Raw genomic sequence first — 421,790 nt, 5'->3', positions numbered from 1 at the left:
CCCCCCCCCCCCCCCCCCCCCCCCCCCCCCCCCCCCCCCCCCCCCCCCCCCCCCGGCCCCCCCCCCCCCCCCCCCCCCCCCCCCCCCCCCCCCCCCCCCCCCGGGCCGGCCGCCCCCCCCCCCCCCCGCGCCCGGCTGGTGTGGTGTTACGGGGTATGCGTCAGCCCTCGTCGGACTTGAGGGCCTCCATGGCCCGCTCGGTCACCTCGGTGACCTTGCCGAGCGCGGAGATCGTCACGACCAGTCCCTGGGACCGGTAGTAGTCGATGATCGGCTCGGTCTGCGTGTGGTAGACCTCCAGCCGCGTGCGCACCGTCTCCTCGGTGTCGTCGTCACGCTGGTACAGCTCGCCCCCGCAGGCGTCGCAGACGCCCTCGGTCTTCGGCGGGTTGTACGTGGCGTGGAAGACGTGCGCGCTGTCGTTGCGGCAGATGCGGCGGCCGGCAATGCGCTTGACCACTTCGTCCTCGGGGACCTCCAGGTCGAGGACCGCGTCCAGCTTCAGGCTCTCGCTGTGAAGCATCTCGTCCAGAGCGACGGCCTGGCCCACGTTGCGCGGGAAGCCGTCCAGCAGGAAACCGTTCTCGGCGTCCGGCTGGGACATGCGGTCCTTGGCCATGGCGATGGTGACTTCGTCCGGCACCAGCTGACCCGCGTCCATGAAGGAACGGGCCTGCTTGCCAAGGTCGGTGCCCTGGCTGATGTTGGCGCGGAAGAGGTCGCCCGTGGAGATGTGCGGAATCGAAAGATTCTTGGCAAGGAACGCGGCCTGCGTTCCCTTGCCGGCACCGGGCGGCCCGACGAGGACGATTCGCATCAGCGGAGGAACCCTTCGTAATTGCGCTGCTGGAGCTGACTCTCGATCTGCTTCACGGTCTCCAGACCCACACCCACGATGATCAGGATGCTCGTCCCGCCGAACGGGAAGTTCTGGTTAGCTCCGCCGAAGCCTGCCAACGCCATCGTCGGCACCAGAGCGATCAGGCCCAGGTACAGCGAGCCCGGCCAAGTGATCCTGTTGAGCACGTAGCTCAGGTACTCGGCAGTAGGTCGACCTGCCCGGATACCCGGGATGAACCCACCATACTTCTTCATGTTGTCGGCGACTTCCTCGGGGTTGAACGAGATCGCCACATAGAAGAATGCGAAGAACACGATCAGAAGGAAGTACGTCGCGATGTAGTACGGGTGGTCGCCCTTGACGAAGTGGTCCTGAATCCAGGTCGCCCAGCCCGCGGTGGAGTTGGAGAACTGAACGATTAGAGCAGGAATGTAGAGCAGCGAAGAAGCGAAGATGACGGGAATCACACCCGCCTGGTTCACCTTCAGCGGGATGTAAGTGGACGTACCGCCGTACGACCGGCGCCCGATCATCCGCTTCGCGTACTGCACGGGGACCCTGCGCTGTGCCTGCTCGACGAAGACGACGAGGCCGACCATCACGAAGCCGATGAGGATGACGGTGATGAACTCGATCCACCCGTCGGCGAGCTTGCCGCTCTGCTTGATGGCCCACAGGGCGCCGGGGAAGCTGGCGGCGATCGAGATGAACATCAGGATCGACATGCCGTTGCCGATACCGCGGTCGGTGATGAGCTCACCGAGCCACATGACCGCCGCGGTGCCCGCGGTCATGGTGATCACCATGACGATGGTCGTGAAGATCGACTGGTTCGGGACGATCTGGTCCGCGACGGGGCAGCCGCTGAAGAGCGCGCCGCTGCGGGCGGTTGCCACCAGGCCGGTGCCCTGGAGGATGGCCAGCGCCACGGTCAGATAACGCGTGTACTGCGTGATCTTGGCCGTGCCCGACTGTCCCTCCTTCTTGAGGGCTTCGAGCCGGGGGATGACGACGGTCAGCAGCTGAAGAATGATGCTGGCCGTGATGTACGGCATGATTCCGAGCGCGAAGATCGTGATCTGCAGCAGTGCACCACCGCTGAACATGTTCACCAGACCGAACAGGCTGTTGTTGCCCTTGCTGGCCTGATCAACACAAATCTGGACGTTCTCGTAGCTCACCCCCGGTACGGGAATGTGCGCCCCGAGACGGTAGAGCACGATGATGCCGAGCGTGAAGAGCAGCTTCTTGCGCAGGTCGGGCGTCTTGAACGCCCGGGCGAACGCGGTGAGCACGGTGCCTCCTGCGACCCCCGCGCAAAAGCGTGAGGTGACGGTCTTGAGGATCGACGATTACGTAACAGCCAAAGAACCCCGGGCGCTTGCCCGGGTCTTACCACAGCAACAGTGCACGCCACCTTACCGGCGGACATGCCCCCCTAGGAACGACCAACCGGGGATGCCCCAAATGAGAGGCATCCCCGGTCGGGTGTTCAGGCCACAGCCCTGTCCGAGTTGTCTCAGACGAGTTCGGTGACGGTGCCGCCGGCAGCGGCAATCTTCTCCTTGGCGGAGCCGGAGACGGCGTCAACCGAAACCTGCAGCGCAACGGAGATCTCGCCCTGTCCGAGGACCTTGACGAGGTGGTTGTTACGCACGGCGCCCTTGGCGACCAGGTCGGCCACCGTGACCTCTCCACCCTCGGGGTAGAGCGTCGCGAGCTTGTCCAGGTTCACGACCTGGTACTCCGTGCGGAACGGGTTCTTGAAGCCCTTGAGCTTCGGGAGACGCATGTGGAGGGGCATCTGGCCACCCTCGAAGCGCTCCGGAACCTGGTAACGAGCCTTCGTACCCTTGGTACCACGGCCTGCGGTCTTACCCTTGGACGCCTCACCACGACCCACACGGGTCTTGGCGGTCTTGGCGCCCGGGGCAGGCCGGAGGTTGTGGGCCTTCAGCGGGCTGTTCTCCGCCATGTCAGTCAACCTCCTCAACCGTCACGAGGTGGCGGACGGTCTGCACCATGCCGCGGAACTCGGGGCGGTCCTCCTTGACAACCACGTCGTTCAGGCGCTTGAGCCCGAGCGAACGCAGGGTGTCGCGGTGGTTCTGCTTGCTGCCGATGTACGACTTCGTCTGCGTGATCTTGAGGCGAGCCATTACGCACCCGCTCCCGCACGCGCACGAAGCAGAGCCGCGGGGGCGACGTCCTCGAGGGGCAGACCACGGCGAGCCGCGATCTCCTCGGGACGCTGCAGGCCCTGGAGGGCCGCCACGGTCGCGTGCACGATGTTGATCGGGTTCGAAGAACCGAGCGACTTCGACAGGATGTCGTGAACGCCGGCGCACTCCAGAACGGCGCGCACCGGGCCACCCGCGATCACACCGGTACCGGGGGAAGCAGGCTTGAGCAGGACGACGCCCGCAGCCTTCTCGCCCTGGATCGGGTGAGGGATGGTGCCCTGGATACGCGGGACCTTGAAGAAGCTCTTCTTGGCTTCCTCGACGCCCTTGGCGATGGCCGCGGGAACTTCCTTGGCCTTGCCGTATCCGACACCGACGGTGCCGTCACCATCGCCCACCACGACCAGCGCGGTGAAGCTGAAGCGACGACCACCCTTCACTACCTTGGCGACGCGGTTGATCGCGACGACGCGCTCGACGTACGCGGTCTTCTCGGCGGCAGCGCCACCGTCACGGCCCTTCCGGTCCCGCCGCTCGCCGCCACCGGCACCGCTTCCGCGGCGCTGGGGTCCAGCCATTGGATTTACCTCTCTCTGTTACGTCCGCTGTGCGTTGGAACCGGGGCTTAGAACTTCAGCCCGGCTTCACGGGCGGCGTCAGCCAGAGCGGCAATCCGCCCGGCGTACTGGTTACCACCGCGGTCAAACACGACGGCCTCGACGCCTGCGGCCTTGGCGCGCTCGGCGACCAGGGCGCCGACCTGCTTGGCCTGGGCGCTCTTGTCACCCTCCGCCCCGCGGATCGACGTGTCCAGGGTCGACGCCGACGCGAGCGTGTGGCCCGCGATGTCGTCGATGACCTGAGCCACGATGTGGCGGTTGGAACGCGTCACGACCAGGCGCGGCCTCTCCGGCGAACCGGAGATGTGCTTGCGGACGCGGATGTGGCGACGCTTGAGGGCTGCACGCTTGTAGGCGTCGCCCTTGGCGATCTTTACACCGTATGCCATGGCTACTTACCAGCCTTTCCGACCTTGCGGCGGATGACCTCGCCCGCGTACTTGACGCCCTTGGCCTTGTACGGGTCGGGCTTCCGCAGCTTGCGGATCTTCGCCGAGACCTCGCCGACCTTCTGCTTGTCGATGCCCTCGACACTGAACTTCGTGGGCGACTCGACCTTGAAGGTGATGCCCTCGGGGGCCTCGATGAGGATCGGGTGGCTGTAGCCCAGGGCGAACTCCAGGTTGGAGCCCTTCGCCTGGACGCGGTAACCGACACCGCTGATCTCGAGCGCCTTGCTGTATCCCGCGGTCACGCCGGTGATCATGTTCGCCACCAGCGTGCGGGACAGGCCGTGGAGGGCCTTGTTCTGACGCTCGTCGTTCGGGCGGACGACGTTGAGCACGCCGTCCTCACCCTTGGTGACCTCGATCGGCGCTGCGACGGTGTGCGTGAGGGTCCCCTTGGGGCCCTTCACCGCGACCGTGCGGCCATCGATGGTGACGTCCACACCGGCGGGAACCTGGATGGGGAGCTTGCCGATTCGCGACATGAGCTGTTCCTCCGTTCCCGACTACCAGACGTAGGCGAGGACTTCCCCACCTACGCCCTTCTTGCTGGCCTGCTGGCCGGTCAGGAGACCGTGGGACGTGGAGATGATCGCCACGCCCAGGCCGCCGAGAACCTTCGGCAGATTGGTGGACTTTGCGTAAACACGCAGACCCGGCTTCGAGATTCGCTTGATGCCGGCGATCGAGCGCTCGCGGTTCGGGCCGAACTTCAGCTCGAGGACGAGGCTCTTGCCGACCTCGGCGTCCTCGACCTTCCAGCCGGTGATGAAGCCCTCCTGCTGGAGGATCTCCGCGATGTGCGACTTGATCTTGCTGTGCGGCATCGCGACATCGTCGTGATACGCCGAGTTCGCGTTGCGCAGACGCGTGAGCATGTCTGCGATGGGATCAGTCATGGTCATGAGTTGGCCTTCGGCCTCTCTCGCCGGGGTTTCCTGTATGCGCCATCCCTCTCCCCACTCAGTGGCGGGACGGGTGCGGTGCGGGGACCTACGGCGTAGTAAGTCGGTCAGGGCGGCAGGCGCCCAACCCTTCAAGCCTACGGCATGAAAAGTGGGGCTCCTGCCGACCAGATACTTACCGAGAGCTTCTGGTACTCCCAACGCCCAAAGGGCGAAGGAGATTTACCAGGAGCTCTTGGTCACGCCCGGCAGCTCGCCACGGTGAGCCATCTCACGAAGGCACACGCGGCACAGGCCGAACTTGCGGTAGACGGAGTGGGGCCGGCCGCAGCGCTGGCAGCGGGTGTACCCGCGAACGCCGAACTTCGGCTTACGGGCGGCCTTAGCGATCAGAGCCTTCTTCGCCACGGTCAGTTCTCCTTGAACGGGAAGCCGAGGTGACGAAGCAGGGCACGACCCTCGTCGTCGTTGGCAGCCGTGGTGACCACGGTGATGTCCATGCCCCGGACCCGGTCGATCTTGTCCTGGTCGATCTCGTGGAACATGACCTGCTCCGTGAGACCGAAGGTGTAGTTGCCACGGCCGTCGAACTGCTTCGGCGACAGGCCACGGAAGTCACGGATACGCGGAAGCGCGAGCGACAGCGTACGGTCCAGGAACTCCCACATGCGGTCACCACGGAGGGTGACGTGGCAGCCGATCGGCTGCCCCTCGCGCAGCTTGAACTGCGCGATCGACTTGCGGGCCTTGGTGACGGCGGGCTTCTGGCCGGTGATCGTGGTGAGGTCCTTGACGGCACCGTCGATCAGCTTGGAGTCGCGGGCGGCGTCGCCCACACCCATGTTGACCACGATCTTGACCAGACCGGGGACCTGCATGACGTTCTCGTACGAGAACTCCTCACGCAGCTTGCCGGCGATTTCCTCGCGGTAGCGCGTCTTGAGACGCGGCGCAGTGGTGGCAGTCATCAGATGTCCTCACCGGTCCGCTTGGCAACGCGGATCTTCTTGCCCTCGTCGTCAAAGCGGTAGCCGACGCGGGTGACGACCTTGTTGCCGTCCTTCTCCACGACCAGCTGAACGTTGCTGACGTGAATCGGGGCCTCGGTGGTGACAATGCCACCGGTCTGCGAGCCGCGAGCCGTCTGACCGGCCTTGGTGTGCTTCTTGACCCGGTTGACACCCTCGACGAGGACACGGTCCTGGGCGGGGAAGGCAACGATGACCTTGCCCTGCTTGCCCTTGTCCTTACCGGTGATGACCTGAACCAGGTCGCCCTTCTTGATCTTCATGCTTACAGCACCTCCGGCGCGAGCGAGATGATCTTCATGAACTTCTTCTCGCGCAGCTCTCGGCCCACGGGGCCGAAGATGCGGGTGCCGCGGGGGTCGCCGTCGTTCTTGAGAATGACAGCGGCGTTCTCGTCGAAGCGGATGTACGAGCCATCCTGGCGACGGCGCTCCTTGACGGTGCGAACGATGACGGCCTTGACGACGTCACCCTTCTTCACGTTGCCACCGGGGATCGCGTCCTTGACGGTGGCGACGATGACGTCACCGATGCCCGCGTAGCGGCGACCCGAGCCACCGAGAACACGGATGGTGAGAATTTCCTTCGCACCCGTGTTGTCGGCGACGCGCAGTCGCGACTCCTGCTGGATCACGTCTATCTCCTGATCGTCTGCCGGTTCCCGGCGGGGGCCGCGGTGAAGCGGCCCCCGCCGAGCCTGGCGGAACTGGCCTGAGGGGAGACCCCCTCAGGGATTACTTGGCCTTCTCGAGGATCTCGACGATGCGCCAGCGCTTCGAGGCGGACAGCGGACGCGTCTCCATGATGAGGACGCGGTCGCCGACGCCAGCAGCGTTCTGCTCGTCGTGGGCCTTGAGCTTGTTCGTACGGCGGATGACCTTGCCGTACAGCGCGTGCTTGACCCGGTCCTCGACAGCGACGACGACGGTCTTGTCCATCTTGTCGCTGACGACCAGACCCTCACGGGTCTTGCGGAAACCGCGGTCGGTGTTGGTCTCAGTCACAGTCTTCTCGCTCATCAGACGCTCTCCACCGTCTCGATGCCCAGCTCGCGCTCGCGCATCAGGGTGTAGATCCGGGCGATGTCCTTACGGACGGACTTGAGCCGACCGTGGTTCTCGAGCTGCCCCGTCGCCGCCTGGAAGCGGAGGTTGAACAGCTCTTCCTTGGCCTCGCGGAGCTTGTTGAGGAGCTCCTCGTTGCCCAGCTCGCGCAGCTCGGACGCCTTGGTACCGGCCGACATCACGACTCACCTGCCTCGCGCCGAACGATCCGGCACTTCATCGGAAGCTTGTGAGCAGCGCGGGTGAGCGCCTCACGAGCAATCTTCTCGTTCGGGTAGGACAGCTCGAACATCACCCGACCGGGCTTGACGTTCGCGATCCACCACTCGGGAGAACCCTTACCGGAACCCATGCGGGTCTCGGCCGGCTTCTTCGTCAGGGGGCGGTCCGGGTAGATGTTGATCCAGACCTTGCCGCCACGCTTGATGTGGCGGGTCATCGCGATACGAGCTGCCTCGATCTGACGGTTCGTCACATACGCCGGGGACAGCGCCTGGATGCCGTACTCGCCGAACGCAACCTGCGTGCCACCCTTGGACATACCGCTGCGCTTCGGGTGGTGCTGCTTGCGGTGCTTGACCCTACGGGGGATCAGCATTTCGGTCAGGCCTCCGTTCCGGTGCTCTCAGCCGGAGCAGCGGCGGCGGGAGCGTCGGCCTTGGGGGCCTCGGCTGCCGGCGCGGACTGCTGCGGCTTGCGGCCGCGACCGCCACGCTCGCCACCACGGCCACCACGGCCGGCCGGGCGGTCAGCGCCGCCACGAGCCGGACGGTTGCCGGCGCGAGCCGCTGCGTTCTCGGCGCGGACCTCGGCGATGTTCTTGACGTCGCCCTTGTAGATCCAGACCTTCACGCCGATGCGGCCGAAGGTCGTCTTGGCCTCGAAGAAGCCGTAGTCCACGTTCGCGCGGAGCGTGTGCAGGGGCACACGGCCCTCGCGGTAGAACTCCGAGCGGGACATCTCGGCGCCGCCGAGGCGGCCACCGCACTGGATCTTGATGCCCTTGGCGCCGGCCTTCATCGTGCTCTGCATGCTCTTACGCATGGCACGACGGAAGGAGACGCGGGAGGAGAGCTGCTCGGCGACGGCCTGGGCCACCAGCTGAGCGTCCACCTCGGGGTTCTTGACCTCGAGGATGTTCAGCTGGACCTGCTTGCCGGTCAGCTTCTCCAGCTCGCCACGGATGCGGTCGGCCTCGGCGCCACGGCGACCGATGACGATGCCCGGGCGGGCGGTGTGGATGTCAACGCGGACGCGGTCGCGGGTGCGCTCGATCTCCACCTTGGAGATGCCGGCCCGCTCCATGCCCTTCGTCATCATGCGACGAATGGCGACGTCTTCCTTGACGTAGTCCTTGTACAGCTTGTCGGCGTACCAACGGGACTTGAAGTCCGTGGTAATGCCGAGTCGGAACCCGTGCGGGTTTACCTTCTGGCCCATTACCGGGTTCCTTCCTTGCTGCTGACGACCACGGTGATGTGGCTGGTCCGCTTACGGATCCGGTAGGCACGGCCCTGAGCACGCGGACGGAACCGCTTCAGGGTCGGGCCCTCGTCCACGTACGCCTCGCTGATGACCAGCGAAGAGGCGTCGGTGTGGTCGTAGTTGTGTGCAGCGTTGGCGATGGCGCTGTCCAGCACCTTGCCAACCGGCACGCTCGCGGCCTGCGGGGCGAAACGCAGGACCGCCTGAGCCTCCGTGGCATCCATGCCACGGATGAGGTCCACCACGCGGCGGGCCTTCATGGGCGTGACGCGGATGTACCGCGCCTGGGCCCTGGCTTCCATGGTTGTCCCTTCGGTGTAAGTCATAGTCGTTTCCACCCCGCGGTTAGCGGCGCTTCGACTTCCGGTCGTCCTTGACGTGGCCGCGGAAGGTGCGAGTCGGCGAGAACTCGCCGAGCTTGTGGCCGACCATCGACTCGGTGACGAACACCGGGACGTGGATCTTGCCGTTGTGCACCGCGATGGTGTGACCCAGCATGGCCGGGACGATCATCGAGCGACGGGACCAGGTCTTGATGACGTTCTTGGTGCCTGCCTCGTTCTGTACGTCCACCTTCTTGATGAGGTGGCCGTCGACGAAGGGCCCCTTCTTGAGACTGCGCGGCATCTAAACCCGCTCCTAGCGCTTCTTGTTCGTCTTGCGGCGGCGGACGATGTACTTGTTCGAAGCCTTCTTCGGCGAACGAGTACGACCCTCCTTCTGACCCCACGGCGAGACCGGGTGACGTCCACCGGAGGTCTTGCCTTCACCACCACCGTGCGGGTGGTCAACCGGGTTCATCGCGACACCGCGGACGGTCGGGCGAACGCCCTTCCAGCGCATACGGCCGGCCTTGCCCCAGTTGATGTTCGACTGCTCGGCGTTGCCGACCTCGCCGATGGTGGCGCGGCAGCGGGCGTCGACCAGCCGGATCTCACCGGACGGCATACGAAGGTGGGCCATGGTGCCCTCCTTCGCCAGCAGCTGCACGGAGGCACCCGCGGAACGGGCGAACTTCGCGCCGCCGCCGGGCCGCAGCTCGATGGCGTGGATGGTCGTACCGACCGGGATGTTGCGCAGCGCCAGGTTGTTGCCCGGCTTGATGTCGGCGCCCGGACCGTTCTCGACGCGGTCACCCTGCGACAGACCACGGGGGGCGACGATGTAACGCTTCTCGCCGTCCGCGTAGTGCAGCAGCGCGATGCGCGCGGTGCGGTTGGGGTCGTACTCGATGTGCGCGACCTTGGCCGGCACGCCGTCCTTGTCGTGACGACGGAAGTCGATCACACGGTAGGCGCGCTTGTGGCCACCGCCCTGGTGGCGAACGGTCACACGACCGGCGTTGTTACGGCCGCCCTTGCTGTGCAGGGGGCGGACCAGCGACTTCTCCGGCGTGGACCGCGTGATCTCGACAAAGTCGGCGACGCTGGAGCCACGACGGCCCGGGGTCGTCGGCTTGTACTTGCGGATACCCATTTCTCAGTCCTCGTCCGATTCCGGACGACTCGACCTCACTAGGAGGTCGGGCCGCCGAAGATGTCGATACGGTCGCCCTCGGCGAGGGTCACGATGGCGCGCTTCGTGTCGGCGCGCTTGCCGAAGCCGGTCTTGGTGCGCTTGCGCTTACCCTGCCGGTTGATCGTGTTGACCCCGGTGACCTTGACCGAGAAGACCGCTTCCACGGCCTGCTTGATCTGGGTCTTGTTGGAGCCGGGCGCGACGATGAAGGTGTACTTGTTCTCGTCGAGCAGCGCGTAGCTCTTCTCGGAGACAACCGGCTTGACGAGAACGTCGCGCGGGTCCGAGTAGGTCTTGCTGGTAACGGTCGCCTCACTCATCAGGCGGCGCTCCCTTCGGTCTCAGCGGTCTGGGGGCCAGACACGAAGGACTCGAAAGCGGCCTGGGTGAAGACCACGTCGTCAGAGACGATCACGTCGTACGTGTTCAGCTGGCCCGGCTCCAGGATGTGCACCTGGGGCAGGTTGCGAGCGGACAGCCACGCGGCCTCGTCGGCACGCTCGACGACCAGGAGCAGGTTGCTGCGCTCCGAGATCTTGCCGAACAGCGTCTTGGCGGCCTTGGTGGAGATCCCACCCTCGACCACGCCGGTGACGACGTGGATGCGGGAGTGACGCGCCCGGTCCGAGAGGGCTCCGCGCAGGGCGGCGGCCTTCATCTTCTTCGGGGTGCGCTGGGAGTAGTCACGCGGCTGAGGGCCGTGGACGACGCCACCGCCGGCGAACTGCGGCGCACGGGTCGAACCCTGGCGCGCGCGGCCGGTGCCCTTCTGGCGGTACGGCTTGCGCCCACCACCACGGACTTCGCCGCGGGTCTTGGTCTTGTGCGTGCCCTGACGGGCAGCTGCCAGCTGTGCGACGACGACCTGGTGGATCAGCGGAACGCTGGTCTTCGCGTCGAAGATCTCCGCGGGGAGCTCGACGGTACCGGCCTTGTCGCCTGCCGGCGAAAGGATGTCAATGGTGCTCATTACCTCAAGCCCCCTTGGCCGCGGTACGGACCAGGACGAGGCCGCCGTTCGGACCGGGGACCGCGCCCTTGATGAGGAGCAGACCCTTCTCCGCGTCAACCGCGTGGATGGTCAGGTTCTGGGTGGTGACGCGCTCGTTACCCATACGACCGGCCATGCGCATGCCCTTGAAGACACGCCCAGGGGTGGCACAGCCACCGATCGAACCGGGGGAACGGTGCTTGCGCTGGACGCCGTGGCCGGCGCCGAGGCCCTTGAAGTTGTGACGCTTCATGACACCGGCGAAGCCCTTGCCCTTGCTCTTGCCCGTGACGTCAACCTTGACGCCGGACTCGAACACCTCGGCAGTGACCTCCTGGCCCAGCGTGTACTCGCTGGCGTCAGGGGTGCGGAGCTCCACCAGGTGGCGGCGCGGGGTGACGTCGGCCTTGGCGAAGTGGCCCTTGAGGGGCTTGTTCACCTTGCGCGGGTCGATCTCGCCGAAGGCGATCTGGACCGACTCGTAGCCGTCGCTGTCGTTCGTACGCACCTGCGTGACGACGCACGGACCGGCCTTGACGACGGTCACCGGGACGACCCGGTTGTTCTCGTCCCAGACCTGGGTCATGCCGAGCTTCTCGCCCAGGACGCCCTTGATGTTCTTGCTCATCTCGGCCCGTCCCCTCAGAGCTTGATCTCGATGTCGACGCCCGCCGGCAGGTCGAGGCGCATCAGCGAGTCAACCGTCTTCGGCGTGGGGTCGAGGATGTCGATGAGGCGCTTGTGCGTGCGCATCTCGAAGTGCTCGCGAGAGTCCTTGTACTTGTGCGGCGACTTGATGACGCAGTACACGTTCTTCTCAGTGGGCAGCGGCACCGGGCCCGCGACCGACGCACCAGTGCGGGTCACCGTCTCGACGATCTTCTTCGCCGAGGAGTCGATGACCTCGTGGTCGTAGGCCTTGAGCCGGATGCGGATCTTCTGTCCCGCCATGGCTACTAGTAGTCCTGTCTCTCATAACGCTCTGGAACCCGGGAGTTCTCCTAGCCTCCGCCTCCGACCCACGCGGTCGGGCGTGTCGCATCCCCTCTACGTAGAAGTCCCGAAGGATTTCCCAACCAAGGGGGTGCGGGCCGAAACCGCGCTGCCGGGGGCGAAACCCCACCGGGTGCCTGGTCAGCGCCCCACTGACACTTCCCGGAAGATTCCCGTACGTCCGACCCTGAGGGTCGACGAGTACTGTGGGACTCGCTTCCGGTCCTCCCGGCGGGAGGCGCGCAGCATTGACACTCAACCGAGCAACCTGGCTAGTGTGCCATACGGCCCGCAGGCCTGGCCAATCGGGTCGAGGATCTTACCCCCTGCGGGGGACCGGTCAAACGCGGGCACGCCTTCGGGACCCGCGCACCGCCCCCGCCCGCCGATCGTCCGGCTGTTCGCCGTGTCACGCGAAGGGGCGATTCCCCCCCCCCTAAGGCATATGCCGAGGCCCGGCCGACCCTGGCGTCAGGCCATGATCCGCTCATGGCACGCGGCCCCGGTGATTGAATCCGGTCATGTCTACGAGCACCCTCCAGGGCTGGAGCCTGCGGCCGGCCACCGCCGGTGACGTCGAGGCCATATCGGAGATCCGGGCCGCGGCGATGCGCCCCGACCTGGAACGCCTGGGCCGGTACGACGAGCACCGGGTGCGGCAGCGGCTGCGTGACGCCTACGTCCCCGAGCACACCGCCGTCGTGGAGTCGGCCGGGGCCGTCGCGGGGTGCGTCGCCCTGCGGCCCTCCGAGGACGGCTGCTGGCTGGAGCACTTCTACCTCGCCCCGGAACTCCAGGGCAGGGGCATCGGTGGCGCGGTCCTGGCCGGGGTCCTCGCCCGTACCGACGCCCAGGGCGTGCCGGTCCGGCTGAACGTCCTCCAGGGCAGCGCCGCGCGCCGGCTGTACGAGCGGCACGGCTTCGCCATGGAACGCGAGGACCCGGTGGACGTCTTCATGGTCCGCCTGCCCCGCGCCGGGTCCTGATCCCGCCCCTGGAGGTCAGCCCTGAGTCGCGTACTCCAGGAAATGGGCCCAGGCGCGCGCGTCCACGCCGATCTCCGGGCCCGGCACGTTCTTGGAGTCGCGCACGCGGACGGTCCGGGGTGACACGGCGACCTCGACGCAGTCGTTGTTGTTGCTGCCGCTGTAGCTGCTCTTGAACCATGCGGACTCGGATCGGTGTCCGGCGGACGGGAGGCTCATGTCTCACCCAGCGCTTTCTCGACGAAGGCCAGCGACTCCCGTGGGCTGAGAGCCTGCGACCGGATGATTCCATACCGGAGTTCGAGGAGATGGACCTCTTTCGGGTCGAGGACGGTGCGGGTGGTCAGCTGAGCCTCCGAGAAGCCGACCGTCGTCCCTTCTTTCAGCTTCAGCAGCTGGACCTCGCCGCCCATCCCCGCGTGGTCGTCCCGGTCCGTCGGCATCACCTGGAACTCGACATGCCTCAACTGCGCTGTTTCCAGAAGGTGTTCGAGCTGTCGGCGGAGCACGGCCCTGCCACCGAGCGGTCGCAGCAGGGTGACTTCCTCCTGGACGAAGGTGAGTGTCACCAGGGGCGTCCGCGTGAAGATCTCCTGCCGGGCCAGCCGGGCGGAGACGAAGCGGTCGAGGTCGTCCGGGGAAAGGGCCGGCCGACGCATCTCGAACAACGCTCGGGCGTACTCCTCGGTCTGGAGCAGCCCGTGGATGTTGTGGTTGCCGTAGGCGCCGAGCTCGACCGCCTCCCGCTCGACTCTGGCCAGGTCCCGGACCTTCTTCGGATACCGGGCCTCCGCCACGTCCCCCTTCATGGCGGCGATCTTCCCGCCCGCTTCGAGAACCCGATCGGCACCGTCCAGGAACTCAGGCTTCGGGGCACGCCGACCGCGCTCGACGCAGGACACCATCTCCTCGCTGTACCCGATGGCGGCTCCCAGCTCCGCCTGCCGGAGGCCTGCCGCTTCCCGCCAGAGCTTGATCTGCCGGCCCACCGCCTTCATCACCGCACCGGAGTCGTCCTCCGAGTCGGCTTCCCAGCGCCCGCCGTCCGCACTGTTCGCCGAAAGCCCCGCCCCGCCACTCTCCACGGCCATCCACCCCGTCTCCCTCTTGCCTCACCTGCCAACAGGGCCCGCCGTCCGTGCGTCACGGCGTACAGGCCGGACGGCCCCGTGCCGGAGCCGGACAAGGACCCTCCGCACGGGCGTCGCTCCTTTCGAGAGTAGCGACGGGATGACCACTCTGAGTGACATGAGCCGAGAAATCACCCGAACCGGATCTTCCGCTCCCGTGCGGGAGTTCACCGTGCTGCTGTCCCCCACCAGGCGAGGGGCGCGGCTAGCCCGCCTGCTGGCCGTCGCCCACCTGAGCACCTGGGGGCTCCCGCCGGGACCGGCCGCACAGATCGTCTCCGAGCTGGCCACGAACGCCGTACTGCACGGGCGCGTGCCGGGACGGGACTTCCGGCTGGCTCTCGTGGTCCACCGTGACGGACCTCTGCGGATCGAGGTGACCGACGCCCTGGGTGACCGGCTGCCCCGTGCGGTCACCCCTGGCCAGCACATGGAGACCGGACGCGGCCTGCTGATCGTCGAGGCCCTCGCCGACCGCTGGGGCGTGACCCCTGGCCCCTTCCCGCGCAAGACCGTCTGGGCCGAACTCGACCTCATGTGGTGACCCGCCCGCACCGGGTCGCGGCGGACCGCGACCCGGCGGCCCACGCCACTGAATGCTTTTGAGGACGTGGGAAAAGAACCCTCCCCCAACCCAACCCGACCCGCATCGGGCCTGGTCACTCACACGGGTGACATATGGCAACTGGGCTGGATTTGGCACGGGTTGACTGGCATATGCTCGCCGCGACAACCCCAGACATGCGACGGCCCCCGGCCGGGACTGCGAATCCCGATCGGGGGCCTGACCACCGAGGAAGTAAGGGCTTCCCGATGGATACCCAGCAGGTTAGCGCGCCCGCGTTCGCCTCGTCCCCCGAGTCCGAGGGCTCCACGCCGTCGTCCGGCGTCACCCACGTCCGTGTCCGGCACACCACGGCCTTCACCGTCGTCGGCAACCACCTCACCCGGCACCGCACGCTGTCGCTGCTGGCGATCGGCCTCGCCGTGCACATCCAGTCGTTGCCGGACGGGGCCCGGATCAGCATCAAGCACCTCGCCGCACGCTTCCCCGAGAGCGAGGCCCGGATCGCGGCCGGCCTGCGCGAACTGGAGGCAACGGGATACCTGCGCCGCAGCCGCGTACGGCTGGCCGACGGCCGCATCGTCACCCGTACCGTCTCGTACGACCGACCCGGCGCCGGGGCACCCGTCTCGTACGACCGACCCGGCGCCGGGGCACCCGTCTCGTACGACCGACCCGGCGCCGGGGCACCCACGGTCTCCATCCCCCGACCCAGGACAGACCGGCAGGACACACGCGTGCCACCGGCCGCGCCGCCGGTGTCCGCTCCCCTGCCTCCGCCTCCCGTACCGAGCCCCGCACCCGTGGTGCCCCGGTCCGCGCCGGTGGTGCACGAGCCGGACCCGGAGACGTCACCTGCTCCCGCTCCGCTGCCCGCTGCCCTGCCGGCTCCCACCGCGCGTCCGGCACCGCCCCCGCCGCTGCCCCAGCCGCAGGACGCGGACCCCGAACTCCACCGGTCGGCCTCGGCGCTCCTCGCGGACCTGCGCCGCCTGACACCCCAACTGGCCCTGTCCGAACGGGACATCGAGACCCTGACCCCGGGTGTCGTCACCTGGCTGGAGCGTGACGCCCACCCGGAGACCGTCCGCCAGGCGCTGACGACCGACCTGCCGGTCCCGCTGAAGCACCCGGCCAAGCTGCTCCGACACCGGATCACTGCTCTGCTGCCGCCACCACTGCCCGGCGCCCAGGACCTCGCGCCCCTGCAGCGTCCCGGCGGGATCGTCATCCCGCTCCAGAACTGCGACCTCTGCGACCGCGCCTTTCGGTCCCGCCACCCCGGCCACTGCCGGGACTGCCGGACCGGCATCCACTTCGCCGCCTGAGCTGCGAGCGAACCTCGCTCTCGAACGGATCCGTATGGCCAACGCGCCCCACGAGGCAATGCACCGCATCTTCCAGGAGTACCCAGGGCTCTTCTCCCGGGTCTCCGAGGTGCTCGGCCTCGCCTTCCCCGAGTCCACCAGGACCGAGGTCCTCTCCAACGACCTCACGGAGAACCAGCCACTCGAACGCCGGGTCGACACCCTGCTGCGCATCGATACGGAACACCAGGGCCCCTTTCTGCTTGCCGTCGAGGCTCAAGGCAGAAAAGATCCCGACAAGCACGCGAGCTGGGCTTACTACTTCTCGTACCTGCTGGCGAAGTACGCGGAATGGGCGGCCCGGCCCGTGCGGCTCGGCGCGCCCCAGTGGCCCGTGCTCACCCTGCACCCGCTGGTCGCGGGGCCGCACAACATCCCGTTCATCACGGATGTGGCCCAGGCCCGCAAGGACCTCCCACTCACTGCCCTCTCCGCCATCACACACGCCGACAATCCGGACGTCGGTGCCATACTGAAATCGCTGTCCACCGCGCTGCGGGACACACCGGAGACAATCGCCAACCCCATCGTCGAACTCACCGCACAGGGCCTGGGCAACCGCCCGGCCGCACAACAGTGGAGGAACCTGGTGGCCGTGGACCTCTCTTTCTACACTTCACCGCTCTCCGAAGAGATCCGAGCCGAAGGCGAAGCCCGGGGCGAGGCGAAGGGCCAGGCCAAGAGCTTGTTGCGCATGCTCGAACTGCGCGGCGTCGGCGTACCCCACGAGGCCCGCGAAAAGATCACCGCCTGCGACGACACCGAGCTCCTGGACCAGTGGTTCAGCCGCGCCGTCACCGCGACCACCGTCGAGGAGATCTTCACCCACGGGTGACACGACGGTGAGCAGCCGCCCTCACGTACGCGTGACCGTGCCGCAGGACCCGTCGGGCTGCCACTCGCTGCGGTCGTAGGGGTCCACGTCGGGTCCGGCGCGGTGGGGGTCCTTCCTGTCGCTCGGGAAGGACGGGTGCAGGAAGCCGTCGTTCAGCTCGCAGTCGGTGTTGCCGACGTTCTGCTGCGAGCTGACGACGGAAAGCTTGCCCGGCGTGGCCACGAACCGCTCCGGGTCGTGCAGCACCGTCGTGAGTTTCCGCCGCACGATCGTGCGCGCCACTTCGTTCCCTCCGTTCCTCACCAGCGGGTAGACGAAGGTGTAGTCGGCGTGCACCTCCACCGAGCCGGTGGGGCCCGCTTCGAAGGACATCCACCCGCGCGTCTTGACGACGTCCCCCACCAGCTCGGTCTCGTCCGGATCGAACCGGCTGAACAGCATCAGCGGATCCAGCTCCTCGCCTGGCTCCGCGAGTGAGCGTTGGAGCCGGTCCCGCTCCCCCTTCTGCAGGGGGTCGATCAGGTCCAGCGCCTCCTCGGGCCGCTCGCCGCGCAGGGTGGCCGGGTCGAGGTTCGCGGAGACCAGCAACTGACGGGTGGCCCGCAGGGCCTGCTCGACCTCGCCCTTGCTCATCCCTCCCACCGCCTCGGCCTCCGGGATCTCGATCCCCGCCGCCCCGTCCGCCCAGCGGAGCGCGGGCGAGCCCAGGAAGGGCTGCTCCGGCGTCGGCCTCTCCAGATCGGCGGGCACGGCGGTCGGCGGTGCGGTCTCGGCCGGCAGCGGGGACGCGTCCACGGAGTCGCCCCCTCCGGGCAGGTGGTCGGTCAGCAGGCTCGGCCGCATGGTGACCACGAGGGCTGCCGCGACCAGAACGATCCCCAGGGCCCCGGCGAGACGCTTGCGCTTCCTGGTCCGGCTGCTCGGCTGCCCGGAGGGGCCAGTGCGCCACCCGTCGGGCTGCCACGCTTCGGCCGGCTTGTTCCTCCGGCCCGGGCGCCGCCCGTTCGCGGCAGCCTCCTCGTCGAGCGCGCGCAGTCGCGCGGTGACCATGCGGGCACGGGCCGAGGGCTCCTTCGGAACGTCACCCCCGCCGCTCCCGGCCTGCCGGAGGAATTCCTCCCACTGCTCGTCGGAGACGGCTCCCCCCTCGTCCGGGCGCTCGGACGGCTCTCCTGCCGGTGTTCTGCTGCTCACTGTTCTGTTCCACTCCCCCACACGACTCTGCCGCCACCAGTTCACGCCGCCGCACTCCTACGGACAAGAGTGCGAAGCCAACGGTGACGATCACGTGACGGTCTCCGCCTCCGCGATCCACCCGCACGACAGCACGGTTACACGGGACCGATCGACGGCCTCGCCGGAGCCGGGACCCAGGCGGCTCTCAAGCGGGCGGCGGGCTACTGCCCCTACGCCTGCCTGCTGCCCTGATCCGGCCCCGCCGGCCCCTGCGCCGCCCACCCCGGCACGACAGCACATGACCAGCCCCGTACCGCGCACGGCGAAGGGCCCCGCACCTCTCTCGCGAGAAGTGCGGGGCCCTTCTGGTGCTCTGTGCGGAGCTACCAGGTCAGACGATCAAGTAATTACTTGATGATCTTGGTGACCTGGCCGGCGCCCACGGTCCGGCCACCCTCACGGATGGCGAACTTCAGGCCCTCTTCCATGGCGACCGGCTGGATCAGCGCGACGTCCATGAGGGTGTTGTCACCCGGCATGACCATCTCGGTGCCCTCGGGAAGGGTCACAACGCCCGTCACGTCCGTGGTACGGAAGTAGAACTGCGGGCGGTAGTTGTTGAAGAACGGGGTGTGACGGCCACCCTCGTCCTTCGACAGGATGTAGGCCTGGGCCTGGAACTCGGTGTGCGGCGTGACCGAACCCGGCTTGATGATGACCTGGCCGCGCTCGACGTCCTCGCGCTTGATGCCACGGAGGAGCAGACCGACGTTCTCACCGGCCTGGCCCTCGTCGAGCAGCTTGCGGAACATCTCGATGCCGGTGACCGTGGTGGTGGTCTTCTCGGTCTTGATACCGACGATGTCGACGGTCTCGTTGACCTTCAGGACACCACGCTCGATGCGGCCGGTGACGACCGTACCGCGACCGGTGATCGTGAAGACGTCCTCGATGGGCATGAGGAACGGCTTCTCGACGTCACGCTCGGGCTGCGGGATGGCCTCGTCGACGGCGGCCATCAGGTTCAGGACCGACTGGCCCCACTCCTTGTCGCCCTCGAGAGCCTTGAGCGCCGAGACCTTGACGACGGGAACGTCGTCGCCCGGGAACTCGTACTCGGAGAGGAGCTCACGAACCTCGAGCTCGACGAGCTCCAGGATCTCCTCGTCGTCCACCATGTCGGCCTTGTTCAGCGCGACAACGATGTACGGCACGCCTACCTGGCGGGCCAGGAGCACGTGCTCCTTGGTCTGCGGCATCGGGCCGTCGGTGGCCGCGACCACGAGGATGGCGCCGTCCATCTGCGCCGCACCCGTGATCATGTTCTTGATGTAGTCGGCGTGACCCGGGCAGTCGACGTGCGCGTAGTGACGCGACTCCGTCTGGTACTCGACGTGCGCGATCGAGATCGTGATACCGCGCTGACGCTCCTCAGGAGCCTTGTCGATCTGGTCGAAGGCCGAGGCCTCGTTCAGGTCCGGGTACGCGTCGTGCAGCACCTTGGTAATGGCGGCCGTGAGGGTCGTCTTACCGTGGTCGATGTGACCGATGGTGCCGATGTTGACGTGCGGCTTAGTCCGCTCGAACTTTGCCTTCGCCACTGGGGTCCTCCTGAGTGGTTCTGTACGCCTTGCTTCATCGGCGCCAGGTGATCTTTGCTGGAATGCCGGTGCCGGGGGCATTCGCCGCGCTGCTTGCGCGCTGCGACGAATGCCCTACCGGGCTCCGGTGACAAGCCTAAAGCGTGAGCTCGGAAGAGTTACTCGCCCTTGGCCTTCGCGATGATCTCCTCGGCGACGTTCCGCGGAACCTCGGCGTAGGAGTCGAACTGCATCGAGTAGCTTGCGCGACCCGAGGTCTTGCTGCGGAGGTCTCCGACGTAGCCGAACATCTCCGAGAGGGGCACGAGGCCCTTCACGACGCGAGCGCCGCTGCGCTCCTCCATGGCCTGGATCTGGCCACGGCGGGAGTTGAGGTCGCCGATGACATCGCCCATGTAGTCCTCGGGCGTGGTGACCTCGACGGCCATCATCGGCTCGAGGAGCACGGGGGACGCCTTGCGGGCACCCTCCTTGAACGCCTGCGAACCGGCGATCTTGAAGGCGAGCTCCGAGGAGTCGACCTCGTGGTAACCACCGTCGAGAAGGGTGACGCGGACGCCGACCATCTCGTAACCGGCCAGGATGCCGAACTGCATGGCTTCCTGAGCACCCGCGTCCACCGAGGGAATGTACTCACGGGGGATGCGGCCACCGGTGACCTTGTTGACGAACTCGTAGGAGGCGTCGCCACCCTCGATGGGCTCGAGGGCGATCTGCACCTTCGCGAACTGGCCGGTACCACCAGTCTGCTTCTTGTGCGTGTAGTCGATGCGCTCGACGGTCTTGCGGATCGTCTCGCGGTAAGCGACCTGGGGCTTGCCGACGTTCGCCTCGACGCGGAACTCGCGCTTCATGCGGTCGACGAGCACCTCGAGGTGAAGCTCGCCCATACCACCGATGATGGTCTGGCCGGTCTCCTCGTCGGAGTGAACCTGGAAGGAGGGGTCCTCCTCCGAGAGGCGCTGGATGGCGACACCCAGCTTCTCCTGGTCACCCTTGGACTTGGGCTCGATGGCGACCTGAATGACCGGCGCCGGGAAGTCCATGGACTCCAGGATGACCGGGTTCTTGTCGTCACACAGCGTCTCACCGGTGGTGGTCTGCTTCAGGCCCATGACGGCGATGATGTCACCGGCGCCCACCGACGCGATCTCCTCACGCTTGTTCGCGTGCATGCGGTAGATCTTGCCGATGCGCTCCTTCTTGCCCTTGACCGAGTTCAGCACCGCGGTGCCGGCCTCGAGGCGACCGGAGTAGATCCGGACGAAGGTGAGCTTGCCGAGGTGCGGGTCACTCGCGATCTTGAACGCCAGGCCGGAGAACGGCTCGTCGTCCGAAGGCTTGCGCTTGATGACCAGCTCCGGGTCCTTGACGTCGTGGCCCTCGATGGCCTCGACGTCCAGGGGGGAAGGCAGGTAGCGGACGACCGCGTCGAGCAGGGGCTGAACGCCCTTGTTCTTGAACGCGGTGCCACAGAACACCGGGGTGACGGTGACCGAGTCGGCGCTGCCCTTCGATGCGAGGGTGATCCGACGGATCGCCTCGTGCAGCTGCTCCTGGGAAGGCTCGACGCCCTCCAGGTACAGCTCCATCATCTCGTCATCGTTCTCCGAGACGGCCTCGAGGAGCTTGCCGCGCCATTCCTCGGCGGCCTCCTTGAGGTTGTCCGGGATGTCGATGACGTTGTACATCTCGCCCTTGGCGGCCTCTTCGGGGTACACGAAGGCCTTCATCGACACGAGGTCGACGACACCCGTGAAGTCTGCCTCGGCGCCGATGGGGAGCTGCATGACGATCGGGACAGCGCCGAGGCGCTGGACGATCATGTCGACGCAACGGAAGAAGTCGGCACCGGTGCGGTCGAGCTTGTTGACGAAGCAGATACGCGGCACGCCGTAGCGGTCCGCCTGACGCCAGACGGTCTCGGACTGGGGCTCGACGCCGGCCACACCGTCGAACACGGTGACGGCACCGTCGAGGACGCGGAGCGAACGCTCCACCTCGACGGTGAAGTCCACGTGGCCCGGGGTGTCGATGATGTTGATGGTGTGGTCAACATCATTGAGCGGCCAGTGACAGGTCGTCGCGGCGGACGTGATCGTGATGCCGCGCTCCTGCTCCTGCTCCATCCAGTCCATCGTGGCAGCGCCGTCGTGGACTTCACCGATCTTGTAGGAAACGCCGGTGTAGAAGAGGATCCGCTCGGTGGTGGTCGTCTTGCCCGCGTCGATGTGGGCCATGATCCCGATGTTGCGGACCTTGGCCAGGTCAAGCGAAGTGGTGGCCATAAGGCTCAATCTTCTCTCGGTCTCGATGGGGTGAGCGACTACCAGCGGTAGTGCGCGAAGGCCTTGTTGGACTCGGCCATCTTGTGGGTGTCCTCGCGCTTCTTGACGGCAGCGCCAAGACCGTTGGAGGCGTCGAGCAGCTCGTTCATGAGGCGCTCGGTCATGGTCTTCTCGCGACGGGCGCGGGAGTAACCGACGACCCAGCGCAGAGCGAGGGTGGCAGCGCGACCGGGCTTGACCTCGATCGGCACCTGGTAGGTGGCGCCACCGACACGGCGGGACTTGACCTCGAGCGAGGGCTTGACGTTCTCAAGCGCGCGCTTCAGCGTGATGACCGGGTCAGCGCCGGTCTTCTCGCGGAGGCCTTCCATGGCGCCGTACACGATCCGCTCGGCGGTGGAACGCTTGCCGTCGAGCAGGATCTTGTTGATCAGCGAGGTGACAAGAGGAGAGCTGTAGACCGGGTCGATGATGACCGGGCGCTTCGGGGCGGGGCCCTTACGAGGCATTCTTACTTCTCCTTCTTGGCGCCGTAGCGGCTGCGGGCCTGCTTGCGGTTCTTGACACCCTGGGTGTCGAGCGAGCCGCGGATGATCTTGTAACGAACACCCGGCAGGTCCTTCACACGGCCACCACGCACGAGCACGATGGAGTGCTCCTGCAGGTTGTGCCCCTCACCCGGGATGTAGGCCGTGACCTCGATGCCGGAGGTCAGACGCACACGCGCGACCTTACGGAGCGCCGAGTTCGGCTTCTTCGGGGTGGTCGTGAACACACGCGTGCAGACACCACGACGCTGGGGCGAACCCTCGAGCGCGGGCGTCTTGTTCTTCTCGACCTTGTCCTGCCGGCCCTTCCGGACCAGCTGCTGGATCGTAGGCACTACTTCTCCGGTTTCTGTGTGCCGTTCGTGAAACTAACCTGGAACACTCGCCGACCCACGCGGTCGGGTGTGTCGAATACTGCAAGCCTCTGCGGTAAGACAGAGGAAAGACAGATTGCGGTGGCCACTTACGGACTCGCCGTGCGGCAGAGGACACGCACCCGAGCCCAGGCACACCCCAGGCACAAGGCTTGAGCGTACCTACCTCACGGAGCTGGGTCAAAACAAATGCCGTCCACCCCGGGCCCCCGGGACCCGTGGCACCGCGCCACCGGACGCACCAAGCCCCACCGACGGCACCCGACGGGCCGGCACTGCCGCTCCCACCAGCGTAAACGAGCTCGGCGCGGCCCCGCGGCCGGCTGTGGGCCCGGACGTCGCCGACCGGGCACCGGTCACCGCGCGTGACCGACCTCACGACCGCCGGCGCCGGGCACGCAGAAGGGGGGGCCCCCCCCCCCGGGGGGGGGGGGGGGCGGGGAGCACAACAGCGAAAGGGTTTTTGGGCCCGGGGGGGGGTGCGCCCCGCGGGCCGCCCGGGCGCGGGCGGGGGGGCGCCCCCCCGCCCCCCCCCGCCCCCCCCCGCCCCCCCCCCCCCCCCCCCCCCCCCCCCCGCCGCCCCCCCCCCCCCCCCCCCCCCCCCCCCCCCCCCGGGCGGGGGGCCCCCCCCTTCTCACTCACTTCTACTGGTTGTACGGACCGTAGTCGTAGTCCTCCAGCGGAACGGCCTGGCCGGAGCCCGTGCCGAACGGCGAGTAGTCGATGTCGTCGTAGCCGACGGCCGAGTACATCGCGGCCTTGGCTTCCTCGGTCGGCTCGACCCGGATGTTGCGGTAGCGGGACAGACCCGTACCGGCCGGGATGAGCTTACCGATGATGACGTTCTCCTTGAGGCCGATCAGGGAGTCCGACTTGGCGTTGATCGCCGCGTCGGTCAGGACCCTGGTCGTCTCCTGGAAGGACGCCGCCGACAGCCACGACTCGGTGGCGAGCGAGGCCTTGGTGATACCCATCAGCTGCGGACGGCCGGAGGCGGGGTGACCGCCCTCGGTGACCACACGACGGTTCTCGGTCTCGAACTTCGAGCGCTCGACGAGCTCGCCCGGCAGCAGCTCCGCGTCGCCGGACTCGATGATCGTCACACGGCGCAGCATCTGCCGGATGATGATCTCGATGTGCTTGTCGTGGATCGACACACCCTGAGAGTTGTAGACCTTCTGGACCTCGCCGACCAGGTGGACCTGGACCGCGCGCTGACCGAGGATCCGCAGCACGTCGTGCGGGTTGGTGGCACCGACGGTGAGCTTCTGGCCCACCTCGACCGCGTCGCCCTCGCCGACCAGGAGACGGGCACGCTTGGAGATCGGAAACGCCGTCTCCTCGCTGCCGTCGTCCGGGGTGACGACGAGCTTCTTGGTCTTCTCGGTCTCCTCGATGCGGACCCGGCCCTTGGCCTCCGAGATCGGGGCGACACCCTTGGGGGTACGCGCCTCGAAGAGCTCGACGACACGGGGCAGACCCTGCGTGATGTCGTCACCGGCCACACCACCGGTGTGGAAGGTACGCATCGTCAGCTGGGTACCGGGCTCACCGATGGACTGGGCGGCGATGATGCCGACCGCCTCACCGATGTCGACCAGCTTGCCGGTGGCGAGCGAGCGTCCGTAGCAGAAGGCACAGGTGCCGACCGCGGACTCACAGGTCAGGACCGAGCGGGTCTTGACCTCCTCGACGCCGGCGCCCACGAGGGCGTCGATCAGGACGTCACCGAGGTCGACGTTGGCAGGCGCGATGACCTTGCCGTCGACGACGACGTCCTCGGCGAGCATGCGGGCGTAGACCGAGGTCTCGACGTCGTCCGTCTTGCGCAGGACACCGTCGGCGCCCTTGACGGCGATCTTCAGCTTGAGGCCGCGGTCGGTGCCACAGTCCTCCTCGCGGATGATCACGTCCTGCGAGACGTCCACCAGACGACGGGTCAGGTAACCCGAGTCGGCGGTACGCAGGGCGGTGTCCGCCAGACCCTTACGGGCACCGTGCGTGGAGATGAAGTACTCCAGAACGGTGAGGCCCTCACGGAAGGACGCCTTGATGGGACGAGGGATCGTCTCGTTCTTGGCGTTCGACACCAGACCACGCATACCCGCGATCTGACGCATCTGCATCATGTTTCCTCGGGCACCCGAGTCGACCATCATGAAGATGGGGTTCGTCTTCGGGAAGTTCGCGTTCATCGCCTCGGCAACCTCGTTGGTCGCCTTGGTCCAGATCGCGATGAGCTCCTGCGTGCGCTCGTCCTTGGTGATGAGACCGCGCTCGTACTGCTTCTGGACCTTCTCGTCCTGCTCCTCGTAGCCCTTGACGATGGCCTTCTTGGCCTCGGGCACGACGACGTCGGAGATGGCCACGGTCACACCGGAGCGGGTCGCCCAGTGGAAACCGGCCGCCTTCAGGTTGTCGAGCGTCGCCGCCACGATGACCTTGGGGTAGCGCTCGGCCAGGTCGTTGACGATCTCGGAGAGCTGCTTCTTGCCCACCGAGTAGTCGACGAACGGGTAGTCCTCGGGCAGCAGCTCGTTGAAGAGCGCGCGGCCCAGGCTCGTACGCAGACGGAAGGTGTCACCCGGCTGGTACTCGGGCTCGCCCTCCTCGGCGACCGGCGGCACCCAGCCCCGCGGGGGCATGGTGCCCACCGGGAAGCGGATGTCGACCTTCGCCTGGAGCGACAGCTCGCGGGCGTCGAAGGCCATGGTGGCCTCGGCCGTGGAGCCGAACGCGCGGTCCGTGCCCTTGACGTTGCGGCCCTCTTCGTCCGTGGTGAGGAAGAAGAGGCCCAGCACCATGTCCTGGGTCGGCATGGTGACGGGACGACCGTCGGCCGGCTTCAGGATGTTGTTCGAGGACAGCATCAGGATGCGAGCCTCGGCCTGCGCCTCCGCGGAGAGCGGCAGGTGCACGGCCATCTGGTCACCGTCGAAGTCCGCGTTGAACGCGGTGCAGACGAGCGGGTGGATCTGGATGGCCTTGCCCTCGACCAGCTGCGGCTCGAAGGCCTGGATGCCGAGGCGGTGCAGGGTGGGCGCACGGTTCAGCAGCACCGGGTGCTCGGCGATGACCTCTTCGAGGACGTCGTACACGACGGTGCGGCCACGCTCGACCATGCGCTTGGCCGACTTGATGTTCTGCGCGTGGTTCAGGTCCACCAGGCGCTTCATCACGAACGGCTTGAAGAGCTCCAGCGCCATCGCCTTCGGCAGACCGCACTGGTGCAGCTTGAGCTGCGGACCGACGACGATCACGGAACGCGCGGAGTAGTCCACACGCTTGCCGAGGAGGTTCTGACGGAAACGGCCCTGCTTGCCCTTCAGCATGTCGCTGAGGGACTTCAGGGGGCGGTTACCGGGACCGGTGACCGGGCGACCACGACGACCGTTGTCGAAGAGGGCGTCGACGGCCTCCTGGAGCATGCGCTTCTCGTTGTTCACGATGATCTCGGGCGCGCCGAGGTCGAGAAGCCGCTTCAGGCGGTTGTTGCGGTTGATCACACGGCGGTACAGGTCGTTCAGGTCGGAGGTCGCGAAGCGGCCACCGTCCAGCTGCACCATCGGACGCAGGTCCGGCGGGATGACCGGCACGCAGTCGAGCACCATGCCCTTGGGCTTGTTGCTGGTCTGCAGGAACGCGGAGACGACCTTGAGGCGCTTGAGCGCACGGGTCTTCTTCTGGCCCTTGCCGGTACGGATGATCTCGCGGAGGCGCTCGGCCTCCTCGTCGAGGTCGAAGGACTCCAGGCGCTTCTGCAGCGCGGCGGCGCCCATGCAGCCGTCGAAGTACGTGCCGAAGCGGTCACGCAGCTCGCGGTAGAGCAGCTCGTCGCCCTCGAGGTCCTGGACCTTGAGGTTCTTGAAGCGGCTCCACACCTCGTCGAGACGGTCGATCTCGCGCTGCGCACGGTCGCGCAGCTGCTTCATCTCACGCTCGGCACCTTCGCGCACCTTGCGGCGTACGTCGGCCTTGGCGCCCTCGGCCTCGAGCTCGGCCAGGTCGGTCTCGAGCTTCTTGGCGCGGTTCTCGAGGTCCGAGTCGCGGCGGTTCTCGATCTGCTGGCGCTCGACGGAGACGTGCGCCTCCAGCGACGGGAGGTCGCGGGTGCGGCGCTCCTCGTCGACGAACGTGATCATGTACGCGGCGAAGTAGATGACCTTCTCGAGGTCCTTCGGCGCGAGGTCCAGCAGGTAGCCCAGGCGCGACGGGACGCCCTTGAAGTACCAGATGTGGGTGACGGGAGCGGCAAGCTCGATGTGACCCATGCGCTCACGGCGCACCTTGGCGCGCGTGACCTCGACGCCACAGCGCTCACAGATGATGCCCTTGAAGCGGACACGCTTGTACTTGCCGCAGTAGCACTCCCAGTCCCGGGTCGGACCGAAGATCTTCTCGCAGAAGAGTCCGTCCTTTTCGGGCTTGAGCGTGCGGTAGTTGATGGTCTCCGGCTTCTTCACTTCGCCGTGGGACCAGGTCCGGATGTCGTCCGCGGTGGCAAGGCCGATCCGCAGCTCGTCGAAGAAGTTGACGTCGAGCACTTGTCGTCAATCCCTCTTTCGGGGGTTCGAGCCCCCTCGCTTCACGCGAGAAATCGGGGCACTTCAGCAATGGTCTGAACGGGTCCGGGGAGAGCCGGCCGGATCACGAGGATCCGGCCGGACAACCCGTCAGACCTCTTCGACGCTGCTCGGCTCGCGCCGGGACAGGTCGATACCGAGCTCCTCCGCCGCGCGGAAGACGTCCTCGTCCGTGTCGCGCATCTCGATGGACATGCCGTCCGAGGACAGCACCTCCACGTTGAGGCAGAGCGACTGCATTTCCTTGATGAGCACCTTGAAGGACTCGGGAATGCCCGGCTCGGGGATGTTCTCGCCCTTGACGATCGCCTCGTAGACCTTCACGCGGCCGGTGACGTCGTCGGACTTGATCGTCAGCAGTTCCTGGAGGGCGTATGCGGCGCCGTAAGCCTCAAGGGCCCACACCTCCATCTCACCGAATCGCTGCCCACCGAACTGCGCCTTACCACCCAGCGGCTGCTGCGTGATCATGGAGTACGGGCCGGTCGAACGGGCGTGGAGCTTGTCGTCGACCAGGTGGTGCAGCTTGAGGATGTACATGAACCCGACCGAGACCGGGTCCGGGAACGGCTCGCCGGAGCGGCCGTCGAACAGCTGGGCCTTGCCGGAGGGCTGGACCAGCCGGTCGCCGTCGCGGTTCGGGATCGTGGCTCCGAAGAGACCGGAGATCTCGTCCTCGCGCGCACCGTCGAAGACGGGCGTGGCGACGTTGGTGCCGGGCGCGACCTGGTCGGCGCCGATGGCCTGCAGGCGCTGGGCCCACTCGTCACCGAGGCCGGAGACGTCCCAGCCGCGGCTGGCGAGCCAGCCGAGGTGGATCTCCAGGACCTGTCCCGGGTTCATTCGGGACGGGACACCCAGCGGGTTGAGGATGATGTCGACCGGGGTGCCGTCCTCCAGGAACGGCATGTCCTCGATCGGGAGGATCTTGGAGATGACGCCCTTGTTGCCGTGACGGCCGGCGAGCTTGTCACCATCGGTGATCTTGCGCTTCTGCGCGACGTAGACGCGGACCAGCTGGTTCACGCCCGGCGGCAGCTCGTCGCCCTCTTCGCGGTCGAAGACGCGGACGCCGATGACCTTGCCGATCTCGCCGTGCGGGACCTTCAGCGAGGTGTCACGCACCTCGCGCGCCTTCTCACCGAAGATCGCGCGGAGCAGGCGCTCCTCCGGGGTCAGCTCGGTCTCACCCTTGGGCGTGACCTTGCCGACGAGGATGTCACCGGCGACGACCTCGGCACCGATACGGATGATGCCGCGCTCGTCGAGGTCGGCGAGGACCTCTTCGGAGACGTTCGGGATGTCCCGGGTGATCTCCTCCGGGCCGAGCTTGGTGTCACGGGCGTCGACCTCGTGCTCCTCGATGTGGATCGAGGAGAGGACGTCGTCCTGCACGAGGCGCTGCGACAGGATGATCGCGTCCTCGTAGTTGTGACCCTCCCACGGCATGAACGCCACGAGCAGGTTCTTGCCGAGCGCCATCTCACCGTTCTCGGTGGCCGGCCCGTCGGCGAGGACCTGGCCCTCGATGACCCGGTCGCCCTCGGAGACGACGACCTTCTGGTTGACCGAGGTGCCCTGGTTCGAGCGCGAGAACTTGGCGATGCGGTACGTGGTGTACGTGCCGTCGTCGTTGGTGACGGTGACGTAGTCCGCGGAGACCTCCTGGACGACACCGTCCTTCTCGGCCTTCAGGACGTCACCGGCGTCGGTGGCGCAGCGGTACTCCATGCCGGTGCCCACGAGCGGGGCCTCCGACTTGATGAGCGGCACCGCCTGGCGCATCATGTTCGCGCCCATGAGGGCACGGTTGGCGTCGTCGTGCTCCAGGAACGGGATCATCGCGGTGGCGACGGACACCATCTGGCGCGGCGAGACATCCATGTAGTCGACGTCGTCACCGGGGATGTAGTCGACCTCTCCGCCACGACGGCGGACCAGGACGCGCGGCTCGGTGAAGCGCATGTCCTCGGAGAGCGTCGCGTTCGCCTGGGCGATCACGAAGCGGTCTTCCTCGTCGGCGGTGATGTAGTCGACCTCGTCGGTGACCTGGCCGTCGACGACCTTGCGGTACGGCGTCTCGATGAAGCCGAACGCGTTGACGCGGCCGTACGAGGCGAGCGAACCGATCAGACCGATGTTCGGGCCTTCAGGGGTCTCGATCGGGCACATGCGTCCGTAGTGGGACGGGTGCACGTCACGGACCTCGAAGCCGGCGCGCTCACGGGAGAGACCACCCGGGCCGAGCGCCGACAGACGGCGCTTGTGGGTCAGACCCGACAGCGGGTTGTTCTGGTCCATGAACTGCGACAGCTGGCTGGTGCCGAAGAACTCCTTGATGGAGGCGACGACCGGCCGGATGTTGATCAGGGTCTGCGGCGTGATCGCCTCGACGTCCTGGGTCGTCATGCGCTCGCGCACGACGCGCTCCATACGGGCGAGACCCGTACGGACCTGGTTCTGGATGAGCTCGCCGACGTTACGCAGACGACGGTTGCCGAAGTGGTCGATGTCGTCGGTCTCGACGACGATCGTCCGGCCGGACTCACCGACGGTCTCGAGCTCACCGGCGTGGAGCTTCACCAGGTACTTGATGGTCGCGATGATGTCGTCGCTGGTGAGCACACCGGCGTCGAGCGGCTCGTCGGCGCCGAGCTTCTTGTTCACCTTGTAGCGGCCGACCTTCGCGAGGTCGTAGCGCTTCGGGTTGAAGTAGAGGTTCTCGAGCAGCGTCTGAGCGGCCTCGCGCGTGGGCGGCTCGCCCGGGCGCAGCTTGCGGTAGATGTCGAGCAGCGCGTCGTCCTGGCCCTGGGTGTGGTCCTTCTCCAGGGTGGCGCGCATGGACTCGTACTCGCCGAACTCCTCGAGGATCTGCTCGGTGCTCCAGCCGAGAGCCTTCAGCAGGACGGTGACGGACTGCTTGCGCTTACGGTCGATACGGACACCGACCATGTCGCGCTTGTCGATCTCCATCTCCAGCCAGGCACCCCGGGACGGGATGATCTTGGCGGAGAAGATGTCCTTGTCGGACGTCTTGTCGATGGAGGAGTCGAAGTAGACACCCGGCGAGCGGACGAGCTGCGACACGACGACACGCTCGGTGCCGTTGATGACGAAGGTGCCCTTGTTGGTCATGAGCGGGAAGTCGCCCATGAAGACCGTCTGGGACTTGATCTCGCCGGTCTCGTTGTTGGTGAACTCGGCCGTGACGAAGAGGGGCGCGGCGAAGGTGAAGTCGCGCTCCTTGCACTCGTCGATCGAGTTCTTCGGGGGCTCGAAGCGGTGGTCGCGGAACGTGAGCGACATCGACCCGGAGAAGTCCTCGATCGGAGAGATCTCCTCGAAGATCTCCTCCAGGCCGGACTTGGTGGGGACGTCTTGTCCGCTGTCCAGAGCAGCCTCGACGCGAGCCTTCCAGGCGGCATTGCCGAGGAGCCAGTCAAAGCTCTCGGTCTGCAGCGCGAGGAGGTTCGGAACCTCGAGGGGCTCCTTGATCTTTGCAAAAGAGATGCGCAGCGGGGCGGTGCTGGCACCGTTGTTCGTATTCGAGGTCGAGGCGTTGCGCGAGGCGGCCAAGAGGGGGTCCTTCCGAGGGCTCGGACTCACTACGCGCGTACCGGCCCCAAGCCGCACACAGAGACAGGAAACCCAAGGTCAGGGAATATCCGGTCATCGGTGCTGGGCGTGGGCATGCCCCTGGTGACGGGCAGGAGGCAGCTAACAGGCAGCGCAAAGGGTCAGTGTAGCCAAACGCCACACTGATGTCCAGTCGGGGTTCTCAGAGACCCACGTTGCTCTCAACAGCTGTTCTCAACACCTATGGATAGCCCTCGCGCGGTGTGCGCTCTTCTTTACTGCCCTCTTCGCTCTCGATCCATGCCTCGGATGCGGATCGAGATGATGACGCGTCCTGAGAATTGCGCGCCTCGTGCGGTTCGTCAAGGCCCCGAGGCTCCGGCGGACGCCCCGGCGATCTTCACCTGCGCCCGGAGGACGCCTGTTGACTGCCCTCTGCGCGCCCCGGAGAAACGCACGGCGAAGATCACCCTACTCGCCGCGGACGGAAGTTCAAGGCAGCCCTGGGGGGCACGCCAAAGGGCGACCACCCGGATGGGTGATCGCCCTTTGCGATGTGACATCCCGGCCTTGCGGCAGGGACTCGCCTTACGAGTCAGAGGACTCGCAGGGTCACTTGACCTCGACGGAGGCGCCGGCGCCCTTGAGGGACTCGGCAGCCTTCTCGGCGGCCTCCTTGGCGACCTTCTCGAGGACGGGCTTCGGGGCGCCGTCCACGAGGTCCTTGGCCTCCTTGAGGCCCAGGGAGGTCAGCTCACGCACGACCTTGATGACCTGGATCTTCTTGTCACCGGCGGCGGTGAGGATGACGTCGAACTCGTCCTGCTCGGCCTCGGCCTCGGCCGGGGCACCCGGGCCCGCGGGACCGGCAACGGCGACGGCCGCGGCGGCGGTGACGTCGAACTTCTCCTCGAAGGCCTTCACGAACTCGGAGAGCTCGATGAGGGTGAGCTCCTCGAACTGGGCGAGCAGGTCTTCCTGGCTGAGCTTCGCCATGATGGCGTCCTTCCACTAATTCGGCAGGTGCCGGATGTATATGTAGGCGGGCGTACGGGCCCGCTGCGAGCCGTGAGGGCGGAGGGTTACTCCGCCACCTCGGCGTCGGCGGGAGCCGACGTGTCGGCACCGCCCTGCTCGGCCCTCTTGGCGCGAAGCGCTTCCGCGGTGCGGACGAACTTCGACGGCAGAGCCTGGAAGAGCTGCGCAGCCTGAGTCTGCTTGCCCTTCATGGCGCCGGCCAGCTTGGCGAGCAGAACCTCGCGGGACTCGAGGTCCGCGAGCTTCTTGATCTCATCGGCGGACAGCGCCTTACCGTCAAGGACACCGCCCTTGATGATGAGGTTGGGGTTGTCCTTGGCGAAGTCACGAAGACCCTTCGCCGACTCCACCGGGTCACCGGTGACGAAGGCAACCGCCGTCGGACCCGAGAACAGGTCGTCCAGCGTGTCGATCCCGGCCTCGTTGGCCGCAATCTTGGTCAGCGTGTTCTTCACCACGGCGTACTGGGCGTTCTCACCGAGCGAACGGCGCAGCTGCTTGAGCTGGGCCACGGTGAGACCCCGGTACTCGGTCAGCACGGCGGCGTTCGAGCTGCGGAACTGGTCCGTCAGCTCGGCTACCGCGGCAGCCTTGTCGGGCCTTGCCATGAGCGTCGGCCTCCTTCCGGGTGATGAGGACCGCTCAGAAGGGGCCGGTAAAGACGAAACGCCCCGGCGCAGGCGCCAGGGCGTAGCTCGACCGAATGAAATCCGGGAGCTTTCCACAGTCACCTGCGCAGGTCGCCCGTTCTCGACGGATCCTTCGGTCACCGCTCCCTCTTACGAAGGCACGGCAACGACCAGCGGTCTTTGGCTTCTTCAGGAGAGTACGCGACCGGGGCCGTTCGGAGCAAATCCGTCCCGGTTCGACCGGTGCGAGAGGTTTAGGAGCCGCTCACAGGGGCTGCGGCGGCAGTACGTACGAGGACGGGCCCCGCTGCCTCCAGGAGGCTGCGGGGCCCGTCCCATGCCGTGACGTCGGCTACCGGGTGAGCACGGGGGCTCAGACGGAGGCCGGGTCCTCCTCGACGAGGAGGTTGCGCACGCGGTTGGCGTCCAGCGGGATGCCGGGGCCCATCGTCGTGCTCATGGTCGCCTTCTTGATGAAGCGGCCCTTCGCGGCGGACGGCTTCAGACGGAGGATCTCCTCCAGCGCCGCGCCGTAGTTCTCGACCAGCTTGGTGTCATCGAAAGAGGTCTTTCCGATGATGAAGTGCAGGTTCGAGTGCTTGTCGACGCGGAACTCGATCTTTCCGCCCTTGATGTCGTTGACAGCCTTGACGACATCGGGGGTGACGGTGCCGGTCTTCGGGTTCGGCATCAGACCACGCGGACCGAGCACGCGGCCCAGGCGGCCGACCTTGCCCATGAGGTCCGGCGTGGCGACGACGGCGTCGAAGTCCAGACGGCCCTTCGCCACCTCGTCGATGAGCTCGTCGGCGCCGACGATGTCGGCGCCCGCGGCTTCCGCGGCCGCAGCACGGTCACCGGTCGCGAAGACCAGGACCCGGGCGGTCTTGCCGGTGCCGTGCGGGAGGTTCACGGTGCCACGGACCATCTGGTCGGCCTTGCGAGGGTCGACACCCAGGCAGAAGGCGACCTCGACGGTGCCGTCGAACTTCGTGGTGGCGGTGTCCTTGGCGAGACGGACGGCCTCGAGGGGGGCGTACGTACGCTCCCGGTCGATCTTGGCGTCCGCAGCGCGGAGGTTCTTGCTGCGCTTCACATCTACTCCTGTGGTTTTCAGAGTGTGGAGTCGTGGTGCGGACCAGCGCTTGGTCCTACCACTGAGGGGCTACGGAGCTGACTCAGCCTTCGACCGTGATGCCCATGGAACGGGCGGTGCCAGCGATGATCTTCGACGCGGCGTCGAGGTCGTTGGCGTTCAGGTCGGGCAGCTTGGTCGTGGCGATCTCGCGGACCTGGGCAGCCGTCAGCTTGGCGACCTTGGTCTTGTGCGGCTCGCCGGAGCCCTTGTCCACACCCGCGGCCTTGAGGATCAGCTTGGCGGCCGGCGGAGTCTTCGTGACGAAGGTGAAGGAGCGGTCCTCGTAGACCGTGATCTCCACCGGCACGACCATGCCACGCTGCGACTCGGTCGCGGCGTTGTAGGCCTTGCAGAACTCCATGATGTTGACGCCGTGCTGGCCCAGTGCGGGACCGACCGGCGGCGCCGGGTTGGCCGCACCGGCGTTGATCTGGAGCTTGATAAGCCCCGTGACCTTCTTCTTCTTGGGAGGCATTGCTCTCTCCGGGTCCTAGTGAGAGTGTTTCGCCGCCATTCCGGTCATCCGGATGGAGGCATACCGCACAACGATAACGGGTATAGCTGCGCGACCAAAAACCGAGCAGGTCAGACCAGCTGCGAAGCCGGTCTGACCTGCTCGGTAGGCATGTGTCCAGAAGGGGCGGTGAGCCCGTCAGTTCTTCTGGATCTGGTCGAAGCTGAGCTCGACCGGGGTCTCGCGACCGAAGATCTCGACGAGGCCCTTGACCTTCTTCGAGTCGGCGTTGATCTCGTTGATCGTCGCCTGCAGCGTCGCGAACGGGCCGTCGGTGACGGTGACCGAGTCGCCCACCTCGAAGTCCAGCACCTGGACCTCGACCTTGCGGGCGGGAGCCGGCTTGCCCTCGGCCTCGGCCGCCTCGCGGGCCGCCTTCTCCTCGGCCTCGGGGGCGAGCATCTTGACGATCTCGTCCAGGGTCAGCGGGTACGGGTCGTAGGCGTTGCCCACGAAGCCGGTGACGCCGGGCGTGTTGCGGACAACACCCCAGGACTCGTTCGTCAGGTCCATGCGCACCAGGACGTAACCCGGGAGCTTGTTCTGACGGACGTTCTTCCGCTCGCCGTTCTTGATCTGGACGATCTCTTCCTCGGGCACCTCGGCCTGGTAGATGAAGTCCTCGACGTTGAGCGAGACGGCGCGCTGCTCCAGGTTGGCCTTCACACGCTTCTCGTAACCGGCGTACGTGTGGATGACGTACCACTCGCCGGGAAGGCCGCGCAGCTCGTCGCGCAGGGCGGCGACGGCGTCGACGGGGGCGGCCGGCTCGGCCTCCTCGTCGTCCTCTTCGTCGCCGTCCTCGGACGCGTCCTCGTCGGAGACCTCGTCGGCCTCGTCGTCGTCGGAGACCTCGTCGGTCTCGTCGGACTCGACGTTCACGGCGTCCTGCTCTGCGGGCTCGCCCGCGGCGGCGTCAGCAGCTTCGACCTGGTCCGGGTCCACGGCATCCGACGCCTCGACGATGTCGAGCTCGTCCTCGGCGGACTCGACGGCGCTCGCCGTGGGCTCGGCGTCGTCGTTCAGGTTCGGGTCAGACACGATGGCTGCTTCTTCCTGGATACATATGGGTGGAACATGCGAAAGGGGCGCCGATGAGGCGCCCTCCGCGGGGATCAGCCGAAGACGTACTTGATGACCCGCGCAAATCCGAAGTCAATCACGGTGACGAGACCGATCATGACGACCACGAACACGATCACCACGGCCGTGTACGTCGACAGCTGGCTGCGCGTGGGCCATACGACCTTGCGGAGCTCGGCGACGATCTGGCGGTAGAACAGCGCGAGACGGCCCAGAGGGCCCTTCTTTCCGCGCTTGCCGCCCTTCCGGGTCTTCTTCTTCGACTCGGGGGCTTCGTCCTCGGCATCAGGCATGTCGATGGAGCCCACGGCGTCCGTCACGCTACTCACCTGATTCCGGGTCGTGGCCGTGCCGCGCCCGGTGGAGCCGCACGGCGGTGCATTGAAGTACGTACATGCGCACACATCCTGGCGAAGGAGTGTGTAGCAGGGCCGGAGGGACTTGAACCCCCAACCGCTGGTTTTGGAGACCAGTGCTCTACCAATTGAGCTACGACCCTTTGTGGTTTCCACCAACCTACCGCATCTTCTCCGGTGGGCCGGATGAAAAAACGGTGCGGCTGATGAAGGCCAACGACAGGTGAGTGTACGTGTTCAGCGGCGCCGCGTCGAACAGACAACAACCGACCGGTCCTGTCCGCATGCTGTCCGAGTGCTGTCCGGTCCCTGAAACCCCTGTGCCGACGGCTTTTCCGGTCTGCGAGCATGGGGGCCATGAGCGCTGCAACTTCTCCGTCCGAGCGCCGGGTCTCGGCCCGCATCGGTGCGATCTCCGAGTCCGCCACCCTCGCCGTCGACGCCAAGGCGAAGGCCCTGAAGGCCGCCGGGCGTCCGGTGATCGGCTTCGGCGCCGGTGAGCCCGACTTCCCGACCCCCGGTTACATCGTGGAGGCCGCCGTCGAGGCGTGCCGCAACCCGAAGTACCACCGCTACACCCCGGCGGGCGGGCTCCCCGAGCTCAAGTCCGCCATCGTGGCGAAGACGCTGCGCGACTCGGGGTACGAGATCGACGCCTCCCAGGTCCTGGTGACCAACGGCGGCAAGCAGGCCATCTACGAGGCCTTCGCGGCGATCCTCGACCCGGGTGACGAGGTCATCGTCCCGGCCCCCTACTGGACGACGTACCCCGAGTCGATCCGTCTCGCCGGCGGTGTCCCGGTCGAGGTGGTGGCCGACGAGACGACCGGCTACCGGGTCTCCGTCGAGCAGCTCGAGGCAGCGCGCACCGAGCGCACCAAGGTCGTCCTGTTCGTGTCGCCGTCCAACCCGACCGGCGCCGTCTACACCGAGGCCGAGACCGAGGCGATCGGCCGCTGGGCCGTCGAGCACGGCCTCTGGGTGATGACCGACGAGATCTACGAGCACCTGGTCTACGGCGGCGCGGCGGCGGCCTCGCTCCCGGCCGTGGTGCCCGAGCTGCGTGACAAGTGCATCGTCGTCAACGGCGTCGCCAAGACCTACGCCATGACCGGCTGGCGCGTGGGCTGGATCATCGGCCCGAAGGACGTCGTGAAGGCCGCGACCAACCTGCAGTCGCACGCCACCTCCAACGTCAGCAACGTCGCGCAGGCCGCCGCGCTGGCCGCCGTCTCCGGCTCGCTGGACGCGGTGGCCGAGATGCGGACCGCCTTCGACCGGCGCCGCAAGACGATCGTGCACATGCTCAACGAGATCAACGGCGTGCTCTGCCCCGAGCCGGAGGGGGCGTTCTACGCGTACCCGTCCGTGAAGGGGCTGCTCGGCAAGGAGATCCGCGGCAGGCGCCCGGCGGACTCCGTCGAGCTGGCCGCGCTCATCCTGGACGAGGCCGAGGTCGCCGTCGTGCCCGGCGAGGCCTTCGGTACGCCCGGCTACCTGCGGCTTTCGTACGCCCTGGGTGACGACGACCTCGTCGAGGGCGTCTCCCGGATCCAGAAGCTGCTGGGCGAGGCCCGCGACTGATCCGTGCGGTGAACCGAGGTGGCTCCCGGTCCGGCCGGGGGCCACTTTTTTTGTTCGAGGGGTAACTCACAAGGGGATCCGGGTACCGCGGCGCCCTTCGGATGCGGCAAGATCCTTCAATGGAGCGTGACGTACGGCTGTTGCCCAAGGCCCATCTGCATCTGCACTTCACCGGGTCGATGCGGCCCACGACCCTGCTCGAACTGGCGGACAAGTACGGCGTGCGCCTGCCCGAGGCACTGACCGGCGGTGAACCGCCGAAACTGCGGGCGACCGACGAGCGCGGCTGGTTCCGCTTCCAGCGTCTCTACGACATCGCCCGGTCCTGCCTCCGCACCCCCGAGGACATCCAGCGCCTGGTGCGCGAGACGGCCATGGAGGACGTCGCGGACGGCTCCGGATGGCTGGAGATCCAGGTCGACCCGACCTCGTACGCCCCGCTGCTCGGCGGGCTCATCCCGGCCATCGAGATCATCCTGGACGCCGTGCACAGTGCGGCCCGTGAGACCGGTCTGGGGATCCGGGTGGTGATCGCGGCGAACCGGATGAAGCACCCGCTGGACGCCCGCACACTGGCCCGGCTCGCCGTGCGCTACGCCGACCAGGGCGTCATCGGGTTCGGGCTCTCCAACGACGAGCGCCGCGGGATGGCCCGCGACTTCGACCGCGCCTTCGCCATCGCCCGTGAGGGCGGTCTGATCGCGGCGCCGCACGGCGGGGAACTGTCGGGCCCCTCCAGCATCCGGGACTGCCTGGACGACCTCGACGCGGCCCGTATCGGGCACGGCGTACGGGCGGCCGAGGACCCGCGGCTGCTGCGCAGGCTGGCCGAGCGGGGCGTGACGTGCGAGGTCTGCCCGGCGTCCAACGTGGCGCTCGGCGTCTACGAGAAGCCCGCCGACGTACCCCTGCGCACTCTGTTCGACGCGGGGGTCCCGATGGCGCTGGGCGCGGACGACCCGCTGCTCTTCGGCTCCCGGCTCGCCGCGCAGTACGACTTCGTACGCCGCCATCACGACTTCACCGACGAGGAACTGGCCGAGCTGGCGCGCCAGTCCGTGCGGGGGTCGGTGGCGCCGGACGAGGTGCGGGAGAAGCTGCTGGCCGGCATCGACGCCTGGCTCGCCGGCTGATCCCGGCCGGCCTGGCCCGCTAGCTGATCCCGCCCAGCAGGGTGCGCGCGAGGGACGAGGCGAAGTCGTCCGGCGGCAGGGGCGCGCCGCCCGCCTCGTAGGCGAAGGCACGCTGGGAGCAGGCCCCCAGGAGCAGTGAGGCGGCCGCGTAGGTGTCGGCGTCGGCCCTGACCCTGCCCGCCCGCTGTTCGGCGCGCAGATAGGCGTCGAGGCCCTCGATCGGCCGGTGGGGCCCAGTACCCATCTCTCGCATCGCCTCGTCATGGCGCCGCTTGAGCCGGGGCTCGGCGTACAGCGAGGCGAGCACGGGGAACGTCTGCTGGTAGAAGAGCACGGCCTGGCGGGCGACCTCGGTGAGATTGCGCTCCAGGTCGCCCTCCCCCGGCTCCAGATCCCCCAGGAGCGGCCCCAGCTTGGGCATCCGCTCACCGAGCACGGTCACGAAGAGCTCTTCCTTGCTCCTGAAGTACTTGTAGAGCGCCGCCTCCGAGCACCCGGCGGCCTTGGCGATCTCCTTCGTCGTCGCCCGCGCGAGGCCGATGCCGAGCATGAGCTCGTGGGCCGCGTCGACGATGCGGACGCGGGCCGGCTTCTTTTCCATGCGTGCTCCAACGGACCTTGACGAGAGGTGAGTACCCACTCACCCTATTGGTAAGTGAATACTCACCCACCTGTGAAGGGGTATGTGTCATGAGACTCACCGTGTTCGGAGCGACCGGGGCCGTCGGCCAGGAGATCGTGCGGCAGGCACGCGCGGCGGGACACGAGGTCACGGCGGTGGTGCGCGATCCCGCGCGGCTCCCCGAGGGCCTCAGGACCGCCGGGCCGGACGACGTCGTGAGGCTGGACGACGAGGCGGCGGTGCGGGCGGCGGTGGCGGGCCGGGACGCCGTACTCTCCGGCCTCGGCGCCCGGGGCCGGAAGGCCGGCGACGTGGCCGAGCGGCTCACCAGGCAGGTGCTGGCCGCGATGGAGGCGGAGGGGACCCGGCGGCTGCTGGTGGTGAGCGCGGCACCGGTCGGCCCCGCACCGGCGGACGACCCGCTGCTGGACCGGACGGTCCGCAAGGTGATCGGCGCGGTCCTCAAGGAGGTGTACGCCGATCTGACCCGGATGGAGGCGGCGCTGGCGGCCGGCGCGGCGGACTGGACGTCGGTGCGGCCGCCGAAGCTGACCGACGGCCCCCTGACGGGGAAGTACCGGACGGTCGTGGGCGGTACCCCGCGCAGCGGCCGGTCCATCGCACGGGCCGACGTGGCCCACGCGATGCTGGCGCTGATCGACGAGCCGGCCGCGGTGAGGCAGGGCGTGGGCGTCGCGTACTGAACGGGGGGCGCGCGGTGAGGCAGGGCGTGGGTGTCGCCCACCGAACCGGGGGCGCGGTGAGGCAGGGCGTAGGCGTCGCCTACCGAACCGAAGGCCGCGGCGAGGCAGGGCCGTAGGCACCGCCTACCGAACCGGGGGTCGCAGCGAGGCAGGGCGGCATGGGCACCGCCTACCGAACCGGGGGTCGCAGCGAGGCAGGGCGGCATGGGCATCGCCTACCGAACCGGGGGCGCGGTGAGGCGTTGCCTACCGCGGGCCGCCGCCCGCCGTCACAGGCTGACGCCGACCGTCACCGGCTCGTTGACGAGCGTGACACCGAAGGCCTCGTGGACCCCCGCGACGACCTCACGCGCCAGCGCGAGCAGGTCCTCGGTGGTCGCGGCCCCCCTGTTGGTGAGCGCGAGCGTGTGCTTGGTGGAGATGCGGGCGGGGCCCGTGCCGTACCCCTTGGTGAAGCCCGCCTTGTCGATGAGCCAGGCGGCCGAGGTCTTGACGGTGCCCTCGCCGGCGGGGAAGGCCGGGGGCGTGACGTCCGCGCCCAGCCGTTCCCTGGCGCGGGCGAGGAAGGCCGCGTGCTCCGCCTCGTCGAGGATCGGGTTGGTGAAGAAGGAGCCCGCCGACCAGGTGTCGTGGTCCTCCGGGTCGAGCACCATGCCCTTGCCGGCCCGCAGGCGCAGCACCGTCTCGCGGGCCGCTGCGGCCGGCACCCGGTCGCCCTGCTCGACGCCCATGGCACGGGCGGTCTCCGCATAGCGCAGCGGCGCGGACTGCCCTCCGGCGTCCTCCAGCGCGAACCGGACACGGAGTACCACGAAGCGGTCGGGTTCGGCCTTGAAACGACTGTGGCGGTACGAGAACGCGCAGGCTTCGTTCGGGAGGGTGACGGTCTCCTGGGCGCGCCGGTCGTAGGCCACGACCTCGGTGATGACGGAGGAGACCTCCTGGCCGTACGCGCCGACGTTCTGGATCGGTGTGGCCCCGGCGGACCCGGGGATCCCGGCCAGGCACTCGACGCCGGCCAGCCCGGCCTCGACCGTACGGGCCACGGCGTCGGTCCAGACCTCACCGGCGGCCAGTTCGAGCGTCGTACCGGACAGCTCGAAGCCCGTGGTCGCGATGCGCAGGGCGGTGCCGTCGAAGCCCTTGTCGCCGATGACCAGGTTGGAGCCGCCGCCGATGACCAGGAGCGGTGTGCCGCTGTCGTCGGCTTCGCGGACGGCGGCGATCACCTCGGCGTCGGTGGTGGCCGTCAGGAGCCGGTCGGCCGGGCCGCCGAGCCGGAAGGTGGTCAAGGGGGCGAGGGGGGCGTCGTGGAGTTCCTGCACGGGGACAAGAGTACGGTCCTCGGGCCCGCCCGCCGGGAGGGGCCACGGACCGCGCGAAGGGCGCCCGCCGGGAGGGGCCACGGACCGCGCGAAGGGCGCCCTCCGGGGGAGGACGCCCTTCGGCCCGGAACGGGCGGTGGTACGTCAGGCCAGGCGGACGACGGCGCGGGACATGCCCAGCACCTTCTTGCCGTCGCTCATCGCCGTGAGGTCGACCCGCACGAGGTTGTCGTCCAGCTTGGCGGCCACCTTGCCGCTGACCTCGATCAACGCGCCGGTGCCGTCGTTCGGCACGACGACCGGCTTGGTGAAACGCACCCCGTACTCGACGACCGCACCCGGGTCGCCGGCCCAGTCCGTGACCACGCGGATCGCCTCGGCCATCGTGAACATGCCGTGCGCGATCACGTCCGGCAGTCCGACCTCGCGCGCGAACTTCTCGTTCCAGTGGATCGGGTTGAAGTCGCCGGAGGCGCCCGCGTACTGCACCAGCGCCGCCCGGCTCACCGGGAACGACTGCGCCGGCAGCTCCGTACCGACCTCGACCGCGCCGTAAGCAATGCCCGCCGTCATCACGCCTCCTCGGCGGCCCGCGCCACCAGCTTCATCCACGTGGTCACCACGTGCTCACCGGACTCGTCGTGCACCTCACCGCGGATGTCCACGATGTCGTTGCCCGCCAGAGACTTGATCGCCTCGATGGTCACCGTGACCGCGAGCCGGTCGCCCGCGCGCACCGGCCGGGTGTAGGCGAACTTCTGGTCACCGTGGACCACGCGGCTGTAGTCGAGGCCCAGCTGCGGGTCCTCCACCACCTGGCCGCCGGCCTTGAAGGTGATCGCGAACACGAACGTGGGCGGAGCGATCACATCGGGATGCCCGAGAGCCTTGGCGGCCTCCTGGTCCACGTACGCGGGATTGGTGTCACCCACCGCTTCCGCGAACTCCCGGATCTTCTCCCGGCCGACCTCGTACGCCGGGGTGGGCGGATAGGTCCGCCCCACGAAGGACTGGTCGAGCGCCATGAGCCCGCTACCTCCTGATCAAAAGTCGAATAGGGCGGGTAACCACCCCGGCCCCAATACAACGACACGAGGCCGCCCCCAGTGGGGACGGCCTCGTGTACGAGCCTGTTTTCAGCGCGTTTCGCGGTGCGCGGTGTGCGAGTTGCAGCGCGGGCAGTGCTTCTTCATCTCAAGACGGTCCGGGTTGTTACGCCGGTTCTTCTTGGTGATGTAGTTCCGCTCCTTGCACTCCACGCAGGCCAGCGTGATCTTCGGGCGGACGTCGGTGGCAGCCACGTGAGTGCTCCTTGGACGGACGGATGGACGGATGAACGCAAAAAAGAGTAGCCGATCGAAGGACCGACCCCACAATCGGCTACCGTTAGTAGCGGTGACCGGACTTGAACCGGTGACACAGCGATTATGAGCCGCTTGCTCTACCGACTGAGCTACACCGCTTTGATGCCGAGTTTCCCCGCCGAAGCGGGGTCACCCGATCACCAGAGCCCCAATGCGGAATCGAACCGCAGACCTTCTCCTTACCATGGAGACGCTCTACCGACTGAGCTATTGGGGCGAGCAAGGAAGACATTACACGGCTGTCGCCGTTCGCCCAAATCCGTTTCCCGGGCCCTCCCCCGGCCCTTCCCCCGGCCCCCCTCCGCCTCGGCGAACACCCCCCTGATCAGGCCCTTGATCAGCCCGTTCACCGCCCCTGCGGACCACCTCCCGGCCCTCCCCGCCCTCCTCTCCGCGGCCGTCCCCCCGGCCGTCCCAGCGGGGGCGCTTTCGTACGACTAATCCACCCTCCCCGGAGCGGGCCGGTCGCCCGCCTAGGCTCGGCCGCACCTCGCGTGATCTTGAAACCCCACAGGAGCACAGCCATGCCCGACAGGCCCAGAGGCGCGGACGCGCTCCTGCTCCACGGGGCCAGGCTGGCGGACGGGCGCAACGTCGACGTGCTGATCGGCGGCCCGCTGATCGAGGCCGTCGGCAGGGCCGGCAGTCTCACCACCCGGGGCACCCGGCTGGATCTGCGGGGCCACCTGCTGCTGCCCGCCCCGGCCGAGACCCACCTCCACGCCGACACGGCACTCACCGCCGCCGCCGGGAGCCCGGCGTCCCACCGCCCCGACGACGTACGGCGCCGTGCCACCGAGGCCGCGCTGCTCCAGCTGAGCCACGGCGCGACGGCGCTGCGCGCCCACGTGGGCGTGGGCGGGCGCGGTGGGGGCCAGGGCGGGCCCGGTGGGGGTCAGGACCGGGTGGCGGGCCTCGGGGCCCTGCAGGCCGTCCTGGGGGCCCGTAGTGCGCTGCGGGGCCTCACCGAGCTGACCGCTGTGGCCGTGCCCCACGTCCTGACCGGCGTCGCGGGCGCCGACGGCCTCGCCGCCCTCCGCGACGCGGTGGACATGGGCGCGGACGCCATCGGCGGCTGCCCCGACCTCGACCCCGACCCGGACGGCTTCACCGAAGCCGTGCTGGACCTCGCCTCGGCGCACGGCCTGCCCGTCGACCTCCACACCGACGGCGAGGACCCCGGCCGCCTCGTGCGGCTGGCCGACATGGCCCGCGGGCTCCGCCCCGGGTTCTGCCTCGGCCCTTGTGCGGGCCTCTCGCGGCTTCCGGAGGGCGAGGCGGCCCGTACCGCCGACCGGCTCGCCGCGGCAGCGGTGACCCTGGTCTGCCTCCCCCAGGGCGGCTGTTGCGGTGCCCGGCTCCGGGGAACCCCGCCGGTGCGGCTGCTGCGCGCCGCCGGGGTGCGGGTGGCGGCGGGCAGCGGGGCGCTGCGCGAGGAGGCCGCCCCGGTCGGCCGGGGCGACCCGCTGGGGGCCGCCTATCTGCTGGCCTCGCAACAGGGCCTCTCCCCCCAGGACGCCTACGAGGCCGTCTCCGCCACCGCCAGAACCGCTCTGGGGCTGCCCGAGGTGCGCGTCGAGGCCGGCTTCCCCGCCGAGCTGCTCGCCGTGCGCGGTGACCAGCTGGCCGGGGCGCTCTCGCTCGCGTACAGCAGGATCGTGGTGCACCGGGGGCGGGTCGTGGCGCGGACGAGCGCCGTACGCGAGTACTGCGACTCGGGCGCCGCCGCCCTGGAGCTCCCCCGTCAGGGCCGAGCCGACTGCGGCCCGGGCGGCGGGCCTTGAGCACGAGCGCGCCGTCCGGCGTACGGTCGGAAGCATGCGCATTGTCATTGCAGGTGGACATGGTCAGATCGCGCTGCGGCTGGAGCGACTGCTCGCCGCGCGCGGTGACGAAGCGGTGGGCGTCATCCGCAACCCGCAGCAGAGTGAGGACCTGCGGGCCGCCGGGGCCGAGCCCGCGGTCCTCGACCTCGAATCGGCGTCCGTCGACGAGGTGGCGGAGCTGCTGCGAGGGGCGGACGCGGCGGTCTTCGCGGCGGGCGCGGGCCCGAACAGCGGGTCGGCGCGCAAGGACACGGTGGACCGCGGGGCGGCGGTGCTCTTCGCGGACGCGGCGGAACGGGCCGGGGTACGGCGGTACGTCGTGGTCTCCTCGATGGGCGCGGATCCCGATCACCGGGGGGACGAGGTCTTCGACGTCTACCAGCGCGCCAAGGGTGAGGCGGACGCCGACGTACGCTCCCGGAGCGGCCTGGACTGGACGATTCTGCGCCCCGGCATGCTCACGAACGACGCCGGGACCGGACAGGTCCTGCTGGCCGCCTCCACGGGCCGTGGCCCGGTCCCCCGTGACGACGTGGCGGCGACCCTGGTGGAGCTGCTGGACACCCCCGCGACGGCGGGTCTCACGCTGGAGCTGATCAGCGGGAGCAAGCCGGTGGCGGTGGCGGTGAAGGACGTCGCGGGGAACTGAGGCACGGTCCCTCCCGGCCGGTGCACCCGCGGCAGCGGTGCCCGGAGCCCCTCACCTGCGGAAAACCGCACCGGGCCGGGTGGGTCCCCTCATACCGTCTCCGAGGTGCGGTCATTAACGTCGGGGTGACCGGGGCAGACGTCCCGAGGTGACCGACCCACCGGCTTGGAGACCCCATGCAACTCATGTACTCGGCTCTGCCGCAGGAACCCGCGGGCGGCATAGCGGGCTGGGCCACCGGGCTCGTCGAGAAGATGGGCGGCCCTGGAGCCGGTCTGGCCATCGCCCTGGAGAACCTCTTCCCGCCACTGCCGAGCGAAGTGATTCTGCCGCTGACCGGGTTCGCCGCCGGGCAGGGCGTCCTGAGCCTGGCCTCGGCGTTGTTCTGGACCACGCTGGGCTCGGTCGTGGGAGCGGTGGTCCTCTACTGGATCGGCGCGTCCTTCGGACGTGAACGCATGCACACCCTCTGGGGGAAGCTGCCGCTGGTGAAGGCCTCCGACCTGGAGCGCACGGAGAAGTGGTTCGCCCGGCACGGCACCAAGGCGGTCTTCTTCGGCCGCATGGTGCCGATCTTCCGCAGTCTCATCTCCGTCCCCGCCGGGGTGGAGCGCATGCCCCTGCACGTCTTCGTCGCGCTGACCACGCTCGGGAGCCTGATCTGGAACTCGGTGCTGGTGATGGCCGGTTACTGGCTGGGCGACCGGTGGGAAGCGGTGGAGACGTACGTCGGGTTCGCTTCCAAGGCCGTGCTGGTCCTGGTGGTCGTCGCCCTCGCGGCGTACGTGACACTGCGCCTGCGCGGCGCCAACCGGGCGCAGCACCGGCGCAGTTCATGACTCGCCCCGGACACCCACGGGCCACGGCGCCACCCCCGGGAGAGGCGGAGCGATCTCGCCCGGCCCTCACGGCCACATCAGGCTCCCCCGTCGTGCAGGGGAACACCTCATCAGGCATCACCCTCCGTCAGGTCCCGGCCCGTCCTGGGCCGGAGGGCTCCGCATCGGACGCTGCCGCCCGGACGCTCCCGTGGTTACGCCAGGGGCTGGGTGTGCTCCTCGGCTGTGCGACCGCCCTGGCCGGATTCCTCGCGCTGCTCACGGCCGCCCTCTCTCTCGGCCCCTTCCTCCTGTGGCAGCGCACCCGGCCCGGCGCCCTCGGCATCCTCATGGCCGGGGCCCGAAGGCTCACGCGGCTTGAAAGGATCCGCCGGTCCCTCTTCTTCGGCGACCGCTTTCCGGAGCAGTACGAGGCGTCCGGCCGGAAGGTCCTCCGGTACCTGGCGGTGCGCAGCTGCACCGGCCTGGTGTGCGGTCTCGTACTGGGTCTCCTCGGTTTCGGCGCCGTCCTGGCGTGGCTGCTGCTGAGGGGAACGATCCAGGGATCACTCCGGTGGGACGAACTCGTGACGCAGATGCTCCTGGGCGGGGTGCTGCTCTTCCTCGACCTCCAGGGCCTCCGCTCGCTCCTCGCCCTGGACGGACGGCTCGCCCGCGAGTGCTTCGGCCCCTCCGAGCAGGAGTTGCTGCGCCGGCGCATCGGCGAACTGGCCAGCAGCCGGGCTGCCGTCGTGCAGGCGGTGGACGCCGAGCGCCGGCGCATCGAGCGGGACATCCATGACGGGATCCAGCAGCGGCTCGTGGCCCTGGCCATGCTGCTGGGCCGCGCACGCAGGGGGCGGGACCCCGAGCAGGCGAGCGCTCTGCTCCGCCAGGCGCACCAGGAGTCGCAGGACGTGCTCGCGGAACTGCGTGAAGTGGCCTGGCGGGTCTATCCCTCGGGGCTCGACAGCCTGGGGCTGGAGGAGGCGCTCGGCGGCGTGTCCGACCGGTGCGTCATCCCCGTCCGTACGGAGTTCGCAGTCGGCGGGGCCCTGCCACGACCGGTGGAGACCGCCGCGTACTTCGTGGTGTCGGAGTCCGTGACCAACGCGGCCAAGCATTCCGGCGCCACGGCCGTCTCCGTGGCCGTGGTGCTCGACGGCAGGGTGCTGACCGTGCGCACCCGGGACAACGGCAAGGGCGGCGCGGACCCCGCGGGCGTCGGCCTGAGCGGTCTGCGCAGCCGGGTGGAGGCGCTGGACGGCACCCTGTACGTCGACAGCCCCGAGGGGGGACCCACCATCGTTACCGCGGAGCTTCCATGCGCCTGATGCTCGCCGAGGACTCGACCCTGCTGCGGGAGGGCCTGGTACGCCTCCTCGTGGAGGAGGGGTACGACGTCCTGGCCTCCTTCGGTGACGCGGTGTCCCTGCTGAAGGAGATGGAGTCGCGGCGGCCCGACGTCGTCGTCCTCGACATCCGGATGCCACCGACACACACCACCGAGGGCCTGCTCGCGGCCCTGGAGATCCGTGAGCGGTGGCCGGAGACCGGCGTCCTGGTCCTGTCCCAGCACATCGAACGCCACTACGCCGCCCAGTTGCTGGCCTCCAGCGCCGAGCGGGTGGGGTACCTCCTCAAGGACCGGGTCGCCCAGGTCGAGGAGTTCCTGGAGGCGTTGGAGCGCATACAGGCGGGTGGCGCCGCCATCGATCCCGAGGTGGTCCGGCAGCTGGTCATCCGCTCCACGCACGGAGACCCGCTGGCCCGCCTCACACCTCGCGAACGCAGTGTTCTGGAACACCTGGCCCAGGGGCTCACCAACACCTCGATCGCCGGGCAACTGCACATCTCGGTGAGCGCGGTGGAGAAGAACCTCAACGCCGTGTTCGACAAGCTGGAGTTGTCGCACACCACCGGTCACAGCCGGCGGATCCTGGCCGTCCTGCGATACCTGGAGTCGTAGCCCCGCGACTGGACCGCTGCTCTCCGCGCGACCGGGTACGGAGTCCTCGGCCGGAAGGGCAGCCGACAGGGCGGCGACGGGGCGGTCCGGCACCCATGACGCGAGGCGTTCCGGCTTCCCGGAGGATCCGCGGGATAGCGTCGGCCGCATGGACGGTGGCCTTGCACGCCGGGGTTGGCTCCCCTGCTACATCGGCGGGGCGGTGTTCGCCGTGTGCATGGCCGGGACCACCCTGCCGACGCCCCTCTACAGCCTCTACCAGGACGAACTCGGGTTCTCCGAGCTCACGGTGACCGTGGTGTACGCCGTATACGCCTTCGGGGTCATCGGGGTGCTGCTGCTGGCGGGAAACGCCTCCGACGCGGTGGGCAGACGCCCCGTGCTGCTCTGGGGCCTGGGGTGCGCGGCGGCGAGCGCGGTCTGCTTCCTGTGCGCGACCGCATTGGGGTGGCTCTTCGCGGGACGGCTGCTGTCGGGTCTGTCCGCCGGGCTGTTCACCGGGGCGGCCACCGCGTACGTGATGGAGCTGGCCCCGGGAAAGGGCTCCCCCAGGGCCGCCTTCGTGGCGACGGCCGCCAACATGGGTGGTCTCGGCTGCGGGCCGCTGCTCGCCGGACTCCTCGCGCAGTACGCACCCTGGCCACTGCACCTGCCGTTCGTCGTGCACCTTGTGCTGCTGGCCGCGTCGGCGTTGCTCCTGTTCGCGCTGCCGGAGACCGTCTCCGAGCGCCGGCCCTTCAAGACCGTCCGGCCCCAGCGGCCGGGCCTGCCGCCCGAGGTCCGGGCGGTGTTCAGGCCGGCGGCACTCGCGTCCTTCGTGGGATTCGCCCTGTTCGGGGTGTTCACGTCGGTCAGCCCGGCCTTTCTGGCCCAGTTCCTGGACGTGGACAACCACGCCGTGAGCGGGCTGATCGTCGCGCTGGCCTTCTTCGCCTCGATCGCCGGGCAGTCGGCCGTCGGCCGGATCGGCGAGCGGCGCTCACTGCCCCTGGGGTGCGCGGGGCTCCTCGGCGGGCTCGCACTGCTCGCCTGGGCGCTGTGGTGGCACCTGCTGCCCCTGGTGGTGCTCAGCGCACTCCTGGGCGGCGCGGGCCAGGGCCTGGCGTTCCGGGCGGCCCTGGCCCAGGTCGCGGCGGCGTCGCCCGCCCGTCACCGGGCCGCCGTCATCTCCACGCTGTTCGTGGTGGCCTACACGGGCATCTCGCTGCCGGTGATCGGCGTGGGGGTCCTGTCCGGCCACATCGGCCTCCAGGATGCCGGGCTGGTCTTCATCGCCTGCATGGCGGTCCTGGTCGCGTACGCGGGCGTCTACCTGCTGCGGCGTCCGGGCGGGGTGCGGACGTGAACCGCTCGAATCCCCGGCCTGCGGCCGCCGGACCTCTCGTTCCGTGGCCCCGTCTCGGCGCCCCCTCTCGTCCCTGGACCGCCCGCGTCCGGGCGGCGCCGCGTCCGGATCGACGGGCAACGGCTTGCCCCTGTTCACGGCGCTCCTCGGACTGCCTGTGGGGAACCAGCGTCACGACCGGGTCGGATCGGGGCAGGGCGCTCACACAGCGCGCCGCAGCACTTGCGTGGTCACGTCGGTCGGCCCGCCAGGCGGGAGGGCCCGCCGGTAAACCACCAGGCGGGAGGGCCCGCCGGAAACCACCGGGCCGGTAAAACACATGGCTCTGCCCCGCGCCGGCGGAGAACAATGCCGGACATGGGCACAGACATTCACGGCTTCATCGAGTGCCGCTGGGATCGCTGGCTGGACGAGGACGATCGCGTGTGGTTCCAGGCCATCGACCTCACGCACCTGTACAACGGTCGTGACTACACGGCCTTCGGATCCCTGTTCGGTGTCCGAGACACCACCTCGTTCCGCCCGCTCGCCGATCACCGCGGCCTCCCCCCTGACGTGTCGAAAGAGGTCCGCGCCGACTTCGAGCCCTGGAGCGATGAGCTCCACGGGGAGTCCTGGATCTCCTGGGCGGAACTCGCAGCCGCCGACTGGGACGACGTCGCAAACGAGGTCGACAGCTGCATTCACGAATACCGCCGGAGCACTGACGGCAGCTGGAAGATGCACGGACGGAACACCGACCTCACCCGCTTTGCCGAACTCTCGGGCTTCACCGATGCCCAGCGGCTCTACTGGGCAGGCACGGCCTACCCGGAGAACACCGAGTGGCCGGACGGCGACCGACTCTTCCGCGTCGGCCGCCTGCGGCGGAAGGACGCCGTACCCGACAGCGAATGGGGCGCCGTCTGGTCGGTCATGCGCACGCTGGCGAACCTGCACGGTGACGAAGGGGTCCGCCTGGTCGTCTGGTTCGACGGCTGACGGACCACTCTCCCGCAGCAACCCCGCCCGACCTGCGGTTTCTGCGTTGCCTTCGTCGCGGCCGCAGCCGTGGGCGTGCCCGCCCTGCTCCGGCTCGGCCGCGCCGAGGCCGAGGCCGAGGCCGAGGCACGACGCACCTCAAGCAGAACATGAGCGCGTCCGGGATGTTCGGCAAGGCCAACGGCACCAGCAACCACCACGACCCCGGGGGTTGGTCGTGCCGCTCACCCGAGGGCTGGTGCGACCAAAACCACCCAACCGCTTCCACAAGTAACCGGCAACGCCTGTGTCGGCTACGGCAGTTCCTGATCGAGATACTGCGGAAAATCACTGTCCGCGAGGTAGGTCGCAACGAGTAGGTCACGCCAGTCGAGTTGCTCGAGGCTCACGGTATCCCTCAGCCGGCGGACATCCCCGCGCGCGTGGATCACCGCCGCAGCCATCAGACGCTCGTGGCCCACGCCCGTCATCCCGTCCGGACCCAACTTCCAGACCATGAGACGCAGAGAGCTTTCGACATCCTTGGCAACTTCCGCGTCGGGAAAGTCTCGGCGTATCCGCCTCTGCAACCGCTGGGTGATCTCGATCATCAGCTCCCCCTCGCCAGAAAAGGCCAGGGGCGGCCGTCTCTCCAAAAACACGGCCGCCCTCGTCCAGCGCCCGGTTGGAGCACTGGAGCATCCGGCATGACCCATGAAGGACGTTCTGCACTGCTGCCCGCAGCACTCGATGCCGCCGCCTGCAGCTGGGCGGTGTACCCCCTGCGGCATGGTGGCAAGCCACCGACTCGGGCTGGTCGTAGTGGACCTGGACATACCCAAGACCTAGAGCGGCCCACCCAGCTCCTGTCTGTACCGAAGAGGGGCAACCGGGCTGAAGAGCCCATCTGGCTCGGCTCCGGAGCGGACCTCACAAAGTGCGCGCCCGGCAGGCTGGCCACACGATCGCCGTGCTCTGCCCGGTCTACACGAAGGTGCTCGCACAGACCCAGCAGCGGGCCAAGGACCGGATCGACGCAGCGCTGCCGGAGTGGAACGAGCCGGGGTGACCCGGTGCCCCGGGGGACGGCTGGGGGGACACACCCTGATCAGGGGTGGGATTCAGGTGAGACAACGTGGGATGCGGGGGCTTGTCGGCGCGCTCCGCAGCGACACTTGCACATACGCAGAAACCCCGCCCGACCTGGTGTTTAAGCAGGTCGGACGGGGTTTCCCGTCCTGTGGCGGCGCCAGGGTTCGAACCTGGGTAGGCTGAGCCGGCAGATTTACAGTCTGCTCCCTTTGGCCACTCGGGCACACCGCCTGGAACGGCGCCTCGGATCCCGGCGAGGGGCTCCTTGGCGACGACGTAAACGATACCTGATGCCCAGGGGTGCTCCGCCACCTGGTTGATCAGCGCCCGGGGCGGGCAGGGGTGGCTAGGCTTTGTGCCGTACCCCAACGCATACGACGCAAGGAGCCACACGTCATGGCCGACTCCAGTTTCGACATCGTCTCGAAGGTCGAGCGGCAGGAGGTCGACAACGCCCTCAACCAGGCCGCCAAGGAGATCTCCCAGCGCTACGACTTCAAGGGCACGGGCGCGTCGATCTCCTGGTCCGGCGAGAAGATCCTGATGGAGGCGAACGGCGAGGAGCGGGTCAAGGCGATCCTCGACATCTTCCAGTCCAAGCTGATCAAGCGCGGGATCTCCCTGAAGTCGCTGGACGCGGGTGAGCCGCAGCTTTCCGGCAAGGAGTACAAGATCTTCGCCACGATCGAGGAGGGCATCTCCCAGGAGAACGCCAAGAAGGTGGCGAAGATCATTCGCGACGAGGGCCCGAAGGGCGTCAAGGCGCAGGTCCAGGGCGACGAGCTGCGCGTCAGCTCCAAGAGCCGTGACGACCTCCAGGCGGTGCAGGCGCTGATCAAGGGCAAGGACCTCGACTTCGCGGTGCAGTTCGCCAACTACCGGTAGGCGGTCCGCTGCCGTGTGCAGCGGGTCGCAGGCGGGGCGGGGCGTGCCGGTCGGCATGGCCCGCCCCGTTGCCATGTGCGGAGGGCCGGACCGGGCCGGGCGGTGCGGTGCCCTCAGCGGTCCCGTCGGGGTGGTCGCTGTCAGCGGCAGTCGGGAGTGGCAGTCGCGATCAGCGGCACTCCCCGTCGTCGCGCTCGCGATCAGCGGCAGTCGCGGCGGTCGCGATCAGCGGCGGTCGCGGCGGTCGCGATCAGCGGCGGTCGCGGGAGTGGCCGAAGAGCAGCCGGTAGGCGATGAGCAGGACCAGGGATCCGGCGATGGCGGCGACCCAGGTGGCCGTGTCGTAGAAGTCCGTGCTGATGGGGCGGTCGAGGAAGCGGGACGACAGCCAGCCACCCAGGAACGCGCCCACGATGCCGATGAGCGTGGTGCCGACGATGCCGCCGGGGTCGCGGCCGGGCAGCAGCAGTTTGGCTATCGCGCCGGCTAGCAGTCCGAGAATGATCCAGCTGATGATGCTCATGTCGGCGAACCTACCCGTCAGTTGTCCTTACAAGCCAGGACGCCCTGAGGCGGGGTGCGGTTGCCTGAGCGGGCCGCAGGTCTAGCGGGTGGCGAACGGCTGGTCGGTGCGGACGATCTCCTTGCCGAACGGCATCAGTGAGACCGGGATGAGCTTGAAGTTCGCGATGCCCAGCGGGATCCCGATGATCGTGACGCACAGGGCGATGCCGGTGCAGATGTGGCCCAGCGCGAGCCACCAGCCGGCCAGGATCACCCACAGGACGTTGCCGATGAGGGAGCCGCCGCCGGCGTCGTGACGGTCGACGACCGTGTAGCCGAAGGGCCAGAGGGCGTAGACACCTATGCGGAACGCGGCCACGCCGAAGGGGATGCCGATGATCGTGATGCAGAGCAGGAGCCCTGCGGCCATGTAGCCGAGGAACATCCAGAGTCCGCACAGGACCAGCCATATGACGTTCAGGATTGTCTTCACGGTCGATACCCTGCCATCTGCTCGAGCCTGGCGATGCGTTCAGCCATGGGCGGGTGGGTGGAGAACATCTTGGACATGCCCTGGCCGGGCCGGAACGGGTTCGCGATCATCATGTGACTCGCGGTTTCCAGCCGTGGCTCGGGCGGGAGGGGAAGCTGTTTGGTGCCCGCGTCGAGCTTGCGCAGGGCGCCTGCGAGCGCGAGCGGGTCCCCGGTGAGCTGCGCTCCGGAGGCGTCGGCCTCGTACTCCCGGGAACGGCTGACGGCCAGCTGGATCACCGAGGCGGCGAGGGGGCCGAGGATCATGACCAGCAGCATCCCGAGAAGGCCGGGGCCGTCGTCGTCGTCGGAGCGTCCCACGGGGATGAGCCAGGCGAAGTTCACCAGGAACATGACGACGGAGGCCAGGGCGCCCGCGACGGACGAGATGAGGATGTCGCGGTTGTACACGTGGCTGAGCTCGTGGCCGAGTACACCGCGAAGTTCGCGCTCGTCCAGGAGCTGGAGGATGCCCTCGGTGCAGCACACGGCGGCGTTGCGCGGGTTGCGTCCGGTGGCGAACGCGTTGGGGGCCTGCGTCGGGGAGATGTAGAGCCGTGGCATGGGCTGGCGGGCGGCGGTCGAGAGCTCGCGCACGATGCGGTAGAGCTGCGGGGCCTCGAATTCGCTGACGGGACGGGCCCTCATCGCACGCAGGGCGAGCTTGTCGCTGTTCCAGTACGCGTAGGCGTTGGTGGCGAGCGCGACGAACAGGGCCACGATCAGGCCTGTACGCCCGAAGAAGCTGCCGATGACGATGATGAGGGCCGAGAGGCCCCCGAGGAGTACAGCGGTTTTCAGCCCGTTGTGCCGGCGGTGCACGGTACGCCCTCCAAGTGGTGCAGCAGGGGAACCCTTGCTCTGTGGTGCTCCACTTCCAGTGGAGCCTCCCGTTCTGGTCAACGCGAGGCGAGGGGAGCTAGTTCCCTTGTGCGAGGAGGCCGGGGGCACAGGCGGCAGGGGCGGATCCGGTCGGATCCGCCCCTGGGCCGTACGGGTGGGTCTGGCCGCGCGGACCGTTCCGGGCCCTGCGGCGGTGGGTCAGCGCGGGGCGGGGAGGCCGGCGAGCGCGCGGGCCTCGGCGTCCGGCTCGACCTCGCTGGTGCAGTGGCCGCAGCGGGTGGCGATCGCGGGGATCTCGGTGAAGCAGCGCGGGCAGTCACGGAGGGCGGCCTTGATGTCGGCCTGCTTCTCCTCTTCCTTGGCGGTGAAACGGTTCTGGACCTTCGCCATGGGAAGGACGACCAGGAAGTAGAGGACCGCGGCGGTGATGAGGAAGGCGATGGCGGCGCTGACGAACAGGCCGTAGGGGAACTTCACGCCGTCGACGGTGTAGGCGGCCTTGCTGAAGTCACCCGTGCCACGGGTGAAGAGGCCGATCAGCGGCACGATGAACGCGTTGCTGAAGCCGGTGACCACGGCGGTGAAGGCGGCCCCCACGGCGAGGCCGATGGCCATGGAGATGACGTTCCCGCGAAGGATGAAGTCCTTGAACCCGTTCAGCACCGCTCTGGCTCCTCTGTGCTCTTCTTGTGTGCTCGTCGTGCGTGCCCTGCGCCTTCGCCGGCCGCTCGCCCGGCATGCGTGCCCGGTCGCCCGGGCTTGTTCGTGTGCTCTGCCCGTCGCCCGGGCAGTTCGTGTGCTCTGCCCGGTCGCCCGGGCGGTTCGTGTGCTCTGCCCGGGTGACGCGTGCACGCAAGACCATGCCCTGTGGACGGGTCCACGGGCAAGCCGGTCGAAGCGGGTCAGAAGAGGCTGACGGCGGCGAAGCGAAGGATGAGCTGGGGCGCCCCGGAGAGTGTGATTCCGGTTACCGCCGTCAGAACGATCGCCAAGGTGAGAGGGGCGGGGACCCGGTGCTGGTGCGGGACGGACGCCTCATCCGGGGCCGGGGCCTCCGTGGGCGCCCTGAACAGCGCCGCGGTCCACCGAAGGTAGTAGTACAGAGCGATCACGACGTTGACGGCCATGACGACGGCGAGCCAGCCGAGCCCTGCGTCCACGGCGGCGGAGAAGACCGTGACCTTGGCGAAGAGGCCGATGATGCCGGGCGGCAGGCCGGCCAGGCACAGCAGGAAGAAGCCCAGGGCGAGCGCGGCCAGGGGCCGGGTCGCGTACAGGCCCTGGTAGTCGCTGAGCCGGTTGCCGGGGTGGCTGCGGGCGACGACGGCCGCGACCGCGAAGGCCCCCAGGTTCACCACGGCGTACATCAGGGCGTAGGCGACGGTGGAGCCGATCTGCTCGTCGCCCGAGTACGCGGCGGCGGCGATCGGCACGAGGAGGTAGCCGGCCTGGCCGACGGACGACCAGGCGAGGAGGCGTACCGCGCTGCGGGCCCGGGTGGCGTTCTGCCGGAGTGCGGCGACGTTGCCGATGGTCATGGTGAGCGCGGCGAGGACGGCCAGGGCCGGGCCCCAGACGTCGGCGTAGGCCGGGAAGCCGATCACCGTGACGAGGACGAGCCCGGAGAAGCCGACCGCCTTGCCGACGACCGAGAGGTAGGCGGCGATGGGCAGCGGGGCGCCCACGTAGGTGTCGGGAACCCAGAAGTGGAACGGCGCGGCGGCCGTCTTGAAGGCGAAGCCGACGAGTGTGAGGACGACGCCGGCCTCGGCCAGGGTCTCCAGCTGCCCGGGCACCTCGTCCAGGCGTGCGGCGATCTCCGTGAGGTGCATGGTGCCGGTGGCGGCGTAGACGAAGCTGACGCCGAGGAGCATGACGGCGGTGGCGACGACCGAGGAGAGGAAGAACTTCAGGGCCGCTTCGGAGGAGCGCCGGTCGCCGCGCTTGATGCCGACGAGGGCGAACGCGGGGAGCGAGGCGACCTCCAGGGCGACGACGAGGGTCGCGAGGTCCCTGGAGGCGGGCAGGAGTGCCGCGCCGGCCGCGGAGGACAGCAGCAGGAACCAGAACTCGCCCGCCGGGAGCTTGCGTGTGTCGCCGATCGAGAGCAGCGCGGTGAGCAGGGCGCCGCCGAGCACGAGGGCCTGGATGACGAGGGCGAAGTGGTCCGCGGTGTAGCTGCAGGCCTGGGTACCGCCGGTGAGGCAGAAGGTCGAGCGGTCCCCGGCGCGCAGCGGGACGAGCAGGGCGAGTGCGGCGACCAGCCCGGCGACGGCTCCGTAGCCGAGCAGCGGCTTGTGCCGTTCGCCGACGAAGAGGTCCGCGACGAGGACGAGCAGGGCCACGGACGCGGTGATGACGGGGGGTGCGATCGCGAGCCAGTCGACGGACTGGACGAGGCTCGCCGCCCCGGTTGCGCTGTCGGCTGCCACGGTCACGACTTGCCTCCTGCGAGGAGCTTCTGCACGGCCGGGTCGGTGAGGCCGAGGAGGACGGCGGGCCAGAGTCCGGCGAGGACGGTCAGGGCGGCGAGCGGGGTCCAGGCGGCGAACTCGTAGCGCTGGATGTCGGCGACCGCCTGGGACTCCTCCCGGTGCTCGCCCATGCAGACGCGGCGTACGACGATCAGCATGTACGCGGCGGTGAGCAGGGTTCCGAGGGCGCCGACGGACATGAAGGTGAGGAAGGCGGGGCGGCTGAGGCCTTCGGCGGGGTCGAACGCGCCGAACAGGGTGAGCATCTCGCCCCAGAACCCGGCGAGGCCGGGGAGTCCGAGCGAGGCGACCGCGGCGAAGGCGAGGAGGCCCCCGAGCCTGGGTGCGCGGCCGTAGAGGGCGGCTCCGGTGGCGCCTGACAGGGTGTCGAGGTCGGCCGTGCCGTAGCGCTCCTTGACCGCACCGACCAGGAAGAACAGCAGGCCGGTGATGAGGCCGTGGGCGATGTTGGCGAACAGCGCGCCGTTCACGCCGGTGGGGGTCATGGTCGCGATGCCGAGGAGGACGAAGCCCATGTGGCCCACGGAGGAGTAGGCGATCAGGCGCTTGAGGTCGCCCTTGGCGCCGGGGCGGGCGAGGGCGAGGCAGGCGAGTGAACCGTAGATGATCCCGACGACCGCGAACGCCGCGAGGTACGGCGCGAAGGTCCGCATGCCGTCCGGGGTGACGGGGAGCAGGATACGGACGAATCCGTACGTGCCCATCTTCAGCATGACGCCGGCGAGGAGGACCGAGCCGACGGTGGGGGCCGCGGTGTGGGCGTCGGGCAGCCAGCTGTGCAGGGGCCACATCGGGGTCTTCACGGCGAGGCCGATCCCGATGGCGAGAACCGCGATGACCTGCACGGACGTGGTCAGGCCCCGGCCGTTGTCAGTGGCGAGTGCCACCATGTCGAAGGTGCCGCTCTTCAGTCCGATGAGGAGCAGCCCCAGCAGCATGATCACGGAACCGAGCAGTGTGTAGAGGATGAACTTCCAGGCGGCGGGCTGCTTCCGGTCGCCGCCCCAGCGGGCGATGAGGAAGTACATCGGGATGAGGACCATCTCGAAGGCCAGGAAGAAGAGCAGCAGGTCGAGGACGGCGAAGGTCGCGAGGGTGCCGGACTCGAGGACGAGCACGAGAGCGACGAAGGCCTTCGGGGAGGGGCCTGCGGGGAGCTTGAAGTAGCTGTAGAGCGCGCAGAGGAAGGTCAGCAGCGCGGTCAGCACGAGGAGGGGGAGCGAGATGCCGTCGGTACCGAGGTGGATCCGCACGTCGAGTGCGGGGATCCAGCTGATGTCCGTGGTGGCCTGCATCTTCGACGGGTGGTCGTGGTCGAATCCCGCGGCCAGGACGAGCGCGGCGGCAAGGACGGCACCGGTGACGGTCACGCCGTGGCGGACCACGGCCTGGTCGGGGTTCCTGCCCCTGAGCCCGGGCGGGGCGGGCAGGAGCGCGGCGACGGCGCCGAGGAGCGGGGCCACGACGATGAACGCCAGAAGGAACTGCATCACGGATGCGCTGATATCGAACACGGCTCACGCCCCGGCGTAGACGTTGGCAAAGACGACGGCGGCGATCGCCAGGACAAGGGTTCCGGCGAGCAGCGCCCCGAGGTAGGTCTGCACGTTGCCGGTCTGGGCGCGGCGGACGGCGGTGCCGAGTCCGCGGGTGATGCTGCCCGCGCCGCGTACGTAGGTGTCGACGACTTCGCGGTCCAGGAAGCGGACGAGCCGGGCAGCGGCTCCGACGGGGCGCACGAAGAGCACCGTGTACAGGGCGTCCAGGTGGAAGCCGCTGACCGCGTGGCGGTGGATGGGGCCGAGCAGCAGCCGCCCGGGGTCGGACGGGTCCGGGGCGCCCGCGATGGTGCCGTACGCCGCGATGTGCGAGGTGATCGCCTCGACCTCCACGAGGGCGGGTTCGGCGTCGGGGTGGGCGGCGACCGCGCCGACCGGGGGGCGGTCGGCGAGCGCGGTGGTGTGGCGCCAGGTCCCGTAGGTGACGAGTCCGCCGACGAGTCCGACGCCGGTGGAGAGGACAGCCGTCGTGAGGGAGGGGGTGAGGCTGTGGCCGTCGAACCAGTCGGTGAGGGTGCCGGCGGCGAGACCGAAGGCGATCGTCGGGACGGCGAGGACCCAGAGGACCGAGGTCATCGCGATGGGCTGCTTGCCGTGGTCGGGGGCCTCGGGGCCGCGCCCGCGGAAGGCGAGGAGCCACAGCCGGGTGGCATAGGCGGCGGTGAGGACCGCCGCGGCGAGACCCGCGACGAGGATCGTCCAGCCCGCAGCGGCGGGAGCGACGTCGCGGTCTCCGAGAGCGGTGTGCTCGGCGGCGACGAGGACGGCTTCCTTGGAGAAGAAGCCGGCGAACGGAGGGATGGCGGCCAGCGCGAGGAGCGCGACGGTCATCGTCCAGTAGGCGTCGGGGATGCGCTTGGTCAGGTTGCCCATGCGGGACATGGCGGCCAGTGAGTTGGTGCCTGCCGCATGGATGACGACGCCGGCCGCGAGGAAGAGGACGGCTTTGAACGCACCGTGTGAGATGAGGTGGAAGACGGCGGCGCCGCGGTCGCCGACGGCCAAGGCGCCGGACATGTAGCCGAGCTGGCCGATCGTCGAGTAGGCGAGGACGCGCTTGATGTCGTCCTGCGCGAGTGCGGCGAGCCCGGATCCGATCATCGTGACGGCGGCCATCACGGCGAGGACGACGAGGGCCGCGCCCGAGGCGGCGAAGACGGGGAGGAGCCGGGCCACGAAGTAGATGCCGGCGGCGACCATCGTCGCGGCGTGGATGAGCGCCGAGACGGGTGTGGGGCCTGCCATCGCGTCGGGCAGCCAGGTGTGCAGCGGGAACTGCGCGGACTTGCCGGCGACACCGGCGAGGAGCAGCAGCGCGATGAGGGTGGGGTGGTCGAGTCCGCCGTTACGGACTGCGGCCAGGACCCCGGTGATGCGGAAGGTGCCGGTGTCCGCGGCGAGGGCGAACAGACCGATGAGGAAGGGGACGTCACCGAGCTTGGTGACGAGGAATGCCTTGAGCGAGGCGCTGCGGGCCTCGGGGGTCTCCCAGTAGTGGCCCACCAGGAAGTACGAGCAGATGCCCATGATCTCCCAGCCGACCAGGAGCACCATCAGGTCGCCGGAGTAGACGACGAGCAGCATCGCGGAGGTGAAGAGGGAGACGAGGGCCGCGTACGAGGGGTAGCGGACGTCGTCCTTGAGGTACGCCGTCGAGTAGATCTGTACGCAGGTGGCGACGAGCCCCACGAGTACGGCGACGAGTACGGCGAAGCCGTCCAGGTGCAGGGCCAGGTCGATCGGCACCGAACCGGTCGGGGTGAGTTCCGTCGCGGCGTCGATGGCGGACCCACCGCCCTGGCGTGCGGCGACGACCACTGCGAGCGCCGCTGCGGCGAGGGTGGGAAGCACGGCGAGGGGGCGGACGAAGCCGGGCGCGGTCCGGCCCAGGAGAAGTCCTGCCGCGGCGCCCAGGAAGGGGAGGAGGGGGACGAGAACGGCGAGGGTCGTGGTGGTCACGCGGTGGCCTCTGCCTTCTTTGCCTTCCCTGCCGGAGCAGTGGCCTGGTCTGCGGTGATGTCGCCGTCCGCGTCCCCGTCGTCGGGGAGGGTCTCGGCGGCGTCGGTCTCCGCGGTGTCGCGGAGGCGGTCGACGTCCGAGCTGCCGCGGTTGCGGTAGACGGCCAGGACAATCGCGAGACCGATGCCGATCTCGGCCGCGGCGATGGCGATCGTGAAGAGGGTGAGGGCCTGGCCGGAGTGCAGGGCGTCGCGGAGCCAGACGTCGAAGGCGACCAGGTTGAGGTTGACGGCGTTGAGCATGAGCTCGACGGACATCAGGACGAGGATCGCGTTGCGGCGGGCGAGCACCCCGTAGAGCCCGGTGCAGAAGAGGAGGACGGCCAGGACGGCGGGATAGGCGAGGTGCATCAGCTCTTGTCCTCCCGGTTCGCGACGGGCCGGTCCGCTCCCGCGACGGGCCGGCTCGTTCCGGCGGCGGGCCGGTCCGCTCGGACGCCGGGCCGGGATGCCGGGGCACCCGGCCTTGGCACCCGGCCGTGCGACCGGTCCGCGGCGCCGTCCTGCCGGTTCTTGCGGGAGAGGACGATCGCGCCCACGAGGGCGGCGAGCAGCAGGACGGAGAGAGCTTCGAAGGGCAGGACCCAGTGCCTGAAGAGGAATTCGCCGGAAGCCTTGGTGGAGCCCTGGGCGGGTCCGTCCAGGTCGATCCAGGTCGTACGGAAGGCGTCCACGACGACCCAGACGAGAGCCCCGGCAGCGGCGAGGGAGGCCGCGAGCGCTATCCACCGGTTGCCGGTGTCGGCGTCCGGGGAACGGCCGATGGGAGCTCTGGTGAGCATCAGGCCGAAGAGGAGGAGGACGACGACGGAACCGACGTAGATGAGGACCTGCACCCACGCGATGAACTCGGCCGTGAGGAGGAGGTACTCCACGGCGATACCGCCGAGCGCGACGACGAGCCAGAGGGCCGCGTGCACGAGCTGCTTGGTCGTGACGGTGACGAGGGCCGCTCCGAAGGTGGCGAGACCCACGAGGAGAAAGGCGATCTCGACGCCGGTCGGAGAGAGGAAGCCGGGGTGTCCGGCGGTGGCCGCGAGGCTCACTCCTGCCCCTCCTGTTCTTCCGTCCGGCCTGGCTGTTCCGCCGCCCGGCCCTGCTGGGACTCCTGCGTCTGCTGGGCTTCGGGGGACTCCTGCGCCTGCTGGGCTTCGGATGTCGCCTGGGCCTGCCGGGCCTCCTGGGCTTCCTGGGCTTCCTGGGCTTCCTGGGCTTCCTGGGCTTCCTGGGCTTGGAGCTTGTCGGCCGTCTTGCGGGCCGCGGCGATCTCCTTGGGCTCCTCGGCTCCCGGATCCAGCGCGGGCGGCTCGGGGACGGTCCACATCCACTCGCGGAGCTTGTCGCGCTCGTGGGTGAGTTCGTGGATGTCCGTCTCCGCGTACTCGAACTCGGGCGACCAGAAGAGCGCGTCGAAAGGACACACCTCGATGCAGATACCGCAGTACATGCAGAGGGCGAAGTCGATGGCGAAGCGGTCGAGCACGTTGCGGCTGCGCTCACGGCCTCCGGGGGCGGCCGGGGGCACCGTCTCCTTGTGGGAGTCGATGTAGATGCACCAGTCGGGGCACTCGCGGGCGCACAGCATGCAGACCGTGCAGTTCTCCTCGAACAGCCCGATGACCCCGCGGGTACGGGGCGGCAGTTCGGGCTGGACGTCGGGGTACTGCGCGGTGACCGTGCGCTTCGTCATGGTCCGCAGGGTGACGGCGAGGCCCTTGGCCAGGCCTGATCCGGGGATCGGGGGCACTAGTTGATCGCCACCTTCACGATGCCGGTGAGCGCGATCTGCGCGAGAGCGAGGGGGATGAGCGTGGTCCAGGCGAGCTTCTGCAGTTGGTCCTCGCGCAGACGGGGGTAGGTGACCCTCAGCCAGATGACGACGAAGGCGAGGACGGCGGTCTTCAACAGGGTCCAGACCCAGCCGAGCCCGTCCGCACCCAGCGGGCCGTGCCAACCGCCGAGGAAGAGGACGGTCGTGAGACCGCACAGGACGACGATCCCGGCGTACTCGGCGAGCAGGAACAGGGCGAAGCGGAGACCCGTGTACTCGGTGTACGCACCGAAGATGATCTCCGAGTCGGCCACCGGCATGTCGAAGGGCGGGCGCTGCAGTTCGGCGAGCCCCGCCACGAAGAAGACCAGGGCGCCGACGATCTGCCAGGGCAGCCACCACCACTCGAACGCGTCGAGGATGCCGGGCAACGAGACGGTGCCGGCCGCCATCGCCACGGAGGCGGCGGCGAGCAGCATCGGCAGTTCGTAGGCGAGCAGCTGCGCGGCGGTGCGGAGGCCGCCCAGCAGCGAGAACTTGTTGGCCGATGCCCAGCCCGCCATCAGCGAGCCGAGCACGCCGACCCCCATGACGGCGAGCACGAAGAAGATGCCCGCGTCGACGACCTGCCCCACGGCCCCTTCACCGGGGCCGATGGGGATGGCGACGATCACGAGGAGGTACGGGAGCAAGGCGACGGCGGGGGCCAGTTGGAAGATACGGCGGTCCGCGTCGGCCGGGACGACGTCCTCCTTCTGCGCGAACTTCACCCCGTCCGCGACGAGCTGGGCCCAGCCGTGGAAGCCACCCGCGTACATGGGGCCGAGTCGGCCCTGCATGTGGGCCATCACCTTGTGCTCGGCCTGTCCCACGATCAGCGGGACGACCATGAACACGGCAAAGACGATGACGAGGCGGAGGGCGACGTCGAGTACGTCGTTCACGCGGTATCGCCTCCGGTGGCACGGTCGGGGTGTTCGGTGTCTGCGGGGTGCTCGGTGTCGGCAGGCCCGGCCGGACGCTCGGTGTCGGCAGGCCCGGCCGGACGCTCGGTGTCGGCAGGCCCGGCCGGACGCTCGGGGCCGGTCGGGCTTTCGGGGCGCGCGGGCTTCTCGGCGGCGTCGGCACCGTCCGTCCCGGCGGTCTCATCCGTCCGGGCAGTCCGGGCGGTCTCATCCGTCCGGGCAGTCCCGTCCGTGCCGACGGTCCCGGCGGTCTCCTGGGTGCCGCCGGTCCCGCCGTCAGGGCCGCCTGAGCCCTCGGTCTTCGGCTCGGCCTCCGGCTTCGGGGCCGGTTTGGGCTCCCGTGGGGCCGTTTCCGTGCCCTCGGCCCTCGACGTGCCCTCCGGCTTCGGGGCAGGCTCGGCCTCCGGCGGCGGCTGAAGATTCTCGGCCTCCGGCTTCGGGGCCGGTTTGGGCTCCCGTGGGGCCGTTCCCGTGCCCTCGGCCCTCGACGTGCCCTCCGGCTTCGGGGCAGGCTCGGCCTCCGGCGGCCGCTGAAGGTTCTCAGCCTCCGCTCCCGCCTCGGACTTCCGCGGCGGCTGCTTCTCGGTCTGACCAGCCGGGGGCTCGAATGCGGGGCGGGGATCGTGCCATGGGGCGTCCGTGCTGCCGGCCGCCCTCCTCGCGCGCGCCGCACCGGTTCCGCTCCCGGCGTCCGCGCCCGTCCCGTTCCTCGCGGCGTCCGTGCCCGTCCCGCTCACCCCGGCGTCCGTGCCTGCCGGGGCCGTCGGGCCCGGGGTCTGGCTCGCTGAGCCCTGGGATGCGCTGCGGTTACGGCGCGGCGGTGCCGTCCGGGGCGTCTCCACCGCCTCAGCGGTCTCCGCGGCGCCCGTCGCACCTGCGCCCGCACCCGAACCCATCGCACCTGCGCCCGACGCACCGGCACCCGCACCCGCACCCGAGGCGTCCACACCCGAACCCGCCCCCGGACCCGAGGCGCCCGCACCTGCGCCCGACGCACCCGAGGCGTCCGGAGCGGCGGCGGGCCGCTGTGCGGCCGAGCCCTCGCTCACGCTGCGGGTCCGGCGCGCCGGACGGTCGCCCGCCGCGCGCGCTCCCCGGGCGGGCCGTGCCGGAGCGGGCGGAAGCTGCCCCTTGAGCGGGCCCCACTCGTTCGGGTCGGGCACACCCGGCGGCAGCATCGTGCGCCGCTTGGGCCCGCCGTGCTCGGACTCGCCCGGCTCCTTCGCGCCAGGCCAGGCCTTGGCGACCCGTGCCGCCAGGACGAAGTCCTTGCGCAGCGGGTGCCCCTCAAAGCTCTCCGGCAGCAGCAGAGGCACCAGGTGGGGGTGGCCCTCGAAGCCGACGCCGAACATCTCGTGCGTCTCGCGTTCGTGCCACGCCGCCCCCGCGTAGACGCCGACGGCGCTGGGCAGGACGGGGGCTTCGTGCGGGACGGTCGTGCGGACCAGCAGGCGTCGCACCCTGCCTTCGCCGAGAGCGGCGACATGGGCGCAGACCCGGAAGCCGGTGCCGGGTTCGTCGACCGCGCTCAGCCAGTCGAAGTAGGTGCAGCCCAGCTCGTCGCGCGCCGTTTCGAGGGCGGCGGTCCAGGAGGCGGCGGGGACGTCGACGGTCAGCAGGTCGTACGCGTACGTGGCCGTGGCGTCGGCGCCGAAGAGGTCGGTGACGGCGTCGGGCAGCCGGTCGTAGGCGTCGGCGGCGGTGTCGGCGGCGGTCACTCCCGCTCCTCCCCCGGCGCCTTCGGAGCGGCGACGAGCCCGCTGCGCAGGGCGGCGGTCGAGGGCCGGCCGGCGTCCGGTGCGCCGTACCGCTCGGCCAGCGATTCCCGGGCGATCTTCTCCTGGAGCTTGAGGATGCCCTGGAGGAGCGCCTCGGGCCGGGGCGGGCAGCCGGGCACGTACACGTCGACGGGGATGATCTGGTCGACGCCCTTGGTCACGGAGTACGAGTCCCAGTACGGCCCGCCGCAGTTGGAGCAGGCGCCGAAGGAGATGACGTACTTCGGCTCGGGCATCTGCTCGTACAGACGCTTCACCGCCGGGGCCATCTTGTCCGTGACCGTGCCCGAGACGACCATCAGGTCGGCCTGCCGGGGGCCTGGTGCGAACGGGATGACGCCGAGCCGGATGAAGTCGTGCCGGGCCATGGACGCGGCGATGAACTCGATGGCGCAGCAGGCGAGTCCGAAGTTGAAGACCCAGAGGCTGTAGCGGCGGCCCCAGTTGAGGACCACCTTCATCGGTTCGGGCGCGAGCCGGGACAGCACGCCGAGCTTCTTCGGCTCGGGCAGTCGTGCCGGATCGGGCAGCGACACGGGTTCGGGGTTCGGCCGGCTCGTCACGCCCATTCGAGGACGCCCTTCTTCCATGCGTAGAGCAGTCCCACGGCCAGGAAACCGAGGAAGATGAACATCTCCACCAGCGTCGTCGCACCGTATCCGGGGGCCGCGAAGACCGTCGCCCACGGGAACAGGAAGATCGAGTCGACGGCGAAGATCACGTACAGGAAGGCGTACACGTAATAGCGAACCTGGGTGTGGGCCCAGCCCTCCCCCACGGGGTCCACGCCGCATTCGTACGTGAGGAGTTTCTCCGGCGTCGGGACCACGGGCCTCAGCAGACGGCCGGCCCCGAAGGCGACGGCGACGAACAGCACGCCGACGACGGCGAGCAGTCCGACCACTGAGTAGCTCTGGAAGTAGTCCGACGCGAGAACGGTCGGTCCCGGCACGTCCGCCACGTCCGCCCCTCGCTCCCTAGCCTGTTCGACGGTCTGTACGCACGGGAGTCTAGGCCCTGTTAAAGGGACGGTAAGCAGCCCCTTCGCACAACGGGTGATGCGAGTGGGACGGGGGCGGCGGCGCGGGAGGTGGGGTTATCCCTACTCCGCCTCACCCACGAACCCCATGGCGTGGGCGCGCCTCGCCCGGCACGCTGGTCGTATGACCATGAGCCCGTCCGTGCCGGACGACGACCGGCCGCCACCCGCGCGCTTCGCCTTCGACCGGTGGACCTGGAAGGAGATCGCGTATCTCCTGGCCAATCTGCCGATGGCGATCGCCGGGTTCGTCTACACCGTGTTCCTGGTCGGCGTGGGTGTCGGCCTCTCCGTCACCGTGATCGGGCTGCCGCTGCTCGCCCTCGGGCTGCAGGGCGCGCGGGGTCTCGGCCGGGCGGAGCGCGGACGGGCGCGGGCGATGCTCGGGTTGCGGATCGAGGAGCCCAGCCCGATGCCGCGCGGCCGCAGGACCGGGGGCTTCTTCGCCTGGCTGTGGGCGGGGCTGAAGGACCCGGTGGGCTGGAGGGCGTTGCTGTATTCGTTCATGCGGCTGCCGTGGGGCGTGGCGACGTTCGCCGTGACGCTCGCGAGCCTGTTCGTCCTGTGGCCGGTGCTGCCGTACATCGCGCGCGCCCTGACGAACGCGGACCGCGCGATGGCACGTGCCCTTCTCTCGCCTTCCGACGAGCTGGAACGCAGGATCGCCGAACTGGAGTCGGACCGCGGCGTGGTCGTGGACACCGCGGCAGCGGACCTGCGCCGCATCGAACGCGACCTCCACGACGGCGCACAAGCACGCCTCGTCGCCCTCGCCATGGGCCTCGGTCTGGCTAAGGAGAAGCTCACCGACGACCCCGAAGCCGCCGCCCGCATGGTCGACGAGGCACACGGAGAGGTCAAGGTCGCCCTCCAGGAACTCCGCGACCTCGCCCGCGGCATCCACCCCGCCGTCCTCACCGACCGGGGACTGGACGCCGCCCTCTCCGCCATCGCCTCCCGCTGCACCGTCCCCGTGACCGTGTCCGTCCAACTGACGGGCCGCCCTGCGGAGGCCATCGAGGGCATCGCGTACTTCACGGTCTCCGAACTGCTCCAGAACGTCAGCAAGCACAGCCGGGCCCGGACGGCTTCCGTCGACGTGTGGCGGTCGGGCGACCGGCTGATGCTCCAGGTCCGGGACGACGGGACCGGCGGTGCCCGGCTCGACGGCGGTACGGGCATGTCGGGGCTGGCGGAGCGGCTGGGAGCGGTCGACGGGCTGTTCGTCGTGGACTCGCCGGAGGGCGGCCCCACCACCGTCACCGCGGAGCTGCCGTGGCGCGACAGCATCGCCGCGACGGCCAAGCACGCCGAACCGGCATGACCCACGAGGACCGAGCACGCCGAATCCACGTGACCCCCGACGGCCACGCACGCCGAACCCACATGACCCCCGGGAGCCGGGCAGGTACGGCCCACCCGTCGCCGTGATGCCATGGCGCCGGGCCCGGCCCCAGCTCCGGGCCCGGCGCCATGGTGGGGAAAACCCCCTGCCGGATACGGAGACCGCCCTCATGGTGCGAGATCCCCCGGCACAGCAGTCTTGAGACATCAGCGTCATATCGGCCCGCGGGGCACTCCCGCTCATCAGAAACGGACGGACGCCACTCATGTCCACGGCATACGGACCGGACACGCGGGACCATCACAGGCCCGGCAGCACCGGGCCGGGGACCCACCCCCCGGCGAAGCACCTCCTCCCCGCGGGGCTGCGCGCACCCTTCGAGGGGCGCACATGGCGTGAGCTGGGCTATGTGCTCCTGAGCCTGCCGATCAGCGTGGTGCTGTTCAGCTTCGCGATCACCATGGTGTCGCTGGGACTGGGCATGCTGATCACCTTCCTCGGCGTCCCGATCCTCGCCGCCGGCCTGGCGATGTGCCGCGGGTTCGGCGCGATGGAGCGCGGCCGGGCGCGCGCGATGCTGGGGCTCGACGTCGCGGATCCCGCCCCGGTGCACGGGAAGGGCGGCCTGATGTCCTGGGTCGGGACGGTGCTGAAGAGCGGGGTGTCCTGGCGGCACCTGCTCTACTGCGTCCTGCACATGCCGTGGGCGGTGTTCGCCTTCAGCGTCGCGGTCGTCTTCTGGGCGTACGGCCTGGCGGCCCTGACGTATCCGCTGTGGCGCTGGGTCTTCCCGGCGTACGCGGGCACCGACGGCATCCAGCTGTACGGGGACAGGACCCATCAGGTCTACCTCGACTCCCCCGCCGAGATGGCGGTCACCAGCGCGCTCGGCCTGGTCCTCGTCCTGGTCTCGCCGTGGCTCGTCCGTGGCCTGGTGTCCGTGGACCGGGCGATGGTACGGGGCCTGCTCGGCCCCTCCAGGCTGGCCAGCAGGGTCTCCGAGCTGGAGTCGGACCGTGGTGTGGTCGTGGACACCGCGGCGGCGGACCTGCGCCGCATCGAACGCGACCTCCACGACGGCGCACAAGCACGCCTCGTCGCCCTCGCCATGGATCTGGGTCTGGCGAAGGAGAAGCTCACCGACGACCCCGAAGCCGCCGCCCGCATGGTCGACGAGGCACACGGAGAGGTCAAGGTCGCCCTCCAGGAACTCCGCGACCTCGCCCGCGGCATCCACCCCGCCGTCCTCACCGACCGGGGACTGGACGCCGCCCTCTCCGCCATCGCCTCCCGCTGCACCGTCCCCGTCACCGTGACCGTGGACCTGGACACACGACCGGCGCAGGCCATCGAGGGCATCGCGTACTTCACCGTCTCCGAACTGCTCCAGAACGTCAGCAAGCACGCCCGGGCCACCCGGGCCTCGGTCGACGTGTGGCGCGCGGGCGACCGGCTCATGCTCCAGATCAGCGACAACGGGCAGGGCGGGGCCGATGTCTCCGGGGGCAGCGGCCTGGCCGGGCTGGCCGAGCGCCTGGACGCGGTCGACGGCGTGCTCGTCGTCGACTCGCCCGTTGGCGGCCCGACGACCGTCACGGCGGAGCTGCCCTGGCGTGGCTGACACCGCCCGCTGCGGGCCACCGGCCCGGTGTCCACCACCGGGGAGAACCAGCTCCGGGCTCCGCGCGCGCCACCACAGCAGTGCCCCGACCGCCGTCACGGCGGCCGGGGCACTGCGGCGCGTCCGGTGACACGCGCGAACGTTCCGAGGGCCCGTCCGAAGACAACCGGGAACGGTTCCGAGGGCCCGTCCGGCGACAACCGGGAACGGTTCCCGGGCGCGTCCGGTGACACCCGGGAACGGTTCCCGGGGCGACCCAGGACGCCCGCCCGCGAAGGTCCGTACGGCCCGGAACACCGGTGTACGGCGCATCCGGGCACCGATGCTGGAATGCTGGGCACACAGGGCGGCGCACGCGGAACGGCGTGCGCACGAGGCACCGACAGTGGGGGACACAACGTCGTGGAGGAAAGAGTGCGGGTCGTCATCGCCGAGGATTCGGTGCTGCTCCGGGAGGGGCTCACCCGGCTGCTGACCGATCTCGGGCACGACGTGGTCGCGGGGGTGGGGGACGCCGAGGCGCTGATCAAGACGGTGGCCGACCTCGCGGCGCAGGACGAGCTGCCCGATGTGGTCGTCGCCGACGTGCGCATGCCGCCGACCCACACCGACGAGGGGGTGCGTGCGGCTGTACGGCTGCGGAAGGACTACCCCCGCATCGGGGTGCTGGTGCTCTCGCAGTACGTCGAGGAGGAGTACGCCACCGAACTGCTGGCCGGCAGCAGCCGCGGGGTGGGCTATCTGCTGAAGGACCGGGTGGCCGAGGTCAGGGAGTTCGTGGACGCCGTGGTCCGGGTGGCGCAGGGCGGGACCGCGCTGGACCCCGAGGTGGTGGCGCAGCTGCTGGGCCGCAGCCGCAAGCAGGACGTACTGGCGGGGCTGACGCCGCGCGAGCGCGAGGTCCTGGGCCTGATGGCGGAGGGGCGCACGAATTCGGCCGTCGCCCGGCAGCTCGTGGTGAGCGACGGAGCCGTGGAGAAGCATGTCAGCAACATCTTCCTGAAACTCGGCCTGTCCCCCAGCGACGGCGATCACCGGCGCGTCCTGGCTGTTCTGACGTACCTGAGGTCCTAGCGACGCGATGATCTTTCGGCGATGATCTGAATGTTCCACCCCTGGTCGACCGAAACTCCGGGCCTAGGACGAAAGGACGAGTGCGCCGCCCGCCGGGATGTCAGCCCCCGGTCACCGGGGTCCGGGAATATGGCCGTCGTGCAGAATTCCTGTCCGGAAACGCGTCCACCATATGACCGGTTCAAGGAAGGCGACCCTTACAGACGTAGTGTGGTGCCCGGACCGCCGCCAGGCCGGCCGGTCCCGAGCCGCCGCCCCAGGGAGGTCCAGTTCAGTGACCAGCCAGGTCAGTAGCCCAGCCGGTAAGTCCGATGAGGCCAGCGAGGCTGTCGTCGGGGAGCAACGCGCCCCGCACATTGATCGTACGGGCGCCATCGAGAAGGAAGTCCGCCGTCTCGACCGGGTGATCATCCGTTTCGCGGGTGACTCCGGTGACGGCATGCAGCTCACGGGTGACCGCTTCACGTCGGAGACGGCGTCGTTCGGGAACGACCTGTCGACGCTGCCGAACTTCCCGGCCGAGATCCGGGCGCCCGCAGGCACCCTTCCGGGTGTGTCGTCGTTCCAGCTGCATTTCGCGGACCACGACATCCTCACTCCGGGCGACGCGCCGAATGTGCTGGTCGCGATGAATCCCGCCGCACTGAAGGCGAATATCGCCGATGTGCCGCGCGGGGCCGACATCATTGTGAACACCGACGAATTCACCAAGCGCCCGATGGCGAAGGTCGGATATGACGAGTCCCCTCTCGAGGACGGGTCCCTGGAGGCGTACAACGTCCATCCGGTGCCCTTGACGACATTGACGATCGAGGCGCTCAAGGAGTTCGGGCTTTCCCGCAAGGAGGCCGAGCGGTCGAAGAATATGTTCGCGCTCGGGCTGTTGTCCTGGATGTACAACCGTCCGACCGAGGGGACGGAGGCATTCCTCCGGTCCAAGTTCGCCAGGAAGCCGGACATCGCCGAGGCGAACGTGGCGGCTTTCCGTGCGGGCTGGAATTTCGGTGAGACGACGGAGGATTTCGCCGTCTCGTATGAGGTCGCACCTGCGTCACAGGCCTTCCCCACGGGCACCTACCGCAATATCTCGGGGAACCTCGCCCTGTCGTACGGCCTGATCGCGGCGGGCCGGCAGGCCGAGCTGCCGGTCTATCTGGGGTCCTATCCGATCACCCCGGCGTCGGACATTCTGCACGAGCTCAGCAAGCACAAGAACTTCGGCGTGCGGACGTTCCAGGCGGAGGACGAGATCGCCGGGATCGGGGCGGCGCTCGGCGCCGCGTTCGGCGGGTCCCTGGGGGTGACGACCACGTCAGGTCCGGGTGTCGCCCTGAAGTCGGAGACGATCGGCCTGGCGGTCTCGCTGGAACTGCCGCTGCTGATCATCGACATCCAGCGCGGCGGCCCCTCCACCGGTCTGCCGACCAAGACCGAGCAGGCGGACCTGCTCCAGGCCATGTACGGGCGCAACGGCGAGGCACCGGTGCCGATCGTGGCCCCGAGGACCCCGGCGGACTGCTTCGACGCGGCCCTGGACGCCGCCCGCATCGCGCTGACCTACCGGACGCCGGTGTTCCTGCTCTCCGACGGCTACCTCGCGAACGGCTCCGAGCCGTGGCGGATCCCCGAGGCCGACAGTCTCCCGGATCTGCGGACGCAGTTCGCGAGCGGCCCGAACCACGAGCTCGCCGACGGCACCGAGGTGTTCTGGCCGTACAAGCGGGACCCGGAGACCCTGGCGCGCCCCTGGGCCGTACCGGGCACCCCCGGGCTCGAACACCGGATCGGCGGGATCGAGAAGCAGGACGGCACGGGCAACATCTCCTACGATCCGGCCAACCACGACTTCATGGTCCGCATCCGTCAGGCGAAGGTCGACGGCATCGAGGTCCCCGACCTGGAGGTCGACGACCCGGCCGGCGCGAGGACCCTGGTCCTGGGCTGGGGTTCGACGTACGGGCCCATCACCGCGGCGGTACGGCGGCTCCGCGCGGGTGGCGAGAGCATCGCGCAGGCCCATCTGCGGCACCTCAACCCGTTCCCCCGGAATCTCGGTGAGGTGCTGAAGGGGTACGACAAGGTCGTCGTCCCGGAGATGAATCTCGGTCAGCTCGCCATGCTGATCAGGGCCAAGTACCTCGTGGACGCCCAGAGTTACAACCAGGTCAACGGAATGCCGTTCAAGGCCGAGCAGCTCGCCACAGTCCTCAAGGAGGCCATCGGTGCCTGACGCAAACGCCAACGAGCTCCTCCAGCTGGTCCCCAAGGCCGAGGGCAAGCAGTCCATGAAGGACTTCAAGTCCGACCAGGAGGTGCGCTGGTGCCCGGGCTGCGGTGACTACGCGGTCCTCGCCGCCGTACAGGGCTTCATGCCCGAACTGGGGCTGGCCAGGGAGAACATCACGTTCGTCTCCGGCATCGGCTGCTCGTCCCGCTTCCCGTACTACATGAACACCTACGGGATGCACTCCATCCACGGCCGCGCGCCCTCCATCGCGACGGGCCTGGCCACCTCCCGACGCGACCTGTCCGTCTGGGTCGTCACCGGGGACGGCGACGCCCTGTCCATCGGCGGCAACCACCTCATCCACGCCCTGCGCCGCAACGTCAACCTCAAGATCCTGCTGTTCAACAACCGGATCTACGGGCTCACCAAGGGCCAGTACAGCCCCACGTCCGAGGTCGGCAAGATCACCAAGTCGACGCCCATGGGCTCGCTCGACGCCCCCTTCAACCCGGTCTCGCTGGCGCTGGGCGCCGAGGCGTCCTTCGTCGCCCGCACGGTCGACTCGGACCGCAAGCACCTCACGAGCGTGCTGCGGGCGGCGGCGGACCACCCGGGTACCGCCCTGGTGGAGATCTACCAGAACTGCAACATCTTCAACGACGGTGCCTTCGAGGTCCTGAAGGACAAGGAGCGGGCCGAGGAGGCGGTCATCCGCCTCGAACACGGCAAGCCGATCCGCTTCGGGGCCGACGGCGGGAAGGGCGTCGTCCGCGACCCCCTGACGGGCGACCTGAGCGTCGTCGCGGTGACCGAGGAGAACCAGTCACGCGTCCTCGTGCACGATGCCCACAATCCCAGCCCGACGACGGCGTTCGCGCTGTCCCGGCTGGCCGACGCCGACACGCTGCACCACACGCCGATCGGCGTCCTGCGCAGCGTGGAGCGCCCGGTCTACGACGCGCTCATGTCCGACCAGCTCGACGCCGCGACCGAGCAGCACGGCAAGGGTGACCTGAGCGCCCTGCTGGCGGGCAACGACACCTGGACCGTGGTCGGCTGACCGGCCGTCACCCCTGCTCACCGAGGCCCGGAGCCGGTCGGCTCCGGGCCTCGTCGTATGCCGCGCGGGCCGTCTCGACCGCCTCCATCCGGCGCTCCGTCCACCTGGCGAGCGCCCAGACCTGCTCCGCGGCCTCCCTGCCGAGCGGGGTGAGCGAGTAGTCCACCCGCGGCGGGATGACGGGCTTGGCGTCCCGGTGCACGAAGCCGTCGCGCTCCAGCGTCTGGAGCGTCTGGGCCAGCATCTTCTCGCTGACTCCGCCCACGGCCCGGCGCAGCTCGCTGAAGCGGTGCGGGCGTTCGAGCAGCACCGCGAGCACGAGCACACCCCAGCGGCTGGTGACGTGTTCGAGCACCAGCCGGGAGGGGCACATCGGCTGGTTCACGTTCGGGGTCCTGATCACACTTACGTCCACACCAGTACCTTACTTCAAAGTGGGTACTTTCGGAAGGAAAGTGCACCTCCTACAGTGAGTACAGAGAGTCCGTCCCAGGATCAGCGCACGCACCACCAGGAGAAACGCATGAGCATCGTCGTCACAGGAGCAACCGGACAGCTCGGCCGTCTCGTCGTCGAGCGGCTGCTCGCCGAGGTCCCGGCGGAGTCGATCGCCGCGGTCGTCCGCGACAAGGAGAAGGCCGCACCTCTCGCCGCCCGGGGGGTCGAGATCCGTGTCGCCGACTACGACCGGCCCGAGACACTCGCCGGCGCCTTCCGCGCCGGTGACCGCGTGCTGCTGGTCTCGGGCGACCAGGTCGGCCGGCGGATCCCCCAGCACACCGCGGTGATCGACGCCGCCAAGGCCGCGGGGGTGGCGCAGCTCGCGTACACGGGCGTACTGGGCGGCCCGGACGCGGACTTCCAGCTGGCCGCCGAGCACAAGGAGACCGAGAGGCTGATCCTGGACTCCGGGCTCCCGTACACCTTCCTGCGCAACGGCTGGTACACCGAGAACTACACCGCGAACCTGGCGCCGGTCCTGGAGCACGGCGCGGTCGTCGCCAACGCCGGCGAGGGCCGCATCGCCTCCGCCACGCGCGGGGACTACGCGGCCGCCGCGGCCGCCGTACTGACCGGCGAGGGGCACATCGGCGCGACGTACGAGCTCAGCGGCGACACCGCCTGGTCGCTGGCCGAGTACGCCGCGGTGGTGTCGGAGGCGACCGGCCGGGAGATCGCGTACAAGAACGTCCCGGCCGCCACGCACCAGGAGATCCTCGTCGGGGCCGGGCTGCCCGAGCCCTTCGCGGCGATCCTGGTCGACGTCGACGAGGCGATCGCGCGCGGCCTGCTCGCCGGGACGAGCGGGGACCTGGCCCGCCTGATCGGCCGGCCGACGACACCCCTGGCCGAGTCGGTCGCCGAGGCGCTCGCCACCGCCTGAGCCGGTCACCCCCGCGCGCACCACCGCCTGAGCCTGCGGCACTCCGCTCCGTGTCACGACCGTTCCCGTGAGACGGCTATGACACGGAGCCCTCGCGGCGCTACCGTCGTGCAGTCGGACAATCGCCGACCAGGAGTGCCGGGAGGGCCCGTGGAGGGGAAGAAGGAACAGCGGGCAGGCCTGCTGTACGGAATAGGCGCGTACGGGATGTGGGGGCTCGTGCCCCTCTTCTGGCCGCTGCTGGAACCCTCGGGCGCGGTGGAGATCCTCGCCCACCGCATGGTCTGGTCGCTGGGCGTCGTGGGGATCGCCCTGCTGTTCCTGCGCCGCTGGGCCTGGATCGGCGAGCTCGTCCGCCGGCCCCGGCAGCTGGGGCTGATCGCGATCGCCGCGACCGTCATATCGGTCAACTGGGGGCTCTACATCTGGTCCGTCAACAACGGCCACGTCGTCGAGGCGTCCCTCGGCTACTTCATCAATCCCCTGGTCACCATCGCCATGGGCGTCCTGCTGCTCGGCGAGCGGCTGCGCCCGGCACAGTGGACGGCGGTGGCGACCGGTTTCGTCGCGGTGCTCGTGCTGGCCGTCGGCTACGGACAGCCGCCGTGGATCTCCCTGGTGCTGGCCTTCTCGTTCGCCACGTACGGCCTGGTGAAGAAGAAGGTCGGCATGGGCGGCCTGGAGTCCCTGGCCGCCGAGACCGCCGTCCTCTTCCTGCCCGCGCTCGGTTTCCTGCTGTGGCTCGGGGCGAGCGGCGACGCCACGTTCCTGTACGGAGGCGCGGGGCACGGCGCGCTGCTCGCCGCCACGGGTCTCGTCACCGCGATCCCGCTCGTCTGCTTCGGGGCCGCGGCGATCCGGGTGCCGCTGTCCGTGCTGGGCCTGCTCCAGTACCTCGCGCCGGTCTTCCAGTTCACCCTGGGCATCCTCTACTTCCACGAGGAGATGCCGCCCGAGCGGTGGGCCGGGTTCGCGCTGGTCTGGGTGGCACTGATGCTCCTGACCTGGGACGCGCTGCGGACGGCGCGGCGGACGAGGGCGGAGGCGCTGCGTCTGGCCGTACGGGCGGCGGAGGCGGCCACACCGGCGGGGACGGCTTCCGCCCGCCCCGCGGAAGCGGACCCCTCGGGCGTGAAATAGTTACTCGGTTGCTTTTTTAACTCGGTTGCGTTTTCCTGTCCTGGCAGGACGACGCGAACCGAGGAGCAGTCATGACCGACGTACTGATCGTGGGCGCGGGCCCGACCGGACTGACGCTGGCCTGCGATCTCGCCCGGCGCGGGATCGCCGTGCGGATCGTGGACAGGTCGCCGGAGCATCCGCGCAGCTCCCGGTCCAAGGGGCCCAACCCCCGCTCTCTCGAGGTGCTGGAGGATCTCGGCGTCCTCGACCAGGTGATGGCGGCGAGCGCGGCGCCCCTCCCGATGCGCAAGTACCGCGACGGCACGCCCGTCGCCGACACCGACCCGTACGCCGGCTCCGCGCCGACCCCGGACGCGCCCTACGACCGGGGACGGCTGATCGCCCAGTGGCGGCTGGAGGAGATCCTGCGCGACCGCCTCGCCGAACACGGCGTGCGTGCCGAGACCGGCACCGAGGTGGTGGGCCTCGCCGAGGACGCCGGCGCGGTGACCGTGACCTGCGCCGACGGCTCCCGCACCGAGGCTCGGTACGTGGTGGGCTGCGACGGCGCCCACAGCCGTGTACGCAAGCTGCTGGGCATCCCGTTCGAGGGTGAGACGGACGAGGAGCAGGTGATGGTCTGCGGCGACGTCGAGATCACGCCAGGTGTCCTGGACCGGGGCATCTGGCACCAGTGGTTCGACGAGGACGGAGCCGTGATGCTCTGTCCCGTCCCCAGCACCCGGGCGGGCTGGTGGTTCCAGTCCGGCCCCGAGAGGGACGCCGACGGACGCCCGCTGCCACCCTCCCTCGACGGCTTCCGGCGGCTCTTCGCGCGGCACACCCGGCTGCCCGCCGCCCACCTCACCGAGGCCACACTGCTCTCGACGTACCGCGTCAACGTGCGCATGGTGGACCGTTACCGGGTGGGCCGGGTGCTGCTGGCCGGGGACGCCGCCCATGTGCACGCGATCGCGGGTGGTCTCGGCATGAACACCGGCATCCAGGACGCCTTCAACCTCGGCTGGAAGCTCGCCCAGGTGGTGCGGGGACGGGCCGGTCCGGAACTGCTGGACTCCTACGAGGAGGAGCGGCTGCCGGTCGCCGCCTGGACGCTGGACCTCACGTCGGAGCGGCTGCGGGCCACACTGGAGGCGATCAGGGAGCCGGGCGGTGGCCTCGACGCCGCCCTCAGCCCTTCGACGTCGGGACTCGACCGGGGTTACCGGTGGAGTTCCCTCGCCCGCGCCGGAGGCAAGGGCGAGGTGCGCTCCGGCGACCGCGCGCCCGACGCCCCCTGTCACGAGGCGGCGAGCGGCACGCCCACTCGTCTGTTCCGCACCTTCGCCGGTCCGCACTTCACGGTGCTGGGCTTCGGCGCGGGCAGTGAGCCTGCGCTGCGGGAGGCCGCGTCCGCCCACGGCGACGCGGTGCGCGCCTGCCGCGTCCTCGGTCCCGGAGCCACGGAGTCCGAGAGGGCGGGAGCCGGCCCGCACGCCCTGCACGACCGGCAGGGACTGGCCCGCGCGGCCTACGGCATCGACGGGGACGCGGTCGTCGTGATCCGGCCGGACGGTCACCTGGGACTGATCTCGGGGGCCGACGACCCGCGTGCGGTGCGGCGGTATCTGGCCGCGCTCGACGGGCCCGGAGGCCGGTAACGGTGAGGGGGGCAGGCATGGTGGACGGAGCACGCAAAGGCTGATTGAGTGCCCGGATGGGGACCATCCTGAAGGACATGAGGCACGTTCAGTGGCATGAGCTGCGCCATGCCCAGGGCTCCGCCTCCCAGGTCCCCGGACTGCTCTCGCGCATCGCCTGGGGCGACAGCGAGTCGGCCGAGGACGCGCTGAGCGAGCTGCGCCTGTGGATAGCCGCGATGTCGGTGTTCGACGCGACGGTCGCCACCGTGCCGTTCCTCTGGGAACTGGCCGCCATGGAGACGGTGAAGGGCCGGGCCGGGGTGCTCGGGCTGCTGCGGACGATCCTCGCCCACGGCCACGCCCACCACCCGGAGTGGGCCAGGGACGCGCACCTGGCGGTCCTGGCGGGACGGCAGACGGCCGAACGGCTGGCCGTCGACGGGGATCCCGAGGTGCGGAAGGCGGCCGGACAGCTGCTGGCCGCACTCGGCGGGCACGTCTGCGAGACCTGTCCGCCGCAGTGAGGCCGCCGGACCGGGACCGGGGACGCCGGGCCGGGGCCGGGGACGCCGGACTGCGGACGCCCGACCGATGACGCCGGACCCGGACCGGGACGCCCGACCCATGACGCCGGCCGCCGGACTGAGGGCCGCCGGCCGCCGGACCGAGAGCGAGAACGCCGGACCCGGACCGGGACGCCCGACCCCTGAGGCCGGCCGCCGGACTGAGGGGCGCCGGCCGCCGGACCGAGAACGCCGGACCGCGGACCCAGGACGCCGGACCGGAACCGCGGACCGCGGACCGCGGACGCCGGCCCCACGAACCGCGCGGCGCGCCGGGCGTGGCCGTTGCCGACCTCTCCGCGCAACCAGTATGAACATCTCATGACGCTGCACTGGAAGCTTGTGATCGATGCCGGAGACCCGCACGCCCAGGCCGACTTCTGGGCCGAGGCGCTCGGCTACCTCGTCGAGGACAACAGCGCCCTGATCGGGGAGCTGCTCGGCGCCGGGGCCGTGCCCGAGGCCGCCACCGTCCAGCCGCACGGGCGCCGGGCCTGGCGCGATCTGGCCGCGGTGCGGCATCCGGACGATCCGTACGACGAGAAGAGCGGGACCGGGCTCGGTCGCCGGCTGCTCTTCCAGCGCGTACCGGAGGTGAAGTCGATGAAGAACCGCCTCCACATGGACGTCCACTCCGCCCCCGGCGAGCGCGAGGCCGAGGTCGAGCGGCTCGTGCGCCTGGGGGCGAGCGTGCTGAGGACCGTCGACCACCCCGGGGGCTCCTGGCAGGTGCTCCTGGACCCGGAGGGCAACGAATTCTGCGTCCACTGACAGGCCCGACCGTCCGCGCAGGTCAGCGGCGTACGGCGGGAAGCCGATCTCTCTAGGCTGACCCTCATGTTCACGCCACCCGCCGCATACACCCTCGTCGCCACGGATCTGGACGGCACCCTGCTGCGTTCCGACGACTCCGTGAGCCCCCGCTCCCGCGCCGCCCTCGCCCGCGCGGCGGCGGCGGGTGCCCGGCACCTGATCGTCACGGGGCGCCCGGTGCCGGGCATACGCGCCCTGCTGGCACACCTCGGCTACGACGGCCTCGCGGTCTGCGGGCAGGGTGCGCAGGTGTACGACGCCGGGGCCGGCCGCATGGTGAGTTCGGTGACGCTGGACCGGGAGCTGGCCGACACGGCACTCGGCAAGATCGAGGCCGAGGTGGGCCAGGTGTTCGCCGCCGTCGACCAGGACGGCGCCGACGGCCGGACCCTGATCGAGCCGGGCTATCGCATGCCGCACCCCACCCTCCCCGCCCAGCGGGCCGAAAGGCGCGAGGAGCTGTGGGCCGCACCGGTCATCAAGGTGCTCATACGCCACCCCGCCCTGACGGACGACGAGCTGGCCGCGGCCGCGCGCGGCGCCGTCGGTGACCTGGCCTCCGTCACGATGGCAGGTCCGGGCACGGTGGAACTGGCGCCGTACGGCGTGGACAAGGGCACCGGGATCGCGCAGGCGGCCGGGCTGCTGGGCCGCGATCCGGCGGGGGCGGTGGCGTTCGGCGACATGCCCAACGACCTGCCCATGTTCCGCCTCTCCGGGCACCGGGTGGCGATGGCGGGCGCGCACGCGGAACTCAAGGCGGAGGCCGACGAGATCACGCTGTCCAACGAGGACGACGGGGTCGCGGTCGTCCTGGAGCGGGTGTTCGCCTGAGGGCCCGTCCCCCTCCGGACCGGACGACGGCCGGAAATCACCCCTCGAAAACTTCATGCACATGCATATGATGCGTACGCAGGTAAAAGTCGTACGCATACAACTGGGGGCACAGCATGACCACGCGCACCTTCCTCTTCCTGCTCGGCAGCAGCCGCCCCGGCGGCAACACGGAGACGCTCGCCCGGCTCGCGGCCGAACAGCTGCCGGCCGGCACCGAGCAGCGGTGGCTGGACCTGCGGGACCTCCCGCTGCCCGACTTCGAGGACCTACGGCACGCGGAGGGCCACTCCGCGCCCACCGGGCACGCGGCGACCCTGCTGGAGGCGACCCTCGCGGCGACCGACGTGGTCATCGCCTCACCGCTCTACTGGTACGCGGTCTCCACCGCCACCAAGCGCTATCTGGACCACTGGTCCGGCTGGCTGGAGACCCCCGGCGCCGACTTCGAGCGGCGGATGGCGGGGAAGACGCTCTGGGGAGTCACCGCTCTCGCCGACGCCGACCCGGCGGTCGCCGACCCCCTCGTGGGCACGCTGCGGAACTCGGCACGGTATCTCGGGATGCGGTGGGGCGGGGTGCTGCTGGGCAACGGCAGCAAACCCGGTGACGTGCTGTCCGACACCACCGCCACAGCCCGGGCGAAGGACTTCTTCGGCTGACGCGGCGAAGACCTGCGCGCGGCCCGGCCGAGCACCCGGCCGACGCGGCAGGGCCGAGGTCAGGCTCTTCGCGCGGCCGGACGAAAGCCACGACCCTCGGCGGCCGGGCAAAAACCAGGACCCTGACGCGGCCGTGCGCAGGTCCGGGCCTTCAACCGCCGAGGCTGCCCGGCGCGTCCGCGGAGACGTCCGCGGAGGCGTCGCCCGGGACGGCGCGCAGGGACCGCAGGACATGGGCCACCAGCGCGGCGACCGTCGCCTCGTCCTGGGCCGGCTTCCGCAGCACCGCCCGGTAGTAGACCGGTCCGTAGAGCATCTCCACCGCCAGCGGCAGGTCGGCGCCGAGGGGTATCTGCCCCTGCTCCTGAGCACTGCGCAGGCGCCCCACGGCGGCGTCGAAGCGTGGGCCGACCAGCTGCTCGCGCACGGCCCGCGCGAGCGCGTCGTCGTGGTGCATCTCCGAGAGGATGCCGGCGTACGCGGGCCCGTAGGGGGCGGTGGAGAGCAGCTTCACCGCGCCGTTCACATGGGTCCGCAGGTCGGCGTCGACGTCGCCGGTGTCGACGAACGGTGTGGCGTTGATGAGCACTTCGGAGAACGCCTCCAGCAGCACCGCGGCTTTCGAGGGCCACCACCGGTAGATCGTCTTCTTGCTCACACCGGCGCGGGCCGCGATGGCCTCGACGGTGACGCGGCCGTAACCCTTCTCCGTACACAGCTCCAGAGCGGCGTCCAGCGTCGCCCGCCGCGACCTCTCACTGCGACGCAGGGAACTCGGCGATGTGATCATTCGGTGAGCATAGGGGGATTACACCCACCGCTTATTGACAGGTCGTCGCCAGAAGTCGAACAATGACCAGGCCGGAAACGGAACGTACCGTGTCGTGACGCTCCGTGCCGCACCGTTCGTGCCGTTCGTGCCGCGACGAGCCGATCGGGGGACGGCTCGACCGGCCGACGGCGCGGACGGGACGCGTGAGGCCGTTCAGACGGTGATGTCCTTCGTCGTGAGACGCGCCCAGGCCGCTGAGCCGAACACCGCTGCGTAGAGCACCTGCAGACCCAGATTCCGCACCATCTCGTCCCAGTAGACGGGGTCGCGCAGCAGGTCCGTGAAGGACAGCCAGTAGTGCGGGAAGAGATACGGGTGGATCGCGTCCAGCTGCGGCATCGCGTCCAGGATCTGCACGGTGACCAGCACCCCCACAGTGGCGGCCATCGCCGCGATCCCGCTGTTCGTGAGCGTCGAGACGAACAGACCCAGTGCCGCGAACCCGCCGAGGGACACGGCCACCACGACCGCGATCAGACCGGCCCGCAGCAGCCCGTCGCCGAAGCCGATGCGCGTCCCCGAGATCGTCGTGACCTCTCCGACCGGGAAGAGCAGAGCCCCGGTGGCGAGCGCCGACACCGCCACCACGAGGGTGGCGAGCAGGCAGAACACGAGCACGGACGCGTACTTCGCGAGCAGCAGCCGGGTACGGCCCGCCGGGGCGACCAGCAGATACCGCAGGGTCCCGGCGCCGGCCTCACCCGCGACGGAGTCCCCCGCGATGACGCCGACTGCCATGGGGAGGAAGACGGGGAGCGTCGCGGAAAGGGCCGCGAACACCAGGAAAAGGCCGTTGTTGGTGACCTGGGAGAGGAACGCGGGTCCGCCCCCGCCACCCCCCGGCCCGCCCTGCGAGCCGTCGCCCGTCTCGATCCGGAGGGCGATCCCGATGAGCACGGGCACGGCCGCGAGCACTCCGAGCAGGGCCAGGGTGCGCCCCCGGCGGAGCATGGTGGCCAGCTCGGAGCGGAGGATGCCGAGGGTCCACAGCGCACGGCGCGGTGCGCGAGGCCCGGGTACGGCGATGAGTTCAGCCTGCGACATCGAATCCCTCTCCCGTGAGTGCGACGAAGGCGTCCTCCAGCGAGGCCCGTTCGACGCCGAAGGCGCGTACGCGGACGCCCCCGCGCACCAGCGCGGCGTTGAGGTCCGCGAGCTCCACCCCCCGCGGCGGCGCGTCGGCGCTCACCCGGTCCCCGTCGGTGACGAGCCCGGTCGCGCCGTGCTCCCCGAGGATGCGGGCGGCCGGGCCGGGGTCCGGAGTGGTGACGGCGAGCCGGCCTCGGGTGCCCGCGGCGAGTGCGGGGACGGGGCCCTGGACGACGAGCCGGCCACGGGCCATCACCGCCGCGTGGGTGCAGACCTGTTCGATCTCGTCGAGCAGGTGGGAGGAGAGGAAGACAGTGGTGCCCTCGGCGGCCAGTTCCCGGATCAGCGACCGGATCTCGCGCATGCCCTGCGGGTCGAGGCCGTTGGTCGGCTCGTCCAGCACGAGCAGCCTGCGCGGCCGGAGCAGCGCGGCGGCGAGCCCGAGGCGCTGCTTCATCCCGAGCGAGTACGCCTTGGCCTTCTTGCCGGCCGCTGCCGCGAGCCCGACCCGCTCCAGGGCGTTCTCGACGCGGGCGCGCCGGGTACGCGGATCGGCCGTCGGGTCGGCGGAGTCGACGCGCACGAGATTGGCGCGGCCCGTCAGGAAGCCGTACAGCGCGGGGCCCTCGATCAGTGCCCCGACCTGCGGGAGCACGGTGCGGGACGCCCCCGGCATGGGGCGGCCCAGGACGCGCGCGCTGCCGGAGGTCGGGTCGACGAGGCCCATCAGCATCCGGATCGTGGTGGTCTTGCCCGAGCCGTTGGGCCCCAGGAAGCCGAAGACACTGCCGCCGGGGACGGCGAGGTCGAGCCCGTCGACGGCCAACTGCCCGCCGCGGTAGCGCTTGGTGAGCCCGCGCGTCTCGATCACGGCGGCGGGCTCCGGCCCCGTGTCCGGCTCCACCGCCGCGGCCTGTGTGTCGGTCATGCGCACTCCGCTCCTGTCCCGCCGTCCGCGGGGCGTCTCCCGGCCGTACGGGTCTCCCTGGCGCCGCCGGGCGGCGCGCGCGGGCCTGGTACGGCTCCGGCACCGGCCAGGCACGGCTCCCGCTCCGGCCGGGTACGGCTCCGCCCCGCCGTACGGAGCGTACGGCGGGGCGGGGCGTACGGTGCGTCCTACTTGGCGGTGTCGGCCGCCTTCACCAGCGCGTCCGGGGTGACCGCGCCGATGTAGACCTTGCCGTCGTCCGTCATCAGGGCGTTGACCAGGCGCGTCTTGAAGACCGTGCCCGAGCCGAACTCTCCGGTGACCTTGTCGCCGAGGGCGTCCAGGAACTGCTGCGCCTGAGCCGGCATGTCGCCGGAGCCCTGCGCGGGAAGGCCCGCGCCGCCCGGGATCTCGATCTCGGCGACGGTGTTCCAGCCCTCACCGATGACGTCGAGGCCCTTGAAGTCCTTCAGGGCGCCGAGGTCCTCGTGGGCCTTGTCCGCCCCGCCGTTCTTCTCGGCCTCGGCCTCCAGCTCGTCGGCCTCGGTCACCTTCGCTCCCTTGGGCGGGGTGAAGGTGAAGGAGGACGCGGCGGGCTTCGCGAAGTCGACCTTGGTGAAGCCGGCGTCGATCGCGGCCTTGCCACCGCTGCTCGGAGCCAGCGTGAACTTCAGCGGTACGCCGGTCGCGGCGTCGACCGCGACGGTGACGGACTTGACCGTCGAACCGGACTGCTTGGGCTTGATCAGCAGCTGGTACGCGTCACGCCCCGCCACCTGCGCCGTGCCGTCGACCGTGACGGACGTGGTGTCGCCCGCCGCGGCGAGTGCCTCCTCGGCGAACTCCTTCGGGGTGGCGGGCATGCCCTCGGGGGCGGCGCGCTTCCCGGCATCGGCGCCGGCCTCGCGGTCGGACCGCGCGTGGTAGACCTCGTTGCTCTCGCTGTCGTATCCCCAGACGTCGTCGCCGTTGTGGACGACGCTGTACTCGGAGCCCTCGCCGAGGATCGAGAGCCGCTGCTTCTCGGGGCCGTCGACCGCCACGCGGAGCGTGTGCGTCCCGGAGGCGAGCTCCATCAGCTTCGCGTCCGGGGAGGCGCTCGACTTGTCGCCGCCCGCCTCCGGGGCGAAGGAGCCCGCGAGCCCGCCGAGCGCGGGGATGCCGAGGTCGGTGCTGACCTTCAGCGTGCCGGAGAGCTGCTCCTCGTCCGATGCGGCGATCTTCTCGATCAGTTCCTGCGCCGTGATGCCGGGAAGCTCCGGGTCGCCGGAGTCCGCGAGTGCCGGGACGAGTCCGATCGTCGCCGCCGCCACTCCCGCCACCGCGAAGGGGACGATGTAGCGCGCCGCCTTCCGGCGGCCCACGACAGTGCCCGTGGCCTCGCCGTTGGTCTCTGCGCTGTCGTTCGGTGCCATGTGTGCTCTACCTCCGTGGTCGGCGGCTGCCATCCCGTTGCACATACACTCCCCGCCGCCATTCTCACCCGATGTGGTCAGGAGTGGTTGTCATCCATCTGACCAAATCGGGCGGGAACAAGCGTCAGCCCTCGGGAGCAACTCCGTGTACCTCTCCGGGATGACCCAGGAGTACGGAGCGCGCGGACACCCCTAGGGGTTCAGCCCGCGCGGTGCACCACAGCGTCGCACAGCTCTTCGAGCGCGGCCTTCGCATAGCACTCGGGCAGCGGCGCCAGGGTGGCCCTGGCCTCCTGGGCGTAGCGGACGGTGTCGCGGCGCGCCTGCTCCAGCGCGGGGTGGGCGCGCAGCCTGCGCAGCGCCTCCGCGAGCTTGTCGTCGTCGCCGAGGTCGCCGTCCAGGAGCTCCACGAGCTCCTTGTCCTGGGGGTCGTCCCCGGCCGCGGCTCGCGCGCGCAGGTGGAGTACGGGCAGGGTGGGAATGCCCTCGCGCAGGTCGGTGCCCGGAGTCTTGCCCGACTCGTGGGAGTCGCTGGCGATGTCCAGGACGTCGTCGGCGAGCTGGAAGGCGATCCCGAGGCGTTCGCCGTACTGGGTGAGGATGTCGACGACCGAGTCGTCGGCTCCGGCCATCAGGGCGCCGAACCGGCCGGAGACGGCGACCAGCGATCCGGTCTTGCCGCCCAGCACGTCCATGTAGTGGTCGACCGGGTCGCGGCCGTCCCGCGGTCCCGCGGTCTCCAGGATCTGACCGGTGACCAGACGTTCGAACGCCTCCGCCTGGATGCGTACGGCCTCCGGACCGAGGTCGGCCAGGATGTGCGAGGCACGCGCGAAGAGGAAGTCGCCGGTCAGCACCGCGACGGAGTTGCCCCAGCGGGTGTTGGCGCTGTCCACCCCGCGGCGCACGTCCGCCTCGTCCATCACGTCGTCGTGGTACAGCGTCGCCAGGTGCGTCAGCTCGACGACCACGGCCGCGGGGACGACCCCCGGGGCGTCGGGGTCACCGAACTGGGACGCGAGCATCACCAGCAGCGGCCGGAAGCGCTTGCCGCCCGCACTGACCAGGTGCTGTGCGGCCTCCGTGATGAAGGGGACCTCACTCTTGGTCGCGTCCAGCAGCCCCGCCTCGACAGCGGCCAAACCGGCCTGGACATCGGCCTCAAGCGCCTGGTCCCGCACGCGCAGTCCGAACGGCCCGACGACGGTCACGAGGAGATCTCCTGTCTGCTGACGATCACACTGAATGTCGATGTGTCGCTGTCATCACTCAACTCAGCGTATCCGGTCCCCTTTGGATCACCGTGGGCGCCTTCCCGCCACCGCCGGTATGTTCGGGATCAGCTCATACGATCAGGAGTTGTCGCTTTGTCCCACACCGTGACCGGTACCGAACCGACCCAGCCGCCGCCGGGCGACGACACGGCCTTCTTCGGCCAGCCCCGGGGCCTGATGACCCTGTCCGGGCTGGAGGTCTGGGAACGTTTCTCGTTCCTCGGGATGCAGGCGATCCTGGTCCTCTTCTTCGCCGACCAGGTCTCCGACGGCGGCATGGGCATGGAGCCGGGCACCGCCGCCTCGGTGTCCGCCGCCTACGGCACCCTGGTCTACCTGGTCTCCGTGGCCGGCGGCTGGCTGGCCGACCGCATCCTCGGCTCGTACCGCGCCGTGCTGTACGGCGGCATCCTCATCGCCTGCGGCCACTACGCCATGGCGGTGCCGACCGCCACGATGACCTGGGTGGGGCTCGGACTGATCAGCGCCGGCACGGGCCTGCTCAAGCCCAACGTGGCCTCGATGGTCGGCAAGCTGTACCGCACGGAGGACGACCGCAGGGACGCCGGCTTCGCGCTCTACTACATGGCCATCAACATCGGCGCCTTCGCCGGCCCGCTCGTCACCGGCTGGCTGGGTGACCACGCGAGCTGGCACTGGGGATTCTCGGCCGCCGCGTTCGGCATGACGCTCGGCCTGATCCAGTACGTCGCGGGCCGGCGTCACCTGGCCGGGCGAAAGCACGGGGCGGAGTACGCCCTCGCGCGCGGCCCCATGCGCCGGGCGGTGCTGCTGATCGTCGCCGGCGTCGTCGTGGCCGGCCTGGTGGCGACCGCCCTGGTGCTGGCGGGCTGGCTGACGATGGACCGTTTCGTCGACGTGCTCACGCTGGTCTCGGTGATCGCGCCCGTCGTGTACTTCGCCGTCATGTTCCGGAGCCCCCGGGTGACCCCGGAGGAGCGCGGCAGGCTGCGGCCGTACGTCGTGCTGTTCCTGGCGTCCGTCGTCTTCAACTTCATCCTCTTCCAGGCGTACTCGACGATGATGCTGCTGGCCTCGACGAACGCCCGCACGGAGATCCTGGGCTTCCACTTCCCGGCGAGCTGGTACGCCTCCGCGCTGGGCGCCTTCGAGGTCGCGCTGGCGCCCGTCGTGGCGGCCGTCTGGGCCCGCATGGGACCGCGTCAGCCGCACGCCTCGAACAAGATCGCGATCGGGGTGATCCTCGGCGGCCTCTCCTTCCTGCTGATGGTCCTGCCGACCTCCGGGCACGCCGACGACACCTACCGGATGACCGCCTGGTGGATCGTCGGCTCCTATCTGCTGCTCGGACTCGGCGACGTCCTGCTGGAGACCTCCGGCATGTCCGCGACCACGAAGCTCGCCCCCAAGGCGTTCGCCAGCCAGACGATGGCGCTGTGGTTCCTGTCCCTGGCCCTCGCCAACGGCATCCAGGCACAGATCGTGAAGCTGTACGGCGAGGTCTCCAACCCCGCCTACTTCGGTGTCAATGGTGCTGTCGCGGTGGCGGCCGGTGTGGCCGTCGTCGCCGCCGCCCCCTGGCTCAAGCGCACCATGCACCCCGTCCACTGAGGTACCGCCATGCACATCCGCACCGCATTCCCGTACGAGACCATCCACGAGGACCTGTACATCCCGCTGGCGGACGGCACCGAGCTGTACGCCCGGATCTGGCGCCCGGTCACCGACGAACCGGTGCCCGCCCTGCTGGAGTACCTCCCCTACCGGCTCAGCGACTGGACGGCGCCGCGCGACTGGCAGCGCCATCCCTGGTACGCGGGCCACGGCTACGCCTCCGTGCGGGTCGACGTGCGCGGGCACGGCAACAGCGAGGGGATGCCGGGCGACGAGTACGACGCGACGGAGCTCGCCGACGGTGTCGCGGTCGTGCACTGGCTGGCCCAGCAGGAGTGGTGCTCGGGCCGGGTCGGCATGTTCGGCATCTCCTGGGGCGGCTTCAACTCGCTCCAGATCGCCGCGCTCGCCCCGGAACCGCTGAAGGCGATCGTCACCGTCTGTTCGGCCGACGACCGCTACGACAACGACGTCCACTACATGGGCGGCTCGGTCCTGGGCGTGGACATGCACGCCTGGGCCTCCACCATGCTGGCCTTCGTCTGCCGGCCCCCGGACCCGGCGGACGTCGGCGGCGACTGGCGTGACATGTGGCTGCGGCGGCTGGAGAAGGTCGACCCGTTCATCCACACCTGGCTGGCGCACCAGACCCGCGACGACTACTGGAAGCACGGCAGCGTCTGCGAGGACTACGGCGCGATCGAGGCGAAGGTCCTGGCGGTGGGCGGCTGGCACGACCCGTACCGGGACACGGTCCTGCGGCTCGTGGAGCACCTCGACCCCGGGCAGGTGCGCGGACTGATCGGCCCCTGGTCGCACCAGTACCCGGACCGCGGGCTTCCGCCGGGACCCGCGATCGGCTTCCTCCAGGAGACGCTGCGCTGGTGGGACGAGCACCTCAAGGACAAGGACACCGGGGTGATGAACGAGCCGCTGCTGCGCTCCTGGATCAGCGGCTCGCACCGCCCCGCCACGGTCTACGAGACGCTCCCCGGCCGCTGGGTCGGCGACGCGGCGTGGCCGTCGGAGAACGTCGCCCCGATCACGTACGCCCTGGGGGGCGGGGCGCAGATCGTCCGGTCGCCGCAGCAGACGGGACTCGACGCGGGCCGCTTCTTCCCGTTCGGCAACGACGCCGACCTGCCGCCCGACCAGCGGGACGAGGATGCCAAGTCGGTGTGCTTCGAGTTCCCCGTCGAGGACGCCCCGATCGAGATCCTCGGCCGCCCCCGGGTGACGCTCCTGCTCCGGATGGACGTACCGCGCGGACAGGTGATCGCGCGGCTCTGCGACGTGGCCCCGGACGGGGCCTCCACCCTGGTGACCCGCGGCGCCCTCAATCTGGCCACCCGCCACGGGCGCGACCGCGCGGAGGACTGGCCCGTCGGGGAGGCCGAATACGTGAACTTCGAGCTGAACGGCATCGGGCACACGTTCCCGCCCGGCCACCGGATCAGGGTCGCCATCTCCTCCTCGTACTGGCCGTGGATCTGGCCCCAGGCCGGTTCGGCGGGCTTCACGCTGGAGGCGGAGGGCAGCCTCGTCGAGCTCCCGATCCGCCGGCACACCGAGGACGCGGGGATCACCTTCGGCGAACCGGAGCAGGCGGAGCCGCTGGGGGTCGTGTATCCGGTGACGCTCGAGGAGCCCCGGCCGGAGCGGCTGGTGGTCCGTGACGTCGCCAAGGGCGAATGGCGCCTGGAGGTGGATCCGCGCTACGGCGGCACCCGTGTCTACCCGGACGGGCTGGAGTTCACCGAGGACGCACTGGAGACCTACACGATCCAGCAGGACGACCCGCTGTCGGCCCGGGCCCGCTCGGACTGGACGATCCGGCTGCACCGCCCCGAGATGTCGTGGGACGTGCGGATCGAGACGCGTTCGGAGACGAGCGCGGACGCGGACGACTTCATCACGTCCAACGAGGTCGTGTGCAAGGACGGTGCGGAGATCGTCTTCCACCGGACCTGGGAGAAACGGATCCCCCGCACGGCGGGCTGACCAGGGTTATCGCGTAACTTTCCGGGCATTACGCCTACTTGAGGCACTGCCGCCGAGCGGCGACGCCGACGTACCGTGTTCCTCAAGCCACTGGAAAGGGGCAGCGACAGATGCCCGAGCAGAGCAGTCCGCTCGATCTGGCCGAGGGAGACCCCTTCGGCCCGCACAACCTCCCGTACGGCGTGTTCTCCACCCCTGGACACCCGCAGGAGCGCAGGGTCGGCGTCCGCGTCGGCAGTCATGTACTGGACGCGGGGGCGGCGGCACACGCGCTCGGCTCGCCGTACGCCCGGCTGCTGGCGCAGCCGAGTCTCATGCCGCTCCTGGCGGCGGGGCGGACCGCCTGGCGGGACGTGCGGCGGGCGCTGACGGCGTGGGTGACGGTCCCCTCCCACCGCCCGGAGCTGGAGCCGCTGCTGTATCCGCTCGACGCGGTGACACTGCACCTGCCGTACGAGGTCGCCGACTACGTCGACTTCTACGCCAGCGAGCACCACGCCACCAACGTGGGGAAGATCTTCCGCCCCGACGGCGCGGCCCTCACCCCCAACTGGAAGCACCTGCCCATCGGGTACCACGGGCGGGCCGGCACCGTCGTCGTCTCCGGCACGGACGTGGTGCGCCCCTCCGGGCAGCGCAAGGCGCCCTCCGACCCCGCCCCGGTGTTCGGGCCCTCGGCGAAGCTGGACATCGAGGCCGAGGTCGGCTTCGTCGTCGGTGTCCCCTCGGATCAGGGTGCCCCCGTGGCACTCGGCGACTTCCGGGAGCACGTCTTCGGGCTCTCGCTGCTCAACGACTGGTCGGCGCGCGACATCCAGGCCTGGGAGTACGTGCCGCTCGGCCCGTTCCTCGGGAAGTCCTTCGCCACCTCCGTGTCGGCGTGGGTGACTCCCCTGGAGGCCCTGGACGCGGCCCGCACGGCGCCGCCCGCCAGGGACTTCGAGCTGCTGCCGTACCTCGACGACGCGGAGGACGAGGAGCCGGGCGGCTTCGACATCCGGATCTCGGTGGAGATCAACGGCCAGGTGGTGTCCGAGCCGCCCTTCTCCTCCATGTACTGGACGGCGGCCCAGCAGCTGGCGCAGATGACGGTGAACGGCGCCTCGCTGCGCACCGGTGACCTGTACGGCTCGGGAACGGTCAGCGGCGCCGAGCCGGGACAGCGCGGCTCCCTGCTCGAACTCACCTGGAACGGCCGCGACCCGCTGGACCTTCCCGAGGGCAAGCGGACGTTCCTGGAGGACGGCGACACGGTCACCCTGACCGCGTGGGCACCTGGCCCGCACGGCACCCGGGTCGGGCTCGGCGAGGTCACCGGACGGATCGTGGCCTCGCCGTGAGCGGCCCGGCGCCGACGCTCCCCGAGGAGCTGCTGCTGCTCGCCCTCGACCCCGTACGGGGCAAGCCGTACTGCCGGAACTCCTTCCTGGAGTACGGCGTCGCCGGGGCCGTGCTCGCGGAGCTGGAGCTCCAGGGGCGGGTCGCCGAGGAGCGCGGACGGGTGGTGGTCGTGAATCCGCTGGACCCGCCGGATCCGCTCCTCGGGGTCCTGCTGCGCGCTCTTCCGCCTCCGGGCAAGAGCAGATCCGGTGCGGGGGCGTCGGCGCAGCGCTGGGTGCGGCGGTCCGGGCGCAGGGCCGAAGGGCTGTACCTGGACGCCTTGGTGGAGCGCGGCGTGCTGCGCCGGGAGACGCGCCGCTTCCTGGGGCTCCTGCCCTACCACCGGCACCCGGCGGGCCCGGCCTCACCGGCCGGGCAGGTGCGGCAGCGCTTCGAGGCCTCCCGTGCGGCGGGCCACCCGGACCGCAGGGGCCGGCTGCTCGCGGCGCTGGCGGCGGCGGTGGAGCTGCCGTCGGTGGTGAGACAGGGCGACCGCCGTACGCGCGCGGCGGCACGGGCCCTCGCCCGGGGGGAGTGGCCCGCGCTGGCCGTGCACCGCAATGTGCGCCAGGACAAGGCCGCCCAGGCGGGCGGCGGGGGCGGGGGCTGACGACCCCCTGTGCCCGAGGGGTGGTCGTCCCCTGTGCCCGAGGAGTGGTCGTCCCCGGTGTCCGAGGAGTGGTCGTCCCAGGTGGCAGATCTTCGCCGACCGCACGAAGAACACCTGGTCACAGCGGTGCGCCCGGCGTCCGCAGGTGGCGCAACACTGTGGCAACACCATCGCGTGGACCCCGTCGGTATGGTCCAGCGCATGCCAGCCGAACGCACCCGTGAGCACACCGTGCCCGTCGCCGCCGCCCGTCGGCGCCGGCTGCGCGCGGACCATGCCCGGCTGCTGGCCGACCTGCTGCGCCACCAGGTGCGTACGGGCGGTTTCCCGGGTGGGGTGCTGCCCTTCGAGGACGCGATCGGCAGTGACTACCGCGTCTCCCGCAACACCGTCCGCCAGGCCCTCGACCTGCTCCGCGCCGAAGGCCTGGTGGAACGGCAGCCGGGCGTGGGCACCGTCGTCGTCAGCGAGAGGTACCCGCACCGCCTGGACCGCCTCCAGGGCCTGGCCGAGACACTCCGCGAACACGGCCGGGTCACCAACGAGGTCCGCACCGTCGGCCCCGTGCCCGCGCCGGGTCCCGTCGCGCGCCGGCTCCGGATCGCGGAACACACCGACGTTCTCTACATCGAACGGCGCCGGCTGCTGAACGGCCTGCCGCTGTCGCTCGACCTCACGTACGTCCCGATGGACATCGGGGCCGGGCTGCTGGGGTGCGACCTGGAGAACACCGATGTCTTCCGGCTGCTGGAGTCCCTGACCGGCCGGCCGCTCGGCACCGCCGAGATCACCATGGAGGCCGTCAACGCCGACGCGCACTCCGCCGCCGTCCTGGAGACCCCGCAGGGCGCCGCCGTCCTGATGCTGGAACGCCTCACCCATCTCTGTGACGGGCGGCCCGTCGACCTGGAGTTCATCCGGTTCCGCGGTGACCGCATCAGCATGAGCGGCCTGCTGCACAGGTCCGACTGACCCCCTCTTCCCCCCTCTTTCCTGGAGATCGCCATGCCTCTGGCGCCCCAGCGGGCCGACGTGCCCGTGACCATCGACGAGTCCAAGTGCATCGACGGCTGCACCCTCTGCGTCGACATGTGTCCGCTCGACTCCCTGGCCATCCACCCGGACAGCGGCAAGGCGTACATGCACGTCGACGAGTGCTGGTACTGCGGCCCGTGCGCGGCCCGGTGTCCCACCGACGCGGTCACGGTCAACATGCCCTACCTCCTCCGGTGAAAGGCCCCTTCCTCCCATGCGACGCACGGCAATCCGCGCCGCCGCCCTGCTGACCTCCGCACTGCTCGTCCCCCTCACGGCGGGCTGCGGCGGAGAGGCGAGCGCGGGCGACGACGACACGGTCACGGTGACCGTCGGCTATCAGTCCAGGACCATCAACACCGTCACGGCAGGCACCCTGCTGCGCTCGCTCGGCTACTTCGAGGACGAACTGCGCGCCCGCGGCCAGCGGGACGGCGTCACGTACGAGGTGAAGTGGCAGGACTACGCGACCGGCGCCCCGATCACCGCCCAGATGACCGCGGGAAAGATCGACATCGGCTCGATGGGCGACTTCCCGCTGCTGATCAACGCGGCGCGCGGCAAGCAGCTGAACCGTCCGACCAAGCTGGTCTCGGTAACCGGCTACAACCTGCGCGGCGGCCTCAACACCGTGGTGACCGGTCCTGATTCCGGTCTCCGCTCCCTGGAGGACCTGCGCGGCAAGAAGGTCTCCACGAGCGTCGGTTCGGCCGCCGACGGGACGCTCGTCCGGGCGCTCCAGCAGGCAGGACTCGACCCGGAGAAAGACATCCGCAAGCTCAACCAGCAGCCTGCCGTGGGGGCGTCGGCACTCCAGGCCGGCAGCGCCGACGCCCTGTCGCAGTTCGTGGCGTGGCCCGGGCTGCTGGCCTTCCAGGGCAGGGCGAAGGCCCTCTACGACGGGGCCGAGCTGAATCTTCCGACCTTCCACGGCGTCACCGTCGTCGAGGACTTCGCGCGGAAGCGGCCCGCCGTGCTGGAGGACTTCCTCCGGGCACAGGGCCGGGCCACGGAGTATCTGCACGAGCACCCGGTGGCGGCTTCCGAGTCGGTGGCGAAGGCGACGGGGCTGCCCGCCGAGGTCGTCCACCTCTACAACGGCGCCCAGGGCATCGCCACGTTCGACACGACGGTGAAGCCCGAGCTGGTGGCCGCGCTCAAGAAGGACGTGCCGGTGCTGCGTTCGGCGAAGCTGGTCGGGGACGTGGACGTCGACGCCTTCGTCGACGAGTCGTACGTGAAGCGGGTGTACGGCTCCGCCTACGCGAAGGCCCGGGCCGCCGGTCCGCCCGCCGCGCAGGGCGGCGAGGTCTGGCTGAAGGGCGAGGACACCACCTCGGCGTTCGCCACTCCCGCCGAGGTCCTGCGGTACACCGCCGGGCACGGGAACAAGGTCCGCGCCGCCTACGTCCCCGACGCGGGCACCGGCACCCTGTGGTTCGCGGACCGTGCCGTCTGGGTGTCGGACGGCACGGAGCTGAGGCCGTACGTCACCGGGTCCGCGGCCCGCGCGGACGCCGACGCGCACCCGGGCGCGCGTGTCGTCCCGTACGCCACCGCGCTCGAACTGGCCCGCGCCTCATGAGGGCGCGGCGGTGGTCGGCCCCGCTGCGGGCGCTGTCGCTGGTGGCGGCGCTGGGCATCTGGCAGCTGCTCACCTCCTACGACGTCAACCTGTGGCTGCGCTTCGAGCAGTTCCCCACGGTGACCGATGTGGCCCGTGCGTTCGGCGACCGGCTCGGCAGCGACACGTACTGGCAGGACCTCACCGACAGCCTGACCCGGATCGTCACCGGCTTCGCCCTGGCAGCCGTCCTCGGCATCACGGTCGGCACGGCCGTCGCACGCTCCCGGATCGCCTCGGACCTGCTGGGCCCCGTCCTCGAAGTGATCCGCCCGGTGCCGGCGATCGCCCTGGTGCCCGTGGCGATCCTGCTCTTCCCCAGCAACGAGCAGGGCATCGTCTTCATCACCTGCACCGCGGCCTTCTTCCCGGTCATGGTCTCCACCCGGCACGCGGTGCGGGCGCTGACGCCGGTGTGGGAGGAGGCCGTCCTGACCATGGGCGGCGGCCGGTGGCGGATCCTCGGCTCCGTCGTCCTGCCCGGCGCGCTCCCCGGCATCCTCGGCGGGCTCTCCGTCGGCATCGGGGTGTCGTGGATCTGCGTGATCTCCGCCGAGATGATCTCCGGCGAGTACGGGGTCGGCTACCGCACCTGGCAGGACTACACGGTCGTCGACTATCCGGGGGTCTTCGTCGGGATGGCCACGATCGGCCTGCTCGGGTGGATCACCTCGACGGCGGTGGAGCTGCTGGGCCGCCGGCTCACGCGGTGGCTGCCGCGTACGGAGAACCGTCCGCCGTCCCCCGTACGGCACCGCGGGCCCGAGTCCCCGGCCGCGGAGCCGGCCCCCCTGGCGAAGGAGCGGGTGCACCCATGACCACCACCACGTCCCGAGGCGTCCGGCTCACCCTGCGCGGTGCCGTGCTCGGCAGGGCCGGGGCCCCCGTCCTGGAGGGGATCGGCCTCGATGCCGTCCCCGGTGAGATCCTCGCCGTCGTCGGCCCCTCCGGCTGCGGCAAGTCCACCCTGCTGCGCACCCTGGCCGGGCTGCTGCCCGCCCTCGGCGGCGAGGTCGCGCAGGACGGTGAGGCGATCACCGCGCCCCGCGCCGAGCGGGCCCTCGTCTTCCAGGACGACGCCCTGCTGCCGTGGCGCACGGTGCGGGCCAACGTCGAACTGCCGCTGGCCATCCGGGGTGTCCCACGGGCCGAACGCCGGACACGCGCCGAGTCCTGGCTGGCCCGGGTCGGCCTGGACGGGCACGGCGCGAAGCTCCCCCACCGGATCTCCGGCGGGCAGCGCCAGCGCGTCCAGCTGGCGCGCGCCCTGGCGGCCGAGCCGCGAGCGGTCCTGATGGACGAGCCTTTCGGAGCGCTGGACGCTCAGACCAGGGCCGGTATGCAGCAGCTGCTCGTCGACGTCCTGCACGGCACGGGCGCCACGGTCGTCTTCGTCACGCACGACGTGGACGAGGCGCTGTTCCTCGGCGACCGGATCGCGCTGCTGCCCACCGGCAGGGTCCTGGACGTACCGCGTCCGCGCGAACGCGCCGCCCATGCCGACCCGGCGACCGTCGCGCTGCGCCGCGAGGTCCTCGAATCGCTCACTCCCGCCCACTGAAAGGCATGACCGTGCAGATCCCCGCCCTCGCCGACGCCGAGGAACTCTCCTGCGACGTGCTGGTCGTCGGGGGCGGCACGGCCGGCACGATGGCCGCGCTCACCGCCGCCGAGCACGGCTCCTCCGTCCTGCTGCTGGAGAAGGCGCACGTCCGGCACTCGGGCGCCCTCGCCATGGGCATGGACGGCGTCAACAACGCGGTGATCCCGGGCCGGGCCGAACCCGACGACTACGTCGCCGAGATCACCCGGGCCAACGACGGCATCGTCGACCAGTCCACCGTCCGGCAGACGGCGGTGCGCGGCTACGGAATGGTGCGCCGGCTGGAGTCGTACGGCGTGAAGTTCGAGAAGGACGAGCACGGGGAGTACGCCGTGCGCCAGGTGCACCGCTCCGGCTCGTACGTGCTGCCGATGCCCGAGGGCAAGGACGTCAAGAAGGTCCTCTACCGGCAGCTGCGGCGCCGGGAGATGCGGGAGAGGATCCGGATCGAGAACCGCGTGATGCCGGTCCGGATCCTCACCGGTGACGACGGCCGGGCGATCGGTGCGGCGGCCTTCAACACCCGTACGGGCGCCTTCGTCACCGTCCGCGCCGGGGCAGTCGTCCTGGCCACCGGGCCGTGCGGCCGGCTGGGCCTGCCCGCCTCCGGCTACCTCTACGGGACGTACGAGAACCCCACGAACGCGGGTGACGGCTACGCCATGGCGTACCACGCGGGGGCCGAGCTGACCGGCATCGAGTGCTTCCAGATCAACCCGCTGATCAAGGACTACAACGGCCCGGCCTGCGCCTACGTCGCCAACCCGTTCGGCGGCTACCAGGTGAACCGGCACGGCGAGCGGTTCGTCGACTCCGACTACTGGTCGGGGCAGATGATGTCCGAGTTCGCGGCGGAGGTCGCCTCGGACCGGGGGCCGGTGTACCTCAAGCTGAGCCACCTGCCCGAGGAGTCCGTCAGCGCCCTGGAAGGCATCCTGCACTCCACGGAACGGCCGACGCGCGGCACGTTCCACGCCAACCGGGGCCATGACTACCGCACCCACGACATCGAGATGCACATCTCCGAGATCGGCCTGTGCGGCGGCCACTCGGCGTCCGGCGTCCGCGTCGACGACCACGCCCGCACGACGGTGCCGCGCCTGTACGCGGCCGGGGACCTGGCCTGCGTCCCGCACAACTACATGATCGGAGCGTTCGTCTACGGCGATCTGGCGGGCGCCGACGCCTCGCGGTACACGGCCTACGAGGGTGAACTCCCCGAAGGACAGCTGCGCGTGGCCCACGAGCTGATCTACCGGCCGCTGCGGAACCCGGACGGCCCGCCGCAGACCCAGGTCGAGTACAAGCTGCGCCGGTTCGTGAACGACTACGTGGCGCCGCCCAAGTCGGGGGCGCGGCTCTCGCTCGCGCTGGAGCACTTCGAGCGGATGCGCACGGACATCGCGGGGATGGGTGCGACCACCGCGCACGAGCTGATGCGGTGCGCGGAGGTGAGCTTCATCCGGGACTGCGCGGAGATGGCGGCGCGCTCCTCCCTGGCCCGCACGGAGTCCCGATGGGGGCTCTACCACGAGCGTACGGACCATCCGGAGCGCGACGACGAGGGCTGGTTCCACCACCTGGACCTGCGCAAGTCGGCCTCGGGAGCGATGGAGTTCACGGCGCGGCCGGTGGCGCCTTACCTCGTGCCGGTGGACGGCTTCGAGCCGTCCGGCGGGCCGTCGCGGGAGCTCGGCGAGGTCGAGGCGGAGCAGGTCGCTATCGCCGGGGCGAAGGAAGCCGCCCCGTCCGGTTCCGCGGCGGCCGTCCGCGCCGGCATCGCCGAGGCCCCCTCGGCCGGGCCTTCCCCCCGCATCCTCGGACTCCTCTCGCTGGCGGAGGACCAGCCGGAGCTCGCGGACCTCGCCCCGTATCTGGCCGACCCCGATCCGGCGGTCCGGCGTGCGGCGGTCGCGGCGCTCACCGAGTCGACCCCGGCGGGCGCGGGGCCCGCGCTGGCGGCGACGCTCGCGGACCCGGTGCCGTCCGTGCGGGCGGCGGCGGCCGCATCGCTGCGGGAGCTGGTCGAGGTGCTGCCGGCCGAACCGGCCCTGCGCGAGCCACTGGTGGCGGCGCTCGGCTCCGGGGACCCGGTCGTACGGGCCACGGCGCTGGACACCCTGCGGGCGCTGCGTCTGGGGGACGCGGAGCTGTACGCCGGCACACTCGGTGACCCCGACATCGACGTACGCGTCCACACGGTGAGCGCCCTGGTGTCGGTCGACGCCACCGGCCTGCTGGCCGGGGCCGTGGCCGACCCGTCCCGCGAGGTCCGGGTGGCCGTCGCGAAGGGGCTGGCGGCCACGCGCTCCCCCCGTCCCGAACCGCTGGCTCCGCTCCTGTCGGACCCGGACCTCCTGGTGCGGGCGGCGGCCCTGGCAGCTCTCGCGGCCACGGGGTGCCCCGAGCCGTTCGCCGCGACGGCGGTCACGGCCCTTTCCGATCCGGCCTGGCAGGTCCGGGCGGGGGCCGCGACGGCGCTCTCCTCGTCCGGCCCGGTGCACGCGGTGGGCCCGCTGGCCGGGGCCCTGGACGATCCCAACGCCGACGTCCGCAAGGCGGCGGTGCTGGCGTTGCTCCACCACACGGCCCACGACGCGGCCAGGGAGGCGCTGGCCGGAGTGCTCACGGACCCGGACGCGGACGTGCGCGCGTACGCGGCGAGGGGGGCAGCGGTCAACGACGCGTAAGTCGCTCACACGTTTGGGCGGCCCTGGTCTGTTCTCGCCGGATACGCTGAACAGACCCGCGAGACTCCGTCCCATGGGAGCACTGATGAGCATCGAACCCGAGGCCCCCGAGCCGCGGTGGGCGGTCCCGCCCGTGGGCGGCTGGACCGCCGATGACCTGGACACACTCCCGAATCTGCCTCCGCACACGGAGCTGATCGACGGGAGCCTGGTTTTCGTGAGTCCGCAGACGTTGTTCCATACACGGGCGGTCAGCTTCTTCGAATGGCAGCTGGAGTCGCTGGCACCGCCTGAGCTGGAGGTCGTCCGAGAGTTCACCATCGACATCGACTTCCAGAACCGGCCCGAACCCGATGTGGTCGTCGTGCGCGCGGACGCGGTCGAGAGTCTGCGGCAGACACGGTTCCCCGCGAGCAGTGTGCTGCTGGCGATCGAGGTCGTGTCCGACGAGTCCGTCACCCGCGACCGGGAGACCAAGCCCGTGAAGTACGCCCGTGCGAAGATCCCGCACTACTGGCGGGTCGAGAATCAGGACGGCCGGGCGGTCGTCTACGTGTTCGAGCTGGAACCCGCGACCGGCGCGTACACGTCCACGGGGATCTTCCATGACCGGATGAAGGTGTCCACTCCCTTCACCATCGATCTCGACCTGCCCGCGATCGTCTCGCGCCGCCGGGCGGCGAAGCCGGAGTAGATCCGGCTGCCGCTCAGTCGAACTCCGGCGGCTCCTCGTCCCAGCCGAACTCCGGGTCCGCGTCCGGGGCAACCGACGGCGCCTTCGGCTCCGGGGTCCGGGCCGCTGCAGGGGCCGTGCCCGGCTCCGAAGCGGTGGCGGGGGCCGCGTCCCCCAGTCCGGCCAGCACCTCCAGCACGCCCTCGCCGTACGTCGCGAGCTTCTTCTCGCCGAGGCCGCTGACCCCGCCCAGCTCCGCGAGCGAACCAGGCCGCAGGGTCGCGATCTCCCGCAGCGTCGCGTCGTGGAAGATCACGTACGCCGGGAGGCCCAGTTCCTTCGCCTGGGCGCCTCGCCAGGCGCGCAGCGCCTCGAACACCGGGACGGCCTCGGCCGGCAGGTCGGCCGCGGCCGCCGCCGACTTGGCCTTGCGCTCGCCCGAGCCGCCGGACCGCGTCGTGGGCCTCTTCGGCTCCTTGCGGAGCAGCACCTCGCGCTCCCGGCCGAGCACGGAACCGCTCTCCTCGGTCAGCACCAGCGTGCCGTACTCCCCCTCGACGGCGAGCAGTCCCTGGGCCAGCAGCTGGCGCACGACACCGCGCCACTCCGCCTCGGACAGCTCCTCGCCGATACCGAAGACCGAGAGCTGGTCGTGGTCGAACTGGATCGTCTTGGCCGTCTTGCGGCCCAGCAGGATGTCGATGATCTGACCGGCCCCGAACTTCTGGTTCCGCTCCCGCTTCAGCCGGACCACGGTGGACAGCAGCTTCTGGGCGACCACCGTGCCGTCCCAGGTCTCGGGCGGGGTGAGGCAGGTGTCGCAGTTGCCGCAGGCCTGCTCGCCGGGTTCCTGGCCGAAGTACGTCAGGAGCTGGGCGCGGCGGCACTGCACGGTCTCGCAGAGCGCCAGCATGGAGTCGAGGTGCGAGCCGGCGCGACGCCGGAAGGCCTCGTCACCCTCACCGCTCTGGATCAGCTTGCGCTGCTGGACGACGTCCTGGAGTCCGTACGCCATCCAGGCCGTGGACGGCGCCCCGTCACGCCCCGCGCGACCCGTCTCCTGGTAGTAGCCCTCGACGGACTTCGGCAGGTCGAGATGGGCGACGAAGCGCACGTCGGGCTTGTCGATGCCCATGCCGAAGGCGATCGTCGCGACGACGACCAGGCCCTCCTCGCGCAGGAAGCGCGCCTGGTGCGCGGCGCGCGTACCGGCGTCGAGACCCGCGTGGTAGGGCACGGCCTCGATGCCGTTGCGGCAGAGGTACTCGGCGGTCTTCTCCGTGGAGTTGCGTGAGAGGCAGTAGACGATGCCGGCGTCCCCCGGGTGCTCCTCCTTGAGGAAGGTGAGCAGCTGCTTCTTCGGGTCGGACTTCCCCACGATGCGGTACTGGATGTTGGGGCGGTCGAAGCTCGCCACGAAGTGCCTGGCGTCGGGCATGCCCAGCCGCTGGGTGATCTCCCGGTGCGTGGCGTCGGTGGCCGTGGCCGTCAGCGCGATGCGGGGCACGCCGGGCCAGCGCTCGCCCAGCACCGACAGGGCCAGGTAGTCGGGGCGGAAGTCGTGGCCCCACTGCGCGACACAGTGGGCCTCGTCGATGGCGAAGACGGAGATCTCACCGCGGGCCAGCAGCGAGAGCGTCGAATCGAGGCGCAGCCGCTCGGGGGCCAGATACAGCACGTCGAGCTCACCGGCGACGTACTGGGCCTCCATCGAGCGGCGCTCGTCGAAGTCCTGGGTGGAATTCATGAAACCCGCGCGGACACCGAGCGCGCGCAGCGCGTCCACCTGGTCCTGCATGAGTGCGATGAGCGGGGAGATCACGATGCCTGTGCCGGGCCTGACCAGGGCCGGGATCTGGTAGCAGAGGGACTTGCCGCCACCGGTGGGCATGAGCACGACCGCGTCGCCGCCCCCGACGACATGCTCGATCACCGCGCCCTGCTCGCCGCGGAACGCCTCGTACCCGAACACCCGGTGCAGCGTCTGCTGCGCAGCGCTCTCGGTCGTCACACTCATCGTCCGCCCGCTCCGTTCCGTACCGCCGCACCCGTCCACTGCAACCATAGGCGCCGCCTACGACAACGCCGGACGGGCTTGACTTCCAGGCCCGTCCGGCGTCGTCGTGGTGGTGCCGTGCGTCACCGCACGAACACGCCCGCCTGGCTCGCCAGGTCGAGGAAGTACTGCGGGGCGAGACCCAGCACGAGGGTCACGGCGACCCCGACCGCGATCGTGGTCATCGTCAGCGGGGACGGGACGGCGACCGTGGGGCCGTCCGCCTTCGGCTCGCTGAAGAACATCAGGACGATGACCCGGATGTAGAAGAACGCGGCGATGGCCGACGAGATCACACCGACCACGACGAGGCCGCCCGCGCCGCCGTCCGCCGCCGCCTTGAAGACGGCGAACTTGCCGGAGAAGCCGGAGGTGAGCGGGATGCCGGCGAAGGACAGCAGGAACACGGCGAAGACCGCCGCGGTCAGCGGGGAGCGCCGGCCGAGCCCGGCCCACTTCGACAGATGGGTCGCCTCGCCACCGGCGTCGCGCACGAGTGTGACGACGGCGAAGGCGCCGACGGTCACGAAGGAGTACACGCCGAGGTAGAAGAGGACCGAGGAGACACCGTCGGGGCTGGCCGCGATCACACCGGCGAGGATGAAGCCCGCGTGCGCGATCGAGGAGTAGGCCAGGAGCCGCTTGATGTCCGTCTGGGTGATCGCGACGATCGCTCCGCCCAGCATCGTGACGATCGCGACGCCCCACATGACGGGACGCAGGTCCCAGGTGAGGCCGGGCAGGACGACGTACAGCAGGCGCAGCAGCGCGCCGAACGCGGCGACCTTCGTGGCGGCGGCCATGAAGCCGGTGACCGGGGTCGGGGCGCCCTGGTAGACGTCCGGGGTCCACATGTGGAACGGCACGGCACCGACCTTGAACAGCAGGCCCATGAGGATCATCGCGCCGCCGATCAGCAGCAGCGCGTCGTTGCCCATGGTGTCCGCGAGGGCGGGGTCGATCTCCGTGACGCTGCCGTCCACGACGTTGGCGATGCCCGCGTACGAGACGGTGCCCGCGTATCCGTAGAGGAGGGCGATCCCGAAGAGGAGGAACGCCGAGGAGAACGAGCCGAGCAGGAAGTACTTCACCGCGGCTTCCTGCGACATCAGCCGCTTACGGCGGGCGAGGGCGCACAGGAGGTAGAGCGGGAGGGAGAAGACCTCCAGGGCGACGAACAGGGTCAGCAGGTCGTTCGCCGCGGGGAAGACCAGCATGCCCGCCACCGCGAAGAGGGCCAGCGGGAAGACCTCGGTCGTGGTGAAGCCGGCCTTGACCGCGGCCTTCTCCCCGTCGCTGCCGGGTACCGCTCCGGCCTGGGCGGCGAAGGAGTCCACCCGGTTGCCGTGCGAGGCCGGGTCGAGACGGCGCTCGGCGAACGTGAAGACGGAGATCATCGAGACGAGCAGGATGGTGCCCTGGAGGAACAGGGCGGGTCCGTCGACTGCGATGGCGCCCATGGCGGCGATGTGGGCGCTCTTGGCGGCGTAACCGTCGGCGGCGAGCCCCACCACCGCGGCGAACGCGGCGGCGAGGGCCACGACCGTGAGGAACACCTGCGTGGTGTACCGCGCCCGGCGCGGGAGGAAGGCCTCCACCAGGATGCCGAGGACGGCGGCGCCGACCACGATCAGGACCGGGGCGAGCTGGGCGTACTCGATGTCCGGAGCGGTGAACCTGTCCCCCGCGGCGGCCGATGTCACCTCGCCCGCCGTCGTCCACAGGCTGTGGACAGCTGTTGCGCTCACTTGGCGGCCTCCACCTCGGGCTGGGGGTCCTGCTTCTGTACGTCGTGCATGGTGTGCTGGACCGCCGGGTCGACGACCTCGGTGAGCGGCTTAGGAAAGACGCCCAGGAAGATCAGCATGGCGATCAGCGGAAGCGCCACCGCGAGCTCACGGACCTTGAGGTCGGGCATGCCCCCGATCCCCTCCCTGACCGGTCCCGTCATCGTCCGCTGGTAGAGGACCAGGACGTAGAGCGCCGCCAGCACGATGCCGAAGGTGGCGATGACGCCGACCACCGGGTACGCGCTGAACGCGCCGACCAGGACCAGGAACTCACTGACGAACGGCGCCAGTCCGGGGAGCGAGAGGGTGGCCAGACCGCCGATCAGGAAGGTCCCCGCCAGCAGGGGCGCCACCTTCTGCACCCCGCCGTAGTCGGCGATGAGACGCGAACCCCGCCGCGTGATCAGGAATCCGGCGACCAGCATCAGCGCCGCCGTCGAGATGCCGTGGTTGACCATGTAGAGGGTCGCGCCCGACTGTCCCTGACTGGTCATCGCGAAGATCCCGAGCACGATGAAGCCGAAGTGCGAGATCGACGCGTAGGCGATGAGCCGCTTGATGTCGCGCTGGCCCACGGCGAGCAGGGCGCCGTAGATGATGGAGATCAGCGCCAGGACGAGGATCACCGGCGTCGCCCACTTGCTCGCCTCCGGGAACAGCTGGAGGCAGAAGCGGAGCATCGCGAAGGTGCCGACCTTGTCGACGACCGCGGTGATCAGGACGGCGACCGGGGTGGTCGCCTCTCCCATGGCGTTGGGCAGCCAGGTGTGCAGCGGCCACAGCGGGGCCTTGATCGCGAAGGCGAAGAAGAAGCCCAGGAAGAGCCACCGCTCGGTGGAGGTCGCCATGTCCAGCGAGCCGTTGGCCCGGGCCTCGGCGATCTCCGCGAGCGAGAAGCTCCCCGCGACGACGTACAGACCGATGACGGCGGCCAGCATGATGAGCCCGCCGGCCAGGTTGTAGAGGAGGAACTTCACCGCGGCGTAGCTGCGCTGCGCCGCCGCGTTCTCGTCGCTGCCGGAGTGCGCCCGGTCCCCGAAACCGCCGATGAGGAAGTACATCGGGATGAGCATGGCTTCGAAGAGGATGTAGAAGAGGAAGACGTCGGTGGCCACGAAGGAGAGGATCACCATCGCTTCCACCATGAGGATCAGGGCGAAGAAGCCCTGGGTGGGGCGCCAGCGGCTGGAGTTCGTCTCCAGGGGGTCGGCGTCGTGCCAGCCGGCCAGGATCACGAAGGGGATCAGCAGCGCGGTGAGCGCCAGGAGCGCCACCCCGATGCCGTCGACGCCCAGTTCGTAACGGACCCCGAAGTCCTTGATCCAGGCGTGCGATTCGGTGAGCTGGTAGCGCTCGCCGCCCGGCTCGAAGCGGGCGAACACGATGCCGGCCAGGACGAGCGTGGCCAGCGAGACGGCCAGGGCGAGCCACTTGGCCGCGGTGCGCCGGGCGGCCGGGACGGCGGCGGTGGCGATCGCGCCGATCGCCGGGAGCGCCGCCGTCGCTGTCAGGAGGGGAAAGGACATGGGATCAGACCGCCCTCATCAGCAGGGTCGCGGCGATGAGGACCGCCGCACCGCCGAACATCGAGACCGCGTAGGAGCGGGCGTAGCCGTTCTGCAGCTTGCGCAGCCGGCCGGAGAGCCCGCCCATCGAGGCGGCCGTGCCGTTGACGACTCCGTCGACCAGGGTGTGGTCGACGTAGACCAGCGACCGGGTGAGGTGTTCGCCACCGCGGACCAGGACCACGTGGTTGAAGTCGTCCTGGAGGAGATCCCGGCGGGCCGCCCTGGTGAGCAGCGAGCCGCGCGGGGCGACGGCGGGGACGGGCCTGCGCCCGTACATCGCCCAGGCGATCGCGACACCGATGACCAGCACCACCATGGTGGCCGCCGTGACGGTGGCCGCGCTGACCGGGGGGTGCCCGTGTTCGTGTCCGGTGACGGGCTCCAGCCAGTGCACGAAGCGGTCACCGATGGAGAAGAAGCCTCCGGCGAAGACCGACCCGAAGGCCAGCACGATCATCGGGATCGTCATGGACTTCGGTGACTCGTGCGGGTGCGGCTCGTGTCCCTCGCCCGCGGCGGAGCCGCCGTCGGATGCAGTCGGCTGCCAGCGCTTCTCGCCGAAGAACGTCATCAGCATCACGCGCGTCATGTAGAACGCGGTGATCGCGGCGCCCAGCAGCGTGACGCAGCCGAGGATCCAGCCCTCGGTGCCCCCCTTGGCGAATGCCGCCTCGATGATCATGTCCTTGGAGAAGAAGCCGGACAGTCCGGGGAAGCCGATGATCGCGAGGTAGCCGAGGCCGAAGGTGACGAAGGTGACCGGCATGTACTTCCGCAGCCCGCCGTACCTGCGCATGTCGACCTCGTCGTTCATGCCGTGCATGACCGAACCGGCTCCGAGGAAGAGCCCGGCCTTGAAGAAGCCGTGCGTCACCAGGTGCATGATCGCGAACACGTAGCCGATGGGGCCGAGGCCGGCGGCGAGGATCATGTAGCCGATCTGCGACATCGTCGAGCCGGCGAGTGCCTTCTTGATGTCGTCCTTGGCGCAACCGACGATCGCACCGAAGAGGAGCGTGACCGCGCCGACGACCACGACGACCAGCTGTGCGTCGGGGGCGGCGTTGAAGATCGCGCCGGAACGGACGATGAGGTAGACGCCCGCGGTCACCATCGTGGCCGCGTGGATGAGGGCCGAGACCGGGGTCGGGCCCTCCATCGCGTCACCGAGCCAGGACTGCAGCGGCACCTGCGCCGACTTGCCGCAGGCCGCGAGGAGCAGCATGAGGCCGATGGCGGTGAGCTTGCCCTCGCCGGTCTCCCCGGTCGCTTCGAGCACCGGCCCGAAGGCGAAGGTGCCGAAGGTGGTGAACATCAGCATGATCGCGATGGACAGGCCCATGTCGCCGACCCGGTTGACCAGGAAGGCCTTCTTGGCGGCGGTGGCCGCGCTGGGCTTGTGCTGCCAGAAGCCGATGAGCAGGTACGACGCCAGACCGACGCCCTCCCACCCGACGTACAGCAGCAGGTAGTTGTCGGCGATGACCAGCAGCAGCATCGCCGCGAGGAAGAGGTTCAGATAGCCGAAGAAGCGGCGCCGGCGCTCGTCGTGCTCCATGTAGCCGATGGAGTAGATGTGGATCAGCGTGCCCACACCCGTGATCAGCAGGACGAACGTCATCGACAGCTGGTCGAGCTGGAAGGCCACGTCGGCCTGGAACCCCTCGACCGGGATCCAGCTGAACAGCTTCTGGTGCAGAGCGCGGTCCTCGGCGCCCTTGCCGAGCATGTCGGTGAACAGCACGGCACCGACGACGAAGGACGCGGCGGCGAGCACCGTGCCGATCCAGTGTCCGGTCCGGTCGAGCCGACGGCCGCCGCAGAGCAGGACCGCCGCTCCGAGCAGGGGCGCCGCGACCAGCAGCGCAATCAGGTTTTCCACGATTCCGACCCCTTACAGCTTCATCAGGCTGGCGTCGTCGACCGAGGCCGAGTGGCGGGAGCGGAACAGCGACACGATGATCGCGAGCCCGATGACGACTTCCGCGGCGGCGACGACCATCGTGAAGAAGGCGATGATCTGGCCGTCGAGGTTGCCGTGCATCCGGGAGAACGCGACGAGCGCGAGGTTGCAGGCGTTGAGCATCAGCTCGATGCACATGAACACCACGATCGCGTTCCGCCTGATCAGCACGCCGGAGGCGCCGATCGTGAACAAAAGGGCCGCGAGGTAGAGGTAGTTGACCGGATTCACTTGGCGACCTCCTCCTCTTCATCCGCCGCGTCACGGCCGAGCCGCTCCCCGGACCGCTGTTCCAGCGCCTTGAGTTGGGCGAGCGACTCGCTGGACACGTCGCGGATCTGGCCGCGCCGGCGCAGCGTCTGCATGACGGTGAGCTCGGACGGCGTGCCGTCCGGGAGCAGTCCGGCGATGTCCACGGCGTTGTGCCGGGCGTAGACACCGGGGGCCGGCAGCGGAGGTACGTGACTGCTGCGCACCCGCTCCCGGGAGAGTTCCTGCTGGGTCTTGGCGCGTTCGGTGCGCTCGCGGTGCGTGAGCAGCATCGCGCCGACGGTGGCCGTGATCAGCAGGGCGCCGGTGATCTCGAACGCGAAGACGTACTTGGTGAAGATGAGGTTGGCGAGGCCCTCGACGTTGCCGCCGTGCCGGGCGTTCGCCGTGCCGAGACCGTTGAACGTCTGCAGGGACGCCTGCCCGATCCCGGCGATCAGCAGGACGCCGAAGCCGAGGCCGCAGGCGGCGGCCAGCCAGCGCTGCCCCTTCAGGGTCTCCTTCAGGGAGTCCGCCGCGGTGACACCGACGAGCATGACCACGAAGAGGAAGAGCATCATGATCGCGCCGGTGTAGACGACGATCTGCACGATGCCCAGGAAGTACGCGCCGTTGGCGAGGTAGAAGACCGCCAGCACGATCATGGTGCCGGCGAGTGACAGCGCGCTGTGCACCGCCTTCTTCATCAGGACGGTGGAGAGCGCGCCGATGACGGCGACGGAGCCGAGCAGCCAGAACTGCACGGCCTCGCCGGTCGACGTGGCGGTGGCGGCGGCCAGGGCGGGGGTCATGCGTCCACCTCCGTGTCCGCTTCGCCCTTGGACACGGCGGTCTGGCGTTCCGTGCCGGGGGCGGCCTGCGTCACCAGGCCCCGGTAGTAGTCCTGTTCGTCCATGCCCGGGAAGATCGCGTGCGGGCTGTCGACCATGCCTTCCTCCAGCCCCGCGAGCAGCTCGTCCTTGGTGTAGATGAGGCTCTCGCGCGTGGTGTTGGCGAGCTCGAACTGATTCGTCATCGTCAGTGCCCGGGTGGGGCACGCCTCGATGCAGAGCCCGCACAGGATGCAGCGCGCGTAGTTGATCTGGTAGACGCGGCCGTAGCGCTCCCCCGGGGAGTAGCGTTCCTCGTCGGTGTTGTCCGCGCCTTCGACGTAGATCGCGTCCGCGGGGCACGCCCAGGCGCACAGCTCGCAGCCGACGCACTTCTCCAGCCCGTCCGGGTGGCGGTTGAGCTGGTGCCGCCCGTGGAAGCGCGGCGCCGTCACCTTCTGCGTCTCCGGGTACTGCTCGGTCAGCCGCTTCTTGAACATGGCCTTGAAGGTCACGCCGAAGCCGGCCACAGGATTCTGGAACTTCTCCCCTGAGGGCTCTGAGGACTCAGACACCGTCGGCCTCCCTTCCGTCACTCGAACTTCCGGCGATCGCCGGGTCGTCACTCTGAGTATCCGGCCCGCCACTGACAACGAGCTCCCGCTCGCGTCGCGGCCTGCGGCGCGGCACCGGCGGCAGGGCCTGGCCGGGCAGTGGCGGCACGGGATATCCGCCCGCCATCGGGTCGAACGCCGGCTCGGGTCCGGCCGCCTCCTCGGCTGCCTTGGCCTTGCGGTCCCTGAAGATCTCGGCGACGAAGGAGAGCAGCAGTACGGCGATGACCGCTCCCGCGACGTACAGCAGGATCTGCGAGAAGTCGTAGCCCTCGTTGTTCAGCGCCCGCACGGTGGCGACCAGCATCAGCCAGACCACGGAGACCGGGATCAGGACCTTCCAGCCGAGCTTCATCAGCTGGTCGTAGCGGACGCGGGGCAGTGTGCCTCGCAGCCAGATGAAGAAGAAGAGGAGCAGCTGCACCTTGATGACGAACCAGAGCATGGGCCACCAGCCCTGGTTCGCGCCCTCCCAGAAGGTGCTGATCGGGTACGGGGCCCGCCAGCCGCCGAGGAAGAGGGTCACGGAGACCGCGGAGACTGTGACCATGTTGACGTACTCGGCGAGCATGAACATCGCGAACTTGATGGACGAGTACTCGGTGTTGAAGCCGCCGACCAGGTCGCCCTCGGACTCCGGCATGTCGAAGGGGGCCCGGTTGGTCTCGCCGACCATCGTGACGATGTAGATGATGAAGGAGACCGGCAGCAGGAGGACGAACCAGCGGTCCTCCTGCGCGGCGACGATCTCCGACGTCGACATCGACCCCGAGTAGAGGAAGACCGAGGCGAAGGCGGCGCCCATCGCGATCTCGTAGCTGATCATCTGGGCACACGAGCGCAGGCCGCCGAGGAGCGGGTACGTCGATCCGGAGGACCAGCCGGCCAGCACGATGCCGTAGATGCCGACCGAGGCGACCGCGAGGATGTACAGCATCGCGATCGGCAGGTCGGTCAGCTGCATCGACGTCTGGTGACCGAAGATCGACACCTGGTTGTCGGCCGGGCCGAACGGGATCACCGCGATCGCCATGAACGCCGGTGCGGCGGCGACGATCGGGGCCAGGACGTAGACGACCTTGTCGGCCCGCTTGACGACGACGTCTTCCTTCAGCATCAGCTTGACGCCGTCGGCGAGCGACTGGAGCATGCCCCAGGGCCCGTGCCGGTTGGGGCCGATGCGCAGCTGCATCCAGGCGACGACCTTGCGCTCCCACACGATGGAGAAGAGCACGGTCACCATCAGGAACGCGAAGCAGAACACCGCCTTGACGACCACGAGCCACCAGGGGTCCGTGCCGAACATCGAGAGGTCCTCGGCCGCGAGGACGGCGCTGTGCGGTGCCGCGGCGAGTTGGGCGAGGCCGGTCACTCTCCTACCTCCGATGTCACGACGTGGGAGCCCGGGGCCGCGGGGCCGATCCGGACCAGTCCGCCCGGCTGGACGCCGGTGTCGGCGGGGACGCCCCGTCCGACGGAGTTGAGCGGCACCCACACCACCCGGTCCGGCATGTCGGTGACCACGAGCGGCAGTTCGGTGGAGCCCGCCGGGCCGCTGACGGCGAGCAGGTCGCCGTCCTTCACCCCGGACTCCGCGGCGGTGGCCGGGGAGAGCCGGGCGACGGACGCGTGCCGCGTACCGGCCAGCGCCTCGTCGCCCTCCTGGAGCCGGCCCCGGTCGAGCAGCATCCGGTGGCCCGCGAGGACCGCCTCGCCGTCGCCGGGCCGGGGCACCGGCCGGGACGTCGCCCGCGGGTCCTCGGCGTGGCCGCCCTCCCGGCCGCCGAGGCGGTCGAGTTCACTGCGCGCGGCGCGCAGGTCGGGCAGGGCGAGGGACACGCCGAGCGCGTCGGCCAGCATGTGCAGCACCCGCGCGTCGGTCGGGCAGAGCGTCCTCGGCAACTGCTCGGGCTTGAGCGCGGCTTCGAACATCCGCGCCCTGCCCTCCCAGTTGAGGAAGGTGCCGGGCTTCTCCGGGACCGCGGCGACGGGGAGGACCACGTCGGCGCGTTCGGTGACGGCTCCGGGCCGCAGCTCCAGCGAGACGAGGAATCCGACCTCGTCCAGGGCCTGGAGCGCCCGGGCCGGGTCGGGCAGGTCCTCGGGGTCGACCCCCGCGACCAGCAGTGCGCCCAGCTCGCCGGTGGCCGCGGCCTCCACGATCTGGCCGGTGTCGCGGCCGAAGCGCGAGGGCAGTTCGGCGATGCCCCAGGCGGAGGCCACCTCCTGCCTGGCCCGCGGGTCGGTGGCGGGACGGCCGCCGGGCAGCACCGACGGGAGCGCGCCCGCCTCCAGCGCACCCCGTTCGCCGGCCCGGCGCGGGATCCACACCAGTGCGGCTCCGGTCGCGGCGGCGGTGCGAAGGGCCGCGGTGAGTGCACCGCGCACCCCGGCGAGCCGCTCGCCCACGACGATCACGGCGCCCTCGGCGCGCAGGGCCTCGGCCGCGACGGCTCCTTCGCCGTCCAGGCCGACCCCGCCCGCGAGCGCGTCCAGCCATTCGGTCTCGGTGCCCGGTGCGGCGGGCAGCAGCGTGCCGCCCGCCTTCTCCAGGCCCCGGCTGGCGTGCGAGGCGAGCGCGAACGTCCGCTGCCCGTGCTTGCGGTGTGCCTTGCGGAGCCGCAGGAAGACGCCGGGCGCCTCCTCCTCGGACTCGAAGCCGGCCAGCAGGACCGCCGGCGCCTTCTCCAGCGAGGTGTACGTGACCCCGCTGCCGTCCAGGTCGCGTCCCCGCCCGGCCACGCGGGCGGCCAGGAAGTCGGCCTCCTCCCCGCTGTGGACGCGGGCCCGGAAGTCGATGTCGTTGGTGTCGAGGGCGACCCGCGCGAACTTGCTGTACGCGTAGGCGTCCTCGACGGTCAGCCGGCCGCCGGTGAGCACACCGGTCCTGCCCCGCGCCGCCGAGAGACCGGCAGCCGCCGCTTCCAGCGCCTCGGGCCAGCTCGCCGGTTCCAGCACGCCGTCCGCGTTGCGCACGAGCGGGGTGGTGAGCCGGTCGCGCTGCTGGGCGTAGCGGAAGCCGAAGCGGCCCTTGTCGCAGAGCCACTCCTCGTTGACCTCGGGGTCGTTGGCGGCGAGCCGCCGCATGACCTTCCCGCGCCGGTGGTCGGTACGCGTCGCGCAGCCGCCGGCGCAGTGCTCGCACACCGAGGGCGACGACACCAGGTCGAAGGGCCTGGAGCGGAAGCGGTACGCCGCCGAGGTGAGCGCCCCGACGGGACAGATCTGGATGGTGTTGCCCGAGAAGTACGACTCGAAGGGGTCGCCCTCGCCGGTGCCGACCTGCTGGAGGGCGCCGCGCTCGATCAGCTCGATCATCGGGTCGCCGGCCACCTGGTTGGAGAAGCGGGTGCACCGCGCGCAGAGCACGCACCGCTCACGGTCCAGCAGCACCTGGGTGGAGATGGGGACGGGCTTCTCGAAGGTGCGCTTCTGCCCGTCGAAGCGGGATTCGGCGCCGCCGTGCGACATCGCCTGGTTCTGCAGGGGACACTCGCCGCCCTTGTCGCAGACCGGGCAGTCCAGCGGGTGGTTGATGAGGAGGAGCTCCATCACCCCCTTCTGGGCCTTCTCCGCGACGGGCGAGGTGATCTGCGACTTCACGACCATGCCGTCGGTGCACGTGATGGTGCAGGACGCCATCGGCTTGCGCTGGCCCTCGACCTCGACGATGCACTGCCGGCAGGCGCCGGCCGGGTCGAGGAGCGGGTGGTCGCAGAAGCGCGGGATCTCGATGCCGAGGAGTTCGGCGGCACGGATGACGAGGGTGCCCTTGGGCACGCTGATCTCGATGCCGTCGATCGTGAGCGTGACGAGGTCCTCGGGCGGAACGGCCGCCTCGCCGCCCCCGGAGGGCGCACTCGTGGTGACTGTCATGCGTTCACCCCCCGGTGAGCGTTCTTGTCGTCTTTTTCGTCGGCCCAGACGGTCGACCTGGCGGGATCGAAGGGGCAGCCCTTGCCGGTGATGTGCTGCTCGTACTCCTCGCGGAAGTACTTCAGCGAGGAGAAGATCGGCGAGGCGGCGCCGTCGCCGAGGGCGCAGAACGACTTGCCGTTGATGTTGTCGGCGATGTCGTTGAGCTTGTCGAGGTCGGCCATCTCCCCCTTGCCCGCCTCGATGTCGCGGAGCAGCTGGACGAGCCAGTACGTGCCCTCACGGCAGGGCGTGCACTTGCCGCAGGACTCGTGGGCGTAGAACTCGGTCCAGCGGGTGACGGCGCGCACGACGCAGGTGGTCTCGTCGAAGCACTGCAGTGCCTTGGTGCCGAGCATGGATCCGGCGGCGCCGACGCCCTCGTAGTCCAGGGGGACGTCGAGGTGTTCGTCGGTGAACATCGGGGTGGAGGAGCCGCCGGGGGTCCAGAACTTCAGGCGGTGGCCCTCCCGGATGCCGCCGCTCATGTCGAGCAGCTGGCGCAGGGTGATGCCGAGCGGGGCCTCGTACTGGCCGGGGCTGGTGACGTGCCCGCTGAGCGAGTACAGCGTGAAGCCCGGGGACTTCTCGCTCCCCATCGACTTGAACCAGTCCTTGCCCTTGTTCAGGATCGCGGGAACCGAGGCGATGGACTCGACGTTGTTCACCACGGTGGGGCAGGCGTACAGACCGGCGACCGCGGGGAAGGGGGGTCGCAGCCGGGGCTGGCCGCGCCGTCCTTCGAGCGAGTCGAGCAGCGCGGTTTCCTCACCGCAGATGTAGGCACCCGCGCCCGCGTGGACCGTGAGCTCCAGGTCGAGCCCCGAACCCAGGATGTCCTTCCCCAGGTAGCCCGCCTCGTAGGCCTCGCGCACGGCCTCGTGCAGCCGCCGCAGGACGGGGACGACCTCGCCGCGCAGATAGATGAAGGCGTGCGAGGAGCGGATCGCGTAACAGGCGATCACGATGCCCTCGATGAGGCTGTGGGGGTTCGCGAAGAGGAGCGGGATGTCCTTGCAGGTGCCCGGCTCCGACTCGTCGGCGTTGACGACGAGGTAGTGCGGCTTGCCGTCGCCCTGCGGGATGAACTGCCACTTCATCCCGGTGGGGAAGCCCGCGCCTCCGCGTCCGCGCAGACCGGAGTCCTTGACGTACGCGATGAGGTCGTCCGGTGACATGGCGAGCGCCTTGCGCAGGCCCTCGTACCCCTCGTGACGGCGGTAGGTGTCCAGCGTCCAGGACTCGGGCTCGTCCCAGAAGGAGGAGAGGACCGGGGCCAGGAGCTTCTCCGGGCTCGTCCCGTTCTTGTCGATCTCGGCTGCCAACGTCATCACTCCCCCTCCTCGGCGGCGGGTCCGGCCGGGTGCTCCGGGTCGGAGGCCGATGTCTGCTGCGGTGCGTCGTGCGAGCTGAGGTGCTCGCTCGGCGACGGCTCGTGCGGGGCCGCGCCCTCGGGCGCCGTGTCCCGGGGCCGCTCGCCCCTTGGGCCGACCACGCGCGCGTGCGGCGAGGCCTCGCCCCTGGCGAGCTTCAGCCCGACCAGGGAGGCGGCCCCCGCTCCGCCGCTCGCCTCGACGGCGCCGGGGCGCTCGTCGGGGAAGCCGGCCAGGATCCGGGCCGTCTCCTTGTACGTGCACAGCGGCGCGCCCCGGGTGGGCTCCACCGTCCGGCCGGCGATCAGGTCGTCGACGAGCCGCGTCGCGCTCTCCGGCGTCTGGTTGTCGAAGAACTCCCAGTTCACCATCACGACGGGCGCGAAGTCGCAGGCCGCGTTGCACTCGATGTGCTCGAGGGTGACCTTGCCGTCCTCGGTGGTCTCGTCGTTGCCGACGCCCAAGTGCTCCTTGAGCCGGTCGAAGATGGCGTCCCCGCCCATGACCGCGCACAGGGTGTTGGTGCAGACCCCGACCTGGTAGTCACCGCTCGGCCGGCGCCGGTACATCGTGTAGAAGGTGGCGACCGCGGTGACCTCGGCGGTGGTGAGGCCGAGCTGGTCCGCGCAGAAGGCGATGCCCGTGCGGGAGACGTATCCCTCCTCGGACTGCACCAGGTGCAGCAGCGGCAGCAGCGCGGAGCGGCTGCCGGGGTAGCGGGCGATCACCTCCTTCGCGTCCGCTTCGAGCCGGGCGAGCACCTCGGCCGGGTAGGCGGGGGCAGGGAGCTGCGGCATCCCCAGGCTGACTTCTCGGTTGGCTGCGGTCACCGGTCGACGCCTCCCATCACGGGGTCGATGGACGCGACGGCGACGATGACGTCGGCGACCTGGCCGCCCTCGCACATCGCCGCCATGGCCTGGAGGTTGGTGAAGGACGGGTCGCGGAAGTGCACCCGGAAGGGCCGGGTGCCGCCGTCCGAGACGACGTGCACGCCCAGTTCGCCCTTGGGCGACTCCAGAGCGGTGTACGCCTGCCCGGTGGGGACCCGGAAGCCCTCGGTCACCAGCTTGAAGTGGTGGATCAGGGCCTCCATGGAGGTGCCCATGATCTTCTTGATGTGGTCGAGGGAGTTGCCGAGACCGTCGGGTCCGAGCGCGAGCTGCGCGGGCCAGGCGATCTTCTTGTCGGCGACCATGACCGGGCCCGGCTCCAGCCGGTCGAGGCACTGCTCGACGATCCTGAGCGACTGGCGCATCTCCTCGAGCCGGATGAGGAAGCGGCCGTACGCGTCGCAGGTGTCCGCGGTGGGCACGTCGAACTCGTAGGTCTCGTAGCCGCAGTACGGATCGCTCTTGCGCAGGTCGTGCGGGAGCCCAGCGGACCTGAGGACCGGACCGGTGGCACCGAGCGCCATGCAGCCGGTCAGGTCGAGGTAACCGACGTCCTGCATGCGTGCCTTGAAGATGGGGTTGCCGGTGGCGAGCTTGTCGTACTCCGGCAGGTTCTTCTTCATGGTCTTCACGAAGTCGCGGAGCCGGTCGACCGCCCCCATGGGCAGGTCCTGGGCGAGGCCCCCGGGCCGGATGAACGCGTGGTTCATGCGGAGCCCGGTGATCAGCTCGAAGAGATCGAGAACGAGTTCACGATCGCGGAAGCCGTAGATCATGATCGTCGTGGCGCCGAGCTCCATGCCGCCGGTGGCGATGCACACCAGGTGGGAGGAGATCCGGTTGAGCTCCATCAGGAGCACGCGCAGGACGGTGGCCCGGTCCGGGATCTGGTCCTCGATGCCGAGGAGCTTCTCGACCCCGAGGCAGTACGCCGCCTCGTTGAAGAAGGGGGTGAGGTAGTCCATGCGGGTGACGAAGGTGGTGCCTTGCGTCCAGTTCCGGAATTCGAGGTTCTTCTCGATGCCGGTGTGGAGGTAGCCGATGCCGCAGCGGGCCTCGGTGACGGTCTCGCCGTCGATCTCCAGGATCAGCCGCAGCACGCCGTGCGTGGACGGGTGCTGGGGACCCATGTTGACGATGATGCGCTCGTCGTCCGCCTTGGCGGCGGACTCGACGACCTCGTCCCAGTCGCCGCCGGTGACTGTATATACAGTCCCCTCGGTCGTGGCGCGGGCATCGGAAAGGGGCGTCCCGGCGGGACCCGATGTGGGGTGGTGGCCGGGAGACGGGTGGGAACGGGGAGTAGTCATCAGCTGTACGACCTCCGCTGGTCCGGAGCCGGGATCTGGGCGCCCTTGTACTCGACGGCGATGCCGCCGAGCGGGTAGTCCTTGCGCTGCGGGAAGCCCTGCCAGTCGTCCGGCATCATGATCCGCGTGAGGGCGGGATGCCCGTCGAAGATCAGCCCGAAGAAGTCGTAGGTCTCGCGCTCGTGCCAGTCGTTGGTCGGGTAGACACCGACCAGGGACGGGATGTGCGGGTCGCTGTCCGGGGTGGAGACCTCCAGGCGGATCAGCCGCCCGTGGGTGAGCGAGCGCAGGTGGTACACCGCGTGCAGCTCGCGGCCCTTGTCCCCCGGGTAGTGGACGCCGCTGACGCCCGTACAGAGTTCGAAGCGCAGGGCGGGGTCGTCGCGCAGGGTGCGGGCGACCTGGACCAGGTGCTCGCGGGCGATGAAGAAGGTGAGTTCGCCCCGGTCGACGACCGTCTTCTCGATGGCGTCGGCGGGAAGCAGGTCCTGTTCCTCCAGGGCCCCCTCCAGCTCGTCGGCCACTTCGTCGAACCAGCCGCCGTACGGCCGGGAGGTGGCTCCCGGCAGGCTCACCGTGCGGACGAGTCCGCCGTAGCCGGAGGTGTCGCCGCCGTTGTTGGCGCCGAACATGCCCTTGCGTACGCCGATGACCTCGCCGGAGTCGTCCCGCGGGGTCGGCACCTGGCCGCTGTTGGTGTTCTGTTCCTCGCTCATCGCAGCAGCCCCTTCATCTCGATCAGGGGAAGTGCCTTGAGCGCCGCCTCCTCCGCCTCGCGGGCGGCCTCCTCCGCGTTGACCCCGAGCTTGGTGCCCTGGATCTTCTGGTGGAGCTTGAGGATGGCGTCGATCAGCATCTCGGGGCGCGGCGGGCATCCCGGCAGATAGATGTCGACCGGGACAATATGGTCAACGCCCTGAACAATGGCGTAATTGTTGAACATTCCACCCGACGATGCGCAAACCCCCATGGAGATCACCCACTTGGGGCTCGGCATCTGGTCGTAGACCTGCCGGAGGACGGGCGCCATCTTCTGACTGACCCGTCCCGCGACGATCATCAGATCCGCCTGCCGCGGCGATCCGCGGAAGACCTCCATCCCGAACCGGGCCAGGTCGTACCGCCCGGCGCCGGTCGTCATCATCTCGATGGCGCAGCAGGCGAGGCCGAAGGTGGCAGGGAAGACGGAGGACTTCCGCACCCAGCCGGCGGCCTGCTCGACAGTGGTCAGCACAAAGCCGCTCGGCAGCTTCTCTTCGAGTCCCATGGTGTGCCCCTCAGCCCCTCAGTCCCATTCCAGGCCGCCGCGGCGCCACACATACGCGTAGGCGACGAAGACGGTGAGCACGAAGAGCAGCATCTCCACGAGCCCGAAGATCCCCAGGGCGTCGAAGGTGACCGCCCAGGGATAGAGGAAGACGATCTCGATGTCGAAGACGATGAACAGCATCGCCGTCAGGTAGTACTTGATGGGAAAACGGCCGCCTCCGGCTGGAGTGGGGGTGGGTTCGATGCCGCACTCGTACGCTTCGAGCTTTGCTCGGTTGTACCGCTTCGGGCCGATAAGCGTGGCCATGACCACGGAGAAGATCGCAAACCCTGCCCCGAGGGCGCCGAGCACGAGGATGGGCGCGTAGGCATTCACGCTCCTCGCTCCTTCCAGTCGTCCTTGACCGTTGGACCGCATCGGGCGACCGGCTCGCCACCTCATCAAGATCGTGCACATGTGAGGCAGTTCACAAGCCCGACTGCCCCGCATCCTATGCCTGCCGTCCTGTGATCTGCGACACGGGGTACGCCAACGTCTTTGTGATCTCCACCACCTGACGAACGATCATGAAGTCGGATGAGCGGTGATCTTCGTACGCGAAGCGGCCGAGCGGTTACGAGACGTGACATCTCGCGCTGTTACCGCTGGTCAAAGGCGTACGGCACTATCAATCGACGGCCTCTACATGCAAATTGGCGATGGACGCGTGCAGGGTGATATAGGGATCGACCTCAGATAGCGTCCACCCGGACGAGGGGCTTCCGGTACCGATGTGGACAATGCGCACGCATTCACGAACTTCCGGGCGCGCGGCCGGCCCACACCCCGCAGCCGCCGACGCCGGCCGGCCGGGGTACTCCCGAGGACTCCGACGCGCGGCCATGGAAACGGACATGACTCACCAATAGGTCACGCCCCGCCGCGGCACCTCCCGCCGGGCGCGGGCACGCGGCGCACACCCGCGCGGTTGCCTCTCACGGCACGGCCATACTGTGACCTGCATCACTCCATGCCCACCCCAAGAGAAGCGGGCTTGGCCATCTGTGTGAACGGATGGTAAGCGACGGGCAATTCGGGCGTATTGCAGGAACGCCGTGATCACAGCACTGATCAACGCTGCCCGTTTTGCCCGTTAGGGCGTCAATAAGGGCCCGAGATAAGCGGATTCACAGATTCCGAACGTAACTGTGTCGCAACACACGTTTCTTGATGGGACCCCTACAGCCCTGATAGCGCTAGTACCTATGTCCCACACCGCTCACATACCCAGCCACCGGAAGCCCCGCCAGAGTGCCTCGAAGACGGCGCTGCGGGCAGGAGTTGCCGGTGGCGTCCTCAGCACCATCGCGGTCGCGGGTGCCGCCGGACCGGCCCAGGCCGAGCCGGTGACCCAGACCATCGAGATGCCCACCATCACGGCCGGCCTCTCCACCTCCGTCGCGGCGTCGGCCCAGGCGACCCAGGCGGTCGCTCTCGACCTCGAGACGCAGGCACACGAGGACGCCGCGGCGGCCACCGCCGCCAAGACGGCCAAGAAGGCCAAGGCCGAGGCCGTCCGCAAGGCCGAGGCCAAGAAGAAGGCAGAGGCAGCCGCCAAGGCCAAGGCGGAGGCCGCCGAGCGTGCCTCCCGCACCGCCGAGCGCACCACGCTCAGCGCGCCTTCCAGCTCCTCGTCCTCCTCCTCGTCGTCGAGCGCCACCGGGTCCGCGGCGTCCGTCATCGCGTTCGCGCAGGCCCAGATCGGCGACGCGTACGTATCCGGCGGCACCGGCCCGAACTCGTGGGACTGCTCGGGCCTGGTCCAGGCGGCCTTCGGCTCGGTGGGCATCGACCTGCCGCGTGTCTCGCAGAGCCAGTCGACGGCGGGCACCCAGGTCTCGCTCGACAACCTGCAGCCCGGCGACATCCTGTACTGGGGCGGTGCCGGCAGCGCGTACCACGTCGGTATCTACGTGGGCGGCGGCCAGTTCGTCGGCGCGCAGAACTCCAGCACCGGCGTCGTGCAGAAGTCCCTGGACTACGACCCGCCGTCGGGCGCGGTCCGCGTTCTCTGATTCACAAGCCGCGCACGGCCGGGCGGGACACCGCACAGCCGTACGAACGGCACGGCCGAAGGGCCGTCACTCCCCGCTCGGAGTGACGGCCCTTCGGTGTGCCCGTGACCCGTCACTCCCCGTCGGGAGCGTCGGCGCTTCGGTGTGCCCGTGACCCGTCACTCCCCGCCGGAGTGACGGCCCTTCGGTGTGCCGTGACCCGTCACTCCCCGCCCGGAGCGACGGCCCTTCGGTGCGGCGTGACCGCCTCCACGGCGGCGTCGGCCGGCCGCCGTTGCGCCGGTACGTGCCCTCCGGGCCGCGCGGCGCGCTCCCGGCGCAGCAGCAGGGCGCCCGCCACGCATACGAGGGCCGCCAGCACGAAGCCGTACGGCGGGGTGGAGCCCGAGGGCTGCGTCTCGTAGACGAGGGCCGCCGAGAGCACGGCGAGCACGTCCCGGACCTTGCCGCCGGCCGCCGTCGCGGCGAGCACGGCCGTCCCCCACAGCAGGTACCACGGCTGCACCATCGGGGAGAGCGCCACCAGGGCCACCAGCCCGAGGCCCAGCCCGTGCACCGCTTCCAGGCATCCGGCGGCGGCACGCCACGCCAGCAGCAGGATCAGGGCGACCCCCGCCGCGAGGCCCAGGTTCTGTACGGCGGCCTTGACCGGATCGGGGTCGGTCCCGGCGAGCAGCCGCAGGAGTTCGCCGAGTCCGAGGCCCAGATCGCTGCTCACCGAGAGCGCGGTGTGGATGCGGCCCGCGACGCCCTGCGTGGCCACCCAGCCGAAGCCGGTGCCGCTGAGCAGCGTCAGCAGCACCACGACGGCCCCCGCCACCGCGCCGGGCCCCGACAGACCCTTGGCCACCCGGCGTACGGGCCCACCGGAGGCGGCCCGGCCGACCAGGACGGCGATGAACAACAGCGCCACCGCCGCCGGGGACTTGACCATCATGGCGAGCCCGACGAGCGCCGACCCGCTGATCCATCTCCCCCGCAGCGCGAGCACGACGCCCACCAGCATCAGGCCGATCATCAGCCCGTCGTTGTGGAGGCCGCCCGCCACGTGCATCAGCAGCAGCGGGTTCAGCGCGCCCAGCCAGAGCGCGGCGGCCGGGCTGCGCCCGTGCTCCTGGGCGAGGCGCGGCAGAGCCCAGGCGATGAGTGCGAGCGCCGCCAGGGCGATGAGCCGCATCGCGAGGACCGCGGGCACGATCGTGCCGCCGGTCGCCTCGACCACGCCACGCGCGAGGACGAGGAAGAACGGGCCGTACGGCGCGGGGGTGTCCGTCCAGTGGCCGCCCACGCTCGCGGCGGCGTCACCGCCCTGTCCGGCGGGGTCCAGGACCAACGGCCCCACCTCGTAGACGTCGTGGCCTTCCAGGACCATCGCGCCCTGGGCTATGTAGCTGTAGACGTCCGCGCTGTAGAGCGGCGGTGCCACCACGAACGGCGCCGCCCACCATCCCAGGGTGACCAGGCTCTCCCGTACCCCGGCGCCCGTCCTGCCGTACAGCCACCAGGCGACGACGAGCACGGTCAGCCCGCCGTACGCCAGCGCGTAGCCGGCGGCCGTGACCGCGGTGCCGTGCGGCACCCACAGCCCCCAGGGGTCGTGGGCCGGCAACGTGCCGACGGCCCAGCCGCCCGCGACGGCCGCCGCCGCCCCTGCCGCGCCCAGCGCGCGATACGTCCCGCCGTTCCCCGCCCCGCTTGCCCGCATGGTCCGCAAACCTATCGCAGGGGTACGGGCGGCCCTCCGGTCCGGCCGCTCACTTCTCGGTGAGGGAGATCGTTCCCGCGTGCAGGCGTCCGTCGCCGCCGTCGAAGTACACCCTGTTGTCGGCGACGGCCGCGTCGGGGTCGCCGGACGACAGGCGGGCCTCGGCCGGGGACTCGCCGGTGCGAACGTCGGCGGCGTGCAGGGTGCCGGTCTGCGTGGTGAAGAGCACGGAGCCGTCCAGCAGGCCGTGCAGTTCGGGTTCGCCTTCGGTGTGCGCGGTCCACAGCGGTTTGCCGGTGCCGGCAGCGACCGCGTGGACAGCTCCGGGGCTCCTCGTGCCGTCGTTCTGGCCGGTGCCGCCGAGGATCGTCCCGTCGCTGACCAGGAGCGGTTCGAGCCACTCCGCGCTCTGGACGTCGGGTTCGTAGGTCCACAGCCGTGTGCCCCGCCGGGCGTCGACGGCGTGCAGGACACCGCGGTTGTCGCCGGCGTAGACCGTGTCTCCCGACACCTTGATCGCCGTCACCTCGCTCCCGTATTTCTCCTGCGTGCGGTACCGCCAGTGCTCGTCCCCGGTGTCCGCGTCCAGGGCGTAGAAGTAGCTGCCGCTCCTCTCCCACATCCCTCCGTAGAGCACCCCGTCCACCACCACGAGCGCGTCGGACAGGCCGTACTCGACCGGCCGGGTCCACTTCAGCCGCCCGGTCGCCGCGTCCAGTGCCGACACGGCATACCTGCCGTAGGAGTCCGGATCGTCGGGCACGTCGTACATGGCGTTCACATAGACGGTCCCGTCGGACACCACGATCCGCAGGTAGAGGTGGAACGACGTGCCCGGCGCCGTGTGCGCGTCGGGGTCCAGGCTCCATACCCGCTTGCCGCTGTCCAGGTCGACGCCCTGGATCGTGCCCCGCTCGTTGCCGGCCGCCACCACCAGCCCGTCGCTCACGCCCTCGAAGGACGACGCTGTCGGATCGTCGTACGTCCACAGGGTGTCGCCGCTGTCGGCGTCCACCGCGTGCAGCAGATCGTCCTGGCCCTCGCCGACCACCTTGCCGTCGACGGCCACCGGCTTCCAGAGGTCCGCGTCGGATGGCCACTCCTCCCGCACCGTCAGCTGTTTCGCCGCGGCCGAGGGACGGGCGGAGCTCTTCTTCCCGTCGTCCCCGCCGTCCTGCGAGCCGGAGAAGGCGCGGGGCAGGAGCAGGCCGGCGACGACGGCCAGGACGACGAGGGTGCCCGTCGCCGCGACGACCGCCGTACGCCGCCGCCGGAACCACCCGGCGGGCGGCGCGGGCGGCGCTACACCCAACCGCGCCGTGGCGACGGCGGTCGGCGTCGCGGCGGCCGTGGGCAGGTCCGCGCCCGCCGGGACCGTGGCGGCCTCTTCCGGCAGCGGGTCCGCGCGCAGCGCCATGATGTCGGCGGCGACCGGCGCGGGCAGCCAGGTGGCGCCGGTGAACGTGCCCCGGGCCACGTCGGCCCCCTCCCACCCGCCGAGTTCCTCGATGAGTTCGGGCACTCCGGGCCGCCGGAGCGGATCCTTGGCCAGGCACCGGGTGACCACATCGACGAGCCCGCCCGGCAGGCCCTCCAGATCGGGTTCCTCGTGGACGACACGGTAGGTGATGCCGTACGCGGGCCCGCCGCCGAACGCGCCGGTCCCGGTGGCCGCGTACGCCAGCAGGGCGCCCAGCGCGAACACATCACCGGCGGGCCCCACCTCACGGCCGACCAGTTGCTCGGGCGGGAGGTAGCCGGGGCTGCCGACCACGGCCCCCGTGGTCGTCAGCTTGGTGTCGTCAGCGGCCACCGAGATCCCGAAGTCGATGACGCGGGGTCCGTCCGGTACCAGAAGCACGTTGGACGGCTTGAGGTCCCGGTGCACCACGTCGGCCCGGTGGATCGCACCCAGCGCCTCCGCCAGCCCGGCCCCCAGGGCCCGTACGGACCGTTCGGGCCAGGCACCGTGCGCGGCGACCGCCGCTGCCAGCGAGAGGCCGGGCACATGGGCGGTGGCCAGCCACGGCACGTCCGCATCCGTGTCCGCGTCGACCAGGGGGGCGGTGAAGGGGCCCTTCACCCGGCGGGCAGCGGCCACCTCCCGCCGGAACCGTGCGCGGAAGGACGGGGCATCGGCCAGTTCGTCGTGCACCACCTTCACCGCGGTCGCCCGGCCGCCCGGCGACCGGGCGAGGTACACGCGGCCCATGCCGCCCGAACCGAGCCTTCCGACGATCCGGTACGGGCCGACCCGCTCGGGGTCGCCCGTCTCCAGGGGTGTGAACGCCTGCACCGGCTGCTCCTCACTCGTCACGTTCCGGGCTGCGGACCGGGAATCAGGTCGCGGCCCGGTAGGCGGTCAGCCGTCCGTCCGCTTCCGCGAACAGGGTGTTTCCGGTGATCCCGAAGACCGTGTCGTCGTCCACGTCGACCGGCTCCCGCCATCGGGACTTTCCCGTGCGGGCGTCCAATGCGCTCAGATACCCCTCCGAGTCGTGGACGAGCAGGGTGTCGTCCACGGCGGTCAGGGACGACACCTCGTCGGTCTTCTGCTTCTTGCGCCACAGCACCCGGCCTGAGTCCGCGTCGAAGGCCGACACATAGCCGTCGTTCTCGAAGTAGACCGTCCCGTCGAGGACTTCGGGCCCACCGGCTCCCCCGCCGAGTCGGCCGTCCCACAGCTTCCCCTCGAAGGTGCCGCGCCACGCCTCCTCGCCCGACGCGGCGTCGACGGCGTACAGAGCGCCGTCCTTGGTGCCGAAGTAGACCTTGCCGCCCTCCACCACGAGCCCCGTCTCCACCTCGCTGTCGGCCTCGTAGGTCCAGGTCTCCTTGCGCGTGCGGGTGTCGACGGCGATCAGATCCTTCTCTCCGTGCGTGAGGAGCGTGTCGCCGACGACGGTGACGTCGTCGGACGTCAGGCGGTCGAACCCGTGGTTCCACAGTTCGTCACCCGTGCGCGGGTCGAGGACGTAGAAGAAGGCGTTCATGTGCGCGTAGGCGGCGTCGCCCACGGCAACCGGGGAGGCGTGGAAGGAGTCGTCCATGTACTTCCAGAGCGGAGCTCCGTCGTCCGCGTCCAGCGCGTACAGGTACTGACCGCTGCCGTAGTACAGCAGGCCGCCCGAGACGGCGGTGACCTCGATGCCGTCGCCCACCGTGTTCTTGACGTAGTCGCTCTCCCCGGAGATGTCGGCGACCTCGACGCGGCGGTCCCAGAGTTCGGAGCCGTCGGCGGCGGACAGGGCGGTGATCTCGTGGCCGTCCTCGTTCTGGAGGTAGACCGTCCCCTCCGCCTCCGTGGCCATGCGCTGTCCCTCATCCAGGGGCCGGGACCAGAGTTCCTCGACGTTCGCGGGGGCGGCCGACGGGGAGTCGTCCTCATCCTCGCTCCCGGCCACCTGCCACACGACGGCCCCGGCCACGACAACGGCCAGCGCGGTGGCCACGGCGAGGGCGGTCCGCAGGCGGCGGCGCGGCGGGCAGGTGCTGGTGTCCGGCGGCTCCGGCGTGCCGTCCCCCGCCCGGGGCACGGGCTCGGTGGGCACCTCCGCCTGCATCCGGGTGGCCGAGTCGGCCACCGGGCCGGGCAGCCAGCTGTCCGTCGTGAAGGCCCCCTCTCCGGCGGCCGGCTCCGGGCGCCCCAACGCCTCCAGCAGCCACGCCACCGTGGGCCGGTCCCCCGGATCCTTCGCCAGGCACCGGGCCACCACCCCCGCGAGTGCGGGCGGCAGGGCCCTCAGATCCGGGTCCTGGTGCACGACCCGGTAGTTGACCGCGTGGGCCGCACCGCCGCCGAACGGGCCGCTGCCGGTCGCCGCGTACGCCAGCACCGCTCCCAGCGCGAAGACGTCACCGGCCGGTCCGGCACCTTCATGACGCAGTTGTTCGGGAGGGGTGTAACCGGGTGTGCCGATGACCATCCCGGTCTCGGTGAGCGTGGCGTCGCCGGCCGCCGCCGAGATACCGAAGTCGATGACTCTGGGCCCGTCCGGCGCGAGCAGCACGTTCGACGGTTTCAGGTCGCGGTGCACCAGGTCCTGGGCGTGCACGGCGGCGAGCGCCTCGGCCAGCGCGGCGCCGAGGCCGCGCACCGCCGGCTCCCCCCACACCCCGTGCAGGGCCACCGCCTCCTGGAGCGACAGACCGGGGACGTATTCCGTGGCCAGCCAGGCCGGGCTCCCGGCTGGATCGGCGTCGACCACACCGGCGGTGAAGAATCCCGTCACCCGCTGTGCGGCCTCGACCTCGCGCACGAAGCGCCGCCGGGACACCTCGTCCCGCAGCAGCGCCTCCCGCACCACCTTGACCGCCACCGCGTGTCCCCCTGGCGAGCGGCCCAGGTAGACGCGGCCCATGCCGCCCTGACCCAGCCTGGCCAGAAGCCGGTACGGGCCCACCCGCTCCGGATCCCCTGCCGTCAACGGTACCGACGCCATCGACCCGCCCCTCCTGCCGCCCGCGCTCCCCTGCCGGCCCGTCGCCTCGACAGGCTCCCCTGCACGGGACTCCGGGCACCACCCCCATGGTTCCACCGGGACGCGGGAGGGCGGGGTGGTTCAGGCCTTCGGCGCGACCTTCGAGAGGCCGTTGATGATGCGGTCCATCGCGTCGCCACCCGTCGGGTCGGTGAGGTTGGCGAGCATCTTCAGCGTGAACTTCATCAGCAGGGGGTGGGTCAGACCGCGCTGCGTGGCGATCTTCATGACCTTCGGGTTCCCGATCATCTTCACGAAGGCGCGGCCCAGCGTGTAATAGCCGCCGTAGGTGTCCTTGAGGATCTTCGGGTAGTGCTGGAGCGCCAGTTCCCGCTGCGCCGGGGTCGCCCGGGCGTGGGCCTGGACGATGACGTCCGCGGCGATCTGGCCCGACTCCATGGCGTACGCGATGCCTTCGCCGTTGAACGGGTTGACCAGGCCGCCCGCGTCACCGACGAGCAGCAGGCCCTTGGTGTAGTGCGGCTGGCGGTTGAACGCCATGGGCAGCGCGGCCCCGCGGATCGGCATCGTCATGTTCTCGGGGGTGTAGCCCCAGTCCTCCGGCATGGAGGCGCACCAGGCCTTGAGGACCTCGCGCCAGTCCAGCTCCCGGAAGGCCGACGACGAGTTGAGGATGCCGAGGCCGACGTTGGACGTGCCGTCGCCCATGCCGAAGATCCAGCCGTAGCCCGGCAGCAGCCGGTCCTCGGCGCCTCGCCGGTCCCACAGCTCCAGCCAGGACTCCAGGTAGTCGTCGTCGTGCCGGGGCGAGGTGAAGTAGGTGCGGACCGCGACGCCCATCGGGCGGTCCTCGCGGCGGTGCAGGCCCATGTTGAGGGAGAGCCGGGTGGAGTTGCCGTCGGCGGCGACGACGAGCGGGGCGTGGAAGGTGACCGGGGTCTTCTCCTCGCCGAGCTTGGCGTGGACGCCGGTGATGCGGCCCGTGCGCTCGTCCTTGATCGGCTCGCCGACGTTGCAGCGCTCGTGGAGCCGCGCGCCGGCCTTCTGCGCCTGGCGGGCGAGCTGCTCGTCGAAGTCGTCGCGCTTGCGGACCAGTCCGTAGTCCGGGTACGAGGCGAGGTCCGGCCAGTCCAGCTGGAGGCGGACGCCACCGCCGATGATGCGCAGGCCCTTGTTGCGCAGCCAGCCGGCCTCCTCGGAGATGTCGATCCCCATCGAGACGAGCTGCTTGGTGGCACGCGGGGTGAGACCGTCGCCGCAGACCTTCTCCCTCGGGAAGGCCGTCTTCTCCAGGAGGAGGACGTCGAGTCCGGCCTTGGCGAGGTAGTACGCGGTCGTGGAGCCGGCTGGGCCCGCTCCGACGACGATCACGTCCGCGCTGTGTTCGGAGAGGGGCTCGGTCACGGTCGGATCTCCCGAAGACTCGAATTCGCGTGCCGCGCGGCACATGTCGCGTGCAGTCTATGGGTGCCGGCTGATCAACCTCCCGAAGGGCTCCCCGATGCCGCACGCGCCTGAATCGACCCCGTCCGTACATCTGCGTGTCCCCACCGACGAGGACGCCTTCGCCTGGTACCGGGTCTTCGACGATCCCGAGGTGATGGAGTTCCACGGCGGGCGCTCGGCGGAGTACTCCGTGTACGAGGAGTTGACCGCCCGCCAGCGCCGCCACGACGCGCAGCTCGGCCACTGCCTGTGGACGGTGCTCGACGACGCCGGTGAGGTGCTCGGCTTCACGGGCGCCCAGCCGTGGCCCCACGAGTCCTTCGGGCCGGTGGGTGAGACAGAGATCGGCTGGCGGCTGGGCCGGGCCGCCTGGGGGCACGGCTACGCGACGGCCGCAGCCCGCGCCACGCTGGACCGGATGAGGGCACTCGGGGTGCGGGAGGTCGTGGCGATGATCAACGTGCGCAACGCGCGCTCGATCGCGGTGGCCGAGCGGCTCGGCATGCGGCGGGCCGAGACGTACACGACACCGGTGTCCCAGCAGGAGGCATACTGCTACCGGCTGGAGCTCTGATACCTGAGCGTTCCGGGAGGACCGGGCCGGAGCGCCGAGCCCGGTCCTGGCACCGAGCCCGCGCCTGATCCCGGCCCTGGTCCTGGTCCCGGGCCTGGCACCAAGCCCGCGCCTGGTCCTGGTCCCGGGCCCAGGCCCGGGCCTGGTCCGTGCACGCGTTCAGGGTCGCCAGGGTCTCCCGGAGGGCTCAGGCCTTCCGGGGGGCTCAGGCACTTCCCGGCGGCTCAGGCGCGGACGCCCCGGTGCAGCGCCACCACGCCGCCGGTGAGGTTGCGCCAGGCGACGCCGGACCAGCCGGCCTTCTGGAGCAGTGTCGCGAGGCCGGCCTGGTCGGGCCAGGCGCGGATCGACTCGGCGAGGTAGACGTACGCGTCCGGGTTGGAGGACACCGCCCGGGCCACCGGCGGCAGCGCGCGCATCAGGTACTCGGTGTAGACGGTGCGGAACGGCGCCCAGGTCGGCTGCGAGAACTCGCAGATCACGACCTTGCCGCCGCGCCGGGTGACCCGGTACAGCTCGCTCAGCGCGGCACCGGTGTCCTGGATGTTGCGCAGCCCGAAGGAGATCGTCACCGCGTCGAAGGTCTCGTCCTTGAACGGCAGCCGGGTGCCGTCCCCCGCGGTGAAGGGCATCCACGGGTGGCGCTCCTTGCCGACCCGGAGCATCCCGAGCGAGAAGTCGCAGGGCACCACGTAGGCGCCCGCCCGCGCGAACGGCTGCGAGGAGGTGGCCGTGCCCGCCGCCAGGTCGAGGATCTTCTGGGCCGGGCGGGCGTCGACGGCCCGGGCGACTTCCTTGCGCCAGAGCCGTGCCTGTCCGAGCGACAGCACGTCGTTGGTGAGGTCGTAGTTCGCCGCCACGTCGTCGAACATCGAGGCGACTTCGTGCGGCTGCTTGTCCAGGGATGCTCGGGTCACCCTCCCATTCAAGCAGCCCCCTCCCCGGGCACTCGCGGCGGCGTGGAACGGCTTCGGCCTTTCGGGGCCGGCAGCGCTCGTACAGGGGTGGGACCCACCGGCGAATGGGAGAGGGGGCGGGATGCCGTCCCGCGCGACGGGGGCTCCACCGGCCCGAGCGGTTCCGGGGGCTCGTGGCGCGCTACCAGGGCGAGGCGGACGGGAACGTCTGCACCGTGAACTTCACGGTCCGGCCGGTCGACAGCGAGGCGGCCACGGAGTGCCGGACGTCCCTGCGAAGCGGGCCGCCTGTGTGAAGGCGGCGCTCACCGCGGGGGTCGGGGCGCGGCTGCGGTGCGCCGCCGTCGGCTCCCTGGAGACGACCTCCATGACGATCACCTTCGAATTCGGGAACAGCACGGTCCTGATCCACGTCTCCCCGGACGAGGAGAAAGGGGTTTCCGCGCCGGTGACCGTTCAGCAGCTCCTGCACGGATGAGGGGGAGCGGGCTGCTGGACGACGTGCGGTACGCGGACGAGCACCCGGTGCTCCAGAAGCAGGTCAGCGTCCAGGGCGAGTGAAGCCACCCTCCCTGGGCGGACGTTCCGAGACCACGGACAGCCACCAGAAGATGCACAGCGACGTCGGAAACCGACCACGGGGCGCCACGGGCCCCCGCCGGGGGGCCGGAGCATCCGCTCCGCGGACACGGCCTTCACGCACACAGGTCCGCAAACGGTCCATGGACCGCCGAAGACGGATACGGAGACGGCGCACCCTCCTCGTCGGGGCCGTGGTCGCGGCGGCGGCCGTCGCCGCGTTACTCCGCGTCAATCCCCCGTGGCAGGACGACGGCGCCGCGGTGGCAGCGGGCCGGGAGTCCGGGCGGAGCGCCTCGCCGGCGGCCGACGGCCCGTCCGGCGCGCCGGAGGCGCCGGTGAGCCCCGCGCCCCCGAAGTCCTCCGAGCCGCCGAAGGCCTCGGCCGAGGCCGAGAAGCCCATGGCCCCGGACTCCGTGCCGTCCTCGGGCCCCGGCACGTTCACGGTGGCGCACGCGGGCGTCTCCCAGGGCGGCGGCGGGAGCCGCTACCGCGTCGAGGTGGAGGACGGCATCGGCGTGGACCCGGACGGGGCCGCCGAGGACATCGCGGAGATACTCGCCGACCCCCGTGGCTGGGGCAAGGGCGGGGCCCGCACCTTCCGGCAGGTCGCGGACGGTTCGGCCGGGCTGGTGATCCGGATAGGGACCCCGCGGACCACCGACCGGCTCTGCGGGCAGTACGGCCTGGACACCGGGGGCGAGGTGAACTGCCGCGGCGGGAAGAACGTCATGGTCAACCTCTTCCGATGGCAGCTGGGTTCACCGACGTTCGACGGCACCGCGTCCGAGTACCGCGCGCTGATCATCAATCATGAGGTCGGCCACTGGCTGGGCCACGGCCACGAGACCTGCCCCGGGCCCGGGAAGCCCGCGCCCGCGATGATGCAGCAGATCAAGGGGCTGAAAGGCTGCGTGTCCAACGCCTGGCCGTACGACGCCGAGGGCCGCTACCTGGGCGGCCCCTCCGTGCGGTGAGGCCGGAGGCTGGTGTACCGGAGGTGTCACCGCCGCCGGTACACCAGCCGCCCACCGAGCACCGTGGCCACGCAGGTGCGGGCGCCCGCAGCGCACAGCGCCGCCTCGTCGGGCACGTCGAAGACCGCGAGGTCGGCACGGGCACCGACGGCGAGGGGGCCGTGCGCGGATCCCGGCAGGTCCCGTCCGCGCTTGAAGGGGTCCAGGCTCGGTTCGTCCGAGGAGGGCCCGGCCGGCGGGAGCTCCGTGAGGCCCGCACGGCGCACCGCCGTGCGGACGGCGGGTTCGGTGAAGCCGCCCGCGATGTGCGTGGTGCCGTGGCTCAGCATGCGCTGCAGGCCGCGGCGTACGCTGCCGGCCCGCCGGGGCCCGTCCAGCAGTCCGCCCAGACGCTGGAACTCGGCGCCGGTCAGGGGATGTTCACCCAGTTCGTCCGCCTCACGCGGGTCCGGGTGGTACAGCCGGGTCAGCAGGGCCGCGCCGTCCCGCTGGCACAGCCCCGGGGTGATCACGCCGGGCCACTGCCGGACCCGGGCCGCGGGGTGTGCGTCCACCACCCGGTCGTACGGACCGAGGGCCACGATCCGGTCGCCGTCCACGGCGACCGCACCCCCGGCGACGGCTGCCGCACCGAGCGGAAGGAGCAGCGGCGCGGCATGAACGGTGAGCACGGGTAGGTCAGTTGGCGTCGAGGAGCTTCAGCTCCGGGTGCGCGGTTCCGCCGGCGATCGCCGTGGACGAGATGTGCGAGACGACTCGCTCGTCGACCGGGTCGTTCGCCGGGTCGTCGTGGACGACCAGGTGCTCGTAGGTCGTGGCGCGCTGGGCGGGGACGCGGCCCGCCTTGCGGATGAGATCGATGATCTCCAGCCGGTTGGAGCGGTGCCTGGCACCCGCCGAGGAGACGACGTTCTCCTCCAGCATGATCGAGCCCAGGTCGTCCGCGCCGTAGTGCAGGGACAGCTGGCCGACCTCCTTGCCGGTGGTCAGCCAGGAGCCCTGGATGTGCGCGACGTTGTCGAGGAAGAGCCGGGCGATGGCGATCATCCGGAGGTACTCGAAGAGGGTGGCCTGCGTCCGCCCCTTCAGCTTGTTGTTCTCCGGCTGGTAGGTGTACGGGATGAAGGCACGGAAGCCGCCCGTGCGGTCCTGTACGTCGCGGATCATCCGCAGGTGCTCGATGCGTTCGGCGTTGGTCTCGCCGGTGCCCATCAGCATGGTGGAGGTGGACTCGACACCGAGGCCGTGCGCGATCTCCATGATCTCCAGCCAGCGCTCGCCGGACTCCTTGAGCGGGGCGATCGCCGTACGCGGCCGGGCGGGCAGCAGTTCGGCGCCGGCGCCGGCGAAGGAGTCGAGGCCGGCGGCGTGGATCCGCTCGATGGCCTCCTTGGCGGAGACGCCCGAGATGCGGGCCATGTGCTCGATCTCGGAGGCGCCGAGCGAGTGGATGACCAGCTCGGGGAACGCCTTCTTGATGGCGGAGAAGTGCTCCTCGTAGTACTCGACGCCGTAGTCCGGGTGGTGGCCGCCCTGGAACATGATCTGGGTGCCGCCCAGCTCGACGGTCTCCGCGCAGCGGCGCAGGATGTCGTCGAGGTCCCGGGTCCAGCCCTTGGCGGTGTCCTTGGGCGGTGCGTAGAAGGCGCAGAACTTGCAGGCGGTGACGCACACGTTGGTGTAGTTGATGTTGCGCTCGATGATGTACGTCGCGATGTGCTCCGTACCCGCGTAGCGGCGGCGGCGCACGGCGTCGGCCGCGGCGCCCAGCGCGTGCAGCGGTGCCGACCTGTAGAGGTCGAGCGCCTCCTCCGGAGTGATCCGCCCGCCTTCGGCGGCGCGGTCGAGGACGGGCTGAAGGTCGGCCTTCTCGGTCACCGGGCTGTCACCTTTCGGCGGTTCTTCTGCTGTTCCACGGACCGATCCAGCCTACGCCAGCCCCTGCCGGGGTCAGTCTCCGGACCGGGTGAGCGTGCCCTTCGGCGTGCCCGCCGCCTCCTCGTGGGACTCGTAGAGCAGGGTGCCGGCCGAGGTGAGGGAGAAGTCGAGGTCGGCTTCGCCGCCGGTGCACAGGGCGCCGCCGCGGGCGTCCGGGTCGACCCGCTCCCGGACCTCGAGCGCGGTGGCCGTGCCGCTGACGAGCTTGCCGATGCTCTTGCAGACGACGCTGGTCCCGAGCGCGTCGAAGCGGTACGAGAGCCGGACCACGTCCTCGCCCTTCCTCCCTTCGGTGAACACCGCGGTGACCGTGCCGTGCGGGGCTCCGCTGCGTTCCGACGCGGAGCCCTTCCAGGTACCGGCGAAGGCCTTGGGCAGCGCGCTCACGGGTGCGGACGCCGCGGGGGTCCCCGGCGGTGTGGTGCCGGCGGGGTCCTCCGGCCCGGTTGCCGCCGGCGGCTGCGCGGCGTCGTTGTTGTGGCCCTTCCCGCCGCCGCTGTCGAACAGGTCGCCCATCGTCACGGCGCCGACGGTCACCACGGCGAGGGCGCCGGCGACGGCCAGCGCGACGGTGCAGCTGACCCGCCGTCCCCGGTGCGGGCCGGACCCCGGGCCGGAGTCCATGGTGACGGCGACCCGGGCGCCGGAGCCCTGCTTCTCCGGCGGGTCGGACGGAGGGGGCGGCAGGGGCGGGCCGAAGGTACCGAGCGGCGCGCTCCCCATCGAGGCGTTGCTGAAGGGCACGGGACCCGACTGCACCGGTGCGTCCTGCGGTTCCAGGTCCAGCAGGGCGACCGCCGACCGGCTGACCTCGCGCACGAGGGGGCCCGGCAGCCAGCCCGGGGCCACCAGGGTGGCCGCCCCCGCGGGGGCGAGCCTGCGGGCGAGTTCGGCGGGGGCGGGCCGGGCCGCGGGGTCCTTGGCGAGGCACCCGGCCACGAGCTCCCGCAGTTCGCCCTCCAGCTCGCCGAGTTCGGGTTCCTCGTGCACCACCTTGTAGAGGAGTACGGCGGACGAGTCGCCCGGGAAGGGCGCCGTACCGGTCGCCGCGTACGCGAGGACCGCGCCCAGCGAGAAGACGTCGGCGGCGCCCGAGATGTCCTGGCCCCGGATCTGTTCGGGTGCCATGTAGCCGGGCGAGCCGACGGAGACCCCGGTGGAGGTGAGGGAGACCGTGGCGCCGAGGGCCCGGGCGATACCGAAGTCGATCAGCCGGGGGCCGTCCAGGGCGAGCAGCACGTTGGAGGGCTTCACGTCGCGGTGGATGAGGCCGTGGGCGTGGACGGCGTCGAGCGCCTCGCCGAGCCCGGCCCCCAGGGTCCGTACGGCGTACTCGGGCAGCGGCCCGTGGCGGGTGACCGCGTCGGACAGCGGCGGCCCGGCCACGTAACCGGTCGCCACCCAGGGCACGGCCGCGTCGGGGTCGGCGTCCAGGACCGGGGCCGTCCACTGCGCGCCGAGGCGGCGCGCGGCTTCCACCTCGCGCCGGAACCGCGCGCGGAACTGCTCGTCGAGGGCGAAGTGGGGGTGGACGACCTTGACCGCGACGGTACGGCCGCCCGCGCTGCGGCCGAGATAGACCCGGCCCATACCGCCGGCGCCGAGCCTGCCGAGCAGCCGGTAGGCACCGATGGTGTGCGGTTCGCCGGCTTCCAGCGGCTGCATACGGTCTCCCCCTGTGGACCCCGGGACTCGGACCGCAGCCTAGGGCGCCGGGCCCTCATGGTCACCGACACCCCTTCCGCCGATTTCGCCCCTATGGGCACGAAGCAGGGATTTCGCCACACCGAAAGGCGCGAATACGCCGTTCGTCCGCGTCTATCGGCGTTCACCGGCGGGATACCGGAAGGCGTTCCGGGAGGCATCCGCTATTCGTCCCCGTGTGCACCGGACGGGACTCCTCGACAGAACTCCGGACATTCGCCCCCTTTCCCGGGAACGGAATGCCGGACCCACGCGTCCGCGCTAAAGGGGGCCCTCGGGGGAAGGGCCCGGGAAGGTGCAACATTCATCTTCTTCGCCGCACCATTCCCGGGTACGGCCGTGTCAGCCGCCGAGCAGCTCGACCTTCACGTCGGCCGGGAACCCGGTCGTCGGTCCCGTACGCCGGGCGAACTCGCGCACACCCGCCAGCTGGTCCGGGCCGAAGCGGAAGTCCAGGGTGGTGAAGTAGCGCTCCAGCACCTCGGCGTCGAACGCCTCCCAGCGCGCGGCCTGCTCGGCCACCTTGGTGACCTCCTCCAGCGAGAGGTCACGGGAGGCGAGGAACGCCTCGTGCACCTTCTCGACGTAGTGGGGGTGCGACGCCAGGTAGTCCTTGCGGGCCGCCCACACGGCGAAGACGAAGGGCAGCCCCGTCCACTCCTTCCACATCCGGCCGAGGTCGTGGACCTGCAGCCCGAGCCTGGGGGCGTCGTGCAGATTGGCGCGCAGCGCGGCGTCGCCGATGAGGACGGCCGCGTCGGCCTCCTGCATCATCAGGCCGAGGTCCGGCGGGCAGGTGTAGTAGTCGGGGGTGACGCCGAACCGCTCGGCGAGCAGCAGCTGAGCCAGCCGCACGGAGGTCCGCGAGGTCGAGCCGAGGGCGACCCGGGCCCCGTCCAGCTGCTCCAGGGGGAGCTGGGACACGATCACGCAGGACATGACGTCGCCGTCGCAGCCCACGGCGATGTCGGGCAGGGCGACCAGGTCGTCGGCGTTGCGCAGGAACTCGACCAGGGTGACGGGACCGATGTCCAGATCCCCCCTGACCAGCTGCTCACTGAGTCTTTCCGGGGTGTCCTTCGAGAGCTCCAGGTCGAGCAGGGTTCCGGTCCGTGCCAGGCCCCAGTAGAGGGGGAGGCAGTTCAGGAACTGGATGTGGCCGACGCGCGGCCTGCTGCGACGGTCGTCGCCTTCTACGGGAGAGACGGTTGAATTGTCCACATCGCGAGGCTAGACCCGTGCCCGCCGGCGGGTGTCATCGGGGCGCCCCGACCGCCTTCCGGGGGGCCCGTACGTCACCTCTCCGGCGGCTCAATCAAACATCCGGGTGAAGTGATCTTTCCCTCTACCGCTCCCTGTGGACTGCGTGCTAGGCTCTTTCGCAAGTTGCAGTTTGGTTTCCCTTGCAGTACAGAGCCTGCGGAGCATGTAACCCGCAGGCTTTTGTAGTTTTCAGACTTGTTTGCAGGTTCTGGAGCAGGGCAACCCTTTGGCCCAAGGAGGGCTTATGGCTACCGGAACCGTCAAGTGGTTCAACGCTGAAAAGGGCTTCGGCTTCATCGCCCAGGACGGCGGCGGCCCGGATGTCTTCGTCCACTACTCCGCGATCAACGCGTCCGGGTTCCGCTCCCTCGAGGAGAACCAGGTCGTGAACTTCGACGTCACTCAGGGACCCAAGGGTCCGCAGGCTGAGAACGTCACCCCGGCCTAGTTGCCCGGGTCGGCCGATCGCGGCCGAGTGAGCATTACCCAAGGAGCCCCGCTCCCCCGTTTCGGCGGAGGAGCGGGGCTCCTGCCCTTTCCGCTCAGGGCCCGTTCCGTTCCGCTCAGGGTCCGTCCCGTTCCGTTCCGGAGAAGTCCGCGGCGGCCCTTGACCTTGTCCCCGTGTGAACCCCCGCAATGGGAGCCATCATGTTCACCATCGGAGACTTCGCCCGGCACGGGCGGGTGTCGGCCCGGATGCTGCGCCACTACGACGCCATCGGACTGCTGCGCCCGGACCGCACCGACCCCGACACCGGCTACCGCTACTACGGCGCCGCCCAGCTCGCCCGCCTCAACCGCATCATCGCGCTCAAGGACCTCGGCTTCACGCTCCAGCAGGTGCGGGCCGTCGTCGACGAGCAGGTGGACACGGACGAGCTGCGCGGGATGCTGCGGCTGCGCCGGGCGGAACTGGAAGCCGCCATGGCCGCGGCGGCGGCCCGGCTGACCCAGGTCGAGGCGAGGCTCCGGTCCATCGAGAGCGAGGGACACATGCCCGAGAACGACGTACAGATCAAGCGGGTTCCGGCCGTGCGGGTCGCGGAGGTGACCGGCACGGCCCCTGGGTACCAGCCCCAGGACATCTCCCCCGTCATCGGCCCGCTGTACGAGAGGCTCTTCCCGCTGCTCGCCGAGGCGGGCGTCCGCCCCTCCGGTCCGGGCATCGCCCGGTACGAGGACGGTCCCGGGGGCGACGGTGCGGTCACCGTCCACGCCGGCGTGACCGTCGAGGCCCCGGCCGGCCCGGTCGGAGGCACCGGCGTCACCGTCGTCGAACTGCCCGCCTTCGAGGCGGCCACCATCGTGCACCGTGGCTCCATGGACCACGTCCTCGCGACCGAGCAGACCCTGGCCCGCTGGATCGAGGACCACGGACGACGGTCGGCCGGTTACGCCCGGGAGGTCTCCCTGGAGTGCCCGGAGGACCGCGACGCGTGGGTCACCGAACTCCAGCTCCCTCTCTCCGGCTGACCCGACGTCACCCTCCGCACAGGCCCTCGCCCCCCGTTCTTGTCGAGGGCCTGTGCAGAGCGTCACCCGATACTGACGAGCCCGCCCAGAACAAGGCAGACTGTTGACCGCGATACCAGCGGTACGGAGCAGGGCGGGATCAGCAGGACCGGCGGGGCAGGCAGGACAGGGGGCAACATGGACCGCGACAACGGACCCGGCGTGCGCGTACCGGAGCAACGCGCTCCACGGGAACGCGCGGCCGGCGCCGGCCTGCGCTTCACCGTGCTGGGCCCGGTCCGCGCATGGCGTGACGACGAACTCCTGCCGTCAGGGTCACCGCAGCAACGAGCCCTGCTGGCCGCCCTCCTCCTGCGTGACGGCCGCACGGCCACGGCGGCCGAACTCATCGACGCCCTCTGGGGCGACGACCCCCCGTCCCAGGCACTGGCCACCGTACGGACCTACGCGTCCCGGCTCCGCAAGACCCTGGGCCAGGACACCCTGGTCAGCGAGTCCGGAGGCTACGCCGTCCGGATCCCCCGCTCGGCCCTCGACCTGACCGTCGCTCAGGACATGGCCGTCCAGGCGGAGAAGGCCCGCGGCGGGGGCGACCGCGGTCAGGCGCGCTCGCTGATCAGCAAGCTGCTCGGCCTCTGGGACGGCGAGGCGCTCGCCTCGCTCCCGGGCCCGTACGCGGAGAACCAGCGCACCAGCCTGGAGGAATGGCGCCTCCAGCTCACCGAGACCCGCCTCGACCTGGACCTGGAGCTCGGCTGCCACGCGGAGGCCGTCTCCGAACTGACCGCCCTCACGGCAGCCCATCCGCTGCGTGAACGGCTGCGCGAACTCCTCATGGTTGCCCTGTACCGCAGCGGCCGGCAGGCCGAGGCCCTCGCGGTGTACGCCGACACCCGGCGGCTGCTCGCGGAGGAGCTCGGCGTCGACCCGCGCCCCGAACTCGCCCAGCTCCAGCAGCGCATACTCCAGGCCGACGAGGAGCTGGCCCGCCCTGCGGACGAGCCCGCGGCCGCCTCCGCGCCGGTCCGCCCCGCCCAGCTCCCGGCCACCGTCCCGGACTTCACGGGCCGCGCGTCGTTCGTCCGCGAGCTCGGCGCCCGGCTCGCCACCGCCGAGGGCTCCGTCATGGCCGTCTCGGCGCTGGCCGGCATCGGCGGAGTCGGCAAGACCACCCTCGCCGTGCACGTCGGCCACCAGGCGCGCCCGCACTTCCCGGACGGCCAGCTGTACGTGGACCTCCAGGGGGCGGGCGGCCGGGCGGCAGAACCCGAGACCGTGCTCGGCTCGTTCCTGCGCGCCCTGGGCACACCGGACTCCGCGATCCCGGACTCCCTGGACGAGCGGGCCGCCCTCTACCGCTCCGCTCTCGACGGCCGCCGCATCCTGGTCCTGCTCGACAACGCCCACGACGCGGCCCAGATCCGGCCGCTGCTCCCCGGCACGGCGGGCTGCGCGGCGCTGGTCACCAGCCGGGTCCGCATGGTCGACCTGGCCGGGGCGCATCTCGTCGACCTGGACGTGATGTCGCCCGAGGAGGCACTCCAGCTCTTCACCCGCATCGTCGGCGACGAGCGGGTCCGCTCCGAGCGCGAGGCGGCCCTGGACGTGGTGGCCGCGTGCGGCTTCCTGCCGCTGGCCATCCGCATCGCCGCCTCCAGGCTGGCCGCCCGCCGGACCTGGACGGTCTCGGTGCTGGCCGCGAAGCTCGCCGACGAACGCCGCCGGCTCGACGAACTCCAGGCCGGCGACCTCGCGGTGAAGGCCACCTTCGAGCTCGGCTACGGCCAGCTGGAGCCGCCCCAGGCCCGCGCCTTCCGGCTCCTGGGGCTGGCGGACGGCCCGGACATCTCCCTCGCGGCCGCGGCCGCGCTCCTCGACCTGGACCTCCACACGGCGGAGGACCTCCTGGAGTCCCTGGTCGACACCAGCCTCCTGGAGTCCGCGGCCCCGGGCCGCTACCGCTACCACGACCTGGTGCGGCTCTACGCGCGCGCGTGCGCGGAGCGCGACGAACAGCCCCCGGTGGAGACGGAACTGGCGCTGTCACGGCTGCTGGACTTCTACCTGGCGACGGCCGCGGGCGTGTACGCGCTGGAGCGGCCGGGCGACCGGCTGGTGGACCACCTGGAGCCGACGGAGCACGCCGGACTCACCTTCGCGGACCGGCACTCGGCACTGGACTGGCTGTACGCCGAGGCGACCAACCTGCTGGCGTGCGTACGCCAGTCGGTTCGCCCGGCCACCCTGGCGCGCGCGGTCGACCTTCTCTACGCCGCCCTGGACCTGGGCGAGTCGGGCGCCAACTCGAAGCAGTACGAGGCGGTCGCGATGACCGTCAGGGAGGCCTCCAGGGCGTGCGGCGACCCCCGGGCGGAGGGGCGCGCCGTCATGTCGCTGGCCAACGTGCACCAGCTGGCCGGGCGGTTCGACCACGCGGACCGTGAGGCCCAGGAGGCCCTGCGGCTCGCCGGTACGGTCGACGACCGGCTGCCCGCGTGCTGGGCGTCCAACGCCCGGGGCATCATCGCGCTGTACCAGAACCGTCATGCGGACGGCGAGACGTTCCTGAACCAGGCGATCGAGGCGTTCCGGAGCGACGACAACCGCCCCGGCGAGGCCAGCGCCCTGTGCAACCTCTCGCGCATCCACCTCGCCACGGGGCGGACGGACAGTGCCATCACCCTGGCGACGGCGGGCATCGAGATCTACGACTCCCTCGGCCACGCGCTGAGGGGTGCCAACGGCCGCTACGCCCTCGGCATGGCGCTCACCCAGAGCGGGAAGCCCACGGCGGCGGCGGCACAGCTGAACGAGGCCCTGGCCATATTCCGCGACAGCCGCCAGCGGCTGTGGGAGGGCATGGCCCTGTTCAGGCTCGCCGAGGTCGACCTCGCTTCGGGCCGGCCCGCCCAGGCCGCCCAGTACGCCGAGCTGGCGCTCACGGTCCTTCGCGGCATCGGCGGGGAGTGGCGCCGCGGAAATGTGCTCACCGTCCTGGGCCGGGCGCTCTCCGGAATCGGTCAGACCGGCCGCGCCCAGGTCTGCTGGGCCGAAGCGCTCGCGATCTACGAGGAGCTCGCCTCACCGGAAGCGGCCGATGTCCGGTCACTCCTGTCACCTGCGGCAGCCGCCTGAAAACGGGGCGTTCATCGTTCGTTTATCGCTGCCCTGCATGCTCATGCCTGTCGATCCGTCGCGTCGGGGGGCAGACGGGGGCGACAGCGGCCGTGCCACTAGGGTGAACGGCCCCGAGAGGCCCGTCCGGCAGTCCACGGGGGAACAGCCGGACGGGCCTCGCAAACCCATCGTGCAGTGCAGAGAGGGAGTTGACCATCATGGCCGACGCCAGCAAGCAGGACCCGATCTTCAAGCCGGCCGACCAGCACGCCACCGGCGAGCCGGAGACGCCCATCACGACGCAGGACCAGCACGCGACGGGCGAGGAGATCACCACCCTCGACCAGCACGCCACGTCCGAGCCTGCCAAGTAGACCTCAATCGCACGGGGGGTGGCCGCGGCGGCGCGGAGGGGGAGCCGTCGCGGCCACTGCATGTCCGCGCCCGGCGCCCGGCATCACGCCGGGCGCCGGGCGCAGTGCACCGGATCGGCCCCGCTCGGTCACATGGGTTCGGCCGTGACCAGGCAGCGCTTGACGCGGGAGACCAGGCGCGGGCTGTCCATCTTGACGCTCAGGGTCCGCGTCTCGTCGTAGTCGAGTTCGACCGTGGCCTCGCCCGTGTCGACCGTCAGGCCCTTGGCGTCCACGAACGTCACGTCCACGTCGTACGTCTGCGTGCCGTACGCGGTCGAGCGGATCTCGATCGTGGACGTGGTCACCGCCCTGCGCTTGCCCTTCTTGGGCTGGGCGCAGCGGATGACGCGGATCTCGGGGGCGTCCGAGGCGGTGGGGCTGGGGGTCGCGTTCGACGAGCCGCCGGACGAGCCGGACGAACTGGACGAGCTGTCGTCGTAGTCGTCGTCGTAGTCGTGGTAACTGCCGTTGCTCTTCTTCGAGTTCGAGCACCCGCCGCCACTGCTGGAGCCGCTGCTGCGGCTCTTCCCGCTCTTGCCCCCATGGCTGGACGTCGAGAATCCGGTGAGCGCGAGCACCACCACGACCAGTACCGCCGCGAACCTCATCTGTCGCCGCACCATCGTTGCAGCCCCCCTCGTCGTGATCGGCTTCCTCGGCCGTCGCACGGCCGCGCGACAACGTAACGCACAGCATTCCGGACGCTTGCCCAGGGTTCCGTCATGGCCCTGTCACGGTCTCGTCATGGCGTCCGTCCGGTCGGCCACTGTCCCCATCCGCACCGCCTGTGTCCGTGTCCGGCCTTCCGCCGGCCCCCGGCCTCCGATGGCAGGGCAGATCGGCCAGGCGTAGCGTCGATCCGGGGAGCGGTGCGCACAGCCGTGCGCCATGGCCCGGGAGGCTGTCGATGATTCGCAATGTCCTCGGCTCCGTCGTGGCTCTCGTAGGAGCCGCGGCCGCCGTGCAGAGCCCCTTCCACAGCTGGTACAACGACCGCCTGGGCCGGGACTACCGCGTCCAGGACCCGTTCGCCGGCATCACGGAGGTCTCGTCGTCCGTGATGGGCTCGATCCTGCTGCCCTTCCTGTTCGCCGCCCTGGTGACGCTGGTGGGGGTCGTGCTCCGCAGCCGCTGGGTGGTGGCGCTGGCCGGCCTGATCGTGCTCGGCTTCACCGTGCTGTGGATGGTCCGCGTGGGGCAGGCCGTGGGGAGCCTGACGGTCGACGGCGACGCATCCGGGCTCCGCTGGGGCGTGGCGCAGGCGCTGGCGGGCGGGGTCCTGCTCCTGCTGGGCGCACTGCTGATGTCCGGGCGGCGGCGGGCGGCGCGTGCGGACCGTACCGCAGAACCGTATCCCGTACCGCCGGACGACCGTCCGGACACCTGGCCTCCGACGCAGGAGCCGGGTCCGGCCGCGCAGACGTCCCCCGGTCCGGAACCCGAGGCGCATCCGTACACCGGGCCGGGCCGCCACCGTGCGGCCCCCGGGGACGAGGACACCGCCCGGTACCCGGTACAGGACGAGGGCTCCTACCCGCGGGACGAGGGGCAGGACCGGGACCGGTACCACCCGCCCCACCCCTGAGAGCGGCGCCCCGAGCGCGCCGGGGCGGTCAGGCCCGGGCCCTGTTGCCCGTGCCCGTGCCCTTCAGGGCGTCCAGGGCGTACACGCAGCGGTCCTTGCTGCACGCGTACACGACACCCGCCTGCGCCACCGGGGAGCCGGTGATCTCGCCGCCGGTGGCCAGCTTCCAGCGGAGCTGGCCGCCCGCCGCGTCCAGGGTGTACAGCACGTGGTCCGCGGAGCCGAAGTGGACCCGGCCGTCCGCGACCACCGGTGTGCCGATCACGTCGCCGCCGGCCGCGAAACGCCACTTGGGCGTGCCGGTCACCGCGTCCAGGGTGTACAGCGCGCTGCCGCTGCCGACGTGCACGTTGCCCCCCGTGACCAGCACGGGCTCGACGGACTGCCTGGCCTCCGTCGCGATGCGCCAGCGGTCCTTGCCGGTCGAGGCGTCCAGGGCGTACACGGTGCCGAGGTAGTCCGCGAGGTAGACCCCACCGCCCGTGACCGCCGGTCCCGGCGCGAAGGCGGGCGGGGAGAGGAAGACCGCCGGTGACTCGAAGTGCCAGCGCACCCGGCCCGAGACCGTGTCCACGGCCAGCACCCGGGTGCCCGCGGCGACGTACACGAAGCCGTCGGGCGCCGGGGTCACCCGGACCGGGACACCGCCGCAGGAGGCCGCGTCGCCGACGGGGTACGACCACCGCTCCGCACCGGTGCGGGCGTCGACGGCCCGCAGCCGGGCGTCCTGCCACAGGAACACCGTGCCCTGGTGGATGACGGGCCCGGCCTCCGGGGTCTCGAAGTCCGTCTGGACACCGCCGGTCTCCCACAGCTTCTCGCCGCTGGACGCCTCCCACGCCTGTACGCCGCCGCCCCGCGTCGCCGTCAGGACGGTGCCCCGGTCGGCCTTGAGGGCGTACACCCACGCGTCGGTCCCGAGCCGCCACCGCTCGGCGCCGGTCGCCGCGTCCAGCGCGTACAGCGACGGGCCGTCGGAGGCGTGGATCCGGCCGCCGTCGACGGTCATCGACCAGGCGACGTCGCGGGTCTTGAACTGCCGCCTGCCGTTGCCCACGTCCAGCGCGTGGACCTCGAAGGACGTCACGTAGAGCAGGTCACCGACGACGACGGGCGTGCCCCAGACGTCGTTCGACATGCGGAAGCGCCAGGGCCGCCAGCGCTCGGGGGCGGCGGGCGCCGCGTCCGGGGCCTGCGCGGGGGCGGGCACCGGAGCGGTGGGCGCCACGGCTCCGGTCCGGCCCCCGGGCGGGCGGACCCAGCCGGTCGCCGGGTCGGCGTGCGCGGCGGCGGGCCCCCTGACGTCCACGGGGCGCGGCCCGGGGCCGATCGGCACCTTGGCACCCGCCAGCCGCACGGGCCCGCCGTCGGGGACGGGCGCCGGCGCGGTCCGCAGGTCGCCGCCGAGCCACGAGCCGTCCTGGTCGGCGCCCTGCGGCGGCCGGGAGGGGGGCGGCGGCACGACGACCGGGGCGGGTGCGACGGCGACGGTACGGCCGCCGCCGCGGCGCTGCTCGATCATCGCGGTCGCGACGGTCGGCAGCCAGGCCGAAGCCGTGCCGCTGTCGTCGCTGCCGGAGGCGAACAGGTGCGGGGCCAGCTGGGCCTGGAGGTCCGCCGGGCTCGGCCGCCGGGCCGCGTCCATCTGCATGCAGGACTCGATGAGCGGGCGCAGGTCGTCGGGGAGCCCCTCGGTGTCGGGGCCCTCACGCAGCAGCATGAACACGGTCTCGACGGGGTTCGCGCCGTGGAAGGGCGCGTGGCCGGTGGCCGCGAAGACCAGGGTCGAGCCGAGCGAGAAGATGTCGCTCGCGCCCGTCACACTGCGGGAGTCGCGGGCCTGCTCCGGAGACATGTACGCGGGGGTGCCCACCGCGACGTTCGTCATCGTCAGCCGGGTGTTGGAGACGCCGGACGCGATGCCGAAGTCGATCACCCGCGGTCCGTCCTCGACGACGAGGACGTTGGACGGCTTCAGGTCGCGGTGGACGAGACCGGCCCCGTGGATCGACTGCAGGGCCTCGGCGATCCCTGCGGCCAGCCAGCGCACGGCCTGCGTCGGCATCGGCCCGCACTCACTCACTATCTCCTCGAGCGACGGGGCGGGGACGTAGGCGGTCGCCAGCCAGGGCACGGCCGCCCGGGGGTCCGCGTCGACCACGGCGGCCGTGTAGAAGCCGCTGACCGCGCGCGCGGCCTCCACCTCACGCGTGAAGCGGACCCGGAACAGCTGGTCCTCGGCCAGTTCCGTACGAACGGTCTTGATCGCCACCCGCCGGCCCGACGCCGACCGGGCGAGATAGACCAGCCCCATGCCGCCGGCCCCGAGCCGTCCCAGCACCTCGAACGGGCCGATCCGCCTCGGGTCATGCTGCGTAAGCTGCTCCACTTGCCTGCCACCTCCCCGTACGGACCTCAGGAACAGAAGCCCGCGAAATCCCGCCCTGTGCAGCGTCTCACCACTGGGCACCACCTGGCGGTGCGCACCCTGATTCTTCCTGGCTCGGGGCCCGGTTGCGAACCCGGGGGCAGATCCGGGTGTCTTGTGGCAGTCCACCCCTTTCAGGACACCTCCGGCCGGCCGCGGAGGCCGGGAGGACCACGGCGGGGACCGGCCGGCTACGGAGCAGGGCGGCCGGCTGCGGAGCGGTCCGGCCGGCTAGGGAAGCAGCTCGGTGGGCTGGAGCACGGCGAAAGCCGCACCCTGGTCGTCCTGGAGGACGGCCGTCCGCCCGTACGGGATGTCCATGGGCGGGGCCGTGATCCGGCCACCGAGGCGCACGGTGGTCTCGGCGGTGCGGACGCAGTCGGCGACGGCGAAGTAGTTGAGGAAGTGACTGGGCATCATCTCGGGGAACGCGTCCGTGATGAGGGCCCGGCCGCCGATCGCGGTGTCCTCCCCGGGCTCGGTGCCGGCGGGTGACCACACGCGGAACGCCTCCGCCTCCCGCGCCCCGTCCGGGGAACCCGGCAGCTCGATGTCGGTCCCCTGGAAGCCGAAGACCTGCTCGTAGAAGGCGTCCACCCGTTCGGGCTGCCGGGTGTAGACCTCGGTCCAGCAGAAGGACCCCGGCGCGTTCTGCTTCTCGAAGCCGGGGCGGTCGCCCGCCTGCCAGAGACCGAAGACCGCGCCGCCCGGGTCGGCGGCCTGGGCGAGGACACCGGCCCGCTCGGCCCGCACCGGATCCGTGATCACCTGGCCGCCCGCCTCACGGATCAGGGCGACGGTGGCGAGGATGTCGTCGGTGGAGAAGTAGACGCCCCAGGTCGTGGGCATGCGGCCGTCCTGCTTCGCGGCGAGCGCGGCCACGAGCGCGCCGTCGCTGTACGCGTCCGCGAAGGGCATGCCGTCGCCCGCGTGGAAGGTCCAGCCGAACAGCCCGCCGTAGAAGCGCTTGCCCGCCTCCAGGTCGGAGAGCTGGACATCCACCCAGCACGGCGCCGACTGCGCGAATACGGCCATGGCCCGGGTCCTTCCGTCGCGGCGAGGGGACGCCGCTGTCGCGGTGACTTCGCCGCGGGAGGCTGTGGACCGCTGCGGCCCACGGCGAGGTGGACGGTGACGCCCGTCACACTCAACGTAGCGTCGAGGGCCGCGCGGCGCGCCCCGGGGAGGCTGAATAGAACTTATGCCCGAATCGTGAAGATGTCCGGACCCGGTGGACGAAGGTTGTCCACCGAAGTTATCCACAGGCTGTTGATAACACGATCACCCCGGGGCACCTCCGGCGCGGTCCGGTCGTGCAATTCAATAGCCCTTTGCGCCCGCGGAAATCTGGCTTCCACAACACCGGGAAATGCGCTCTTCGCCCCGCCCGCCCTGGGCCGTTCCCCATTTGCAGTCGGCCAAATCGCGCTCGGATCACCCCTCGGTAAGCTGACGGCATGACAGGACAAGTACGCACCGTCGACGGCCGCGTGGCTGGTCGGCGAGGTCAGGCGACGCGGCAGAAGCTGCTCGACTGCCTCAGCGAGATGCTCAGCTCCTCGCCGTACCGGGACGTCAAAGTCATCGACGTCGCCCGGAAGGCGGGGACTTCACCCGCGACTTTCTACCAGTATTTCCCCGATGTCGAGGGCGCCGTTCTCGAACTCGCGGAAGAAATGGCCAAGGAGGCATCCGGACTGACCGAACTGGTCAGCGGCCGTTCCTGGGTCGGCAAGGCCGGCTGGCAGAGCTCCGAAGAACTCGTCGAGGGATTCCTCGACTTCTGGCGGCGTCACGACGCGATCCTCCGCGTCGTCGACCTCGGCGCGGCCGAGGGCGACAAGCGGTTCTACAAGATCCGCATGAAGGTCCTGAACTCGGTCACCGGCTCCCTGGCCGAGTCGGTCAAGGAACTCCAGGCCAAGGGCAAGGTGGACAAGGACGTCAGCCCCGCGGCGGTGGCCGGCTCCCTGGTCGTCATGATGGCCGGGGTCGCCTCGCACCAGAAGGGCTTCACCACCTGGGGCGTCAAGCAGGCCGAACTCCGCCCGACCCTCGCGCTGCTGGTCCACCTGGGCATCACCGGCAAGAAGCCGGTCAGGTAGGCCCCGGCAGCCCCGACCCCACCACATCCAGCCGGGCACCGCGGGCTTCCGCGGTTCCCCGCGTCCTGTCTCACCGACGGCGGACCACCCCTGTGGTCCGCCGTCGGCGCTTTCCGCACCGCACGCGAGGCTGTGGAATGGGGAGCATGAACGATGCGCAGAAGGCCTTCAGGGACCTGCTCCACACCCAGCGCGTCTGGGACGTGCCCCTCCCCCGTCTGGACCCGGCCTCCGCCCCCGCCGATCCCCTCGCCCTCTTCCACAGCTGGTTCGCCGAGGCGGTGGCGGCCGGCCAGACCGAGCCGCACACCATGACCCTCGCGACGGTGGACCCGGAGGGTCTGCCCGACGTGCGGACGCTGATGCTGCACGACGCGGACGGGCGCGGCTGGCACTTCGCCACCCACGCGACCAGCGCGAAGGGCCGGCAGCTCGCCGCCCGGCCGTACGCCGCCCTCGGCTTCTACTGGCCCGCCCAGGGCCGCCAGGTGCGGGTGCGCGGGCCGGTCACCCCCGCGAGCCGTGCGGAGAGCCGGGCGGATCTGCGGGCCAGGTCGACGGGCGCCCTCGCTTCGGCGCTGACGGGTTCGCAGAGCGAGGTGCTGCCCGCGTACGACGATCTCGTACGCGCCTCCGAGGCCGCCTGGGAGCGGGCGCGGGCCGAGCCGGACGCGGAGGCGGAGACCTGGACGCTCTACGTGGTCGAGCCGCGGGAGGTCGAGTTCTTCCAGGGGGACGCCCGGCGCCGGCACGTGCGGCTGCGCTACCGGCGCGAAGGGGCGGACTGGAGGCGCGAGCTCCTCTGGCCGTGAAAAGCGCCATTCGTCCCGTTATGGCGGCGGAGGCGCATCATGGGAGGCAGATGAACGCTGGAGGCCCTCATGGCACGATCCCGTTCCCGCTACGCCCCGGACCGCGGCCTGACCACCCGCATGGTGAGCACCATGTTCTTCATCGGTCTGCTGTACGTGGTCCTGGTGGGCGTGCTCCTCGCCGTCCTGCGCGGTGCGTGGCCGGTGATCCTGGCCCTCACGGGCGGACTGTTCGTCGCGCAGTTCTGGTTCAGCGACCGCATCGCCGCGTACGGGATGGGCGCCCGCGAGGTGACACCGCAGGAGGCGCCCGAGCTGCACGGCGCGATCGACCGCATCTGCGCCCTCGCCGACATGCCCAAGCCCCGGGTGGCCGTCGCGCGGAGCGACGTGCCGAACGCCTTCGCGACCGGGCGCAGCGAGAAGACCGCGCTGGTGTGCGCCACGACCGGGCTGCTGCGCAGGCTGGAGCCGGAGGAGCTCGAAGGCGTCCTCGCCCACGAGATGTCGCACGTGGCGCACCGCGACGTCGCCGTGATGACGATCGCGTCGTTCCTCGGGGTCCTCGCCGGGATCGTCACCAGGGTCGCCCTGTGGGGCGGCTTCGCACGCAACAGCAGGGGGAACGACCCGGCGGGCGTCATCCTCATGCTGATCCCGCTGATCAGCGCGGTCGTGTACGCACTGAGCTTCCTGCTGACCCGGCTGCTCTCCCGCTACCGCGAGCTGTCGGCCGACCGTACGGCCGCCCTGCTCACCGGCCGCCCGTCGGCGCTCGCGTCGGCCCTGACCAAGGTGAGCGGGCAGATGGCCAGGATCCCGACGGAGGACCTGCGGAAGGCCGAGCCGTACAACGCGTTCTACTTCGTGCCCGCCTTCGCCGCCCGGGAGAGCCTCGGCCGGCTGCTCTCCTCGCACCCGACCCTCGAACAGCGGCTGGACCAGCTGGCGCGCATCTCCGCCGGCCTGTCCCGTCCGTGAGGAGCCTTCCGTGGGCCTGCTCGACAGCATCCTGGGGCGCGCCAGACCCGTACGCCCCGACCTCGACCAGCTGTTCGCCGTGCCGTCCGCCGCGCTGACCCTCCAGGCGGGGACGGGTTTCACTCCGACCGGGCTCGGCTCGGTGTGCTTCGCCGGGGTGGAGGGCGGCGCGTTCGCCCGTGTCCGGCAGGACGTGCGGGAGTTGCTCGACGCGGACACGGCGCGGGGCGGGATCCCGGTGGAGTTCAGCACGGACGCCTACGGCTACACCTGGCTGCTCGCCCGCCAGGAGCCCGATGACACGGCCGCGCTGGTCAACGACCTGCACGCGGTCAACACCCTGCTGCGGGACGGCGGGTTCGGGCCCCATCTGCTCTGCTCGATGATCGGCTTCCGGAACCCGGAGGGGCGTTCGCTGGCCCTGGTCTACCTCTACAAGCGGGGCACCTTCTACCCGTTCGCCCCGGCGCCGGGCGGCGGGGAGAAGCGCGACAACCAGCTGGAGCTCCAGGTCCGCGCCGTCCTCGGTGACGACCTGCGGCTGGAGGGCGACCTCTCGCGCTGGTTCCCGGTATGGGGCGCACCCGGCCTCTGAGTTCGCCCTCCGCGACGGGTATCCGTGATCATTTCGCAACCGATTCCCACCCGAACCGGGACCCATCATGTTCATGTCCTATTACGCTCCGAAGCATGCCCGAACCCACCTCCGTCTCCGGTACCCCTCTGCCCGCCTCCATCGACCGGACCGACGGCCGGCCGGTCTACGTGATCGGCGGCGGTCCGGGCGGTCTCGCCGCCGCGGCAGCCCTGCGGGAGCAGGGTGTCCGGGCGGTGGTGCTGGAGAAGTCCGAGCACGTGGGGGCGTCCTGGCGCCGCCACTACGAGCGGCTGCACCTGCACACCACTCGGCGCTGGTCCGCGCTGCCGGGACTGCGCATGCCGCGCCGTTTCGGCCGTTGGGTCTCGCGCGCGGACATGGTCCGCTACCTGGAGAAGTACGCCGTCCACCACGAGCTGGAGGTCGTGACGGGCGTCGAGGTGTCCCGGATCGACCCGGCGCCGGACGGCGGCGGCTGGCAGCTGAGCGCGACCGGCGGGCGCGTGCTCACCGGACGCGCGGTCGTCGTGGCCACCGGCTACAACCACACCCCGCGGATACCCGCGTGGCCCGGCCGCGAGGGCTTCACCGGTGAGCTGCTGCACGCCGCGGAGTACCGGGCCCCGGCCCCGTACGCGGGCAAGGACGTCCTCGTGGTCGGCATCGGCAACACCGGGGCGGAGATCGCCGTCGACCTGGTCGAGGGAGGCGCCTCCCGGGTACGGATCGCGGTCCGGACGGCCCCGCACATCGTGCGCCGCTCGACGGCGGGCTGGCCCGCGCAGGGGACCGCCGTCCTGGTCCGCAGGCTTCCGGTGCGGCTCGTCGACGCCGCCGCGGGCCTGCTGAGCCGTGTCGCCGTGCCCGACCTCTCCGGACACGGCCTGCCCAGGCCCGACACCGGCCTGTACAGCCGGGTCAAGGAGGGTGCCGTCCCGATCCAGGACGTGGGCCTGATCGACGCGGTGAAGAGCGGCCGGGTGATCCCCGTGGCGGCCGTCGAGTCCTTCGACGGGGACGCGGTGGTGCTGGCCGACGGCACCCGGCTCACCCCGGAGGTGGTGATCGCGGCGACCGGTTACGAACGCTCGCTGGAACCGCTGGTGGGCCACCTCGGCGTACTGGGCCCCGGGGGCCGCCCCGTGGTGCACGGCGCCCGCACGCCCCACAATGCTCCGGGCCTCTACTTCACCGGCTTCACGAACCCCATCAGCGGCATGCTCCGTGAGATCGCCCTGGACGCCCGGAAGATCGCGGGGCGCCTGGGCCGGCACTGACCGGAGAGATCAGCCTCTGGTGAGGACCCGGACGTCACCCACGTCCGGGTCGCCGAACAGGACGTACAGCTCGGGCCGTTCCTCCGTGCCGCCCACCGTCCAGCTCATGGCCGGGCAGTCCACGGGCGCGAGCTCGACCGTTCCGCCGGCCGGACCGTCCGCGGGCCTGTACGTCCACGAACTCCCGCCGTCGCAGAAGACCTCCTGGAAGTCGGACTCGTACGGCACGCCGGTGAGTTCCGCCCGGCCGCCCTCGGCCAGCCTGATCTCGGTCAGCCCGTCCCCGCTCCTCCAGACCCCGTACATCCGCGTCTCACCGAGGCGTGGCGGGGTGTAGTGCCCCACCAGGCCCGTGGCGAGCGCGATCGCACAGGCCAGTACGGAGACCAGCACGAGGAGCACCCCCGCGCACAGGGACGCCAGACACACCGCGCCGGCCCCCGGTGCCCGGCCCCGCCTCCGCTCGATCCTGTGGAGCAGGGCGACCCCCAGCAGCGGCAGGACGGCACTTCCCCCGATCCAGGCCACGGCAGGGACGTACGGGGCACCCGCCGCCGCCACCGGTATCGCATAGACCGCAGCCAGTACGAGGGCGAACGCCGCCTGCCACTGCCCCGGTCCGCCGGGTGCCCGCCGGGCCACCGCGCCGCCCAGGAGATCGGCCGGCATCGTCATGAGGGCCGTGTGGGCCATCCCGAGGACGAGGAGCAGCGGCGGGCCCAGGATCATCGTGAACAGCAGGCCGAGCGACGAACCGCCCGGCCTTCCGTACTCGTCCGTGCGTCCCAGCTGGAACACATCGAAGCCGACGAGCAGCGCGCCCAGTTGCGAGGCGCAGACCACCAGGGCCACGGTGCCGTCCCGCCCCACGGCCCTCGGTCTGCCGCTCTTCTCCGCCACGCTCATCCGCCCCCCGGCGCCCGCCCCAGTACGGGACGTCACCGTAGCGGGCGCTCCCGGACCGCCCGTCAGCGGCCCACCGCGTCCACCGTGCCCACCGCGTCCCGCACGGGCTCTCGCTTGCGGCGGATCACCAGGGCCATCAGGGCGGCCGTCGCGCACAGGGCCCCGGAGGCGTACCAGACCAGGTCGTACGAGCCCGTCACGTCTCGTGCCACGCCTCCTAGGAAGGCGACCAGGGCCGCGCCCACCTGGTGCGAGGCCAGGACCCAGCCGAAGACGATGGCGCTGTCCTCGCCGTACTGCTCACGGCAGAGGGCGAGGGTCGGCGGCACGGTGGCGACCCAGTCCAGGCCGTAGAAGACGATGAAGAAGACCATCGTCGGGTGCACCGTCGGCGCCATCAGCATCGGCAGGAACAGCAGCGAGACGCCGCGCAGCGCGTAGTAGACGGCGAGCAGCCGGCGGGCGTCGAAGCGGTCGGTGAGCCAGCCGCTGAAGATCGTGCCGATGATGTCGAAGACACCGATGACGGCGAGCAGCGAGGCCGCCGCGGGGATCTCCATGCCGTGTTCATGTGCCGAGGGGATGAAGTGGGTGCGCATCAGGCCGTTGGTGGAGGCTCCGCAGATCGCGAACGATCCGGCCAGCAGCCAGAACGGGCCGGTGCGGGCCGCTTCGAACAGGACGCGCACCGCGCGGGTCGCGGCGCCCGTCACCGGTGCCGGCTTCTCCACGTACGTCCCGCCGTAGGGGGCGAGGCCCACGTCCGCCGGGTGGTCGCGCAGCAGGAGCCAGACGAACGGGACGACGACGAACGCCGCCAGCGCGACCGTCAGCGTGGCCGGCTGCCAGCCGTGCTCGTCGACGATCCAGGCGCACAGCGGCAGGAAGATCAACTGGCCGGAGGCCCCGGCCGCCGTCAGGATCCCGGTGACCAGTCCGCGGCGGGCCACGAACCAGCGATTGGTGACGGTCGCGGAGAAGGCCATCGCCATCGATCCGGTACCCAGGCCGACGAGAAGGCCCCAGTAGAGCATCAGCTGCCAGGCCGCCGTCATCCAGTAGCTCGCCAGGGCCCCTGCGGCCACCGTGCTGAGCGCGACGACCACGACCCGGCGGATGCCGAACCGGTCCATCAGCGCCGCCGCGAAGGGTGCGGTCAGCCCGTAGAGGGCCATGTCGATGGAGACGGCGAGACCTATCTCGCCGTACGACCAGCCGAAATCGTCATTGAGCGGCTCGATGAGGAGGCCGGGGAGCGAGTTGAAGGCGGCGCCGCCGATGATCGTCACGAAGGTGACGGCGGCGACGATCCAGGCACGGTGGATACGCGGCCGGCGGGAGAGGGCCGGTGCGCTCTCGGCCGTCGCGCTCTCGGCGGACGCGCTGCGGGCGGACGCGCTGCGGGCGGACGCGCTTTCGGCCGTCGCGCTCTCAGCGGTCGCGCTGTGGGCGGTCGCGCTCTCAGCGGTCGCGCTGTGGGCGGTCGCGCTCTCAGCGGTCGCACTGTGGGCGGGCGCGCTCTCGGCGGTCGCGCTTTCGGTTGTCCGGTTCACGCCGCTCAGCATCCGGCCGGCGGCCGTCCCCGCACGAGTGGCTGAGTGGACACCCTTCGCAGGGATCGGGCCATCAGGACCGGGTCCGCGGAGTCGCGCTCCAGGCCATGAGGCGGCTGTGGGCGGCCCAGGCCAGACCGGCCCCCACCGCGTACCAGAACAGGTCCGGCGCGTTGAACGTCGAGCCGAGCACCAGCCGCGCGGCCGTGCTGCGGAGCGCCAACTCGGCCGGTACACCTGTCAGCTGGGCCAGCTCCACCGCCCAGCTGACGGCCAGGGCGATGCCCGCCGCCACCGGGTGCCGCACCCTCGGCGCGAGGACCGTGACGAGGATGTGGATCAGTGTCGTGTAGAGGGCGTCGCCCGCGTACTTGGCCACGTCCCCGCCCGCCGTCGCGCGGACACCGAGGCCGGCCGCCACGGTCACGACCGCCGCCGCCCCCGCCGTCGCACGGACCACGGCCTCGCGGGGAATGGCTGAACGCGCACTCGGCATTTCCTGCATGAACGGTACGTTTATCAGTCCGCAGCCGACACATCCAACGCGTGGGAGAGCAGGGGCCCAGATGCGCCATCGCGTCGCCGTACTCGCCCTCGACGGGGTGATCCCCTTCGAACTGGGCATCCCCCAGCGGATCTTCGGCCGCGCCCGGAGGCCGGATCCGACCGGCGACGACGAGCCGCTGTACGACATCGTGACCTGCTCCGTACGCCCGCCCGGCCCGGTACGCACCGACGCCGACTTCGACATCGTGGTCGAGCACGGCCCCGAGGCGCTGGCCGCCGCCGACACCGTCGTCGTACCGGCCTCCTACGAACTGGGCCCCGTGTACGACGAGGGACGGCTCACCGACGAACTGGCCGCCGCCTTCGCGTTCATCAGACCCGGGACCCGGATGGTCGCCATCTGCACGGGCGGCTACGCCCTCGCCGCCGGCGGATATCTCGACGGGCGCCCCGCCACCACGCACTGGGCTTCCGCAGACCACTTCCAGCGGCTCTTCCCGCAGGTCCGCGTCGACCCGGACGTCCTGTTCATCGACGACGGGGACGTACTGACCTCGGCCGGGGTGGCCGCCGGGATCGACCTCTGCCTGCACATCGTGCGGCGCGACCACGGCACCGCCGTCGCCAACGACGTCGCCCGCCGCACCGTCGTGCCCCCGCACCGGGACGGCGGCCAGGCGCAGTACATCCAAAGGCCCCTGCCCGAACCGCGGTCCGCCACCACGACGGGCGCGCGGGCCTGGGCGCTGGGGCGGCTGGAGCAGCCGATCCTGCTGCGCGACCTGGCGCAGCGGGAGTCGATGAGCGTGCGCACCTTCACGCGGCGGTTCCGCGAGGAGGTCGGCGTCAGCCCGGGGCAGTGGCTCACCCAGCAGCGGGTGGAGCGGGCGCGGCAGCTGCTGGAGTCCTCGGACCTGTCGATCGACCAGGTGGCACGCGACGCGGGCTTCGGCACGGCCACCTCCCTGCGGCAGCACGTACAGGCCGCGCTGGGGGTGTCACCCACGGTCTACCGGCGGACGTTCCGGTCGGAGGTCGCGGGGCGCTGAGCGGGCGCCGAGCTGCCCCGATCGGCCCCGAGCCGCCGAGCGGAAGCCGAACGAATGCCGGGCGGACGTAGACGCACGCACCGAGCCGCACCGGGCGGACGGCCGAAGGGCAGGGACCTCAGAGGCGGGCTGCCCGGTCACCGGGCTGCTCCTGGATCACCGGCACCATCACCGGGCCGCCGCGGTCCACCTCGCACCAGATCCTCTTCCCGGCGCCCTCCGGCTGCCAGCCCCAGCGGTCCGCCAGGCCGTCCACGAGCTCCAGCCCGCGGCCGCCGGTGTCCTCGCCCTCCGCGTGACGCGGCTGGGGCGGGCGGGTGCTCCTGTCGGCCACCTCGACCCGGACGGTTCCCGCGGAGCCCTGAGCACCGAACAGCATCCGCAGCACGGCCGGGCAGCCCGTGTGGACCACCGCGTTGGTGACGAGCTCCGAGATCAGCAGGATCAGCGTCTCCGCGAGCGGCTCGTCGTCCTCCAACCCGGACCCGATCAGTCGCGACCGCGCCCATCTGCGGGCCCGCCCCACCTCTGCGGGATCCGGCCCGACCTCCAGCTGAACCTGAAGCACCTGCACCGCTCACACCATCCGAACCGGCGGACACATCGCCTAGCGCCTCCTCAGGGTCACGGAACGTGACTCCCCTGCAGGACAGCATGGTTGACGTACAGTCACCGCAACAAGCGCTTCGGGCATATTCCAGCGCGAAGGAGTACGCGTGGTCCATACTGTGCGACGCGTGCTGCGGAGAGTCGAACAGAAGCGCGCCGGCAGCGCGGGGGTCAAGCCCCCGGCAGGCCCGGCGCTGCTCCGTGGCCCGCGAGCAGGGCACCGTCGGCCGACCGGGGCGGCCGCTCGGGCCACCCCCGGATCCTCCCGTTCCAGTACCGCTCGCATCCCACGGAGCGTACCCGAGGCGGACGGCGTGACTCCGCCCGGTGACAGACCGCCCCCGGGGCGCATCGGGTCACCGGATGCGCTGCGTGACCCGGGGGCTGCCTTCCGTGCGCCCCCGGAGGCCCTCGACCTCCCGCGACCCGGAACCGGTCCCCGGCGCGCGTGCCGGGGACCGGCCCGCGGAAGGAAGTGAACTGGGCACTCCGTCGGGCGTGTTGTGGCCTAGGCGTCCGGTTCGATCACCGTGAAGTAGGCGGAGAAGGCCGCGACCGCGTCCGGCTCCGCGATCCGGCCGTCCTGATCGGTGTCCAGGCTCCGGGCCGCCACGCTCGCGATGTCGTCCGCCGCTCCCAGCACCCGCAGGGCGCGCTCCACCGCGGCCACGGGGGCCGAGGCGGGCGCCGCGCCCTCAGGGTCCGAACCCGCGGCGACGGCGAGCGCCGCCCGCAGGAAGGGCCGCGCGATCTCCGCGAAGCGATCGGGGTTGTCCCGTAGCCGCTTCACCGCCCCGCCGACGAACTCCTCCCGGGTGACACGCTGGTCCCCGTCCACGTCGGCGATCCCCGCCATGCCCTGCCAGAACGCCTCGGCACCCGTGTAGAGCGCCTGGCCTCTGTCGCAGCGGGCCGTCGTACCGAACTCGGTGAGCAGACGGGCCGCGGCGGCGTTGAAGTCGGCGCGGTCGATGTAGCCGTTGCCGTCCTGGTCGAAGGCGGCGAAGCGGTGAGCGATCTTGCGCTCGTACTCTGCGCTGTCCATGCGGGGAGCGTACGTCGCCGGCCGGCGTCACGTGTCACCAACTCCCACCGGGGCTGTCACAACCTCGCTCCGCCCCGGCGCGTCAGGCCGTCAGTGGCGTGGACTCCTCGTCGGTCGCCGTGTCCGCGTCGGGGTAGACCTCGAAGAGGCGGCGTACCCCGAGGGCGCCGAGCACCTTGTTGACGTGCGAGCCGTCCACCGCGCCGCGGGCCGGGAGGATCAGCCGCAGCCTGCCCCCGCAGGACTTCATGAGGCGGCGGGACGCGATCAGGACGTTCACACCGCTGGAGTCGCAGAAGAAGACACCGGAGAGATCGAGGACCACCTCGTGCCGGCCCGCGGCCACCGCGCGGTGGACCGACTGGCGCACCACGGGCGAACTGACGAGGTCGAGCTCGCCGTGGATGCGCAGCACGGTCCACGCGTCCTGCTGGGTCTCGTCCACCTTCAGCGTCACGCGGCTCGGCCTCTCGTCCGGGGGGTCCGGAGGATCCGGAAGTTACCGTTCCCCCTCGCGCCTGCCCTCGTGAGCTCCCGCGAAACCCCGTTCCGCGCATCGCCGGTCAGCGATTCATCCGGAAATGATCGCTCAAGGATCGTTTACCCGGTCAGGAAACGGCAAGGCGCCATGCATTCCTTATCATTCGGCGCCGCTCGGGGAACGTACTTGCCGCAAAGGTACGTGCACGCCCGATACCGCCGACTACATTCGACCTGACGAGGGGAACAGGGCTGGGGGCTCGATGGCGAAGGACGCACCACCGCGCTGGGACCGCCGCATGCAGCAGCGGCTGGCGCGGGGCGAGGCGGCGGCCCTCGGCGAGCTCTACGACCGGTTCGCCGCCCTGGTGCACAGCCAGGCCCACCGGATGCTCGACGACGAGGACGCCGCGGACCAGGTGACCCGCGAGGTCTTCGGCTACGTCTGGGAGAACCCCGAGGCGTACGACCCCAAGCACGGCCCGATGCGCTCCTGGGTGGCGCGCCTCACCCACCGCCAGGCCGTGCGCCGGCTCCGCGGCGCGCACGGCGAGGCCGAGGGCGCGGAGGCGGAGGCGAAGGCGGAGGCCTGGTCCGAGGAGCTGGAGCACCGGGTGCTCAAGGCCACCGCCGCGGCCCGCGCCGACTACATCGTCGCCTCGATGCCCGCCCCGCTGCGCGCCGCCCTGGAGCTGGCGTACGTCCAGCGCCGGGACTACCGCCAGGCCGCCTCCGATCTCGGCGTCACAGGGGACGAGGCCCGGCGCCGGCTGCGGCTCGGGCTGCAGCTGCTCTCCACGGCCAACACCCGGCCGTCCGCGGATTCCGCGCCTCCCGGTTACGGGCCGACGCCATGAACCAGGGCCAGGGCGACGGCGCCCGCGACGGCGAGCATCCGGTGGAACGGCGCATACCCGGCCCCCGGGCGGCCGCCGACGACTGGGATTATCTCCCTCCGGCGGCATTCGGCGGCTCGGAGCCACCGGAGCCGCCCGGCCCGCCGTTCTCCCACCGGGTGCTGAAGTCACTGCTCGGCGCCTGGGCCCTGGCCGCCTGTTCCGCCGAGGAGACGGCGGCGGTCGAGGAACACCTCACCTCGTGCGCCCCCTGCGCCGACGAGGCGCTGCGGCTGCGCGACGCCGTGGGACTGCTGCACACGGACGGCACCCTGGACCTGGACCCGATGCTCAGGTCCCGGGTCCTGGAGGGTTGTCTGGGACGCCGCCCGGCCCGCATCCCCGTCCCGTCCTGGGCCGCTCCGTACGACGCGGAGACCGCCAGGCTCGACGCCCTGCTGCGGGACATAGGCGACTCGGAGTGGCACGCTCCGGTGCGGCTGAAGTGGTTCGAAGGCGAGCGGCAGGTGAACCGCAGGACGACGGTCGCGGGGGTGATCGGCCACCTGATGGCCGTCGACGGCCTGGTGTCCACGGCGCTCGGCCTGGACGATCCGCTCGGCGAGGGCGGCAGGCCGGTGTCCCCGACCGAACGCACCGAGTCGTTCTGGGCGTCAGCGCGCCGGCCGCCCACCCGGGCCGTACGGGCGCCGTGGCGTGACCAGAGCCACACCCTCGTACGCACGGTGTCGTTCGCCGGCGTCCAGGACATCTCCGTCCCCTACGGCGGCTTCGCCCTCCCGCTGCACGACTCGCTCTTGGAACGGGCCTTCGAGTGCTGGGTGCACGGCGGGGACATCGCGGACGCCGTGGACTACCCGTACGAGCCGCCCGCCTCCGCCCATCTCCACGACATGATCGACCTCGCGGCCCGGCTGCTGCCCGCCACCCTCGCCGGACGTCGCCGCGCGGGTCTCGCCGGACCGGCCCGGCACCTGGTCACGGCGGGCAGCCCGGGGCGTTCGCTGCACCTGGAGGTGGAGGGCCGGGGCGGCGGTGACTGGTACATCGCGCTCGACTCGCCGGCCGCTCTCGGCTCCCCCGCGCACACGGTCGCGCAGGTCGCCCTCGACGGCGTGGAGTTCTGCCGGCTGGTGGCCGGGCACGTGTCGCCGGTCGAGGCGGCGGCGGGCCAGGAGGGCGACCGCGAGGCGATCCGCGACGTCCTGTGCGCCGCGGCCTCCCTCAGCCGGCTGTGAACCGGACGACCCGGCTGTGAACCGGACGACCGGGCGGCTCAGGCGAAGACGACCGTACGGCGGCCGTTGAGCAGGATGCGCCGCTCGGCGTGCCACTGGACCGCGCGGGCCAGCGCCTGGCACTCCACATCGCGTCCGACGGCGACGAGCTGGTCCGGTGTGACACCGTGCCCGACGCGCTCGACCTCCTGCTCGATGATCGGTCCCTCGTCGAGGTCGGCGGTGACGTAGTGCGCCGTCGCACCGATCAGCTTCACACCGCGGGCGTGGGCCTGGTGGTAGGGCTTCGCGCCCTTGAAGCTCGGCAGGAACGAGTGGTGGATGTTGATGATCCGGCCGCTCAGCTGCTTGCAGAGATCGTCCGAGAGGACCTGCATGTAGCGGGCCAGCACCACCAGCTCGACGTTCTCCCCGCGCACGAGCTCCAGCAGCTGCGCCTCGGCCTCCGGCTTGTTGTCCCTGGTCACAGGGATGTGGCGGAAGGGGACGCCGTACGAGGCGACGAGCTCCGCGAAGTCCGTGTGGTTGGAGACGACCGCGACGATCTCGACGGGCAGCGCGCCGGTGCGCGAGCGGAACAGGAGGTCGTTGAGGCAGTGGCCGAACTTGCTCACCATCAGCACGATCCGCATCCGCTCGCTCGCGCGGTGGATCTGCCACTCCATCCGGAACGCCTCGCCGATCGCGGCGAAGCTCGCCCGCAGCTTGTCCACGGTCACCGTGGAATCCGCCGAGAAGTGGACGCGCATGAAGAAGAGACCGGTGTCGTGGTCGCCGAACTGCTGACTGTCCTCGATGTTGCAGCCGGTCATGAAGAGATAGCTCGACACGGCGTGCACGATGCCCTGCTTGTCGGGGCACGAGAGCGTGAGGACGTACTGCTCGGCTGGGGCGTCCGAGGCAGCGGGTACGGATTCGGCAGGCTGCGGCGCGGTCATTCCCGTAGGGTGCCACACCGCCCGCGGGTCACGCCGATCTGGTCATGATGCGGAGCACGTCCAGGGACCGGGGCGGGGTGTCGGGGTCCTCGCCGTCGTTGGTGGCGAGCATCACATGGGCCTCGCGGGCGGCCACGACCGCCTCGTTCCAGCCCGGGTGCTCCAGATACGCGGAGACGGGGGCGTCCGCGCCTATCTGGTGCATGATGCGCAGCACCCGCAGGGCGGCGACGTCCACGAGGGCGGCCTCCGCGGAGTCGCGGAAGATCGTGCCCACGTACTTCTCGGCGGACCAGTTGTCGAGCCAGGTGTCCTCGACCAGGCGGTACACGGCGTCGGTGACGTCGCCGTACCCTTCCCGGCCGGCCAGCCAGCACTCGTGGTGGAAGACGGGGTCGGAGAGCATGTGCAGCGCCGAGCGCACGTTGCTGCGCCAGCGCCACCACGGCATGTCGTTGAGCGGCATGCCGCCCATGGTGGAGGAGCGACGGCCGCGACGGGAAGTGTTCTCCGAACCTTGCTGCACGGTTGTCGATCGTACGTTCCCCTCCGGCGGACGCGAGCAGCCCCCCGTAATTCACCTTCACGTCACCGAGCGTTGACCACGGCACACTGCTGCGTTACCCGCGAGGCGCAAAAGTTCATGACCATGACCGGATGGCGACGCCTCACCTCCTCCCGCCCCCACAGACTCCTCACAACTGCGGCGGCCGGCGCACTGCTCGTATCCGGCTGTGGTGTCCTCCCCGGGGCGTCCGGGGGTTCCAGGGATCCGGTCACCGTGATGACCTGGGCCCCGGACACCGCCGGAGCCGACGCGGTGAACATGGCGGGCATGCCGGCCATGGCGAGGACGTACGCCCGCTGGATCAACGAGCAGGGCGGGATCGACGGCCACGAACTGCGGGTGCTCACCTGCAACGAGCAGGACACCGCCGCCGGGGCCTCGACGTGCGCACGGCGGGCGGCCGACCAGGACGTGGCGGCGGTCATCGGCTCGTACAGCAGGCACGGCCGGGCGTTCCTGGCCCCGCTGGAGGCCGCGGGCATCCCGTACATCGGCGGGTACGGCGCCTCCGCCGACGAGTTCACCAGCTATCTGTCCTACCCCGTCAACGGCGGGCAGCCCGCGCTCGTCGCGGGCAACGGTGAGCAGCTGGCGGCCACGTGCGAGCAGGTGTCGCTCGTGCGGCCCGACAGCCTGGTCGGCGACACCATGCCCGGGCTGCTCGACACGAGCCTCAGCCGGAGCCACCGCCCGGGGGTCTACGACATCAGCGCGCCCGAGGAGGCCACGTCGTACGACTCCCAGGCGGCCAAGGCCCTCGTACAGGCGGGTGACGGCTGCGTGACCGCGGTGCTCGGGGAGGGCACGGGGACGTTCTTCGACTCCTTCCGCCGGCTGGAGCCGCAGGGCAGCGAGGTGCGGATCTCGTCCGTGCTGGGCAGTGTCGGCCAGAGCCTCATCAACCGCTCCGGCGGCCCGAACAGCCCGTTCGAGGGGGCCCTGGTGACCGGCTGGTACCCGGACTCGGAGGACGCCGGCTGGGACGAGATGCGCCAGGTGATCGACACGTACGCCTTCGGGGACAACCGGATCGATCCCGAGGACCCGGGCGTGCAGACGACGTGGATCGCCTACACGGTCCTCAAGGCGGTCGTCGAGGCGATGGACGAGTCCTCGATCACGGCGGGCGGCATCTCGGTCAGCCTCAACCGGGGCACCGAGGTGGACACCGGCGGTCTCACTCCCGTGCTGCGGTGGCGCTTCCAGGACATGGTCGGCACGGCGCCCTACGGGCGGATCGTCAATGCGCGGGTGACCTTCCAGGTGGTCCGCCAGGGGCGTCTCACCTCGGCGAAGAAGGGTTTCGTGGACGTCACGCAGACCCTCGTGGGCGCCGATCCGCACAGCTGACGCCCGGGGGCCCCGCACGGGGGCCCGGCACGGGGGCCCACCCGGCACGCGGGGCCCGCCCGGCACGCGGGCCCCGGCCCGGCACGCAGCCCCGGCACGCGGGGCCGGGCCGGGGCCGTCGCGTCAGAGCTGGGTGGGCGCCCGCTCCGTCAGCTCGTACTTCCGCGCGAGGGTGTTCCACAGCCCCGAGGCCTTGCGCTTCTCGATGGTGGCATCGCTGCTGGACTTCTCGGCCTTGGCCGTCTCGCCCGTCGACCGGGCGGTGCCGCCCTTGCAGACCTTCTTGTCGTTCTTGGCCTGCCCGGCCCACGCGGCGTAGTGATCGTCGGCCTCCGCGGATGCCTGCCAGGCCTTCGTGAGCGCGTCCTTCAGCTCGGCGTGGGCGGGGAGCTGGTCGAGGCTCAGCGTCTCCAGCCGGGTGACGAGGCTGCGGCGCTGCGTGGCCGCACCCGTCAGATCGGTCGCCGCCTGGTCGAGCGCCCGGCAGCTCTTGATCTTCTCGACGGCGCTGATCACGGCCGCACGGCTGTTGTTGCTGTCGGCGAGGAGCTTGTCCAGAGCCTCCGCCTGCGGCTTCGCCGGGTCCGCCGCCGGTTCGGCGGAGCCGGCCGCCGAGGAACTCTGCGAGGCCACCGGCTGCTTGTCGTCCGACGGGCTGTCGTCACCGCCGCTCATCAGCGCGCCCGCGCCGAGACCGATGACGGCGCAGCCGATGACCACCGCCGCGATCAGCGGGATGTGCGGGGACCTTCTGCGCGGGGCGCCGCGGTCATGGTCCGGCTCGCCGCCGCCGTGCGCGCCGGAGAGGTTCTGCGGACCGGCCTGGTACGGCTGGGCACCCTGCGGCTGCTGCTGTGCCTGGTGGGGCCGCTGCGGCTGCTGGTGGCCCGGGTCGAAGTGGGGCATCTGCTGCGTGGCGCCCGCGGGCTCCTCGCTGCGGAAGAGACTGTCGAACTCCGCGGGCGGCTGCCGGTCGCCCGGGGCCCCCGGCCGGATCCCGTAGGGAGCGCCGCCGGGCACCGGGGGTATGTACTGGGTCGCGTCACCGTCGGACGGCTGCCCGGGTGCGGCGGACTGCCCCAGGTACTGCGTGGACTCGGCCTGGCGCTCGGGCGGCAGCCCTCCGGGCAGGGGGCCGCCGGGCACGGGCGCGATGTACTGCGTGGCGTCCGCGTCCCCGCCCTGGCCCGCGGCGTGACCGGTGCCGGGGGCGGCCTCGGGCGGCAGGGGCTGGGCGTAGGACTGCTGCTGGTACGGGCCCTGCTGGTACGCGTCCCGCTGGTACGGGTCCTGCTGCGGGGCGTACGGCTGCGGTGGGGGCTGGTACTGCCCGTGCTGCGGGGCGTAGGCGCCCGGCTGGTGCTGCTCCGGTGGCAGCTGCCCCGGTGCCTGGCCGTCCTGCGTGGCCTGCGGCCCCCAGGGCTGGCCCCACGGCTGCCCGCCCGCGGGCGCGGCCTGGTCCGGCTGCCCGCCCACGGGCCAGGGGGCGCCGCCCTCCGCGGGCAGCACGACACCTTCGTGCGCGGGCCGTACGGCGGGAAGCTGCCGCTCGTCACCCTGTCCGCTCTGCGTCACCGGGACTCCTACGTGTCAACCTATGGAATCGTCGGCTCACGCTACCGGGTGGCCCGCGCATGGCGCCAAGCGACCGAGGCCCCTCACCACCCCTCCACACAGCGGTGAGGCCCGGCACGCCCACGGCGACGACGGCGTAGCCCCCCGAATCCTCCGGTCAGGCGGCCTGGAGCTCCAGCCTGGCGCCGAACTCCCTTACCGCGGGCTCGTTCCCGTACGGCTCCAGCCGCTGCTGGAGGTCGTCCAGATACTCAGCGCCCCGGCTGGAGCGCACCGTGCCCAGGAGCTCCATCGCCCGCAGCCCCGTGTGGCAGGCCTGCTCCACCTCGCGCTGCTGCACCTGGGCCGAGGCCAGCAGCACCAGGCCGATGCCCCGGCGCCGGGTACGGGACTCCGGGAGCGCGGCCAGGGCCTCCTTGGCGCGCCGGGCGGCGGGTTCGCCCTGGCCCAGGTCGCGGTGACAGTGCGCCAGTTCGTCCGCGAGGTAGCCCGCGTCGAAGTGGGCGATCCAGGCGGGGTCGTCGCCGGTGTCCGGGTCGGCCTGGTCCAGGGCGGCCAGCGCCCGGCTCGCGGCCACCTGGCAGGTACGGGCGTCGCCCATCAGCGCGTGGCCCCGCGCCTCGGCGGCGTGGAACATCGCCTCCGCGCGTGGGGTGACGCGGCCCCGGGCGCCCTCCTGGGCCGCCCGCGCCAGCTGGGCGATCTCCCGGGGGTTGCCGAGCTGCGCGGCGAGGTGACTCATCGAAGCGGCGAGCACATAGCCGCCGTACGCCCGGTCGCCGGCTGCCTGGGCCAGCCGCAGCGCCTGGATGTAGTACCGCTGGGCCAGGCCGGGCTGGCCTGTGTCGACGGCCATGTATCCGGCGAGTTCGGTGAGGCGGGCCACCGCGCCGAACAGCTCACGGCCGACGGATTCGCGGTACGCCCCCGAAAGGAGCCCGGACACCACGCTGTTGAGGTAGTGCACCAGCACGGGCCGCACGTGCCCGCTGCCGAAACGGTGGTCCAGGTCGACGAGCGCGGCCGTCATCGCCCGCACCGCCTCCACGTCCGGCATGCCGACCCGGCTCCCGGCCGCCCGCGCCACCTGCGGGTCGGCGCCGGTGATCAGCCAGTCACGGCTGGGCTCGACCAGCGCGGACGCGGCCACCGCGGACCCGGACAGCAGGTCGCGACGGCCCACGTCGCTGCGCCACAGCTCGCAGACCTGCTCGATCGCCCCGAGCACGGTCGGCGCGAACTGCAGGCCGACGCCTGACGCGAGGCTCTTGCCGTTGGCCATGCCGATCTCGTCGATCGTGACCGTACGCCCGAGCTTGCGGCCGATCGCCTCGGCGATGATTCCCGGCGCCCTCCCGCGCGGTTGCTGGCCACGGAGCCAGCGGGCCACGGAGGTCTTGTCGTAGCGGAGGTCCAGCCCTCGTTCCGCGCCGACCATGTTGACCCGGCGTGCGAGGCCGGCGTTGGAACACGCCGCCTCCTGGATGAGCGTCTGGAGCCGTTCGTTCGGCTGACGGGCGACGAGAGGCCTGGCTGCCATATTTCCCCCTGGGACCGCGGTGTTGTCGGTGAGGCATCACTGCCCGGCACGGCACGAGAAATGCGCATATTCATCTGCATCGGCTACGGACGGTGGCGAGTTGGCACAGTTCTGCGAACGGTTACCCCCGCATCGGTGCGCTTGCCCGTGCGCGCCCCCGCCCGTGCATCCGTGCGCCCCACGTGCAGGATCGATCCGCCGGGAAGGGCGCACGCGCGCCCGTAACCCCTGGTGGTGACCGGAGTTGTGTGGAGCGTGGAAGAGGCCATCGGAGTGACGGAAGCCGCACGGATCCCCCAGCAGCGGAGCGAACAGCTGCTCGAAGCCGCTGCGTGGTACACCCAGGAACGGCACTGGGACGTGGTTCCCGGCACCTGGCTCGAAGCCGTGGCCGGTGCGGAGCGCTGCTCGTGCGGCGACGCCGGCTGCGCGGAGCCGGGGGCCCACCCCACCCGCCCGGACTGGGCGGGCCAGGCGACCGGCAACGCGGCCACGGCCCGCCGGATGTGGTCGCAGCAGCCGGGTTCCTCCGTCATCCTCCCGGCCGGCCGCACCTTCGACGTGCTGGACGTGCCGGAGGCCGCGGGCTTCCTGGCCATGGCCAGGATGGAGCGGATGGGCATCACGCTGGGCCCGGTGATCCGCACCCCGGACCGCCGGACGCTCTTCTTCGTCCTGCCGGGTGCCGCCGCCAAGGCGCCGGCCCTCGTCCAGCAACTGGGCTGGGACGCCGGGGCCGTCGGCCTGGTGGGGCGCGGCGAGGGGCATTACGTCGCGGGCCCGCCGACCCGGGTGGGCGGGCGCGGTGCCGTGCAGTGGGCCCGCCGCCCCTCCCGCGTGAATCTGTGGCTGCCGGACGCGGAGGAGCTGATCAACCCGCTCGCGTACGCCTGTGCCAGGGAGGCGGCCGACGCCCGCGCACGCCTTTCGTAGGCTGGTCCCCACACGTGGGGATACCGAAAGGCAGTGCCATGCCGGACCAGACGCAGAGCTCGGACAGGACGGACGGAGCGGGCACGGTGCCCTCGGCGGAAGCGGCCTCGCCGGCGGGCGGGGCTCCGGCCGTGCCTGCGGGCGGGGTCACGGCCTCACTGGCGGGCGGGGCTCCGGCTTCACCGGCGGCCGTGCGGGTGGAAGGGCTGTGGAAACGGTTCGGGGAGCAGATCGCGGTCGCCGGGATCGATCTGGAGCTGCCCGCGGGCAAGTTCGTCGGTCTGGTGGGCCCCAACGGCGCGGGGAAGACCACCACGCTCTCCATGGTGACCGGGCTGCTCAGGCCGGACATGGGGCGGATCGAGGTCGGCGGCCACGACGTGTGGCGCGACCCGGTCGAGGTGAAGTCCCGTATCGGGGTGCTCCCGGAGGGCCTGCGGCTCTTCGAGCGGCTCTCGGGCCGTGAACTCCTCGCGTACAACGGCCGGCTGCGCGGCCTGCCGGGCGCGGAGGTGGACAAGCGGGCCACCCAGTTGCTCGACGTCCTCGACCTGGCCGGCGCGCAGCACAAACTTGTCGTGGACTACTCGACGGGGATGCGCAAGAAGATCGGCCTGGCGACGGCGCTGCTGCACAATCCCGAAGTCCTCTTCCTCGACGAACCGTTCGAGGGGGTGGACCCGGTGTCGGCCCAGACCATCCGCGGGGTGCTCGAGCGCTACACCCGCTCGGGCGCGACGGTGGTCTTCTCCAGCCATGTGATGGAGCTCGTCGAGTCCCTCTGCGACTGGGTGGCCGTCATGGCGGGGGGCCGGATCCGTGCGCACGGCACACTCGCCGAGGTACGCGGCGAAGCAGCGTCCCTTCAGGACGCCTTCCTCGAACTGGTCGGCGCGGGCGGCCGGGACACCGCCGGCGACTCCCTCGACTGGCTGGGCGGTGCCCGATGACCGTCCTGGACGCCGCCCCCACCGGGTCCGCGGTCCCGGCCGTACGCGGTCAGGGCCTCGTCCCGGTCTTCGTACGCCTCAAGCTGACGCTGCTGCGCAACGGTCTGCGCCAGTCGTCGGGGCGGCGCGCCGCCTATGTCGCCTCCCTCGTGGTCACGCTCCTGCTCGCCGCCGGCCAGGTGATCGGCCTGGTGGCGCTGCGCGGCCATGCGCAGGCGGGCACCCTGGTGGTGCTGCTGAGCGCGGTGGTGGCGCTGGGCTGGGCGGTGATGCCGCTGTTCTTCCCGAGCGGCGACGAGACGCTGGACCCGAGCCGGCTGGTGATGCTGCCGCTCCGGCCACGGCCGCTGATCGGGGCGCTGCTGGTGGCCTCGCTGATCGGCATCGTGCCGCTCTTCACCCTCGCCCTGTCCCTGGGCTCGGTGATCGCGGTGGCGCACGGCGCGGTGGCGACGGCGTTCGGGGTGGTCGCCGTACCGCTGACGCTGCTGGTCTGTGTGGCGCTGGCGCGGTCCGTCGCCACGGCGAACATCCGGCTGCTGACCTCGCGCAAGGGCCGTGACCTCGCGGTGCTCAGCGGGCTGGTGATCGCGGTGGGCATCCAGTTCGTCAACCTCGGTGCGCAGAGCCTGAGCCGCGCGGGCGGCCTGTCCTCGCTGGAACCGTTCGCGGACGTGGTGCGCTGGCTGCCGCCGGCGTCGGCACTCGGGGCGGTGGGGTCCGCGTCCGAGGGCGCCTACGGGACGGCCGTGGCACAGGTGCTGATCTCCCTGTTCGCCCTGGGGGTCCTGATGTGGCTGTGGCAGCGGAGCCTGGTGAAGCTGATGACGGCGCCCGACGGTTCGACGATCGCCGCCGCGGAACCGTCCCGGGAGCGGTCGGGCGCGGACCGTACCGGTCTGTACGCACTGCTGCCCGAGGGGCGTACGGGGACGGTGATGCGGCGCAGCCTGCGCTATGTCGTACGGGACCCGAAGACCAAGGCGTCCTGGGTGACGGCTCTCGCGATCGGTCTGATCGTGCCGGTGCTCAACGCGGTGCAGGGCGCGGGGTCGGTCTACTTCGCGTGCTTCGCGGCCGGCATGCTCGGCATGCAGATGTACAACCAGTTCGGGCAGGACACCTCCGCCTTCTGGATGGTGGCGCTGTCGGTCTCGTCGGCCCGGGACGCCTATGTCGAACTGCGGGCGCGAGCGCTGGCGTTGTTGCTGATCACCCTGCCGTACACGGTTCTGGTGACGGTGCTGACGGCCGGGCTGCTCGGCGAGTGGGAGGCGTTGCCCGCCGTCATGGGGCTGTCCTTCGCGCTGCTCGGCGCGATGCTGGCGACGGGCGCCCTGGCCTCGGCGCTGTTCCCGTACTCGATCCCGCAGGACGGAGCGTTCAAGAACGTCGTCCCGGGGCAGGCCGGACTCGCCTGGATCTCCCTCTTCGGCGGGATGGTCGCGGCGGCGGTGCTCAGCGCCCCTGTGATCGCGTTGACGGTCTGGCTGCACGTGGCGGACCGTCAGGACTGGCTGTGGGTGCTGCTGCCGGTGGGTGCGGTGTACGGAGCGCTGACCGGCCGGCTGGGGGTACGGCTCGCCGCGCCCCGCACGGCGGATCGCCTCCCGGAGATCCTGGCGGCGGTGAGCAAGGGCTGAGGGTCCGGCGCACGGCGCGCGGGCCCCGGCGGCGTGAGCACAGGGCAGGCGCAGGAGGCCGGGCGGTGCGAGCACAGGGCAGGCGCAGGAGGCCGGACCGGCTGGCGGCGCGCGGCCGGTGCGGGCCGGCTCGGGCCGGGGACGCGGGGCCGGGGCAGGGGACGGGCGGGCGAGGGCAAGGGCCGGGGACGGACGGGCCGGGGCCGGGGGGCCGGGGGGCCGGGGCAGGGAACGGGCGGGCCGGGGGCGGGGACCGCCGGGTCAGGGGCTGACGGGTTCCCGGTCGTCCTTGACGTCCTCGGCGAGCTGCTCCAGGAACGGCTCCACCGCCGCGCGCCAGCCCTCGGGCTGGTCGTAGTGGACGAGGTGCCCGGCGTCCGCCACCTCCGCGTACTGTCCGCGCGGCAGGACCCTGACCATCTCCTGGGCCTCGGCCCTGCCCAGCTCGCCTTCGATGCCGCGCAGCACCAGGGTGGGGCAGCGCACCTGCGCCAGCTCCTCCCAGTGGGCGTCGTGGACCCAGGTGGCCCGGGAGGTGAGCATCTGCCGGCGGGAGAAGACGGGCCGCCAGCCGTCGGGGGTCTCGGTCATCACTTCGGCGAAGAACTCACCGCGCGAGGGGTTGGGCCGCTCCACCCAGGGGTCGTCCTCGCCGAACCACTTCCGCACGTCGGCAAGCGTCGCGAAGGGCAGCGGCCAGGCGTCGAACCAGTCCTCCCACTCACGCTGGGAGGCTCCGCCGAGTGCGGAGGCACGCATGTCGCAGATGATCAGTGCCTTGACGAGGTCGGGCCGCTTCGCGGCGAGCTGCCACGCGGTGAGGGCGCCCATGGAGTGCCCGATGAGGGTGACGGGCGCGAGGCCGAGCTGTTCGATCGCCGCCTCGGCGTCCCCGACGTAGGCGTCACGGGTGTACGGCCCGTCGGCCGGCTTCTCGCTGCGGCCGTGGCCCCGTTGGTCGAGGCCGACCGGCCGGTGACGTTCGGACAGCCAGCGGGCGGTGGAGGCCCAGTGCGCGGACCGTCCCATCAGCCCGTGCAGCAGTAAAATCCCGGGGGCCTGCCCGGCATCCGGGCGCCCTTCGGGCTGCTCGGCGAACTCCCAGGCCGCGAGGCGTAGGCCGTCCGACCCGGTCACATCAACGCGCCGCACCATAGGTCTGGCACCCCCTTCTGGTCCTCGATCACCGTGTGCTGCGTGCGCGCCAGACTATCGAACCTTTATTCGAAAACCTGCGTCCGGCTCGCAACATCCCACGTTTGAGTGACAGCGGTTCAGGATTGACGCCCGCAGCCCAGGGGAGACCTTTTCCGGGAAGCGGACCACTCGGGGACAAGGGGTCCGTGGGGACTGACCTCGAGAGCTCGGGGCTCCGGGTCAGCGCTGGGGAGGACCGGCCCCGGCGCCTTCGGGCGCCGGGGCCGCCGCCTGTTCCGGAACTCATGGGTCCGCCCGCCTCGGGGGCCGGGAACGGCAGGACGGGCCGGTCGGCCGCCGCGACGGCCCGGCGGGCCCGCGGGGTCGCCATCAGGGCGTCGCACCGCCCGGAAGCCCCCTCACAGCGCACATTCCAGTGCGACGGGCGCATGTCCTGCTCCCTCCCCGACCGCGCGGCACGATGTGCCGGCGCCCTCAGGTCAATGCCTGGCCACAGCCTGGCACGCGTTTCGCCCGGGCGCTGCGATTCCGGGCGGAAAACAGAAAGCGGGCTTACCTGCCCAGAACTGCACGTGCATCCGCACCGGCGCATGCACATGCGCCCGGCGCACCGGGGTGCGCATCGGCGCTGTTCCAGCGCCTGCCCGAGGCCGCCGAGCGCTCGGCGGGAGCCGCCGAGCCGCCCGGCGCGGGGGTCAGCGCTTCGCGACGAAAACGTGCGACGCGACCTCGGAGTCCAGCTCAGCCGCCTCGCCGCTGGACCCGACCAGCACGCCACCGGCCGACTCGGTCACACTGACCACCGAGCCGGGCTGCACGCCCGCCCGCCGCAGTGTGTACATCAGCTGGGCGTCGGTCTGGATGGGCTCACCGATCCGGCGCACCACCACGGTCTTGCCGTCCGCGCCCGGGTCCAGGTCGGCCAGGCTCACCATGCCCTCGTCCAGGAACGGATCGGCCTCAGCCTGCTCGCCCAGCTCCTCCAGGCCCGGGATCGGGTTGCCGTACGGAGACTCCGTCGGGTGCCGCAGGAGCTCCAGCACCCGCCGCTCCACGGCCTCGCTCATCACGTGCTCCCAGCGGCACGCCTCGGCGTGGACCTGCTCCCACTCCAGGCCGATGACGTCGACGAGCAGGCACTCGGCGAGCCGGTGCTTGCGCATGACCCGCGTCGCGAGGCGCCGCCCTTCGTCGGTGAGCTCCAGGTGCCGGTCTCCCGCCACCTGGACGAGCCCGTCCCGCTCCATGCGCGCCACCGTCTGGCTGACCGTCGGACCGCTCTGGTCCAGCCGTTCGGCGATCCGGGCGCGCATCGGGACCACGCCTTCCTCTTCGAGCTCGAGGATGGTGCGGAGATACATCTCCGTTGTATCGATCAGTCCGGACATACGTGCCCCTCGATGCTGTGACATGAAGTCGTCGTGCGATGGCCCTGCACCAATTCTGACGCATCACGCCGACAACCGTGCCCCGCCGTCGCATGCCTGTGCCGGCGGCCGGTTCCAGGGCCTATTGACAGCCCACTGGTCCAGACCGCAACGTGATCCGCGACATGGGCGCCGCACGGGCCCCCACTTCCGCGGGAAAGGCCTCCTCGATGAGCGACAGCAAGCTCGCCGGTCAGTTCTTCGACGCAGCGATCGGCCTGCTGGAGCGGGTGCGCGACGAGGAGTCCGGGTCCGTCGCGGCAGCCGGTGCCGCGATCGCCGAGACCGTCGCGGCGGGCGGCCGGCTCTTCGCCTTCGGGGCGGGGCACTCCTCGCTCGCCGCCCAGGACGTCGTCTACCGGGCCGGCGGACTCGCTCTGATGAACCTGCTCGCCGTGCCCGGCACCGTCGGTGTCGACGTCATGCCGGCGACGCTCGGCTCCGCGCTGGAGCGGGTGGACGGCCTGGCGAGTGCCGTCCTCGACTCCAGCCCCGCCCGTGCGGGCGACCTCCTCGTGATCATCTCCCTGTCCGGACGCAACGCGCTGCCCGTGGAGATGGCGCAGAACGCGCGGGCGCTCGGTCTGACGGTCGTCGGGGTCACCTCGGTCGCGTACACGGAGGGGACCAAGTCCCGGCACGCCTCGGGCGGTTTCCTCCGGGACCACTGCGACATCGTCCTCGACAGCAAGATCTCCATCGGGGACGCGGAGCTGACGGCGGAGGGTGTCCCGGCGCCGTTCGCGCCCGCTTCGACGGTCGTCACCAGCGCGCTGATGCAGGCCATGATGGCCGCCGCGGCGGAGGAGCTCGTCGCGCGCGGCATCGAGCCGCCGCTGCTGCGCTCGGGCAACGTCGACGGCGGCCACGAGTGGAACGGCCGTGTGATGCGGGAGTACGGCGACCGCGTCTTCTACCGGCACTGAGGCTCCGTCAGACCACCCGGCACTCAGGGCACCGGGCACTCAGGGCTCCCGGGCGCTCAGGCCACCGGGCACTCAGGGCTCCCGGGCGCTCAGGCCACCGGGCACTCAGGCCACCGGGCGCTCAGGACCCCCGGACGCGCAGGGGCCTGGGCACTCGGGGCCCCCGGACGCGCAGGGGCCCGGAGCGTCAGACTGCCGGGGCCGCCGTCAGCCGGGCCAGGTCGACGGCCGAGGCGACCCGGACCGCCACGCTCTCCGCGTACATCACGTCCGGCCGCTCGAACGCGCCGCGGTTCGCCGCGCGCAGGAACGTCACCACGCCCAGCGTCCGCCCCCGGCTCCGCAGCACCACGCACAGGGCGTGCACCGAGTCGCCCGGCCACCGGTGCTCCGCCGCCCACGCCTCGCCCACGCCCGCCGGTGCGGCGGCGCGCACGGATCCCGTGCGCTCCATCGCCTGGAGGGCCGGGTGGCCGGGGCCGTAGCGCGCCGGGATCGACCCGCCGGATACCGGCAGGCACGGGCCCGGAGCGTCGGAAGGCGTCGCGGCGGCCCGTACGAGCCGCTCCCCCGAGGCCAGGTCCACCAGCAGGTCCACCACCACGTGGTCGGCGAACCCCGCGAGGGCGTAGTCCAGCGACGTCATGGCCGCCTCCATCGGGTCCTCGCACTCCGCGGCCTGGCGGGCGGCCCGGTGCAGCTGGTTGGAGCGGAAGCGCACCCGGTCGGCGTCCTGCTCCGCGAGCTTGGCCGCCGTGACGTCACGGAACAGCCAGCCGACCCCCAGCGGGACGGGCTCCTCGGCCAGCGGAGACGCCAGCCGCAGGAACCCGCTCCGCCAGCAGCGCCGCTTGTCGCCCTCGGCGGTCCGCACCGTCACCCAGAGCTCGGCGGGCGCGGGCGGCGCGCCCTCCAGTTCCTCGACCCCCTGCACGATCAGCTCGCCCAGGGGGCGTCCCAGCAGCGTGGTGCGGCCGCCGCCGAGCGCGCGGGCCGCGTAGCCGTTGACCACGGTCGGCCGCAGGTCCACGTCGACGGCGACGACACCCCAGGAGGCCTCCTCGAACAGGGCCTCGCTGAGCGCGATGGACCGCTCCAGGTCGATCTGGGCGTGCACCTCGCCGAACGCGCAGTACACCCCGGCGGCCTTCCCGTCCTCGCCGCGGACCCCCGAGGACTGGGTCCGCACGAGGACGCGGCCGCCGTCCTTGCGCAGCAGCGCGAATTCGTGGACCTGCCGTCCGGGGGCGTCCATGACGGCGAGCAGCCGCTCCTGCACGTCGCCTGCGTCCGCACTGCGCACGGCCCATCCGGCGAAGCCCCGCCGCCCGACGGCCTCGGCGGCGGTCCAGCCGAGGATCCGCTCCGCCTCACGGTTCCAGTGGGTGATGGTGCCGTGCGCGTCGAAGGCACAGAGCGCGGCGTCCATCCCGTCGAGCAACGCGGCCAGCAGCCGTGAGCCCGGAATCGCAGCCGCCGACGGCTCCCGTTCCGGATCCTCGTCGGGCCCGATCGCGTCGGTGGTCCCGGTGCTCCTGGAAGCACTCACTCCGTACCTCCCGCAGGGCGTGTTCCGCTTCGCGTTCCGCATTGCCGCACGTCAGACCATTGAACTCGAACGTGGGCCACCACACAGCCACTTCCCGGAAATCCGGCGTCCACCGGGGTCCCGTTAATTCGCTTGTGCGGTCATGGGGACGTTCCTAGGCTGTGGGCACACGCTGAAAGGAGGTGATCCGAAAAGTGCAGTCTTATCGGATTCGTGAGGTGGCTGCGGGCTGACAGCCCGTCGTCGCACACCGTGCACCTCGGCAGGCTGTCTGCCGAAACCCGAGCAGTCACCGACCCGCAGGCTCGCCGGTAAGTCCGGCCGGCTCCTCCGCAAGGAGGGACCCGAGCCTGCGGGTTTCTGCGTCACCGGCCCGTTCGGGCAGGCTCAGTACTGCTCGGACTGGCCGCCGTCGATCGGGATGACCGTGGCGTTGATGAACGCGGACTCGCCGGAGAGCAGGAACGCAACCAGGCTGCCGACCTCGTCGGGCTTGCCGAAGCGCTTCATCGGGTTGACGCTGACGAAGGCCTCGCCGGCCTTCTCCCAGTTCTCGGCGTCGATCTGCTTGAGCGACGCCTCGACCATCGGGGTCATGATCGCTCCGGGGGCTATCGCCTTGACCGAGACGCCGAACCGGCCGTACTCGACACCGGAGTTACGGGTCAGGCCGACGACACCGTGCTTGGCCGCCGCGTAGCCGGACTGGTTGCCCACGCCCCGGATGCCGCCGACGGATGCCGTGTTCACGACCGAGCCCGAGCCCTGGCCCTTCATCACCGGCAGCACGTACTTGAGGCCGAGGAACACGCCGCGCAGGTTGATCGACACCACGCGGTCGAACTCGTCGGTGCCGAAGTCCTCGGTGAGGTTCTGCTTGCCCTCGATGCCGGCGTTGTTGAAGAAGCCGTCGATGCGCCCGTATGCCTCGACGGTGGCGGAGACGTAGCGCTGCACGTCGGCCTCGGAGCTGACGTCGGCGGTGATCCGCAGGACCTCGGCGCCCGGTACCGCCTTCTCGACCGCCTCCGCCGTGTCGGCGAGGCCCTGCTCGCTGACGTCGACGAGGGCCAGCCTGGCGCCTTCGGACGCGACCCGCAGGGCCGCCGCGCGGCCGAGACCGGAGCCGCCGCCGGTGATGAGGACGACCTTGCCGCTGAACCTGTCTTCCATGACTGAACCTCCACGCCGAGATGTGCCGAATGACACTAGACTAGACAGTACGTACAGTCTAGAAATTCCCGCCGTGCCCGTCGGCCCCGCATCCGGAGGTTCCATGGACGACCGATCCGCCGCCGCACGTCCCCGGCGCGGCCCCCGTCGCGACCCCGAGGCCCACGCGGCCGTCCTGGCCGCCACCCGGGAGCTGGTGGCCGAGCTGGGCTACAAGGGCGTGACGATGGACCGCATCGCCTCGCGTGCCGGGGTGGCCAGGATGACGGTCTACCGCTGGTGGCCGAACAAGGCGGCGGTGATCACCGAAGCGGTCGCGGACCGGCTCACCCCGGGCCCCGCCCCTGACACCGGCGACGTGCGCGAGGACGCGCTGCTCTGGCTGCGGAACCTGGTGCGCACCCTGACCCTGCTCGGCGACCCGAGTGTGGTGACGGGGGCGCTGACCGAGCGCGGGGAGCCCGGACGGGCCGATCTGCGGGACCTCCTGAAGGCCCACTCCGCCCCCGCGGCACAGCTGCTGCGCGAGGGTGTGGCCCGGGGCCGGCTGCCGTCGGACGCGCCGCTGGAGGCGATCGTGGACAGCTGGGTCGGTTACGTCGTGTACCGCACGGTGTTCCTGGGCCAGGAGATCGCCGACGCCGACCTCCTGGACCTCGTACGCCTGCTGCCTCCGGCCCCCGGGACGTCCGGGACCGCGGCGGGCTGACGGGTCACGGGCCGCCCCGGACCCGGGAGGCGGGCCGACGGGCCGACGGGTCACGGGCCACCCGGCCCCGGTCCCGGCCCCGGGCAGGCAGGGCGACGCGTCATGAGCCGCCCCGGACCCGGGAGGCGGGCCGACGGGTCACGGCCCTCCCGGCCCCGATCCCGAGCAGGCAGGCCGCGTCAGGGGCAGAGCCGCTCCACCCGCCAGTCGGCGGCCGGGGCCTCGCGGACGTACCGCAACCGGTCGTGCAGGCGGTTCTCGCGGCCCTGCCAGAACTCGATCGCGTCCGGTACGACGCGGAAACCGCCCCACTGCGGCGGCGCCGGGACCTTCTCGCCCTCCGGGTAGCGGGCCGCGAGCTCCTCGTAGCGGTCGACCAGTTCCTGCCGGGAGCCGACGACAGCCGACTGGTCGCTCGCCCAGGCGCCCAGCTGGGAGCCGTGCGGACGGGTACGGAAGTACGCGACCGTCTCCTCGCGGCCCACGCGGGACGCGGTACCGGTGACGATGACCTGGCGGGCCAGGGGGTGCCAGGGGAAGAGCAGCGAGACGTGCGGGTTCCCGGTCAGCTCGCGGCCCTTGCGGGAGCCGTAATTGGTGAAGAACACGAATCCGCGGTCGTCGTAGTGCTTCAGCAGCACCGTGCGCGAGGAGGGGCGGCCCTCGGCGTCGACCGTGGAGACCACCATCGCGTTGGGTTCGTGGAGCGCGCCTCCCCCGGCGACCTGACGGAACCAGCGGGCGAACTGGTCCATGGGATCGGCGGCGAGATCCTTCTCGGTGAAGTCCTCGGAACGGTACTGCTCGCGCATCGCGGCCGGATCGGTGGTGCAATCGGATGACGGGACGCGAGAGGAGGCGGAAGCGGAGGACGAAGTGGCATCGGCTGTGGGCACGGGGCCATCCTGCCGCAGCGGGCCGGAATCCCCGCGGTGAGGGCCCGGTCGCCGGTCCGCGAGCCGTGCGGGCTGTGCCGGACGTCACCCTTCCCCGCGTCGTGGTAACCCGCCAGTATCGTGCACAGGCCTTTGTGGCCGTCTCACAGCCGCCGAGTCGAGGGAGCCGCCCGATGTCCGACTTCGTACCCGGACTTGAAGGAGTCGTCGCGTTCGAGACGGAGATCGCCGAGCCCGACAAGGAAGGCGGCTCGCTCCGTTACCGCGGCGTCGACATCGAGGATCTCGTCGGCCATGTGTCGTTCGGAAACGTCTGGGGGCTGCTGGTGGACGGGGCGTTCAACCCCGGTCTGCCGCCTGCGGAGCCGTTCCCGATCCCGGTGCACTCGGGCGACATCCGCGTGGACGTGCAGTCCGCGCTCGCCATGCTCGCGCCCGTGTGGGGCCTGAAACCGCTGCTGGACATCGACGAGGAGACCGCGCGCAACGACCTGGCGCGCGCGGCCGTGATGGCGCTGTCGTACGTCGCGCAGTCGGCCCGTGGCCAGGGCCTGCCGATGGTCCCGCAGAGCGAGATCGACAAGGCGGAGTCCGTCGTCGAGCGCTTCATGATCCGCTGGCGCGGTGAGCCGGACCCGAAGCACGTCAAGGCGGTGGACGCCTACTGGACCTCGGCCGCCGAACACGGCATGAACGCCTCGACGTTCACCGCCCGTGTCATCGCGTCCACGGGTGCCGACGTCTCGGCCGCCCTCTCCGGCGCGGTCGGCGCGATGTCGGGGCCCCTGCACGGCGGGGCGCCCTCCCGGGTCCTCGGCATGATCGAGGAGATCGAGCGGACCGGCGACGCCACGGCGTACGTCAAGCAGGCCCTGGACAAGGGCGAGCGCCTGATGGGGTTCGGCCACCGCGTCTACCGCGCGGAGGACCCCCGCGCCCGCGTCCTGCGCCGCACGGCCCGTGAGCTCGCCGCACCGCGCTTCGAGGTGGCGGAGGCCCTGGAGAAGGCCGCCCTGGAGGAGCTCCACGCCCGCCGCCCCGACCGGGTCCTGGCGACGAACGTCGAGTTCTGGGCGGCGATCGTCCTGGACTTCGCGGAGGTCCCGGCGCACATGTTCACGTCCATGTTCAGCTGCGCCCGTACGGCGGGCTGGTCGGCGCACATCCTGGAACAGAAGCGCACGGGCCGCCTGGTCCGCCCCTCGGCGACGTACGTCGGCCCGGGCACACGCGACCCCCGCTCGATCCCCGGGTACGACCAGCTGGCGGACCTGAACAACTGACGGGGAGCCGGGTGTGACCGGGGCCGGTCGATGAGAGGTCACGGACGGCCGGGGCGGGCGTACAGGCCCCTCGGCCGTCCGTGACGTCACGATGAGCCGTGGGACGCCTCAGCCCAGCGCCTCGTCCAGCAGGGCCGCCCACTGCGCGACGACCCTCTCCCGCCGCGCCCTGTCGTCGGTCAGCACGTTGGCGAGGCCCAGGCCGCGGGCCATGTCGAGGAGGCCCTGGACCGTCTCCCGGACCCCTGGGCGGGTTTCGTCGGCGTCGAGGAGTCCGACGGCTATGCGGTGGGTCTCCCGGCCGACGCGCGCCTCGAGTTCGGTGACACGGGGGCGGAGCTGCTCCTCGTTCGATGCGGCGACCCAGAGCTGGAGGGCGGCCCGGAAGAGAGGGCCCGTGTAGAGGTCGACCAGGGCCGCGATCACCTCCGCGCGGCCCTGCACGGGCAGGGCGCGCAGGGCGGCGGAGCGCTCCTCGGCGACGTATTCGACGGCGCCGGTGAACAGGTCCTCCCGGGTGGGGAAGTGGTGCTGGGCGGCGCCGCGTGAGACCCCGGCGTGTTCGGCGACGACGGAGACCGTGGAGCCTGCCCAGCCGTGTACGGCGAGGCAGGCCACCGCGGATTCCAGGAGCCGTTGCCGGGTGGCGCGGCTCCTGTCCTGCTTCGGGGACGTCACAGCGCCCATGAGGGATCCCGTCGTTCGAGGAAGGCCGTCATCCCCTCCCGCGCGTCGTCGGAGGCGAAGAGCGCCGCTGAGCGGGCGATAAGGTCTTCTGCGTGCTGGTTGAAACTATCCAGCACAGTAGCCGCGACCAGCTCCTTGGACACCGCCAGGCCCTGCGGGGAGGCCCTGCGCAGTCCGTCCAGGATCGGCACGAGCGCCTTGTCCAGGTCGTCGGCGGACCCGGCGGCAACGCTCACCAGGCCGATCCGCGCCGCCTCCGCCGCGTCGAAGCGTTCCCCGGTGAGGTAGTAGCGGGCGGCGGCGCGCGGGTCGAGACGGGGCAGCAGGGGCATGGAGATGACGGCGGGGGCGAGTCCCAGGCGCGATTCGGTGAGCGCGAAGGAGGACTGCGGGCCCGCGACGGAGATGTCGCACGCCGCCAGGAGCCCGAGCCCGCCGGCCCTGACGTGCCCGGTCACGTGGGCGACGACGGGCTTGGGCAGGGCGACGATCGCCCGCATCAGGGCGACGAACGCCGCCGGTTCGGGTGGTGCGCCGAGGTCGGCGCCCGCGCAGAAGGTGTTCCCGGTGTGGGTGAGGACGACGGCCCGTACGGTGTCGTCGGCCGCGCAGCCGGCCAGCGCCTCGGTCAGCTCTCCCACGAGACGGGCGGAGAGCGCGTTGCGGTTGGCCGGGGAGTCCAGGGTGAGCGTGGTGATGCCCCGGTCGTGGGTCGTGGGTGCCAGGGTCATGGCCGCTTCTCCCGGTCCCGCAGCTCGCGCCGGAGGATCTTGCCGGACACCGCGCGGGGCACGGCCTCGATGAACTCGGCCTGTCTGACCTTCTTGTACGGGGAGACCCGGTCGGCGACGTAGGTGAGGACGTCGTCCTCCGTGAGGTCCTCCGCACCGGGCCGGCGCACCAGGTAGGCCTTGGGCACCTCGTTGCCGTCGGCGTCGTACACCCCGATGACGGCGGCGTCGTCGATCGACGGGTGGGTCAGCAGCAGTGCCTCCAGGTCGGCGGGGGCGACCTGGTAGCCCTTGTACTTGATGAGTTCCTTGACCCGGTCGACGACGTACAGCCAGCCGTCCTCGTCGACCCGGCCCACGTCCCCCGTGTGCAGCCAGCCGTCCTCGTCGATCATGGCGGCGGTGGCCTCGGGCCGGCCGAGGTAACCCTTCATCACCTGCGGGCCGCGGATGAGGATCTCGCCCGGGGTGTCGGTGCCGACGTCGATGCCGGGGTCGGTGAGCGAGACGATCCGCATCTGCGTGCCGGGCAGCAGCTTGCCGACCGTTCCGGGCGGCGGGTTCTCCGCGTCCAGGGGCACGACGTGGCAGCCGGGCGAGAGTTCCGTCATGCCGTAGCCCTGCCGCACCGAGGGCACGGCGAGCCGGTCGGAGCAGGCGGCGGCGAGCGTGGCGTCCAGGGGGGCGGCGGCGCTGAGGACGTATTCCAGCGAGGAGAGGTCGTACTCGCCGACGAGCGGGTGCTTGGCGAGGGCCAGGACGATGGGCGGGGCGACGTACAGGCCCGCGATGCGCCGGTCCTGGATGGTTTCGAGGAACTGGGCGAGATCGAAGCGGGGCAGGACGACGACGGTGGCGCCGTAGCGCAGCGGCCCGTTCATGAGGGCGGTCAGCCCGTAGATGTGGAAGAAGGGCAGCACGGCCAGGATGCGGTCGCGCTCGCCCAGGGGGACGAAGGGCCGCAGCTGCTCCAGGTTGGTGGCGATGTTGCGGTGGGTGAGCATGACGCCCTTGGGGGTGCCGGTGGTCCCCGAGGAGTACGGGAGGACGGCGATGTCCTCGGCCGGGTCGAAAATGATCTCGGGTTCGGGGGCGGTGGAGCCCAGCATGTCGAGTACGGAGGTGTGGCCCTCGGCCTGGTCGCAGACGTAGATCTCCTGGATGCCGCCCGCGAGTTCGGCGGCGCGGCGGGCGACGTCCAGGAGCGGGGAGACGGTGACGATCCAGCGGGCCGACGAGTCCTGGAGCTGTTTGGCGAACTCCTCCGGGGTGGCCAGGGGGTGGATGGTGGTGACGGTGGCACCGGCACGGGTCGCCCCGTAGAAGACCGGCGGGTAGGCGACGGTGTTGGGGCTGTGCAGGGCGAGGACGTCGCCCTTGCGCAGGCCGGCCTCGGCGAGGTGGGCGGCGATGCGCCGGTGGAAGGTGTCGAGCTGGCTGTAGGTGACGGTCATCCCGTTGGTCCCGTCGATCAGGGCGGGGGTGTCACCGAAGTCCGCGGCGTTCCCGAGGACGGCTTCGTGGATGGGTGTGTCGACGGCCGGGACATCTGCGTACTCGCTGTGGAACACCATGGCGGTCCCCTTCGACGCGGGTGAAGAGCCAGAATCGCCCCTGCGGGGGCGGATGGGGAGACCTGGGACGGGGCCGGGTACGTCAGTACGACTTCGGCAGGCCCAGGGTCTGGTGGGAGACGTAGTTCAGGATCATTTCCCGGCTCACGGGTGCGATGCGGGAGACGCGCGCGGCCGTCACGAGGGAGGCGAGGCCGTACTCGCGGGTGAGGCCGTTGCCGCCGAGGGTGTGGACGGCCTGGTCGACGGCCCTGACGCAGGCTTCGGCGGCGGCGTACTTCGCCATGTTGGCGGCCTCTCCCGCGCCGGTGTCGTCGCCCTCGTCGTAGAGCCTGGCGGCCTTCTGCATCATCAGCCGGGCGAGTTCGAGCTCGATGTGCGCCTGGGCGAGCGGGTGGGCGATGGCCTGGTGGGCGCCGATGGGGGCGCCCTTCCAGACGGTGCGGGTCTTCGCGTAGTCCACGGCCCGTTCCAGGGCGTAGCGGCCCATGCCGATGGAGAAGGCGGCGCCCATGATGCGCTCCGGGTTCAGCCCCGCGAAGAGCTGGAGCAGTCCGGCGTCCTCGCTGTCCTCGCCGACGAGCGCCCCGGCGGGCAGCCGTACGTCGTCGAGGACCAGCTCGAACTGCTTCTCGGCCGCGTGCAGTTCCATGTCGATCTGGGTGCGGGTGAAGCCGGGGGCGTCGCGGGGGACGATGAAGAGGCAGGGCTTGAGCCTGCCGGACTTCGCGTCCTCGGTGCGGCCGACGATCAGCGTGGCGTCGGAGATGTCGACGCCGGAGATGAAGACCTTGCGGCCGCTGAGGATCCACCCTCCCTCGCCGTCGCGGCGGGCCGTGGTGGTGATGCGGTGCGAGTTGGAGCCCGCGTCGGGCTCGGTGATGCCGAACGACATGGTCAGGGAGCCGTCGGAGAGGCCGGGGAGCCAGGCCCGCTTCTGCTCCTCGGTGCCGAAGCGGGCGATGACGGTGCCGCAGATCGCCGGGGAGACGACCAGCATGAGGAGGGGGCTGCCGGCCGCCCCGAGTTCCTCGAGGACGATGGAGAGTTCGGCCATGCCGCCGCCCCCGCCGCCGTACTCCTCGGGCAGGTTGACGCCGAGGTAGCCGAGCTTGCCCGCCTCGCTCCACAGTTCGCGCGGGTGCTCGCCCTTGCGGGCCAACTCGGTGCTGTAGTCACGGCCGAAACGCTTGCCGAGGGCGGCGACGGCGGCGCGGAGGGCTTGGTGCTCTTCTGTTTCGAGGACGGTGCTCAAGGGGTCGTCTCCTCCTGGTGCGCGGATGCGGGCGCGGGCGCCTGCGCGGATGCGTCCTGTACGACGGCGAGCAGTGCGCCGACCTCGACCTGGAGTCCGGGGGCGGCGTGGAGCGCGGTGAGGGTGCCGGTGGCGGGGGCGAGGATGCGGTGCTCCATCTTCATCGCCTCCAGCCAGATCAGCGGCTGCCCGGCCTCGACGGCCGCGCCCGGCGCGAGTCCCCCGGCCAGGCGCACGACGGTGCCGGGCATGGGAGCGAGCAGGGAGCCGGGTGCGGTGCGCTCGGTGGGGTCGGTGAAGCGGGGCAGGACGGTGAAGGCGTACGAGCCGGTCGCCGTGTCCACGTGGACCCGGTCACCGTGGACGGCGACCGTGAAGTGCCGGGTCACCCCGCCGGTTTCGAGGGTGACGGCGCCGGGCCCCACCGCGAGGGGCCGTTCCCCTGTCTCGGGGACGGGGATGCCGTCCCGGCCCGTGCGGTAGGCGATCTCGTACGCCGTGCCGTCGGGTTCGGCGCGGTAGCACCTGGTCTGCGGCTGCGAGGCGAGGTTGCGCCAGGCACCGAAGCGGGCGGGCCCGGGACCGCTGCCCGTCCCGGCGGCCGAGGCGAGTGCGGCGGCGGTGGCGGCGAGGCGGCGGGCCTCCTCGTCCCCCGGGGCGGCGGTCGCGGTCAGGGCGGCCAGGTTCCGGTCGTAGAACCCGGTGTCGAGGCGGCCCGCGAGGAAGTCCGGGTGGCGCAGCGAGCGTACGAGCAGCTCCCGGTTGGTGACCGGTCCGTGGATGCGGGCGCGTTCGAGGGCGCGGGCGAGCAGGCGTACCGCCTCGGTGCGGGTGGGGGCGTGGGCGATGACCTTGGCGAGCATCGGGTCGTAGTGCACCCCGATCGTGTCGCCGCCCGTGTAGCCGGTGTCGAGGCGGAGGCCCGGTCCGTCCGGCACGTCGAGCGTGTGCAGCGCTCCGGTCTGCGGCTGCCAGTCGCGGGCCGGGTCCTCGGCGTACAGCCGGGCCTCGACGGCGTGACCGCCGGGCCCCGGGGGCGGGACGGCGGGCAGCGGTTCGCCTTCGGCGACGCGCAGTTGCAGTGCGACGAGGTCGAGGCCGGACACCGCCTCCGTGACGGGGTGCTCGACCTGGAGCCGGGTGTTCATCTCCAGGAAGTACGGGCGGCCTTCGGCCGACACGAGGAACTCGACGGTCCCCGCGCCCCGGTATCCCACGGCCTGGGCGGCGGTGACGGCCGCGTCGTGGAGCCGTGCGCGCAGCGAGTCGTCGAGGTCCGGCGCGGGGGCCTCCTCGATGACCTTCTGGTGGCGCCGCTGGAGCGAGCAGTCGCGGGTGCCGAGCGCCCACACCGTCCCCTGGCCGTCCGCCATGACCTGGACCTCGACGTGCCGGCCGCGCTCGACGTACGGCTCGGCGAAGACCTCGCCGTCGCCGAAGGCCGAGGCCGCCTCGGCGGACGCCGCAGTGAGCTCCGCCGGGAGCGCGGCCAGTTCCCGCACGATCCGCATCCCGCGTCCGCCGCCGCCCGCCGCCGCCTTCAGCAGCAGGGGGAGGTCCCCTGCGGTGGCGGCGCCGGGGTCCACGGGGGCGAGGAGCGGCACGTCGGCCGCGGCCATCAGTTCCTTGGCCCGGGTCTTGGACGCCATCAGCTCGATGGCCTTGGGCGGGGGGCCGACCCAGACGAGCCCGGCGTCCTGCACGGCCCGGGCGAATCCGGCGTTCTCCGAGAGGAAGCCGTAGCCGGGGTGCACGGCGTCGGCTCCCGCGGCGAGCGCCGCCGCGACGACGAGGTCGCCGCGCAGATACGTGTCCGCCGCGGCGGCGCCCGGCAGCCGTACGGCGGTGTCGGCCTCCCTGACGTGCAGGGCACCGGCGTCCGCGTCCGAGTACACGGCGACGGTGGCGATGCCCAGCTCCCGGCAGGTGCGGAAGATCCGGCAGGCGATCTCGCCCCGGTTGGCGACAAGCAGTGCGGTGATCATCCGATGCCTCACATCCGGAAGACGCCGAAGCCGCGCGCGCCTTCGACCGGTGCTGTATGGATCGCTGACAGGCACATCCCGAGGACGGTCCTGGTGTCGCGCGGGTCGATGACCCCGTCGTCGTACAGCCGCCCCGAGAGGAACATCGGAAGCGACTCGGACTCGATCTGCTGCTCCACCATGGCGCGCAGCCCCGCGTCGGCCTCGTCGTCGTAGGGCAGCCCCTTCGCGGCGGAGGAGGCGCGGGCGACGATCGAGAGGACGCCCGCGAGCTGCTGGGGGCCCATGACGGCCGACTTGCTGCTGGGCCAGGCGAAGAGGAAGCGCGGGTCGTAGGCCCGGCCGCACATGCCGTAGTGACCGGCGCCGTAGGAGGCGCCCATCAGCACGGACAGGTGCGGGACCCTGGAGTTCGACACCGCGTTGATCATCATCGCGCCGTGCTTGATGATGCCGCCCTGTTCGTACTCCTTGCCGACCATGTAGCCGGTGGTGTTGTGCAGGAAGAGGAGCGGGATGTCGCGCTGGTTGGCGAGCTGGATGAACTGCGCGGCCTTCTGCGACTCCTCGCTGAACAGCACGCCCTGGGCGTTGGCGAGGATGCCGACGGGATAGCCGTGCAGGCGCGCCCAGCCGGTGACCAGGCTCGTCCCGTAGAGCGGCTTGAAGGCGTCGAAGTCCGAGCCGTCGACCAGCCGGGCGATGACCTCGCGCGGATCGAAGGGGACCTTCAGGTCGCCGGGCACGATCCCGATCAGCTCGTCCTCGTCGTACTTCGGCGGCTCGGCGGGCCCCGGATCGGGTTGCGCCTTGCGCCAGTTGAGGCGGGCGACGATCCGGCGGGCCTGGCGCAGCGCGTCGTGCTCGTCGACGGCGAAGTGGTCGGCGAGACCGGACGTGCGGGCGTGCATCTCGGCGCCGCCGAGCGACTCGTCGTCGCTCTCCTCGCCGGTGGCCATCTTCACCAGGGGCGGGCCGCCGAGGAAGACCTTGGACTGCTCCTTGATCATCACGGTGTGGTCGGACATCCCGGGGACGTACGCCCCGCCCGCCGTGGAGTTCCCGAACACGACGGCCACGGTGGGGATTCCGGCGGCCGAGAGCCGGGTGAGGTCGCGGAAGAGCGCCCCGCCGGGGATGAAGATCTCCTTCTGCGAGGGCAGGTCCGCGCCGCCGGACTCCACGAGCGAGACGCACGGCAGCCGGTTGGCGAAGGCGATCTCGTTGGCGCGCAGCGCCTTCTTCAGGGTCCAGGGGTTGGAGGCGCCACCGCGTACGGTCGGGTCGTTGGCGGTGATCAGGCACTCCACGCCGGAGACGGTGCCGATGCCGGTGACGAGCGAGGCGCCGGTCGCGTGGTCGCTGCCCCAGGCGGCCAGCGGGGACAGTTCCAGGAACGGCGTGTCCGGGTCGACCAGCAGCTCGATCCGTTCCCGGGCGAGCAGCTTGCCGCGCTTCCGGTGGCGGACCACGTACTTCTCGCCGCCGCCCGCGAGGGCCTTGGCGTGCTCGGTGTCCAGCTCGGCGAGCTTCGCGAGCATGGCCTCGCGGTGGGCGGCGTAGTCGGGCCCCGCGGTGTCGAGTGCGGTGGGCAGGACGCTCATGCGGTCGCCTCCGGTTCGGGGAGCAGCTGTACGGGGACGGGCAGGTGCCGGGACCGCAGCCACTCCCCCACCGCCTTGGCCTGCGGATCGAAGCGGGCCTGTGCGGCGACGCCCTCGCCGAGGAGCCCGTGGACGACGAAGTTGAGTGCCCGCAGCCCGGGCAGGACATGGCGTACGACGGTGAGTCCCGCGGTCTCCGGCAGCAGTTCCCGGAACCGGTCGACGGTCAGCTCGTGGGCCAGCCACCGCCAGGCGTCGTCGGTGCGGACCCACACGCCGACGTTGGCGTCGCAGCCCTTGTCGCCGCTGCGGGCGCCCGCGACCAGCCCGAGGGGTGCGGCGCGGACCGGCCCGGCGGGAAGCGGCTCGGGCAGGGCCGGTCCGGGCAACTCATGGAGCTCCAGGTACGGGCCGGGGGCGGGGACCGCCTCGCGCGATCCGTCCGGCAGGACGGCGACGTGCTCGACCTCGTCCGCCGGTACGTACGCCGCCTCGAACACCCCGTAGGGCGCGCCCTTTCCGGGCGGGGCGGTCACGTGGAAGCCCGGGTAGCTGCCGAGCGCCAGCTCGACGGCGGCCCCGGAGACGGCCCGGCCGACCGCCTCCGCGTCGGGGTCGCGCACGACGAGCCGGAGCAGGGCACTCGCGGTCTCCTCGCTCGGGGCGTCGGCCCGGTCGGTGCGGGCGAGTTCCCACCGCACCTCGGCGGGTTTCGTACCGGCCCGGTCGAGGGCGTCGGCGAACTGCTCCCGTACGAGCCGCTCCTTGGCCGCGATGTCGAGCCCGGTCAGCACGAAGACGACCTCGTTGCGCCACCCGCCGAGCCGGTTCAGCCCGACCTTGAGCGTGGGCGGCGGGGCCTCCCCGCGTACGCCGCTGATCCGCACCCGGTCGGGGCCCTCGCGCTCCAGCGTCACGGTGTCGAGCCGGGCGGTGACGTCGGGTCCGGCGTAGCGGGCGCCGCCCGTCTCGTACAGCAGTTGGGCGGTGACGGTGCCGAGGTCGACGACACCGCCCGTGCCCTCGTGCTTGGTGATGACGCTGCTGCCGTCCTCGTGGATCTCGGCGAGCGGGAAGCCGGGCCGGCGGACGTCGTGTTCGCCGAAGAAGGCGTAGTTCCCGCCGGTGGCCTGTGTCCCGCACTCCAGGACGTGCCCGGCGACGACGGCCCCGGCGAGTGCGTCGTGGGCGTCCGGCGCCCAGCCGAAGTGGGCGGCGGCGGGCCCGGTGACGAGCGCCGCGTCCGTGACCCGGCCGGTCACGACGATGTCGGCCCCGGCGCGCAGGCAGGCGGCGATGCCGGCTCCGCCGAGGTAGGCGTTGGCGGTGAGGTAGCCGTCCGGCACGGGCCGCGCGTCGCCCTCGACGTGCGCGACGCGCACGGGGACACCGGTCCGGTCGGCCAGTTCACGCACGGCGTCGGCGAGCCCGGCGGGGTTCAGCCCGCCCGCGTTGGTCACGATCTTCACGCCGCGCTCGTGGGCGAGCCCGAGGCTCTCCTCCAGCTGGCGCAGGAAGGTCGAGGCGTAGCCGCGCTTCGGGTCCTTGAGGCGGCTCCGGCCCAGGATCAGCATGGTGAGTTCGGCGAGGTAGTCGCCGGTCAGGACGTCGAGCGGGCCGCCGGTGAGCATGTCGCGCACGGCGTCGAAGCGGTCGCCGTAGAAGCCGGAGGCGTTGCCGATGCGCAGGGGCCGGGTCATCGGCCCGCCCGGCTCGGGCGTCCGGGTCCGGCGGGTCCGGCGAAGGCCTGCGCGATGTCCAGCCACTGCCCGGCGTCCGCGCCCACCGCCTCGACGGCCAGGTCGTCGCGGTGGGCGCGCTGGGTGACGAGCAGGCAGAAGTCGAGGAGCGGCCCGGTGACCCGCTGGGCGGCGTCCTCAGGTCCGAAGGCGAACCGCTCACCGTCCTCGGCCACCAGTTCCACCCGGAACTGCTCGGCCGGCGGTTGCAGACCGCGTACGAAGTAGGCGTAGTCCCGGGCCCGTACGCCGATCCTGGCGACGTGCCGCAGACGGGCGGTCGGCTTCCGGGCCACGCCCAGCGCGTCGGCGACGTCCTGGCCGTGCGCCCAGGTCTCCATGAGCCGCGCGGATGCCATCGACGCCACGCTCATGGGCGGCCCGTACCAGGGGAGTTTCGCCCCCGCGGGTGCGGCGCGCAGTGCCGCCTGGAGCCGGGCCCGGCCCTCACGCCACTCCACGAGGAGGGCCTCGGGCGGCAGGGCGGCGACCGTCTCCCCGGCCGCCTCGTCGACGAAGGTGGCGGGGGCGGCCAGCGCCCGTTCGACCTCGACGGCGAAGGCGTCAGGCTCGGTCGCGGCGACCAGGGCGACCTCGTCCGTCCAGTGGAGGTGGGCGATCTGATGGGCGACGGTCCACCCCTCGGCGGGCGTGGGCACGGCCCACTCGGGGGCACTCAACCCCGCTACCAGCAGATCGAGTTCGTCGCCCTCCAGACGGAGATCGTCGAGCACGGCGGCGGTCACGGCCGAAGCGTCGGACACGGTGCGCTCCCCTCGGGGCGTGGCGGTGTGCCCCGGAGCATGCCAGCGGCCCATAAAACAAGCAAGCGTGCTTGCATGATTCATTCGGGGCGACGGCCTGCGTGACAGCGGAGAGCGTTCCACCACCCTGCCCTACGTAGGGCAGGGTGGTATTTTTGGAGACATGATAAAGACGACTGTGTACCTTCCCGAGGACCTGGAAGTCCGGCTGGACGCCGAGTCGTCCGCGACGGGGGTCAGCAAGGCGGAGCTCATCAGGAGGGGCGTCGCCATGATCCTCGACCACGCGGAGCGGCCCAAGCGCAGCGGAGATCTCCCGGTCTTCGACAGCCGGCGCCCGCTCAGCCCCGAGGCGATGGACGACGTGGTGTACGAGCACATCAAGGAACGAGCAGCACGCCGTTGATCATCGTCGCCGACACATCCGCCCTGTACGCGGCGTTCGACAGCGCGCAGCCCGAGCACTCCGGCGCCGCGAAGATCCTGGAGTACGAGAGACTGGCAGTCTCTCCCCTGGTGCTCACGGAGCTCGACCACCTCGTCCACCGGGACCTCGGCTTCCCGGCAGCCATGCGAGTCATGGAAGCCCTCAACGCGCGCATCACGGACGGCCAGTACAGACTCGCGGACCTCAGACCCGCCGATCTGGTCGCGGCCCACACGGTACGCCGCGACTACGGAGGGCTGAGGCTGGACCTCGCGGACGCGGTGGGAGTCGTCCTCGCCGACCGGTACAGGACCGACCGCATCTTCACTCTCGACCAGAGGGATTTCAGGGCCATCACCCCCCTGACCCCCGGCCTCACCGCGTTCCGCATCCTGCCCGTCGACGGCTGAGCCGCCGTCTGGGTCACTCCGTGCGGTCGCCCTCGGCCTGGGAGGGTTCGGTCCGGGGGACGTCGGGGTGTGTCTCCAGGGCACTGCCCCGCGCGGCGGGCTCCTCGCGTTCGCCCTCGGCCTGTGAGGGGGTGTGCGAGTACAGACCGGCGTACTCATCGGTTCCCTTCGTGGATCCCATGCGTGCGCCTCCTTCCTCCGCTCCCTTCCATCGTGCCTCGCCCGCCCGCTCCCGGCACGGCCGCGCCCGCGGCGGCCCGCTACCGCCCCTTCGACGCCGCCTCCGCCATCTTCGCCGTGGTGCTGGCACCGTCCAGCGCCTCGCGGATGATGTCGGCGTGACCGCTGTGGTGGGCGATCTCGCGGAAGATGTGCCAGAGCACGCGACGGACGGTCCAGACGACCGGCTCCGGAGGCGACCAGGGGTACGACGGCAGCGTGACCTCACGGTCGAGGTCGGCCTCCTCGCGCACCGTACGGTCGAACGCCGCTGCCGCCGCGTGGAACGCCTCCAGCAGCCCGGCCACCGTCTCGGCGTCGGTCATCCGGTTGTCGTCCGGATCGAGATCCGCCCAGCCGACCTCGGCGGGGGCGGTGCCCTCGACGACGTCGAGCCAGCCGCGCTGCACCTTTCCGAGGTGCTTCAGGAGCCCGCCGAGGGTCAGCTCGCTGACCGTCGTCCGGGCGCGCGCCCCGGCGTCGTCGAGTCCCGCGACGGTGTAGAGGAAGTTGGTGCGCTGATCGGTCACGAGGGCGAGCAGATCGTCACGTTCCGGCATGTGTTCCTCCAGGTGGGCCATCGCGACCACCCTAGGATCGGACGTCCGGCCGCGCAGCCGGAACGGACCGGTCCCCCCGGCGGGGCGGACTCACCGCTTGGTGAGGCCCCGCGTCTGACTGCGTACCGCGCCCATGCTCGCCCCGATGACCAGGGCGATGGCCAGGGCGTCCGTCGTGGAGAGTGCCTGGTCGAGGATGAGGAAGCCCGCCGTGGCCGCGATGGCCGGTTCGAGGCTCATCAGGATCGCGAAGGTGGGTGCGGGCAGCCTGCGCAGGGCCATGAGTTCGAGGGTGTACGGGAGGACCGAGCTCAGCAGCGCCACGGCCACGCCGAGTCCCACGGTGGAGGGGACCAGGAGCTTCGAGCCGGCTTGCATGATGCCGAGGGGCAGCGAGAGGACCGCCGCGACGACCATGGCGAGGGCCAGGCCGTCGGCCTGCGGGAAGCGGCGGCCCGTGCGGGCGCTGAAGACGATGTACGTCGCCCACATCACGCCCGCGCCCAGGGCGTACGCCGCCCCGGCCGGATCCAGGCGGTCGAAGCCCCCGCCGCTGAGGAGGACGACCCCGCCGAGCGCCAGAGCCGCCCAGACGAGGTTGACCAGCCGCCGGGAGGCCACGACCGACAGGACCAGGGGGCCGAGGACCTCCAGGGTCACCGCCGCGCCCAGCGGGATGCGTTCGGCGGCCTGGTAGAAGAGCGTGTTCATCCCGCCCATCGCGATACCGAAGGCCACCACGGTGCCCCAGTCGGCGCGCGAGTGCCCGCGCAGCTTCGGCCGGCAGATGACCAGCAGCACGAGGGCGGCGGCGGCGAGACGCAGCGTGACGACACCGAGCGCTCCCGCCCTCGGCATCAGCAGCACGGCGACCGCCGCCCCGAACTGGACGGAGAGCCCGCCCGCCACCACCAGCGCCACCGGGCCGAGCGCGGCCCTGCGGGCGCCGGGGCGCCGTGGCCCGTCCTGCGCGGGGCCGGCGGCGAGGCCGGTCCCGGAGTCGAGCGCGGACACCGCCTCGGGTACGGCGACGGCTGCGGCCGACTCTGCGGCAGCGCGCGGGTCGTTCACCAGAAACCTCTCATCCAGTCCGGCCAGGCGAGGCAGTGCAAGATAATGCACTGACACATACACGATACGACACCGAACGCGAGCCGCTCCCCTCCTCACGGTAGACACCCGCGCGCCCCCGGTGAAATACCGTTTGTGCTCTCGTTATGCTCCGGACGCATGAGCACTGGACAGGGCGCCGGCACCAGCGGGCGCGGTATCGAGATCCGCCACCTGCGGGCCTTCCTCGCCGTCGCCGACGAGGGCAGCGTCACCCGCGGCGCCGCCCGGCTCGGGGTCACACAGCCCGTCGCCTCCCGGACGCTCGCCGCCCTCGAACGGCATCTGGGCGTCCGCCTCGTCGACCGGTCGACCCATCACCTCGCCCTCACCCCCGAGGGGGTGGCCTTCCGGGACAAGGCCGCCACGGCGGTCGGCGCGTTCGAGGAGGCCCTCGACCCCGGGCGGCTGCGCCACTGGCCGCTGCGGCTCGGGCACGCCTGGTCCGCCTTCGGCCCGTACACGACCCCGCTCCTGCGGGCCTGGCAGCAGCGCCACCCCGGAACCCCGCTCGAACTGCTGCGCATCGACGACCGCACGGCCGGGCTCACCCGGGGCGAGGTGGACGCGGCCGTACTCCGCGGGCCGGTGGACACTCCGGGGCTGGTCACCGAGGTGCTCTTCACCGAGACCAGGGTGGCCGCCGTGGCCGCCGACGGCCCGCTCGCCCGCCGCGCCTCGCTCTCCCTGGCCGACCTGACCGCCGACGCGGTCGTCCTGAACACGGTCTCGGGCGCCACCACACTCGCCCTGTGGCCCCCGCACGCGGCTCCGGCCGCCACCCTCGCCGTCGCCAACACCGACGACTGGCTCACCGCCATCGCCGCCGGGCGGGGCAACGGGGTCTCGGGGGCGTCCACCGCCCAGATGCACCCGCACGCCGGGGTCGTCTACCTACCGCTGGACGACGCCCCGCCGCTGCCCGTGCTCCTCGCCCGCCGGGAGGGGCCGGGCCATCCGGCACTGCCCCGGCTCGCGGCGCTCGCCCGGGAGATCGTCGCGCGGGAACAGCCGGGGACGCCCGGAGGATTCGCCCGCCGGCCGGGGAATGAACCGCAGGCGTAAGGGAGTTGGGAGCCGTTGTATCGATCGGCTCGATCACTCCAGGGGGCGCGACATGCCGGACACCGGCGACACCATCACCGTGCACGGCACGGTAGCGGCCGGCTTCGAGGGCGTACGGGAGGAGTTCGCCGCCGTACTCGCCGCCGACCACACCGAACCGGGCAGTCAGCTCGCCGTCCACCACCACGGCCGCCGCGTGGTGGACCTGTGGGCCGGGGAGGGCATCGCGGGGGACTCGCTGCCCGCCGTGTACTCCTCCACCAAGGGCGCAGCCCATCTCGTCGTCGCCCTGCTCATCCAGGACGGCACCGTCGACCCCGACCGCACGGTGGCCTCGTACTGGCCGGAGTTCGCCGCCGAGGGCAAGGGCGAACTGACCGTGCGGGAACTGCTGTCGCACCGCGCCGGGCTGGTCTGGGCGGACGGCGGGTTCAGCATCGAAGGGCTGGCCGACGACCGCGTCATCGCCGCACGGCTCGCCGGCCAGCGTCCTTACTGGACGCCGGGCACCGAGTACGGCTATCACGCGCTGACCATCGGCGCCCTCACCGGTGAGGTGGTGCGGCGGGCCACCGGGCGGTCGATCCAGGAGATCTTCGAGGAGCGGGTGCGCGCGCCCTACGGACTGGACTTCCACCTCGGCCTGCCCGAGGCGCTCGAACCCCGCTACGTCAGCATCCGCCCCGGCACCCCCGCGCCCGGTCCGGCGACGGGCGGCCCGCTCGACCTGGACAGCTTGCAGGCGCTCGCGTTCGGCTTCGCACAGGACCCGCCGCTCGATCTCGTCGCCCTCCCCGACAGCCGGGCCGTACGCGCTCTCGGTCCGGCCTCGGTCGGCGGCGTCGGCTCCGCGCGCGGGCTCGCGGGCATGTACGCCGCGGCCGTCTCCGAGGTGGACGGCCGGGCACCGCTGCTCACCCCGGAGACGATCGCCGAGGTGGGCCGGGTGCACTCGAAGGGCACCGACCTGGTGACCGACGAGACCGACCACTTCGCGCTCGGCTTCGAAGCGGTGCGCGCGACGTACCCGGCCCTGGGCGAGGGCGCGTTCGGGCACTCCGGTGCGGCGGGCTCGCAGGCGTACGCCGATCCCGTCAACGGCGTGGCCTACGGATACACCCGGCGCCGTTTCGCCCTGCCCGGCGGCGCCGCACCGGAGAACGTGCGGCTCTCCGCGGCGGTGAGCGAGGCCGTCGCCCAGCTCTGAACCCTCAGCGGCGTGGCAGCCCGTCCGGATCGTGCCGGGCTCACGGGCGCGGCCCGTCCGGCTGATCCGGCGGCAGCCCCTCCGCCAGGACCTCGGCGAGGTGCCGGGCCCGGCGCCCGGCCAGTTGGTCCAGCTGCGTACGGCAGGAGAAGCCGTCGGCCAGCAGCTCCGTGCCGGGTTCCGCCGCCCGCACGGAGGGCAGCAGCCGCTCCTCGGCGCAGGCCACGGAGACGTCCCAGTGACCGCGCTCGAAACCGAAGTTGCCGGCCAGCCCGCAGCATCCGCCACTCAGTTCGCCGGTCAGGCCGGCCCGCTCGCGCAGCCTGCGCTCGGCGGCGTCGCCGAGCACCGCGTGCTGGTGGCAGTGGGTCTGGCCGGCGACGGGCCGGCCGAGCCGGGGCGGCGTCCAGTCCGGGGTGTACTCCTCCAGGTACTGGGCGAGGGTGCGTACGGAGGCGGCCAGGACGGCGGCGCGCGGGTCGTCGGGGAGGAGCTCGGGCAGGTCCGTGCGGAGGCTGGCGGCGCAGCTCGGTTCCAGCACGACGAGCGGCTCCCCGAGCGCCCCTTCCATCAGGTCCAGGGTCCGGCGCATGACGGCACGGGCCGCGTCCAGCCGGCCCGTCGAGACCTGGGTGAGGCCGCAGCACACCCCGCGGCGGGGCAGCACCGGCGCCCGGCCCGCCGACTCCAGCACCCGTACGGCCGCCCGGCCCGCCTCCGGCGAGAAGTGGTCGGTGAAGGTGTCCGGCCAGAGCAGCACGGCCGGGCCGTCCGCCCGCGACCGGCGGCCGGTGAACCACGCCCGGAACGTCCGCCGCGCCAGGACCGGGAGCCCGCGCCGCCGCTCGATGCCGGCGAGCAGCTTGGCGAGGGCGGCGAGCGGGCCGGTCTGGGCCAGGGCGTTGAGCGGTCGGGCGAAGGGGGCCGCCATCCGCAGCCATCGCGGGAGCCCGCCCAGCGCGTAGTGCGCGGCGGGGCGCAGCCGGCCCTTGTAGTGCTGGTGGAGGAACTCCGCCTTGTACGTGGCCATGTCGACGCCGACGGGGCAGTCGCTGCGGCAGCCCTTGCAGGACAGGCACAGGTCGAGTGCGTCGCGTACCTCCGTGGACCGCCAGCCGTCCGTGACCACCTCGCCCGCGAGCATCTCGTGCAGCAGCCGCGCGCGGCCCCGTGTGGAGTGCGCCTCCTCGCCGGTGGCCCTGAAGGACGGGCACATGAGGTCCTGGCCCGGTTTCTCCGTACGGCACTTGGCGACGCCGACGCAGCGGCGCACGGCGGCCGTGAAGTCGCCGCCGTCGTGCGGGTAGCCGAAGGCCACGTCCACGGGCCGCCTCGGGAGGACGGCGAAGCGGAGGTTCTCGTCGAGGCGTGCGGGACGGGCGAGGATGCCGGGGTTCAGGCCGCCGTCGGGGTCCCAGAGGTCCTTGAACCGGGTGAACAGGCCCACCATCTCGTCCCCGTACATCCGGGGCAGGAGTTCCGCCCGGGCCTGCCCGTCGCCGTGTTCGCCGCTCAGTGATCCGCCGTGCGCGACGACGAGGCCGGCCTGGTCCTCGGAGAAGCGGCGGAACCGGGCCACGCCCTCCTCGGTGAGGAGGTCGAAGTCGACGCGTACGTGGATGCAGCCGTCACCGAAGTGGCCGTACGGGGTGCCCCGCAGGCCGTGTTCGGCGAGCAGGGTGCGGAAGTCCCGCAGATACGGGCCGAGTCGGCCGGGCGGCACGGCGCAGTCCTCCCAGCCGGGCCAGGCCTCGGTGCCGTCGGGCATCCGGGTCGCGGTCCCGGCGGCGTCCTCGCGGATGCGCCACAGGGTCCGCATGGCGGCGGGATCGGTGACGACGGTGCCGTCCAGGGCGTCGGCGGCGCGCAGGATCTCCGTGGCACGGGCGCGGGCCTCGGCGGGGGTGTCGCCGCCCGTCTCCACGAACAGCCAGGCGGCGCCCCGGGGCAGCCCTGCCGGTTCGCGTACGAGGTCCTCGGCCATGCCCTCGACGGTGAGCGGGCCGTACGGGAGGAGGCCGGGGGCGGCGTCGGCGGCGGCCGACTCGTCGGCGTAGCCGAGGACGGCGAGGGCGCGGGCGCGCGGCGTCCCGACGAGGCGGACGGTCGCCTCCGTGACGACGGCCAGGGTGCCCTCGCTCCCGCAGAGGGCGCGGGCGGGGTCGGGGCCGTTCTCGGGGAGCAGGGCGTCGAGTGCGTAGCCGGAGATGCGGCGCGGGAGAGCGGGGAAGCCGGTGCGCAGCGGGGCGAGGTGGGCGGCGGCGAACTCGTGGAGGCCGGGGGGTGCGCCGGGCAGGTCCCGGCCGATGTGCAGGCTCTCGCCGCCGTACCGCAGGACGCGCAGGCTCCGGACGTTGTCGGCGGTGGTGCCCCAGGCGACGGAGTGGGAGCCGCAGGAGTTGTTGCCGATCATGCCGCCGAGCGTGCAGCGGCTGTGGGTGGAGGGGTCGGGGCCGAAGGTCAGCCCGTGCGGGGCCGCGGCGGCCCGCAGGTCGTCCAGGACGACGCCGGGCTGGACGACGGCGGTCCGGGAGGCGGGGTCCAGCGCGATGATCTCCCGCATGTGGCGGGTGAAGTCCAGGACGACGCCGGCCCCGGTGGCCTGGCCCGCGATGGAGGTGCCGCCGCCGCGGGGCACGACGGGGGTGCCGTGCTCCCGGCAGACACGCAGGGTCTCGGCGACGTCCGCCGCGTCGCGGGGGGACACGACCGCGACGGGGACGCGGCGGTAGTTGGACGCGTCCATGGTCGTCAGCGCGCGGGCGGTCCTGGTGGTGTCCACCTCGCCGCGGACGGCCGCGGTGAGATGGTGGGCGAGGTCGCTGGGCTGGGTGGCCATGGGCCCAGCATGGACCACCGGCCGGTCGGGGCCGCGCCGATGAGTTCGCCCGGCCCGGAGAGTCTCATCCCCGTTGTCACGATCGAAGGAGGAGCACGTGGCTCAACTGCTGAGGGTCCAGAACTTCAACGTGTCGAGTGACGGGATCGGCGCCGGTGAGGACCAGACCCTGGAGAGGCCGTTCGGCCATGTCGATCCGGGGAGGCTGTTCGCCTGGGCGGGCGCCACGGCGAGCTGGCCGATGCGCACCGAACCCGGCGGGAGCCGGGGCCTGGACGATTACCTCACGCGGGACTACGCCCGGGGTATCGGCGCCGAGATCATGGGCCGCAACAAGTTCGGTCCCCAGCGCGGGCCGTGGCAGGACGAGGAGTGGAAGGGCTGGTGGGGTGACGAGCCGCCGTTCCGCACCCCGGTGTTCGTCATGACCCACCACGAGCGCCCGTCGTTCACGCTCTCCGACACCACGTTCCACTTCGTGGGCGGCGAGCCCGCGGCGGTCCTCGAACAGGCGCGGGAGGCGGCCGGGGGCAAGGACGTGCGGCTCGGCGGCGGGGCCACCACCATCCGGGAGTTCCTCGACGCCGACCTCGTGGACACCCTGCACGTGGCGGTCTCGCCGACGAAGCTCGGTACGGGGGTGCGGCTGTGGGATTCCCCGGACGACCTGCTCGACCGGTTCCACCTGGACGTCGTCCCCAGCCCGAGCGGGGTGACGCACCACCTGTTCTGGCGGAAGTGACCGGGCGCGGGTCCCCTCCGAGGGTGGTCCCGCGAAGGCGACCGGGTCCGGGGCCGCCGACGAGGGCGGCCCCGCGAAGGCGACAGGTCCCGGGCCGCCGACGAGGGCGGCCCCGGGCCTGACGGCTACTTGGCGCAGACCGCCTTGTCCGCCTCCACGCGCTGGATGTCGTCCGGCGCCTTCTGCGGGGCGGTGAGCGGGCTGCCCGCCGTCTTGAAGTCCGGGCCCAGCGTCAGCACCATCGGGTCCATGTCACCGGCGTCGGTCTTCGTGGGCTTGAGGGCCGAGGCCGACAGGCCCATCAGGTCGGCGAGCCGGCGCGCCTGGTCCGCCTGGTTGGGGGCGTAGACGAGCTGCGTCTTCTTCACGTCCGCCGGCGCGTTCGCCTTGTTGGTGGACTTCAGCACGCCCTCTTCGTTCTGGAGCCAGTCCAGGGCGTTCTGCGCGGAGCCTGCCGGGGCGCCGCCGTTGAAGACGTCGACCCGTACGTCAGCCGGGTCGGCCATCTCGCCCTTGAGCTTGGCGTCCGCGGCGGCCTTGGCCGCCGCCTTCTCCTGCTTCTCCACGGCGGTGAACGAGACGTCCTCGCGCATCATCGAGAAGACCTGGGGCGCCTTGGACTCGTCGAGGATGACGGTCGCCTTGTCGTTCGGGTTGTCCAGCACCGGGACCGTGGTGAACGTGATGTTCTTGGGGTCGACCGAGGCCAGTTCCATGCCGAGTTTGCGCAGCTGGTTGATGTCGGCGATCGTGTCGTCGACGGTGAGCGCCTTGGTGGCCGCCTCCGCGAGGGACCACATCTTGGTGGGGCTCGTCAGGGTGTCGTTGGACTTCAGCTTGCGCATCAGTGAACCCAGGAACTGCTGCTGGATCTCGATGCGGCTCAGGTCGCTGCCGAAGCCGACGGAGTGCCGGGTGCGCAGGAAGGCGAGGGCCTGCTCGCCCTGGAGGGTGTGCTCGCCCTTGGACAGTTTGAGGTGCGAGTCCTTGTCGTCGATGTCCTTGGCGAGACAGACGTCCACGCCGTCGACGGCCGTCGTCAGCGACTTGACCGCGGCGAAGTCGGCCACCATGAAGTGGTCGACCTCGAGGCCGGTGAGCTCGGTGACGGTGCGCATGGTGCAGCTGGGGGTGCGCTCGGACTGGCCGAGGCTGGTGTTGAAGCGCCCGCCGGCGGTGCCCGGGATGTCCTTCTTGGTGCCGTCGGCCAGCTGGGTCGGACAGTTCGGGATGTCCGTTATCAGGTCACGCGGGATGCTGAGCGCGGTCGCGTTCGTACGGTCCTTGGAGACGTGGAAGAGGATGTTGGTGTCGGCGTGGCCGACGCTGCCCGCGTCCCCATAGCCCTCGTTGCCCTTGCCGGTGCGCTTGTCGGTGCCGATCACCAGGACGTTGATCGCCCGGTCCTTGCTGAAGCCGCCGGTGCCCGCGCCGTCGGTGGAGACGGACGTGATGTTGCCGTTGAAGTGCTGGTACACGAGGTAGCCCGCGGTGCCGGTGCCCACCAGCAGGAAGGCGATCACCCCGCCCGTCCACACCAGCGCCTTCTTCTTGCCGGATTTCTTCGGCTTGGCCTTGCGGCGTCCCTGGGCCGCCGGCGGAGCCGCACGGCTGCCCGCCTTCCGGGGCTCGTCGCGGTCCCCGCGTCCGGACTCGTCCCGGCCGCCGCGCCCGCCTTCGGCGCCCCTGCGCCCGCGCTGTCCGGGGACGGATGCCCGGTCGCCGGGCGGAGGCGTCGCGGGCCCCGGCCTGCGCCGCGAGCCGGACGCTCTGGCGTCGGACGTGCCCGGGGAACCGGACGACGTGGACGATCGCCCTGAGGAAGGGGTCAGTCGCAGTTCGTAATCACCGGTGTCCGGGTTGAGTACCCACTGGTCTGCGGGGTCGATGCCCTCGTCCCGCCCACGGCCTTGCGCGTCCACGGTTGCTGCGTCCTCCGTCGGGGCCACGCGGCGCCTCCCCCTTCAAGGCGCGCGGTGTGTCTTACGGCAGTGCCCGACCTGGCAGGTCGGCCGCACCGGAGCGCTCACATTAGCTGGCCACCGGCTCAGGAGCGACGATCGTGACAATTCAAGCCTGACACAGGGGACATAGAGTCACATATGCCTCTACATACCCGCCCACATGGGAGTTCGATCCGGCGCCGGGCGGCCGCGCAGTACCGGAGGAACCTGTTCCAGCCAGATTTCAAACAGAAGTGGCCACAAGGAATCCCCAAACAAGTCGCCAATTCTCCTATAGTTGCCGTGACTTGATCAGGAACAATCAGCTCCAGTTGTGGTTCTTTCACCACCACAGCCCCGGAACATCCCGATTGTCCCGTTCCGTCGCACCTGCCCCCATCCCCCGCACCGTCCGCCCCAAGGACTCCGATTGCGCCCTTCACTCCGGCAGACCGCGCTCGCCCTGCTGATCTCGGCAGCCGTTACCGGTTCCCTGTGCCTGTGGGCGGTCTCCGCCGCCCCCGACTCGGTGCGGGCCCCGCTGTCGTGGGGGGCGGGAGCCGCCGCCGCGCTGCTGTGCGCCGCGGTGACCGTCACGGTCCACACACTCGCCACCGCCCGCAACCTGCGCGCCCTGCGCGCGGCCGACGCCCAGCGCTTCACCGCCGAGACCTCCCGCCTCGTGTCGACCTCCGCGGCCGAGGCCCAGCGCTTCACCGCCGAGACCGCGCGGATCAGGGCGGCGGCCTCCTCCGAGACGGCCCGGGTCACCGCCGAGGCGGACGAACGGGTGGCACGGATCACAGCGGAGGCCACCGAGCAGCACGAGCGGCTCACCGCCGAGGCGGCCCGGCTCACCGCACGCGCCCGCCGCAGCGAGACCGAGCGCTCCGCGGCGATCGCCGCCTGCGCCAACGCCGCGGGCCGGATGCAGGCCCTGGCCACCAGCATGCTGGCCGACCTCCGCGAGATGGAGCACCGGCACACCGCGGAGGACGTGCTCGAGGATCTGCTGCACCTGGACCACCGCACGGCCCAGGCGGGCCGCCTCGCCGACTCCATCGCCGTGCTGACCGGTGCGCGCTCCGGGCGCCGCTGGGCGAAGCCGATCGTCATGGAGTCGATCCTGCGCGGCGCGATGGGCCGGATCGGCAGCTACCAGCGCGTCCGCCTCCACTCCACCAGCGATGTCGCGATCGCGGGTCACGCCGCCGAGGGCGTCATGCACGCCCTCGCCGAGATCCTCGACAACGCTGCCAATTTCTCGCCGCCCACCGCCGAGGTGCACGTGTACGTCGAGGAGGTCCCGGCGGGCATCGTCATCACCGTCGAGGACAGCGGCCTGGTGATGAGCGATGTGCAGCTGCGCCGAGCCGAGCGGGCCGTGTCCGCGGACAACCAGGACCTCACCGCCATCTCCGGCACCCGGCTGGGTCTCGCCGTCGTCGGACGGCTGGCGCGCAAGCACGGTCTGACCGTGTCCTTCCGGCCGTCGGCGCGCGGCGGTACGGGCGCGCTGATGATGCTGCCGCAGGAGCTCATCTCCCGTACGGCCGCGCCCGCCTCCCTCCCGGAGGCCGCCGGGCGCACCGAGCCCGAGCCGGACCACTCGACGCCGCGCACGGAGGACCGGGCCCCTGCCAGGCCCGCGGCGGACTCCGCGGCTGCCGGGACCCGGGCTCCGTCCGGAGCCCCGCAGAACGCGTCCGGCGCATCGGGGACCGCCACCGGCACGCCTGAGTCCGCGTCCGAATCCACCGGCGCCGTCCCCCAGTTCGGCGAGAGCGGCCTGCCCAAGCGCCGCCGCGGCCGCACCCTGGCCGCCGCCGAAGCCCGCACCGGCAACGCCACCCCCGGCGACGCCGGCTCCCCCCGGCCGCGTGCCACCGACCCGAAGGTGCAGGCTGCCCGCTTCAGCACCTTCAGCCAGGCGGTACGTGCCAATTCCCCGCACCCGGAAGGCAACACCCGATGACCGCGACGACCGACGAGAAGCTCAACTGGCTGCTGGAGGGGCTGCTCGACCGCACGCCCGGCGCCCGGCACGCCCTGGTCCTGTCCCGGGACGGGCTCAAGCTCTGCCGCACCCCCGAGCTCTCCGTCGACCAGGCCGACCAGCTGGCCGCGATCTCCGCCGGAATCCAGAGCCTGTCGCACGGCGCGTCCATCGAGTTCGGTGACGGCACCGGTGGCGTGCGGTCGGCGATGACGGAGTTCTACGGCGGTGTGCTGTTCATCGTCGAGGCGGGTGCGGGCGCCCACCTGGCGGTGGTGGCGGCGGAGGACTCCGACGTCGGCCTCGTCGGCCACAACATGAGCGAGCTCGTCGAGCAGCTCGGCGAGTACCTGGTCGCCCCGCCGCGCGACGCAGCGGCCCCGGCCGCGGAGACCGCGGACGTATGACGCCGCTACCGCGCCCCCGCCCCGGACGCGACGACGATCCGGACCGGTTGTACACCCTGACGGGTGGCCGCAGCCGGTCCGACTCGGCCGCGTTCGACCTGGTGACGCTCGTCGTCGCCGAGTGCGAACCGAGCCCCGGGATGCAGTCGGAGCACGTCGCGATCCTGCGGATGTGCGACAGCCCCACCGCGGTCGTAGAGATCTCGGCCACCCTGAATCTGCCCGTCAGCATCGTCCGCATCATGCTGTGCGACCTGCTCGACACCGGCCGGATCAGCGCCCGCCACCCCCGTACTGCCCGTGTCGAGGACCGGCTCCCCGACACCGACACCCTGGAACAGGTGCTCGTTGGACTCCGCAACCTCTGACCGTGCCGCCCTGCAGGCGACGGCCGACAACGGACTGAAGATCGTCATCGTCGGCGGCTTCGGGGTCGGCAAGACCACCATGGTCCGATCCGTGAGCGAGATCCGTCCGCTCAACACGGAAGAGACCATGACCCGCGCGGGCGAGGCGGTCGACGACCTCGACGGTGTGCAGTCCAAGACGTCCACCACGGTCGCCTTCGACTTCGGCCGCATCACGCTCGACGCGCGATCGGTCCTCTACCTCTTCGGCGCGCCCGGGCAGGAACGGTTCTGGTTCCTGTGGGACCGCCTCTTCTCCGGCACCCTGGGCGCCGTCGTCCTCGTCGACACCCGGCGGCTCGCCGACTCCTGGTACGCGATCGACCGGCTGGAGCACCACGGCACCCCGTTCATCGTCGCGTGCAACGACTTCGGCGGACCGCTCCACACCGAGCAGCAGATCCGCGAGGCGCTGGACCTCTCGCCCGAGGTCCCGCTCGTGGAGTGCGACGCCCGGGACCGGTCCTCCAGCAAGTACGTCCTGATCACCCTGGTCGAGCACCTCTACACGCTCTCCCTCGCCCGCGAGAAGGGCGCCGAGGCGGCGCTCCCGGGTGCCAGGACCGCCGCGGCGATGACGCCGGAGCCCACGCCGTGACCAAGTGCCCCATGCCGACCCCGGAGCGCGTGCTGTGACCAAGTGCCCCATGTCCCGGAGCTTCGCCCCGCTGTCCGGGCCGCGGTTCCAGACGGACCCCGTGCAGCTGTACCGGGACATGCGCCGCGACCACGGCTCCGTGGCCCCCGTCGTGCTCGACGGCGACGTACCCGCGTGGCTGATCCTCGGCTACCGCGAACTGCACCAGGTCACCAACGACCCGGTGCTCTTCAGCCGGGACTCGGAGCTGTGGAACCAGTGGGAGCACATCCCGGACAACTGGCCGCTGCTCCCGATGATCGGCCGCAAGCAGCCCTCGATCCTCTACACGGTCGGTGAACGGCACACCGTCCGCGCCGCCATGATCAGCAACGCGCTGGAGGGCGTCGACCCCTTCGAGCTGAAGCGTCACGCCGAGGAGTTCGCCGACGGCCTCATCGACCGCTTCTGCTCCAGCGGCAGGACCGACATCATCGCCGAGTACGCGATGCTGCTGCCCGCCCGCATCCTCGCGAAGCTCTACGGCTTCAGCGACGAGGTCGGGGCCGCGCTCGTCGGGTCGATCAACGACATGATCGACGGCGGCGAGCGGGCACTGGCCGGACAGCAGCACCTGGGCTCGTCCATGGTGCAGCTGCTCGTGGACAAGCACGCCGAGCCCGGCGACGACGTGGCGACCCGGATGCTCCAGGACCCGGGCGGCTTCACCGACGAGGAGGTCGCCCAGGACCTCATGGTGATGATGGCGGCGGGCCACCAGCCGGCCGCCGACTGGATCGGCAACTCGCTGCGGCTGATGCTCACGGACGACCGCTTCGCCGCGTCGCTGTCCGGCGGGCGGCACAGCGTGGGCGAGGCCATGAACGAGGTGCTCTGGGAGGACACCCCGACCCAGAACGTGGCCGGCCGCTGGGCGTCGCGCGACACCCACCTCGGCGGGCGCCACATCCGTGCGGGGGACCTGCTGCTCCTCGGGATCGCCGCGGCCAACGGTGACCCGCAGGTCCGCACCGACGGCTCCGCCCTGACCGGCGGCAACAACGCGTTCCTCTCCTTCGGCCACGGCGAGCACCGCTGCCCGTTCCCGGCCCAGGAGACCGCGGAGGTCATCGCCCGTACGGGGATCGAGGTGCTCCTGGACCGGCTCCCGGACGTCGACCTCGCCGTCCCCGCGGACCAGCTGACCCGGCGCCCGTCCCCCTGGCTGCGCGGGCTGACGGACCTGCCGGTGCACTTCACGCCCACCCCTGCACTTGGAGGCCAGAAATGACCCGGATCGCCCTCGATCCCCTCGTCGCCGACCTCGACGGCGAGAGCGCCGCGCTGCGCGCCGCCGGCCCGCTGGCCGAGGTGGAGCTCCCCGGCGGGGTGCACTGTTACGCGGTGACGCACCACGCGGAGGCCCGCCAGCTGCTCACCGACAGCCGTGTGGTCAAGGACATCAACGTCTGGAACGCCTGGCAGCGCGGCGAGATCCCCATGGACTGGCCACTCATCGGTCTCGTCAACCCGGGCCGTTCCATGCTGACGGTGGACGGGGCGGAGCACCGCAGGCTGCGCGGCATGGTCGCGCAGGCGCTGACCGTGAAGCGGGTGGAGCGCCTGCGGGCCGGGATCGAGGCGCTGACGAACGCCTCCCTGGACCGGCTGGCGGCCCTCCCCAAGGGCGAGACGGTCGACCTGAAGGCGGAGTTCGCCTATCCGCTGCCGATGAACGTCATCAGCGAGCTGATGGGCGTGGACGCGACCGACCACCCGCGCCTCAAGGAACTGTTCGAGAAGTTCTTCTCGACGCAGACGCCCCCGGAGGAGGTCCCGCAGATGATGGCGGACCTCGGCACCCTCTTCACGAAGATCGTGGACGACAAGCGGGCGAACCCGGGTGACGACCTGACCAGCGCCCTGATCGCGGCCTCCGAGGACGGCGACCACCTCACCAACGAGGAGATCGTCAACACGCTGCAGCTGATCATCGCGGCCGGTCACGAGACCACGATCAGCCTGGTCGTCAACGTCGTGGAGGCGCTCCAGACCCACCCCGAGCAGCGCAAGCGCGTGCTGAGCGGCGAGGTGCCGTGGGAGAACGTGATCGAGGAGACCCTGCGCTGGAACACCCCGACCTCGCACGTACTGATCCGCTTCGCGACGGAGGACGTCGAGGTCGGCGACAAGGTCCTGCCGAAGGGCGAGGCCCTGATCGTCTCCTTCGGCGCGCTGGGCCGTGACGAGGCGCAGTACGGGCCCACCGCCGGTGAGTTCGACATCACCCGTTCCCCGAACCGCCACATCGCCTTCGGCCACGGCCCGCACGTCTGCCCGGGGGCCGCACTGTCCCGGCTGGAGGCCGGGGTGGCCCTGCCCGCGCTGTACGAGCGCTTCCCCGGCCTGGACCTGGCGGTTCCTGCCTCCGAACTGCGGAACAAGCCGATCGTGACCCAGAACGACCTGTACGAGCTCCCGGTCGACCTGGGCTGACCTCCCGCCCGCACCGCCCGACACGTGCGGTGCGGGCGGCTGCGGTCCGTGCGGTGCGGGCGGCTCCGGTCCGTGCGGTGCGGGCGGCTCCGGTCCGTGCGGTGCGGGCGGCTCCGGTCCGTGCGGTGCGGGCGACGGACCGCCCCGGGGGCGCCCGCCGACAGGCACCGCGCGGACCCGGCGAAGGCCCCGCCGCGCACGGGTCCACGATCCGGAGTGGCCGTCTCACCGGACGGACACGGTCCTCGACCGCTTCCGGGAGGGACTACGCTCCGGTTCGTGGCTGATATCCAGATTCCCGCAGACCTCAAGCCCGCCGACGGACGTTTCGGCGCCGGGCCCTCCAAGGTGCGGACGGAGGCGGTCGACGCGCTGGCCGCGACCGGCACCTCTCTTCTCGGTACGTCCCACCGCCAGGCACCGGTCAAGAACCTGGTCGGCGAGGTACGCGACGGCGTGCGCAGCCTCTTCTCCCTCCCCGAGGGTTACGAGGTCGTCCTGGGCAACGGCGGGTCCACCGCCTTCTGGGACGTCGCGACGCACGGCCTCATCGAGTCGAAGTCCCAGCACCTCAACTTCGGCGAGTTCTCGTCGAAGTTCGCGAAGGCGGCCAAGCTCGCCCCGTGGCTGGCCGACCCGACCGTCATCGCCTCGGACCCGGGCACCCACCCGGACCCGCAGGCCGAGGCGGGCGTCGACGTCTACGCCTTCACCCACAACGAGACCTCGACGGGTGTCGCGGCCCCCGTCAAGCGGGTCGCGGGCGCCGACGAGGGCTCCCTGGTCCTGGTGGACGCCACCTCCGGTGCGGGCGGCCTGCCGGTCGACATCACCGAGACGGACGTCTACTACTTCGCCCCGCAGAAGAGCTTCGCCTCCGACGGCGGCCTGTGGATCGGTGTCTTCTCCCCGGCTGCCCTGGACCGCGCCGCGCGCGTCCACGCCTCGGGCCGGCACATCCCGGAGTTCTTCTCGCTGCCCACGGCGATCGACAACTCCCTGAAGAACCAGACGTACAACACCCCGGCGCTGGCCACCCTCTTCCTGCTGAACGAGCAGCTGAAGTGGATGAACACCCAGGGTGGTCTGGAGTTCACGACCGGCCGCACGGCCGCGTCCGCGCAGAACCTCTACGGCTGGGCCGACGAGTCCAAGTACGCCACCCCGTTCGTGACCGACCCGGCGAAGCGCTCGCAGGTCATCGGCACGATCGACTTCGAGGACGGCATCGACGCCGCGGCCGTCGCCAAGGTGCTCCGCGCCAACGGGATCGTGGACACGGAGCCGTACCGCAAGCTGGGCCGCAACCAGCTGCGTGTGGCGATGTTCCCGGCGATCGACCCGGCGGACGTGCAGGCGCTGACCGCGTGCATCGACTACGTCATCGAGAAGCTCTGACGGTCACACGTCCGGAACGGCCCTGCTCACCCCGGTGAGCAGGGCCGTTTCTGGTTTCACTCGCCCGGGTGACAGACCGGGCTCACGACGGAAACCGGCCCACCGCCCTACGATGATGCTCTCGACACCAGCCATCCCAGGAGGCCCGCAATGTCTGCAGCAGCAGTCGAGCACCCCTGTGACGATGAGCCGGAACCCATGCTCGTGACGGCGAACCGTCTCACCGAGCAGCTTCCGGGGCATCGCGTCGAGATCATCGGAGGCGTCATCACCGTGGCACCACCCCCGGACGGCCCGCACGCCCGCGCGCTCACCAAGCTGATGCGACCCTTCATCTCCGCCGGGCTCGACGACGGCGAGACGGAGGTCCTCCAAGCCGTCGGCCTCTGGCTCCCCGGCGGCCCCGAGGACTACGCGATCCCGGACCTGGCGATCGTCGACGCCGATCTCGACGCGCACCTGGTCGAGAACAACTGCTACGACCCGGCCTGCTTCCGGCTCGTCCTCGAGGTCACCTCCGGCAATTACCAGGCCGACCTGCGGAACAAGGTGGTGGCGTACGCCGAGGCCAAGATCCCCGTCTACGTCATCGTCGACCGCAGGCACGGCCGCGTCCACGTGCTGACCGAGCCCCTGGCTTCCGGTTACGACCGCCACGAGGTGTACGCCCCCGGCCAGCAGGCCCCGCTGCCCGCCTCCATCGGCGCCGAGGTCTCCCTCGACGTCGCCGAGCTGGTGCGGGCGGGCCGCCCGAAGGGCTGAAGGCCGGCGCCCACAGGCCGGCTACGGTGCCGCCGCTCCGGCCCCCGCCAGAATCGCGCGGAGTTCACGGACGCCCGCGCTCCACCGCCCGCCCTCCCCCGCGTCGTCCCACAGATCCAGCAGTTCGGACTCCTTCGCGATCACGCGCTCCAGTGCCCGCACGGCCAGTTCGCACAGGTCCGGGGTGAGCAGCGGGGGCAGAGGTTCGTCCGGGCCGTAGACGGTGTCCACGGGGGTGCCGCCCGGTCTCTGGGCGGCGAGCAGTGCTGCGGCCGCGACGGCCACCACCCCGTCGTCGGCGTCGAGATACTCCTCGGGTTCCGTACGGGCGGCGAAGGCGAGGGCCTCCCGGATCATCTCCCCGCGTCTGCCGGGTGGGGCGTCGTCGAGACCGCCCGCGAAGTCAGCGGCGGTGTCGCTGTCGAAATGGCCCATCCCCCAGGTCCCCACAAGGTCCCCTCCCTATTCGGTGTCCCCATCCTGCCGCCCGCCACTGACAACCGGCTTCCGCGCCATCAGGAAGGCCTGGGGCGTCTTCTCCGGGAAGGCGCTCTCGGTGTCGATCTCGCGCACCGTCCGGGCCCGCATCGTCAGCCCGGCAGCGGTCAGCAGCTCGGCCACCCGCTCGGGCTGCCGGCGGCGGAAGACGAGCTCGATGTCACGGCCGAAGACCTCCTCCATCCGCAGGACCGAGTCACCGGCCTGGAATCCCAGCAGGAGATGTCCCCCGGGTGCGAGGACGCGGAAGAACTCCGCGAAGGCGAGCGGAAGTTGCTCATCGGGCACGTGGATCGTGGAGTACCACGCCAGCAGTCCGCCCAGCTCTCCGTCCGGCAGGTCCAGCGCGAGCATCGAGCCTTCGTCGAACCGCAGTTCCGGATGGCGGCGCCGGGCCTCCGCCAGCATGCGGGGGGACAGGTCGACGCCGAACGCGTCCAGCCCGAGATGCCGCAGATGGCCCGTCACCCGCCCCGTGCCGCAGCCGACGTCGGCAACCGGGCCTCCGCCGTCCGCCAGCACGGATTCGGCGAAACACGCCAGCAGGGCACGCTCGACGGGCTTGGCGGCGAGTTCGTCCTGGAAGCGGGCGGCGTACTCGTCGGCGATGGCGTCGTACGACGCCCGGGTGGTCTTCAGGAAGTCGGCTTCGGTCACGGTCGGGCACTGTAGCCGAGCGAGGCAGGAGCGTCGCCGGGATTCGGACACCTCCTTGCGAAGCTGCTCCGGGATTCAGGCACCTTCGTGCGGGGTGGCTCCTCCCGGCGCTTCGTACCGCCAGCGCACCTCGCCGTCCTCCCGTTCCGGGGTCGGCAGCAGCCCCGCCGCCGAGGCCACGGCGGCGGAGGCCGCGTGGTCCGGATGGATGTGGGCGACGACGGTACGGACGCTCCCCCGCTCCAGCAGATGCCGGACCAGCCCCGCGGCCGCCTCCTTCGCGTACCCCCTGCCCTGCCACCGGGTCCCGACCACCCAGGCCACCTCCGCCCGCGAGCCGCGCACGGTGGCCTGTACGTAACCGGTCAGGCACCCGGCGGCGCGTTCGCGCAGGACCCAGTTCCACCAGAGCTCGGCCGGGTCGGGCGAGCCGGCGCCCTGCCGCTCGTAGCGGGCGCGCAGGGCGGCGGCGTCCTCCGGGGCGCCTCCCGTGTAGGCGTGCAGGGCGGGATCGAAGAGGACGGCCGCCATCTCCTGTGCGTACGCGACGTCGAGAGGCAGCGCCTCCAGGCGGGAGGTGGAGAAGGGCTCGGGGACGCGTTCGGCCTGCATGGGCAGGAGACTACGCGGCGTCAGCGGCTGAGCCGCCGGAACCTCCGCACCACCATGGCGGTGCTCATCCGGTCGGCATCCTGGGCCCGGATCACGGTTCTCCGGCCTGGAGACCTCGTCCTCCCTCACGGAACAGTGATCCGAAACGTCCGCTTCATCACTTTTTGCTGCACCATGGATACATGGAGACGATCCGTGAACTGGAGCCTTTCGTGAAGCAGTACACCGTCCTGCTCAGCAGCCGCAGGCCGGACGGATCGGCTGCCCGTACTCCTGTCAGCATCGCCGTCGAGGGCGATCACGCCTACATCCGTACGTTCGCCTCGGCGTGGAAGGTCGACCGAATGCGCAACCACCCCATCGTGGAGATCGCCCCGTGCACCGTGCGGGGCGCGCCGACAGGGCCGCCCGTGAAGGCCTGGGCGCGGCTCCTCCAGGAGGGGTCGAAGGAGAACACCCACGCCTCCCGGACGATGTCGAGGAAGTACCCGGCGCTCCAGGGTGTGGTGGTCCCGCTCACCCACCGCGTGAAGCGCGACCGCACCCTGCACTACGAACTGCGGCCGGTCACCGACGACATCTGACCAGGCCGAACGGCCCGGCGTGGTGACGAGCCGCGCGCCGGGCCGGGCCAGGTCACGCGTCGCCGAAGTCGGTGCCCCGTGAAACCTTCTCCCGGTGCGGACCGGCCCTCCGGCACCTGAACACGGTCGGCATGCGCGCGGCGTCGGCCGGAACCGGAGCTGCGCCGGACGACAGCACGGCATGACGCGACGCGAGGGGCTACGGGGTCCCTGTGTCCTGGACCGCCTCGACCGCCTCCCCCGCAGGTCCGCCGGCTTCGACCCCACTGTCCTCGCCGCCGACCGCCCGGCCTTCCCAGTGGAGGACCCGCCAGCCCGCGTCAGGGGTCCCGGAGAGGATGACGACACCGGTGTTCAGCAGCGGGCGGGCGGACGCGAAGTGGACGTCGATGTTCTCGGCCCGGGCCGCCGTCCACATGCGGATGGCGGCGCCGTGGCTGACCATGGCGACGGTCCCGGCCCCGGTGGCCGCGGCCTCCTCCACGACCGCGTCGAACCGCCGCAGGGCCTCCGCCCCGCTCTCGCCGCCCGGCATGCGGAGCCCGGTGTTCCCCGCCGACCAGGCGAAGGCGGTGGTCATGTACGTCTCGACGGCCTCGTCGTCCCCGCGCATCTCCAGATCGCCGGCGATCAGCTCCCGGATCCCCTCCCGTACGCGGACCTCCAGGCCCGTCCGGGACGCCAGGGGCGCCGCGGTGAGCTGGGTGCGCAGGAGGGTGGACGCGTACAGGGCGTCGATGCTCTCGTCCGCCAGGGCGCCCGGCAGGGCGGCCGCCTGCTCCTGCCCCAGCGGGGTCAGCGCGGGGCCGGGTTCGGCCGTGTCCAGCAGACGCTTGACGTTGGACGGGGTCTGGCCGTGGCGAATGAGCAGGAGCCGCATCAGCAGATCTTTCTCCGAGGAAGGAGGCGGATCTCCCACTGTGCCACCGCGCCCGGACCGCTGCTCCCCCGGCCGGACCACTACCGAGCCGGACCGGACAGCTGCAGCTCGGGGGCGACCGCTGCGGCCCGAGGGCGGACCGCTGCGGCCGGGGCCCGTCTGCCCCGCTCTCGACGGAGCGGCCCGCCCCGTCCCCCGGCCGGGCCGGTCCGCCCCCTGCTCACCCCCGCCGTCGTCGGGCAGCGATCAGTGCCAGCACGATGACCACCACGGCCACCGCACCACCCGTCGCGGTGCCCGTCTTCGAATCGCCGTCACCGCCCTCGTCCCCGGTCGACGTCCCGCCGCCCCCTCCGTTCGGCGAGGGCGCCTTGCTGCCGCCGCCCTCCACCTCCACGCGCACCACTTCGCTGTGCTCGCCCTCCGAGCCGAACATCATCGCCGAGCCGTCGGCGGTGTAGGTCACGGACTCGGACTGCCCCTGGAGCGGCACACTCACCGCGTGGTCCTCGCCGAGCCTGCCGTTCTCGAAGGCGTAGCGCCGGGCGCTGAAGTAGGAGCGGAACACCACTTCCCCGCCGTCCGGCGAGAACGCCCCGTCGGTCACCCACGGCACCTCGCCGACCCGCCGGAACACGTTGGCCCCGCCGGCCGTCAGCTTCTCCGGGCCCTCGTACAGCCCGCCGCCGTCCTCGTTCTTGGAGGCGATGTAGACCCGGCCCGTCTCCGGGTGGACCATCATGGCCTCGGCGTTGCGCGCCCCGTCCGCGTACGTCACGTCGAACTGTGTCGCCCGCACGGTGGCGTCGGCGAGCCTCTTCGGCTCCGGGAAGCGGTAGATCCACACGTGGTCCCAGGAACCGTCGAGGTTGTCGCCGATGTCCCCCACGTACAGGGCGCCGTCGGGGCCGAGCGAGATCGCCTCCACGTCACGGGGCTCCCCGACCCCCTTCATGGTGATGGTCGCGACGGTCTTCCCGGTCCGTGAGTCGACGGCGTAGACGTAGGGACCGTCCTCGCTGTCGTTGTGCGTCCAGTAGATCCCCGGGTGGAGCTTGCTGGCGGCGAGACCGCTGGACTCCGTGATCCGGGAGTCCTCGAGGGTGAAGGTCCGGTCCGCGCCGTCACCGTCGTCCGCGAGGGCCGGCACCGCCCCGGTCACGAGCAGCAGGGCGGCGGCGGAAAGGGTCAGCAGCGATCTCATGGCACAAGTGTCCACCGTCACGTCGCAGGCCGGAGTGGTGATCGGCCATGATGTCGCCATGCGTTTTCTCTTCGTCGGCGACAGCATGACCGTGGGCAAGGCCGGCGACTTCACCTGGCGCTACCGCATGTGGCAGCACCTGGAAGCGACCCTCGGCGAGGGCGGCTACGTGATCACGGGCCCCCGCACCGAGTTGTACGACGCCGAGGCGAACGCCCCGCTCTCCCACGCCTACGGCGATCCGTCGTTCCCCGCCCCCGCGCGCCGGCACCTGTCCGGCTGGGGCGAGGGCTGGCTGCACATGGCTCCCGTCATCGCGGACACGGTCACGGCGACGCCCGCGGACGTCCTGCTGGTGTCACTCGGCCTGATAGACCTCGGCTTCTACACGGACAGCACGCAGACGGCCGCCAACGTCCGGGCGTTCATCGCCGCCGCCCGCACCGCGAATCCCCGGATCAGGATGGTCCTCCTCCCGGTCATACCGAACATACGGGCGGAGTCCGACCTCCCCTTCGCCGCCGAGTGCGCCGGATTCAACGCGCTCCTGGAACGGGCGGTGGCCGATCTGGACACCGCCGAGTCCCCGGTCCTGCTGACCTCGCCCCCGGCGGGCTACGACATCCACACGGACACCTACGACGGCACCCACCCCGGCCCCACCGGTGAACACAAGCTGGCCGGGGCGTTCGCGGACGCGATGTACCAGGCCTGGGGCGTGGGCGGCCCGTACGCGGGAGCGCTGGCGGCGGTCTGATCCGCGCGCCCGCCGCAACCGGATCAGCGGCCTCCGCGTCCTCGTCACGAGACGAGTGACCTCATGGAGAGGTGCCCGGAACGGAGCGGGAGCGAGTGGCGACGAAGACGGAGAGACGGCCCGCCTGCGGGAGTTGGACGCGTGGCCGCGTGACCGCCGCGCTCTGCCTCCTGGTGGCCGTCCTGCTCGTGTTCCCCGGCCTGGTCCCCAACACCCCCGGCCGGGTGGGCAGTCTGCTGGAGACCTTCCTCCCCTGGCTCGGACTGGCCGTACCCGTCCTGCTCGCCCTCGCGCTCCTGCGCCGTTCGCCGCTCGCGACGTGCGCGGTGCTGCTGCCCGCCGCCGCCTGGTGCGGCGTCTTCGGCGGCCTGCTGCTGTCCGGCGGGGCGGCCGGCGAGCTCACGGTGGTCCAGCACAACATCAGCGACGTGAACCCGGACCCGGCGGCCACCGCACGGGCCCTGGCCGCCACCGACGCCGACCTGATCGCCGTGGAGGAGCTGACGGCCCCGGCCCTGCCCGCCTTCGAGGCGGCCATGGCGGCGGGCCGTCCCCACCACGCGACGAGGGGCACGGTCGGCCTCTGGTCGAAGTACCCCCTCACCGGCGTACGGCTGGTGGACATCAGGCCGAAGGGTGTCGGTGAGGGCTGGAACCGCGGCCTCCGGGCGACCGCCCGCACCCCGCACGGGGAGATCGCCGTGTACGTCGCCCACCTGCCCTCCGTGCGGATCGGCCCGGCCACCGGGCTCTCGTCCGGGCCGCGCGACGAAAGTGCCCGGCTCCTCGCCGAAGCCCTGGCCGCCGAGCCGCTGGACCGGGTGATCCTCCTCGGGGACCTGAACAGCACGCTGGACGACAGGGGGCTGGAGCCTGTCACCTCGCTGATGGGCGAGACCGGACCGGGCTTCGCCTTCAGCTGGCCCGCGAAGCTGCCGGTGGCCCGGATCGACCAGGTCCTGGCCCGGTCGGCGACGGTCACCCGGGTCCGGACACTGCCCGCGACGGGGAGCGACCACCTGCCCGTGGCCGCCGCCATCGAGCTCTGAGTACACGGCCCCTCAGGCCACCTTCTCCACTCCCAGCATCGCGAGTCCCAGCTTGGTCAGCTCCTCCGACACCTCGTCGGGCCGGGCCCTGCGCGGACGGCGGGCGTGGTGGGCCATGAGCTCGTGGACCGTACCGACCATCACCATCACCACGACCCGGTGGTCCCGCTCCTCCACCTCGCCGCGCACCGCGGCCCGTTCGGCCTCGCCGTTCAGGAAGTCGGCCCACAGGTCGCGCCACCGCTTGCAGTGGGCGTCCACGGCCGGACTCACACCCAGCACCTCGACGAACGTCACCCTGGCCTCGCGCAGGTCCCGCGTCACCGCGGCAACGTACACGTCGAAGAGCCGCCGGAAGCGCTGTTCCAGCGGACAGTCGTCCATCCCCTCGGAGAGCAGGGCTTGTTCGGCCGCCCGCAGACCGCTGGTCGTGATCTGGTTGTGCAGGGCCATCAACAGCCCTTCGCGGGAGCCGAACTCCTCCCAGAGCACCTCCTCGGGCACTCCGGCCATCACGCACACGGCCTGCTCCGAGGTCTGCGCGTAGCCGTACACGCCGAACAGCTCCAGGGCCGCGTCGAGGAGTTTCGCGCGGGCCCGCGTACGCGCACCGTCGACCGTATCGATCAGCTGGTCCACCGGGACATCCACCACGGGTCCTCCTTCGTCGGCCACATCTCCGGTGCGTGCGACGGCAGGTGAGCGGGTCGCGAGGGCCGAAGAGGGCTTGGTCGCGTCTGGATGGCGCATGCGCCATTCTCCCGTTCCGTCCTGCTGCACACGTCCCGCGCCGCGCCGTCGCCGGCACAGACCGCCCGCCCCGGTGACTGCTCGCACAGCCGTGCGGCCACTTTCCGGGGCCCGGGCCGGTGAGCGTCTGACCGTCCGGTCGCGGCCGTCACCCGGTCCGGCTCGGCGGGACCGCCAGGTGCTGGTGGCCGGCGGCGCAGGCGTCCGGAGCGACCGCCGTGGGGATCTCGGGGCCGTCGGATCGCCGTCGCCTCTCCTCTAGCGGACGGCGATCCCCCGGGCCGCCAGGATCTCCGGCGCGTCCGGGATCATGTGCTTCAGCTCCCACTCCCCCGTGAAGAGTCTGAGATTCGGTACGAGGTCCAGGTCGTCGAGGCTGCGCACGTCGAAGAGGTCGTCCTCGCCGTCCCAGACGGGAGCGCACTCCTGGTAGACCTGGTGTCCTCCGTCGAAGGTCAGCTCCTCCACGGTGGCGAGGAGCTCGGCCGGTATCTCCAGCGCCTCGAAGTACGCGCGCGCTTCGTCGAGGACGGTGTACTCCAGCTCGTTGTCCCCGACGTGCGCGTCGAGGTCCTCGACGCCGCGCTCCCGCATGTGATCCCTCAGGCTGAATGCCGGAGTGAGCGTCTCGTCCCAGTACATGAGCTTCTCGACGACAAGGAGCTTGAAGTTGAAATCACGGAAGACTGTCATGCCGCATGTATACCGGCCGGGTCGGACAGCCCTTCCGCGCACGACCGTCCCGCCCGAGCCCAGCTGGTAGAAGAGTGAACGAACGAACCGCGTGCTGTGGCCGGTTGGGGCCGGATGCCGGGATCTCCGGCATGGGCGCGGCCCGAGTTGCGGGATGCGACGAGGGCGCCAGAGTGGAAATGACGCCCGTGCGCTGTTGAGCTGTGGATCTCCGGTGGTCGTGGGGCGTCACGACAGAGAGCCAGGCCCACAAGGGCAGAGCTACGCGACGCGAGTGCACCTGGAGCCCAGCATGGCCAGACTGTCCCGGCGATGGATCTCCCGCACTGTCGGCACCTCCTGCTTGGCCGCCGCGATCGCCCTGCCGGGCGTGGGCTCCGCCCTGGCGGCGCCCACCGCGGAACGGGCCGCGGCCTCCGCGCACGGCACGGACCCTCCACCGACCCCGGAACCCCCGGGCACGCCAGAACCGCCGGAGCGACCGCCACCGCCGCCGCAGGAGGAGAACACGGACGAGGGCACGGAGCCGCCGGGCACACCCCCGCCCTCGGACCGGACGGACCCACCGGACTCGGACCCGCCCTCCGACCGGGAGAAGACCCAGGAGCCGGAGAAGCCCGCCGAACTGAAGAAGGACGTCCAGGAGGGGGTGGCGAACGCGCCGAAGGAGGTGAAGAAGCAGGTCGAGAAGGCACTGACGCAGATGCTCGACCTCATCGACGACCCGGACACGACGCCTGCGGAACGGAAGGCGTACGCGCAGATCGTGAAGGGCATGACCGAAACGCTGCAAGCCATCGCGGATCCGGACACGCCCGCCGAGGACCGGGCCGCGTACACGAAGATCATGAAGACGATGTCCGAAGCGGTGACCCTGGGGCAGGAGCAGACTCCGGCGGCAGGCACCCAGGAATCCAGGCCGGCCCGCGCCCCGGCCACGCTGGGACTGCTGGCCTCGTCCGGTGACGCGCTGGTGGCTCTCCAGGACCCGGGGACGGCCCCGACGGATCCGAAGGACAGGAAGAGGATCCAGCAGGTCGTGGCAGAGGCCTGTGAGGCATCGAAGACGATCGCGGATCCGGAGGCCTCGGAGGACGAGAAGGAAGAGGCGAAGAAGGTCCTGGTCCGCCGGGCCGCGGTGTTCAAGAACGCCCAGTACCTGGATCTCATGAAGGAGATCAAGCGCTACAAGGCCCGGGCTGCCTGCGTGGACACGGTGGAGAACCGGACGCGCCAGGCGGGCTGGACCGATGGGTCCCTCTGGGGCCTCTCCGACGCCGCCTGCGCCGCGTCGGTGGCCGAGGGCGCCCGCCAGGAGAACTCGCAGTGGCACGCCCTCATGGCCTGCGTGCTGCGGGACCCCTTCTCCACCTGCGCGAGTGAAGTACCCAAGGACTGAGCGCGCGGCCGCCGCACCGGTTGCCCGCCCGTGGACCCGGCCACACGACGGGCGTCACGGCAGGCTCCGCTACGGACTTCGCAACGGCCTTCACGGCGGTTCCACTGCGGGTCGCCGCGGCCGACACGACGGGCGTCACGGCAGGCTCCGCCACGGGCTTCGCGGCGGCCCTCACGGCGGTTCCACTGCGGGTCGCGGCGGCCGACACGACGGGCCACGCCACGGGCTTCACAACGGCGGCATCCCGCGGACGCCCTTCAGCTTCGCGCCCGTGAGGCGCGCGTCGACCAGCGTTGCGCCGGTCAGATTCGCACCGGTCAGATCGGCGTCCGAGAGGTCCGCGCCCGTCAGGTTCGTGCCGGTCAGTTCGGCGTCGGACAGATCCGCACCCGTCAGGTCCGCGTCGGTCAGATCGGCGCCCGTCATCTCCGCGGACCGTAGGTCAGCCCCCGACAGGTCCGCCTTCTGCAGGCCGGTACTGGTCAGGTAGGCGCCGGACAGATTCGCGTCGCGGAGGATCGTCTCTTTCATCACCGCCTGGCTCAGCGTGGCACCGCTCAGCTGCGCCCCGTCGAGATGTGCGGCGCCCAGTGACGCGGAGGTGAGGTTCGCGACGGTCAGCCGCGCACCGGACAGGACCGCCTTCGTCATCGCGGCGCCGGTCAGGGACGCACGGGCCAGATCCGCACGGCGCAGGATCGCGCCTTCCAGGATGGCGCCGGACAGGTTCGCGTGAGCCAGCTCCGCCCGGCTCAGGTCCGCCTGCCGGAAGATCGCGTCGGCGAACTCGCTCCTCCCCTGCCCTGCCGTCAGACCGCTCAGATCGGTCCGGGCCAGTTCGAGCACGGGCATGCCACCGGTACCGAGCGGCCGTTCGGCCAGGACGTGCATCACCGCTTCGATGTCGGTGGGCGGCTGCCCGTCCTGCGAGGCGGACCGCTCCTCCTCCTCGCCCTTCGCGGGAAAGGGGGCGTGCCGGCGTACGTACGCGGTGAGAACGGAGACGACCGTGGCACGGTCACGGACCGAGTCCTGCATGATGCGCTCCAGGGCGTAGATGCCCCCCATACGCACGTCCAGGGAGTCCGATCCCAGGTTGGTGACCGCCGCGTTGAACCGGTTGGTGATCTGCCCCTGCTCGCTGATGCGCAGTTCCTTGTTCGCCTGATCCACCTGCATCCAGGTGAACAACAGCGCGGCCAGCGCCGCCAGTCCCGGAAGACTGACCACCGCCAGCCCGATCCACTCCGCCCGGCTGCGCGCCGGTGGCCCTTCCTTCCCGCTCCGGCGTGTGTTCCCGTGCTCCCGACGCCGCTCCGCGGTCCGGCGCAGCCGTCCGCTGCCAAGCTTCCTCGTCACGCTCCCCATGGCACGCGACGAAGCGGAGGCGACGCCGACGCCACACCGCCGGGACACACGAACGGGTGTGCCCCGTCCGCAGGTGCCGCAGGAGTTCCCGCGGAGTTCGGGGGACGGGCCACACGGGCACCGCCCGCCCGGGCCGTCCGTGGAGCCGAAGCCGCCCTCGCTCCCTCGCCCCTCGCTCCCTCGCTCGCTCCCTCGCCCCTCGCCCCTCGCCCCTCGCCCCTCGCCCCTCGCCGAGCGCAGCCGCAGCCGCAGCCGGTGAGACGGTGAGACGGTGAGACGGTGCGGACGCCAGCCGGTGAGACGGCGCGGGCGCCGACCGGAGGAGCATGCGCCGGGTTCGTACGCACGGCCGTCACGGCGCGCAGGGCGCCGCCTCACCACCGGAGGCGGGCGCACCGATGCGCGCGAAGCGCTCCCGCCACGGCAGGAGGTCGGGTTCGGCTTCGGCCGGAGTCCGCTGCCGCTCCCAGAGCTCCCGTGCGGCCTGCCGACGGCACGGGCCGCACTCGGTCTCGTCCGAGAGCGGCCGGAAGACGTGCTCCTCCTCCCCCGGAGCCGTACAGACCGTCAGCTCCGCGACGGGCGACGGGGCGGTGGGCTGCGGAGAGGGGCTCACGGGCAGCTCCGGCGGCATCTTGTGCAGCAGTCTGAACCGCAGGAACCCGACAGCCGACCGGACTCCGTCGCCCGGTAGCTCGCTGGTCAGTACGCGCCGCAGCTCACCCTCCGACACCCCGCGCAGCAGCCACCGGGCGGCGAGTTCGGCGAGACCTCTGGCTTCCTTCACCCCGAGGTACAGCTCCCGCCGCTGATGCCGCAACGACAGCAACACGCGTTCACCGTCGGCGACTTCCGGCGCGAGTTCGACGTCGGTCTCGGGAGCGGGCCCGGCAGCCCCCTCGGGCCCCGTCGCGCACGCGGGCCCAGCAGCCCGTTCGGCGCCGGTCACGCACTCGGGCCCCGTCACGCACGCGGGCCCGGTCGCCGCAACACGGTCGCCCTCGGCTTCGGAGGGTGGGTGGGGAGAGTTCTTCTCCCGTTCTTCCTCCACCGGTAGTTGATGACCGGCCATCCGAACGGCTGGTTCACCGACCGTCGGTTTCGGCACACTCGGAGAGGCCGGGGCGCACCCCGGGCGCAGGGCGGCGGCCTGCTCGCGGGTGAGGGGGACGTTGGACAGCAACTGCTCCGTCACCCAGCGCCCGCGCTCCCCCTGCGCACGCCACTCATGGACGTAACCGTGCACCACCAGCAGTTCCTTGGCCTTCTGGTACGCCCGCCCGGTGATCCCGAGCTTCCGCGCGTGCTCGCTGAGCGGCCGTCCGGCCTGTTCGTCGGGGAGCCCCTGCACGACGAGGAGCAGAATCTTCGCGTCGCTGGTCAGCCGCACATGGCGGACCACGTCGTGCGAAGCCTTCGTGAAGCGCCGGGAGGGCGCGATAGCATGCCGAAGCATCTCGGTGGACTTCCGATCCACTCGTGGGTGAAGGCCCTCGGGCTGGTGTTGGTAGCACCTCCGGGGGCCGCCCGCACGCTGCGTGCGCACGGAACGTGATGACGCGATTACGGTACCGCACGCCACAGGGCGCCGTTCCGCATATGCCCCGACTCCTCGATCACCGGCCGACGCCTGGTCCGGGCAGCCAAACAGCGTGCGGACGAGGCGGGTTCGGCATCCCGGGCCCCACCCCGCACGAGAGGCGGCGCCCGGCGGCGACCGGGCCACGGCAGCGGCCCCCGAGGCATCGGAGCGCCATCGAGGACGCCCTCGCCCCGGCATCCCTCCATCGAGTGTATGTCACTCTCCGTGCTCGACCAATGTCTCTGCGTGTGCGCATGATGGAGGTCGATCGCATATGCCCCCGCACCTCGACCGTCCGGTCCCGTCGGACAGGTGAGTCGTGCGCACAGACAGAAGGAGCTGCCCATGTCCGCGTCACAGGACGGCAAGGACGCCCAGGCGGAGCAGATCAGCGGCGACCTGATCGCCGCCGCCCCGCTGAGCTCGGCGCCGCCCATCCAGGTGCCGGTGCAGCAGCGCGACGACGAGTGGGCGCTGCCGGGCGGCTTCGCCTGGGTCTACCACGGCGAGGGCGGAAGTCACGTCCGCAAGCCGGTGATCATGGCGGACGGTTTCAACCTCGGCCGGAGCGACCTCCAGTGGCTCGCGCAGGGGCTGGAGGGCGGGGAGTACAAGTTCCTGACTTCCCTGCGCCGGCTGGGACACACCGTGATCCTGGTCGGCTTCGACGAGCGCACCGCGCCCATCGAGGAGAACGCCGAGGCCGTGATCGAGGCGATTCGACGCACCATCGCCGAGCGCGTCGGTGACGACCGGCTGACCGTCGGCGGCTTCAGCATGGGCGGCCTGGTCACCCGCTACGCACTGGCCAGGATGGAAGAGCAGCGGATGGACCACCAGACTGCGCTGTACTTCTCCTACGACACCCCGCACCGCGGCGCGGTGATCCCGATCGGCCTGCAGGCGTTCGCGCACTTCATCCCGCGGGACAACGCCTTCGCCGAGCAGATGAACAGCCCTGCCACCCGCCAGATGCTCTGGCGCCACCACAACAGCGAGACCGGCAAGGACGAGGTCGACCCGCTGCGCACCCGGCTGCTGGCGGAACTGGACGAAATGGGTGGCTGGCCGCAGATCCCGCGGAAGATCGCGGTGGCCAACGGCGCGGGCGACGGCACGGGCCTCCCCGTCCCGCCCGGCGACGTGGCCCTGAAGAGCACCGGGCTGATCGCGTTCCCCGGCACGACCTTCTACACCCAGTCCGCCGGTGACGGCGTCACGGTCGCCGAGCTGAAGCGACTGCTCCCGCCCAAGTCGCAGAAGGTCACCACCAGCGGCTACCCGGAGCTGGACGGCGCTCCGGGCGGAACCCTCGCCTCCTACAAGATCGTGGCCGACGAGCTGGTGGCCAAGGGCGGAAAGGCCGACCTGCGGCACGAGGCCATCTGTTTCGTGCCGACGGTCAGCGCGGTGGCGATCCGGGACATCGACAAGCAGGACGACCTGTACGCGAAGGTCACCGCGATCGACCCGCAGGAGAGCGAGGTCGACGACTTCTACTGGTCCTCGACCAACACCCCGCACACCGCGATCACCTCGGAGCTCTGCGAATGGATCATCGCGCGGCTCCCTGAGTGACGCGGCGTCACCACCGCTGAACGAGCCGCCCGGCCGCGCGCGGGCGCGGCCGGGCGGGCGGCCTCGCCCCGAAGTCGTTCCCCCGCACCGGCGTTCACGGCATCAGCACGCGCCGTTCCACCGGACTCCGCGTACGGACTGCGGAATGGCCACTAGACCCCGGTGAATCCGGGCCGGCAGCGCTCACGGAGGACTTCGACCCCGTCACCTTCGAGTGCGTCGCAGTGCCCCGCACGTCCCGTCATGGCCATCACCAGGGCCAGGGTGGGTCCCTTCACGAGCGGCCCGGAACCCGCCGCGAACGGACCGTCGTCCGCGACCAGACGCAGTCCGTCCACGCGCCCTCGGGCGAGGACCACCATGTCCGAGCCCTGGTAGTACGCAGCGACCTGCGTGAGCACCTCGATCGGAGACCTGTGGTGGACGATGCCCAGCGGACGCCTGATGTCCTCCCCGTGCACGATCACCTCGCCCAGCATCGCTGTCACCGGCAGGGGAGGCTTGGTCCTGCTCGGGACGGCACGCCGGAACCGTTCGAGTGTCTCGGCAGGGGATCCGCCCAGTTGCTCAGCCAGCCGCATGGCGACCTGCTTGTCGAAGTCGAACCGGCAGCGGATCACCCCCGCCATCCACCGTGCGGAGTTGAGACTCGCCCCCGCCGTGATGTGGGCGAGCACCTCACGCACCGTCAGCCCTGCGCAGAGCGAAGGGGTCTCCCACCGGCCGTCGTCCAGCTCCGCGAGGTCGGCCGCGAGCGCCGCCCGCTCGGCGTGGATCGCGGGCCAGTTCCCGGCCCGGGCCCGCCGGCCGGGTTCCGCGGGCGTCTCGGGGTTGCTCATGTGGATCGGGTCTCCTGTCACGGGACGGGTCTCCTGTCAGAGGCACGCGTCGCACCCGCCTTCGTGGCGGGAGCCTTCGTCTGGCCTGCTGGAACAGACTCCCGCGCCCCGGCGAAGTCATCGCCTCGCGGCACCCGGGTCCTGACACGGCGCGGTGGGGTGGGCTTCCCGACGGGGCGCGGTGGTGTCGGCTCCCCGACGCGGCGCGATGGTGGCGGCTCCCTGATGCGGCACGGTGGTGGCGGCTCCCTGACACGGCGCGGTGGTGTCGGCTCCCTGACACGGCGCGGTGCGGGCCCCTCCCCGACGGGGCGCGGTGGGGTCGGTCCCTCCCCCACGGGGCGCGGTGCGGGCGGCTTCCCGGCGGGGCGCGGTCGAGGCGACGACGGTGTTGGCGGCCACGATCACGGCGATGGCCAGCCAGGAGGCGGCATCGAGGTGCTCGTCCAGGACGGCGAGCCCGATCAGGGCGGCGAAGACGGGGTTGACGCTCATGAAGACGCCGAAGAGATGCGGCGGCACCCTGCGCAGCGCCAGCAGGTCGGACACGAACGGAACGGCGGAGGAGAGCACCCCGGCCGCCAGCGCGCAGCCCAGCGCCACAGGTGTCGGCGGGTGCTGCCAGAGCACCCACGCGCCCACCGGCAGGTACATCGCGCCCGATACGAGCGCCGCGGCGGCCGAACCCTCCAGGCCGGGCAGCCGGGCGCCGACGGTGCGGTTGCACAGGATGTAGCAGCCCCAGCAGGCCGCCGCCAGCAGGGCGAGTCCGATGCCCAGGTAGTCGGTGGACGGTGTGGGACGGGCGAGCACCGCCACCGCGACCGCCGCGGTGAGGGCGGCAGCGAGGTCGGTCCGCCGACGGGAACCGGCCACGGCCACGGTCAGCGGGCCGAGAAATTCGAGCGTGACGGCCAGCCCGAGCCCGATCCGCTCGATCGCCGTGTAGAGGGACAGGTTCATCGCGGCGAACACCAGCGCCAGCCTCAGGACGGGACGCCACTGCGCGGCGGTGAACCCCCGCAGCCGTGGCCGGCCCGCAACGCCGAGTACGAGGGCGGCCACCCACTGGCGTACAGCGACGACACCGAGCGTGCCGAGGACCGGGAAGGCCAGCGCCGCCACCGCCGCCCCGCTCTGGTTGGACAGTCCGCTGCCCAGCATCAGCGCCATGCCTCCCCATCGCCCCGGCCGGGGGGCCGGGCCCCGCACGCTCCGGGCCGGCACGGCGGCGGGAGCGGTGGCTGCGGGAGAGGGCGCGGGCTTCATGCGCCCACGATGGGACGCGGCCTCGCATGCGCAAAATGCAATCGGCGGCCGTTCTATACGCTGGGCGTATGGATGGCACGGGTGCGAAGGCCGGCGCGATGGAGCTCAGACATCTGCGCTGCCTGGTCGCCATCGTCGACACCGGCAGTTTCACGGACGCCGCCCACGAGCTCGGTGTCTCCCAGGCCGCCGTCTCGCGGACCCTCACCGCGCTGGAAGGCTCCCTCGGGGTGCGGCTGCTGCACCGCACCAGCCGCTCCGTCGCCCCCACGACCGTGGGCGTGCGGGTCCTGGCCCGTGCCCGTGTCCTGCTGGCGGGGGCGGACGAACTGGTCCGCGAAGCGACCCTCGGTCACACCCGTCTGCACATCGGCCACGCCTGGTCCGCCTTCGGCCGGCACACCACCGAGTTCCAGCGCCGCTGGCACGAACAGCACCCCGGGACCGAGCTGCGCCTGATCCGCCACAACAGCCCCACCGGCGGTCTCGCCGAAGGCCGTTGCGACCTGGCGGTCGTACGCGCCCCTCTCGACCTCACGTCCTGGTCCCACGTGCTGATCGGTCACGAGGCCCGCCGTGTCGCCATGGCCTCCGACGACCCCTGGGCCCGCCGCCGCGGTATCCGTCTGGACGAGGTACTCGGCCGTACCCTCGCCATCGACCGCCGCACCGGGACGACCACCCTGGATCTGTGGCCGGAACACGACCGGCCCGCCGTCGAGTACACCCACGACATCGACGACTGGCTAGCCGCCATCGCCACCGGCCGCCGCGTCGGTCTCACTCCGGAGGCGACCGCCGCCCAGTACCGGCGGGACGGCATCGTCTACCGCCCTCTGCGCGAAGCGGACCCCGTCCCCGTGCACCTCATCTGGCGCACCCACGACGTCCACCCGGCCACACACAGCGCCATCGCTCTCGCCACCGGCCTCTACCGGGGGCGAGAGCGGGACCACGGCCCGTCAGGACGGTTCACGCGGCCACGGTGACGGCGTCGACGGCCGGCGTACGCAGTGTCCTGCGCGCGGTGCCCAGGCTCGTGCCGAGGGTGACCACCGTGGCGACGGCCATGATGGCCAGCCAGGTCGCCGGCCCCTGGTCGGGGACGACCTGGTCGGTGCGGACGGTCGTGAACGGGATGATGCCCGCGATGCCCGCCACGGTGCCCAGGAACAGCCCCGTCAGCGTGAGGATCACCGCCTCCAGGCCGACCACCCCGAGGACCTGGCCGGGGGTCGCCCCGGCAAGGCGCTGCTGCCCGAACTCCCGGCGGCGGTAGGAGGTCGCCGCGTACAGGCTGTTGACGAGCATGATGCAGGAGAAGACCACGATGATGCCGACGACGACCAGGTTGAGGGTCTCCAGGTTCTTGTCGTCGACGGTCTTGTCCAGGCCCGACGACGTCACCCAGTCGCTCTCGACGCCCTGGATGTAGAGGGTGGCGGTGGCCATACCGGTGAAGATGATCATCGGCATGAGGATTCCGGCGAGCTCCGCACCGCGCCGGCGCAGGTTACGGGCGCCGAGATAGCCGCCCGCGCCGCCCACCGCGGCCAGCGGCCGGCTCAGGAGTTGCAGCATCCGGCCCAGCAGGGACGGGGCGAGGACGGCGAAGCCGACGGAGAGCAGGATGGCCCCGTAGGCGGGGAACGCCATCAGCATCTCCTCGGTGCTGTCGACGGCGTACGTGGTCAGGACCCCGCCGGCCCCCGCCACCAGCGCCGCGCACCCCGCCAGGGTGCGGCCACGGCCACGCGAGCGCTTACGGGCCCCGGAGGGAGCCCTGGTGGCGCGGCGTACGGCGAGGAAGGCGGCGCCGACCGAGGCGAGGAGCGTGATGCCGAAACCGGATCCGAGCGCCATCGCGCCGAAGGCGGGCTCGATCCGGGCGGCGACCTGACCGCTGTCCTTGAACAGGTCGAGCAGGAGCCGGCCGCCGAGCACGGCGGGCCCGATGGCGAGCAGTGTGCCGGCCAGTGCCACCACGGCGGACTCGCCGACGACCATGCGCGTGATCTGGGCGGGGGTCGCTCCGGTGCAGCGCAGGAGATGAATCTCCTCGGCGCGCTGGCGGACGGAGACGGTCAGGGTCGAGGCGATGGCGAAGAAGACGAGGAGGGAGCCGTAGCCGCCGACCACGCCGGCGGAGATCGTCATGGACTCCGAGCTCACCGCGTCGACCCCGGGGGCCGCCGCCGTGTCGTGCAGGGAGCTGAACGTCATGATGACGACCGCGCCCAGGAACGCGGACAGGAGCGTGGCGAGGAAGCGTCCGGGACGCTTGCGAACCGAGCGCAGGGCGAGGAAGAGCATGGCTCACACCTCCATCAACGAGCTGTCGTCCACGTGCCGTGCGGCGACGCGGTCCCCGAGGTGGGTCATCCGTTCGGCGACGGCCTCGGCGGTGGGGGCCGGCAGGCTGCCCGCCAGCCGCCCGTCCGCGAGGAAGAGCACCGTGTCGGCGTAGGAGGCGGCCACCGGGTCGTGGGTGACGAGCACGACGGTGCTGCCGTGGACCCGGACGGTCTCCCTCAGCAGGCCGAGGACGTCACGCGCGCTGCGGGTGTCCAGAGCGCCGGTCGGCTCGTCGGCGAAGACCACGCCGGGCCGGGTGACCAGGGCGCGGGCGATGGCGACGCGCTGACGCTGACCGCCGGAGAGCTGGTCGGGGAGGTGACCGAGCCGGCGTCCGAGCCCCACCTGCGTGAGGATCGCCCGGACCCGCTCCGGGTCGGCCCGGCGGCCGGCGAGCCGCAGCGGCAGCGAGGTGTTCTCCTCGACGGTCAGGGTGGGCAGCAGGTTGTACTGCTGGAAGATGAAGCCGATCCGCTGCCGCCGGAACTTCGTCAGCGCCGCCTCGCTGCCGCCGCCCATCTCCTCACCGTCCACGAGGATGCGCCCCTGGTCGGCGCGGTCCAGGCCGGCAGCGCACTGGAGCAGCGTCGACTTGCCCGAACCGGAGGGGCCCATGACCGCGGTGAAGCTGCCGGTCGGCAGGCTCAGGGTCACTCCGTCCAGCGCGGTCACCGCGCCGTCCCCCGTCCCGTACACCTTGGTCACCGATTCCAGCCGGAGCGCCTCGGCTGTCCGGCTCGGGGGCTGCCTCTTGCGATCGAACATGGCCATCACCCTTTGCTCGTCGGACGCACTCTGCGTCACGTAGACGACGCTACGGACACGGGAGGACGAGCACAGTGGCGTGCACACCCGGGTACGGGGTGGGGCTGAGGACACCCTCGGCCGGGGGGCACGCCGGGCTAACATACCCCCTGGGGTACGAGCCGATCAGGTGGCAGACGCGACCCAAGACGACACCGGAGGAACCGTGCAACTCGACATCGCGGCCGACGAGCTGAAGTCCGTACTCAACCGGCTGCGCCGCGCACAGGGGCAGATCGCCGGGGTGATCAGGATGATCGAGGAGGGCAAGGACTGCGAGGACGTGGTGACCCAGCTCGCCGCGGCCTCCCGGGCCCTGGACCGGGCGGGCTTCTCCATCATCGCGACGGGGCTCGAACAGTGTCTGGCCGACGAGGCACAGACGCCCGCCGACAAGGACCGGATGCGCGCCCGCCTGGAGAAGCTGTTCCTCTCCCTGGCCTGACGCTCCGGCCCGAGGGACCGTGAACCCGGAACTACCGCTCCGGAAAAGCCTCCCCGCACGCGCTGCAGAACCTGGGCGCCCGGTCCGCCGACAGCCTGCCGCACTCCGGGCACACCAGGTCCAGCATGCAGGGAGCCTCGCCGCCCTCGTACGCGGGAGCCCGTACCGCCGGCTTGACGGTCAGTCCGGGACGGCGGCGGTGGACCGTGAGGTAGGTCAGCCCCTCGGGCCCCGCGAGCAGAGCACGGCGCGAGGTGCGCGGGAGCCACAGGACCGCGGTCGGAGCGAGGCGCAGTGTGTCACCGGCGCCCGTACGCAAGGTGCCGTCGCCCGCGAGGACGACGAAGAGCACGTCCAGGACGTCCTCCTGGTGCTCGCCCACCCCGGCGTCCGGCGGCAGGTGGACGACGTTGGCATCCAGCTCGCGCCCCTGCTCGGCGAGATGCCACAGCGCACCGCGCCGGCCCGGGGCCACGGAGGCGAGCAGTTCGTCCAGCACCGCCAGTACCTGCGGGGTCGCGTTCACGCCGCAGCCTCCTCGTCATAGCGCTCCCGGGCCTCGTGAACCTGGTCGAAGTGGGTCTCCGCCCAGGTTTTCACGGCGAACAGCAGATCGCTCAGGCTGTGGCCCAGCTCGGTCAGTTCGTAGTCGACGCGCACGGGCACGGACGGCGTCACGGTGCGCGTGACGAGTCCGTCCCGCTCCAGGGTCCGCAGCGACTGCGTCAGCATCTTCTGGCTCACCCCGGCGATCTTGCGGCCGAGGTCGCTGTACCGCATGGGGCCGTCGCGCAGGGCGCTCACGATGAGGCTGACCCACTTGTCGCCGAGCCGCCCCAGCAGTTGGTTGGTCGGGCACTCCCTGAGGAACGCGTCGTAGGCGAATCGGGCTTCCTCGCGGCGCTGGGCCGCGGTGCGGGTCGCCATGGGGCTCCTGCCTCCGGTCCTACCTGGGGGTGGCCTACGCACCTGGAGGTACGTACTTACGGAAAGAGAGTAACTCTTCCTAGGTTTGTGGAGGCGGGAGAAACCCGCCACCGATACCGAGGAGTTGTCGACATGCGTGCTGTGGTGGTCAAGGCGTTCGGTGGTCCCGAGGCAGTGGAGCTCGTGGAGACCGCGGTCCCCGAGCCCGGCCCCGGCCAGGTGCGGATCAAGGTGGCGGCGGCTGCCGTGAACCCGGTGGACGCGGCGTACCGCGCGGGAATACTCGTCCCGCTGCCCGAGGGCGGCGCGCTGGGGCTCGGCTGGGACGTGGCGGGAACCGTGGACGCGGTGGGCGCGGGAGCGCAGTACGCGGTGGGGACCGAGGTCGTCGCGCTGGCGTACGGCCCCGCGCCGGTGAAGACGCACGCGGACCACGTGGTGGTGGACGGCTCGGCGGTCGCCGCCGCCCCCTCCTCCGTGGACGCCGTCCACGCGGCGACCGTGCCGCTGAACACCCTGACCGCCGCGCAGGCACTGGACCTGCTGGACCTGGCACCCGGCTCCACGCTGCTGGTCACCGGCGCGGCGGGTGCGGTCGGCGGATACGCGGTGCAGCTCGCCCACCGGGCAGGGCTCACGGTCACCGGGGTGGCCGGCGCGGCCGACGAGGAGCTCGTACGGTCCTTCGGGGCGGACCGGTTCGTGGAACGCGGCGCGGCCGTGGGCGGGTTCGACGCCGTGCTGGACGCCGCCGTGATCGGCGCGGACGCGCTGGCCCACGTGAAGGACGGCGGCGACTACATCGGCGTCATCCCGCAGGCGGGCCCGCCGAGCGTGCGGGGCATCCGGGTCCAGGTGGTGGAGGTGGCCGCCGACGGCAACCGGCTCGCGGAGCTGGTGAAGCTGGTCGACCAGGGCGCCCTCTCGACCCGGGTGGCGGACACCTACCCGCTGGACAGGGCCGCCGAGGCGCACAGTCGTCTCGCGGAGGGCGGGGTACGGGGACGGCTCGTCCTCGTACCGTGATCCGAGCAGGTCAGGGCGTACGGGCCGGACGAAGAGCCTCCGCAAGTGGAGGCTTGCTCCGTCCGGCCCGAAACCGCCGGGCGGGCAAGGTGATCGCTGTACCGTCGCCCCCGTGACCCACCCGACGCCTTCGACGCCCTCCACGCCCTCGACGCCCCGATCGGCATCCGACGACGTCCTGTGCGCCGCACTCACCCGGAGCCTGCGGCGCAGGGGCACCGTCGTCCTGTCGGTGTTCGCGCTGGTCTGGGTCTTCGCCGGGGCGTCCGGCCTGGCGTCCCCGGGCGCCGCCCTGGCCGCCGAGATCATCGCGGTGCCGGTCACGGCGGTGGCGATCCTCCTGGCGTACCGCAAGGGCGCCGCGCCCTCGCCCCGCCTGGTCGACCTGCCCGCGAACTGGGCGCGTTCGGTGGGGGTCGTCAACGTCGTCGAGCTCGCGGCCGTCTTCAGTGTGATCGCGGCGTCCAACGCCTCGGGCCACCCCGGGCTCATCCCTCCGGGCATCGCGCTGGTGGTCGGCCTGCACTTCGTCCCGCTCGCGCGCCTCTACGACCAGTGGCAGTACAAGGTGACGGCCGCGCTGATGAGCGCCGTCGCGGTCCTCGGCTTCGCGCTCGTCGCGGCCGGACTGTCGGACGAGAGCGTGCGCGCCGTGGTGGGGCTGGGCTCCGCGGTGACGCTGTGGGCCTCCGCGTACCACGTGGCCGTCAGGGGCTGACGGCACCGGCCGCAGGGAGTCACCCAGGCATCAGGGGCTGACGGCACCGGCGGCACGGAGCGGGCACCCGGTGCCCACTCGGGCGCCCAGTTCGGCGCGCAGGGAAGCCAGTTCGGCCATGCGGCTGTCGATCAGCCGCATCTTCTCCTCCATCAGCGCGGACAGGGCGTCCGCGGGGTCGGGCGCGTCACGCAGCTCGGCGCCGTGCCTCCCGATCTCCGCCAGGGAGAACCCCAGGGTCTGCGCGGTACGGACGTACAGCAGCCAGGGGACCGTCTCCGGCGGGAAGTCGCGGTAACCGCTGGGCAGTCGGCCACCGGTGACGAGCCCGTTCCGCTCGTAGAACCGGATGGCGTCCCTCGACAGGCCCGTCCGCGCGGCCAGTTCACCGATCAGCATGGTCCACCCCCGGGGTTCTGCGCTTGACCTTGGACCGTACGCCACTGTTTAGCGTCGGGCGGTCGCCACCCGAGACCCCAGGGAGTTCCGCATGCCCCTCGCCCCCGTCCCCTACCTGTCCGTCGTGCGCGCGAGCGCCTGGTACGACCTCGTCGTCACCGCCGGCTTCGCGACTCCGTGGACGTACGGACTGCTGCACGGCGTGCTGTCGTCCGCCGGCGAGGCCCTCGGGCTCGGCCCCCTGCCCGCCCAGGACCCCATGCAGATCCTGTACGCCAACCTGATGGGCTCCGTCGTGGTCGTCTGGGCCGTCCTGCGCCTCGCCCGGCCGCTGCCTGAGCACGGGCTGTACGACGGTGCCGCGCGCGCCCTGTTCGCCGCCTGGCAGGGGTACGCACTCGCCCACGGCGGTCCACGGCTGCTGTGGCTGTTCCTCGTCGTCGAGGTCGCGTTCGGGTCGGCTCAGCTGGTGCCGTGGCTCCGCCGGACCGCCCGGCCTGCGGCCCCTCGGTAGGGTGGGCGAGACAGACCGTCCCGAACCGGACCGAGGAGCAGACGTGAGCGAGTCGGCGAACATCGCCCTGCAGCAGGAGATCGCCCGGGAACTGGAGGTCGCGGAGACCTTCGACGCCCAGCAGGAGATCGAGCGGCGTGTGGCCTTCCTCGCCGAACGGCTGACCTCCACGGGACTGCGCTCCCTGGTGCTCGGCATCAGCGGCGGCGTCGACTCCACCGCGGCGGGGCGGCTGTGCCAGCTCGCCGTCGAGCGGGCCCGGGACGCGGGCCACGAGGCGCGGTTCTACGCGATGCGGCTCCCCTACGGTGTGCAGGCCGACGAGCACGACGCGCAGCTCGCACTCTCCTTCATCCGGCCCGACCAGGTGCTGACCGTCGACATCAAGCCCGCGACCGACGCCATGCAGGACGCCCTGCTCACCGGTGACGTGGCCTTCAGCGACCCCCACCACCAGGACTTCGTGCTCGGCAACGTCAAGGCGCGGCAGCGCATGATCGCCCAGTACGGAGTGGCCGGCGCGCACAACGGTCTCGTGGTCGGCACGGACCACGCCGCCGAGGCGGTCTCCGGCTTCTTCACCAAGTTCGGGGACGGCGCCGCCGACCTCGTCCCCCTGACCGGCCTGACCAAGCGCCGCGTGCGTGCCGTGGCCGACGCCCTGGGCGCCCCGGCCGAGCTGGTGTGGAAGGTGCCGACGGCCGACCTGGAGACGCTCGACCCGGGCAAGGCGGACGAGCAGGCCCTCGGCGTCACCTACGACACCATCGACGACTTCCTGGAGGGGAAGCCGGTGGACGAGAAGGCCTTCGACACGATCGTCGGCCGCTACCGTCTCACCGACCACAAGCGTCGGCTGCCGCTCGCCCCGTGAGACGCGGGGGCACGCGCCGGCCGGCGGATTCACCTCGCACCAGGGGGAATTGACCGGCGCGCGCCCTGTCCCGGTGGGTATCGTGAGCGGCTCTTCACCCGCCAAGACGAACCCGCAGGGGAACCCACGCGTGTCCAGCCCCGCACAGCCCCCGCCGCCCCGGCCCTCCGGGCCACCGACACCGCCTCCGCCCGCGCAGCCCCCGACCCCGCAGCCGCCGGCCCCGCAGGCCGGAAGCCATCGGGTGCCGGTCATCGCCGCCGTGATCACAGCGGTGGCGACGATCGCGGCCGCCGTCATCGCCGCCGTGGCGTCCGACGGGGACTCCCCCTCGGACGGACGGTGGGCCGGGCCCCCTGCGACATCCGTGACGGCACCCGCCTCGACCGCGGAGTCCGGACTGCCGGACGGGCCCTCGGACGGGCCGTCGGATCCCCCGTTGCAGACCCTGCCCGCGACCGGCTCCCCGACCGGGGACTCCAGGCCGCGCGTGACCGTGACCCCCTACATGGCGGCCGCGGGCGACAAGGTGACGATCGAGGCCGGCGGTTTCGCACCGGGAGAGCAGGTCCGCATCACCTTCCGGGACAGCGGGTCCGTCGAGAAGGACGTGCGCGACGTCACCGTGGAGGCCGACGGCCGACTGGCCGTGGAGGTGCTCGTGCCCGTCGAGGTGGGTTCGGGGCACGACAGCCCCACGTTCCGCGTGTGGAGCCTGGACGACGTGGACACCGACAACTCGGCCGACGCCCCGTTCACCTACACCGATTAGCCACCACCGATCGAGGGGGACCGTCGCAGTGGACAGGAAGCCGGACGAGAAGTACCCGCCGATCGAGCCGTACGACCAGGGGATGCTGGACGTCGGCGACGGCAACCACGTGTACTGGGAGGTCTGCGGCAACCCCGGCGGCAAGCCCGCCCTCGTCGTCCACGGCGGGCCGGGTTCGGGCTGCGGGGCCTGGGCGCGGCAGTACTTCGACCCCGAGCTGTACCGCGTCGTGCTCTTCGACCAGCGCAACTGCGGACGCTCCACCCCGCACGCGAGCGACCCAGCCACCGACATGCGCCACAACACGACGGCGCACCTGGTCGCCGACATGGAGCTCCTGCGTGAGCACCTGGGTATCGAGAAGTGGCTGCTGTACGGCGGCTCGTGGGGCTCCACGCTGATCCTGGCCTACGCCGAACAGCACCCGGAGCGGGTCTCGGAGATCGTCATCTCCGCTGTGACGACGACCCGGCGCAGCGAGATCGACTGGCTGTACCGGGGCGCCGGGCAGATCTTCCCCGAGGCCTGGGACCTGTTCCGGGCGGGTGTACCGGAGGCCGAGGGCCCGGCGGACCTCGTCGCCGCGTACGCGCGCCGGACGGAGAGCCCCGACCCGGAGGTGCGGGCGAGGGCCACCGCCGACTGGTGTGCCTGGGAGGACGCGGTGCTGTCCATGGAGGCGTACACCGGCCCCTCCCCGTACAGCGGCAGGCCCGGCCGCGACCAGCTGGCCTTCGTGCGGATCTGCGCGCACTACTTCGCGCACGCCGCCTGGCTGGAGGAAGGGCAGCTGATCCGTGACGCCGGACGCCTCGCGGGCATCCCCGGCGTGCTGGTGCACGGCCGCTTCGACCTGGGAGGCCCGCTGATCACCGCCTGGGAGCTGGCGAAGGCCTGGCCGGACGCCGAGCTGACGGTGATCGACGGTGCGGGGCACCTAGGCGGGCCGGCGACCTCCCGGGCGGTGCTGGCGGCGCTGGACCGGTTCGCGCGGCGCGTCTGAGAGCCGCTTTCGCGGCGCGCCTCCCCGATCACGCTTGCTTCGAGCCCGCTCGAAGGAGTTGGCTTGGGCTCCATGAAGTACACGCAGCTCGGACGCACCGGACTCAAGGTCAGCCGCCTCGTCCTGGGGACGATGAACTTCGGCCCCCAGACCAACGAGAGCGACAGCCACGCACTCATGGACGCCGCCCTGGACGCGGGCGTCAACTTCTTCGACACGGCGAACGTCTACGGCTGGGGCGAGAACAAGGGCCGCACCGAGGAGATCCTCGGCACCTGGTTCGCGCAGGGCGGAGACCGTCGTGACAAGGTCGTTCTCGCCACCAAGGTCTACGGCAACATGGGCGCCGACGGCGAGGCCTGGCCCAACCACGACAAGCTGTCCGCCCTCAACATCCGCCGGGCCGTCGACGCCAGCCTCAAGCGGCTGCAGACGGACCACATCGACCTGTACCAGTTCCACCACGTCGACCGGGACACCCCGATCGACGAGATCTGGCAGGCCATCGACGTACTGATCCAGCAGGGCAAGATCCTTTACGCGGGCTCGTCCAACTTCTCGGGCTACAAGATCGCCCAGGCCAACGAGCGGGCCGCCCGGCGCGGCAGCTACGGGCTCGTCAGCGAGCAGTGCATCTACAACCTGATGGAGCGCGGCGCCGAGATGGAGGTGATCCCGGCGGCCCAGGAGTACGGCCTCGGGGTCATCCCGTGGTCGCCCCTGCACGGTGGGCTGCTCGGCGGCGCGATCCGCAAGGAGCGCGAGGGAAGCGGCGCCCGGTCCACGTCGGGCCGCTCCGGCGACGCGCTGGCCGACCCGAAGGTGCGGGCCCAGGTCCAGGCGTACGAGGACCTGCTGGAGAAGCACGGCCTGGAGCCCGGCGAGGCCGGTCTCGCCTGGCTGCTGACCCGGCCCGGCGTCACCGGCCCGATCTCCGGCCCGCGCACGCGCGAGCAGCTCGACTCGGCTCTGCGCGCGGTGGAACTGGAGCTGTCGGAGGAGGTGCTGTCGGCACTGGACGAGATCTTCCCGGGCCCCGGCCCGTCGCCGGAGAACTTCGCCTGGTGACGGCCGGGTGTACGGCTTCCGCTCCCGGGGCTCAGCCTCCGAGGGCGGAAGCCGCCGCCACGACGACGAACATCAACACGAGCACGGCCGCCATGATGCGGTTTCTGGTCTTCGGGTCCACCCGACGAGCGTAACCGCCCCGCTCACCTCCCCAGCGGCCAGGCCCGCACCACCTCGTACCGCGGCTGCTGCCCGGGCACCCCGTCCACGGGCAGGTTGCTGCGTACGAGGCTGAGCTCCCCGGCCTCCCAGTGACGGCCCTCGAAGCCCTCCAGCGCCGCCGTGTACGGGGTCAGGTCGGTCGGGACCCGGCTGCGGGCGAGGGTGAGGTGCGGGGTGTAGCGGCGGTGCTCCTCCATCGCCACCCCGGACCTGCGGGCGGCGGCGTCGGCGCGTTCGGCGAGCAGCCGCAGCGTGTCGAGGCCCCCCGCCGCCCCCGCCCACAGGGCCCGCCCGTCGAAGCGGCCCCCGCCGTGGATTCTGAGCGGAAACGGCTCGGTCCGGTGCGCGGCCCGCTCCAGCCGGACGTACAGCTCGGGCAGCAGCTCCTCCTCCACGTTCCCGAGGAAGGCCAGCGTGTAGTGCCAGCCCGCCCGCGCGGTCCAGCGGAGGTTCACGGCCCCCGGCAGCCGGTGCAGCGGGGCGACCGCCCGGGCCAGCTCGTCGGCGGCGGGCTCCGGCGGCAGGACGGCGGCGAAGAGTCTCTGGCTGCTCATGCGGCGAGTGTCCCAGCGACCCCGCGTGTCCGGGGGGCCGGGCCTATCGTTGTACTACGCGGCTGCCCGCGCCGTGCGGCAGCGGGGAGGAGCGCCACGATGACCGTCGTCGACGACAGGATCGAGATGGCCGACACCAGCGACGAGCGCACCCTGGACATGATGTTCGAGTGGCTTGAGCCCACCCCCGAGGGATTCAAGGTCGAGATCGTCGAGGGGAACGTCTACATGTCGCCGCAACGGGACACTCACTGGCGGATCATTCTGGCCGTCATCAGGCAGCTTCTGTCCGAATACCAGGAAAACCGGCTTCTCTCCGACGTACGCATCGACTACCCCGGCTGCCTCAACGGCTTCGCCTCCGATGTGGTGGCGCTCGCCCAGGATGCCGCCAAAGGCGAGGACGGCCGCTGGCGCTACCAGGACGTCGAGTTCGTCGCCGAGGTGATCTCCAGGAGCACCGGTGCCAATGACTACGGCTCCAAGAAGGCCACCTACGCCACCGCCGGCGTTCCGGTCTACCTCATCGTCGACCCGTACACCGGCACGTGGCACCTGCACACGCTCCCGAAGGACGACGAGTACCGCAGCGTGCTGAGCCTCGATTTCGGCACCCCCATCGACCTCACCGACACGGTCGTCGGCCTCACCCTGGAGACCTCCGCCTTCCCCCGCGACTGAACGCGCGGCCGAACACACGACTGCCCCCCACCGGCCTGGGTGGAGGGCAGTAGCGGGACGGGCGGCGCTCAGGCAGCTGTCGCCAGCTGCTCACGCGGGACGAACCGCACGTGCGGACGGCCCGGGCGCAGGTCGACCTTGAGGCGCAGGCCGCCGACGCGGGTCAGCATGAAGCCGACGCCGAGCGCGGCCACCATCGAGATGGCACCGCCGGCCGCCATGCCGGTCCTGGCACCGTAGACGTCGCTGATCCAGCCGACGATCGGGGCGCCCACCGGGGTGCCCCCGGCGAAGACCATCATGTAGAGGCTCATCACCCGGCCCCGCATCTCCGGGTCCGAGGCCATCTGGACACTCGTGTTGGCGCTGATGTTGGTCGTCAGGCCGATCATGCCGATCGGGACGAGCAGCAGCGAGAAGAGCCAGACGGACGGGGACAGCGACGCGGCGATCTCCAGGGCACCGAACAGCGTGCCCGCGGCGACCAGCATCCGCAGCCGTGAGGAACGGCGGCGGGCGGCGAGCAGGGCTCCGGCCAGGGAGCCGGCCGCCATGAGGATGTTGAAGAACGAGTACATCCCGGCGCCGCCGTGGTAGATCTCGTCCGCGAAGGCGGTCAGCCAGATCGGGAAGTTGAATCCGAAGGTGCCGACGAAGCCGACCAGGACTATCGGCCAGATCAGCTCGGGTCTGCCCGACACGTATCGCAGCCCTTCGCGCAGCTGGCCCTTGGCGCGCTTCACGGTGACGGACGCGTGGAGCTCGTCCGTACGCATCATGAGCAGGCCCACCAGCGGGGCGATGAACGACAGCCCGTTGAGCATGAAGGCCCAGCCGCTGCCGACCGTCGTGATCAGGACACCCGCGACGGCGGGGCCGATGAGCCGGGCGGACTGGAAGTTCGCGGAGTTCAGGCTGACCGCGTTGCGCAGCTGCCCGGGGCCGACCATCTCGGAGACGAACGACTGGCGCGCCGGGTTGTCGACGACGGTGACCATGCCGAGCAGGAACGCGATCAGGTAGACGTGCCAGACCTGGACGACGCCGGAGAGGGTCAGGGCGGCGAGTGCGATGCCGCACAGGCCGAGGGCTGCCTGGCTGATGAGCAGCAGACGCCGCTTCGGGAGCCGGTCGGCTATGACGCCGCCGTACAGGCCGAAGAGCAGCATCGGGAGGAACTGGAGGGCCGTGGTGATACCGACGGCGGCGGCGGACCCGGTGAGGCTCAGGACGAGCCAGTCCTGCGTGATGCGGGACATCCAGGTACCGGTGTTGGAGATCACGGCGCCCGTGGCGAACAGGCGGTAGTTGCGGATCTTCAGCGACGAGAAGGTCCCGCCGGTCTTGCTCTCGTGGGTGGAAGTCGGTGCGGGGGCGGAGTCTGCTCCGGATCCCGTACTCAAAAGGGTTCGCCTCCTCCGGCGTATACGGCGTTCGGACTGACGGGGACGTGACTGCGGGCGCCGCGAGCCCGGACTACGGGCCCGCGTGCGCCCCGCGGGGTCAGAGGTGGGCGAGCTTCTCCAGCACGGGCGCGGCGGCCCGCAGCTTCTCCCACTCGTCCTCGTCCAGGCCCTCGGCGAGGTTGGCCAGCCAGGCGTTCCGCTTGGAGCGGGACTCGGCGAGCATGGCTTCCGCCTGCTCGGTCCTGCTGACCCTCTTCTGCCGACGGTCATCGGGGTGCGGTTCCAGTCTGACCAGCCCCTTCGCCTCCAGCAGCGCGACGATGCGGGTCATCGACGGAGGCTGCACGTGCTCCTTGCGGGCCAGCTCACCGGGAGTGGCCGAGCCGCAACGGGCGAGAGTCCCGAGCACCGACATCTCGGTGGGGCTCAGCGACTCGTCGACGCGCTGGTGCTTCAGCCGCCGGCCCAGCAGCATCACGGCGGAGCGGAGGGAGCTCACGGCGGCGGCACTGTCACCGTCGTGGATCAGGTCAGGCATGTTCCTTAGCGTAACTCATTAGCTATGCTAAATACCACTCGATGGTACACGCGCGAGAAACTGATCACCCGAACGAGTGAGCATGGGGCGGAAAGAGCCACAAGAAGGCCATGTGTGCCGCGACCCTGCTTGGCATGGGATCGACAGTGCTCAGCCTGCGCATAGACGGTGAGCTGCTCGACCGGCTCCGCCGGCACGCCGCCAGACGCGGCATGACCGTCCAGGACTACGTGGTCCGGACGCTCGTCCGCGACGATTTCGACGAGCGTTTCCACGCCGCCGTCGACGAGACGGAAAAGTTCTACGGGGCGGGCCCCCGTCACGCGGACCCGGCCGACCGGGTCACATGACGGAGATCCGCCCCGTAGGGGTGTGGGCTCCGCGCGTACGCGTACGCGCTTACGTGAGGCCGAGCGCCGGCATCGCGTAGTAGAAGACGAAGACCGCGGACACCACGTACATGGCCATGGGGACCTCCTTGCCGCGACCGGCCACCAGGCGCATCAGGCTGAAGGCGATGCAGCCGATGCCGATGCCGTTGGTGATCGAGTACGTGAGCGGCATCATCAGCATCGCGAGGAAGGCCGGGATGGCGAGCGTGTAGTCGCTCCAGTCCACGTCCCGCACGTTGCCCGCGAGGATCAGGAAACCGACCGCGATCAGAGCCGGGGTGGCCGCCTGCGAGGGGACCATCGTCGCCAGCGGCGTCAGGAACAGCGCCACCGTGAAGAGCAGCCCGCTCACCACGCTCGCAAGCCCCGTACGGGCGCCCTCACCGACGCCCGCGGTGGACTCCACGAAGCAGGTCGAGGCGGAGGAGGAGCTCGCGCCACCCGCGGCGACGGCGACACCGTCGATGAGCAGGACCTTGTTGATGCCCGGGAAGTTGCCGTCCTTGTCCATCAGCTTGGCCTCGTCGCCGACTCCGAGGATGGTGCCCATCGCGTCGAAGAAGCAGGACAGCAGCACGGTGAAGACGAAGAGGACGCCGGTCAGGTAGCCGACCTTGCCGAAGCCGCCGAAGAGGCTGACCTCACCGATCAGCCCGAAGTCGGGCGAGGAGACGGGGTTGCCCGGCCACTCCGGGACGGTCAGGCCCCAGGCGCCCGCGGGCAGGTCCGCGATCGCGTCGATGGCCACCGCGACGATCGTCATGGCGACGATGGAGAGCAGGATAGCGCCCGGCACCTTGCGGACGATCAGCCCGAGGGTCAGCAGCGTGCCGAGGATGAAGACCAGGACGGGCCAGCCGTTGAGGTGGCCGTCGCTGCCGAGCTGGAGCGGCACGGTGGTGTGCGCGGCGTCCGGGATGCGCGAGACGAAGCCGGAGTCCACCAGGCCGACGAGCAGCACGAAGAGGCCGATGCCCATCGCGATGCCCTTGCGGAGCGAGCGCGGCACGGCGTTCATCACGCGCTCACGGAGCCCGGTCGCGACCAGCAGCATGACGACGATGCCCGCGAGGACCACCATGCCCATCGCGTCCGCCCAGCTCATCCGGGGGGCGAGCTGGAGGGCGACGACGGTGTTGACGCCGAGACCGGCGGCGAGCGCGATCGGCACGTTGCCGATGACGCCCATCAGGAGCGTGGAGAACGCCGCCGTGAGCACCGTGGCCGTGACGAGCTGCCCGCCGTCGAGCTGATGCCCGTACATGTCCTTGGCGCTGCCGAGGATGATCGGGTTCAGGACGATGATGTACGCCATCGCGAAGAACGTGGCGAACCCGCCGCGGACCTCCCGGGCGACCGTCGACCCCCGCTCGGAGATCTTGAAGTAGCGATCGAGGAATCCGTGCGGCGGCTGCGGCATCGGAGGCTGATCGACCGTGGCGGTGGCCGAGGAGGACATGTATGACCTTCAGTCGTGCATCGGGGGGATGAAACCAGACAGGCTTTGGATGTTCACACGAATAAATCGAGTCACCCGTAAGCAGATTCAGTATGAATACATAAGTGGAAGATCGCTATCTCCGCGCGTAGACCCTTGCGCCGACTGGCCCGCACCACCCCCGGCTAGACTGGCCGCATGGAGAAGTGGACACCGAAGCACGAGGCACCCGAGCCCCTGGAGGGTCCCGTCGTCGCCACCATCACCGGCGGCACGATCCTCTGGTTCGTCCTCTTCCTCGTCCAGGTGCCCTTCTACGGCTGGTTCGACGACCGCGGCCACGCCTGGTGGATCTGGGCCTGCCTGGCCGGTGCCGGGCTCGGCCTGATCGGTATCTGGTACGTCCGGGGGCGCGACGCCGCTATCAAGCGGGCCGCGGCACAGGCCGATGCCGGGAGCGGCACTCCGGGGACCGCGCACTCCTGACGCACAACCCCCTAGGGCCTCGCTCCTCCCCAGGTCGGAACTTCCGGCCTCCGGCGGGTGAATCGTTCCTTCCGCCCGTACGGTCGGAATCATGACGCAGCGGGCACTCGACTCCTTCGGCGAGCAGCCGGACCCCCTCCGGTCCCCGCCCGCGCCACCGGGCGGGCTGAGCACCTCCGAGGTGGCCGAACGGGTCGCGCGGGGGGAGGTCAACGACGTACCGGTCCGTTCGTCCCGCTCCGTCACCGAGATCATCCGGGCGAACGTCCTCACCCGGTTCAACCTGATCATCGGCGTGCTCTGGGCGATCATGCTGTTCGTCGCGCCGATCCAGGACAGCCTGTTCGGCTTCGTGATCGTCGCCAACACCGGGATCGGCATCGTCCAGGAGTGGCGCGCCAAGAAGACCCTGGACAGCCTCGCGGTGATCGGCGAGGCGAAACCGACGGTGCGGCGCGACGGGGTCTCCGCCGAGGTCTCCGTCTCCCAGATCGTCCTCGGTGACCTGATCGAGCTGGGCCCCGGGGACAAGGCCGTCGTCGACGGCACGGTCTCCGAGGCCGACAGCCTGGAGATCGACGAGTCGCTCCTGACCGGCGAGGCCGACCCCGTCGTCAAGCGGCCCGGCGACCCCGTGATGTCCGGCAGCTTCGTCGTCGCGGGCGGCGGGTCCTTCACCGCCACCAAGGTCGGGCGCGAGGCGTACGCCGCCCAGCTCGCCGAGGAGGCGTCCCGCTTCACCCTCGTCCAGTCCGAGCTGCGCAGCGGCATCAGCACGATCCTGAAGTACGTGACCTGGATGATGGTGCCGACGGCGATCGGGCTCATCATCAGCCAGCTGGTCGTGAAGGACAACAACTTCAAGGACTCGGTCGCCCGGACCGTCGGCGGCATCGTCCCGATGATCCCCGAGGGGCTGGTGCTGCTCACCTCGGTCGCCTTCGCGATCGGCGTCATCCGGCTCGGCCGCAAGCAGTGCCTGGTGCAGGAGCTGCCCGCCATCGAGGGCCTGGCCCGGGTGGACGTCGTCTGCCTGGACAAGACCGGCACCCTCACCGAGGGCGGGATGGACGTCACCGAGGTCCGCCCGCTCAACGGCTCCGACGAGGGTTACGTCCGGCGTGTCCTGGGTGCGCTCGGCGCCTCCGACCCCCGGCCCAACGCCAGCCTCCAGGCCATCATCGACGCGCACCCGGACGGCGAGGGCTGGGCCGTCACGCAGACCCTGCCGTTCTCCTCGGCCCGCAAGTACAGCGGCGCCGCCTTCACCGAGGGCGACGGCCGCTCCTCCGCGTGGCTGCTGGGCGCCCCCGACGTGCTGCTGGCCTCCGACGACCCGGCCCTCGCCGAGACCGGTCAGCTCAACCAGCAGGGGCTGCGGGTACTACTCCTGGCCCGGGCGGTGGACGCGCTGGACGCCCCGGACGCCGCCTCCGGCGCCGAGCCCACCGCGCTCGTGGTCCTGGAGCAGCGGCTGCGGCCGGATGCCGGGGAGACGCTGGCCTACTTCGGCGACCAGAACGTCGCCGCGAAGGTCATCTCGGGCGACAACGCCGTCTCGGTCGGCGCGGTGGCCCAGAAGCTGGGGATGCCGGGCGCGGAGCACGCGCTGGACGCCCGCCGGCTGCCCGAAGACCGCGACGACATGGCCTCGCAGATCGAGCGGAACGCGGTGTTCGGCCGGGTCACCCCACAGCAGAAGCGGGACATGGTCGCGGCACTCCAGTCACGGGGGCACACCGTCGCGATGACCGGCGACGGCGTCAACGACGTGCTCGCACTGAAGGACGCCGACATCGGGGTGTCCATGGGCTCGGGCTCGGAGGCGACCCGCGCGGTGGCCCAGATCGTGCTGCTGAACAACAGCTTCGCGACGCTGCCCTCGGTCGTCGCCGAGGGCCGCCGGGTCATCGGCAACATCACCCGGGTCGCCACCCTGTTCCTGACCAAGACCGTCTACTCGGTGCTGCTGGCGATCCTGGTGGTGTGCTTCCAGGTGGAGTACCCGTTCCTGCCGCGCCACCTCACGCTGCTGTCCACGCTGACGATCGGTGTCCCGGCGTTCTTCCTGGCGCTCGCCCCCAACAAGGAGCGGGCCCAGCCGCACTTCGTGCGCCGTGTCATGCGGTACGCGATCCCGTCCGGGGTCATCGCGGCGGCGGCCACGTTCACGACGTATCTGGTGGCCCGGCACCACTACGCCGGTACGGGCGCACTGGACGCGGAGACGAGCGCGGCGACCCTCACGCTCTTCCTGGTCTCCATGTGGGTCCTGGCGATCATCGCCAGGCCGTACACGTGGTGGCGGATCGCCCTGGTGGCGACGATGGGCCTGTGCTTCCTGGTCGTCCTCGCGGTGCCCTGGCTCCAGGACTTCTTCGCGCTGAAGCTGGTGGGCTCGGTGATGCCGTGGGCGGCGGTGGGGATCTCGGTGGTCGCGGCGGCCGTCCTGGAACTGACCTGGCGTGCGGTCGGCCGCCGCTTCCGTTCGTGAATCCCCCGTGCCGGACCGGCTACTTCACGTCGACGAAGTCACCCGCGGTCGTGACGGCCGGGGTGGTCGACGTACCGGCGAAGCTGTAGCGCCAGTAGCCGTCCACCGAGGCCTTGACCGTGGTCTTCAGCGCACCGGTGCTGTTCGAGTTGATGGTCTTGGTGGTGGTGTAGGTGCTGCTGGTCTTCTTGCGGAACTGCAGCTTGACGGGCTGCACGGTGTAGCCCTTGTAGGTGCCGGTCTCCCAGTTGGCACGCGACAGCTTGCCGGTGGCCGTGATGGTCCCGCCCTTCTTGACGGGCTCCGGGGCGGCGTTGACGGTCAGCTTGGAGAGGCGCTGGACGCGGGCCGTGGTCTGGTAGTCGTTCCACGCGAAGTCGCTCTCGTCACCGGCGAGCGCGCCCGCGGTGACGTGCCAGGTGCCGGCCAGCGCGTTCTTGTACAGGTCGTAGCCGGGGAGGATCGTGATCGTCATCTTGCAGGTCGCGGTCGTGGCGCTGGAGTTCGTGCAGGTGGCCGCGTCCTCGTTCGGGAGCAGCACCCCGTCGAGCTCGGTTGCCGTGCCGTGCCACAGGTCGATGTAGCCGTCGGCGATGCCGGACGGGTGCGAGGCGGTGACGGAGACGGTGATCTTCTTCGCGGCGGTGGTGCCGACCACGATGTCCTTGCCGCCGTTGATGACGACCTTGGAGATCACGGGCGTCGTCACCGCCGCGCGGGCGGACTGGCGGGGGGCCTTGGCCCCGGTGCCGAAGGCCTCGGCGGCGGTGGGCTTGTCCAGGTTCGGAACCACCTGGTCACCCGCCTGCGCTGCCGGTACGGCAAGAGCGGACAGGGCCAGGGCGCCGGAAACAGCGGCGACTGTGGCACGAATACGCATGAGGTCCCCTGTGGAGCAGGGGACCTGCCGGGGTGTGGTCCTCCCGGCAGGTCCCGTCTGGTCGTCGAGTCTGATGACTCGCACGTTCAGACGGTGTTCAGATGTGAATGGTTGTGCCCGTGGGACGACCTTTCTGTGAAGATCACATGATTCAGTCGAACCAGCGGTCCCGGGCCAGTTCCTCGGTGCGGGACGGGTCCTCCAGGAGGGCCGCCACCTCGAAGCGGCGGGGCCACTGACCGGCCGCCCAGGCGAGACCGGCCGCCACACCCTCCACGGTGGACGCGTGGACCACACCGTCCGGGGTGCGGCGCCAGTCCAGCTCGACACCTCCCGCGCGCAGCTCCTCGTGCTCGACATAGCTGTCGGGCGTCCCGACTCCGAGCAGGATGCGCACGGACTCCGGCACCTGGTGCTCCTCGCCCGCCGTCGTCACCCCGGCCTCGACGCTCTCGCCGAGCCGTCGCACCTGGAACAGGTCCGCCAGCTCGGCCGCGCGCGCCGGTGCCACCGGAAGCAGCGGGAGCCCGCCGGTCAGCGGCAGCAGGTCGGGGGCGTCGGCGATCACGGCGTCGGCCGCGTCGACCACTCGCACCTCGTCGTCCACGACGGCCCGCAACTCGTCCGGCAGCGTGACCTGTTCGGGGTCGAGCTCGGCGAGCGCCGTGTAGAGGGAGTGCAGTTGTACGGGGCCGACGGGACGCTCCTCGTCCGCGAGCCGGCCCAGCAGCTCGGCCGCGCCGCCCGGCTCGTCCAGGAGCGCCGCCACCGAGGTCCGCACGCCGAGCGCGCGCAGCACCTGCGCGTCGTCGAAGCCCGTCGCGTCGGCCGGGTCGTACAGCCCCGCGAGGCGCGGGTCGCCGCCCGCCGCGCGCAGACCGGCAGGGCGGCGGCCGTCCAGGACGGGATGGTCGCGCAGCCACCAGGCGGTGTACGGGCGCACCGACTGCGTGGTGCCGTCCGGCAGCAGCACCCGCACCGGCTGGGTCAGCGCGTCGCGCAGCGGGGGGCGGGCGAGCATCGCGAGGGCCTGCGGCCACGCCTCGTCGTCGACGAGGTCCAGATCGCGTACGGCGACGAGCTCCGTGGCGACCGGCGGCACCGGGGTGTCGGGGAGCTGGTCGAGGATGTCCTCGCACCACACGTCGACGGCGTCGAGCAGCCCGGCGTCGTCCGGTTCGGCGAAGTCGCCGTCGCGCGGCTCCAGTTCGTCGGGATCCAGGACGACGTCCGTGGCGCGTACGAGGGCGAAGGTCGCCAGCACCCCGCAGGCTGTCAGGGGCTGTTCGCCCCAGCGCTCGGCCAGTTCCGCGTCGCACAGGGCGAGTTCACCCTCGCGCATCACCTGGGCGAACGGGCTTCCCGGCAGCACGAGTTCGCCGGCGGGCGCGGCCTCGCCGTCCTCGTCGGGCAGGGCGAGGGCGCCCAGCCAGGGCTCGTCGCCCGGCTCCAGGTCCGCGTCCCGCACGAGCGTGAGGACGGTGTCGGCGAGCTCGTCGCCGTCCAGGCCGTCCTCGTCCCAGATCTCCCCCGCGTCCAGCGACCCGGCGACGGCGGCCCGCACCTGCGGGGTCGTCAGGACCGCGCGCGGGGTCGCGGGCAGGGCGCCCAGCTTCTCCAGCAGCGGATGGGCGGCGTCCGGGTGGGCGACCTTCAGCCCCAGCCGGGCCAGGCGCGCGAGCACCGGGGCCGTCAGCGCGTCCGGCATGGGCAGGAGGACCTGGCGGGGGCCGATGGTGGTGCGGGGCGGTGCGTCCGCGGGACCCGCGAGGGGCACGGGCAGGCCGGAGAGCCGGTCGGGGTCGACGCCGGCCAGGCTGTCGTACAGCCGGTGCCACCAGTCCGGGTCGCGCTCCAGCCCGGCCAGCCGGTCGATGGCCTCGGTCAGCGGGACCCGGGCGACGCCGAGCGTGCGCAGTTCGGCACGGCGCTCCAGTCCCGCGGGCAGCAGACAGGGCAGGACCTCGGCGAGGACGCGCACGGTTTCCGCGCCCACGCCCTCGACCACCTCGGCCTCGACGGGACGCAGCGCGGTCGTGCTGTGCCCGGAGGTGGCGGGGTCGTCCCACTCGTCCCACTCGCCCGCGGTCTCGGCGGGGTCCCTGGGGGCGGCGGGCTCCAGGAACGCCACCCGTGGCAGCCGCTCCAGGATCGCGGCCCGCAGCGCGCCGTCGAGCCGTCCCTTGCCCAGCACACCGGGCACCAGCCCGATCGTGGCCACGGAGACGGGCTCCCACTCCGCGAGCAGTCCGGCGTACGCCTCGGCCGCCCGCTCCACCAGGAAGTCGGTCAGCGGTCCCGGAGCGGGATGCCGGCGGGTGGTGTCCAGCGGCAGCGAGGCGATCAGCAGCGCGGGGACGCCCAGCGGCTCGTCGGTGGGGGTCGGCGCGTGCACCACGGGCGCCGTACGCGGCTGCTGGGGCGCTCCGGCCTCGTCCACCGGCACGGCCCAGGTGACCGACCAGTGGGGACGCAGCCGCTCCTCCACGGGCCGGTCCGCCAGGAGTCCGGGCTCGACGGGGCCGTCCGCCGCGGCGGTGCGCCAGCGGTGGAGGCCGTGCGCCGAGTCGTCGATGTGGGTGTACGGACCGTGCTGCGAGCGGGTCAACGTCCTTACGCCGCCCGGGGTTTCGATCACGACCTCGTCGAGCCCGGACAGCGTGAGCAGCAGCGCGTCGTCCACACCGTCGAGCAGCCTGCCGACGAGATCCTCGGCGACCCCGTCGCGGAGCGGCAGGACGACGACCGTGTCGTAGCCGTCGGGTGCGGTGCCCTCGGCCGGCAGCGGAAGCCTCAGCAGCGGTACGTGGCCGTCGCGGCGGCGCAGCTCGTCGCCTAGACCGGGGCTGCCGACGGCCGCCTGCCGCGCGAGGTCCCGGGCCTCGGCGAGGGACCAGCGGACTCCTCCGTGACGGCCGATGACGGCGGGCTCGTCGCTCACGGCCAGCACGGCGGCGAAGCCGACGCCGAAGCGGCCGACGGACGACTCGTGGCCCTCACGCTTGGCGGAGGCCCGCAGCGTGCTCAGCGATTCGACACCCGTCGCGTCGAGCGGGGCCCCGGTGTTGGCGGCGGCGAGCACCGCCGGACCGCCGGAGTCCGCGTGCAGGGTGAGGCGGAGGCGCCCCGGGACGCCGGCCCGGGCCGCGGCGTCGGCCGCGTTCTGCGCCAGCTCGACGACGAGGCGGTCGCGGTAGCCGCCCAGGACCAGGTCCTCCTCGGCGTTGGCGTCCTCGCGGAAGCGTGCGGGACCCGCGCCCCAGGCGTCGAGCACGCCGCGCCGCAGCCGCGCCGTCCCGAACGGATCGGCCCCCTCGGTCGCATTCATGCCCACGCTCGTACTCCGCTCTTCCGGTGACCCGTGACGCCCAGTGTGCGCCCGAAGGTACCGCGAGCGGAAAGCCGCCGTTGCCGCCCCTGGTCGGGCCGGGGAGCGGCTCCACCCGGGCCGCCCCCGGGCGGCCGGGCGGGAGCGTCAGGAGTGGCCCAGGTCCTCCGTCAGCCCGTCCGGCTGGGACGGGACCGAACCGGAGTCGTCCGAGGGGCGCAGGGGGTAGTCGTCCACCTGCATCGTGTCCAGGGCGTGCGGCAGCGGTTTCGGCGGCTTCGGCATGACCGCCGCCTCGGAGTGACCCCCGCACCCGTAGGAGAGGGAGACCACACGGCCGTCCGCCGGCGCGAACTCGTTCGCGCAGACCCCGAAGGCCTGCTTCAGCGATCCGGCCATCGGCACGAGGAAGGCGCAGGTCACACACGAGGCAGGGGCCGCCTGCGCCATGGGGGTCTTCGCGCCGAACTCCTCGTCCCAGCGGTCCGCGGCCACCCGCAGCCCGTAGCGGGACAGTACCCGGGCACGGCGCGTGCCGAGCTCCTCGGCGACCGAGGCGATCGAGCCGCGGCTCGTCCCGGGCAGCGTGGTCAGCTCCGCGTCCTCCGCGTCGGCGAGGGCGGCCAGCTCCTGCGACACCTCGGAGACGGCGGAGTTCGGCAGGGGCTCGTCCTCGCCGGTCCAGCCCGGCTCCAGGCGCGGGTCCTCCGCCTCGGTGGGCAGGAGGTCGCCGGGGCCCATGTCGCCGGGCCTCAGCCGCTCGCTCCAGGGCACCCACTCCGGGGCGAGGAGCGCGTCGGGCCCGGGGAGCAGCACCGTTTCGTCAAGGGTGACGTTCTTGGCGCGGGACGCCCTGGCGACGGTCACCGCCCAGCGCCAGCCCCGGTAGCCGGGCTCCTTGGACTCGAAGTAGTGCGTGACGACCCGGTCCCCTTCGGAGACCAGGGCCACGTGTTCACCGACCACCCCGGGCGCGGCAGCTTCCTCCGCCGCCGCGCGGGCGAGCTCTACCGCCTCGGCGCACAGACGGTCGGGGGCGGGGGTACGGGCCGTACGGCTTCGCGTCGTCGCAGCACTCACAGGTCTCGCTTCTCTCCATACGCCGTCTCACGAGCGCGCCAGCGGCTCCATCGATGTCCGATTTCGGCCAAGACGGATGTGAGCGGAGCGGACCTGGGGGCCGCGTCGACGTCCACACCCGTAGTGCCTGCCTCGGGCGCGCCTTCTGCCACCCATTCTGCGGGATCGCGGAGAGGCGCGCGGCCAAGAACAACCGCCGGTGGCGCGTGAGTGCACGCTACCCTCTCCGCCGCCCGACGCCCACCTGCCCGTCCCAAACAGGACCGTAACTGGGTCGGAAAGGGGCGGATCCAAGGCCGGAACGGCTCGGATTCACGACGGAACCCTGTCGCATCCAAGCCATTTCCGGACCGATGACGACTCACCCGACGGAGCGTCGGCCGCCGCGTCCCGCCCGATCTTGGGTTCGTGACGGCAGGGGGTGGGGCACTATGACCCCGTGGCCACCGCCAGGTCGTCCGACGGATCCGGCCCGCTCCGCAGGGCGGGCCGGGCGATGGGCCGTGCCCTGCGCGCTCCGTTCACGGGGACCGCCCGGGGGATCCGCAAGGCGACCCACGCCCATGGCGCGGGCGAGTCCGGTCTCGGCAAGCTCATCGAGCTGCACGCGGTGAACGGCGCGGGTGACGTCATGATCACTGTGGCGCTCGCCTCCACGGTCTTCTTCTCCGTACCCACCGACGAGGCGCGCGGGCGCGTCGCCCTCTACCTGGCCATCACGATGGCCCCCTTCACCCTGCTCGCCCCGGTGGTGGGCCCACTCCTGGACCGGCTGCCGCACGGGCGGCGAGCCGCGATGGCGGGCGCGATGTTCGCTCGCGCGGTACTCGCGATCACGATGTCGTCCGCGGTGGCCACGGGCGGCCTGGAGCTCTATCCGGCCGCCCTGGCGGTCCTGGTCTGCTCGAAGGCGTACGGGGTCGTGCGCAGCGCCGTCGTGCCCCGTCTCCTGCCACCCCGCTTCTCCCTGGTGAAGGCCAATTCCCGGGTCACCCTGGCGGGGCTGCTGGCGACCGGCATCGCGGCGCCGATCGGTGCGGGGCTGCAGACCATCGGTTCCCCCTGGCCGCTCTACGGCGCCTGCGCGATCTTCCTCGGCGGGACCGTCCTCGCCTTCACCCTGCCGCACAAGGTCGACTCCGCGAAGGGTGAGCGCAAGGCGCGCCTGGTCCTGCCGCACGAGGAGGCGGCCCGTCCGCCCGCCCCCGCCGTCCGCAAGGGGGAACGGAGCGGCAGCACCAGGAAGAACGGACGGGAGAAGCCGCCCGGACTGCGTTCGGTCGGCCCCTCCGTCCTGCACGGCCTCCAGGCCAACGCCTCGCACCGGGCGCTCTCCGGGTTCCTGATCTTCTTCCTGGCCTTCCTGCTGCGGGAGCACCCGCTCGCGGGCCAGAGCGCCGCCGTCTCCCTCGGCATCGTGGGCGTCGCGGCGGGCACGGGGAACGCCTGCGGTACGGCGGTGGGCTCATGGCTCAGGGCGCGCGGCCCCGAGGTGATCGTCGCGACGGTGCTGGGCCTCGCCCTGGCGGCGGCCGTACTGGCGGCGGTGTTCTTCAGCACGGTGATGGTCGCCGCCCTGGCCGGGGTCGCCGGCTTCACCCAGGCCCTCTCGAAGCTGTCGCTGGACGCGATGATCCAGCGGGACGTGCCGGAGGAGGTGCGCACCTCGGCCTTCGCCCGGTCGGAGACGCTGCTCCAGATGTCCTGGGTGGTGGGCGGCGCGATCGGCATCGCGCTCCCCCTCAACGGAGTACTGGGCATGTCCGTCGCCGCCGGCATCCTCGCCCTCGGCGCCGGGGCCTCCGTACGGGGCCTCCTGGGGGCCGCGCGGCGCGGCACACCGCACCCCCGCGTGGCGTGAGCGGCACCGACCGATAACCTTCGGCGCATGACCGTTGCGTTCTTCTCCGGTAAGGGCCGTCGAATCGGCGTCGCTCTCGGTGCCGTGTCCGCGGGACTCCTTGTCCTGTCCGCCTGCGACAAGCCGACGCCGCTCGCCACCGTGACGGTCGGCGACACCTCGGTGAGCACCGAGGCCGCCTGCTACAACGACGGCAACGCCCTCAAGGAGTCCGAGATCCAGGGCTGCCTCAACAAGAAGGCGGAGAAGTCCGTCAAGGTCGCGATGGACGACAAGGTCCGCTTCGGCGTCGACCCCGAGGTCGCGGAGAAGGGCTGGACGCTCTTCATCAACGGCCAGCAGGCCGAGCAGGAGCCGTACAAGAAGACCTACCGCTCGATCCCGGGCAGCGCCTTCTTCGCGAGCCAGACCGGCGAGACCACGGCGGACAAGACGCAGGTCAGCATCGTCGAGACCAAGGGCCAGAAGCTCACGGGCATCTGGCACTTCCAGCTCAAGAAGACCTCCTGACCCCCTGACCGCGAGGACCACCGCTGTGCGGGTGCTTGTCGTGACCGCTGTCCCGGCCGAACGGGACGCGGTCACGCGTGCGTTCGGGGGTGAGCCGGAGGTCCGTGAGGTGCCCGGTGCCCAGCTGCACTGCGCCGGTCCGTTCGACGTCGTCGCGGGTGGTGCCGGCCCGGCCGCGGCGGCGGCCGTGACCGCCTTCGCCCTCGCGGCCGCCTCCGAGCCGTACGCACTCGTCGTCTCGGCCGGGATCGGCGGCGGCTTCCCGCCCGCCTCACCCGTCGGCTCCCTCGTCGTGGCGACGGGCATCGTCGCCGCCGACCTGGGCGCCGAGACTCCGGACGGCTTCGTGCCCGTCACGGGTCTCGGCTTCGGCAGGGACACCTTCCTGCCGCCCGAATCCCTCGTACGGGACGTGGCGGCGGCCACCGGCGCCGTGCCGGGCCCCGTCCTCACCGTCTCCACCGCCACGGGCAGTGCCGCGCGCACCGCCGAGCTGCTGGCCGCCCACCCCGGCGCCGCGGCCGAGGCCATGGAGGGCTTCGGCGTGGCGGAGGCCGCCGCCGGGCTCGGGGTGCCGGCCCTGGAGCTCCGGGCCGTCTCGAACACCGTGGGGCCGCGCGACCGCGCGGCGTGGCGGATCGGGGACGCCCTGGCCGCGCTCACCGAGGCGTTCGGGAAGATCGCACCTGTAGTGGAAAGTTGGAACCGGCATGACCGACACGACCGACACCGTGACTGACACCGCGGCCGGATCCGCCGAAGCGGCCCGTCCGGCCCTGCGGATCGCCTTCTCGCCGTGCCCGAACGACACCTTCGTCTTCGACGCCTGGGCACACGGAAGGGTCCCCGGCGCACCGGCGCTCGACGTCACCTTCGCCGACATCGACCTCACCAACGGCATGGCCGAGCGCGGCGAGTTCGACGTGCTGAAGGTGTCGTACGCCGTCCTGCCCTGGGTGCTGGAGGAGTACGCGCTGCTGCCCTGCGGCGGCGCGCTGGGGCGCGGCTGCGGGCCGCTCGTCCTCACCAGGGAGCCGGGCACGGACCTGACCGGGAAGACCGTCGCGGTGCCGAGCGAGCGCTCCACCGCGTATCTGCTCTTCCGGCTCTGGGCGGCCGAGGTCGTCCCGGGCGGCGTCGGCGAGATCGTCGTGATGCCCTTCGACGAGATCATGCCCGCGGTGCGTGACGGCCGGGTGGACGCGGGGCTCGTGATCCACGAGGCCCGCTTCACGTACCGGAACTACGGACTGCACAGCCTCGCGGACATGGGCGAGCACTGGGAGACGACCACCGGCCTGCCGATCCCGCTGGGCGCGATCATCGCCAAGCGCTCGCTGGGCGAGGAGACGCTGAAGCTGCTCGCGGAGTCGGTCCGTACGTCGGTGCGGATGGCCTGGGACGACCCGGAGCGCTCACGGCCGTACGTCCTGGAGCACGCCCAGGAGATGGATCCGTCCGTGGCCGACCAGCACATCGGGCTGTACGTGAACGAATTCACCGCGGACCTCGGTGAGCACGGTTACGCGGCGATCCGCGGTCTGCTGACCCGCGCGGCGGCCGAGGGGCTCGTCCCCCCGCTGGCCCCCGACGCGCTGTCCTTCACCGCCGGCTGACCCTTCGGGCCCGCCCGGCGGGGCGGGCCCGGGCGGCGTGGCTCAGACGTCGAGCTGGTCGGCGACGGCCCTGAGCAGGCCCGCGATCTTGGCGCCCGCGGCCTTGTCGGGGTAGCGGCCGCGCTCCAGCATCGGCGTGATGTTCTCCAGCACGGTCGTCAGGTCCTGCACGATCGAGGCCAGCTCGTCCGGCCTGCGCCGCTGCGCGGCGGCGACGGACGGGGTGGGGTCGAGGATCACCACGGAGAGCGCCTGGTCACCGCGCTGGCCGGCGACCACACCGAACTCGACGCGCTGGCCGGGCTTGAGGGCGTCGACGCCTGCCGGGAGCACCGAGGAGTGGACGAAGACGTCGGCGCCGTCGTCGCGCGAAAGAAAGCCGAAGCCTTTTTCCGGATTGAACCATTTGACCTTACCCGTGGGCACGTCTGTCCTCGTCCTCGTACTCGTCGGTGCGCGGGAGAGCCGCCATACGGCTCCGGATAGCAGTACAGCGGGTCACCGACCCGCCAGGTCCCAGGCTAATGGCCCGGAGGCCGGACACAAGACGTCGCCGAACGGTTCCGCCGAGCTGGGAACTACCCTGGCCGGGTGAGTACTACTCCTTCAGGCGCAGGCGACCGGCTCGTACAGGTCGGCGCGATCGTCTTCTTCGTCGGCGCGGTCGCCACTCTGGTCACCGTGGCCCCGCTGTTCCTGGGCACCGAGCCGTTCCCGTCCGTCGCGTACGCGGTGTGCATGCTGATGGGCGTGGGCTTCCTGATCGCCGCCGCGGGGGTGGTCCGCTCGGTGTGGAAGAACTCCCCGAAGCGCGCCGCCGCGCGGTAGCCGCCCGCCCCGGCCGCGGTCGCGCCGGGGCGCCCGTGCCGGCCTCCGCCGTCGCGCTGCCGGGCAGGGCCCGACAATGGCGCGAATCCGCTGCTCGGAGCGGTCCGCGCCGCCCGTACCCCCCGAGGGCGGCGGCACGGCATCGCACCCTGTCAGGCTCCCGTGTGGCTCCGCAGCCAGGCGGGGAACGCGGTGAGGTCCGGCAGGATCACCTCGGCTCCGGCCGCCCGCAGCTCCTCCTCGCCGCACGGGCCGGTGACGACGCCGACCGACAGGGCGTTCGCGGCGTGTGCACCCCGCACGTCCCCGGTGTGGTCGCCGACGTAGATTCCCGCGCCGTATTCGAGGAGTGCCTCCGCCTTGCCCTCGGCCCAGAGCCCGCCGATCAGCACGTCCGCCCCGATGCCGAGGTGCGCCAGGTGGAGCTTGGCGTTCGGCTCGTACTTCGCGGTGACGACCATCGCCCGGCCGCCGAGCGCCTGGACGGCCTCGACCGCCTCCCGGGCGCCGGGAAGCGCGGTCGTCGGCGTGATGGCCTCGTCCGGATAGAGCGCGCGGTAGCGGTCGCAGGCCTCCGCGATCGCGTCGGCGGGGAACCAGTTGGCCATCTCCTCCTCCAGCGGCGGGCCGAGCCGGCTGACGACCAGGTCGGTGTCGATGTACACACCCGTCTCGGAGGCCAGCGTCTCGTAGGCGGCCTTGATGCCGGGCCGGGAGTCGATGAGCGTCATGTCCAGGTCGAAACCGACCGTCAGGGTGTGTGAAGGCATGGAACCATTGTGCCGACTGCCCCGGCGGGGCTGACCTGGCCGCCCCCGCAGGGCGGGCTCACCGTCCTCCGCCCCCGCCGGACGGCTCCGCCGCCCCCGACCGAGGACCGACCGTTGACCCCGTACTCCCTGGCGTTCTACGTCGATGCCGTGCGCACCGGCACCGTGCTCGGCCTGCGTCCTTCCGACTCCCCCGGCCGGGTCGCCGACGTGATGGGGACGGACTTCGCGGAGAACCGGGCCGGGAAGAGGGCGATGTTCCGTGACTACGGGCTGGCGGAGTTCCACTGGCAGCGGGCCGCGGCCGGTGACCCCTGGTCCGGGCACCACTTCAGCCTCCAGGTGCACCGGCTCGTCCACGGCGACCGCACCGCCCCGGGCGAGGTGCTCGGGGCCCGGTACGGGAGGTTCGCGCCCCGGCTGCCCTTCGAGAAGCTGCGACGCCTTCTGGACAGGCGCGGGGTGCCGCTGGTGGAGATCCCGGAGCCCGCGGCGAACGCACCGCGGTTCCGGACGTTCTGGCAGCCCGGTTCACTCACGGCCGTCCACTTCATCGGGGCCCGGGACCCTCACCGCGCCCCGGGAGAGCTGCGGGTCGGCGACGTCTACCGGATCGAGGCGCCGGTGACGGCCCAGCAGGTGGCGTGGCGCGAGGAGCGCGCCCGGGGACGCGGCACGGGGGGCAGGTGAAGGGCCCCGCGTACCGTGACCGGCCCACCGGGTGACTCTCCGGCGGAGCGGGAGGGCGGAACCCGTGGGGTCCGGGGTCAGGTCCGGACCCCACGGGCAGTCGGGGGCGGCGCCGGATCAGGTGCGGGCGCCGGCTCGGGTGCGTCAGGTGCCGGGCTCGGCCACCGTGGTCATCCTCCGTACCGCCAGCCGCGTCAGCTCGCGGTCCTGCGGCTCGGTTTCGAGTGACCGGTGCAGGGAGAGCCCTTCGATCAGCGCGTCCAGCTGACGGGCGGTGTCCGGGTCGAAGTGCTGCTCCAGCAGGCGGCGGCTGCGGTTCATCCAGGCGTGGGTGAGCTCGCGGTACTCGTCGCGCCGCGCGGCCAGCGTGTAGAGCTCCTGCGTGAGGACCAGCTCGCGGCGCGGCCCCTCGGAGAGCAGGTGGATGAGCTCGACGACCGCTTCCCGGGCCTCCTCGGGCGTGCCCGCGCGGCCCAGGTGCAGCTCGAACACGGCAACGATCTGGTCGGCGAACCGGGTGAAGGCCTCCCGCAGCAGATCGTCCATACCGCCGAAGTGGTACGTCATCGACCCCAGCGGCACATCCGCGCGCAGGGCGATCTTGCGGTGGGAGACGCCGGCGACGCCCTCGTCCGCGATGTGGTCCAGGGTGGCGGCGAGGATGCGCTCGCGGCGCTGTGGATCCGTGCGCCCGGTGGCCATGGTGCCCTCAGATCTCGCGCAGGACGCGGGCGGGGTTGCCCACGGCGACGACGTTCGCCGGGATGTCCTTGGTGACCACGGCGCCGGCTCCGATCACGGAGTTGTCACCGATGGTCACTCCGGGGCAGACGATGACGCCCCCGCCGAGCCAGACGTTGTCGCCGATGGTGATGGGGAGGGCCGCCTCCAGCTTGTCCCGCCGGGGGTCCGGCTCCACCGGGTGGGTGGGCGTGAGGAGCTGGACGTTGGGGCCGATCTGGCAGTCCTCGCCGATCGTGATCCGGGCGACGTCCAGCGCGGTGAGGTGGTAGTTGACGAAGGTACGGGCGCCGATGGCGATGTTGCTGCCGTAGTCGACGAACAGCGGCGGGCGCAGGTCGACGCCCTCGCCGACCGAGTCGAGCAGCTCGGCCAGGACCGTCCGGGCCCGGTCGGTGTCCTCGGTGTACGTGGCCTGGTAGCGGGCCGTGAGCTGCATCGCCCGCTGCTGCTGCCGGGCGATCTCCGGGTCGTCGGCGATGTAGAGGTCACCCGCGCGCATGCGCTCCAGGTTGGTACGCGGATCCTGGGCGAAGTAGTCCGTCGTCATGCGTACGATCGTACACCTGGAATGTACGAACGTACACTCTCGCGTTCACCCGGCCAGCCGCCGCGAGCGCCACACCAGGTAGAGCGCCGAGGCCACCGCGGCCACCCGCACCACCACCGGCCAGACCTCCGTCATCGCGTCGCCCATCGCGTCCGCGGCCAGGGGCGCACCCCAGCGGCCCTCCATACGGCCCCACAGCCAGACGAAGGCCCCGGCCACCACGACGCCCGGCAGGCCCATGGCCACCCACTTCGCCTCGGCGCGCGAGAACCTGCGCGAGCTGTAGGCGAGCAGCCAGCCGCCCGCGAGCGCCAGCCACGATCCGAACACCGCACCGGCCACCAGCAGCGCGGCGGCCAGCAGCAGCAGCGGGTTCGACAGCCGCACCCTCCCGGCACCCTCGGCGCCCTCGGCCGCTGCGGGCCCGGGACGGCGCAGCCGGAGCTTCCGCCGGGGCCTCTCTTTCGCGCCGTCCCCGCCCCCCGGCCGCGCGGGCGCCGCCTCCTTCGCCTCGGGAGCTCCGGGCCCGTCGCCCTCCTCCTCCGCCGGGACGCGCGGCCCGGGGGGCCTGCGCGCGGCCGGCATCCCGAACAGCTCCGGGCTCTCCAGCCCGCCCACGAACCCCGGCACGGCCGTGCCGGGGTTCGCCACGCCCTGTCCGCCCTCGCCTCCGAAGGGGCCCGGCTCGATCCGCCACCACTCGGGCTCACCCCCGGACGGCGCCTGGTCCAGCCCCGCCATGTGCGGCGCCGCCGCGGACGGCCAGTCGACGGCACGCTCCTCACCCGGCGACTCCGGCTCCGCGTCGACGGCCTCCGGCGACGCGCCCTTGCGTGACGCGTCCTTGCGCAGCAGTCCCCGCCGCGCCCGGGGAACCGCGCCCGGGGCCGTGCCTTCGGTCCGGGCCCTTCCGGCGCCCGCCCTCGGCGACGGCAGCGGCACCGTGCCGTCGCCCGATTCGGCTGCCGCGGCGACGAGTTCGTCCGGGGCGCCGAGTCTGCCGAGGATGCGCCGGACCACCGCGGGAGAGTCCGAACCGTCCGTGCCGCGCTGCCGGTCGATCTCGCCCCGCACGGTCGCCACGAGCCTCATCCGGGCTCCTGATGACAGCTGTTGCTGCTGGGCCAGGTCACCGACCCGGCTGAGATAGTCGAAGACAAGCTGGTCGCTCTCGATCCCCACGCGATGGTTCTCCCTCTACCCGCCCTGCTCCGACGGTAGCGCTCCAGGGGCTACCGTGGGACGGATGGGGACGACCACACCACCGCGCACGCTCGCCGAGGCTCTGCGCGCCCGGGGCGACGAATCGCTGGCGGGGCTCCTGCGTGCCCGCCCCGACCTGCTCAGCCCCGTACCGAACGACATCACGCAACTGGCGACGCGCGCCGGTACGCGCGCCTCCGTGGTGCGCGCGCTGGAGCACCTCGACCGCTTCGCCCTGCAGACCGCGGAGGCGCTGGCCGTGGCGCCGGACCCGGCTCCGTACGACACGCTGCTCGCGCTCCTCACCGGTGACGGACAGGACGACGGCGACGCGCGCGACGACGCGGGTGCCGCCGTCACCGCCGCGCTGCCCGGAGCCCTGACGACCCTGCGCGAACAGGCCCTCGTCTGGGGCGAGGACACCCGGCTGCACCTCGTGCGCACGGCGCGCGAGCTGCTGGCCCCCTCGCCGCAGCACCCCTCCCCCACCGGCCTCGGCCCGACCGTCGCCGAGGCCACGGCCGGCATGTCCCCGGGCCGGCTCCAGGAGATCCTGGCCGCGGCGGGGCTCCACGCCACCCACGACCCGGTGTCCGCCGTCGCCGCGCTGGCCGGGCTCTTCACCGACCGGACCCGGATGGCCGAGCTGCTGGACACCGCGCCGGTGGAGGCGCTGTCCGTGCTCGACCGGCTGGTGTGGGGGCCGCCGTACGGCGAGGTCACCCCCAATCCCGCTCCGCCGGTGCAATGGCTGCGCGACCGCGGGCTGTTGCTGCCCGTGTCGACGCGCACGGTCGTCCTGCCGCGTGAGGCCGCGCTGCATCTGCGGGCCGGCCGCGCCCACCGGGTGCCGGAGCCCTTCCCGCCGGAGCTGGTGGCGGCGGCCGAGCGCGATCCACAGGCTGTGGACAGAGCCGCGGCGGGCCAGGCGTTCATGGCGCTGTCCACCGTCGAGGAACTCCTGAAGCTCTGGAACAACGGCGGGCCCGCCATCCTCAGGGCGGGCGGCCTGAGCGTGCGCGAGCTGAAGCGGACCGCGAGTTCGCTCGACGTGTCCGAGCCCGTCGCCGCCTTCTGGATCGAACTCGCCTACGCGGCGGGCCTGCTGGCGTCCGACGGCGAGACCGACGAGCGCTATGCGCCGACGCCCGCGTCCGACGAGTGGCTCGACCTCCCCGCCCAGGACCGCTGGACCCACCTGACCACCGCCTGGCTCGCCGCCACCCGCACCGCGGGACTGATCGGCGGGCAGGACTCCAAGGGCCGGGCCCTGTCGGCGCTGGGCCCGGACCTGGACCGTTCGGCCGCGCCCGAGGTGCGGCACCGCGTACTGGCCCTGTTCGCCTCACTCCTGCCCGGTACGGCACCCGATCCGCAGACCCTGCTGGCCAGGCTCCGCTGGGAGAGGCCGCTGCGCACGTCCCGGCCCGGCGAGGCTCCCCCGCCGGGCGAGGCCTCGGACCTGCGCTCGCGGCTCGCGCTGTGGACGGTCAACGAGGCGGAACTCCTCGGCGTCACCGGCCGCGGCGCCCTGTCCTCCCAGGCCCGCGCGCTGCTCGACGAGGGCCCCGGGGAGGCCGCCGCCCGGCTCGCCCCGCTCATCCCCGAGCCGCTGGACCACGTGCTGCTCCAGGCAGACCTGACGGCCGTCGCGCCCGGCCCGCTGGAACGCCCGCTCGCCGACACGCTCTCCGTGCTCGCCGACATCGAGTCCAAGGGCGGGGCGACGGTCTACCGCTTCACCCCCGGCTCCGTGCGCCGCGCGCTCGACGCCGGGCAGGCCGCGACCGACCTGCACGCCTTCCTCGCCACGCACAGCCGCACACCGGTTCCGCAGCCGCTGAGCTACCTCATCGACGACGTCGCCAGACGCCACGGCCATCTACGGATCGGCGCCGCCTCGGCCTACGTACGCTGCGACGACGAAGCCGTGCTCAACGAGATCCTGGCCGACAAGCGCTCGGCCACCCTGCGGCTGCGGCGGCTCGCGCCGACCGTCCTGGCCGCCCAGAGCGACCCGGGCTCGCTGCTCGAAGGGCTGCGCGAGATGGGCTACGCCCCGGCCGCCGAGTCCGCCGAGGGCGATGTCCTGATCACCCGTGCGGGCGCCCACCGCACCCCGCCCCGGACACCTCCGGCCCCCGTACCCGAGGGCCCGCCGGTCCCGGACGCGACCCTGCTCTCCGCCGCCGTACGGGCCATCAGGGCCGGCGACACCGCCGCCACCGTGGTCCACAAGGACGCCCCGGCGGCCACCGCGGGAGGCGCTCTGCCCCGCACCACCCCCGCAGAGACCCTGGCCACGGTGCAGGCCGCCGCGATGACCGGATCGGCGGTCTGGATCGGCTACGTCAACGCCGACGGTGCGGCCAGCCAGCGCGTGATCGCCCCGGTCAAGGTCGAGGGCGGCTTCGTCACGGCGTACGACCACACCGCCGACGAGGTCCGCACGTATCCGCTGCACCGGATCACGGGCGTCGCGGAGCTCGCCGACGAGGAGCCGGCCTGACGCGGCCGGCCCCGAGGGGTCAGGCCGTCTCCATGTCCCGGAAGCGCTCGTAGGCCTCCGTACCGGTGGCGCCCTTGTTCCACGCGACGGACAAGGTGTTCCCGGTCTGTTCGAGGTTGCCGACGCGGTCCTTGTCCTCGACCCGCACACCGTCCTGCTCGCAGAGCAGCGCCACCTCCAGGAAGTCGCCGCTCTCGTCCTCCTGCCACCGGCCCTCGCACTCCAGGCCCTTGCCGTCGCTGAGGATCGCGTTGATCCGCGCCGGCTCGTCGAGGTACTCCTCGCCCAGCGCGAGCATCATCGCGGAGTCGGTGGCCCGCCACACGGCCTGGAGGCCGGTCCCGGTGGCCGAGGGCGCGGCGGAGACCGAGGGGGACTCGTCGGGCGTCTCCCCGCCCTCCTCGGTCCCGTCCGTCCCGCCCGGCTCGGGCGAGACCGCACTCGGACTCACCTTCGCCACCGGTGCCTCGGCGTCCTCACCGTCACCGGTGCCGACCGCGAACCACACCGCGCCGCCGATCAGCACGAGCGCCACAGCGGCGGCGGCGCCCACGATCAGCCCGGTGCGCCGCTTCCTCGGAGCCTGCGGGGGCATCCCCGGGCCCGGCGGAAACGTTCCCGGGGCCTGCGGAGGCACCCCCGGGCCCTGCGGAGGCGTTCCGGGAGCCTGCGGAGGCGGGTAGGTGCCGTACTGCGGGGACGGGGGCTGCTGGGCGGTGTAGGGGTTGTCCGCCACGGGCTGCCCGCCGTGCGGATTGCCGAGCCCTGTCCCCGGCTGCCCGTACGGCGGCTGGGCGGGCGGCCGGGCGCCGTACGGCTGCTGCGGCGGCCAGGGCGGCGGCTGTGACATGGAGTTCCTCCCCCGGGCCGGCGACCTGCCGGCGCGGCCTCCTGTTCTACCAGCCGTTCCTGACCGTCCGGCGGCCCAGGGCCGGACGGTCAGGAAGCGGGGAGCCCGGCCACGGTCGCGGCCTCGCGGAGCACGCCCACGAGCATCGGCATCGTGAGCCGGCCCGTGAAGGTGTTCCGCTGGCTCGGGTGGTAGGCGCCCAGCAGGTGCAGCTCCTGCCTGCGCACGGTGGCGGGCAGGACGACGTGCGCGCCGTGGCCGAAGGCGGGGCGCGGACGGGGTAGTTGCCATCCGGCGTCGGCGAGCACCGGGAGCAACGCCTGCCAGCCGAAGCCGCCGAGGGCCACCACCGCGCGCAACCCCGGGCTCAGGAGGTCCAGTTCGGCGGCCAGCCAGGCCCGGCAGGTGTCGCGTTCACCGGGGGTGGGCCTGTTGGCCGGGGGCGCGCAGTGCACGGGAGACGTGAGCCGTACGCCACGCAGGCTCAGCCCGTCCCCCGCGTGGGCGGAGGTGGGCCGCGAGGCGAGGCCCACGGTGTGCAGGGCCGTGAAGAGGAAGTCGCCCGCCGCGTCGCCCGTGAACATCCGGCCGGTCCTGTTCCCGCCGTGCGCCGCGGGCGCGAGGCCGACGACCGCGACGGCTGCGTCCGGGGGTCCGAAGCCGGGGACGGGGCGACCCCAGTACTCCTGGTCCTGGAAGGCCGCGCGCTTCACCTCGGCGACCTCCTCCCGCCAGGCCACCAGCCGGGGGCAGGCCCGGCACCCCGTGAGCCGTGCGTCCAGCTCGGCGATCCCGGCGCACCGGGGCGCGTGGTGGGCCGGGAAGCCCGGGTCGCCGGGCCCCGGCACCTGACCTGCCGCCTTCGTCGCGTCCATGCCTCCACGCTACGGCCCGGCCCCGGCTCGACCGGTCCGGCGCCGACGCGTCCCCAGACCCGTGCCGGTCACCCGGCCCGCGCCCTCACCCCTCCGGCCCGGTCCGCGCCATCACCCCTCCGGCCGGCCGTGCCGGGCTGTCGGCGAGCGCACAGCTGGTCGCGGCCATGCCCAGCGGGAGGGCGACGACAGCTGCCGGGGCGGCGATGCGGTGCGAGAAGGCCATACGCGGAGACTGCCGCCCCCGGCGGGCCCGCATGAAGCCGAGCCGGGAAAACCTTCATGTGCCGCCTTCGGCGGCCCGCGCGCGCGGTGCCCGCCGGTGGTTCTCGCTCATGCCGCCGACACAGCCGCCCGGTCCGGGCCCCGATGCGGCACACTGGACGTTTGGCCGTTCACGGCCGTCCCCGGCGGCGGATCCCAGCAGCAGGGCAGAAGCAGAACAGAAAGGGCTGACGCGCGTGCCCGGACCCCTCATCGTCCAGAGTGACAAGACCCTGCTCCTCGAAGTCGACCACGACCAGGCGGAGGCCTGCCGTCGTGCCATCGCGCCCTTCGCCGAGCTGGAGCGTGCGCCCGAGCACATCCACACCTACCGGGTCACCCCGCTGGGCCTGTGGAACGCCCGCGCGGCCGGGCACGACGCCGAGCAGGTCGTCGACGCCCTCGTGGAGTACTCCCGCTACCCCGTGCCGCACGCGCTCCTCGTCGACATCGCCGAGACGATGGCGCGGTACGGCCGCCTCACCCTGTCCAAGCACCCGGTGCACGGACTGGTCCTGACCTCGAACGACCGTCCGGTGCTGGAGGAGATCCTCCGCTCGAAGAAGGTCCAGCCGCTGGTCGGGGCCCGCATCGACCCGGACACCGTGGCCGTGCACCCCTCCGAACGCGGGCAGATCAAGCAGACGCTGCTGAAGCTGGGCTGGCCGGCCGAGGACCTCGCCGGATACGTCGACGGCGAGGCGCACCCGATCGATCTCGACCAGGACGGCTGGGCGCTGCGCCCGTACCAGCGGCAGGCCGTCGACGGCTTCTGGCACGGCGGCTCGGGTGTCGTCGTGCTCCCCTGCGGCGCGGGCAAGACCCTCGTCGGGGCCGGTGCGATGGCCGAGGCCAAGGCGACCACGCTGATCCTGGTCACCAACACGGTCTCGGCGCGGCAGTGGAAGCACGAGCTGGTGAAGCGGACCTCGCTGACCGAGGACGAGATCGGCGAGTACAGCGGTACGCGCAAGGAGATCCGGCCGGTCACGATCGCCACGTACCAGGTGCTGACCACCCGCCGTAAGGGGATCTACCCGCACCTGGAGCTGTTCGACTCCCGCGACTGGGGGCTCGTGATCTACGACGAGGTGCATCTGCTGCCCGCGCCCGTCTTCAAGTTCACCGCCGATCTCCAGGCCCGCCGCCGCCTCGGGCTCACCGCGACGCTCGTGCGCGAGGACGGCCGGGAGTCCGACGTCTTCTCGCTCATCGGGCCCAAGCGCTTCGACGCCCCGTGGAAGGAGATCGAGGCACAGGGCTACATCGCGCCCGCCGACTGCGTCGAGGTCCGGGTGAATCTCACGGACTCGGAACGCCTCGCGTACGCGACGGCCGAGGCCGAGGAGAAGTACCGGTTCTGCGCGACGACGGCGACGAAGCGCAAGGTCACCGAGGCTCTCGTACGCAAGCACCAGGGCGAGCAGACCCTCGTCATCGGGCAGTACATCGACCAGCTCGACGAGCTGGGTGAGCACCTGGACGCCCCGGTGATCAAGGGCGAGACGAGCAACGCGCAGCGCGAGAAGCTGTTCGAGGCGTTCCGCCAGGGTGAGATCAGCGTGCTGGTGGTGTCCAAGGTCGCGAACTTCTCGATCGACCTGCCGGAGGCGACGGTCGCCATCCAGGTGTCCGGGACGTTCGGTTCGCGCCAGGAGGAGGCGCAGCGGCTCGGCCGGGTGCTGCGGCCGAAGGCGGACGGGCACGAGGCCCGGTTCTACTCGGTGGTCGCGCGCGACACGATCGACCAGGACTTCGCGGCGCACCGCCAGCGGTTCCTGGCCGAGCAGGGGTACGCCTACCGGATCGTGGACGCGGACGAACTCCTGACGGAGAGCTGACCGCTCGGGGTCCGGGCCACGGGGTTCGGGGTCCAGGCTTCGGGGTCCGGGCTTCGGGCTTCGGGGTCCGGGCTTCGGGCTTCGGGCTTCGGCGGAGAACTCACCGGGCCGGGCACGGAGCCCGGCGGTCCGGGTTCAGCGGTGGCGGCGGACGACGCCCGCCTCCTCCGCGTACTCACCGAGGACGGCCACACCGAACGCGGTGCGCGCGAAGACCGACAGGGCGCGCACCGCGTCCCCCATGCGGTGGCTGCGGGGGTGACCGGTGGCCGCGGTCGCGCCGTGTGCGGGCCCGGTCCTGCGGGGGTCCAGATAAAGGGTGCTCATGCATTCCATGGTGCTCCGCCCGCCCGCGCCCCGGCATCGGCCTGCGGGCGGAAGCGCGTGCCCACGCGGGTAGGCCGCAGGGCTGACACCGTCCCCTACGGGGCTGACGCGTGCGGGCCACCGCTCCCCCGGTCGGACGGCGACGGCGATCTTCCCGACCTGGTGGCCCTGTTCCAAATACTCCTGCGCGGCCACGATGTCGTCGGGGCCGAACACCCGGTCGGCGGTGGGCCGTAGCGCCCGCGTGCGCAGACCGGCGGCCGGGAACCCGGCGATGCGGCGGACCACCGTCGGACCGAGCGTGTGCTCGCAGGGCGCGTAACCGAGGATCGTCAGGAGCCAGTTCATCGGGAACGAGGCGGGCCAGGGGGCCGGCCCGCCCGCGGTGACCAGGTTCCGCCCGGCCTCACCGCCTTCGCCAGGTCCGCCGGGCCGGGGCCCATGACGGTGCCGAGGATGATGCCGGCGCCCGCGCCTCCGGTGTACGGGCGGGCCGCCGCCGATGGCCGGCAGCGGCGCCGGAGGGCGGGCCACGATCTATTCGGTCGCTCCCGGCGGCAGCGGCCTATACAATCGCCGGTCTGCCCGCCTCCCGCACCGTGGTACCGGCCCGCCTCTCTGAGCGGCCGGCAGCCGGGGGAGCGCCGCCGACCGGACGGAAACCGGCCGACAGGAACCGCACGCGCCCACCCGCGTGCGCATCCGTGTGTGAACGTCCCCGAGCGGACCGGGCGGTGCGCCCTGTCCGCCGTCCTGCGTCGAAAAGCCGGAGGCAACACCGTGCCCGCGCACGAAGAATCAAGCAACCCACTGGTCAGGGAGCGGGCGCACCTCGCCGCGTCCCGTGCCGCGCTGCGCGCGATGCGTGAGGACGTGCAGGCGCTCGACATCCGTGACGTCACGGCGAACTGGGTCAACGCCGCCGTCCTCCAGGCCCAGATGGACGACCGCATCAAGGCGCTGGCCGACCTCTCCCACACCCCGCTGTTCTTCGGCCGCCTCGACTACCTGCACGTGGTCGGCGCCGAGAAGGCGGAGGGCTCGGAGGGAGAGCAGTTCTACATCGGGCGCCGCCATGTCCACGACGCCCACGGCGATCCCATGGTCATCGACTGGCGTGCGCCCGTCTCCCAGCCGTTCTACCAGGCGTCCCGCAACAACCCCCTGGACGTCGACCGCCGGCGCCGCTTCGGTTACACGGGCGGCGAGCTGACCGCGTACGAGGACGAGCGCCTCACCGACCCGGCGGAGGAGGAGCAGACCAGCAAGCTCCTCCAGGCGGAGATCGAACGGCCCCGTGTCGGACCGATGCGTGACATCGTGGCGACGATCCAGCCGGAGCAGGACGAGATCGTCCGCGGTGACCTCGGAGGGACGGTCTGCGTGCAGGGCGGCCCCGGCACCGGGAAGACGGCCGTGGGCCTGCACCGCGTGGCCTACCTCCTGTACGCGCACCGCGAGCGGCTGGCCCGTACGGGCACCCTCGTCATCGGCCCGAACCGTTCGTTCCTCCACTACATCGAGCAGGTGCTGCCCGCCCTCGGCGAGCTGGAGGTCAAGCAGGCCACCGTCGAGGACCTGGTGACGGCGCAGGTCGAGGTGCGGGGCACGGACGAGTCGGCCTCCGCCGTGGTCAAGGGCGACGCCCGCATGGCGGAGGTCCTGCGGCGGGCGATCCGCTCCCACGTCACACCCCCCACGGAGCCGGTCGTCGTGGTGCGCGGCTCCCGTCGCTGGCGGGTACCGGCGTACGAGGTCGAGGAGATGGTGAACGAGCTGCTGGCCCGCGACATCCGGTACGGCGCCGCCCACGAGGCCCTTCCGCAGCGCATCGCACACGCCGTCCTCGTACGGATGGAGGAGGCGGGCGAGGCCCCGGACGACCGGGTGCAGAACGCGGTGGCGCGCAATCCCGCCGTGAAGGCGGCCGTGAAGGCGATCTGGCCGGCCGTGGACCCGGCGAAGCTCGTGCTGCGGCTCCTGACGGACGCGGACTTCCTTGCCACGCACGCGGAGGGACTCCTCACCGAGGAGGAGCAGAAGCATGTGCTGATGGCCAGGCCCGCCCGCAGCGTGAAGTCGGCGAAGTGGACGGCGGCGGACGCGGTCCTGATCGACGAGGCGGCCGACCTCGTGGCCCGTACCCACTCGCTGGGCCATGTCGTCGTCGACGAGGCCCAGGACCTGTCCCCCATGCAGTACCGCGCGGTGGGCCGGCGCTGCTCGACCGGCTCGGCGACGGTGCTGGGCGACCTGGCGCAGGGGACGACGCCGTGGTCGACCCAGAGCTGGGAGCAGGCGCTGTTCCATCTCGGCAAGGCGGACGCCGTCGTGGAGGAGCTGACGGCGGGCTTCCGCGTGCCGCGCGAGGTGATCGCCTACGCCTCCCGGCTGCTCCCCGCCATCTCCCCCGGTCTCGCCCCGGTGGAGTCGGTGCGTGAGACGCCCGGCTCGCTCTCGGTACGGCAGGTGCCCGAGGCGGCTGCGCTGGACGCGGCCGTGGTCGCGGCGTGCGAGGAGTCGCTGCGCCACGAGGGCTCGATCGGCCTGATCGCCGCCGACGCCCGGGTCCCCGCCCTGGCCGCGGCTCTCGCCGCCGCGGGCCACGCGGTCCTCGCCCCGGGTGAGGAGACGACCGCCGACTCCCGGCTGACTCTCGTCCCGGCCTCGCTGGCGAAGGGCCTGGAGTACGACTACGTGGTCCTGGACGAACCGGCGGCCGTGGTCGACGGCGAGCCCGACGAGCGCACCGGCCTGCGCCGTCTGTACGTGGCGCTGACCCGTGCGGTCTCGGGTCTCGTGGTCCTCCACGCCTCACCGCTGCCGGAACAGCTCGGCTGACGCCGGACGAGTGGCCGCCCGTGGCGCCTGCCCGGCTCCCGGGCGGGCGCCCGTTGTGATGACGGCATGACTCTCGACCGGCCGGCCTATCGCGTCAAACGGCGGCTCCTCGGGAAGCCGCTCACCACCGAGCACATCAGCGACGAGAAGCTGGGCAACCGGACGGCGCTCGGGGTCCTCGCCTCGGACTGCATCAGCTCGTCGGCGTACGGCTCCGAGGAGATGCTGCGCGTCCTGGTGCCGGTCGTGGGGGTCGCCGCCTTCACCATGATCATGCCGATCACCGGCGCGATCCTGCTGGTCCTCCTGCTGCTGACGCTCTCTTACAGCGACGTCCTCACCATCTACACCCGGGCGGGCGGCTCGTACGTGGTGGCCCGGGAGAACTTCGGCCCGAACGTCGCGCAGATCGCCGCCGTGGCGCTGCTCGTCGACTACATCGTCACCGTCGCGGTCCAGGTCTCGGCCGGCACCAACGCCCTGATCTCGCTGGCCCACCTGGTCGGCGACGACTGGACGGGCCTGGACCACCTCCAGCTGCCGGTCTCCGTGGCGGTGATCGTCCTGCTCGCGTACGGCAATCTGCGCGGCATCCGTGAGGCGGGCCGGATGTTCGCGCTTCCCGCGTACCTCTTCATGGCCGCCATCGGGCTCGTCCTCCTCGTGGCCGCCGTCCGCGGGCTCACCGGAGAGCTGCCGCGCGCCGATCTGCACGCCGCGGGTGTGGTCCCGCTGGGCACTCCCGGAGACGGCTGGCTGTACGGTGCCTCGCTCTTCATCGTGCTGCGCTCCTTCGCCAACGGCGGCTCGTCCCTCACCGGGCTCGAAGCGATCTCGAACGGCATCTCGGCGTTCCGCGAACCGCAGGGGCGCAACGCCCGGCGCACCCTCGTCGCCATGAGCTCCGTGCTCGCCGTGCTGGTCCTCGGCGTCTCGACGCTGGCCCACTTCACCCACGCCGTCCCGTACACCGACGGGACCCCGACGGTCATCGCGCAGGAGGCCCGGCTCGTGTTCGGTGAAGGGCCGCTGGGGACGGCCGGGCTGGTCTTCGTCCAGCTGGCGACGGCCCTGATCCTCTACACCGGCGCCAACACCCCCTTCACCGGCTTCCCCTTCCTGGCCAGCTTCGTCGCGGAGGACCGGTTCCTGCCCCGGGTGCTGACCCGGCGCGGTCACCGGCTCGCCTTCTCGAACGGCATCATCGCGCTCGCCGTCATCTCGCTGGCGCTGCTGCTGGCAACCGGCGCCAGCGTGGACAGGCTGGTGGCCCTGTACGCGATCGGCGTGTTCACCGCCTTCACCATGGCCGGGGCCGGTCTCACCGCGTACCACCTGCGGCGGCGCGAACCGCTGCGCCGGGTGAAGATCACGGTCAACGCGCTCGCGGCGGTCATCTCCGCGGCAGTGGTCCTGATCTTCGCGGTCACCAAGTTCACCGAGGGCGCCTGGCTGGTCGTGGTGATCTTCCCGCTCGGCGTCTGGGCGCTGACCCGGATCAACCGGGAGTACCGGCAGGAGGCGGGCGCGCTGGACCGGCTGCCCCTGGGCACGGACCGGCCGCGTGACCGCCGGCATCAGGTGTTCGTCCTCGTCGACACGCTGGACCTGGCGGCGCTGAAGGGCCTGCGGTACGCCCACGAGCTGCGGCCCGACACGGTACGGGCGGTGCACTTCGCGATCGACGAGGCGCATGCCCGGCGGCTTTCGGCCGCCTGGGAGAGGACGTCGGCGACGTCGGTTCCCCTGGAGCTCGTCGTGTGTCCGGACCGCCGGCTGCGTCACGCCATGCGGGAACTGGCCGCCCGCACCACGGCGGACGGGGAGACGTCGCTGACGGTGCTGGTACCGCGGCGGATGTACGCCAACGCCCTCGGCAAAGTGCTCCACCGGGGCACCGGCGAGAAGATGGCCCGCGCGCTGGGCCAGCTGCCGCACGTCGCGGTGACGATCCTGCCCTTCGACGCGTCACGCGCCCTACGGGTGCTGGAGTCGGGCCAGGCGCCCCCGCTGGACTGACCGGCGCGTACGCCTGCGGGGGGTGGCCCCGAGCGGTCACGTCCTGCGGTCCCCGGCCGCCTTCGGCCCGTCCGCCTCCCCCGAGCCCTCCGCGTCGATGTGCGGCAGGAGCCGGTCCAGCCACCGCGGGGTCCACCAGGCGGCCCGCCCGAGCAGGGTCATCACGGCGGGCACCAGGAGCAGGCGCACGACCGTGGCGTCGATGAGGACGCTGGCGGCGAGGCCGAGGCCGAGCATCTTCACCACGATGTTGTCGCTGATCAGGAACGCCGCGAAGACGCTGACCATGATCAGCGCGGCGCAGGTGATGACCCGTGCGGTGATCTCCAGGGCGTGCGCGACGCTCGCCTTCGGGTCGTTCGTGGCCAGCCACGCCTCGTGGATCCGGGTCAGGAGGAAGATCTCGTAGTCCATGCTGAGGCCGAAGACGATGGCGAACATCATCATCGGCACATAGCTCTCGATCGGCACATCCCCGGAGACGCCGAGCGCGGGGCCGCCCCAGCCCCACTGGAAGACGGCCACCACGACCCCGTACGAGGCCGCGATCGACAGGACGTTGAGCAGGGCGGCCTTGACGGCCACGAGCAGCCCGCGGAACACGGCGAGGATGACGAGGAAGGCGAGGCCGACCACCACCGCGATGATCAGCGGCAGCCGGCTGGAGACGATGTCCAGGAAGTCGACCTGGGCGGCCGTCGTGCCGGTCACATAGGTCTTCGCCGCGGTGCCGGAGACCGCGTCGGGCAGGACGTCGTCCGACAGGTGGTTGACCAGGCTCGTGGTCCGCTCGTCCTGCGGTGCGGCGACGGAATAGGCGGTGGCCGTCAGGACGTCCCCGTCCGAGGTGGCGGTGAGCGGGGTGATGACGGCCGCGTCCGGCACCTTGCTCAGGGACTTCCCGGCCTGGCTCTGCAGGGCGGACCGATCGTCCTGCGGCACGTCGCTCTGGTCGATCACGAGGGTCAGCGGGCCGTTCGACCCGGGCCCGAACGCCGAGGACATGAGGTCGTACGCGCGCCGGTCGGTGAAGGACTTCGGGTCGGCACCGTCGCCGATGTGCCCGAGCTGGATGAAGAAGACGGGGAAGGCGAGGACGGCCAGGACGACGACCCCGCCGGCCAGGAACCACCACGGGCGGCGTTCCACCCGCTCGGCGTACCGGTGCCAGGTGCCGTGCGTCGTCGTCCCCCGCCCCGGGCCTTGCTGCGAATCCGGCTCCGTCCCCCGCCCCGGGCCCTGCTGCGAATCCGGCTCCGGACCCCGCTCCGGGCCCGCCTGTGCACCCGGCTCCGGACCCCGCTCCGGGTCTGGTTGTGCACCCGGCTGCGGACCCCGCCGCGCACCGGGCCGCGTTCCCGGCTCCGGGCCGGGCTCCACCTCGGCGACCGGCTTGCGGACGTGGATCCGGTCGATGTGCCGCCCGATCAGCCCGAGCATGGCGGGCACGAGGGTGAGCGCCCCGAGCACGGCCGTGACGACGGTGACGGCGGCCGCGACCCCCAGCTTGCCGATGAAGCCGATGCCGGAGACCCACAGCCCGCAGAGAGCGATGATCACCGTGCACCCGGAGAGGAGCACGGCCCGCCCGCTCGTAGCCGTGGCCGCGCCCGCCGCCGCGACCGGATCGCTGCCGTCCATGAGGTTCTGACGGTGCCGGGTGACCAGGAACAGGGCGTAGTCGATGCCGACGCCGAGCCCGATCATCGTGGCCAGGGTCGGTGACACGGTGGCGAAGGTCGTCGCCGCGGCCAGCAGCCCCAGCAGGCCCAGCCCGCAGACGACACAGATGAGGGCCGTGATCAGGGGGAGCAGGGCCGCCAGGAGGCTGCCGAAGCCGATCAGCAGCACCAGGACGGCCACCCCGAACCCGATGGCCTCGCTGACGCGGTCGTTCGCCGCGGGCCGGGCCAGTTCACCCAGCGAGCCGCCGTACTCCACCTCGGCGCCGGCCGACCGGAGCGGCTGCACGGCGGAGTCCACGCCGTCGAGGTAGCCGGAGCCGAGGCTCGACGGCTGCTCGCTGAACCGGACGGTGATGTACGCCGTCTTCCCGTCGGCGGAGAGCGGGCCCACGTCCGGCCCGCCGTCGCTGCTGCCGCTCGGCGCGGTCAGCGGGTTCTGGGCGGACAGCACCTCGGGCAGTTTCTGGAGGCTGGCGACCACGGTGGACATCTCGCTGCTCAGCCCGCTGAGGGACTTGTCCGCGTCGTGCACCACCACCTGGCTGCTGTAGCCGCCGGCCGAGGGGGCGTGCTTCTCCAGGACGTCGAGGCCGTCCTGGGACTGGGTCCCGGAAATCGAGAAGTTGTCGGAGTAGTCGCCTCCGTACGTGTGCTGCACCGCCTGGAGCGCGACGAGCGCGGCGATCCACAGCACGATGACGATCACGAAGTGGCGCGCGCACCACGCCCCGGTCGCGTGCAGCACCCCCACCCGGCGCGCGGGTGCGCCGGAGCGGGCGGGCTGCTGGTGCGACATGTGAACTCCGGTGCGGGGCCGGGCAACTGGGACACTCAGCAGCATTCAAGACCGGTCCGGCGCCCGGGGCACGCCGGGGCCGGAGAACGGGTGACCCCGCCCCAGGCCCCCCGCATCCCCGCCCCAGGCCCCGCACCCCCGCACCCCCGCACCGGACACCCGGCAGCCGAGCACCGCACGCTCACTCCCGCAGGGCCGCCTCAGCCCCCGAGCACCGCACGCTCACTCCCGCAGGGCCCGCCTCAGCCCCCGAGCGCCACACGCCACTCCCGTACGGCCGCCTCGTCCACCGGGCCGTCCCAGCCGCCCGGCCGCGCCGCGCCGCCGATGTGGAAGGCCTCGATGCCCGCGGCGCGCAGGCGCGGCAGGTGGTCCAGGCGCAGGCCGCCGCCCACCATGATCTGCGGCTCGTAGCCGGGCAGGTCCGAGCGGTCCGCCTCGGCCAGCAGGGTGTCCATGCCCGCGTCGACACCGTCGGGCGAGCCCGCGGTGAGGTAGGTGTCCAGCCCCGGCATGTCCGCGAGGTGCTTGCGCAGCACGTCGCGGTCGGCCGCGCGGTCGATGGCGCGGTGGAAGGTCCAGTGACAGCCGTTCACCTCGGCAACGAGCCGTTCGACGGCCACCAGGTCCGCGTGGCCGTCCTCGTCGAGGAAGCCGAGCACGAACTCCTCGGCGCCCGCGGCACGCATGGCGTGGGCCTTGTCCACCAGGACACCGATGTCACCGGCGGCGAAACCGTCCGTGACCCTGAGCATGACCCGCAGCGGGATGTCGACGGCGGCCCTGATCTCCGAGAAGGTCGCCACCGACGGGGTCAGGCCGTCGGCCGCCATGTCGGTGACCAGTTCGAGGCGGTCCGCACCACCCGCCTGCGCCGCGACCGCGTCCTCCGCGTCGAGGGCGATCACCTCCAGGACTGCACGGTTGCTCATGGTGTTCCATTCCCTCGGAGCGGCTACGGACTACAGGTCTAGTCCAATAACCAGACTACGGGCCTGCCCCTCGGCGCGCAGCTTCCCAGGGGAACGCATGCGTGAACATACGCGAGGCCGCGGCGGCATCCGAGGAACGGACACGCCGCGGCCTCATGGGTCACGGGGGTGGGACGTCAGGGCTGGATCGGCATCGACCAGCAGTTGGAGGAGGCCTTCGCGCCGGAGAGCCGGTCGGTCATCCAGGACACGGCGCTGCCCTGGTCGGTGAGGTAGGGGGCGAGGTGGTTGGTGAGGATCTTGTCGCCCAGGTTGGGCAGGTGCACGGCCTCGTACGTCACGTTCGCACCCTTGCGGCACCAGTCCACCGCGAGCTGCCTCGCCTGCTTGTGGCCCACGATGTCGTCCTGGACGCCGGTCGCCAGCCGTACCGGGGTCGTCGGCTTCAGGTTGCCGATGCGCTGCCGGTCCAGGACCGCCTGCAGCTTCGGCTCGGCCGCGATGATCTCGGCGAGGGACGCGCCGTCGGCCGTCCACTTCTTGGAGTTGGTGAACGCGTAGCCGAGGATCGCGTCACCCACACACATGGTCGAGATGTCCTTCAGGGCCGCCTTGCCGACGTCGTTGGTGTGCGCGTCGATCACCGGCCGGAGCGAGGGGTCGGTCTGGGCGAAGCCGTTGATGGACCAGCCCAGCGCCCCGGCCAGGGCGCTGCCGTCTATGCCCTTCATGACCTCGGTGAGGTCGGCGGGCGGCGCCCCGGCGTAGGTGCCCACCAGGTTGACGTCGGGGGCGTACGAGGGCTGGAGTTCGGCCGCCGACGCGCTGGCGCCGCCGCCCTGGCTGTAGCCGTAGAGGCCGACCCGCGACTCCGGGGTCAGCGAGGTGCCGGCGACCGAGCGGGCCGCGCGGGCCGCGTCCAGGAGGGCGTGGCCCTCGTCGAGGCGGTTGACGTAGGTGTGGAGCCGGTCGGTCGTGCCGAGGCCGGCGTAGTCGGTGACGACGACGGCGGCTCCGGCGGCCAGGAAGCGGTAGACCGCGAGGTTGTCGTACCCGATGGACACCGTGCCCTCGCCGATGGTCAGCGGGTGCTGGAGCGAGAGCGAGGGGGCGCACTGGTCGCCCTGACCCATGGTCCCGGAGGCCAGCGCGACCAGCGGGCGCGGGCCGCCGCCCTTCCAGGCGGCGGACGGCTCGATGTACGCGCCGGTGACGGCGACCGGCCCGCCGCCCGCGTCGGTGGACTTGTACATCAGCCGCGTCGCGGTACCGGGCAGCCGCCGGCCGTCCAGACCGGGCAGGCTCAGCCCGAGGGGCAGCGGCTCCGTGCGGACGAGGGTCCCGTCGGTCGCGGGCAGCTGCGCGGGCGGGTCGTAGAAGGCCGGGATGGTCACGCCGCGGGACACCACGGGCTCCGAACCGGCGGCGGATGCGGGTACGGCGCTCGCGCCCAGACAGGCGGCCGCGGCCACCGAAGCGGCGACGAGGCGCCCCGCACGGCGTCCCTGCCGACGGGGTTCCGGAACGTGGGGGGTGTTCTCGGTCGAGCTCGAACGGGTGATCTTGCGCGGACTCACGGCTCACTCCTCGCCCTGCTCCGATGAAGGTGAGCGCAAGCTAGCACCCAGCAGTTACCCGAGGTAACTCATCAGTAAGTTACGCTTCGGTAACGCAAACGGGAGGGCGTGCCCGGCCCCCGCCCGGGGCCCGCCCTTCAGCCCTTCACCGGGGCCGCTGCCCGATCTCGTCCACCACGCCGGCCTTCACGCGGCCCCTGACCTCCACGTACTTCTCGCCCCCCTTGACCTCGCGACCCACCGCGCGCCCCCCCTTCACCCCGTCGAGGCGCAGGCCGAGGTAGGCGCAGCTGCCTCGTTCGAATACGGGACCGAACGACATGCCGGGGTACGAGACACCGATCCCGTGGCGCCCGAGTGCGTCCAGCTCGTCCTCGTCCAGCACGATGCCGGGCAGCTTCGCGAGGGCCTCGAAAGCGGCGGCACCTCCTGTTCGCCGATGCCCGCTCCCGGCTTCCCGTCACGCCCGCACGAATCTCACCGGTGTCCCCGGAACCGCCTGAGCCGCCCCGGCCAGCGCGGATTCCGCGACCACGCCGACGACCGGGTAACCCCCCGTCGTCGGGTGGTCGTTGAGGAACACCACGGGCAACCCGTCCGGCGGCACCTGCACGGCTCCCAGCACCATCCCCTCGCTCGGCAGTTCACCGTCCCTGGCGCGCGCCAGGGCGGGCCCCTCCGTACGCAGCCCGATGCGGTTGCTCCGCTCCGACACCCGGTAGGCGGCGCTCGTCAGCGTGCGCAGGGCCCCTTCCGTGAACCAGCCGTCGCGCGGCCCCGGATACAGGGGCAGCACCAGTTCGGCGGGCACGCCCGGCCAGGGCACGGTGTCGGCGGCCGGCGCCCCGCGCGCGGGGCCCAGAGGGAGCAGGTCGCCCTCGCGCAGCACCGGCGGGCCGAGTCCCGAGAGCAGGTCGGCGGACCTGCTGCCGAGCACCGGCTCGGGCACCAGGCCGCCGGCGAAGGCCAGATAGCCACGCAGCCCGTGCACCGCCGGCCCGGCATCCAGGACCGCTCCGGGCGGTACGCGCACGGGCGCGCCCCAGGCGACCGGGCGGCCGTCCACGGTGACCCGGCACCCCGCGCCCCCGACCACGGCGAGCACGGCCCGGTCGCCCGTGACCCGGACGGCGCAGCCGGTGAGCGTGGTCTCCAGGACCGCGGCGTCCCGCGCGTTGCCGACGAGCCGGTTGGCCAGCCGCCGGGCGGGCCCGTCCAGGGCCCCGGCCCGGGGTACGCCGAGGTGCGCCCAGCCCGTGCGTCCCTCGTCCTGCACGGTGGTCAGTGCCCCGGCCCTCACTACTTCGAGCGCCGGGGTCACCGGGTCTCCTCCGCCGCCACGAAGCGCACCCGGGCCCCGGGGCCGAGCAGCGCGGCCGGTTCGCGTGCCGGGTCCCACAGGGTGTCCGGCGCGGGCATCCGCCCGATGAGCTGCCAGCCGCCGGGCGAGGGCCGTGGATAGACCCCGGTGTACGGGCCGGCCAGGGCCAGCGCCCCGGCCGGCACCCGGGTCCGGGGCGTGGCACGGCGTGGGACGCTCAGGTGACCGGGCAGGCCGGTGAGGTATCCGAAGCCGGGGGCGAAGCCGCAGAAGGCCACCCGGAACTCCGTGCGCGCGTGGATGCGCGGCACCTCCTCGACGGCGACGCCCCACGCCTCGGCCACGTCGGCGAGGTCCGGGCCGTCGTAGACGACGGGTATCTCGACGGCCTCGCCCGCCCCACGGCTCAGCGGCGGTACGGTCCACGACCTCAGCCGCGCCGCGAGCGTGCGGTCCTCGACCCCGTCCAGCAGCACCGTCCGGGCGCCGGGGACGATCTCGGCCACGGCGGGGAGCTCGCCGGCGGCCCGGCGGCGCAGCAGCTCGGCGTGGAAGGCCTCGGCCTGCTCACCGGAGACGAGTTCCACGAGCAGCGCCCGCGGTCCGGCCTCCAGCACCCGGATGCCACCGGCGTCCGCACCGCCGCCGCGCGTACCGCCCCCCAGGCCGTCACCGCCCGTCGCCCGGCCGCCCTCCGCCCCCGCGGCGCTCACGTGAACGCCCGTACGCGCACGCCGGCTTCCTCCAGCGCGGTCCTGACCCGCCGGGCCAGCGCCGCGGCCCCCGGGGTGTCCCCGTGGACGCACAGCGACCGCGCCGCCACGGCTATCCGGCCGCCGTCCGCAGCGGTCACGGCGCCGTCGACCGCCATCCCGACGCTGCGGCGCACCACTTCGTCCGCGTCGTGCACCACCGCGCCCGGTTCGCCGCGCGGGACGAGCGTGCCCCGCGGGGTGTACGCGCGGTCGGCGAAGGCCTCCTCGACGGCGGTCAGTCCCGCCGTCTCCGCCTGGGCGAGCAGCCGCGACCCGGGCAGTCCGAGCACCGCCGGACGGCCTCCGGCGAGCAGCACCCCCTCGACGACGGCGGCTGCCTGCTCCTCGTCCCGGACGACGCGGTTGTAGAGGGCGCCGTGCGGTTTCACGTACGAGACGGACGCGCCGGCCGCCTCGGCGAAGACCCGCAGGGCCCCGATCTGGTAGGCGATCTCGGCCGTGAGCTCGGACGCCGGTACGTCCATGGCGCGGCGCCCGAAGCCGGCGAGGTCGCGGTAGGACACCTGCGCCCCGATCCGGACTCCCCGCTCCGCCGCCGTGTCGCAGACCCTGCGCATCACGGAGGCGTCGCCCGCGTGGAAGCCACAGGCCACGTTGGCGCTGGTGACACAGGTCAGCAGCGCCTCGTCCTCGGTGAGGGTCCAGCGTCCGAACCCTTCGCCCAGGTCCGCGTTGAGGTCCATCGGCCGCGCCGGGCGCGTCGCACTCGTCAGATCCGTCACGGGCGCACGCTAGCGATTGTTCAACAATCTGACAAGAGCCCGCCCGCCTCCTGAGACCCTCGTACGGTTCACTGAGCACTGCGCGCCGCGCGCGGCCGACGGGACATCAGACTCACCCCACTCTCCCGTACCGGCGGGCACGACGGGCGCGGCAGGCACGACCGTACGACAGGCGCGACAGGCAGGGGACGGGGCATGGCGGGAACAACGGGCGGCGGACGGACCGGCGGCACACCGGACCTCTCCGAGCTGGCGACGCACAGCGCCTCCCTGGAACGGTCGGGAACGGCCGAACGGGTCGCCGCCGTCCTGCGGGACCGGATCACCGAGGGCTACTTCCCGCCGGGCAGCCGCCTGTCCGAGGAGAGCATCAGCGGCGCGCTGGCCGTCTCCCGCAACACCCTGCGCGAGGCGTTCCGCCTGCTGTCGCACGAGCGCCTCCTCGAGCACCGCCTCAACCGGGGCGTGTTCGTCCGCATCCTGGCCGTGGACGACCTGGTCGACATCTACCGGGTGCGGCTCCTGGTCGAGTGCGCGGCCCTGCGGGCCCTGGGCGAGCCCCCGTTCGGCCTGGAGGCTGTCGAGGCGGCCGTGTCGACGGGCGAGCAGGCCGCGCTCCGTGACGACTGGGCCGCCTGCTCCACCGCCAACATCCGCTTCCACCAGGCACTGGCCGGCCTGGCGAACAGCCCCCGCACCGACGAACTGATGCGCAACGTCCTCGCCGAACTGCGGCTCGCCTTCCACGTGATGGCCGACCCCCGCCGCTTCCACGAGCCCTACCTCACCCGCAACCGCGAGATCACGGACAGGCTGGCCAAGGGCGACGCGGCCGGCGCCGAGCGGATGCTCGCCTTCTACCTGGAGGACTCCCGTCGCCAGCTGGCGGAGGCGTACGCCCAACGGCTCACCGAGCGGTAGCCCCGGATCGTTCCATGATCCGGACGCCGCCCAGTCCCTCTTGATCCGCCCGCGCACGTCTTCAATGCATACGTATCGGGGCAGACGGCCCGCCCTCCGCCTTCTGGCGCCCTCGATTCCGATCGATGCATCCCACACCCTTGTGGGATTGTTGAACAAGACCCTAAGGTCTCGCGTAATAACCCCCGTCTGACCAGGACCGTGCCCCGCCACGTCCCAGCGCGGAAGAAGGCCGACGCGTGATCGTTCTCCTCGGCGTGCTCGTGGTGATCCTCGGATTCGCCACCCGCCGCAATCCTCTGCTCGTGGTGGGTGCCGCCGGCATCATCACGGGGCTGCTCGGCAAGCTGTCGCCGCAGGAGGTGCTGGCCGCGTTCGGCAACAGTTTCGCCTCCGCCCGTTCGGTGACGGTCTTCGTCGTCACCCTGCCCGTCATCGGACTCCTGGAGCGCTACGGACTTCAGGAGCAGGCCCGCACCCTCATCGGCAAGCTGGGCAAGCTGACGACCGGCCGCTTCCTGACGCTCTACCTGCTGATCCGGCAGCTCACCGCCTCCGTCGGGCTCACCAGCATCGGTGGCCCCGCGCAGAGCGTGCGCCCGCTGATCGCCCCGATGGCCGAGGCGGCGGCCGAGGCCAAGGCGGGCCGTCCGCTGCCGCAGAAGCTGCGCGAGAAGGTCCGCTCGCACGCCTCCGGCGCCGACACCATCGGCGTGTTCTTCGGGGAGGACTGTTTCATCGCCATCGGCTCGATCCTGCTGATCACCGGCTTCGTGAACTCCACCTACGACCAGCACCTCGAACCCCTGCACCTTGCCCTGTGGGCGATCCCCTCCGCGATCTGCGCCTTCCTGATCCACGGGGCCCGCCTGCTGAACCTGGACCGGCAGCTGGAGCGCGAACTCGCCGTCGCCGCCGCCGAGAACGACCTGACGACACACGCCGGGCTCCGGACGGAGGACGCCAAGTGATCAAGTCCGAGCACTTCTTCTGGCTGATCGGCGCGGTGTTCCTCGTCATGGCCGCGCAGATGGCCGTGGACCGCACCAACCCCAAGCGCTTCGGCTCCGCCGCCTTCTGGGGCCTGCTGGGCGCCTCGTTCTTCTACTCCACCGGCGTCATCGACGAGTCCCTTCCCGCCGAACCGCTGGGCGTCGCCGTCCTCGCCCTCATCGTCCTGGGCGGCTGCGGTCTCACCGCCAAGGGCGCGTCACGCACTCCACCCCGTGAGGAGCGCGCGGCCTCGGCCGCCCGTCTCGGCAACAAGCTGTTCCTTCCGGCCCTCACCATCCCCGTGGTCGCGATGATCTGCGCGACGCTGGTGAAGAACTGGAAGATCGGTGGCGAACCGGTCCTGGAGCCGGGATACGAAACCATTCTCGGCCTCGGCGCCGGCGCTGTCGCCGCGCTGGTCGTAGGCATGGTCCTCCTGCGCGAGCGGAAGATCTCCGTGCCGCTGCACTCCGGCCGCAACATGCTCGAGTCGATGGGCTGGGCGCTGATCCTGCCTCAGCTGCTCTCCGTCCTCGGCTCGATCTTCCAGACCGCCGGTGTCGGGGAGCAGGTCGGAAGGATCACCGAGGCGGTGCTGCCGGACGGTCAGAAGCTCCTGGCCGTGGCCGTCTACTGCTGCGGCATGGCGCTGTTCACCATCGTCATGGGCAATGCCTTCGCCGCCTTCCCGGTGATGACCGCCGCGATCGGCTGGCCCGTCCTCATCGAGCAGATGAACGGGAACGCGCCCGCCGTCCTCGCGATAGGCATGCTGTGCGGCTTCTGCGGCACGCTCGTCACGCCGATGGCCGCCAACTTCAATCTGGTCCCGGCGGCGCTCCTCGAACTCAAGGACCAGTACGGCCCGATCAAGGCCCAGCTGCCCACGGCTGCGGCCCTGCTGGTCTGCAACATCGCGATCATGGCGCTCTTCGCCTTCTGACCCGCACCTCGCACACCCCGCACCCCGCCACGCCGAGCCCCCGCACCCCGCCGCACCTCGTACACCCCGCAGCCCGCACCCCGAGCCCTCGCCCTCCGCCACGCCGACCGAGCCGCACCCTGACCCGAGCCGCTCGACCACCCCCTCTGGAGTCCCGCCCGATGCTCCCCGCGCTCCCTCCCGCGTACGCCGTCCCCTTCGCGGAACTGGCCCTCGCCAACGTCGTACGCGAATACCCCAACGCTCCCGCCCACCTCTACGCCGGTCCCGAGGAACTCGTCGCGCCCCGCACGCTGCACCCCGCGTTCTACGGGGGCTACGACTGGCACTCCACGGTGCACATGCACTGGCTGCTCGTGCGCCTCATGCGCCGCTTCTCCACCACCGGCGACCTCCCGACCGGTCTCCTCACCCGCGTCCGTGAGGTGCTCGACGCCCACCTGACCCCCGAGAACATCGCCGTCGAGGCGGCCTACCTGCGCGGCCGCCCGCACTTCGAGCGTCCCTACGGCTGGGCGTGGCTGATCGCGCTCGCAGGAGAGTGCAGGGCCCTCGCGACGCCTGACGGCGACCGCTGGGCCGACGCGCTGGCTCCGGGCGTGGCCGCGGTCGGCGACCTGCTCGCCGACTGGCTGCCGAAGGCGACGTACCCGGTCCGCCACGGCGTGCACAACAACAGCGCGTTCGGTCTCGGCCTGGTCCTCGACGCGGGCTCGGCAGCAGGACTGCCGCAGTCGGTCCTCGACGCGGCGGCGGACCGGCTGCGGACCTGGTTCACCGGCGACCACGACGCCCCCGCCCACTGGGAGCCCTCCGGCCAGGACTTCCTCTCCCCCGCGCTCGCCGAGGCGGACGCAATGCGGCGGGTGCTGCCGGTGGAGGAGTTCCGTGCCTGGATGGCGGTGTTCCTGCCGGCCCTGGTCTGCGACACGCCCGACTCCACGCTGCTCGACCCGCCGGTGGTCTCCGATCACGCCGATCCCCAGATCGGCCATCTCCTCGGTCTCACCCTGAGCCGCGCGGCGGCCCTCCGCTCGATCGCCGGCGCGCTGCCGGACGGCCCGGCCCGCACCGCCCTCCTCGCGTCGGCCGAGGCCCACCTCACGCTCGGCCTGCCCACGGTGTCCTCCGGCGACTTCTCCTCGGACCACTGGCTGGCGACGTACGCGGCACTCGCGCTGGACACCGCGCCCGGCCACTGACCCCGGACCCCCGCCCCTTCGGCCGGGGCGGGGGCCGGGCAGGACGTACGGCGCCTGCACGCGGGCCGTACGTCCTACCCTCGGCGTATGAGCGACAGCGCCCCCGAGGCACCCGTCAGCGGCACCTCCGCACGCACGCACACCGCGGGCACACTCCGCGGACGCTGGTGCGACACCCTGCTCGCCGTGCGCGGCGGGGCGGGTGACGGGCCCGACCCGGGCCCGTACGCCGACAACCTCCTGGACCGCTGGGCCGAGCCCCAGCGGCGCTACCACACCACCGCCCACCTGACGCAGGTCCTGGACCGCGTCGACACCCTGGCCGGCCATGCCGCCGACCCGGACCTGGTGCGCCTCGCGGTCTGGTTCCACGACGCGGTCTACCGCCCCGACCGCACCGAGAACGAGGAGCGCAGCGCCGCACTCGCCGAGCGGGCCCTGCCCGAGGCGGGTCTCCCCGACGCGGCGACGGCCGAGGTCGCCCGGCTGGTCCGGCTCACCGTCACCCACGACCCCGCGGACGGTGACACCAACGGCGAGGTGCTGTGCGACGCGGACCTCGCCATCCTCGCCGCGGCCCCGAAGGAGTACGCGGCCTACGCGGCGCAGGTCCGCGAGGAGTACGGCTTCGTCCCCGACGACGCCTTCCGCGAGGGACGGTCTGCGGTGCTGCGGCAGCTGCTGGAGCTGCCGAGGCTCTTCCGCACGCCCTACGGCGCGGCGGAGTGGGAGCCGAGGGCCCGGCAGAACCTGACGACCGAGCTGGACCTGCTCAGCCACTGAGCGCCGCCCGCGCCGGGAGTCACCACCGAATCGCTGCCTGATCGGCCCACGCACCCGATGAACCGCTGCCCCACCGCCCCTCTCACCCACTGAGACAGGGGAATGACCGGACAAGGATCACTGTTGGGCATTGTCATGCCCGACTCTGCTTCCAGCCGCCGCATGCCGATGGCCGTCTACATCCTCGGCCTCTCGGTCTTCGCCCTCGGTACCAGCGAGTTCATGCTGTCCGGGCTGCTGCCACCCATCGCCGCCGACATGGACGTGTCGATCCCGAAGGCCGGACTGCTGATATCCGCCTTCGCGATCGGCATGGTGATCGGCGCCCCGCTGCTCGCCGTCGCCACCCTGCGGCTGCCACGCCGCACCACCCTCATCGCGCTGATCTCGGTCTTCGGACTGGGGCAGATCGCGGGCGCGCTGGCACCGACGTACGAGGTGCTGTTCGTCTCCCGGGTGGTGAGTGCGCTGGCGTGCGCCGGTTTCTGGGCGGTCGGCGCGGCCGTGGCCATCGCGATGGTGCCGGTCAACGCGCGTGCCAGGGCGATGGCCGTGATGATCGGCGGGCTGTCGATCGCCAACGTGCTGGGGGTGCCGCTCGGCGCGTTCCTCGGCGAGAGCTTCGGCTGGCGCTCTGCGTTCTGGGCGGTGGGCGCGGCGTCCGCCGTGGCCCTCGTGGGTGTCGTCACCCGCATCCCGCGCATCCCGCTGCCGGACGAGAAGCCCCAGCTCAAGCGGGAGCTGGCGATCTACAAGGACCGCCAGGTGTGGCTGTCGATCGTGATCACCGCGCTCGCCGCGGGCGGGGTGTTCTGCGCGTTCAGCTATCTCGCGCCGCTGCTGACGGACGTGGCGGGACTGGACTCGGGCTGGGTTCCCTGGGTGCTCGGGCTGTTCGGCGTCGGTGCCCTGATCGGTACGACGATCGGCGGCCGGGTCGCGGACGCGCACCTCTTCGGGGTGCTGCTGAGCGGCATCGCGGCCTCGACCGTCTTCCTGGTGGCGCTGGCCCTGTTCGCGTCGAACCAGGTCGCGGTGGTGGGCCTGGCGTTCCTGCTCGGGCTGTCCGCGTTCTACACGGCTCCGGCGCTCAACGCCCGGATGTTCAACGTGGCGGGCGCGGCCCCCACGCTGGCCGGGGCGACGACCACGGCCGCGTTCAACCTGGGCAACACGAGCGGCCCGTGGCTGGGCGGCACGGTGATCGACGCGGACCTCGGCTTCCAGGCCACCGCCTGGGCGGGCGCCGCGATGCTGGTGGTCGGCCTGGTCGCCGTGACGGTCTCCCTGCGGCTGCGCGGCGACGGCACGCCGTCCCGGCGGATCGCCACGAGCACGCCGGCGCCCGTCAGCGCGGAGCGGGCCGCCCCTTCGGCCGCCGCAGCCCCGCCTCGGTGAGCAGGCGCACGATCTCCTTCGACCCGACCTCCCGCGCACCGGCGCGCACCGCCTCCGCGTAGTGCGCCTCGGGCACGTCGTAGTGGTCGCGCTCGAAGGCCCGGGGCGGGCAGCCGATCGTGGCGGCGAAGGAGTGCAGCTCCTCGAAGGACACGTCGCTGACCAGGTGGGACCACATGCGCCCATGTCCCGGCCAGGTCGGCGGGTCGATGTAGACGGTCACCGGCCGAGCGCCCGTGCCAGCGAGCCGACCGGTGCGACGGACACCGTCGCCTTCGTGCAGACCCAGTGCGGATCGGGACCGAGCTCCGGCTCGACGTCCAGCGCGTGCGGCCCCTCATCCGTGCACACGGGGCACAGGGGCCAGCGGCCGTACTGCTCCAGCAGGGCGTCCTGGACGTCCTGCGCCACCAGTCCCGTGACGAAGGACACGCCGTCGGGCCACTGCTCGACCCACCACCGCCGGTGGGTCACCGCGTCCTCGACCATCGAGACGATCGTGGCCTCGGCGACGTCACCCGCGACGAGGTCGGCCATCACCAGCGCACGCGCGGTGTGCAGTGCCTGTTCCAGGCGGTTCAACTCCATGCCCCCATTGTCTCCCGCCGCCGGCGGCCCCTGGCTCGATCCTTCAGAGGTAGGGACCAAAGAGGGGTTGACGGGGTTTCGTCGTGAAAATATCTTTCATGTGTGACCAATGACGTGAAGGAAAGTTTCAGCGCGGACTCGCCGCCCGCTCCCGCCGCCCTGGCCGCCAAGGTGCGGACCCTCGCGCCCTCCATGACCCGCTCGATGCAGCTGGTCGCCGAGGCGGTCGCGGGTGACCCTGCCGGGTGCGCCGCCCTCACCGTCACCGGTCTCGCCGAGCTCACCGGCACCAGCGAGGCGACCGTCGTGCGCACCGCCCGGCTCCTCGGCTATCCCGGTTACCGGGACCTGCGCCTCGCGCTCGCCGGGCTCGCCGCGCACCAGCAGTCCGGCCGGGCGCCCGCCGTCACCGCCGACATCGCGGTCGACGACCCGATCGCGGACGTCGTCGCGAAGCTGGCCTACGACGAGCAGCAGACCCTCGCCGACACCGCCGCGGGTCTCGACACGGTGCAGCTCGGGGCCGCGGTCGCCGCCGCCTCGACCGCCCGCCGCATCGACATCTACGGCGTCGGAGCGTCCTCGCTCGTCGGCCAGGACCTGGCGCAGAAGCTGCTCCGCATCGGTCTGATAGCCCACGCCCACATGGATCCGCACCTCGCCGTGACCAACGCGGTGCAGCTCCGCTCCGGTGACGTGGCCATCGCGATCACCCACTCCGGGTCCACGGGCGATGTCATCGAGCCCCTCCGCGTCGCCTTCGACCGCGGCGCGACCACGATCGCGATCACGGGCCGCCCCGACGGACCGGTCTCGCAGTACGCCGACCACCTGCTGACCACCTCCACCGCACGGGAGAGCGAGCTGCGGCCCGCCGCCATGTCGAGCCGCACGAGCCAGCTCCTCGTCGTGGACTGCCTGTTCATAGGCGTCGCCCAGCGCACCTACGAGACGGCCGCGCCGGCGCTCTCCGCGTCGTACGAGGCGCTCGCCCACCGCCACACCCCGCGCAGCCGCTGACCCCGGCCCGCACCCACAACCCCGCACCCGCAGAGCCGTACGAGCACGAGAAAGCAGAGCCGCTGTCCATGTCCTCCACCACCGACGCCGACGCCGCCACCCCCGGCGGCTACGGCGAACTGCGCGCCGAGCTCGCCACCCTCACCACCGAGGCGTTCCGGCCCGAGCTCGCCGAGATCGACCAGCTGCCCACCCAGGAGATAGCCCGCATCATGAACGGCGAGGACACCACCGTCCCCGCCGCCGTCGCGGAGAAGCTGCCCCGGATCGCCGCCGCGATCGACGCCACCGCCGAGCGCATGGCGCGCGGCGGCCGGCTGATCTACGCCGGCGCGGGCACGGCGGGCCGCCTCGGCGTGCTCGACGCGAGCGAGTGCCCTCCCACCTTCAACACCGACCCGTCCGAGGTCGTCGGCCTGATCGCGGGCGGCCCGTCCGCCATGGTCAAGGCCGTCGAGGGCGCCGAGGACAGCAAGGAGCTGGCCGCGGCCGATCTGGACGGACTGGGCCTCACCGCCGAGGACACCGTGGTCGGGATCTCCGCCTCCGGCCGCACCCCGTATGCCATCGGGGCCGTCGAGCACGCCCGCGCGAAGGGCGCGCTCACCATCGGCCTCTCCTGCAACGCCGACTCCGCGCTCGCCGCCGCCGCCGAACACGGTCTGGAGATCGTCGTGGGCCCCGAGCTGCTCACCGGTTCCACCCGTCTCAAGGCGGGCACGGCGCAGAAGCTCGTCCTCAACATGCTCTCGACGATCACGATGATCCGGCTCGGCAAGACGTACGGGAACCTCATGGTCGACGTACGCGCGTCCAACGAGAAGCTGCGCGCCCGCTCCCGCCGGATCGTCTCCCTCGCCACCGGCGCCTCCGACGAGGAGATCGAGGTGGCGCTCGCCGCCACCGACGGCGAGGTGAAGAACGCCATCCTCACCATCCTCGGCGGGGTCGACGGGCCCACCGCCGCCACGCTCCTGGCCGATTCCCACGGCCACCTCCGCGCCGCCCTCGCGGCCGTCCGCACCACCTGACGCACCACTCCCCGCACAGCAAGGCACCACGCACCATGGCTACTGAAGACAAGAACCGCGCCACCGCCGCCGCGATCCTGCCGCTTGTCGGTGGCGCCGCGAACGTCAGCTCGATCGCCCACTGCATGACCCGGCTCCGCCTGGGCCTGCACGACCGCTCCCTCGTCGACGACGAGGCCCTGAAGGCGGTCCCCGCCGTCATGGGCGTGGTCGAGGACGACACCTACCAGATCGTCCTCGGCCCGGGCACCGTCGCCCGGGTCACCCCGGAGTTCGAGCAGCTGGTCGAGGAGGGCCGCGCGTCCGAGGCCCCCGCCGTCCACACCGCCGAGGAGCTGGCCGACAAGGGCGCGGCCCTGAAGGCACAGCAGAAGGCGAAGAACGCCACCCCGTTCAAGCTCTTCCTGCGCAGGATCGCGAACATCTTCGTCCCGCTGATCCCCGCCCTGATCGGCTGCGGCATCATCGCCGGACTCAACGGCCTGCTGGTGAACCTCGGCTGGCTCACCTCGGTCACCCCCGCCCTGGCGGCGATGGCCTCCGGCTTCATGGCCCTGATCGCGGTCTTCGTGGGCTACAACACCGCGAAGGAGTTCGGCGGCACCCCGATCCTCGGCGGTGCGGTCGCGGCGATCATCGTCTTCCCCGGCGTCGCGAACATCGACGCCTTCGGCCAGACCCTCTCCCCCGGCCAGGGCGGCGTCCTCGGCGCGCTCGGTGCGGCGGTCCTCGCGGTGTACGTCGAGAAGTGGTGCCGCCGCTGGGTGCCCGAGGCGCTGGACGTCCTCGTCACCCCGACGCTCACGGTGCTGATCTCCGGCCTCGTCACGATCTTCGGCCTGATGTACGTGGCCGGTGAGGTCTCCTCCGCCATCGGCACCTTCGCCGACTGGCTGCTCTCCACGGGCGGCGCGGGTGCGGGCTTCCTGCTCGGCGGCTTCTTCCTGCCCCTGGTGATGCTGGGCCTGCACCAGGCCCTGATCCCGATCCACACGACCCTGATCGAACAGCAGGGCTTCACGGTCCTGCTCCCGATCCTCGCCATGGCCGGTGCCGGCCAGGTCGGCGCGGCAGCCGCGGTCTACCTCCGCCTCCCGCGCAACGAATCGATCCGCAAGACCATCAGGTCCGCCATGCCCGCAGGCCTCCTGGGCGTCGGCGAACCCTTGATCTACGGCGTCTCGCTCCCGCTGGGCCGCCCGTTCATCACGGCCTGTGTGGGCGGCGCGTTCGGCGGCGGCTTCGTGGGCCTGTTCAACCAGCTCGGCGACTCGGTCGGCTCGACCGCCATCGGCCCGTCAGGCTGGGCGCTGTTCCCGCTCCTGGACGGCAACCACGGCCTCGGCTCCACGATCGCCGTCTACGCGGGCGGTCTGCTCGTCGGCTATGTGGCCGGCTTCGTCGCCACGTACTTCTTCGGCTTCAGCAAGGCGCTGCTGGCGGAGTTCAACGTCTCCCAGGAACCCGTCCCCTCCACGGTGGCCGCCACCGGCCCCGCCGCGGCATCGGGCGGGGCCTCGGCGAAGGAACCCGCGGGGGTCTGACCACACCTCCGGTCCGGGCCGCCGCCGCGGCCCGGACCGGAGGCCCCACATGGTCACGGGAAGGCCTCGAAATTCTCCTCACGAACACGTGTGTGTAGGAAATGGATTGCCGGGCACCAGAGGTCTCGGAGGTTGATAACAATGGTTCCCCTGCTTCTCGTTCTTCTGCTCGCCCTGATCCTTTTCGGTGCCGGTTTCGCGCTGAAGGCACTCTGGTGGATCGCCGTGATCGTACTTGTGGTCTGGCTTATCGGATTCTTTGTCCGTCCGGCGGCCAGCGGCGGTAAGCGCGGCCGGTGGTACCGCTGGTAAACGGCCTGACGACCAGCAACAAACGCGGGTGGCGCAGGGCTTTCGAGCCCTGCGCCACCCGCGTTTTCCGTGTATTTCCGAATTACCGATGTGTGGACCCGGAAAGCCGGGGCAGCCGATGAGTGAGCGGCGATGAACCCCGTGTTGAGGGGATTCGCCGTACCGGACGAACCGTCGAGGAAGGAGCCAGATATGAGCGACAACCTGTGGGGCTACCAGCCTACGAGCGGTCACACCGCGGGCGCCGACCTGACCGGATTCTCGGTCGAGGCGACGGACGGAAGCATCGGCAAGGTCGACAAGCACTCCGACGAGGTGGGCTCCGCCTACATCGTCGTCGACACCGGCGTCTGGATCTTCGGGAAGAGCGTCCTGCTCCCCGCGGGCACGGTCAAGGGGATCGACACCGAGCACAAGACGGTGTTCGTCGACCTGACCAAGGACCAGATCAAGGACTCCCCGGAGTTCGACAAGGACAAGCATGCGGGTGACCCGGGCTATCACGCCCAGGTCGGCACCTATTACGACAGCTACCGCATCTGAGTACGCGGCACACACGTACAGAGGCGGGGTCGGCTTCCATCAAGGAGCCGGCCCCGCCGTCAGTGGTCGCGTGGTGTGTGCCAGGTGCGCTCAGGCAGGGAAGTCGGCCGTGGGCAGGGTGACGTCGAAGGGCTCCGGCAGCAGGAGCGGTTTTCCGAAAGGCACGGCGTCGGAGCGCTTGTACGTTCCGTCCTCGTTCGGCTCGGTGAACAGCGTCGCCATCGCACCGCGTGTGTCGAACCTGTCCAGCAGCAGATACATCGGGACCCCGGCCCTCGCGTAGGCGCGGTACTTCTTCGTCCTGTCCTCCCGGGCGTTTCCCTGAGAGGTGATCTCGACGATCAGGAGCCCTTCGGACGCGTCCAGCGGGTCGCTGGCCTCCGGGTCGGCAGCCGCGATCAGCTCTCTCGGCATCACGACGAGATCCGGGACGTACAGCTTGTCGAGCGGCGCGACGTGCACACCGAGCGTCTGGTAGATCCCCAGCTCATCGGGGAGGCCCCGGTAGAGAACACGCTGCACCACTTCGGCGATGCCGTTGTGGTGCGCATGAGGCGGCGGTACCAAGACGATCTGCCCTTCGTCGATCTCGGCGCGCCACCCCTCGGGCACGTCCAGTTCCTGCCACGTGCGCAGCAGGTAGTCCCACGGGCGGCCTTCAGAGCCCTGATCGCTTTCGACCATCGCGGCGGTCATCGCAGGTCCCTCCTCCTGTGGCCGTACGTGGGAGCGTAGATCGACTTCCTCGCGGCATGCCGCCGCTCCTCTCAGCGTCCCACGATCGTGTGACGCGCGCAGGGACCTCCCCGCAGGTGTCCCCCGCGCTCGTCGGGGCCGGGGAACCGGCCGCCCGTCCTCACGCATCCCTCTCCCGAGAGGTTGATCTTCGATCGATGAGCGGCGTCCCCCGGACAGAGAGAGGCGGCAGACATGACGAACGGCCGGGCCAGCGGCGGCAGCGCCCACCGGACCGCCCCGGGCGAGGACCGGCAGGCGGAGGAGGCGGACGGCTCGCGACGCGGCACGGTCCGCACGACACTCGCCGTCATACGCCGCGACGGGGGCGGCCCGTACGGCCGGGCGGCCCTTGTCACCGGTCTGGTCGCCCTCGGTGGACTGCTACTGACCGTCGTGGGGTTCGTCGCCGCCTGGCCCGCGTTCACCGAGATGCGCCGGGGCGCGATACAGGCCCGCATCGACGAGGACTCCTACGCCCCCAGCGGCAGCCTGGTGAACGACCTGTGGCTCATCCTCCTCGGATGCCTGCCCTTTCTGGTCCTCCTGCTGCACCTCGGATGCTCCGCGATCCAGACCGCCGCAGTCCGGGCCCACGGCCGCTTCCGCGCGGTCCTGGGCGTGTTCGCGCTGCGCGGACTCCTGGTGTGGGCCCCCGTGGTGACCGGGGTCCTGGTGGAGGAGGCCTTCACCACCACCCTGTTCAGGGAGCACACCGTGATCGTGCCGCAGTGGGAGTACCCCAACCTGTTCGCCCTGCTGCGCTACGGTCCGCCGCTGCTGGGACTGCTGACCGCGCTGCTGCTCCGGCTCAGCTGGATCCTGGCTCCGTCGGTCGCGGCGACGGAGGGGCTCGCTCCCGTGGCCGCGCTGCGCCGCTCCTGGTCCCTGGTGTGGGGCGGGGCCGGCGCCTGGTTCCGCACCCTGGCCGTCGCGCTCCCCGTGGGCGGGATCACCGTCGCCGTGTACCTGCTGCTCCACCAGGCAGCCCGGCCCCTGCGCGCCGGCACGGTCTCGCTCTTCCTGGACCGGGGCCCGGACAACACCTACGCCGCTCACGTCGCCGGGCTCCTCGTCCCGATCGCCGTCGCCCTCCTGCTCGCCGGTGCCCTGACCCTTCCACCGGCGCACCCCATCTTCGGGGTACTCCACCGGCGGCTCGTCGCGGACCGGGAGCGGCGGACAGCGGCCACGGCGGCCTCCCGGTCCTGACTGCGCCGGCGCGGTCCCATCAGGGCAGCGGTATCAGGGCAGCCGCCCCTCGCGGTTGATCTCCGTCACCCGCGCCCGGAGGACGAGTCCCGGCGGAGCGGGCCTGACGGCCTCCGGCGGGCAGTCCCACTCCGGGCCACCACCCGGCGGACGCAGCTGCACATACGGGCCGACGCGGCCCATCACCCGGCCCACCCTGCCGTCCCGTCCGTCCATCGCGAACGTCCCGGGCTCCGGCGTACACGGCTCCAAGCCTTCAACTGTCATGAGCCGCCGCCGCTTCCAGCTGTTCGCTCAGCCGCAGTGCCGTCTCGACCGAGCACCGGCCGAGGTCGACGAGCGGGCTGGGTTCGTTCCCCGCGCAGGACACCGGGTCGATGCGCAGCGACGGCAGCTTCACACCGACCCCCGCGAAACCCGCCCTCAGCCGCGCTACCGCATCCTCCGCCGCCCGCACTCTGCCCGCCGCCTCTTTGCGCCGTTCCGTAGCCGTAATCATGATCTTCCCCATTTCCACGCTGAGTAGTGACTATGCCTACTCAGCGTGGTCAATTCGTCGCTACCGTGGAAGAGGTGCAGTTCCAACATCCGCACGTGTGCCACTGGGAGTCGCCTTGCCCGGACCCAAGAAGCTCGATCCCTCCTCCTCACCCCGCGCCCTCCTGGGCGCCGAACTCCGCCACCGGAGGGAGGCCGCCGGCCTCTCGCAGGAGGATCTGGGGGCACCCCTGTTCGTCAGCGGTTCCTTCATCGGCCAACTGGAGGCCGGAACACGGCGCATGCAGTTGGACCAGGCCCAGAAGCTGGACGAGGTGCTGGACGCGTCCGGCTTCTTCGTACGAAACTGCGCGGCGCTGAAGAAGTCGAAGTACCCGGACCACTTCGCGGAGGCGGCGGAGGCAGAGCGGCTGGCGACCGCGATCCGGGAGTACGCACCGCTGCTGATCCCTGGTCTGTTGCAGACGGAGGCGTACGCCCGAGCGGTGTTCCGGGCCTACCAGCCGACCGTCACGGAGGATGTGATCGACGAGTTGGTGGCAGCACGGCTGGAGCGGGCGCAGCTGCTGACCGATCCAACGACGCCCCTGTTGTGGGTGGTTCTGGACGAGGCGGTGTTACGTCGACGAGTCGGCGGGCCTTCGGTGATGGCGGAGGCTCTGCTCCATGTGGCGGCGCTCGCTCGCCGACACCGCCTGATCATTCAGGTCCTGCCGTTCTCCGCAGGTGCACATGCCGCCCTCGACGGTGGGCTCAAGCTCATGTCGTTTCCAGACGCACCTCCCCTCGCCTACGTCGACGGCCTGGGTATGGGACGACTCCAGGATGATCCTGCGGGTGTCGCCAGATACGAGCTGACTTACGATCTGCTGGGGGCCAACGCATCGTCACCGGAAGTGTCCCTGGCCCTGATCGAATCGGTGGCGGAGGATTACACCCATGAAGATCAGCAGTTCTGACTACGACCTCTCCACTGCCACCTGGCACAAGTCGTCCTACAGCGGCGGTGACGGTGGCGACTGCCTCGAAGTCGCCAGCTGGCGCAAGTCGACGTACAGCGGCGGTGACGGCGGCAACTGCCTCGAAGTCGCCGACGGCATCCCCGACATCGTCCCCGTCCGCGACTCCAAGATGGCGGACGGCCCGGCGCTCGTGTTCCGGACCGCCGCCTGGACCGCCTTCGTCTCGGACCTCAAGCGCCCGTAGACCGCTGGTACCGTCCCTCCGGTGACCGGGGGGACGGCTGCCCTCCGCCCCGACGCGCGCCGCGTGGGGGCCGAGGGCAGGCACGCCGACGGACTGGCCCGCACATCCCGGTGGATCAGCGCCCGGCGTCGGATGCGGTGCATCGCACGGCGGACGTCCGCGTCCTGGATGCACCTGGACGTTCCGGCAGCGCAGTGCGATGCCGTGGCTGCCGCTGTGCCCCGCCGGAAAGTACGGAGCAGCCTGCCGCGACGAGTCGGCCCCAAGCCTCAGCGGCCCCCGGCGCACAGGGCCGCGTCGACCGCCCCCTGGAGGTGGCGCAGGCTCGCGCCTTCGGCCGCCCACGTCGTGGTGTAGACGGTCACGGTGCCGCGGTGGCCCGTGGCCCGGCCGCCGCCGACCGAGTCGCCGGGCAGATCACCGCCGTGGCCCCAGTAGACGCCGCCGCAGCTGAGCGGGATCGAGGCGACGCCGTAGCCGTAGCGGCTGCCCGCCGGGTAGACGTCACGGCCGCCGACGTCGCTGGTGTCGCGGGTCATCAGGCGCGTTGCCCAGCCGGGGAGGAGCCGGCCGCCGAACAGGCCGTCCCAGAAGGCGTTGAGGTCCTCGGGTGTGGAGACGAGCCCGCCGGACGCTCCGAACTCGTAGCCCGGCAGCTCGGTCACATCCACCCGCCCGGCCTCAGGGTGTGCCGGGTGGTAGCCGTAGTTGCGGGCGTGCGGTCCGCGCAGGTCCAGTTCGCCCGGCGCGGACCAGTAGGTGTCGTCCAGGTGCAGCGGCCGCAGAACGGTGCGCTCGATGTAGGTGCGGAAGTCGACCCCTGCCACCTTGTCGATCACCATGCCGAGCACCAGGTAGTTGGTGTTCGAGTAACCCCAGTCGGCGCCGGGCTCGAACACGGGCTCCGCCCGGAGCGCGAGGCCCAGATAGTCCTCGGACGTGCCGGGCGGCAGGGTCCAGTCGACGAGTGCGGTGTACTCCGGGAGCCCGGTCCTCTGCTTGAGCAACTGGCGTACGGTGATCCCGCGTCCGGCAAGCTGGGGCACGTAGGCGCCCGCGCTCTCGTCGAGCCCTATCCGGCCGTCCACCACCAGGCGCATGACGGCTGCGGCGGTGAACGCCTTGGTGTTGCTGGCCACCCGGAACCGGCCCTGCTCGTCGACCATCGACAGGCCCGACTCCAGGTCGGCGACGCCCGCCGCACGTGTCGTCCTGCCGTCGTACGCGAGGGCGCCCGGCACCCCGTCCCGTTCGACGAGCGCGTCCAGCTGCCGTTGCACCGGATCGGGCTGCCGGGCCGCTGCCACGGGGGCGAAGGCCCCGGTCAGTGTGGCGGCGAACAGGACTGCGGCGGCGATGCGCTTGCTCAGCATGGTTTCTCCCCCTGGTCGAGGCCCTGCTCAGTGCGGGCCGGTCGATCTCTCATGGACGACCTTGCCAGCGCCCCGGCGCGAGATCAGTACGACAACCCCCCGAATCGACGGTGCGTCCATACTCCTTGACACGGGGAGGATCGCCGGGGTCCCGTCCGGGAAGGGCGGCGACTTTCGTCGTCGGCCGTCGCGACGAAGGGTGACGGCGGCGTCCTCCCCGAGGTCTCTACCGTGAGTGCGTGACTCGTGTGGATTCCCTGGCCCCCGCAACTCCAGCCCGGCAGCCCTCGGCGGTGAGGGCGCGACTGGCGTCCTGGTCGGCCGTACCGGGGCGTGCTCTCTTCGCGCCAGGGATGTGGCCGACCGGGCGCATCGTGGGCGAATCGCTCCTCAGCCTCGTCCTCACGCTGCTCGCGGTGGCCGCCGGGCTCGCGGACGACAAGAGCACGCTCCAGGCCGTCGGCATCGGCCTGGCGGCCGGTCTGCTGTCGCTCCTGCGCCGTGGGCTGCCCGCCTCCGTGCTGCTCGCGACCGGTGCCGGCTCAGCGCCGTTCTTCGGTTTCGCGCCTCTGCTCCTCGTCGTCGCCTGGTCCGCCGGGCGGCGCATCGACGGCCGCGGCAGGGCCTGCGGAGCCTTCGGCCTGGCCTACGGTCTCACCCTGGCCCTGAGCATCCTGTCGGAACCGAACACGTCGTGGTCGATCCTGGCCCTCGCCGCGATGTTCCTGCTGGTCGCGATCCTCGTACCGGGTCTCGCGGGACGTTACTGGTCGCAGCGCCGGACGCTGACCGACACGCTCCACGAGTACAACGCCCAGCTCCTGCGCGAGAGGGCGATGCTCGTAGGCCAGGCGAGGATGCTGGAACGCCAGCGCATCGCACAGGACATGCACGACAGCCTCGGCCATCAGCTCGCGCTGATCGCGGTGCACACCGGTGCGCTGGAGGTGGACCGCGGGCTGACCGGACAGCAGCGCGAGGCGGTCGGTGTGCTGCGTGAGGCGTCGGTGGCCGCGATGCACGAACTGCGCGATGTCGTGGGTGTGTTGCGGGAGGGTGAGGATGCCGGTCGCACCGAGGGCAGCACGCGGGGCGCGGGCGGCGAGGAACCGGGGGCGCCGTCACGTGGGGTGGCGGGCATCGACAGCCTGGCCGAGGCCTCGCGCAGAGCGGGCTCGGACGTGGAGATCCGGCGCTCGGGCGAGGTGCGTCCGCTCGCCCCGACCGCCGACCACGCTGCCTACCGGGTGGTCCAGGAAGGGCTGACCAACGCCCACAAGCACGCTCCGGGGGCTCCGATCACCATCGGGCTGCGTTACGAGCCGGACTCGCTGGTGGTGGAGGTCGCCAACGGCCCGGTGGCGGTACCCGTGGGCGGCGGTGTGGCGAGCGGACGCCAAGGGCTGACCGGCCTGGAGGAGCGGGCCCGACTCGTCGGCGGCATGGTGCACGCGGGTCCCACCGCGGACGGCGGGTTCCGGCTGGCGGGGGTACTGCCGTACACGTCGTCGGGTGACGGCTTCCCGAGCCCGCCGCCCGGCGACGCGACGCCGACGTTCGTCGCTGCGCGGAGCGACTTTCGGGCGCAGAATCCGGCGGGCTCCGCGGGCGACAGTGATCCGGTCATCGACTGGAACGGTCTCCCTAAGGAGTTGGCCAAGGCAGTGAACAGGACCAAGAGGAGCAACGGCATAGCCATCGGGTGCGGAGTGGTGGCGCTCGTCGCCGTCGTGCTCGTGATCGTGGTGGTCGTCGCGGGGGTCCTCCTCGTACGTGAGGCGGACAAGGCGATGATCGACCCCGAGCAGTACGACGCCGTGACGATCGGCCAGACCGAGGACTCCGTCCGCGAACTGCTCCCGCAGGGGGACTCGTTCCTGAACACGGGCCCGGGGGACGGCGCCCCGCCGGTGCCCGTGGGCGCGAAGTGCCTCACCCTCCTCTCCTCCGACTTCGGCAGCAGCTGGGACGCCGAGCCGGTCTTCCGGTTCTGCTTCAAGGACGGCAAGCTGATCGAGAAGAAGTCCTTCGAGACGGCTTGAGGGACCACGAGCCCGGGGCCGGACAGGCGGGGCGATCGGGGATGATGAGGGCCGGATGCCCGCAGAGTTGACCGCTCAGGACCGTTCAGGAGAGTCGTGATCAGGGTTCTTGTGACGGACGACGAGCCGCTCATCCGGGCGGGCATCAGGATGATCCTGTCCTCGGCCGACGACATCGACGTGGTGGCGGAGGCGGCGAACGGCCGCGAGGCCGTCGAACTCGCCCGCTCCCAAAGGGTCGACGTCGCGCTCCTCGACATCCAGATGCCGGTCATGGACGGGCTGACGGCCCTGGCGGAGCTGCGCCGGACGGTCCCCGGGGTGCGGGTGCTGATACTGACGACGTTCGGGGAACGGCACAACGTGCTGCGGGCCCTGACCGAGGGCAGCGCCGGCTTCCTGCTGAAGGACTCCGCCCCCGCGGAGCTCATGCGCGCGGTGCGGGCGGCGGCGTCCGGGGAGGCGTACCTGTCCCCCGGAGCCACCCGGCACGTGGTGGACTCGCTGGCCTCGGGCGGGGCCACGCAGCGCGCGGAGGACGCGCGCCGCAGGCTGGAGAAGCTGACCGGCCGTGAACGGGACGTCCTGGCCCTCCTGGGTGAGGGCCTGTCCAACGCGGACGCCGGCCAGCGGATCCACATGAGCGAGGCCACGGTGAAGACGTACGTGAGCCGCATCCTCGCCAAGCTGGGGTGCGAGAACAGGGTGCAGGCCGCGCTGCTCGCGCGGGACGCCGGCCTGGGTGTGTGACGCGGGGCGTCTCGGACCACCTGGACCACATGCTTCCCGCGCACTCGCCGACCCCGACAAGCTGGGGGCCGTCGGCAAGGGGACGCACCACTCGATCCGTACGCGCTGAGGCGACGCAGGGGCCGCCCGCCGGGCGGCGGCCCCTACGACGGGGCGTGACACGGGAGGGGCGTGACACGGGAGGGGCGTGACACCACCCGTTCGTTACGGGCGCTGGGCCTTCCAGTCGGCCACGTCCGAGGAGCGGTTGGAGTAGGCGTTGGTGCAGATGTCGTACTTGCCGCCGGCCGGGCCACCGCCGTTGGTCTCCCGGAAGCCGCCGTTGTCGGCGTAGAGGTTCCACAGCTGGATGACGTCGCCGGGGCGGATGTTCCCGTCGGTGGGTGAGGACGTCCGCGCGGTGATGCGCCAGCGACCGGTGCCGGAGCCGGGCGCGCGGTCCCGGTCCTTGGACGTCGAGACGTTGTACCTGGCGCCCGCGTTCCTCTGGTCCGCCGTGGCGTGGCCGTTGGTGTCGAGGTAACCGCCGTCCCCTCCGTAGAGGTTGCGCAGCTGGATCACGTCACCGCTCACCACCGGAGTGCCCGCCGTCTTGCCGTTCGGGGAGAGGATCTCCCAGGTGCCGGTGCCCTCCCCCCGGGTGGGTGACTCGGCGGTCGACACGGCGTACTTGCCGCCGGAGTCGGTGCTGTGGCCGTTGGTGTCCAGGTAACCGCCCGTCCAGCCGTTGTAGCCGTTCTGCAGGTGGATCTTGTCGCCGTACTTCAGCTCGTTCGCCATGGTCGCTCCCGCTCGGATCGGTCGACGGCGTGCGAGTGCCCCTGCCCCTCGACCTGCTGGTCAGGGTGCCGTCACCGGTCATCCTGGCGATCTTGTGGCGCGCCACGCCCGGGTGCGCAACGAAGCTCATCCGATCGGGCGCGCCGTCCCCAGGGATTGACCGGAGCTCAAGTCCTGAGGTCCGGGCGCTCTTTCAGAGGAATGGATGGAGGGGTCTTTTCCCGCCCACCCTCCCTCGTTCGCCACGAAGGGTTGACTTTTCGTGCTCGGCTTGCCACGGATCGTGACGACGCTCTAGCGTGCGGAGTGACATAGAACGACCCCCGTCGGTGCGCCAACACCGGACAGGGGCCTGATCACCTAGATCGAAGGCCCGACCTAAATGACTGTCACCCAGCTTAGTGCTGCCCCCTTGACCCCGCACGGCTCCACGCACCCCATGGCGAACCCCGGCTACGACAAGCGTTCCGCGCCGGACCAACGCCCTCGCGAAGCAGCCGATTTCAGGCATCTGCCGCCCCGGGAGGCGGCCATCGCCTCGTACATCGACCGGCTGCCCGACGGCTCCGACATCTCCGTGAAGACGCTCGCCAAGGTCCTCCCGTACGGCCAGTGCGCCCTGCGGACCGCCCTCAACAGGCTCCAGGCCGCCGGGCATCTGCGCCGGGGCAGCGAGTGTGTCGCCACCGACGAGGTCATGCTCTGGGTGACCAGGACGTTCTTCTCCAGGACCGCACGGGACGACGCGTGGTGGGCGGCGTTCACACGGGGCGACGTGCCCCGGGAGACCCCGCAACCGCAGACCCGCTCACGGGCGTTCGTGCTGCTGGCCGCCCTGGGGCGTACCGCACCCGCCCTGAGCCTGTCGGCGGCGGAGTGCGCGAGCCTGGAGCCGCAGGTCAGCGAGTGGTTCGAGCGGGGCGCGAGGGACGCCGAGCTGCTGCACGCCCTGACCCACGGGCTCCCCGTGCCCGTGCATCACGCGGCCTCGCTGATCCGCAGGCGGCTGACCGACAAGCTGCCGCCGCACCGCCCGGCTCCGGAGCGACGGACGGCGCTGCTCACCCTGGAATGCGGGGAGTGTCGCGCGCCAGGCAGCCCCGAGGCCCTGGCAGGCGGACTCTGCGCGGGGTGCCGGGGCGAAGCCGCCCATGAGCCGGCGGGGCCGCACGGCGCCGTACCCACCGACGGGGTGCGGGAGCGGATGGCCTCGGTGCGGGCGGGCCTGGTGCCCCGCTCGGACAGGACGGCGTGGGCCCTGGGCCGTCGCTGAGCCCGGCCAGGAGGAGGCCCCCTCAGCCCTCCCCGCCCACGCCCTCGTCATCGTCGTCATCGTCGTCGTCGTACGGATCATGGACGGCTCCTCGGAGTCGGGGCTCCACGGGGTCGCCCCACTCGTTCTCGGTGCTGTACAGCTCGTTGATCACGCCCAGCGGATACAGCCACTCTCCGTCCACCGCATCGCGCGTACCCAGGAACGGCGTGTTCGTCACCACTCCCGTGCCGGGGGCGAAGAAGGCCGAGGGCGCGTGTCCGGCGGGAGGCTCCGGGTCGTACATCCACACAAGCGGAGCGTGCGTTCCGCACGCGGCGAACGAGCGGCGGACCACCTCACCGACGTACCAGGTCGCGCCCTGGACGAAGTCCGAGTCCTTGGCGGCCCGGACCTCCTCCAGGCCGGCGTACCTCTCCCGTACGACTTCTTCCAGGTCATCCAGCGAATCGGTCCCGAAATCCCAGTGCTCCAGGGGGCCCAGTTCACCGGCCCAGCCCTCGAACGCGGCCTCGCGTGCGGACAGCCATGCCAGCAGCTCCGGATGGCGTTGCCGGACGGTGTTCTCGTCTGCCTGATCACCCATGGGTGCATCGTAGGGACGGCGTTCGCGGGCCCTCACAACCACCCAGGACACACACAAAGTTGACACACGCCTCGCCGGAAACGCCGTGCGCTCAGAGGCGGATGGGCTCCTATGGTGGAGGGTGTTGGCGGTGGCATGTCACGGGGGCCCCACCGCGGACGCCTTGTTCCCATGCGCCCCCATCGGGGGAACGACCACCTTGAGTACGCCCATACGCACGCGCATCCGGGCCCGCACCGCGGCCTGTCTCGCGTCCATCCTGGCAGCCGGGATCCTGACCACCGGACTGCCCGCCCTGCAGTCCCAGGCCGAGGCCGCGCCCGCCCCGATCCGCTGCGACAAGAAGTGGCTGGGCAAGGAGTACGGCTCGCCGCCGTCCAACTCCGGCATCCAGGGCAAGAACCAGGCATTCAGCCAGCGACCGCAGAACGAGTGGGACGACTACTGGTTCGAGAACCCCTCCCACGCCTTCGACGGCCTCAAGAAGCCCACCCAGGCACAGAGCGACCTCGCCGGGAACACGGACGCCGACGCCCAGAAGTGGAAGAAGCAGTTCGAGAACACCCAGAACCCGAAGTACCGCGTGCTGGAGATCTACGCGCGCTACAACGCCCAGGCGGGCAAGTCGACGGGCCTGAAGAACTGGGGCACCTGGCTCGACCAGCGCCTGATCGGCTACGAGGCCAACCGGCTCAAGGGTGACGGCTTCGAGGCCAAGGTCGTGCGCGACTACAAGCTCGTCGGGCCGGACTGGATCTGCCAGAAGAACGTCCCTGTCTTCGACAAGGACGGCAAGCCCGTCATCGACCCGAAGACCGGCAAGCAGGCCGTCCGCAAGTACGACGCGTACAACGCGAAGACCAAGGAACTCGTCGAGTTCAAGTCCAACGGCAAGCACATCCCGAAGCAGCTCCGCTACGACAGCCACATCCTGCGGAACAAGGAGTACGGCGACCACAAGCTGCGCCTGATCACGGGCAGCGAGACGGCGAAGAACACGGTCAAGCAGTACGACAAGCTCAACAAGCAGCTCGCGGACGAACGCGGGTCCCAGAACCAGGCGACCGTGCGCGAGCACCGCTCCCAGGGCGCGCCGAGGTGGCGGGCCAACCAGTACACCCGCTACAACCCGATCATGAACCCGGACCCGCGCCGGGTGGGTTCCGTCGGCCCGATCAACGACGCGGCCTTCCGCTCCGGCTCCACCCCCGACCAGGCCCGGCAGATCCAGCACCAGTACCGCAACGCCAACGGCAACGGGGTCTTCGGCCGCGGCGGGCCGGGCGGGATCGACTTCTCCACCCTGGAGCTGAACTACGTCGGCAGCCCCGTCAAGGGCAAGGGCCTGGACTACTCCTTCCAGGCCGACTACGCCAAGGACCCGGAGAACAACCCCGGCTGGGGCGGCAAGGCCAAGCTCCGGCTGGCCTCCGACGCCATGTTCACCTGGCTGGCGCTGACCCCGGACAAGTTCTGGGTCAACCTCAACCCGGACCAGCCCGACAAGATCATGGACAAGACGTTCGGGAAGACCGACGCGGGCCGGGTGCTCCTCGAAGCCGACCTGGAGATGAAGCACGACTACGCCAAGGACATGGACCCGCGCCAGGGCATCGGCAAGCAGTACTGGGACGCCATGAACGCGGCGAACATCCCCTGTGGGCACCAGATCCGCCTGTGGATCGTCCCGAAGACCGCCCAGGTGCGCGTGGAGGACGACGGGATCTACATCCTCGACGCCCCGCTGAAGGTCAACTCGGAACCGCAGTCGGTCGAGCACCCCTCTCCCAACGGGGCCTGCACGCTGACGGAGGCGCAGATCCGCACCTCGCAGCGGCTGGTCGAGCAGTACGTCATCCCTGACGTGGAGCAGAAGGTCAACTCCGGCGCCGCGTACGCCGACCTCCGCCGCGTCTACTCCTCCCGGGTGGCCGCCGAGTACATCCGCGACCAGGACAAGGACCGCGCCACCGACTTCCGGCCCCTCATCGACAGCGACGACGTCGCGCGGTGGCCGCTGAGCACGGAGCACGCGAGCTGGACGCCGAAGCAGACGTGGGACGCCTACATGAAGTCCTACACACAGGGCGACTACAGCTACCCCTGCAACATCGCGGGCGAGAACAAGACCTGCGTCATGGGCGGCGTCGACTTCTCCAAGTCCCCCAAGCGCAACATCCCCCGGGTCCGCTTCGACCTGGAACACCCGCGCCTGGACAAGGACACCAAGACGTCGGTGAAGGCGGAGACCGCCTACCGCGACTCCGGCACCGCCCTCATCGGCGGCAACGGCTCCGGGCAGACGGGCGGGGGCGACGAGGACCCGGTCCCCACGCCTACGCCGCCCCCGTCGCCCTCGGACGAGCCGAGCACCCCGGCGCCGTCGGACACCCCGTCGGGGAAGCCCAGCACACCCGCCGGAGGTGACAAGTCGGCCCCGCCCGCCCAGGGCCCGGAGGGCGACCTCGCCGACACCGGTTCCAGCACCCCGGTCGCCCTGATCGCGGGCATCGCCGCGGCCCTCGCCGTGGCGGGCGGAGCGCTCACCTGGTGGATGCGCCGCCGTAGGTCCGGCACCGCCTGACCAGGCAGGACGCGCGAACGACGCCGGCCCCCGGGATCACTCCCGGGGGCCGGCGTCGCTGTATCCCCCGGACGGCCGGGGCCCTCGGCCCTGTCCTACGCTCGTGCCGGCACCGGCCGTCCGTGCCGATGTACCGCGCAGAACAGAGGTGGCGTGTGTCGCGTTCCCGAAGAGGCCTCCTGGCCCTCACTCCCGCCGTGTTCGCCCTCGTGGCCTGCGGCAGGCTCGCCTTTCCGCCGGTCCCCGACGGAGAGGCGGTCGAACTGCCCCCGGCCCGGGCGGCCGTCACATGGACCGACTCCCACGGCGGCACACTGGAGCTGAAGCCGGACGGCACCGCCACCGCCGACCGCGTGTGCAGCGACCACGACATCATCGACGGCACGGACGCGCCCAGGTCGGGGACGGGCACCTGGGAGACCGAGGAGGACGAGGGGCAGAGCCACGTGTACGTGTCGTTCGACGCGGACAGCACCGCCGCGACCACCTATGCGGCACTGCGGGACGGCCGGACGCTCAAGCTCTGGACGTACGTCGGTGACCCCGACGAAGGCACGCCGCTCTGCATACTGACCACCCCCGCGGGCTGACACCTCCGCACACGACGAAGCCGGCCCCCGGGATCACTCCCGGGGGCCGGCGTCGTACACGTACTACGGGTGCAGCCGAGGCTGCGTGGAGCTCCGATCCGAGGATCAGAAGTCCATGTCACCGCCCGGCATGCCGCCCGGAGCAGCCGCAGAGGCCTTCTCCGGCTTGTCGGCGATGACGGCCTCGGTGGTGAGGAAGAGCGCGGCGATGGACGCGGCGTTCTGCAGAGCGGAGCGCGTGACCTTCGCCGGGTCGATGATGCCCTCGGCGATCATGTCGACGTACTCGCCGGTCGCGGCGTTGAGGCCGTGACCGATCGGCAGGTTGCGCACCTTCTCGACGATGACGCCACCCTCGAGGCCACCGTTGACGGCGATCTGCTTGAGGGGGGCCTCCAGCGCGAGCTTGACGGCGTTGGCGCCGGTGGCCTCGTCGCCCGTCAGGTCGAGCTTCTCGAAGACGGCCGAGGCCTGGAGCAGAGCCACGCCACCACCGGCGACGATGCCCTCCTCGACGGCGGCCTTGGCGTTGCGCACCGCGTCCTCGATGCGGTGCTTGCGCTCCTTGAGCTCCACCTCGGTGGCGGCGCCGGCCTTGATGACGGCCACGCCGCCGGCCAGCTTCGCGAGGCGCTCCTGGAGCTTCTCGCGGTCGTAGTCGGAGTCGGAGTTCTCGATCTCGGCACGGATCTGCTTGACGCGACCCTGCACCTGGTCGCTCTCGCCGCCACCGTCGACGATCGTCGTCTCGTCCTTGGTGATGACGACCTTGCGGGCGGTGCCGAGCAGGTCCAGGCCGGCGTTCTCCAGCTTGAGACCGACCTCCTCGGAGATGACGGTGCCACCGGTGAGGATGGCGATGTCGCCGAGCATGGCCTTGCGGCGGTCACCGAAGCCCGGAGCCTTGACGGCGACGGACTTGAAGGTGCCGCGGATCTTGTTGACGACCAGCGTCGACAGAGCCTCGCCCTCGACGTCCTCCGCGATGATCAGCAGGGGCTTGCCCGACTGCATGACCTTCTCCAGCAGCGGAAGGAGGTCCTTCACGTTGCTGATCTTGGAGTTGACGATCAGGATGTACGGGTCGTCGAAGGACGTCTCCATACGCTCCATGTCGGTGGCGAAGTACGCCGAGATGTAGCCCTTGTCGAAGCGCATACCCTCGGTGAGCTCCAGCTCCAGACCGAAGGTCTGGGACTCCTCGACGGTGATGACGCCTTCCTTGCCGACCTTGTCCATCGCCTCGGCGATCTTGGCGCCGATCTCGGTGTCGGCAGCGGAGATGGAGGCCGTCGAAGCGATCTGCTCCTTGGTCTCCACGTCCTTCGCCTGCTCCAGCAGGGCGGCGGAGACGGCCTCGACGGCCTTCTCGATGCCACGCTTCAGAGCCATCGGGTTGGCACCCGCGGCGACGTTGCGCAGGCCCTCGCGGACGAGCGCCTGGGCGAGAACGGTGGCGGTGGTCGTACCGTCGCCGGCGACGTCGTCCGTCTTCTTGGCGACCTCCTTGACCAGCTCCGCACCGATCTTCTCGTACGGGTCCTCGAGCTCGATCTCCTTGGCGATGGAAACACCATCGTTGGTGATCGTGGGCGCGCCCCACTTCTTCTCGAGGACGACGTTACGGCCCTTGGGGCCGAGGGTGACCTTGACGGCGTCGGCGAGCTGGTTCATCCCGCGCTCGAGACCGCGCCGTGCCTCCTCGTCGAACGCGATGATCTTGGCCATGTGAAGTGGTCCTCCCGGACAGGGGTGGATTTCTCCGGACCGAGAGGCGCCCGCGACGGACGGCCAGCGTGCTCACCGGTTCCTTGCCCCGGCAAGCGTGCGGGCCTCACCGGCCCGGTCCTAAGTTCTGTCACTCTCACCTGGAGAGTGCTAACGCCAATGATTAGCACTCGACCCCGGAGAGTGCAAGCGCCTTCGGAGAAGGCTCACTGGAGGGGTGGCGGTCGGGCGACGGGCGGGCGCAAGCGTTTCGGGCGGGCGCAAGCGTGTCTCTCCGGATGTGGACGACCACGGGCCCCGGCCGGGGACGACGCACGCGGGGCCCGCACCCCGGTGGGAGTACGGGCCCCGCGTGTGTGAGTAGCGTCGTCGGCCGACCGCGCCGAGCTCAGCCGACGGCGAGCTTGACCATGTCCGCCTGCGGCCCCTTCTGGCCCTGCGAGATCTCGAATTCAACTCGCTGACCCTCTTCGAGGGTGCGGTATCCGTCCATCTGGATCGCGCTGTAGTGGACGAAAACATCCGCACCACCGTCGACCGCGATGAAGCCGTACCCCTTCTCCGCGTTGAACCACTTGACGGTGCCCTGAGCCATGCCTAACTCCCCTATTACTGGCCCTTGCACGAGCACCGCACTTCGCGGGCCCGGGTCAGAACTCACCCTCCGACAGGAGAGGGTGGCGTGCGCCGGAACGCGTCGACCGCGGCCGAATGTATCTGCCCAACTGCCCTCTGCAACAGGTCAATCGGACGAGAATTCTGGGCACACCTGAACGCCCGGAAGGGGGGAACTCGTGAGGATTTTGGGCAACTCGGGCCTGACAAAGGCCACTTATGGCGCAAGGAGCTCACGTACTTTGGCTGCTTCTTGACGCGGCCGGGCGCATTCTCATATGCGCGTGGCACGGGCGGCAGCGGGGACTTCCCCAACTGTACCGTGCTCAACCATGCAGAATGGCCCCCTCCGCTTCTCTCGCGGAGGGGGCCACCCCGGTCACACAACGCAGTCGGGACACCCGACCGGTCCGTCAGCCTCCGGCGACGGCCGGAATGATCGAGACGCCGGCGCCGTCCGGCGTGGCCGCGTCCAGACCGCCCTCGAAGCGCACGTCGTCGTCGTTGACGTAGACGTTGACGAAGCGGCGCAGCTTGCCCTGGTCGTCCAGGACACGGGCACCGATGCCCGGGTGGTTCTGCTCCAGGGACGCGATGACCTCGGAGAGGGTCGCCCCCTCGGCCGGGACCTCGGCCTGACCGCCCGTGTAGGTGCGGAGGATGGTGGGGATACGGACCTTGACGCTCATGTGGGTGCCTTCCTCGGGTCTGGGGTGGTCAGTTGGCGGCGGCGAGGCCGGCGTCCCGGAACGCGTCCAGGCTGGGCCGGATCGTCGCCGACAGGCCGGTCGTGGGGGCGACCGCGTCGAGCGTCTTCAGCCCGTCACCGGTGTTGAGGACGACCGTGGTGAGGGACGGGTCGAGCAGGCCGGCGTCGATCAGCTTCTTCGTCACACCGACCGTCACCCCGCCCGCGGTCTCCGCGAAGATGCCCTCGGTGCGGGCCAGCAGCTTGATCGCGTCCACGACCTGCTCGTCGTTCACGTCCTCCACGGCGCCGCCGGTGCGCCGGGCGATGTCCAGGACGTACGGGCCGTCGGCCGGGTTGCCGATCGCCAGCGACTTGGCGATGGTGTTCGGCTTCTGGGGCCGGACGACGTCGTGGCCCGCCTTGAAGGCGGTGGAGACCGGGGAGCAGCCTTCGGCCTGGGCACCGAAGATCTTGTACGGCTTGTCCTCGACGAGGCCGAGCTTGATCAGCTCCTGCAGGCCCTTGTCGATCTTCGTGAGCTGCGAACCGGACGCGATCGGGATGACGAGCTGGTCGGGCAGCTGCCAGCCGAGCTGCTCGCAGATCTCGTAGGCCAGGGTCTTGGAGCCCTCGCCGTAGTACGGCCGCAGGTTGACGTTGACGAAGCCCCAGCCCTCGCCGAGGGGGTCGCCGATGAGCTCCGAGCAGAAGCGGTTGACGTCGTCGTAATTGCCCTCGATGCCGACCAGTTCGCCGCCGTACACCGCGGCCATGACGACCTTGCCCTGCTCCAGGTCGTGCGGGATGAACACGCAGGAGCGGAAGCCGGCGCGGGCCGCGGCGGCGCCCACCGCGCCGGCGAGGTTGCCGGTGGAGGAGCAGGAGAGTGTGGTGAATCCGAAGGCGCGGGCGGCCTCGACGGCGATCGCGACGACACGGTCCTTGAAGGAGTGCGTCGGGTTGCCGGAGTCGTCCTTGACGTACAGGCCGCCGGTCACGCCCAGCTCGCGGGCGAGGTTGTCGGCCTTGACCAGCTTCGTGAAGCCGGGGTTGATGTTGGGCTTCTCGGCGACATCGGAGGGAACGGGCAGCAGCGGCGCGTAGCGCCAGATGTTGTTCGGACCCTCGGCGATGCGCTTCTTCAGCTCTTCGGGGGAGCCGCTCGGCAGGTCGTACGCCACTTCGAGCGGCCCGAAACAGGACGCGCAGGCGAAAAGGGGACCGAGCTCGAAACGCTCGCCGCATTCGCGGCAGGAAAGCGCTGCGGCGGGACCGAGGTCCACGGCGGAAGAATTGATGTCGGCTGCAACTGTCTGCACGGCCATGATGGCGGAGGCCCTTTCTCCTCATCTTCCTCGCGGCGTATTTCGCCACAAGACGGAATTGGCACCTTCCCCACCGTGACCTCGCGGTCGGCAGGAGGGTTGCCGGGACTTCAACGGGCCGTTCCCTCAGTCCCTCTGGATGAGCGCTATGGCACCGGACCATGGATCCGGGCGTTTATCCGCGGACCGACCCCGAGATGCGAGGGTCATCCGCGTTGTTCAAGACTGTAACCGAAGCACCGGACGATCGAGATAGTCGTCCGAACCGCGAGATGGATCACATACAGGGAGTACCGACCGTGCTGGAAGAGGTGGAACGCTGGCTGACCAGGCGTTCCTGGTCAGCCGCCGACCGCCCGCTCGACCGCCTCACGGCGGCGCGGGCGAGGGATCCGCACCGCTCCCGCGTCAGCGTCGTCCTGCCCGCGCTGAACGAGGAGGCGACGGTCGGCGCGATCGTCGAGGAGATCCGGCGCGAGCTGATGGAGAAGGTCCGGCTGGTCGACGAGCTGGTCGTGATCGACTCCGGTTCCACCGACGGCACCGCCGAGGCCGCCCGCCGGGCCGGCGCCCGGGTCGTGCACCGGGACTCCGTGCTCCCCCGGATACCCGCCCTCCCCGGCAAGGGCGAAGTGCTGTGGCGGTCACTGCTGGTGACCAGCGGGGAGATCGTCTGCTTCGTCGACGCCGACCTCAAGGACTTCTCGGCGGACTTCGTCTCCGGGATCGTCGGCCCCCTGCTGACCGACCCCACGGTGCAGTTCGTCAAGGCGATGTACGACCGCCCGCTCGGCGAAGCAGCAGGCCAGGGCGGCCGGGTGACGGAACTGGTGGCGCGCCCCCTGCTCAACCTGCACTGGCCGAGCCTGTCCGGCTTCGTCCAGCCGCTGGGCGGCGAGTACGCCGTGCGGCGCTCACTCCTGGAGCAGCTCCCCTTCCCGGTCGGTTACGGAGTGGAGCTGGGCCTGCTCGTCGACGCGCTGCACACGGTGGGACTGGACGCACTGGCGCAGGTCGACGTCGGCGTACGCAAACACCGCCACCAGGACGGCCAGGCCCTCGGCAGGATGGCCGCCACGATCTACCGCACCGCGCAGCAGCGGCTCTCCCGCGGATCCCTCGTACGGCCCGAGATCACCCAGTTCGAGCGGGGGCCCGGCGGATTCGTCGCGCACACCCATGCGGTGGACACGGAGGAGAGGCCGCCGATGCGGGAGATCGCGGAATACGCCTCACGCAACGCGGCGTAACGGTTCTCCGTGCGCCACTCCGCACACACATCACGTTTGGAGGGTTCCCGAACGGGCTAGGTTCGGGTACATGGTCTCCGAGCACGCTGCCCAGGTACTCGTCGCGTCCAACCGCGGCCCCGTGTCGTACGCACTGCGGGAGGACGGCACGCTCGACTCGAAGCGCGGCGGCGGCGGGCTCGTCTCCGGCCTCAGCGCGGTCGACGACAAGCTGTGGGTGTGCGCCGCCCTCAGCGACGGCGACCGCGAGGCCGTCCGGCGCGGCGTGTCCGAACCCGGCGTCCGGATGCTCGACATCGACGCGGACGTCCACGCCGACGCGTACAACGGCATCGCGAACTCCGTGCTCTGGTTCGTCCACCACATGATCTACCAGACGCCGGTGGAGCCCGTCTTCGACGCGGAGTTCCGGCGGCAGTGGGCCTCCTACGAGACGTACAACCGGGCCTTCGCCGAGGCGCTCGCCGAGGAGGCGGCCGAGGGCGCCGCCGTCCTGGTGCAGGACTACCACCTCTCGCTGGTCCCCGGCATACTGCGCGAGCTGCGCCCCGACCTGCGGATCGGGCACTTCTCGCACACCCCCTGGGCCCCCGTCGACTACTTCCGGCTGCTGCCCGACGACATCGGCGAGCAGCTGCTGAAGGGCATCCTGGGCGCCGACCGGGCCGCCTTCCTGACCCGGCGCTGGGCGGACGCCTTCATCGGCTGCTGCACGGAGATCCTCGGCGGCACCGGCCGTACCCGGATCGGGGCGCACGGGCTCGGCGCCGACGGGGACTTCCTTCGCCGCCGCTCCCACGAGGCGGACGTGGACGAGCGCATGGAGCTCCTCCGGGAGCAGGTGGGCGCTGACCGGCGCACGATCGTGCGGGTGGACCGCACCGAGCTCTCCAAGAACATCGTCCGCGGGCTGCACGCCTACCGGGCGCTGCTGGAGGAGCGGCCCGAATGGCGCGGACGCGTGGTCCACGTCGCCTTCGCCTACCCCTCCCGGCAGGACCTCGCGGTCTACCGCGACTACACGGCGGAGGTGCAGCGGGTCGCCGACGCCGTGAACGCGGAGTACGGCACGCCCGACTGGACCCCGGTCCTGCTCCACGTCGACGACGACTTCGCCCGCTCGCTGGCCGCCTACCGGCTGGCGGACGTCGCCCTGGTCAACCCGATCCGTGACGGCATGAACCTCGTCGCCAAGGAGGTGCCCGTCGTCTCCGACGACGGTTGCGCGCTGGTGCTGTCCCGGGAGGCGGGGGCCTACGAGGAGCTGGGCGAGGACGCGATCGTCGTCAACCCCTACGACGTCTCGGCGACGGCCGCCGCCCTGCACGAGGCGCTGACGATGGACCACGACGAGCGCAGCGCCCGCACGAAGCGCCTCGCCACCGCCTCGACCGCGCTGCCTCCGCAGCAGTGGTTCCTGGAGCAGCTGGACGCGCTGCGCGGATAGCGCCTCCCGAGCCGCTTCTGGCCGCCGGCCTCCCCCGGCCCGCTCCCCGTGGGCGGGGCCGGGGAACGGCCCGCAGGTCGGGCCGGGGAACGGCCCGTGGGCCGGGACGGGAAACGGCGGACGGCAGACGGGTTGCGTGCTGGAACCGTGCCATGCCGAGCTTCGAGATCACGCCGACAGGTACGGTCCGGAACGACCGGACGGACGTCCAGCACACGGACAACTGGGGCGCCGTCCGCAGCACGATCACCGTCGACGAGCGGTTCGGCGACGCGTGCCTCCAGGGGCTGGAGGGCTTCTCCCACGTGGAGGTCCTCTTCGTCTTCGACCAGCTCCCGGAACTCGACGACTACCGTGAACCCCGGCCCGCCCGAGGCCGCTCCGACCTCCCGCCCGTCGGTGTGTTCGCCGGCCGGGGCCCCCGCAGGCCGAACCGCATCGGGGTGACGTGCTGCGCCGTCGAATCCGTGGACGGCCGTGAGCTGACGGTGGTGGGCCTGGACGCGGTCTCCGGCACCCCGGTCGTCGACCTGAAACCGGTCATGGCGGAGTTCCGCGTGCAGGACGTCGCACAGCCCGAATGGGTCAGCCGCCTGATGGCGGACCACTTCCGGCCGTAGCCGGCCTCGTCAGTCCGCATCCGGCCGAAGGTGCCTGGCCAGCTCCCCGAGCAGCTCCGCCACCTCCGCCGGGCCGGACAGCACCAGATCAGCCCGGCCGGCGAGTTCGGGGACCTCGGTGCCGCTGCACACGAGCAGCCCGGCCAGGCCCTGGGTGCGGAGCTTCTCCACCGCGGTGTAGGCGGCGAGATCGCCGAGGTCGTCACCGGCGTACAGCACGCTCTCGGCGCCCACCGCCTTCACGTACTCCTCCAGCGCCACGCCCTTGTCCATGCCCGGGGGGCGCAACTCCAGGACCAGGCGGCCCGGTTCGACGATCAGGCCGTGCCGGGCGGCCAGGTCGGCCAGCGGGACACGCAGGGACTCGAAGGCGGCCTGGGGGTCGGCGGCGCGGCGGGTGTGCACGGCCACCGCCCTGCCGCCCTTCTCCTCGATCCAGGTGCCGTCGGCCGCCCCGGCGCCCCGCTCGTCCAGCACCGCGGGGAGCTCGGCGAGGACGGCCTCGACGCCGGGGTGCGGAGCGGGGGCGGTGACGGCCCCGGTGGCGGCGTCCCAGCGCTCGGCGCCGTAGTGCCCGAGGACGACGAGGTGGTCCAGGCCCGGCGCGCCCGCGAAGCCGCCGAACCGCACGGCGGTGTCGGCCGGCCGGCCCGTGATCACGGCGACGGCGGCTACCCGCGGTGCGAGCGCGGACAGGGCCGGGACGACGTCGGGGTGGGCGCGGGACTGTTCCGGGTCCGGGACGATGTCGGCGAGCGTGCCGTCGAAGTCCAGCGCGACCACCGCGCGGGAGGGCCGGGCGAGGAGTGCGGCGAGGCCTTCGCGGCCGGCCTGGGTGGACGGGGTCGGGAGGGGGTGTGCCGGATTACCCATGGCCCGAGCCTACCGGTGGCCGCGCCGGGCGGCCGGGTCCGCGCCGCTGCCGCGACGGGCCCGTTCCGGGACGGTCACCCCGAGGCCAGCTGCTCCGCGATCTCCTGGATCCAGCCGGCGCTCCTGGCCGGGTCGTCGAGGGTCTCGGCCCATGCCTCCGGCTCCAGCTTGTGCTTGGCGGGGCCTGATTTGAGAGCGACGAGCAGGGCCCTGGCGGACTCCCGCATCTCGGCCGTCGTCCTGTCGCTCCCGGAGATGCCGGGACCCGCCGCCAGGGCGTAGATCTCGCGCGCCATGGCCTGGCGCTCGCCCTTCGACACCTTCTTCCAGAACTTCAGGGCGTGCTTCAGCGACTCCTTGCGGGACTCGGCCTCCGCCGGGGTCTCGCCCTCCGGTGCCCAGCGGTCGGGGTGGCGGACCTCTTCGTACCGCTTGGTGGCGGCGCGCAGCGCCTTGTACAGGGTGACGGTGAGGACGAGGCCGGCGCCGGCCCCGGCGAGGCCCCATCCGACCGGGTTGCTCGCCAGCCCTGCCGTTCCCGCCGCGACCGCCGTCACGACGCCGGCCGCGGCCTTGGTGGACTCACCCACCGCGCCGCCGACCGCCTCCTTGCCGATCTTGGTGAGCTGCTTCTTCTTCGCGTACTCCTGGGCCGCGCTCAGCTTCTCCACGTCCTTCTCGGCGTGCCGGAGGTTCTCGGAGGCGTCGCGGGCCTCGCCCATCACGTTCCAGATCGCGTCGATGGCATCGGAAACGGCCTCCAGCCGCTCCGGGCCCTCATGGGCCCAGTACATGCCCAGCGCGACGTTGGCCTCCGCCGCGGCCCAGTGGGCGCGCTCCCGCGTCTCGCCCAGCCGGGCCAGTGACCGGGCGTGCACGGTGTGGGGGTCTCCCAGCCCCTTGACCTGCTTGTACTTGCGGGCCGCTCCCCCGATGCGGAGCACGGCCCGCGCGCCCTTCGCCGCACCGGCGGAAGCGCTGGCGGCGCCGCTCACCTCGGACGCCAGCGCGGCCTCCGCCACCTTCTGGATCTTGGTCGCCTCCTTGGCGATTCCGGCGCTGTAGGCCCCCGAACTGATGGCACTGACGACCGCGTCGGTCCCCTTGGTCCTGGCCTTCTTGTTCGCCGTGTGGTGCTTGGCCCCGCTCTCGTGCTTCCTGGCGTCCTTCATGTTCTTGTACGCGTCCATGCCACTGACCACGGTGCCGGGGAGCTCCGTGAGGAGGTTTCCCGACGCGGCGGCGGTCCCCGAGGCGGCGGCGGAGTGCTTGAGGCCCTCGTTCGCGGCGACGGTGGCCTGCTGGGTGAAGGCCGCGTTGGTGGGGGTCTGGAAGCCCTTGATGAAGGTGTCGACGGGCTCAAGATTCTTCTTGAACCTGTCGAGGAGCCCGGCGATCCTGTCGCGGTAGTCCTTCTTCTTCGCTCCGGCGGACGCGGTGCCGCTCCCCGCCTCGCCCCCTCCCCCGGTGTCCCGAGCGCGCTGCACCGCCGCGGTCACGGCACGGTTGCCGGCACGGGACTGCATCGCGAGGAGGGCACGCTCCGCCGAGCGTGCGGACGTGCTCCCGGTCCGGCTCCCCTCCCGGCGCCGGGCCGACAGCAGGGAGGCTGAGGACTGCCGTGTCGAGGTGCGGTGGACCGGGGTGCTCATGGACGTACCTCTCCTGCGGCGGGCCGGGCGAGGCGAAGCTAGCCGGGCCCGGCCAACAGAAGGAGTGCGGCAGGGGAATTCCAGGGGGTCGCTCCCGCGCGCCGCAGGGTCCGGCCCCTGCCCTCAGCGGCGCCCGCGCCGCGCGTCCCGCACACGGCGGAGGCGGTTCACCGTGACCGGGTCCTCCTCCAGCGCGCGGCGGTCGTCCAAGAGCGCGTTGAGCAGCTGGTAGTAGCGCACCGGCGAGATCCCCAGCTGCTCCCTGACCGCCCGCTCCTTCGCGCCGGGGCCCGGCCAGGAGCGCCGCTCCAGGGCCAGCACCGCGCGCTCCTGCCCGGAGAGCGGGGCGGCGGCGTCGGGGACCTCGGCATCGGTCCCGGCGCGGCCGGGCTCTTCGGGGTCGTCGGGGTGGGCGGTCATATCAACCAACCTACCTACTGCGCGCTGTCCGCCTGCCGGGCCTCTGCCGCGATCTCCGTGAGCACGCCCTCGGGAGTGCCCCCGGGTGCGACCGCCGAGCCGATCTTCTCCTTGATCGTCTCGCTGGCCTGCGCCCACGACGTCTTTCCGAACGGGTAGAGCTGGGAGTTCGGCAGTGCCGACAGGAACTCGTGCAGCGACGCGTGCTTGCTGTCGGTCTCCATCGCGGCGGACGCGCTGCTGGTCACCGGCAGGAGGTCGTACCGGTCGGCGAAGGCCAGCACGTTCTCGTCCTCGTAGGCGAAGTCGAGGAACTTGCCTATCTCGGTCCGGTGGCCATTCTGCTTGAAGCCCATCATCCAGTCGGCCACGCCCATCGAGCCCTTGGTCGGCCCGTCGATGCCGGGCAGCGGGACCATGCCCACCTGGACGCCCTTCTTCTCGGCCTCCTGCATGAGCGTCGGGTGGCCGTTCAGCATGCCCACCTCGCCGTCGGTGAACGCCTCGAACGCCTTCGCCCGGTCGAGCTTCCCCGGTGCGACGGGGCCGGTGAGCCCCTTGCCGACGAGGTGGTCCTTCAGCCACTGGAAGGTGGCTATGTTGGCCGCGGAGTCGATGGCGTAGTTGCCGACCTCGTCCGTGTAGTTGCCGCCCCCGCTGAGCATCCACATCAGGGTCTCGGCCTGGGACTCCTCCTGGCCGAGCGGCAGGGCGAAGGGGTAGGTCACGCCCTTCCGGTCCAGCGCGGCGGCGTCGCTCTCGATGTCGTCCCAGGTCTGCGGCGCCCCGAGGCCGGCCTTGGCGAACAGCGCCTTGTTGTAGAAGAGCAGCCGGGTGCTGGCCACGAACGGCAGGCCGTAGAGGCTGCCGTCGACCTCACCCGCGGCAGTCAGGGAAGGCAGGAAGTTGGACCCCGTCCGGATGGCGATCATCTCGTCGGAGGTGTAGAGCTTGCCCGCCGCCGCGTAGTCGGCGTACGCCCCGATCTGGGCGATGTCGGGGGCGTTGCCCGCCTTCACCATCTCGGCGACCTCGCGGTCGACGTCCTTCCAGGAGTAGACGCTCACGTCCACCTTGATGCCGGGGTTCTCCTTCTCGAACTTCCCGGCGACGTCGTCCCAGTACTTCTCGGAGCTGCTTTCGGCGTCGCTCCCGTAGTCCGCCGCGACCAGCTTCAGAGTGACGTCCCCACCCCCGGTGTCCGTCCCGCACCCCGACAACGTTGCCGTCAATCCGAGTGCCGCCACCACCGCGGTCAGTCCCACAAAGCGCCGCTGCACAGCCCGTCCATCCCTACATCTGCCGACCGCCGTCGCCGGGCGACGGAGCCACGTTCTTGCCCCGCGTTCTCCACGGAGGTCTACACCACCGGTGCATCCGTCCGGCAATCTAGCAGGGCCGTTTTGTATGGGTGGTCAACAAACCTCGATAGTGGACTAGACCTTTTAGGGGTCGGCGGGCGAAACTGTCTCCCGTGAGACACGTCATCGCCCTCGATGTGGGCGGCACAGGGATGAAGGCCGCACTGGTCGGGGCCGACGGCACGCTGCTCCACGAGGCCCGCCGGGCCACCGGCAGGGACCGCGGGCCGGCTGCCGTCGTGGAGACGATCCTCGACTTCGCCGCCGACCTGCACGCATACGGCACGGAGCACCTGGGAGAAGGCGCGGCGGCCGCCGGAGTCGCGGTGCCCGGCATCGTCGACGCGGAACGCGGAATCGCCGTCTACGCCGCCAACCTGGGCTGGAGCGACGTCCCCCTGCGCACGCTGATCGGCGAACGGCTCGGCGGCATACCCGTCGCGCTCGGCCACGACGTCCGCACGGGCGGCCTCGCCGAGGGACGGATCGGCGCGGGCAAGGGCGCCGACCGCTTCCTCTTCGTGCCGCTGGGCACAGGGATCGCGGGCGCCATCGGCATCGCGGGCACCATCGAGGCGGGCGCTCACGGTTACGCCGGCGAGATCGGCCACATCGTGGTCAGGCCGGACGGCCCGGTCTGCGGCTGCGGACAGCGCGGCTGCCTGGAGACGCTCGCCTCGGCCGCCGCCGTGTCCCGGGCCTGGGCCGCCGCGTCGGGCGACCCCGACGCGGACGCCGCGGACTGCGCGAAGGCCGTGGCCTCGGGCGACCCCGCCGCACTGCGCGTGTGGCAGGACGCCGTCGACGCCCTGGCCGCAGGGCTGGTCACCGCGCTCACCCTGCTGGACCCCCGCGCGCTCATCATCGGTGGCGGTCTCGCCGAGGCGGGGGAAACCTTGTTCACACCACTGCGTGCGGCCGTAGAGGAACGGGTGACGTTCCAGAAGCTGCCTCACATCGTCCCGGCGGCCCTCGGGGACACCGCCGGATGCCTGGGCGCAGGGCTGCTCGCCTGGGATCTACTCTCCACGGAGGTATCCGCCTGATGGCCGGACGCGCAGACAGCACAGTTCTCGCAGGTGCCCGGGTGGTGCTTCCGACCGGGACCGTCGAGAACGGCCGGGTGATCGTCGAGGGCGGCCGGATCGCCGGCAGCACGCCGGAGGGCGCCCGCACGCTCGACCTCTCGGGCCACTGGGTCGTCCCTGGTTTCGTGGACATCCACAACCACGGAGGCGGCGGCGCCTCCTTCGCCACCGGCACCGCCGAGGACGTCCTCACCGGCGCAAGGGCGCACCGCGAGCACGGCACGACGACCGTCGTCGCCTCCACGGTCACCGGCGACATGGACTTCCTGGCCCGCCAGGCCGGCCTGCTCTCCGAGCTCGTCGAGCAGGGCGAACTCGCCGGCATCCACTTCGAGGGCCCCTTCATCTCCCCGTGCCGCAAGGGGGCCCACAGCGAGGGTCTGCTCCGCGACCCCGACCCCGCCGAGGTCCGCAAACTCCTCGACGCGGCACGCGGCACCGCGAAGATGGTCACCCTCGCCACCGAACTCCCCGGCGGCATCGATTCGGTGCGCCTGCTCGCCGAGCACGGGGTGATCGCCGCCGTCGGCCACACGGACGCGACGTACGAGCAGACCGTCGAGGCGATCGAGGCGGGCGCGACCGTCGCCACGCACCTCTTCAACGCGATGCCCGCCCTCGGCCACCGCGCTCCCGGGCCGATCGCGGCCCTCCTGGAGGACGAGCGGGTCACCGTCGAGCTGATCAACGACGGCACCCACCTGCACCCCGCCTCCCTGGAGCTCGCCTACCACCACGCGGGCGCCGACCGGGTCGCGCTGATCACGGACGCCATGGACGCGGCCGGAGCGGGCGACGGCCACTACGAGCTCGGGCCCCTGGCCGTCGAGGTCAAGGACGGCGTCGCACGCCTCGTCGAGGGCGGGTCGATCGCAGGCTCCACCCTCACCCTGGACACCGCGTTCCGCCGGGCCGTGACGATCGACAAGATCCCCGTCGAGGACGTCGTACGCTCCATCTCCGCCAACCCGGCCCGGCTCCTCGGCCTGTACGACAGGGTCGGCTCGCTGGACCCGGGCAAGGACGCCGACCTGGTCGTCCTGGACGCGGACTTCACGCTCAAGGGCGTCATGCGCCGGGGCGAGTGGATCGTGGAACCCCACCTCGGCTGACGGCCCGCCACACGCGCCCGGCCTGCTGTTGAACACGTAACGAAGAGACGGCGGTTGTCCCGGACCCCTGGGAGGGCCGCCGCCTCTTTGGCATGATCACCAAGGCAGTGCCGCAGGGAGACGGCGCGCGGGAGCGGACTACCAAGGAACCGGGGGCCGGTACAGGTGATACTGACCGTCACGCTGAACACGGCACTCGACCTGACCTACGCCGTACCCGCCCTCGTCCCGCACACCGGCCACCGCGTCACCGAGGTGACCGAACGCCCCGGCGGCAAGGGGGTCAACGTGGCCCGGGTGCTCGCCGCGCTCGGCCACGACACCGTCGTCACCGGCTTCGCGGGCGGCTCCACCGGCGCACTCCTGCGCCACCTGCTCGGCGCACTCCCCCACCGCCCCGCCGACGCCCTCGTCCCCGTCGCCGGAAACACCCGCCGCACCCTCGCCGTCGTCGACCGGTCCACCGGCGACACGACGCAGCTCAACGAGCCCGGCCCGCACATCAGCGCCGACGAGTGGGCGGCCTTCCTGCGGACGTACGGGGAACTCCTCCCCGGGGCCGAGGCCGTAGCCCTGTGCGGCAGCCTGCCGCCCGGCATCCACGTCGGCGCGTACGCGGAACTGATCAGGCTCGCCCGCTCCGCCGGTGTGCCCGTCCTCCTGGACACCGCCGGTGAACCCCTGCGCCGCGGCATCGCCGCCCGCCCCGACCTCGTCAAGCCGAACGCCGAGGAACTCGCCGCACTCACCGGCGCCCGCGAGCCCCTGCGCGCCACCCGTGACGCCCGCCGCCGCGGCGCGCACAGCGTCGTGGCCTCGCTGGGCGCGGAGGGGCTCCTCGCCGTCACCCCGGAGGGCATCTGGCGCGCGGCACCGCCCTCCGCCGTGCGGGGCAACCCGACGGGCGCGGGGGACTCCGCCGTGGCCGGGCTGCTCTCCGCCCTCACCGAGGGCCTGGGCTGGCGCGACCGGCTGGTCCGCGCAGTGGCCCTGTCGACGGCGACCGTACTGGCCCCGGCGGCCGGGGAGTTCGACCGTGCCGCCTACGAGGACCTGCTGACCCGGGTCGCCGTCGCGGAGCACACACCGGCCGCCTGAACCACCCCGGGAACGACCGCGTCCCGGCTCGCGCTGGGCGCTGACCGGGACGACGGTGGTGCTGATTCCTGAGCGGGCGGCGGTTCAGTTCTTGACGTGGCCCGACTTCAGCGACAGCTGGTCGAGGTTGGCGTCGCAGGAGTCACCCTCGTTGCACGAGAGCATCAGCGAGTTCGACCCCTTCTTCAGCTGGACCCAGGCGTACGTCCGCGTCCAGCCCTTCTCCAGATCGCCCTCCGCGGCGTGCGCGAAGTTCGTCATGTTGATGGAGCGGGGGTCCTCGTCGTTGACCGTGAGGGACGTCTTGGCGTCCTTGCCCGGCACGCCGTACGTCACGAACAGCGTGTACTCGCCGCTCTCCGGCACATCGACCGTCCAGGTGGCCGACCGGCCGACCTCGTTGAGGCTGATGTACTGGCCGTTCGCGCTCTTGGCACCCTTGACCGTGTTGTCCAGGGACGCCGTGCCCCCGAGCGTCAGCGTCGCCGCGTCCTGCTCGGGCAGATCGACGGGCTCCTTGGACGCCTCGGCGGACTTCTCCGGCTTCGGGGACTCCTCGACCTCGTCGGCGGGACCCGCCGACGAACCGGCCTCGTCCTTCTTGCCCTCGCTGTCGTCGCCCGTCATCAGCGCGGCACCGATACCGATGAGCACCACCGCGACCACGGCGACGGCCGCGATCAGCAGCGCCTTGGTGTTGGGACCGCCACGGCCGGAGCCGGAGCCCCTGCCGCCGCCGTATCCCACGGAGCCGGACTGCGCGGTCTGCGCACCGCCCGGATAGGTCTCCGGGGCCGCGTACTGCGGGTTCGGCTGGCCGTACTGCGGCGGAGCCTGCTGGCCGTACGCCTGCTGCGGCGGGACCTGTCCGTACTGGCGCTCGCCGACCGTCCGCACCTGGTTGTACGACGTTCTGGGCACGCCGGGCTGGGCGGCCGGACCCGGGTAGCCGTAGCCGCCCTGCCCGGGCGGCTGTGCGCCCGCCGCCTGCCCGTCCGCGTACAGATAGCCGAACGGATCGTCGTCCTCGGGCTTGCTCGCGCCGTTGTTTCCGGCCGTCATCCCTGGGTCACTCCTCACCATGTCGCCAGCCGTCGCCGACCGGCCGAGCCTACCCCGAACGGAGCACGCGTCGAATTGCCCTCGGTCCCCCGGAAAACCGGGCGGTGCACGGGAACAGCCGGGGCGTTAACGTCAGCCGGCTCGGCGGTGAACCTTCGACCGGGACCGCTTTTCCACGTACATCCGCTGGTCGGCGGAGTGCAGGACCTCTTCCTCGGTCATGCCGCACTCGGCCCAGCCGATACCGAAACTCGCCCCGACCCTGACTGCCCGGCCGTCCACCCGGATGGGCGGAATGATGGCGTTACGCAAGCGTACGGCCAGATCTGCGGCATCTGCCGCCCCGAGGCCGTCCGCGAGGACGACGAATTCGTCACCCCCGAGCCGCGCGACGGTGTCTCCGTCCCGTACGCAGGTCGTCAGCCGCCGCGCGACCTCGATGAGAACCGCGTCACCCGCGTGGTGCCCGAAGCGGTCGTTGATGGACTTGAAGCCGTCCAGGTCGCAGAACAGCACCGCGAGCCCCTTGGTGCCGTCGTCCCGCTCCGCGTCGGGCGCCACGACGTGCACGTGGTGGTCGTACGGGCCGACGCCCGGCACCGCTTCCCCGTCGTAGCCGTCCGCCCGGTAGCCGTGCGCGGTGTCCACGTCCCCGTAGGCGGCGTCCAGTGCCTCGATCGCACTGGACGTGACGGAGTGAGGCCTCTCACAGAGCCGTGCGCCGAGCCGGGAACGGAGCTCCGCGCTGTTGGGCAGGCCGGTGAGAGCGTCGTGCGAGGCGCGGTGCGCGAGATGGAGCTCGTTGCGCTTGCGCTCCTCGATGTCCTCGACGTGGGTGAGCAGGAAACGCGGGCCGTCGGTGGTGTCGGCGACGACGGAGTTGCGCAGCGAGACCCAGAGATACGTTCCGTCCCTGCGCCCGAGCCGCAGCTCGGCCCGGCCGCCCTCGGCCGAGGTGCGCAGCAGGGTGCCGATGTCCTCCGGGTGGACGAGATCGGCGAAGGAGTAGCGGCGCAGGACGGAGGCGGGACGGCCCAGGAGCCGGCAGAGGGCGTCGTTGGTGCGCAGCAGCCTGCCGTGCTGGTCGCCGCCCATCTCGGCGATGGCCATGCCGCTGGGGGCGTACTCGAAGGCCTGGCGGAAGGACTCCTCGCTGGCCCTCAGCGCCTGCTGTTCGCGCTCCAGCCTCACCAGCGCGCGCTGCATGTTTGCTCGCAGCCGGGCGTTACTGATCGCAATCGCCGCCTGGGAGGCGTACATCTGGAGGGCCTCACGGCCCCAGGCGCCGGGGCGGCGGCCGTTGCGGGGCCGGTCGACCGATATGACACCCAGGAGGTCCAGACCTCCGCCGGAGGCGTACATCGGGGCGTAGAGGCGGTCCAGCGGGTGCCACTCGTCCTCGAAGCGGGGCTCGGGCCCGTCGGTGTGCCACTGCGGTACGTCGTCGTCAAGGAGGACCCAGCCCTCGGTGTGGGGTATGAACCGGAGCTCGTCCCAGGCCTCACCCATCGAGAGCCTGCGCTCCCACGACTCACGCGAGCCGACACGGCCGGTGATCAGGGATTCCGCGGCGGGGTTGCCGGCGAAGGCGGCGACGACGAGATCGCCGTCGGGGCGCACGAGATTGACGCAGCCCAGTTCGTATCCGAGACCGGCGACGATGCCGTCGGCCACGGACTGAAGCGTGTCCGCCAGGCTCCGCGCCGTGTTGAGATCAGCGACGGCCTGGTGCAGCTGCCGCATGGTCGCAAGGCGGACGTACGGCTCCGACTCGGCCTCCATTGCTCGCACTCCCTGAGACCTCGACAGCAACTCCAGGTTTCATATCGACGTACTTGTTGCACTGTCACGGCCACTGAATCACAGTGAGCTGTGCACCCGGTACACAGGGTCAACAAATATTGCTCTCTGTGACTCAAGTCACAACAGATGGTGAAGGCTTCACCAGCCCCGTCCCGCAACTCCTGTTATTTACCGAACGCAAATCCGCACAGTCGTTCCGGAGTCCTAGGACCCGGCTGGTCCCTCTGCCCGATGCGACGGCGCGACCGGCGGCACTAGCGTGCCCACTGTGCTGCAGAAGACTCCCGCCTCCCCGCGCCCCGAAGCCGTCCCCCATCCTGAAGGGGTGAGCAACGACGAATTCCGTGCCGCCCTGTCCCGCCTGGCCGCGGGCGTGGTGCTGGTCACCGCGGAGGAGCCACCGCTGGACGAGCACGGCCGGGGCGAGGACGTCGGGATGACGGCCACCGCCTTCGTGTCGGTCTCCCTCGACCCGCCCCTGGTCATGGTGAGCCTGCGCAACGACTCGCGGATGGACGACCTGCTGTCCGAGCAGCCCCTGTGGGCGGTGTCGGTGCTGGCGGACAACCAGCGGCACATCGCCGGACGCTTCGCCATGAAGGGCCGGATCAGCGACCGGCTGCTGTTCCAGGACCTCCCCTGCATACGGGGCGAGGTCACGGGAGCGCCCCTGATGAGCGGAGCGCTGGCCACCCTGGAGTGCCGTACCGAACAGCGCGTCCTGGCCGGTGACCACACACTGGTGATCGGCCGGGTGCTGACGGCGTCCCTGCCGAGCGCGGACGGAGAGCCGCTGACGTACTTCAAGGGGCGCTACCGGCAGCTGGGCTGAGCCGCTCCCGAGCGGTCCGCCGGCGCGACGACGTGGGCGCTGGCGCGGTCCGCCGGCCGCCACCCGGGCTCCCGCGCGTGGGAGCCCCTCGCCGCTACCAGTCGCGGCCGGAGCGTCCTCGCTTGGTGTCGCCGCGCTGCTTCTTCTCGCGCAGCCGCCGCTCGTTGATCCCGCGCGGGATCTTCTTCTTGAGCCGGGGCTTGGGCGGCGGCGCCGTCGCCTCGGCCAGGAGCGCGGCCAGCCGCACGGCGGCCGTCTCCCGGTTGCGCCACTGGGAGCGGTGTTCCGACGCGCGTACGGACACCACCCCGCCGACCAGCCGGCCCGCCAGCCGCTCCAGCGCCCGCGCCTTCCAGACCTCGGGGAGCGCCTCGGTCGCCGCCAGGTCGAACCGGAGCTCCACCTGCGAGTCGCTGGTGTTGACGTGCTGCCCGCCGGGCCCCGAGGACCGCGAGAAACGCCACATGAGCTCGGCCTCCGGCAGGGAGACAGAACCGCGGATGACATAGGGCCCGGACATGACACCCATGTTCCCCGGCCCCCGACCGGTTCGTCACCTTGTTTTGCGAGCGTTCGGCCAGAAGTTCGGCAAAGAAAGTAAAGCGAGCAGGAACCTCGTGGTCTCTTGTCTGCGTTAGGACGGGTGACGGTAGCTTTCGTGATGGCACGAAGCCCGCACATGACGAGGAAAGGGACTTCCCATGGCTGTAAGCCTGTCCAAGGGCGGCAACGTCTCGCTCACCAAGGAGGCCCCGGGCCTGACCGCCGTCACGGTCGGCCTCGGCTGGGACGTCCGCACCACCACCGGAACCGACTTCGACCTCGACGCCTCGGCGATCGCCGTCAACAACGCCGGCAAGGTCTACTCCGACGGCCACTTCGTCTTCTTCAACAACAAGGCGACCCCGGACCAGACCATCGTCCACACCGGTGACAACATCACGGGCCAGGGCGAGGGCGACGACGAGCAGATCAACGTCAACCTGGCGGGCCTCCCGGCGGACATCGACAAGATCGTCTTCCCGGTCTCGATCTACGACGCCGAGGCGCGCAGCCAGAACTTCGGCCAGGTGCGGAACGCCTTCATCCGCATCATCAACCAGGCCGGCGGCACCGAGATCGCCCGCTACGACCTCAGCGAGGACGCCGCCACCGAGACCGCCATGGTCTTCGGCGAGCTCTACCGCAACGGCGCCGAGTGGAAGTTCCGCGCGGTCGGCCAGGGTTACGCCTCGGGCCTGCGCGGCATCGCCCAGGACTTCGGCGTCAACCTCTGACGTAACGGCTCGTCCTCCGGGAGCCCCCGCCCGACCTCGGTCGGCCGGGGGCTCCCGTGCGTCCGCGCCACATAGCGGACACAGATGAACCACAGTCGGACAAGAACTGGTCAAAAACTTGTGAGGCAATTGTCGGCGTCCCGTCAAATTCGCTCATTCGGTGGCACGCTCTCCGCTCGTACCCCCCACAGGAACGAGCAACGGAGAAGGCATGACCCCCCACATGAACACCCGTCGCGCCGCTGCCCTGGCCGCAGTTGCCGCGATGGTCGTCGTCGGCGTACAGACCGGTACGGCCACGGCCGGCACCGGTGCCGGCGCCGACAGCGCCTCTTCCTCCGGCGCCACCACCCTCGGCGTGAACACCGCCGCCCAGCGCACCACCGCCCTGCGCACCGCGCAGAGCCACGCCCCGGCCGCCGCCGAAGCCCTCGGGCTCGGCGGCCAGGAGAAACTGATAGCCCGTGACGTGATCAAGGACGCGCACGGCACCGTCCACACCCGTTACGAGCGCACCTACGCCGGACTCCCCGTCCTCGGCGGCGACCTGGTCACCCACACCGCGTCCGACGGGACGTCCAAGGGCGTGGACAAGGCCACCGAGGCCCGCATATCCCTGCCGTCGACGCAGCCGGAACTGAAGGCCGCGGCGGGCGCCCGCAAGGTCGTCTGGGCGGGCGGCACCAAGCCCGTCCTCGCCTTCGAGGCCGTCAGGACCGGTGTGCAGAAGGACGGCACACCGAGCAGGCTCCACATCCTCACCGACGCCACGACCGGCAAGAAGCTGCACAGCTTCGAGGCCGTGGAGACCGGCACCGGCAACAGCCAGTACAGCGGCGAGGTCACCCTCTCGACCACCCAGGCCGCCTCGGGCTTCGAGCTGACCGACGGCGAACGCGGCGGCCACAAGACGTACGACCTCAACCAGGGCCAGACCGGCACCGGTGACCTCCTCACCGACGCCGACGACACCTGGGGCGACGGCACGGGCGACGACCGCCAGACCGCCGCGGTCGACGCGCACCACGGCGCGGCCAAGACCTGGGACTTCTACAAGTCCGAGCTGGGCCGCGAGGGCATAGCCGGCGACGGCCGGGCCGCCTACTCCCGCGTCCACTTCGGCGACGGTTACGTCAACGCCTTCTGGGACGACAGCTGCTTCTGCATGACCTACGGCGACGGGGCCGACAACAAGAGCGCGCTCACCGCGATCGACGTCGCCGGGCACGAGATGAGCCACGGCCTGACCGCCGCCACGGCGAATCTCGACTACGCCGGGGAGTCGGGAGGCCTGAACGAGGCGACCAGCGACATCTTCGGCACCTCCGTCGAGTTCTACGCCGGCAACACCACCGACCCCGGTGACTACCTCATCGGCGAGAAGATCGACATCAACGGCGACGGCAGCCCCCTGCGCTACATGGACCAGCCCAGCAAGGACGGCGGCTCGGCCGACTACTGGGACGAGAACGTCGGCGACCTCGACGTCCACTACTCGTCGGGCGTCGCCAACCACTTCTTCTACCTGCTGGCCGAGGGGAGCGGCGCCAAGACCATCGACGGCGTCGACTACGACTCGCCGACCGCCGACGGCTCCACGGTCACCGGCATCGGCCGCCAGAAGGCCTACCAGATCTGGTACAAGGCCCTGTCGGTCTACATGACGTCGAGCACCGACTACGCCGGAGCACGCGTCGCGACCGAGAAGGCGGCCACCGACCTGTTCGGCGCCGGCAGCACCGAACTCGCGGCGGTCGGCGCCGCCTGGACGGGCGTCAACGTCAAGTAACCCCGGACGAGGGAGCCGGTCAGCCTCGGGCGGGCCGGCTCCCGCCGTTCAGCCAGGTGTCCCACAGCTCCGTCAGATCCAGACCGGACTCCTCCTCCACGAAGGCCGTGAAGTCGTCGGTCGAGGCGCTGCCGTGCCGGTACTCCCGCAGCCAGCCCCTGACGAGAGCGAAGAACGCCTCGTCGTCGCCCATCTCCTGCCGGATCCGGTGAACCACCATCGCACCCCTGCCGTACACCGGAGGCCGGGACAGGTCGGCGGGGCCGGGCGGGCGAGCCGCGGGAAAGGCCCAGTTCGCCTCGTCCGCGTACGCCTCCGCGAAGCTCTCCGCGACGGGCACCCCGTCGTGCTCCTCGCTCCAGAGCCACTCCGCGTACGTGGCGAAGCCCTCGCTGAGCCACATGTCCCGCCAGGTCCGGGGCGTGACGGAATCGCCGAACCACTGGTGGGCCAGCTCATGGACGAGCAGCGCGCTGTCCGGCGGGCCGGGGAAGAACGGCCTGTTCTGGGTCTCCAGCGCATATCCCGCGTCGCCCGGCACGCCCACGATCGCCCCGGCCGACGAGAAGGGGTACGGGCCGAAGTGCTTCACCCCCCAGGCGACGACCTCGGAGACCCGGGCCGCAAGCGCCGCCGTCGCCCCGGCCGCCTCCGGATCGACCGCCGTGACCACCGGCAGACCGTCGGCGGCGACGGTGCGCCGCACGCCGTACGGCCCGACCGCCACGGTCGCGAACGAGCTCGCCATCGGCTCGCGCACCCGCCAGTGGAAGGTGGTGCGGCCCCCTGCCGTACGACGGGAAGTCAGCTCACCGTTGGACACGGCACTCCGCCCCTCGGGCACCGTGATCCGCACGTCGTACGAGGCCTTGTCGCTCGGGTGGTGGTTGCCGGGGAACCAGACCATCGACCCGGTGGGCTGCCCGAGCGCGACCGTGCCGTTCGCGGTCCTCAGCCAGCCCTCCTCGGAGCCGTCCGCATCGGTGACCGTACGGGGCACGCCGTCGTAGCGGACCACCGTGCGGAACGTCCGTCCCGCACGGAGCCGGTCCGCGACCGGGGAGTCCGGACGCAGCGTCAGCTCCGAACCCGCCCGGTTCACTGCTGCCGGCCGCCCCTCGACCGTCACCGAACGGACCTCCAGCCCGGAGAGGTCCAGATTGAACGCGCTGAGGTCCTGGGTGGCGCGCGCGGTGATCACGGCGGTGCCGCTCAGACGCCCGGGCGCACCGTCGAGGCGGAGGTCCAGGTCGTAGTGCGAGACGTCGTAACCGCCGTTGCCGAGGCGCGGGAAGTACGGATCACGCACTCCCGCCGCGCCCGGAGTTCCCACGACCCCGCCCCCGCCGGGCGTGCAACCGGTGGCAAGGGTGATCAGGGCCAGCAGCAGGGCGGCGCAGGGCGCGGTGCGGCGAGCCGCCGATCGTGGGTCCACCCGGCCGATTTTAGATACGCGCCGGAGCGCAGGCCGCGCGCACGGCACCGCGTGGACCCGTTGCCGGGCGCGGGGCGAGCGCGCTCCGTCCCGCGTGGACCTCAGTGGCCTCGCGTGGGCCTCAGCGGCCTCGGGTGGACCTTCACGTGCCTCGCGTGGACCTTCAGGTGCCTTCAGGTGCCTCGCTTGGACCTCACCTGCGTCACGTGGGCCTTCAGTGGCCTCGCGTGGACCTCACCTGCGTCACGTGGGCCTCACCTGCCTCGCTGGACCTCGCGTGGGCCCTACTTGCCGAGGGCCGCGACGCCCGCCGAGGCGAACTTCTCGTCGAGGTCACCGCTCGGCGCGCCCGCGACACCGATACCGGCCACCGGAGCGCCCTTGACCTGCACGGGCGCGCCGCCGGCGAGGAACAGGGTGCCGGGGATGTCCTTCAGGTTCGGAGCCTGCTCCAGGCGCTTGACCAGCTCGGAGGTGGGCGCGTTCCAGGAGACGGCGGTGTACGCCTTCTTCACGGCGGACTCGGGGGACTGCGGGCCCGCGCCGTCACCGCGCAGGGTGACGAGGGTGTTGCCGTTGCGGTCCACGACGGCCACCGAGATGCGCTGGTTCTCCTTCTTCGCGGCGTCCAGAGCAGCCTGCGCGGCCTTGGTGGCGGCGGCGACGGTCAGGTGCGTGGACTGCTGGAGGTTCCGGTCGGCGGTGTCGGCCTTCACGGCGGCGGCAGGAGCGGCGGCCGGGACGGACGCGCTCGCCGACATCGCGCCGAAGGTCCCGGCGCCCAGGGCAGCGGCGGCGACAGCACCGGTCAGGACACGGGTGCGCAGCGACATCTTCTTCATGGGGACTCCTCGAGTGACTTCGGGCCCGGACTCGAATGACTTCGGCCTCGGCCTCGAACCGTTCTGCTTCCGGTATCGATCCTCCGGCCGGATCCGGGCCCGCACGGTCGGCGTACCGGCTCGAAGCCGCCCCCGGGTCGGCGGACAGTCCTGTCAGCCGATCGGTTGATGCGGAGGTGGTCCCGAGGGGGTGACGATGGGATGTCCGCGCAGGTCAGCGGTGGCGCGAGGCAACTCGTCGGGCGGGGTGCGTGCTCCGGCGACGCGGGGGTGTGCGCTCCGGCGCGGGGTGTGCGCTCCGGCGCGGGCGGGTGCTCCCCGGCGGCACGGGGGTGTGCGCTCCGGTGCGGGCGGGGGGGTGCGCTCCGGCGGGCGCGGGCTGCCGCGTACGGCCCGGCGCACGCGGCAGGGCGGGACCGCACGGCAGGGTGGCAGGACAGGGCAGGGCAGGACACGGCACGGTCGAGGGAACGCGGGGTCACGAGGTGCGGCGGAACGGAACCGGTCCGGACACGGACCGGACGACGACGGCCACGACGGCGGCGGGACCGGCCGGGGGCCCTGAACACGACCCGGCCCCGGAGGAGCCGGTCTCCACCGGTTCACGGGCGGCGACGACAGCGGGTGACCCCGATGCCCGCTGGCTGGCCCTCCTCATGCACGCCGCGTTCTTCCTGCTCCTGGGCGCCTCACTCGCCCGGTTCCTGATGCGCCACCCCGGTGAGACCCGTACTCCGTGGATCATCGCGCTCTCGGCCGTGCTCGCCGTGCTCTACCTCCTCGGCCCGGTGTTCGGCTCCCGCCGCACGCCCCGGCGGCTGGCGTGGCTCGGCGTCCTCGTCGTCGTATGGATGGTCCTGGTCGTCCTCGCCCCGAGCTTCGCGTGGTGCGCCGTCCCGCTCTTCTACACGGGGCTGCGGATCCTGCCGCCCCGCGCCGCCCTGGGGCTGGTCGCCCTGCTCACCGTGTTCGTCGTCGCGGCCCAGCTGCGGCTCGCCACGGGCTTCGACCCGAATCTCGTCCTGGCCCCGCCCGCCGTCGCCGCCGTCGCCAGCGCCGTCTTCGTCCACATGCAGCGCCAGGCCGTACGCCAGCGTGACCTGGCCGCACGCCAACGCGAGCTCATCGACGACCTGCTGCGCACCCGGCGGGAGCTGGCCGCGACGGAACGCCGGGAAGGCACCCTCGCCGAACGGCAGCGGCTCTCCATGGAGATCCACGACACCCTGGCCCAAGGCCTCTCCAGCCAGCAGATGCTGCTCCAGGCCGCCGACCGCTCCTGGGACACCGATCCCGCGACCGCCCGGCGCCACGTCCTGACCGCGACCGGCATCGCCGAACACAACCTCGCCGAGGCGCGCCGTTTCGTGCACGACCTCGCCCCGGCCGACCTGGCGGAGGGCGGCGGTCTGGAGGCGGCGCTGCACGCGCTCGCCGCGCGCGAGAGCGCGCAGGCGGGCGCACACCTCACCGTGCGCTGCCACGTCGAGGGGGTGCCGGCCGTACCCCTCCCCGACCGCGTGCAGTCGGCGCTGCTCCGGATCGCGCAGGGCGCCCTCGCGAACATCGCCGAACACGCCGAGGCCACCATCGCCGCGCTCACCCTGACCCACCTGGACGACCGGGTCGTCCTCGACATCGCCGACAACGGCCGGGGCTTCAGCCCCGCGCAGCAGGCCGCCCACCCGTCCGAAGGCGTACGCGGCCACGGGCTGCCGGCGATGCGGGCCCGGGTCCAACAGCTTGGCGGCACCCTGACCATCGAGTCGGCGCCCGGCGAAGGCACGGTCCTGTCCGCCGCCGTTCCCCTCCCCCACACCCCAGCGCCCGCCCCCACGAAGGAACGCGCATGAATCCGACCGTACGGATCCTGCTCTGCGACGACCACGCCGTCGTACGGGCCGGACTGCTCGCCCTTCTCGGCGGCGAGCCGGACATCGAGGTCGTGGGCGAGGCAGGCAGCGGCGAGGAGGCCGTCGCCCTCGCCTCCCGGCTCGACCCTGACGTCGTCCTGATGGACCTCCAGCTGGGCCCGGGGATCGACGGTGTCGAAGCGACCCGCCGGATCGCCGCAGCAGGAAACGTGCACGTCCTCGTCCTCACCACGTACGACACCGACGCCGACATCACCCGCGCCATCGAGGCCGGGGCCACCGGATACCTGCTGAAGGCCGAACGCCCGGAGGAGCTGTTCGCCGCGATCCGCGCGGCGGCGCAGGGACGCACCACGCTCTCCGCTCCGGTGGCCAGCCGCGTCATGGCCCGGATGCGCAGCCCCCGCCCGACCCTGACCGACCGCGAACGCGACATCCTGGGCCAGCTGTCACAGGGCCTCGGCAACCGCGACATCGCGCGCGCACTCTTCATCAGCGAGGCCACCGTCAAGACCCACCTGGGCAGGATCTACGAGAAGCTCGGTGTGGACACCCGGGCGGGAGCGGTCGCCGTCGCCAAGGAGCAGCGACTGCTGCCGTAGTCACGCAGGGACGAGCGGCGGGCGTTCGAGCACGCGGGGCTTGTACTCGACCAGCTGGATGCCGCCGTCGAAGGTGCGATGCTCGACCATTTCGAGGGCAACGTCCGGATAGCCGTCGTAGATGCGTTCCTGGCCCGTGGCCCCGGTGATCACCGGGAACATCACGACCCGGAAGCGGTCGACGAGTCCGGCTCGCAGCAGGGACCGGCACAGGCTGAGGCTGCCGATCGTGCTGAGGAGCCCTGAACCGTTCGACTTCATGGCGCGGACCGCCTCGACGGCGTCGTCCCGCACGAGCGTGGAGTTGGCCCACGTCAGTGGCTCCTCGAGTGAGGAGGAGAACACCACCTTGGGCGTCTGCGAGAGCTCGTCGACGGAGGCCTCTTCCTCGGGCCTGAACTCGTCGGTGCCATCCGGGAGCTCGCCTGCGGCGAAGCCCGACATCAGGCGGTAGGTGTTCGCTCCCATCAGGTAGGTGACCTCGGGCTGCTCACCGAGCCATGCGAGGTACTCCGGGCCCTCGAGGCCCCAGAAGCCGGGCCAACCTTCACCTGATGCATAGCCGTCGAGGGAAGTGATGAAGTCGACGAGAAGCTCCGACATGGCGGTCTCCTTTTCTAGGCTGTCATGAGCTTGGACCGACCGGGCGCAACAAACTCATCGGCCGCGCCGGACCCGCTGCGGAGTGAGGAGGAAACAGCCCGGCCGGCGATCACACCCAGCCGGGCCGAGTGCCACGCTCAGAGACCGGCCATCACACCCGCCCACGCCCAGAGCCACGCTCAGGGACTGATCAGCCGGGCCGAATGCCACGCAGGAACCGGCCATCACACCCAACCGGACCGAGTGCCACGCTCAGGGACTGACCATCACGCTCAGCCGGGCCGAGTGCCATGCTCAGGGCTCCTCGCCGCCGGCCGCCCGCCGCCGCCATGTGCTGCCGCACCCCGCCCCCGCCGCCCGCCGATCGCCGCCCTGAGCACGCACGGCGCGGCCCCTTCGCGGGGCATGACACCATCGAACCGTGCTCGACATCGGCTACTCCCTCTCCCGGCGCTTCCCGGACCCCCCGCAGACCGACTACCGCCGCGCGGACGTCCGCGCCCTGCGGCACGACCTGTTCTCCGGGGATGTCTACCTCGCCGACACCAAGGCCGACCGCGAAGTGTCCACAGCCTGGGGATGGGTCCCCGTGCTCGACTTCGCCTGGGCCCTCTGCGACATCGTCGAGCAGATCGACCGCGACCCCCGCGGGAACCGCTCGCACCGCCAGCAGTACGCCGAGCTCGACTTCACCGAATCGTCCGACCGCATGCTCTTCGAGCGCCGCTTCGGCTGGGTGGACGTCGAGGCCGACTGGATGCCCGGCGACGAGCCCCCGCTCACCTTCAGCCACTCCCTGCTGCGCCGCGAGGCCCGCGACTTCCTGCACGACCTCATCGCCGACCTGGCCGACATGCACGAGGGCCTCGCCGACAACCCTGTCATCTGGGATCTCCAGGCCCGCTTCCCCCGCATCTGAGCACCCGGGCACCTACCCGCCCCGTACAGCGGCGCCCGGCCCGCCCGTTCCTACGCCTCCACCCGCACCCCGATCTGCGCCGCGAACGCCGGAGCCAGCTCCATCAGCTGGAGCGGACTGATCACCGCTCCCGCCAGCCGCTCCACACCCCGCGCGATGTCGAGCTCGGCCACCGTCCGCAGATCCACGGACTCCATCCGTGCGGAACTGAAGTCGGCCCGCTTCAGCACACAGTCCCGGAACTCCACCCGGACCAGCTGCGCCTCCCCGAAATCCGGCTCCGAGAGCACACAGCCCTCGAACACCACGTCCTTCAGCCGCGCTTTGCGCAGATTCAGGTAATCGATCTTCCCGCCCCGCACGAGCACCCGCTCCAGCACCGCCCCGTGCAGCTGTACGCCGCCCAACCGGGCGTCCACGACCTCCACGTCCCGCAGCGACGCCTCCGCGAGATCCGTGCCCACGCCCCGCACGCCCGTCAGCACCGAGTCCATGAACCTGGCCCGCCCCAGCTCCGTACGGTCCAGGACGCATCCGCTCAGCTCGCAGTCCATGAAGCGCGCGCCCGGACCCGACGCGTCGGCGAGATCCGTGCCCTCGAACCGCAGACCGTCGTAGTCCCCGTCCGGCTCCAGCTCCGTCCCCTCGAACTCCGTGAGCGGGGGCAGCCGGACCTCCGGCCGGCGTGCGGCCGCCACCCCGTCCTTCGCGCCCGCGCCCCTGCCGCTCCTGTTGCCTGTACGTGCCATGCCCACCATCGTGACGCACAGCACTGACATCGCCTCCCGGCCCGATGTCACAGACCACCACGCCCGAACGTCCCCGATGCAGAAGCGCCCACCGCGAGGAGACCAGCCATGCAGCGCATCCACATCGTCGGCGGCGGTCTCGCCGGGCTCACCGCCGCCATCACCGCCGCCGAATCCCGCGTCCAGGTCACCCTCCACGAGTCGCACCACACCCTCGGCGGACGGGCCAGGACCTCGGACGGCCCCTACCTCACCAACGAAGGGCCGCACGCCCTCTACCGGCGCGGCCCGCACCGGACCTGGCTCCATCAGCGAGGGCTCCTGGGTCCGCTCGCCTCCGTACCGCCCCTCGAAGGTGCACGCTTCCTCTTCCACCGGGGCGGCACACTGCGCCGGACCCCGCCCCTGGGCGTGTTGCGCCTCGCCCGCCGCGGCACCGCACCCGTGGACACCGACTTCCTCAGCTGGGCCACCGGCCAGGTCGGCGGAGCGGGGGCCCGCGCGGCCGCGAACTACATGGGCGTGGCGCTCTTCCACCACGACCCCGGGTCGCTCTCCGCGGCTTTCGTCCAGGAGCGGCTCCGCCGCGCCACGGCTCTCCCGCCGGAGGCCCGCTACCCCGTCGGCGGCTGGGCGCAGCTCATCGAGCGGATGGCCGCCCGGGCGTGGGATCTCGGCGTACACATCAAGACCGGGACACGCGTCGGCCCCCGCGAACTCGCCGGGCTGCGGCGCGGCGGGCCCGTCATCGTCGCCACCCACCTCGACTCCGCCCGAGCCCTGCTGGATGACACCACCCTGGCCTGGGACAGCGGCCGGACCGCGCTGCTCGACCTGGCCCTGCGGACCCGGCGCGGAGACCCGTTCATCGTCTCCGACCTCGACGCCCCCGGCTGGATCGAACGGTTCACCGCCCAGGACCCGACGCTCGCCCCGCCGGGAGAACAGCTCATCCAGGCCCAGATCCCCCTCGCCCCGGACGCGACGCGCGCCAACGCGGTCCGCCGGGCCGAGGACATGCTCGACCTCGGCTTCCCCGGCTGGCGCGACCGCACCACCTGGCGCCGCGAAGCCCTCGCCTCCGGCCGCACCGGCGCCGTCGACAAACCCGGCACCACCTGGCGCGACCGGCCCGCCGTCGACCGTGGGGACGGAATCCTGCTGGCGGGGGACCAGGTCGCCGCGCCGGGGCTCCTGAGCGAGGTCTCGTTCAACAGCGGCATCGCGGCGGCGGTCCTGGCCATGAAACTCCTCGGCACAGCACGAACCGGAGCCCGCACCACGTGAACCCCTCAGCACAGCACGAACCGGAGCCCGCACCACGTGAACCCCTCAGCACAGCACGAACCGGAGCCCGCACCACGTGAACCCCTCGGCACAGCAGCGCAGCCCTGTACCCGGGCCGCGAACCGCGAACCGCAGGAACACCTTGACCTCAACCGCGCTCGAGGTCGAAAGCTGGTGGCACCAGCCGCGAACCAGCCCCGGGGAGCCCCGCCATGTACGCCATCCGCCTCCACGCCTTCGGCCCTGCGGAGAACCTCGTCCACGAGTGGACCGAGGACCCCGTCCCCGCCCCCGGCCAGGTGCGGATCGCCGTGGCCGCGGCCGGCGTGCACCTCCTGGACACCCACCTGCGCGAGGGCAGACCCGGCCCTTACCGGTCCACCGCCGACGAACTCCCCACGATCCCGGGCCGCGAGATCGCGGGAACCGTCGAAGCCCTCGGCGAGGGCACCGACCCCGCCTGGCTCGGCCGCGCCGTCGTCGCCCACATCGGCCAGGCACCCGGCGGCTACGCCGAACTGACCGTCGTCGACGCCGAACGACTCCACCCGCTCCCCGAAGGCCTCACCCCGGCCGAGGCCGTGGCCATGATCGGCACCGGCCGCACCACGCTGGGCATCCTCCAGTACACCGAACTCGGCCCCGAATCCGTCGCCCTCGTCACCGCCGCCGCCGGAGGCATCGGCACGCTCCTCGTCCAGTACGCCAGGAACGCCGGAGCCACGGTCATCGGACTCGCCGGCGGACCCGCCAAGACCGCCCGCGTCACAGCGAACGGAGCCGGCCTCGCCGTCGACTACACCCTCCCCGACTGGCCACGCCGCGTCCGCGCCCACCTCGACGCCCTCGGCCGCCGGGCCACCGTGGTCTACGACTCGGTCGGCGGAATCACCGCACGCGCCGCCGTCGACCTGCTCGGCGAGGGCGGCCTGCACCTCGTCTACGGCAGTTCGGGCGGACAGGCCCTCTCCCTGGGCGAGGAGGAACTCGCCGCACGGGGCATCACGTCCCGGAACGTCCTCGGCCCCGCCATGATCGAGAAGGGCGGCGGCATGCGGGCCCTGGAGACCCGGGCCCTGGCCGAGGCCGCCGCGGGCCGCCTCCGCCCCGCCGTCACCCGCTTCCCGCTCGCCGAAGCGGCTGCCGCCCACCGCGCACTGGAGACACGCGGCACGGTGGGCAAGGTCGTCCTCATCCCCTAGGAACCGCTCCCCCGGGGACCGCACCCGTCAGACACCGCACCCCCAGGGACCGCTGCCGCAGGGACCCCTCCCCCAGGGACCACTCAGACCGCCCCGAGCTCCGCCAGCGCCCCGTCCGTCAGCCGGTACACCGTCCACTCGTCCTGCGGACGCGCACCGAGCGACTCGTAGAACGCGATGGACGGGGCGTTCCAGTCCAGCACCGACCACTCCAGCCGCCCGTACCCGCGCTCCACACAGATCCGCGCCAGCTCCGTCAGCAACGCCTTCCCGTGACCGCCGCCACGCCGCTCCGGGCGTACGTACAGGTCCTCCAGATACACACCGTGCACCCCGCGCCACGTCGAGAAGTTGAGGAACCACAGCGCGAACCCGACCACCTCGCCGTCCTCGTCCGACACCGCCATGTGCGCGTACGCGGCGGGCCGCTCACCGAACAGCGCCTCGTGGAGCTGCTCCTCGGTGGCGTTGGCCTCGTCGAGGGCCTTCTCGTACTCGGCGAGCTCACGGACCATCGCATGGATGGCAGGGACGTCTTCAGCGGTGGCTGTACGAATCATGGCCGCAGCCTAGACAGACATGCCCGCCCCGCGCCCTTCAGTTCCGTCCCAGCAACCGCCGGGCGATCTCCGCGTGCTCCGCCGACAGCCGACGCGCCCCGCCGCCGATCCCCCAGAGCCCGTTCTGAAGCACCCGCCCCAGCGTCCACGCCCGCGCGCGCTGCCGGTCCAGCCCCAGCACCCCGGTCAGCAGATCGAACCTCCACAGCGCCTCCGACGCGTCGAACCAGTTGTGCAGCGCCGGAAACAGCTCGAAACCCGGATCCCCGCTCAGCGGCTTGGGATCCAGCACGACCCACTCCCCGGCCCGGCCCTCCTCCGCGCGCCCGGCCAGGATGTTGCCGTAGTGCAGGTCCCAGTGCAGCAACCGGTCCCCCGGCTCCCCCGCCACCTCCCGCACCGCCGCCGCACAGTCCAGGAGCAACCGCCGCTCGTCCGCGCCGGCCAGCAGCGCAGCCTCCCTGGGAGCCGCCTCCAGCATCCGCGCGGCCACGTCCCCGAGCCCTCGCATCCCCGGCGGAGCCGGGACACGGACCAGCCGGGACAAGGACTCCGCGAGCACCCTCACCGCGGCCCGCGCGTCGCCCACCCCGGTCAACGGGCGCCGCTCGTCCAGCCGCTCCAGCAGCATCACGCCCGTATCCGGGTCATGTTCGAGCAGACCCACCGCGCCCGCGCCGGCCTCACCCCAGGCCCGTAGCGCGACCGGCTCCCCCGCCGTCTCCTCGTCCACCCGCTGCAGCTTCAGCGCCGCCCCGCTGCCGTCCTCCCGCACCACCGGAAGCACCAGCGCGCAGAGCCCGTACATCGCCGGACCGTCCAGCCGCAGACCCCACGCGTCGAGGTACGCGGCAGCCAACCCCGGCAACGCCTCGGCGAACACCCGGCCCTCGGCACCACCATGAGTGCGCAGGCTCACGACCAGCTCGTCCGGAACGTCGATCACGGCCCGAGCGTAGAGGTAACGTCCCCCCAGCGACACGGCTGCACACGGACAAGCAGGGGACACATGAGCACCGTCAGTACCGTCAACGGCGGCATATCGTTCTGGTACGCGAGCGAGGGCACCCCAGCCCCCCGCGAACCCCTCCCCGGCGACAGCACCGCCGACGTCTGCATCGTCGGCGGCGGCTACACCGGGCTCTGGACGGCGTACTACCTCAAGAAGGCCGTCCCGTTCCTCAACATCACCGTCCTGGAAGCCAAGTTCTGCGGCTACGGCGCCTCCGGCCGCAACGGCGGCTGGCTCTACAACGGCATCGCGGGCCGGGACCGCTACGCCAAGCTGCACGGCCACGACGCCGCCGTCCGCCTCCAGCAGGCCATGAACGACACCGTGGGCGAGGTGATCCGGGTCGCCGGCGAGGAGGACATCGACGCCGACATCCACCACGGCGGCGTGCTCGAAGTCGCCCGCACCCCGGCCCAGCTGGCCCGCCTGAAGGACTTCCACTCCGTCGAGATCGCCTTCGGCGAGACCGGCCGCGTCCTGCGCGGCGCCCGCGAGACCGCCGAACGCATCCGCGTCTCCGGTGCCGTCGGCTCCAGCTGGACCCCGCACGGCGCGCGCCTTCACCCCGCCAAGCTGGTCAAGGGCCTCGCCGACGCCGTGGAGGCCCTCGGCGTCACCATCCACGAGTCGACGCCCGTCACCGAGATCAAACCCAAGCACGCCGTGACCCCGTACGGCACGGTCCGCGCCCCCTACGTCCTGCGCTGCACCGAGGGCTTCACCGCAGGCCTCAAGGGGCACAGACGCACCTGGCTCCCCATGAACTCCTCGATGATCGTCACCGAGCCCCTGCCCAAGGCCCTCTGGGACACCATCGGCTGGGACGGCCGCGAAGCCCTCGGCGACATGGCCCACGCCTACATGTACGCCCAGCGCACCGCCGACGACCGCATCGCCCTCGGCGGCCGGGGCGTCCCCTACCGCTACGGCTCGGCCACGGACAACGACGGCAGGACCCAGCCCGCCACCATCGAGGCCCTCCGCGACCTGCTCGTCCGCTTCTTCCCCACCACGGCGGGCACCCGCATCGACCACGCCTGGTCCGGCGTACTCGGCGTCCCCCGCGACTGGTGCGCCACCGTCACCCTGGACCGCAGCACCGGCCTCGGCTGGGCCGGAGGTTACGTCGGCTCAGGCGTCGCCACCGCCAACCTCGCGGCCCGCACCCTGCGCGACCTGATCCAGCAGGACTCCGGCCAGGCGGGACCCACCGAGCTGACCACGCTGCCCTGGGTCAACCACAAGGTCCGCCGCTGGGAACCCGAGCCCTTCCGCTGGCTCGGAGTCCACACCCTCTACGCCGCCTACCGCACCGCCGACCGCCGCGAGACCACATCGTCCCGCCCCACCACGGACCCCCTGGCAAGAACGGCGGACCGCATCGCGGGACGCCACTGACGCCGACGGCTTCCACGGGCACGTCCGACTGCCGGGGCGGCGCACGGGTGTGGGCGAACAGCAGAAAACCCCAGGTCACGGCAGAGTGACCTGGGGTTCACAGAGCCCCCTGTCGGATTCGAACCGACGACCTACGCATTACAAGGGCCCGCAAGATCATCTCGGGTGGTGCTGGGCGGTGCCCGTGAATCCCGTTTCCCCAGGTAGGAGACCTGAACCGCTCGCTACGCGTACCACCCGATCCATCCGGTGCCGCCCCGTCCGCTCACGCAGCGCTCACGCACTCCGGACACGTCATCGCTTCGCGGCCAACACGCCTTCCAACTGTGCGCAGGATCGTCCGGGGCCGTTCATGGGCGTTCGCGCTGCTGGTCGGATGGGGTGCGTGTACGACAGTGGACCGTGACGTCCGTCAGCGAACTGGACAACGATCAGGACAATGACGTCAGCCTTCGGGCGTCTCTGTCGGCTGGTCGAGTTGCTGTTGGCGCTTGCGCTGGTCGTTCTTGAGGGTCTCCACGCGTTCGGTGAACTCCAGCAGAGCCGCTGCGTCGTCTGTGCTGCCCTTGTACCGGCCCACCTTCAGGTTGACGGCGTCATACTCCTCCTCGATGGCGTCGGCAGTCTGCTGGAGGTAGAAGCTGCGCTCGCGGAACTTGAAGTAGCCGGTGAAGCCGGCCGCGAGGCCAACTGAGAAGCTGGTGCCAACGGTGATCCACTTGTAGGGCGCTGGGGTTTCCGCGAGGCTCGCTGCCGTCGACGTCGCCAGCGAGCCGATGATAATGACGCTTTGGAAGAGGTTGTGAACCCGCCGGTAGCGAAGTCCGTCGGAGCGGTACTGCTCGATGGCTCCTGGCACGGTCTCTCGGTAGATGTGGCGGCGGGTCTCTGTTGGCAGGTTGGTAGATGCGGCGGAAAGACGCCTTCGCTCTATGGCCAGCTCAAGGTCGATCTTCTTTGTCGCCGCGTACCCCGACGCCCACGTGTCTGAGAGGACCGTATGTATGCCGACACGTTTGGTGCTGTTCTCGCGGACGATCACGCACAGGACCAAGAGGGCGATGAGAAGCGGGATGCAGGCCAGATTGACGCGGGCCAGGTCGACGCGGCCCCATGTCGCGATGTTCCCGATAAAGAGGAGCAACAGCAGTGCGGGTGCGGAGGAGTAGGTCGAAACCAATAAGAGCCGCCTAAGGCGGGCTTTACGGATGTCATGTCGAAGATCGAGGATCTTCCTGTCGTGGCCGAGGAGTCCCTCGATCGCCCTTTCGGCTGCTGGCTGTGTCATGGCCCCCCACTACGACTCCGCATTGATCGCGTGAACCGATCATAGGAGCGCTTGAGTTGCGAAGGGGCATCTTGGAAGAAGGGGCTTGTCGCTCTGATGGAGTTGATGGCAGGTAGCGCCGTCGTGTCGAGTGCAGTGGACACCATCGGCGTGCTGCGGAAGCTCACGAGCTGGTACTCCAGCTGTAGATCGTGATCTTGCTGGTGCGGGCATGGGTGCGGCCACCGTTGATCATCGTGAGTTGTGTGGACTGACGAAGAGACGGTGGCCGCAGGGCACTGCGTAGATCCCGCCCGTTGGCGGGATGCGTTCGAGGGCTTGATGGGTCGGATCGCGGGCCGCTTCGCGCGGGTCGAACCCCGGCGTCGGGCGGGGCGGTTGGTGCTCGGCCTGCTGTCAGACGTGCCACGCAAGAACTGCTGGACGATTGCCGAGTGGGCCGGGGAGGCGACCCCGCACGGCATGCAGCACCTGCTGGGGCGGGCCAAGTGGGATGCCGACGCTGTCCGTGGTTACGTGGTGGAGCACCTGCACGACGACCAGGCGGTACTGGTGGTCGACGAGACCGGTGACGTGAAGAAAGGCACCGACACGGTCAGCGTCCAGCGTCAGTACACCGGCACTGCCGGCAGGATCCACCAGTCACTCACCCAGACGCCGGGGGGGGTAGATCGGTGGAACGCACTGCAACTGGTCACGAGCGAACAGAAAGATCATTGATTCCACGAAACGGCCAACATCAACTCACCGCATAAGGAACACTATGACCAGCTATCACACCGCGCACGGTCCGGAGACACCATGGACGCTAACCCCGCAGGTCAGGGTAACCGTATCTTCGTTAGCTACGCACACCTGGACGATGAACTCCTCAACCAGGCAGTAGAGCACTTCACGAGTGATCTGCGAAGCTTTTACTCTGCTAAGACAGGGGGCACACTGGAAATCTTCTTTGACCGCGAAAGTATCGGCTGGGGAACCGATTGGCGACGCCGAATCGACTCTGAACTAAGAGGCGCTTCCATCTTTATGCCAATCATTACCATGCAGTACTTCAACCGTCCCGCCTGCCGCGAAGAGCTGAACGCCTTCCATGGGAGCGCCGAACTGCTGGGCGCCAAGTACCTACTCCTTCCTATCGTTATCATGGGCGCCAGCGGCATCACGGCAGATAGCCAGATGCCCGAGGTGCGCCTCATTGAACGAATCCAGTTCGAAAATCTTGAAGAAGCATTCTTGGCGGGTCGCGGCACGAGGGAGTGGAGGGAGGCGCTCTCAAGGATCGCCGATAAGCTTGTCACTATTATCTCTCAAGCCGAAGCAAACCTTTCTGCTGTCTCAGCGGTAGCTGGAGAGGAAAAATCGGACGAGCTGAACGAGGAATTCGACCTGTTTCAGCACTTTGAGCAACTGAACCAACTGGGAGAGGCTCTCACGCCTGAGTTGGAAGCAGCAACGCAAGACCTCACCACGTGGTGCGCGGTAGTGCAGGAGGAGATGCAGAAGTTCAGCCCCACTTCCCCAGCCGTTCTCCGATCTCGGTCCGTTGTGATGGCAGCGGCAGTACGCGAGCCGTCCCTGAAGCTTCAAGAAAGCGCGACGACGTTCGCCCAGTCCGTCACAGAGGCCGACGCGCTCTTGCGCGCCGTCGTTAGTCAATTGGTTGGTGTCAATACATCACACGGCGCGACGTTGGCGGAAAAGATTATCGAGGATATCACGCAGGGGTCATCTGACCTTCAAGAATTCCTGGAGGGCCTAGGCGAGATCCTGGAGATGCTGAAGACCATGGAAATCATGAGCGTCCCTCTCCGAAAGGCTATCAAGCCGGGGCGGATCGGCTTCACCAAACTCCAAGACTCCATTAAGACTATCGATGGATGGCGTGGACTTTCTATCCATTAAGACCAATCATCCCTGCGCTCTGCGCTGTTTGAATTTTTCGAACTGCGCAGAGTAGACGTACAGGTAGTCCATTAGTGCTTCCGCAAGGGCTAGTGCATCTGCAGCGTCGTCCTCAGTAACCACCTTTTCACTGAAGTGGGCACCTTCATTACCTAGCAAACGGAGGGCCTGACTCCATTCAAAAAGACGCCCGTCAATCTTGCCACTCTCTTTGAGTTGCTCAAGGCGCCTCATCAACGGTCCTCGATTGTCGACACCCTGATTACTACACACACCCTCCAAGGTTCGTCGCACCATCACTACGGTTGCCGTATACGCCTTGACTGAGAAGCACCTATGCGCTTCCTCGTGCTGCCTCCTCAGAATCTCGGGAATCTGCCAACTAAGTGATCTTTGAGTGTTCGGCCAGGCCGTCATCGGATTCCCGTCCCAGCCTTTCCCGTAATCTTCTTCTATAGCAAGCAGTCCATCGCCACATTTAAGGCATCTTGCAAGCTGCAGGAGTGTCGGGAAACCCTTGTTCGGATTCCCTTCGACCAGTACCCCTTCCACTACAGCCATGACTACCTGATCACAGGTTCCGCAGGTGGCAAGGATGTTGGTGCCTATACGCTCGCGAGCTTCAGCCATGAGTGCATGCTAAGGAAGCCTGCGCCCGTCTGGGGTCAGTTCCGAGCAGTAGGTCGGTGGGAGAGTTCTCCCATCTTCGCCCGCATGCACGCAGTGCTCCGCGAGGCGGCGCGCTCCCGTGCTGTGCGCGGGCCTTGATGAAGTAGGGAGAGTTCTACCGCGTCGCCGAGACGAGGCGGCTAGTGAACCCTTCGGAACACAGACACTCGTAGGATGCGGCAACGGAGTCCGGCACCTCTTGCCTGATGATGAACCCTTGCTCCGGGTAGATGAGCAGACGCTGCTGGGCACCCACAAGCATGTCCAGCACAAGACGCGGGTCCTTGATGGAGTCGACGTACTTCAAGAGCGTCATGGGCGCCGACGCACTGGCCATCGCGACTTCGGGCCAGAATTTGCGCGCTGTCGCGTAAGCCCCGCGCTCCTCGTACGGTCTGCTCACAAGCACTGCAGACGACACGTCAATACCTCGCTCTGCAAGTAGCTCGCGCGCGAAGTTGATGTTCTCACCCGTGTTCCTCGCTTTCGGCTCAACGAGAATCGCTGATGCGGGAACGCCGAGTTCCAGCGCGCGCTCCCGATAGTGCTCGGCTTCCCCGCGGGGCATCCGGTCGCGTGTCGTCCGGCTAGTCGCGCCAGTGAAGACAATCAGCGGGAACATGCCGCGCTGGTACAGATGCACGGCCACCTCGGCCACGCCCAAGTCATGACTGCCGAGACTCACGCCGACCGAGCAGGGCCGCGGTTCGTGGTGCATCTGCTGGAAGTCCCAGAGCCGCTGAGCATCAAACCACGACTGCACCGAGATCACTGGGGCGCTCCTTCTGCCGAATCGGGAACCTTGAAGTCGTACGCCCAGGCGAAGCGGCTCGCCGCATGAACACCGATGGCGAACTCCACCACGGTCCCGTCAGCCGTGTAGGTAGTGCGGTGGAGCTCTACAACCCACTCACCGGGTGTCAGCTGAAGTAGCGTCGCCGCCTCCGACGCCGCAGGGCGCGCGAACAGTTCCTCTCGCATGTGGTCGATTTCGTACCCCGCGTCATAGAGCACGCGATATCCGCCCCCCCTTGCCGGCGGGACCCGGCGTCAGGTCGACAAGCCGCGTCCCTCGGACTTCGCCCACCTCTGCGCGCAGATCGACGCCGCCACAGGGTTTGGCACGCTCCCTGCCTACCGCAGCAGCCTGGACGAGCTGAACGACGACGTCATCGAAGGGGACCTCCTCGGACGTCGCTTCGCGTCGCCGGCGCTAGCCCCGCAGCGTGGCTGGCCGACCTCGCATGGGGAACCGAAACCTGGGTAGCTAACGCGCTGACCTCTGATCCACTTGCACGGCTCACGGCTCCTTGGCCTCCATGAGTGAGCTTTGTCAGCTCGCGCTCTTATTGAGCGAACCCAGGTCGCGCCGTGACCAGGCCCTGTGCCGCTCCACCTGTCCCGCCTAGCTTTCCCTCGCCGTCGCCAGCCGTGTACGGACCGGCAGACTCAGTTTGTCGACCCGCGCCGATATCACAGCGAGCCGTCGCACCGCCTCTGTGTGAAACATCCGGCGCTGCCACCGCTGGTAGCGGTAAGCACACTCCATGGTCGTCCAGGCCAGCCAGAACCCCACAACCCCAGCGACGACGGGCGCCACGTGGAGTCGCGCCCCACCCCCGCCTTGGACGCCAAGGGGCAAAGTCCAGGCGAGCGTGAGGGCGACGGTGAGCGCCAACCAGAGGTTGTACCCGCTGAAGATCCAGGGCTGCGCCTCACACAGCCATCGCAACCGCCCACGTTCCACCGCACGCGCCTGAGTGGTTACCGCCCCTGCCAGCTCTTCGAGCGCGAACCGTGCTCGGTCCCGCTGCTCTCGCCGGATCGGCGCTTCCCATTCTTGCGTACGCACGTCAAGCCGAGCGATCTCCCGCCGGACCACGGCCATCGGGGCTACCGAGGGCATCGCCTCCGGCCACTGCACCCACCGTTCGCGGTCGCTCTTGAGGGAGCGCACGAAACGGGCTGCCATCGGGCCGACGGCAGCACACATACCCAGTGTCAGAACGACGGCGAAGCCGGGACTCTGCCCCCACACGTGAATCACGAGCCCTACCGCGAGCAGCAAGAGAAAGGCCGGCACCGGATAGGTTGCCCGAAGGTAGGTCTCCTGCGAGGCATCCTGCAGGTCACGTTCCCACGCCTGAACTGGGCGGCGCATTAGGCCGCAGGACAGCAGCACAGCGATTAGAACGGAGCCCATCAGCCCAAGGGAAGCCAGGGCCAGTAGCAATGCGACCGGGCTGTCGCCCGGTTTTGGGAGCGGCCTGGTCGCCGCGGCTGCCCAGGGTATGAGAACGCAGAGCACGGCGGCGAGGAGGCCGGTTGCCCAGCCGAGCAGTCGGCCTGGTCGTCGTGGCGCCCGTATTTCAGATAGGACTACTGGCACCCACTCCGATGCCACCAGGGTCTCCAGCGAGGCGATTAGCTCCTCAACGGATGCGTCCCAGTCGTCGGCGGGGAGGCGATGTGCCTGTCGCAGAGAGAGATCGCGGATCGACGTGGGAAGCAACTCGGGCGATGGTGGCTCTGCGGCGTCAAGGAGCAGGGGGATCACGGTCTTCCCAGCGGCCAGCGCCAGTTCGATCTCGTGCCTCACCCAGTCGCCCGGGCGGTCGAGGGATCGAACGCCCGATGGGTCGCGCGCCTCCAACCAGCCCTCTGGAATGGTGACGAGCAGGACCTCGCAGTCATGCACTCGGGCTCTGAGGTCGTTTGGGTAGTGGCTACCCGGCAGCATCGACGACGTGTCGAGGAAGACTTGCGCGTCACCGAAGTGTCGGCCGAGCCGATGACGCAGCCGGTGCACCGCATCCGTGGCGCGCGGACCTCTGCGGTAGTTGATGAAGACGCCCCCCATGGCCGTGTAGCTCCTCTCGTCGATCCCTCTGTCAGGGTGGTGGCTGGGTCTTGCTTCCGAGCACTCAGAATCGCGAAGGCTAGGACACCAATGCACGCGGTGGGCTGCGGTCAGGGCGGATGATCTTCGAGGGAGATCACGCTGTGACGCTCTACCCGCTGCGGTCGGCGCCCCTTAGCCACGCGCTTGCGGGCGCCCCGGATCCATGTGCTGAACTTCCGGGCTCTGGCGGACGTAGGCCGGCTGCTCGCGGTTGCGATCTGCGTCAGAGCTGCCGTGTGTGACCACCTCGTCTACAAGGTCATGACTTCTTGCGTTCTCGTACAAGTTGTCGGAGGCCGCAGTTAGAGTCGCAGTCGTCCGCATCGGCACTCTCGATTGGCGCTTCCATGGCCAAGACGGTCTTCTACAGCTTCCACTACGAACAAGATGTCCACCGCGTCCAGTTGGTTCGCAATGTTAACGCTCTTGAAGCGCAGCCACTGTTGAACTCGCAGGACTGGGAGCAGGTGCGTAGGCGTGGAGACGAGGCAATCAAGAAGTGGATTCACGAACAGATGGCGTACAAGAAGGCCGTCATCGTCTTGATCGGCAAACACACGGCAAGTCGACCCTGGGTCATACATGAGATTAAAAAGGCATGGGCCGAAAAGAAACCGCTGCTGGGGATCCGAATCCATGGACTCTCGGCTCTGGGTAGTGTTGATAGTGCGGGTTCCGACCCCTTTTCCAAGGCTATTGGTGCCGGGGTAGTGCCAATATTTGATCCCACGACGCAGGATTGGTCGGGAAAGACTGACAGTAAGGAAACCTACAATAAGCTGCGTGACAACTTGGAGTCTTGGTCGAGTCAAGGGGTGGTTAGGCGGTCATGGTAAATCAATCCGCATGCCCGTTTTGCGTGATTGTCACAGGAGGCGACTCCAGCGCGAGGCTGGTGTATCGCACCCAAGACGTCACCGCATTTTTTCCATTGGAACAAGCGACTCGCGGTCACACTTTGGTAGTGCCGAACCGCCACGTTTCAGACCTGACCGATCTCAATGCTGTTGAGGCGCGCGATTTGGGTGAAGCGTTCCTCAGGGCAGCGCGTGCGATCAATTCGGCCCTGGCTCCGGATGGTTTGAACGTGATTCAGTCGACCGGGGCGGCCGCCACCCAGACTGTGCCTCACGTGCATTTCCACCTCGTGCCCCGATGGTCGGAAGATCGCATGATGCTTAGATGGCCTGCGGGTGCAGCCGAAGGCAGTCAAGCTCAAAGTCAGACCCTCGCTGCGATCCAGTCTGCGCTTTTTAGTGAAGTAAGCACGGTCGGGGCGGAGGATCGTCGGCAGCACTTGTCGTTCATTCAAGCGATAATTACGCGCATGTCACAGGCGTCGTCATCCTCGAAGGCGTGGCTACTTCCAATTGTAACCGCGACTTACGGATACGCGATCACGAAGAGTTCGATCTTCGTGGCGCTTCTCGGCCTCTTGGCGGTACTTGTCTTCGGTATTCTTGATGCTAATTACCTAAAGCAGGAGCGCGCCTTTCGTAAGCTCTATGACGAGGTAGCGGCCGATCGTTCAATTCCTACATTCTCCTTGAATCCTACCCTGGCGTCGCCTGCGGGTTCGCGTGTCAACTACTGGCCCGATTGGCCCGATATTAGGTCGTGGGCGGTCGCTCCTGTCTATGGGCCCTTACTGCTTGCGGGGATGGGTATAGGGGCCTGGCTGATCTACCGGTGAGGCCCTTAAAACCATCGCTTCGGCGAACCTGGAAAAGGCATCGTCGCCATGCGTGTTAGCCCTCCTTGTGCCCATCGCCGTGCAGGCTCGCTGCCCTGGCTGCCCTGGCCAGCGGAGTCTCGGCGAGCCAGCGAACGTGACTGCCGCTCTGTGCCTCGGCCGGTCCGAGGTGCAACGGCGTGCCGCTCAGCAGCAGACGCAGGGTGGGTTCGGCCCTGATTCTGCGGGGGCACGTAATGAGCATGAACGGATCGATGGCGAAGTGGGCATGGTCGGTGGCTGAGGGGGAGCTGCGTGAGCCTCTTCCTCGTCGATGGATGCACTCGCAAGGGGTCGCGCGGCGCGCGGCCGAGCTGACTGAACTCCTGGGTGGTGACGCGGACCTGTTGGCTTCTGCCGCCGTGCTTCACGACGTGGGCTACGCGCCGCGGCTGGCAGCGACAGGCTTTCATCCGCTGGATGGTGCCCGGTTCCTTCGTGACGACCATGCTGCGGATGAACGGCTAGTGCGGTTGGTGGCAAACCACTCGTTGGCGTTGCTGGAGGCGGAGGAGCGCGGGCTACGGGGCGATCTGGAAGCCGAATTTCCGCTGCTCGACGACAACCGGCTCGTGGACACCCTGGTGTATTGCGACATGACGACGACGCCCGGTGGAGAGGGTACGTCTGTCGAGGATCGGCTGGCAGAGATCATGGAGCGTTACGGCACGGACAGCCTCGTGGGGCGGTTCATCCGTCGGGCGTCGCCGGAAATCCTGGCGACCGTGAGGCGGGTGGAAGCGGCCTTGGCGATTCAGCCCAGGTAGGGGTACGTGCCGGCGAGGTAGTCGCCGATCTGCTGGCGCATGCTGGGGTGGATGTCGTAGTCGTCCAAGTCGTTCGGCTGGACGTAGCGGACGCCGTCGGCTTCGTCGTTGATCGTGGGCTCGCCGCCCACGGGGCGGCCGATGTAGGTGTTCTCGTACTGCTGGCGGATCTCGCCGTCCGTGTAGGCCACGATGTGGTTCGGGTTCGTGTAGACCCCCAAGAATCCCGTGACCTCGGCGATGATTCCGGTCTCCTCCAGGCATTCGCGCACTGCGCACTCGGCCGCCGTCTCGCCGATGTCCTGGGCGCCGCCCGGCAGGGCCCACTGGCCTGTGTCCCGGCGGCGCTGGAGCAGTATGGCGCCGTTTTCGTCGACGACGAGGAGGTTGTTGGCGGGGATGAGCGTATTCGCCTTGGGGGCCTTGGGGTCGTTGTAGTACTCAGTCCTGCCCATGTGACGCGGGCCCCTCCTGGTCTGGTGTCCAGGGCCGTGCGGCGGCCCAGACAGCTTCGAAACTCTGAGCGTAGTTGTCGAACCAGCCCGTGGTGTCAGCTCTGCGGAGATGCAGGATGGGGTTGGCGCTGGCCGGTTGGCCCCAGACGTGTGGGTTGGCCAGGAGGTTGTTGTCGTAGCGGAACATGGAGGTGTAGAGCGTGGTGTCGTGCAGTCTTACCTCGCAGCCTGCCTCGGAGAGTAAAGGCCGGTAGTAGGTGAGGGAGGCGCGGATCTTGGCGGCGAGGGTGTCGCCGATGCCCTCCTCCCGGCCCCGGATGGCTGCTGCCTGGCCGTTCGAGTCGCCGAAGCAGAGCCGCACTTGCACCCCGTCCGACGCACGCTCGGCAAGCATCTTGGCGACGTGGGGGTTGGACTGGGCGAAGAAGGTACCGGAGAAGACGAGGACGCTGATCTGCTCCTGGGCGCCCTTGAGCAGCGACAGCCATGTGTCCCGAGGGACGCTCGCACGGTTCTGATAGGTCGTGACCAGCTCCTGCTCTGACCCGGCGGACTGCTGTTGAGCACCGCGTGCCGGTACCGGCCAGAGGAACAATTCCTCCACCCGCAGGTGCCGTGCTACGCGGAAGCGGTGGCGAGCGTGGGGAACACGTCCGCCGAGCCATCGGCTCACCGTCTTGGGGTCCACCTCGCAGACTTCGGCGAGGGATTCGGGTGGGATGCCGCGCTGGGCGAGTACGGAGTGCAGTCGCTCGTTCACAGGCGCCATACAAGCTGAAGGTGCCTGGAGCGGCAAGGACGTTCGGGACGTTCTCCGGGACGTCGACGACACGACCAGGGTGCTTACGCTGGGCGTATGGAGCTCATCGTCCTGTGGGACATCGACCACACGCTGATCGAGAATGCCGGGGTCAGCAAGGAGATCTACGCCGCTGCCTTCACGGCACTGTCGGGGAGAGAGCCCGCGGGGCCGGCACGGACGGAAGGCCGTACGGACCGCCTGATCATGCGCGACATGTTCCACCGAAACGGTGTGGCCGAGCCGGACTGGGCAGCTGTCGAAAAGGCCCTCACGGCCGCAGGGGCCGCGCGTCTATCCGAGCTCAGCCAACGCGGAACGGCCTTGCCCGGTGTGCGTGAGATCTTGAAGGAAGCCTCCGTACGCAACGCTTGGGTGTCCTCGGTACTCACTGGCAATATCGCGGCCAACGCCCGAGTGAAAGTATCGGCCTTCGGCCTCGACTCCCTGCTCGATCTGCAAGTTGGCGCCTACGGGGCTGACGCTCTCCAGCGGCCGGCCCTGGTTGCTGTCGCCCGTGAGCGTGCTCAGCGGCTGCGAGGTGCGCAGGACGACGTGCCCGTCGTGCTCGTGGGCGATACGCCGAGGGACGTCGAGGCCGCGATCGCTACGGGCTCCGAGATCATCGCCGTTGCCTCCGGCGTCCACAGCGCCGAAGAACTGGCCGCTGCCGGTGCTCAAAGGGTGCTACCGAATCTCGTGGACACCGCTCGCGTGCTCGGGATCCTGGAGACGTTCGCGGCGTCCTGAAAACGTCCCAGGACGTCCTTGGAGCGTCCCGATACGCGGTGACGGAGTCCGTACCTGTCCCGCCAATATCAGGTCTCCCACCAGGCAAACGCCCGAAGGAGACCCTCGTGATCAGCGAAGTCACCGGGATCCGCAGAATCCGGATGCTGTACCTGCAGCTGCTGTACCGCTGCAACTTCGAATGCCTGCACTGCTTTCACGGCAAGCGGCTCCAACACGCCGACGCCTTCACCGCGGACGAGGCGATCAGCCTCCTCACCCTCATGTGCGACCAGTACGGTACCGAGGCTGTCACCCTGCTGGGCGGCGAACCGTTCGTCTACCGGGACCTCAGCCAGGTCGTCCAGTACGCCAAGCGGGATCTTGGGCTGCGGGTGGAGATCTGTACCAACGGCTACCGGATCGAGCGTCGGCTGACCGAGATCGGCCCCGACCTGGACCTGCTCCGGGTATCGCTGGAGGGCATCGGCTCGACCAACGACCAGATCCGCAAGTTCGGAAGCTACCGCAGCGCGTTGAGCGCCCTCGAAATCGCCCAGCGACTCGGTGTCCGCACCGGTGCCACCATGACGGTCACCTCACGCAACATCGAAGAGGTACTGCCGCTCGCTCGCGTACTCCAGGGCTACGGCGTGGAGCAGCTGAAACTGCACTGCCTCCGGCCGGTCGGCAACGCGGCCGATCACCCCGAGCTCCTGATCACCGACCCTGCGGCCTACACCCGCCTTCGCGACCGGCTGGATGCCGCCGACCTGGAGATCGAGGTGATCGTCGACGAGGACCTGTCCGAGGCCGGAGCCCCGGACGCCTGCCTTCCCGCCGGGGGCCCCGTCGAGATCGAGCGGATCGAGGCCGACCCCCGCGGCGCGCTCACCATGTCCTGCAAGGCCGTGGGCAAGGACTCGCACGCCTTCTGGTACGACAAGCTGACCGACCACATCGACCACCGGCCCTCCCCCACTGACGAGCTCACCCTCGCGGTGCCGGATGTGGTGTACGGCCGTGTCTGAGGGTCCACTGTTCGAGAGCCTTGAAGGTCTCCGCGGTACCGGAAAGTCGACCATCGCTCCGATGCTCGCAGAGGCCCGCGGCGCTGTACTGGTCCCGACTGTGCCTCTCTTCTACCAGCCTCTGCGCCGGGAGGTGGATCGGCGCGGAAACACCGAGGCCCGGATGTGCTTCTACCTGTCCGCGCTGTTCACCGCGACTGATGAGATCCGGCGCCTCCTGGCCGAGGGCACCTCGGTGGTCGTGGAGAGCTACTTCGCCCGCTGCCTGGCCAACCACCAGGCACTCGGCTCCAGCCTCGGCGTCAGGCTCCCGCCCAGCCTGCCCCAGCCCGTGACGTACCAACTGACGTGTGGCAAAGGCGAGCGCGGTCGCCGGCTCACCGAGCGCATCAAACCGGCCTCCCGCTGGGACGTCCTGGCAGAAGAGGTGGCAGACCGCGTTTCCGACGCCTACGCCCAGTTCCCGATGCACCACGTGGACACGACTCATCTGGACCCCGACGAGGTCCTCCAGACGATCCTGTCCATCGACACGCAAGGAGCCCGCCACCGTGCAAACGCAGAGCTTGTGGGAGCACACCCTCACGTTCTTCCCCCAGTTCCTCGCCGCGCTGAAGGAGCGTGCCGCTCCTGACGCCACGGTCATGGTCGTGGGGGCGAGCGACGGCAAGTTCGTCCTTCCCTTGGCTGCGGCCGGCTACAAGGTGGTCGCGGTAGAGCAAGACCCGCTCGCTCTGCATGGAGGCGAGGTCATCCTCCCGGGTGACAACCGGGCCCACGCGATGGGCCTCCTCGACCGCCTCAAGCCCGAATCACTCCACGACCGCGTGCAGATCGTGGAGGAGGACTTCCTCCAATGGGAGCCTTCGGGCCCGCCCTGCGATGCCATCTGGACGAGCTGCGCCTGGCATTACAGTGCCAACCATCATCGCCCGCTCGCTGATTTCGTCACCCGCATGCAGTCCTCTGTCGGCCGGAACGGCCTGTACGGCGCGGAGTTCATGATGCCCATCACCCAGCGCCAGCACCTGATCGAGCACTACACGTCCCCCGAGAAGCTCAGGCGTCACTTCATCGGCGACTGGGATGTCCTGCTGACCCTGCGCACGAACGAGTTCACCGAGCGAGCCCACATCGGCCAGCTCCAGGACCACACCCACCGAATGGGCCTGCTCCTCGCGGCCCGCACTCCCTCCTGATACGAAGGAAGAACCCGTGAAGCACGAGTACGAGGCCAAGTTCCTCGCCATCGACGTCACCGGCCTCCAGAACCAGCTGACCGCCCTGGGCGCCACGCAAGCGTTCCCGCGTACCCTCCTGACCCGCAAGATCTTCGAGAACGACGCACTCGAAGGAGGCGCCTGGGTGCGCCTGCGAGACGAGGGCACCCGATCGACACTGACGCTCAAGCAGGTCACCGACGCCACCACGATCAACGGCACCACCGAGATCGAGACCGAGGTGACGGATCTGCACGCCATGGCCGAGATCCTGCGCAGCCTCGGCATGCGCGAGGTCCGGTACCAGGAGAACTACCGCGAGGAATGGCGCCTCGGCGAGGTCGCCTTCGACTTCGACACCTGGCCGGACCTCCCCACCTTCGTCGAGATCGAGGGCCCCGACGAAGCCTCGGTCCGCCAGGCAGCCTCCCTGCTCGACCTCGACTACTCCGAGGCCCGTTTCGGCAGCGTCGATGAGATCTACAAGAGCGAGTCCGGCAGGGACATCCTGGCCGAGCCCACTCTCCTCTTCGCCGACGCCGACAAGCAGGCTCCGGCCGGGGCAGCTGTCCCGAGCCAGTGATCTTGAGGACCGAGCTGTGTTGATAGAACTGGCCGTGACACCTCGGGTCATACCCGGCATCGCCGAGTTCGCGCGCGGCGGACTGCCCGCTGCGGCAGACACTGACGACGGCAATACGTGGACGGACGGATTCTGCTGGCTCTACTGCGGCCAGCGCTGGACCCGTGTCCTCTGGATCGGCCCGGTGAGTGTGGCCGGCGCGCAGGCAGCCATGTTCGCGTGCGGCCCGTGCATCCGCGTTTTGCAGGAGCAGGTCTGGCAATCCCTTCTCCTTCACGATGAACCGGCTCGTCAGGCCCCGGCGAGCACGGCCCCCGCGCCCAAGCAACCTGGCGAACGCCGTGTCGGAAGACATCGCGCGCGGGGCGGCCTGTTCAGTCGTGGATAAGGCCGTCGGAGGCATCGAGCCGGTGCCGCCCCCACAGTGCTCTCGGGGCATTGGCGCTCTCCGGCGGCTGGGCGGCCGGTCACCAGGCGCGGTGACCGGCCCAGCCGTTACCCACGCGCATCGGCGGCGTTGGCTGGTTCCAGGGTGGGGCGGCGATAAGTGTGGCTGGGGGCGTGACCCCTGTTGCTGATCAGTCTCTATGGATCTGGCTCCTCCTCAACGGTCAGCGTCGAAGTCGGCTCGGCTGGCTCATGGGGGCGGTTGCCGCGCGTGACTGGGTGCCGGGGGACGGCGCGCTAAAGGCTGAGGCAGTGGCGCTTCGTAGGCGGGCTGCTTCGGCGCGGCGGTTGGATGCGGGGTTGCGGCTGGTGTGCTGGATGCGGGTGATCAGGACGCGGGCGGGCCTAAGGGCAGTGCCGAGCTCACGGCGGGCTGCGGCTTCCTTGAGGAGCTGGTGGGGTTTGTGGCCGCCGGCTTCGGCATCGGCGAGGACCGTGGCGAGCGCGGGCCAACCGGGATCGGAGAGGATCCGCTCGGCGTGTTCGGGGACAGCTGCACGGACGTCGTTGGCCAGGATGCGACGGGTCTCCTCCTGGAAGGGCCGGGCTGCCAGCTCGGTGAGCGTCGGACTGAGCGCGTCGTCGGCGGCTGACTGCAGGTGCTGAACGGCTTGGCGGGCAGCGTCGGCCTGGTGAGCGTGCCCCCTGGCCTCGTGCCAGCATGCAGCAAGAATGGCGGCCCAGAGGAGTGCGGCGGTCAGGGCTGCGAGGGCGCTGCCGTCGGGGCCGGTAGCGGTGTGTGCGATGTCGCGGGCGGCGGTCCGCAGGGCATGGGCGGCACGGTCTTCGGCTCGGACCTGTGACCGCTGGGCACGGGCGAAGGCCCGGCTGGCCGCATGCAGTTGCGCACGGATATCTCCGGGGGCCCTCTGGGCGGTGGCCTCGATGAGTTCGCCCAGGGCAGTGATGTGCGCCTGCGCTCGTGCGTCCCCACCATCATCGGCGCTCGTGCCGGTCATCTCTGTGTGGAGGGTGTCGAGGGCTTCGGTGGCCTGGTGCCAGGCGGTGGCGGGTCGGTTGCGCCGGGCGGTGGGGTGTTCCTCGGGCGCACTGGTCTCCAGGCGGGCCTTTAGCTTGGGCAGGGACAGGTCGGGGGCGATCTTCCCGCCGGGGTGGTAGATCTGCTCGCCCTCCTTATTCAGGTCGCCGGGACGGCCAACGGCATAGCCGAGGACGTCTCCAGAGGGGCCTCGGCGGCGCTTGACCAGGATTTCGCCGGCTTCGAGGTAGGCGAGGAGTTCCTCGGTGCTGGTGGCGTGCGGGATAGCGGCGCGGACACGGTCCTGGAGCCACTCGCGGCTGGTCTGCTCCCAGCCGAAGCGCTCGGCTTTATGCATCTCGGCCTGGGTGGGGCGCCGGGTGCTGGTGCGGTCGCCCTTCTTCAGACGGCGCAGCCCGTAGTCCTTCTCGATCTCCCGGCAGGCGTCGCCGACACGGATGCCGCTGTCGTGGAGCTTGGGGCGTCGGCCGTCTTCGCGGACGGTGGTCGCGAGGATATGTATGTGGTCATCCGCGTGGCGTACGGCGATCCAGCGGCAGGCCAGATCGTCACCTTGGGGGGCGATGCCGGCCGCCTGGACGATGCGCTGGGCGATCTCGCCCCACTCGGTGTCGGAGAGGTAGCGGTCTTCGGGTGCGGCACGGACTGGGCAGTGCCAGACATGGTCGGTGACAGGCTTGCCGAACTCGCTGTTGCGCAGGCGTACGGGCTCGTCGAGGTAGTGGCCGAGTTCGGTCAGGGTGGCGTTCTCGTCGCGGCCGGGGTCGGGCATGCCGAGCATGGCGAAGGCAGCGACGAGGTGCGGGTCGAGGTGTTCGTCGTGCCGACCGGGACCGTAGAGGTAGGCGAGCAGACCGCGGGTGTTGGACCCGGCCGGTTTGATGGCGGCGATCACGCTGACGGTTCCTCCTTCGGGTCGGTGGGCTGACGGAGGGCCTCGGCGATCAGAGTGAGCAGGCGGTGGAGTTCGTCGAGGCGCTGGCGACTGTCAGGCAGGGTGAGGTCGCTGTTGAGCGCGCGGGCGATCTGATTGACGTTGGCTCCGATGCGGTTGAGGGCGCGTAGGACCTGGGCACGGAACATGTGGGTGCGGCGGCGGTCCTCGGACAGGGGGAGGTTCGCGGTGAAGCGGCCGTCGATGAAAGCGAGGACGATGTCGGCGGCGAAGCCCGATTCGCCCTTGTAGCCGTGCTCAGCTGCGGCCTCGCGCAGGCTGGAGCGCTCGTCGTCGGTGAAGCGCAAAGGGCCGACGCGCTCAAGGCGCGCGTCGCCGGTGAACCGGCGGATCGTTGGCTGGACTCGCTGCACAGAGGGTTCGCCGACGACGGGGTCAGCAGGCGTCGGGCGGAGGATCATTTGCTGGGCGGCGTGAAGCCTGTCCGGGTGGGGGCCTTCCTCGGCCCCGGCCACTTGGTCCGGCGCCCCCTGGCGCTGGGCCGTCTCCGCCACCCCCGGGGCGGAAACCCCCGAAGACCGGCCTTGAGTCGGACTCGGGGTACTACTGGCTCCGCCAGGAGCCGTCCGTCCGAACGCCCGCCCCAGACGTGCGAGCAACGTGGGGGACTGCGGTGACGCGGAAGGCTCAGCGTGGGTGTCGTCGGGCAGATGCTGGTTGTGCGTCAAGGGAGCTGCTCCAGGTACGGCTGGGCGAGCGGGGCGGGGATGTCTGCGCGGCGGGGCCATCGCGTTGTCCACAGGTGTGAAAATCTGCGGGCCGGTTGGCCGATGCTCGGGTGACCGGAGGGGTTCCGGTCACCCGAGCAGGCCCGGCGTCAGCGCCTGGATACCTCGATACCGGCAGCTTCGAGTTCCGGCCGAAGCCTCTCCATCACCTCGGTCTGCCGCTCACTGCCGATCGTCAGGTCTCGGTCCTTCACAGCCGCTCGGAGCAGGCCGCGCGTGAGTTTGCCGTGCTGATGACCGGTGGCCCGGCCGATATCCGTCAGCTCCGCGATGGTCGCCTTCGGCGGTCGACCACCGCTCGGCTTGCTCTCCGGCACCTGGGGTGCAGGTTCCGTCCGCTCGTCACTCGGGGCTTGCGCACCATCGGGAGCTGCGTCCGGCCGGTGGCTGTGGCTGAAGCCGCCGACTGATCGCTCCTGCGCCTGTACGGAACCGGTGTCCGAAACTTCGTCTGACAGTGCGACGAGCTGGTGGATCTGTCGCATCAGGACGCCGAAGGCGACCATCGCGGCGGCCGGAGGAACGGCTGCGACCACGTAGTCGAGGAACGGTACGGTGCCCACGTTCCCGGTGCCGCTGACCCCGGCGACGTTCAACGCGATGGAGCTGACCGATCCGGCGGCGGTCACGGCGATCGCCCAGGGGTCGGTGACGCGGCGCAGTGCTGCGCGCAGCATGAGCAGTTCGCCCGCGATGACGAACGCATCCAGGGTGGCGGGCCAGGCCCAGCGGCGAATGGGGGTTGCTCCGAGCCCGTGCTGGCCTGCGACGTCGGCGAGGTGCGCGTAGGAGAGCCAGAACGCTCCGGCTGTCAGGGCGACGATGACGAGGCCGGCCGCGCCGAGCACGAGCTGTTCGGCGTCAGCCCGCTTCTTCGGCTGCCTTCCGCTGCGGGCGTCGGCTCGTGGCTGTGGTGATGGCGTGGTGAGGTGCGGGGCGGTCAAGCGGGAAGCTCCTGGGGGTAGTGGTGTGGGGCGTCTTTGCCGTCTCGGCCGTTGCACGTGCAGGTCAGCGCGGGACGGCAGCGCTCCGGACGTGTCGTCTCGGCAGGCAGCGCGTGCGTCTTGTCCCGACTCGGGACAAGGAAGTGGCAGCTCCCGATCCGGGTTCTGCCGACGAGCAGGGCCAGGTCTTGTTCCGACTCGGAACAAGGAGGCGCCGACTGGGTTCGGTCTCTTCCTTGGGTCGGCTTGCCTCCTGCCGGGACGACTGCGTTGCGGCAGCCGTCCCGGGGAGCAGGACTGTGAACTGCGGCGATACGGCAAGGACGGCTGGGACGGGGCAAGACGGATCCGGGCGGTGTCTCCTGGCGAGCTGCCAGCGCGGGGACGTCTGCGCTGCCGTCTTGCCCTCGGCTGCCGTCTTGCCGGTGCATGCTCTGACCTGCGAGATCACGGCAGGGACGGCAAGTACGGCAGCCAGGAAGGGTGGGGTTCAGCCTTCGCCGCGAGGGGCATCGGCTGGGTGGATGGTGGGGCAGTATCGCCGCCACGCGTCGAGGAATTTGTTGCGCGTATAGCCCTTGCGCTGCGACCGATCGGCCATGCGCACGTTGCCGGGCCGGATGTCGTAGTCGCGCAGCATCCCGCTGAGCTCCCGGGAGGTCAGGCCGTAGCGCCCCCGCTCTCCCCACGGGGCTTCAGCGTCCGCGTTCAGGTAGTGCAGGAGATCCTCGGTGGAGAGGCTGTCCGCCTCCCGCTGGGCGAAGAAGACCCGCCGGATGTCGGCGAGGATGCGCGCCCCACTGGGGTGGTCTTCCTCGGCTGCCACTTCGGCGGCGACCATCCGCGCGCACGCGACCCGCGCGAGCCGGGGCCAGCGACCGCCCGCCAGATCGGCGACGGTCACCAGGGGCTCCCACGTGTCGGCAGCACGATCCTCGACCGGCATGCCCGGCTCCAGGTTCGCGGCATCCTCCAGCAGCGGGCGGGCCCAGGCGTGGATGCGGTCGCGCAGCTCGTGCAGGGCCGGAATGTCGCGCCGCGAGCGGAAGGGTTTGACCTGCTCCCCCTCGGCCCTGCGGCGCATGCGGATGACGACCGACCGGTCCATGACCGTGTCCGGAAGGTCCCCGATTCCCGCGATGGCCGCCATGGCGAAGGTGGCGAACTTGTGCGGGGTGTGGTCGTTGCCGACGACCCGGGTGACGTACCGGCCGCGCTGATGGCCGGCGTTGAGGAGGCCGCGTGTCTCCTCGTTCTTCTCCGCAACCTTGGGGCCGAAGATGGTGTCGGCCTCGTCCACCAGCAGCGTCGGCGGCTCCTCGCCGTCGATGGAGCGGAAGATGGCCGCTGGTGTGGTGTTGATGGTGAGCATCGGCTCGTGGACCGTCTCGGTCAGCACGTCCAGGAGTCGCGACTTGCCGCAGCGCTTCGCCGGCCCCACCACCGCCAGCCGTGGGGCGTGCTGCCACCCGGGCTGGAGATGCGTTGCCACCACCCACAGGGTGACCGCGTCCAGCGCCTCGGACGAGGGTGGGATCACGAACTTGGCTATCTGGGAGCGCAGTTCGTCCAGCAGCTCCGAGCCGGATGTCGGTTCCGCGTCCGGGATGGCCTCCAGTCCGCTCGCCGGGTCCGCCTCGCTGGCGCTGCCGCCGCCCGGGTCGACCGTGGCGCTGTCAGCCTGAGTGGGACGCAGGTGGGCGCCGGGTCGGCCGGGGATGGCTGTGGTGGGCCAGGCTGCTCGGGCGGGGGCGGAATAGGGCTCGGGGTTCTCGGGTTGCACTGGGCGGCTCCTCGTCTGGCGGTGTCGGGCTTGCACGCCCCTGCCGCCGGGTCGGTTCTCATGGGATTGCTGGGGAGTCCTGGGGCCTCCGGCGTTGCACCGCCGGAGGCTCTCCCTCTTCTCTCGGGCTTGTCGGCACCGCGAGCGACCACGGACAGTACGTCCACGCCGCACCACAGTCCAGCGTTTCTGTGTCAGCTCAGCGCAGAAGCGTCTGCTATGCGGCAGGCAGTTCATGCCGCCAGCCCCAGCAGGGCCAACAGGTCTGCGGTCACCACCCGGTAGGCGTTCCCGAGCCTGAGCACCTTGCACGGGTACTGGCCACGCTTGGCCAGCTCGTACCCCTTGCTCCGCCCAAGCCCCAGCGCCCGGTTGCCTGTCTCCAGGTCAACGGCAGCAGGAAGCTCCAGAAGCTCCCCGCGACTCATTCCCTTCACTCGGCCGACCTCTTCGTTCTCACGCATACGCGCTCCATCCATCACTGAGCCCACGGCGAACGCGGCTGCCGCGCCCGTCTCCAGGTCTTGGAATCAACGCTAGGCGAGTTAATGTGTCTTAATGACACAGCGCCGTAGCGACCATAGATCCAAGAAGGCCGACAACGAGGACGACGTCCTGGAGTGGGTGGACCAAGTCATGGCCACCGTGGCTGCAGAGGTCCGCAGACGACGGAGGGAACTGGGTTGGAGCGCGCAAGACTTGGCCGACAAGTGCGAGGAGATGGGTCACCCCATCCCCCGCAACGTCATCGCCAACATGGAGTCCAGGCGCCGCTCCAACCTGCCCCTGGTCGACGTCATGGTTCTGGCCCAGGCACTGAACACGCCGCCCATCTGCCTCATCTACCCCGTCGGCTACGTCGACGACGTGCAGCGGCTTCCGCTCCAGGACTCCACCTCCCCACTGGACGCGCTGCGCTGGTTCACCGGGGAGGAGACCGAACTCGGCGCGGACGACGACATGCTCCGCTACTTCCGGGCCCACCAAGCCGCCCAGGAGCGACTGCGAAGCGCGCGACGCGACGAGGAGTACGCCCGCTACCACGCCCAGACCGCCCCGAATGCCGACCGGAAGGCCGAGGCCCTCCGCTCCCAAGCCCGTGCCGCCGAGGCGGCCGACGGCGCCGCAAGCCGCCTGCGCAGAGTTCGCGCCTTCATCGAGGAAGAGGGCGTCACACCCCCGTTTCTTTGGCCGGACGTGGCCGACGTAATCGACTCACCCGGGACCGACCCCGAGACCACCGAGGAGAACGATCTTTGAAGGGCTCCACCTACCGCCGCTGCTCCTGCCGCGACCCCAAGACCGGCAAGGAACTCGGCACCTCCTGCCCCAAGCGCAACAGCAGGAACCACTGCACCTACTCCGTACGCCAGGAGCTGCCCTCCCGAGAGGACGGCAGCCGGCGCTCCTTCGCCCGGGGCGGGTACAGCAGTCTCAAGGCGGCCCAGGCCGACCTCGACCATGTACGCGCTCTCCTGGGGCTGGCCGAGTCGGACGACCCCGAGGGCATCGACCTCATCGCCGAGATGCTGGCCGAAGTCAGCCGCGAACGGTCGCCTCTGCCCGAGGTCGAGGAGACGAGGCGGCGGCTCAACGCCGGGCAGGACCTCATTGGCAGCCTGACGGTCGCCGAATGGCTCGACCGCTGGCTGGCCAGCAAGCGCATACGCAAGTCCGGCCTCAACCGCTACGAGACCGACATCCGCGTCCACCTGAAGCCGCACATCGGCGGCCAGCGCCTGGACCGGCTGCGCGTCAGCCACCTCAGCGAGATGTTCACGGACATCCGCGACGCCAACGCCCAGATTCTGGAGGACAACGCCCAGCGACGAGCCGCGATCGACGAGATGGCAACCGTGCCGTGGAAGGGCGTGGAGAACCGAGCCCGGCGCAAGGCGATGAAGGCCGCCATCAACGAGATGCCGCCCTTCCGCCGCATCACCGGGCCCGCTACGCGCCAGCACGTCAAGGCCACCCTCCGGGCATCGCTGAACGACGCGATCGGGCAGCAGATCATCACCTTCAATCCCGCCGCCCACGTCGAGATCGACCCCGTACGCAAGCCGAAGGCGCTCGTGTGGACGGACGAACGGGTCACCAAGTGGGAGCAGACGGGCGAGAAGCCGTCTCCCGTCATGGTCTGGACACCCCAGCAGACCGGCGCCTTCCTTGACTTCGTCGCCGAGGACCGGCTGTACGCGATGTGGCACCTCATCGCCTTCCGCGGCCTGCGCCGGGGCGAGGCGTGCGGGCAGCCCTGGTCGGAGACGAACCTCGACACCCACTCCCTCACCGTCTCCTCCCAACTCGTGCAGGACGGCTGGGATATCGAGGCATCTGATCCCAAGACCGACAGCGGCTACCGCGTGGTCGCGCTCGACGACGACACCGTCGACGTCCTGAAGCGCTACCGCGAACGGCAGGGCCAAGACCGCGAGAAATGGGGTACGGCCTGGGTCGAGACCGGCCACGTCTTCACCCAGGAAGACGGCTCCTGGCTCCATCCGGGCAAGGTCACCGACCTCTTCGAGCGCCTCGTCGCCGCTTCCGGTCTCCCGCCGATCCGACTGCACGACCTCCGCCACGGCGCGGCGACCCTCATGCTCGCCGCCGGTATCGACATCAAGATCGTGTCGGACACCCTCGGACACAGCGACACCCGGATCACACGGGACATCTACCAGAGCGTCCTGCCCCACGTTGGCCGGAGCGCCGCCGAGGCCACAGCCAAGCTCGTCCCCCTCCAGCGCAAGGCCGAGGCCGAGAAGGCCGCGAGGAAAGCCGCGAGGAAGGAGAAGGCCAAGAAGGCCGGCGAGGGTAAGGGCGGGACATCCAAGGGCAGGGCGAAAGCCCAGACCAGGTCCGCCAAGAAGACCAAGCGGCAGAAGCCCAAGAAGTAGGTCCCGAGCGGCTCCGCTCACGCATCGCTCACGCAGGCACAGTCACGGCACCCCGACCGTGTGCCCCGTCACGCCCTGAGCAACAGAAAACCCCAGGTCACGGGCTATGTGACCTGGGGTTTCTCGGAGCCCCCTGTCGGATTCGAACCGACGACCTACGCATTACAAGTGCGTTGCTCTGGCCGGACTGAGCTAAGGAGGCGTGCGGGAGCAGTGTAACCAACACAGCGGGAGGAAACCGCGCCATATTCGGGACCTCATGCCTACTGACAGATCCCAAAACGCCAGGTAGCGTCACCTCAGGTTCACTCCAGTGGACCACACCACTCCCTTACTCGGATCGTCCGGCACGTTCCTGCCGGTTGAGGAGAAGCATCGCCATGGCCAGTGTCACGTTCGACAAGGCGTCCCGCGTCTACCCCGGCTCCACGAAGCCGGCTGTGGACCAGCTCGAGATCGACATCGAGGACGGCGAGTTCCTCGTCCTCGTCGGTCCTTCCGGTTGCGGCAAGTCGACCTCCCTGCGCATGCTCGCGGGTCTCGAGGACGTCAACGGCGGTGCGATCCGCATCGGTGACCGCGACGTCACGCACCTGCCCCCGAAGGACCGGGACATCGCCATGGTGTTCCAGAACTACGCGCTCTACCCGCACATGTCCGTCGCGGACAACATGGGCTTCGCGCTCAAGATCGCCGGTGTGAACAAGACCGAGATCCGCGCGAAGGTCGAAGAGGCCGCCAAGATGCTGGACCTCACCGACTACCTGGACCGCAAGCCGAAGGCTCTCTCCGGTGGTCAGCGCCAGCGTGTGGCGATGGGCCGCGCCATCGTGCGTGAGCCGCAGGTCTTCCTCATGGACGAGCCGCTGTCGAACCTCGACGCCAAGCTCCGTGTGTCGACCCGTACGCAGATCGCCTCGCTGCAGCGCCGCCTCGGCATCACCACCGTGTACGTCACCCACGACCAGGTCGAGGCCCTCACCATGGGCGACCGCGTCGCGGTCCTCAAGGACGGTCTGCTCCAGCAGGTCGACTCGCCGCGCAACATGTACGACCGCCCGGCGAACCTCTTCGTGGCCGGCTTCATCGGCTCCCCGGCGATGAACCTCGTCGAGGTCCCGATCACCGACGGTGGCGTGAAGTTCGGCAACAGCGTCGTCCCGGTCTCCCGCGAGGCGCTCACCGCCGCCGCGAACCGCGGTGACACCACCGTCACCGTCGGCATCCGCCCGGAGCACTTCGACATCGTCGAGCACGGTGGCGCCGCCGCGACCGGCCTCTCCAAGGCCTCCTCCGACGCCCCGGCCGGCCTGGCGGTCTCCGTCAACGTCGTCGAGGAGCTCGGCGCCGACGGCTTCGTCTACGGTGCCGCGCAGGTCGGTGGCGAGCACAAGGACCTGGTCGTCCGTGTCGGCGGCCGCGCCGTCCCGGAGAAGGGCACCGAGCTGCACGTCGTCCCGCGCCCGGACGAGCTGCACGTCTTCGCGACGTCGACCGGTGAGCGCCTGACCGCCTGATCCGCACGAGTCACGCAGACGGCCCCGCGTCCCTCCAGGACGCGGGGCCGATTGCATGGCGCGGCCGGAATCGGGTTTTGGATCGGTGGAGCGCCAAATACCCCGGCACTCCGGTCAATTCGACCCCGCACGTCAACGTGCGATTCGAAAAGGTCCCTCGAACCATCACCCGCAGGGGTGACGAAATGTCGCCGAGTCATCACTGCCCGCTACGCTCGCCTGCGTGACCCACACCGCGCGCCGAATCGGCCGAACCCTCGCTCTCGTACTGCCCGTCGTCATGGTCCTGTCCGGGACCCTCGCGGTCACCCGCGTGCAGTGGTCGGGGCAGGACACCGAGACCCAGTTGCTGACCGCCGCCTCGGAGACCGTGTCGAAGCAGGCGAAGGCCCGTGCACCGCAGGACGTCCTGCGCGACAAGCTCCTCCTGGAGCTCCGCGAGAAGGACCCGGGTGCCGCGCTGACGAGCCTGCAGCGCACCGTCGAGGGCCGCCCCTCGCTCGCGAAGCACTGCATGTCGATCGCCAAGGCGCTGGGCAAGGCCGCCGTCGACCAGTACGGTCCGACGCGCGCTCACCGCTTCTCCCGTCCTGTCTGCGACACCTCGTTCGCCTCGGGGGTCGCACAGTTCAGCTGATCCGGGTGTGTCCGGGCACGGCATATCGTGCCTGGCATGCATACGTATCCGACGCAGGCCGTGATCCTGGCGGGTGGTCAGGGCTCGCGGCTTCGCCCGTACACCGATGACCGCCCCAAGCCGATGGTCGAGATCCCGGGGACCGGGACCCCGATCATCGGCCATCAGCTGTCCTGGCTGGCCGCCGAGGGCGTCACCGACGCCGTGGTCTCGTGCGGCCATCTCGCCGATGTGCTGCAGGACTGGCTGGCTTCCGCCGATCTTCCCTTGCGTGTCACGACCGTCGTCGAGACCGAGCCCTTGGGCCGGGGCGGCGGTCTGAAGCATGCCGCGACGCGGCTGCCCGACCCTTCACAGCCGTGGTACGCGACCAACGGCGACATCTGGACCCGCTTCTCGCTGCGGGAGATGGCCGCCTTCCACGCGGAGCGGGACGCCACGGCGACGCTCGCACTCGCCCGCCCACGGATCCCCTGGGGTGCCGTGGAGACGGACACCTTCGGACACATCACGGACTTCATCGAGTCGCCGCCCTCGCCCTATCTGATCAACGCGGGGGTGTACGTCTTCGCGCCCGCCTTCACGTCGATGCTTCCGGACCGCGGCGACCACGAGCGGACGACGTTCCCCAGGCTGGCCCGGGAACGCCGGCTGGCCGGGTACCCGCTCCCGCACGGGGCGTACTGGCGGGCGATCGACACCGCGAAGGACCTCACGGAAGCGGCGAAGGAGCTCGGCGCGCACGCAGGCACCTGAGCGTGCGGGGCCGCCAGGGCGCCCGTGCTGGGCGGCCGGGCCGCCCCTGCGGGGCCGTCGGGCCACCGGTGCTGGGCAGCCCGGGCGCCAGTGCAGGGCAGCCCGGGCCGCCCGTGGGCCGTCGGGCCGCCTGCGTGGGCCGCCCGTGCTGGGCCGCCGGGCCGCCCGTGGGGCGCCGGAGCGCCCGCCGACGTAGCCGAGGGCGGCCACCGGATGTCCGGTGGCCGCCCTCGTGGTGTGCGGTGCGTTCGTCAGCCGAGCAGGCCGCCGATGGGGTTCTGGCCGGCGCCGCCGGAGGAGGATCCGCCGTCGGACTCGCCGCCGTCCGAACCACCGGTGGTGCCACCGGAGCCGGTGGACCCGGAGGAGCTGGGGCCGGCGTCACCGGTCGGGGGCTCCTGCGGGGCCGGCTCCTGCGGGGGCTCCTGGCCGGTGCCCTGGGTCTGGCTGGGCCCCGCGCTCGTGCCGGCCGTGGGGGCGGACTCGCTCGCCGGGCCGGAGCCCGGTGTGGACTCCTCGGCCGAGGGGGTGCCGGGGGCGCTGGAGGGGGCCGTCTCCGGGGTGCCGCCCTCCGGGGTCCGGGAGGGCTCGCGCTTCTTGCCCTTGGTCTCGTCGGGGAGCGGCGAGCCGGGCAGCTGGTTGGTCGGGTAGCTGTCGGGGCCCGGCACGGTGACGACCTCGGTGGAGCGGACCGCACCGCCGAGCATGGAACCGACCAGCAGGGTCAGGCCGACGACGACCGTGGCGACCGCGGCGCCGCGCCGGAGCACCCGCCGGCGGAGGTCCCAGATCTCCGAGCGCGGGCCGAGGGTGCGCCAGGCCTCACCGGCGAGGCGGCCGTCCAGGGAGTAGACGGGGGCGCCGGCGATGACGAGAGGGCTCCAGGCGGCCAGCAGGATGATGTCGGGCGTGTTGTACGCGGCGGCGGTGCGCCAGCTGACCGTCACCAGGAGGGCGGCGGAGAGCAGGGCCCCGAAGGCCGCCGCGACTCGCTGCCAGAGGCCGAGGACGGTCAGGACGCCGACGATGACCTGGAGGAAAGCGACCGAGAGACCGGAGCCGACGGGGTGGGACAGCGCGAAGTCTCGCAGCGGTTCGGCGAGGGCCCAGGGGTGCAGCGAGGTCAGCCACTTGACCATGGAGCCGCGGTCGCCGCCGTCGAAGTAGGCGGGGTCGCAGAGCTTGCCCATCCCGGCGTAGATGGCGAGGAATCCGAGGATGACGCGCAGCGGGAGGAGCACGACGCCGAGGTTCATCCGGCGGCCCGGGTAGTAGGCGTGCCGGACGGTGTCGGCCTGGCGCCGCTCCCCGGCGGTGGCGCCGTTCCCCGCGTCGTCGCCGGGGCCTTCGTAGGTGACGTCGTAGGCGTCGTCGCTCGGGGTGCCGACGGCGTCGTAGGCGCCGACGGCCTGGCGCATGGGCGGCAGGAGCGGTCCGCTGCGGCCGCCTCCGGCCTGGTGGGGCGTCCGGATGACGGGGTTGGGCTGGGTCTCGTCGAGGCGCGGGATGACCTGCGTGCCGACGCGCGCGTCGTCGTAGCCCGCGCCGGGGCGGGTGTCGAGGTGGCCGGCGGTGGAGTTCCGTACGGCCTGCAGGAGTCCGGTCGCTCCGGGGTCGCCCGGCTCGGACCTGCCGCTCCAGACGACGGGGGCCCGCCTCCGTCCGCCCGCACCGCTCATGGCGGGGATCCTGACCGGTCCGGCGGGGCCGCCCAACGGGCGCAGCCGGGTGCGCTGACCCGGGGCGAGCTGTACCCGGAAGCTGGCGTGGCTGACGATGACCTGCGCGGGGTCGCTGTCCACCTTTGTCATGCTCAGGGCGGGTTGGTCGTCGAACCGAGGCGTTCTGGTGTCCACACTCATCTAACCGAGTGATGTGTGATTAGGACACTGCCTTGACGCGTCCGAAGTGTCCGAGACCCGTCAATACGTCTCCGTGCGGACCGAGTCCGCGTACGCGAGACACGCGGAGTGGGAGAGGAGCCTGCCCGCCTCGGCCGCCTGGCGCAGGGACAGGGCTGCGGCGTCCTTCTCGGACAGCAGCAGGGGGACGTCACCCGGCCAGTCGGTGGCGAGGCCGGGATCCGGTGGGCGGACGCCGTGTTCCCGGCCCGGCGTACGGCCCTCGGAGCAGAGGTACATGACGGTGGTGTCGTCCTCGAGCGCCAGGAAAGCGTGGCCCGAACCCTCTGCCAGGTACACGGAGTTCCGGTCGGCCGCGTCCAGGCGTACCGCTGCCCAGCGCCCGTACGTGGATGATCCGGTGCGGAGATCGACTGCCACATCGAGTAGGGCGCCCCGCAGACAGGTGACGTACGTACTCCGCCTGGCCGGGCGGCACTTGGGCGTAGTGGATTCCGCGTAGCACCCCGCGCCCGGAGACGGACACGTCGGCCTGGGCGAGGGCGAGGGGGTGCCCGGTGGCCGGGCGAAGTCCGCGGCGCGGTAGGCCTCGCGGAAGGTCCCGCGGGGGTCCTCGTGGACAGTGGGGGTATGGAGCCAGGCAGGCTCCGGGCATGGCGAGCCTGCGCATGGGTCCGCTCCCCTGCGGACGGCCTCGTGCGGGTGGGGCGTCGAGCCGGCGCGGCTGTCCTGGTGCGCCAAGACGACGGCAGCGAGCGGTTTTCCTGCCCTTGACGACGAGTACCGCGAGGCCCCTGAAGGGCTCGGGTGCGGGGCCACGCCCGCACCGTCCGCCACGACGGCCTCGCTCTTCCCTCGAACCGTCGACTCAGGCCGCTACCCGGGCGCCGCCCCGGAGCACCGCCGCGGAGCACCGCCCTGAAGCACCGCCCTGAAGCACCGCCCCGGAGCACCGCCGCGGAGCACCGCCGCGGAGCACCGCCGCGGAGCACCGCCGTGGGGCCGGATGGCTCGGCCCCACGGCGGCCAGGGCGTCACGCCCTGCGGCGTGCCACCTCGTAGAGCACGATGCCCGCGGCGACACCGGCGTTCAGGGACTCCGCGCCGCCCGGCATGGAGATCCGGACCCGGTAGTCGCAGGTCTCGCCGACCAGGCGGCCCAGGCCCTTGCCCTCGCTGCCGATCACGATGACGACCGGACCCGCCAGCTCCTCCAGGTCCTCGACGGTGTGCTCGCCGTCGGCGGCGAGACCGACGACCGTGAGGCCGGCCTTCTGGTAGCCCTCCAGGGCGCGCGTGAGGTTGGTGACCCGGGAGACGGGGGTCCGGGCCGCGGTGCCTGCCGAGGACTTCCAGGCCCCGGCCGTCATCCCGGCCGCCCGGCGCTCGGGGACGACGACGCCGTGGCCGCCGAACGCGGACACGGAGCGGACGATCGCGCCGAGGTTGCGGGGGTCGGTGACGCCGTCGAGGGCGACGATCAGCGGGTCCTCGTTGTTGTCGTACGCCGCGGCCGTGAGGTCCTCGGGGTGTGCGTACTCGTACGGCGGGACCTGGAGGACGAGGCCCTGGTGGTTCAGGCCGTTCGTCATGCGGTCCAGCTCGGGGCGCGGGGCCTCCATCAGGTGGATGTTGCCGCGCTCACCGGCGAGCTGCAGCGCCTCGCGGACCCGCTCGTCGTTGTCGATGTACTGCTGGACGTACAGGGTGGTGGCGGGGACGCCGTCGCGCAGCGCCTCGAAGACCGGGTTGCGGCCGACGACCATCTCCGACGTGCCCTTGGCGCCGCCACGACGCGGGGCGGGGCGGCGGGCCGCGGCCTGCTTGGCCTGGGCGTTCGCCACCCGGTTCCTCTTGTGTCCCTTACGGGCGGAGGCGGGCGGCGTCGGTCCCTTGCCTTCGAGACCACGGCGTCGCTGGCCACCGCTGCCGACCTGCATGCCCTTCTTGTTGGACGTGCGGCGGTTCCTGCGCTGGCTGTTCCCGGCCATGACCTACCTGTTTCGTTGCTTCAGAAAAACGTCGTCAAGTGAAAGTGTGCCGCCCGGACGGCCGGGCGGCACATTTGCGCTGCTCACGCATGGTGCGAAGGTCCGCTCAGCGCGGGCCGAGGGTCCACCGGGGTCCGCTGGGGCTGTCCTCGATGACGAGGCCGGACTGGTTGAGCTGGTCGCGGATGGCGTCGGCGGCGGGCCAGTCCTTGCGCTCGCGTGCCGACTGGCGCTGGTCGAGGACGAGCCGTACGAGGGTGTCGACGACGCCGTGCAGGTCCTCTCCGCGGTCGCTCTCGCCCGCCCAGTGGGGATCGAGCGGGTCAAGGCCCAGGACGCCGAGCATGGCGCGCACCTCGGCGAGGCGGGCGACGGCGGCTTCCTTGTCGTCGGCGGCGAGGGCGGAATTGCCCTGCCGGACCGTGGTGTGGACGATCGCGAGCGCCTGCGGGACACCGAGGTCGTCGTCCATGGCCTCGGCGAACGCGGGCGGCACCTCGGCGGCGGCGTCGACCGGGCCCCCGGCCTTCTCCACCACACGCTGGACGAAGCCCTCGATCCGCGCGAAGGCGGACTCCGCCTCGCGCAGGGCCTCCTCGCTGTACTCGATCATCGACCGGTAGTGCGGGGTGCCGAGGTAGTACCGCAGCACGATCGGACGCCACTGCTTGACCATGTCACTGACCAGCACGGAGTTGCCGAGGGACTTCGACATCTTCTCGCCGGACAGGGTGACCCAGCCGTTGTGCACCCAGTACTTCGCGAAGTCGTCGCCGAAGGCCTTGGCCTGAGCGATCTCGTTCTCGTGGTGCGGGAAGATCAGGTCGATGCCGCCGCCGTGGATGTCGAAGGCGGAGCCGAGGTACTTGTGCGCCATCGCGGAGCACTCGAGGTGCCAGCCGGGACGGCCGCGGCCCCACGGGGTCTCCCAGCTGGGCTCGCCCGGCTTGGCGGCCTTCCACATGGCGAAGTCGCGCTTGTCCCGCTTGCCGGTCTCGTTGTCCCCGGAGGGCTGGCGCAGGTCGTCGAGGTCCTGGTTGGACAGCTCGAGGTATCCCTCGTACGAGCGGACGTCGAAGTAGACGTTGCCGTCGGCCTCGTAGGCGTGGCCGCGCTCGATGAGGCCGCGCATCATCTCGATCATCTCGGGGACGTGCCCCGTGGCGCGCGGTTCGTACGTGGGCGGGAGGCAGCCCAGGGCGTCGTAGCCGTCGTTGAACGCGCGCTCGTTCTCGTAGCCGATGGACCACCAGGGGCGGTTCTGCTCGGCGGACTTCTTGATGATCTTGTCGTCGATGTCGGTGACATTCCGGATGAACGTCACGTCGTAACCGCGGTACTCGAACCAGCGGCGCATGATGTCGAAGTTCAGTCCGGACCTGATGTGCCCGATGTGCGGAGCGGCCTGGACAGTCGCGCCACAGAGGTAGATCGAGACACAGCCCGCTGTGAGCGGGACGAAGTCACGGATCTGCCGGGCGTTGGTGTCATGCAGGCGAATAGTCACTCCTCAAGGGTAGTGGGCCCGCACCAGTGCCCAGCGCCCCCTGTGGAAAACGTGTCACAACTGATCGGTGCCGGCGTCGGCGGGCGACGGCGCGCCCCGGCCGGAGGGCAGGGTGAGGGCCAGTCCCGCGCCGGCCAGGGGGACGGCGGCGAGCACCGCCCACAGGACGGGTCCCGGCGTGTCGAGGAGCGTGCCGGTGGCCGCGCTGCCCACGAGGACGGCGAGGCCCGAGACGGAGGAGAGGGCCCCCGTGGCGAGCCCGAGCCGACGGTCGTCGACCAGGTCGGGCACCAGCCCCCGCGCGGCCGGGACCAGCAGCATCTGGCCGAGCGTGAGCAGGACGACGAGCGTGGCCCCGGGGAGCAGCCCGGCGGGCCCGCCGGGGGCGAGCGGCACCGCGGCGAATCCGGCGACGACCGCGAGTCCCGCGACGAGTGCGGTACGCGGCGCGATGCGGCGCGCGGACCAGCGGGTCAGGGGCAGCTGCGCCACGACGACGAGCGGCGAGGAGAGCGCGAACAGCCCGCCGAGCGCCCCCTGTGAGCCGGTGGCGCGCTCCACCTCGACGGGCAGGGCGAGGTAGAGCTGGTTGTAGGAGAGGAGGTAGCAGCTGTAGGCGAGGCACAGGACGAGGAACGGCCGGTCGGACAGGATGCCGAGGGGAGTCCGGGCGCCCGCTGCGGCGGCCGGGACGCGGCGGGGCCCGCGCGGCACGAGGCGGGCGTGTCCCACGAGTACGCCGACGAAGACCACGGCTCCGGCGAGACAGGCGGAGCGGAATCCGCCTCCCAGGAGCAGCAGCAGGCTGCCGAGCAGCGGTCCGATGAAGGCTCCGGCCTGCCCGGCGGCGGAGAACACCGCCAGCACCTGGGCGCGCGGGGTGCCGGAGGCGTGCTCGTGGGCGACGGCGGCCCTGGCGGTCTCGGACTCGACGGCGGGCGAGAAGAGTGCCGCGGCGAAACCGATGAGCAGGACCGCGCCGATCACGGTGGGTGTGGAGCCGGCCTGGGCGAGCCAGCAGAAGCCGGCGATGCGCAGGGCGCAGCCGGTGAGTACGACGGGCCGTGGGCCGTAGCGGTCGGTGAGGGCTCCGCCGACGACGAAGAGGCCTTGCTGGCTGAAGGTGCGCAGGCCCAGCACGAGCCCGACGAGCCAGCCCGCCATGCCGAGCCCGTCGCCGAGGTGGGCGGCGAGGTAGGGCAGGACGGCGTAGAAGCCGGTGTTGAAGGCGAACTGGGTGGTGGTCAGGAGCCGGATGTAGGGCTTGAGCGCCAGGGCGCCGGTGTCCTTGGTGGCCGTCGTCATCCGCGGCCCCGGCCTCGTACGGACGCCGAGGTCAGCACCGCGAGCGCGCCGAGGGCGGCGAGCGCTACGGCGGGGGCGAGGACGGCCCAGGGGGCGCGTTCGGCGTAGGCCGTGTTCTCCGAGAGCATGCGGCCCCACTCCGGGGCGGGGGCCGCCGTCCCGAGCCCGAGGAAGCCGAGGGAGGCGAGCGCCAGTGCGACGGCCGGGATCCTCAGCACCGCGTGGCGTACGACCGGGGGGACGACGCCCGGCAGGATGTGGCGGCGCAGCCGGTGCCACCGCCCGGCCCCGAGGGACCGTGCCACGGCGACGTGCGGGGCGGCGCGCTCCTGCGCGGTGAGCGCGGCGGTGTGTGCGGCGAGCGGTGCCCAGGAGACGGCTGCGACGGCGCCCGCCGCGCCCCAGGGGCCGGGGCCCGCGACGCCCGCGACGACGAGACCGGCCAGCACGGCGGGCAGTGCGTTGGCCGTCTCGGTGAGGGCGCCGGCGCGGACGGCTCCGGCGAGCAGCCCCAGGAGCAGGGTGACGGCGCTGACGGCGACGGCGGTGAGCACGGTCCTGGCGGCACCGTGGGCGAGGCGTGCGAGGACGTCGCGGCCCAGGGAGTCGGTGCCCAGCGGGTGGGCCGTCGAGGGTGAGGCGAGCCGGGCCGCGGCGTCGGCGTGCAGGGGGTCGCGCGCGAGGCCCGCGAGGACGACGGTGGCGAACAGCACCGCCAGGATCACCGCGGCGACGGTCACCGCGCGGCTCGCGGGCAGGGCCGGTGCGACCAGTGGAGGCAGGGCGCCGTCGGTACGGGCCGGCCCGAGCAGCGCCCGGGAGCCGATCCGGGCCGCGAGTCCGGCACCGACGCCGAGCAGGAGCAGGAGCAGCACGCAGGCCTGGAGGACGGGCAGGTCCTGGGCCAGGGCGGCGGACAGGGCCGTCCCGCCGAGCCCGGGGATGGCGTAGAGCGTCTCGACGGCGACCGCGCCTCCGGTGAGCCCGACGGTGACCAGGCCGAGTTGGGGCAGCAGGACGGGCAGGACGCGGCGCAGTGCCTGGACGGCGATCCGGCGGCCGGGCAGCCCGTGCGCGGTGGCCGCGCGCGCCCAGGGTTCGGCGAACGCCGCGGGCAGCGCGTCGTCCAGCAGCCGCCCGAGCAGCGCTCCGGCGGGTACGCCCATGGCGAGGGCGGGCAGGACGATCTGCTCGGGGCCGCCCCAGCCGAGGGCGGGGAACCAGCCCAGTTGCACGGCGAGGACGGTCGCCAGGACCGCGGCCAGGAGGAACTCCGGCAGCGCGGCGAGTACGGCGGCGCCGGCTCCGGCCCGGGTGGTGACGAGCCTGCGGCGGGCGCCGCGACGGAGAGTCCCGCCGGCGAGGGCGAGCGCGAGGAGGACGGCGACGCCGAGCGAGGCGCCCATGAGGGTGAGGGAGACCCCGAACGCCGAGGTCACGTCGGGGCCGACCGGCTGCCCGGAGACCCAGGACTCGCCCAGGTCGCCGCGCAGGAGTCCGGCCGCCCAGCCGCCGAGTACGTGCAGCGGGCCGCCGTCGAGTCCGGTCTCGGCGCGGATCGCGTCGAGCACCTCGGGTGTCGGCGGCCGGTCCGCGTACCGGGCGTGCAGGATCGTCAGCGCCGGGTCCGTACGGGTCAGCCGGGGCAGCAGCCCGATCACGGCGACGACGGCCAGGAGCGCACCGAGCCGTCCGGCCAGGTACCTCACGCGGGTCAGCCGAGGCGGGTGTCGGCGGTGATGAGCGTGCGTTCCATGGGGTCGAGTGCGACGCCTTCGACGCGGGCCTCGTCGTACCCCTGCACGAAGCGCTCGTGGACGAGCGGTACGAGCGCGTCGCTGCCGAGGACGGCGGCCTCGGCGGTCATCTCGGCGCGGTGGCGGGCGTCGGTTCCGGTCTGCGCGGCGGCCTTGGCGACGGCGGCGTCGACGCGGTCGTCGCAGAGCTGGGAGATGTTGAAGCTGCCGTCGCAGGTGAAGTCGGAGGCCAGGTAGGAGAGAGGGTCCGCGGTGTCCAGCAGGGTGTTGCGGGCCTGGATGAAGGCGTCGTACTTCCCCGCGAGCGCGTCGGCCTCCAGCTGCGCGTAGTCGCGTACGACCTGCTTGACGGTGAAGCCGCGCTTCTCCAGCTGCTGCTGGACGAGCGTCGCGACCTCGGGGAGTTCGGGGCGGTTGGTGCAGGTGGCGAGGACGATCTCCTCCGTCCCGGCCACCTCGGCCCGGCCGGCCGCCTTCGCCCGGTCCGTCGGGGCGGTGCGCTGCCCGGCGGCCCAGGGGACGCCGGGGCCGAGGAGCCCCTGCGCGGTGTCGGCCCGTCCCTCGTACACCCCGTCGACCAGGGCCTTCGAGTCGATGGCCTCGCGGGCGGCGGCGCGCATGGCCGGGTCGGCGAAGACACCGTGTTCGGTGTTGAGCGAGAGGCCGTTGGTCCGGGCGGAGGGGAATTCGTGGACGTATGCGCCGCCGAGCAGCGACGCCTGCGATATCGGTACGTATTCGGCCACGTCGACGCTCTTCGTCCGCAGCGCGTTCGCACGGGCCGTGCCGTCGGCGACGAAGGTGACGTCGACGCCCGGGGACTCGGCCTTGTCACCCCAGTAGTCGGCGTTGCGCTCCAGGGTGGCGGCGACCGCGCCCTTGACTTCGGTGAGGGTGAACGGTCCGGTGGCGTGCCCGGCCGGGTTCACCTTGCCGTTCTTGTAGGCGCCGGCGGACAGGATGGTCAGGGACGGGTTCGCGAGCCGCTGCGGGAGCAGCGGGTCCGCGTCCTCGGTGACGATCCGTACGGTGCCGGGGGCCGTGGCCGTCGCGACCAGGCTGGTGTCGGACAGCACCCGGGGCAGCGGGGACGCCTTGCCCGCCGCGGTGAGCGACCGGACCACGGCGTCGGCGTCGACCTTCGCGCCGTCCTGGAAGACGGCGTCGCGGAGGGTGAACGTCCAGGTGGTGGGGTTGTCCTGCTTCCAGGACGTGGCGATCGCGGGCTGTGCCGCGCCGTTCTTGTCCAGTGTGGTGAGTCCCTCGATGACGGCGAGCCGGCTGAGGGTGACGGCGTCGTCCCCGTACGGGGACATGGCCTGGGCGGGCGGGAAGGCCATGACGACCCGGAGCCGCTGCGCGTCGCCGGAGGCTCCGGAGCCGCTGGACGAGGAGCAGGCGGCGAGCGGGAGCAGCAGAGCGGCGGCGATGACCGGCAGCGTGGCGCGGCGGTTCCGGGGCAGAGGCATGACGAAGACCCTATATGGAAACGATTATCATCAGATGTTCGAGGTGGCGTGACCGTCGCCGGCAGGGGGCATCGGCAGCTCGAAGTGGACGATGCCCTGCCCACCTCCCGGCAACCGGCGTTCGTCACAGACCTCGTGGGCCATGGACCGCCAGAACGGCTCGGCGCCCGGCACCGCCGGGTCGGTGTGCAGGTAGAGCGAGGTGTAGCCGCCGGCCCGCGCGGCGAAGTCGCCGAGCTCCCGCACCAGCGCCCGGGCCAGGCCGTGCCTGCGGTGCTCGGGGCGTACGTAGATCCGGCACAGCTGGGCCGTGGTGCCGGAGGGGAAGCGGTCCGCGACCCACTGGGGGTTGGGCGGCGCCTGCGGACCACGGTCCCGCACCGCGCCTGTCGCGACGACCTCGTCGCCGTGGAGCGCGACCAGGAGGGTGCAGCGCCGGGGCAGCAGGTAGGCGCCCTCGAGGTCGATGATGTCGGCGTGCCAGCGCGGCACGTAACCCGACCGCAGGTCGTGGTACACGGTGTCGAGCATCACGGCCCGCGCACCGCCGACGTCCTGCGCGGTGGCGGTCCGCAGGACGTATCCGTCCGCCGGCGCGCTCCGTTCGGTCGTCGCACCGGCGATCGCACTCGACACTGACGCCACCCTCGCTCTCGGCCCGTACGGCACATCACTTGCCGCATCAGCGTACGTGCAAGTGATGTGCAATAAGGCGGCGGGGTCCTCGTGGCGGAGCCATCCGTGTGTCCCGGCCGGAGAACCGGCCCGGGCACACCGCACAAGTGCCCCTGCGTCAGCCCTCGGTGCGGTGGACCAGGGCGGTCGCGATGCCCGCGATGCCCTCGCCCCGGCCCGTGAAGCCGAGGCCGTCCGACGTCGCCGCGGAGAGCGAGACCGGGGCTCCCACCGCCTCGGACAGCACCTTCTGGGCCTCGTCGCGCCGCTTGCCGATCTTGGGGCGGAGTCCGACGACCTGCACGGCCACGTTGCCGATCTCGAAGCCCTCGGCACGCACGATCCGCGCGGCCTCGGTGAGCAGGGTGACGCCCGACGCACCCGACCACTCGGGCCGGCCGGTGCCGAAATGCTGTCCCAGGTCACCGAGTCCGGCGGCCGAGAACAGGGCGTTGCAGGCGGCGTGCGCCACGACGTCGGCGTCGGAGTGCCCGGCCAGCCCGGGGCCCTCGCCCTCCCACAGCAGCCCGGCGCACCAGAGCTCGCGGCCCTCCTCGAAGGCGTGGATGTCGGTCCCGATGCCGACACGCGGGATCACGGGGGCGGGCTGCCGCCGCACGGTCTCAGAATCCATCGTTCGCCCTCCGGCGTGCGAGAACGGCCTCGGCCAGCACCAGGTCGAGCGGCCGGGTCACCTTGAACGCCTCCTCGTGCCCGGGCACGACGACGACGGGCGCACCCGTCCGCTCGACCATGCCCGCGTCGTCGGTCGCGCCCTCCCCGTCCACGGCCACGCTCTCGTGCGCCCGGACCAGCGCGTCCCGGGCGAACCCCTGAGGGGTCTGCACGGCCCGCAGCCTCGCCCGTACGGGAGTCGAGAGCACCGGTTCCGGACGGCCCGGCTCCCCCGGCTCGACCTCCTTGACGGTGTCGGCGAGCGGAAGCGCGGGAACGACGGCCGGAGCCCCGTCCCGCACGGCCTCGATGACAGCGTCCACGGTGTCGACCGGCACGAGGGGCCGGGCGGCGTCGTGGACGAGCACGACGGAGACGTCGTCGGGCAGGGCGTCGAGGCCGAGCTTCACGGACTCCTGGCGGGTCGCACCACCGGGGACGACGACGTAGTCGGTGCGCTCGGGCAGCGCGTGCCCGTCGATGAGGTTCTTGACCTCCGGCGCGCCGTCCGGCGGAGCGACCACGACGACGAGACTCACGGCGCGGGACGCGGCCATGGCCCGTACGGCGTGGATCAGCATGGGGGTACCGCCGAGCGCGCGGAGCGCCTTGGGGGTACCGGGGCCGAGCCGGACGCCGCGGCCCGCCGCCGGGATCACCGCGGCGGTGCGGGAGCGGCTCGGCTCAGCGGGCGTCGGTGACATCGATGACATCGGTTGCACTCCGAAGCTTCGGCAGGTTTGTTTCCACGACCGACATGGGTATGGCCTGGGCGTGCCCCCGACCGTAGGTTGGGGGGAGAGCCTGGCGCGACGCCTTGACCTGACCGGGAACCCTTCCGTGACCCCCGGTCGGCCGAGCCGCGCAGGGCTCGGTGGGGCTTGCTGAGGGGGACGGCACCGAAGGCGACCCGCGAATCCGGGTGGATTCCGTCGAATCCGGACCGCCCGGACCGGGCCCGAGCATGCCCAGGGCCGGGTCCGAACATGCCGCAGCGCCCGACGACTTACCGTAGAAACGGCTGGTCAGCGGGCACCGCGGCACAATGTGTTACGACCGGATTCGTCAGCCGGTGGCACCGGTCGCCGGTGTCGTCCGGTTCAGGACGCGAGGACCTCGTCGAGCAGGGCCTCGGCCTTGTCCTCGTTCGTGTTCTCCGCGAGAGCGAGCTCGCTCACCAGGATCTGGCGGGCCTTGGCGAGCATGCGCTTCTCACCTGCGGAGAGTCCGCGCTCACGCTCACGACGCCACAGGTCACGCACGACTTCCGCGACCTTGATGACATCGCCCGAGGCGAGCTTCTCGAGATTTGCCTTGTAACGTCGGGACCAGTTCGTCGGCTCTTCGGCGTACGGCGCGCGCAGCACCTCGAAGACCCGGTCCAGCCCTTCCTGCCCGACGACGTCGCGCACTCCGACGAACTCCGCATTGTCCGCCGGTACACGAACCGTCAAGTCGCCCTGGGCGACCTTGAGCACCAAGTAGGTCTTGTCCACGCCTTTGATCTGGCGAGTTTCGATAGCCTCGATCAGCGCGGCCCCGTGATGGGGATAGACCACGGTGTCGCCAACCTTGAACGTCATGTGACAGGTACCCCTTCCGTGGCTATCCAGAGTAACACGAGAACGGCTTCTCCTGAATGGCGTTTTCGCAGGTCAGGGCATATCTCGGGGCTTGACAACTGCGCCACGAACGTGCTGCGCGAGGCTTCCGGAAGGCGATATTCGCAGGTCGGAGCGGGCGTACGGCCGAGCGGAAACATCTGCGTCACACACGCCGGAAGGCCTCCAGAAGGGGCCGAACGTCCCGTTTTGTCGGATTCCGGATGGTGAACTTTCCGTACTCCGTTCGGACATCGATCACCCGTACGGACCTTAGCGTCCGTGGCCATTGAAATTGATCACCGTCCGGACCCCGGGTGGATTATGCGCGGGAAATGCGCCACGGCCGGTAAATCGATCACCCGCCGATCAAGATGCCGATCACCCGCGTTTTGTGAACGGCGTGCGAAACAGCGTGGCCAGGAGGGGTACGGCGCGCCTACGACAAGCGTCGCGTCCCCGTACGGAGGACGGACGGAACGCGGCCGGCGGCCCGCCCGGGCGCGGCGAGGGCTTTCGGTCCACAGCTCGGCCGCCCACAGGGGCGGGTCGGGTGCGGGCCCGGGAGGGCGGCTCGGTAACCTGAGCCCGCTGACACACACTTAGGGCGGCTTTACGGCCGCTCGGGCCTTCCTGTCCGCAGAGTCCGAAGTCCGCTGTCCGAACGTTCAAGGAGTTGCCGCCGCCGTGAGCCGCAGCCTTCGACACGGCGCCCTCGCCGCCACTGCCCTCGTGTTCTCGATCGCCACGCTGTCGGCCTGCGCCGCCGGCAACAACGCGCAGACGCTTCAGGTCAGGCCGGACAACGCGGCCACCGCCGTCGGCTCCCTCAAGATCCAGAACCTGAACGTCATCACGCAGCCCGGGCACGAAGCCGAGGGCCCGGCCGTCATCGCCGGCACGCTGTTCAACGACAGCGCGAAGCGTGAGGTCCTGGAGAAGATCACGCTGCCCGGCAGCAACGCCACGGTGAAGCTGAACGCCGCCAAGGGCAAGGGACCGCTCGTGGTCCCGGCCGGCGGGCGGGTCATCATCGGCGGCGCGAACAACGCCTCCGCCGTCATCGAGAACGGCCGTCAGGTCGGTGCCGACGGCAGTGTGCAGACCGTCGTCTTCACGTTCAGCGAGACCGGGGACGTCGAGCTCGGTGCCGCCGTCGTGCCGGCGACCAGCTTCTTCGAGGGCTTCGGCCCGAGCACGCTGCCCACCCCGAAGCCCACGCCCTCGGAGTCCGAGTCCGGCGCCACGGGCGAGCCGACCGACGGGGCCTCAGAGAGCCCGTCGGAGACCGGCTCGGCCTCGCCGGAGGGCGACAGCGCCGCCGCCGACACCCACTGATCACGCGGGTGGGGGGTGTCTCCGCCGGAGACACCCCCCACTCAGCGCGCTCGGCCTCCAGGCGGCCCGCGCTCAGCGCGCGCCCACCTCACCGGTCCCGGTCACCGGGCCGGTCTACGGCTCGAACTTGTAGCCCAGGCCACGCACCGTCACCAGGTACCTCGGCGCGCCGGGATCGGGCTCGATCTTGGCCCGGAGCCGCTTGACGTGGACGTCCAGGGTCTTGGTGTCACCCACGTAGTCCGCGCCCCAGACCCGGTCGATCAGCTGCATACGCGTCAGCACGCGACCCGCGTTGCGCAGGAGCATCTCCAGCAGGTCGAACTCCTTCAGCGGGAGGTCGACCTTGCCGCCGGAGACCGTGACGACGTGGCGGTCCACGTCCATCCGGACCGGGCCGGCCTCCAGCGCGGCCGGAGTGACCTCCTCCGGCTCACCGCGGCGGCGCAGGACCGCGCGGATGCGGGCGACCAGTTCCCGCGAGGAGAAGGGCTTGGTGACGTAGTCATCGGCTCCTATTTCCAGGCCGACGACCTTGTCGATCTCGCTGTCCTTCGCGGTGACCATGATCACCGGGACGTTCGACCGGACACGCAGCTGCCGGCAGACCTCCGTACCGGGCAGGCCGGGGAGCATCAGGTCGAGCAGGACGAGGTCGGCGCCGTTGCGCTCGAACTCGTCGAGGCCGTCCGGGCCGGTGGCCGCGATGGCCACCTCGAAGCCTTCCTTGCGCAGCATGTAGGAAAGGGCGTCGCTGAAGGATTCCTCATCCTCGACGACAAGCACTCGGGTCACGGAAGAGCCTCCGGGGCAGGAAATGGTTCGTAAGAATCGGTCTCGTACGGTCCCTCGCCGTCAACTGCACCGTTGACGACGAGCGCTCCGCCGGTGTTACGTCCCCGTACGACGCCCGACTCGGGCAGTCGCAGGGTGAAGGTGGAGCCCTGGCCTTCCGAGCTCCATACGGTGACCTCCCCGCCGTGCGAGGCGGCCACATGCTTGACGATGGCGAGGCCGAGACCGGTGCCACCGGTGGCCCGCGAGCGGGCCGGGTCGACTCGGTAGAACCGCTCGAACACGCGCTCGCGGTCCTTCTCGGAGATGCCGATGCCCTGGTCGGTCACGGCTATCTCGATCAGATCCCCGCCGGGCGCGGACAGTTTCCGCGCCGCGATTCCGACGCGCGTGCGTGCGGGGCTGTAGTTGACGGCATTCTCCACGAGATTGCCGAGAGCAGCGGCCAGCTGGCTGCGGTTCCCCCAGACCGTGAGGTCCGCCGTGCCGCCCGATGCCATGGTGATCTGCTTGGAACCGGCCTGCTGGCGGCACCGGTCGACGGCCTCGGCGACCAGCTGTTCCACCCGTACGGGTTCGGCGTCCTCGAGCGGGTCGTCGTTCTGCACCCGGGAGAGGTCGATGAGCTCCTGGACGAGGTTGGTGAGCCGGGTCGCCTCGATCTCCATACGGCCGGCGAACCGCTGCACCGCCTCAGGATCGTCGGACGCGTCCATGACCGCTTCGGAGAGCAGGGAGAGCGCGCCGACCGGGGTCTTGAGCTCATGGCTGACGTTGGCGACGAAGTCACGCCGTACCGCCTCTATGCGCCGGGCCTCGGTGAGGTCCTCGACCAGCAGCAGCACCAGGCGTGAGCCCAGCGGGGCGACCCTCGCCGAGACGGCGAGCGCCTCACCCCGGCCCGTGCCGCGGCGCGGGAGGTCCAGCTCCACCTGTCGTATCTCACCGTCACGCCGGGTGTCCCTGGCCATGTGGAGCATCGGCTCCACAGCAAGGCGTCCGCCCCTGACCAGGCCCAGCGCGTAGGCGGCCGAGCTGGCCTTGACCACGCTGTCGCTCTCGTCGAGCACGACGGCCGAGGAGCTGAGCACGGACAGGACCGTGTCCACCCCCGGGGGCAGGGCGGCGTTGCCGTCGGGCCGCAGGGACGTACGCGTGGGGCGCTTCTGCTCGCGTTCGCTCCAGCGGAACGCCAGCATGGCGATCACACCGGTGCAGAGCCCGGCGATCGCGGCAGCTGCGGCGACCGCCGCGTTCACGTCCATGCTTCAAGGTTATGCGGGCTCGCCGACACTCTCCCAGCCATCCGAGTGCCTTCTCGAACACTCGTCGCCCAGAGTTCACCAAGGGGATAGTGCCGGTTCACTTGGGCGGTCGGATCCCGACGCGTAGGCCCCGCACCGTGGCAACGTGGGGGTCGGCCCTAGACCCCGGCCTCAGCAAGGATCTGGAGAGGGACTTCCATGCGCGACGCTTACCACGAGGAACTCGATTCGATCGGCGAAGGCCTGGTCGAGATGGCCCGGCTCGTCGGCTCGGCGATCGGACGGGCCACGACCTCCATGCTGGACGCCGATCTCAAGCTCGCGGAGAGCGTGATCGCCGCGGACCAGAAGGTCGACGACCTCCAGCACGACCTGGAGGCACGCGCCATCGCGCTCCTCGCCCGCCAGCAGCCCGTCGCCACCGATCTGCGGATCGTGGTCACCTCGCTGCGCATGAGCGCCGACCTGGAGCGCTCGGGCGACCTCGCCCAGCACGTCGCCAAGCTGGCACGGCTGCGCTTCCCCGAGTCCGCGGTGCCGCACGACCTGCACGCCACCATCCTGGAGATGGGTCAGCTCGCGCAGCGGCTGATGGCCAAGGCCGCCGAGGTCATCATCACGAAGGACGTCGATCTGGCGCTCCAGCTGGAGCAGGACGACGACGAGATGGACCTGCTGCACCGCACGCTGTTCCAGCACCTGATGGACGACCGCTGGAAGCACGGCATCGAGACCGCCGTGGACGTGACGCTTCTGGGCCGCTACTACGAGCGCTTCGCCGACCACGCGGTCTCGGTCGCCAAGCGCGTCGTCTACCTGGTCACCGGCGAACACGCGGACGAGATTCAGGCGGCCACGCCGGTGGAGGGGGCGTAAGGGGGCGCGAGGGCCGGGACGGTCGTACCTCTGTCCCCACCCTCGTGCGCCGTTGAAGCGCCCTCCGGGCTGGGCATGCAATGGGTGCGGGGGCGGCGCGGCATGCCCGCGGCCCCCGTCGTCGGCATGTGTGGCCCACGCATGTGCCGTACGCCGTCGAGTCGTACGCCCTGAGGAGGGACCATGGCCGATTCCCCCGTGACCGAACCCCAGCAGGAGACCCCGACCGAAGTGGTGCACCTGCCCGTGCTGGGAGCCTGCGGTTGCGGCTCGGGCTGCGGGTGCGGCTGCCAGTCCGGCGCGCCGTGCCAGTGCGGCGGCTGAGCCCGGCCGAATCCTGCGGCGGGGCCCCGTCACGGACGCGTGTCCGTCACGGGGCCCCGCCGCGGCGCGCTCCTCGGACCGCGGGCGCCACAGACCGGGCCGCGGGTTCGGGCACTCAGACCGCGGGCCCGGGCGCTGAGACCGCGGGCCTGGGCACTCGGTCCACGGGCCTGGGCACTCGGTCCACGGCGCCAGGCACTCAGACCGCGGGCTCGGGCGCCGTGCGGTCCTCGGGCGCCTTCCGGCCCTCAGGTGCCGACCGGTCCTCGGGTGCCGACGATGCCGCGACGACCGGCTCGGGCAGTTCCAGATTCCGCATCAGCAGCCAGTAGCCCGCCGCGGTCACCGTGCCGAGCACCGCACAGGTCCCCCACAGCCAGGCCGCACCGTAGTGGTCGATCACGAAGCCCGACATCAGGGGAGCGATGAGCGCCGCGACCGACCAGGACATCGTGTACATGCCTTGGTAACGCCCCCTGCCGTGCGCCGGGGACAGCTGCACGACAAGCCCCGTCTGCGTCGGCGCGTTGACGATCTCGGCGAGGGTCCAGACGCACACCGTCAGCGCGTAGACCCCCACCGATCCCGCGAAGGCGGTCAGCCCGAAGCCGTAGCCCGCGAGAACGGACGAGATGATCAGCAGCCGTCGCGGATCGCGGTGCTGGATGAAGCGGGTGACCGGGATCTGCAGGGCCACGATCAGCACGCCGTTGACGGCGATGGCGGTGCCGAAGTCGGAACTGGACAGCCCGTCCGTGCCCATGGCCACCGGCAGCCCCACGTATCCCTGCTGGAAGATCAGCGCCACCAGGAAGGACAGGCCGACGACGGCCATGTAGCGCCCGTCGCGCAGGACGGTGCTCAGCCGCACGTCGTCCGGCGCGGCCTCCCCCGCCTTCCGGGGCTCGTCCTCCGGCCGGGATTCCGGCACCTTGAGGAAGACGACGACGGCGCACAGCAGCGTCAGGGCGGCCTCTCCCAGGAAGCCCGCCATATAGCTGTACTCCGCGATGAAGCCGGCTCCGGCCGAGGAGACCGCGAACCCGAGGTTCACCGCCCAGTAGTTGAGCGAGAAGGCCCGCACCCGGTCCTCGGGCCGCACGATGTCGGCCATCATCGCCTGCACGGCAGGCCGGGAGGCGTTGCTCGCCATTCCCACCACGAAAGCGACGCCCGCGATCGCGACCGGATGCACCATGAAGCCGAGCACGGCCACCGACACGGCGGTCGAGAGCTGCGCGATCAGCATGGTGGGCCGACGCCCCAGCCGGTCGGTCATCACCCCGGCACCGAGCGACGAGACGACCCCGCCGAGCCCGTGCAGCGAGGCGACGAGACCGGCGTACGAGGCCGAGTAGCCCCGGTCCAGGGTCAGGTAGAGCGCCATGAAGGTGGCGACGAACGCCCCGAGGCGGTTGACCAGGGTGCTGGTCCACAGCCACCAGAACTCCCTGGGGAGGCCGGCGACCGTCTCGTGTGCCGCCTTTCTGAGACCGGCGACAGACATAGGGCTTCCCCCCGGGGACGTGCGTGTACGGATGGGTGCGGGCAGACTCTGTAAGCGGCCCAACAGCTGTCCGAACATTACGAAAACGGATTCCCCGGCCGCCACTGGATTGACGCCGACCGTCAATCGTGGGTTCGCCGTCCCGCCCCGTGTCCGCCCTGTGACCGAGCGCGCGGAGCTCGCGCGGGTTCGATTACGCTCGGACCCATGGCCGACGCACCGTACAAGCTGATCCTCCTCCGCCACGGCGAGAGCGAATGGAACGCGAAGAACCTGTTCACCGGATGGGTGGACGTAGACCTCACCGACAAGGGCGAGAAGGAGGCGGTCCGCGGCGGTGAGCTGCTCAAGGACGCCGGCCTGCTCCCCGACGTCGTGCACACCTCCCTCCAGAAGCGCGCGATCCGCACGGCCCAGCTCGGGCTGGAGGCCGCGGACCGCCACTGGATCCCCGTGCACCGCTCCTGGCGTCTGAACGAGCGCCACTACGGCGCCCTCCAGGGCAAGGACAAGGCCCAGACGCTCGCCGAGTTCGGCGAGGAGCAGTTCATGCTCTGGCGCCGCTCGTACGACACCCCGCCGCCCGCCCTCGAGGACGGCACCGAGTTCTCGCAGAGCGCCGACCCGCGCTACGCGACGATCCCGACGGAGCTGCGCCCGCGCACGGAGTGCCTCAAGGACGTCGTCATCCGCATGCTGCCGTACTGGTACGACGGCATCGTCCCGGACCTCCTCGACGGCAAGACCGTCCTGGTCGCCGCCCACGGCAACAGCCTGCGTGGCCTGGTGAAGCACCTGGACGGCATCTCCGACGACGCCATCTCGGGCCTCAACATCCCGACCGGCATCCCGCTCGCCTACGAGCTGGACGCCGACTTCCGCCCCCTGAAGCCGGGCGGCACGTACCTCGACCCGGACGCCGCGAAGGCTGCGATCGAGGCCGTGAAGAACCAGGGCAAGAAGAAGTAGGTTCGCTGATCATGCCCCCGACCCGCGCTTACGGCGCGGGGCGGGGGCGTTTTCGCGGCGTGGGCCCTCTGTGGGACCTCGGCGCGGTGAATTCCGCGCCGGTCGGGAACGACCCAGCTCGAAGATGGACCTGCGTCGCCGAATGCCGCGCAGCCGTTGAGCAATCGGCTTGCCTTCGAGTGTGGTTCAGCATCTAGCGTCTCCCGCATGACGACACCTCAGCAGAAGATCGGATCGGGTTTCGGTGCCCAGAGCACCGCGGACGACGTGCTGAACGGGATCGATCTGGCCGGCAGCACCGCGATCGTCACCGGGGGCTACTCGGGGCTCGGTCTGGAGACGACCCGCGCACTGGCCGCTGCGGGGGCACGGGTCGTCGTCCCCGCCCGACGGCGGGCGGTCGCGCAGGAGGCGGTCGCGGGCATCGACGGGGTCGAGACCGACGATCTCGACCTGTCCGACCTCGAAAGTGTCCGCGGCTTCGCCGAGCGGTTCCTGGACTCGGGCTGTCAGCTCGACATCGTGATCAACAACGCCGGGATCATGGCCTGCCCCGAGACCCGGGTCGGTCCGGGCTGGGAAACGCAGTTCGCCACCAACCACCTCGGCCACCACGCTCTGATCAACCGTCTCTGGCCGGCGATCGCCCCCGGTGGCGGGCGTGTGGTCGCCGTGGCCTCCGGCGGCCACGGCATCACCGGCATGCGCTGGGACGACGTGCACTTCGAGCGCGCCTACGACAGATGGCAGGCGTACGGGCAGGCGAAGACGGCGAACGTGCTGTTCGCCGTGCAGCTCGACGCGCTGGGCCGCGGTGCCGGGGTCCGCGCGTTCGCGGTGCACCCCGGCAGCATCCTCACTCCGCTGCAGCGCCACCTCGCGAAGGAGGACATGGTCGAGGCGGGCTGGATCGACGAGGAGGGCAAGGCGATCGATCCCACCTTCAAGACACCCGAGCAGGGCGCGGCGACGCAGGTGTGGGCGGCGACCTCCCCGCAGCTGGCGGGCATGGGCGGGGTGTACTGCGAGGACTGCGACATCGCCGAGCCGGCCGGTGAAGGCTCGGAAGGCGGCGTGCACGCGCACGCCACGGACCTCGAGCAGGCCGCGCGGCTGTGGGCGCTGTCGGCCGAGCTCACGGGCGTCGACGCCTTCGCGACGGCGAAGTAGCGGCTGCCCTCGGGGGCCCGGAACTGCCGTGGCGGACCGCCGTCCCGCGAAGCCCGCGCCTCCCCGCCTGCGGTCGGACGGCGTTCGCGTCACAGTGGAGGGATGGACGCACAGCACGACGCAGATCTTCTGGGCGCCCGGGCACTCGGCGCGGCGACCAGGCTGCCCGTGCAGGACCTGGAGCGGGCGCGGCGCTTCTACGCCGAGAAGCTGGGACTGGAGCCCGTCGACGAGCGGCCCGGCGGGCTGTTGTACCGGTGCGGGGGCTCGGAGTTCGCCCTGTTCCGGTCGGCGGGCGCCTCGCCCGGCACCTTCACCCAGATGGGCTGGCAGGTGGACGACATCGAAGCCGTCGTGACGGAACTCGGGCGGCGTGGCGTCGAGTTCGAGGAGGTCGACCTGCCGGGGCTCCGCACCGAAGGAGGCATCGCCGAGATCGAGGGCAACTACCCGAGCAAGGGTGCCAGGGGTGAACGCGGCGCCTGGTTCCGGGACAGCGAGGGGAACATGCTGGGCATCGGCCAGGCCGTCAGGTAGGTGCCGTCGGATTCGTCCCGCGCACCTGTGGGAACGGGGCCTCGCGGCAGTGTTCCGGTTGCCGCGAACCGGGGAAGGACCCCGGGCATGCCGGGAAACGCGGCGGAGCCGCTCGCCGTCGACAGCCGGGGCAACCGCCTGGTCTCGTTCGTACGGGGAGACGAGGACACGCCCCCGCAGGATGCTCCCGTGCCCCTGTCCCTGACGGCCCTCTGGTGCCGGGGCGGGGTCCTCCTGGTCCACGACCGTCACCGGGACACGTGGGAGCTTCCCGGGGGCAGGATCGAACCCGGTGAGAGCGCGCGGCAGGCCGCTGTGCGCGAGCTGCTGGAGGAGAGCGGACACGAGCCGGACGGCGCCCTGGAGTTCGTCGGGTACGCGGAATTCCTGCTGATGCCCGGCCGGAGGCGCGAGTACGGCGCGCTGTTCACGGGCAGCACGCTGCGTGTCACCGCGTTCGAGCCCAATGAGGAGATCTCCGCGATCTGTTGGTGGGATCTGCGTACTCCACCAGGTGATCCGCGCACTCCACCCGGTGGGCGGGTCGCCCAGCTGGACGTTCACCTCGCCCGGTTGAGCCGTGCACATGCCACCGGCGCCCGGGGCACCCGCTAACGTGACCTGCACAACAGTCCGTCACCCAGGGACGCACCCCCGCCGTGAGGGGCGGGCAGGGCGCGGAGAGCAAGGAGATCGGGGAGAGCGATCATGGGCGAGTCTCTGAAGACCTTCGTCAGCGGTGCCGAAGTCGAGGTTCCCAACAGCATTCCGGCGATCCGCGCCGCGCTGCCCGAGGAGAGACGCGAGGAGTTCGACCACGCGATCAACGAGGCCGGCGTCCACGAGATCCAGGCTGTCATGCGGCACTGGATGCTCGAATCCGTACCCGATCCCGAGGCCGAAAAGATCCTGGACCGGCTCGCGCAGGACGAGGCCGAGAGGCGGAACGTCGCTTGAGTTTCCGCATCTCCTACGCACCGCCCGCCGATGACACCCTGGCCAAGATGCGCGACGGCGACTCGTTCCGGGCCGAGATGGCGCGCACCCTCGGCCTGGACCCCTACGGACACGCGTCCACCGCCGTCAAGCTCGAACGCGACCGGCGCGAGGCGACCGTGGCCGGGGCCATCGTCCTCTACTACGTCTCCGGGACCGTGCTGACGGTCACCGTCGTCAGGCTCGTACCTCTCCCGTGAGCCCGGCCCCCGAACGCGCCTGACCGTACGGGCGCCCAAGCCCAGCTCCTGACCGTACGGCCGCCCAGGCCCAGCGCCTGACCGTACGGCCGCCCAGGCCCACCGCCTCACCGTACGGCCGTCCATGCCCACCGCCTCACCGTACGGCCGTCCATGCCCACCGCCTCACCGTACGGCGGGCCGTCGCCGCCGATCCGCGTACGCCCGGCGCGACGCCCCACCGTACGAACTCTCCACCTCGTCGCGCCGTGGGTCCGGCCCTCAGCCACGCGTCGCCGTACGCCCCGTGTCACCCAGGGACTCCAGCAGACCGCGCAGTTCGCCCGCGATACGCCCGCGCTCCTCGCCCGTCAGCCCGGAAAGCATCCGCTCCTGGTTGTCCACGTGATCGACCAGGACCGTGTCGATCAGTTCGCGCCCCGCGTCGGTGAGGGAGACGTGCACGCTGCGGGCGTCCTCCTGTCTGCGGATACGGACGACGAGGCCGCGGGCCTCCAGGCGGTCGAGCCGCTGGGTGATCGCGCCGGACGTGACCATGGCGGACCGCATCAGATCCGCGGGGGTCAGGCGGTGGGGCGCCGGGCTGCGGCGCAGGGTGGCCAGGACGTCGAAGGCCGCCGCGTCGAGGCCGTGCGCGCCGAAGACGGCGCGCTGCTCCGCCTCGACGATCTGCGCCAGCCGCTTGATGCGCCCGAACACCCCCATCGAGGAGGCGTCCAGCTCGGGGTACTGCTCCGCCCACTGGGCCAGCACGCGGTCCACATGGTCACTCATTGCTTCAGTCTACCTATGGCTTAGCATTGAGATACCTACTTGCTTAGCGCTAAGCAAACGCTGTACGTTCTTGCCCATGACGCAGGTTGCTGCTTCCTCGACCGCGCCGCAGGCGATCCGTACCCGCCGTGGCATCCACCCCCGCTCCGAGGGCGGTGCCAGGTGAGTGACCGCCGGGTCGCCTCCGACTCCGCCCTCACCGCGCTCGCTCCGCTGATCTGGGGCTCCACCTACCTGGTCACCACGGAACTGCTGCCCCCGGACCGGCCCTTGCTGGCCGCCACGGTCCGCGCCCTGCCCGCGGGCCTGATCCTGCTCGCGTGGGGCCGGAAACTCCCCCGGGGCAGCTGGTGGTGGCGCGCCGCCGCCCTCGGGCTGCTCAACATCGGCGCGTTCTTCTACCTGCTCTTTCTCGCCGCCTACCATCTGCCCGGCGGGGTGGCCGCGCTGGTGATGGCGGTACAGCCGACGATCGTCCTCGCCCTGTCCGCGCTGCTGCTGAAGACGCGGACCACGACGGCCCACGCCGTCGCCTGCGCACTGGGCATCCTCGGTGTCGGCCTGCTGGCACTGACCTCCCACGCTTCCCTCGACGCCGTGGGGGTCGGCGCGGGGCTCCTGGGCGCCGTGAGCATGGCGAGCGGGATCGTGCTCACCAAGCGCTGGGGGCGTCCGCCCGGCGTGGGGCTGCTGACCTTCACCGGGTGGCAGCTGAGCTTCGGAGGCATCTTCCTTCTGCCGGCCACCCTGATCGCCGAAGGGCTTCCCGGGGCCGTGGACGGACGGAACGCCGCCGGTTTCGCCTATCTCGGGATCGTCGGGGCGCTGTTCGCCTACACGATGTGGTTCCGCGGCGTGGAGCGACTGCCCGCCCTGGCCGTCTCCGCGCTCGGCTTCGCCTCGCCGCTCGCCGCGACGGCCCTCGGCTATCTCGTACTGGGCGAGACCCTGTCCCCGGCGCAGCTCGCGGGCTCGCTCCTGGTGATCTGCGCCGTCGTGCTCGTCCGGCCCCGGACGACGAGCGAGCGGCCGGGCGCAGGACCGTCCGGCCCGCCCCCGGCCCCTCGCCGTGTGCGAATGATCAGCCGAGCTTCTTGACCTGCGCCGCGACGAGCTCGGTCGGCATCTCGAAGTCCGGGGACGCACCGCCGGACACACCGAGGTTGAAGGAGAAGAAGGTGGCGATCGTGCCGCCCTGCCGGAGGCTCACGAGCTTGAAGGGAACCTGCTCGCCCTCCTCGCCCATCAGCACCGTCCAGGCGAGGGCCTCCTCGCCGCCGGTCACCTTCTCCTCGGTCAGCTTGGTGACCTTCTGCTTCGAGCCCTTCATCGTGAGGGTGAACCCGCCTTCGGCGCACGCGGCAGCCGACTCGCGCAGCTCGGCAAGGCTGTCGGCCGCGCCCTCTCCCTCGTACGAGGCGAGCGTGACCAGCGAGGACGTGACGTCGAGCATGCCGGCGAGCGCGTCCTCGGGGTCCGCGGACTCGTCCTTCTTGGGCTCCTGGACGACCTTGCGCCCGGCGTTGCCGACCGGCTCGCCGCGCTTCACACCGTAGAAGGCGTACCCGATGGGCTCGCACTCCTTCTTGTCCACGGTGAGGTCCGTCGCCTTGCCGATGTCCTCCGGGCCGGTCTTCGTGATCTTGTGGCCCGCGAGGTCGCCCTGCTCCAGCGACACCTTCTCCAGCTCGGCCGAGGTCAGCGCCTTGACCGCCGCGGGCTTCGACGCGGCGTCGTCCTTGCCTCCCGAGGTGCCGCCGTCACCCTTGGCACCGGAGTCCGAACCGCTGCACGCGGTGGCGAGCAGCGTCAGGGACGCCACGGTGGCGGCGAGGGCGGTACGGCGTACGGCAGTGGCGCGCATGGTTGTTCATCTTCCGTCCGAAGGAGCAACAGCCCGCTCCGGGCGCGGATTTCGGCGCCGGCACGCAAGAACTGCCGCAGTGCGTGACACTCTACGATCGGACACCTGTCCGATGATCGGCCCGAACGGTCACGGCATGTGATCGTGACTTCGCTGTGATCACCTTGTGAAGCCGCTGTGGGTCCGGGTGCCCGCCGGCCGTGAGCAGGAGAGGAGTCGACGCCGTGCCCGTCGACACGACAGCTGCGGTGCTCGGAGCGGTGGGGATCGAGGACCACGAGATCACCTCGCGTACGTCACTCGCCGGGGGCACCTACAACACCGTCACGCGCGTGACCCTCCAGGACGGCAGCGACTGGGTGGTGAAGGTCCCGCCCGGCCACAGCACCGGCATGCGCTACGAACAGCGGCTGCTGACCAACGAGGTGACCTTCTACGAGGCCGCCTCGGCGCAGGGCGTCGAGCCGGTCCCCTCGGTCGTCCACAGCGAGCTCGACCCCGGGGCGCCGGCCGGGGCGTACGTCGTCATGACCGCGCGCCCCGGGCGCCCCTGGCACGAGATCGCGGACGAGCTGACGGCCGGTGAGACCACCGCACTGCGCCACGAGTTCGGGAGGATCGTCGGCGCGTTGCACAACGTGACGGGCAAGGCCGGCTTCGGCTATCCCGCCGAGCCCTTGGGACCGCTCACGCGCACCTGGCGTGAGGCCTTCACCGCGATGACGGACGCCGTGCTCGCCGATGCCGAGACGTACAGAGCGCGCTTGCCGCACCCCGTGGACCACATCCGCGAGATGCTCCACTCGGCATCGGGCGAGCTGGACGCGGTGACCCGGCCCGCGCTCGTCCACTTCGACCTCTGGCAGGGCAATCTGCTGGTGACCGGGGAGCCGGGCGCCCGCAGCATCGGCGGGATCATCGACGGCGAGCGGATGTTCTGGGGCGACCCGGTCGCCGACCTCGTCTCCACCACCCTGTTCGGCGAGCCGGAGGCGGACCTGGACTTCCTCGCCGGATACGCGTCCTCGGCCGGCGAACCCCTCGGCTTCACCCCGTCGGTACGCCGCCGGCTCAACCTCTACCGCAGCTACCTCTACCTCATCATGCTCACCGAGACGGTGCCCCGCGGCGCCGGACCGGACGCGCGGGCCTGGGCGTGGAAGGAGGTCGCGCCGCGGCTCGTGGCGGCGCTGGAAGAGGTGACCCGGCCGCGGTGACCGGGGCCGGGTCAGGTCCGGTCCACCGGAGGTGACCCGGCCGCGGTGACCGGGGCGGTTCGGGTCCGGGCCACCCGCGCGCGGCCCGCCCGGCGGGAGGACCGCGCCGGGACCGTGGCCGCTGTGCCTCAGGAGGGGCGCTGGGTCAGATGCGCGAAGGCGTCCAGGTTGCGGGTGGATTCGCCGCGCTCCACCCGCCAGGCGTACTCCTTGCGGATCGCGCTCGCGAAGCCCAGTTCCAGCAGCGGGTTGAAAGCGCCGTCCGCCGCCTCCAGGACGACGCCCAGCAGCCGGTCGAGCTCCTCGGGCGTGACGACGGAGAGCGGGAGCCTGCCGACCAGGTAGATGTCGCCGAGCTGGTCGATCGCGTAACTCACTCCGAACAGCCGGAGGTTGTGCTCCAGGAGCCAGCGATGCACGGCCGCGTCGTTCTCGTCCGGGTGACGGATGACGAACGCGTTGAGGGAGAGGGAGTGCTGCCCGACGAGCAGGGAACAGGTCGTGGACAGCTTCCGGGTGCCCGGCAGTTTCACGACGTAGTTGCCGGGTTCGGGGCTCTCCCATTCGAGCTCGGCGTCGTTCAGCGTCGCCTCGATGACCTGTGCCGCTGCTGCTTCGTCGGATACGTCAGCCATGATGCGAGCGTACGACAGCCGCCCCTGCGCCCGGCGCCTCAGCCGTGGCGCGACCGTACGACAGCCGCCCCTGCGCCCGGCGCCTCAGCCGTGGTGCATGCGCGCGCGGCGGCGGTGGTCGTTCATCGCCGCCGTGTACACGTCGGCGGTCGCCGACGCCGCCGCGCCCCAGCCGAACGACTGCGCGTGCGCGGCGGCGGCCGCGCCCATCCGGCCGGCCAGTTCCGCACTGTCCGCGAAACGGCCCAGCGCCTGCGCGTACGCCTCCGGGTCGTGCCCAGGGATCAGGAAACCGCTGACCCCGTCCCGCACGGCCACGGGCAGACCGCCCACCGCCGCCGCGACCACGGGCGTACCGGCCGCCTGGGCCTCGATGGCGACGAGGCCGAAGGACTCGCTGTACGAGGGCATGACCAGCACGGACGCCGCCCGGAACCAGTCGGCCAGCTGGTCCTGCCCGACCGGCGGGTGGAAGTGCACGACGTCGGCGATGCCGAGCCGCGCGGCCAGCTTCTGCAGCCCTTCCGGCTTGGCGAGCCCACTGCCACTCGGGCCGCCCACGACGGGCACGAGCATGCGTGAGCGCAACGAGGGATCGCGGTCCAGGAGCACGGCCACGGCACGCAGCAGCACGTCCGGGGCCTTCAGCGGCTGGATGCGGCCGGCGAACAACGGGATCAGGGCGTCCTGAGGCAGGCCCAGGCGCGCCCTCGCCGCCGCACGGCCGTCCGCCGGGCAGAAGCGCTCGAGGTTGACCCCGGGGTGCACGACAGCGACCGAGGCGGGATCGGCGTCGTAGAAGCGGATGAGCTCGTCGGCTTCGCCCGAGGTGTTCGCGATGAGCCGGTCCGCGGCGTGCACGATCTGCGTCTCACCGATGACCCGCGCGGCAGGCTCGGGGGTGTCGCCTTCGGCGAGCGCGGCGTTCTTGACCTTCGCCATGGTGTGCATGGCGTGTACGAGAGGCACTCCCCAGCGCTGGGCGGCGAGCCACCCCACCTGGCCGGAGAGCCAGTAGTGCGAGTGCACGAGGTCGTAGTAGCCGGGGCGCTGCCCGGCCCATGCCTGCATCACCCCGTGTGTGAAGGCGCAGAGCTGCGCGGGCAGCTCCTCCTTGGCGAGGCCCTCGTACGGTCCGGCGTCCACGTGCCGGACGAGGACCCCGGGGGCCAGCTCGACCGTCGGGCGCAGCCCGCCCGTGGTGGCCCGGGTGAAGATCTCGACCTCGATGCCGATCGCGGCGAGGCGCGTGGCGAGCTCGACGATGTAGACGTTCATGCCGCCCGCGTCGCCGGTGCCCGGCTGGTGCAGCGGAGAGGTGTGCACGGAGAGCATCGCGACGCGACGCGGCTTGCGGTGTCCCGCGAAACCGCCCGGGAAGCGGAGACGGGGTGCAGCACGGCTGCTGCCGAGCCGGGAGACGTACTGGCTCACGAGTCCGCTCCTCCTCTTCGCTCAGGGCACACGCGCCGGGCACAGAGACCCTTCGAAGGGCGAGAACAGCGGAACACTGCCTTTCATTTCCGTTTTGCCAAACCATTACGTTGCCTTCGGCGCGTCGACTGCTCTCCCGCGCGCTCCGTCGTTCTCACGGCCCGGACGACCGGCATCCGCCGCCGTCACGAGCGCCCTCTCCTGCTCGCACGGGTGCCCTCCGGGGCTTCGCATACGCTTTTCGTCATGCACCAGCGCCCCATCGGCACCGCGACCCGCGGGACCACCAACCCCAACAGGCTGCGCCGGATGGACCGCTGGATCGCCGCGACCCACGGCCCCGCTCTGCGCCGCAGCGACTCCCCGGTGGCGGTGGACCTCGGCTACGGCGCCGCGCCCTGGACCGCCGTGGAGCTGCTGGAACGACTGCGCGCCGTCGAGCCCCGCACGGCCGTGGTGGGCGTCGAGATCGACCCCGAGCGGGTCGCTGCGGCGCGTCCGTACGAGCGTGAGGGGCTCAGCTTCCAGCACGGCGGCTTCGAGATCCCCCTGGCCGTCCGGCCGGCGCTCATCCGGGCGGCGAACGTACTGCGCCAGTACGACGAGGGCGAGGTCGCAGCGGTCTGGCAGCGGCTGTGCGCCCGTCTGGCCCCGGACGGGCTGGTGGTCGAGGGCACCTGCGACGAGATCGGCCGCAGGCACGTGTGGGTCGCCCTCGGCCCGGAGGGGCCGCGCACGGTCACGTTCGCGACCCGGCTCGGCTCGCTGGAGCGCCCCTCGGACCTCGCCGAACGCCTCCCGAAGGCGCTGATCCACCGCAATGTGCCGGGCGAGCCGGTACACGCCTTCCTGCGGGACCTCGACCGGGCCTGGGCCTCCGCCTCCCCCTACGCCTCCCTCGGGGCACGGCAACGCTGGATCGCCGCCGTACGCGCGGTCTCCGCCGACTGGCCGCTGACGGACGGCGTACGGCGGTGGCGGCAGGGCGAGATCACGGTGCGGTGGTCCGCGCTGCGGCCGGGGGCGTAGTTCCGGGGCGCGGGTCCAGGGGTGTGGGTCCGGGGCGCGGGCCCCAGAGGCGCGGGGCCGCGCGTTCCGCGCTCCGGACCCGGGTGCCGAAAAGAGCCGGATCCGGGAACACAAACGGATCACCGTTCGTCCCCCTGTGTGACGAGACGGGTGACGTGCGCCTCTGTTGCTTTACGGGACGACATGGCACGATCGCGTCGTCAGTCGAACGTTACTGACGGTAAGTCACATGTCCGCGATCTGGCTTTCATCGCCATTCGCCCGGAGGGGGAGCTTGTGAACCGACGCCACTGTGCCACTGCCGCGATCACCCTGGTCTGCGCACTGGCCCTGCTGACCGCGCCGGTCCAGGCCATGGCCGCCCCGATCCCCGAGCCCACTCCGGCGGCCACCGCACCCGCCGTGCCCGCCGCCGGGAAGAAGAGCCTCGAAGAGGTGCGCGAGGAGATCGACACCCTCTACCGCAAGGCGGGTGCGGCCACCGACGCGTACAACCTCGCCCAGGAACAGGCCGAGAAGCAGTCCGGAGAGATCGTCAGGCTGACCAAGGCCATCGCCGACGGTCAGGCCCGCATCGCCGAGCTGAAGGACTCCGCGGGCGCGCAGGCGCGCGAGCAGTACCGCTCCGGCGGACTGCCTCCGGGCGCCCAGCTGATGCTGAGCGGCGACCCCGAACTCTTCCTGGACGGCGTCAACCAGGCGCGCCAGAGCCAGCAGGCCACCAAAGGGATGCTGACGGAACTCCAGCAGGCCCAGGGCGACTTGGAGACGTACACCCAGGACGCGAGCCTCAACTGGGAGAAGCTCGAAGCCAACCGGGTCAAGCAGGCCAAGGCCAAGAAGAGCATCAACGCCCAGATAGCCGCGGCGAAGGAGCTCGAATCGCAGCTGGCGAAGGAGGAACGGGCCAGGCTCCTGAAGCTGGAGCAGGACGCGGCGTCCACGGCCCAGGCCGCCTGGCTCTCCTCCGGCGCGCTACGGGACATCAACCGCGAGGCGAGCGCCGCCGGGAAGCAGGCGGTGGCCTTCGCGACCGCCCAGATAGGCAAGCCGTACGTATGGGGGGCCGAGGGCCCTGGTTCCTACGACTGTTCCGGACTGACGTCCCAGGCGTGGGCCGCGGCGAAGCGGCCGATCCCCCGGACCTCCCAGGAACAGTGGCGCCTGCTGCCGCGCATCCCCATCCAGGACATGCGCCCCGGTGACCTGATCATCTACCACAGCGACGCCAGCCATGTCGGCATGTACGTCGGCGACGGATCGATCGTCCACGCCCCGCGGCCGGGCCGCCATGTCACGCTGGCGGGAGCGGGTTCGATGCAGATCCTCGGAGTGGTCCGCCCCGACAAGTAGGAGCGGAGGCCGGCCGGGCAAGTAGGGCCGCGGGCCCGCCCCGACAAGCAGGGGCGGGCCCGGCCGGACGAGCAGGAGCGGGGTCCCGGGCGGACGGGCCGGCCGGGACCGGGTGAGCTGGGCCACGACGGACCGCGCGGTGCATGTGAGCGGGACGTGTCCGGCGCGTGATGTTCGTCATGACCCCTTGTCCGTTTCATGCGCACGCGGCACGCCGGATCCGTGGTGGGACGCGGCTTATGGCCGCGCATACGACTCAGGCTGATCACCGGGCGCCATTCCGTTCCCCCGGCGCGGACCGCTATCGTCCCCGTCGGCGGGTCGTCGATCGTCGTCCCGCCGCGCCCTCGGGGGGAGGGAAGGAAACCCGAACCGATGCCCGTACCCGTACCGCAGCAACGTGCCGTTCCCGCTGCGGAGACCACTCATGGCGCCGACCTCACGCTCCTGGTGATCGAGGGCGACCCTTCGGGCACCTTCACCGTTCCCGAGCTGTCGTCCACCACCGGCGCGCGGGTCCGTGTCCGCACCGCCCGCAACCTCACCGAGGCGGGACGCCTGCTCACCGACGACGTCGACTGCATCCTGCTGGATCTCGACCTCGAACTGGCTCCCCTGTCCGCCGCCGCACGCGCCGAAGGCCGCGACGCGGGGACGGCGCAGCCGGACGAGCTCGCCACCCTCAAACACGTCCTGCGCATCGCCCCGCGGCACGCCGTCCTCGCGCTCACCGCCGAGGGCGACGCCGAGCGGGCCGCCGAGGCCGTACGGGTAGGAGCCCAGGACTACCTCTTCCGCGACGAGCTGGACGGACGCCTCCTCAGCCGTGCCATCCGGTACGCCGTGGAGCGCAAGCGCGCGGACATCGCCCAGCACCAGCTGACCGAGTCCCGGCTGCGGGCCCAGGAGAACGCCCGGCTGGAACGCGGGCTGCTGCCCACGCCCCTCCTCGAAGGCTCCGACCTCGCCTTCGCCGCCCGCTACCGGCCGGGCCGCAGCCGCGCCCTGCTCGGCGGCGACTTCTACGACACGGTCCGCACCCCCGACGGCACGGTCCACGCGATGATCGGCGACGTCTGCGGTCACGGGCCCGACGAGGCGGCACTCGGCGTCGAGCTGCGCATCGCCTGGCGGGCACTGACCCTGGCCGGACTCTGCGGCGACGCCCTGCTCTCCACGTTGCAGCAGGTCCTGGAGCACGAACGGCAGAGCGAGGAGATCTTCGCGACGCTCTGCACCGTCGACATCGCCCCCGACGGCCGCCGCGCGGGACTGTGCATCGCGGGCCACCCCGCGCCGCTCATCGCCCGCCAGGGCCGCGCGGCACACCTGCTCCCGTACGAGGACGGCGGCCCGGCGCTCGGGCTGCTGCCGCACGCCCGGTGGCCGCGCCGCCAGGTCGAGCTGGGCGGCTCGTGGAGCCTCATGATGTACACCGACGGGCTGATCGAGGGCCGCGTCGGCCCGGAGGGCACCCAGCGGCTGGGCCAGGACGGGATGGTCGCGATGATCAACGGCCGGCTGGACCAGGGGCTCGGCGGCGAGGCCCTGCTGGAGGCCGCGGTCGCCCAGGTGCGCGAGCTGAACGGCGGCGAGCTGACCGACGACGTGGCGGTCCTCCTGCTGGAACGTGACGAGGCCCGGATACGCCGAAGGGGCAGGAACGCGTCGCGCTCCCGCCCCGGTGCCGCCTCGGCGGCGGGCGCTCAGCGCCCGCCGTTGTAGGGGCCGTACGGCCCGTCGCTGCTGGAGCCTCCCCGCCGGCCGCCCCCGCCCGACACGGCCTTGATCGCCGGTCGCACGTCCACCATGAAGACGATGGACGCGATCACGCCCGCGATCTGCAGGAACAGGATCGGGATGACGAGGTTCACGAAGACGGTGACCCCGAGAATGATCAACCAGAACGACTTCTTCTGCTTGTCGGCGGCCCGGTAGGCGTCCTCGCGCGCTGTCACGGCGAAGACCAGCGCGACCACCGCCAGCACGAGCATGGCCAGATACAGCAGCTGGAGGAACGAGCCGAAAGCTTCGAGCAACACGGTGAGCACCGCCTAGTCAGTGGATGAGCGCCTCGCGGCCAAGGTACCGGGACAACGAGCCAGGCACCCTCAAAGGTGCCCGGCCCGTTCTTCCGGTACTCCTCGGACCGCTTCCGCCTACTTCGCGGAGGGCGGGGTGGTCTTCTTCGCGGCGGGCTTGCGCGCGGGAGCGGTCTTCTTCGCGGCGGGCGCGGCCTTGGACTCCACGGGCTTCGGCGCGCTCTTCTTCGCCACCGGGGTGGCCGGCTTCGCGGAGGTCACCGGCTTCACGGGAGTGACCGGCTTCGCGGCGACGTCGGACTTCTGCTTCGGCACGGACTTCGGCTCCGCCTCGACGACCGCGGCGATCTCCACGATCTCGTCGGCGGTCTCGCCGCGCCAGGTCCGCACGGTGTTCTCGCCCCGCTCGGCGACCTTCTCGTACGTCTCCCGGGCCCTGACCGCGTACTCGGCGGCCACACCCACGCTCCGCAGCGCCAGGTCCTGGGCGGTCTCGCCCAGCTTCTTCAGGTCGGTGTCCAGCGCCCCGAAGACCTCGCTGACCTTCGCCTGCACGCTGGCCTGCGCCTCCTTGGCCTGCGTGGCGACACGCTCCTGCACGGCCTTGGGGTCGGTGTTGCGCACGGCCTCGATCCGCTCGGGCGCCTCGGCCCGCAGCTGCTCGATCAGCGCCGGCACCTTGCGCGCCTGCTCCACGGCGAGGTCGGCCGTGCCGGCCGCGAAATAGAGGGGGGTGGGGTCGGTGAGGGTCTTACGCAGGTCATCGGTGATGGCCATGACTGGGGTCCTCCCGGATCATCGGTTTCAGTTCAGGGGTGGGTCTGCATCACTGCCGTCGGCCGTACGGGGGCCGCGAGCACCCGGACCGGCACCGTTCGCTTCGGCGGCACCGCTTTCCGCGTCGGCATCGATTCTGCTCTCCGCGTCCACGGCACCGTGGGACTCGGAGCCGGTGTCGGGCGCGACATCGAAACCGTTCTCCCGGCGGAAGGAGTCGTAGATCTGCAGCAGCACGCTCTTCTGCCGCTCGTTGATCGACGGATCGGCCAATATGACCGCCCGCGTCTCCAGCTCCTCCCGCTCCCGCTCGTCGAGGATCCCGGCCCGCACGTACAGCGTCTCGGCGGAGATACGCAGGGCCTTGGCGACCTGCTGCAGCACCTCGGCACTCGGCTTGCGCAGACCGCGCTCGATCTGGCTGAGATACGGATTGGACACTCCGGCGGCGTCGGCGAGCTGCCGCAGGGAGAGCTGCGCGGTACGCCGCTGCTCACGCAGGTACTCGCCGAGATTGCCGACGTTGAGTGATGCCATGCCTCGATGGTGCCCCACCCTTGCTAACTTTTGCAAGCGCCTGCTTGCAAAAGTGTTCGCACCATGGCGTGACCGAGCGGTGACGGCCGCACCCGGAGCGGCACCGGCGGGAGCGCACGACTCGCCTTCCGTACGACTCGCCTTCCGTACGACCGTACGCCGGGCCCCTTGCGTGACGATCGTCCGCCGTGCCCCTTCCGTGCCACATCCGGAACCCGTCCGGGGTTAGCGTCGGGCGCATGATCGTATGGCTCAACGGCACGCACGGCGCGGGCAAGACGACGACCAGCGCTCTCGTACAGCCGCTTCTCCCGGATGCGCGGGTGTTCGACGCCGAGAAGGTCGGCGAGACGCTCATGGACATCACGCCCGGGCTGCCGGGGACGGACAACTTCCAGCACTGGCCGCCGTGGCGGCCGCTCGTGGTCGAGACCGCCCGCCGGGTACTCGACTACACCGGCGGCACCCTGGTGATGCCCATGACCGTCCTGGTCGAGGAGTACTGGCGCGAGATCAGCGCGGGGCTCGCCCGTCACTCCATCCCGGTGCGGCACTTCGTCCTGCACGCCGACCAGGAGACCCTCCGCGGTCGCATCGCGGGAGACACCGTCCTCGGCCCCGACTCGCCGTTCCGGCTCCGATACCTGGAGCCCTACGCCGAGGCCGCCCGGACCTGGCTGCACGACGAGGCCGAGGTCGTCGACACCACGCACCTCACACCCGCCCAGGCCGCCCGGCGGATCGCGGCGGCCGTCGACGGCTGAGCGGCTTCCGCCCTGCACCCCAGCCGTCCGGGCAGAGTGGCCCACACGCGTGGCACGCGAACTCCTCTGCGGCCTGCCACGTGGCCACCGGGATGCGGCCATCCGCACACCGTGAAAATCCCGTCGCAAAGGTCCGCCCGGACGGCAGACTCTCCCCCATGACGATCACGGATCCCAAGGCCGACCTGCTCTTCTACCTGCAGTCGGCGCGCGACGCCCTGCTGTGGAAGCTTGAAGGGCTCTCCGAGTACGACGCCCGGCGCCCGCTGACCCCGACCGGCACCAACATCCTGGGCCTGGTGAAGCACGTCGCCAGTGTGGAGCTGGGTTACCTCGGCGACACCTTCGGCCGGCCGTCCGGCGAAGCGCTCCCCTGGGTCGAGGAGGGGGCCGAGGACAACGCGGACATGTGGGCCACCGCCGACGAGTCGCGTGAGCAGGTGGTGGGGCTGTACCGCCGGGCCTGGACACACGCGGACGCGACGATCGAAGCCCTGCCGCTGGACACCGTCGGCAAGGTTCCCTGGTGGCCGGCCGAGAGGGCCGGGGTGACCCTGCACCACGCGGTCGTCCGCGTGATCGGGGACACCCACCGGCACGCGGGGCACGCCGACATCGTGCGCGAACTCATCGACGGCGCCGTGGGGATGAACAAGGGCAACGACAGCATCCCGCCGGGCGACGCAGCGTGGTGGGAGGCCCACCGGAGCCGGGTGGAGCGCGCGGCCCGGGATGCCGGCGGGAAGGCGTGACGCCGTAGGGGAAGGACACCCCGGTGGCGGAGGCGCCCGCGCCGGGGCGCCCGCGCCGGGACAGCCGTGCCGGGGCAGCCGTGCCGGGGCAGCCGTGCCGGGACAGCCGTGCCGGGACAGCCCTCCGCCATCGGCGCACCTCACGGGAGGTGCCAGGCCCATCGGCGCACCGCACGGGAGGTGCCAGGCCCACCGCCCTCACCGGCACCTCACGGGGGGGGGGTACCCAGGCACCTCCGTCACAGCACCTCAGGGCGCGCCGACCCTCCCCCACCCGCACCTCACAAGGCGCGCAGGCCTCTGTCGGCGAAGGCGATCAGCCACTCGAAGCTCTCGTCGACGTCCGCGCTCCACCGGAAGCCGTCGGCCGCCTGCAAGGTGGAGAAGCCGTGGCAGAGGCTGCGGAGCATACGCAGGGCGTGGTCCACATCGGGCTCCGCGATCTCGTAGCCGCGCAGGACCGCCGTGAACGCGCCGAGCAGCCTCTCCCCGGCGACGGCCAGCGGATCATCGGGGCCGGTGGCTTCCATACCTACCGTCGCGGCGTACCGGCCGGGGTGCTCCAGGACGAAGGCGCGGAAGGCGCGGGCCGCGCCCGCCAGCGCGTCGCGGCCCGCCCGCCCCTGGACCGCGCCGCCGACGGCGTCGGCGGCCTCGCTCAACGCCAGGGCCGCGATACGCCGGTTGAGGTCCTCCTGGCCGCGTACGTGCTTGTACAGCGACGGCGTACGCACTCCCACCCGCTCCGCCAGCAGACCCATCGTCAGACGGGCGATGCCCACCTCGTCGGCGAGGGCGGCACCGGCCGCGACGACGGTGGCCGTGTCCAGGCCCGCCCTAGGCACGAGCGGCGTCCGGGCGGAGGAAGGCCAGCACGAGCGCGGCCACCTGGTCGGGGAACTGGTCGTGGGGGTAGTGCCCGGCGCCCTCGACCATCTCCAGGTGACCGAGGCCGGACGGCAGCTCACCGACGATCGCCGAGCCCTCGGCATGCGGGTCGGCCCAGTCGGGATCGAGCGTGCCCATCACGACCAGAACGGGGCAGCGGACGTTGCCGAGCTGGGCACCCGCGTCGGCCGGGGCGCTCCGGCCCATGCCCTGCAGGGCCTTCATCCGGCCCGGCTCGCGGAGCAGGGACTCGATGCGGCCGAGGCGTCCGGCCCAGTCGGCCGGTTTCACACCCGGGTAGGCCACGTCGACGTACGAGAGCCAGAGCGGGACGCTGCCGAACAGACCCGCCCCGAGCAGTCGCAGCATGCCGCGCCGGAACCGCTTCACCCGCAGATCGCCGAGGCCGACCGACTGCTTGCGGGTGAACGGCGCCAACTCCACGACCGCGGTGACCAGCGAGGGCTCCGTCGCCGCGGCGATGGTCGCAGCGCCGCCGGAGAACGAGTGGCCGACGAGCACGGCAGGGCCGCCGAGGTGGCGGACCACGGCGAGCAGATCGCCCGCGACGGCGGTACGGCTCCACTCGGGCCAGCCCGTGCTGGACTCGCCGCAGCCACGCATGTCGACCGCGGCGACCTGGTATCCGGCCGCCACCAGCTGCGGGACCATCGCCCGGTACGCGGCGCGGCTGTCCCCCATGCCGTGCGCGAGAACGATCAGCGGGCCGGAGCCCGTCACCTCGTAAGCGATCGTGCCGCCGTCGACGGCAAGGTGCTCGGTCATGACGTCCCCCATCTGGCTAATGTAGTTAGCTCAAAGCTAATAGCAGTAGCCAGACCTGTCAACGGTGACGCGCGCGGCCCGCGCACCGGGCGATGAACCGAGTCCGGCTGCGCGGCACCACGGGCGCGGCCGTCGCCGCCTCGACGGCGGCGTACGACGAGGCCTTCAGGGTGACCGCCCCACCACGAGATCAGGGCGCAGGCCGAGCGCAGGGCCCCGCCGCTCTCGCCCGGCCGGCCGCGGGAGACCGGTCGCGGCGCGGCGGCTTCACGGACCGGCCCCGCCCGGCGCCGGAGACCGGGACTGCGGAGCCGGATGGGGCGCATGCGGCGCAGGCGGCGGACCGCTGCCGGGTGATGCGGCGCGCGGCGGGAGCGTGGGGCCGAACCACCCGCCGTGCGCCCGCGAAAACCGGTCGATCCGTCACCCCGCCGCCGCCTACCCTGCCCACATGCCCCCCGCCAAGACCTCGTACGTCTGCCTTCCGTGCAGGGCCTCGCACAAGCAGCCCTACGACCCGGAGCGGCAGCACCGCGTCTGCCCCCGGTGCGCCGGCACGCTGATCCATGCCGGGTCCGCGTTCGCTCCTCCGCGGCGGCGGGACACCTCCGCGTGGCGCGCCCTGTCGGTCGTGCTGAACGCGGGCGTCCGCTTCCACAAGAGCTGCTGCGGCGGCCCGGGCTACCGCCCGCGCACCCTGCGCGAGGTGAAGGAGCGGATGGCGTACGCGGAGACCTCCGGGGAGCCGTTCGCGCGGGCGCTGGTCCGGCGGGAGCTGCCGGAATAACGTCCCCTTCCGGACGATCCGCCACGGTACTAATTGTTACCCTGGCGGACATGACCGCCCTGACTCCCGCGAACACCGCGCCCGACCTGTCCTTCCTCCTCGACCACACCAGCCATGTCCTGCGGACCCGGATGGCCGCCGCCCTCGCCGAGATCGAGCTGACGGCGCGCATGCACTGCGTCCTGGTCCACGCCCTGGAGGAGGAGCGCACACAGATCCAGCTCGCGGAGATCGGCGACATGGACAAGACCACGATGGTCGTGACGGTGGACGCCCTGGAGAGTGCGGGACTCGCCGAACGCCGGCCCTCCAGCCACGACCGGCGCGCCAGGATCATCGCCGTCACCGAGAAGGGGGCCGAGATCGCCGTGCGGAGCCAGGAGATCGTCGACCGGGTGCACAGAGAGGCGCTGGGAGCACTCCCCGACGGCGATCGCGAGGCCTTGGTGCGCATCCTCGGCCTGCTGGCCACGGGCCACCTGGCCACCCCCGCCGAGAACCCGCGCCCGGTGCGGCGCGCACGCCAGGGCCAGAAGTGACCCGCGAGGTACGGGCGAACAGGGACCGGAGTAAGCACAGCAAGAGGATCCGTAAAATATAGTCTGCAACAAAACCATCTGCTACGGTCACTCCTGTGGACCTTCCGACAGGAGAAGACCGATGACCGTCGACGCCCCCTGCGAGATCTCCGGCCCGCCGAGCACACCCGACACGCCCAGCACGGGCACACCCGGGCCGACCCACGCCGCCGCACCCGAGCCGGCCGCCCGCAACCGCGCGCTCGCCCTCGGGGTGATCGCTTCAGGCGTGCTGACGCTCACCCTCGACGGCTCCATCGTCACCGTGGCGATGCCCGCCATCCAGCGCGATCTGGGGTTCACGTCCGCGGGTCTCAGCTGGGTGGTCAACGCCTACCTGATCGCCTTCGGCAGCCTGCTCCTGCTCGCCGGCCGGCTCGGCGACCTGATCGGCCGTACGCGTATGTTCCTGGCCGGGACCGCCGTGTTCACGGTCGCCTCCCTGCTGGCGGGCGCGGCCACCACCCCCGCGGTGCTCATCGCGGCCCGCTTCCTCCAGGGCGTCGGCAGCGCGATGGCCTCCGCCGTCGCCCTCGGCATCCTCGTCACTCTGTTCAGCGAGCCACGCGAACGGGCCAGGGCCATCGCCGTGTTCTCGTTCACGGGGGCGGCGGGCGCGTCGATCGGGCAGGTGCTCGGCGGCGTGCTGACCGACGCCCTCAGCTGGCACTGGATCTTCTTCATCAATCTGCCGATCGGTGTGGCGACCCTGCTGGCCGCCCGCAGGGCCCTGCCCTCCGACCGGGGCATCGGGCTCGCGGCGGGCGCCGACGCGATCGGCGCCGCCCTCGTCACGGCCGGCCTGATGCTGGGCATCTACACGGTGGTCAAGGTGGAGGAGCACGACTGGGTCTCCTTGCACACGCTCGGTCTCGGGGCGGTCTCCCTCGCGCTCCTCGCCGGCTTCGTCGTCCGTCAGGCGACCGCCCGGACCCCGCTCATGCCCCTGCGCGTCCTGCGGTCCCGCAGCGTCGCCGGAGCCAATCTGGTGCAGGCCCTCATGGTGGCCGCCATGTTCTCGTTCCAGATCATCGTCGCCCTGCACCTGCAGAACGTCCTCGGCTACGGCGCCGCCGCGACCGGCCTCGCCCTGCTCCCGGCCGCCGTCGTCATCGGAGGCGTCTCCCTGGGTGTGTCGGCCCGGCTGAACGCCCGGTTCGGCGAACGCGCCGTCCTCCTGACGGGGATCGTCCTGCTGACCGCCGCCCTCGGCTTCCTCACCAGGCTCCCCGTGGACGCCCGGTACGTCACCGACGTGCTCCCCGTGATGCTGCTGGCGGCCGGTTTCGGGCTCGCGCTGCCCGCGCTGACGTCACTCGGCATGTCCGGCGCGGGCGAGGACGACGCCGGGCTCGCCTCGGGGCTCTTCAACACCACCCAGCAGATCGGCATGGCCATCGGCGTCGCCGTACTGACCACCCTCGCGGCATCCCGCACCGAGCGGATGCTCACCACCGGCCACGGCAGGGCTGAATCGCTGGCCGGCGGTTACCAGCTCGCCTTCACGGTCGGCACCGGCCTGCTCGTGGCCGCATTCGCCGTGGCGTTCCTGGTCCTGCGCCCCTCCTCCTCCCGCGCCAGCCACTGAAGGAGCACCACATGAACACCACCGAAGCGCCCGGGACGACCGAGCCGCAGAGCGGACCCGCGCCCCGCGCCCTCACCGGCCTGGAAGCGTCACAGATCCTCGCCGCGCAGCAGTTCGGGGTACTCGCCGCCGTACGCGGCACGGGCCATCCGCACCTGTCGACGGTGCTGTACCGCTGGGACGCCGGGGAGCGGGTCGTGCGCGTCTCCACCACCGCCGGACGCCTCAAGACCCGGATGCTGCGCCGCGACCCCCACGCCTCGCTGCACGTGCAGGGCGGCGACGTCTGGTCGTTCGCCGTGGCCGAGGGCGAGGCCGAGGTCTCGGAGAAGTCCGTCCGCGCCGGTGACGCGGTGGGCCGTGAACTACTGTCCCTGACACCGGGTTTCGACGACCCGGCGGAGGAACAGGCCTTTCTCGCGCAGGCGGTGGCCGAGGAACGCGTGGTGCTCCGGATCCGGGTGTCGCGGCTGTACGGCACAGCCCTGGACATGCCGGCCGAAGAGTGAAGACAAGGGGGCGAGACAAGGGGGCGAGACATGGGCGCGCGACATGGGACCTGCGAAGCGGTGCTGTGCGACGTCGACAACGTCATCCGCTTCTACGACGTCTCCGGCCTGTCCGCCCTCGAATGTGCCGCAGGACTGCCGGTGGGCACCACCGAGGCAGTGGCGTACGCGCCCGAGGTCGACCTCCCGTTCCTCCTGGGCCGGATCACCCAGGAGGAGTGGATCGAAGCCGTCGCGCTCAGCCTCGCCGAGCGGGTCGGGCATGCGAGGGCACGAGAGCTGGGCCGGGCACTGGCCGAAGCCCCGTTCCGGGCGGACGCGGCCGTGGTGGCTCTGCTGCGCCGGGTCAAGTCCCGGGTCCCGCTGGTGCTGGTCACCAACGCCACGCCCCGGCTGTACGAGGACCTCGCGGCTCTGGGACTCACCGACCTGGCCGACCACGTGGTCAGCAGTGCGGTGGAAGGGGTCGCCAAGCCGGACCCGGCCATCTACCGGATCGCCGCCGCACGGGCCGGAGTGCCGGAGAACCGGTGCCTCTTCGTGGACGACAGCGAGGAGAACGTCGAGGCGGCTGTCGCACTCGGCATGACCGGCATACGTTTCCGCGAACCGGCTGATCTGCACAGCCCGTTCGGCCTCCTCCTGGGAGGGAGGCCCGCGCCCGCCACACGGGGAGCGCCCTGAACCGCGGCGCCCCGCAGACCGCGTGCGGCGCCACGGCGGATGCTCTGCCGCCCTGCGGGGCGGGGACACCGTGGAGCGGTCTGCCCCGCCGCCGGCCCCCCGCCGGTCACCTCGGGGTGCCAGGAGCCGCGCCGCGCAGGCCGTCCTCCAGCTGCCGGAAGGCGACGCCGGCCGCCGCCACGGCGTCGTCGTGCACCTCGTCGGCGGTCTCGCCCGCGTCGATCCGCCGCCAGTTCTCCATCGCCAGGATCCGCAGTACGGCGATGATCTGGCCCGCCGCGAGCTGCGCCGGTACCGGACCGGCGGGGTCCAGGGCCCGGGCGAGCGCGGCCTCCGACCGGCCCTGGTAGGCGTACATGCGGGCCACGAGTGACGGCGTCCCGTAGAGCAGCCGGTGGTAGGCCAGCACCTGGGGGACGTCGCAGAGCCCGGTGACCGGGTCCCGGCGGTCCAGGCCCTCCAGGTGGTGCAGGCGCAGCGCCTCCAGGGGGGTGGTGCCGTCGGGGCGGCCGGCGACGACGCGGGCCGACTCGTCCTCGTGGTCGGCGAACCGGTGCAGGACCAGGTCCTCCTTGGCCGGGAAGTACCGGAACAGCGTGGGCTTCGAGATGTCCGCCGCGGCCGCCACCTCCGCCACCGAGACCTGCTCGAAGCCCCGCTCCAGGAACAGGGTGATCGCCGCCTCGGAGACGGCCTCGTACGTCTGCTGCTTCTTGCGTTCGCGCAGGCCCGGCTTCCGGGTGGTCATGACGGCTCGTCCTTCCGGATCAGCACCTCGACACCGTCGAGCAGCCGCTCCAGCCCGAAGACGAAGTCGTAGTCGGGTGCGTCGGGCTCGTCCATGACCCCGGCGTCCAGCAGCCGGGTCAACGCGGGGTGGCGTACGGGGTCCACGAGCCGTCGCACCGTCCGCTCCCACTGCGCCATCACCTCCCGGGGCGGGACACCCTTCGCCTCGACGGCCGCCGCGATGTCGCTCATCAGCAGGGCCTCGTTCCGCACGTGTCCCGAGATCAGGAGGATCACGGAGATCTTGTCGGCCTCGCTCAGCCCGGTGCCTTCCATCGCCTGGAGTCCCTGCTCCCACCACGCGACCGAGTGCGGGCTGGCGGGCGGACCCGAGATCGGGATGCGCAGGGACCACAGGTTGCGCTGGAACATCCGGCGCTGCGCGCAGGCCCACTGCCTCAGCGCCTCCCGCCAGCCCGCTCCGTCCTCCAGCGCGGGCAGCGGCGAGGGGGCGCCCATGGCGGCCTCCTGCATGAGGAGGTACAGCTCCTCCTTGGCGGAGACATAGCGGTAGAGCGCCATCGTGGAGGCGCCCAGTTCCTTGGCGACCCGGCCCATCGAGACGGCCTGGAGACCCTCCGAGGCGGCGACCGCCACGGCCGCGTCGACGATCCGGTCCAGCGTGAGGCCGGGCTTCGGCCCCTTGACCGGGCGCTCCCGCAGCCCCCACGCGGCCTCGATGCTGGCCGGCAGGCCCGTACCGCCCGACGCGCTGTTGTTCTCCGACACCCGAAGCCGCCTTCCGCAGTACTGGCTTGCCACCATCCTAGATTTGCGTAATGCTTACGCAGTAACGCGTATGCCATACGCACAAGGGGGATCACCGTGAACGACGACGTCATGATCGAGGCACACGGCCTCACCAAGTCCTACGGAAAACCCGGCGCCGGGGTCCGCGTCCTGGACGGTGTCGGCCTGCGCGTCGCACGCGCAGGGATCCACGCCCTGCTCGGCCCCAACGGCGCCGGCAAGACGACGACGGTGCGCATCCTCTCCACCCTCACGACACCCGACTCCGGTTCGGCACGCATCGCCGGCTACGACGTCGTCGCGGACCGGCGCCGGGTGCGCCGGGTCATCAGCCTGACCGGGCAGTTCGCCGCCGTCGACGAGACGCTGACGGGCGAGGAGAACCTCCGGATGATGGCCCGGCTGACCGGGCTGGGCCGCCCCCGGGCCCGGCAGCGGGCCGACGAGCTCCTCACCCGCTTCGGCCTCGTCGACGCCGCCCGCCGCCAGGTCCGTACGTACTCCGGCGGGATGCGGCGCCGCCTGGACCTCGCGGCGGGTCTGGTCGGCTCACCCGAACCCGGTGTCTTCTTCCTCGACGAACCCACCACCGGCCTCGATCCGCGCAGCCGCCGCGAACTGTGGCACGTGGTCCGCGAGCTCGCGGACCGAGGCGCGACGGTGCTGCTCACCACCCAGTACCTGGAGGAGGCGGACCAGCTCGCCGACCGCGTCGCCGTCCTGGACAAGGGCCGGATCGTCGCCGAGGGCACCCCGGCCACCCTGAAGTCGCGGGTCGCCGGACACCGCATGGACCTCGTCCTCAGCAGCCGCGAGGCCTACCTCCGGCTCGCCACCCGCGCGGTCCACCACTCCCCCGAGACCCTCACGCTCGGCATCCCCACGGACGGGACGGCCGCCCACGCGCGCGCCCTGCTCGACGACATCGACCCGCACCGCACCGACGTGGAGCGCTTCTCCCTGCACAGCGCGACCCTCGACGACGTGTTCCTCGCCCTCACCACCGGCACCACGGAGGCACCGGCCCATGTCTGACGCACCCGGAATCCTCACGCACGCCACGGTCCTGACCGGCCGCAGCCTCCTCGTCAGCCGTCGCAACGTCGACGCCGTCATCACCTCGATGATGCTGCCGGTCCTGCTGATGCTGATCTTCGTCTACTTCTTCGGCGGGGCGATCGACACCGGCGGCGCCCACGACTCGTACGTCATGTACGTCGTCCCCGGCGTCCTGTTGCTCTGCGCGGGCTTCGGCTCGGCCACCACCGCCGTCGCGGTGAGCGAGGACATGAAGGGCGGCATCATCGACCGCTTCCGCTCCCTGGACATCGACGGCACGTCCATCCTGGCCGGGCACGTGGTGGCGAGCACCGTACGCAACCTGGTCTCCACCACGCTGGTGTTCGGCGTCGCCGTGCTCATCGGCTTCCGCCCCGCCGCCACCCCGGCCGGCTGGCTCGCCGTCGCCGCGGTGCTGCTCGCGTACATCGTGGCCCTGTCGTGGCTCTCGGCCGCCATCGGCCTGCTCGCCCGCACTCCGGAGGCGGCCGGCGGGTTCACCTTCTTCATGTCGTTCCTGCCCTATCCGAGCAGCGCGTTCGTCCCCGTCGACACCATGCCGGGCTGGCTCCACGGCTTCGCCGAGCACCAGCCGGTCACCCCGGCCATCGAGTCGCTGCGCGGCCTGCTGCTGGACCAGCCGGTGGGCGACACCCCGTGGCTCGCACTGACATGGGCGGCCGGGGTCCTCGTGGTGTCGGTGGCCCTGTCGCGGGTGCTCTTCAGGACGCGGACCCGCTGACGCCGGAGGCCGGGCCCTGGATCCAGCGGGCGTACGCGCCCATGACCCGGCGGAGCGAGGGGACCGCGTCCAGACCGAGCGGCACCCGGGCCCGCGACAGCACCTCGCGGACCCGGTGCGCGATCACCGGGAGCCGGCCCAGGAGGGGCCCGGCTCCCGGTTGCTCCAGCGCGATGGCCCCGCGGATCACATCGGTGTAGACGGACTGGACGCGCTTGTACGCCAGGAGCGTCCCCAGGTCCTCCCGCCAGCCCCTCGCGCACTCCGGCCGTACGCTCTCCACCGCACCGGCCCAGAGGCGGGCGGTCCGGCCGGCCTCCTGGGGGGAGTACCGCATGAGGTGCAGATGCGTGGCGAGGTCGTACAGCGGATCACCGACGACGGCGAGCTCCCAGTCGATGGTCCAGAGATCGTCCGCCGCGTCCACGACGAAGTTCAGCCGGTGCAGATCGCCGTGGACGAGCGTGAACGGCCGGCCGGTGAAGGCACGCGCCCGTCCCCTGAGCGCGTCCAACGCCTCTGCCCGGACGCCGAGTTCGTGGAAGAGCGAGCCGAAGCGGTCCTGGTGGAGGCGGTAGACCTGCTGTTCCGTGAAAGTGATCAGGCTGCCGAGGAAGGCGCCCGTGTCCCCGTCGGCCGGCGGGTCCGCCGGTTCGTGGAGCCGTCGCGCACCGATCGAACCGGCGTCGAGGGCCACCAGCTCGCCGAAGAGCTGCCCCAGCTGCCCGGCATGACGGGCGGAGAGCGTCCCGGCCAGGCTCCTGCCGAGCGTGCGCCCCTCGATGAACCCCTGGAGCAGGACGTGTTCGTCGAGGACCGTGATCTCGGGTATCCGGCTCACCCGGCCCCGCAGGTCCAGGAGCAGCCGGTCCTCGGAGACGAAGCTCGTACGGTCGAACCGGAAGAGCTCCGAACGCGGTTCGTGCACCTTGCACCGCAGCGGGCCGCCCGGCAGGGCGAAGACGTACGTCTCGCGGTAGTGCCCTCTGTACGGGCCCTCGATGGCCGTACCGTCGGAGACCGGGCCGGGGCGGCCCCTCGGATACCCGCGCATGTCCACCGTGGTGGCGACTGTCACCGCCTGCTCCCTCGACCGTGAACGGGGCCGCGAGCGACCACCGGGCCGGTCCCCGCACGGGCAGATGCTGCCTCTACCCGTGGACCCCGGCCGTCAGCGGCCCCGCTCCCGGCTCCCTCGACCGCACACGCTGCCGCGCCGTCTCCAGCAGACCTTTCAGCGAGCGCACCGAGCACCGGGCACCGACGTCCTCGAGCGCCCGGCGCTTGCGCTCATTCACCGCATAGCCAATGAACGGTACACCGACCGCCTTGGCGGCCAGGCAGTCCGCGGGCGAATCCCCGATCATCACGGCCGCCGCGGCGACCGTGCCGGTCGACTCCAGGGCGCGGACCAGGCAGTGGGGATCGGGCTTGAGGAGCGCGGGGTCGGACGTACGCCCGTGGATGTGCTCGGCCACCAGGGCGGAGGAGTCGTGCCGGCGGAGGAAACGGACCACCGCCACGGGCGAGTTGTTGGTCGTGACGGCCTGCTTCCAGCCTCCTGAGCCGAGGGCGCCGATCAGCTCCAGCGCGTGTTCCGTCGGCGTGGCCCCGGCAGCCGCCTCGGCCTCCTCCGCCGTGAGGAGCCGCTCGGCGTGGGCCGTCACCGGGCCGTCGCCGTGGTGCTTGGCGACCTCCTGGAGCAGGGCCAGCGGGTCGTCCGTCCTCGCGGCCAGCACCTCGGGGTCGCATCCGGACGCGCGCAGCTCCTCGGCCAGCCGGGCCGCCACCCCGGCGGCCGGGCGGGCGGCGAACAGACGGCACAGAGGGCCGTCGAAGTCGAAGAGGACGCATTCCGCCGCCGCAAGGAGCGCGGCGGCCCCGGAGGCGTCTCCGGGCTCGGCAGTCATGTCGTCGGTCCTGTGCGCGGTGCCCGCCGGCGGGGTCGTCGTACCATGCACGGTCAGAACGTCACCTTCGTGGCCAGGTTCTCCCAGTTGGCGTCGAAGAACTTCTTCGCCGCCCGCACCACCCCGGCCTGCTCGGGCGTGGAGTCGGCCGAGGCCCGGAAGGGATACAGCGTGGCGCCGGTGCCGTACGCGTCGTACGTCGCCACCTCCTCGCCGTCCTCCAGGGTCGCCGTGCCCTCCTCCGGGACGTAGAAGCCCTGGAGCACCACGCGGTTGTTCAGGATGTACAGCTTCATCTGGGGCGCGAAGGGGACCACCCGCACCTGCACCGCCACCTCCTCCACCAGCTTGAGCCTGCGGAGTTCGTAGAGGGCGGAGCGCAGCATCGTCACATGGCTCCGCAGGATGCCGCCGAGCCGCTGGCGCACCCGTGGATCGTCCTCCCCCGAGATCTGCCGGGGGATCGCCAGGGCGGAGGAGTCGGTGTCGGGGAGCAGCAGCCGGGCCGTGATGCTGCGGGGCGGGCTGATCTCGCCGGCGACGATGCGGTCCTTCTGGTCGACGACCCGGGCGGCGAGCGACTCGGTGGTCATCGAGAAGACGTCGAGCTTGACCACGTTGGCCTCGAACGCCTCCACCAGATACGGCTTGAGCAGCACGGGCGGCACGCGCTCGGAGACGACGGCCCACACCTTGCTCTCCGGGCTCCTGGAGGGCCCCGGCACCTGCGCGGGCTCCCCGGGCTCGGACGCCACGAAGGACCCGCTCCCCTGCCGGGTGACGATCAGCTCCTCCTTGCGCAGCAGGGAGAGCGCCTGGTTGACCGTCGCGCGTGACACACCGAAGCGCGTGGCCAGCTCCTCCTGCGTCGGGAGGCGCTCGCCGGGCCTGTGCGCCTCGCTGTTGATCTCCTTGCGCAGCTCGTCTGCGACCCAGAGGTACTGGAACTTGGCATCACGCGGGGCGGAACCATGACTTGTCACACCGCAACCCTACAACTTCCGTACCGACATGGTCAGATGCCACGCACAACCATGACGCCCGATGTCCACAGAACCTACAACTAACCAAATAACCAGACAAGTTTGCGGCGCGCCCGACAGCGGAATAAGTACGACAAGTCAAAACGGGGGACTTGTACGGCAGTTGTTCGGTTCTTGCGCAGCGTCGCGCGAAGTCGCCGGTCTCCCCCACCCAGAGGCGCGTCCGCGCCTGTCCCGCACCTGGGAAGGAGTGACCACCATGCCCCTGTTCACCCTGGGCCTCGAGCAGATCATTCAGTGGAAGTACGGCGTCATGGGCACCGTCGGTGTCACCCTGCTGAGCTTCGGCCTCAAGGTCGGCAACGCGAACCTCGCCTGCGCCGGAGCACTCGTCCTGGCCCTGCTGTTCGCGCCTGGCGACTGAGACCTGTTCCGCCGGCGGTCCACGCCGGCGGAACGGGTCCGGGCGGCGGAGGGGCTCAGTCCCGCAGGTCCGTCGCGACGGTGGACCACAGACCGTCGAACCACCGCTGCGACTGCTCGACGAACGCCACGTCCTGCGCCCGGCCGGACGAGCGCGCGAAACCGAAGAGCCGGGTCGGCGCCCAGCACCTCGGCCGTCCCGACCGGGGTTCCGTCGGTCTCCTCGGTCCGCTGCCCCACGGAGCAGTGGGCGAACAGCGCTTCATCCCCGTTGAGCAGGTAGAGCTTCATGGGCGGAGTGAACGGCAGGGCCCGGACCGACACCTCGACGTCGATGCCCCGGGTCCGGCCCAGGGCCGTCAGCGAATGCCGCAGCACGGCGCCCGAGGCGACGCGGGCGGGAACGCCCCGGCCGGTCACGGTGAGCAGCCCCTCCCCCAGCAGCATCCGGAGTGCCTGCCTGATCACGCTCCGCTCGACGCGGAACTCCTCGGCCAGGGCCGCGTGGGTCGGCACGGGTTCCCCTGCCCGCAACACGCCGTCACGGATGCGCGTCCGCAGGACCCCGGCCACCCGCTCCGCGGCGGGGCGCCCGCCACCGCCGTTCGTCGCCGTGCGCTCACGCGTCATGGCGCAAAGCTACAACTGCGCCTCAGCGCAGAGAAGTTGTCCGCGCCCCGGCCATGGAGGCGGCAGCGGCGACCGTGTGTGCGGCACGGCCGCCCGCCAGGGCACCCCCGGCCTGGTCGCAGGTGGCACGGGCTCGCCGGGGGCCCGATGACCTGCGGCGGCCCGACATGCGCCCTTTGTCATGGTGTGGAAGATGGGATGGGGGCGGAGAAACGTGCGCCCCGCCCGTGCCCGGCGGGCCAGGCCCACCCGGTGAGCCCGTCCGATGCGGGCCACCCCCTGGTGGCCGGGCTGTCACAGAGCCGAAAGGTACGTCATGCCGATCTGCACGACCCGCGACGGTGTCGACATCTTCTACAAGGACTGGGGCAACGGCCGCCCCGTGGTCTTCATCCACGGCTGGCCGCTGAACGGCGACGCCTGGCAGGACCAGCTGAAGGCGGTGGCGGACGCGGGCTTCCGTGGCATCGCCCACGACCGCCGCGGCCACGGCCGCTCCACCCCGGTGTACGACGGCTACGACTTCGACACCTTCGCCGACGACCTCAACGACCTCATCACGCAGCTCGACCTCCGGGACGTCACCCTGGTCGCGCACTCGATGGGCGGCGGCGAGCTGGCCCGCTACATCGGCCGGCACGGCACCGAGCGGATCAAGTCGGCCGTCCTGCTCTCCGCGGTCCCGCCGCTGATGCTCCAGGGGCCGGACAACCCCGAGGGGGTGCCCCAGTCGGTCTTCGACGACATCAAGAAGGGCATCCTGACCGAGCGCTCGCAGTTCTGGAAGGACACGGCCGTCGGGTTCTTCGGCGCGAACCGGGACGGCAACAAGGTCACCCAGGGCAACAAGGACGCCTTCTGGTACATGGCAATGGCACAGACCATCGAGGGTGGCGTGGACTGTGTGGACGCCTTCGCCTCGACGGACTTCCACGAGGACCTGAAGAAGTTCGACATCCCCACGCTCGTCGTCCACGGCGACGACGACCAGGTGGTGCCGATCGACGCCACCGGCCGCAAGACCGCGAAGCTGGTGCCGAACGCCACGCTCAAGGTGTACGAGGGCGGGTCCCACGGCATCGCGCTCGTCCCGGGCGACAAGGAGAAGTTCAACAGGGACCTCCTGGACTTCCTCAAGAAGTGACCCGCCGGGAAGCCGCCCGCGATCTGCCGCCCGACGATCCGGCTCCGGCGTGGCGTCGAGACGAGAGGCCAGATCGTGGGCGACTTATCCCCGGGTTTCCACGGCCGCACGCACCGCTTCGAGGGCCGGCTGCCCCCCCGGCCGGTACCCGGTCGCCCTGCGCCTGGTCGAGCAACCGGGCCACCTGTGGCTGCAGATGGGCGGCGGCGCGGGCGCGTTCAGGTTCGCGCGCCTCTGAGCCGTCGCCGGACGGACAGGGCGAGAAACCGGGGCCGGGGGGTCAGAAGACGTCCGGGCACCACGCCCGGCGCGGCGCCCTGAACACGGTGTCCGCCAGCGCCGCCGCTCCCGCCCGGTGCTCGTCGAGCCGCCCCAGCGCAGCCAGGCGCACCGGCGACTCGTCGCCCAGGAGCAGGGCGCCCACTTCCGCGACGTCCAGGGCGAGATCCGCTCCCCGGGTCGTGGGCGTACAGGAAGCCCCGGACGGGGACGCCTCCAGCAGGAAACGGCCGCCCGACAGACCTGACGCGTCCTGGACCTCCAGGACCAGGGCGGCCTCGCTCGCGTACGTACGCGCCTCCAAGGCGCGGGGAACGTCCAGGACGCGCAGCCACAGCCAGTCCGCCTGGGTCACGGGACGGGCGGCGCGCGGATCCGGGAGGAGCAGCGGGAGCAGGTCGTCGGGGGCCCGGTAGCCGGTACGGACCGTGGTGATCCAGTCGATGGAGCAGACGAACCGCCACAGGGCGCGCTCGGCCTCCGGGCTTGCCGCGATCATGCCGGCGACCCTCGCCGTGTTGAGCGGCTGCTTGCGGTCGCCCCAGTGGTCGTCGGCGCGATAGGTGATCAGGCCGTCCGTCTCTCCGTCCGCCGACCGGTACACCGCGTGGAAGGGCTCCTTCCACGCGTCGGCCGCCGGGACGTCCACCCCGGTGCTGCGCTGCCACCAGCGCTCGTCCCGGGAGACGACGCCGTGCTGCCTCGCCGCCAGCCGCCCGTGGAGCTCGGGTCCCAGCTTGCGCACGTCGGCTCCGTCGACCAGTTCGATCCGCCCGCCGTCCGCCTCGGAGGGGACCCTCGCGCGCGGGTCCAGACCCGCGCGGGGCACGTCGATCTCCCACTCGGTCGTCCAGGAGGCCGGGCCGAAGCCGTACCGTCCGTAGATCGGGTACTCCGCCGCGATCAGCGAGGCGACCACGTCGCCGCGCTCCTTCGCCGCCGCCAGGTCCGCGGCCATCATCCGGCCGAGCAGCCCGCGGCGGCGGTGCGTGGGGGTCACCGTCACGCCGGTGATCGCGTCGGCCGGCACCGTGGCGCCGCCGACCACGGTCAGCTCCTGTGCGAACGACCGGAAGGTGGCCACGCACCGCCCGGCATCGAACACCCCCTGGACGCGGGCGAGATCGGTGTGGGCCAGCCGCACCGCGACCTCCTCCTCCGGCACCGCATCCGACCTCAGGAACCCGGTGCCCACAGCACGTATCCAGTCGGGGAACTCGGCGGCGGAGACGGTACGCGGATCGAGGCTCATACGGCCCACGCTAGGCACAGGCGGCCCGGGATGTCGCGCGCTTTTCCGGCCGCCGCCCCGGCCTGGGCTCCTCAGAACGCCGCCGCCGCTGCCTGGGCTCCTCAGAACGCCGCCGCCCCGGCCTGGGCTCCCAGAACGCCGCCGCCCCTGCCCGGGCCCCTCAGAACGCCGCCGCCGCTGCCTGGGCCCTTCCCTCAGAACGCCGCCCGGACCTCGCCGACCTCGGCCGCGCCGCCCAGCAGCGGCACGCGTCCGATGCGGGAGACCACCGGGCCCTCGATGCCCAGCAGCCCGAGCGAGCGGGCCAGCACCGGCCCCAGGGCGCGTGTCGCACCGTCGTCGATCTTGAAGGCGAGCGCCCTGCCGTCCGGGAGCGCCAGCGCCTGGACCGCCTCCGCGCCCATCTTGGAGAGCGCGCCCGGCACCTCCCGCATCAGCCAGGTGTCCGGCCGCCGGGTACCCGCGACGTATTCCGGGTGCGCCCGCATCGCGTCCGCGACCCGGCGCTCCGCCGTGCCCGGCTCGGCCAGCACGAACGAGCGGAACGCCCGCGCCAGGCCCACCAGCCCGATCGCCATCAGCGGCGCCCCGCAGCCGTCCGTGCCGACCGCCGCGACCGGCTCGCCCGCGGCCTCCGCGACCACCTCGCCCACCAGCCGCTGCAACGGGTGCGCCGGGTCGAGATAGCCCGCCGTGTCCCAGCCGTTGCGTACGCAGACGGCGAGCATCGCCGCGTGCTTGCCCGAGCAGTTCATCGTGAGCGGTTCCCGCACTCCCCCGGCGGCGAGGTACGCCTCCGCCTCGACGGGGTCCAGCGGAAGGTCGGGCGGGGTCTGGAGGTCGTCCGGCTTCAGTCCGTGCTCGGCGAGCATCGTGCGCACCAGCTCCAGGTGGAAGGCCTCGCCCGAGTGGCTCGCGGCGGCGAGCGCCAGCCGCTCCCCGGAGAGGTCGAGCCCGGCCCGCAGGATCGCGGCGGCCTGCATCGGCTTGTTGGACGAGCGGGGGAAGACGGGCGCCGCCGGATCGCCGAGCGCGAGCTCGACGCTGCCGTCCGCGGCCAGGACCACCAGCGACCCCCGGTGGTGGCCCTCGGTGAAACCGGACCGCACCACCTCGGCGAGCACCGGGAGCACAGGCGACGAGGACGGGCGCGGGGCGGAGGAGGCTATGGAGGAGGTCATGGGGTGGCGGCCTTCCGGGGACGGGCGTGACCCGCCCCCGGAAGGGTCACCTCAGGCGAGCAGGTCCTCTACTTGTGCTTCTCCGTCACGGTACCTGCGGGCGATCTCCGCGCTGCAATCGTCGACGGTCCGCTGGAGCCGGTGACGGCGCCGGGAGACCTGCCGTTCGTAGCGGACGAGCCGCCCCATGGCGGTGAGCAGCTCTTCGTCCGTACGGGCGTCGAGGTCGGAGAGCTCGACCTCCGCGAGCGTGTCGTCCGCGAGCTGCCGGTACTCGTCGCTGCGTGGCGTGGTGAGGGTGACGTGCCGCACCGAGGAGCGGTGCACGGACGGGGTGTCGGCGAGGATCTCCGAGAGCCGGTCCACCACGGGCGACTGGGGACCCCCTCGGCGCGCCAGCTCGGCCCGCAGGATGTCGATCCGGCCCTGGACGAGCCGGCGGACGTAGCTGAGGTCCGCCTCGTCACGCTGCGCCTCACGCCGCCGGGTGCGCAGGTCCGGCAGCCCCAGCCCGCCGAACTCCGGCTGCGCGCGGAGGGAGGCCAGGCCCTCCCCCGCTCCGCCACCGGTCTGCCCCGGCACGGACACCGCACCCGGCAGCTGCACGGGTGGCGCGGAGAGCTGGCCGGGAGCCTCGACGGTCCGCTGCACCGGTGGCCGCAGACTGCCGGATGTACGTGTCACTGGTACGGCACCGGGTGATGGCCCGGTTCCACGTGTCGTCATGATGTTCCGTCCCCTCGACCGGTGCGTCGGCACACCGACATCGTGCATGGTGCCACTACGCAGGGTGTTCACGCAGGTGCTCTGTACCCGTTCAGCCCAAGATAGGTTGGTCTGTATGCGTGCAGTGATACAGAGAGTGGACGGCGCGAGCGTCACCGTCGCGGACGCCGCGGACGATTCCCCGGGGACCGGGACGGTCGGCGAAATCGTCGGCGAGGGGCTGTGTGTGCTGGTGGGGGTCACTCACGGCGACACGGCGGAGAAGGCGGCACAGCTCGCCCGCAAGCTGTGGACCCTGCGGATCCTGGAGGGCGAGAAGTCCTGCTCGGACGTGAATGCACCGCTTTTGGTCATTTCGCAGTTCACTCTCTACGGGGACGCCAGGAAGGGCCGCAGGCCCACGTGGAACGCCGCCGCGCCGGGCGAGATCGCGGAGCCGCTGGTCGACGAGGTCGTGGCCCAGCTGCGTGCGCTCGGCGCCCAGGTGGAGACGGGCCGGTTCGGAGCGGACATGAGGGTCTCGCTCACGAACCACGGCCCGTTCACCGTGCTGGTCGAGGTCTAGCACCGCGAGCGGCCCGGCTGGACGGCGGTGCGTAGGGCTCCTACGGCTCGACGACCGTCTCCTGGGCCGCAGCCGTGTCACCGGCGATGAGTTCCGCGTCCACGGCGACGTTCCGCTTCACCAGGGCCAGGGCGATCGGCCCCAGCTCGTGGTGACGGGCGGACGTGGTGACGAACCCGAGCTGGCGGCCTTCCTCACCGTCGGCCGCGAGCCGGACCGGCGTGCCGTGGCCGGGCAGGTGGACCTCGCTGCCGTCCAGGTGCAGGAAGACGAGGCGGCGCGGCGGTTTCCCCAGGTTGTGGACACGGGCGACGGTCTCCTGCCCCCGGTAGCAGCCCTTCTGGAGGTGGACGGCGGTACCGATCCAGCCGAGCTCGTGCGGGATCGTCCGGTGGTCGGTCTCGAAGCCCACACGCGGGCGGTGCGCCTCGATGCGCAGCGCCTCGTAGGCCAGGATGCCGGCCACGGGGCCGTGCGCCGCCGCGTACGCCTCCAGGTCGCCCCGGGGCAGGAAGAGGTCACGGCCGTGTGCCGTCTCCCGTACGGCGATGCCGTCCGGGACCTCGGCGATGGAACCGGCGGGGAGGTGCACGACGGCGAAGTCCTCCGTGCGGTCGGCGACCTCCACCCGGTAGAAGAACTTCATCGACTCCAGATAGGCGATCAGCTCGCCCTGGGTCTCCGGCTCGGTGTGCATCCACACCGTCGCGCCGTCGTCGACCAGGTAGAGGGCGTGCTCGATGTGCCCGTTGGCCGAGAGGATCAGCGCCTCGGTCGCCTGGTTGGGCGCCAGGTCGCTGACGTGCTGGGTGAGCAGCAGGTGCAGCCAGGTCAGCCGGTCGTCGCCGGAGACCGTGACGACGCCGCGGTGCGAGAGGTCGACCAGGCCACTGCCGTCGGCGAGTGCGCGCTGCTCGCGGAACAGGTCGCCGTAGTGCGCGGCGACGCCTTCGTCGCGCCCCTCGGCGGGGACGGCGCCGGGCAGGGACAGCAAGGGGCTCTTCATGCGACCAGCGTACGACCCGCACCGGCGTACGAGCCGGGCCGTCCGGGCCTACCGCTCGCCGGCGGTCTCCCCCGGTGCTCCGGGACCCGCCTCCGCCGCCTTCGCGGCGCAGTCGGCGCAACGCCCGAAGATCGCGAAGTGCTTCATGTCGGTCTCGAAGCCGAAGGTGTTCCGCAGCTTCTCGGTGAAGTCGGCGACCACGTCGACATCGGCCTCGATGACGTCCGCACAGTCACGGCAGACGAGGTGGATGTGGTGATGGCGGTCGGCCAGGTGGTACGTCGGGGCGCCGTGCCCGAGGTGGGCGTGGCTGACGAGCCCGAGCTCCTCCAGGAGCTCCAGGGTCCGGTAGACGGTGGAGATGTTCACCCCCGACGCCGTCTTGCGCACCTCGCAGAGGATGTCGTCCGGCGTCGCGTGCTCGAGGGTGTCCACGGCCTCCAGGACGAGCTGGCGCTGAGGCGTCAGCCGGTAGCCACGCTGCCGAAGATCGGTCTTCCAGTCGGTGCTCACCACAGCCCCAGTGTAGGGCGGGGCGAGCACCGTCCCGCCGGATCCGGCCGGAGGGGCCGGGACGGCCTACTTGAAGAAGGCGATGCCGTCGTCCGGCATGTCCCCGAGGCTCTTCGCCATCGCGGCGACCTCTTCGGGGGTGACGACCTTCTTGAGGTGCGCGGACATGTACGGCCGCAGCTCCACGTCGGGGGTGGCCTTCTCGCCGACCCACATCAGGTCGCTGTTCACGTAGCCGTAGAGCCGCTTGCCGCCGCTGTACGGGCCGGAGGCCGCCGTGCGGGCCACCGCGTCCGTGACCAGGTCGATCTGCGGCTTCTGCTTCGCCAGCTCGCCGTACCAGACCTCGACGATGCCCTGGTCGCGGACCATGACGATCTCGACCTTGCGGTCCTTGTCGATGCGCCAGTAACCGGACTCGGACTCCAGCGGCTTGACCTGCTTGCCCTCGGAGTCCAGCACCCAGGAGTGCGAGACGTACTCCAGGAAGTCACGGCCGTCGTGGCTGAAGGTCACTTCCTGGCCGAAGTTGCACTTCTCGGCACCGGGGAAGTCGGAGACTCCCGCACCCGCCCAGTTACCGAGGAGGAAGGCCAGCGGCACGAGGTCCGGGTGGAGGTCGGACGGAATCTCGATCATGAGCGGCTCAGACGATCTGTGAGGGTGTACGGAAGGTGTTCGGCGAGGGTCAGCGCTGGCCCTGGTACAGCTTCTTCACGGTCACCGCGGCGAAGGCGAGCACGCCGACACACACCAGGACCAGCAGGGCGGAGAAGAAAGCCTCAAGCACGGGAGCTCCTCGGGACGAACGACGTGACGGCAGCGGACGGCCGGGCCCCCAGCCTAATGGGTGGGGGCCCGGCACGGCGGCCCGGGGTTTCCCCCGGGCGCGGTCGGCTCAGCCCAGGAGCTGGTTCTGAAGGATCAGCGTCTGGTGGAAGGGAACGGCTTCCGTCCCCTCCTTCCCGTCACGGCTGTGGACGATCAGGGCGACGGTGTCCCCCGCCAGCACGTAGGCGAAGCGGACCTGCTCGGCGCCGTACGGCTCCGGCTCGGAGTAGACGTGCGCCGTGGTGAATTCCGCCCCGGCCGTGGCGGTCCAGTCCTCGTCGAACACGGACTCGGCGGTCCCGGCGAGGGGGAGCGGCAGTGAGTCGAGCGACTCGTGCTCGTAGATCTCGTCGTGGAAGGCCGTGGAGTACGCGACCGAGTTGAACTGGAGCAGATAGACCCGGGACGACGTGCCGTCCGGCATGGTCCAGCCGCGCGCGGCTATGTGCCGCAGGGCGGAGTCCTTCAGGTGCTGGGTGAGAGCGGCGCGATCGCCCTTGCCGTACTCGGCGACGTACCGGGCGGTGTCCACCCACCCGCCGTCGAGGCCCTTGACCTCGGTGGCACCGGCAGGAGCCGGCACGAGCAGGCGCCGCAGGTCCGCGTGGTGGACCTCCGCGATGTTGGAATCGCTGAACGGACGGGGCGCGTCGGCAGGAAGGGCGGGCAGGGTCAGTGCCGGGAAGTCCCACCGCCCGTCGTCGCGGGTGGCGAGGCCCGGTACGTCGGTGCGCTTCATCGACGTGATGCCCGCGACGGTGCCTGCTCCCAGCCCGCCCATGACGAGCACGGCGGCCGTCCACCGGAGGACGGCCCGCAGCACGCGGCGCGGCGGGCGGGGTGCGGCGGGCGCGGGGCCCTCCTCCAGCGCGGAAGGAGGCGGCGGGCCCTCCGGGACCGGCGGGAGGGTGGTCGTGGCGGCAACGGCCACGTCGGCCGGTGGGGCCGTCTGCTCGGTCATACGTACTCCCCCGGGGACGTGATGTGGTCCAGCTGGTCCTTCAGCATCTCGGCGACGGCGGCCTTGTCGACGGGCTTGATGCCGGTGGCCCGGTAGGTGATGCTCAGCTCGCCGTCGTAGGCCGCGCACACCATGTCCTCGATGCCGCTCTCGCTGTCCTTGGGCTGCACGTAGCAGGTCGCCTTCCGGGTGTGGCCCTTGACCTTCGGGCCGTCGCGGAAGATCCCCAGGAAGTCGAACAGCTCTGTCTGGAAGGTGTAGAAGTCCCGGACGGCGCTCTTGTCCTTCATCCGCACGATCTCGGCGTGCACCTCCAGGTCGTTGTGCACGGAGACGTACGACCGGAGAGCGAGGCCCTGCACGCGGAGCTTGTCGATCCGCTTCTCGTACTCCCGGCGCTTCTTGCCCGCCAGCCCTCGGCTGGACTCCTTCATCGTGGCGGCGGCCCGCCTGCCGTCCACCTCGTCGTCGTTGCCGTACCCGGCGTCGTCCGGACCGAGCCGGTAGCCCTCGGGCACCGGCAGCAGGAGCTTGCTGAGCTCGGTGCCGGAACGGCCCCGGTCGACGGCGCCCGCGGGGTCCTTGCCGGGCTTGCGGTCGGACACCTCCCAGAGCGTGGTCTCCACGGTGCGGTCCGCGCTGTCGACCGTGACCGCCGTGTACGCACCGGCGCCTCCGACGGCGCCCAGCACCAGCACGAAGGGAAGGGCCGTGAGCAGGAGCCGCCGGGCCCGGCCGGTGCGCGCGGGGGTGCCGGGGACCTCGGCTGTCCGGACGTCCGGGGCCGCTGCCGGGGCCGGGGTCACCTCGGGAGCGGGGGTCGCTGCCGGGGCCGGGGTCGCTGCCGGGGCCGGGGTTGCCTCGGGAGCCGGGGTCGATGCCGGGGCCGCTTGCGGTGCCGGGGCCGAGGTCGGGGTCGCTGCCGAATCCTGCGGGTCAGGCAGGGTCATGTCATTCACAGGCGCTCCAGCTGTCGCTCGGCCAGCGTCCGGATGTCCTTCTTGCTGATCGGCCGGGTGTCGAACAGGTTGATCTCGACCATGACGTCGCCGCGGTGCATGACGGCCCTGGCCCGGTAGAACGGCAGGTAACCGGCTTTCCGGTCGACGCCGTAGACGTAGTAGCGGCCCTCGCCGCTCCCCTTGACCGCGTCGCCTTCGTTGCCCGCGCCCGCTTCGGCCTCGGACATGTACGAACGCTGCCCCTCGGCGAAGTCGGCGGCCGCGGTGTCCACCCCGGAGGAGAACTGGACGAGACGGATCTCCGCCTCGCGGTGCGTGCCCTTCTTCCAGGCGGCCGCTGCGATGCGGCGTATGTCCGACTCCAGGAAGTACTCGAACATGCCGTCGTCGCTCTTGAATTCGCGCGCAAGGTCACCCACGGTCATCCAGCCGTCGTCCAGCCAGTCCGCTTCCTTGTCCTCGCTCCAGCCCGCCGGGCGGTCGATGAGCAGCTTGCGCAGGTCGCCGTCCGTCTTGACCTGCCGGTCCTGCGAGGCGGGCAGCGGGGCCGGGACCTTGTCCGCGGGCAGCGCCTTCGCCGGATACGCGAGCTCCGGCTGCGAGAGCGCGGGCAGTGGTGTCGGAGGCCGCTCGGCCTGGATCCCGTAGCCGACGGCCGTGCCGCCGGAGATGCCGAGCAGCGCGGCGGCGGCGATCAGCAGGGCCGTACGGCCGCGCGGCCGAGGGCGCGACGGGACGGCGGGCGCGACGGCCTGCTCCACGGGAATCGCGACGGCCGGCACCTCGGGAATGGTGTCGTTCGGTTCCAAAAGGGTCCCCCCAAGAGACCTGAAGCCCAGGTTCGATCACCTGTGCACACAACTGACCCACAGGTCACAGGGGAGGTTGCACCACTGCGGATTACAGTTCGGTACATGTCGAAGAAGCTCGTGATCAAGGTGACCGCCGGAGCCGATGCCCCCGAGCGCTGCTCGCAGGCCTTCACCGTGGCCGCCGTGGCCGTCGCCAGTGGGGTCGAGGTCTCGCTGTGGCTGACCGGCGAATCCGCCTGGTTCGCCCTGCCGGGCCGTGCCGCCGAGTTCGAACTGCCGCACTCCGCACCGCTGCCCGATCTGCTGGACTCGATCCTGGCGGGCGGGCGGCTCACGCTCTGCACCCAGTGCGCGGCTCGGCGCGACATCACGGAGAAGGACGTCCTGGAGGGCGTACGGATCGCGGGTGCCCAGGTCTTCGTGCAGGAGGCCATGACGGACGGCACCCAGGCACTCGTCTACTGACCGGACCGCACTCATCCACCCCGACCGGACCGCCGTCGTCCACCCGACCGGACCGGTCAAGGGCTTCCCGCCCGCCACATCGGGCGGGACCGTGTGCCCTGCCTAGCGGCGCTTCTTGCCGTCGAGTTCGTCCCACCACTCGTCCGACTGCGGGTCACCGGAGGGGTCGTCCCACCAGCGGTCGTCCGGTCCCCGCCGGTTGGCGATCACGGCGGCGACGGGCGGCACGATCATGGCGACCACGCACATCGCCACCGCCGCCGGGACGGACCACAGACGCACGAAGGCCCAGGCGGACACGAAGAGGAAGAGGCATCCGCCCATCATCAGGAAGTAGAGGCGCCTACGCCGGGCGTACATGTCTCCAGCGTAGAACTCCCGGGCCCGGAACTCTCCTTGCACGCGGCACCCGCGCGGTACCCGCGCCGGCACCCGCCGGTCCCCCGGACGGCGCCCTGCCGACCGCCCGCGCGGCCGGATGCCCGTGGACGGCACGAAGGGCCGCACCCCGGTACAGGTGGCGTCCAACCACCTGGGGTGCGGCCCTCCGGCCGTATCCGCGCGTGAACTACACGGCGATGGCGACCTCGGCGAGGCCACCGGTCTGCGCCACGACCGTACGGTCGGCGGTGCCGCCCGGAACCAGGGCGCGCAGCGTCCAGGTGCCCTCGGCCGCGTAGAAGCGGAACTGTCCGGTCGCCGAGGTCGGGACCTCGGCCGTGAACTCACCGGTCGAGTCCAGCAGACGGACGTAGCCGGTGACCGGCTCGCCGTCGCGGGTCACGCTGCCCTGGATCGTGGTCTCGCCCGGCTTGATCGTCGAAGCGTCGGGGCCGCCGGCCTGTGCTCCACACATGGTGTTCTGTCCTTCTGGTCGGGGTCCTGCTGATCGGATCCTGCGGAATTACTTGTTGGCGCCGAGCTCGATCGGCACACCCACGAGGGAGCCGTACTCGGTCCACGAACCGTCGTAGTTCTTGACGTTCTCCTGGCCGAGCAGCTCGTGCAGCACGAACCACGTGAGCGCGGAGCGCTCACCGATGCGGCAGTAGGCGATGGTGTCCTTCGACAGGTCGACCTGCTCGTCCTCGTAGAGGGCCTTGAGCTCGTCGTCCGACTTGAAGGTGCCGTCGTCGTTGGCGTTCTTCGACCACGGGATGTTGCGGGCGCTCGGCACGTGGCCGGGGCGCTGCGACTGCTCCTGCGGGAGGTGCGCCGGGGCGAGCAGCTTGCCGCTGAACTCGTCGGGCGAACGCACGTCGACGAGGTTCAGGCTGCCGATCGCCTTCACGACGTCGTCGCGGTAGGCGCGGATCGACTCGTCCTGGGCCTTGGCCTTGTACTCGGTGGCCGGGCGCGTCGGGACGACGTCGGTCAGGTCGCGGGAGTCGAGCTCCCACTTCTTGCGGCCGCCGTCGAGCAGCTTGACGTTCTCGTGGCCGTACAGCTTGAAGTACCAGTACGCGTAGGAAGCGAACCAGTTGTTGTTGCCGCCGTAGAGGACGACCAGCGTGTCGTTGCCGATGCCCTTCTCGGACAGGAGCTTCTCGAAGCCGGCCTGGTCGACGAAGTCACGGCGGACCGGGTCCTGGAGGTCCTTGGTCCAGTCGATCCGGATCGCGTTCTTGATGTGGTTCTTCTCGTACGCCGAGGTGTCCTCGTCGACCTCGACGATGGCGACCTGCGGGTCGTCGATGTGGGCCTCGACCCAGTCGGCGTCGACCAGAACGTCTGCGCGGCTCATGTGTTTCTCCTCCGGGGCAGTCTGCGGCGGGGTGGTGCGGTGTGCGGGTGCGGGGTGTACGCGCAGGTACGTGCCGGAACGCGTACGGAAGGCACGGGCTCGGCCCTGAGAGAGTCGAAGGGCCGGGGGAAGACGGGAGAGGTCCCGCTCAGAAGGTGCGACAGAGCATGGCGGCGACGCGGCACAGGTCTACTGCCCGCCGCTTCGTGAGGTCCGCCTGTCGCTTCATGCGTCCGATCGTAGGGAGGTACGGGTGGAGATGTCACCGTCGTGTCGCATGATGAGACACGATCGTCCGCGATGCGAGACGCATCAGCCCTGAACCCCTCGCTGGGCCCGTCGAGCGGCGGTGTGTGGCGAAGAACTTCTGCGCATCGGACCCGGCCGTCTCATCATCCGGATCCACTGTCCGCTCGCCCGTGCGGTCCCTACCCCGCCGGACCGGCCCCTACCCCGCCCGGCAGGTGGCCGTCAGCGCTGGCCGTGGCACCTGGTCTCAGCCGGCGAGGTCGATATCGGCGCCCGTCATCGATATCTCCAGACCACCGGGGGCCACCTCGATCTTCTCCAGCTTCAGACCGTCCGGCAGGCCGCTGATACCGCGCTCGAAGTCCGTCTTCTGCCTGACCAGACCTTCGAGACCGGGGATGCCCTCACCCGGCACCTCGTCGGCGTGGACCTTGACCGTGTCGCCGTCGACCAGGGTGACGGTCGACAGCACGCTGCGCGTGAGCTCGCGGTTCAGCAGGGGGATGCGGACCGAGCCGGTGACCTTGACCTTGCCGTCGCCGCCGTAGGCGACCGTGACCCCGTCGTCGGCCGCCTCGGTGAGCGCCTCGTACGAGACGACGGCCGTCCCGGTGGCCCGGGATGCCGTCGCACTGGTGTAGCCGGCGCCCAGGGTGACCTGGTGCAGCTCGGCGCGGATCTCACCGATCCGCAGCTCCCGGCCGGCCGCGCTGGCCCGGATGTCCTTGACCGTGACGTCGACCTGGTCGAGCTCCGAACCCGCCACCTGCGTCAGGAAGGGGAAGCCCTTGATGGACACCTCGGTCGAACCCGCATCGGCACCGGCGAAGGCGACCCGGCCCTCGGCCTCCGACTCGGCGAAATACACGGCGGCGCGGTCCACGGCGACGAAGACGCCGCCCAGCACCACAGCGATGATCAGCAGTATTCGCAGTGCGCGCATGCCTGTTGTTCCCCCACTCGGACCGGCCGGACCTCTGGTGCCGTGAGCCTACTGCCGCCACGCGCCGCACCCGGAGTGATCGACGAGCGGAAGGCCCGGCCGGTTCCCGACGAGCGGGAAAGAGGGGAGTGCGGGAGGTCAGGCGATCGCACGGCCGATCAGATAGACGGCGGGAGCCGCGGCCGTCAGCGGCAGCGCCACCCCTGCCGTCATGTGCACGAAGCGGGACGGATAGTCGTAGCTCGCCACCCGCAGCCCGATCAGCGCGCAGCCACCCGCCGCGAACCCGAGGAACGCCGCCTGCGCGCCGAAGTCCGTGAACACCCCGGCGGCCAGGCCGGCACCCGCCGAGGCGAGCAGCGCCACGACGACGGAGACGGGACCGGGCAGCGGAAGGGCCCGCACGAGCACGCCCACGGCGACCGCGATCCCGCCCACCGTCACCGCGTCGGGGACGGCCGCCAGATGTCCGGCGGCCAGGACGGCCAGCGCGGCCGAGGCGACGGTGGCCGTCAGGCCGTACATCCGCTCGTCGGCCCCGGCGTGGCTGCGCAGCTGGAGGACGAGCGTCAGCAGCACCCAGACGCCGAGCGTGCCCAGGATGGCCGCCGGGGCGTTGCTCCGGCCCGCCACGAGCAGGACGACGTCCGCCACGAAGCCACCGGCGAAGGCGAGGGCGATGCCCTGCCTGGCCGGCCACATGCCGTTGAGCCGGAACCATCCGGCGGCGGTCACGGCCTGGAGCAGGATCAGGGGCACGAGCAGGGCGTACGACCCGATCGCGGCGCCGAGCGCGAGCAGCAGACCGAGGCCGGCGGTGATCGCGGCGGGCTGGAGGCCCGGCGCGATGATCGGCGAACGCCCCTCGGCCCGGGCCCGCTGGGCTGCGGTGAGCCTGTCGCCGCCGAGGGTGGTGGGCGCACCGTAGCCGGACGCGCCGGCCTCGCCGGACTCGCCGGGTACGGCGGCCGGCGCCTCGGG

413 protein-coding genes, 5 tRNA genes, 6 pseudogenes and 1 riboswitch (1 of these 425 cut by a window edge) are annotated in these 421,790 nt (G+C 71.1%); of the genes and pseudogenes, 180 read left to right on the top strand and 244 right to left on the bottom strand.

Features of this window, described 5'->3' with window-relative positions; all coding sequences use genetic code 11:
• Nucleotides 1-160 precede the first annotated feature (160 nt).
• The 23 genes from ACFYQ6_RS18620 to rpsJ all read right to left on the bottom strand — a co-directional run bounded on the left by ACFYQ6_RS18620 (nucleotide 161) and on the right by rpsJ (nucleotide 12,032).
• The gene (locus tag ACFYQ6_RS18620) at nucleotides 161-817 is read right to left on the bottom strand and encodes an adenylate kinase (protein ID WP_361586302.1); all 657 of its coding nucleotides are present in this window, start codon (nucleotides 815-817) and stop codon (nucleotides 161-163) included.
• Entirely contained in the window at nucleotides 817-2,136 is a 1,320-nt protein-coding gene (gene secY / locus ACFYQ6_RS18615; RefSeq protein WP_145804043.1) for a preprotein translocase subunit SecY, read from the bottom strand. Before secY ends, ACFYQ6_RS18620 begins: the two co-directional genes overlap by 1 nt.
• Before the next feature lie 224 nt (nucleotides 2,137-2,360).
• Complete coding sequence (gene rplO / locus ACFYQ6_RS18610) at nucleotides 2,361-2,816, bottom strand: 50S ribosomal protein L15 (protein WP_014047794.1); 456 nt, start codon at nucleotides 2,814-2,816, stop codon at nucleotides 2,361-2,363.
• A gap of 1 nt (nucleotide 2,817) precedes the next feature.
• Nucleotides 2,818-3,000 carry a 50S ribosomal protein L30 gene (gene rpmD, locus ACFYQ6_RS18605; protein ID WP_053682614.1) on the bottom strand — a complete coding sequence of 61 codons (183 nt, stop codon included), beginning with the start codon at nucleotides 2,998-3,000 and terminating at the stop codon, nucleotides 2,818-2,820.
• Nucleotides 3,000-3,602 carry a 30S ribosomal protein S5 gene (gene rpsE, locus ACFYQ6_RS18600; RefSeq protein ID WP_014047793.1) on the bottom strand — a complete coding sequence of 201 codons (603 nt, stop codon included), beginning with the start codon at nucleotides 3,600-3,602 and terminating at the stop codon, nucleotides 3,000-3,002. Before rpsE ends, rpmD begins: the two co-directional genes overlap by 1 nt.
• A gap of 47 nt (nucleotides 3,603-3,649) precedes the next feature.
• Nucleotides 3,650-4,033 carry a 50S ribosomal protein L18 gene (gene rplR, locus ACFYQ6_RS18595; RefSeq protein WP_033297607.1) on the bottom strand — a complete coding sequence of 128 codons (384 nt, stop codon included), beginning with the start codon at nucleotides 4,031-4,033 and terminating at the stop codon, nucleotides 3,650-3,652.
• A 2-nt stretch (nucleotides 4,034-4,035) separates the two neighbouring features.
• Complete coding sequence (rplF, locus tag ACFYQ6_RS18590; RefSeq protein WP_361586298.1) at nucleotides 4,036-4,575, bottom strand: 50S ribosomal protein L6; 540 nt, start codon at nucleotides 4,573-4,575, stop codon at nucleotides 4,036-4,038.
• 21 nt (nucleotides 4,576-4,596) lie between these two features.
• Nucleotides 4,597-4,995: a 30S ribosomal protein S8 gene (gene rpsH, locus ACFYQ6_RS18585; RefSeq protein ID WP_014154584.1), complete on the bottom strand. Its 399-nt coding sequence runs from the start codon at nucleotides 4,993-4,995 to the stop codon at nucleotides 4,597-4,599.
• A gap of 222 nt (nucleotides 4,996-5,217) precedes the next feature.
• On the bottom strand, nucleotides 5,218-5,403 hold the full coding sequence (locus ACFYQ6_RS18580; protein WP_003948630.1) for a type Z 30S ribosomal protein S14: 186 nt from the start codon (nucleotides 5,401-5,403) through the stop codon (nucleotides 5,218-5,220).
• Between the two features lie 2 nt (nucleotides 5,404-5,405).
• Nucleotides 5,406-5,963 carry a 50S ribosomal protein L5 gene (gene rplE / locus ACFYQ6_RS18575; protein ID WP_145804045.1) on the bottom strand — a complete coding sequence of 186 codons (558 nt, stop codon included), beginning with the start codon at nucleotides 5,961-5,963 and terminating at the stop codon, nucleotides 5,406-5,408.
• Nucleotides 5,963-6,286, bottom strand: coding sequence for a 50S ribosomal protein L24 (rplX, locus tag ACFYQ6_RS18570; RefSeq protein ID WP_014047788.1), 324 nt, complete (start codon nucleotides 6,284-6,286; stop codon nucleotides 5,963-5,965). Before rplX ends, rplE begins: the two co-directional genes overlap by 1 nt.
• Before the next feature lie 2 nt (nucleotides 6,287-6,288).
• Nucleotides 6,289-6,657 (bottom strand): 50S ribosomal protein L14, encoded by a 369-nt coding sequence (gene rplN / locus ACFYQ6_RS18565; protein ID WP_003966950.1) that lies wholly within the window; start codon nucleotides 6,655-6,657, stop codon nucleotides 6,289-6,291.
• A 100-nt stretch (nucleotides 6,658-6,757) separates the two neighbouring features.
• A complete protein-coding gene (rpsQ, locus tag ACFYQ6_RS18560) occupies nucleotides 6,758-7,042 on the bottom strand; it encodes a 30S ribosomal protein S17 (protein WP_014154586.1) in 285 nt (94 codons plus the stop codon).
• Entirely contained in the window at nucleotides 7,042-7,266 is a 225-nt protein-coding gene (rpmC, locus tag ACFYQ6_RS18555) for a 50S ribosomal protein L29 (RefSeq protein ID WP_014047786.1), read from the bottom strand. The genes rpsQ and rpmC overlap by 1 nt, the downstream gene beginning before the upstream one ends.
• Nucleotides 7,266-7,685, bottom strand: coding sequence for a 50S ribosomal protein L16 (gene rplP / locus ACFYQ6_RS18550; RefSeq protein ID WP_014154587.1), 420 nt, complete (start codon nucleotides 7,683-7,685; stop codon nucleotides 7,266-7,268). The genes rpmC and rplP overlap by 1 nt, the downstream gene beginning before the upstream one ends.
• A 5-nt stretch (nucleotides 7,686-7,690) precedes the next feature.
• Complete coding sequence (rpsC, locus tag ACFYQ6_RS18545) at nucleotides 7,691-8,527, bottom strand: 30S ribosomal protein S3 (RefSeq protein ID WP_014047784.1); 837 nt, start codon at nucleotides 8,525-8,527, stop codon at nucleotides 7,691-7,693.
• Nucleotides 8,527-8,874, bottom strand: coding sequence for a 50S ribosomal protein L22 (gene rplV / locus ACFYQ6_RS18540; protein ID WP_004571827.1), 348 nt, complete (start codon nucleotides 8,872-8,874; stop codon nucleotides 8,527-8,529). The genes rpsC and rplV overlap by 1 nt, the downstream gene beginning before the upstream one ends.
• A 43-nt stretch (nucleotides 8,875-8,917) precedes the next feature.
• A complete protein-coding gene (gene rpsS / locus ACFYQ6_RS18535) occupies nucleotides 8,918-9,199 on the bottom strand; it encodes a 30S ribosomal protein S19 (protein ID WP_003966956.1) in 282 nt (93 codons plus the stop codon).
• Nucleotides 9,200-9,211: 12 nt separating this feature from the next.
• Nucleotides 9,212-10,048 carry a 50S ribosomal protein L2 gene (gene rplB / locus ACFYQ6_RS18530; RefSeq protein ID WP_018510594.1) on the bottom strand — a complete coding sequence of 279 codons (837 nt, stop codon included), beginning with the start codon at nucleotides 10,046-10,048 and terminating at the stop codon, nucleotides 9,212-9,214.
• Nucleotides 10,049-10,086: 38 nt separating this feature from the next.
• Nucleotides 10,087-10,410, bottom strand: coding sequence for a 50S ribosomal protein L23 (gene rplW / locus ACFYQ6_RS18525; RefSeq protein WP_014154589.1), 324 nt, complete (start codon nucleotides 10,408-10,410; stop codon nucleotides 10,087-10,089).
• Nucleotides 10,410-11,060, bottom strand: a complete 651-nt coding sequence (gene rplD / locus ACFYQ6_RS18520) for a 50S ribosomal protein L4 (protein WP_014154590.1) — start codon at nucleotides 11,058-11,060, stop codon at nucleotides 10,410-10,412. Before rplD ends, rplW begins: the two co-directional genes overlap by 1 nt.
• Before the next feature lie 4 nt (nucleotides 11,061-11,064).
• Complete coding sequence (gene rplC, locus ACFYQ6_RS18515; protein WP_014154591.1) at nucleotides 11,065-11,709, bottom strand: 50S ribosomal protein L3; 645 nt, start codon at nucleotides 11,707-11,709, stop codon at nucleotides 11,065-11,067.
• 14 nt (nucleotides 11,710-11,723) lie between these two features.
• Nucleotides 11,724-12,032, bottom strand: coding sequence for a 30S ribosomal protein S10 (rpsJ, locus tag ACFYQ6_RS18510; RefSeq protein ID WP_003948644.1), 309 nt, complete (start codon nucleotides 12,030-12,032; stop codon nucleotides 11,724-11,726).
• Nucleotides 12,033-12,595: 563 nt separating this feature from the next.
• Here rpsJ and ACFYQ6_RS18505 point away from each other — a divergent pair.
• A complete protein-coding gene (locus ACFYQ6_RS18505) occupies nucleotides 12,596-13,060 on the top strand; it encodes a GNAT family N-acetyltransferase (protein ID WP_388763801.1) in 465 nt (154 codons plus the stop codon).
• A 15-nt stretch (nucleotides 13,061-13,075) separates the two neighbouring features.
• Here the strand turns inward: ACFYQ6_RS18505 and ACFYQ6_RS18500 are convergent, their stop codons facing one another.
• A complete protein-coding gene (locus ACFYQ6_RS18500) occupies nucleotides 13,076-13,279 on the bottom strand; it encodes a DUF397 domain-containing protein (RefSeq protein ID WP_388763799.1) in 204 nt (67 codons plus the stop codon).
• Entirely contained in the window at nucleotides 13,276-14,151 is an 876-nt protein-coding gene (locus ACFYQ6_RS18495) for a helix-turn-helix domain-containing protein (RefSeq protein WP_388763797.1), read from the bottom strand. Before ACFYQ6_RS18495 ends, ACFYQ6_RS18500 begins: the two co-directional genes overlap by 4 nt.
• A 157-nt stretch (nucleotides 14,152-14,308) precedes the next feature.
• Between ACFYQ6_RS18495 and ACFYQ6_RS18490 the strand changes: the two genes are divergently transcribed.
• The 3 genes from ACFYQ6_RS18490 (at nucleotide 14,309) to ACFYQ6_RS18480 (ending at nucleotide 16,957) form a co-directional block, all read left to right on the top strand.
• Entirely contained in the window at nucleotides 14,309-14,734 is a 426-nt protein-coding gene (locus ACFYQ6_RS18490) for an ATP-binding protein (protein ID WP_361586285.1), read from the top strand.
• 269 nt (nucleotides 14,735-15,003) lie between these two features.
• A complete protein-coding gene (locus ACFYQ6_RS18485; RefSeq protein WP_388763796.1) occupies nucleotides 15,004-16,083 on the top strand; it encodes a helix-turn-helix domain-containing protein in 1,080 nt (359 codons plus the stop codon).
• 34 nt (nucleotides 16,084-16,117) lie between these two features.
• Nucleotides 16,118-16,957, top strand: a complete 840-nt coding sequence (locus tag ACFYQ6_RS18480; protein WP_388763794.1) for a hypothetical protein — start codon at nucleotides 16,118-16,120, stop codon at nucleotides 16,955-16,957.
• A gap of 21 nt (nucleotides 16,958-16,978) precedes the next feature.
• Here ACFYQ6_RS18480 and ACFYQ6_RS18475 read toward each other — a convergent pair whose 3' ends face one another.
• From ACFYQ6_RS18475 to ACFYQ6_RS18410, 14 genes are all read right to left on the bottom strand, one after another.
• Entirely contained in the window at nucleotides 16,979-18,151 is a 1,173-nt protein-coding gene (locus ACFYQ6_RS18475; protein WP_388763792.1) for a hypothetical protein, read from the bottom strand.
• A gap of 389 nt (nucleotides 18,152-18,540) precedes the next feature.
• Nucleotides 18,541-19,734 carry an elongation factor Tu gene (gene tuf / locus ACFYQ6_RS18470; RefSeq protein WP_145804064.1) on the bottom strand — a complete coding sequence of 398 codons (1,194 nt, stop codon included), beginning with the start codon at nucleotides 19,732-19,734 and terminating at the stop codon, nucleotides 18,541-18,543.
• A 158-nt stretch (nucleotides 19,735-19,892) separates the two neighbouring features.
• A complete protein-coding gene (gene fusA, locus ACFYQ6_RS18465; RefSeq protein ID WP_361586274.1) occupies nucleotides 19,893-22,022 on the bottom strand; it encodes an elongation factor G in 2,130 nt (709 codons plus the stop codon).
• A gap of 38 nt (nucleotides 22,023-22,060) precedes the next feature.
• Complete coding sequence (gene rpsG / locus ACFYQ6_RS18460; protein WP_018101248.1) at nucleotides 22,061-22,531, bottom strand: 30S ribosomal protein S7; 471 nt, start codon at nucleotides 22,529-22,531, stop codon at nucleotides 22,061-22,063.
• A gap of 2 nt (nucleotides 22,532-22,533) precedes the next feature.
• Nucleotides 22,534-22,905 carry a 30S ribosomal protein S12 gene (gene rpsL, locus ACFYQ6_RS18455; protein ID WP_003948652.1) on the bottom strand — a complete coding sequence of 124 codons (372 nt, stop codon included), beginning with the start codon at nucleotides 22,903-22,905 and terminating at the stop codon, nucleotides 22,534-22,536.
• A 683-nt stretch (nucleotides 22,906-23,588) separates the two neighbouring features.
• On the bottom strand, nucleotides 23,589-27,488 hold the full coding sequence (locus tag ACFYQ6_RS18450; protein WP_145804068.1) for a DNA-directed RNA polymerase subunit beta': 3,900 nt from the start codon (nucleotides 27,486-27,488) through the stop codon (nucleotides 23,589-23,591).
• 129 nt (nucleotides 27,489-27,617) lie between these two features.
• Nucleotides 27,618-31,103: a DNA-directed RNA polymerase subunit beta gene (rpoB, locus tag ACFYQ6_RS18445; protein ID WP_361586271.1), complete on the bottom strand. Its 3,486-nt coding sequence runs from the start codon at nucleotides 31,101-31,103 to the stop codon at nucleotides 27,618-27,620.
• A gap of 612 nt (nucleotides 31,104-31,715) precedes the next feature.
• Complete coding sequence (rplL, locus tag ACFYQ6_RS18440) at nucleotides 31,716-32,099, bottom strand: 50S ribosomal protein L7/L12 (protein ID WP_361586269.1); 384 nt, start codon at nucleotides 32,097-32,099, stop codon at nucleotides 31,716-31,718.
• Nucleotides 32,100-32,185: 86 nt separating this feature from the next.
• Nucleotides 32,186-32,749, bottom strand: a complete 564-nt coding sequence (rplJ, locus tag ACFYQ6_RS18435; protein WP_361586266.1) for a 50S ribosomal protein L10 — start codon at nucleotides 32,747-32,749, stop codon at nucleotides 32,186-32,188.
• Between the two features lie 394 nt (nucleotides 32,750-33,143).
• Nucleotides 33,144-33,866 (bottom strand): 50S ribosomal protein L1, encoded by a 723-nt coding sequence (gene rplA, locus ACFYQ6_RS18430; RefSeq protein WP_356737286.1) that lies wholly within the window; start codon nucleotides 33,864-33,866, stop codon nucleotides 33,144-33,146.
• An 82-nt stretch (nucleotides 33,867-33,948) separates the two neighbouring features.
• On the bottom strand, nucleotides 33,949-34,383 hold the full coding sequence (gene rplK / locus ACFYQ6_RS18425; RefSeq protein ID WP_003967000.1) for a 50S ribosomal protein L11: 435 nt from the start codon (nucleotides 34,381-34,383) through the stop codon (nucleotides 33,949-33,951).
• Nucleotides 34,384-34,560: 177 nt separating this feature from the next.
• Nucleotides 34,561-35,463: a transcription termination/antitermination protein NusG gene (gene nusG, locus ACFYQ6_RS18420; RefSeq protein ID WP_361586262.1), complete on the bottom strand. Its 903-nt coding sequence runs from the start codon at nucleotides 35,461-35,463 to the stop codon at nucleotides 34,561-34,563.
• A gap of 74 nt (nucleotides 35,464-35,537) precedes the next feature.
• Nucleotides 35,538-35,825 carry a preprotein translocase subunit SecE gene (gene secE / locus ACFYQ6_RS18415; protein WP_031096325.1) on the bottom strand — a complete coding sequence of 96 codons (288 nt, stop codon included), beginning with the start codon at nucleotides 35,823-35,825 and terminating at the stop codon, nucleotides 35,538-35,540.
• A 106-nt stretch (nucleotides 35,826-35,931) separates the two neighbouring features.
• A tRNA-Trp gene (locus tag ACFYQ6_RS18410) sits at nucleotides 35,932-36,004 on the bottom strand.
• A gap of 214 nt (nucleotides 36,005-36,218) precedes the next feature.
• Here ACFYQ6_RS18410 and ACFYQ6_RS18405 point away from each other — a divergent pair.
• On the top strand, nucleotides 36,219-37,445 hold the full coding sequence (locus ACFYQ6_RS18405; RefSeq protein ID WP_361586259.1) for a pyridoxal phosphate-dependent aminotransferase: 1,227 nt from the start codon (nucleotides 36,219-36,221) through the stop codon (nucleotides 37,443-37,445).
• A 119-nt stretch (nucleotides 37,446-37,564) separates the two neighbouring features.
• Nucleotides 37,565-38,578 (top strand): adenosine deaminase, encoded by a 1,014-nt coding sequence (locus tag ACFYQ6_RS18400; protein WP_361586256.1) that lies wholly within the window; start codon nucleotides 37,565-37,567, stop codon nucleotides 38,576-38,578.
• Between the two features lie 19 nt (nucleotides 38,579-38,597).
• Here the strand turns inward: ACFYQ6_RS18400 and ACFYQ6_RS18395 are convergent, their stop codons facing one another.
• Nucleotides 38,598-39,179 carry a TetR/AcrR family transcriptional regulator gene (locus tag ACFYQ6_RS18395; RefSeq protein ID WP_361586254.1) on the bottom strand — a complete coding sequence of 194 codons (582 nt, stop codon included), beginning with the start codon at nucleotides 39,177-39,179 and terminating at the stop codon, nucleotides 38,598-38,600.
• Nucleotides 39,180-39,268: 89 nt separating this feature from the next.
• On the opposite strand from ACFYQ6_RS18395, the gene ACFYQ6_RS18390 reads away from it, so the two are divergent.
• Nucleotides 39,269-39,904, top strand: a complete 636-nt coding sequence (locus tag ACFYQ6_RS18390; RefSeq protein WP_361586251.1) for an NAD(P)H-binding protein — start codon at nucleotides 39,269-39,271, stop codon at nucleotides 39,902-39,904.
• Nucleotides 39,905-40,173: 269 nt separating this feature from the next.
• On the opposite strand, the gene ACFYQ6_RS18385 is transcribed toward ACFYQ6_RS18390, so the two are convergent.
• The 6 genes from ACFYQ6_RS18385 to ACFYQ6_RS18360 form a co-directional block, all read right to left on the bottom strand.
• The gene (locus tag ACFYQ6_RS18385) at nucleotides 40,174-41,229 is read right to left on the bottom strand and encodes a UDP-N-acetylmuramate dehydrogenase (RefSeq protein WP_388763787.1); all 1,056 of its coding nucleotides are present in this window, start codon (nucleotides 41,227-41,229) and stop codon (nucleotides 40,174-40,176) included.
• A 144-nt stretch (nucleotides 41,230-41,373) separates the two neighbouring features.
• Nucleotides 41,374-41,802 carry a MaoC family dehydratase gene (locus tag ACFYQ6_RS18380; protein WP_361586246.1) on the bottom strand — a complete coding sequence of 143 codons (429 nt, stop codon included), beginning with the start codon at nucleotides 41,800-41,802 and terminating at the stop codon, nucleotides 41,374-41,376.
• Entirely contained in the window at nucleotides 41,802-42,254 is a 453-nt protein-coding gene (locus ACFYQ6_RS18375) for a MaoC family dehydratase N-terminal domain-containing protein (RefSeq protein WP_388763785.1), read from the bottom strand. Before ACFYQ6_RS18375 ends, ACFYQ6_RS18380 begins: the two co-directional genes overlap by 1 nt.
• Nucleotides 42,255-42,365: 111 nt before the next feature.
• Nucleotides 42,366-42,530 carry a 50S ribosomal protein L33 gene (gene rpmG / locus ACFYQ6_RS18370; RefSeq protein ID WP_003956487.1) on the bottom strand — a complete coding sequence of 55 codons (165 nt, stop codon included), beginning with the start codon at nucleotides 42,528-42,530 and terminating at the stop codon, nucleotides 42,366-42,368.
• Between the two features lie 89 nt (nucleotides 42,531-42,619).
• A tRNA-Met gene (locus ACFYQ6_RS18365) sits at nucleotides 42,620-42,692 on the bottom strand.
• Nucleotides 42,693-42,737: 45 nt separating this feature from the next.
• Nucleotides 42,738-42,810 (bottom strand) — tRNA-Thr (locus ACFYQ6_RS18360).
• Nucleotides 42,811-43,117: 307 nt separating this feature from the next.
• Here ACFYQ6_RS18360 and ACFYQ6_RS18355 point away from each other — a divergent pair.
• The 7 genes from ACFYQ6_RS18355 (at nucleotide 43,118) to ACFYQ6_RS18325 (ending at nucleotide 50,181) form a co-directional block, all read left to right on the top strand.
• Nucleotides 43,118-44,377 carry an amidohydrolase family protein gene (locus ACFYQ6_RS18355; RefSeq protein WP_361582917.1) on the top strand — a complete coding sequence of 420 codons (1,260 nt, stop codon included), beginning with the start codon at nucleotides 43,118-43,120 and terminating at the stop codon, nucleotides 44,375-44,377.
• A 34-nt stretch (nucleotides 44,378-44,411) separates the two neighbouring features.
• Nucleotides 44,412-45,068: an SDR family oxidoreductase gene (locus ACFYQ6_RS18350; protein WP_361582920.1), complete on the top strand. Its 657-nt coding sequence runs from the start codon at nucleotides 44,412-44,414 to the stop codon at nucleotides 45,066-45,068.
• 176 nt (nucleotides 45,069-45,244) lie between these two features.
• Complete coding sequence (locus ACFYQ6_RS18345; protein WP_361582923.1) at nucleotides 45,245-45,907, top strand: DedA family protein; 663 nt, start codon at nucleotides 45,245-45,247, stop codon at nucleotides 45,905-45,907.
• 212 nt (nucleotides 45,908-46,119) lie between these two features.
• Nucleotides 46,120-47,220 carry a histidine kinase gene (locus tag ACFYQ6_RS18340; RefSeq protein WP_361582926.1) on the top strand — a complete coding sequence of 367 codons (1,101 nt, stop codon included), beginning with the start codon at nucleotides 46,120-46,122 and terminating at the stop codon, nucleotides 47,218-47,220.
• The gene (locus tag ACFYQ6_RS18335) at nucleotides 47,211-47,855 is read left to right on the top strand and encodes a response regulator transcription factor (RefSeq protein ID WP_361582929.1); all 645 of its coding nucleotides are present in this window, start codon (nucleotides 47,211-47,213) and stop codon (nucleotides 47,853-47,855) included. Before ACFYQ6_RS18340 ends, ACFYQ6_RS18335 begins: the two co-directional genes overlap by 10 nt.
• Before the next feature lie 148 nt (nucleotides 47,856-48,003).
• A complete protein-coding gene (locus ACFYQ6_RS18330) occupies nucleotides 48,004-49,200 on the top strand; it encodes an MFS transporter (protein ID WP_388763782.1) in 1,197 nt (398 codons plus the stop codon).
• A 357-nt stretch (nucleotides 49,201-49,557) separates the two neighbouring features.
• Nucleotides 49,558-50,181, top strand: a complete 624-nt coding sequence (locus ACFYQ6_RS18325; RefSeq protein WP_388763780.1) for a hypothetical protein — start codon at nucleotides 49,558-49,560, stop codon at nucleotides 50,179-50,181.
• 293 nt (nucleotides 50,182-50,474) lie between these two features.
• Here the strand turns inward: ACFYQ6_RS18325 and ACFYQ6_RS18320 are convergent, their stop codons facing one another.
• Nucleotides 50,475-50,771: a hypothetical protein gene (locus ACFYQ6_RS18320; RefSeq protein ID WP_388763778.1), complete on the bottom strand. Its 297-nt coding sequence runs from the start codon at nucleotides 50,769-50,771 to the stop codon at nucleotides 50,475-50,477.
• 326 nt (nucleotides 50,772-51,097) lie between these two features.
• On the opposite strand from ACFYQ6_RS18320, the gene ACFYQ6_RS18315 reads away from it, so the two are divergent.
• The gene (locus tag ACFYQ6_RS18315) at nucleotides 51,098-51,229 is read left to right on the top strand and encodes a hypothetical protein (protein WP_361582941.1); all 132 of its coding nucleotides are present in this window, start codon (nucleotides 51,098-51,100) and stop codon (nucleotides 51,227-51,229) included.
• Nucleotides 51,230-51,401: 172 nt separating this feature from the next.
• Here the strand turns inward: ACFYQ6_RS18315 and ACFYQ6_RS18310 are convergent.
• A tRNA-Tyr gene (locus ACFYQ6_RS18310) sits at nucleotides 51,402-51,483 on the bottom strand.
• Between the two features lie 165 nt (nucleotides 51,484-51,648).
• On the opposite strand from ACFYQ6_RS18310, the gene ACFYQ6_RS18305 reads away from it, so the two are divergent.
• Nucleotides 51,649-52,137, top strand: a complete 489-nt coding sequence (locus ACFYQ6_RS18305; protein ID WP_073744205.1) for a YajQ family cyclic di-GMP-binding protein — start codon at nucleotides 51,649-51,651, stop codon at nucleotides 52,135-52,137.
• Nucleotides 52,138-52,387: 250 nt separating this feature from the next.
• On the opposite strand, the gene ACFYQ6_RS18300 is transcribed toward ACFYQ6_RS18305, so the two are convergent.
• From ACFYQ6_RS18300 to ACFYQ6_RS18235, 14 genes and pseudogenes are all read right to left on the bottom strand, one after another.
• Nucleotides 52,388-52,660 carry a GlsB/YeaQ/YmgE family stress response membrane protein gene (locus ACFYQ6_RS18300; protein WP_069172060.1) on the bottom strand — a complete coding sequence of 91 codons (273 nt, stop codon included), beginning with the start codon at nucleotides 52,658-52,660 and terminating at the stop codon, nucleotides 52,388-52,390.
• 81 nt (nucleotides 52,661-52,741) lie between these two features.
• Entirely contained in the window at nucleotides 52,742-53,134 is a 393-nt protein-coding gene (locus ACFYQ6_RS18295) for a YccF domain-containing protein (protein ID WP_388763775.1), read from the bottom strand.
• A complete protein-coding gene (gene htpX / locus ACFYQ6_RS18290) occupies nucleotides 53,131-53,994 on the bottom strand; it encodes a zinc metalloprotease HtpX (protein WP_361582945.1) in 864 nt (287 codons plus the stop codon). Before htpX (ACFYQ6_RS18290) ends, ACFYQ6_RS18295 begins: the two co-directional genes overlap by 4 nt.
• Nucleotides 53,995-54,213: 219 nt before the next feature.
• Complete coding sequence (gene mscL / locus ACFYQ6_RS18285; RefSeq protein ID WP_361582947.1) at nucleotides 54,214-54,678, bottom strand: large conductance mechanosensitive channel protein MscL; 465 nt, start codon at nucleotides 54,676-54,678, stop codon at nucleotides 54,214-54,216.
• Between the two features lie 239 nt (nucleotides 54,679-54,917).
• Nucleotides 54,918-56,453, bottom strand: a complete 1,536-nt coding sequence (locus tag ACFYQ6_RS18280) for an NADH-quinone oxidoreductase subunit N (protein ID WP_361582950.1) — start codon at nucleotides 56,451-56,453, stop codon at nucleotides 54,918-54,920.
• Nucleotides 56,450-58,000 carry an NADH-quinone oxidoreductase subunit M gene (locus ACFYQ6_RS18275; RefSeq protein ID WP_361583181.1) on the bottom strand — a complete coding sequence of 517 codons (1,551 nt, stop codon included), beginning with the start codon at nucleotides 57,998-58,000 and terminating at the stop codon, nucleotides 56,450-56,452. The genes ACFYQ6_RS18280 and ACFYQ6_RS18275 overlap by 4 nt, the downstream gene beginning before the upstream one ends.
• A 27-nt stretch (nucleotides 58,001-58,027) precedes the next feature.
• A complete protein-coding gene (locus ACFYQ6_RS18270; RefSeq protein WP_388763773.1) occupies nucleotides 58,028-60,028 on the bottom strand; it encodes an NADH-quinone oxidoreductase subunit L in 2,001 nt (666 codons plus the stop codon).
• Complete coding sequence (nuoK, locus tag ACFYQ6_RS18265) at nucleotides 60,025-60,438, bottom strand: NADH-quinone oxidoreductase subunit NuoK (RefSeq protein WP_361582956.1); 414 nt, start codon at nucleotides 60,436-60,438, stop codon at nucleotides 60,025-60,027. Before nuoK (ACFYQ6_RS18265) ends, ACFYQ6_RS18270 begins: the two co-directional genes overlap by 4 nt.
• Nucleotides 60,438-61,133 carry an NADH-quinone oxidoreductase subunit J gene (locus ACFYQ6_RS18260; RefSeq protein ID WP_388763771.1) on the bottom strand — a complete coding sequence of 232 codons (696 nt, stop codon included), beginning with the start codon at nucleotides 61,131-61,133 and terminating at the stop codon, nucleotides 60,438-60,440. Before ACFYQ6_RS18260 ends, nuoK (ACFYQ6_RS18265) begins: the two co-directional genes overlap by 1 nt.
• A complete protein-coding gene (locus ACFYQ6_RS18255) occupies nucleotides 61,130-61,834 on the bottom strand; it encodes a NuoI/complex I 23 kDa subunit family protein (protein ID WP_388763769.1) in 705 nt (234 codons plus the stop codon). Before ACFYQ6_RS18255 ends, ACFYQ6_RS18260 begins: the two co-directional genes overlap by 4 nt.
• On the bottom strand, nucleotides 61,834-62,802 hold the full coding sequence (locus ACFYQ6_RS18250) for a complex I subunit 1 family protein (RefSeq protein ID WP_361582965.1): 969 nt from the start codon (nucleotides 62,800-62,802) through the stop codon (nucleotides 61,834-61,836). Before ACFYQ6_RS18250 ends, ACFYQ6_RS18255 begins: the two co-directional genes overlap by 1 nt.
• 599 nt (nucleotides 62,803-63,401) lie before the next feature.
• Nucleotides 63,402-64,502 (bottom strand): annotated as a pseudogene (locus ACFYQ6_RS18245) (NADH-quinone oxidoreductase subunit C); the annotation flags it as partial.
• 35 nt (nucleotides 64,503-64,537) lie between these two features.
• Complete coding sequence (locus ACFYQ6_RS18240; RefSeq protein WP_361582971.1) at nucleotides 64,538-65,170, bottom strand: NADH-quinone oxidoreductase subunit B family protein; 633 nt, start codon at nucleotides 65,168-65,170, stop codon at nucleotides 64,538-64,540.
• A complete protein-coding gene (locus tag ACFYQ6_RS18235) occupies nucleotides 65,161-65,562 on the bottom strand; it encodes an NADH-quinone oxidoreductase subunit A (RefSeq protein WP_033297557.1) in 402 nt (133 codons plus the stop codon). The genes ACFYQ6_RS18240 and ACFYQ6_RS18235 overlap by 10 nt, the downstream gene beginning before the upstream one ends.
• Nucleotides 65,563-65,764: 202 nt before the next feature.
• On the opposite strand from ACFYQ6_RS18235, the gene ACFYQ6_RS18230 reads away from it, so the two are divergent.
• The 5 genes from ACFYQ6_RS18230 (at nucleotide 65,765) to ACFYQ6_RS18210 (ending at nucleotide 72,967) form a co-directional block, all read left to right on the top strand.
• Nucleotides 65,765-66,964 carry a sensor histidine kinase gene (locus ACFYQ6_RS18230; protein ID WP_388763766.1) on the top strand — a complete coding sequence of 400 codons (1,200 nt, stop codon included), beginning with the start codon at nucleotides 65,765-65,767 and terminating at the stop codon, nucleotides 66,962-66,964.
• A 286-nt stretch (nucleotides 66,965-67,250) separates the two neighbouring features.
• Nucleotides 67,251-68,606, top strand: coding sequence for a sensor histidine kinase (locus tag ACFYQ6_RS18225; protein ID WP_361582975.1), 1,356 nt, complete (start codon nucleotides 67,251-67,253; stop codon nucleotides 68,604-68,606).
• A 414-nt stretch (nucleotides 68,607-69,020) separates the two neighbouring features.
• Complete coding sequence (locus ACFYQ6_RS18220; protein ID WP_361583184.1) at nucleotides 69,021-69,680, top strand: response regulator transcription factor; 660 nt, start codon at nucleotides 69,021-69,023, stop codon at nucleotides 69,678-69,680.
• A gap of 274 nt (nucleotides 69,681-69,954) precedes the next feature.
• Nucleotides 69,955-71,910, top strand: a complete 1,956-nt coding sequence (locus tag ACFYQ6_RS18215; protein ID WP_361582978.1) for a 2-oxoacid:acceptor oxidoreductase subunit alpha — start codon at nucleotides 69,955-69,957, stop codon at nucleotides 71,908-71,910.
• Nucleotides 71,911-71,965: 55 nt separating this feature from the next.
• Nucleotides 71,966-72,967, top strand: coding sequence for a 2-oxoacid:ferredoxin oxidoreductase subunit beta (locus ACFYQ6_RS18210; RefSeq protein WP_388763825.1), 1,002 nt, complete (start codon nucleotides 71,966-71,968; stop codon nucleotides 72,965-72,967).
• Nucleotides 72,968-72,974: 7 nt separating this feature from the next.
• On the opposite strand, the gene ACFYQ6_RS18205 is transcribed toward ACFYQ6_RS18210, so the two are convergent.
• Nucleotides 72,975-73,340 (bottom strand): helix-turn-helix domain-containing protein, encoded by a 366-nt coding sequence (locus ACFYQ6_RS18205; RefSeq protein WP_361583186.1) that lies wholly within the window; start codon nucleotides 73,338-73,340, stop codon nucleotides 72,975-72,977.
• A 150-nt stretch (nucleotides 73,341-73,490) separates the two neighbouring features.
• Between ACFYQ6_RS18205 and ACFYQ6_RS18200 the strand changes: the two genes are divergently transcribed.
• The 7 genes and pseudogenes from ACFYQ6_RS18200 (at nucleotide 73,491) to ACFYQ6_RS18170 (ending at nucleotide 79,988) form a co-directional block, all read left to right on the top strand.
• Nucleotides 73,491-74,351, top strand: a complete 861-nt coding sequence (locus ACFYQ6_RS18200) for an SDR family oxidoreductase (protein WP_361582982.1) — start codon at nucleotides 73,491-73,493, stop codon at nucleotides 74,349-74,351.
• A gap of 150 nt (nucleotides 74,352-74,501) precedes the next feature.
• A complete protein-coding gene (rarD, locus tag ACFYQ6_RS18195; protein WP_361582984.1) occupies nucleotides 74,502-75,491 on the top strand; it encodes an EamA family transporter RarD in 990 nt (329 codons plus the stop codon).
• A 71-nt stretch (nucleotides 75,492-75,562) separates the two neighbouring features.
• A pseudogene (locus ACFYQ6_RS18190) lies at nucleotides 75,563-77,178 on the top strand (FAD-dependent monooxygenase).
• Between the two features lie 12 nt (nucleotides 77,179-77,190).
• Nucleotides 77,191-77,640: a hypothetical protein gene (locus tag ACFYQ6_RS18185; protein WP_361582989.1), complete on the top strand. Its 450-nt coding sequence runs from the start codon at nucleotides 77,191-77,193 to the stop codon at nucleotides 77,638-77,640.
• A 360-nt stretch (nucleotides 77,641-78,000) separates the two neighbouring features.
• The gene (locus tag ACFYQ6_RS18180) at nucleotides 78,001-78,450 is read left to right on the top strand and encodes a VOC family protein (RefSeq protein WP_361582992.1); all 450 of its coding nucleotides are present in this window, start codon (nucleotides 78,001-78,003) and stop codon (nucleotides 78,448-78,450) included.
• Nucleotides 78,451-78,516: 66 nt separating this feature from the next.
• Entirely contained in the window at nucleotides 78,517-79,326 is an 810-nt protein-coding gene (locus ACFYQ6_RS18175) for an HAD-IIB family hydrolase (RefSeq protein WP_388763763.1), read from the top strand.
• 116 nt (nucleotides 79,327-79,442) lie between these two features.
• Nucleotides 79,443-79,988 (top strand): NAD(P)H-dependent oxidoreductase, encoded by a 546-nt coding sequence (locus ACFYQ6_RS18170; protein WP_361582997.1) that lies wholly within the window; start codon nucleotides 79,443-79,445, stop codon nucleotides 79,986-79,988.
• 151 nt (nucleotides 79,989-80,139) lie between these two features.
• Here ACFYQ6_RS18170 and ACFYQ6_RS18165 read toward each other — a convergent pair whose 3' ends face one another.
• The 5 genes from ACFYQ6_RS18165 to ACFYQ6_RS18145 all read right to left on the bottom strand — a co-directional run bounded on the left by ACFYQ6_RS18165 (nucleotide 80,140) and on the right by ACFYQ6_RS18145 (nucleotide 85,463).
• Nucleotides 80,140-80,778: a TetR/AcrR family transcriptional regulator gene (locus tag ACFYQ6_RS18165; RefSeq protein WP_388763761.1), complete on the bottom strand. Its 639-nt coding sequence runs from the start codon at nucleotides 80,776-80,778 to the stop codon at nucleotides 80,140-80,142.
• A gap of 195 nt (nucleotides 80,779-80,973) precedes the next feature.
• Nucleotides 80,974-81,864, bottom strand: coding sequence for an ABC transporter permease (locus tag ACFYQ6_RS18160; protein WP_361582999.1), 891 nt, complete (start codon nucleotides 81,862-81,864; stop codon nucleotides 80,974-80,976).
• The gene (locus ACFYQ6_RS18155) at nucleotides 81,851-82,837 is read right to left on the bottom strand and encodes an ABC transporter ATP-binding protein (protein ID WP_388763759.1); all 987 of its coding nucleotides are present in this window, start codon (nucleotides 82,835-82,837) and stop codon (nucleotides 81,851-81,853) included. Before ACFYQ6_RS18155 ends, ACFYQ6_RS18160 begins: the two co-directional genes overlap by 14 nt.
• Nucleotides 82,838-83,025: 188 nt before the next feature.
• Complete coding sequence (locus ACFYQ6_RS18150; protein WP_361583003.1) at nucleotides 83,026-84,252, bottom strand: DUF2092 domain-containing protein; 1,227 nt, start codon at nucleotides 84,250-84,252, stop codon at nucleotides 83,026-83,028.
• Nucleotides 84,253-84,452: 200 nt separating this feature from the next.
• On the bottom strand, nucleotides 84,453-85,463 hold the full coding sequence (locus ACFYQ6_RS18145; protein WP_361583004.1) for a polyprenyl synthetase family protein: 1,011 nt from the start codon (nucleotides 85,461-85,463) through the stop codon (nucleotides 84,453-84,455).
• 156 nt (nucleotides 85,464-85,619) lie between these two features.
• Here ACFYQ6_RS18145 and ACFYQ6_RS18140 point away from each other — a divergent pair, with 156 nt between their 5' ends.
• From ACFYQ6_RS18140 to ACFYQ6_RS18090, 11 genes are all read left to right on the top strand, one after another.
• Entirely contained in the window at nucleotides 85,620-87,119 is a 1,500-nt protein-coding gene (locus ACFYQ6_RS18140; protein WP_361583007.1) for a peptide MFS transporter, read from the top strand.
• 9 nt (nucleotides 87,120-87,128) lie between these two features.
• On the top strand, nucleotides 87,129-89,123 hold the full coding sequence (locus tag ACFYQ6_RS18135) for a CocE/NonD family hydrolase (RefSeq protein WP_361583010.1): 1,995 nt from the start codon (nucleotides 87,129-87,131) through the stop codon (nucleotides 89,121-89,123).
• Between the two features lie 110 nt (nucleotides 89,124-89,233).
• Nucleotides 89,234-90,463 (top strand): fumarylacetoacetase, encoded by a 1,230-nt coding sequence (gene fahA, locus ACFYQ6_RS18130; RefSeq protein ID WP_388763756.1) that lies wholly within the window; start codon nucleotides 89,234-89,236, stop codon nucleotides 90,461-90,463.
• The gene (locus tag ACFYQ6_RS18125) at nucleotides 90,460-91,113 is read left to right on the top strand and encodes a GPP34 family phosphoprotein (protein ID WP_361583015.1); all 654 of its coding nucleotides are present in this window, start codon (nucleotides 90,460-90,462) and stop codon (nucleotides 91,111-91,113) included. Before fahA ends, ACFYQ6_RS18125 begins: the two co-directional genes overlap by 4 nt.
• 201 nt (nucleotides 91,114-91,314) lie before the next feature.
• Nucleotides 91,315-92,085: a GntR family transcriptional regulator gene (locus ACFYQ6_RS18120; RefSeq protein ID WP_361583018.1), complete on the top strand. Its 771-nt coding sequence runs from the start codon at nucleotides 91,315-91,317 to the stop codon at nucleotides 92,083-92,085.
• A 33-nt stretch (nucleotides 92,086-92,118) separates the two neighbouring features.
• Entirely contained in the window at nucleotides 92,119-92,346 is a 228-nt protein-coding gene (locus ACFYQ6_RS18115; protein WP_033297536.1) for a ferredoxin family protein, read from the top strand.
• A gap of 16 nt (nucleotides 92,347-92,362) precedes the next feature.
• Nucleotides 92,363-93,733, top strand: a complete 1,371-nt coding sequence (locus ACFYQ6_RS18110; RefSeq protein ID WP_361583021.1) for an ABC transporter substrate-binding protein — start codon at nucleotides 92,363-92,365, stop codon at nucleotides 93,731-93,733.
• Nucleotides 93,730-94,590, top strand: a complete 861-nt coding sequence (locus ACFYQ6_RS18105; protein ID WP_388763753.1) for an ABC transporter permease — start codon at nucleotides 93,730-93,732, stop codon at nucleotides 94,588-94,590. Before ACFYQ6_RS18110 ends, ACFYQ6_RS18105 begins: the two co-directional genes overlap by 4 nt.
• Complete coding sequence (locus ACFYQ6_RS18100) at nucleotides 94,587-95,333, top strand: ABC transporter ATP-binding protein (protein WP_361583027.1); 747 nt, start codon at nucleotides 94,587-94,589, stop codon at nucleotides 95,331-95,333. The genes ACFYQ6_RS18105 and ACFYQ6_RS18100 overlap by 4 nt, the downstream gene beginning before the upstream one ends.
• 5 nt (nucleotides 95,334-95,338) lie before the next feature.
• Nucleotides 95,339-98,065 (top strand): fumarate reductase/succinate dehydrogenase flavoprotein subunit, encoded by a 2,727-nt coding sequence (locus ACFYQ6_RS18095; RefSeq protein WP_388763751.1) that lies wholly within the window; start codon nucleotides 95,339-95,341, stop codon nucleotides 98,063-98,065.
• An 85-nt stretch (nucleotides 98,066-98,150) separates the two neighbouring features.
• Complete coding sequence (locus tag ACFYQ6_RS18090; protein ID WP_361583032.1) at nucleotides 98,151-98,759, top strand: Uma2 family endonuclease; 609 nt, start codon at nucleotides 98,151-98,153, stop codon at nucleotides 98,757-98,759.
• 13 nt (nucleotides 98,760-98,772) lie between these two features.
• On the opposite strand, the gene recQ is transcribed toward ACFYQ6_RS18090, so the two are convergent.
• From recQ to ACFYQ6_RS18015, 15 genes are all read right to left on the bottom strand, one after another.
• Nucleotides 98,773-100,755, bottom strand: coding sequence for a DNA helicase RecQ (gene recQ, locus ACFYQ6_RS18085; protein WP_361583035.1), 1,983 nt, complete (start codon nucleotides 100,753-100,755; stop codon nucleotides 98,773-98,775).
• Between the two features lie 122 nt (nucleotides 100,756-100,877).
• The gene (nuoN, locus tag ACFYQ6_RS18080; protein WP_361583037.1) at nucleotides 100,878-102,542 is read right to left on the bottom strand and encodes an NADH-quinone oxidoreductase subunit NuoN; all 1,665 of its coding nucleotides are present in this window, start codon (nucleotides 102,540-102,542) and stop codon (nucleotides 100,878-100,880) included.
• Nucleotides 102,539-104,110, bottom strand: a complete 1,572-nt coding sequence (locus ACFYQ6_RS18075; protein WP_361583039.1) for an NADH-quinone oxidoreductase subunit M — start codon at nucleotides 104,108-104,110, stop codon at nucleotides 102,539-102,541. Before ACFYQ6_RS18075 ends, nuoN begins: the two co-directional genes overlap by 4 nt.
• Nucleotides 104,111-104,114: 4 nt before the next feature.
• A complete protein-coding gene (gene nuoL, locus ACFYQ6_RS18070; RefSeq protein ID WP_361583042.1) occupies nucleotides 104,115-106,034 on the bottom strand; it encodes an NADH-quinone oxidoreductase subunit L in 1,920 nt (639 codons plus the stop codon).
• 12 nt (nucleotides 106,035-106,046) lie between these two features.
• Nucleotides 106,047-106,346, bottom strand: coding sequence for an NADH-quinone oxidoreductase subunit NuoK (nuoK, locus tag ACFYQ6_RS18065; protein WP_033297526.1), 300 nt, complete (start codon nucleotides 106,344-106,346; stop codon nucleotides 106,047-106,049).
• Complete coding sequence (locus tag ACFYQ6_RS18060; protein WP_361583046.1) at nucleotides 106,343-107,176, bottom strand: NADH-quinone oxidoreductase subunit J; 834 nt, start codon at nucleotides 107,174-107,176, stop codon at nucleotides 106,343-106,345. The genes nuoK (ACFYQ6_RS18065) and ACFYQ6_RS18060 overlap by 4 nt, the downstream gene beginning before the upstream one ends.
• Nucleotides 107,173-107,769 (bottom strand): NADH-quinone oxidoreductase subunit NuoI, encoded by a 597-nt coding sequence (gene nuoI / locus ACFYQ6_RS18055; protein WP_361583047.1) that lies wholly within the window; start codon nucleotides 107,767-107,769, stop codon nucleotides 107,173-107,175. The genes ACFYQ6_RS18060 and nuoI overlap by 4 nt, the downstream gene beginning before the upstream one ends.
• Complete coding sequence (gene nuoH, locus ACFYQ6_RS18050) at nucleotides 107,762-109,180, bottom strand: NADH-quinone oxidoreductase subunit NuoH (RefSeq protein WP_388763748.1); 1,419 nt, start codon at nucleotides 109,178-109,180, stop codon at nucleotides 107,762-107,764. Before nuoH ends, nuoI begins: the two co-directional genes overlap by 8 nt.
• The gene (locus ACFYQ6_RS18045) at nucleotides 109,177-111,684 is read right to left on the bottom strand and encodes an NADH-quinone oxidoreductase subunit G (protein WP_388763746.1); all 2,508 of its coding nucleotides are present in this window, start codon (nucleotides 111,682-111,684) and stop codon (nucleotides 109,177-109,179) included. The genes nuoH and ACFYQ6_RS18045 overlap by 4 nt, the downstream gene beginning before the upstream one ends.
• The gene (nuoF, locus tag ACFYQ6_RS18040; RefSeq protein ID WP_361583055.1) at nucleotides 111,681-113,054 is read right to left on the bottom strand and encodes an NADH-quinone oxidoreductase subunit NuoF; all 1,374 of its coding nucleotides are present in this window, start codon (nucleotides 113,052-113,054) and stop codon (nucleotides 111,681-111,683) included. The genes ACFYQ6_RS18045 and nuoF overlap by 4 nt, the downstream gene beginning before the upstream one ends.
• Nucleotides 113,054-113,893, bottom strand: a complete 840-nt coding sequence (nuoE, locus tag ACFYQ6_RS18035; protein ID WP_361583189.1) for an NADH-quinone oxidoreductase subunit NuoE — start codon at nucleotides 113,891-113,893, stop codon at nucleotides 113,054-113,056. The genes nuoF and nuoE overlap by 1 nt, the downstream gene beginning before the upstream one ends.
• A gap of 29 nt (nucleotides 113,894-113,922) precedes the next feature.
• A complete protein-coding gene (locus ACFYQ6_RS18030) occupies nucleotides 113,923-115,299 on the bottom strand; it encodes an NADH-quinone oxidoreductase subunit D (protein ID WP_388763744.1) in 1,377 nt (458 codons plus the stop codon).
• Nucleotides 115,299-116,015 (bottom strand): NADH-quinone oxidoreductase subunit C, encoded by a 717-nt coding sequence (locus ACFYQ6_RS18025; protein WP_361583061.1) that lies wholly within the window; start codon nucleotides 116,013-116,015, stop codon nucleotides 115,299-115,301. Before ACFYQ6_RS18025 ends, ACFYQ6_RS18030 begins: the two co-directional genes overlap by 1 nt.
• A complete protein-coding gene (locus ACFYQ6_RS18020) occupies nucleotides 116,012-116,566 on the bottom strand; it encodes an NADH-quinone oxidoreductase subunit B family protein (RefSeq protein WP_145804190.1) in 555 nt (184 codons plus the stop codon). Before ACFYQ6_RS18020 ends, ACFYQ6_RS18025 begins: the two co-directional genes overlap by 4 nt.
• Before the next feature lie 18 nt (nucleotides 116,567-116,584).
• Nucleotides 116,585-116,944: an NADH-quinone oxidoreductase subunit A gene (locus ACFYQ6_RS18015; RefSeq protein ID WP_003992243.1), complete on the bottom strand. Its 360-nt coding sequence runs from the start codon at nucleotides 116,942-116,944 to the stop codon at nucleotides 116,585-116,587.
• Nucleotides 116,945-117,813: 869 nt separating this feature from the next.
• Between ACFYQ6_RS18015 and ACFYQ6_RS18010 the strand changes: the two genes are divergently transcribed.
• Nucleotides 117,814-118,623 carry a C40 family peptidase gene (locus tag ACFYQ6_RS18010; protein WP_361583065.1) on the top strand — a complete coding sequence of 270 codons (810 nt, stop codon included), beginning with the start codon at nucleotides 117,814-117,816 and terminating at the stop codon, nucleotides 118,621-118,623.
• 202 nt (nucleotides 118,624-118,825) lie between these two features.
• On the opposite strand, the gene mptB is transcribed toward ACFYQ6_RS18010, so the two are convergent.
• The 4 genes from mptB to ACFYQ6_RS17990 form a co-directional block, all read right to left on the bottom strand.
• Nucleotides 118,826-120,328 (bottom strand): polyprenol phosphomannose-dependent alpha 1,6 mannosyltransferase MptB, encoded by a 1,503-nt coding sequence (mptB, locus tag ACFYQ6_RS18005; RefSeq protein WP_388763741.1) that lies wholly within the window; start codon nucleotides 120,326-120,328, stop codon nucleotides 118,826-118,828.
• 49 nt (nucleotides 120,329-120,377) lie between these two features.
• On the bottom strand, nucleotides 120,378-122,624 hold the full coding sequence (locus ACFYQ6_RS18000; protein ID WP_361583071.1) for a PQQ-binding-like beta-propeller repeat protein: 2,247 nt from the start codon (nucleotides 122,622-122,624) through the stop codon (nucleotides 120,378-120,380).
• Nucleotides 122,625-122,667: 43 nt separating this feature from the next.
• The gene (locus tag ACFYQ6_RS17995) at nucleotides 122,668-124,770 is read right to left on the bottom strand and encodes a PQQ-binding-like beta-propeller repeat protein (protein WP_388763739.1); all 2,103 of its coding nucleotides are present in this window, start codon (nucleotides 124,768-124,770) and stop codon (nucleotides 122,668-122,670) included.
• A 120-nt stretch (nucleotides 124,771-124,890) separates the two neighbouring features.
• Nucleotides 124,891-126,174, bottom strand: a complete 1,284-nt coding sequence (locus ACFYQ6_RS17990) for a geranylgeranyl reductase family protein (RefSeq protein WP_145804196.1) — start codon at nucleotides 126,172-126,174, stop codon at nucleotides 124,891-124,893.
• A 97-nt stretch (nucleotides 126,175-126,271) separates the two neighbouring features.
• On the opposite strand from ACFYQ6_RS17990, the gene ACFYQ6_RS17985 reads away from it, so the two are divergent.
• Complete coding sequence (locus tag ACFYQ6_RS17985) at nucleotides 126,272-126,790, top strand: GNAT family N-acetyltransferase (RefSeq protein WP_361583077.1); 519 nt, start codon at nucleotides 126,272-126,274, stop codon at nucleotides 126,788-126,790.
• A gap of 224 nt (nucleotides 126,791-127,014) precedes the next feature.
• Here the strand turns inward: ACFYQ6_RS17985 and ACFYQ6_RS17980 are convergent, their stop codons facing one another.
• Nucleotides 127,015-127,707 (bottom strand): demethylmenaquinone methyltransferase, encoded by a 693-nt coding sequence (locus tag ACFYQ6_RS17980; RefSeq protein ID WP_361583079.1) that lies wholly within the window; start codon nucleotides 127,705-127,707, stop codon nucleotides 127,015-127,017.
• A gap of 259 nt (nucleotides 127,708-127,966) precedes the next feature.
• Between ACFYQ6_RS17980 and ACFYQ6_RS17975 the strand changes: the two genes are divergently transcribed.
• Both ACFYQ6_RS17975 and ACFYQ6_RS17970 read left to right on the top strand, forming a co-directional pair.
• The gene (locus ACFYQ6_RS17975; RefSeq protein ID WP_361583081.1) at nucleotides 127,967-128,185 is read left to right on the top strand and encodes a hypothetical protein; all 219 of its coding nucleotides are present in this window, start codon (nucleotides 127,967-127,969) and stop codon (nucleotides 128,183-128,185) included.
• A 244-nt stretch (nucleotides 128,186-128,429) separates the two neighbouring features.
• Entirely contained in the window at nucleotides 128,430-129,263 is an 834-nt protein-coding gene (locus ACFYQ6_RS17970) for a DUF3152 domain-containing protein (RefSeq protein ID WP_361583084.1), read from the top strand.
• A gap of 26 nt (nucleotides 129,264-129,289) precedes the next feature.
• On the opposite strand, the gene ACFYQ6_RS17965 is transcribed toward ACFYQ6_RS17970, so the two are convergent.
• The 4 genes from ACFYQ6_RS17965 to ACFYQ6_RS17950 all read right to left on the bottom strand — a co-directional run bounded on the left by ACFYQ6_RS17965 (nucleotide 129,290) and on the right by ACFYQ6_RS17950 (nucleotide 134,126).
• Nucleotides 129,290-129,934: a hypothetical protein gene (locus tag ACFYQ6_RS17965; RefSeq protein WP_388763736.1), complete on the bottom strand. Its 645-nt coding sequence runs from the start codon at nucleotides 129,932-129,934 to the stop codon at nucleotides 129,290-129,292.
• A gap of 7 nt (nucleotides 129,935-129,941) precedes the next feature.
• Nucleotides 129,942-131,141 (bottom strand): cyclic dehypoxanthinyl futalosine synthase, encoded by a 1,200-nt coding sequence (gene mqnC / locus ACFYQ6_RS17960; protein WP_361583089.1) that lies wholly within the window; start codon nucleotides 131,139-131,141, stop codon nucleotides 129,942-129,944.
• A gap of 72 nt (nucleotides 131,142-131,213) precedes the next feature.
• Nucleotides 131,214-132,866: a serine/threonine-protein kinase gene (locus ACFYQ6_RS17955; RefSeq protein ID WP_388763734.1), complete on the bottom strand. Its 1,653-nt coding sequence runs from the start codon at nucleotides 132,864-132,866 to the stop codon at nucleotides 131,214-131,216.
• Between the two features lie 381 nt (nucleotides 132,867-133,247).
• A complete protein-coding gene (locus ACFYQ6_RS17950) occupies nucleotides 133,248-134,126 on the bottom strand; it encodes a menaquinone biosynthesis protein (protein WP_361583095.1) in 879 nt (292 codons plus the stop codon).
• 286 nt (nucleotides 134,127-134,412) lie between these two features.
• Between ACFYQ6_RS17950 and ACFYQ6_RS17945 the strand changes: the two genes are divergently transcribed.
• The 4 genes from ACFYQ6_RS17945 (at nucleotide 134,413) to ACFYQ6_RS17930 (ending at nucleotide 139,132) form a co-directional block, all read left to right on the top strand.
• Nucleotides 134,413-134,616: a cold-shock protein gene (locus ACFYQ6_RS17945; protein ID WP_003967102.1), complete on the top strand. Its 204-nt coding sequence runs from the start codon at nucleotides 134,413-134,415 to the stop codon at nucleotides 134,614-134,616.
• Between the two features lie 200 nt (nucleotides 134,617-134,816).
• Nucleotides 134,817-135,641 carry a MerR family transcriptional regulator gene (locus ACFYQ6_RS17940; protein ID WP_361583098.1) on the top strand — a complete coding sequence of 275 codons (825 nt, stop codon included), beginning with the start codon at nucleotides 134,817-134,819 and terminating at the stop codon, nucleotides 135,639-135,641.
• A gap of 177 nt (nucleotides 135,642-135,818) precedes the next feature.
• Nucleotides 135,819-138,776, top strand: coding sequence for a BTAD domain-containing putative transcriptional regulator (locus ACFYQ6_RS17935; RefSeq protein ID WP_361583100.1), 2,958 nt, complete (start codon nucleotides 135,819-135,821; stop codon nucleotides 138,774-138,776).
• A gap of 200 nt (nucleotides 138,777-138,976) precedes the next feature.
• Nucleotides 138,977-139,132: a hypothetical protein gene (locus tag ACFYQ6_RS17930; RefSeq protein WP_167526143.1), complete on the top strand. Its 156-nt coding sequence runs from the start codon at nucleotides 138,977-138,979 to the stop codon at nucleotides 139,130-139,132.
• A 128-nt stretch (nucleotides 139,133-139,260) separates the two neighbouring features.
• Here ACFYQ6_RS17930 and ACFYQ6_RS17925 read toward each other — a convergent pair whose 3' ends face one another.
• On the bottom strand, nucleotides 139,261-139,797 hold the full coding sequence (locus ACFYQ6_RS17925) for a hypothetical protein (RefSeq protein WP_361583103.1): 537 nt from the start codon (nucleotides 139,795-139,797) through the stop codon (nucleotides 139,261-139,263).
• Nucleotides 139,798-140,081: 284 nt separating this feature from the next.
• Between ACFYQ6_RS17925 and ACFYQ6_RS17920 the strand changes: the two genes are divergently transcribed.
• Complete coding sequence (locus ACFYQ6_RS17920; protein ID WP_361583105.1) at nucleotides 140,082-140,759, top strand: hypothetical protein; 678 nt, start codon at nucleotides 140,082-140,084, stop codon at nucleotides 140,757-140,759.
• A gap of 28 nt (nucleotides 140,760-140,787) precedes the next feature.
• On the opposite strand, the gene ACFYQ6_RS17915 is transcribed toward ACFYQ6_RS17920, so the two are convergent.
• Together ACFYQ6_RS17915 and ACFYQ6_RS17910 are read right to left on the bottom strand one after the other, a co-directional pair.
• Nucleotides 140,788-143,148 (bottom strand): serine/threonine-protein kinase, encoded by a 2,361-nt coding sequence (locus ACFYQ6_RS17915; RefSeq protein WP_361583107.1) that lies wholly within the window; start codon nucleotides 143,146-143,148, stop codon nucleotides 140,788-140,790.
• Nucleotides 143,149-143,418: 270 nt separating this feature from the next.
• Nucleotides 143,419-144,222 (bottom strand): VOC family protein, encoded by an 804-nt coding sequence (locus ACFYQ6_RS17910; RefSeq protein WP_388763730.1) that lies wholly within the window; start codon nucleotides 144,220-144,222, stop codon nucleotides 143,419-143,421.
• Nucleotides 144,223-144,644: 422 nt separating this feature from the next.
• Between ACFYQ6_RS17910 and ACFYQ6_RS17905 the strand changes: the two genes are divergently transcribed.
• From ACFYQ6_RS17905 to ACFYQ6_RS17885, 5 genes are all read left to right on the top strand, one after another.
• Entirely contained in the window at nucleotides 144,645-145,292 is a 648-nt protein-coding gene (locus tag ACFYQ6_RS17905) for a TetR family transcriptional regulator (protein WP_388763728.1), read from the top strand.
• A 146-nt stretch (nucleotides 145,293-145,438) separates the two neighbouring features.
• Nucleotides 145,439-146,104 (top strand): pyridoxal 5'-phosphate synthase, encoded by a 666-nt coding sequence (locus ACFYQ6_RS17900; protein WP_361583115.1) that lies wholly within the window; start codon nucleotides 145,439-145,441, stop codon nucleotides 146,102-146,104.
• A gap of 69 nt (nucleotides 146,105-146,173) precedes the next feature.
• Nucleotides 146,174-147,085, top strand: coding sequence for a zinc metalloprotease HtpX (gene htpX, locus ACFYQ6_RS17895; protein WP_361583117.1), 912 nt, complete (start codon nucleotides 146,174-146,176; stop codon nucleotides 147,083-147,085).
• Nucleotides 147,086-147,095: 10 nt separating this feature from the next.
• Complete coding sequence (locus tag ACFYQ6_RS17890) at nucleotides 147,096-147,680, top strand: hypothetical protein (protein ID WP_388763726.1); 585 nt, start codon at nucleotides 147,096-147,098, stop codon at nucleotides 147,678-147,680.
• 95 nt (nucleotides 147,681-147,775) lie between these two features.
• A complete protein-coding gene (locus ACFYQ6_RS17885; RefSeq protein ID WP_388763724.1) occupies nucleotides 147,776-148,960 on the top strand; it encodes a flavin-containing monooxygenase in 1,185 nt (394 codons plus the stop codon).
• Between the two features lie 9 nt (nucleotides 148,961-148,969).
• Here the strand turns inward: ACFYQ6_RS17885 and ACFYQ6_RS17880 are convergent, their stop codons facing one another.
• The 3 genes from ACFYQ6_RS17880 to ACFYQ6_RS17870 form a co-directional block, all read right to left on the bottom strand.
• Nucleotides 148,970-149,902, bottom strand: coding sequence for a hypothetical protein (locus ACFYQ6_RS17880; protein WP_388763722.1), 933 nt, complete (start codon nucleotides 149,900-149,902; stop codon nucleotides 148,970-148,972).
• 26 nt (nucleotides 149,903-149,928) lie between these two features.
• Nucleotides 149,929-151,419, bottom strand: coding sequence for an MFS transporter (locus ACFYQ6_RS17875; RefSeq protein ID WP_388763720.1), 1,491 nt, complete (start codon nucleotides 151,417-151,419; stop codon nucleotides 149,929-149,931).
• A gap of 73 nt (nucleotides 151,420-151,492) precedes the next feature.
• Nucleotides 151,493-151,924, bottom strand: coding sequence for a DUF2809 domain-containing protein (locus tag ACFYQ6_RS17870; RefSeq protein ID WP_388763718.1), 432 nt, complete (start codon nucleotides 151,922-151,924; stop codon nucleotides 151,493-151,495).
• 61 nt (nucleotides 151,925-151,985) lie between these two features.
• Between ACFYQ6_RS17870 and ACFYQ6_RS17865 the strand changes: the two genes are divergently transcribed.
• On the top strand, nucleotides 151,986-152,975 hold the full coding sequence (locus ACFYQ6_RS17865) for a helix-turn-helix domain-containing protein (RefSeq protein WP_361583130.1): 990 nt from the start codon (nucleotides 151,986-151,988) through the stop codon (nucleotides 152,973-152,975).
• Between the two features lie 118 nt (nucleotides 152,976-153,093).
• On the opposite strand, the gene ACFYQ6_RS17860 is transcribed toward ACFYQ6_RS17865, so the two are convergent.
• From ACFYQ6_RS17860 to ACFYQ6_RS17850, 3 genes are all read right to left on the bottom strand, one after another.
• Nucleotides 153,094-153,549 carry an ATP-binding protein gene (locus tag ACFYQ6_RS17860; protein WP_361583132.1) on the bottom strand — a complete coding sequence of 152 codons (456 nt, stop codon included), beginning with the start codon at nucleotides 153,547-153,549 and terminating at the stop codon, nucleotides 153,094-153,096.
• Between the two features lie 543 nt (nucleotides 153,550-154,092).
• Nucleotides 154,093-154,629 (bottom strand): EF-hand domain-containing protein, encoded by a 537-nt coding sequence (locus ACFYQ6_RS17855; protein ID WP_361583134.1) that lies wholly within the window; start codon nucleotides 154,627-154,629, stop codon nucleotides 154,093-154,095.
• A gap of 82 nt (nucleotides 154,630-154,711) precedes the next feature.
• Complete coding sequence (locus ACFYQ6_RS17850; protein ID WP_356737105.1) at nucleotides 154,712-155,086, bottom strand: STAS domain-containing protein; 375 nt, start codon at nucleotides 155,084-155,086, stop codon at nucleotides 154,712-154,714.
• Between the two features lie 286 nt (nucleotides 155,087-155,372).
• Here ACFYQ6_RS17850 and ACFYQ6_RS17845 point away from each other — a divergent pair, with 286 nt between their 5' ends.
• On the top strand, nucleotides 155,373-155,966 hold the full coding sequence (locus ACFYQ6_RS17845) for a sigma-70 family RNA polymerase sigma factor (protein WP_361583136.1): 594 nt from the start codon (nucleotides 155,373-155,375) through the stop codon (nucleotides 155,964-155,966).
• A complete protein-coding gene (locus ACFYQ6_RS17840) occupies nucleotides 155,963-157,204 on the top strand; it encodes a maleylpyruvate isomerase N-terminal domain-containing protein (RefSeq protein WP_361583139.1) in 1,242 nt (413 codons plus the stop codon). The genes ACFYQ6_RS17845 and ACFYQ6_RS17840 overlap by 4 nt, the downstream gene beginning before the upstream one ends.
• Before the next feature lie 38 nt (nucleotides 157,205-157,242).
• Here ACFYQ6_RS17840 and purU read toward each other — a convergent pair whose 3' ends face one another.
• Together purU and ACFYQ6_RS17830 are read right to left on the bottom strand one after the other, a co-directional pair.
• Nucleotides 157,243-158,142: a formyltetrahydrofolate deformylase gene (gene purU / locus ACFYQ6_RS17835; RefSeq protein ID WP_361583142.1), complete on the bottom strand. Its 900-nt coding sequence runs from the start codon at nucleotides 158,140-158,142 to the stop codon at nucleotides 157,243-157,245.
• A 28-nt stretch (nucleotides 158,143-158,170) separates the two neighbouring features.
• Nucleotides 158,171-158,617: a hypothetical protein gene (locus ACFYQ6_RS17830; protein WP_145804260.1), complete on the bottom strand. Its 447-nt coding sequence runs from the start codon at nucleotides 158,615-158,617 to the stop codon at nucleotides 158,171-158,173.
• Between the two features lie 174 nt (nucleotides 158,618-158,791).
• On the opposite strand from ACFYQ6_RS17830, the gene ACFYQ6_RS17825 reads away from it, so the two are divergent.
• Nucleotides 158,792-160,060, top strand: a complete 1,269-nt coding sequence (locus ACFYQ6_RS17825; protein ID WP_361583145.1) for an ABC transporter substrate-binding protein — start codon at nucleotides 158,792-158,794, stop codon at nucleotides 160,058-160,060.
• 123 nt (nucleotides 160,061-160,183) lie between these two features.
• Here ACFYQ6_RS17825 and ACFYQ6_RS17820 read toward each other — a convergent pair whose 3' ends face one another.
• Together ACFYQ6_RS17820 and ACFYQ6_RS17815 are read right to left on the bottom strand one after the other, a co-directional pair.
• Complete coding sequence (locus ACFYQ6_RS17820) at nucleotides 160,184-161,635, bottom strand: hypothetical protein (protein ID WP_388763715.1); 1,452 nt, start codon at nucleotides 161,633-161,635, stop codon at nucleotides 160,184-160,186.
• Nucleotides 161,636-161,792: 157 nt separating this feature from the next.
• Entirely contained in the window at nucleotides 161,793-163,175 is a 1,383-nt protein-coding gene (locus ACFYQ6_RS17815; protein WP_356737095.1) for a transcriptional regulator, read from the bottom strand.
• Between the two features lie 255 nt (nucleotides 163,176-163,430).
• On the opposite strand from ACFYQ6_RS17815, the gene ACFYQ6_RS17810 reads away from it, so the two are divergent.
• Genes ACFYQ6_RS17810 through ACFYQ6_RS17800 form a run of 3 tightly spaced genes read left to right on the top strand, consistent with a single transcriptional unit; the run spans nucleotide 163,431 to nucleotide 166,701 of the window.
• Nucleotides 163,431-164,108 (top strand): bifunctional DNA primase/polymerase, encoded by a 678-nt coding sequence (locus tag ACFYQ6_RS17810; RefSeq protein WP_388763823.1) that lies wholly within the window; start codon nucleotides 163,431-163,433, stop codon nucleotides 164,106-164,108.
• Nucleotides 164,109-164,146: 38 nt separating this feature from the next.
• A complete protein-coding gene (locus tag ACFYQ6_RS17805; RefSeq protein ID WP_361583150.1) occupies nucleotides 164,147-165,058 on the top strand; it encodes an ABC transporter ATP-binding protein in 912 nt (303 codons plus the stop codon).
• Complete coding sequence (locus tag ACFYQ6_RS17800) at nucleotides 165,055-166,701, top strand: transporter (RefSeq protein WP_388763713.1); 1,647 nt, start codon at nucleotides 165,055-165,057, stop codon at nucleotides 166,699-166,701. The genes ACFYQ6_RS17805 and ACFYQ6_RS17800 overlap by 4 nt, the downstream gene beginning before the upstream one ends.
• 261 nt (nucleotides 166,702-166,962) lie before the next feature.
• Here ACFYQ6_RS17800 and ACFYQ6_RS17795 read toward each other — a convergent pair whose 3' ends face one another.
• Nucleotides 166,963-167,856 carry an alpha/beta hydrolase gene (locus tag ACFYQ6_RS17795; protein ID WP_361583156.1) on the bottom strand — a complete coding sequence of 298 codons (894 nt, stop codon included), beginning with the start codon at nucleotides 167,854-167,856 and terminating at the stop codon, nucleotides 166,963-166,965.
• Between the two features lie 698 nt (nucleotides 167,857-168,554).
• Nucleotides 168,555-169,247 carry a metal-dependent transcriptional regulator gene (locus ACFYQ6_RS17790; protein ID WP_361583158.1) on the bottom strand — a complete coding sequence of 231 codons (693 nt, stop codon included), beginning with the start codon at nucleotides 169,245-169,247 and terminating at the stop codon, nucleotides 168,555-168,557.
• 209 nt (nucleotides 169,248-169,456) lie between these two features.
• Here ACFYQ6_RS17790 and ACFYQ6_RS17785 point away from each other — a divergent pair, with 209 nt between their 5' ends.
• Nucleotides 169,457-170,212 (top strand): SIS domain-containing protein, encoded by a 756-nt coding sequence (locus tag ACFYQ6_RS17785; protein WP_356737085.1) that lies wholly within the window; start codon nucleotides 169,457-169,459, stop codon nucleotides 170,210-170,212.
• Nucleotides 170,213-170,399: 187 nt separating this feature from the next.
• On the opposite strand, the gene ACFYQ6_RS17780 is transcribed toward ACFYQ6_RS17785, so the two are convergent.
• Together ACFYQ6_RS17780 and ACFYQ6_RS17775 are read right to left on the bottom strand one after the other, a co-directional pair.
• The gene (locus tag ACFYQ6_RS17780; RefSeq protein ID WP_388763710.1) at nucleotides 170,400-171,761 is read right to left on the bottom strand and encodes a PAS domain-containing protein; all 1,362 of its coding nucleotides are present in this window, start codon (nucleotides 171,759-171,761) and stop codon (nucleotides 170,400-170,402) included.
• Nucleotides 171,762-172,148: 387 nt separating this feature from the next.
• Nucleotides 172,149-172,934 carry an SDR family oxidoreductase gene (locus tag ACFYQ6_RS17775; RefSeq protein WP_361583165.1) on the bottom strand — a complete coding sequence of 262 codons (786 nt, stop codon included), beginning with the start codon at nucleotides 172,932-172,934 and terminating at the stop codon, nucleotides 172,149-172,151.
• A 103-nt stretch (nucleotides 172,935-173,037) separates the two neighbouring features.
• Here ACFYQ6_RS17775 and ACFYQ6_RS17770 point away from each other — a divergent pair, with 103 nt between their 5' ends.
• Nucleotides 173,038-173,643, top strand: coding sequence for a TetR/AcrR family transcriptional regulator (locus ACFYQ6_RS17770; protein ID WP_361583167.1), 606 nt, complete (start codon nucleotides 173,038-173,040; stop codon nucleotides 173,641-173,643).
• A 179-nt stretch (nucleotides 173,644-173,822) separates the two neighbouring features.
• On the opposite strand, the gene pdxH is transcribed toward ACFYQ6_RS17770, so the two are convergent.
• Nucleotides 173,823-174,455 (bottom strand): pyridoxamine 5'-phosphate oxidase, encoded by a 633-nt coding sequence (gene pdxH / locus ACFYQ6_RS17765; RefSeq protein ID WP_388763707.1) that lies wholly within the window; start codon nucleotides 174,453-174,455, stop codon nucleotides 173,823-173,825.
• A gap of 257 nt (nucleotides 174,456-174,712) precedes the next feature.
• On the opposite strand from pdxH, the gene ACFYQ6_RS17760 reads away from it, so the two are divergent.
• Nucleotides 174,713-175,822, top strand: a complete 1,110-nt coding sequence (locus ACFYQ6_RS17760; protein WP_361583172.1) for a citrate synthase 2 — start codon at nucleotides 174,713-174,715, stop codon at nucleotides 175,820-175,822.
• Between the two features lie 108 nt (nucleotides 175,823-175,930).
• Here the strand turns inward: ACFYQ6_RS17760 and ACFYQ6_RS17755 are convergent, their stop codons facing one another.
• From ACFYQ6_RS17755 to ACFYQ6_RS17720, 8 genes are all read right to left on the bottom strand, one after another.
• Entirely contained in the window at nucleotides 175,931-176,509 is a 579-nt protein-coding gene (locus tag ACFYQ6_RS17755; protein ID WP_361583174.1) for a TetR/AcrR family transcriptional regulator, read from the bottom strand.
• On the bottom strand, nucleotides 176,497-177,240 hold the full coding sequence (locus tag ACFYQ6_RS17750; RefSeq protein ID WP_361583176.1) for an enoyl-CoA hydratase family protein: 744 nt from the start codon (nucleotides 177,238-177,240) through the stop codon (nucleotides 176,497-176,499). Before ACFYQ6_RS17750 ends, ACFYQ6_RS17755 begins: the two co-directional genes overlap by 13 nt.
• Complete coding sequence (locus ACFYQ6_RS17745) at nucleotides 177,237-178,814, bottom strand: 4-coumarate--CoA ligase family protein (RefSeq protein ID WP_388763704.1); 1,578 nt, start codon at nucleotides 178,812-178,814, stop codon at nucleotides 177,237-177,239. Before ACFYQ6_RS17745 ends, ACFYQ6_RS17750 begins: the two co-directional genes overlap by 4 nt.
• Before the next feature lie 82 nt (nucleotides 178,815-178,896).
• Nucleotides 178,897-180,069 carry an acyl-CoA dehydrogenase family protein gene (locus tag ACFYQ6_RS17740; protein WP_361577992.1) on the bottom strand — a complete coding sequence of 391 codons (1,173 nt, stop codon included), beginning with the start codon at nucleotides 180,067-180,069 and terminating at the stop codon, nucleotides 178,897-178,899.
• Nucleotides 180,066-182,054 carry a biotin carboxylase N-terminal domain-containing protein gene (locus ACFYQ6_RS17735; RefSeq protein ID WP_361577995.1) on the bottom strand — a complete coding sequence of 663 codons (1,989 nt, stop codon included), beginning with the start codon at nucleotides 182,052-182,054 and terminating at the stop codon, nucleotides 180,066-180,068. Before ACFYQ6_RS17735 ends, ACFYQ6_RS17740 begins: the two co-directional genes overlap by 4 nt.
• A gap of 8 nt (nucleotides 182,055-182,062) precedes the next feature.
• Nucleotides 182,063-183,658, bottom strand: coding sequence for an acyl-CoA carboxylase subunit beta (locus tag ACFYQ6_RS17730; protein ID WP_388763702.1), 1,596 nt, complete (start codon nucleotides 183,656-183,658; stop codon nucleotides 182,063-182,065).
• Nucleotides 183,655-185,358 carry an acyclic terpene utilization AtuA family protein gene (locus tag ACFYQ6_RS17725; protein WP_388763700.1) on the bottom strand — a complete coding sequence of 568 codons (1,704 nt, stop codon included), beginning with the start codon at nucleotides 185,356-185,358 and terminating at the stop codon, nucleotides 183,655-183,657. Before ACFYQ6_RS17725 ends, ACFYQ6_RS17730 begins: the two co-directional genes overlap by 4 nt.
• Nucleotides 185,355-186,161, bottom strand: a complete 807-nt coding sequence (locus ACFYQ6_RS17720; RefSeq protein ID WP_361578004.1) for a TIGR03084 family metal-binding protein — start codon at nucleotides 186,159-186,161, stop codon at nucleotides 185,355-185,357. Before ACFYQ6_RS17720 ends, ACFYQ6_RS17725 begins: the two co-directional genes overlap by 4 nt.
• Before the next feature lie 163 nt (nucleotides 186,162-186,324).
• On the opposite strand from ACFYQ6_RS17720, the gene ACFYQ6_RS17715 reads away from it, so the two are divergent.
• Together ACFYQ6_RS17715 and ACFYQ6_RS17710 are read left to right on the top strand one after the other, a co-directional pair.
• Nucleotides 186,325-186,567 carry a CopG family transcriptional regulator gene (locus ACFYQ6_RS17715; protein ID WP_361578007.1) on the top strand — a complete coding sequence of 81 codons (243 nt, stop codon included), beginning with the start codon at nucleotides 186,325-186,327 and terminating at the stop codon, nucleotides 186,565-186,567.
• Nucleotides 186,564-186,998: a type II toxin-antitoxin system VapC family toxin gene (locus tag ACFYQ6_RS17710; protein WP_014154751.1), complete on the top strand. Its 435-nt coding sequence runs from the start codon at nucleotides 186,564-186,566 to the stop codon at nucleotides 186,996-186,998. The genes ACFYQ6_RS17715 and ACFYQ6_RS17710 overlap by 4 nt, the downstream gene beginning before the upstream one ends.
• Nucleotides 186,999-187,011: 13 nt before the next feature.
• Here the strand turns inward: ACFYQ6_RS17710 and ACFYQ6_RS17705 are convergent, their stop codons facing one another.
• The 3 genes from ACFYQ6_RS17705 to ACFYQ6_RS17695 all read right to left on the bottom strand — a co-directional run bounded on the left by ACFYQ6_RS17705 (nucleotide 187,012) and on the right by ACFYQ6_RS17695 (nucleotide 188,848).
• Nucleotides 187,012-187,179 carry a hypothetical protein gene (locus tag ACFYQ6_RS17705; protein ID WP_014154752.1) on the bottom strand — a complete coding sequence of 56 codons (168 nt, stop codon included), beginning with the start codon at nucleotides 187,177-187,179 and terminating at the stop codon, nucleotides 187,012-187,014.
• A 79-nt stretch (nucleotides 187,180-187,258) separates the two neighbouring features.
• Nucleotides 187,259-187,777 (bottom strand): DinB family protein, encoded by a 519-nt coding sequence (locus ACFYQ6_RS17700; RefSeq protein WP_361578674.1) that lies wholly within the window; start codon nucleotides 187,775-187,777, stop codon nucleotides 187,259-187,261.
• Nucleotides 187,778-187,867: 90 nt separating this feature from the next.
• A complete protein-coding gene (locus tag ACFYQ6_RS17695) occupies nucleotides 187,868-188,848 on the bottom strand; it encodes a DMT family transporter (RefSeq protein WP_388763697.1) in 981 nt (326 codons plus the stop codon).
• 159 nt (nucleotides 188,849-189,007) lie between these two features.
• Between ACFYQ6_RS17695 and ACFYQ6_RS17690 the strand changes: the two genes are divergently transcribed.
• Nucleotides 189,008-189,952 carry a LysR family transcriptional regulator gene (locus tag ACFYQ6_RS17690; protein WP_361578014.1) on the top strand — a complete coding sequence of 315 codons (945 nt, stop codon included), beginning with the start codon at nucleotides 189,008-189,010 and terminating at the stop codon, nucleotides 189,950-189,952.
• Nucleotides 189,953-190,004: 52 nt separating this feature from the next.
• Nucleotides 190,005-191,159 (top strand): serine hydrolase domain-containing protein, encoded by a 1,155-nt coding sequence (locus tag ACFYQ6_RS17685; RefSeq protein ID WP_388763695.1) that lies wholly within the window; start codon nucleotides 190,005-190,007, stop codon nucleotides 191,157-191,159.
• 40 nt (nucleotides 191,160-191,199) lie between these two features.
• On the opposite strand, the gene ACFYQ6_RS17680 is transcribed toward ACFYQ6_RS17685, so the two are convergent.
• Entirely contained in the window at nucleotides 191,200-193,998 is a 2,799-nt protein-coding gene (locus ACFYQ6_RS17680; RefSeq protein WP_388763693.1) for an FAD-binding and (Fe-S)-binding domain-containing protein, read from the bottom strand.
• A gap of 97 nt (nucleotides 193,999-194,095) precedes the next feature.
• Between ACFYQ6_RS17680 and ACFYQ6_RS17675 the strand changes: the two genes are divergently transcribed.
• Nucleotides 194,096-194,740 (top strand): dihydrofolate reductase family protein, encoded by a 645-nt coding sequence (locus ACFYQ6_RS17675; protein WP_361578023.1) that lies wholly within the window; start codon nucleotides 194,096-194,098, stop codon nucleotides 194,738-194,740.
• Between the two features lie 125 nt (nucleotides 194,741-194,865).
• Here the strand turns inward: ACFYQ6_RS17675 and ACFYQ6_RS17670 are convergent, their stop codons facing one another.
• Nucleotides 194,866-196,662 (bottom strand): LCP family protein, encoded by a 1,797-nt coding sequence (locus ACFYQ6_RS17670; protein WP_388763821.1) that lies wholly within the window; start codon nucleotides 196,660-196,662, stop codon nucleotides 194,866-194,868.
• Between the two features lie 451 nt (nucleotides 196,663-197,113).
• Between ACFYQ6_RS17670 and ACFYQ6_RS17665 the strand changes: the two genes are divergently transcribed.
• From ACFYQ6_RS17665 to ACFYQ6_RS17630, 8 genes are all read left to right on the top strand, one after another.
• A complete protein-coding gene (locus tag ACFYQ6_RS17665; RefSeq protein ID WP_361578026.1) occupies nucleotides 197,114-198,658 on the top strand; it encodes an ATP-binding protein in 1,545 nt (514 codons plus the stop codon).
• Entirely contained in the window at nucleotides 198,655-199,086 is a 432-nt protein-coding gene (locus tag ACFYQ6_RS17660) for a roadblock/LC7 domain-containing protein (RefSeq protein WP_361578029.1), read from the top strand. The genes ACFYQ6_RS17665 and ACFYQ6_RS17660 overlap by 4 nt, the downstream gene beginning before the upstream one ends.
• The gene (locus ACFYQ6_RS17655; RefSeq protein WP_145804318.1) at nucleotides 199,083-199,454 is read left to right on the top strand and encodes a DUF742 domain-containing protein; all 372 of its coding nucleotides are present in this window, start codon (nucleotides 199,083-199,085) and stop codon (nucleotides 199,452-199,454) included. Before ACFYQ6_RS17660 ends, ACFYQ6_RS17655 begins: the two co-directional genes overlap by 4 nt.
• Nucleotides 199,435-200,091 carry an ATP/GTP-binding protein gene (locus ACFYQ6_RS17650; RefSeq protein ID WP_388763691.1) on the top strand — a complete coding sequence of 219 codons (657 nt, stop codon included), beginning with the start codon at nucleotides 199,435-199,437 and terminating at the stop codon, nucleotides 200,089-200,091. The genes ACFYQ6_RS17655 and ACFYQ6_RS17650 overlap by 20 nt, the downstream gene beginning before the upstream one ends.
• A gap of 49 nt (nucleotides 200,092-200,140) precedes the next feature.
• The gene (locus ACFYQ6_RS17645) at nucleotides 200,141-201,361 is read left to right on the top strand and encodes a cytochrome P450 (RefSeq protein WP_361578035.1); all 1,221 of its coding nucleotides are present in this window, start codon (nucleotides 200,141-200,143) and stop codon (nucleotides 201,359-201,361) included.
• A complete protein-coding gene (locus ACFYQ6_RS17640; RefSeq protein WP_388763689.1) occupies nucleotides 201,358-202,566 on the top strand; it encodes a cytochrome P450 in 1,209 nt (402 codons plus the stop codon). Before ACFYQ6_RS17645 ends, ACFYQ6_RS17640 begins: the two co-directional genes overlap by 4 nt.
• A gap of 279 nt (nucleotides 202,567-202,845) precedes the next feature.
• Entirely contained in the window at nucleotides 202,846-203,964 is a 1,119-nt protein-coding gene (gene serC / locus ACFYQ6_RS17635; protein ID WP_361578041.1) for a phosphoserine transaminase, read from the top strand.
• A 150-nt stretch (nucleotides 203,965-204,114) separates the two neighbouring features.
• Entirely contained in the window at nucleotides 204,115-204,726 is a 612-nt protein-coding gene (locus tag ACFYQ6_RS17630; RefSeq protein WP_361578044.1) for a Uma2 family endonuclease, read from the top strand.
• Between the two features lie 21 nt (nucleotides 204,727-204,747).
• Here ACFYQ6_RS17630 and ACFYQ6_RS17625 read toward each other — a convergent pair whose 3' ends face one another.
• From ACFYQ6_RS17625 to ACFYQ6_RS17615, 3 genes are all read right to left on the bottom strand, one after another.
• Entirely contained in the window at nucleotides 204,748-205,176 is a 429-nt protein-coding gene (locus tag ACFYQ6_RS17625) for a DUF4259 domain-containing protein (protein WP_361578047.1), read from the bottom strand.
• Between the two features lie 12 nt (nucleotides 205,177-205,188).
• Nucleotides 205,189-205,881 (bottom strand): class I SAM-dependent DNA methyltransferase, encoded by a 693-nt coding sequence (locus ACFYQ6_RS17620; protein WP_388763686.1) that lies wholly within the window; start codon nucleotides 205,879-205,881, stop codon nucleotides 205,189-205,191.
• Nucleotides 205,882-205,956: 75 nt separating this feature from the next.
• On the bottom strand, nucleotides 205,957-206,493 hold the full coding sequence (locus ACFYQ6_RS17615) for a GNAT family N-acetyltransferase (protein WP_361578053.1): 537 nt from the start codon (nucleotides 206,491-206,493) through the stop codon (nucleotides 205,957-205,959).
• A 182-nt stretch (nucleotides 206,494-206,675) separates the two neighbouring features.
• Between ACFYQ6_RS17615 and ACFYQ6_RS17610 the strand changes: the two genes are divergently transcribed.
• Nucleotides 206,676-207,077 carry a PPOX class F420-dependent oxidoreductase gene (locus ACFYQ6_RS17610; RefSeq protein ID WP_361578056.1) on the top strand — a complete coding sequence of 134 codons (402 nt, stop codon included), beginning with the start codon at nucleotides 206,676-206,678 and terminating at the stop codon, nucleotides 207,075-207,077.
• A 199-nt stretch (nucleotides 207,078-207,276) separates the two neighbouring features.
• On the opposite strand, the gene ACFYQ6_RS17605 is transcribed toward ACFYQ6_RS17610, so the two are convergent.
• Both ACFYQ6_RS17605 and ACFYQ6_RS17600 read right to left on the bottom strand, forming a co-directional pair.
• On the bottom strand, nucleotides 207,277-207,957 hold the full coding sequence (locus ACFYQ6_RS17605) for a histidine phosphatase family protein (RefSeq protein ID WP_388763684.1): 681 nt from the start codon (nucleotides 207,955-207,957) through the stop codon (nucleotides 207,277-207,279).
• A gap of 220 nt (nucleotides 207,958-208,177) precedes the next feature.
• Nucleotides 208,178-209,161: a WD40 repeat domain-containing protein gene (locus ACFYQ6_RS17600; RefSeq protein WP_388763682.1), complete on the bottom strand. Its 984-nt coding sequence runs from the start codon at nucleotides 209,159-209,161 to the stop codon at nucleotides 208,178-208,180.
• On the opposite strand from ACFYQ6_RS17600, the gene ACFYQ6_RS17595 reads away from it, so the two are divergent.
• Together ACFYQ6_RS17595 and ACFYQ6_RS17590 are read left to right on the top strand one after the other, a co-directional pair.
• Nucleotides 209,160-209,918: a GDSL-type esterase/lipase family protein gene (locus ACFYQ6_RS17595; protein ID WP_388763681.1), complete on the top strand. Its 759-nt coding sequence runs from the start codon at nucleotides 209,160-209,162 to the stop codon at nucleotides 209,916-209,918. The two genes, ACFYQ6_RS17600 and ACFYQ6_RS17595, sit on opposite strands and share 2 nt — an antisense overlap.
• Nucleotides 209,919-210,013: 95 nt before the next feature.
• Entirely contained in the window at nucleotides 210,014-210,967 is a 954-nt protein-coding gene (locus ACFYQ6_RS17590) for an endonuclease/exonuclease/phosphatase family protein (protein WP_388763679.1), read from the top strand.
• A 12-nt stretch (nucleotides 210,968-210,979) separates the two neighbouring features.
• Here ACFYQ6_RS17590 and ACFYQ6_RS17585 read toward each other — a convergent pair whose 3' ends face one another.
• Both ACFYQ6_RS17585 and ACFYQ6_RS17580 read right to left on the bottom strand, forming a co-directional pair.
• Nucleotides 210,980-211,621, bottom strand: a complete 642-nt coding sequence (locus ACFYQ6_RS17585) for a TetR/AcrR family transcriptional regulator (protein WP_356737011.1) — start codon at nucleotides 211,619-211,621, stop codon at nucleotides 210,980-210,982.
• A gap of 354 nt (nucleotides 211,622-211,975) precedes the next feature.
• On the bottom strand, nucleotides 211,976-212,410 hold the full coding sequence (locus ACFYQ6_RS17580) for a DUF6892 domain-containing protein (RefSeq protein WP_361578074.1): 435 nt from the start codon (nucleotides 212,408-212,410) through the stop codon (nucleotides 211,976-211,978).
• A 292-nt stretch (nucleotides 212,411-212,702) separates the two neighbouring features.
• On the opposite strand from ACFYQ6_RS17580, the gene ACFYQ6_RS17575 reads away from it, so the two are divergent.
• A complete protein-coding gene (locus ACFYQ6_RS17575; protein ID WP_388763676.1) occupies nucleotides 212,703-213,809 on the top strand; it encodes a hypothetical protein in 1,107 nt (368 codons plus the stop codon).
• A 228-nt stretch (nucleotides 213,810-214,037) separates the two neighbouring features.
• On the opposite strand, the gene ACFYQ6_RS17570 is transcribed toward ACFYQ6_RS17575, so the two are convergent.
• Nucleotides 214,038-215,168, bottom strand: coding sequence for a pentapeptide repeat-containing protein (locus tag ACFYQ6_RS17570; protein WP_388763675.1), 1,131 nt, complete (start codon nucleotides 215,166-215,168; stop codon nucleotides 214,038-214,040).
• Nucleotides 215,169-215,529: 361 nt separating this feature from the next.
• Nucleotides 215,530-216,633: a hypothetical protein gene (locus ACFYQ6_RS17565; RefSeq protein ID WP_388763673.1), complete on the bottom strand. Its 1,104-nt coding sequence runs from the start codon at nucleotides 216,631-216,633 to the stop codon at nucleotides 215,530-215,532.
• Nucleotides 216,634-217,104: 471 nt separating this feature from the next.
• Between ACFYQ6_RS17565 and ACFYQ6_RS17560 the strand changes: the two genes are divergently transcribed.
• Nucleotides 217,105-218,337 carry an esterase/lipase family protein gene (locus ACFYQ6_RS17560; RefSeq protein ID WP_388763671.1) on the top strand — a complete coding sequence of 411 codons (1,233 nt, stop codon included), beginning with the start codon at nucleotides 217,105-217,107 and terminating at the stop codon, nucleotides 218,335-218,337.
• Nucleotides 218,338-218,489: 152 nt separating this feature from the next.
• Here the strand turns inward: ACFYQ6_RS17560 and ACFYQ6_RS17555 are convergent, their stop codons facing one another.
• A complete protein-coding gene (locus ACFYQ6_RS17555) occupies nucleotides 218,490-219,176 on the bottom strand; it encodes a maleylpyruvate isomerase family mycothiol-dependent enzyme (RefSeq protein ID WP_361578089.1) in 687 nt (228 codons plus the stop codon).
• A 360-nt stretch (nucleotides 219,177-219,536) separates the two neighbouring features.
• Nucleotides 219,537-220,349, bottom strand: a pseudogene (locus tag ACFYQ6_RS17550) (DMT family transporter); the annotation flags it as partial.
• Between the two features lie 164 nt (nucleotides 220,350-220,513).
• Between ACFYQ6_RS17550 and ACFYQ6_RS17545 the strand changes: the two are divergent.
• Nucleotides 220,514-221,434 (top strand): LysR family transcriptional regulator, encoded by a 921-nt coding sequence (locus tag ACFYQ6_RS17545; RefSeq protein ID WP_388763669.1) that lies wholly within the window; start codon nucleotides 220,514-220,516, stop codon nucleotides 221,432-221,434.
• Here ACFYQ6_RS17545 and ACFYQ6_RS17540 read toward each other — a convergent pair.
• Together ACFYQ6_RS17540 and ACFYQ6_RS17535 are read right to left on the bottom strand one after the other, a co-directional pair.
• Nucleotides 221,418-222,758 (bottom strand): FtsX-like permease family protein, encoded by a 1,341-nt coding sequence (locus ACFYQ6_RS17540; RefSeq protein ID WP_361578095.1) that lies wholly within the window; start codon nucleotides 222,756-222,758, stop codon nucleotides 221,418-221,420. The genes ACFYQ6_RS17545 and ACFYQ6_RS17540 overlap by 17 nt on opposite strands.
• A gap of 3 nt (nucleotides 222,759-222,761) precedes the next feature.
• Entirely contained in the window at nucleotides 222,762-223,565 is an 804-nt protein-coding gene (locus ACFYQ6_RS17535) for an ABC transporter ATP-binding protein (RefSeq protein WP_388763668.1), read from the bottom strand.
• Between the two features lie 205 nt (nucleotides 223,566-223,770).
• On the opposite strand from ACFYQ6_RS17535, the gene ACFYQ6_RS17530 reads away from it, so the two are divergent.
• Nucleotides 223,771-224,049, top strand: a complete 279-nt coding sequence (locus tag ACFYQ6_RS17530; protein ID WP_361578098.1) for a metal-sensitive transcriptional regulator — start codon at nucleotides 223,771-223,773, stop codon at nucleotides 224,047-224,049.
• A gap of 31 nt (nucleotides 224,050-224,080) precedes the next feature.
• Here ACFYQ6_RS17530 and ACFYQ6_RS17525 read toward each other — a convergent pair whose 3' ends face one another.
• Together ACFYQ6_RS17525 and ACFYQ6_RS17520 are read right to left on the bottom strand one after the other, a co-directional pair.
• On the bottom strand, nucleotides 224,081-224,575 hold the full coding sequence (locus tag ACFYQ6_RS17525; protein WP_361578101.1) for a cupin domain-containing protein: 495 nt from the start codon (nucleotides 224,573-224,575) through the stop codon (nucleotides 224,081-224,083).
• The gene (locus ACFYQ6_RS17520; protein WP_361578104.1) at nucleotides 224,572-224,976 is read right to left on the bottom strand and encodes a helix-turn-helix domain-containing protein; all 405 of its coding nucleotides are present in this window, start codon (nucleotides 224,974-224,976) and stop codon (nucleotides 224,572-224,574) included. Before ACFYQ6_RS17520 ends, ACFYQ6_RS17525 begins: the two co-directional genes overlap by 4 nt.
• Before the next feature lie 132 nt (nucleotides 224,977-225,108).
• On the opposite strand from ACFYQ6_RS17520, the gene ACFYQ6_RS17515 reads away from it, so the two are divergent.
• Both ACFYQ6_RS17515 and ACFYQ6_RS17510 read left to right on the top strand, forming a co-directional pair.
• On the top strand, nucleotides 225,109-226,002 hold the full coding sequence (locus ACFYQ6_RS17515; RefSeq protein ID WP_388763665.1) for an NADP-dependent oxidoreductase: 894 nt from the start codon (nucleotides 225,109-225,111) through the stop codon (nucleotides 226,000-226,002).
• A gap of 112 nt (nucleotides 226,003-226,114) precedes the next feature.
• Entirely contained in the window at nucleotides 226,115-226,720 is a 606-nt protein-coding gene (locus ACFYQ6_RS17510) for a hypothetical protein (RefSeq protein ID WP_388763663.1), read from the top strand.
• Nucleotides 226,721-226,750: 30 nt separating this feature from the next.
• Here the strand turns inward: ACFYQ6_RS17510 and ACFYQ6_RS17505 are convergent, their stop codons facing one another.
• Nucleotides 226,751-227,119: a MerR family transcriptional regulator gene (locus ACFYQ6_RS17505; RefSeq protein WP_361578113.1), complete on the bottom strand. Its 369-nt coding sequence runs from the start codon at nucleotides 227,117-227,119 to the stop codon at nucleotides 226,751-226,753.
• 91 nt (nucleotides 227,120-227,210) lie between these two features.
• Here ACFYQ6_RS17505 and ACFYQ6_RS17500 point away from each other — a divergent pair, with 91 nt between their 5' ends.
• The 5 genes from ACFYQ6_RS17500 to ACFYQ6_RS17480 all read left to right on the top strand — a co-directional run bounded on the left by ACFYQ6_RS17500 (nucleotide 227,211) and on the right by ACFYQ6_RS17480 (nucleotide 231,350).
• Nucleotides 227,211-227,633, top strand: coding sequence for a hypothetical protein (locus ACFYQ6_RS17500; RefSeq protein ID WP_361578116.1), 423 nt, complete (start codon nucleotides 227,211-227,213; stop codon nucleotides 227,631-227,633).
• Between the two features lie 43 nt (nucleotides 227,634-227,676).
• Nucleotides 227,677-228,507 (top strand): ammonia-dependent NAD(+) synthetase, encoded by an 831-nt coding sequence (gene nadE / locus ACFYQ6_RS17495; RefSeq protein ID WP_388763660.1) that lies wholly within the window; start codon nucleotides 227,677-227,679, stop codon nucleotides 228,505-228,507.
• Nucleotides 228,508-228,751: 244 nt separating this feature from the next.
• On the top strand, nucleotides 228,752-229,279 hold the full coding sequence (locus tag ACFYQ6_RS17490) for a hypothetical protein (RefSeq protein WP_361578122.1): 528 nt from the start codon (nucleotides 228,752-228,754) through the stop codon (nucleotides 229,277-229,279).
• A 28-nt stretch (nucleotides 229,280-229,307) separates the two neighbouring features.
• Nucleotides 229,308-230,282, top strand: a complete 975-nt coding sequence (pip, locus tag ACFYQ6_RS17485) for a prolyl aminopeptidase (RefSeq protein ID WP_388763658.1) — start codon at nucleotides 229,308-229,310, stop codon at nucleotides 230,280-230,282.
• 72 nt (nucleotides 230,283-230,354) lie between these two features.
• Complete coding sequence (locus ACFYQ6_RS17480) at nucleotides 230,355-231,350, top strand: aldo/keto reductase (RefSeq protein ID WP_388763656.1); 996 nt, start codon at nucleotides 230,355-230,357, stop codon at nucleotides 231,348-231,350.
• A gap of 143 nt (nucleotides 231,351-231,493) precedes the next feature.
• On the opposite strand, the gene thpR is transcribed toward ACFYQ6_RS17480, so the two are convergent.
• Nucleotides 231,494-232,066, bottom strand: coding sequence for an RNA 2',3'-cyclic phosphodiesterase (thpR, locus tag ACFYQ6_RS17475; RefSeq protein WP_388763654.1), 573 nt, complete (start codon nucleotides 232,064-232,066; stop codon nucleotides 231,494-231,496).
• A 99-nt stretch (nucleotides 232,067-232,165) separates the two neighbouring features.
• Here thpR and ACFYQ6_RS17470 point away from each other — a divergent pair, with 99 nt between their 5' ends.
• Nucleotides 232,166-232,747, top strand: coding sequence for a Uma2 family endonuclease (locus ACFYQ6_RS17470; protein ID WP_361578149.1), 582 nt, complete (start codon nucleotides 232,166-232,168; stop codon nucleotides 232,745-232,747).
• A gap of 68 nt (nucleotides 232,748-232,815) precedes the next feature.
• Here ACFYQ6_RS17470 and ACFYQ6_RS17465 read toward each other — a convergent pair whose 3' ends face one another.
• Both ACFYQ6_RS17465 and ACFYQ6_RS17460 read right to left on the bottom strand, forming a co-directional pair.
• Entirely contained in the window at nucleotides 232,816-234,150 is a 1,335-nt protein-coding gene (locus tag ACFYQ6_RS17465; RefSeq protein ID WP_361578152.1) for an MFS transporter, read from the bottom strand.
• A 100-nt stretch (nucleotides 234,151-234,250) separates the two neighbouring features.
• Nucleotides 234,251-234,691, bottom strand: coding sequence for a MarR family transcriptional regulator (locus ACFYQ6_RS17460; RefSeq protein ID WP_356736969.1), 441 nt, complete (start codon nucleotides 234,689-234,691; stop codon nucleotides 234,251-234,253).
• Nucleotides 234,692-234,825: 134 nt separating this feature from the next.
• Here ACFYQ6_RS17460 and ACFYQ6_RS17455 point away from each other — a divergent pair, with 134 nt between their 5' ends.
• Nucleotides 234,826-235,041 (top strand): hypothetical protein, encoded by a 216-nt coding sequence (locus ACFYQ6_RS17455; protein WP_361578155.1) that lies wholly within the window; start codon nucleotides 234,826-234,828, stop codon nucleotides 235,039-235,041.
• A gap of 49 nt (nucleotides 235,042-235,090) precedes the next feature.
• On the opposite strand, the gene ACFYQ6_RS17450 is transcribed toward ACFYQ6_RS17455, so the two are convergent.
• Entirely contained in the window at nucleotides 235,091-236,542 is a 1,452-nt protein-coding gene (locus ACFYQ6_RS17450; protein WP_361578158.1) for an NCS2 family permease, read from the bottom strand.
• Between the two features lie 177 nt (nucleotides 236,543-236,719).
• On the opposite strand from ACFYQ6_RS17450, the gene ACFYQ6_RS17445 reads away from it, so the two are divergent.
• Together ACFYQ6_RS17445 and ACFYQ6_RS17440 are read left to right on the top strand one after the other, a co-directional pair.
• Nucleotides 236,720-237,007 carry a DUF2530 domain-containing protein gene (locus ACFYQ6_RS17445; protein ID WP_388763651.1) on the top strand — a complete coding sequence of 96 codons (288 nt, stop codon included), beginning with the start codon at nucleotides 236,720-236,722 and terminating at the stop codon, nucleotides 237,005-237,007.
• Nucleotides 237,008-237,098: 91 nt separating this feature from the next.
• Nucleotides 237,099-239,501, top strand: coding sequence for a cation-translocating P-type ATPase (locus tag ACFYQ6_RS17440; protein WP_388763649.1), 2,403 nt, complete (start codon nucleotides 237,099-237,101; stop codon nucleotides 239,499-239,501).
• 19 nt (nucleotides 239,502-239,520) lie between these two features.
• Here the strand turns inward: ACFYQ6_RS17440 and ACFYQ6_RS17435 are convergent, their stop codons facing one another.
• The 3 genes from ACFYQ6_RS17435 to ACFYQ6_RS17425 all read right to left on the bottom strand — a co-directional run bounded on the left by ACFYQ6_RS17435 (nucleotide 239,521) and on the right by ACFYQ6_RS17425 (nucleotide 244,789).
• Entirely contained in the window at nucleotides 239,521-240,381 is an 861-nt protein-coding gene (locus tag ACFYQ6_RS17435; RefSeq protein WP_361578167.1) for a calcium-binding protein, read from the bottom strand.
• A 151-nt stretch (nucleotides 240,382-240,532) separates the two neighbouring features.
• On the bottom strand, nucleotides 240,533-243,709 hold the full coding sequence (locus ACFYQ6_RS17430) for a sacsin N-terminal ATP-binding-like domain-containing protein (RefSeq protein WP_361578170.1): 3,177 nt from the start codon (nucleotides 243,707-243,709) through the stop codon (nucleotides 240,533-240,535).
• Between the two features lie 147 nt (nucleotides 243,710-243,856).
• A complete protein-coding gene (locus ACFYQ6_RS17425; RefSeq protein WP_361578173.1) occupies nucleotides 243,857-244,789 on the bottom strand; it encodes a DUF3027 domain-containing protein in 933 nt (310 codons plus the stop codon).
• Between the two features lie 439 nt (nucleotides 244,790-245,228).
• On the opposite strand from ACFYQ6_RS17425, the gene ACFYQ6_RS17420 reads away from it, so the two are divergent.
• The 4 genes from ACFYQ6_RS17420 to ACFYQ6_RS17405 are packed head-to-tail and all read left to right on the top strand — an operon-like array spanning nucleotide 245,229 to nucleotide 248,776.
• Complete coding sequence (locus ACFYQ6_RS17420; RefSeq protein ID WP_361578176.1) at nucleotides 245,229-246,650, top strand: MFS transporter; 1,422 nt, start codon at nucleotides 245,229-245,231, stop codon at nucleotides 246,648-246,650.
• Between the two features lie 27 nt (nucleotides 246,651-246,677).
• Complete coding sequence (locus ACFYQ6_RS17415) at nucleotides 246,678-247,160, top strand: DUF2771 domain-containing protein (protein ID WP_361578179.1); 483 nt, start codon at nucleotides 246,678-246,680, stop codon at nucleotides 247,158-247,160.
• A 25-nt stretch (nucleotides 247,161-247,185) separates the two neighbouring features.
• Complete coding sequence (locus ACFYQ6_RS17410; RefSeq protein WP_388763645.1) at nucleotides 247,186-247,899, top strand: futalosine hydrolase; 714 nt, start codon at nucleotides 247,186-247,188, stop codon at nucleotides 247,897-247,899.
• Nucleotides 247,871-248,776 (top strand): 1,4-dihydroxy-6-naphthoate synthase, encoded by a 906-nt coding sequence (locus ACFYQ6_RS17405; RefSeq protein WP_361578185.1) that lies wholly within the window; start codon nucleotides 247,871-247,873, stop codon nucleotides 248,774-248,776. The genes ACFYQ6_RS17410 and ACFYQ6_RS17405 overlap by 29 nt, the downstream gene beginning before the upstream one ends.
• Before the next feature lie 42 nt (nucleotides 248,777-248,818).
• Here the strand turns inward: ACFYQ6_RS17405 and ACFYQ6_RS17400 are convergent, their stop codons facing one another.
• On the bottom strand, nucleotides 248,819-249,202 hold the full coding sequence (locus tag ACFYQ6_RS17400; RefSeq protein WP_145804395.1) for a cold-shock protein: 384 nt from the start codon (nucleotides 249,200-249,202) through the stop codon (nucleotides 248,819-248,821).
• Nucleotides 249,203-249,367: 165 nt separating this feature from the next.
• On the opposite strand from ACFYQ6_RS17400, the gene ACFYQ6_RS17395 reads away from it, so the two are divergent.
• Entirely contained in the window at nucleotides 249,368-249,604 is a 237-nt protein-coding gene (locus ACFYQ6_RS17395; RefSeq protein WP_356736945.1) for a hypothetical protein, read from the top strand.
• A gap of 152 nt (nucleotides 249,605-249,756) precedes the next feature.
• Here ACFYQ6_RS17395 and ACFYQ6_RS17390 read toward each other — a convergent pair whose 3' ends face one another.
• Nucleotides 249,757-250,374 (bottom strand): HAD hydrolase-like protein, encoded by a 618-nt coding sequence (locus ACFYQ6_RS17390; protein WP_361578190.1) that lies wholly within the window; start codon nucleotides 250,372-250,374, stop codon nucleotides 249,757-249,759.
• 114 nt (nucleotides 250,375-250,488) lie between these two features.
• On the opposite strand from ACFYQ6_RS17390, the gene ACFYQ6_RS17385 reads away from it, so the two are divergent.
• A complete protein-coding gene (locus ACFYQ6_RS17385; protein WP_388763642.1) occupies nucleotides 250,489-251,064 on the top strand; it encodes a hypothetical protein in 576 nt (191 codons plus the stop codon).
• A gap of 144 nt (nucleotides 251,065-251,208) precedes the next feature.
• Here the strand turns inward: ACFYQ6_RS17385 and ACFYQ6_RS17380 are convergent, their stop codons facing one another.
• The 3 genes from ACFYQ6_RS17380 to ACFYQ6_RS17370 are packed head-to-tail and all read right to left on the bottom strand — an operon-like array spanning nucleotide 251,209 to nucleotide 253,537.
• Entirely contained in the window at nucleotides 251,209-251,766 is a 558-nt protein-coding gene (locus tag ACFYQ6_RS17380) for a TetR family transcriptional regulator (protein WP_361578196.1), read from the bottom strand.
• A 7-nt stretch (nucleotides 251,767-251,773) separates the two neighbouring features.
• Nucleotides 251,774-252,355: a sugar O-acetyltransferase gene (locus tag ACFYQ6_RS17375; RefSeq protein WP_388763640.1), complete on the bottom strand. Its 582-nt coding sequence runs from the start codon at nucleotides 252,353-252,355 to the stop codon at nucleotides 251,774-251,776.
• 45 nt (nucleotides 252,356-252,400) lie between these two features.
• Nucleotides 252,401-253,537 (bottom strand): hypothetical protein, encoded by a 1,137-nt coding sequence (locus tag ACFYQ6_RS17370; RefSeq protein ID WP_361578202.1) that lies wholly within the window; start codon nucleotides 253,535-253,537, stop codon nucleotides 252,401-252,403.
• 64 nt (nucleotides 253,538-253,601) lie between these two features.
• On the opposite strand from ACFYQ6_RS17370, the gene ACFYQ6_RS17365 reads away from it, so the two are divergent.
• A complete protein-coding gene (locus ACFYQ6_RS17365) occupies nucleotides 253,602-256,067 on the top strand; it encodes a helicase-associated domain-containing protein (RefSeq protein ID WP_388763638.1) in 2,466 nt (821 codons plus the stop codon).
• A gap of 19 nt (nucleotides 256,068-256,086) precedes the next feature.
• On the opposite strand, the gene ACFYQ6_RS17360 is transcribed toward ACFYQ6_RS17365, so the two are convergent.
• From ACFYQ6_RS17360 to ACFYQ6_RS17350, 3 genes are all read right to left on the bottom strand, one after another.
• Nucleotides 256,087-256,917 carry a hypothetical protein gene (locus tag ACFYQ6_RS17360; RefSeq protein ID WP_388763636.1) on the bottom strand — a complete coding sequence of 277 codons (831 nt, stop codon included), beginning with the start codon at nucleotides 256,915-256,917 and terminating at the stop codon, nucleotides 256,087-256,089.
• An 89-nt stretch (nucleotides 256,918-257,006) separates the two neighbouring features.
• Nucleotides 257,007-257,792, bottom strand: a complete 786-nt coding sequence (locus ACFYQ6_RS17355; protein WP_361578208.1) for a uracil-DNA glycosylase — start codon at nucleotides 257,790-257,792, stop codon at nucleotides 257,007-257,009.
• An 85-nt stretch (nucleotides 257,793-257,877) separates the two neighbouring features.
• A complete protein-coding gene (locus tag ACFYQ6_RS17350) occupies nucleotides 257,878-258,018 on the bottom strand; it encodes a hypothetical protein (RefSeq protein ID WP_388763633.1) in 141 nt (46 codons plus the stop codon).
• A 235-nt stretch (nucleotides 258,019-258,253) separates the two neighbouring features.
• Here ACFYQ6_RS17350 and ACFYQ6_RS17345 point away from each other — a divergent pair, with 235 nt between their 5' ends.
• On the top strand, nucleotides 258,254-259,897 hold the full coding sequence (locus tag ACFYQ6_RS17345; RefSeq protein ID WP_361578211.1) for a DNA repair helicase XPB: 1,644 nt from the start codon (nucleotides 258,254-258,256) through the stop codon (nucleotides 259,895-259,897).
• A gap of 135 nt (nucleotides 259,898-260,032) precedes the next feature.
• Here ACFYQ6_RS17345 and ACFYQ6_RS17340 read toward each other — a convergent pair whose 3' ends face one another.
• Nucleotides 260,033-260,224 carry a hypothetical protein gene (locus ACFYQ6_RS17340; RefSeq protein WP_361578683.1) on the bottom strand — a complete coding sequence of 64 codons (192 nt, stop codon included), beginning with the start codon at nucleotides 260,222-260,224 and terminating at the stop codon, nucleotides 260,033-260,035.
• Nucleotides 260,225-261,004: 780 nt separating this feature from the next.
• Between ACFYQ6_RS17340 and ACFYQ6_RS17335 the strand changes: the two genes are divergently transcribed.
• Entirely contained in the window at nucleotides 261,005-263,065 is a 2,061-nt protein-coding gene (locus tag ACFYQ6_RS17335) for a HelD family protein (RefSeq protein WP_388763631.1), read from the top strand.
• 66 nt (nucleotides 263,066-263,131) lie between these two features.
• Complete coding sequence (locus ACFYQ6_RS17330; protein WP_361578217.1) at nucleotides 263,132-265,084, top strand: APC family permease; 1,953 nt, start codon at nucleotides 263,132-263,134, stop codon at nucleotides 265,082-265,084.
• A 36-nt stretch (nucleotides 265,085-265,120) separates the two neighbouring features.
• Here ACFYQ6_RS17330 and ACFYQ6_RS17325 read toward each other — a convergent pair whose 3' ends face one another.
• The 7 genes from ACFYQ6_RS17325 to ACFYQ6_RS17295 form a co-directional block, all read right to left on the bottom strand.
• Complete coding sequence (locus tag ACFYQ6_RS17325) at nucleotides 265,121-267,565, bottom strand: MMPL family transporter (RefSeq protein WP_361578220.1); 2,445 nt, start codon at nucleotides 267,563-267,565, stop codon at nucleotides 265,121-265,123.
• Between the two features lie 242 nt (nucleotides 267,566-267,807).
• Nucleotides 267,808-268,497 (bottom strand): copper homeostasis protein CutC, encoded by a 690-nt coding sequence (locus ACFYQ6_RS17320; protein ID WP_361578223.1) that lies wholly within the window; start codon nucleotides 268,495-268,497, stop codon nucleotides 267,808-267,810.
• Between the two features lie 176 nt (nucleotides 268,498-268,673).
• Nucleotides 268,674-270,074, bottom strand: coding sequence for a lipase family protein (locus ACFYQ6_RS17315; RefSeq protein ID WP_388763628.1), 1,401 nt, complete (start codon nucleotides 270,072-270,074; stop codon nucleotides 268,674-268,676).
• Nucleotides 270,075-270,219: 145 nt separating this feature from the next.
• Nucleotides 270,220-270,459 carry a hypothetical protein gene (locus ACFYQ6_RS17310; protein ID WP_361578229.1) on the bottom strand — a complete coding sequence of 80 codons (240 nt, stop codon included), beginning with the start codon at nucleotides 270,457-270,459 and terminating at the stop codon, nucleotides 270,220-270,222.
• Between the two features lie 75 nt (nucleotides 270,460-270,534).
• Nucleotides 270,535-271,395: a biotin-dependent carboxyltransferase family protein gene (locus tag ACFYQ6_RS17305; protein ID WP_361578232.1), complete on the bottom strand. Its 861-nt coding sequence runs from the start codon at nucleotides 271,393-271,395 to the stop codon at nucleotides 270,535-270,537.
• On the bottom strand, nucleotides 271,392-272,012 hold the full coding sequence (locus ACFYQ6_RS17300; protein ID WP_361578686.1) for an allophanate hydrolase subunit 1: 621 nt from the start codon (nucleotides 272,010-272,012) through the stop codon (nucleotides 271,392-271,394). The genes ACFYQ6_RS17305 and ACFYQ6_RS17300 overlap by 4 nt, the downstream gene beginning before the upstream one ends.
• A 92-nt stretch (nucleotides 272,013-272,104) precedes the next feature.
• The gene (locus ACFYQ6_RS17295; protein ID WP_361578689.1) at nucleotides 272,105-272,854 is read right to left on the bottom strand and encodes a 5-oxoprolinase subunit PxpA; all 750 of its coding nucleotides are present in this window, start codon (nucleotides 272,852-272,854) and stop codon (nucleotides 272,105-272,107) included.
• A gap of 234 nt (nucleotides 272,855-273,088) precedes the next feature.
• Between ACFYQ6_RS17295 and ACFYQ6_RS17290 the strand changes: the two genes are divergently transcribed.
• From ACFYQ6_RS17290 to ACFYQ6_RS17265, 6 genes are all read left to right on the top strand, one after another.
• Nucleotides 273,089-273,814, top strand: coding sequence for a GntR family transcriptional regulator (locus ACFYQ6_RS17290; protein WP_361578235.1), 726 nt, complete (start codon nucleotides 273,089-273,091; stop codon nucleotides 273,812-273,814).
• Nucleotides 273,815-274,053: 239 nt separating this feature from the next.
• Nucleotides 274,054-274,785: a DUF969 domain-containing protein gene (locus tag ACFYQ6_RS17285; RefSeq protein ID WP_361578238.1), complete on the top strand. Its 732-nt coding sequence runs from the start codon at nucleotides 274,054-274,056 to the stop codon at nucleotides 274,783-274,785.
• On the top strand, nucleotides 274,782-275,750 hold the full coding sequence (locus ACFYQ6_RS17280) for a DUF979 domain-containing protein (RefSeq protein WP_361578241.1): 969 nt from the start codon (nucleotides 274,782-274,784) through the stop codon (nucleotides 275,748-275,750). Before ACFYQ6_RS17285 ends, ACFYQ6_RS17280 begins: the two co-directional genes overlap by 4 nt.
• Before the next feature lie 161 nt (nucleotides 275,751-275,911).
• On the top strand, nucleotides 275,912-276,952 hold the full coding sequence (locus tag ACFYQ6_RS17275; RefSeq protein WP_361578244.1) for a DUF2891 domain-containing protein: 1,041 nt from the start codon (nucleotides 275,912-275,914) through the stop codon (nucleotides 276,950-276,952).
• Nucleotides 276,953-277,039: 87 nt separating this feature from the next.
• Complete coding sequence (locus tag ACFYQ6_RS17270) at nucleotides 277,040-277,735, top strand: hypothetical protein (RefSeq protein WP_361578247.1); 696 nt, start codon at nucleotides 277,040-277,042, stop codon at nucleotides 277,733-277,735.
• Nucleotides 277,736-277,897: 162 nt separating this feature from the next.
• Nucleotides 277,898-279,133, top strand: a complete 1,236-nt coding sequence (locus ACFYQ6_RS17265; protein ID WP_388763818.1) for a Cmx/CmrA family chloramphenicol efflux MFS transporter — start codon at nucleotides 277,898-277,900, stop codon at nucleotides 279,131-279,133.
• On the opposite strand, the gene ACFYQ6_RS17260 is transcribed toward ACFYQ6_RS17265, so the two are convergent.
• Together ACFYQ6_RS17260 and ACFYQ6_RS17255 are read right to left on the bottom strand one after the other, a co-directional pair.
• Nucleotides 279,084-279,356 (bottom strand): DUF4031 domain-containing protein, encoded by a 273-nt coding sequence (locus ACFYQ6_RS17260; protein WP_388763624.1) that lies wholly within the window; start codon nucleotides 279,354-279,356, stop codon nucleotides 279,084-279,086. The two genes, ACFYQ6_RS17265 and ACFYQ6_RS17260, sit on opposite strands and share 50 nt — an antisense overlap.
• Nucleotides 279,353-279,721, bottom strand: coding sequence for a hypothetical protein (locus tag ACFYQ6_RS17255; protein WP_388763622.1), 369 nt, complete (start codon nucleotides 279,719-279,721; stop codon nucleotides 279,353-279,355). The genes ACFYQ6_RS17260 and ACFYQ6_RS17255 overlap by 4 nt, the downstream gene beginning before the upstream one ends.
• 102 nt (nucleotides 279,722-279,823) lie before the next feature.
• Here ACFYQ6_RS17255 and ACFYQ6_RS17250 point away from each other — a divergent pair, with 102 nt between their 5' ends.
• The 5 genes from ACFYQ6_RS17250 (at nucleotide 279,824) to ACFYQ6_RS17230 (ending at nucleotide 284,171) form a co-directional block, all read left to right on the top strand.
• Nucleotides 279,824-280,741: a MurR/RpiR family transcriptional regulator gene (locus ACFYQ6_RS17250; RefSeq protein WP_356736905.1), complete on the top strand. Its 918-nt coding sequence runs from the start codon at nucleotides 279,824-279,826 to the stop codon at nucleotides 280,739-280,741.
• A gap of 68 nt (nucleotides 280,742-280,809) precedes the next feature.
• Nucleotides 280,810-281,772: an N-acetylmuramic acid 6-phosphate etherase gene (gene murQ / locus ACFYQ6_RS17245; protein ID WP_388763620.1), complete on the top strand. Its 963-nt coding sequence runs from the start codon at nucleotides 280,810-280,812 to the stop codon at nucleotides 281,770-281,772.
• 35 nt (nucleotides 281,773-281,807) lie between these two features.
• A complete protein-coding gene (locus ACFYQ6_RS17240; protein WP_388763618.1) occupies nucleotides 281,808-283,316 on the top strand; it encodes a PTS transporter subunit EIIC in 1,509 nt (502 codons plus the stop codon).
• 141 nt (nucleotides 283,317-283,457) lie between these two features.
• A complete protein-coding gene (locus tag ACFYQ6_RS17235) occupies nucleotides 283,458-283,628 on the top strand; it encodes a hydrophobic protein (protein ID WP_104787922.1) in 171 nt (56 codons plus the stop codon).
• Between the two features lie 192 nt (nucleotides 283,629-283,820).
• The gene (locus ACFYQ6_RS17230; protein ID WP_361578262.1) at nucleotides 283,821-284,171 is read left to right on the top strand and encodes a PRC-barrel domain-containing protein; all 351 of its coding nucleotides are present in this window, start codon (nucleotides 283,821-283,823) and stop codon (nucleotides 284,169-284,171) included.
• A gap of 90 nt (nucleotides 284,172-284,261) precedes the next feature.
• On the opposite strand, the gene ACFYQ6_RS17225 is transcribed toward ACFYQ6_RS17230, so the two are convergent.
• Nucleotides 284,262-284,867, bottom strand: a complete 606-nt coding sequence (locus ACFYQ6_RS17225) for a Uma2 family endonuclease (RefSeq protein ID WP_361578264.1) — start codon at nucleotides 284,865-284,867, stop codon at nucleotides 284,262-284,264.
• A 234-nt stretch (nucleotides 284,868-285,101) separates the two neighbouring features.
• Here ACFYQ6_RS17225 and ACFYQ6_RS17220 point away from each other — a divergent pair, with 234 nt between their 5' ends.
• The gene (locus ACFYQ6_RS17220) at nucleotides 285,102-286,118 is read left to right on the top strand and encodes a hypothetical protein (protein ID WP_388763616.1); all 1,017 of its coding nucleotides are present in this window, start codon (nucleotides 285,102-285,104) and stop codon (nucleotides 286,116-286,118) included.
• 33 nt (nucleotides 286,119-286,151) lie between these two features.
• On the opposite strand, the gene ACFYQ6_RS17215 is transcribed toward ACFYQ6_RS17220, so the two are convergent.
• Together ACFYQ6_RS17215 and ACFYQ6_RS17210 are read right to left on the bottom strand one after the other, a co-directional pair.
• On the bottom strand, nucleotides 286,152-286,385 hold the full coding sequence (locus ACFYQ6_RS17215; RefSeq protein WP_361578269.1) for a hypothetical protein: 234 nt from the start codon (nucleotides 286,383-286,385) through the stop codon (nucleotides 286,152-286,154).
• Nucleotides 286,375-286,617, bottom strand: a complete 243-nt coding sequence (locus tag ACFYQ6_RS17210) for a hypothetical protein (protein ID WP_388763614.1) — start codon at nucleotides 286,615-286,617, stop codon at nucleotides 286,375-286,377. The genes ACFYQ6_RS17215 and ACFYQ6_RS17210 overlap by 11 nt, the downstream gene beginning before the upstream one ends.
• 115 nt (nucleotides 286,618-286,732) lie before the next feature.
• On the opposite strand from ACFYQ6_RS17210, the gene ACFYQ6_RS17205 reads away from it, so the two are divergent.
• Nucleotides 286,733-287,575 carry a Scr1 family TA system antitoxin-like transcriptional regulator gene (locus ACFYQ6_RS17205; protein WP_388763612.1) on the top strand — a complete coding sequence of 281 codons (843 nt, stop codon included), beginning with the start codon at nucleotides 286,733-286,735 and terminating at the stop codon, nucleotides 287,573-287,575.
• Complete coding sequence (locus tag ACFYQ6_RS17200) at nucleotides 287,556-287,822, top strand: DUF397 domain-containing protein (RefSeq protein WP_361578275.1); 267 nt, start codon at nucleotides 287,556-287,558, stop codon at nucleotides 287,820-287,822. Before ACFYQ6_RS17205 ends, ACFYQ6_RS17200 begins: the two co-directional genes overlap by 20 nt.
• A gap of 269 nt (nucleotides 287,823-288,091) precedes the next feature.
• Here ACFYQ6_RS17200 and ACFYQ6_RS17195 read toward each other — a convergent pair whose 3' ends face one another.
• Nucleotides 288,092-289,195, bottom strand: coding sequence for a serine hydrolase domain-containing protein (locus tag ACFYQ6_RS17195; protein ID WP_388763610.1), 1,104 nt, complete (start codon nucleotides 289,193-289,195; stop codon nucleotides 288,092-288,094).
• A gap of 353 nt (nucleotides 289,196-289,548) precedes the next feature.
• Between ACFYQ6_RS17195 and ACFYQ6_RS17190 the strand changes: the two genes are divergently transcribed.
• Together ACFYQ6_RS17190 and ACFYQ6_RS17185 are read left to right on the top strand one after the other, a co-directional pair.
• Nucleotides 289,549-291,237, top strand: a complete 1,689-nt coding sequence (locus ACFYQ6_RS17190) for a sensor histidine kinase (RefSeq protein WP_388763816.1) — start codon at nucleotides 289,549-289,551, stop codon at nucleotides 291,235-291,237.
• Nucleotides 291,238-291,333: 96 nt separating this feature from the next.
• Entirely contained in the window at nucleotides 291,334-291,987 is a 654-nt protein-coding gene (locus ACFYQ6_RS17185; protein WP_361578281.1) for a response regulator transcription factor, read from the top strand.
• A 204-nt stretch (nucleotides 291,988-292,191) separates the two neighbouring features.
• On the opposite strand, the gene ACFYQ6_RS17180 is transcribed toward ACFYQ6_RS17185, so the two are convergent.
• Nucleotides 292,192-292,767 (bottom strand): hypothetical protein, encoded by a 576-nt coding sequence (locus ACFYQ6_RS17180; RefSeq protein WP_388763607.1) that lies wholly within the window; start codon nucleotides 292,765-292,767, stop codon nucleotides 292,192-292,194.
• Nucleotides 292,768-293,149: 382 nt separating this feature from the next.
• On the opposite strand from ACFYQ6_RS17180, the gene ACFYQ6_RS17175 reads away from it, so the two are divergent.
• Nucleotides 293,150-294,040 carry a hypothetical protein gene (locus tag ACFYQ6_RS17175; RefSeq protein WP_388763605.1) on the top strand — a complete coding sequence of 297 codons (891 nt, stop codon included), beginning with the start codon at nucleotides 293,150-293,152 and terminating at the stop codon, nucleotides 294,038-294,040.
• Nucleotides 294,041-294,062: 22 nt separating this feature from the next.
• Here the strand turns inward: ACFYQ6_RS17175 and ACFYQ6_RS17170 are convergent, their stop codons facing one another.
• A complete protein-coding gene (locus ACFYQ6_RS17170; protein WP_361578287.1) occupies nucleotides 294,063-294,626 on the bottom strand; it encodes a hypothetical protein in 564 nt (187 codons plus the stop codon).
• Nucleotides 294,627-294,825: 199 nt separating this feature from the next.
• Here ACFYQ6_RS17170 and ACFYQ6_RS17165 point away from each other — a divergent pair, with 199 nt between their 5' ends.
• Both ACFYQ6_RS17165 and ACFYQ6_RS17160 read left to right on the top strand, forming a co-directional pair.
• The gene (locus tag ACFYQ6_RS17165) at nucleotides 294,826-297,210 is read left to right on the top strand and encodes an LPXTG cell wall anchor domain-containing protein (protein WP_388763602.1); all 2,385 of its coding nucleotides are present in this window, start codon (nucleotides 294,826-294,828) and stop codon (nucleotides 297,208-297,210) included.
• 155 nt (nucleotides 297,211-297,365) lie between these two features.
• Nucleotides 297,366-297,800, top strand: a complete 435-nt coding sequence (locus ACFYQ6_RS17160; RefSeq protein WP_361578293.1) for a hypothetical protein — start codon at nucleotides 297,366-297,368, stop codon at nucleotides 297,798-297,800.
• Between the two features lie 105 nt (nucleotides 297,801-297,905).
• Here ACFYQ6_RS17160 and groL read toward each other — a convergent pair whose 3' ends face one another.
• From groL to thrC, 4 genes are all read right to left on the bottom strand, one after another.
• Complete coding sequence (gene groL / locus ACFYQ6_RS17155) at nucleotides 297,906-299,528, bottom strand: chaperonin GroEL (RefSeq protein WP_307125650.1); 1,623 nt, start codon at nucleotides 299,526-299,528, stop codon at nucleotides 297,906-297,908.
• A gap of 388 nt (nucleotides 299,529-299,916) precedes the next feature.
• The gene (locus tag ACFYQ6_RS17150; RefSeq protein WP_003967346.1) at nucleotides 299,917-300,123 is read right to left on the bottom strand and encodes a cold-shock protein; all 207 of its coding nucleotides are present in this window, start codon (nucleotides 300,121-300,123) and stop codon (nucleotides 299,917-299,919) included.
• 433 nt (nucleotides 300,124-300,556) lie between these two features.
• Nucleotides 300,557-300,832 (bottom strand): MoaD/ThiS family protein, encoded by a 276-nt coding sequence (locus tag ACFYQ6_RS17145; RefSeq protein ID WP_145804483.1) that lies wholly within the window; start codon nucleotides 300,830-300,832, stop codon nucleotides 300,557-300,559.
• Between the two features lie 28 nt (nucleotides 300,833-300,860).
• Nucleotides 300,861-302,159, bottom strand: a complete 1,299-nt coding sequence (gene thrC / locus ACFYQ6_RS17140) for a threonine synthase (RefSeq protein ID WP_361578297.1) — start codon at nucleotides 302,157-302,159, stop codon at nucleotides 300,861-300,863.
• A gap of 18 nt (nucleotides 302,160-302,177) precedes the next feature.
• Nucleotides 302,178-302,305: riboswitch (SAM riboswitch) on the bottom strand.
• Between the two features lie 153 nt (nucleotides 302,306-302,458).
• Here thrC and ACFYQ6_RS17135 point away from each other — a divergent pair.
• The 3 genes from ACFYQ6_RS17135 (at nucleotide 302,459) to ACFYQ6_RS17125 (ending at nucleotide 305,476) form a co-directional block, all read left to right on the top strand.
• Complete coding sequence (locus ACFYQ6_RS17135; RefSeq protein WP_361578704.1) at nucleotides 302,459-303,409, top strand: glucosyl-3-phosphoglycerate synthase; 951 nt, start codon at nucleotides 302,459-302,461, stop codon at nucleotides 303,407-303,409.
• Nucleotides 303,410-303,479: 70 nt separating this feature from the next.
• On the top strand, nucleotides 303,480-304,856 hold the full coding sequence (locus ACFYQ6_RS17130; RefSeq protein ID WP_361578300.1) for a trehalose-6-phosphate synthase: 1,377 nt from the start codon (nucleotides 303,480-303,482) through the stop codon (nucleotides 304,854-304,856).
• Nucleotides 304,857-305,008: 152 nt separating this feature from the next.
• Nucleotides 305,009-305,476 carry an SAM-dependent methyltransferase gene (locus tag ACFYQ6_RS17125; RefSeq protein WP_361578303.1) on the top strand — a complete coding sequence of 156 codons (468 nt, stop codon included), beginning with the start codon at nucleotides 305,009-305,011 and terminating at the stop codon, nucleotides 305,474-305,476.
• 9 nt (nucleotides 305,477-305,485) lie between these two features.
• Here the strand turns inward: ACFYQ6_RS17125 and otsB are convergent, their stop codons facing one another.
• The 4 genes from otsB to ACFYQ6_RS17105 form a co-directional block, all read right to left on the bottom strand.
• A complete protein-coding gene (gene otsB / locus ACFYQ6_RS17120) occupies nucleotides 305,486-306,349 on the bottom strand; it encodes a trehalose-phosphatase (protein ID WP_361578306.1) in 864 nt (287 codons plus the stop codon).
• 74 nt (nucleotides 306,350-306,423) lie between these two features.
• Nucleotides 306,424-308,001 carry a hypothetical protein gene (locus tag ACFYQ6_RS17115; RefSeq protein ID WP_388763597.1) on the bottom strand — a complete coding sequence of 526 codons (1,578 nt, stop codon included), beginning with the start codon at nucleotides 307,999-308,001 and terminating at the stop codon, nucleotides 306,424-306,426.
• A 123-nt stretch (nucleotides 308,002-308,124) separates the two neighbouring features.
• Entirely contained in the window at nucleotides 308,125-308,421 is a 297-nt protein-coding gene (locus tag ACFYQ6_RS17110) for a DUF3263 domain-containing protein (RefSeq protein WP_361578312.1), read from the bottom strand.
• Between the two features lie 14 nt (nucleotides 308,422-308,435).
• Nucleotides 308,436-309,701 carry an ABC transporter substrate-binding protein gene (locus ACFYQ6_RS17105; RefSeq protein ID WP_388763595.1) on the bottom strand — a complete coding sequence of 422 codons (1,266 nt, stop codon included), beginning with the start codon at nucleotides 309,699-309,701 and terminating at the stop codon, nucleotides 308,436-308,438.
• 233 nt (nucleotides 309,702-309,934) lie between these two features.
• Here ACFYQ6_RS17105 and ACFYQ6_RS17100 point away from each other — a divergent pair, with 233 nt between their 5' ends.
• From ACFYQ6_RS17100 to ACFYQ6_RS17090, 3 genes are all read left to right on the top strand, one after another.
• Nucleotides 309,935-310,828 (top strand): ROK family protein, encoded by an 894-nt coding sequence (locus ACFYQ6_RS17100; protein WP_361578707.1) that lies wholly within the window; start codon nucleotides 309,935-309,937, stop codon nucleotides 310,826-310,828.
• Nucleotides 310,828-311,982: an N-acetylglucosamine-6-phosphate deacetylase gene (nagA, locus tag ACFYQ6_RS17095; protein WP_361578318.1), complete on the top strand. Its 1,155-nt coding sequence runs from the start codon at nucleotides 310,828-310,830 to the stop codon at nucleotides 311,980-311,982. Before ACFYQ6_RS17100 ends, nagA begins: the two co-directional genes overlap by 1 nt.
• A gap of 165 nt (nucleotides 311,983-312,147) precedes the next feature.
• Nucleotides 312,148-313,080, top strand: a complete 933-nt coding sequence (locus ACFYQ6_RS17090) for a 1-phosphofructokinase family hexose kinase (RefSeq protein WP_361578321.1) — start codon at nucleotides 312,148-312,150, stop codon at nucleotides 313,078-313,080.
• Between the two features lie 84 nt (nucleotides 313,081-313,164).
• Here ACFYQ6_RS17090 and ACFYQ6_RS17085 read toward each other — a convergent pair whose 3' ends face one another.
• On the bottom strand, nucleotides 313,165-314,142 hold the full coding sequence (locus ACFYQ6_RS17085) for a carbohydrate-binding protein (RefSeq protein ID WP_361578324.1): 978 nt from the start codon (nucleotides 314,140-314,142) through the stop codon (nucleotides 313,165-313,167).
• Nucleotides 314,143-314,274: 132 nt separating this feature from the next.
• Nucleotides 314,275-315,924 carry a diguanylate cyclase CdgB gene (cdgB, locus tag ACFYQ6_RS17080; protein ID WP_361578327.1) on the bottom strand — a complete coding sequence of 550 codons (1,650 nt, stop codon included), beginning with the start codon at nucleotides 315,922-315,924 and terminating at the stop codon, nucleotides 314,275-314,277.
• Nucleotides 315,925-316,270: 346 nt separating this feature from the next.
• Here cdgB and ACFYQ6_RS17075 point away from each other — a divergent pair, with 346 nt between their 5' ends.
• Nucleotides 316,271-316,777 (top strand): flavin reductase family protein, encoded by a 507-nt coding sequence (locus ACFYQ6_RS17075; protein WP_361578330.1) that lies wholly within the window; start codon nucleotides 316,271-316,273, stop codon nucleotides 316,775-316,777.
• Nucleotides 316,778-316,871: 94 nt separating this feature from the next.
• Here ACFYQ6_RS17075 and arfB read toward each other — a convergent pair whose 3' ends face one another.
• Nucleotides 316,872-317,306, bottom strand: a complete 435-nt coding sequence (gene arfB, locus ACFYQ6_RS17070) for an alternative ribosome rescue aminoacyl-tRNA hydrolase ArfB (protein WP_069171362.1) — start codon at nucleotides 317,304-317,306, stop codon at nucleotides 316,872-316,874.
• A 172-nt stretch (nucleotides 317,307-317,478) separates the two neighbouring features.
• Between arfB and ACFYQ6_RS17065 the strand changes: the two genes are divergently transcribed.
• Both ACFYQ6_RS17065 and ACFYQ6_RS17060 read left to right on the top strand, forming a co-directional pair.
• A complete protein-coding gene (locus ACFYQ6_RS17065; protein ID WP_329039674.1) occupies nucleotides 317,479-318,054 on the top strand; it encodes a TerD family protein in 576 nt (191 codons plus the stop codon).
• A gap of 211 nt (nucleotides 318,055-318,265) precedes the next feature.
• Nucleotides 318,266-319,843: a M4 family metallopeptidase gene (locus ACFYQ6_RS17060; protein ID WP_361578334.1), complete on the top strand. Its 1,578-nt coding sequence runs from the start codon at nucleotides 318,266-318,268 to the stop codon at nucleotides 319,841-319,843.
• Nucleotides 319,844-319,862: 19 nt separating this feature from the next.
• On the opposite strand, the gene ACFYQ6_RS17055 is transcribed toward ACFYQ6_RS17060, so the two are convergent.
• Both ACFYQ6_RS17055 and ACFYQ6_RS17050 read right to left on the bottom strand, forming a co-directional pair.
• Nucleotides 319,863-321,278 (bottom strand): M1 family metallopeptidase, encoded by a 1,416-nt coding sequence (locus tag ACFYQ6_RS17055; protein WP_388763591.1) that lies wholly within the window; start codon nucleotides 321,276-321,278, stop codon nucleotides 319,863-319,865.
• Nucleotides 321,279-321,562: 284 nt separating this feature from the next.
• Entirely contained in the window at nucleotides 321,563-322,120 is a 558-nt protein-coding gene (locus ACFYQ6_RS17050) for a heme-binding protein (RefSeq protein ID WP_388763589.1), read from the bottom strand.
• A 485-nt stretch (nucleotides 322,121-322,605) separates the two neighbouring features.
• On the opposite strand from ACFYQ6_RS17050, the gene ACFYQ6_RS17045 reads away from it, so the two are divergent.
• Both ACFYQ6_RS17045 and ACFYQ6_RS17040 read left to right on the top strand, forming a co-directional pair.
• Complete coding sequence (locus ACFYQ6_RS17045) at nucleotides 322,606-323,973, top strand: sensor histidine kinase (RefSeq protein ID WP_361578343.1); 1,368 nt, start codon at nucleotides 322,606-322,608, stop codon at nucleotides 323,971-323,973.
• A complete protein-coding gene (locus tag ACFYQ6_RS17040; protein ID WP_361578346.1) occupies nucleotides 323,970-324,596 on the top strand; it encodes a response regulator transcription factor in 627 nt (208 codons plus the stop codon). The genes ACFYQ6_RS17045 and ACFYQ6_RS17040 overlap by 4 nt, the downstream gene beginning before the upstream one ends.
• Here the strand turns inward: ACFYQ6_RS17040 and ACFYQ6_RS17035 are convergent, their stop codons facing one another.
• Nucleotides 324,597-325,199, bottom strand: coding sequence for a dihydrofolate reductase family protein (locus ACFYQ6_RS17035; protein WP_361578349.1), 603 nt, complete (start codon nucleotides 325,197-325,199; stop codon nucleotides 324,597-324,599).
• Nucleotides 325,200-325,620: 421 nt separating this feature from the next.
• Here ACFYQ6_RS17035 and ACFYQ6_RS17030 point away from each other — a divergent pair, with 421 nt between their 5' ends.
• Complete coding sequence (locus ACFYQ6_RS17030; protein ID WP_361578351.1) at nucleotides 325,621-326,118, top strand: hypothetical protein; 498 nt, start codon at nucleotides 325,621-325,623, stop codon at nucleotides 326,116-326,118.
• A 50-nt stretch (nucleotides 326,119-326,168) separates the two neighbouring features.
• Here the strand turns inward: ACFYQ6_RS17030 and ACFYQ6_RS17025 are convergent, their stop codons facing one another.
• On the bottom strand, nucleotides 326,169-326,876 hold the full coding sequence (locus ACFYQ6_RS17025; protein WP_388763813.1) for a pentapeptide repeat-containing protein: 708 nt from the start codon (nucleotides 326,874-326,876) through the stop codon (nucleotides 326,169-326,171).
• A 99-nt stretch (nucleotides 326,877-326,975) separates the two neighbouring features.
• Here ACFYQ6_RS17025 and ACFYQ6_RS17020 point away from each other — a divergent pair, with 99 nt between their 5' ends.
• Both ACFYQ6_RS17020 and ACFYQ6_RS17015 read left to right on the top strand, forming a co-directional pair.
• Entirely contained in the window at nucleotides 326,976-328,154 is a 1,179-nt protein-coding gene (locus ACFYQ6_RS17020; RefSeq protein ID WP_361578357.1) for an NAD(P)-binding protein, read from the top strand.
• Nucleotides 328,155-328,366: 212 nt separating this feature from the next.
• Nucleotides 328,367-329,356 (top strand): zinc-binding dehydrogenase, encoded by a 990-nt coding sequence (locus ACFYQ6_RS17015; RefSeq protein ID WP_388763586.1) that lies wholly within the window; start codon nucleotides 328,367-328,369, stop codon nucleotides 329,354-329,356.
• Between the two features lie 83 nt (nucleotides 329,357-329,439).
• Here the strand turns inward: ACFYQ6_RS17015 and ACFYQ6_RS17010 are convergent, their stop codons facing one another.
• Together ACFYQ6_RS17010 and ACFYQ6_RS17005 are read right to left on the bottom strand one after the other, a co-directional pair.
• A complete protein-coding gene (locus ACFYQ6_RS17010; protein ID WP_356736845.1) occupies nucleotides 329,440-329,916 on the bottom strand; it encodes a GNAT family N-acetyltransferase in 477 nt (158 codons plus the stop codon).
• Between the two features lie 37 nt (nucleotides 329,917-329,953).
• Nucleotides 329,954-330,862 carry an aminoglycoside phosphotransferase family protein gene (locus ACFYQ6_RS17005; protein WP_361578364.1) on the bottom strand — a complete coding sequence of 303 codons (909 nt, stop codon included), beginning with the start codon at nucleotides 330,860-330,862 and terminating at the stop codon, nucleotides 329,954-329,956.
• Between the two features lie 63 nt (nucleotides 330,863-330,925).
• Here ACFYQ6_RS17005 and ACFYQ6_RS17000 point away from each other — a divergent pair, with 63 nt between their 5' ends.
• Nucleotides 330,926-332,326 carry an NAD(P)/FAD-dependent oxidoreductase gene (locus tag ACFYQ6_RS17000; protein ID WP_388763584.1) on the top strand — a complete coding sequence of 467 codons (1,401 nt, stop codon included), beginning with the start codon at nucleotides 330,926-330,928 and terminating at the stop codon, nucleotides 332,324-332,326.
• Nucleotides 332,327-332,771: 445 nt separating this feature from the next.
• Here ACFYQ6_RS17000 and ACFYQ6_RS16995 read toward each other — a convergent pair whose 3' ends face one another.
• A complete protein-coding gene (locus ACFYQ6_RS16995) occupies nucleotides 332,772-333,614 on the bottom strand; it encodes an SLATT domain-containing protein (RefSeq protein ID WP_388763582.1) in 843 nt (280 codons plus the stop codon).
• A 321-nt stretch (nucleotides 333,615-333,935) separates the two neighbouring features.
• Here ACFYQ6_RS16995 and ACFYQ6_RS16990 point away from each other — a divergent pair.
• Nucleotides 333,936-334,259, top strand: a pseudogene (locus ACFYQ6_RS16990) (transposase); the annotation flags it as partial.
• Between the two features lie 156 nt (nucleotides 334,260-334,415).
• Nucleotides 334,416-335,519: a toll/interleukin-1 receptor domain-containing protein gene (locus ACFYQ6_RS16985; protein ID WP_388763580.1), complete on the top strand. Its 1,104-nt coding sequence runs from the start codon at nucleotides 334,416-334,418 to the stop codon at nucleotides 335,517-335,519.
• A 6-nt stretch (nucleotides 335,520-335,525) separates the two neighbouring features.
• Here ACFYQ6_RS16985 and ACFYQ6_RS16980 read toward each other — a convergent pair whose 3' ends face one another.
• From ACFYQ6_RS16980 to ACFYQ6_RS16965, 4 genes and pseudogenes are all read right to left on the bottom strand, one after another.
• The gene (locus ACFYQ6_RS16980) at nucleotides 335,526-336,149 is read right to left on the bottom strand and encodes a DUF4145 domain-containing protein (RefSeq protein ID WP_388763578.1); all 624 of its coding nucleotides are present in this window, start codon (nucleotides 336,147-336,149) and stop codon (nucleotides 335,526-335,528) included.
• Between the two features lie 154 nt (nucleotides 336,150-336,303).
• A complete protein-coding gene (locus tag ACFYQ6_RS16975) occupies nucleotides 336,304-336,960 on the bottom strand; it encodes a YdcF family protein (protein ID WP_388763576.1) in 657 nt (218 codons plus the stop codon).
• A pseudogene (locus tag ACFYQ6_RS16970) lies at nucleotides 336,957-337,266 on the bottom strand (UTRA domain-containing protein); the annotation flags it as partial. The pseudogene ACFYQ6_RS16970 and the gene ACFYQ6_RS16975, both read right to left, overlap by 4 nt.
• Nucleotides 337,267-337,593: 327 nt before the next feature.
• Nucleotides 337,594-339,048, bottom strand: a complete 1,455-nt coding sequence (locus ACFYQ6_RS16965; protein WP_388763574.1) for a toll/interleukin-1 receptor domain-containing protein — start codon at nucleotides 339,046-339,048, stop codon at nucleotides 337,594-337,596.
• Between the two features lie 389 nt (nucleotides 339,049-339,437).
• On the opposite strand from ACFYQ6_RS16965, the gene ACFYQ6_RS16960 reads away from it, so the two are divergent.
• The 3 genes from ACFYQ6_RS16960 to ACFYQ6_RS16950 all read left to right on the top strand — a co-directional run bounded on the left by ACFYQ6_RS16960 (nucleotide 339,438) and on the right by ACFYQ6_RS16950 (nucleotide 341,589).
• Nucleotides 339,438-339,926 (top strand): TIR domain-containing protein, encoded by a 489-nt coding sequence (locus ACFYQ6_RS16960; RefSeq protein ID WP_388763572.1) that lies wholly within the window; start codon nucleotides 339,438-339,440, stop codon nucleotides 339,924-339,926.
• Entirely contained in the window at nucleotides 339,920-340,783 is an 864-nt protein-coding gene (locus ACFYQ6_RS16955) for an HIT family protein (RefSeq protein WP_388763570.1), read from the top strand. Before ACFYQ6_RS16960 ends, ACFYQ6_RS16955 begins: the two co-directional genes overlap by 7 nt.
• Nucleotides 340,784-341,025: 242 nt before the next feature.
• Nucleotides 341,026-341,589, top strand: coding sequence for an HD domain-containing protein (locus ACFYQ6_RS16950; protein ID WP_388763568.1), 564 nt, complete (start codon nucleotides 341,026-341,028; stop codon nucleotides 341,587-341,589).
• Here ACFYQ6_RS16950 and ACFYQ6_RS16945 read toward each other — a convergent pair.
• Both ACFYQ6_RS16945 and ACFYQ6_RS16940 read right to left on the bottom strand, forming a co-directional pair.
• Nucleotides 341,577-342,044: an NUDIX hydrolase gene (locus tag ACFYQ6_RS16945; protein ID WP_388763566.1), complete on the bottom strand. Its 468-nt coding sequence runs from the start codon at nucleotides 342,042-342,044 to the stop codon at nucleotides 341,577-341,579. The two genes, ACFYQ6_RS16950 and ACFYQ6_RS16945, sit on opposite strands and share 13 nt — an antisense overlap.
• The gene (locus tag ACFYQ6_RS16940) at nucleotides 342,031-342,804 is read right to left on the bottom strand and encodes an XRE family transcriptional regulator (RefSeq protein WP_388763811.1); all 774 of its coding nucleotides are present in this window, start codon (nucleotides 342,802-342,804) and stop codon (nucleotides 342,031-342,033) included. The genes ACFYQ6_RS16945 and ACFYQ6_RS16940 overlap by 14 nt, the downstream gene beginning before the upstream one ends.
• Before the next feature lie 96 nt (nucleotides 342,805-342,900).
• Between ACFYQ6_RS16940 and ACFYQ6_RS16935 the strand changes: the two genes are divergently transcribed.
• The 5 genes from ACFYQ6_RS16935 to ACFYQ6_RS16915 all read left to right on the top strand — a co-directional run bounded on the left by ACFYQ6_RS16935 (nucleotide 342,901) and on the right by ACFYQ6_RS16915 (nucleotide 346,406).
• Nucleotides 342,901-343,593, top strand: a complete 693-nt coding sequence (locus ACFYQ6_RS16935; RefSeq protein WP_388763564.1) for an HAD family hydrolase — start codon at nucleotides 342,901-342,903, stop codon at nucleotides 343,591-343,593.
• Nucleotides 343,594-343,700: 107 nt separating this feature from the next.
• On the top strand, nucleotides 343,701-344,603 hold the full coding sequence (locus ACFYQ6_RS16930) for a radical SAM protein (RefSeq protein ID WP_388763562.1): 903 nt from the start codon (nucleotides 343,701-343,703) through the stop codon (nucleotides 344,601-344,603).
• Between the two features lie 61 nt (nucleotides 344,604-344,664).
• Nucleotides 344,665-345,237, top strand: coding sequence for a hypothetical protein (locus ACFYQ6_RS16925; protein WP_388763560.1), 573 nt, complete (start codon nucleotides 344,665-344,667; stop codon nucleotides 345,235-345,237).
• A complete protein-coding gene (locus ACFYQ6_RS16920) occupies nucleotides 345,155-345,802 on the top strand; it encodes an SAM-dependent methyltransferase (protein ID WP_388763558.1) in 648 nt (215 codons plus the stop codon). The genes ACFYQ6_RS16925 and ACFYQ6_RS16920 overlap by 83 nt, the downstream gene beginning before the upstream one ends.
• A gap of 16 nt (nucleotides 345,803-345,818) precedes the next feature.
• The gene (locus tag ACFYQ6_RS16915) at nucleotides 345,819-346,406 is read left to right on the top strand and encodes a class IV adenylate cyclase (protein WP_388763556.1); all 588 of its coding nucleotides are present in this window, start codon (nucleotides 345,819-345,821) and stop codon (nucleotides 346,404-346,406) included.
• A gap of 611 nt (nucleotides 346,407-347,017) precedes the next feature.
• Here the strand turns inward: ACFYQ6_RS16915 and ACFYQ6_RS16910 are convergent.
• The 5 genes from ACFYQ6_RS16910 to ACFYQ6_RS16890 all read right to left on the bottom strand — a co-directional run bounded on the left by ACFYQ6_RS16910 (nucleotide 347,018) and on the right by ACFYQ6_RS16890 (nucleotide 352,727).
• A complete protein-coding gene (locus ACFYQ6_RS16910; protein ID WP_388763554.1) occupies nucleotides 347,018-348,748 on the bottom strand; it encodes a relaxase/mobilization nuclease domain-containing protein in 1,731 nt (576 codons plus the stop codon).
• Entirely contained in the window at nucleotides 348,745-349,302 is a 558-nt protein-coding gene (locus tag ACFYQ6_RS16905; RefSeq protein WP_388763552.1) for a MobC family plasmid mobilization relaxosome protein, read from the bottom strand. Before ACFYQ6_RS16905 ends, ACFYQ6_RS16910 begins: the two co-directional genes overlap by 4 nt.
• A gap of 323 nt (nucleotides 349,303-349,625) precedes the next feature.
• Nucleotides 349,626-350,480 (bottom strand): DUF2637 domain-containing protein, encoded by an 855-nt coding sequence (locus tag ACFYQ6_RS16900; protein WP_388763550.1) that lies wholly within the window; start codon nucleotides 350,478-350,480, stop codon nucleotides 349,626-349,628.
• Nucleotides 350,481-350,970: 490 nt separating this feature from the next.
• Complete coding sequence (locus ACFYQ6_RS16895; protein ID WP_388763548.1) at nucleotides 350,971-352,263, bottom strand: DUF3631 domain-containing protein; 1,293 nt, start codon at nucleotides 352,261-352,263, stop codon at nucleotides 350,971-350,973.
• A gap of 233 nt (nucleotides 352,264-352,496) precedes the next feature.
• Nucleotides 352,497-352,727 (bottom strand): hypothetical protein, encoded by a 231-nt coding sequence (locus tag ACFYQ6_RS16890; protein ID WP_329868146.1) that lies wholly within the window; start codon nucleotides 352,725-352,727, stop codon nucleotides 352,497-352,499.
• Nucleotides 352,728-352,821: 94 nt separating this feature from the next.
• Here ACFYQ6_RS16890 and ACFYQ6_RS16885 point away from each other — a divergent pair, with 94 nt between their 5' ends.
• Both ACFYQ6_RS16885 and ACFYQ6_RS16880 read left to right on the top strand, forming a co-directional pair.
• Nucleotides 352,822-353,523: a transcriptional regulator gene (locus tag ACFYQ6_RS16885; protein ID WP_388763546.1), complete on the top strand. Its 702-nt coding sequence runs from the start codon at nucleotides 352,822-352,824 to the stop codon at nucleotides 353,521-353,523.
• A complete protein-coding gene (locus tag ACFYQ6_RS16880; RefSeq protein ID WP_388763544.1) occupies nucleotides 353,520-355,163 on the top strand; it encodes a tyrosine-type recombinase/integrase in 1,644 nt (547 codons plus the stop codon). The genes ACFYQ6_RS16885 and ACFYQ6_RS16880 overlap by 4 nt, the downstream gene beginning before the upstream one ends.
• Before the next feature lie 127 nt (nucleotides 355,164-355,290).
• Here ACFYQ6_RS16880 and ACFYQ6_RS16875 read toward each other — a convergent pair.
• A tRNA-Thr gene (locus ACFYQ6_RS16875) sits at nucleotides 355,291-355,365 on the bottom strand.
• Nucleotides 355,366-355,543: 178 nt separating this feature from the next.
• Here ACFYQ6_RS16875 and ACFYQ6_RS16870 point away from each other — a divergent pair.
• The 3 genes from ACFYQ6_RS16870 to ACFYQ6_RS16860 all read left to right on the top strand — a co-directional run bounded on the left by ACFYQ6_RS16870 (nucleotide 355,544) and on the right by ACFYQ6_RS16860 (nucleotide 358,073).
• Entirely contained in the window at nucleotides 355,544-356,680 is a 1,137-nt protein-coding gene (locus ACFYQ6_RS16870; protein WP_073743645.1) for an ABC transporter ATP-binding protein, read from the top strand.
• Between the two features lie 223 nt (nucleotides 356,681-356,903).
• Nucleotides 356,904-357,317 carry a hypothetical protein gene (locus tag ACFYQ6_RS16865; RefSeq protein ID WP_099174121.1) on the top strand — a complete coding sequence of 138 codons (414 nt, stop codon included), beginning with the start codon at nucleotides 356,904-356,906 and terminating at the stop codon, nucleotides 357,315-357,317.
• Nucleotides 357,318-357,353: 36 nt separating this feature from the next.
• Entirely contained in the window at nucleotides 357,354-358,073 is a 720-nt protein-coding gene (locus ACFYQ6_RS16860) for a nucleotidyltransferase family protein (RefSeq protein WP_361578371.1), read from the top strand.
• A gap of 251 nt (nucleotides 358,074-358,324) precedes the next feature.
• Here the strand turns inward: ACFYQ6_RS16860 and ACFYQ6_RS16855 are convergent, their stop codons facing one another.
• From ACFYQ6_RS16855 to ACFYQ6_RS16805, 11 genes are all read right to left on the bottom strand, one after another.
• Nucleotides 358,325-359,935: a DoxX family protein gene (locus tag ACFYQ6_RS16855; RefSeq protein WP_388763541.1), complete on the bottom strand. Its 1,611-nt coding sequence runs from the start codon at nucleotides 359,933-359,935 to the stop codon at nucleotides 358,325-358,327.
• A 60-nt stretch (nucleotides 359,936-359,995) separates the two neighbouring features.
• Nucleotides 359,996-360,754 (bottom strand): dTDP-4-dehydrorhamnose 3,5-epimerase family protein, encoded by a 759-nt coding sequence (locus tag ACFYQ6_RS16850; RefSeq protein WP_388763809.1) that lies wholly within the window; start codon nucleotides 360,752-360,754, stop codon nucleotides 359,996-359,998.
• A gap of 215 nt (nucleotides 360,755-360,969) precedes the next feature.
• Entirely contained in the window at nucleotides 360,970-361,926 is a 957-nt protein-coding gene (gene rlmB, locus ACFYQ6_RS16845; protein WP_361578380.1) for a 23S rRNA (guanosine(2251)-2'-O)-methyltransferase RlmB, read from the bottom strand.
• Nucleotides 361,927-362,032: 106 nt separating this feature from the next.
• Nucleotides 362,033-363,433: a cysteine--tRNA ligase gene (gene cysS, locus ACFYQ6_RS16840; RefSeq protein ID WP_361578383.1), complete on the bottom strand. Its 1,401-nt coding sequence runs from the start codon at nucleotides 363,431-363,433 to the stop codon at nucleotides 362,033-362,035.
• 54 nt (nucleotides 363,434-363,487) lie between these two features.
• Nucleotides 363,488-364,738, bottom strand: coding sequence for an MFS transporter (locus tag ACFYQ6_RS16835; protein ID WP_388763539.1), 1,251 nt, complete (start codon nucleotides 364,736-364,738; stop codon nucleotides 363,488-363,490).
• Nucleotides 364,735-366,447 carry an ABC transporter permease subunit gene (locus ACFYQ6_RS16830; protein ID WP_388763537.1) on the bottom strand — a complete coding sequence of 571 codons (1,713 nt, stop codon included), beginning with the start codon at nucleotides 366,445-366,447 and terminating at the stop codon, nucleotides 364,735-364,737. Before ACFYQ6_RS16830 ends, ACFYQ6_RS16835 begins: the two co-directional genes overlap by 4 nt.
• Nucleotides 366,448-366,452: 5 nt before the next feature.
• Nucleotides 366,453-367,964, bottom strand: coding sequence for an ABC transporter substrate-binding protein (locus ACFYQ6_RS16825; protein WP_388763535.1), 1,512 nt, complete (start codon nucleotides 367,962-367,964; stop codon nucleotides 366,453-366,455).
• Between the two features lie 30 nt (nucleotides 367,965-367,994).
• Nucleotides 367,995-368,600 (bottom strand): GNAT family N-acetyltransferase, encoded by a 606-nt coding sequence (locus ACFYQ6_RS16820; RefSeq protein WP_388763533.1) that lies wholly within the window; start codon nucleotides 368,598-368,600, stop codon nucleotides 367,995-367,997.
• A 157-nt stretch (nucleotides 368,601-368,757) separates the two neighbouring features.
• A complete protein-coding gene (gene ispF, locus ACFYQ6_RS16815) occupies nucleotides 368,758-369,273 on the bottom strand; it encodes a 2-C-methyl-D-erythritol 2,4-cyclodiphosphate synthase (RefSeq protein ID WP_361578398.1) in 516 nt (171 codons plus the stop codon).
• Nucleotides 369,263-370,027 (bottom strand): 2-C-methyl-D-erythritol 4-phosphate cytidylyltransferase, encoded by a 765-nt coding sequence (gene ispD / locus ACFYQ6_RS16810; protein ID WP_361578401.1) that lies wholly within the window; start codon nucleotides 370,025-370,027, stop codon nucleotides 369,263-369,265. Before ispD ends, ispF begins: the two co-directional genes overlap by 11 nt.
• 387 nt (nucleotides 370,028-370,414) lie before the next feature.
• A complete protein-coding gene (locus ACFYQ6_RS16805; protein ID WP_006380568.1) occupies nucleotides 370,415-370,897 on the bottom strand; it encodes a CarD family transcriptional regulator in 483 nt (160 codons plus the stop codon).
• A 705-nt stretch (nucleotides 370,898-371,602) separates the two neighbouring features.
• Here ACFYQ6_RS16805 and ACFYQ6_RS16800 point away from each other — a divergent pair.
• Nucleotides 371,603-372,253, top strand: coding sequence for a DUF461 domain-containing protein (locus ACFYQ6_RS16800; RefSeq protein ID WP_388763531.1), 651 nt, complete (start codon nucleotides 371,603-371,605; stop codon nucleotides 372,251-372,253).
• Between the two features lie 114 nt (nucleotides 372,254-372,367).
• On the opposite strand, the gene ACFYQ6_RS16795 is transcribed toward ACFYQ6_RS16800, so the two are convergent.
• On the bottom strand, nucleotides 372,368-373,048 hold the full coding sequence (locus tag ACFYQ6_RS16795) for a response regulator transcription factor (protein ID WP_014047499.1): 681 nt from the start codon (nucleotides 373,046-373,048) through the stop codon (nucleotides 372,368-372,370).
• On the bottom strand, nucleotides 373,045-374,313 hold the full coding sequence (locus ACFYQ6_RS16790; RefSeq protein ID WP_361578407.1) for an ATP-binding protein: 1,269 nt from the start codon (nucleotides 374,311-374,313) through the stop codon (nucleotides 373,045-373,047). Before ACFYQ6_RS16790 ends, ACFYQ6_RS16795 begins: the two co-directional genes overlap by 4 nt.
• A gap of 198 nt (nucleotides 374,314-374,511) precedes the next feature.
• On the opposite strand from ACFYQ6_RS16790, the gene phoU reads away from it, so the two are divergent.
• Entirely contained in the window at nucleotides 374,512-375,189 is a 678-nt protein-coding gene (gene phoU, locus ACFYQ6_RS16785) for a phosphate signaling complex protein PhoU (protein WP_361578410.1), read from the top strand.
• A 183-nt stretch (nucleotides 375,190-375,372) separates the two neighbouring features.
• Nucleotides 375,373-375,513, top strand: coding sequence for a hypothetical protein (locus ACFYQ6_RS16780; protein WP_167748631.1), 141 nt, complete (start codon nucleotides 375,373-375,375; stop codon nucleotides 375,511-375,513).
• 199 nt (nucleotides 375,514-375,712) lie between these two features.
• On the opposite strand, the gene ACFYQ6_RS16775 is transcribed toward ACFYQ6_RS16780, so the two are convergent.
• The gene (locus ACFYQ6_RS16775; protein WP_388763528.1) at nucleotides 375,713-377,020 is read right to left on the bottom strand and encodes an MDR family MFS transporter; all 1,308 of its coding nucleotides are present in this window, start codon (nucleotides 377,018-377,020) and stop codon (nucleotides 375,713-375,715) included.
• 207 nt (nucleotides 377,021-377,227) lie between these two features.
• Here ACFYQ6_RS16775 and ACFYQ6_RS16770 point away from each other — a divergent pair, with 207 nt between their 5' ends.
• The 6 genes from ACFYQ6_RS16770 to ACFYQ6_RS16745 all read left to right on the top strand — a co-directional run bounded on the left by ACFYQ6_RS16770 (nucleotide 377,228) and on the right by ACFYQ6_RS16745 (nucleotide 380,892).
• Nucleotides 377,228-377,989: a phosphoglyceromutase gene (locus ACFYQ6_RS16770; protein ID WP_361578416.1), complete on the top strand. Its 762-nt coding sequence runs from the start codon at nucleotides 377,228-377,230 to the stop codon at nucleotides 377,987-377,989.
• A 207-nt stretch (nucleotides 377,990-378,196) separates the two neighbouring features.
• A complete protein-coding gene (locus tag ACFYQ6_RS16765) occupies nucleotides 378,197-379,159 on the top strand; it encodes an SDR family NAD(P)-dependent oxidoreductase (protein ID WP_361578419.1) in 963 nt (320 codons plus the stop codon).
• Nucleotides 379,160-379,261: 102 nt separating this feature from the next.
• Complete coding sequence (locus tag ACFYQ6_RS16760; RefSeq protein ID WP_388763526.1) at nucleotides 379,262-379,696, top strand: VOC family protein; 435 nt, start codon at nucleotides 379,262-379,264, stop codon at nucleotides 379,694-379,696.
• Between the two features lie 87 nt (nucleotides 379,697-379,783).
• A complete protein-coding gene (locus ACFYQ6_RS16755) occupies nucleotides 379,784-380,311 on the top strand; it encodes an NUDIX hydrolase (RefSeq protein ID WP_361578424.1) in 528 nt (175 codons plus the stop codon).
• 93 nt (nucleotides 380,312-380,404) lie between these two features.
• The gene (locus ACFYQ6_RS16750) at nucleotides 380,405-380,653 is read left to right on the top strand and encodes a hypothetical protein (RefSeq protein WP_361578427.1); all 249 of its coding nucleotides are present in this window, start codon (nucleotides 380,405-380,407) and stop codon (nucleotides 380,651-380,653) included.
• On the top strand, nucleotides 380,650-380,892 hold the full coding sequence (locus tag ACFYQ6_RS16745) for a hypothetical protein (protein WP_361578430.1): 243 nt from the start codon (nucleotides 380,650-380,652) through the stop codon (nucleotides 380,890-380,892). The genes ACFYQ6_RS16750 and ACFYQ6_RS16745 overlap by 4 nt, the downstream gene beginning before the upstream one ends.
• Nucleotides 380,893-381,153: 261 nt before the next feature.
• Here the strand turns inward: ACFYQ6_RS16745 and ACFYQ6_RS16740 are convergent, their stop codons facing one another.
• Nucleotides 381,154-381,666 carry a MarR family transcriptional regulator gene (locus tag ACFYQ6_RS16740; RefSeq protein ID WP_361578433.1) on the bottom strand — a complete coding sequence of 171 codons (513 nt, stop codon included), beginning with the start codon at nucleotides 381,664-381,666 and terminating at the stop codon, nucleotides 381,154-381,156.
• 162 nt (nucleotides 381,667-381,828) lie between these two features.
• On the opposite strand from ACFYQ6_RS16740, the gene ACFYQ6_RS16735 reads away from it, so the two are divergent.
• Nucleotides 381,829-382,764: an EamA family transporter gene (locus ACFYQ6_RS16735; RefSeq protein WP_388763523.1), complete on the top strand. Its 936-nt coding sequence runs from the start codon at nucleotides 381,829-381,831 to the stop codon at nucleotides 382,762-382,764.
• Here the strand turns inward: ACFYQ6_RS16735 and ACFYQ6_RS16730 are convergent.
• Nucleotides 382,748-383,530 (bottom strand): hypothetical protein, encoded by a 783-nt coding sequence (locus ACFYQ6_RS16730; RefSeq protein WP_388763521.1) that lies wholly within the window; start codon nucleotides 383,528-383,530, stop codon nucleotides 382,748-382,750. The genes ACFYQ6_RS16735 and ACFYQ6_RS16730 overlap by 17 nt on opposite strands.
• A gap of 224 nt (nucleotides 383,531-383,754) precedes the next feature.
• Between ACFYQ6_RS16730 and ACFYQ6_RS16725 the strand changes: the two genes are divergently transcribed.
• Entirely contained in the window at nucleotides 383,755-384,747 is a 993-nt protein-coding gene (locus ACFYQ6_RS16725) for a phosphotransferase family protein (RefSeq protein ID WP_388763520.1), read from the top strand.
• A 128-nt stretch (nucleotides 384,748-384,875) separates the two neighbouring features.
• Here the strand turns inward: ACFYQ6_RS16725 and ACFYQ6_RS16720 are convergent, their stop codons facing one another.
• Both ACFYQ6_RS16720 and mshA read right to left on the bottom strand, forming a co-directional pair.
• Nucleotides 384,876-385,382, bottom strand: a complete 507-nt coding sequence (locus tag ACFYQ6_RS16720) for a YbjN domain-containing protein (RefSeq protein ID WP_361578445.1) — start codon at nucleotides 385,380-385,382, stop codon at nucleotides 384,876-384,878.
• Nucleotides 385,383-385,466: 84 nt separating this feature from the next.
• On the bottom strand, nucleotides 385,467-386,816 hold the full coding sequence (gene mshA, locus ACFYQ6_RS16715; protein ID WP_361578448.1) for a D-inositol-3-phosphate glycosyltransferase: 1,350 nt from the start codon (nucleotides 386,814-386,816) through the stop codon (nucleotides 385,467-385,469).
• A 246-nt stretch (nucleotides 386,817-387,062) separates the two neighbouring features.
• On the opposite strand from mshA, the gene ACFYQ6_RS16710 reads away from it, so the two are divergent.
• The 3 genes from ACFYQ6_RS16710 to ACFYQ6_RS16700 all read left to right on the top strand — a co-directional run bounded on the left by ACFYQ6_RS16710 (nucleotide 387,063) and on the right by ACFYQ6_RS16700 (nucleotide 390,923).
• Nucleotides 387,063-387,845, top strand: a complete 783-nt coding sequence (locus tag ACFYQ6_RS16710) for a class I SAM-dependent methyltransferase (protein WP_361578451.1) — start codon at nucleotides 387,063-387,065, stop codon at nucleotides 387,843-387,845.
• A 276-nt stretch (nucleotides 387,846-388,121) separates the two neighbouring features.
• Nucleotides 388,122-389,198 carry an NlpC/P60 family protein gene (locus ACFYQ6_RS16705; RefSeq protein ID WP_388763518.1) on the top strand — a complete coding sequence of 359 codons (1,077 nt, stop codon included), beginning with the start codon at nucleotides 388,122-388,124 and terminating at the stop codon, nucleotides 389,196-389,198.
• A 375-nt stretch (nucleotides 389,199-389,573) separates the two neighbouring features.
• Entirely contained in the window at nucleotides 389,574-390,923 is a 1,350-nt protein-coding gene (locus ACFYQ6_RS16700; protein WP_388763516.1) for a PP2C family protein-serine/threonine phosphatase, read from the top strand.
• Here the strand turns inward: ACFYQ6_RS16700 and ACFYQ6_RS16695 are convergent.
• The 3 genes from ACFYQ6_RS16695 to ACFYQ6_RS16685 form a co-directional block, all read right to left on the bottom strand.
• A complete protein-coding gene (locus ACFYQ6_RS16695) occupies nucleotides 390,905-391,240 on the bottom strand; it encodes a DUF2516 family protein (RefSeq protein WP_033298647.1) in 336 nt (111 codons plus the stop codon). The genes ACFYQ6_RS16700 and ACFYQ6_RS16695 overlap by 19 nt on opposite strands.
• Nucleotides 391,241-391,357: 117 nt before the next feature.
• Nucleotides 391,358-392,017 (bottom strand): hypothetical protein, encoded by a 660-nt coding sequence (locus tag ACFYQ6_RS16690; protein WP_361578460.1) that lies wholly within the window; start codon nucleotides 392,015-392,017, stop codon nucleotides 391,358-391,360.
• A 27-nt stretch (nucleotides 392,018-392,044) separates the two neighbouring features.
• On the bottom strand, nucleotides 392,045-392,554 hold the full coding sequence (locus ACFYQ6_RS16685) for a helix-turn-helix transcriptional regulator (RefSeq protein WP_356736776.1): 510 nt from the start codon (nucleotides 392,552-392,554) through the stop codon (nucleotides 392,045-392,047).
• A gap of 239 nt (nucleotides 392,555-392,793) precedes the next feature.
• On the opposite strand from ACFYQ6_RS16685, the gene ACFYQ6_RS16680 reads away from it, so the two are divergent.
• Both ACFYQ6_RS16680 and ACFYQ6_RS16675 read left to right on the top strand, forming a co-directional pair.
• A complete protein-coding gene (locus ACFYQ6_RS16680; RefSeq protein ID WP_388763513.1) occupies nucleotides 392,794-393,318 on the top strand; it encodes an AAA family ATPase in 525 nt (174 codons plus the stop codon).
• A gap of 158 nt (nucleotides 393,319-393,476) precedes the next feature.
• Nucleotides 393,477-394,070 carry a DinB family protein gene (locus ACFYQ6_RS16675; RefSeq protein ID WP_388763511.1) on the top strand — a complete coding sequence of 198 codons (594 nt, stop codon included), beginning with the start codon at nucleotides 393,477-393,479 and terminating at the stop codon, nucleotides 394,068-394,070.
• A gap of 281 nt (nucleotides 394,071-394,351) precedes the next feature.
• On the opposite strand, the gene ACFYQ6_RS16670 is transcribed toward ACFYQ6_RS16675, so the two are convergent.
• Together ACFYQ6_RS16670 and ACFYQ6_RS16665 are read right to left on the bottom strand one after the other, a co-directional pair.
• Nucleotides 394,352-394,915, bottom strand: a complete 564-nt coding sequence (locus ACFYQ6_RS16670; protein ID WP_361578469.1) for a TetR-like C-terminal domain-containing protein — start codon at nucleotides 394,913-394,915, stop codon at nucleotides 394,352-394,354.
• Nucleotides 394,908-395,744, bottom strand: a complete 837-nt coding sequence (locus ACFYQ6_RS16665; RefSeq protein WP_361578710.1) for an alpha/beta hydrolase — start codon at nucleotides 395,742-395,744, stop codon at nucleotides 394,908-394,910. The genes ACFYQ6_RS16670 and ACFYQ6_RS16665 overlap by 8 nt, the downstream gene beginning before the upstream one ends.
• Before the next feature lie 451 nt (nucleotides 395,745-396,195).
• Between ACFYQ6_RS16665 and ACFYQ6_RS16660 the strand changes: the two genes are divergently transcribed.
• The 5 genes from ACFYQ6_RS16660 to ACFYQ6_RS16640 all read left to right on the top strand — a co-directional run bounded on the left by ACFYQ6_RS16660 (nucleotide 396,196) and on the right by ACFYQ6_RS16640 (nucleotide 399,890).
• Nucleotides 396,196-396,531, top strand: coding sequence for a deoxyxylulose-5-phosphate synthase (locus tag ACFYQ6_RS16660; protein WP_361578472.1), 336 nt, complete (start codon nucleotides 396,196-396,198; stop codon nucleotides 396,529-396,531).
• A 50-nt stretch (nucleotides 396,532-396,581) separates the two neighbouring features.
• Nucleotides 396,582-397,070 carry a MarR family winged helix-turn-helix transcriptional regulator gene (locus ACFYQ6_RS16655; protein WP_388763508.1) on the top strand — a complete coding sequence of 163 codons (489 nt, stop codon included), beginning with the start codon at nucleotides 396,582-396,584 and terminating at the stop codon, nucleotides 397,068-397,070.
• Between the two features lie 121 nt (nucleotides 397,071-397,191).
• A complete protein-coding gene (locus tag ACFYQ6_RS16650) occupies nucleotides 397,192-398,697 on the top strand; it encodes an MFS transporter (RefSeq protein ID WP_361578478.1) in 1,506 nt (501 codons plus the stop codon).
• An 11-nt stretch (nucleotides 398,698-398,708) separates the two neighbouring features.
• Complete coding sequence (locus tag ACFYQ6_RS16645) at nucleotides 398,709-399,206, top strand: TIGR03618 family F420-dependent PPOX class oxidoreductase (protein WP_361578481.1); 498 nt, start codon at nucleotides 398,709-398,711, stop codon at nucleotides 399,204-399,206.
• 30 nt (nucleotides 399,207-399,236) lie between these two features.
• Entirely contained in the window at nucleotides 399,237-399,890 is a 654-nt protein-coding gene (locus tag ACFYQ6_RS16640; protein WP_388763505.1) for an HAD family hydrolase, read from the top strand.
• A 106-nt stretch (nucleotides 399,891-399,996) separates the two neighbouring features.
• Here the strand turns inward: ACFYQ6_RS16640 and ACFYQ6_RS16635 are convergent, their stop codons facing one another.
• The gene (locus ACFYQ6_RS16635; protein WP_361578487.1) at nucleotides 399,997-400,638 is read right to left on the bottom strand and encodes a TetR family transcriptional regulator; all 642 of its coding nucleotides are present in this window, start codon (nucleotides 400,636-400,638) and stop codon (nucleotides 399,997-399,999) included.
• On the bottom strand, nucleotides 400,635-401,408 hold the full coding sequence (locus tag ACFYQ6_RS16630; protein ID WP_361578490.1) for a TetR/AcrR family transcriptional regulator: 774 nt from the start codon (nucleotides 401,406-401,408) through the stop codon (nucleotides 400,635-400,637). Before ACFYQ6_RS16630 ends, ACFYQ6_RS16635 begins: the two co-directional genes overlap by 4 nt.
• Before the next feature lie 111 nt (nucleotides 401,409-401,519).
• Between ACFYQ6_RS16630 and ACFYQ6_RS16625 the strand changes: the two genes are divergently transcribed.
• Both ACFYQ6_RS16625 and ACFYQ6_RS16620 read left to right on the top strand, forming a co-directional pair.
• Entirely contained in the window at nucleotides 401,520-402,464 is a 945-nt protein-coding gene (locus tag ACFYQ6_RS16625) for an ATP-binding cassette domain-containing protein (protein WP_361578713.1), read from the top strand.
• Nucleotides 402,457-403,230, top strand: a complete 774-nt coding sequence (locus ACFYQ6_RS16620) for an ABC transporter permease (RefSeq protein WP_361578493.1) — start codon at nucleotides 402,457-402,459, stop codon at nucleotides 403,228-403,230. Before ACFYQ6_RS16625 ends, ACFYQ6_RS16620 begins: the two co-directional genes overlap by 8 nt.
• Here the strand turns inward: ACFYQ6_RS16620 and ACFYQ6_RS16615 are convergent.
• From ACFYQ6_RS16615 to ACFYQ6_RS16605, 3 genes are all read right to left on the bottom strand, one after another.
• A complete protein-coding gene (locus ACFYQ6_RS16615; RefSeq protein ID WP_388763502.1) occupies nucleotides 403,211-404,308 on the bottom strand; it encodes a phosphotransferase family protein in 1,098 nt (365 codons plus the stop codon). The two genes, ACFYQ6_RS16620 and ACFYQ6_RS16615, sit on opposite strands and share 20 nt — an antisense overlap.
• 73 nt (nucleotides 404,309-404,381) lie before the next feature.
• On the bottom strand, nucleotides 404,382-405,140 hold the full coding sequence (locus ACFYQ6_RS16610) for an HAD family hydrolase (protein ID WP_388763500.1): 759 nt from the start codon (nucleotides 405,138-405,140) through the stop codon (nucleotides 404,382-404,384).
• Between the two features lie 53 nt (nucleotides 405,141-405,193).
• Complete coding sequence (locus ACFYQ6_RS16605) at nucleotides 405,194-406,123, bottom strand: GntR family transcriptional regulator (RefSeq protein WP_361578502.1); 930 nt, start codon at nucleotides 406,121-406,123, stop codon at nucleotides 405,194-405,196.
• A gap of 259 nt (nucleotides 406,124-406,382) precedes the next feature.
• Between ACFYQ6_RS16605 and ACFYQ6_RS16600 the strand changes: the two genes are divergently transcribed.
• On the top strand, nucleotides 406,383-406,547 hold the full coding sequence (locus ACFYQ6_RS16600; protein WP_356736745.1) for a hypothetical protein: 165 nt from the start codon (nucleotides 406,383-406,385) through the stop codon (nucleotides 406,545-406,547).
• Between the two features lie 55 nt (nucleotides 406,548-406,602).
• On the opposite strand, the pseudogene ACFYQ6_RS16595 reads toward ACFYQ6_RS16600, so the two are convergent.
• A pseudogene (locus ACFYQ6_RS16595) lies at nucleotides 406,603-407,176 on the bottom strand (GntR family transcriptional regulator).
• 316 nt (nucleotides 407,177-407,492) lie between these two features.
• On the opposite strand from ACFYQ6_RS16595, the gene ACFYQ6_RS16590 reads away from it, so the two are divergent.
• Nucleotides 407,493-408,320, top strand: a complete 828-nt coding sequence (locus ACFYQ6_RS16590) for an alpha/beta fold hydrolase (protein ID WP_388763497.1) — start codon at nucleotides 407,493-407,495, stop codon at nucleotides 408,318-408,320.
• 280 nt (nucleotides 408,321-408,600) lie between these two features.
• On the opposite strand, the gene ACFYQ6_RS16585 is transcribed toward ACFYQ6_RS16590, so the two are convergent.
• From ACFYQ6_RS16585 to ACFYQ6_RS16575, 3 genes are all read right to left on the bottom strand, one after another.
• Nucleotides 408,601-409,851: a GNAT family N-acetyltransferase gene (locus tag ACFYQ6_RS16585; RefSeq protein WP_361578511.1), complete on the bottom strand. Its 1,251-nt coding sequence runs from the start codon at nucleotides 409,849-409,851 to the stop codon at nucleotides 408,601-408,603.
• Nucleotides 409,852-410,045: 194 nt separating this feature from the next.
• Nucleotides 410,046-411,032 (bottom strand): asparaginase, encoded by a 987-nt coding sequence (locus ACFYQ6_RS16580; protein WP_388763495.1) that lies wholly within the window; start codon nucleotides 411,030-411,032, stop codon nucleotides 410,046-410,048.
• A gap of 51 nt (nucleotides 411,033-411,083) precedes the next feature.
• A complete protein-coding gene (locus ACFYQ6_RS16575; protein WP_361578517.1) occupies nucleotides 411,084-411,758 on the bottom strand; it encodes an ABC transporter substrate-binding protein in 675 nt (224 codons plus the stop codon).
• A gap of 115 nt (nucleotides 411,759-411,873) precedes the next feature.
• Between ACFYQ6_RS16575 and dtd the strand changes: the two genes are divergently transcribed.
• Nucleotides 411,874-412,323, top strand: coding sequence for a D-aminoacyl-tRNA deacylase (dtd, locus tag ACFYQ6_RS16570; protein WP_361578520.1), 450 nt, complete (start codon nucleotides 411,874-411,876; stop codon nucleotides 412,321-412,323).
• Nucleotides 412,324-412,363: 40 nt separating this feature from the next.
• On the opposite strand, the gene ACFYQ6_RS16565 is transcribed toward dtd, so the two are convergent.
• The 6 genes from ACFYQ6_RS16565 to ACFYQ6_RS16540 all read right to left on the bottom strand — a co-directional run bounded on the left by ACFYQ6_RS16565 (nucleotide 412,364) and on the right by ACFYQ6_RS16540 (nucleotide 417,405).
• Nucleotides 412,364-413,329 (bottom strand): YgfZ/GcvT domain-containing protein, encoded by a 966-nt coding sequence (locus ACFYQ6_RS16565; RefSeq protein ID WP_388763493.1) that lies wholly within the window; start codon nucleotides 413,327-413,329, stop codon nucleotides 412,364-412,366.
• 48 nt (nucleotides 413,330-413,377) lie between these two features.
• Nucleotides 413,378-413,845, bottom strand: coding sequence for a transcriptional repressor (locus ACFYQ6_RS16560; RefSeq protein WP_361578526.1), 468 nt, complete (start codon nucleotides 413,843-413,845; stop codon nucleotides 413,378-413,380).
• A 63-nt stretch (nucleotides 413,846-413,908) separates the two neighbouring features.
• A complete protein-coding gene (locus ACFYQ6_RS16555) occupies nucleotides 413,909-414,481 on the bottom strand; it encodes an FABP family protein (protein ID WP_356736729.1) in 573 nt (190 codons plus the stop codon).
• Nucleotides 414,482-414,740: 259 nt separating this feature from the next.
• Nucleotides 414,741-415,634, bottom strand: a complete 894-nt coding sequence (locus ACFYQ6_RS16550) for a hypothetical protein (protein WP_361578529.1) — start codon at nucleotides 415,632-415,634, stop codon at nucleotides 414,741-414,743.
• Nucleotides 415,631-416,440 carry a hypothetical protein gene (locus ACFYQ6_RS16545; protein WP_388763490.1) on the bottom strand — a complete coding sequence of 270 codons (810 nt, stop codon included), beginning with the start codon at nucleotides 416,438-416,440 and terminating at the stop codon, nucleotides 415,631-415,633. Before ACFYQ6_RS16545 ends, ACFYQ6_RS16550 begins: the two co-directional genes overlap by 4 nt.
• Nucleotides 416,441-416,589: 149 nt before the next feature.
• The gene (locus ACFYQ6_RS16540; protein ID WP_388763488.1) at nucleotides 416,590-417,405 is read right to left on the bottom strand and encodes a hypothetical protein; all 816 of its coding nucleotides are present in this window, start codon (nucleotides 417,403-417,405) and stop codon (nucleotides 416,590-416,592) included.
• Between the two features lie 105 nt (nucleotides 417,406-417,510).
• Here ACFYQ6_RS16540 and ACFYQ6_RS16535 point away from each other — a divergent pair, with 105 nt between their 5' ends.
• The gene (locus ACFYQ6_RS16535) at nucleotides 417,511-417,873 is read left to right on the top strand and encodes a DsrE family protein (RefSeq protein ID WP_073743536.1); all 363 of its coding nucleotides are present in this window, start codon (nucleotides 417,511-417,513) and stop codon (nucleotides 417,871-417,873) included.
• 102 nt (nucleotides 417,874-417,975) lie between these two features.
• Here ACFYQ6_RS16535 and ACFYQ6_RS16530 read toward each other — a convergent pair whose 3' ends face one another.
• From ACFYQ6_RS16530 to ACFYQ6_RS16505, 6 genes are all read right to left on the bottom strand, one after another.
• On the bottom strand, nucleotides 417,976-418,233 hold the full coding sequence (locus ACFYQ6_RS16530) for a DUF3099 domain-containing protein (RefSeq protein ID WP_361578533.1): 258 nt from the start codon (nucleotides 418,231-418,233) through the stop codon (nucleotides 417,976-417,978).
• Between the two features lie 208 nt (nucleotides 418,234-418,441).
• Entirely contained in the window at nucleotides 418,442-418,729 is a 288-nt protein-coding gene (locus ACFYQ6_RS16525; protein ID WP_014154938.1) for a DUF1416 domain-containing protein, read from the bottom strand.
• Nucleotides 418,730-418,777: 48 nt separating this feature from the next.
• Complete coding sequence (locus ACFYQ6_RS16520) at nucleotides 418,778-419,617, bottom strand: sulfurtransferase (protein ID WP_361578536.1); 840 nt, start codon at nucleotides 419,615-419,617, stop codon at nucleotides 418,778-418,780.
• Between the two features lie 148 nt (nucleotides 419,618-419,765).
• Entirely contained in the window at nucleotides 419,766-419,846 is an 81-nt protein-coding gene (locus ACFYQ6_RS16515) for a putative leader peptide (protein WP_350310325.1), read from the bottom strand.
• A gap of 267 nt (nucleotides 419,847-420,113) precedes the next feature.
• Nucleotides 420,114-420,809, bottom strand: a complete 696-nt coding sequence (locus ACFYQ6_RS16510) for a DUF2993 domain-containing protein (RefSeq protein ID WP_361578539.1) — start codon at nucleotides 420,807-420,809, stop codon at nucleotides 420,114-420,116.
• A gap of 138 nt (nucleotides 420,810-420,947) precedes the next feature.
• A protein-coding gene (locus ACFYQ6_RS16505; RefSeq protein WP_361578542.1) for a hypothetical protein crosses the window boundary here: on the bottom strand, nucleotides 420,948-421,790 show its 3' portion. It continues 504 nt past the right edge of the window; the window shows 843 of its 1,347 coding nt (coding positions 505-1,347); the start codon falls outside the window, past its right edge; its stop codon occupies nucleotides 420,948-420,950.

This window comes from Streptomyces sp. NPDC005494 (genome assembly GCF_042872025.1).
GTDB lineage: Bacteria > Actinomycetota > Actinomycetes > Streptomycetales > Streptomycetaceae > Streptomyces.
Note: the sequence above shows the minus strand (reverse complement) of the source record. Positions and strands in the feature narration are given on the sequence as shown.

What these genes read in the sequence shown, in the direction of transcription:
- ACFYQ6_RS17515 (WP_388763665.1), top strand. Translation starts at nt 225,109, where the DNA reads ATGCGTGCTGTGGTGGTCAAGGCGTTCGGTGGTCCCGAGGCAGTGGAG.
- ACFYQ6_RS17220 (WP_388763616.1), top strand. Translation starts at nt 285,102, where the DNA reads ATGACGAACGGCCGGGCCAGCGGCGGCAGCGCCCACCGGACCGCCCCG.
- ACFYQ6_RS17805 (WP_361583150.1), top strand. Translation starts at nt 164,147, where the DNA reads ATGCCGGACCAGACGCAGAGCTCGGACAGGACGGACGGAGCGGGCACG.
- ACFYQ6_RS16635 (WP_361578487.1), bottom strand. Translation starts at nt 400,638, where the DNA reads ATGACCACCCGGAAGCCGGGCCTGCGCGAACGCAAGAAGCAGCAGACG.
- ACFYQ6_RS16870 (WP_073743645.1), top strand. Translation starts at nt 355,544, where the DNA reads ATGGCCAGTGTCACGTTCGACAAGGCGTCCCGCGTCTACCCCGGCTCC.
- ACFYQ6_RS17630 (WP_361578044.1), top strand. Translation starts at nt 204,115, where the DNA reads ATGTCTGCAGCAGCAGTCGAGCACCCCTGTGACGATGAGCCGGAACCC.
- ACFYQ6_RS17480 (WP_388763656.1), top strand. Translation starts at nt 230,355, where the DNA reads ATGAAGTACACGCAGCTCGGACGCACCGGACTCAAGGTCAGCCGCCTC.
- ACFYQ6_RS17040 (WP_361578346.1), top strand. Translation starts at nt 323,970, where the DNA reads ATGAATCCGACCGTACGGATCCTGCTCTGCGACGACCACGCCGTCGTA.
- ACFYQ6_RS17645 (WP_361578035.1), top strand. Translation starts at nt 200,141, where the DNA reads ATGTCCCGGAGCTTCGCCCCGCTGTCCGGGCCGCGGTTCCAGACGGAC.
- ACFYQ6_RS16980 (WP_388763578.1), bottom strand. Translation starts at nt 336,149, where the DNA reads ATGGCTGAAGCTCGCGAGCGTATAGGCACCAACATCCTTGCCACCTGC.
- ACFYQ6_RS18020 (WP_145804190.1), bottom strand. Translation starts at nt 116,566, where the DNA reads ATGGGACTCGAAGAGAAGCTGCCGAGCGGCTTTGTGCTGACCACTGTC.
- ACFYQ6_RS17145 (WP_145804483.1), bottom strand. Translation starts at nt 300,832, where the DNA reads ATGAGCGTCAAGGTCCGTATCCCCACCATCCTCCGCACCTACACGGGC.
- ACFYQ6_RS17555 (WP_361578089.1), bottom strand. Translation starts at nt 219,176, where the DNA reads ATGAGCAACCCCGAGACGCCCGCGGAACCCGGCCGGCGGGCCCGGGCC.
- ACFYQ6_RS17735 (WP_361577995.1), bottom strand. Translation starts at nt 182,054, where the DNA reads ATGATCACCGCACTGCTTGTCGCCAACCGGGGCGAGATCGCCTGCCGG.
- ACFYQ6_RS17505 (WP_361578113.1), bottom strand. Translation starts at nt 227,119, where the DNA reads ATGCTGATCGGTGAACTGGCCGCGCGGACGGGCCTGTCGAGGGACGCC.
- ACFYQ6_RS18375 (WP_388763785.1), bottom strand. Translation starts at nt 42,254, where the DNA reads ATGGCGCTCGACCAGTCCTTCGTGGGGCGGACCTATCCGCCCACCCCG.
- ACFYQ6_RS16660 (WP_361578472.1), top strand. Translation starts at nt 396,196, where the DNA reads ATGCCCCCCGCCAAGACCTCGTACGTCTGCCTTCCGTGCAGGGCCTCG.
- ACFYQ6_RS18115 (WP_033297536.1), top strand. Translation starts at nt 92,119, where the DNA reads ATGCCTCTGGCGCCCCAGCGGGCCGACGTGCCCGTGACCATCGACGAG.
- ACFYQ6_RS17840 (WP_361583139.1), top strand. Translation starts at nt 155,963, where the DNA reads ATGAACCAGGGCCAGGGCGACGGCGCCCGCGACGGCGAGCATCCGGTG.
- ACFYQ6_RS16780 (WP_167748631.1), top strand. Translation starts at nt 375,373, where the DNA reads ATGGCCGATTCCCCCGTGACCGAACCCCAGCAGGAGACCCCGACCGAA.
- ACFYQ6_RS16645 (WP_361578481.1), top strand. Translation starts at nt 398,709, where the DNA reads ATGAACACCACCGAAGCGCCCGGGACGACCGAGCCGCAGAGCGGACCC.
- ACFYQ6_RS17540 (WP_361578095.1), bottom strand. Translation starts at nt 222,758, where the DNA reads ATGCTCTTCCTCGCCCTGCGCTCGGTTCGCAAGCGTCCCGGACGCTTC.
- rpmC (WP_014047786.1), bottom strand. Translation starts at nt 7,266, where the DNA reads ATGTCGGCCGGTACCAAGGCGTCCGAGCTGCGCGAGCTGGGCAACGAG.
- ACFYQ6_RS18155 (WP_388763759.1), bottom strand. Translation starts at nt 82,837, where the DNA reads ATGACCGACACACAGGCCGCGGCGGTGGAGCCGGACACGGGGCCGGAG.
- fusA (WP_361586274.1), bottom strand. Translation starts at nt 22,022, where the DNA reads ATGGCCACCACTTCGCTTGACCTGGCCAAGGTCCGCAACATCGGGATC.
- ACFYQ6_RS17130 (WP_361578300.1), top strand. Translation starts at nt 303,480, where the DNA reads ATGGTCTCCGAGCACGCTGCCCAGGTACTCGTCGCGTCCAACCGCGGC.
- ACFYQ6_RS16855 (WP_388763541.1), bottom strand. Translation starts at nt 359,935, where the DNA reads ATGAGTGTGGACACCAGAACGCCTCGGTTCGACGACCAACCCGCCCTG.
- ACFYQ6_RS16675 (WP_388763511.1), top strand. Translation starts at nt 393,477, where the DNA reads ATGACGATCACGGATCCCAAGGCCGACCTGCTCTTCTACCTGCAGTCG.
- ACFYQ6_RS18095 (WP_388763751.1), top strand. Translation starts at nt 95,339, where the DNA reads ATGACCGTGCAGATCCCCGCCCTCGCCGACGCCGAGGAACTCTCCTGC.
- nuoF (WP_361583055.1), bottom strand. Translation starts at nt 113,054, where the DNA reads ATGACGTTGGCAGCCGAGATCGACAAGAACGGGACGAGCCCGGAGAAG.
- rpsG (WP_018101248.1), bottom strand. Translation starts at nt 22,531, where the DNA reads ATGCCTCGTAAGGGCCCCGCCCCGAAGCGCCCGGTCATCATCGACCCG.
- htpX (WP_361583117.1), top strand. Translation starts at nt 146,174, where the DNA reads ATGGCACGATCCCGTTCCCGCTACGCCCCGGACCGCGGCCTGACCACC.
- ACFYQ6_RS17830 (WP_145804260.1), bottom strand. Translation starts at nt 158,617, where the DNA reads ATGGGCGGCATGCCGCTCAACGACATGCCGTGGTGGCGCTGGCGCAGC.
- ACFYQ6_RS16985 (WP_388763580.1), top strand. Translation starts at nt 334,416, where the DNA reads ATGGACGCTAACCCCGCAGGTCAGGGTAACCGTATCTTCGTTAGCTAC.
- ACFYQ6_RS17545 (WP_388763669.1), top strand. Translation starts at nt 220,514, where the DNA reads ATGGATGGCACGGGTGCGAAGGCCGGCGCGATGGAGCTCAGACATCTG.
- ACFYQ6_RS17290 (WP_361578235.1), top strand. Translation starts at nt 273,089, where the DNA reads ATGGCGGGAACAACGGGCGGCGGACGGACCGGCGGCACACCGGACCTC.
- ACFYQ6_RS17595 (WP_388763681.1), top strand. Translation starts at nt 209,160, where the DNA reads ATGGCACAAGTGTCCACCGTCACGTCGCAGGCCGGAGTGGTGATCGGC.
- ACFYQ6_RS17455 (WP_361578155.1), top strand. Translation starts at nt 234,826, where the DNA reads ATGGGATCGACAGTGCTCAGCCTGCGCATAGACGGTGAGCTGCTCGAC.
- ACFYQ6_RS18390 (WP_361586251.1), top strand. Translation starts at nt 39,269, where the DNA reads ATGAGACTCACCGTGTTCGGAGCGACCGGGGCCGTCGGCCAGGAGATC.
- ACFYQ6_RS18150 (WP_361583003.1), bottom strand. Translation starts at nt 84,252, where the DNA reads ATGGCACCGAACGACAGCGCAGAGACCAACGGCGAGGCCACGGGCACT.
- ACFYQ6_RS17680 (WP_388763693.1), bottom strand. Translation starts at nt 193,998, where the DNA reads ATGGCCACCCAGCCCAGCGACCTCGCCCACCATCTCACCGCGGCCGTC.
- ACFYQ6_RS17025 (WP_388763813.1), bottom strand. Translation starts at nt 326,876, where the DNA reads ATGGTGGGCATGGCACGTACAGGCAACAGGAGCGGCAGGGGCGCGGGC.
- ACFYQ6_RS17035 (WP_361578349.1), bottom strand. Translation starts at nt 325,199, where the DNA reads ATGTCGGAGCTTCTCGTCGACTTCATCACTTCCCTCGACGGCTATGCA.
- ACFYQ6_RS17340 (WP_361578683.1), bottom strand. Translation starts at nt 260,224, where the DNA reads ATGAGCACCCTTTATCTGGACCCCCGCAGGACCGGGCCCGCACACGGC.
- ACFYQ6_RS18405 (WP_361586259.1), top strand. Translation starts at nt 36,219, where the DNA reads ATGAGCGCTGCAACTTCTCCGTCCGAGCGCCGGGTCTCGGCCCGCATC.
- dtd (WP_361578520.1), top strand. Translation starts at nt 411,874, where the DNA reads ATGCGTGCAGTGATACAGAGAGTGGACGGCGCGAGCGTCACCGTCGCG.
- ACFYQ6_RS17350 (WP_388763633.1), bottom strand. Translation starts at nt 258,018, where the DNA reads ATGGCCTTCTCGCACCGCATCGCCGCCCCGGCAGCTGTCGTCGCCCTC.
- ACFYQ6_RS17795 (WP_361583156.1), bottom strand. Translation starts at nt 167,856, where the DNA reads ATGGTGCGGCGCGTTGATGTGACCGGGTCGGACGGCCTACGCCTCGCG.
- ACFYQ6_RS16945 (WP_388763566.1), bottom strand. Translation starts at nt 342,044, where the DNA reads ATGGGCAGGACTGAGTACTACAACGACCCCAAGGCCCCCAAGGCGAAT.
- ACFYQ6_RS16550 (WP_361578529.1), bottom strand. Translation starts at nt 415,634, where the DNA reads ATGACCGAGCAGACGGCCCCACCGGCCGACGTGGCCGTTGCCGCCACG.
- ACFYQ6_RS17985 (WP_361583077.1), top strand. Translation starts at nt 126,272, where the DNA reads ATGCCGCACGCGCCTGAATCGACCCCGTCCGTACATCTGCGTGTCCCC.
- ACFYQ6_RS18120 (WP_361583018.1), top strand. Translation starts at nt 91,315, where the DNA reads ATGCCAGCCGAACGCACCCGTGAGCACACCGTGCCCGTCGCCGCCGCC.
- ACFYQ6_RS17100 (WP_361578707.1), top strand. Translation starts at nt 309,935, where the DNA reads ATGAAGGCCGCACTGGTCGGGGCCGACGGCACGCTGCTCCACGAGGCC.
- ACFYQ6_RS18060 (WP_361583046.1), bottom strand. Translation starts at nt 107,176, where the DNA reads ATGACCCCCGCCCTGGCCGCCGCCACCGCCACGTCGACCGGCGAGGCC.
- ACFYQ6_RS18330 (WP_388763782.1), top strand. Translation starts at nt 48,004, where the DNA reads ATGGACGGTGGCCTTGCACGCCGGGGTTGGCTCCCCTGCTACATCGGC.
- ACFYQ6_RS17010 (WP_356736845.1), bottom strand. Translation starts at nt 329,916, where the DNA reads ATGATTCGTACAGCCACCGCTGAAGACGTCCCTGCCATCCATGCGATG.
- ACFYQ6_RS17935 (WP_361583100.1), top strand. Translation starts at nt 135,819, where the DNA reads ATGGACCGCGACAACGGACCCGGCGTGCGCGTACCGGAGCAACGCGCT.
- ACFYQ6_RS18185 (WP_361582989.1), top strand. Translation starts at nt 77,191, where the DNA reads ATGGGGACCATCCTGAAGGACATGAGGCACGTTCAGTGGCATGAGCTG.
- ACFYQ6_RS18480 (WP_388763794.1), top strand. Translation starts at nt 16,118, where the DNA reads ATGGCCAACGCGCCCCACGAGGCAATGCACCGCATCTTCCAGGAGTAC.
- ACFYQ6_RS18275 (WP_361583181.1), bottom strand. Translation starts at nt 58,000, where the DNA reads ATGCAGTTCCTTCTGGCGTTCATCGTCGTGGCCCCGCTCCTCGGCGCC.
- purU (WP_361583142.1), bottom strand. Translation starts at nt 158,142, where the DNA reads ATGACCGCGCCGCAGCCTGCCGAATCCGTACCCGCTGCCTCGGACGCC.
- ACFYQ6_RS17885 (WP_388763724.1), top strand. Translation starts at nt 147,776, where the DNA reads ATGCCCGAACCCACCTCCGTCTCCGGTACCCCTCTGCCCGCCTCCATC.
- rlmB (WP_361578380.1), bottom strand. Translation starts at nt 361,926, where the DNA reads ATGGCCGGGAACAGCCAGCGCAGGAACCGCCGCACGTCCAACAAGAAG.
- ACFYQ6_RS17375 (WP_388763640.1), bottom strand. Translation starts at nt 252,355, where the DNA reads ATGACGACGGACTACTTCGCCCAGGATCCGCGTACCAACCTGGAGCGC.
- ACFYQ6_RS18620 (WP_361586302.1), bottom strand. Translation starts at nt 817, where the DNA reads ATGCGAATCGTCCTCGTCGGGCCGCCCGGTGCCGGCAAGGGAACGCAG.
- ACFYQ6_RS17265 (WP_388763818.1), top strand. Translation starts at nt 277,898, where the DNA reads ATGCCGATGGCCGTCTACATCCTCGGCCTCTCGGTCTTCGCCCTCGGT.
- ACFYQ6_RS18175 (WP_388763763.1), top strand. Translation starts at nt 78,517, where the DNA reads ATGTTCACGCCACCCGCCGCATACACCCTCGTCGCCACGGATCTGGAC.
- ACFYQ6_RS16585 (WP_361578511.1), bottom strand. Translation starts at nt 409,851, where the DNA reads ATGAGCCTCGATCCGCGTACCGTCTCCGCCGCCGAGTTCCCCGACTGG.
- rpsQ (WP_014154586.1), bottom strand. Translation starts at nt 7,042, where the DNA reads ATGAGCGAGAAGACTGTGACTGAGACCAACACCGACCGCGGTTTCCGC.
- ACFYQ6_RS17970 (WP_361583084.1), top strand. Translation starts at nt 128,430, where the DNA reads ATGGACCGCCGAAGACGGATACGGAGACGGCGCACCCTCCTCGTCGGG.
- ACFYQ6_RS17000 (WP_388763584.1), top strand. Translation starts at nt 330,926, where the DNA reads ATGAGCACCGTCAGTACCGTCAACGGCGGCATATCGTTCTGGTACGCG.
- ACFYQ6_RS17225 (WP_361578264.1), bottom strand. Translation starts at nt 284,867, where the DNA reads ATGACCGCCGCGATGGTCGAAAGCGATCAGGGCTCTGAAGGCCGCCCG.
- ACFYQ6_RS16680 (WP_388763513.1), top strand. Translation starts at nt 392,794, where the DNA reads ATGATCGTATGGCTCAACGGCACGCACGGCGCGGGCAAGACGACGACC.
- ACFYQ6_RS16620 (WP_361578493.1), top strand. Translation starts at nt 402,457, where the DNA reads ATGTCTGACGCACCCGGAATCCTCACGCACGCCACGGTCCTGACCGGC.
- rplD (WP_014154590.1), bottom strand. Translation starts at nt 11,060, where the DNA reads ATGAGCACCATTGACATCCTTTCGCCGGCAGGCGACAAGGCCGGTACC.
- ACFYQ6_RS16765 (WP_361578419.1), top strand. Translation starts at nt 378,197, where the DNA reads ATGACGACACCTCAGCAGAAGATCGGATCGGGTTTCGGTGCCCAGAGC.
- ACFYQ6_RS16835 (WP_388763539.1), bottom strand. Translation starts at nt 364,738, where the DNA reads ATGACGACGGCCACCAAGGACACCGGCGCCCTGGCGCTCAAGCCCTAC.
- ACFYQ6_RS18045 (WP_388763746.1), bottom strand. Translation starts at nt 111,684, where the DNA reads ATGACAGTCACCACGAGTGCGCCCTCCGGGGGCGGCGAGGCGGCCGTT.
- ACFYQ6_RS17430 (WP_361578170.1), bottom strand. Translation starts at nt 243,709, where the DNA reads ATGAATGCGACCGAGGGGGCCGATCCGTTCGGGACGGCGCGGCTGCGG.
- ACFYQ6_RS17190 (WP_388763816.1), top strand. Translation starts at nt 289,549, where the DNA reads ATGTGGCCGACCGGGCGCATCGTGGGCGAATCGCTCCTCAGCCTCGTC.
- ACFYQ6_RS16825 (WP_388763535.1), bottom strand. Translation starts at nt 367,964, where the DNA reads ATGCCTCTGCCCCGGAACCGCCGCGCCACGCTGCCGGTCATCGCCGCC.
- arfB (WP_069171362.1), bottom strand. Translation starts at nt 317,306, where the DNA reads ATGGGTGTCATGTCCGGGCCCTATGTCATCCGCGGTTCTGTCTCCCTG.
- ACFYQ6_RS18350 (WP_361582920.1), top strand. Translation starts at nt 44,412, where the DNA reads ATGCGCATTGTCATTGCAGGTGGACATGGTCAGATCGCGCTGCGGCTG.
- ACFYQ6_RS17845 (WP_361583136.1), top strand. Translation starts at nt 155,373, where the DNA reads ATGGCGAAGGACGCACCACCGCGCTGGGACCGCCGCATGCAGCAGCGG.
- ACFYQ6_RS17930 (WP_167526143.1), top strand. Translation starts at nt 138,977, where the DNA reads ATGGCCGACGCCAGCAAGCAGGACCCGATCTTCAAGCCGGCCGACCAG.
- ACFYQ6_RS17600 (WP_388763682.1), bottom strand. Translation starts at nt 209,161, where the DNA reads ATGAGATCGCTGCTGACCCTTTCCGCCGCCGCCCTGCTGCTCGTGACC.
- ACFYQ6_RS17390 (WP_361578190.1), bottom strand. Translation starts at nt 250,374, where the DNA reads ATGCCTTCACACACCCTGACGGTCGGTTTCGACCTGGACATGACGCTC.
- nuoE (WP_361583189.1), bottom strand. Translation starts at nt 113,893, where the DNA reads ATGCCGCAGCTCCCTGCCCCCGCCTACCCGGCCGAGGTGCTCGCCCGG.
- ACFYQ6_RS17725 (WP_388763700.1), bottom strand. Translation starts at nt 185,358, where the DNA reads ATGACCCGGCCCCTGCGCATCGGCAACGCCTCCGGCTTCTACGGCGAC.
- recQ (WP_361583035.1), bottom strand. Translation starts at nt 100,755, where the DNA reads ATGAGTGTGACGACCGAGAGCGCTGCGCAGCAGACGCTGCACCGGGTG.
- ACFYQ6_RS17910 (WP_388763730.1), bottom strand. Translation starts at nt 144,222, where the DNA reads ATGGCCGTATTCGCGCAGTCGGCGCCGTGCTGGGTGGATGTCCAGCTC.
- ACFYQ6_RS18485 (WP_388763796.1), top strand. Translation starts at nt 15,004, where the DNA reads ATGGATACCCAGCAGGTTAGCGCGCCCGCGTTCGCCTCGTCCCCCGAG.
- ACFYQ6_RS18305 (WP_073744205.1), top strand. Translation starts at nt 51,649, where the DNA reads ATGGCCGACTCCAGTTTCGACATCGTCTCGAAGGTCGAGCGGCAGGAG.
- rplP (WP_014154587.1), bottom strand. Translation starts at nt 7,685, where the DNA reads ATGCTGATCCCCCGTAGGGTCAAGCACCGCAAGCAGCACCACCCGAAG.
- ACFYQ6_RS17700 (WP_361578674.1), bottom strand. Translation starts at nt 187,777, where the DNA reads ATGCCGGAACGTGACGATCTGCTCGCCCTCGTGACCGATCAGCGCACC.
- ACFYQ6_RS17610 (WP_361578056.1), top strand. Translation starts at nt 206,676, where the DNA reads ATGGAGACGATCCGTGAACTGGAGCCTTTCGTGAAGCAGTACACCGTC.
- ACFYQ6_RS16650 (WP_361578478.1), top strand. Translation starts at nt 397,192, where the DNA reads ATGACCGTCGACGCCCCCTGCGAGATCTCCGGCCCGCCGAGCACACCC.
- ispD (WP_361578401.1), bottom strand. Translation starts at nt 370,027, where the DNA reads ATGTCATCGATGTCACCGACGCCCGCTGAGCCGAGCCGCTCCCGCACC.
- ACFYQ6_RS17775 (WP_361583165.1), bottom strand. Translation starts at nt 172,934, where the DNA reads ATGGAAGACAGGTTCAGCGGCAAGGTCGTCCTCATCACCGGCGGCGGC.
- ACFYQ6_RS16510 (WP_361578539.1), bottom strand. Translation starts at nt 420,809, where the DNA reads ATGCGCGCACTGCGAATACTGCTGATCATCGCTGTGGTGCTGGGCGGC.
- ACFYQ6_RS16655 (WP_388763508.1), top strand. Translation starts at nt 396,582, where the DNA reads ATGACCGCCCTGACTCCCGCGAACACCGCGCCCGACCTGTCCTTCCTC.
- ACFYQ6_RS16625 (WP_361578713.1), top strand. Translation starts at nt 401,520, where the DNA reads ATGATCGAGGCACACGGCCTCACCAAGTCCTACGGAAAACCCGGCGCC.
- ACFYQ6_RS17660 (WP_361578029.1), top strand. Translation starts at nt 198,655, where the DNA reads ATGACCGCGACGACCGACGAGAAGCTCAACTGGCTGCTGGAGGGGCTG.
- mptB (WP_388763741.1), bottom strand. Translation starts at nt 120,328, where the DNA reads ATGCGGGCAAGCGGGGCGGGGAACGGCGGGACGTATCGCGCGCTGGGC.
- ACFYQ6_RS16740 (WP_361578433.1), bottom strand. Translation starts at nt 381,666, where the DNA reads ATGAGTGACCATGTGGACCGCGTGCTGGCCCAGTGGGCGGAGCAGTAC.
- ACFYQ6_RS18345 (WP_361582923.1), top strand. Translation starts at nt 45,245, where the DNA reads ATGCAACTCATGTACTCGGCTCTGCCGCAGGAACCCGCGGGCGGCATA.
- ACFYQ6_RS18380 (WP_361586246.1), bottom strand. Translation starts at nt 41,802, where the DNA reads ATGACGGCGGGCATTGCTTACGGCGCGGTCGAGGTCGGTACGGAGCTG.
- rplJ (WP_361586266.1), bottom strand. Translation starts at nt 32,749, where the DNA reads ATGGCAAGGCCCGACAAGGCTGCCGCGGTAGCCGAGCTGACGGACCAG.
- ACFYQ6_RS17865 (WP_361583130.1), top strand. Translation starts at nt 151,986, where the DNA reads ATGCGCCATCGCGTCGCCGTACTCGCCCTCGACGGGGTGATCCCCTTC.
- rpmD (WP_053682614.1), bottom strand. Translation starts at nt 3,000, where the DNA reads ATGGCTCGCCTCAAGATCACGCAGACGAAGTCGTACATCGGCAGCAAG.
- murQ (WP_388763620.1), top strand. Translation starts at nt 280,810, where the DNA reads ATGTCCTCCACCACCGACGCCGACGCCGCCACCCCCGGCGGCTACGGC.
- ACFYQ6_RS17685 (WP_388763695.1), top strand. Translation starts at nt 190,005, where the DNA reads ATGCCGGACACCGGCGACACCATCACCGTGCACGGCACGGTAGCGGCC.
- ACFYQ6_RS16805 (WP_006380568.1), bottom strand. Translation starts at nt 370,897, where the DNA reads ATGACGTTCAAGGTTGGCGACACCGTGGTCTATCCCCATCACGGGGCC.
- ACFYQ6_RS18500 (WP_388763799.1), bottom strand. Translation starts at nt 13,279, where the DNA reads ATGAGCCTCCCGTCCGCCGGACACCGATCCGAGTCCGCATGGTTCAAG.
- ACFYQ6_RS17405 (WP_361578185.1), top strand. Translation starts at nt 247,871, where the DNA reads ATGACCGACACGACCGACACCGTGACTGACACCGCGGCCGGATCCGCC.
- ACFYQ6_RS16885 (WP_388763546.1), top strand. Translation starts at nt 352,822, where the DNA reads ATGACACAGCGCCGTAGCGACCATAGATCCAAGAAGGCCGACAACGAG.
- ACFYQ6_RS16685 (WP_356736776.1), bottom strand. Translation starts at nt 392,554, where the DNA reads ATGGCATCACTCAACGTCGGCAATCTCGGCGAGTACCTGCGTGAGCAG.
- ACFYQ6_RS17015 (WP_388763586.1), top strand. Translation starts at nt 328,367, where the DNA reads ATGTACGCCATCCGCCTCCACGCCTTCGGCCCTGCGGAGAACCTCGTC.
- ACFYQ6_RS17065 (WP_329039674.1), top strand. Translation starts at nt 317,479, where the DNA reads ATGGCTGTAAGCCTGTCCAAGGGCGGCAACGTCTCGCTCACCAAGGAG.
- ACFYQ6_RS16610 (WP_388763500.1), bottom strand. Translation starts at nt 405,140, where the DNA reads ATGACTGCCGAGCCCGGAGACGCCTCCGGGGCCGCCGCGCTCCTTGCG.
- ACFYQ6_RS16770 (WP_361578416.1), top strand. Translation starts at nt 377,228, where the DNA reads ATGGCCGACGCACCGTACAAGCTGATCCTCCTCCGCCACGGCGAGAGC.
- ACFYQ6_RS17435 (WP_361578167.1), bottom strand. Translation starts at nt 240,381, where the DNA reads ATGCGTATTCGTGCCACAGTCGCCGCTGTTTCCGGCGCCCTGGCCCTG.
- ispF (WP_361578398.1), bottom strand. Translation starts at nt 369,273, where the DNA reads ATGGATTCTGAGACCGTGCGGCGGCAGCCCGCCCCCGTGATCCCGCGT.
- ACFYQ6_RS18105 (WP_388763753.1), top strand. Translation starts at nt 93,730, where the DNA reads ATGAGGGCGCGGCGGTGGTCGGCCCCGCTGCGGGCGCTGTCGCTGGTG.
- ACFYQ6_RS18180 (WP_361582992.1), top strand. Translation starts at nt 78,001, where the DNA reads ATGACGCTGCACTGGAAGCTTGTGATCGATGCCGGAGACCCGCACGCC.
- ACFYQ6_RS17750 (WP_361583176.1), bottom strand. Translation starts at nt 177,240, where the DNA reads ATGACCCTGGCACCCACGACCCACGACCGGGGCATCACCACGCTCACC.
- ACFYQ6_RS18495 (WP_388763797.1), bottom strand. Translation starts at nt 14,151, where the DNA reads ATGGCCGTGGAGAGTGGCGGGGCGGGGCTTTCGGCGAACAGTGCGGAC.
- ACFYQ6_RS18205 (WP_361583186.1), bottom strand. Translation starts at nt 73,340, where the DNA reads ATGTGCCCCTCCCGGCTGGTGCTCGAACACGTCACCAGCCGCTGGGGT.
- ACFYQ6_RS17715 (WP_361578007.1), top strand. Translation starts at nt 186,325, where the DNA reads ATGATAAAGACGACTGTGTACCTTCCCGAGGACCTGGAAGTCCGGCTG.
- ACFYQ6_RS17615 (WP_361578053.1), bottom strand. Translation starts at nt 206,493, where the DNA reads ATGCAGGCCGAACGCGTCCCCGAGCCCTTCTCCACCTCCCGCCTGGAG.
- ACFYQ6_RS18335 (WP_361582929.1), top strand. Translation starts at nt 47,211, where the DNA reads ATGCGCCTGATGCTCGCCGAGGACTCGACCCTGCTGCGGGAGGGCCTG.
- rplF (WP_361586298.1), bottom strand. Translation starts at nt 4,575, where the DNA reads ATGTCGCGAATCGGCAAGCTCCCCATCCAGGTTCCCGCCGGTGTGGAC.
- ACFYQ6_RS16955 (WP_388763570.1), top strand. Translation starts at nt 339,920, where the DNA reads ATGGTAAATCAATCCGCATGCCCGTTTTGCGTGATTGTCACAGGAGGC.
- ACFYQ6_RS17150 (WP_003967346.1), bottom strand. Translation starts at nt 300,123, where the DNA reads ATGGCTCAGGGCACCGTCAAGTGGTTCAACGCGGAGAAGGGGTACGGC.
- ACFYQ6_RS16590 (WP_388763497.1), top strand. Translation starts at nt 407,493, where the DNA reads ATGCCGATCTGCACGACCCGCGACGGTGTCGACATCTTCTACAAGGAC.
- ACFYQ6_RS17535 (WP_388763668.1), bottom strand. Translation starts at nt 223,565, where the DNA reads ATGTTCGATCGCAAGAGGCAGCCCCCGAGCCGGACAGCCGAGGCGCTC.
- ACFYQ6_RS17110 (WP_361578312.1), bottom strand. Translation starts at nt 308,421, where the DNA reads ATGACCGCCCACCCCGACGACCCCGAAGAGCCCGGCCGCGCCGGGACC.
- ACFYQ6_RS17690 (WP_361578014.1), top strand. Translation starts at nt 189,008, where the DNA reads ATGAGCACTGGACAGGGCGCCGGCACCAGCGGGCGCGGTATCGAGATC.
- ACFYQ6_RS17855 (WP_361583134.1), bottom strand. Translation starts at nt 154,629, where the DNA reads ATGGACAGCGCAGAGTACGAGCGCAAGATCGCTCACCGCTTCGCCGCC.
- ACFYQ6_RS17365 (WP_388763638.1), top strand. Translation starts at nt 253,602, where the DNA reads ATGGGGACGACCACACCACCGCGCACGCTCGCCGAGGCTCTGCGCGCC.
- ACFYQ6_RS17115 (WP_388763597.1), bottom strand. Translation starts at nt 308,001, where the DNA reads ATGAGCACCCCGGTCCACCGCACCTCGACACGGCAGTCCTCAGCCTCC.
- nuoK (WP_361582956.1), bottom strand. Translation starts at nt 60,438, where the DNA reads ATGCACCTCGCCTATCCCGCCGTCCTGGCCGTCCTCCTCTTCTGCACC.
- ACFYQ6_RS17330 (WP_361578217.1), top strand. Translation starts at nt 263,132, where the DNA reads ATGACTCTCGACCGGCCGGCCTATCGCGTCAAACGGCGGCTCCTCGGG.
- ACFYQ6_RS17940 (WP_361583098.1), top strand. Translation starts at nt 134,817, where the DNA reads ATGTTCACCATCGGAGACTTCGCCCGGCACGGGCGGGTGTCGGCCCGG.
- ACFYQ6_RS17235 (WP_104787922.1), top strand. Translation starts at nt 283,458, where the DNA reads ATGGTTCCCCTGCTTCTCGTTCTTCTGCTCGCCCTGATCCTTTTCGGT.
- ACFYQ6_RS17790 (WP_361583158.1), bottom strand. Translation starts at nt 169,247, where the DNA reads ATGTCCGGACTGATCGATACAACGGAGATGTATCTCCGCACCATCCTC.
- rpsJ (WP_003948644.1), bottom strand. Translation starts at nt 12,032, where the DNA reads ATGGCGGGACAGAAGATCCGCATCCGGCTCAAGGCCTACGACCACGAG.
- ACFYQ6_RS18395 (WP_361586254.1), bottom strand. Translation starts at nt 39,179, where the DNA reads ATGGAAAAGAAGCCGGCCCGCGTCCGCATCGTCGACGCGGCCCACGAG.
- ACFYQ6_RS16640 (WP_388763505.1), top strand. Translation starts at nt 399,237, where the DNA reads ATGGGCGCGCGACATGGGACCTGCGAAGCGGTGCTGTGCGACGTCGAC.
- ACFYQ6_RS16760 (WP_388763526.1), top strand. Translation starts at nt 379,262, where the DNA reads ATGGACGCACAGCACGACGCAGATCTTCTGGGCGCCCGGGCACTCGGC.
- ACFYQ6_RS17020 (WP_361578357.1), top strand. Translation starts at nt 326,976, where the DNA reads ATGCAGCGCATCCACATCGTCGGCGGCGGTCTCGCCGGGCTCACCGCC.
- ACFYQ6_RS16565 (WP_388763493.1), bottom strand. Translation starts at nt 413,329, where the DNA reads ATGAAGAGCCCCTTGCTGTCCCTGCCCGGCGCCGTCCCCGCCGAGGGG.
- pdxH (WP_388763707.1), bottom strand. Translation starts at nt 174,455, where the DNA reads ATGCGCGAGCAGTACCGTTCCGAGGACTTCACCGAGAAGGATCTCGCC.
- rplC (WP_014154591.1), bottom strand. Translation starts at nt 11,709, where the DNA reads ATGAGCAAGAACATCAAGGGCGTCCTGGGCGAGAAGCTCGGCATGACC.
- otsB (WP_361578306.1), bottom strand. Translation starts at nt 306,349, where the DNA reads ATGGGTAATCCGGCACACCCCCTCCCGACCCCGTCCACCCAGGCCGGC.
- ACFYQ6_RS17450 (WP_361578158.1), bottom strand. Translation starts at nt 236,542, where the DNA reads ATGTCCTCCTCGGCCACCGCCACGGTCGATCAGCCTCCGATGCCGCAG.
- ACFYQ6_RS18355 (WP_361582917.1), top strand. Translation starts at nt 43,118, where the DNA reads ATGCCCGACAGGCCCAGAGGCGCGGACGCGCTCCTGCTCCACGGGGCC.
- thrC (WP_361578297.1), bottom strand. Translation starts at nt 302,159, where the DNA reads ATGGCCGTGCAGACAGTTGCAGCCGACATCAATTCTTCCGCCGTGGAC.
- ACFYQ6_RS17925 (WP_361583103.1), bottom strand. Translation starts at nt 139,797, where the DNA reads ATGGTGCGGCGACAGATGAGGTTCGCGGCGGTACTGGTCGTGGTGGTG.
- ACFYQ6_RS17470 (WP_361578149.1), top strand. Translation starts at nt 232,166, where the DNA reads ATGACCGTCGTCGACGACAGGATCGAGATGGCCGACACCAGCGACGAG.
- ACFYQ6_RS18030 (WP_388763744.1), bottom strand. Translation starts at nt 115,299, where the DNA reads ATGACTACTCCCCGTTCCCACCCGTCTCCCGGCCACCACCCCACATCG.
- ACFYQ6_RS16575 (WP_361578517.1), bottom strand. Translation starts at nt 411,758, where the DNA reads ATGACGACACGTGGAACCGGGCCATCACCCGGTGCCGTACCAGTGACA.
- ACFYQ6_RS18010 (WP_361583065.1), top strand. Translation starts at nt 117,814, where the DNA reads ATGTCCCACACCGCTCACATACCCAGCCACCGGAAGCCCCGCCAGAGT.
- ACFYQ6_RS16690 (WP_361578460.1), bottom strand. Translation starts at nt 392,017, where the DNA reads ATGGCCATCACCGATGACCTGCGTAAGACCCTCACCGACCCCACCCCC.
- ACFYQ6_RS17230 (WP_361578262.1), top strand. Translation starts at nt 283,821, where the DNA reads ATGAGCGACAACCTGTGGGGCTACCAGCCTACGAGCGGTCACACCGCG.
- ACFYQ6_RS18165 (WP_388763761.1), bottom strand. Translation starts at nt 80,778, where the DNA reads ATGATCACATCGCCGAGTTCCCTGCGTCGCAGTGAGAGGTCGCGGCGG.
- ACFYQ6_RS18170 (WP_361582997.1), top strand. Translation starts at nt 79,443, where the DNA reads ATGACCACGCGCACCTTCCTCTTCCTGCTCGGCAGCAGCCGCCCCGGC.
- ACFYQ6_RS18210 (WP_388763825.1), top strand. Translation starts at nt 71,966, where the DNA reads ATGAAGGACTTCAAGTCCGACCAGGAGGTGCGCTGGTGCCCGGGCTGC.
- ACFYQ6_RS17175 (WP_388763605.1), top strand. Translation starts at nt 293,150, where the DNA reads ATGACTGTCACCCAGCTTAGTGCTGCCCCCTTGACCCCGCACGGCTCC.
- ACFYQ6_RS17730 (WP_388763702.1), bottom strand. Translation starts at nt 183,658, where the DNA reads ATGAGCGTCCTGCCCACCGCACTCGACACCGCGGGGCCCGACTACGCC.
- ACFYQ6_RS17900 (WP_361583115.1), top strand. Translation starts at nt 145,439, where the DNA reads ATGAACGATGCGCAGAAGGCCTTCAGGGACCTGCTCCACACCCAGCGC.
- ACFYQ6_RS16535 (WP_073743536.1), top strand. Translation starts at nt 417,511, where the DNA reads ATGTCGAAGAAGCTCGTGATCAAGGTGACCGCCGGAGCCGATGCCCCC.
- ACFYQ6_RS18325 (WP_388763780.1), top strand. Translation starts at nt 49,558, where the DNA reads ATGGGCACAGACATTCACGGCTTCATCGAGTGCCGCTGGGATCGCTGG.
- fahA (WP_388763756.1), top strand. Translation starts at nt 89,234, where the DNA reads ATGCCCGAGCAGAGCAGTCCGCTCGATCTGGCCGAGGGAGACCCCTTC.
- ACFYQ6_RS17800 (WP_388763713.1), top strand. Translation starts at nt 165,055, where the DNA reads ATGACCGTCCTGGACGCCGCCCCCACCGGGTCCGCGGTCCCGGCCGTA.
- ACFYQ6_RS17705 (WP_014154752.1), bottom strand. Translation starts at nt 187,179, where the DNA reads ATGGGATCCACGAAGGGAACCGATGAGTACGCCGGTCTGTACTCGCAC.
- ACFYQ6_RS17360 (WP_388763636.1), bottom strand. Translation starts at nt 256,917, where the DNA reads ATGTCACAGCCGCCGCCCTGGCCGCCGCAGCAGCCGTACGGCGCCCGG.
- ACFYQ6_RS18090 (WP_361583032.1), top strand. Translation starts at nt 98,151, where the DNA reads ATGAGCATCGAACCCGAGGCCCCCGAGCCGCGGTGGGCGGTCCCGCCC.
- ACFYQ6_RS17500 (WP_361578116.1), top strand. Translation starts at nt 227,211, where the DNA reads ATGCCCCTCGCCCCCGTCCCCTACCTGTCCGTCGTGCGCGCGAGCGCC.
- ACFYQ6_RS18110 (WP_361583021.1), top strand. Translation starts at nt 92,363, where the DNA reads ATGCGACGCACGGCAATCCGCGCCGCCGCCCTGCTGACCTCCGCACTG.
- ACFYQ6_RS17760 (WP_361583172.1), top strand. Translation starts at nt 174,713, where the DNA reads ATGTCCGACTTCGTACCCGGACTTGAAGGAGTCGTCGCGTTCGAGACG.
- ACFYQ6_RS17565 (WP_388763673.1), bottom strand. Translation starts at nt 216,633, where the DNA reads ATGCTTCGGCATGCTATCGCGCCCTCCCGGCGCTTCACGAAGGCTTCG.
- ACFYQ6_RS17195 (WP_388763610.1), bottom strand. Translation starts at nt 289,195, where the DNA reads ATGCTGAGCAAGCGCATCGCCGCCGCAGTCCTGTTCGCCGCCACACTG.
- ACFYQ6_RS16665 (WP_361578710.1), bottom strand. Translation starts at nt 395,744, where the DNA reads ATGACCGAGCACCTTGCCGTCGACGGCGGCACGATCGCTTACGAGGTG.
- ACFYQ6_RS16790 (WP_361578407.1), bottom strand. Translation starts at nt 374,313, where the DNA reads ATGGACGTGAACGCGGCGGTCGCCGCAGCTGCCGCGATCGCCGGGCTC.
- ACFYQ6_RS17575 (WP_388763676.1), top strand. Translation starts at nt 212,703, where the DNA reads ATGGCCAGACTGTCCCGGCGATGGATCTCCCGCACTGTCGGCACCTCC.
- ACFYQ6_RS17905 (WP_388763728.1), top strand. Translation starts at nt 144,645, where the DNA reads ATGACAGGACAAGTACGCACCGTCGACGGCCGCGTGGCTGGTCGGCGA.
- groL (WP_307125650.1), bottom strand. Translation starts at nt 299,528, where the DNA reads ATGGCCAAGATCATCGCGTTCGACGAGGAGGCACGGCGCGGTCTCGAG.
- rplO (WP_014047794.1), bottom strand. Translation starts at nt 2,816, where the DNA reads ATGGCGGAGAACAGCCCGCTGAAGGCCCACAACCTCCGGCCTGCCCCG.
- ACFYQ6_RS18300 (WP_069172060.1), bottom strand. Translation starts at nt 52,660, where the DNA reads ATGAGCATCATCAGCTGGATCATTCTCGGACTGCTAGCCGGCGCGATA.
- ACFYQ6_RS16935 (WP_388763564.1), top strand. Translation starts at nt 342,901, where the DNA reads ATGGAGCTCATCGTCCTGTGGGACATCGACCACACGCTGATCGAGAAT.
- ACFYQ6_RS18400 (WP_361586256.1), top strand. Translation starts at nt 37,565, where the DNA reads ATGGAGCGTGACGTACGGCTGTTGCCCAAGGCCCATCTGCATCTGCAC.
- ACFYQ6_RS17295 (WP_361578689.1), bottom strand. Translation starts at nt 272,854, where the DNA reads ATGGACCTCAACGCGGACCTGGGCGAAGGGTTCGGACGCTGGACCCTC.
- rplX (WP_014047788.1), bottom strand. Translation starts at nt 6,286, where the DNA reads ATGAAGATCAAGAAGGGCGACCTGGTTCAGGTCATCACCGGTAAGGAC.
- ACFYQ6_RS16960 (WP_388763572.1), top strand. Translation starts at nt 339,438, where the DNA reads ATGGCCAAGACGGTCTTCTACAGCTTCCACTACGAACAAGATGTCCAC.
- ACFYQ6_RS17085 (WP_361578324.1), bottom strand. Translation starts at nt 314,142, where the DNA reads ATGACGGCCGGAAACAACGGCGCGAGCAAGCCCGAGGACGACGATCCG.
- ACFYQ6_RS17200 (WP_361578275.1), top strand. Translation starts at nt 287,556, where the DNA reads ATGAAGATCAGCAGTTCTGACTACGACCTCTCCACTGCCACCTGGCAC.
- ACFYQ6_RS16530 (WP_361578533.1), bottom strand. Translation starts at nt 418,233, where the DNA reads ATGTACGCCCGGCGTAGGCGCCTCTACTTCCTGATGATGGGCGGATGC.
- ACFYQ6_RS17415 (WP_361578179.1), top strand. Translation starts at nt 246,678, where the DNA reads ATGACCGTTGCGTTCTTCTCCGGTAAGGGCCGTCGAATCGGCGTCGCT.
- rplW (WP_014154589.1), bottom strand. Translation starts at nt 10,410, where the DNA reads ATGAGTGAGGCGACCGTTACCAGCAAGACCTACTCGGACCCGCGCGAC.
- ACFYQ6_RS16700 (WP_388763516.1), top strand. Translation starts at nt 389,574, where the DNA reads ATGCCCGTACCCGTACCGCAGCAACGTGCCGTTCCCGCTGCGGAGACC.
- ACFYQ6_RS16525 (WP_014154938.1), bottom strand. Translation starts at nt 418,729, where the DNA reads ATGTGTGGAGCACAGGCCGGCGGCCCCGACGCTTCGACGATCAAGCCG.
- ACFYQ6_RS17755 (WP_361583174.1), bottom strand. Translation starts at nt 176,509, where the DNA reads ATGGGCGCTGTGACGTCCCCGAAGCAGGACAGGAGCCGCGCCACCCGG.
- ACFYQ6_RS17325 (WP_361578220.1), bottom strand. Translation starts at nt 267,565, where the DNA reads ATGTCGCACCAGCAGCCCGCCCGCTCCGGCGCACCCGCGCGCCGGGTG.
- ACFYQ6_RS17785 (WP_356737085.1), top strand. Translation starts at nt 169,457, where the DNA reads ATGAGCGACAGCAAGCTCGCCGGTCAGTTCTTCGACGCAGCGATCGGC.
- rplR (WP_033297607.1), bottom strand. Translation starts at nt 4,033, where the DNA reads ATGGCATACGGTGTAAAGATCGCCAAGGGCGACGCCTACAAGCGTGCA.
- nagA (WP_361578318.1), top strand. Translation starts at nt 310,828, where the DNA reads ATGGCCGGACGCGCAGACAGCACAGTTCTCGCAGGTGCCCGGGTGGTG.
- ACFYQ6_RS17445 (WP_388763651.1), top strand. Translation starts at nt 236,720, where the DNA reads ATGGAGAAGTGGACACCGAAGCACGAGGCACCCGAGCCCCTGGAGGGT.
- rplL (WP_361586269.1), bottom strand. Translation starts at nt 32,099, where the DNA reads ATGGCGAAGCTCAGCCAGGAAGACCTGCTCGCCCAGTTCGAGGAGCTC.
- ACFYQ6_RS18240 (WP_361582971.1), bottom strand. Translation starts at nt 65,170, where the DNA reads ATGGGCGTGACGAGCCGGCCGAACCCCGAACCCGTGTCGCTGCCCGAT.
- ACFYQ6_RS17955 (WP_388763734.1), bottom strand. Translation starts at nt 132,866, where the DNA reads ATGCAGCCGCTGGAAGCCGGCGAACCGCACACCATCGGTGCCTACCGG.
- ACFYQ6_RS17945 (WP_003967102.1), top strand. Translation starts at nt 134,413, where the DNA reads ATGGCTACCGGAACCGTCAAGTGGTTCAACGCTGAAAAGGGCTTCGGC.
- ACFYQ6_RS17580 (WP_361578074.1), bottom strand. Translation starts at nt 212,410, where the DNA reads ATGACAGTCTTCCGTGATTTCAACTTCAAGCTCCTTGTCGTCGAGAAG.
- ACFYQ6_RS16755 (WP_361578424.1), top strand. Translation starts at nt 379,784, where the DNA reads ATGCCGGGAAACGCGGCGGAGCCGCTCGCCGTCGACAGCCGGGGCAAC.
- ACFYQ6_RS17995 (WP_388763739.1), bottom strand. Translation starts at nt 124,770, where the DNA reads ATGGCGTCGGTACCGTTGACGGCAGGGGATCCGGAGCGGGTGGGCCCG.
- ACFYQ6_RS17770 (WP_361583167.1), top strand. Translation starts at nt 173,038, where the DNA reads ATGGACGACCGATCCGCCGCCGCACGTCCCCGGCGCGGCCCCCGTCGC.
- ACFYQ6_RS17215 (WP_361578269.1), bottom strand. Translation starts at nt 286,385, where the DNA reads ATGACAGTTGAAGGCTTGGAGCCGTGTACGCCGGAGCCCGGGACGTTC.
- ACFYQ6_RS17640 (WP_388763689.1), top strand. Translation starts at nt 201,358, where the DNA reads ATGACCCGGATCGCCCTCGATCCCCTCGTCGCCGACCTCGACGGCGAG.
- ACFYQ6_RS17050 (WP_388763589.1), bottom strand. Translation starts at nt 322,120, where the DNA reads ATGAAGAAGATGTCGCTGCGCACCCGTGTCCTGACCGGTGCTGTCGCC.
- ACFYQ6_RS17520 (WP_361578104.1), bottom strand. Translation starts at nt 224,976, where the DNA reads ATGGCGACCCGCACCGCGGCCCAGCGCCGCGAGGAAGCCCGATTCGCC.
- rplB (WP_018510594.1), bottom strand. Translation starts at nt 10,048, where the DNA reads ATGGGTATCCGCAAGTACAAGCCGACGACCCCGGGCCGTCGTGGCTCC.
- ACFYQ6_RS16890 (WP_329868146.1), bottom strand. Translation starts at nt 352,727, where the DNA reads ATGCGTGAGAACGAAGAGGTCGGCCGAGTGAAGGGAATGAGTCGCGGG.
- ACFYQ6_RS16720 (WP_361578445.1), bottom strand. Translation starts at nt 385,382, where the DNA reads ATGGCTGACGTATCCGACGAAGCAGCAGCGGCACAGGTCATCGAGGCG.
- ACFYQ6_RS18200 (WP_361582982.1), top strand. Translation starts at nt 73,491, where the DNA reads ATGAGCATCGTCGTCACAGGAGCAACCGGACAGCTCGGCCGTCTCGTC.
- ACFYQ6_RS17270 (WP_361578247.1), top strand. Translation starts at nt 277,040, where the DNA reads ATGAGCGACAGCGCCCCCGAGGCACCCGTCAGCGGCACCTCCGCACGC.
- thpR (WP_388763654.1), bottom strand. Translation starts at nt 232,066, where the DNA reads ATGAGCAGCCAGAGACTCTTCGCCGCCGTCCTGCCGCCGGAGCCCGCC.
- ACFYQ6_RS18230 (WP_388763766.1), top strand. Translation starts at nt 65,765, where the DNA reads ATGACCATGAGCCCGTCCGTGCCGGACGACGACCGGCCGCCACCCGCG.
- ACFYQ6_RS18320 (WP_388763778.1), bottom strand. Translation starts at nt 50,771, where the DNA reads ATGATCGAGATCACCCAGCGGTTGCAGAGGCGGATACGCCGAGACTTT.
- ACFYQ6_RS16995 (WP_388763582.1), bottom strand. Translation starts at nt 333,614, where the DNA reads ATGACACAGCCAGCAGCCGAAAGGGCGATCGAGGGACTCCTCGGCCAC.
- rplK (WP_003967000.1), bottom strand. Translation starts at nt 34,383, where the DNA reads ATGCCTCCCAAGAAGAAGAAGGTCACGGGGCTTATCAAGCTCCAGATC.
- rpsE (WP_014047793.1), bottom strand. Translation starts at nt 3,602, where the DNA reads ATGGCTGGACCCCAGCGCCGCGGAAGCGGTGCCGGTGGCGGCGAGCGG.
- ACFYQ6_RS18135 (WP_361583010.1), top strand. Translation starts at nt 87,129, where the DNA reads ATGCACATCCGCACCGCATTCCCGTACGAGACCATCCACGAGGACCTG.
- ACFYQ6_RS16925 (WP_388763560.1), top strand. Translation starts at nt 344,665, where the DNA reads ATGCTCGCAGAGGCCCGCGGCGCTGTACTGGTCCCGACTGTGCCTCTC.
- ACFYQ6_RS16950 (WP_388763568.1), top strand. Translation starts at nt 341,026, where the DNA reads ATGAACGGATCGATGGCGAAGTGGGCATGGTCGGTGGCTGAGGGGGAG.
- ACFYQ6_RS18505 (WP_388763801.1), top strand. Translation starts at nt 12,596, where the DNA reads ATGTCTACGAGCACCCTCCAGGGCTGGAGCCTGCGGCCGGCCACCGCC.
- ACFYQ6_RS17320 (WP_361578223.1), bottom strand. Translation starts at nt 268,497, where the DNA reads ATGAGCAACCGTGCAGTCCTGGAGGTGATCGCCCTCGACGCGGAGGAC.
- ACFYQ6_RS18225 (WP_361582975.1), top strand. Translation starts at nt 67,251, where the DNA reads ATGTCCACGGCATACGGACCGGACACGCGGGACCATCACAGGCCCGGC.
- ACFYQ6_RS17355 (WP_361578208.1), bottom strand. Translation starts at nt 257,792, where the DNA reads ATGGACGCGACGAAGGCGGCAGGTCAGGTGCCGGGGCCCGGCGACCCG.
- rpsC (WP_014047784.1), bottom strand. Translation starts at nt 8,527, where the DNA reads ATGGGCCAGAAGGTAAACCCGCACGGGTTCCGACTCGGCATTACCACG.
- ACFYQ6_RS17170 (WP_361578287.1), bottom strand. Translation starts at nt 294,626, where the DNA reads ATGGGTGATCAGGCAGACGAGAACACCGTCCGGCAACGCCATCCGGAG.
- ACFYQ6_RS16860 (WP_361578371.1), top strand. Translation starts at nt 357,354, where the DNA reads ATGCATACGTATCCGACGCAGGCCGTGATCCTGGCGGGTGGTCAGGGC.
- ACFYQ6_RS17255 (WP_388763622.1), bottom strand. Translation starts at nt 279,721, where the DNA reads ATGGAGTTGAACCGCCTGGAACAGGCACTGCACACCGCGCGTGCGCTG.
- ACFYQ6_RS17460 (WP_356736969.1), bottom strand. Translation starts at nt 234,691, where the DNA reads ATGCCTGACCTGATCCACGACGGTGACAGTGCCGCCGCCGTGAGCTCC.
- ACFYQ6_RS16580 (WP_388763495.1), bottom strand. Translation starts at nt 411,032, where the DNA reads ATGACCTCCTCCATAGCCTCCTCCGCCCCGCGCCCGTCCTCGTCGCCT.
- ACFYQ6_RS17060 (WP_361578334.1), top strand. Translation starts at nt 318,266, where the DNA reads ATGACCCCCCACATGAACACCCGTCGCGCCGCTGCCCTGGCCGCAGTT.
- ACFYQ6_RS17440 (WP_388763649.1), top strand. Translation starts at nt 237,099, where the DNA reads ATGACGCAGCGGGCACTCGACTCCTTCGGCGAGCAGCCGGACCCCCTC.
- ACFYQ6_RS17870 (WP_388763718.1), bottom strand. Translation starts at nt 151,924, where the DNA reads ATGCAGGAAATGCCGAGTGCGCGTTCAGCCATTCCCCGCGAGGCCGTG.
- ACFYQ6_RS17240 (WP_388763618.1), top strand. Translation starts at nt 281,808, where the DNA reads ATGGCTACTGAAGACAAGAACCGCGCCACCGCCGCCGCGATCCTGCCG.
- rpsH (WP_014154584.1), bottom strand. Translation starts at nt 4,995, where the DNA reads ATGACCATGACTGATCCCATCGCAGACATGCTCACGCGTCTGCGCAAC.
- phoU (WP_361578410.1), top strand. Translation starts at nt 374,512, where the DNA reads ATGCGCGACGCTTACCACGAGGAACTCGATTCGATCGGCGAAGGCCTG.
- ACFYQ6_RS17125 (WP_361578303.1), top strand. Translation starts at nt 305,009, where the DNA reads ATGCCGAGCTTCGAGATCACGCCGACAGGTACGGTCCGGAACGACCGG.
- ACFYQ6_RS18160 (WP_361582999.1), bottom strand. Translation starts at nt 81,864, where the DNA reads ATGTCGCAGGCTGAACTCATCGCCGTACCCGGGCCTCGCGCACCGCGC.
- ACFYQ6_RS16730 (WP_388763521.1), bottom strand. Translation starts at nt 383,530, where the DNA reads ATGCGCGCCACTGCCGTACGCCGTACCGCCCTCGCCGCCACCGTGGCG.
- ACFYQ6_RS16710 (WP_361578451.1), top strand. Translation starts at nt 387,063, where the DNA reads ATGCACCAGCGCCCCATCGGCACCGCGACCCGCGGGACCACCAACCCC.
- ACFYQ6_RS17920 (WP_361583105.1), top strand. Translation starts at nt 140,082, where the DNA reads ATGATTCGCAATGTCCTCGGCTCCGTCGTGGCTCTCGTAGGAGCCGCG.
- ACFYQ6_RS17605 (WP_388763684.1), bottom strand. Translation starts at nt 207,957, where the DNA reads ATGCGGCTCCTGCTCATTCGCCACGGCCAGACCCCGTCCAACGTCAAG.
- ACFYQ6_RS16775 (WP_388763528.1), bottom strand. Translation starts at nt 377,020, where the DNA reads ATGTCTGTCGCCGGTCTCAGAAAGGCGGCACACGAGACGGTCGCCGGC.
- ACFYQ6_RS17745 (WP_388763704.1), bottom strand. Translation starts at nt 178,814, where the DNA reads ATGGTGTTCCACAGCGAGTACGCAGATGTCCCGGCCGTCGACACACCC.
- ACFYQ6_RS16555 (WP_356736729.1), bottom strand. Translation starts at nt 414,481, where the DNA reads ATGATCGAGATTCCGTCCGACCTCCACCCGGACCTCGTGCCGCTGGCC.
- ACFYQ6_RS18025 (WP_361583061.1), bottom strand. Translation starts at nt 116,015, where the DNA reads ATGAGCGAGGAACAGAACACCAACAGCGGCCAGGTGCCGACCCCGCGG.
- ACFYQ6_RS17275 (WP_361578244.1), top strand. Translation starts at nt 275,912, where the DNA reads ATGCTCCCCGCGCTCCCTCCCGCGTACGCCGTCCCCTTCGCGGAACTG.
- rplE (WP_145804045.1), bottom strand. Translation starts at nt 5,963, where the DNA reads ATGACTGCCACCACTGCGCCGCGTCTCAAGACGCGCTACCGCGAGGAA.
- ACFYQ6_RS18490 (WP_361586285.1), top strand. Translation starts at nt 14,309, where the DNA reads ATGAGCCGAGAAATCACCCGAACCGGATCTTCCGCTCCCGTGCGGGAG.
- ACFYQ6_RS17560 (WP_388763671.1), top strand. Translation starts at nt 217,105, where the DNA reads ATGTCCGCGTCACAGGACGGCAAGGACGCCCAGGCGGAGCAGATCAGC.
- ACFYQ6_RS17180 (WP_388763607.1), bottom strand. Translation starts at nt 292,767, where the DNA reads ATGGCGAACGAGCTGAAGTACGGCGACAAGATCCACCTGCAGAACGGC.
- ACFYQ6_RS17210 (WP_388763614.1), bottom strand. Translation starts at nt 286,617, where the DNA reads ATGATTACGGCTACGGAACGGCGCAAAGAGGCGGCGGGCAGAGTGCGG.
- ACFYQ6_RS17815 (WP_356737095.1), bottom strand. Translation starts at nt 163,175, where the DNA reads ATGGCAGCCAGGCCTCTCGTCGCCCGTCAGCCGAACGAACGGCTCCAG.
- ACFYQ6_RS16520 (WP_361578536.1), bottom strand. Translation starts at nt 419,617, where the DNA reads ATGAGCCGCGCAGACGTTCTGGTCGACGCCGACTGGGTCGAGGCCCAC.
- ACFYQ6_RS18100 (WP_361583027.1), top strand. Translation starts at nt 94,587, where the DNA reads ATGACCACCACCACGTCCCGAGGCGTCCGGCTCACCCTGCGCGGTGCC.
- ACFYQ6_RS18075 (WP_361583039.1), bottom strand. Translation starts at nt 104,110, where the DNA reads ATGTCCTTTCCCCTCCTGACAGCGACGGCGGCGCTCCCGGCGATCGGC.
- rpsS (WP_003966956.1), bottom strand. Translation starts at nt 9,199, where the DNA reads ATGCCGCGCAGTCTCAAGAAGGGGCCCTTCGTCGACGGCCACCTCATC.
- ACFYQ6_RS16965 (WP_388763574.1), bottom strand. Translation starts at nt 339,048, where the DNA reads ATGGGGGGCGTCTTCATCAACTACCGCAGAGGTCCGCGCGCCACGGAT.
- rplV (WP_004571827.1), bottom strand. Translation starts at nt 8,874, where the DNA reads ATGGAAGCCAGGGCCCAGGCGCGGTACATCCGCGTCACGCCCATGAAG.
- ACFYQ6_RS16750 (WP_361578427.1), top strand. Translation starts at nt 380,405, where the DNA reads ATGGGCGAGTCTCTGAAGACCTTCGTCAGCGGTGCCGAAGTCGAGGTT.
- ACFYQ6_RS17825 (WP_361583145.1), top strand. Translation starts at nt 158,792, where the DNA reads ATGACCGGATGGCGACGCCTCACCTCCTCCCGCCCCCACAGACTCCTC.
- ACFYQ6_RS17380 (WP_361578196.1), bottom strand. Translation starts at nt 251,766, where the DNA reads ATGGCCACCGGGCGCACGGATCCACAGCGCCGCGAGCGCATCCTCGCC.
- ACFYQ6_RS17655 (WP_145804318.1), top strand. Translation starts at nt 199,083, where the DNA reads ATGACGCCGCTACCGCGCCCCCGCCCCGGACGCGACGACGATCCGGAC.
- ACFYQ6_RS16600 (WP_356736745.1), top strand. Translation starts at nt 406,383, where the DNA reads ATGCCCCTGTTCACCCTGGGCCTCGAGCAGATCATTCAGTGGAAGTAC.
- ACFYQ6_RS16515 (WP_350310325.1), bottom strand. Translation starts at nt 419,846, where the DNA reads ATGAAGCGACAGGCGGACCTCACGAAGCGGCGGGCAGTAGACCTGTGC.
- cdgB (WP_361578327.1), bottom strand. Translation starts at nt 315,924, where the DNA reads ATGGAGGCCGAGTCGGAGCCGTACGTCCGCCTTGCGACCATGCGGCAG.